Genomic DNA, 461,373 nt, shown 5'->3' on the forward strand with positions numbered 1-461,373 from the left:
TTTTTGAAACAAAAAAAGGGCTCAGCCCTTTCTTTAAATGATTATTTGATTTTTCTCGCCATTCCATGCCAAACGTGGTAAACGTCGTTGCACAATGCTGCAGCATCCTGCTGAATCCAGCCTAAAAGGTCTCTCATCCGCCGTTCCTCTGCAGAAATGGGAACAATGCCTTTTCCCGTTTCCAGCATGATCAAGATGACTTCCTTTTTAAGCTCCAGTACTGCTTTCAAATAAAGCCGGTAGTCTTCTCTCAATTTGGAAGCATCCCTGTTGTCTTCCATTATCCATTGTTCAAATCCTTCGAAAACAAGCGGTGCTTTCGAAGCATTTTCCTCCTGCCATTGCAGCAAATGCTGCCCCTCATATGCTGAAATCCAAGTGGCATCTTGCCACTTACTTTTCACAAAGGCTCTTTTCCCGCTGAAGGCTCCACCAATAATGAGATGCATGTCCATTTCCTCCTTTCTTCTTTTAACTCAAGAACGATCGCTTTTCCAAAAGGCGCAGAAGTGTCCCAGAATGCAGCTTCAGGAACAAGGTCAGAAACGATTTTTCTGATAACCCCTCCGTGAGTCATAATAGCTGCGCTTCTGAGGTTCGATTTGAGGATTTCCGATAAGAAAGATGAAACACGTTTTTGAAATGCCATGCCGCTTTCTCCGCCGGGCGTGCTGGTTATCTCCCAGTTATCGAGCCAGCAGGAATAATGCGGGTCATTTTTTAACTCTTCATATGTTTTGCCTTCCCAAACCCCGAAACTGATTTCGCGCAAGCGCGGATCTTTTATAATGGACACTTCTGGGAACAAAAATGCTGCCGTCTGCTGACACCGGAGTAAATCGCTCGAATAAACGGCTTCAGGATGATTATGAATTATGTATTTTTTAAGAGGTTCGTACTCTATTAACGAATCTTCTAGTACAGGAAGATTCGTGTGGCCTAAATATCGTTTTGCTTTATTCCATTCTGTCATACTATGCCGAATAAGAATAAGCTGTAAAGAACGGCAAGATTCCATAACTCAGCCCCCTCAATTGATGCACCAACTGTGTCTCCGTTTACTCCTTGAAACTGTCTGACAGCCCATTTTCCGAAGATAAAGGAAAAGCAGATTTGCAGGCTGAACAAAATAATTAGCGTTACTTGTGTGATTGCAAATGGCAGAACCCAGCAGGCAGCGATAATCACGTCCCGCATGGATAAATGCTGTTTCCAGTAATGCGCCATTCCCTTGTTTTGGAAAGGGTGAAAAACGAAAAGCTGCAATAAAGCCTGAAATCTGGCCATCATGGGGATGGCTATTATAAACAGTTCGTTTTCACTGGAATCTAAAACTGCATACAACAGCACACTTTTCCAAAGCAGCAAAAAGATAACGCTCAGCACTGCAAAGCTCCCTACGCGCGAATCTTTTAAAATCTCAATCTTTTTTTCTGTGCTCCCATTTGAACCAACGGCATCTGCCACGTCCATGACACCGTCTAAATGGAGGCCTCCTGACAGGAAAACCCACAGAGTGAGAAGAATAAGTGTGAGCATATAAAGGGGCAGGAGTCCATTCAATAAATTATAAATGAGATAGAGTGTTCCTCCTATTGCCAAACCGGCAAAGGGATAAAACCGCAAGGCCCACTTAAGGGTATTATGATCCATAGAGCAATTCACCGGGAGAGGAAACCTTGTAAGAAACTGCAGAGCAAGAATCGCTCCATAAACCATATTTTTCATACTTGTCCTCCAGTTGAAATCATTGAAACATTTTTGCTCAGGACGCCATTGATCTTCCATACGACTGGAATTCCGCAGATTACTTCAAGTACTGTGTCTGCTTCTCTGACAGTGAATTTGTGTAAATCTTCTAGACAGCTTATATAGTTTGCAACACGTCTGTCTTGAATGGGAATTCCTTCATTTACATCGTTAGACACAATGAAAAGGCAGAGTTCTTTTCTCCGGGCAATGGATAATGTCCTTTCTAAACGCTTCAGAATCATTTTTGGTGAGAGGTTTTTACTGAACATTAAACTGCTGGTCCAGACGGTCAAACAATCAATCATGACAACAGCTTTATTTGGAAGGAGATGAAGTGCATCATCAATATTATAGGGTTCTTCAATGGTTTCCCATGCTTCTCCCCTGTCCATTCTATGCATCTCAATCCGCTCAGCCATTTCCTCTCCAGTATTATTAGCTGCAGTTGCAATATAGTAAGGCAACTCATCTCTAACTTCGTCCAATGCCATTCTTTCTGCTAAACTGCTTTTCCCGGACCGTGCTCCCCCTGATATAAAGGTAATCATGATGGATTTCTCCATTTCCTTAAGGCAGTCAGCAGTTTTTCATTTTCTTCTCTTGTCCGTATTGCGAGGCGGACAGAGCACCCTTCTATGCCATGAAAATTCATCGTATGCCGGGCGAGGATTCCTTCCCTTGCAAGAAATAACAGCAGGGGCTCATGATTATCAAGCAGCGGATCTTTTAATAAATAAAAGTTGACCACAGATTCTGTAACGATGAAGTTTAAAGCTTGAAGTTTCGTTCTCAGCTGCTTCCATTCAGCTTGCAGCCATTTTTTTGTTTCTGTCAAATGATCATATGTATGCGGCAAAGCATGAATCATGGCAAGAGCAGCGCAATTGACGCTCCATGGAACAGATATGGCCTCAAGTTTTTGGATAATAGAATCATTGGCCAATATGTAACCTGACCTTATTCCCGGCACTGCATATATTTTGGTAAGCGAGCGAATGATGATGAGATTGGAATAGTGCTGCAGCAGGTTTTCAAGACTTTCGTCACTCTCCGTAAAATGGATGAAAGCTTCATCAATGATGACTGCTTGTTCATTCAGGGAAGCTGAATCCAGGAGGTTTAGAACGGTTTCCTTAGAAATCATTTCTCCAGTAGGATTGTTGGGTCTGCACAAAAACAGGACATCACCATCTTCTTTTTGAATCCTTCCGATACCTTTCTTTAACTCTTCATGACTCAGATCTGTCACTTGTATGTCGTGGCAGCGGCAGGCACGTTCATATTCGCTGAATGAGGGCTGAAAGATGCCCGCTTTCCCGTTTTTAAAAAGACTCGTGACAAGGAAAATAGCTTCTGCTCCTCCATTTGTCAAAAGAATGTTTTCAGGTTTTACCCCTTCAAATGCTGCCAGAATAGCTCTTTCTTCTGAATACTCAGGGTCAGGATAAACAGTGCTTGAATGAACGATGCTTTCTTGCATAGCTTTTAGAATTATAGATGGTGTTCCAAGCGGATTTAAATTTGCACTAAAATCGATGAACTCTTTTTCGTTAATTCCCTTATTTCTAAAAACAGCTTTAATGCTTGCTGTTTTCCCGCCGTGCTGTGGCCACATTTTTTTACCTCCCTAATCCAAAAAGGATTAAATAACCTGTCAAAAAAAGAATCCAGGCACCGTTCATAATAAGAATCGTTTTTTTTATATGGATAAAAGACAAAGGTTCGAGCGGATCACCAAGCCTTGCACGTTCTGAGACAATTTTGCCATATATATTGACTCCTCCCAGCTGAACGCCGAGCAGTCCGGCTGCCATGGATTCCGGCCAGCCGCTGTTTGGGCTGGGATGCTTTGATGCATCTCTTCTCGTGATGGAAATTGCGTACTTTCTTCTCATTTCTTTCATAAAATAACTGCCCAGCCACATGCACACAGTGCAAATACGGGCCGGCAGCAAATTCATCAAATCATCAAGCCTTGCCGATCCGAATCCGAAGTCTTTAAATCTTTCATTCTTATACCCGACCATTGAGTCCAGCGTATTGACTGCTCTGTATGCAAGAGCAAGCGGCGCACCGCCGATGATGGCAAAAAAGAGCGGGGATATTATGGCGTCCACAGTGTTTTCTGCAACGGTTTCTACTGTTCCCCTGACAATTTCAGGGGAAAGAAGCCCGTCAGTATCTCTTCCTACAATAAAACCTAGTTTTTTCCTGGCTTCGGAAAGATCTCCTGACTTTAAAGGATGATAGACTTCCATTGCTGCATCTCTCAGCCCCTTAATGGCGATGGTCGTTGAAATCAGATAGATTTCAATCGCAGTTCCCAGGAGATAAGAAATCGCATAAAGCAGTTTTAGCAGAAACAAAGAAATAATGAAAACAGAAAAAGGCAGGAACGCAGCAAGAATAATGCCTTTAAGCTTTTTCGTGCTTCCTTTATTCCATGCTTTTTCAGTGGTGCGGATGATTTTTCCAAACAAAATGACCGGATGCGGCAGCCATTTCGGATCGCCGATTATAAGATCGAGCATCACACTCATCAAAATGAGCAGGACAGTTTGTTCAGCGAAAGGCTGCATTAGGAGTTTCCAGCCTTTTTAAAGCCGTCTGCAGAAGTTCTTCGGCTGCTTCAAAGATACGTTCTTGATCAGCTTGATTTTGCTGTTTTTTCTGCATGCCAACCACGATTTTTCCGAAGTTCTTCTCAACACGGCATTTGACAGCATTTATTTTTAAAGCCAAATTTATTATATCGGAGTCGTCCAGAGGTGCATCCGTCAAGATAGCGGCGTGCACTTTACCGTCATAAGGAGAATGAGACACTATGGCACAAAATGTGAACCCGCTTTGATTTACGATAAACGAATTCTGACGCAGCTCTTTTTTAGGCAATTTCGCATCGATAGACCACAGAATATAAGGCTGTTTGCTTGAGAAAAAGATGGATTCTCCCGTCTCAGCCTGTTCTGCTTGAGAAAAAATCCACTGCCTGCTCCAATGAAGACCTTTGCCGTCTGCCCCTGCAGATAGTGTTCTGAAAGGTTTATCCATTTTTATGCATGCTGCCTTTTCTGTTTGCTGAATTTGGACAGCAGACAAGAGATTTACAGGTTTTTCTTCCATATATTCAGGAGAAAGTGAAATTTGGGTTTTTGAAACAGATGGATGAGAGGTAAAATTGAGCTTAACTTCATACACATTCGAAAAGGAATTCTCGTTTTGCAGATGAAGTCCCTCATACTTCCCTTCCAGTTCTCCTTTTTTAAGCAATCCGATCGAATCGGCGTAGAGGGATGCCAGATTCAGGTCGTGCAAAATGGCGAGGATGGTCAAATTCATATCTTTCTGCAATTTTTTCAGTAATTCCAAAAGCTCCTTCGTATGCTTCACATCTAAATGATTCGTTGGTTCATCGAGCAAAAGCAGTTCCGGTTCCTGAGCAAGCGCTTTAGCAAGCAGCACTCTTTGTTTTTCCCCGCCGCTTAAGGAATGATAAGGGCGTTTGCGGTACTCCCAGACGGAAGTCTGCTTCATGGCAGTTTCTGCTGCTATCAAGTCAGCCTGAGTGTTTTCTTTAAAAAACAGCGTTTTTTGATAAGGATACCTGCCGAGCATGACAATCTCTTCTACTGAAAAATCCAGCCCTGCTTCATTTTCTTGGGTCATAACTGCCGCTTTTTTTGCGAGTTCCCTTTGTGAATAAGATGCAAGGGGCTTAGCATCGAACAGGATTTCTCCATTGTGAATGGGCAGAGCGCCCATAATTAACCGGATAATCGTTGTTTTTCCACTGCCGTTTGGTCCGATTAAAGCAAAAAAACGTCCTTTTTCAATGGAAAAAGAGAGATCCTTGATGACCGCTTTTTTATCATCGTAACCTCCCGTCAGATTTTTGACGTGCAGCATATGCAACCTTCTTTCCTTTAAAGTTGTGCCTTCTTCTGTTTTCGGTTTTTGACAAGCAATAAGGTGAATATAGGCGAACCGATCAGTGCAGTTACGACTCCTATCGGAAGTTCTTTAGGAGAGATAATGGATCTTGCAAGCAGATCGGCGAGAACAAGATACCCTCCTCCTATCAGCACGGAAAGCGGAAGAACATACCGGTGATTCGATCCGGCCATCAAACGGACGAGATGAGGAATAACAAGCCCGACAAATCCAATCGCACCTGAAACAGCTACGGCGCTTCCTGTTAAAATGGATGCCGCAATCAAGACAATCGTTTTCTTCTTTTTTACATTCATTCCCGAAAATTGGGCTGCCTGTTCACCTAAAGCCATGTTGTTCAGTTCACGGTAATGGAAAAGAATGATCGCAGCTCCCAGAACAAAAAATGGAACGATTAATTGAACATGCCCCCATCCTCTCATCGCAACGCTTCCCATAATCCAATAGAGAATCTGACTGATATCCTCACGGGGAATCAGGGCAATCAGCAGGGAAATGAACGCACTGATGAACGAAGAGATGATAATGCCTGCGAGGATAATGGTTTCATTTGTAAGATTTCCGCTTGCCAAATGAGTCAGAGCAAAGACGATGAGCAGCGTGATCATACCAAAGAGAACTGCGATGATCGGCAGTGTGAAACTGCCCAGAATCGTAACTTGAATTTGAAAAAAGATAATGATAACTGCTCCCAGAGAGGCTCCCGATGAAACACCGATTGTATACGGGTCAGCAAGCGGGTTTTGAAGCAGTCCCTGAAAGGCAGCTCCGGCCAGCGACAATGAGGCTCCAACAAAAAAAGCGAGCAAAACTCGTGAGAACCGGATCTCCCAAATAATCATTTCTGTGCTTTTTTCTCCCTGATACAGCTGAAGATGAAACATTTTGCCAGTAATGATGTTTAAAATATCAGGGACGGTAACATTTACCGCCCCTACAAAGACTCCTGATATCATGCTGAAAATCGCAAAGACTGCTGCAAATAAAATGAGAAACTGATGTTTATTTTTTGAAAACATCTGGATAAATGAGTTTTCCAAGCTCTTCAACTCCATCCGCTAAACGGGGTCCAGGACGAGTCACCATGTCGCTGTTTACGTCAAACACTTCCTTTGACTGAACAGCTTTTACTTCCTTCCAGCCGCTTCTGTTTAGAACTTGCTCAGCTGGATTGTCGACGTAGTAGCCATATGTGGTGATGATCACATCCGGATTGCTGCTGACGATTTTCTCTTCGTCCATTTTTACCCAGCCTTCTTCAGATGAAGCTACATTGGACGCACCAATCATTTCAAGCATTTCATTCATAAACGTTCCTTTGCCTGTTGTGTAAATATCAGGCTGTGGAGAGACTTCAATCCAAACTTGTTTTTTTTCTTTGACAGCTTTTGCTTTTTCCTTGATGGCCTTAACTTTTGCATCCATATCTGCAATGATGCTGTCTGCTTTATCTAACGTGCCTGTTGCCTTCCCGACAGTGCGGATGGCTTTGTAAACCTGGTCGAATGAATTTTGGGAGCCGACAATAAACACCTTGATGCCTGCCGCTTCAAACTGTTTGATGATTTCCCCGTGATTTTGGGCATGGTACTCCTGAAGAAAAGCTACATCCGGCTGCAGAGCAATGATTTTCTCTGCATTAAGATCCTGTGCTCCTACTTTTTCCTTTTTTGAAACGGCTTCGGGATAGTTGTCATAATCAGAGACACCGACGATTTCCTTGTCCAATCCAAGTGCAAAAAGCATTTCAGTCGTGCTCGGTAGCAGCGAAACAATTTTCTCAGGTTTTTCCTCCAGCGTTATTTCTTTTCCGGCATCATCTGTGACTGTTACTGGGTAAGCTTCTTCCTTTTTTTCAGCCTGCTGTGTTTGTTCCTTGCTCTTGCTCGCTTGCTGTGTCTGTTCTCCCTGTGTACATCCCGAGAGAATTCCTGCCAGCAAAAGCAGCATTAGGGCAATACGATGAAAATAGGTGCCGAAAGATGTTTTCATTTGTTTTCTCCGCCTTTTATGTAATTGTCTTTTTTATTTTATTGTACGTTCCTTTGATACACCTGCCGTATCAAAGGTTGCCATCCCTTTTACCATTTCAGCGGCTGCTTCAATCAGCGGGTAGACAAGCACAGCTCCGGTACCTTCGCCAAGCCTCATCCCCAGTGACACCAGCGGCTTTTTCCCGAGCAAATTCAATACATGAAGATGTCCCGGTTCAACCGATAAATGCCCGGCAATCATATAATTACGCACATGCCGATTTAATTTTGAAGCAACGAGCGCAGCTGTTGTGCATATAAATCCATCTAAAATAACCGGAATTTTTTTAGATGCTGCGTAAAGCATGGCGCCTGTCATCGCTCCGATTTCAAAACCGCCTACCTTAGAAAGAACATCGATCGGGTCATTGGCGTCAGGCTTCAGCTTATTTAGAGCTTTTTTAATAACCTCGGCTTTATAAGCAACCTGCTTCGACTCAATTCCTGTTCCTCTTCCCGTGATATCCTCAGGCTTTAACACGCTCAGGGCGGCTGCAATGGCACTGCTTGATGTTGTATTGCCAATGCCCATTTCTCCTAGGATCAGGAGCCTTGCGCCATTTTTTATCATAGCTTCAGCCCTTTCCATTCCCAATTCCAGTGAACGGATTGCTTCCTTTCTTGTCATGGCAGGTTCAACCGCGAAATTTTTTGTTCCATAGCCGATCTTTTCAGAACGGACTCCCGGAATATCTGTTTTCACTCCTGCATCTACGATTTCCAGTAACCCATTTATCCGTTTTGTAAAAACGTTTATGGCTGCCCCTCCGCTCAGAAAATTGTTTACCATCTGAGCAGTCACCTCTTGAGGATAGGCAGAGACCCCTTCCTCTGCTACTCCGTGGTCTGCGGCAAAGACGATTACACCCGGGGGAAATACTTCAGGTTTTACATCAGTTGTGATTTCTGAAAGCTGCACAGCAATTTTTTCTATTTCACCAAGGCTGTTCATTGGCTTTGTTAAGGAATGTATGTAGGCTAAAGCTTCAATCCCTTTTTGTTTACTGACAGGCTCTATCGCATCTATCTGCTGATAAATATCAATCATTTCTATTTCACCTCCTTATAAAAAAACGTTTTCATTGCTGAATATATCTTTTTCATTTGAATAGAGCCTTTAACGTGGGCAGCAAGTCTGTCGTATTCGCTTTCTTTAAAAGCACGAAAGCGGAGCGAGCGCTCAATCGGCTTCAGGCCTTTTTTCTGACGGAGCTTATTCAAATAAAGCCATCTGAATTCATCGTTATGAAAAACATCATGCAAGTACGTGCCGAACACCTGGCCATCTCGAGCGGTACAGCCTTCCTCTGTTCCGGAGAGGACTGAAAAAGGTTCTGCTTTCCTTGTTGATGCTGTTTGTCCCATATGGATCTCATACCCTGATAAAGAAATTCTGCCAAAATCTTTTAGTGAGCAATAGCCCTCAGAGCGGATGGTTTTCTTTTCGGATAAGATGGTTGTATTTACAGGGAAAATACCAAGTCCACCAAGTTCCTGATGATCTGATTCAACGCCGTTTGGATCCATCAGCTTTTCGCCGAGCATTTGATAGCCTCCGCAAATGCCTGCTAGTTGAGTTCCTTTTTCATAAGCAGATCTTATTTTGTCAAAGAGTCCTGTTTGCTTAAGAAACAGCAGGTCTTCAGCTGTGTTTTTGGTTCCAGGCAAAATGATGAGATCAGGATTTCCAAAATGCACAGCTTTTTTAACAAAACGGATATTCACATCAGGCTCCAGTCTTAACGGATCGATATCTGTAAAGTTGGATAATCTCGGATATGAAAGAACAGCTACGTCAAGTTCTGCATCGTGATTGGTACCATTTGAATACTGGCTTAAAACAAGGGAATCTTCCCCATCTATTTCAAGGTCAGGCAAAAATGGAACAACTCCAAGTACCGGCAGCCCCGTATATTCTTCAAACCAGTCCAATCCCGGCTGAAGCAGTGAAAGGTCCCCTCTGAATTTATTGATGATGACACCTATAATCCGCTTCCGGTCACACTCGCTAATGAGCTGAAGGGTCCCGACCAGACTGGCGAAAACGCCTCCTTTGTCAATATCTCCGATTAAAATCACTGGAGCTTCTGCAATTGCTGCTACTCTCATATTGACAAGCTCTCGGTCATTTAAATTAACCTCTGCAGGAGAACCTGCTCCTTCTATCACAATGACCTCGTATTTGTCCGACAGTTTCATCAGCGATTCTTTAATCGCCTCAAGACCTAACTGGAAAAAGTCCTCTCTGTACTCGGATGCCTTCATATTTGCATAGGGCTTCCCGTGAAAAACGACCTGAGACTCCATATCTTTTGAAGGTTTAATTAGGATCGGATTCATATCAGTTGTGGCTTCAATTCCGGCAGCTTCGGCCTGAATTCCCTGAGCTCTGCCTATTTCCTTGCCATCACTGGTAATGTAAGAATTCAGAGCCATATTTTGTGATTTAAAAGGCGCTGTTCGATAGCCGTCCTCTCGAAATATCCGGCATAGTGCCGTAACGAGCATGCTTTTTCCAGCGTCTGAATGTGTACCCTGAATCATCAGTTTTAATGATTTTGGCTCATTAGTATTCAATTCCATAGATGGCATCTACACCTTCTTCGTAGTAGTGCTTTTCCACATTGATAACAGACACAAGGTCAGCGATTTCCTTTATTTCATCCTTTGCATCTCTTCCTGTCAAAACAATATGAACATGATTTGGGCGGTTTTGAATCGTATGTATGACATCCTCAATAGGCAGCACGTCATCGATCGGAAACGTATGAATAGCAAGCGCATTATTGATTTCATCAAGAATGACGACATCATACTCTCCGCTCAAAATCTTTTCCTTGGCGATTTGCCAGGCTGATTTTAAAGCTTTCCGGTGCACATCTGGTGTTTTAGTCCAAGTGAATCCTGCTCCAAGCTGATGGATTTCAGCACCGTTGAGTTTTTCAAGCACGTTTTTTTCACCGTAGGTTCTCTCTGGTGATTTTATAAACTGCAGGATGGATACTTTCATACCTCTTCCAATCGCACGGACAGCAAGACCTATGGATGCTGTTGTTTTTCCTTTGCCATTACCCGTATAAACAAGCAATCTTCCTTTTTGATCTTTCCCTGTCATTCACTCATCTCCTCTTTTCGTCTTTAAACATAAAAAAGACCTTGAACTGAATGGAAGTCAGTCAAGGCCTTTAATAAGCAAAGTCATACACACTAAGGGTACCTGACTTATTCTTCCCACCGAAAAACAAGCAATCAATCATTAAAAGCAGGTCTCCTGGCTTTGCGCTTCATTTTCTATTGAACCTTCCCAACTTGAAAAGTCAGTGGCGTTTCAACTGAATCTGCGCTTACAGTAGCGGGGGCTGCACCGGATTCTGACCGGTTTCCCTATTATCCTGATCTCATCAGGCACTTTTAAAGAAATCATATTTTTTGTTCATTGTAATCTATAAATCTGGAAATGTCATCAACTTCTTTTTTGTATCTGAAAATGAACTCATTAAGTCAGGCTATTTCTCGATTAGGCTTAAATCCTCCAGCTCCAGGCGAGTTGTTGTTTCCATTTGAATTCTCTCGCCAAATTGCAGTTTGATCAGTTTTTTAAATAGCGGCCCATCATACACAAAGGTATGATACTCTCCTGCCTCACCCATTGGGCATATCGGTGTGGACTTCATTCTTTCTATTAGCTGCTGATCAATTTCATGGCCGAGCCATGTGTCATCAAGCACATTATCCTGAGTTCTGATGATGACTGCTTTGTATCCGCTATCTGCAAAATCTTGAAGGGCTTGCGCAGCTTCATCCTTCTTCATCCATAACGGATACAGTGCTTCTAAGCCAGCTGAGTCTGCCGTATTTTCTCCCCAGCTGCGGTGTTCATCAAGATATAAATCTCCGAAAGCTGCGCTAGTAAGTTGATATTTATTCTTCAAATCTTTAAGTGAGTCTATAAAACTTTGAGTATATCCCTTAAATGTGCATCTAATAAAATGCACAGGAATACCTAAGGCTTCGCTTTGTTTTAGTATTGCTTCCATTTTCTCGCCATGTCCGAACGTCCTCTCTAGCTCAATAGGTACAGTGGTTATAAGACATGCAATTTCATGACCTTGGCCAATGAGCTTATGCAGTGCCATACAGCCATCTTTGCCGCCGCTCCATGATAGAGCAATTTTTTTCTTCATTTCGATACACCGCTTTCAATCTTTTTTATGTATTCTTTGTCTGTCTTTTTCCATTTTGATTATGATTCATAAGGAATCTTAAGTCAAAAGAAATTGCCGCCTCATTTGACAAGGATGTATTAAAATACATCAAGTTGCTTCTTAAGGTCGCTATTTTTCTATCAAAAAACACCAAAATGAATAATTATCCACTTTGGCGCTCTTTATATAGCTTTACCATTACTATTTTCATTATTTAATCTAAAGCCATTTTCATAGCCGTTCTGTATAATAGCTCCGTTCCAATTGAGATATCCTCCATCGTTGAATACTCTTTAGGATTATGGCTGATACCGTCTTTACAGCGGACAAAGATCATCCCATACTCACATTCGTACGACATCGCTAATGAATCATGAAAAGGTCCGCTCATCAATTCAATCGGATTCAGTCCGATATGTGAACTCTCATTTTTCATTATCTTCATGATTCTTTCAGAGCAATACCGCGGTTCACTATTTGTATCTTCTGAAATGGTATAAGTTAATCCATGCAGTTCAGAAATTGTGTGGATTTTTTTTCTTAGCAGATTTTCAATAAAATCGCGTCTTTCAATCTCAATATCTCTTAAATCGATTGTAAAGCTGACTTTTTCCGGAATGATATTTCGCGAGTCTGGGAAGATTTTCATGCTTCCAACTGTACCGACTGTAGGCGCAGTGACATCCTCGCTTGTTAATTCATTAAGGGCAACAACAATTTTTGCAGCTCCTACAAGCGCATCCTGCCTCATATGCATGGGAACAGATCCTGCGTGTCCTGCAAAGCCCTCAAGTTCTACCGTCAGCCATAATGGTCCTGATATTCCTGTAACGATTCCAACAGGTGTATCTTTTGCTTCAAGAATCGGCCCTTGTTCAATGTGGAGCTCTATAAATGCGGAAATGCCTCCAGAAGGATATTCTGAGTCCTTAAATTTTTCGGGATCACATCCAAATTCAATCAATGCCTCTTTTCGAGTGATTCCACTTTTATCTGTCCGGTCTAACTCCCCTTCTTCCAGTTTGCCGAGGATCCCCCTTACTCCAAACAACCCTTTATTAAAACGGCAGCCCTCTTCATCACAAAATGCGACGATTTCAATTGGCATATTGGGAGTAATATTCAGCTCTTTCAATGTTTGAGCGGCCTCCAGTGCACCTAAAACACCGATTACACCGTCAAATCTGCCTGCATACGGCTGTGAATCAATATGTGAACCAATCATTAATACGGGAGCTTCAGGATTCCTTCCTTCAAGCCGTCCGATTAAATTTCCAAAGTGATCAATTCTTGCTGTTAATCCTGCTTCTTCCATCCAGCCTTTTACTGTTTCGACTGCTTCTTTGTCTTCTGGAGACAGGGCAAGCCTGCAAACTCCGGTCTCACTGATTTTTCCTATCTGTGCAAGGGCATTTATTCTTTCTTCAAGCCGTGCTTTGTTTATTGTCAGAGTTTTATCAGCCAAAAATATTCCTCCTTAATAATTAGTAGAATATTCTGTATTAATAGTATAGGAAAAATCCTCTTATTACATGTTTCGTTATGTAAAAAGAAAAATGATGAAATGTTACATATTGTCCAGCAGGGTCTTTCGCTTGTTCTCTTTCATTAATTCATCAGCTTCGTTGTGCTTTTCTTTCCATACCTATAAAATAGTATATATAATCTAAATGACCACTGGAGGTTCCTTTCAGCTATGAAAGCAAGATATGAACTGAACAATATGAATTTGACACTCAGCAATGTCACATTACGTGATTCTGTAGATAGCTATGTTCTTTTGAAAGCTGCAGATGAAAATAACAATGAAGTAACGATTAAGCTCTCACACCATCAGGCAGAATTTCTTGAAGCAGAATTTAAAGACTTAAATCGCAGAAGAAAAAACAGCTGCTCGGGTTCCTCCCTGCATGAAAAGGATAAAACGGAAGATGAAGCTTATGATCTTTTTAATAACGAGTTCTTTAATGAGGAAAAGTAATCCTTTTTAAAATTAGTTAGATTCACACACAAAGCAAAAAAAGGTAAGTCATATTTGACATACCTTTAGTCTTTTTTTTCAATCATTACAGGTACCCCATTAAGGACAGCGTTTCCGGAAAGCTTATCTATTACTTGTTCATCCGTTAAAAGATTAACATTTACACCAGCATGTTTGCTTGCTGTCTGCAGACGAGTTCCAGTTAGGCTATGGCCCCATCCATGAGGCAGGCTCACCGTTCCAGGCATAATGTCTTCAGTAACGTGTACGATCACTTCTACTTTTCCTGTACGGGATTTCACTATAGCTTTATCCCCTTTTAGCAGCTTCAATTGTCCGGCATCTACAGAATGAACCCAAAGCGTGCAGCGGTTTTCTCCTTTTACGAGTACAGGAAGATTATGCATCCAAGAATTATTGCTGCGCAAATCTCTTCTCCCTACTAATAGCAATGTATCAGGTTTTGACTCTTTCATCATTTTACGCAGTCGCTTTACATCCTCTATTAATAAAGGTGCAGCCAATTCGATTTTTCCTGAAAGAGTTTGAAGGATTTCTTGAATCCTCGGCTGCAGTGCACCTAAATCGATGCCGTGGGGATGAGCCTGAAGCTTGGATAAGCTTAACCCATCGGGATTTTTTCCGAAATGTTCTCCATAAGGGCCTACACGCAGATAAAAATCCAGTAATCGTTCAGGGCCCCTTCTATCTATTAGCATCCCCATGATTTTGCTGCAGCCCTCCTCAAAAATTGGAGAGTTTGGATTCCTTATTTCATGTTTAATCAGCTGCTGCAGGGACATATCATCAAGAGCTTTAACAGGATCTCCGTCTATCGTTTGTTCACTTACAGCAGCCGCTAAGTGCAGAAGAATCTCCCATTCATCTTTTTTCTCTGCAGGCAAATCAAAAACCTTACTTGAAAAATGAGCGATATTTCTTATAGCAAAACCTGAGAAGATGAGATCATAGTGTGATCGTTCTAAGGGTGTCGGAATGGGGAGGAGCACATGTGCATGACGAGTTGTTTCATTTAAATAGCAATCGATACTGACCATGAATTCTGTTTTTTCCAGCGCATGCTGAATACGGCTGCTGTTTGGTGCAGATAATGCAGGATTTCCTGCGATGGAAATGAAAGCTTTAATTTGTCCGGATCCGGGTGTTTCCAGTTCTTCTGCAAGGCATGAGGCTGGCAGTTCATTTAATACCTCTGGTAAATTCCTAATTCTGCTTTTATAGCGGTCATAGCGAATTTTCCTGGCTTTTCCAGACAGCGCTCGTCTTGTTGCAGGTTTCGGGAACATCACACCTCCCTCCCTGTCCAAATTGCCAGTCAGCACATTTATTGCATCAATAAGCCAGCTGTTCATTGTACCGAATGCCTGTGTACAGGTTCCCATTCTTCCATAAACAATCGCTTTTGAAGATGCGGCTAAATCACGGGCAAGCTGACGTATGGTTTCTGATGGAATTCCGCAAAAAGAAGATACAGCTTCAGGAGTAAAATCTTGTGAAGCCATTTTCAGGTCATCAGCTCCATTAATAAGGTCTGTCAGTTTTCCAGTGTTGACCAAATCCTCATCAAATAATGTAAAAATCATCCCAAATAGAAACAAAGCATCTGTGCCAGGACGAATAAAATGATGTTCATCAGCTTGTTTTGCTGTTATTGTACGAACCGGATCGATGACAATCAGCTTTCCGCCGCGCTTTTGAAGTGCCTTCAATCTTCCTCTCATATTTGGAGCTGTCATTAAGCTGCCATTCGAAGCAAGCGGATTTGCACCGATCATGAGCAGATAATCTGTATGATCAATATCAGGAATCGGCAGATTTGCTTCATTTCCAAACATGATTTCAGACGAAAGCTGTTTTGGAATCTGATCTAGAGTGCTTGCTGAAAAAATATTTTTACTTCCCAGCGACCTCAGAAATATTGGTGTATACAAGGGACCTGATAGGTTGTGGACACTGGGGTTGCCTAAATAAACCCCTACAGAATCCCTGCCATGCTTTTTAATAATTGACCTCAGCCTGTTACTGATTTCTGTGAATGCTTTTTCCCATGAAACTTCCTTCCATTCCTGACCATGGCGCATCATGGGTTTACTTATGCGATCAGGATCTGAATGCAGTTCTTTTAAACTATATCCCTTTGGGCATAAATAGCCGCGGCTTAAAGGATCAAGCTTGTCACCTTTAATGTGAACAACTTCCTCTCCTTGCGTATGAATTTCCAGACCGCATGTAGCTTCACACAATGGACAAGTTCGATAATGAATGTTTACAGAATTATTCTTCGCAATTGGCAACAGGAATCACTTCTCCTTCCGCTTCATTCAAATAAGTTATCAGAAAACTTATGAATGATGAGCTGTCTTAAGGATTCAAAACGAGTTTCCCCTTGGTCATTCGTCCTTCTAATAGTTCATGAGCGCGTTTGGCTTCTTCTAAAGGCAACGCTCCTCCAATAACAAGCTGCAGCTTTCCTTCTCCTATATATTGCAATAATTCCTCAACACTTTCTTTATATAACTGAGGGTTTTTAAGAATATGCACTAACCAAAAACCTACAACACTGATATTGCGCTGCATAAGCACTGCTGGATCGAATAATGTTTCCTTTCCCCCTGCTCGGCCATAGATAACAAGTCTTCCATTTGGAGCCATGCATTTCAAACTATTTTTGAAAATGTCTCCCCCTACCATTTCCAGAATGATATCTGTCCCTTTTCCTCCAGTACTCGATAACACCTTTTTATGCCAATTATCTTCTGTATAATTAATCCCATCGTCAGCGCCTAAGGATACAGCAAGTTTCAATTTTTCAGAGCTGCTTGCCGTCGCAATAACCGCACCAGCACCCATCAGCTTCGCCAGTTGAACGGCTAATGTACCGACACCCCCTGCTGCAGCATGAACTAAAACGGTTTCGCCTTTTTTTATTTGTCCTGATGTTTTGAGGATATGATATGCGGATAACCCTTGCCCCAGTATGGATGCTGCCTGGTTAAAATCTACCTGATCCGGTATCTTTACAAGCTGAGATTGATCAAGGGAAGCAATCTCTGCATAACCGCCATCTTCTGTTAATGCAACAACACGGTCTCCAGGTTTAAAATTTGTTACTTCCGGCGAAACTTCGGCAACAATACCTGCAACCTCTGCTCCTGGTATATATGGAAGAGGTGTTTTTGCTAAATATTGACCATAACGGCGAGCGGTGTCTGCAAAATTCACTCCAGCTGCCTTCACCTTTATCAGTACTCCGCCCGCTTTTAGCGGGGGAACGGGTACATCAACTACTCGAAGGACATCTGGCTTGCCATATTCTTTAAATTGTATCGCTTTCATGCAGATTCATCTCCTTTTATGATCCGTTCAAAAAGATTTATTTCGTTTTTAAAAAATTTATAGCTAACGAAATCCAAATTACATACCGACTAGTTAGTATTTTATTATTATATAAATATTTATCAGATTATTCAATTAATATTTTAATGAACAGAAAAAGAGCTGCATTAAAGACAGCTCTGAGACAATTGCTATTCTATTAACAAGATACAACTTTCACAAATTTTCATTCTGCTGCTTTATTTCATCTCCGCTTAACATAATATTCGCTTCTTCCAGATTTCTGAGTTTATCAACAGAATCTCCTTCAATATCCCTTTGATTTGGAGGAGCATCATCTATTTCAGCAGTATTCTGTTTTCTGGCTGATGAGGCAGCAGAGAAATGTTGATCCTTTTTTCTTTCCATGATATCCAACTCCTTTTTTAAAAGGATTTGATAATATTAAGCAGTTTATACAAAAAAACGTTCTGCTTCATTTCTCAATTTCTGTAATAAATAGATTTCCTTATTTAGCCTTTAGCATTTTTAAAAATTTAAAAGCTTATAGACAAGTTTTCCCGCGCATCAACATATAGATTAGAAAACATAGATTTGATTTGGAGGAGAAATTATGCGTTTTGTCTTAATAAAAAAGAAATGGATTTTAATTGGAGCTGCGCTCTTCGCACTTGCAGGGTTTGGCGGCTGGTATTACTTAAATCCTCTAGCCGACACTACTTTAAAAATGGAAAACAGCAGTATGAACTTAGAGATTCATATGGTTACTGGAGAATTCAAATCAAAAACAGCAGATGGCAAAGAAATTGAGGCTTACAGATGGGACCCAGGTACGATCTATATTCCTCAAGGAAAACAAGTTACATTAAATATTCATGGTGTGAATGGCAATGAACATCCATTTCGTATTGAAGGAACAGAAATTAAAGGTGTTGTCAAGAAAGGCTCTAAGACGGCAATCCCTTTAAAATTTGAAGAAGAAGGCATCTATCGTCTCATTTGCGATACACATTCGCATCACGGACAGGGCGTGCCGATGGTTGCATATATAGTTGTTGATTAATAGGAATAAAAAAAGAGCTGACATGAAGTGACCCCAAAATGTTAGACAGGTTTATCGTCATGCTGCTTTTATTTGGCAAGAGTCCGGTATTGTACCGGACTCTTGCTCTTTCATTTTGCCTTAATTCGTTTGTAATATAGTAAAACCCTACGCAAGCACTAATGTTTAATATTTCAAATTTATCGTCCACCGTATAGGTTGTATAGCGTTTGATAAAAGCACTTTTCCAGAGATATTGATACTTCAGGACCCATGCTTGCAACACCCCTATGCTGCTTCAATGAATTTAGCGATCGTATTATGTCCTTCTGTGCCTTCAAGATATCGCTTGAAGGCTATAATCTTTTCTTGCGCTGTATATTCAGGCCATAAAAAACTGCACCCCAAATGGTAGACCGTGACTATCATTTGGGGTGCAGTTCAACATCAGGCTCTTTTATTATTCTTTATCTTCTCCAAAAATCGCGATGCTTTGCCGATTTGTCACAAATTTAAGTCCATCCCATTTTAACACGTTCATCATGTATCCCAGTCCATCTGCACTGTATCTGCCTGCAATATTCTGATACGCATCCAGTTCATACATACCGTCCCGTTCAAAATCAACAGGGTACAGCCCTGACAGCGGAGCTACCCACCCCTCTACAGGGGCCTTTAAAGTGCCGTCTTTCTTGTAAATTTCATTCAGGTACTCTTTCCCTTTATACTGAAGATCAAGTATATATCGTTTAGCGGGCTTTAAGCTATCCACTTGTGCTTTGAATTGATCCAGATATAAAACTTCGTATTTATTGGATTCATTAAAAGCATCAGAGTCGAAAATCTGCTTGAAGCTTCTGTCCTTGTACGAAAATACATAGGCGAATATCATGCCGCCGCTGCCGCCGGAATCAATGACAACTAAGATATCGTCAATTTTATCGCCTGTAAAATCACCCAAAAATAAAGATGGATCATATCCTGCATTTTGTTTTAAGGGAATTTGCTGTACTTGGCCATTTCTTCCATCCTTAATATTAAGCGTGATATTGTTCAGATAAGAACTGTCAGGGGCAAGTTGATTGGCCGTCAAAAAAACAGTATCAGGAATGCCATCTCCTGTGACGTCTGCCCTTTCTTCTGTCACAATAAATCTGTCATACTCCGCAGCAGTATAGAATTCTGCGAAAAAAGCGCTGTTTCCTTTCATATTCGCTGCCTGGTGCCATGTGTTATGATTATTTTTTAAGATCATAACATAATGATCGCCTTTCAAACGGTAAGCAGCAGCTATTTCAAAAATCTGATCGCCATCTAAGTCCGCTGTAAAGATAGCGATACGACTATCAGGCTCGGTCAGCTCAAAGACCTCTGCCTCAGGCGGCAAAAATTGTTTTACAAGCGGCAAATAATGATAATTCTCACTCATTGTGCACCTCACATAAGAACATTTGTTAAACTATGATATGCACAGGCATGGTCAGTTAGGCAGAAATTAATAGAAGTAATATAAAACTTCATGTATCGTACTAAATATTGTCAAAGGATGAATGGTATGAAAAAAATCATTATTGTAGGTGCAGGCATATTAGGTGCCTCTGCTGCTTATCATTTAACAAAACTCGGGGCGGATGTGACAGTCATCGACCGTAAAGATGCAGGACAAGCAACTGATGCTGCGGCAGGAATAGTTTGTCCCTGGGTGTCACAGCGCAGAAATCAAGCCTGGTATAAGCTTGCCAAAGGCGGAGCGAGGTACTATCCCGAACTAATTGAAGAACTGCAAAAAGATGGAGAAACAGACACAGGCTATAAACAGGTTGGCGCGATTATCCTTCATCGTGAAGAAGATAAAATCAGGAAGATCCAAGAACGTGCCGTGAAAAGAAAAGAAGATGCACCAGAAATCGGAAGCATTACTTCTTTATCCAAAGAAGAAACAAAAAATAGCTTCCCTCCACTCTCAGAAGACTTTTTCTCTGTTCATATTGAAGGAGCTGCACGTGTAGATGGACGTGCCCTAAGAGACTCCCTTTTGAGGGCTGCCGTGAAAAAGGGAGCCTTTTATATTCATGGGAATGCTAAACTCCTATACGAAGGTGAACATGTTAAGGGAGTGTATGCTGATGGTAAAAGTTTTTATGCAGATGAGGTCATAATCTGTGCAGGAGCTTGGGCAAATGAATTATTAAAGCCGCTTGGCTTGACCTTTAAAGTCACCTATCAAAAAGCTCAGATCGCCCATTTGAAAATGGAAGATGCAAATACGTCTTCCTGGCCGGTAGTCATGCCGCCAAGTGATCAATATCTGCTGGCGTTTGATGAGCAGCGGATTGTGTCAGGAGCCACGCATGAAAATAATATTGAGGGGTTTGATACGAGAGTCACTGCCGGCGGCCTTCAGGAGGTTTTTAATAAAGCTATAGAAACAGCACCGGGTTTAGAAGAATGTACATTTCTTGAAGCAAGAACCGGCTTTAGACCATTCACTCCGGGCTTTTTGCCTGTTGTCGGATTCGTTCCTGGCTGGAGAGGCTTAGCAGCCGCCAATGGACTGGGAGCATCCGGGCTTACGATGGGACCTTATATTGGCCGTGAGCTTGCAAAGCTTGCACTAGGCATGGAGCTTGAAATTGATCTTAAGCAATATGAAATAAAAAATGCATTGGGGGATTGAATCTCCCTCTCCCTATGGGAGCTCTTCAGTACTAATCTCTAATTATTCTGTAACCTGTTCCAATTAATACTTCTTTCCCTGTTTGATTCCGAGAAACAGACCCCATTTAACTTTTTTGTGTCCCTCCATTTGTTCAATATTTTCAATCGTAATTCGATTTTTCTGTTCATTCACTAGTTTTGACGCATTTATTTCAGGCTAGAGACGATTTTTCTGCTCCAAACACAAGCTTTGACGCACTTTGTTCAGGGTGGAGATGATTTTTCTGTTCCAAACACATGCTTTGACGCACTTTGTTCAGGGTGGAGATGATTTTTCTGTTCCAAACACATGCTTTGACGCACTTTGTTTATGCTGGAGGCGATTTTTCTGCTTCAAACATAAGCTTTGACGCACTTTGTTCAGGCTGAAGACGATTTTTCTGCTCCAAACACACGCTTTGACGCACTTTGTTTATATTGGAGGCGATTTTTCTGCTTCAAACAAAAGCTTTGACGCACTTTGTTCAGGCAGGCAACGATTTTTCTGTTCCAAACACACGCTTTGACGCACTTTGTTCAGGCAGGAGACGATTTTTTTGTTCCATACACAAGCTTTGACGCACTTTGTTCAGACTGGAGGCGATTTTTCTACTTCAAACACAAGCTTTGACGCACTTTGTTCAGGCAGGAGACGATTTTTTTGTTCCAAACACAGGCTTTGACACACTTTGTTCAGGCAGGAGACGATTTTTCTGTTCCAAACACAGGCTTTGACACACTTTGTTCAGGCAGGAGACGATTTTTCTGATCCAAACACAAGCTTTGACGCACTTTATTCAGGGTCTAGACGATTATCCTGTTCCAAACACACGCTTTGACACACTTTGTTCAGGCTGGAGACGATTTTTCTATTCCATTCATTCGCTTAGAGGCATTTTTTTCAGGATGAAGATTCATGCAATGGCATCTCCGGTAAAGACAGACCGGATACATTCACTGGTCATCCCCCTTGAAATGTAATTTAAATTCCCCCTATCTTCGTTCCAATACTTACAGTAATTAAACCATCCATCATCAGCCTTTTCTTTTTATCATGCTCCAAATGATATCTGCCTTTATCCCCCGACAACTCAGCAAATTGCAGCGTTTCTAGGGGTGGCGTCAGGAAAATGCAAATTTACAACGTTAAGGAAATTCCTATATAAAAAGTCCAATTTCTCAATATTAAATTGAAAAGTTGGACTGTTTCATTACTCCATAAAAGCGCCCGTTTCTTTGTGATTACTTATGTTTTATTACGAAGAAAATCCCCACCACTTCAAAATATTGATTTAAACATAGAAGGCTATATTAGTATACATTTTACTTAAAAAACAAGCCGTATTTTAATCCTTACAGGAGAATAAAAAATAGACTTTGAAAATGTATTCCTCTAATAAAAGAATACTAATTTAATTTAATATAATTCTTTTTCTGATAAATAAAACAACAAACACCATAAATAGTAACGCCAACACTACATATGCCACATTGGAGTATACATCCATATAACCTACAATAGTTTCCCATGATCCCCTAACTGCAGCACCTATATTAACAAGAACAACATTCCAAATTAACGTTCCTAACGTTGTTAATACCAGAAATATTCCAAAATTCATATGTGCCATTCCAGCTGGTAAGGAGATTAGACTTCTAATTAAAGGGATAAAGCGACAGAAGAATACTGTCCACACCCCATACTTAGAAAACCAATTATTTGCTTTATGAATATCTCCTTTTGATAGTCTAAGAATATGCCCCCACTTCTCAACAATTTTTTCTATTCTGTTTATATCAATAAGTAACCCGATGCCGTATAGAACGATGGCACCAGCCACTGATCCAATTGTGGAAGCCACAACCACCCCGAAAACATTTAAGTTTGTATGGGTAGTCATATATCCTCCAAATGTTAAGATGACCTCTGACGGAATCGGTGGAAATAGATTCTCTAACGTAATTAATAAGAAAATACCTATATATCCAAATTTCTCCATTATACTTGTAATCCAGCTATCCATTTCATATTCTCCTCCTATTAATTATTATAAATTGTATTAAAATAACTCTTTAAATTTCCGATAAATGACCGCATCGATAATCTTATACAAGAAAAACATACCAAAAAGTCCAATAGCATATGCAATAAAAATACTTTCTATCGTGAGTGTAATTAATGGATAAGGAAATAGCGTAAGCTCAAATATCCAGACTAAAATAGAAGCAATAACTGAAAGAAAAGTCCAACCAATTAAATAATAATGAGCATGCAAATTGAAGAACATCGTATTTTTTGATAGTGATAAAAATTCTTTGACCTTGAATTGATTGATTGCTTCTTTCATAGCATCTGCCTCGGTGTTGCCTTGCTTCATCAAATCTTGGACATAATCTTCTAGATAAGTTCGTAATTCCAGTTTGTCCTCTTCACTCATGACTAATTGATTTACATACACCTGCAGGTCATCTTGTTTCTTGTACATATTGTTCATTCGAATATGACTAATATAATTTAGCACGGCCCACAGAACGGCAATCGCAAACGAAATCCAATAACCAGCATGTACCCAAAGTGGATCATTTGAATACATTCGATCCAAGTAATTCGTTATGCCAAAAAAGATCGCTGAAAGTGATAGTATCCAGCTATATTTAATATCTCCGAGACTAAAAATTTTCTTTTTTTGCTGACTCATGATTTGCCCTCCCTTAAATAAACCGTTTCACCATTTCCATCACTTTTTTCCAATCACTTATAAGATGATCTAATAATTGAACACCCTCATCTGTAATCGCATAGTATTTGCGCCTACCTCCATGACTTTCCTTTCCCCATGAAGATGCGACTGCTCCCTGCTTTTCTAACCTTTTGAGCGACAAATAGAGTGTGGCTTCTTGAATTTCATATTCTCCGACTGTTTTATCCTTTATTGTCATTGAAATCTCATAGCCATAGCTCTCTTTTTCCTTCACGACAGAAAGAATCAGCAGATCGATATTTCCTTTTAACAATTCTTTGTTCAATCCCATACACTCCCAACCAACTACTTAATATTATTTTATGTAAATTAAAAACCAGCAAGAAAATGCTGGTTTTAGTCACTAGAATAATCTTTATTATTACCTATTTTCTTTTTTTACCAATTTGGCCCTATAATGGAATAAAGAAGGACTATTACCATGTCAAGATCAAAAAAAAGATATACGGTAACCGTATATCTTAAATTAACCCAATTAATTTTAATCCGATGAAGACAAAGATCCAGCTGTCCAGCCTGTCCAAAATTCCGCCATGTCCAGGAAGCAGCTTGCCCGAATCTTTTACTTTGAAGTGGCGTTTTAAAGCTGATTCTACCAGGTCCCCCACTTGACCGGCAATAGAAACGACCAAAATGAGTAGAACCGTTTCACCGTAATTGTCAAATGGCTGAAAACTCATTTGCATAATAAGGCCAATAATAAGAGCAATGATGATGCCCCCGATTGAACCTTCAATCGTCTTATTCGGGCTTACCTTTTCAGCAAGCTTCGTTTTACCAAACTTTCTGCCGACAAAATAGGCTCCTGAATCAGTTGCCCAAATTGAGATTAAAACAGCTAACGTCCAGATAAGTCCTTCATCAATTCTTGCTTCTGCCAAAAACACAAAGCCAAATCCGATGTACAGAACACCGATCAGCAGTGTCCCAGCCTTTTCGATCGAATATTCAATATTAAAGACAGTGGATGTCAGGAAAAACAAAACGAGTGCCAGCAGCACTTTAATTTGGATAATCTCAAATGTTACATTCAAAAACGGAAGCAGCGGAAGAAATAACAGGACGATTCCTGCAAGACCTACGAAATATTTCGTTCCATATTTCCGTATTTTTATGATGGTAGTCAATTCATGAAAGGCAATTATGGCCAGTACCATTGCTAAATAAGTAAACCAGAATGCTCCAATGTAAAATGGAATCATGAATAAAATCAAGATAATAATGCCGGTGATGACGCGTTCTTTCATTTGTTACACTTCCTTATCTTTTTTTCCATTAGAATTGATTGTACTATAAAGATAAGAAAAACGAAAAACAAATCTGTATTTTTATATAGATGTTTCCTCAATTCCTATTAATATCCATCAAAAAAGACCAAATACACAAATGCACTTGGTCTTAGTATATGTAAATCAGTTTTCTTCTTCTTCATCCATCAATTCGTCAAATGCAGCAGATACTTTATCAAACTCATCGTCGCTCTCGATTGCAGTAAAATCTCCTTCTTCGTCTACTCGAAGGAAATAGATATCAATGTCTTCGTCAGTTTCCTGCTGGATTTCTTCTACAAACCCGACTGCAACATATTCTGTGCCTTCAACTGTTAATACCCCAAGAACTTCTACTTCCTGCTCCTGATCGTTCTCATCGCTGATTGTGAAAATCTCGCCTACTTCAATTTTATCCATCGTAAAATCTCCTTTCATTAGTTGAAATTCGGATGAATTCTTTGCTTTAGTTATTTTCCCTAACTCAAGTAATATAATCCTCTTTTTGAACCCAATTTATTATAACACTTTGAAAAGAAATTACCTATTAATCGTTAAGCAGCCGCGGATTCATTTACTAAGCTATTTTTCTTTTCTTTAAACACAAGTAAAAAGTAGAGAGCCCCACTAAAATAAATTATGCAAGTAATCAAAAAAACATAGGAGTAGCCCCAATAAGATCCATACTTTGCAACAATGAAAGTTGAAAGCGGGCCCATCGTTGCCCAGCCGAATGAAAAGGCCATCTGGCTTAATGAATTGGCAATGCCCTTCATTTCATCAGGACCTCTGTTCATCATTAAAGACATTTGGATGGGGTTTCCGGCATTCGCTAATTCCTGCAAATACATGCTCATTAAAGTATTTCGACTCACTAATTAATAAGGAATCTTATAAAATTAACATACAATTTTTTTCATTGGCTGCAAATAAAGAGCATCCGGCAACGCCAGATGAGGGTTCTTCGTGTTTGTATTCAGAGTACATCAGAATAATGAGCAAAATTCCCAAAAGCAATCACTACTATATTTTCAAATATCTAATGTTCAACGCACGTAAAAATACAAATTAAAAAGCGGTGACAGCATAGTCACCGCTTCTTGCATGTTATTTATTTATAGAAAACTTTATCTACATTATATTTAGCCTGAAGCTCATTAATAATGTAAGTCTCGTAAATTTCACGATCCACTGCATTGTCTACGATGCAAACAGCAATTTCATGTACTTCATCACGATTATTTTTGATTGGAGATACGGTATCTTCAAAATGTTTTTTGATTCTCTGTCTAAGTTTGCGTGCTTTTCCTACAAACAACAGCTCATCATTGATATTGTAAAACATAAAAATTCCGCCTTTATCGCGGGGAATTCTGTTGTAATCAGTAAAACCGTATTCGCTGCTTAATGGAGCCTCAACAGGCTGACCTTTGACCGGATTTCTAGTCAAAACAACATCTGCTCTAGGTATTTCAATTTTGATCATTAAGATTCACTTCCTATTTTATGTGACTTGTTCTTATCTATTTCGAGTAAAAATGAACTTAAGTATTATCTCATATGTATATCGGAAAATACCACCAAATCTTATAAAAAGACTATTCAATATATTAACTTGTTTTCGGCTATAAGGTACACATGATTTTGTTTTTCTGCGAAAACGGCTGATTGCCCGGTCTTGAGAGAGTCATAAACAAATGCTGAAACTGACAAAAGCGTCCCTGTTGAAAGCTTAATGTGATAAACCTGCTGTGACATGACATTTATTCCTGATTCTGCGATGTCTGTTGTCTGATATTTTTTCACAACATCTCCTTGATATGTTGTAACTGTCAGTTCACTTTTAACAAAGCTTGACCAGGCATAATAGAGTAAAAACGCTGATATGAATAGAATGATTGTTCCTATTGGCCGTTTCAATGAAATCACCTCTGTTTAGTTATATCCAATTTCAAAAACGGCATAATAAAAAGCTGCAATTTATTCCGCAGCTTTTTTCAATTTTATTTCTTTTACTTTTTGATGTATTTCATCAGGCCACCATGCCCCGCAATCATCAGAAACTACGCATGCTGCACATTTTTCGAGATCATACACCTTCATTCCTGTTATTGGCGGAGAATAGAGATGAAGCGTCACCAGATTTGTGCCTTCAGACTCCCCCATTTTATGCACCCCTCCTTTTGGTGCAAAAAAGCTCCTTCCTTTCTCCTTTTTTTCAGTAAATAATTCAGAAGGCAGATGATTTTCTTTCACTTCATAAACAGTGTTTTCAGAAACTCCGTTTATGACTTGAATCCAACCATGCGACTTCCCGTGATCATGTGGTGCACAATCCAGTTCAGACCAGTTCATCACAAGTAATTCGAGTGTTTCATTTTTATAAAGAAGCTTTCGGTAGTATGGTTTATTCCGTTCTTTTTTTAAGAAGGGCTTCAATTCTTCAATCTGTATGTTCAGACTTTTTAAAGCTTCCAATAATTCCATTTTCGATGCTGAATGAACATTTCCAAGAATGGTTTGCAGCCTTTCAGAAAGCTCCAATTCTTAAACCTCCTCGCAAGTTCGAGTATCACTTTAAACAATATGATTAGATATCTCATCCATATGAAAAAAATTTTTCTTTTGTCTATATTCACTTTGTCACTACTTTCTTTCTAGGTGAATAACCTAAATGGCAGAGAAAGGAATTATGATGAACAAATATCGAAGCATCTTTCTTCTTCTATTCATTACAAGGAAAAAATCCTGTGCTATGATAGGTATGAAATCGATACATAGTAAGGAGTTTTTCAGATGAATTCAAAAGAAACACAAGAACAAATTATCCGCAATTATCAGCGGGACGAGCAAATGATGATTCTTGTCTTTGCGCAGTGGTGCATTAATCATGATTTTGATCCTGCAGAACTTTATTTACGCGCATATCCTAACCAGGCTGAAAATCACGAATTAAAGCAAGCGATTGAATTAACTGTGTCCAAAGAGGAAGCTGGCGAAATTTCAAACGATACCCTTCTTGGCGTACTATCCCTGTTTGGAAATGACGATCTTGCGTTTGTAGTAACGGAGGAGATTGCTAAATTGAAAAATAAATCATGAAAAAACCAACAATTAAGTTGGTTTTTTAGAATCAAAGGTTTGAAAGGTCCTTTTTCTTATGAGGTTTTGTAATGGTATATTCTTTAATAGATCCACTCTTTGAAAAAAGATTGAATATATACTCTTTCGTCACCTTGAAATTCTCTTCAACTTTTTCAGCGATATAAGATACTCTCTCATAGATAACTGATTTTAAGTGATCTATATCTCTTGAAATTTTCTCGGTCAAAGCTTCTTGATGACTGATCCTCTCGATTACACTCTGATGAAACACTTCTTGCAGTTCCAGCCTGTCTTTAATCTGTTCTTTAAGTTCAGCATGTGAATCCAGCTGGTCTATTATTTTTTCCTGCAGACTCTCGTACGTTTTAAATCTCCCTGAAAGTTCTTTTATGGACTGATCCTGGAAAGTGAGCTGATCAATAATTGCCTGGCTTATATGACCTTCACTTAATAACTTAATCATCAATTCTTTGTTTGATTTTTCAAGATTTTCTAATCGTTCACTCATTATTCTTGATGCAGACTGCTGTGTTTCTATATTTGACAGCAGCGGTGATGTCGCAGCTTCCTGTTTTTCTAATTGCCTGTAAACAGCATGAAAGTGTTGGGCTTGCTCTGATCTAGATTCATGCAGCAAGCTGTTTAAGGTATCTGCTGCATGTGATAGCCCGGTATTTACATGCTGCTGGTGTTTCAAAAATTCTTGCATATAATTTACACGGAAAAATTCCTGGTTTGAAGTACTCGCTTTTGCAGGAATCGTTAAATAAGCCTTTGATTGACCTTTATGGCTGTCATTTTTGGACACGCTTTTCCTCCTTTCTTTCTAATTCATTCTTTATAGTCTATGTGGGTGTCTTTGACCGTGTGACCCGCATCTATTTGAGCTCCGTTTAAAAGGAAAAAATGAAATAATGGTAAACAGAAAATAATAAGAAATCGAGGAATAAAGGAGAAGTTCTTAGTTCGGATAAATACCAAGAAATGATTTTTCATTAAGGCTCTTTTCGTAAACTTTGTTGCTTTTGAATAATACAAGAAAATTAAACGGTTTTTTATTACTATTGTATAATAGGTAAAGAGAGAGAAATTTTTGTTATTTTACAAGGGGTTGTTCGGATGGTTGAATAGGTTCAACAAGCAGTTGGAATTTGGCAATACATCGCTTTATTTTTAATATCAATATTGCCATTACTGGATGTTTTTTATATTATTCCAGTAGGAATTGTGTTGGAGATGTCACCTGTAGCCGTTGGGATTATTGCTTTTTTAGGAAATTTTATTATGGTTTTAGTCTTTGCAATGTTTTTTAGACAAATTTCTGAATGGCGTAAAAAACGGAGAGAAAAAAAGGGGAAATCAGAGCCTTCAAAAAGAGAAACTAGATCCAGACATATTTGGGAGAAATATGGTCTCCCAGCGTTTGCTTTGCTTTCACCCTCGTTACTTGGAACAGATTTAGCTGCTTTAACAGCTATTTTGCTTGGTTCATCTATGACAGTTGGCTCTGTTTATGGCCTTAAATACGTAAATTGGATTTAGCTGGGTGAGCTGCTAGAATCCGACTTAGGCCATCTGTTTTTGTAGAAAGCGAGAAAACTATATTATAGTTACTTTGCAAAAAAATTCTGCATTTTTCGTTCAGTAATAATCAAATTCTAGTAAATTAACAACCCGTAAAAGCCCTATAAAAAAAGGTTCCTCTAGTCAATTTAGACTGTTTGACATGTTGATATACATGTTTTTTTCGTTTAGAAAGTATTTATATTCCTTGCTAGGGTGGTATGATCCTGAATTCCCGAAGGTATTCCCCCTTAGTTAAAAAAGGATCCACCGGTTTATAGGGTAGATCCTTTTTTCTTTAAGCCGACGTTCATTATCTGGTACTTTATTCTAATGCAATCAGCCGCACAGTAAAATGCCCATGAGAAATTGGGATTAATGTATCCAACAAATGCACCTGTTAATTCAATGACAGGAGGAGTTACTTAACAATTTATAGGTTTTCGAAAAATCCTATTAGATTATTGTCGGGGTCAGATACACCGAAATCACGTACTCCCCACCACTGGGCATTTGGGTGCAAAATCCCCAACTGCTGTATGTGTTGATACAGTTCATCAACACCCTCTACTTCTATTCGACAACTAGCAGTTCCTGCAATAAACGATTCTGCACCTGAAACGACCGGTGTTGAGTTGCTGCGAGTCGACAGCTTTCATCACTGGCTTCCCAAAGATGGATAAGGCGAACATCATTATAAAGAAGCACCGCGAAACCACCCTCATGATAGCCCAGGGGAAAAACCAAGCTTTTTACAATAAAATCTATGCTTCGTTTAATATCTCTCACTGGTAAAGCTGGAATGGCTTGCAACATTTTCATATCCTAATTCCCCCTACATTACTTAACCATTTACAAATTTCAAATAAGTTATCTACATAAAATTTCTTCAAAAGAATCATATTTCCTTTTTTAAGAAACTTGATCCTTTAGTTCAATAAATCGTTAATTGATTTTGCTGAACTTTTGGGGAAAGTATATAGATGGTATGAGTATCAACGCTAGGAAATATAATCTTAGCGTTTTTTTATTTTCTAAATATTGTTATTTTATGGAACAATATTGAAATTTACTTCGTTATATAGGTTGAATACAGAGTGAATTTGAATAAAGGGGATGGTAACTGTGATTAAAAAAATGTTTATTCTTTTTATGTTATCTTTTCTTATGATTTTTAGTTTAGATTTGAGTTCTGCATCTGCAGCAGGAAGCAAATTCATCATCATCAACAAGAGCAATAATCAGCTTGCATATTATGAAAACAGTCAGCTGAAAAAAGTGTTTAGGGTGGGCACAGGCAGAAGTCAATCACTTACACCTGAAGGGAAATTTAAGATTGTGAATAAAATTGTGAACAGACCTTACTACAAGGACAACATTCCAGGTGGTGATCCGCGAAATCCTCTTGGCAACCGCTGGCTAGGATTAAATGCGAGGGGAACATACGGTACAACGTATGCCATTCATGGCAATAACAATCCAAACTCAATTGGCGGATACGTTAGTAGCGGTTGTGTTCGAATGTTCGATAATGAAGTAGAATGGCTGTTCGGGCAAGTGCCGACCAACACACCAGTAATCATTACTTCTTCAGGTAAGTCATTTGATTCTATTGCTGCATCGTATGGATACAAAACGACTGCGAGTTCAGTATCACCTTCCATTCCTGCAATGAATAATGGCTCGATTCTGAAAAAAGGCAGCCGAGGTCCTGCAGTCGAAGAGCTGCAACGCAAACTTACTTCTCTTGGTTTTACCACCAAAGGTATTGATGGAGCGTTCGGAAATAATACAGATCAGGCAGTTCGTCAGTTTCAAAAATCCCTTCATTTAACAGTGGATGGTGTTGTTGGTCCAGCAACAAGAAAAGCACTAGATGGAACAAAGCCACCGACATCACCTGATAAACCATCCACGGGAACAGTCAGCGGTACTTTAAAAATGGGCAGTCGTGGAACCGGAGTAAAAACACTTCAAAGTACACTTACTGCAAAAGGCTACAACACTAAAGGTGTAGACGGAGTATTTGGTTCTAACACAGAAAAAGCAGTTCGTTCTTTCCAAAAATCTAAAAACCTATCTGTAGACGGTATCGTTGGTCCTGCTACGAAAAAAGCACTTGGGATATAATTTTAAAAAACCTAGGCAGATGTCGAAATCACCTAGGTTTCTTTTAATTTTTCATCCCTGAATAAATGTGATCGCATTTCTAAAAATGCTGCGGTTCCAGGTAGTTTAGACGTAAATCTCTCAGCATCTACATACAATTTTGCCACACCTGAACGCGAAACATAATTCTATAAACCAGCACTCACTTTCCTCTATTCCAGTCTTCCTCCCAAACACCGCACTGTCTGTAAGCTTTACTTCCCTACTGATCTCGGCGACGTATTTGGGATTTTCACCCCTATAGAGAAGCTTGGTACTCTCTATTTATAGTCAGGAAAATGAGGATTACAACGTTAAAAATATCAAAAGACAAAAAAGTCTGATTTCTCAGTATTTTTAGTGAGGAATTAGGCTTTCGATATTCCGCAATCACGCCCGTTTGTTGAATTATTTCTAAAGCTTATATAAGACATGCCCTGTTCCACTCGCATTCAAACTCCAAAAGCGACTGCTGACGCTTGCCTCTGTTATCGTTGACCGCTTTTAACGCCACTTTGTATAATTCGTCGCCCAATCGCCATTTTTCGATTGACCTGTCTTTTTCCCTGCCAAACAGAGCAAACGCGGTAGCTCCCATTAAATACACATTAGTTATTTCATCTATGGCTACACCGAGTGTAAATTCCTCCGGCGACATAAAGCGTGATGAACCCCACATTCTGCCCATCGTATTTATATAGGGCATTTTAGAATAGAGATCAATATCACAAATAATGGTCTTTTTTGTGTCAAAGTCATACATAATACTGCCGTCATAAAAGTCAATGGCAATATACCCTTGCTTTATAATATGAATGTGAAAGTTCAGTATGTCGTTAAATACTTCAAGCCTTGTGCTGTCCGGCATCTGCAAGAACTTTTCTCTGGACAGCGGATACATTCTGCCCATACACACGCCGTCTGTCCATTCAAAAATGACGGCAAACCCTCTGCCTATTTCCTCCGCTTTGATAAATCTTATCAAATTGGGGTGCGCTAAATCCTGATAAATCGGAACGGTGGATTTCAGACTTGCTATTGCATCTTCGGGTTTGCCGGAATATTGCTCTGTCGGTGCGCCGGCAAATTTTATAAAGTATCTCTTATCACCGTTCTCTACGCCGAAGCAGATATTGCCCGAATCTTGATCGTCATAAATTTTAAAAATCTCACCATATTGCTCAATGAAAGAGATATCAAATGGAGATTTTAATTTGTATGGAATATTATTTATGTACTGTATATAAAAATCTGCTAAATACCAAGTCGGTACAGGATTATTCATGCCGTCAAACCAAGTTAGAACATCTTTTGCCTGATTTTTCATAACGGTAACTTCATCTTCACCGAAAGGGATTGCCCAATATATTGACGACAGCGTATTGCTGCTTATATAAAAAGCCAAAAGCGTGAAGAACTGCACAGGCGGTCTTCCGTTAAAATAACCGTTAAGCTGCCCTGTGGCAAAATGCGGACTGACAGCAGCACTCCACACAATGCGGTTAAACTCTTCCCATGGGTCGCCGTAGTCAATACGGTTGAAATCGATTATGCTCAGTTCTCCTTCCGGCGAAATAATCATATTTCCCACATGATAATCGCCGTGCTGAAAGCATTGCGGCCTGCCGTCAAGGAGGTGTCTGTTCGCCTCAACATAGGCGATGATTTTATCGTCACCATCTATTTTTATGCCACAGCCATTGTATTTTTTGGTTTTGTTGTCTGTTTTGCGGTTAAAAAGTGTTCCCCATTCTTCTTGCTCTTTTGGTGCAGGAATACTATTGATTTTCCTCAGTATTCGCCCCGATTTTATACCGAGTACATATTGCTCGGTTTCAGTCATTTTTGGTAATACAATCTCCGCATCTTCACCGTCACACCATATTAAAAGCATGTAGACACTTTTGCAGTTGTCGCACATACCAAAATCAACAGGCTGCGACATGGGTACACCGTATTCGGCTAACCGTTTCATCATTTCAAATTCGCTTTTCTTCTTGGCATACTCTGAAATATCGGCTATGCGGAGCAGCATTTTTTCGTTCGTCACGGTTTCAATATAGTATTTTTTGTCGCTCGACCAGCCTTTGTTTATCGGTTTGATTTTTTCAAATGTAGCATAGTTTTTTATATCGAACATGATTTTATCTCCTTTTCTTTATTCCACATAAATAATCCATCATTATTGCGCACACCGGCATTTATAACGGCATCATACACATCCAAACTGCTGATGATTTACCAAAACCGTATTCATCTCTGCTCTATAGTTCGTTATTAATGTTTAATATTGTATTGCGTATACTTGCTTCCGGGTTGCTGAAGATCAGAAATAGATCATATTAGCTGGTTTTGTTAGATCGAAGGCTATAGAAGCTTGCTCGCACTTATTAGGTCCGATTGTTGAATACTCTAAATGAAAGGTATTTCCTTTCCCTCTATTAGTGCTTTTAAATTTGCTAACGATTCATTGAATCCACCAGAATTGATTGTAACTCTGGTTCCATTGTTTTCCTCTTCTAACATAAAAGAAATAAGCAATTGTTGTGAATCCAAGTAAAGGGAAAATTCCCGATAAGGATTAATGACTTCAATTGTTAAAGACATAGTAAGCTTCTCTGTTAGATTATTATGAACACTAGGCATTAACGTAAAAAATACTTTCTCCCCTACATACAGATTGGGGATTTCCCAAGGTGAACCTGGAGCATACCATTGTGAGAGTTTATTCGCATCCGTTATAGCAGTCCAAACGGTTTCTTTTTCCCCATCAATCCAAACTGAACTTATCTCTTCTGCCTTACCCATATCTATTCCTCCTTTAATTTGTAGCAATTAATGGCTATAAATTAACTCCCTCAGAAATTAAATTCTTGTTAAATAACCTGGTCTAATACACGAAAAGAGACACGTTCCTACATATAAGCGCTCTTTTGTAGAATAAGCTAATTATTCAATAAATTTTTTTAACTTTTGTTTTTTTTCCTAATTTTTGCTATAATTATATTAATGATAATATTAGATTTGGCCTTGCATTTATTGCATTCTCTCTGTATGTTTACATTCAATTGTTATGAGCCTCAGCACTCTTTGACTCTGTCACAATACTATTTTTTAAAAGCCTCGCATTTTTGCGAGGCTTTTTTAATTGTCTAAAGGGTACTGCCAACATTTTAGACAGGGAAAAAACTCACTTATTTTTATATTAAATAAATTATTAGGGGTGTATATATGGAAATCTTACCATGCGAAGGGTGTAAAGGGTTGTGCTGCGGTCCAGTTCCTGTCACTGAAAGCGAATTTAAGAAAATAAAAAAGAAGATAAAATCAATGCCTACTAAAATGCGTTCGGAGCTAGAGAATCAAAAAAGATATTATGGAACATGTATTTTCTATGATCTAAATAAAGATAGATGTGGAATACATTCGGTAAGACCTGAAATTTGTCGTATGTTTGGATATTACAAAGATCTAGTTTGTTTTCGGAAACCAGCATTAGCAACAAAAAACATAGATCAATCTGATAAAGAAAAACATGTTGGAATTTTAACGTTGGATTTTACATGGAAAGATTTGAAGTGAACCCAAAAAGTTAGACACTTTATTATTAGGCAACGGGTAGGGCATGAGTTCGGTATTCTGCCGGACTCATGCCTTTTAATTTTGCTTTTGGACCAATAGAATTAGCGATTCCATAAAAGATTCTACACCTGCTAGATATCTTTTAACGGCCATTATTTTTTCTTATTTTGAAAATTTAGCCATAGAAAAACTGCACCTCCAAATGTTAGATTATGTCTAACAATTGGGGTGCAGTATATCTTTACTGTAGGGGTTTCGTATTCACATAATCAAGGACAGGTAGTCCTCATTAGGGGTTAGTTATTGCCTATCCCATTATTAAATAGCGATTTTTTTTTCAGTACTAATTCTGCAGTAATTGGTAAATGATCAGATGCATTAGTGTTTATAACTTCCCCAGTCCTAATTTTGACATCTTCAGAAGTGAAAATATAGTCGATGCGACGATCCGGTTTATCTACAGGAATGGTAAAGTCATCATTTTGACCAAGTTCAGCAAATACGTCTTTATATTGTGCAGTCATCTTTAGAATTTCTGAACTTTCAGGTGTAGCATTGAAATCTCCTACAAAGATACTTGTTCCTTCTTTTTGTTTTGCAATGTCAAGTATCTCCCTGATTTGCAGATCCCTCTGTTCTGCTCTTTTATTGTCAAGATGCGTATTGTAAAAGTGAACATGGTTTCCTCTCACGTTAATCACAGTTTCCAAAAGACCGCGCTGTTCTGTAGGGTTTACTGGATATGGAATATTAGTGAGCAGATGATTTTCGGCAGAAAGGATAGGATATTTACTTATCACGGCCGTTCCGTATTGACGGCGGTGTTCTCCTTCTTGTAAAGGTTCATAGTCAAGATTTGCAGCATATGCATAATGCATTCCTAAGTAATTTGCCAACCATTTCGCTTGATCTTCGAAATTACTGCGCTCTGAAAAATGATTATCTACTTCTTGCAAACCAATGATATCAGCATCCGACGTTTTAATAATCTCTGCAATTCTTTTCAAATCCAAAATGGCATCTGTGCCCTCTCCATGATGAATATTATAAGCCATAACTTTAATGTCAGTCTCAATACCTCTTTCAAACATTGGTAGTTCTGTGGCATGAGTTTCACTGCTGTAAGAGAACATAGGAATCATGGACAACAATAAAATAAAAGTGAAAATAAATAATTTTTTAAACAAACCTAACACCTCTCAAAGTTTTCTATTAAACTATTTTTAGAGTATAAACAATTTTCATTGTCGAAAATGCCTAATTTGAGTTTACTGGCATTCTTTTGGCCGATGATAATCAAAGCTAGATAAGAGATAACACAACCAGCTTAATAAGGACTAAAACACTAGCCTTCATTGGAAAAATCCTCGCATCGGATTTCACTAGGTGCCAAAGTCATCCGTTCTGCTTTCCATCAAACTCAGAAAAGATCTTTTGGGAAGAAGCTACTAGCCTTGCCGGATCCCCGGTGCGGCGGTCGACGTTTTCTACATTCGCTTTTATCCCTGTTACCTTTTCACACGGCTAAATGACTTCAGAATAACCAAGTCCATTACCTAGATTAAAAACTTCTGCTGATTTCTTCTCTTTTAACCAGTAGGTCACACTTTTAATGTGTATCTTAACTTACTGGTTAATGAGATGATAAACTCGTTTTTTGGCATTTGTTCTACCCAACATTCCTATGTCATTTAATAACAAATTGGGGATCTTCAGAGTAGTGGCCACCTAGTCACCGTCTACACTAACCACAATTTTGTGTATGAAATAGAAAAAGTTAACGATCTTTGTTTTGAAATTGAATTAGTCTTTTTTCTTTTCTTCTTTCTTATCTGTCGTGAATGCGTATAGGTTACCGTCGAATGCACCCACTACAAGTGTGTTGCCAGAGATTGCAGGGGAAGATCCAACCCATGCACCGATTTCAAAGTTCCATTTCTTTTCACCGGTCGTACGATCCAAAGCATACAGGTTGCCGTCATTGGAACCGATGTACAAGATATTGCCGCTGATCGCCGGTGAAGAGATAATACCACCCTGTGTACGATAGCTCCATTTCTTCTGACCTGTTACTGCGTCTAGAGCTGCAATGTTGCCATCCGGGAAGCCCATATATACCTTGCCGTCCACAATAGCAGGCGAGGAACCGGTTGTGCCGCCTGCAATGTACGAGCTGTCTTCACTCTTATAACGCCACAGTTCATTGCCAGTTGCAGCATCCAGAGCGACAACCAGTCCACCGCCGTATCCCATATAGATACGTCCGTTATCAATGGCAGGCATGGAGTGCATCCAACCGCCAACAGGTCTTTTTCTCCATTGTTCGGCTCCGGTTTTTGCATCAAAGGCAATTAAATAGCCTCCGTCAGCACCTACGTACACACGTCCGTCTTTAACTACCGGAGAGTTTTCAGCAATCCAGTTTCCAGCGAGTTTGCTAGTCCACAATTCCTGACCAGTTTTTGCATCAAGCGCCATAAGGGCTCCACCTTTTCCAGTACTGTAAGCTTGGTAGACAACTCCGTCAGAAACGGTAGGAGAGTAGTACATCCATGCGCGCTGTACTTCATCTTTGCCAACCGATTTCTCCCAGAGCTTTTCACCGCTCTTTGTATCAAGTGCATAGAGCGTACCACGGATGGATGATGCATAGACGATTCTGTCCGCTACGGCAGGAGAGCTTTGTACCTGCGAATCTGCTTTGAACTTCCACCGTTTTTCCCCGTCTTCCAGATCAACAGCCACAACGGTATTATTATCGCTGCCATTCTCATCCCTTGTACCTACATAAACGGTTCCATCCACAATGGCAGGTGATGACGTCAAGATGGATCCAGGTGTACGATGGCTCCATGCGAAGTTCAGTTCCGGTGCGAGAACGTCCAGAGCCTTCCCGGTATGCTGTGCGTTACCTTTGAACATCGTCCAGTCCTCTCCGCCTTTCGGTTCGCTTACACTATCTTCATCGACCACTTGGAACACAGAGGATTTTTCCCAAGTTTTCGGTGCATCATCGGTGATTTTTACATCAATTTGATGTTGACCCTTCTTTAAATCTTCAGCGTCCCAATCAGCAACCCAGGTGAAAGCACTCGTTCGGTTAAGCTTCTTCCAGGAACGACCGTCAATACGGTATTTAGCTTCTTTCACATTGCTAGATGTGTTATATGCATTGATTTGGATCACCGTCTCATCTTGCGCGATCTTGCTGTTTGGTGCCGGATTGACAATCGTCAAGCTTTGTTTCACGTCAAACATCTTAAACGGAGTCTCTGGCTTACCTCCCTTAAAATTGATGATACGGAATCCATTCGGAGACTGGTCAATCGTGTAAGAGGCAGAGTTGGTTATGATATGTTTTGCACCCTTAATCGTATCGGCTGACACATCGTTTACGTGAGTATGCCCCATCAGCAACATGCTTGTCTTATACTGTCCAAGCAGTTCAATAAATTTCTTTGTATTGTCCGGAGAAGGGGTTTGTGGTGTGTTCAAAGGTTTGTGAACGATTACAACAACCTCTTTTCCTTTGGCATTCAGCTCCAAATCCTGTCTCAACCATTCCAGTTGTTGGGGATCACTGAATGCAACGTTGTTTTCCAATGTAACAAAGTGCTTATTACCGTAGTCATATGAGTACCACTCCGGTCCAAGAAGCTGGCGGTAGCGGTCAATACGGTCCTTGTACGTTGCACCTGCCGTTAAGTCATGATTACCGACAGCAGGAAATACAGGCAACTTGGATTTGGCTGTGGCTGCTCGGTAATCCTGAAACTCTTGATCCGTAGCCCCGTTGGTCAAGTCCCCGCTAACCGCGACGAATGCCGGGTTCCCTGTCAACTCATTGGTTTGAGCTAGTTGGCCGCTGAATCGTTCCAGGTTATTGGCAGTGCCCGCTTGTACGTGCACATCGGCATAGTTGACAAAATTGAAATTAGGATTTTTGCTCTCCGGTTTAGGAAGCAAGCCGAAGTTTTGCTGACGATTCTCGTTCACCTGTAACTGACCCAGCTGTTTGTAGAACTGCGGAGTCATGTACTGGTCGGTTGGAACACCGTATCCGGTTGGAATCGTTATGAAAACAAGATCGTTAATGCGTCTTTCGGTGTCTACTTTCAGTGTGTAGTTCCCTTTTTCGTCTGTTTTGGTTATCTCCATACCATCAGAAACGCTTACGCCCTCAAGTCCCTTTTCGTTACCTTCTTGCTGACCGTTTCCGTTTTTATCTTCAAATACCACCCCTGAGACAACTGCTCTGTCCTCTTCCGCAAGAGCCGGCTTTATCATCACTGCTGCTGCGAGACCAACCATACTGAGTACAGCGAACGGCCGAACTATTTTCTTCCATCTTTCGAATTTGTCCATGTTTGGTTTCTCCTTCTTCTCAAAATTTTATTAAAACGTTTCTTCCAAAATAGATTTGTTTTTGCGTGCATCCCCTCCTTCAAGCGTAATCCCTGCCCCTACGCTGCCAAAAAGCGTTCAAAGTACCACCAGAAACCAAACATTGCAATTGCCGTGGTTGCCGTTCCCTGAATCCAACCTGACCATTGGAACCTGCGTACCAAAAATAAAGCCGGGAACAGCAATAGGATAACAAGAGCCTGACCTGCTTCCACACCTGCATTAAACGATAGTATCGACAATAGGGTCTTCCATGTCATATCGCTGGTTAGCTGCAAGGCACCGGCAAACCCCATACCATGGAAAAGTCCGAATCCCAATACCACCCAAAGCCGATATTTGGATGTCGGGAACAGTATGTTCTCGATGGCGACGTACGCGATACTCAATGCGATCAGAGGCTCTATGATTTCCGGCGGTATATTTAGAAGATTCAGTGCCGTGAGGCCCAATGTTACACTGTGTGCCACTGTAAACACGGTGACCACTTTAAGCACATCGACTATTTTTCTGGAACCTAACACAAGCGCAATAACAAAGAGAATATGGTCGATCCCAATCATGATGTGATGAAAGCCAAGCTGAATAAAACGGGATACCTGTCCGAAGACGGTTCCTTTACCTACCTGCAGCTGTCTGTCACTCGCATTGAAAATAAACTGTCCTTTATCACCCCCAACTTCATAGCTCACAATATTTCTATGCATGGGATCGTTGTCGTCAAAGAAGATACTGTAGTCAATTTGGATTGATGTCGAGCTGCTGCTGGAAATCGGGTAATCTATTGTGATGTGTGCGTACTCCCTGTCCAGTTTCTTCTCCACATCGGTGTTCGATATGTATCCTTCCGCTTTAGCCCCGTCGATAAATACCTCCAGTCGCTTTTCGAGGTATTCAGTCACGTCTGTTTGTTTGTTCTGTAAAGCTGTTTTCAGTTCGCTTTGCGGGACACCGGGTTGAACTCCCAAATCTACGAGCCGCCCGAGTTCAAAAAAGTCAATATATAGATCGTAATGCAGAGTATCGTTGTTCACAGTCACTTTGGATTGACCTTCACTGTTGTCCGTGTGAGCCCATGCCTTCCCAGGTATTGAAGCTGCCATCATCCATATACATAAGATCACAAACCAGCACTTTATCCATATTTTCACTTGATTCACACCTTCACATCTTTGATTTAATAGTTTTTTTCTATTAACTAGATTTAAAATGGTTGTCATCGGGAAAGGAATAACCGTGAGAAATCAGATTATATACATTCTGGCGAAATGTCCTCCCTGTACATCCGTTTGGGAATTAAGAATTTTCTGATATTTCCCAACGCATTTGGGACAGACTTGTCCCGTAAAATTTTCAACCATACTCCCTGTATATCTGTAAATGGATTGTCGAATAAGGAAGCAGGTTTAAAACATTTTTTTCTATAATTACTTCCCCTATTCTTTACTGTGAGTCGTAATTACTATTTCAGCTAATTCTTTCATTGATCTACATGTTAAATCTGGCTGATAGCCAAGTTCGTTTGGAAAAGACTGACCGTGAGAAATCCAAAAAGTCTTTAACCCTGCAGCATGTGCTCCCTCAACATCGGTATAGGGATTATCCCCTACCATTACACAGTTATTTAGGGTAAACCCTGTTTCCTGGATAATTTTATTAAAAGGATAGATAAAAGGTTTGCCAACTACTTGTACTTCTTCTATCCCTGTCACTGCTTGAATTGCAGCAATTAGAGCGCCTGTTTCTGGAACTCTATTTCCATCTTCCCCAGGGTGATATAAATCAAGATTAGTAGCTATTAATTTCGAACCGTTCATCACATATCGAGCACATTTATGCAATGTGTCATAAGTAAATGAAGTATCTCGACCTACTGCAACAAAGTCATATGAATCTTCATTGTCAGAGAGGCATATCTTATGTCCTTGCACTTGAAGAGACTCCTTTAACTGCTCTGTTCCAATAGGTAGAACATTTACTGAACCATAATTTTCAAATAAGTATTCCCCTATTAATTCTGTCGCAACTAAAATCGTAGTTTTTTCAGCTGGCAGTCCCATATTAATTAATTTTTGGCGAATTGTTTCTGCTTGATCAGTAGAGTTATTACTTAGAAAAAATATTTTCTTATCTGAATCAATCAAATAATGAAGTAACTCTACAGAACCTTCGTAAACTTTGTTGCCTAAATATATACATCCATCTAAATCAAAAATGAATGCTGATATTTTATTTACATTCCATTCCATTCCATGCAGAGTAGTCACGACCTTTATTAGTCCTTTATAAAATGCTTAATTGAGTTTTCATTTCCAAAGTTCAGATGCCCCTACAGCTACTGCATTTGAACCTGCTTCCAATCCTTCTAAAATCTCCTCGTGCGATTTAATAAGACCGGCTGAAATAATTGGATACGGGCAAACTTTACTTAGATCTTTAATAACTCTTGGCATTAATCCTGGCATTATTTCAATCGCATCTGGTTTGGTTTCCATTATATTTCGAACACCTGAAGTATAAGCATGGGTATCAAGAAAAAATAGATGTTGTATAGCAATTAGCTCTTCTTTTTTTGCTACTTTAATTAAATTACTTTTCGTAGTTATGATTCCATCAGGCTTAATCTCACGTGCTAAATACTTGATTCCCTCTTTATCTTTCGCAATCCCTTTCATTAAATCGACATGAAGAAAAATGCTCTTATTATGTTGTTTAGCAGTATCTACACAATGTTTAATATTGAAAATATCGCCAGTCATTAAAAAAATAACTTGAACATTTGATTCCGATGCATCTTCAATTTGTTTTACATCTCTCACGGCGGCTACAATTGGATTTAATTCAAAAAGTTGTTTTATGTGGTCCATAGTTCCTCCTTATTTTTCCTGTATAACTGGCGATGAACCAATTGTTTTAATTTTCGAAAAAATAAGAAAATCCCAAATATAATGAAGTTCAAACATATACATCTAATTTCGTCAATAAATTGACAAATTAAATAATACATACGATTCGAACCTTCAATATATTTGGGATCTCTCCTGGTCTCCGCCCAATTACATCTTAGGATATTTAATTATAAAGAAATTTACACAAAATAGGAATTATCATTAATAATGCGAATTAATTTTAAGTAATAATTCTATGTTTAAATAATACCAATAGTTTATTAATCCAAAATTAACTATATATAAATTTCATGTAAATTATATTGACAAATTTTGTTAAACATAAATCCTAGAGTTAGTATAGTTTAATGGATTCAAAGATCAAGATGCCAGACCTTTTATTGGTTTTGCTATGTGATGGCATGATAAATTTATAAAAAAAATGACGCTGATTTTACGATAGCTCCAATTAAAATGGATCTGGGACATTTGTCAGGTCTGCTATTAAACTTAAGCCAGCTTAAAAAACTGCCAAACTATTTAAGTAAGGACATAAATTTATTATTTACGCAGACCTTTATTTCACTTTCAAGTTTTTTTGATTGAACGAACACTTTGAAGTCTTCTTTTGAGACATCAGATTTTATTGCTGTTTCAACCAAAAATGCCAATTCTTTATTTGTTATGATCGTTTTCATTATAGTCCTCCTATATATGTATTAGTATAATATTCGTTTTAAAGAACGTTTTTACGAGGGTTCATCAAAATTTGCTAATTAAATCCATGATTAAGGGCATAATAGGTCTGGAGGTGAATGAAATGAGCAGTAAATTTACAGGATCAAACCGCGGTAAAGCAGCACCAAGCGTGAATCCACAGGGCCAAGGAAAAGATACTGAGGTTTCAGCTGAACCGAAAAGCGAGCTTGAGAATCGAGCTAAAAAATCCAATACGAAAATCTAGAAACCAGGAGGCACTGCTGCCTCCCTTCCCACTCTCTATGTCAGTCTTTTATGACCTTGTAATTGGTTTAAATTACCTCATTGTTAAATCTTTCTTCCTATTTTATAATTTTCTAGGTTTATATAAATTTTATAAAATGAGGAGAAAAGGATGAAAAGACAACTGGGGGCATTTTTACTAACAATTATTTTGGTTTTAAGTTTATTTCCACATTTAACGACGGCTGCTCAAAACTCAAAATTCGAGCTTGAACTTTCTGAATATTTAAACGAAGTAAGTAATACAAGAGGATTTAAAGTGACGAAAGCTGATATCGAAATCTCGCTCTCATATTACGGTGATAGTCTTCGGAATTATCAATCTGCAGCAGACCTTAAGGGTTTCTTAGGAGAGGTTATTGAATCAGATTATAGCAATCTTACAGATTTATATGATGAATTTAATTTAGATCATGAAGAAATGGTATCTCTATTAGAAGAAAACGGAGAAAGTTTAGAAGATTATATATTCATTGACGATCTTTCTCAAACTATCTATTTTTATACAGAAGATTTTGAGTTTGAAAGAGATCCAGATTTTGACCAGAACTTCGCTGTTTATCTTGCGGAAGTGAGTGCTGAAAGAGGATTTGAAGTAACTAAAGAGGATATTGAAACAGCTCTTAAAATTTACGATGAAAGCATTGCGAATTTTGAATCTGTTAAGCAGCTTGAAGATTTTCTTGGAGAAGTTATAAAAGCTGATTTGAGCAACTTGGCTTACTTCAAAGAAAATTATGATCTTGATCAGCAGTCATTGCTTCAATTGCTTGCTGAGAATGATAAGGATCTTCATGATTATATCTACATTTTCGAATTGGAGGAAACAGTATGGACTTTAATGGGATTGGAAGAAGAAATAGCTGAGGATCTTTTGCCTATTTTTGAAGATGAGCTGGGATTAACGGAAAAAGAGCTTCAAAATATTGAAGAGCATTTGATTTCACTAGAGGATCACCTTTCAGACCAGGCAACCATTGAACGTCTTGATGTTTTAGGAAACCGGATGCTTGCTATCGGGGAATTTGAAGTTACAGAAGATTTATCAGCAGGTCAAATAGCCGAGCTTGCTTCAATCTATGATGAGATTCTTTCTATTTTTAAATTAAAGGCATCGTACAGTCTTGTTAAAGATGGGTCGGAAACCCCATTGTCACTTGCAGACTTAATCAGATTAGATGAATTAAAAGGAGCAAATTTAAAAGTAACCCTATTTTCTGTGGATGGAACGTTCCTTGCTGACCTTATCATAACTGGTGAAATGGTAAGTTCTGAAGTTCTTGAAGAAACTGGAAAGCAAGTTGAGGAATCTGCAATGCAAGCTGCTAAAACAATTGACACTTCCGTACAGCCTGTAAAAAAACACATCACCAAACCAATGAATCATGCGGAACAGAAAACTGTAAAAGGCGCAAAATTGCCAAAAACAGCAGGTAATTACCTCACCTATGCAGCAATTGGGGTAATCTTATCGGCAGCTGGAAGCTTCTTATATCGAAAGGTCCGCAATGTTTAAAATGGAAAGAAGAATCAGCAAAAAGCGGATGATTTTCCTTTCATTTCCTGTGTTTTTAATCCTAATCGGGTTGCTGTTTACAGCAACTAATCTCTATAAATTTGCTGCGGGATCCTTTTCTATTTCCCCTGATTACAATTCAGGAGAAGTAAAACAAAAAAACATACCCGAAGGAAAAGATTCGGAAGTAAAAAAAGTGATATACCCAAGCCGGCCTGAAATTGGAGAAGAAATGGGAGAACTTTATATTCCAAAATTAAATGCGGTACTCCCTATTTTTCACGGCACTGATGAAAATGAACTTGAAAAAGGTGTAGGGCATTTTGCTGAAAGTGTACTCCCTGGCGAAAATGATAACTCTGTTCTTTCAGGTCATAGAGATACGGTATTTAGAAGGCTTGGCGAAGTTGGCAAGGGTGATTTGCTGATAGTCAGAACTGCTGCCGGTGAATTCATATTCAAGGTACAAAAAGTAAGAATTGTTGATGAGGATGACCGCACAGTAATTGTTCCAAAGCCGCGGGCAGCACTTACAGTGAGCACATGCTACCCGTTTGAATTTATTGGTTCCGCACCAAAACGATATGTTCTTGTAGCTTACTTGACATCTAAAACGATTTATAAATAGTTTGCAGTCAAGCCTCTCTTGGTAAAAAAGAGAGGCTTTTTAATATGGCATCGTGTATTTTGCCTCTTTCTGCAAATATTTAGACCAGGAAGGATTTGTTAGCTTTAGATTTATAGTAAAATACAGAACCTATAACTGCATGAAAAATAATTATAAAATGGGTGATATAAAATGAATAAAAACAATATCCAAATTCTCCCTATCATTGCTTCTATCGGCATTGGTGCAGCTGCTTATAGTTTGATGACAGGCCGCGGAGGACAGCTTCAGAATATGATGCCGCAATTAACAGGAATGAGCAGCCAAGGGGCAAATAATCAATTTTCTGCTCAGCCGGATCAAAATCAATAAAATTTGCATGATCGGGAGAACAATTCATGATGAATTCTCCCGATCCTATTGAAAGGAGAAGCGATATGGATATTCCTATTTCAAAAATGATAAATAAAACAAAAATGAATCTGATTCAGGCGGCTGCATATGTAAAACAGCGAATTGATTCTCTTACTGGAACTCAGACAGCTACAATTGAACAATTAGCTGCTTATATTCAATACCATCCCGATACTAAAAAAAGGACCAAGAATCTTTTAGGTCTGAGCTTTTCGTTTTTTACATTGGACCAAGGTGATGTTCATTACAAACTGGAAACCAAGGGATCTGACATTTTACAGCTTGACGTCCGTACTTTAGAGCATCATGTTGTGTCATATCGTTCTTATCGTGATCAGAATAAATTGAATGCACCAATACGCTTTTTTAAATTAACAATATAGAAAAGAGCTAAATGTTTGTTTAGCTCTATTTTCTATATCATGAATGATTCAAATATAGTTTTATCTCTCCTGCTATTAGTTCGTATAGATCAATAAAACGTGAAGAGTTTTTTTCTCCCTTGATTTCCTCCAGCTGATCTATCAGTTCTTTTGCTTCTGACAGGTATGTGATTGCTTCTTTCATTTTGTCCTTATAAGCTTTAGTTGTTCGATTGATTTCAGATGCGAATTTTTCATCTGTCCCAGGCGTTATGCAAGTTTGATACATATCAATGATCTCATCTGTTTCTCGTTCAGGTTCATATTCATGAGGTGCCGTGCTGTCAAATATTGCGATGCCTTTTTCACGAAGAATGACCATGTCCAAGCTGTTTGGATCAAATCCGCAATGATAAATTTCAACGTCGTATCCCTTTTTTTCTCCAGCAGCTGCAATTTTTTTAAGCATAGTAGATTTTCCTGAACCTGCCCTGCCTTTTATAAAATACCGTTTCCCGATATCTTCTGTTAAGTTTTGAATAAAATCTACTGCTCCATCAGGTGTAGCAGCGCCTAAGAAGCGGTGTTTTACATTCGAAGGTTTGTCAGCCTTTTCCTCTCCAAAGAAAAGTTCAATCAAATCATTCGACAATTGGTTGGCTTTAGTAAAATCCATATTTGCGATGTAAATATCTTCAATCTCATCATGCGCTTTTAGTGATGCGGCAAACGTTCCGTAAGCCTCTTGAAATTTAGAAGAAATATCGGCGTTTAGCTGTCCAATTGCATCCCTATTTGCAGAATGAATTTTCATTTCATTTTCAAGAACAATAACTTGCAGGTTTTCATCCGAAATATGTTTGCGAATCTCAGGAACCGCATCATCAATAATACCGATACGGGCATCAGAAACAATAAATCCTTCAATCCAGTCATTATTTGAAGGGCAGTGTAAATACTCAATCGAATGACCTGCTGAAAGCAATGATTCACTTATTGTTTTCATGTATTCTGATCTGCAGGATCTTGACCCGCCTTGTAGCAAAAATACCCGATTTAACCCTTTAACTGAAAAATTATACAGACTGAAATATCCTTTAGCTGTATTGCCGCTAGCAAAATAATGTAGAGCTTTTCCTTTCATCCAATCATCCTCTCCCTCTTTTCTACTAACATATGTTAAGAGTGAATAAGGGTGAACGCCTAATTTTTCAAAAAATGAAAAACCTGCATTTCTGCAGGCTTGGTGTAATCTTTTATTGTCCTTTCCTATCTAATTCATTCACAAGCTGAAAGAGGAAATCATAGATTAATTCAAAAGCTGCATTAAGTGATAAGTTTTCGTGAAAACCATCTATCAGATCACAGTCAAAATTAACATCCCATAAGCCGTCTTTGTCATTGAATAGCAGCTGGAATTTAGTTGATTCTCCATTTGCCTTTTCATTCAACCATTCACGGATGCTGCTTCCTGCAGCTTTTTTTTGCTTTAACCCAAGTAGACCTTTATAAGATCCAAAAACATCATCATGCTCAAGGGTTAATCCATCAATTTTGATGATGTCAAACCATTCAGATTCTAAATAAACAAACTCTTTTTGATTGGTTTTTAAGAAACTTACTTTTTCCTGAAGAAAATCTGACGGCTTCTCAACTGCAATCAATTCCTCCGTTTCTTTATCCACTCGTTCAACATAGGAATGCATAAAACGGGAAAGTGCTTTCAGCTCTTCTAAAGTAACTTGCTCCGGAACCAGACTGTGTGCCTCTGCATATTCCTTTTCTGCTTTGTAAATTCCAATAGATAGATTTTCAGGATGATTGGCTATTTCATTTTCAATGTATGCTTTTATTGTTTTTTTCAGCAATTTATAGTCCTCCAATTTTTTTGCAGAAATTCTAATACTTATCATAACCTAACATAATCATACTTCAAACAAAAAAAGAATCCGTTTCATGGATTCTGAAGAACTGCCTGATGTTATGAGAAATTATCCTGAATAGCCTTATCGAGAAGTTTTTGACACCGATCCAATTCTGTTTTCAGCTGTTTTTTGTATAGCTTTGCCTTCTCATAATCTTCAAACTTGTAATAAACGACTTCCTGCAGCTTCATGCCTTCTTTCTTCCGCTTCACTTGCTTTAATACACCATCTTCAATTAATTCGTGTAATGATTTATAAACTTCAGAATGATTTGGCCTGTATCCATATCTTCTGAATTCGTCCCGCAGCACATCCAGAAGCTTTAATCCATAAAGCCGGTCCTGCTCTGTCATGCGAATCATGTAGAGCTTTAAAAAAGCTCTTTGTTTTAACAAAAATCCGCTAGCACTTCTCTTTTCACCCAATTTAACCATCTCCTTTTTGAAGATCGTTTACATGCAGCATGTTCTAATAATTCAATGTTTTTAGAAAAATTTCCTGCATTAAGACGGAAATTGAGTCTTTTGACCCTTTATATCCTTTTTTAGTTAGAAAGTGAAATGGAGTAGTAATCGGAATATAGTCTGAGCATTTTTATAAGTATAATGATTATTTAGAACATAGTTTAATTTGAATAAATAGCTTCTTCAATAAAGGAATGAATCTACAATTTTTTATATTAGATTTGTTACTTTTGGATTATAATTTAAGGATGATTTAATAAAAATAATCGAGAGGAAGGATTTCAGAATGTCAATTGTACTAGTTAAAGGTCAAAAAGCTGATCTGACAAGACTTGATCCAAAATTAAGGTGTGTAAATATTGAGTTAAGCTGGCATACAGCTATAGATCTGGAAATAGATGCTTCTGCATTTTTAGTAGGTTCAAATGGAAAAGTTTTAAAAGATTCAGATTTTGTCTTTTACGGACAGACTTCCTCTGGCTGTGGATCTGTTATTAAAAAGAATTCCTTTTCGGGCATCCAGCCTTTTCAGATTTTTTTAAATAAAGTTCCTTCCGAAATTAGTAAAATCGTATTTTCTCTTACTATCTATCAAAAAAATGGAACTAAGGGTTCATTTAGACAAGTTTCGGATATCACTTTATCTATTGTTGATGAACAGTCTGGAAAGGAATATTATTGCTTCCCTGTTCCAAATACATTTTCAGAAGAAACGGCAATAGTTGTCGGCGATCTTTATAGACATTCCGGAGAATGGAAGTTTAATAGTGTTGGAGCTGGTTATTTTGGAGGTCTTGCTTCATTATGCAAGGATTTCGGAGTTGAAATAGAAGAAGAAACTCCTGCTCAGCTGGCTCCCAAAGAGGTAAAATCAGTTCATCATATACCTGAACCCATTTCGAAAAAGCCAGCTTCAAAAATAAACTTTTCTAAAATCGAATTAAAGAAAAAACAATCGGTCAATATTCAGAAATCTCAAAGAATTACCGCAGTTCTTGAATGGGAGTCAAATAAAGATCTTGATCTATATTGTTTTTATGTTACTAAAACAGGTTTTCAAGGGAAGATCTATTACAAGGATTTAGGAAGCAGCAGTCAATTTCCTTTTATTCGTCTTGATGGAGACTCTCAGAAATTTGGAACAGAAACAATTGAAATATATCGGACTGATGAATTGTCATATGTTATGTTTGCTGCATATAGTGCTGTTGGAAACGGTATTGGAAGCTTTAAGTCAATGAAAGCCAAAGCTGTGGTTGATAATCATATGGGTAATGTCGTCGTCGCTCCGCTGCTGGAACGTAATGATTTAGCTTATTGGGTTGCCATAGCTCATATTGATTTCACAGACTCAAAGGCGATGAAAGTATCACATGTAGAACGTTATTCACGTGATCATTCCGAGGCTTCACCACTTCTGTACTCAGATGGCAGCTTTAGAATGGATGTAGGACCGATAGAATTTAAAAATGACCAGGACTATAACAATTATTTCGGAAATTAGTCTGATTATTTAGAACATAGTTTAGATAGATAAAAAAAGCAGCAGTAATGTATATACTTCTGCTTTTTTCGTATGGTAGCTGATATCAGCGTTAATAATCAGTATTTGAAAACAAAATACTTCTGTCCCAAAAAATTTAAGATCGTATAAAAACCTGTCCCTGCTAGTACAGCAAGCATATCTTGAGTCAAGATAAAGCCTAGGGGGAATCCAGTATAAATGAGTTTAGCTGCAGCTTTTGCGACGGAAAATGACACAAAATAACAAAATACAATCACTATTATAAACCGCGGGAGGCTTTTTTTGATGCTGGCCTGACTTGAAAAGGTAAATGAACGATTTAAATAATAGCTGATGGCTGCACCTATGGTATTTCCCAAAAAAGTTGATAGCCAGTAAGAAACATTAATTACGTTCAGCAAAAGCAAGATTGCTGATAAGCCTGCGGCTGTATTCATAATTCCGACGAGAATGAATTTTAGTAAAAGAGGATCAAGTCGAATGAAATTACTTTCTGAGCTCATAGCGATAGTCTTCTTCTTGAATCAGGTTATTTTTTTGGATGGGAAGATTGAATAAATCAATCTCGACAATATATTTGGGACGCCTTTTTGTTTCTTTGTACACTTTTCCGATATACTCTCCGACTAATCCTGTAGCAATCATCTGCAAACCGCCTATTAACCATATAGAGGCAATTAAAGAAGTCCATCCTGATTGAGTCCTTCCTAAATATTTCATCGTCAGACAGTAAACGCTGAACAGAAGACTAACAATAAAAGTAATCAAACCCATTGATAAAACTAAGCGGATCGGTGTAACTGAAAAGGATGTGATGCCATCAAAGGCAAAGGAAAGCATTTTGCTTAAAGGATACTTGGTTTCCCCTGCAAGCCTTTCTTTCCGGTCATAGTAGACCTTGGCTGATTTAAACCCAATGAGAGGAACGATGCCCCGCAAAAACAAATTAGCCTCCTCAAATCCTTTCAATTCTTGTACAGCACGATTGCTCATCAGTCGATAATCCGCATGATTGTATATAAGCTCAACTCCAAGCTTTTTCATTAACTTATAAAACCATTCAGCCGATTTGCGTTTAAAAAGAGTATCTGTTTCTCTTTTCTTTCTGACTCCATAAACGATTTCATACCCTTTTTGATAGTTGTCAATAAATTCATGAATGACTGTGATATCATCCTGAAGATCTGCATCAATAGAGATAATGCAGTCGGATCCCTCATTTGCTGCAAACATGCCTGCAAGCAATGCATGTTGATGTCCTGCATTTCGTGATAATTTTAACCCTGCTACCCTGTCCAAATGAAGGCATGCTTTATTAATAATTGTCCACGTAGAGTCTTTGCTGCCATCATCAATGAACAGGACTTTGCTTTTTGATGAGATTTTCTTCTCTATACACAAACTGTCCAGCAATTGACTTAGTTTATGAATGGTTTGAGGTAGAATTTCTTCTTCGTTATAGCATGGAACTACAATGGTTAGCGTTGGTGCATTCATTATGTGAAGTCCCCCATGGTGTTTATTTGACCTTATAAAGATAAATTCTCCATACAGATTCGTGAGAATGAAATACATGATCCAAAATTAGATGGTTCTTTTCGGGATGTTCGATCGGCAAGCTTGAAAAAATATACCTTCCCCCCATTTTTTTAAATGGTTCCATATTCAAATCAAGATCTTTCAATTTAATTGTTGAATTTTTAGTAAACATATACCTTTTCCCGAGCTCGCTGCTGAATAGATAGCACCGCCCTCCCCACTCATCAAAATAAATCCGCAGCCTATTATTTTTACTAAGTTCTTTTTCAATGATTTGCCGAAATTGATATTTATACGAGAGCGGGTAAAAGTTGTTATATGTATCGAGAGTATAAAATCCGTTGTATTGAGCGATGGCAGGATGAAGCCCGAGACTTGCAACTCTGTAATCCTCAACAGGCATGCCGATATGTTTTTTAATTTCGGCGAATTGTTCCTCTGCGTAGAATTCTTTTACAGATGGTTTATTTTGATAGATAATTTCATCGTTAAAGCTGCCAAGCAAAAATACCTGAGCTAGAATACACGCCCCGATTACCCATTTTCTCCGGAATTCACTGTATAAAATTTTTAGTCCGAGAGCGAATCCAATATAAATAACGATAGGACGCAAAAAGTGAAATCTAGCAAAGTTGAAGGTATCCATGAAATGAAAACGTTCCGTTAAAGGAAGCCAGCCCTTATAAAACCAGAAGGCATACCATGCTGATAAACAGAAATTGAAGCTTAATAAAAAGACAAAAGGCTTTTCAAGTTTCCATTTTCTTTTACGGATAATTATGTATAGAGCAATCAGAGTGACCGGCAGGATAATCAGGCCATGAACGGTCATAACATGTGTATGGCCTAATACAAAGTTCTTAAATGTGAGCCTTATGACTCGCCATAAAGGAAGTCTCGCATGAAAGTATTCATCACGGCTATTTGGTTCAGATGAAAATAAAAAGGAATAGATTAATCGGTATTCAACTATAAAAAAGACAAGTGTCATGTATCCGATGGAGACAAGAAAAGGGAAATTCCATTTCTTGTCTTTCATCACATCCACTATCCATAGAATACCCATAGCCGCTAAAAAAAAGAAAAAACCTAAGACGAAGCTTGAGTAAAAAGGAAGCAAGGTTAAAACAGCAATGCAGCGCCAAGAATGATTACCCTTTCTGATATTTAAAAAGGCCCATAAAGCAAGAGGCATTCCAAGCGTACTGAGCATCCCCTGGGGCCAGAAAGGTGTCAGGGCAAATGTTAAGGCAGTCCCTGCGATAATAAATAGATATTTCCTTTCTTTCATAAAATGGTCCTTCAAGAGAAGAAACATGCCCAAAAAGGCAAAAACTCTTGTTATAGATTGAGATAATGCATAAGCTGACATAGTCGGAAACCAATTATAAAGCCAGATTTGAAGATTCCATTCTGAACCGAGCGCATTTCTTGGGAGTCCGTTTATGATTTTCGGCAAAGTTCCATCCAGTCCGCTGAAGAGATAACCATTTTCGGTCAGTACTTTATACCAGGCAAGGTTAGAATCCAGGTTATCATGAATGCGAATGTGCGCATTTTCGTTTAGGATATAAAGTGGTGACACATATAAAGCAATTGCCAACATGCATAAAAAGATCAAAATGCGTTCAATTTTTTTATTCATTTTTTGTTCCATAAATTCACCTCGGGGATAAAGCAGGTGTGTTTTCTTTAATTTTTACAACTTCAGATAAAATATTCCATGTTTATTTCCGTATAAAAAAAGGACTTGTTTTCACAAGTCCTTCTCGATTTTATTCATTGCTGTCAGAAAAATAAGGATTAAATCCAAGGTTTTTTCTAATTTCATCTGTTATTATGAGCTGTTCGTTCAAACGGAGCTCCTTATCAGATACAGTTTGTACACTGCCGTCATAATGCAAAGGCTTTTGTTCCATAATATATCACCCTTTACCTTTGTGTCTATTGCGCCATTTAAAGTAAGTATTTTGCTTATTTTTGAATATTTTCCCTATTAATAAAAACATGTGCATCCTATTTATTAAATAGGATGCACATGTTTTTATTAATTATGATGGCTTACTGCATTAGATGCAGAGGTGCGATTTAGATCACGAACTTTTTTTATATTGATCCTTATTAGAAGAGAAATTGCTAAAGCAGCAACAAATGCACTTGCAAAAATATAGAGGGTCAAGGAATAGCTGTCAGTCGTTTCTCTGATCCATGAAACAACAAGAGGACCTGCCAGTCCTGCAGCCGCCCATGCCGTCAGAATATATCCATGGATAGCCCCAAGCTGTTTTGTGCCAAAAAGATCGCCAATATAAGCTGGAATGGAAGCAAATCCTCCTCCATAGCAGGTTAATATTAAGAAGATAAGGGCCTGGAATACGATGGCGTTTGTGACATTAGGCAGTAAAAGAAATGCAGCGGTTTGAATGGCAAAGAAAGCAGTATAGACGTTAGGACGGCCAATATAGTCTGATACAGATGCCCACCCTATTCGTCCAAAGCCATTAAATAACCCCATAATACCTACCATAGCAGCGGCTGCAGCTGTGCTTAAACCTGCAATATCCTGAGCCATCGGGGATGCTACTGATATTATTGCAATTCCACAGGTAACATTGATAAAAAGCATTCCCCACAAAGCCCAAAAACGCAGTGTTTTGACCGCTTCATTTGCTGTCATCTGTGACAGATCACTCTTTACAATTTCTGCGGCAGGCTGATTCCCTTTCTTATTTACAGGTATCCATCCCTCAGGAGGAGGAGCAAGATAAAGCGATGATGAGATCATGATGATAAAATAGACGGTTCCAAGTATATAAAAAGTCCTGTCTATTCCAACACTTGATATGAGGGATGCTATAACAGGACTGGCAATTAGAGATGCAAACCCAAAGCCCATTATGGCAAGTCCGGTCGCAAGTCCTCTTCTATCGGGAAACCATTTAACTAATGAGGAAACCGGGGTAATATATCCGATGCCAAGCCCAATGCCTCCAAGTACTCCATAAAAAAAATACAAAAGATACAAAGAACCAATACTTTCAGCAAAACCTGCTCCTATTAATCCTGCTGCAAAACATAGCGTAGAAACAAGACCGGAGGCTCTTGGTCCATATTTTTCAACAAAATGTCCCATAAATGCTGCAGATAATCCTAAAAACAGAATCGCAATGCTGAATGTAAGAGAGATTTCGCTTAACCCCCAATTATGCTCATCTCTGAGGGGATTGGTAAATACACTCCACGAATAAACAGAGCCAATTGAAATGTGGATCCCTACCGCCGCTGCTGCGATCAGCCAGCGATTTTTCGTTTTCGTCATTTTTTTCTCCTCTTTTCTGAGCATTAGGGTGAAGGCAGACACTTTGGTTGTCTGCCCTCATTTCCTTATTCCAGAGTTTCATTTTTATGACGCGCTTGATTTTCTTTACTTTGCGTGGTTTTTTCAATGTGCTCGGTCTCCTGACCCATTCCCTTCAAGAAACTGATCAGCATTGTGACTGCGCGGTTTACTTCAGGATCCTTCAGCGAGCGGGCAATGTCAAAATAGCTCGTTTTTTCTGATGGATTTTTATTTTCAGCCACTCTTGCAATTCCCGCATTCACTTTTAATAAAAATGGTTCCAGCTGCTTGACATTGATCATGCCAAGGACCCCTGTTATTAAAAGCAGATTTTTTAAACTGTTGGTTGTTTCTTTTTTATCTACTGTTTTAACTAAAATGTCCATTACTTTGTCACCCTGTCCGAATAAACCCTTCAACAAGGGCAAAATCCCTCTATCCTGCATGTGCTGAAGAATCTCAAGCGTATCAATAATAGCGTCTTTATGATCTATTAAAGCATTTTCAACTTCTCTTAAGTCATCTTTTCGCTTTTCTTCTTCTGTTTTTTCAATTCGGGTAATGGTTTTAGTTGCTTTTGCCAACCTTATTTCCCTCCTTCCTAACGAGGTCGCCTGGGAATGTATAATCTTTTCGCTTCCATTTTCTTTCTACTTCTACCCCTCTTTGAGGATTAGGGTTTCCATATCGGAAATTGGTTTTTGGCAGTGGATTGACACCCTCGATTTCCAGCACCTCAAGTTTTGCTTTTACTTCTTTATAAGCGGGTGTATCTGTGTCTTTATCTGCATAGCTGCTCGTAATAAGATTAATAGCTGATTCACCTGAATCATTCATCGGCAGGTACACTTCTTTTCCTTTCACACGATCTGTAATCACACATTTAACCTTTACTTTTCCATATGGAGATATCAGCCTGACAAGTGATCCGTCTTTTAGTCCGCGCTCCAAAGCAAGCTCAGGAGATACCTCAAGGAATACACTTGGTGTTTTTGAAGTAATTCCTTTTGATTTATAAGTCATATTGCCTTCGTGAAAATGTTCAAGCAGCCTTCCATTATTCACGTGAATATCATATTCATCTCCAAAATGGAGCGGCTTCGTCCAATCGACGGGAAAGAGGCGGGCCTTGCCGTCCGGAAAAGGAAATTCATTCAGGAAAAGGACCGGTGTATCTGTTCCATCAGCTGCTACAGGCCATAGAAGACTCCTGTACCCTTCAAGCCGCTCATAGTTTACTCCTGCAAAAAGAGGGGCGAGCATTGCTGCTTCTGACATAATGTCGGCAGGATGTTTATAATCCCAGTGAGCCCCAAGCTTATTCGCAATTTCCATGATGATTTTCCAGTCCGGCTTTGAGTCTCCTAAAGGTTCTAGGACCTGATATAAACGCTGAATTCTGCGTTCAGTATTCGTAAATGTTCCTTCTTTTTCAAGGCTTGGACTTGCCGGAAGCACAACATCAGCATATTCAGCTGTTTTCGATAAAAAGAGGTCCTGAACGACGAAGAAATCCAATTTTTCATAAGCAGCGTGGACGTAGTTCAAGTTTGAATCCACAATCCCCATTTCCTCTCCTTTTAAATACATCGCTCTCACACTGCCGGCATGAATCCCGGCCACCATTTCGTGGTTGTTTAAACCCGGGTGCGCCGGCAGTTTGACTCCCCATCCTTTTTCATATTTTGCACGTACAGCAGGATCGGTAATTTTTTCATAGGCAGGCAGCCTGTCAGGCATGCTTCCAAAATCACTTGCTCCCTGCACATTATTGTGGCCTCTCAAAGGGTAAGAACCTGTTCCGGGACGGCCATAATTTCCTGTAATCAGCAGCAGGTTCGAGATGGCTGTACTCGTGTCGCTTCCTCCAGAATGCTGAGTGACGCCCATGGCCCAAAGGACGACTGTGCTTTTCGATTCATGGATCATCTCAGCTATTTTTATCAATTTGTTTTTAGATATGCCTGTCGTTTTTGCTGCATATTCCAGTGTGAATTTCTTTAAGCTTTCCTTATAGACATCAAATCCATTTACTCTGTTCTTCAAAAATTGCATGTCTGCCCAGCCCCGGTCGATTATATAGTTGGTTACCGCAGATAGCCACACAATGTCTGTACCAGATTCAGGCTGAATAAATAAGTCGGAGCGCTCAGCCATTTCATGTTTTCTGAGGTCTGCGACAATCAGCTTCTGTTCATGCAGCTTGTGAGCCCGCTTCACTCTGGTGGACAGAACTGGATGCGATTCTGAAGTGTTTGAGCCGATGATCAGGACAAGCTCTGACATCTCAATATCCTTTATCGTGCCGGAATCCCCTCCATAGCCGACTGTTCGGAACAATCCCATTGTTGCCGGTGTCTGACAGTACCTTGAACAATTATCAATATTATTCGTGCCTATTACTGACCGGGCAAGCTTTTGCATTAAATATGATTCTTCATTTGTGCATTTCGAGGAACTGATAAAGCTCAGTGCGTCAGGCCCATGTTCATTTTTTATTTGAGAAAACTTTCGCTCAATCAGCGTCAGTGCCTCATCCCATTCAGCTTCCCGGAAGGAATCTCCTTCTCTGATCAGCGGCTTCGTAAGTCGTTCTTCGCTATTCACATAATCCCACCCGAACTTGCCTTTCACACAGGTTGAGATCCCATTGGCTGGTGCCTCAGCCTGAGGTTCAACCTTTAAGATTTCTCTCCCTTTCGTCCAAATGTCAAAGCTGCAGCCGACTCCGCAATATGTACAGACGGTTTTTGTCTTTTTGATTCTCTCATCACGCATAGCTGATTCCATGTCAGATATAGCAAGGATTGAACCGTAGCCGGTTTCAACATTTTTCGTGATCTCAATCATCGGGCGCAATGTTTGTTTGGAGATTCCTGTTAAATACCCCGCTTCCCCTTCCATCCCCTTTTCCATCATTGCGTTGCATGGGCAAACAGTTGAACAATGACCGCAAGAAACACATGATGATTCATTGATCGCCACGTCGTTGTCCCAAATCACACGGGGCCGGTCTCGTTCCCAGTCAATTGAAAGGGTCTCTGTAACCTGTACATTCTGACATGCTTCTACACATCTGCCGCAAAGAATACATTGATCGGGATCATATCGGTAAAAAGGATTCGTCTGGTCTATTTCATAAGGCTTCGGGGCAAAGGGTATGCTTTGATGATTGATTTTCATTTCTTTCACCGTATTGTGTATTTCACAGCCTCCATTATTGTAATCGCAGACTGTACAATATAGCTCATGATTGTGCAAAATCCGGTCCATGCCAATGAGCTGGGCCTCTATTACTTCAGGTGATAATGAATCGATCACATCCCCGTTCCTGATCTCTGTTGAACATGCTCTCACAAATTCACCGTTTACTTTAATGATGCATGTATCACATGTTTCAATTGCACCAAGGCTCGGATGAAAGCAAACACTGGGGACCTCCAGTTTTTGGCCGGTAAGAATCTGGAGAGCTGTCTGATTTTCATTTACTTTGGCTTCGGATCCGTTTATTTTCACGCTAAAACTATCTGACAAAAAGACCTCCCCTTTCAAGAATAGTTGAAATGTTCAATCAATTTTCAATACAGCATTATATTTACCCTCTGCTATCAGGAACAAAACAAGGCGGCACTTTATGTAAGCGCTCCCTAAATTGTAGCAAGATTCTGTCTTTTCAACAATCGATAAACCTCAAACTGTTCATATCATGAAGGAATGAAACAAAAAAAGAGTTTCAGCTAAACTGAAACCCATCTTTTCTTAGCCTCCGCTTACAGGAGGAATGAACGCAACAGTATCTCCATCTTTAATTATATCACCTTCATTTGCAAAGCTTTCATTAATCGCGGTCATGACACTGCTTAATCCTTGCAGCCCGTGGTTATCCTGCAGCAGCTGTTTTAATTCGTGCACGGTAAGGCCCTTTTTGTCAATTTCCATTGCAGCGGTTCCGGCCTCATCCTGTAAATGGGCAAACAGCAAGATTTTAATCATTTTTCCCGCCCTCTTTCATGGGTTTTCCCTCAGGGTATGGTGTTTGCCCAAGCTGATCTCCAATCCACATTGTCCCATCTTCCCAATGTTCTTTTTTCCAGATTGGAACAATCTGTTTGATCCGCTCTATGGCATATTCATTTGCTTGATATGCTGTTTTCCTGTGTGGAGAAGAAACAGCAATCACAACAGCTATATCTGAAATCTCGAGCTTGCCTATGCGGTGGGTAATAGCTGTTATGGCATCCGGCCAGCGTCCTTTTATTTCTTCCCCAATTTGTTCAAGCATTTTTACAGCCATCGGTTCATATGCCTGATACTCTAAATGGAGCGTTCTTTTGCCATGTGTAAATTCTCTTACTGTCCCAATAAAAGCTGTAATGGCTCCAGCTTCTCTTCTTGCAACTTTATTCGTCACTTGATCAGCTGAAATTGGATGCTTCGTAATCTCAAAATATTCCTGACTCATGCTGACCCCTCACACTTCCTATTATGTAGTCGATATAATTCTGTTCATCTTCGATATGAAAGATTGGAACATGAATGTTTAAGCTGTGGATATCAAACCAAGAAATAACGCATATGATGCTGCTTAATTTTAATAGAGAGAGATCACTTTCCTCTTTTAATAAAACTACTTTTGGAAAATGTTCTTTCTTGTATCCCTCTATGAAAATTGTATCAATGGAGAGAGATTGGTAGATTTCCACCAGCTTTGCAAGCGGCCAATGCTGACCTGCCAAACTGAGCAAAAGGACACCATCGCCTTCAACCCCTGCTAAAACAGCCCCTGCTTTTGAATGGCGATCACTGTCTTTCACCTGAAATCTATGATCAGGAATGCCTCCGTGTCCGTGATGCTTGATTGTTCCAACTTGATGTCTGTTCTCTTCAGCTCTTTTTATGAGCTTTTCCAATAAAGTTGTCTTTCCTGCGTTTTGATGTCCGATTATTTGTATGACGGCACAATGTTTTCCCACGGCCAATCACTTCCCTTTTGATCATCCAATAATAGGACATCCACCATCATGCCAGCCTGATAGCCTCTCGTTCCTCCGGGAAGAATAATAAGTGCGTTTGCTTCAGCTAAGGATGAAACGGCACTTGATTTATCAAAGCCAGAAGGAAGAACAGTAAGCCGGCCCTCATTAAAATGAAGCTCAGCCCTTACAAACCTGGTAAATGGATTAGCCTTGGAAAAATCCTCGCCCAAATAAGCTTTTTCTTTTCTTACATGCGGTGATAGGTGAAAATTGTGATGCCGGATGACAGGCCTGACAAACAATTCAAATCCAACAAAACAAGCAGAAGGATTTCCCGAAAGGCCAACCAGCAATTTTTGATCTAAAGCAGCAACGGTAGTGACACTTCCCGGCCTCATCGCAATTTTATTAAAAAGAACATCTGCACCGAGCTTTTCATAAATTGCAGGCAAATAATCATAATCACCAACAGACACTCCGCCAGTTGTAATCAACAGATCGACTTGACTTAGTGCTTCTCTCACGGCATTGATGCATTGTTCAAGATCATCGCTGAATTTCCCGAAATACTTCGCCTCTCCGCCTGCCCGTTCAATTTGAGCGAGAATCATATAAGAGTTGCTGTTGCGGATTTTTCCAGGCTGCAGCGGTTCATTGACATCAAGCAGTTCACTGCCCGTTGCAAGCACTCCGATTACTGGCTTTTTCGCTGCCGGAACCTCATGATACCCGAACGTCGCAAGCAAAGCGGCAATGCCTGGGGTAATGACGCTTCCTTTTCCGGCAAGTATGGTTCCTTTTTTTGTATCTTCCCCTTGAAAAGAGATGTTTTCTCCGCTTTTCAAGGGGCGCTTTAATTCAAATCTTTTTCCTTCTTCCCCTGCAATCTCTTTCGTTAGTTCGAGCATGACAACCGCATCTGCCCCTTCAGGTAATTGAGCTCCGGTCATAATTCTTACAGCCTGATTCCGTCCAACAACGGTATGAAAGACAGAACCTGCTCCAATTTCTCCTATGACTTCAAACACGCCTGGATTCATCCTCGTGATTTGAGCAGTATCTTCAGAACGGACAGCAAATCCATCATATGGGGACCTGTCAAAAGACGGCACATCATGGTCTGCGATTAAATCTTCTGCTAAAAATCGCCCATATGAGTTTTCAAGCGCCACAAATTCCACTTTTCCTCTAATAGCAAAGTCCATGACTTTTTGAACAGCGTCAGAAACTGCAATAGGTGTCCTTTTTTCAACCAAACTGCCATCTCCTCTCTATTGATTATCCCCCGATATGAGACATCTCTACTTTATTCCTCTGGCCAGTCTCACTTGTCCGTTCATCTGAGTACCGGTCGCTTCGTTGATTCCATATTTCCCGAATGATCGCTTTCAGCTCCATATCGCTTTTTCCAGAACGAAGCAGTTGTCTAAGCTCTGTCCCTTTTGATGCAAAGAGGCAGGTGTATAGCTTGCCTTCAGCAGATATGCGGGCCCGTGAACAAGTGGAGCAAAAAGAATCGGTCACTGACGAGATGATCCCGATTTCAGCAGATTGATCTTGATACTCATATCTTTCAGCGACTTCTCCGGTATAGTTTGGAGGAATCTTGTTTAAAGGATGACGTTCTCCTATCAAACTTAAAATTTCACTTTTTGAAACAACATGGTCAAGCTTCCAGCCATTAGAGTTTCCCACATCCATATATTCAATAAATCTGAGGGTCTGCCCTTGAGCTTTGAAATAATCGGCCATCGGAAGAACGTCCTCATCATTTACCCCTTTTTGAACAACCATATTAATCTTGACCTGCAAGCCGGCAAAGGCAGCTGCCTCAATTCCTTGCAGGATGTTTTTCACCTTGCTGCGGCGGCCATTCATCTCGGCAAAACGCTCTTCATTTAAAGAATCCAAACTTACCGTGACGCGTCTTAAACCTGCCTCATACAGTTCAGCAGCAAACCCTTTTAAAAGCGATCCATTTGTCGTTAACCCGATGTCGTCAATCCCATCGACCTTTTTTAGCATCCTTATTAAGACAGGAAGCTCTTTTCTGAGCAGAGGTTCCCCTCCAGTCAGACGGAGTTTTTTTACACCTAAAGATGAAAAGATGACAGCTAATCTCTCAATCTCCTCAAAAGATAAGATTTTCTCAGATGACAAGAAAGAATAATCTGGGCCGAATAACTCCTCCGGCATGCAGTACCGGCAGCGGAAATTACACCGGTCTGTGACTGAGATTCTTAAATCTCGGAGCGGACGGTCCCATGAATCCAGTTCAGAATTTTTCATATCCTTCGCCTCTTTTCTGTTATGTATTTTACATGTAAGCTTCAGAATATGCTAACTAAATGAAACAATCAGATATTTCGTTCCGGAATGATTCTTTGAGGATATGTATAGACATTCAAGGATGAATCCCTAATAAATCCGACCACTGTAATTCCAAGTTCTTCAGCAAGCTTCAGCGCTAATTCAGTTGGAGCTGATTTAGACAATACGATTTCACATCCGATTTTAGCGGTTTTTATGAGAATTTCTGAAGAGATTCTCCCGCTGAAAACAAGGATTTTATTATGAACGGAAATATTATTTTTAAGGCAGTGTCCATAAATCTTATCCAGCGCATTATGTCTTCCAATATCCATTCTGCAAAGGATCACCCCATTTTCATCACAAAGGGCTGCATTATGCACACCTCCTGTTTGATGAAAAACACCAGCCCGGCTCTGCATATCATTCATAAGTGAAAAACATTTATCTGAGGTAATTTGAACATGTATACCGTCAATTTTTTTTGCTGTCCTTGCATCACTTGCAAAGACAAAGCCCTGCCGGCTCATCCCGCAGCATGATGTGACATAGCGTTTATTTTGAAAATGCTGAAAATAAGGATTGTCTTTCCGGGTGTTTACGTGTACAAACCCTGCTTTTTCCTGAATCCAGATTTCTTTTATATCATCACAGTCCTGAATGATTCCTTCTGACGCCAGATACCCGATCACCATGTCTTCAATAAATTCAGGCGAGCAGATCATCGTGACAAATTCTTCCCCGTTAACCTTTATGGTTACCGGATATTCAGTAACGATTGAATCCACTTCCCCAATAGCGCTTCCGTCTGAAATGCGGAGTATTTTGCGTTTTACTTCGACTGGTTTCAAAATGCCTGCTCCTTTACCCCTTTTTTCTCCCATATTTACATTATGATAATCCAACTTTTGTTTTTTTGAAAGGAGCAAATATAAAGGCTCTCCCACATATAGTGAGAAAGCCCCCATTCTTCATCCTGAAAATGGCTTCATATTCTTTCCGTAAAAAATTTCATCCATTTCAATTTTTAACCGGTCTGTAATTTCGTTTCTTTCATTTTTACTGAGCTTGTCCTTCGTATAACCGAATAAATAATTATTTAAATCAAATTCCTTCAGTTTGCATTTAGTATGAAAGATGTTCTGAGGGTACACATTAACATCGATCATGTCATATGCGTCTTTCACCTGTTCAGGGATGTAATTTTGAATAGAATTGATGTCGTGGTCAATAAACAGCTTTTCGCCGTTAATATCCCTCGTGAAACCCCGCACCCGGTAATCCATTGTCATTATATCTGTATCAAAGGAATGGATTAAATAATTTAGTGCTTTGAGGGGTGAGATTTCCCCGCAAGTTGACACATCAATATCCGCTCTGAAGGTGCTGATTCCTTCATTCGGGTGGTATTCAGGATATGTATGGACGGTAATATGGCTTTTATCAAGCTGCATAACGACCGAATCGGGAAGCGGACCTGGTGATTCTTCGTACGATTCATTAGGAACTTCTACAACTGGACCCTCGGATACTAGAATTGTCACGCTTGCCCCCTGCGGCACATAGTTTTGCTGTGCCACATTCAGTACATGCGCACCGATAATATCCGTAACATTTTTTAAGATTTTGGTTAAACGCTCAGCATTGTACTGCTCATCAATATATTGGATATAAGCTTCACGTTCTTCTTTTGTTTTCGTGTAACAAACATCATACATATTGAAGCTCAGCGATTTTGTCAGGTTATTAAATTCGTGCAGTTGAATCCTCTGTTCAGAAGTTAGTTTCAAGATTCTTGTTCTCCCTTCGATTTAGAAAAAATCTCTCTTAAGATGCTAAGTTTTTAACAGGTCATTTTGTTAATATATTACCCACTTTAGAAAGGAAGAAACGGATCGATCTGAATTCAGAAAAACAATTCCTTAAAAATAAGGCTTATTTTTTTATAATGGCATGGGGTTTTTCGCCAATTCAAATACCTATGCTCGTTCATATAAATAGAGCATACGAGCTAAAAAGGAGATCTTTTTATGACAGGAAGGAAGAATAACAAGAGAAGACCACGCTGTATTTTCCCTGATTATAGATGGTGCGGTCCCGGCTGCAGCGGCCCCGGATTTCCTATCAATGATGTTGATGCCTGCTGTCAAAGACATGACCGCTGTTTAGACCGTGGAATTTCGTCTTGCGAATGCGATCATGCGTTTATAGAGTGTCTTCGCCCGAAAATCAACAATCATACACAAAAAGGACGAAACGCTTCACTAATGTACAAAGTAATGAAATTAAAAACATTCTTTACTTGCGGCGGCTGATTCAATTTAAGATATCTTCCCAAATCAACAACCATTAAATATCGCATATGCTGTAATAATTAAATTTTTTATATGGTGCGAGGTGCCTGCATGAAAGAAACTGAATATGAATTAGAAGTCATCGGCGCTTGGCTTATTGTGGCGGGCACATTCATTAATGCATCCGGAGAAAGCATAAATTTAATTGGTGAAGAAGAACTTTCTTATAAATTGACTGGCCCGGGCAATGCGATTGAAGCAGCAGGAAATTCGCTTCAGGCAATCGGGAAATCAGGTCATCACGAAAAAAAAGTGAGTGAATTCGGAAGCTGGCTGCAGGCAGCAGGAAATTCGGCAAACGCTGCATCGAGGGTATATCTTCTTGATGGTCGAAAGAAAGATGGCCATTATCTTGATGTTATTGGAAATGTGATTCAGTCACTGGGGGCGTCTGCAGAAGCAATCGGAACTGCTGCCCAGAAGGATCGTGAACAGCTGACTGCAGGAAATCTTTTAATTGCAAGCGGCTCTGCTGTCGATGGTCTAAGCGGCATTTATTTTTTAAAGGAACATCATGCAGAAGGGAGAGCGCTTGCATGGTTTGGTGCATATCTTCAGGCAGTAGGTGCACTGCTGGCAGCAGATGCCATAACATCAGAAGGTACGAGTTAACGATTATCGCATTTTGCATGCAAAGATAGTGAAGCCTACATTAGAGGCTTCTCTTCTCGTTTCCTCTCTTAAAATTCCCTGTTGCCTTAGCTAAAAGAAGCTGAATATCTTCCTCTGTTTCTGCAGAGTCTGCATTTGCAAGGAATTTAGCTGCTGCCTTGCCTTTCAAAACTTTTATTAGTTTTCCAGTCCAATAAATGAATACCGTTTTATCTTTTGTTGTTTGATAGCTAAAAACCTCTTCATTTAACTTATTTCTTTTATCCGTATTTCCCATTTATTTAATCTCCTTAAAGAGATATAATTATCTTGATTTTTTTATAAGGGACCTCCGCCAGTCAGCAGGCCAATCATTTTATTAATGTGATAAAATCGGCTCTTTTTCTGGATGTCTTCTGTTAAAGGAATCATTTTATATTGAAAAATGTTTCCCAAAGATTGTTCCTGGTAACGGTATTCACCCATAGTGTTAAAGTTCGTTCCAGTCGACAGAACAAAAGCTCGATTTTCTTTAATTTTAGAAATTTTTGCATTAGAATAATTGATTGTGTGTCCAATTCCTTCAATCTCCTCGATGACTCCAACTTCATCTCCAACTTGTAAGGTATTTAACCATTCTAGATATTGTTCTTTCTCCATTTTCCTTTTCCCTCCTTGTGGTTTGTTTGTAATATTTGTCCTTCTAAAATAATACGGTAATTTATGTAAAAGGTTTCATCAATAATGAATAATCTAGTTATTAAAAGTATTTATTAAACATTGCTGCCCATAAGTCCAATACCGACGCATATGGCAGCCAAAATCATAAAGTAAATATTTTAGTTGTTATACTATCTTACTTTTCTAGTTCTAAGAAAAACGTTTCTTCATTTTGAACATCCCATTTAATATTAACTTTTATAATTTCATCTTCAGATGTAACCGAACATCCTGAACAAGAAGAGGATATTTTAACAGTTGACCCTTTATGAATATCTTCAATCAGCCGAGTTTCATCATCATTAATAACAATCTGAAGATTCTCAAATGCTGTATCATTTTTTGCATTTTTGAAACTGAAAGTATATTCTCCATTTTCTCTTGTACCATCGATATTTGTAGAGTATTCGCCTTTCCAGTTGTCACTTTCTCCATTAAAACGGATAAATTTATTACCACAGCCAACCAAGAAAATTACCAAAGAAATTAATAAGATTGTTTTTTTCATACTAACCTCCTTTGATACTGTCCTGCTATTACCTTATGCTTCTGTTTTATGGTTAATCCTTCTTCAAAAAGGGGACGATCACTATGTGCAGCAATCGCCCCCTTCAGTTGAACAAGATAGATAACGAACATTTCAACTTTGGCTAAACCATTTACGCAGTTGGTTAATATGAGCTTGATGATATCTATTATGGTCTGCTATGTGCCAAATACCCCATTGGATTGTGGCTTCGACACCATTTTCATATTCAACTGTTTGATTTAATTGTTTATCTGTTAACTGGCAGCATAAAGTTTTAATCATACTTAAAACATCATCATAATCATTAGTGAGCACATCCAGAGAAATGCCTTTATGCTGCGGTAATTGATTTTTTTCATCTAACATCGGTCCAAATTTCTCTTCAAGTTCTAATGGCATTACCTCACCCTTTATTCTAAACACCCAGTTGAGGTCTAAGTAAGCTAAATGCCTTAGTAATTGGGCTGTACTGTTATATTTCTGGTTAGGACCTTTATAATCTAATTCCTCTTGTGACATTCCAGCAACAATAGATTTTAAACGTTTATAATTTCCGTCCACCATTGAATAAAGAATTCCTGCAACAGGTTCCATATCAGGTTCGCCTTTTAAATCTAAAATCATCCAATCACTCCTAAGTTCTTGTTATGCTGTCAATCTATTTTACCATATATTACCATTATTTGTTCGATAATCCTGACTATACTCTCAACAAATAAAAGCAATCACATTGCTGCAATCGCCCCTTTTTACTGATTAAAAAATAACGTTATTTCTCTCTGTCGGTTTACTATTCAAAGTCTTATTTGAGAATATAAAGAGTTTCCAAGTTATAGTCCCTAACAATGCTCCAAATGTATTTAATAGTAAATCATCTATGTCAGCTGATCGTCCCATCGGAAAAGAATATTGTATAACTTCTATAAAAATGATAGCAAAAAACGTTTAATTACTAGATTTTTCTCGACACTATTAATGATAAAATGAATCCACTTTAACAGCCTTTCATAACACTTCCCTTTTTGAATAACTGTATTTTCACTTAAGAGTGACGTTATCACCAAACCGAGAAAGTTCATTATCGAACCTTTCTGATACCTTGATATGTATAAAGTGATCACATAGTAATGGAATGGCACCTTTAGTTAGAGAAGATTCATTACTTGGAGAATACCAATGGTCAATCAAAAAGCCGATCCCAATTGGAATCGACCGTACGTTTTTTGAAACAGTAGTTGCTTTTTACTGTTTGTTATTCACTTTTCTCCATCACTGCAAAATAATTCTCTTCACTATCGGCAAAGTTAAATACTCTCCCAGAAGGCATATTTACGATTTCTCCGACGATGACATTTTCATTTACTAAGTGGCTGTGTAATTGATCGAGATTCTGTGTGAAAAACATTAAGGAAGGTGTACCAAGATTTAGTTCAGGCTGCATTTTTGCGATTAATTCTTTGTTGTGAAGAATAATACTTGTTTCAACATCATTTGCTGGGGCTATTTCAATCCATCTCATTCCTTGACCGTTTTCCTCTTCGGAAATAACCGTGAACCCAACTTTTTCTGTCCAAAATTTTACTGCCTTATCTTGGTTATTTACATATACCATGATTTGTCCAACCTGATTAATCATTCCTATTCACTCCTTAAATTCGCTTTGCTGAAAGCTTTCACACCTTAGAACAATACTTTCCAGTTTAAAATGATGAAAAAACTTTAAATTCTGATTCCTAATGGAATCGATCCTGCCCAATTGTTATTATTCAACAAAAAAAGACGTTATCCTTCCCATAATTAACGCCAACGATTGTTGAAGAAGCTTTTCTGACTGCTATCCGCTTCATTGACATCGATTCACAGAGCGTTGATTCTCTCACTCTCCTTTTTAATATTGGATGACTTTCGTTAAAACAGATGACTGCTTATCAAGAAGACTCTCATAGGCAGATAAAATTTGGTCAATATGGACAACTTCCTTTACATACTCGGAAACATCAATTCTCTTATCTTTCAGCAGCCGCAAAAATTCATCTATATTGCGTCCTTCTGTCCATCTGACAAACCCGATGGGATAGTCGCTTGCTTCACGCTCGTATTTCGGATCGTAGCGGCCTGGCCCCCCAGCACGGGAAATTCTTATCTGTGCCTCTTTAGCGAACATATCGCTTCTTGGAAAATTAGGTTCTATATCACCGACGATGACTACTTTGCCTTTGTCCCTGATCCATTTAAGGCTTTGGGCAGTAAGAGGAGACTGTTTGCCTCCAGCACATAAAAGTACAGCATCCGCTCCGTGTCCATATCCGTCTTTTTTCAGCTCTTCTTCCATTTTCTTATGATCTGAAAAGCAGGTAATGTTAGGTCTGCTGCAGAACATTTCTGTCCTCTTTAAGGACAGGTCGTAAGCATATACTTCATAAGCGGCAGCATCTGCGATCTGTGCAATCAGCTGTCCGATGATACCCAGACCTGCTACTACAGCCTTATCTCCAAATTGCAGCTCTGCAACCCTTAAAGCGTGTATCGCAATGGCACCAAGACCGGATAAGGCAGCTTCTTCAGGCTTCACGTGATCCGGCACTTTACCGCACAGTGTATGTGGGACAAGCAAATACTCTGCATGCCGGACGTAAGGCGCCCCATAACATGCAACAAGATCTCCCTCTTTGAAGCCGGAATTATGATCCCCACACTTTTCTACAATGCCGACTGCGCTGTAACCAAGGTAAATGCAGCGATCCGTGCTCAGTTTAAGCGCCGAAATCTCTGTACCCGGACTGATGACCGAGTACAGGGTTCTTATTAAGAGGGAAGTCTTTGGGACATCCTCGGGCTTTTCTACATGCAAAAGCTGAATCTGATGATTTTTCGCCGCAACTGTTTTCATCTTTATTCACCGCCCTTTATTCTTCTTGAGTCAACTGAGTCTTTTTTCGAGAGGTTTTTGCTGATGCGCTGATAAAAAATTTTATCGTCCATTAAATCAGACAAATAAATCCGCAGCTCTTTTCTTAGTTCGTTTAATTCTTTTGAATAGAGTCCAAGATCTGTATACAAACTGAAGGTCGGAATGATCTCTCTGAAAAGAAAATAGCGGGACGGTTTATAGACTTTCTCGCCTCCTTGCCGCTCTGCTACTTTTTTAACGGCTGGAATGCTCAATGTCTCAATTCGGATCCTCTCCTGGGTTTCTTCGCTCGAAATAAAATCAACAAACGATTGCGCGGCTTTTTTCTTTTTCGAGTGTTTGTTTACCGCAAGACCGATAATAAGCAGAAGAGTTTTAGGATCTTTTAAATAAGGGAGCGGAGCTATATCATAGGAAACTTCATGACTGGCTATTTCATTCAGGCTGAAATACGATGACATGATCATGGAAGCCTTTTGATCGACAAAAAGCGTTTCGGCATCTTTATTGCTGTCTGATAGAAACGTCTGCATAATTCCCTGCTCATCAAAAATTTTCCGAATGAGATTGACGCTCTCAAGCAGGCCATTCATGGCCACCTCCCCATCCGCGCTGTATTCTGCAGCAACGCGGTTTTGAAGGAGAAAGATCGGCCACCTGTTTAACGACAGGGGATGAAAATATAAGCCGCAGGTGCCTTCTTCTTTTGAAAAATTCATGAGCCTGCCTGCAGCGGAAAGCGCCTCATCCCATTTCCAGCCGCTGTCCGGATAGCTGATGCCTGAAGCATCAAAATGATCCTTGTTATAGCAAAGAACAATTGGAGAGAAGACGAAAGGACGGACGTAAACTTCATCCTGATATTCTCGTGTCTCAAATGGCTTTTGAAGAAATGGATAAATACTATCGTTTTTATTCATAGGCTCAAACACATTTCGAAATTCCGTATCAAAATCAGAGTAATCTTTATAATTAATTGTGACCGCATCGAGCATTTCGTTTTCCATAAAGTCCTGAACGGTCTGCTGATAGTGATCGTACGGAAGCGAAATCGTCTGGATTTTCACGGATGGGTTTTCTTCTTCGAATTGTTTGATCAGCTTTTGAAAGACAGCATCTTTCAGCAGATTCGGGTAATAACCGACTCTTAGGATTGTCTGGTCAAAAGGCTGACTTGAAATGACCTGATTTCCGATCCTTGACTTTTTTACAATCAGTCCTTCAGAAACTAGTTCTTCAAGACCTTTTCTGACAGAATTTTTACTGAGCCCGTATTGTTCAGCCAGGATGAGCTCCGACGGGAGATACTCCCCCACCTTATATTCTCCTTCGCTGATTTGTTTTCTTAAACTCGTTAGCAAATGATTCAGCTTTACTTTAAATTCTTCGCGACTGATCTTTCCGCTCATGATTGTCTAACCCCTTCTGGAAAAAATTATTTGATGCCTGAGAGTGCAATTCCTTTTACAAAGTAGCGCTGAAAGAAAAGGAAAATTAGAAAGGTTGGGATAAATGAAAGAACAGATCCCGCCATTTCCACCCCGAAATTCCCTTCCTTTGTCAACAGCGACGCTAAACCGACTGTTACCGGGTACATATCCGAACTTGTTGTAAAGATAAGGGGTGTCAGTAGATCGTTCCAATTTGAAATGAAAGAGAACGTTCCAACAGTTGCAATTACCGGCTTTGCAAGCGGCAGATAAATTCTGAAAAAGACGGTAAAATCGTTTGCTCCGTCAATATGGGCTGCTTCTTCCAGGTCTTTCGGCAGTGTCATCATATACTGCCGGACAAAGAATACTCCCATGATTCCCCAAATTTCAGGCACTATCAGCGGCAGATAGGTGTTGATCCATCCAAATTCACTGAACATAATATAGCGGGGAATTATCAGAAGCTGATTTGGAAGCATGACGACTCCCATCATCACCCAAAAAATAAATTCTCTGAAAGGAAATACTTTTCTTGCAAATATATAACCAAGTATAGCTGAAAAAAACATATTCGTTATTACAGGAATAATCGTAATAATAAAAGAATTTCCAACCCATTTTATAAACTGGCCGCTTTCGAGAATATAGCCGAAGTTTGCCATCGACACCTTTTCCTCAAAAAGCCAATTAAAGGGATTCCCAATCGGCGACCTCATTTCAAGAAGAGAACCGACAATCATTATGAAAAAGGGCATAATAAACAAAATTCCCATCAGCAGCAAGGGTGCATAAATCCAATTTGAACGAACAGCCGTTTTCATCTGGCCGAGTCCCCTCCTTATTTATAGGAAATTTCTTTTCCCATATATTTTTTCTGAAGCAGTGAGATGCCAAGGATTATAACAAACAGCACGTAGGCAAGCACACTCGCATAGCCGAGCCGAAGTGATGTAAACCCTTCCTGGTACAAGTAATAAACGATTGTAGTCGTTGACTGGCTCGGACCGCCTGATGTCAGGATAAAGGCCGAGTCAAAGATCTGGAAGGAGCCAATGGTTGTAATGATGGCCACATAAAAGTGAATGGGCAATAAAAGCGGAAACGTAATTTTCCAAAATATTTTCCAGGAAGAAGCACCATCGATTTTCGCCGCTTCATACAGCTCACCAGGCATCGATTGCAGCCCGGCATAGTAATAAATCATTGTGCTTCCGCAGACTTTAAAAATAGACAGACCGGCTAAAACAATCAGCGCCTGCTTGGAACCCGATAGAAACAGCTGGGGATCCATGCCAAGTGCGGTGAGCAGCGTATTGATAAATCCTTCATTTGTACCTTTGAAAATCCACGCCCATATTCCTGAAATGACAACAAACGATGTAACAACCGGGAGAAAGAACAGGCCTTTGAAAAATCCTGTTCCCCGCTTTCCGCTGTTGATTAAAAGAGCAAGAATAAGACCGAGAGCCATTGTCGGAACAATATAATAAAAGGAAAAAAGAACTGTATTCCAGATGGCTTTCAGGGCCAGCTGATCTTTAAACAAGGCCATCCAGTTTTTTAGCCCAATAAATTGCGGTTCCCCAATAACAGGCCAGTTTGTAAACGTCAGCACAAGACTGAAAAGAATCGGGAACAGCTGAAAGATGGAAAAGTGGATCAGAATCGGCACTAGAAAGATATAGATTAGACCGTACTTATCCCAATGGCGTTTAACTTTTTGTTTTCTGCTATGCCTATATGATAGAGGCTGTGTAGCTGTGTTAACATGGACAGGCTCCATTTTTCCCGCTCCTTTCGTGATTAAAAGAGAAACAAATCGCTCCTCCGTATGCTGGGAGAAGCGATTTGTTTCTCCTTGGGAGTATTTTAGAAGAAAAAGGAAGATCCATTAGATGCACCTCCCTTTTCACCTTAAGGTTCTATTGCTTATCGATTTCCGCCTGTATTACTTCCGCAGCTGCATCCGCTGCTTGTTTTGGAGATTTGCTGCCTTCAAGCATCATCTGCAGCTCCGCCTGCACTTTAGGCATCACATCACGTGCTACAGGGTGAATGACGCCAGGCTTTGTGAGAGGAAGCCATTCAGTCATCTGCTTCATATCTGGATCATTATTATACATATCAGAAGCCGATTTGCGCGGCGGTATATACTTTGTCACTTCATTAAAGGCTCTTGTATTTTCTGAGCTTGTCATCACTTCAATCAGCTTAGCAGCCGCTTCTTTATTTTTGCTGCTTGTCGGGACAACGAACATGCCTGTAGTGCCGAACGTTACTTGTTTCTCTCCTTTAAGCGGCGGACCCAGAACATAGTCTGTCATGCCTCTTTCCTTTAATGTACTGATTGTAATTCCTGTAGCATTTGCAGCAAGCATCTTTCCTTCTGCAAAAAGAGAGAAATGATCGATTGTACTGATGGAATCCTTAGGAATCCAGCCTTTTTTATACCAGTCGTTGACTGTTTGAAAAGCTTTAATTCCTTTTTTGTTATTAATGACAACTTTTCCATTCTCATCAATGACATCTCCGCCTGCCTGCCAGAGGATCGGATACAAGGTTCCATTTAGCGTATTTCCTCCTTCAAAGCCTCTTGCATAATATCCTTTAGCTACAGCTTTTTCCGCCAGTGCGTTAAATTCCTCCCAAGTCTCCGGCACATCTTCTTTACTTGCGCCAATATCTTCAAGAACTTTTGTATTGTAGACATTTGCAACTACTTCATGGAGAATAGGAAGTCCGTAAAGTTCGTCTTTATAAGTGACCGCTTCCAAAGAACTCTCCGGAAAATCGGACCGGTCAAAATTTCCGCTCAGCAAATCTGTGATCGGCGTAAGGACTCCTCTGTCTGCAAACTGTCCCATCATATCAGGAATGAGGTAGAAAACATCCGGTCCTTGATTGGCTGCAAGTGCCGTCAGAATTTTTTGCTCCCTGTTTGCCCACGGGATTTCTTCAAATTTAATCTTTAAATCAGGGTATTCTTTCTTAAATTCAGCAGCCATGTTCTCGAATACTTCATTTTGCTTTGACTTCAGTTCATTTCCTACGTACGGATGAATCCATACTGTGAGTTCCCCTTTGAACTTGCCGTCAGCTGTTTTCCCATCAGTAGATGCCTCATTGCTGCAGGATGCCAGCATAATAACTAAAACCAGTGACATCAGAATCTGAACAATATGTTTCCCCTTCATCCTTCTCCCCCTCATTGGTTCACATCTGGTACTTAAGTTTATATTACGAGAGCCTAATTCCGCAGTCAACATTTTTTATTGATTATTCAGAAAATTATTTGTTTAACGCTTTTCTCTTGTGATTGATCCTTTCTACCAGTTCAATGGACTGCAGCATCTCCCGCTGAGTGACAGAGCTTTTTCCCATCATAAAGAAGTGAACAGACGCATTTGCAATTCCTTCAAACAACGTGCCTGGTTCGAGGTTTTTCCATATGATTGACGAGCCATCTCTGAGTGTTGCTTCTGCTGAAAAAGGCTGCTCGCCCGCCAGATCTCCCTGCAAAACCGCTTTTGTTCCGTTTTGAAAGTGCATGCTGATTATCTCAACTCCGGGTTTTAGTTCCGCATGCACATCGTCTGGCATTCCCCCCATGACTGCCATAATCATCTCCGTCAGATGAATTCCATACCAAGAATACCCCGGGAACGTCTTTTCAAATAACAATGGCCCTTTAACCGTCAATGATAAAGGGGGATGTTCCATCGTATTTGCCCATCTCTGAAAACCAGATTCAAACCTGAGGGCAGATGCACTCATAAACGGTGTTCCGGTTTTTATGCTGATATCAGCAATCTCTTTTGACTCAGCAAGAGTGATGGAAAGAGGTTTATCAATAAAGACCGGCTTTCCCCATTTGCTTAATTCAGAGAAAAAAGAAAGACGTTTGTAAGGATCTAAGGCAAGCAAAAGGAACGCATCACATTCTTCGCACAGTTTTTCTAGAGAAAGTTCGGCAAGTCCCTGCTCCTGAATCAGCAGAGTCTGTATACGGTCCTTCCGCTTTGCACTGAGAGGGATGTCTTCTGAAAAGACGGGAGCAAATGCCGTAACAGCAGTCTGTTTAAACCTGCCGCTGTTGATCACTTTTGTAAAGGACAAGGAGTGGCTGCTGTCGCATCCGATAATGCCGATTTTCATCATAAACTATCACATACTTCCAATAGCTTTCCATTTTTCAAGATGTCCAGCAACAAATGCATCATCGTTCAGTTGAGGATAATCACGGTATACCCTCGTAATTTCTTCTCCCTGCCCCGGACTCAGCTCTTCATCCGGAAGAAGGCACCAGCGCCCTTTAAGAAGACCCTGCCGGGAGAGAACTTCATTAATGCCAGCTATACAGCCCTTAAACCCATTGGCTGCATCAAAAACAGCTGCATTTGCATCCGTTACCTGCTGATTCAGGAGAAGCAATTCAGACGGAATGCTTGCTGTTTTTCTTGCTTCCTTGATTCTTCCGAACAGTTCAACGGCAATCTTTGTCCAGATGGACCATTGTCCGAGAAGTCCGCCTGCAATCTGCTTTTCAACAATCGAGCCATTTACATTGAACGAAAATGTTGTCAAAAGGTCAATCACAATGTTATCGTCGTTTCCTGTATATAAAGCGATTTGATCGGCACGGGACGAATGACAGACTGCTCTGACTACATCAAGGGTCTGATACCTGTTAAATGGAGCCATCTTAATCGCATGGACGTTTTCAATGTCAGCAAACTCCCTCCAAAAATCATAGCTGAACACCCTTCCTCCTACTGCAGGCTGCAGATAAAAACCAAAGACCGGGATGTGCTCTGCAATTTCTTTTATTCTATTTAAATGCTGCTCTTCTGTAAGATCTGTTAAGCCTCCCATACTTACGAGCCCAAGATCATAGCCTGTGCCTGCTGCAAATTTTGCTTCCCTGATTGACTGTTGAGTGGGCCCTGCTATTCCTGCAACTTTAATAAAAGGCGTAGAACCCGACTTCATTTCCGCTTCTTCAGCTGCCATCGCAAGAACTTTTTCATAAAGATTAAATTCCTGGTTGCGGATTTCAAATTGGGTAGTATGTACCCCGACAGCTATTCCGCCTGCCCCGGCATCCATATAATAGCGGGTTAATGCCCGCTGGCTATCTTCATCAAGTGTTCTGTCCGCATTGAGGGCAAGAGGATGAGCCGGTATGACAGTGCCCTCATATAACAGCTCTTTCATTTCATGTTTAAGCATTAATAAGCTCCCTGCCTTTCCTGAAAGTGGGTCGGCTTGTTGTGTGTTTCCCCTTTCGCTTCAATCCACTCGGCTGTCCAATCAATCATCTGCATCAGTGAGACTTTAGGATATCCGAAAAGCTGATGAGAGTGTGACGCATTGTTTAATAACGCTGTTGACTGCTCTTCTCCCGTAAAACTTGCTTTTTTGTTGAAACGTGAAGCAAACTGCTCAGAAATCCAACGCACTGATATCTTTTCAGGGCCAGTTATATTCAGGATTTTTGGAGGTGAGCTGCACAGAGAAATAGACCTTAGAGCATATTCATTCGCATCTCCCTGCCAAATGACATTAACATGCCCCATCGTAACATCAACCGGCCTGCCTTCATAAACACACTTTCCAAGTTCAAGGAGTACGCCATATTTCATGTCAATTGCATAATTCAGCCTGAAAAGAAGGGCCGGTGTTCGATTTTTATGGGAAAAATAGGTCATGATGCGTTCTCTTCCAAGACAGGACTGAGCGTACTCCCCTACAGGATTGACAGGATGATCTTCCGTACATTCGCCCTGTACAACCGATGTTAGCGGATACACATTTCCGGTTGAAAAAACAACGATGCGGCTCTTTTGATACTTTTCTGCAACTCTACCAGGCAAATAGGCATTCATTGCCCATGTAAAATGCTCATTGCCCTGTGTTCCGAACTTATTGCCTGCCATATAAATCACGTTTTCTGCCTGAGGCAGCTTTTGAAGATCCTCATCATTCAGCAGATCTGCTATAATCGTTTCAATCCCGCAGGCTTCAAGCTCTTCTCTCAAATTTCCTGAAGAAAAACGAGATACTCCAATGACCCGCTTTGAAACTCCGGCTTCATCAATGGCCCGCTTAGCAAGTTTTGCCAGAGTTGGCCCCATCTTTCCTCCGATGCCGAGGATGAGAAGATCGCCGTCAAGCATTTTCATCTCCGCAATCAGTTCTTTTGAAGGGGATGTCATCATTTCCTCTACTTTTTCATTTGTAAGCATTTGTTTCACTCCCGACATAGTTAATTTATATTTCCTGAAGGATTTTTTTCACGTTTCCTAAGCTTGTTTTTAGTTCCGTACCTGCAATCTTCCAGCCCTTCACATCGATAGACAAATACCCTGAGTAGCCTGATTTCCTGATAACCTCTAAGATGTCCCTCATATTTAAATCGCCGCCGGCAATTGCACCTTTTAGGCAGTTGCCGTATTTCGTTGTGAACCAGCCCTCTCCCATTTTTGATAGTGCTTGGCGGTAATAGAAATCCTTGATGTGAACCATTGAGAAAACATATCAGGTTTTCATCCTCTAAAACCCCTCCTTATGCTTCTAGTCTATATCTGGTTCATTTAATAGTAACGAATCTATCGGTCTATTTCAATATTATTCTGAAAAATTAGTTAATTTACCTCGAAGTTGGCCCCTGATTTAACCACAGGGGCCATTTATCTGTTAACGATTATACCTGTATAAATCGGTCCCTCTGGCAAAATAGAGGTCCCCATTTTTATCCATCGTAAATAAAGAAGCGTCTGAATCAAGAATCTTCATTTCCAGTGAAACAGGATCAAAGGAGAACAGTTTTCCAAGCGAAGTTCCGTAGAACTTACCGTCCGCATTAGCACTCAGGAATGCCCCCCGCCAATAGTGGCCGACTCCTTCCCAACTATATGGGAACAGTTCTTTTGTTAAAAGGACTTCTTTAGTTTTCGGGTCAAATTTAAAGATTTTCCCCGGGCTCATTCCCCATAGAAACCCATCCTTATCAAACGCAAGGGCGCCGATCGCCTTTTCTCCAGGCAACGGTGTACCTTCGTAAATTTTTTGATTTGATGAGGGATCAAAAATAAACAGCTTCGCTTCCTTTTCAGAAGGAACGACACCAAGTCCCCCGGATACAGAAGTTCCTCCATAAACAAGGTTATTTTTGTACTGCAGAGAAATCACACTCTGGCTGTCGACAACATTCCGAAAGACTTCGTATTGATCATTTGCTTCATCGAGGATAGTAAGGGCGCCGCCAAGCTGTCCATAGTCTGGGACTGTACCGATGAACACCTTTCCGTCTCCTTCTGCGAAGCCAAAACGGTCGATCCTGGCCGTGGGGTTTAAGAGTAAACAGCCGTTTCGGATTTATTGCTGCATCTGCATTGGAAGGGTCATGTTCATAAGGAAGATCAGGATCATATCTGTAAATATAACCGCCGGAATAAACCCCTAAATACAGGTATTTATCAGTTGAAATCATATTCTCAGCCTGTCCGAATCCTGAGAAACTGATAATCTTGTTTTCTGCAGGAGAGTAGCGCGCAAAACCGCCGCTTAAGTACCCGCTGGTGTAAATATTCCCATCAGGTCCAAGCCCAATGGATTGAAGCGGTATTGGCTGTCCCTCCATTTGAGTTTCCATAAACTTAGAGGCTCCCGTTTTAGGGTTGTAAACCCAAAAGCGGCCGTTGAAAAGCGAGCTGACCAAGTCTGGTCCTTCAAAATTCTTATCATCTATATCTGCCCAACCATAGCCTTTTGCGCTCCATGTATCTTTAAAACCTGTCGGTTCAAGAAGGTGCTTTTTAAGATCATAAGCATGCAGTTCGTTGTCTTTATTAAAATAAATTTTGTTTTTCGGCCCGGCAGGTGAGACTTCTCCCCCTTTTACCCCTGTAATTTCATTTATCCATTCTTTTTTCTTCAAATCATAGACCAGCAGAGTACTTGAATCAGTTACTCTGGCAAATAGGAAATGCTTTCGAATGTCTAGGTCATACACATACTTTTCATGCTTATAGCCTTCAGGAAGCAAAATTTCTTTCTTTTCTCCTGTTTTAGGTGTAAACTCAATCAGCTTTGCACGAGACCCCATACCGATATAGACTTTATCTTTATAGAGATCATGACTTCTCAAATATTGTTCCCCTTCTGCCATGGGACCGAAATCTTGAACTGGTCTTTTTCTGGATCATACATGTATAGCTTTCCATTTGGAAATGATCCTCCGTAAATTCTCCCTTCACTATCGGACTTTAAACGCCATAAAGTCGATTCGGTCGATACGGCCCGTCCCAGATTTTCAACAGTGTCCGTTTCCGGGGAGTAGCGATAAAGATTTGCGCTGCCGGCTACATAAACCCTGCCGTCAGGAGCAATAACAGATCCCCATCCTTGTGCGGCTCCTACAAGCTTATGAGAAGATATTTTCTCGCCTGAATCTACATTGATTACATTCAGCACTGCAGGACTGCCGCTTGATACTGCATACATTGCCTGCTCTCCATTCGGTCCTTTTCCAAAAACGGCACTGAGAATTCCGATTGAATGATGCATGGTTCCAAGCTTCTCTACCGTACCAGGCTGAGAAGCAGATCCCGTTTTCGGGAACGCAATTACAAAAATCAGAGTTAAAAGAAGAAACATTTTAAAATACCCACTTTTCACTTCATACTACCTCCATTTTATAATTTTAAACACAGATGATCATTCGTGGGTTATAACTGGTTCACAAAAAATTTTACAATAAAAAAATAGAGATATCAATAATATTTTCAGAAAGTTCTGTAAAATAATAAAAGTCCTGTTTTGTTCAACTGGAAAACTCTGTAAAAAAGCTCAAGCTGGTTTAACTTCAGCTTGAGCTTCATTTTAGAACGGGGTTAAATTTAAGTTGTTTAATTATGGATGTAAAACAATGCAATGCACATAACAATTAAGTTGTTTAAATCTAAGCGTTCTTAACAATCGCGCACGATAATCCAAGAACAAAAATGAAACTGAATCCACCCCTTAATTCATTAAGATTTTAACTTTTAACCTTTAACCCTAACAACGCTGCAAATCCAATTGCCTGTTCAGGAGAAACTACACAACCTTCCAAATTTCCTATATCCACATTGATCCGATCAAAAGTACATGTACTAATATCAATTCCTTTAAGTTTAGTCTGGGTAAAATCAGCGCCGTCAATATCGCATCGATTAAACTTAACCTTGTTAAATTTACATTCATAATAGTTAACACTCTGCAAAGATGAATTATCAAATATCACCTGTTTTAAACGAGCATCTGCAAAGTCACTCATATTGACAATGCAATTTTCAAAAGAAACGTTTCCCAGACTGGCTTCTGTAAGATTTAAGCCTATTAATTTACAGTCTTTAAAAGTTACTCTATGTATAATTCCTTCACTAAATCTAGCATTAGATAGGTCACAGTTTTCAAAAAGCACATCCGTCATATCAATCCTGCTAAATGAAGCATTTATGAATCTTACATTTTTAAAAGTGACTTTGGACAGGACTAATTTATCAAGTTCCTCATTATCAATGGCAGTGTCAGTAATAATGCTGTTTGCTAAATATGGATCTTCTTCGTAATAAATGTCTTGAAAATTTGCTCTTTTTAGGTCTGGCGGAATTTTTGGAAGTTCAATTTTAAAACTTTTTGTCATCATACAAAAACACCCTTCAATAAGTTATACGGATAAATAGGAAATGAACTCGTATGTACTCTAGCATAAAGAGGATAGAATTTATAAGCCTTTAATTTTTTATGGAATTATGTCTTCGAACTGACTTAAACTATTTTTTCTCCGCTTATTTGCCTCCTCATTTCCACCATATCCGCCGGATAGTGTTTACTTCAAATAATATGAGCAACAAGATAAGCAAAAGATGTATTTTTACTTCTGTACAATACAGCCAGCCCCTTTATATTTGAAAAGAGTTCAGGCATATCATAATAAAGGTGATGTTATGCCTGAACTTTAACAAAAATACAAAATGCTCTGGGAATATAAATAAGCATTAGGTGTATTAAATGGTGTTTTTTACTGAATTCATAATACATTTGACTATATTTATAGAAGGTATACCATGCATAATTTTGGTCGGCTGTTTTGCTGAATTATTTAATAAAAATTATTACATCTGCGCCACTTATGATACATTGAATACTGGAAATTCGAATTAATAGAGAGGAATTAAGAAACATGAAAGCAAAACAAGGTAATTTGAAGATTGTATTGGCAGGTCTCTTACTGGCGATTTTGATGGCGTCTATGGACAACACTATTGTCGCTACAGCTATGGGGACCATTGTCGGAGAGCTTGGAGGGCTCGATAAGTTTGTATGGGTTACTTCCGCCTATATGGTGGCTGAAATGGCGGGAATGCCGATTTTCGGTAAACTGTCAGATATGTTTGGACGTAAGAAGTTTTTTATATTCGGTCTAATTGTCTTTTTGATAGGATCGATTCTGTGCGGCACTGCCGAAAGCATCACCCAGCTGAGCATCTATCGTGCGATTCAGGGAATCGGAGGCGGTGCACTTATTCCAATCGCTTTTACGATCATGTTTGATACCGTTCCAGTTGAGCAGCGCGGAAAACTGGGCGGATTATTTGGAGCTGTGTTTGGTTTATCAAGTATCTTTGGACCGTTGCTGGGTGCGTATATTACAGACTATATAAACTGGCAATGGGTGTTTTACGTGAATATTCCATTGGGTCTTCTAGCTTTTGTGTTTATCGTATTCTTCTATAAAGAATCACCTGTCCACTCAAAACAAAAAATTGACTGGTGGGGCGCCGCGACTTTAGTTGGAGCTGTGATCAGTTTGATGTTTGCGTTAGAGCTCGGCGGTCATACATATGAATGGAATTCTGGAATGATCATAGGTTTGTTTACAATTTTTGCTGTATTGTTTGTTGCTTTTATCATTATTGAAAGAAACGTAACAGATCCTATTATTTCATTCCCTATGTTCAAGGTTCGACTGTTTACTACAAGCAATCTTTTAGGCTTATTGAGCGGTATGGCATTCATTACAGCTTCCGTATACATACCCATATACATTCAAGGTGTGCTTGGCGGGACTGCGACAAACTCGGGGCTCGTTCTGCTCCCTATGATGCTGGGTTCTGTCGTCTCGGCTACAGCCGGCGGGTTTCTAATGAATAAATGGAGCTACCGTAAGATTATGATTGTCTTTAGTGTGATTTTTACTGCAGGCATGTTCCTGTTAACAACATTAAAACCAGATACCGGACGTTTATTGGTTACTATTTATATGATACTTACAGGGCTTGGAATCGGGGCTACCTTCTCTGTCTTAACCAACGCGGCTATTCATCATTTTGATCCGTCACAGCGAGGCTCTGTTAATTCTACTGTCTCTTTTATACGCTCTTTGGGCATGACACTTGGAATTACCGTTTTCGGGATTATCCAGCGAAACGAATTTTCTACTAAACTGAATGATATTTTTGCAGGCATGGGACAAGATCACGGACAATTGTCCAATAATCCAGCGGTTGCAGATCCACGTGTCCTGCTTGCTCCTGAAGCTCGGGCTGCTATCTCGCCAGATGTCTTAAACAAGATTACGACTGCTCTCTCCAATTCCATCACACAAACGTTTATGTGGGCGCTCATTCCTACAGCTCTGGCGTTTATTGTAGCGATGATGATGAGCAGGGAAAGATTGGATTCATCTATAGAACATCAACAGGCTAGGAGAGAAAATTAAGCTGGGGTAATGGCAAGAAAATAGTCATGATTGCTTTACCTCCAAAACGACAAAATTAAGTTAAGAAACCTGTTGAATTCAACAGGTTTCTATTGTTTGTTTAGGATTACAATTTAATTGAAACATAAAATTCAACTAAGTCATTTCCTGACTCCAATTTACTAAGCCGTTCATTCTATTAGATCAATTTTTACAAAAAAAAGACTGTCCGTATTTTAGAACAGTCAGCCGTTGCCGTGTATACTTCCCCTACTTAAAAAGAGAATTGATTGTCTCTTCAATTTGCCTTAGGATATCCTTCCGCACTGCTTCTTCAAGGGTTTCAGAGACATTTCCAAATAATAAATGCTCTAATGGTTCAATCCCTGTAAAATCAAATATCCCAATATCTGATGTGATTTTCAAACCTGCGGTCATTCCCATTTGGTCATATATCTCTTTAGGAGTACCATGAGTATTAATAATTAGACCTTTCTTCCCTTTGAGTAATTGAATAATTCCTTCTTCTCCATATGCATAGGCATAGCCATAGGAAAATACTCGATCTACATAACCCTTAATAATAGCTGGAAGACCAGTCCACCAAATTGGATATATAAATGTGATAATATCTGCTTGCGTAATGAATTTTTGTTCTGTTCTAATATCATCAGGGATATCACCAGATTTCATAGCAGCCGTATCCTGCGGTTTCAGAACAGGCTGAAAATCCAATGCATACAAATCTCTCACAACAACCTCATGACCTTTGGCTTCTAAAGCATTAACAGCCGTTTCTAATATTGCATGATTAAAGCTGTCGGGATGCGGATGTGCATAGACAACAAGATGTTTCATTAGACAATCCCCCATTTAGTTTTGATTCAGAAAATATAAATTACCCGGCTTGCAACAAGTTTAATTAATAATGACCTAATCATAAATAATATTGTAAGTTGGTTTAATGACCCCGTTAGAATATTGTTTCATATCCACTAACTCTAATTTCAAATCCGATTTAACATTTCCGAATAGAGGAATTCCATCACCTACTATAATAGGGTTAACCTTGAGCACTAATTGATCAATGAGTTTATTTTTCAGCAATGACCCTGCTAATTCCCCGCCTCCGCACAGCCAAATCTTACCACTGCCCTGCTGTTTGAGATTCTCGATAAATTCTAAAGCATCTCCTTTCACAAGTTCGACTTCATCATTTGATTCAAAGTGCATGGAGTTTGAAAATATGTAATGTTTTAAGCCCTTATACCCAGGTTCACCAGGTTTAGCACCAAATTGAAATCCAAACTCATATGTTTTTCCACCCATCAAAACCGAATCATATTGCTGAATATCAGTTAAAAAGTCCGGAACATGATCGCCATCAAATAAAAAGAGAGATTTATTAATATTCCCATCTAACATACCTTGATCTGCAATAAAGTTGTCTAATGAAACTGCAACATGATAAATTAAAACCATCCAGCTGCATGCCACCTTTCGATGAATTTAGTAATTACTTCTATAATATTCTTTCATTTCCTTTCATTCCCTTTAATTGCAATAATATTATTCTCATTTCGCTATTTTATCCGATAATCTCAATAAGCCTTTTTCGATTACATGACTCGTTAATAAAATAAGAAAAGCATTACTTGCTATGAAGTAATGCCCGCTTCTATTTTCATAATATCCTGTATAAAATTCACGAAAAGTCCCAATCTATTTCACGTAATGTTTTTTATAATCCGGGTGGATAGCAAATTTATGACGTAAATTGATGAGGTTTTTTCCAAAGCTTTCTTCCAAAATTTCTCTATGTTTTTTCATGATTTCCATGAGATATAAATCATGAATCATAACTTCTGTAATAGGCATGACTAAACCTACATGCATTGTCCATGCTGCGCGGCTATCCTTCCCAAGCGATACAATACCTGCTACAACTTCTGAATCATCTCCGCTAATTACAAGCCAGCGTCCACCATACTCTTCAGTAATTTCATCACTCATATCATGGAGATAAACATTTGCGAAATCAGATATGATTTCCCCATAAGCGATTATGGTTACACTGACTCCTCTAATTGCCGCCTGTTTTAGTTCAGGCTCCAATTCTTTGAAATCCTCCTTCCAAATTTCTAATAGAATTCTATTTTTAGCAGATATAATACAAGCTTTTACCTTATCTAGTATTTCACTGCGTCCCGTGATATTCCAGATATTTTCACGGTCATTTGCGGAATGTTCGAATTTCTCTAAAAGTATTTCTGCCTGTTCAAAATGTTCATCTGCTTTCATTCGACGGTTTTTAATTAGCTCCTTTGCTGGAACTGGAGTATATTGCGGTGTGTTTCCTGGACTAACCAAAATATCTCCTCTTATTGTGAGACTGTCCAGAACTTCATATATTTTTGAACGTGGTACACCGGAATTTTTTGCTACTGCATAACCTGTTAACGGCGATGCTTCCAATAAGGTAAGATATGCTTTTGCTTCATATTCGGTAAAATTCAGATTTTTTAATGTATCTAAAATGTTTTCTTTCATGTATCCTCCAACTTAAACTTAGTCGCTATCATTGTAACAAATATATTAGCAAAATCTGTTGATTTTTTCCAAGATCATCTGATACTATTATTATAGGTAGTCACTAAGGTAGTCACTATTTAGATTTTAATGATGAAAACTAAAAATGTTATTTAACTAAAATTATATAAGTAGTATATAAATAATAATCCTTTGGAGGGAAAAATAGTATGGACAGCCTGCTAACTTACATATCAATTGCTGCAATGATGGTTATTATTCCAGGAGCAGATACTATGCTGCTTGTGAAAAACACACTTAGCTATGGTCCAAAAGCCGGGCGTTATACAGTTCTAGGAATGGCAATGGGGCTTTCTTTCTGGACACTTATTGCTATTCTTGGATTATCCGTTGTCATTGCAAAGTCTGTGATACTTTTCAGTACAATCAAATATTTGGGAGCCGCATACTTAATTTATTTAGGAATAAAAAGTTTTTTTGCTAAAAGCATATTTTCTTTAGAGGAAATTCAAGAACAGGCAAATACACCTGCAAAGCCTGCAAACAGACATAATAAAGATTCCTTAATGCAAGCGTTGCTTAGTAACATTCTTAATCCTAAGACAGTTTTGGTTTATATAACAATAATGCCTCAATTTATCAACTTGAACGAAAATGTGAATCAGCAATTGATTGTATTAGCTTTAATCCTTACCTTACTCGCTGTAGGCTGGTTCCTAATCCTTGTTTATCTAATTGATTACGCAAAAAAATGGCTGAAAAACTCAAAGTTTCAGAAGGCTTTCCAAAAATCAACTGGCGTAATTTTAGTAGGTTTTGGCATCAAAACAGGAATTTAATTTATATAGATACATAATTTGATTTTCTCCGTTCAAAAATTGAACGGATTTTTCTTTCTATTAGTTTTAATACTTAAAGCGCAACTAACATCCTTCTTACTGACGTTTAATGGAATATCTGATATTTCCATTTTTATCACAGCCATTCAAATCACCACTTCATTTTAACATTAAAAAACACACCAATTATATTGCTACATGGTGTGCTTTTTAATGTGCGTTTTATTGTTTTACACCTCTGAACTGAACCCGTTAGACAATAATGTCCTTCTCTTTTTTATGAAATTAAAATTTCTGAAGCATTGTTGTCTAGCGCCATCTTCCAGCTCCAGGCCAAAGCATCCGTAAAAAGTAAGGATCCCGCTATTGTAATACTTGAACTAATAGGACGCTTTCGCTTTTCTATACATCTCGGTCAATGACTACATCAGAATGTCTTTTATTCATTTGCGCTGCTTTTTTTCGATTTTCGGCTGATTCGAAAATGATGTCAAAATCGTAATCCTCGGGATAAAGGTCTTTAGCGGAAATATGAAGCTGAATTCGTTTATGATTAACGGTTCGTTTTGTCCCTTTCACAAAAACCGTGTAATTTCCGCCTTTATCTGGACCAGTATAAACGATAGCATGCTCATTTGTTGCTTTTATAAGCACGTTATCTCCTTTTATAAAAGTCTGAACCTCCTCCGCCTCTATTCCTTTTGACTGTTTCGTCTTGTAGCGATTAATGGAGATTTGTTTATCCAGTTCCTTTTTTTCAAATAAATCATATTGATCTTTTCCATACTTTTTTGACTCTTTGTAAGTGATAGCATGGGCTTTTTCAATTAATTCGGGATGCATTCCTAAGCGCAGTGCGATTGAAAATGCCTGACTCTCTCCGCCTTCGCCTATCTTCAGCTTATATGTGGGCTGGAGAGTCTCTAAATCAAAATCCATCGATCCGTTTATGAATCCTTCTTCACTTTCAGCAAAATCCTTTATTTCACTGTAATGTGTGGTGGCAAGCAAGGTGGCGCCTTTTTGATGAATTTTCTCAAGGATGACACTTGCAAGCCCCATTCCTTCACCCGGATCTGTTCCTGAACCTAATTCGTCGAGCAAAACAAGGCTGTATTCATTTGTTTTCTTTAAGATTGAAATAATATTCGTCATGTGAGAACTAAACGTGCTCAAGTTTTGTTCAATGCTTTGACCATCGCCTATATCCAGCAAAATCTGCTGATAGATGCCGATATAACTTTCCTTATCAGCAGGTATATGAAAACCTGATTGCGCCATCAGAACAAGTAAACCTACCGTTTTTAAAACCACTGTTTTTCCGCCTGTATTTGGACCGGTAATGACGAGAGCCTGAAAATCCTTCCCGATTTCCAATGTCAGAGGAACGGCTTTGCTGCCTAAGAGCGGATGCTTGGCATTTTTAAGATGGATCATTTTTTGATTATGAACAGCCGGTGCGGATCCTCCAATGACGCGGCTGTATTTTGCTTTTGCAAATAAGACATCGTAGTGCACCATCACTTCTATTGATTGAAGAAGCTGTTTTTCATGCGACTCTGCCAAGCCTGTTAAATAGCTCAAAATCTTTTCCGTCTCCATCTCTTCCTGTGAAACTAAAAGATTGATTTGATCCTGAATGGCAGCTGCATCTTCAGGTTCAACATAAAGTGTTGAACCTGAGGCTGATGCATCAAGAACAGCTCCTTTGATTTTTCCTTTATATTCTTTTTTAACAGAAACACAAAAGCGGCCGCCGCGTTCACTTATAATTGCATCCTGCAGATAGCTCTTATACTTTGAAGACTTAATGATGGAATTCAGTTTTTCTTTCAAACGTTCATTTGCAATCGCCAATTGCTTTCTTACTTTTGACAGTTCTTTATTCGCCATGTCGTCAACTCTTCCATTGCGTATGCATCTGGTGATTTCAGCAGCGATCTCCGGAAGCTCTTCAATCCCAAATACATACGAAGAAACACGAGGTGCAAGCATTTCTTTATCTTTCATGAAACGTTTCATTTTTAACCCATCTTCTATAAATGACAGGAGCTGGGAAAAGTGATGCGGTCTTAAAGCAACACCTTTATTGAACTGCTTTATGATGGCTTCAATGCCCTCAAGTCCTGAAATAGGAACACTGGAACTTTTCTCTAAAATTGCTTTTGCTTCGTCTGTCTCGGATAAAAGTGCCTGTATTTGCTTTACATGATTAAGCGGCATTATGGCTAAAACACGCTGCTTGCCTGAATCTGTCATTGCATAAGAGCTGATTGTTTCTTTTATAGTAGAGTAATCTAAAATGTTAAAAGTATTGTCGTTCATTTGAATATCCTCCTTAGTAACGAAAAAAAGCCGCAGTGAACAAATGTTCATTGCGGCTGAAATGGTTTATAGAGCGCTTTTTCTCCATACTGCCCTCATCCTTTTTTGGACAAATAAAAAACTGTGCATAAAAACACAGCTGAGCAGGCACCTCTCATATGCTATGATTTGTTCTTAACTCATCTATCTGTGCATAGTTAAATAAGCGAGGCAAAAATCATATTTTGCACGCTGGCACAGAGATGACCGTATGAAATTACGGATTAGTTAAGAACGACACCTAACATAGAACAAAACCCCTTTTTAAGGATGATTGTATGGAGATTGATAAAAAGCTTACCTCAAATTTACTTTACTTTCCTTTTCTTGTCAAACCCAATTTATAAATAGTCTTATTTGAATTCTGAGCGCTCTTATTATAAGATGAACTACATCAATTATGAATAGCATATTCATGTTTATACATCAATTTTAGGAGGTGCTGAAATGGAGTTTACCCTGAGTCCCTTAGGTGATGCCGCAATAATTATCGAACTTGGAAAGACAATTGAAATGAATATTCATGAAAACGTTCAGCATGTTTTCTCCTATTTTGATCATCATTCGCCAGATTGGGTGATTGAATGCATTCCTGCGTTCACAACAGTCACGCTTATTTATGATCCTATAAAAACAGTCAGGGTCAACAAGCATTCCCTTCCCTATCAGATTGTTTCAGAATACATAACAGAAACATTGAAAACCTTGGATAAAACACAATCGAAGTTTGGAAGAACAATTGAAATCCCAGTTTGCTATGGCGGAGAGCTCGGTCCGGATCTGGAATTTGTAGCAGAACATAACAAGTTATCTGCTGAAGAAGTGATAGGCATTCATTCAGCAAGTGAATATTTAGTGTATATGATTGGCTTTGCTCCCGGTTTTCCTTACATTGGCGGAATGTCTGATAAAATTGCAGCACCAAGAAGAAGTTCACCGAGATTAAAGATACCCGCTGGCTCAGTAGGAATTGCAGGAAGCCAGACAGGGATCTATCCGATTGAGACACCAGGCGGCTGGCAATTAATTGGACAAACGCCTTTAAAACTGTTTCAGCCTGAAAGTAAATCTCCCAGTCTATTAAAAGCCGGGGATGTTATTCAATTCAAACCGATCTCATATGATCAATTTCTTGAAAGGAGAAAATGATATGACGATAAAAGTCAAAAAATCAGGACTTCTGACATCTATTCAAGATCTTGGCAGATATGGGTCCCAAAAGTATGGTGTAATCGCAAGCGGTGCGATGGATATCCTCTCCCACAGAATCGCCAACATGCTAGTAGGAAATTCTGAGAACGAGGCAACAGTTGAAATGACGATGCTGGGAGCCCATTTTGAATTTCAGGCAGATTCTCTGATCTCTATTTGCGGCGGAGATTTATCACCCGTTCTGAATGACCGTCCCGCAAAAATGTGGCGGCCGTTATTTGTGAAAAAAGGCAGTCTTCTTACATTTGGAGGAGCTAAGAAAGGCTGCAGGGCATATCTTGCAGCCGCTGGCGGATTTGATGTCCCTGAGGTGATGGGAAGCAAATCAACCTATTTAAGAGCAGGGATTGGCGGATATGAAGGCAGAGCCATCGAAAGTGGGGACAGACTATCATTTGGAAAGATGTCTGAGCAGTCCAGCAGATTATTTGAACGTTTTTTTGACTCCTCGTCTTATTCGGAAATAGAATGGTTTGCATCGCCGGAATTTATTCCTTTCTTAAGAGCGGATGAAAGCGTACGTGTTATTAAAGGTAGACAATTTGATGACTTTACAGAGAAAAGCAAATCCATGATCTTTTCTGAACCGTTTAAAATCACGCCTCAATCTGACCGCATGGGCTACCGGATGGAAGGCCCCAAGCTTTCATTAGAAATCAAAGCAGAAATGATTTCAGAAGCTGTCACCTTTGGAACTATTCAAGTTCCTGCGGACGGGAACCCGATTATTCTGCTTGCTGACAGGCAAACAACGGGAGGGTATCCGAAGATCGCACAGGTAGCATCTGTCGATTTGCCCTACCTTTCTCAATTCAAACCTGGAGAAGTTGTTCAATTTAAGGAAGTATCGCTCGACGAAGCTCAAAAGCTGCTGATTGATAGAGAAAGAAGGTTGAAGCACTTAAAACAGGGGCTGCTCCTAAAAACGAGTTAAGGAGATGATTAAGATGCATAAAGTTGATTTAAACTGTGATATGGGAGAAAGCTTTGGCGCTTATAAAATGGGAAATGACGAAGAAATATTGAATTACGTTTCTTCGGCTAATATTGCCTGCGGCTTTCATGCCGGTGACCCCTCAACCATGAGAAATACAGTTAAACTTGCAATTGATAAGGGCGTTGGAATCGGGGTCCATCCTGGTTTTAATGATTTATCCGGGTTTGGAAGAAGAAATATTGACCTCACACCAAGAGAAGTATATGACCTGGTTGTCTATCAAATTGGAGCATTATCTGGCTTCGCTTCATCTGAAGGAGGCTCTCTCCAGCATGTGAAACCCCATGGTGCCCTTTATAATATGGCTTCAATAAGCAGACAAATTTCAGAAGCCATTGCTGAGGCGGTCTATAATGTCGATTCCAGGCTGATTCTCTTTGGTCTTGCCGGCAGCGAGTTAATTAAAGCTGGAGAGAAATTAGGTTTAAAAACCGCAAGTGAAGTCTTTTCTGATAGAACTTATCAGGATAATGGAACGTTAACCTCAAGAAGAGACCGCCGTGCTTTGATTGAGGATCACGAAACGGCAGTAGCACAAGTGATTCGAATGGTGAAAGATGGGGAAGTCACTTCGCTTTCAGGAAAGAATCTTTCCATTAAAGCAGATACTATTTGCATACACGGAGATGGTCCACATGCCCTTCAATTTGCAAAATACATATCCGATGCCCTGCAGCATGCAGGAATCAGCATTAAAAAAGCGAGCATGGTTCTTGCTTAAAAACCTTCAGGAGGAATCACCATGAAAAAACAATCAAACTTCAGCCTGCTGCTTGGAGCTGCATTTTTGATGGCAACTTCTGCCATCGGCCCTGGTTTTTTAACACAAACCACTCATTTCACACAGGTCCTGGCTGCAAGTTTCGGGTTTGTGATTTTAATGTCTGTCCTTATTGATATTGGTGCACAGCTGAATATATGGCGCATCATTGCAGTGGCTGAGAAACCAGCACAGGATATAGCGAATGCTGTCCTCCCTGGTCTTGGGTATTTTATTTCTATCTTAATCGTACTTGGAGGACTTGCATTTAATATTGGAAATATCGGGGGAGCTGGTCTAGGCACAAATGTAATGTTCGGGATGTCTTCTCAAACAGGAGCCATCCTAAGCGGCATCGTCGCAATTGGGATATTTCTTGTAAAAGAAGCCGGTAAAGTGATGGACCGTTTTGCACAAGTTATGGGTTTTGTCATGATCGCTCTAACTGTTTACGTCATGGTTTCAGCCCAGCCGCCTTTTGCTGAAGCAGTTATAAAAACGGTTATGCCTGACACGATTGATTATCTCGCGATTGTCACCCTTGTAGGGGGAACTGTTGGAGGATATATCACATTTGCAGGAGGACACCGATTGCTTGAAGCTGGCATTAAAGGACAAGCAGCCCTGCCTCAAGTTACGAAAAGCTCCATCTCCGCAATTGGCATTGCATCCATCATGCGTATATTCTTATTCTTGGCTGCTTTAGGAATAGTCGCTCAAGGATTAGCTTTAGATCCTGCTAATCCTCCTGCTTCTGTTTTTAAACATGCTGCGGGAAATGCAGGCTACAAAATGTTTGGAGTCATAATGTGGGCAGCTGCGGTAACGTCTGTAGTAGGTGCAGCTTATACATCTGTTTCATTCATACGAACCTTCAACCCAATGATTGAGAAATATCATAAATGGTTTATTGTCGGATTTATTGCAGTCTCCACCTTTTTATTTGCTGTAATTGGGGAACCTGTTAAAATCCTTATTCTGGTAGGATCACTCAACGGATTAATTTTACCTGTCGCCCTTGGAGTTATGCTGATTGCTGCGCATAAAAAGAAAATTGTCGGTGATTATAAGCATCCAATATGGTTAACTATTTTTGGGATATTGATCGTCATAGCCATGGCAATTATGGGAGGATATTCCCTTATTAATGGAATTCCGAAATTATTTGAATAAAAACGAAAGAAGCCGGACTGCACCGGCTTCTTTTTATTTATTAGATGGCCCAAGTTTTTTTTCAAAATAAGCTTTATTGCTGAGAATGGATGGATCATCGGGACGATATTTTCCTGCCTCTTCGTTATGGTAGAAGGCTTTTTCCGTCTCACCAAGCCTGTCGTAGCATACACACATCTGAAGATGAGGATACCATGTATAATAAGCAGGATAGCTGAAGCTCCAGCGGTTTTCATCCGGCACGAGCTGAGTTGCCAATGTATACCAGTAAATAGCTGATTGAAACTCTTTTTTTCTCTGAAAGTTATAGCCGATTCGGCTGCACGTTTCTGCTCTGGGTGTTTTTGAGAAAACAAAGGATTGAAATAAAGATTTCAGTTCATTGTTCAGATCCCCTAAAAACCGATAGCAATCCCCTCTGTTAATACATGCATATACCTTATCTTCAATCCATCCTTCTTTCATTTCAATATTTTTGGTATAGGCCTCAATTGCTTGTTCATAATGGCCATTTTCTCTTAATTCATTGCCGTAGTAGAAATAGTCCCTCGCGCCAAAGACATCTCCTCTGTCGATTTTCATTTGATAGATAGTTAAGTTCCTTCCCACTGAATGGCCAATTTTCTTGTGAGTAATAGAAATATCGGAATTAATAATCTTACCAGACACATTTAAATAATTGTGAACGTCTCCCTCCCACCTATAGTTCTTGGACGTTTTTACCAAACGGTTTCTTCTGTAGCGCAGCGTAACGTTTCCAAACTCATCTGTTCCTGCATTATAAAACATGGATACAGAATCGACTGAAGGATCAAGAGTTTCTTTAAGGTCCTTTAATTTCTTTTGGTCTTCTTCCAAAAGAATATCATCTGCATCCAAATACAAGATATATTCCTTTGTTGCATGTTTAAACGATTCATTCCTCGCAGGTGCAAATCCCGACCATTCATGATGAAAAATTCGGTCAGTATACTCATTGGCAATTTCTATGGTTCTGTCCGTTGAGCCTGTATCGACAATATTGATTTCATCCACAATATCCTTCACACAATCAAGGCATCTGGCCAGAACAGCTTCTTCATTTTTTACGATCATACATAAGCTGATTGATACCATTTTCTGACTCCTTTATCCACCAATATTTTAATAAATTCCTAATAGTGTATTAATCTTTCTTTCACTTTGTTTGTACCATTACCTAGCTCTCAGCAGAAAGCATAAAAAAAGAGACTCATGATTCAACATGAATCTCTTAAACCTGACTTATTCAATTCGAACAATTGTTAAAGCTGCACCTTGCTCCTCAGCCAATTAAAGCGGCGGCTGTCGCCAGACCAAAAAGCTGAAGAGAAATTGTGTCTTCTGCTGCTGAATCAACAATAACTGAATTATTGAATTGGCTAGTTCTCGTCCTTCATAAAAGGCACGAAATATATACAGGAAGCAGTGGAGAAACTTATAACCAGGCATGAATTCCAATTTAAGCTTGTACAGGCTTGCTTATTCGGGATATCTGCCAAATTCTTTGATAGGCAAAAAGCCCCTGTTCTGTGATCAGGGGCTTTCTCTTATTTTATTATTCTCGCAGGATTTCCAACTGCAGTCCTTTGTGCAGCAACATCTTTTGTCACTACAGCTCCAGCACCGATAATTGCATCCTCATAAATCGTAATGCCAGGGAGAAGTGTAGCATTATTGCCTATTTTTGCCCCTCTTTTGATTATAGGACCCTGATATTGATAATTACCTGCACCCATGTATTTATCATTTGACGTCGAAACGCATGGACCAATAAATACCTCATCCTCAATGATCATATCAGCCGTTACATAACATCCAGTCTGAACTGTCACCCTTCTGCCTATGATCGTGTTTGTTTCGACAATGACATTTCTTCCGATGATCGAGTCTTCCCCTACTTCCACTTTTTCACGAATACTTGTTAAGTCGCCTACAAAAGCACCCTGTTTCAAAAGCAGATTACGATACAATACAGTACTGCAGCCAATTCGCACATCATCTTCAATAACTAATGGAGTGAGAGCTGCTCCTGGTTTACGGGCCATTTTTTTATTCTTGGAAGTCGTTTTTCCAAGTACGGATAAATCACCCACCTGCACACGGTTCCCGATTTTTGTATCTTTTTTAATAATGACATGGTGGCCGATTTCCGCATCGTCCCCAATTTCAACGTTTTCTTCAATTACTACATGCTCACCCAAAACGACATTATTGCCTATTTTTGCAGAAGAATGGATCATGCTGCCCCTCCCTTTAAGATAATACTTCTTTATAAATATTCAGCAAATACTCCATAACAACAGAGGCCTCATGATATTCTTCTACGTATTTTCTGCCTGCAATACCAAGCTCCTTTTGTATATCAGTGTCTTCCAGCAATATCTTCAGCACTTTGTATAGGGTATCCGGGTTTGCTGATACGATCGGAAGACAACTTGGCAGACTTGCCTGCACGTCAGGGCGAACGTAGCAGACTACCGGCTTTCCAAGAGCCATGGCTTCAACGCTGAGATTTCCGTACGCCCCGCATAAAATTTGGTCAATGACGATATCTGCTTTTTTATAGATGGCAGTCGCTTCTTCATGACTCATGTTTTCTACTCGAATGTAGTCAAATGTTATCTTATCCTTTAATTTATCAATCGTCTCTTCAATGATTTTTGTTCCTTTAAATTCAGGGAGAGTCGGAGCATGAACAATTAATGGCTTTTTATTGCCTTCAGGATATACAGGCGTATATTTACCTGTTTCAATTAATCTTGGGAGAATGTACACTTTTTTCTGTTTCGCATGATAATAATCTTTCACATAATTGTACAGCTCAAAATCCTGAACAATCGCAGCATCTGCTATTTCTGAAAAATAACTCAAATTTGAATGAATGACATCATCGCTTAAAGAGCTTTTGGTATTGACATAAGGGTTCTCATAATTTTCCCCTTTACGGGCAGCTGAAAAAGATCTCACATCATTCCCTCTGTGATGCATAATGATTTTTTTTCCCGCTTTTTTTATCATCTCCAAATCTTTGAATTGTTCCATAAACGTTAAGCTATTGTGAAAATGGAAGATGTCGTAGTAATCAAGCGAAAGCTGAAAAATAGCTACTAATTCAAACGCATCTGTATTGTAATTGTTTTTATAATTTAAATAATTTATAAAAAAATTATAAGCATTTGATTGGTATCCTAATTTTCTCAGCTGCTCGCTGATTAATCCGACCTGACCTGCAACCTCAATTGGTGCGTGGATAATCTTTGTATTTTTATCAAGCATGCCGTTCACTCCTAAAGTTTATCGTAAATCTTGATTAAGTAATCTGCGACAACTTCACTGGCATGATATTTCTCAACATACCTTCTGCCTGCCTTGCCTATTTCAGACATTCTTTTTTTGTCTTTCAGCAAATCATTTAATACTTCCGCAAGGTTATCAGGTGAAGCAATGACAATCGGCAGGTCTTTAGGAAAGTTTTTCTTTACATCATCTCTTATATATGCGACAACGACTTTTCCCATTGCCATCGCCTCTACACTAAGCATTCCGTAAGATCCGCATAAAATTTGATCAATTATAATATCGGAGCTGCTGTACATGGCAAGTGCTTCTTTATGGCTTTTTTTCTCAACAACTTGATAAGTAAAGCTGTTTGTATCTTTTATTTTCTCTATCGCTGCTTCAATTTGCTCTGAACCTTTAAATTCCCGGTTAGTTGGGGCATGGATAATGACCGGGACTTCATTTTTCCCTGGATAGTCAGGCGTAAAATTACTGATGCTGCATGCAAGCGGGAGTATATAAACATATTCATAGTAATCTTTAACATGGTTTGCCATTTCAGCATCCTGTACGATGGCTGATTTAATATATTTTGAAGAAAATAATAAATTTTCATGGATTTGCTCATCCGTATGATAGCCTGGCGGAAGCGGATAAGGATTTAGTTCCTTCACATTTTTTACAGTTCGGACATCTGAGCCCCAATGATGCATAACGAGTTTTTTCCCCGTTTCAGCTATTAAAGGAAGATCATAATTTCCTGTTAAAAAGGTATTTCCGTTATGAAAATGCAGGATATCTCCATGCGGGACAATCGTAGAAATGACATTTTTCAATTCAAATAAATCAGTATTCACTACATGATTATAGTTGTATTTAATATAGCTGTGAAACCAATTAAAACCTGACGCGTCATACCCCTTCTTTTTCAGTTCATTACAAAGTGTACCCATCTGTCCGGCTATTTCAGTTGGGCAATGGATAATCTTCATCTGCAACACTCCTTCGCGGTTATATTATTCAGTTCTTTGCAGAAAGGTTATAAAAATAAGCTTTTCACACATAACATTTAAAGGGAACTTCCATATGCTGTACAGGAAAGACAAAAAAAAGGAGTGATGGGACGTTGTCTGGATATTTATTAGCCAGTGAGCTTAACATTCACAATTCAATCTGTATGCTGCCCTGCGGAGGTATGACAGATAAAGACATCACTGACTGGTCGGCCGAAGATTTAAAATACTATCAGATCAATCAGGAAAATCCTGCTGCTGTTCAATCTTTATTCAAAAGTTTTATCTTTAATCCTATTTCCTTTAGAAAAGACCATTATATCCACCCGATGTTTTCAGGTTTTGGCGAGAAGACGGATATTCATGATTGGGAACTTGCTATTGAGCATGTTTTTATGAAAGATATGAATTTTTACGCACTAAATGCAAATGCAGCGGAAAGAACAGAGGTTTGGATGGGTGTTCCTTATCCTGCTCCACAACAAAGAAACTTTGGTGCAGTTGATGGAAAAAACTTGGATTTTTCGCTTAATGAGGACCGGTTAACTGGTGTGAAATGGTGGATGGATCAATTCCTTATTCGTTGGGACAAGGAAAAGCAGCTTCTTGATAAGCTTGATTTTAAGGGTTTTGTCTGGCAAAGAGGTTCTATTCAGGAAAATGATGAGGAGTTGGTTCAAGGTTTTACAGGCTATACAAAAGAGAAAAGTGTTTACTCATTTTGGCTGCCTTTTTTAGGATCCTACGGAGCAATTAAATGCAAAGAACTTGGATTTGATGCGTCATGTATACATGCAAACTACTATGGTAACACACATTTGGATTATAACTGGATCATTCATTCAAGCAATTTTTCACAATTTTATCACACTGGAGTGCAGATCATTTTTGGAAAAGGGATTACGTTTAACGATACACACATACTGGATTACTTAAACTGGGGTATACGTGCTCTTTATATGACAAACAACGCCTTAGTTACCTATCAATTTCCAAATCAAACGATGAAAGATGTGTTTCATAACCACCGAACAGAATATGGATATATTGCAAACTTTTTAAATAAAACGTATCAGTGGACTGTTTACCCTGGAATGCCATATAAGTAAGAGCTAAAGCCGCTTTGATAAAGTCAGAGCGGCTTTATTCCTTCAATCTGCAGAACAAAGAGAACCCGGCCCTGATCGGCCGGGTTTTTCTATTATTTTTTTTGGATGCTTCATTTAGTTATTTTTTTCGATTTGACTATAAATATCAAGTAATTTATCTACAACCACATGCTTGCAATGAGTAGATTCAACATATTTTCGGCCTTGTTTGCCAAGAGATTCACGGAGCTCAGGATTCTTCAGCAATTGTTCAACCTGATCGTAAACTGTATCAGGGTTTGCATTCACAATAGGAAGCTGATCTGGAAAAGTGGCTACTAAATCAGGTCTTATGAATGTCACGACAGGCTTGCCGAGAGCCATAGACTCAACGCTCAACAATCCATAGGAACCGCAAAGGATCTGGTCAACAATAATGTCTGCCTCTTTATAAAGGGCAATTACTTCATCATGATTCATTTTCTCAATTCTCTTATATGTGAATTCATATTTTTCTTTTAGCTTTTCAATTGCAGCTTCTACATGCTCTGTTCCTTTAAAAGCGGGATTTGTAGGAGCATGGAGAATTAAAGGCACTTTTTTATCTTTTGAAGGAAAGTCCGGTTTGAAAAATTTAAGGTCAATGGCGATTGGAAGTACGTGAACTTTTTTATAATAATTTTTCACATACTCATAGACTTCATAATCCTGTACGATCGCTTCTGAAATATAGGCAGTGACCTTTGTCAGTCTATCATGCATGGTCTCATTAGGCGGCGAGTCTCCTGTGTATGCGTAAGGGTTGTTTATTTTCGCCTGCTCATGAAACCTGACATCATTTCCCCAATGATGCATAATCATTTTCTTCTGTTTTGCATGAATTTTTTCAAGATCCGAAAACTCTCTGCACATCGTTGTATTATAGTGAAAATGAAAGAGATCGTACTCATCAATTAATTTCGTTTGATTCTCTTCCAGAAATTGTTCATCCGTGTTGACTAAAAAATCTTTATAGCCCAAATAGGAGTGAAACGTATTGTAGCCAAGAGAATGATGTCCTTTATCTACTAAGGCTGAACTTAAAATACCCATTTGACCGGCTATCTCAGTAGTTCCATGAAAGATTCTCATTTTTTACAATCCCTTCAGCCATTGTTTAGTTTTCTTAAGTCCTTCAAGCAGAGTATGATTTTTTTTCCAGTTCAGCTCCTGCTCAATTTTAGCCGTATTCATGCATCTTCTCTGCACAACATCTACACTGCGCTTTGGATGAAAGTCATTTGCAAGTGTATGAGTGCCTGTTACTTGTTTGATGCTCGACGCTAATTGTAAAATGCTTGTTTCTTTACCGGTTCCAACATTGTATTTCTCTCCTATTGCAATATCTGATACTGCCGCGAGAATTGTCGCATCCATCGCATCTTCTACATAGGTAAAGTCCCTGGTTTGTTTTCCGTCCCCGAAAATTTGCAGCGGCAGACCGTTTTCTGCTGAATCAAAAAATTTTGCGATAACCCCGCAATAAGGATTTGAAATGAGCTGTCCCGGACCGTATACGTTTGAGAACCTTAACGTTGTGACGGGCAGCTGGTACATATTGAAATAAACATCACAGTAATGCTCTGTCGTAAATTTACTCGCTGAATATGGCAGTTTAATATTATAGTAAGATTCAGGAGTAGGAAGAATTTCAGCATTTCCATAGACGGAAGCAGTAGATGCATAGACAAATCGTTTTAGGCGCGGGGATAATTCTTTTGCTTTGCGCAGCAGCGTAAATCCTCCCAAGACATTCGTATGAAAATCAGCATAAACATTATCAACAGAGAGTACGAGATTTTTGCACGCAAAGTGGAAGATATAATCAACCTTCGGCAGGATTTCATTTAATATAGCTTCGTCTGTAATGCACCCTTGATAGAATGTGATTTTATCTGATGGAGGTATAGCTGCTTTTGTACCGGTTGATAAATTATCAAGGATAAAGATATGGTCTGATGTGGGTATTAATGTTTTAACGAGCTGTGATCCTAGAAAACCTGCTCCGCCTGTGACCAACACGTTTCCGAACAAGTTAATCCCTCTCTTCTTTAAGCATATTTACTGTCGAGAATTCTTTCATCGGCAGCTGGACAGACTGATTTGTCAAAGCAGATTGGTACATAGCAAAGATAATTTCCAACGCTTTTTTCCCTTCAATTTCTGAAAGTAAAAGTTCAGCATTCTTTTCTCCTAATGAGCAAATAAAGTTTTCATACATGGCAAGCTGTTCGTCAGCAGCGCGGGAAAACTGCTCAAGCTTTTCAATTTCCATTATTTCACCATTAATGTGCCAGCGTGAGACCTTGCTCAGTGATGGACCTTCAACAGAGAGTGTCCCCTTTTCACCAAAAACAGAAAGTGCATACCCTATATTATTTGGCTGTGAAATTACGTTAGCTTCAATGATGCCTCTTGCTCCATTTTTAAAAGTTACAATGCCAAGCGCGGCATCCTCTGTTTCTTTGGATTTGTTCTTTTGAAGAATTTCACCGGAAACTTTTTCTGCATCTCCTAAAAACCACTGCATTAAGTCAACCAAATGAATACCCTGATTAAGGAGCATGCCCCCGTCATGTTTCCATGTTCCTCTCCAGGGTGCGGTTTCATAATAGTGTGCAGAACGATTAATGCGAATCGACGCGATCGCATAATAAGGAGCTCCAATTTTCCCGCTCGCTATGACCTCTTTCATTTTGCTTAACAGAGGAAGAAATCTGAGCTGGTGGCAGACCATCACTTTTTTTTGCTTTACTGCACTCAGTGCAATGATTTCATTTGCTTCTTCTATAGATAATGCCATTGGTTTTTCTAATATGACGTGTTTATTTGCGTTTAAAGCCTCTATAGTCATTTTTGCATGCAGACTTGAAATCGTTGTAATAACAATGACATCAATGTTCTCATTTTGAAGCATCTCCTGATAATTCAAGTAAGCAGAGACCTCGCGGTTATCTCCTGCATGCTTTTTGAAGTCCGCGATTGCTTCCTGCATTCTGTCTTCCTTAAGGTCACTTACTGCAGACAATTCAGCTTGCCTGCAATCTGCAATGGCTTTAATGTGGCGCTTTGAGATAAATCCGCAGCCAATGAGTCCGAATCGAATGATCATTTCTTTTTTCCTCCCGATGAAGTGCGAAGGATAGAAATAATTTTCTCTTGTTCTTCTTTATATAGGAAAGGATGCATCGGAATGGCAAAAAGAGTTTGGGAAAGCTGTTCTGCAACCGGGAAATCTCCTTCTTGATAACTCAGATTCTTATAAACTTCCTGGAGGTGCAGACATTGCGGGTAATATACTCCTGCTTGAATCTGATTGCTCTGCAGCAAATTTAAATAGAAATCTCTTTCTTTAGACTGGGCACAGAAGAGATGATAGATATGTGTCCGGTCAGCTGCTTCAGCAGGCGATGTGATTCCTAAAACGGCATTCAGCTCTTCACGATAGATTTTTGCGCAGGCACGTCTTCGTTCATTCCAATCATCGATTTTCTCGAGTACAACAAGCAGGATGGCTGCATGGATTTCGTCCAAGCGGCTATTGTATCCAATCGTGTCATGATAATATTTTTTAGAGCTTCCATGCATGCGGAGTTTCTTTAATTTTAATGCAAGCTCATGATTTGAAGTTGTGATAATGCCTCCATCTCCAATTGTTCCAAGATTTTTGGTAGGAAAAAATGAAAAACAAGCAACATCTGCCAAGCTTCCGACTCTTTTCTTTTTATATGTGGCACCAAAGGCCTGACATGCATCTTCAATGACATACAAACCATGATTGCTGGCCAATTCATTGATCTCATCCATATCTGCCGGCTGTCCGAAAAGGTGCACAGGTATAATGGCTTTCGTTTTTCCCGTAATCACAGCATCAATTTTCACTGGATCTATGTTGAATGTTTCAGGATCAACATCTGCAAAGACCGGTGTTGCCCCAACTCTCGAGATGGCTTCTGCACTTGCAAAAAAAGTAAAGGGAGTCGTGATGACCTCATCGCCTGGTCCTATGTCAAGTGCGTCGAGTACCATAACAAGTGCATCTGTACCATTGCCTACTGCAATTGCGTCCGTTACTCCAAGCTTTCCTGCAATTTTCGTTTCAAGTTCATTTACTTTCGGACCTAAAATGTACTGACCTGAATCGTAAACATGTTCAATTGCTTTCAGCACTTCATTCTTAATGGACTGAAATTGCCTTTGCAAATCTACTAAATTAATCATAATTTGCTCCTTTTCACTCGTGATGAAAAATCTATATAAATACACCACCATTAATGTATGAAAACTCTATTTCTCTCGAGACGGCATGTGACCATTTCATTCATTATTTATATGACAGGATTATGAAATGGTCCTGACTATATAGGATTATTTATTATTATAAGATGCAGAATTTTGCTTCTTTTGCTTTCCTCTTTACTAAAAATCCTGCCCATTTTCAAATTACTAGTTTATTGTCTATGTCCCCTGATCAGTTCCGGCATAACATAACGAGACTAAACTACCAAGATAATGCGAGGAGATTTCAAAGTGGCAGATAAATATAAAGGTAAACTTGCAGTCATAGGTTTAGGTTTCGTCGGCCTTCCCCTATCTGTTACACTGGCAGAAAAAGGATTTCAAGTGTACGGTATCGATGTAGACGTCAGGAAGATAGCTTCTTTAAATCAAAAAATCAGTTACATTGATGACATAAGTCAAGAAAGATTAGAACATGCAGTGGAAAATCAGTCATTTATTCCAACTGATGACTATGAAATCATGAAAAGCGTTCAGTCCATCATTGTATGTGTACCTACACCGCTTACTAAAGATAAAAACCCGGATTTAAAGTATGTAGAAAGTGCAGGTGCAGAAATTGCAAAGCATCTGCAAAAAGGCCAGCTTGTCATCCTTGAGAGCTCTACCTTTCCAGGAACAACGAAAGAAGTGCTGCTTCCGTTGCTTGAAAAACAGGGACTGCAAGCAGGAATAGACTTTTTCCTGGCCAATTCACCTGAGCGGATCGATCCAGGCAATAAACAGTATGCTGTAACGCAAATTCCCAAAGTGGTCGGCGGCGTGACAGCAGCGTGTCAAAAAGCTGCACATGACTTATATTCGCAAGTCTATGATCAAGTTGTTCTAGTATCATCAACAGAAGCTGCTGAATTAACAAAGCTGCTGGAAAATACTTTCCGCTTTGTCAATATTTCGTTTATGAATGAAATGGCCGTTTTATGTGACGATTTGAACATTAATATTTGGGAAGTCATTGATGCTGCAGCTACAAAGCCCTACGGATATACACCTTTTTATCCGGGTCCTGGAATAGGGGGACATTGTATTCCGGTTGATCCCTTATATCTTCAGTGGAAGCTGCTTCAATCGAAAAAAAGCAGTGATTTTATCTCCCTTTCTGATAATGTGAATGTGAAAATGGTTCACTATGTGGTAAATCGGACAAATGAATTGCTTTCAAAAGGAAAAGATGTTAAATCAGCTAAAGTTCTGCTTTATGGGGTAACGTATAAAAAAGATGTGGCAGACATACGTGATTCAACAGCGGTCGAAGTGTTTGAGGAATTTCTTGATAGAGGAACAGACGTATACTATCACGATCCGCTCATACATGAGATGAAAATGAATGGAATAACATATAAAAGCGCAGATTTAACAGAGGAGCTTCTAAAAGAAATGGATTGTGTTGTAATTTTAACAGATCATACGCAGATTCCGCTCAGTCTGATTGAAGAACACGCAGTTCTGATATTTGATACAAGAAATGCAACTAGAAAACTGACTGATTCTGATAAACTTTTCCGCTTAGGTGACGGGAAAAAAGTTCAGTAAGCGCAAAAACCGGCTGCATAGATGAGCAGCCGGTTTTTTTGCTTATTTATCATGAACAACGATATATGTAGCTTTAATCGGCCCGTGAACGCCAACAACTAAATTCAGCTCGATATCAGCACTGTTGCTTGGTCCGGTAATAAAATCAATACATGATGAAACATGATTTCCCTTTTTGAATTGGGCGCTTATGTTCTCTGCAGCTTGAGTCAACCTTGGTACAATCGTACTTTTTGGAATGATGCAGAGATAAGTTTTTGGAAGCAGATTAATGGACCTCCCTTTGTTTTCGTCACTGTACACCACAACGGTTCCTGATTCAGCAAGGGTCAAATCACTAAAAGTGATCCCAATGTCAGCTTTCTCAGAAGCTTCGATATTTTTCTCTTTTAAAGCTGGATCCCATTCGTGAACTTGTATGCCTGCCACCCGCCATGCTTTCAAGATATCATTGGTCAAACGAAATTCTTGAAAGCGTTCGTCTTTAGCGATTACTGCTGTTTTAACATCATACTCGTTAAAGACATGCATGATTTTATCAGAGAGCAGAGAAGAAGTCGTTTCAATAATTTGTGTATGAATTAACAGGCACTGTTTTTTTAAAACTTCTACAAGTTCATCCGCATCCGCATTCATTAATACTTCCCATTGAGGAGAAAAGGACCAATGGGGTTTAGTAACTGACTTTCTTCTCTCACGTGCTAGTTGTGCTGCAACTGTTTCAAGAAAAGGTTCCCGATTATGTATCTTACCCTTTATCATTTCCGCTCTCCTCTCTTCCCTTCATCCAATCTCTGAATCTCTCTTTACTTGGAGCAGGAAAGTCTCGTACATCTGTCCACGGCTTGATAGGACCAGGTCCTTTTTTGATGCTGCCTGCGCTTGTAAATGGGGACATAACCGCTGATGCTGATTTGGTTCCTGCGCCGTATAAATGCGGAGAGCTTGCAGCCAATTGATAGCCTTTCATGGCAAGCTTTTCCCCAAATGTGGATTTCCCTTCATCTTCGACAATTTTACGGCGATGCTTTATTAATAATTCGTGCAAAGGAATTTTCACAGGACAGGCATCAGTACATGCTGCACATAATGATGAAGCATATGGAAGCTCTTTGTAATCTTCATAGCCTCCAAGCAGAGGCGAAAGGACAGCGCCAATTGGACCCGCATAGATCGATCCGTAGGAATGACCTCCAATATGACGATAAACCGGACATACATTTACACATGCTGCGCAGCGGATGCAGTGAAGCGCGCTTTGAAACTCAGTGCCTAAAATTTTTGAACGGCCGTTATCTACGATAACAAGATGAAATTCTTCAGGACCGTCAGCATCCCCATCATCTTTCGGACCTGTTAATCCTGTGATGTAGCTTGTTAACTTTTGTCCTACTGCACTTCTGCACAGCAAACTGACTAATACATCAAGCTCTTCCCATGAAGGAACGATGCGCTCCATCCCCATCACCGTTATTTGCGTTTTTGGCAATGCTGTGACAAGTCCAGCATTTCCTTCATTCGTAACCAAACAGATCGAGCCGGATTCTGCTACTGCAAAGTTGCACCCTGTAATACCAAGATCTGCACTCAGGAAATCCTTGCGAAGCTGTTCTCTGGCGAATAAAGCGAGCTCTTCTGGCATTTCTGATTTTTCGTAGCCCCGTTTTTCTTTAAATGTATCACGAATTTGTTCTTTGTTTTTATGAAGAGCAGGAACAACAATGTGCGATGGTGGATCGTGGTCATCAAGCTGCAGAATATATTCCCCAAGATCTGTCTCGATCACTTCAAAGCCTGCTTTATCTAAAGCTTCATTTAAGTGGATTTCTTCTGTTACCATTGACTTTGATTTGACGACCTTTTTCGCCTGTTTTTGAATCGCAACGTCTGTTATGTATTTGTTAGCTTCTTCTTTTGTTGCGGCAAAAAAAACATGACCGCCGCGTTTTGCCACACTTTCGCTTAACTGCTCCAAATAATAATCCAGATTTTCCATCGTATGTGTGCGGATTTCTTCCCCAAGTTTCCGCCACTCTTCCCAGTTTCCAAGCTCTTCCGTTGCCTGCAGGCGCCTTCCCTGCATTCGTTCTTGTGCAGAAGCAACGGCATTTCTCATGAACGGATTATTTACTCCTTTTTCAACCCGGTCGAAAAAAGCTTGGTTGCCTATTTTCATTGGCATGTTATTTCACCCCGCTATTCAGCACTTCTGCAATATGCATGACTTTAATAGGAATCCCTTTGCGATTGATTCTCCCGCCGATGTTCATTAAACAGCCGCAGTCGGCACCAATTAATAATTCTGCCTCTGTATCTTGAATATGTTTGACCTTCTCGTCTACCATCTGCTCTGAAATGGTAACCATTTTAACAGAAAACGTTCCGCCAAATCCGCAGCAATCATGACTGTTAGGAAGAGGCGTAATATTTAAACCGCTTACATTCCGAAGTAATGTTTCAGGAGCATCCGTCACACCGAGAAGCCTGGTCATGTGACACGATTTATGATAAGTAGCATGTGCCTGAAGAGAAGCATTTACATTTTCAACCTTCAAAACTTCAGTTAAAAATTGTGTTAGCTCATATGATTTTTCAGCAAGCTGATGCGCCTTTTCCCTCCAGTCAGGATCATTTGCAAACAGTCCCTTATATTCATGCAGCATGACCACACATGAACCGGATGGGCCTACAACATAATCAGAGTGTTCAAAAGCTGTGATCATATGCTTTGCCACTTCTCTCGTTTCCTTATGATAGCCGCTATTATAGGCAGGCTGGCCGCAACAGGTCTGAGTTTTTGGGAAATCAACCTCACAGCCTAGCTTTTCAAGCAATTCAACCGTGCTTTTTCCTACATTTGAATAGAATACATCTGCTAAACATGTAATGAACAAGGATACTTTCAAAAAAACTCCTCCTATTCTTTAGAGTCTATTCTTTCATTATAACACTATTTGAATATTTAGATATTTCAAATAGGTCCTATAATGATATAGAACCTTTTATCTTCATTATTCAGTTTACCTGATTCTATTTTTATTTTTTTCCTTCATTAAAACTGTTTTTTTATTTGCATCTAAAGTAATGATGACATCAGCCATTTTTGTAAACAAACCATTTTCGACTACACCAGGGATCATATTAAGAACGGTTTCCAATTTATGAGGCTGTGAATTTTCAGGAATCTCACAGTCGAAGATATAGTTGTGATTATCTGTGATATAAGGATTCCCATTCGAGAGCCGCATTTCGGGGACACAGCCAATTGAGCTTATTTGCATTGCAGTCCGCTCATATCCAAATGGAATTACTTCAACGGGAAGCCGAAATGAACCCAGTTTTGCTGACAATTTAGATGAATCTGCTACAACTATAAAGGTATTAGCTGCTGCAGCAATGATTTTTTCCCTTAATAGGGCTCCACCGCCTCCTTTTATCAGATTCAAGTCTGGATCCACTTCATCCGCTCCATCGATGGCTACATCAAGATAAGTAACTTCTTTAAAACTTGTAAGAGGTATTCCGAATTCATGTGCAAGTTTTTCTGTGGCCATTGAAGTAGGGATCCCTTTAATTTGGAGTCCTTCTTTAACCATCTGACCAATCTTCTCAAGCGTGTAGTAGACAGTTGAGCCAGTACCAAGACCCACGATCATGCCGTCTTTAACGAATTCAGCAGCTTTTTCACCGACTAGTTTTTTTTCATTCATTGGTTTCTCCTTAAACAATTGAAATAATAATATCTCATTTCTTTTAAATCCCTGTTTTCTAAAATGGTTATTTACAATTAAGTAAGTGATGTTAACTGAATGCTATTGGAGAGCAAGCAGAAAAGCAAGCCAAGGGCAGATAGATTATCAGTACATTTTTCAACCCAGGTCTCCCATTCATCTTTCCTGAAGATTAAAACGGGCATTCTCCTTACATAACAGTATGAACAGCCAAATGAACACCTGGTATAAGGATTTAATGAGTGGCTGTAGTCAGATAAAAAACCTGTGCCTTTGCTAAGAATTGTTTTTCTCATCTTACATCGCCTTTACTTTGCATCGTGAAAAATAATTCCCATTCCATATCGCGTTCCAGAAAACAAAGTGCTGACCCCGTGTCGTACCGTATTTTTGTAATAGCCCCGCTTTCCTTCTACCGGCCGGTGGCTTGCAGGGAAAATAAGCGCTTCCCCTTGTTCTAATGTAATCACATGCCCCCTGCTCTGTGCGCGGGGACGCTGTTCCACAAGAATTGATTCGCCTCCAGTGTAATCCTCTCCGCGCTTGCTTAATGTAATCAGAACTTGAAACGGAAAAAATACATCCCCATATAAATCTTGATGCAGACAGTTATAACCGCCTTCTACATACTTCAGGATTAAAGGAGTTGGGCGGTTCTGACCTTTTTTATGGCAGACTTCTAAAAATGCAGACAGTGTATCTGGGTAAAAAGCTTCCTTGCCCAACAGCACTAACCACCGATTGGCTGCTTTTGCCAGTTCAGGGTAGAATGAAGTACGCAGCACCTGCAATAATGAAGGTAATGGAGAATCAAAATATTTATATTCCCCTTCACCGAAGCGATAGCGACTCATATTTATTGTGCTGCGATACAGCCCTTCTTGTTCATAGAGCCTCATAAACTCTTGACATTGTTCAGGATTAAGGAGAGGGGGCAATTTTACATACCCCGCTTTGTCTAATTCCTGATGAATTTTGTCCCAGCTGAGTGAATGAATTTTAGAACTCACTTCATCATGCATTTGGCATCCCTCCATTTTGAGATTCTAATTGGAGCAGATATTGTTTCATTTCCGTGCCTCCCCGGTAACCTGTTATAGCTCCATTCTTTCCAATTACACGGTGGCACGGAACAGTAATCAAAACCGGATTGGCACCAATCGCTGTTCCAACAGCACGAACCGCTGCAGGTCTTTGAACGAGCGAAGCTATATCTGAATAAGAACATGTTTTCCCATAAGGAATTTGCTTTAAGGCTTCCCAAATCTCTTCTTGAAATGGTGTGCCTTTTACATCTATTCTTAATGAAAAAGATTGCCGAGTTCCTTCAAAATATTCTTGCAGTTCATTTATATACGGCATTAATGCTTCTTCATTTACGATAAGGCTTGCATAAGGAAAGCGTTTTTGCATCCAGGCTTTAAGCTCTTCAAACGATTGGCCTGGTGAACCTATATAACAAAGTCCTTTTTCCGTCGTTGCTACATATAATTGCCACTGGCCGTATTCCAGAATGCCCCATTTAATGATTTGTTTTTCCGTGTTCATCTCTATTCACAAGCTCCTTCTTAAGGTTTTGGCGGTAAGCTATTCGATAGCCTGAGGGTGTATATCCCAACTTCTTTTTAAATAGCGTAATAAAATATGGTGTGCTTGAGAATCCCACAGCAAGGCCGATGTCAGATATCGATAATCCGGATGTCTCAAGCAGATCGATTGCTTTTTCCATACGAATTTGCTGAACATATTCAGATGGTGTTATGCCTTTAACACGTTTAAACAAACGCTGCAGGTGATAAGGACTGCCATGGGATACTTCCGCCAATATTTGCAATGTTAGAGACTCAAAATAATGCTGATCAATCCAATGAACAATTTGTTCGATCCATTCCTCAGCAGGCAAACGCAAGCCGTCAGGTTTACATCGCTTACATGGTCTGAATTTTTCTTCTAATGCCATGTATGCATTTTTGAAGATGCGTACATTTTCTTTATTAGGCTTCCTTGATTTACAGGAAGGACGGCAAAAGATGCCAGTCGTTTCTACTCCATAATAAAACTTGTCATCATACTCTGAGTCACATTCCGTAATAGCCTTCCAGTAAACATCAGAAATGTTCGGTTTTTTCATATCCACCTCGTTCACCTCCGTTTTCAGTATATACTTATAACGTTGGGAACCAAACACTTACTCAATATAATAGCAAGATAAAGTAATTTAATAATAATAGTATTAAAAGCAGATTTTATATGATTCAGAATGATGCTTCTTTCAACTATACCTTCTTTTATTAAATTCAATTATGTGTGAACGATGGATACGATACCTAAATCTTTCGCTTTTCTTAGCATCCGTTCTAACGTGGATAGGCTTACGCCAAATCACTTCAATTTTTCATTGATGACTTTTACTGGCGTTCCAATCTTGGCGTTGGCCACACCTGCATATTTTGCAGAAAACCGGACTAGGCGTTTGAACGCGAATAATTCCCCTATGGTGAAATCCTTTTTATGTTCGGCTAGGAACATTTCAATGGTATTGTTAAACTCTTTTATGCTGCTAAACTTGCTGTACTCTTTGAAGTTTTCAATTCTTCCTGCTACCAACATAGCTTTTCTTCCTTTCTGTAAGACAAAAGAAAAAGGCGCACTTTCCCCTTAGGTGTGATAAAGGCTTAATTGAATTTGATAAACGAACCACTGGCCGTTGGATTCCACATCCAGAGTTTCCAAAAATCCAGAAAACTATTGAAGTCTTCAATCGTGGTGGAAATGTCACGTTTGATGATGTGAAAGAAGAGTGAATTAAGGAGAACTTTTATCATCAATTACAGACAGATAAGGAATAAAAGGAGAAAATGAAAGAAATGGCTTTGCTGCTTGGACAAGCCTTTGAACAAAGTGGCCTAATGAATTGTTTATAGCTTCCCAATCTATTGAAGCTCTTCAAAGAAAAATACCCCAAATTTGAATTTAAGGTCACGACAGGCTTTAGCAGTCATCTCTCCCATTAAATTTACAATCATTTTCACACGATTCATATTTACCCCTCCTATTTGTGATTGTGTTTCCTTAACTTAATAGTATGGGATAAACAGAGATTAATAAAATATCGTTATTTGATTGGGTTCCAAAGATAAAATTTATGGCTAATGTTGAGTAGGAGTATAGAACATTCCATAAAAATTGCCCCTTAAACAGATTGAATCATCGTTCAAACCGTTTAGAGGGCATACGTAGCTTTGTTATTATATTAAGCTATAAACACTAGCTTCTTAAACTGTACCAGTACCTGTTGAACTGTTTCACTTATACTAATTAACACTTAAACTTTCCATGAGGTTCTGTAGTATGTTTTATTTTCAATATCGTAGTTTCATACTAATGCTTTGACATCTTGCTCTCTTCCTTTATTTTCAACTTTCCTCTTACCTTCTCTTATCGTTTTCCTTTTAGATCAGACGTAATCACTTGTGCCTCATCTGTTGATACCTCTGATGTTTTCACAAATATCATATCTGCTTTTGATTCGTAGTACCAAACATCGTTCCCTTTTTCGACCGCATCTTTGGAATCAACTAATCTTAACTTTTTGCCGTTTCGTTTCACAGAACTAAGTCTTCTATCTCCCGCATTCGCTTTTATTTCAGCAGACCATGTTCTGTTTTTAATCTCTCCGTCGAAGCTCCCTTTAATTGCTGAAATTTCAAGTGTCACATTCCCCTCATCAGATGCAGCGGCAATCTTTGTCTCAGCCGATTGACCGTTTTCATATTTGTAGGTTTGACCATCATCTTCATATAACGTAAAGCTTGAAGCTTCTCCATTTTGTTTTGGATAGACGTTTAATGCTATCGTTGATGCTGGTTTTTCATTTGTATAGTTTTGAATCTCACGCTGTGGAATAATTGCCCCTTCTTTTACAAATACCGGAATCTTTGACAAATCTGCCTCATACTCAATGGTTTGCCCTCCCGTAAATGATTTCTGGGTGCTCCAGTCATACCATGTACCGTCTGGTAAATAAATACTTCTCTTCGAAATACCTTCCAATGATATCGGCGCTACAAGCATATTTGGACCAAACATCCATTGGTCTTCAATTTCATATACTTTTTCATCAGTTGTGTAATCCATGACAAGCGGTCTCATTAATGAGACATTTTCAACAGTTGTTTGCTTTGTTGCTGAATAGATGTAAGGCAGCAGTTTGTAACGCTGTTCGATGCTTTGTTTTACGATGCCTTCTGCTTCCGCACCAAACGCCCAAGGCTCTCTTGTATTCGTTGGATCACCACATTCGCAATTATGAGCTCGGAAGATTGGCATAAAGGATCCAGCCTGCATCCAACGTGTATAGAGTTCTGCTGACGGTTTTCCGTAAAAGCCACCTATATCCGTTGTATAATAAGGGATACCAGACATCGATGAGCTTAACCCCAATTGTAAATTATGCCTAAAGGCCTCCCAGCTTGCATCAATATCTCCGCTCCATACGGTCGTTCCGTATTCTTGAATCCCAGAAAAACCGGAACGTGACAGGCTCCATAAACGGTTATCACTGTAGCTTCGATGGCCTTTATAGAACGCTTTCGCTTCGTTTAAGGCGTACACATTTCTAATCTCTGCTGCACTGCCTTTAGAAAAGTGGTGTCTTAATGAGTCCGTTGGCTTCTCTGGTTCATTTAAATCGATCCAATACCCTTTTACTCCCGCATCATGCAATGTTTTAACCTGTGCATTGAACCAATCGACAGCTTTTGGATTGGTGAAATCCACTAATCCTGCTTTTCCATACCAAGCTTCATAAATAACGGTATTTCCTGAAGCGTCTTGAACAAAATATCCACTGCGATCTCCTTCGTTAAAATTGTTCGCTGTTACTTGAATATACGGATCGACTAGCGGTACCGTCTTGATTCCTTTCCTGGCCAGCTCCTCCATGCTTTGTTTTGGATTTGCAAAAGCCTCTGACCAAGTCATATCAAAATAATGATTTTCTTTGGCCCAATAGGCATCAAGAATCATACCGTCTAAGGGAATTTGTTTTTGGCGGAACGTGTCAACAACCTTATTTACTTCTTCCCAGCTCTTATATCCATATTTTGATTGGATATAACCCAGTGCCCATTGTGGCGGCATCGGCGCCTTGCCAGTTAATTCTGCATAACTTTCCATGATATCTGTTAGAGTATTTTTCTTTTCACCTGACATAAAGTAGTAAATCATTTCCCCGTTTGGTGAACTGAAAGAATACTTCCCACTGTCTGTGGCACCCATATCAAACGTGACATTTTCATAGGTGTTATCAAAGTAAAGTCCATAGCCCTTTGTACTCGTAAAGAATGTTCCAGAAATATCTGACGTGTTTCCGCCATATCCGCCTTTCATACCATTGTTCATTACAATCTTATGGCCTCTGCGGTTAAAAGATTGGGAGTCACGATCCATACCAAGACCAAAGAATTGCTCTTTTGGATCAAGGTTCATGGCAGCATAAATACCTGTATCCCCGTCATACCCTAATCCTTTACCCTCACTTTGTTCCGTTAATATCTCCGTATTTGCTGTATCATAGTATGCAAGCTTAAATGGAGACTTATAAGCTCTCAAACTCATTTTTTCTGTTTGAATTAAGATATAATCATTTTTATCCGTTACCTTAGGGACTACACTTGCCCCCTCATCATCAACAACAAAAGAAGCTTTTTTCTTAAATGTTCCAGTAGGTTCCATCCATACTTTAGCTATATCCTCTTGAATGAATTCGACTTTCACTTTTTCCTGGTTAGCAGAATGCAATACGATCGATTTACCATCATCTGATACAGTATATGGATTGCCGGCATCTAAACTTTCAACATATGAAACATTTTGATGATCGGCTGGATCTTTTTTTATCATTTTAACGTCATCGAGTTCAAGAACACTTTCAGCCTGGCCTTCTGCGATCACGCCAACCTTTACCACTTCATCAGCCATTAGCTGGATATTTGGGACTTTGACTTCTTTCCAATCACCACTTGCCGGGATCGGTACTTCTTTTGTGCCACCAGAGTATTTGACATAAAGTGAAGCCTTGTCAAAATTTCCAGATTTACGAGTGGTAATTGATAATTGATAGGTTCCATCAGCAGGAGCATTACCAAATTGCCATAGATCAGATGAATAAGCTTCCTTACCCGTGATTTTGACAAATGACTTTTCATCTGCTGATTCAATCGATTGGTTAACCATATTTGTACGGCTCCACCCAGTGAATCCTTGCTCAAAACCTTTGTTATACAGGCTGACTTCTACCTCTTCAGGCACTTCATTGTTTGCTGATTGAAGCATCACATTATCAAGCTGCAAGGATGTATCTGCTTTAGGTGCTTCCATATAAAATTCTAGAGTTAATTCACCTTCTGTGACATTGATCGTGTCTGTGCTGAATTTTTTATACTCAAACTCATCCGCGGACCATTTCTGCTTTACAGGACCATTCGGATCCTTTAGATTTGGTTCAATTTTCACCTCTATCTTCTCTTTACCAGGCTGGGAGACAATCATTTTAGCAACCCCGCCGGCAAATGATGGATCCAAGTGCGGCATTAGTTTCGCCATCGCTGAAACCGTATACTCGCCGTCCTTTAAACCCACAATTGTTTGCTTAGAGAAAGCTTTTCCTCTCTCATTAGGAGAATACAAGTATTGCTTATACCCTTCATAAGCATCGTTTTTATCGACACCATGCCATACAGTTGTGCCAAAGGTTTCGATTGTCCAGCCAGTTTCATTGCCCATTTCAAAATCGCCGTTAACGAGCTGTCCTGTACTTGCTCCAAACTGGATAGAATCAAGTAATGTCGAACCTGTATCTTCTCCTGTAAATTCCAAGGTGATTAAATTCACCCCTTTATTCAGTTGGACAGATTGTTGGATTGTTGCCCATTTATCTCCAGTACTTGGAAACGACACTTTCGTCGGCTCATCAATGACATTTTTCTTTTTATCTTCTACGGAAAGTGATAAGGTACTAGCTTCTGCCTGTTCATTTGCGTATTTTATTGCTAGCGGGAACTGCCCTGCTTCAGCCATTTCAACGGCAATTGTTACTTTTGAGCCTTTTTTGTTCAACCCTGTGAGATAGCCAAATCCATCGTATCCCATTTGTTCATTACCAAAGATGGCTCCTCCTTGATATGAAGCTACTTCGGTTTGATATACTTTCTTGTTGTTTTTTGGAATGAGTTTCAATACTGTCGTATCATGAGGCTCGAGCATTTCTGAATACATCGAACGGTAGCCGAGATCCTTATGCTCCCATAGGTTGCGGGCAAAAGCTTCCTCCTTGATTCCAAGATCTTTTTTGAAATCCATTGATAGCCCTTTGCTTGTATCACTGCGGTTAAAGAGTGCTACGACCCAAGATCCATCTGGTAATTGACCAGCCCATCTTTCACTGTCGCGGCTTACATTGTTTTTATAATGCTGATTTGAATAAAAGATTGGTTTTCCTGCAAAACCAAGTTTGTTCAATTCGATCAATTCAGGGTTTTGATAATATTTGTAATTATCTCCGATTGTGTCATATTGATCGGCAATGGTAATTGGTGAACCAGCCATGGTGAATAAAGAGATAGCTGATTTCTTTTCGTCCTCGGCATAACGGCCTTTAAACGTATTTAGCTTTAAGAAGTCACCGTCATTAATCATTGATCCGCGTCCCGAAATATCCGCAAATCCAGTAAATCCTTGAAATGGATTGGCCCATTGTGACCAATTTTTTGTCCACTCTTGTCTCCGGCCGCTTATATGCTCCCAGCCGCCACTGAATGCATCCTCATCAATTCGGATCATATCGCCGTATTTTTGTTCATATTCACCGTGGTTGTTTAAATCAGGCATAACTAAGCTGAGGAATATGTTATTCTTTTCAGTCGCTTCATTCATCCATTGAAGTGCTTTACGATATTGTTCTCTTGTGTGACCTGTTCCGATTTGGCCCAGCCCTTTATCATATCCGCTTTCATACCAAGATAAAAAGTCAACACGTAAATAGGAAGCTCCTTGTTCTGCAAAAAAGTCGACATATCCTTTCAAAAATTTCTCGGCATCAGGATGGTCCACATTTAACCAATAAAGGGCTCTTTCTCCCCCTTGCCCGCCATCAAACCGGTCACCTTGAAGCGTTTTTCCGCCGCCAATGTCTTGCGGCTCTGTAATAACAAGATCTGCGACAGGTGTATCTGTCCCTTTCACTTTGTATTTATCCGGATTTTTAACAACCTCTGGACTGATCCAAAGCGGATTATAATAGATGCCGAATTTCATCCCTTTGCTTTTCACATAATCTGCCCAGTATTTCCATGTATGTCCTTCTGGATAACGCTGGTCCGGATAACCCTGCCAATTGTCGTAGACGACAGAGACATCATCGATATCAATTCCAGCATCGCGCACTTGTTTTTCCGTAGGATCGACAATAAATTCAATTTTTAATTGACCTGAAGTCACATTAACAGTTTCTGTATACGCTGACCAATTTTCTGAAGTCATTGGCTTTTTTACATTAGCTTCAGGATTAGCTTTATCGTATCCAGAAATTTTCATTTCTACAGCCACACCTTTGTCGACAAAACCATTTTTCCCTTTAGCATTAGAATTGACACGGTAGTTTCCATTTGGCAAATCCTTTATCGTTTGAGTAATAATTTGTTTGTTCGGATTTTCACTATAAGTCCATAACGACTTGTCTCCTTCAGGGTCATCATTTCGGCCGTGAGCAAAGTCACCTTCAAACGTCCATCCTTCTGTTTCGGCTTGCTCAAAGCCACCATTTACTACAATATTTCCCTCTGGAATTGGAGGTTGATCCGAATCTACAGCTGCAAAGGTAACATCATCAAGCTGCAATGAAGCGTTTCCTTTTTTAGAATCAATGAAAAATTCTACAGTCATTTCTGTTCCAATCGATTTCACATCAAAAGAATAGTTTTTATAACTCGAACTTATCTCGATTGGTACCTTCTCTACTACTTCTCCATTCTGGCTGATTCGCATTTCAGCACTGCTGCCAATAGCATCATCAGTAAACTGATTGGACCCGCTAAAATCTTGAAGAGTTGCCCACGCGGATAATCGATATGTTTTATCCTTATCGAGCCCTGTCACTGTTTGACTCGTGTTAGCATTAAAAGGGGCATTTTTATAAAAGTAAAACTTAAAGTTATTACGGGCACCGGACTTATCAACTCCAGAATCAGCATTTCCCTTGATATCCCAGCCTTCAGTAGTCGCGTATTCAAAGTCACCGTTAAATAATGTTCCTGGTTTAAGATATGGTTTATCGCGGCCATCCATATAAATCGGGTCACTCATCCATCGATCATTATGCGACACTACGTAACCGCTTTCATTTAATAGTGTAGCACCCTCGATCCATCCATCCGTACTAATCATGTCATAACCGTATGGAAGGAAATTTTTGGCCATCCAATCAACGTTATCTTTTAAACGATGTTCTGGCATGAACACGTCTTTTCCAAATTGATGCTCATATGTAATCCAGTACATCGGCCCTGCACCCTGTCTAGTAAACTCACTATCTCTTGCAACCCCAGAACGAACGTTAAAAACAGATAAAACCATCGAAATCATAATTGATAGGATCATGGCTTTCAGAAATAGTCTGTGTTTACTTCTTTGCATGTTTACCCTCCCTATTTTTTCGCTCATTTAATATTACTTTCTATATCTTTCTTTCGAAAATACTTATATTAACACCCCCTTTAAATATAATCACAGTCAATCCAGTGCAATATACAGATACTTTATTCAGTGAATAAAGTAATTATTCCAAAGGATACAACAATAGTCGTTTCCTTTGTTATTTGTAAATAGGGACTTTAAATAAATGGCTAACGACTAGTGCGCACGCCCCAATTAACCATACTTCCTCACCTAGCTGTGAGGTTTGGAACTGAAGTTTTCGAGGATGCTTGACGAAAAAGTGGACGGCCAGCTCCTTTTGAATTCCTTTTAACAGAAATTCATTTTCTCTTAATCCTTCCCCACCTAAAATCACTGCTTCCGGATTAAATAGATGGACCATATTCTTAATACCTAATGCCAGATTTTCTCCTTGCTTTACCAACAATTCTTGTGCATACGTATCTCCACTTTGTGCTGCTTTTACGATACACTCAGGTGTAATGGGAGTAAACGACGCTAACAATGTTGGAACACCAATCGAGACCATACGCTCAGCCTCATTCACAAGGTACGCATCAGAAGCATATAATTCTAAACAACCTCGCTGTCCGCAATAACAAAGGCGGTCTCCCTGATAAATAGTGATATGCCCTAACTCTCCAGCTCCACCGAAGTCTCCTCGAAACAACATATTATCAATTACAATTCCTGCCCCCACACCAGCTCCAACCGTAACACCAATGAAGTTTCTATAGTCTCTCCCTTGGCCTATCCACTTCTCAGCGAGTGCAAATACATTCGCATCATTATCGATCATCAACGGAACATCAAAGTGCCTGCCAATTGGCTTCAAATCCCCATGATCCACTTTTAATATAGGTGAATAGACCACTTCATTACTTTCTCGATCTACTAACCCCGGCGTAGCAATGCCAATCCCCACTAATTTGGCAGCGCATTCATTTTGTTTGATAAAAGAATCAAGTTGTTCAATAATAACCGTTGCTAATCTGTTCGCTTCCTTGAGGGTGTATGAAAATCGATGTTTGTGTAAAATTTCCCCTTCCAAATTAGATAGGCACATCTTTACCTGTTGTTGTTCGATTTTCATACCAACAACAACGCCAAAATCTCCGTTGAATTTTAATAACACTGGCTTCCTGCCACCATGTGAATCTCCAGTTCCAATCTCAGAAACAAGATTTCCCTTAATAAGTTCATCTATAATATTAGTAATTGTTGATAAACCTAGTCCAGTTTCTTTAGCTATTTCAGTGCGGGAGATATTTCCTTTCAGGCGAACCCTATCAATTACGAGGGAACGGTTCAGTTCTTTAATAAGTTCCTTATTTCCTATTCTAAATAAATTCATCTCACACTTCTCCCCTGCCCTCATTTCATATGGTAAATTTAACATAATTCATTCAGTGAAACAAGTTAAATTTCAGATAATTCAAAAAAATAAAAATTTCCCCCTCATAATTCTACCAATCTTTTTGACTTAGTCTCAAAAAAGGAACCTAAGGAATTTTTTTCTTGGATTCCTATCGCTCTACTAGAAAAGATTATTCTTATCTACCCTAACAACATGAGTTATAGAGACTTAAAAAGACTGCAAAGCATTCACGAAGAAACGCTTTGCAGTCCAGTCTTTTAATAAGGTTTGCTTTTATTTTGTTTCAGGTTGTTGCGTCGTCTCTAATGCTTCATCTAACTCTTTATCTTTGATCGTAATTTCAGCTTCTTTTTGGAGCATGGAAATGACTTCGTTAATTGGCTTAGCTTTTTTATATGTTAGTTCTTTTTCAATTTCTGCTTTCTTGTCTTCAAACGTGTTTGTTTTCTTATCCGTTACTTTAATAATGTGATAGCCGTATTCTGTTTTCACAGGGTCACTAACATGATTGACATCAAGTGAAAATACAACTTGATCAAATTCAGGAACCATGTTCCCTTTTGTAAAATGTCCAAGATCACCGCCTTTGTCTTTCGAACCAGGATCAGTTGAATAAACGCTCGCAAGTTGAGCAAAGTCCTCGCCCTTATCTAGTCTCTCCTGCACTTCTTTCGCCGTTTTTTCATCCTTAACCAGAATATGGCTTGCTTTAATTTCTTCTTTATACTTATTCTCAAATTCTTTTTTCACTTCTTCTTCGGAAACCTTTACTCCATCTGTTGCTGCTTTTTGAGCCAATAACTCACGTTCAACATTTTTTTTAAAGACTTGCTCATCTGACATGCCTTTTTGCGCAAGAGCCTGTTTCAAGCCTTCCTCACCACCGAATTGTTCCTTATACTCCTTGATTCTTTCATCAATTTCTTTATCTGTCACTTTGTAATCTTTTTCAAGCACCATCGTTTCTACCATTTGTTTTAAAACTTGGTCACCAGCCTGAGCCTTTAATTCGTTATAAAATTCCTCTTTGGTAATTTCACCCGCTTTAGATTGAACAATTGTATCTGAAGCACTAAGGTTACAAGCAGAAAGAGAAAGAACTGTACCTACTATTCCAAGGGAAACGAACATTTTTTTCATTCAAAACACTCCTACCTTTTTACATTTTTTTGACTATGTTTGCCTATCATTTAAGGTTGAAATTCTTCCTTCAAAATGACATCGTTCATCCTCATGTATTCCTACCCTCTTTTTTATTAAAACTAGATAGTAGTAATCCATGAAATTTCCTTGTATTATTGTTCATACTCTACCACGACCATATCCCAATATTTAAGACTAGGAAGTGCAAAGATGACCTTGTTATTTTCTTGTTTAAAGTTTAGAGATATAGGCACTCCGTTTTGCTTGTCAGGCGAAGCCATCCAAACTTTTTTAATAGATTTCGTCTCTTCAAGCTTAACGGTTAACTGTTTACGGTTTTGAGGTTCTGCTTGATTTGCATTTGTATCACGCCATTCTAATGTTGTAGCATCAAAGAAGTTAATAAAATGAATGACTTTTTTATTCGCTTTTTGTTTTGCGAAGCTCCATATTTTCCCCTGTTCCGGCTGTGAAGAGAAATGAACCCAATCAGATGAAGCAATAGTGATCGGCACCTCTTTCAGGTTATCCCGAAGCAGGTTTTCATAAGCTACAAGAAAATCATAATAATGCAAGAGCATGCTTTTTAAGGATTTGCTCATCTTTAAATTATCATGTGGAAAATATTCTTTTGACAGCATGTGTTCTCCCAGTTCTAGGTGTGAACCACCAGATGCAAAAATCACACTGTTCGTTAATAATATACTTGGAGTATTAAATTTCCCCGGCTGACTGGAAAACTCGTAATTCATATAGGCGGCTAAGATTGTATTATATCTCCCTTTTGAATAGTGATTGTTTTCATCAATCATGCGTTTTAAATCACTATAATATTTATCTTGATCCCATACTTCCGTATATAAGAAATCAACAGGAGAGTCACCTAGCTGTTTTTGACCATATTGGCTAACCGCGTTCATCACAATCCGTTTATCAGGCGTTTCTTTTTTGATATGTTCCATAAAAGGTTTAAAAGATTCGTCGAGCCCCACGGATTTCCCATTAAAGTCATATACATTTCCCCGTGGACCAAGCTGATCAATATGCCATCCATCAAAGGGAAGAGTCTCGTAAACTTTTTTTTGCTGATTAATTAAATAGGTTTGCCACTCCGAATTTGCCGGATTGACAAGAAATACATCACTTTTCCATTCCTCTGGTAATGGATGGTAATCATGTTGATTTTTTTGCTGATCTTTAAATAAGCGCCATTCTGTTTTGACACCATCTTTTTCAGCTTCTGCAAAAGCACCGTATAAAAGGTTATATGCCATTGTTTTCATGTTTCGTTTATGGGCTAACTCAATATATGATTTAATCGTCTGCAGCGAGGTAGGACGATTGGCGATGTCCTCCCAATGGACGGCAGACTCATTGTTTTCTAAGTTAATAGGTTGATGGTGTTTATAATGCCAATCATAAAATTGCAATCCATTAATGTGATAACGATTCAGCCAGGAAATAACAGACTCCATATCTTTGTTAGACATATCATGAAACTTTGAAAGAAATCCATATCTCGGAAATTTTGACCAATCGCTTGAAACATCAACAGCAACTGTTTGCTGATCAAGTTCAGTTTGAGTTTCCAACTGTACAAGGACTAAATACCCTTTGAAATCCTCTTCTGGTGGCTCCCATGTCCAATGCACCTCATTTTTTTCTACTTTTACCTTTTGTTTAGAGATGACATCATTTAAATGAAAGTATGTGATTTCTAACATTTCATCAGAATACTTAGCGGGTATTTTAGTCGTAAAATGAATCATTTCATTAGGTTGATATGACGCTTTATCAGTTGTTATACTTTGAATCATTTTATTTTCTTCTACTAATTGTGGTTTCGTTTGAAAAAAGAGAGACTTCATTGCAACCACAGTGATGATTAATAGCATTATCATAGAAAATAAGACAATTACGATTGATTTCTTTTTCAATAGCATACAATCTAACTCCCCGTAACTAACAACTAGTGTCTTTACTATTTATGTCTAGACCAGCACACCAAATTTCTTTCGCCTAGCAGCTTAAGGTATATGGTCTTTTTAAGAATACTTCATTCAAAGAGCGACATAGGAGGTAAGAAATTCATTTATTTTACAAGAGAAGCCTGACTAAATTCTAATTGAACTTAGTCAGAACCTATTACTCACCTTCGTTGGTTAACACGCATGTGAGTATGTTATTAATCAGCTTTTGGACCATAATCTGCATCAATGATTTTATCCATCGGGTGTCCGCATTCAGTTAACTTTTCTATTTCAGATCCTAAATATAGATCTGTCTGAAAGTATCCATTCGGCAAATCAACCTCAACAGTATATGTACCTGGTCCATATAAGTTCGTGACGTTATCAAAGCTAATCTGCCCCTCATACGGTTTTCCGTCTCCTTGAGGTACTGTACCTTCAGGATAAACATAACTTGTAAAACTAATCTCAATTGGATCCATGCCTACAGGGACCGTAAATGTTGCTGTTCCTCTACTAACACTGGTCTTAAAAAATTGATCGAAAGGTCGCTGTGATTCAATATCTTCAGTCAATCCAGCGTTATCATTTATCGTTATGGACCCGCTCCACAACTCTCCCTTTCCTGGATGGCCAGGACGCTGATATGCTTTAAACATATAATTTCCGTCCATAAGCTGATCTGGTGTATACGTTAATTCCTGTGTTTCACCAGATGGTAACGCGTTAACAACTCCAGTGTAAACAACCTCGCCATCTTTAGGATTACCATTTGCTGACCAGTAAACCTCATACGCAGCTTCCCCCTGCATAGCTTGTGAGTCCTGGCCATTTTTTATCGTGGCAGAAATGCCATTGCAAATTACATTTTCGGCGGTAAATGATAATGAACTTTTATCCCAAGATGATTTATCATGTAATGTTGTTTGTTTAGATCCATTTTGGTTACTGCCTTTTTCAGCTTGTTCATTCTTTATTGAAGCAGCAAATGTTGTATGTATAGGTTGTATAAAAGAAATTGATAGCAATGTTGCTGTTATAATGCCAGCGGATAGTTTATTTAGCTTTTTCACATAACATCCTCATTTCCAACAATTTTTTCGTTCCCGAATATTTTTATGAGATGACTAGTTTATTCGTTTATATAAAGAAGAAGGTGACTCAATAGGATCTAACATAGTGTTATTGGTCACCCTCTTCTTCCTGCTAAACTTTCAATTTTTTTTATCGGATTTGAACTTCTTTTTTCTCATCAGCTGGGATGCTTACATAAAGAACCTTTGCTTCTGCATCATAGAAGTAGGTATTTGTTTTTCCTTGTGTTTCCGCAAGAGAACCAACCTCTTGATATTTGCTGTTTCCAGCTTGAATTCTCGATGGCTTTTCTTCCTTATTTAATTTCAATGTGTATTGCTCTAATTTTGATTCTTTGAAGTTTTTAGCTTTTTGTTTTTGTTTGAATGTAATTTTATTGCCCTTACGTTCTACTTCTAATGATGTTTCGTTGTATTCACCTTGTTTGTAATCTTCTGTTGCACCATCATCCTCGTAGAACGTATATGAAGCGTTATTGTCTAAATACGTATCAAGCACAAGGTTTGTTAAAGGTTTTTCACCTGTGTATTGCTGTACTTCACGGCTTGGAATCATTGAATCCTTCTTCACGAAAATCGGTAAATGACCAAGTGGAGCATCTACAGTAAGAGTTTGTCCACCTTTGTATTCTTCACCAGTCCAATAGTCTGTCCAGTTTACGCCTTGTGGTAAGTAAACGCTACGAGATGTTTGACCTTTTGTTATAACCGGTGCAAGCATCATAGAGTCACCAAACATGTACTGGTCACTAATATCATTTGTTTTTTCATCATGTTGGAATTGATAAACAAGCGGTTGATGTACCGGTTTACCAGTGTCAGTTGCTTCCTTGAACTCATTGTATAAGTAAGGAAGTAATTGATAACGTAATTCGATATACTTCTTGCTGATTTTTTCAACTTCTGGACCAAATGCCCAAGGTTCTTGACCTTGCTTAATTTCAGATTTTGCATCACTATCATAATGGATACGCGAGAATGGATAGAAAGCTCCTACTTCCATCCAGCGAGCAAACAGCTCTGAGTCTGGTCGTTTAGCGAAACCTCCAATATCAGTACCAACGAATGATACACCTGATAGACCAATATTAGAGATCATCGGGATTGACATTTGCAAGTGTTCCCAGTTCGATTCACTGTCACCTGTCCATAATGCAGCCCAACGCTGTGTACCTGCATACATGTCACGTGTTAACACAAACGGACGAGTACCAGGTTTGTGCACTTTAAATGCTTGATGAGTAGCATCTGCTTCATCATGACCGTATAAGTTATGATACTCTGTATGCATAATTTTGTTATCTTCTGTACCAAAATAGGCATCCAAAGGTAACGTATGGTACATTTTGTCCGTGTCGATAAATACGGCAGGTTCATTCATGTCATTCCAGATACCGTCAATTCCCTCATTAAATAAGGTATCATGGTTGTTAGCCCACCAATCGCGAACTTCTTGTTTAGAGAAATCAGGGAAAGCAGAATTCCCAGGCCATACCGGACCGATGAACGGGGTTCCGTCTGCGTTTTTCGCCCAATAATCATTTTTTGTACCTTCCTGATACATGCGATAGTTTTCATCTTGTTTAACAGCTGGATCGTTGATTGCGATAGCATGGAATCCAGGCATAGATTTTAGTTGTTTTAACGCTTGATTGTATTGATCATTCCATGTAAATACACGGAAACCATCCATGTAGTCAATATCAAAATGCATAGTGTCTAATGGAATTTGTTTTTCACGGTATGTTTTAGCAACATTTACGATTTCATCTGCTTTATATTCCCATTTACTTTGGTGTAAGCCCAATGACCACTCTGGCGGAGCTTCCATTTTACCTGTTAAATCTGTATAGCGGTCAACGACATCGCCAATTTCTGGACCGTATGCAAAGTAATACGTTAACTTACCACCGTTTGCATAGAAATAGTAGTAATCATCAGATTCGCTGGCCATTTCATAGTAGGAGCGATGTGTATTGTCAAAGAAAATACCATATGCTTTTTTATCTTTTAACCCAATGAAGAATGGAATCGATGTATACACATATTTTGTATCTTTATTATAGGAGTAAGCATCTGTATTCCACATGCCGATGCTATCGCCACGTTTGTTGAATTCCACGCCGGCTTGCTCACCGAAGCCATAGAAATCTTCATTTTTATCTGTTTTCTTAAATACATAAGGCTTTCCATTTTCATATCCTGGTGTTTGGTCTTGATTTACATAATCCTCGTTGATGACATTTCCTTGCTTGTCAAGGAAGCGTACACCAAATGGCTTCATTTTAATTTCAACCGTAAGTTCATTTGTTTTTAGCGTATAAGTATCTGAGCTAGAGATTGCTTTAAATTTTGGAGTATCCCATTCAGATTCTTTTTTGGCAATCCCTCTAGATTCGAATTCTTTTTCACCTTTATTTAATACAGAAACTTTTACAAAATCTTTGTCAAATAATCGAATGTACGCATCATTTGATCCTAAGTCCAATTTGACACCGTTTGAAAGCTTCTCAATTCCTTGAACAGAAAGCTTTTGAAGATTTTCCTGAGCTAAAGGTGTGTCTGCTTCGGGCTGTGTAACAGCTAGAGCATTTGGAGCTGCTGCAGTTATACAAATAGTAGCTGCAAGTGATGCACTTGCGATCATTTTTAAATATTTTTTCGGTAAGTTCATGTTTCACCTCTAATAAAATTTAAATTCTTTTTTAAGACGCTTGACTTAACTTAATTGAGACTTCTTTCTTCACGTCAGCTGGGATTCTTCTATTCATTTCATCGTTCTCACTTCTGTGTTAAAAATAAATGATTTCAATTCTTGGACGTCTTCACTTCAACTTATTTTTTCAGACCATCTCTCCATTCTCTTTTTCATTTTCAATCAAGAGCAAATTTTGTTTCCCGGGCACACTACCAAGTTAGCAACTAAGAGAGTCTTGAACAATCGGTTAAAACTCCTACCTGAAATTTGAATGGCTCTCAAATTATCATAAAAATGCTCGAGAAGGTTCCTTCAAAATGGTTTAAAATAGCGTGGATCTTGATTTGGAATAGCTTTACATTTTCTGCTTTTTCTTTACATTCGAGAAGGAAACGCCTAGTTTCCGGCCGGGAAAATGGATATTTTTAGAAAATGATAGACTATGAGACCTAAAGGACTTTTCTCTTTGATTGCTTCCATAAGGGTTCGTCAATCTTTTATTTTTCGAGTATTGCTTAAAATACGACGCTTATTCGAGTGGTTTTTCCTTATTAAGGTTTTAAATGAATATTATGGAAATTCGTTTAGTCTTTTACGGCTAATTCTGTGGGGGTAAAATTTTTCGGTCTTTCCTCAAAATAAAACACCTCCACATCTAACGAAGGAGAAAAATGATATGTTTATAGTGAAATAACTGATTAGCAGGTGTTCTTTTCCAAAACCTTCCTTGGGCAATCACTCTCTGCACCCTTTACAATAATTAATAGTAAGAACGAATGTAAGGCGGGGTTTCATGTTCCGAAAAAAATTTTTATATAGAAGCTTTTCAACTAAAATCATTGTGGCTTTTCTGCTTGTGATTTTGATATCGACACTTTTTATCTCTTTATCTTTTTACTGGGAGTCTAATTCGATCTTGAAGAAAAACGTGCGGGAGTCCACCGTTCAAATTACCAAACAGACGGCTGAGTCGCTCTCTTTCATATTAAATGTTGGAATCGATACCTCTGATTTTATTAGCAGTGATGAGAACATCCGGCAAGCTGCATTAGAATTAAATAGCAATACATCTAACGATCAAAGAAGAAATTCCGAATACATTAATACATTGCTGAATAATTACGTCTATTCCAACTCCTTCGTCAAAATTGTTTATGTGCTGAAAGAGGAAGGCAGTGGCTGGGGCAGCGGAACCTTTTCCGAAGCCAGACTTAAAAAAATACAGCTTTCAGAACAGGAATGGGTAAAGGAAGCCAAACAAAAGGACGGAGAATTAGTTTGGCAAGGGCTTCAGTATGACGATTTCAACGGGGGCGGAATTAATACGGACTTAACCCTTCCTGTCGGCAGGGTCCTGAAGGATTTTGACACGCTGAACAATATTGGACTTGTACAGGTTCATTTAGACGGACGGTCTATTCTTAATACAATTGAGCACTTAAAACTTGGGAAGACAGGAAAATTTTTCGTTGTGGATAAGAACGGAATGATCATGATTGATTCGAATTTAGACAGTATCAATAAGAAGGTGGAAAATCCTGATTTGTATCACCATATTGTTGGTAATGATGCTGTTGAATTTGAATTTGACGCGAATGGCATCCCTTATTACGGAGTTAAGCAGTCACTGAGCAATGGCTGGATGCTAGTAGGGACTGTTCCGATCCATGAGATCAGCGGACAATTGGATCGTCTCCAATCCTGGATCGTCGTTTCAGCCGGAGTTTTCTCCTTGCTTGCCATTGGGATTGGGCTTTTCATTGCCGGCAGAGTAACGCAGCCTATCAGACAACTGTCCCAGAGTATGCTTCAAGTTCAACGAGGTGATCTAAAAGCGAGAGCGAATGTAGATTCCTCTGATGAGATCGGATTTTTAAGTAAGCAATTTAACGAAATGCTTTTTGAAATCGTCAATTTAATGCAGCAGGTGGAAACTGAGCAGAGTGAAAAGCACCATGCTGAGCTTCGGGCCGTTATGCACCGGGTTCATCCCCACTTTCTCTTTAACACACTTAGCACCCTGCGCTGGCTTATTGATTCGAATCAAAACGAGCGCGCTTATCACGTATTGTCGGCACTCACCCATTTGTTGGAAGCAAATATGGGCAAAAGCGGCAGCATCATTATGGTTGAGGAGGAACTGGACATAATCCGGAAGTATTTGGTGATTTTGGAGCTTCGCTACGAAAAAACCTTCCATTTAGCGTTAGACATAGAACCAGGTACGGAAAGGCTCCTTATCCCCCGCATGCTGCTTCAGCCAGTGGTGGAAAATGCGATATTCCATGGCATTGTTCCGAAGAATACAGACGGACAAATCTCGATTAAGATTCATTTTGATGACGGGAAATTAGAATTTCTTATAACCGATGACGGCTTAGGCATCAGTGATGATAAGGTAAAAGAATTGAATGATCCGGTGACTGCTGTTGAAAAAGGAAAAATCGGCATCGGTTTACGTCATATCTTTGACACTCTGCGGCTATATTACGCTCACAATTGGAAATGGTCGATCTCTAGCAGGTCAGAACAAGGGACTACAGTGCGTATTATTATAAAAAATTGGGAGCTGACACAAAAAAATTAATGCACCAGGAGGAACAATATGTTTAGAGTTCTTATAGTGGATGACGAGCCTGTTATCCGGAAAGGAATTACATCCTTTATTGATTGGGAAAACGAAGGAATAACGGTCGATGACCAATACGCCAACGGTGCCGAAGCCCTATCTGCACTTGAAAAACACCCCTATGATATTCTTATTACCGATATCAAAATGCCATTGTTAGGAGGCATTGAACTTACGAAGAAAGCACTAGAGCTTTACCCATGGCTCAAAGTAATCCTGATTAGCAACTACAGTGACTTTGAATACGTAAAAGAAGGGCTTAAACTCGGCGCGGTCGATTATTTGTTGAAGCTAACCCTAAAAAAGGACGACCTTCTGGCCGTCCTCAGGCGATGTATAACAATGCTGAGGGAAGAACGGAAAAAGGATTCTGAACTGAATCACTATCAACAAGAGGCCGTCTATCTTGAAAGAAAACGTGTCGAACAAGAAATGAAAAGATTGATCGTGCAAGAGCAGACCTCCTATTCGTCAACCGCGTGGGCGCCTGCATGGCTGGAACATTCCTATGCTTGTGTTTATCTAATGCTGGATGGTGCTGAGGAATGGAGGGAAAATCACGGTTTTCTCTATATGCAGTTCCTATTGGAGGAATGGCAGAAAAGGTTTTATGAGCAGATCGAGATAGGGACCGCAATGATTGTCGCTGAAAGCAGTATGTTTCTCATTTTACCTAATCTTAATGGAGCAGATCAGCAGCAGCAACTCCTTCAGTGGAAGCAGTTAGTAGAAAAGGAATGGGACGTTTCAACATCAGCAGGTATAGTGACAGAGCGGGGTATAAACAGCATTATTAAGGGATTTACTAACAGTTTTTCAGCTTGCCAAAGACGTTTTTTTGAAGGGCCAGGCAGATTTTATCATATGAACGGTTCGGAAACCGGTTTGGAAAAGATAAGAATCGATAAAAAAATCCATGATTGGAAGCCATTCTTCGAAATGATCAGCAATGGAGATCCAACTTCATCAGCAATTGAATATGCGCTTAAACGCTGGAATGGCGGGGCCCTGACTCCAGAACAAGTAAAGCAGGAGGCGTGCAGCCTTCTCACGGGCACGTACCGATTGCTCAGAGCAGATGAATCAATGCTCCCAGTGCGGCATGAGCTGCTTTTTCAAGCGGAGACAATCGATCAAATGGTATCCTTGCTGGTTTGCCAACTAGGAGAAATCAGGACTACCTTTACACCAAAACTGATTGATAATGGATATGACGAGAAATTAATAAGGAAGGCTCTGGAATATATAGCTTCCCATTATACCGAGAACATAACACTGCAGAGCGTAGCAGATATCGTTCATCTCAGTAAAAGTTATTTCAGTCTCTATTTCAAAAAACAAACAGGCCGAAATTTTGTCGATTATCTGATTGATCTGCGAATCAGGGAAGCGAAGCGCCTATTAGTGGAAAATGAAAATCGAATTTACGATGTAGCTGAAGCCGCAGGCTTTAAAGACGTAAAATATTTCAGCAAAGTTTTTAAAAAGGTAACCGGTTTAACTCCAATGGCGTACAGGGAAAAACACCAGGTGAGCAAGATTGGCTAGATTAAGAAAGGGTGTTACCATTATGGGATGGAAGCTTGCATCCTGTTTACTGATTCTCGTATTGTTAGCAGGTTGTAAAAGTCATTCGATGATTTCCGATCCAAAGCATGTTCAAACGCTTCAGAATCATGAAAAAACAGTTATTACGTTTTGGCACACCTACAACGACAAAGAAACCGAGCTATTAGAACAAAAGTTGCTCCCTGCTTTTGAGCGGGAGCATCCGAACATGCGGGTCGAGTCGATCAACTTTGCATTTAATAACGAATTAAAGAACACATTAATAGGACGCGCCTCTTCCAACCGAGGTCCAGATGTGGTCCGGCTTGATATCTCCTGGGTTCCTGAATTTTCACATAAAGAGCTTCTTGAACCGTTAAACATGTTCCCAGGTTTTCAAGATATCCAAAGCAGGTTTTCTCCTCATGCGATGGCTGGAGGCTATTACAAAAAGAATTATTATTCTCTACCACTTAATATTTACACAAAGACTGCGATCTTTAACCGTGAGCTTCTAAAACGAGCCGGCTATTCAAAGCCTCCGCGCACAATGGAAGAAGTGATAAAGATTGCGCATCATCATCGCTTTTCGATCGGACTCGGAGGATTGGAACCTTGGGATACGATTCCATTTATATACACCCTTGGTGGAGCCATATCCGATAAGAATTTCAACAAAGCTTCCGGATATTTAAACAGCAAAGAAACAATCTATGCTGTGGAGCAATTGACATCACTTTATAAAGAAGGACTCATTAATCTTCCTGATCAATCCGGTGATGACAAAAATTTTGAACGAGTAAAATCCGGAAATATACTTATGACAGACGAAGGGCCTTGGTTCTACAGCCTATTGGATGGAGCAGAATTGGATCGTGCTCAAAAGCTGACCATCCCAGTACCGTTTCCACATGATAAAGGTCCTGTTTCGATTATTGGCGGAGAAAACCTAGTTATTATGAAGGGCAGTAAACAACAATCTGCGGCATGGACTTTTATGAAATGGATGACAGATAAAGAAGCGCAACTTCTTATGGCGCAAACTGGATTGATGCCAACTAACCAAGATGCAGTCAAAGCTATGAAAATACCTAATAATTCTTACCTTAATCCTTATAAGGAGGCTGCTGAGAATGCTTTTTTATGGCCCCAAGTTAAGAACTGGAGTAAAATCGACGAAGTGTACTGTGAGTACTTAAAAAAAATATTTGAAGGTGAATTGTCTGTTAAGGCTGGTTTAGACCGTGCGGCAGCTGAAATAGACAAACTCTTAGCTGATTCGTGATTAGAATCATTATATCTAGTTCTTCACTTGTGTTTCCAATAGTAATTTGAGTCAGAAAAGTTCTAAAAATTCACAAGAACTCTTTTGACTCTTTTACTTTCTTGCCCTTATTTTTTTCAAATACCGTTTTAATATTTTCAGTGAGGTTATAAATCCTTAATCGTCAACATTCATCCTTACCGCTCAGTCTGTGGTCTAGTCCCATTTTAACCAATCAATTACAGCATTTTATATATTTCAACTAAGTTATCATCAGGGTCACGAAAATGTGCAACACGCGCTCCCCATTCCTTACGATCATGAGGTTCATTAACAAATTCAATTTCTTTTTCTCTGAAACGGTTATATGTCTTATCGACATCTTCTACTTGAAATTGAAGTAAAAATCTTGATTGAGACTCAGCTTCTAAAGGCTTATTTTCTTCTCCGACCAATTCGGCCATAACTTTTCGAGATACAAGCTCAATTTTTGTTTCCCCATTATTGAATAGCGCATATTCCATGTCTTCATCGTACCAACTTACTGGAAACTCCAATAAATCTCGGTAAAACAGGCCGCTTTTCTTAAAATCTTTGACCAACAGTCTTATTTGCAACAACTTCAAATCAATCATCTCCTGAAAAATATTATTGAAGAGCCGACATCCTCGCCACTCATTGAACATTTCGTTAGTGATTCCAATATTCCTTCTTTATCCTGCTCAGTTATCTGCATAAGAAATGAATCAACATTATTATCAGTCGGGGAAAATACAAGTGGTTAGTTTTATATCCTGAGAGCAACAATCTTTTAGAAAAAAGCCTTCTATAATGATGAAATTCTGTACGGTAAATGGTTTTTCTAGGATGATTCCAAAATAGCCCTGTAAGGCTTTGCGTATTCTTTCGTCACCTGCTCACTTTCTAAAAGGAAACTCATTTAACATAAATAAGCTGCCATCAAAATGGCAGCTTCTGCAAAGATAAATCCTATGATTTCATATTTCGATCGGTTTCCACAATCAATGCTGCCCGTTTCTGATTCGTTGCCACTATGTAAATGGCAGCCATTGCAATCGCTGCAGCAACATAGGAGCCAAGATTGAAGATACCTTTTTGTGAATACCATACAATCGAATAGCCGACTGCACCAGATAAAAGAGCATAATAACTGAATGGAAATAACGTTTTCCGAATCACAACTCCTTCTTTTCCAATTAACCCTACTACCGCTGAAGCGGCAACGACATTATGAACACAAATCATGTTTCCTGCAGCTCCGCCTACGGCTTGAAGCGCTACAATCCAAGTAGGATCTACACCAATTTGAGAGCCAACATCATATTGGAATAAACTGAACATCATGTTGCTGACCGTGTTGCTTCCAGCGATAAATGCACCAATTCCACCTATGAAGGTAGCGAAAAACGGCCAAAATTCACCTGCTATTGCAGCTGCTCCGTTTGCGAGTTCAATTGGCATCGCGTCAAAACCCGCTGCTCCGCCTTTGGAATTTGTAAATACCTGAACCATAGGCACTGTAAATACAAGTGCTGAAGAAGCAGCTAATGTAGTTTTAGCTGATTGAGACCATGCAGATTTGTATGCGCTTCCATTCATTCCATGAAGAAAGAAAGTAATGAGTGATACTAAGATAAAGATCGTTCCAGGCAAATAAAGCGGCTGAAAGCTTGCACTGACTTCAGAGCCGAACATGTTCGGAAACGACACAACCCATGATTGAAGCCAATCTATTACAGGAAGCGCTTTCAATCTTGAAATGACTAAAAATGCTCCAACTAGAATATAGGGTGACCACGCTTTAAGCATGCTCATATTTCCGCTCTTGTGAGTGATATCTTTCATTTCAAGTGAACCCATCCACTCAGGATCCCATTTTGACTTTTCTTCAAAATCCCAAGCTTTTTCTTTTGGCGGCATCAGGAAGCCCTTTTTTGCTGCGAAAACTACAATTGCAAGGCCGGTCAAACCTCCAACCATTGATGGAAACTCGGGTCCTAAAATATTTGCTACGATGACATATGGAATCGTCATTGCAAATGCTGAAAACAATGCGAATTTCCAAACTTTCAATCCCTCAGAAAATGATTTGTTTTTACCGAAATATCTTGTCATCAATGCGACTACGAACAGCGGAATCAGCGTTCCGGCAATCATATGTAAAATCGCAACCTGACCTCCAATTTCTGTGACAAGTGCAAGGAAATCGTCCGTAATGCCTGAATCTGCGGATAAGCCTGTTTGAACGCCGACAAGCATCGGTGTTCCAACGGCACCAAAGGAAACAGGAGTACTTTGTATGACCATTCCAGCGATAACAGCTGCCATTGCTGGAAATCCAAGCCCGACCATCAGCGGTACAGCAACCGCTGCCGGTGTTCCAAAGCCTGATGCGCCTTCAATAAATGAACCGAACAGCCACGCTATGATGATGACCTGAATGCGTCTGTCCACTGAAATATCGGTAAAGCCCTGACGAATGGTTTTAATTCCACCGCTCTCCTGCAGGGTATTTAACAGCAGGATCGCCCCGAAAATTATATACAGCAGCGTGGCTGCTACCACTAGTCCATTGACAGATGCTGCTGCAACTGTTGCCCCTGGTATTTTCCAAACAAACAGCGCAAGTCCAATCGCGGTTAAATACGAGATTGGCATGGCTTTGCTGGCCGGCCACCTGAGACCTACCAAAAAGATTCCCACAACTAAAATCGGCAGCAGTGACAAAAATCCTAACATCCCGGTACTCAAAAACATTTCCCCCTTTTTGTTTCGAAATGCGCAACATTTACAATAAAAGAAACATGTTATACAACAATAATAAATATTGTTGTATAACGAAAGGTATCTCAATAATATTTGGAATATTTAATTTCTTTCATTCCTCAAAAAAAATTTGTCCGGTATACCTATAAAAAGTGAACACGAACAAATCATAAAATTTAAGATCATTCTTTTATTTCAAAGCCAAGTCTTGCGGATATTTGCCTGCCGATGTGCTGCATGCGGGACTGAAGCTGTTCCAGCCTATGTTCTGTCATTCGTATAGTTGGGCCTGAAATGCTGACAGCCGCGATCGCATTGCCTATATGGTCAAAAATCGGCACAGCGATGCATGTGATCCCGTTTTCATTCTCTTCAAGGTCCAGAGCATATCCCTTTTGTCTGACAGTATTCAGTTCCAAAAGAAAATCATCTTTATTTGTAATCGTTTTGTCCGTATGCATCGGCAGGCCTTTCCGCTCTAAAATATCCATAACCACACTTGATGGAAGATGGGCAAGAATGGCTTTCCCAACAGATGTACAATGCATGGGGGCACGCTTGCCCACTTTTGAATGCATCCGCAGTGTTTCACTGCCGTCAAGCTTTTCTATATATACAACTTCACCCTGATCATACACAACTAAATGGATGACCTCGTTCGTTTCATTTTCCAGCTCCTGTAAATACATTCTTGCTTCAGCTCTAAGATCAATCGATTCAAGTAGCTTTGAGCTGATTTCCAGGAATTTATAGCCAAGCTTGTACTTTCCAGTCTCAGCATCCTGTTCTACATAGCCGTATTGAACTAACGTAGACAATATCTTGTATACGGAGCTTTTGTTTATATCGATTTGATTCGCTATTTCGGTAACCCCAAGCCCGCCTTTTTTTAAACTTACGAGCGTTATAATATCCAATGCCCGGCTGACGGACTTTACCATATTTTCTCGATCCAACCCTCTCACCTCTGGTGCAAATTGACTTTTACTCTAGTATATCATTACTGATTCCGGGTAAAGAAAAGGACCATCTAATTTTTAACGCTTTCTCGTGCTTTGGCAAATGAATTCCTTAAAATGCCGATTTCCTTGATTTCGCATTCAATGACATCATCTGTATTTACTAATTCTGCCCCAACAGGACTTCCTGTTAATATCACATCCCCTGCATTAAGGGTCATAACGCTGGTCAAATAGGAAATCATTTTTTGGATCGGAATGATCATGAGTTCAGTCGGGCTATCCTGTTTCAATGTCCCGTTTAATCTTGCCTCCACATTCACATTGAATGGATCCAGCTCTGTTTCAATCACTGGTCCTAAAGGTGTGAATGTGTCAAATGATTTTCCGATTGTCCAGTGTCCGTCTCCGTGGAAAAAGGCGGGAGCTGTTACGTCATTTCCTACTGTGTAGCCAAATACATAATCCAGAACATCTGATTCACGGACGTTTTTTGCTTCTTTCCCGATGATAACGGCAAGCTCTGACTCGAATTTAACCTGTTTGGCACCGGCAGGTATGATAATTTTTTCTTCCGGTCCGATTACGGATGATGTCGGCTTGAAAAAAAATACCGGAATTTCAGGAAGAATCTCAGGCATATCCTTCTTATCTGAAACATAGTTTGCACCTATTCCGATAATCTGATTTGGCTGTAAGGGAGCTAGAAGCTGAACCTGCTCTTTTTGAAAAGAACGGCCTGTATACTCCCAGTCTTTTAACATATCACCTCGTATTTCTTTGATTTCAGATTCTTGTAAAACTCCATAATAGATATCTGACTGATCTGTAAATCGGACAAATTTCATGTCTGTACTCCTTTCAAACAGTTGATTTGCGGGCAGCTCCTGATCTGACGGCTGCTTTTGCAACAGCTTCTGATACAGCGGCGGCAACTCTTTTGTCAAAAGCATGCGGAATGACATACTCATATTCAAGCTCTGATGGTGTAATTAAATCCGCAATGGCATAGACGGCAGCCATTTTCATTTCTTCATTTATTTCAGTCGCATGCACTTGCAGCGCGCCTTTAAAAATCCCCGGAAATGCAAGAACATTATTGACTTGATTAGGCATATCTGATCTTCCTGTTCCAACGATCACCGCTCCAGCCGCTTTTGCAGCTTCAGGCATGATTTCCGGATCTGGATTTGCCATGGCAAAAATAATCGCATCCCTATTCATCCCTTGAACCATTTTAGAAGAAACAGCTCCCGCAGCAGAAACGCCAATAAAAACGTCTGCATTCTCTAAAGCCTCTCCGAGCGATCCTTGGAATAGGCTTTTATTTGTCAGCTCTGAAATCAATTCTTTCATCGGATTCATGCCGGCTGATCGACCTTTGAAGATTGCGCCTTTCGTATCACACATGATCACATTTTCTGCTCCCATTTCAAGGAGCAGCTTAGTAATTGCAATTCCGGCAGCACCGGCGCCATTTACAACGATTTTCACTTTTTCAAGACGTTTATTCACCATCTTTAGAGCATTAATCAGTCCCGCCGCTGTTACAATTGCTGTTCCGTGCTGATCGTCGTGGAAAACCGGGATATTCATTTCCTGTTTTAAACGTTCCTCAATGATAAAACAATTTGGAGCTGAGATATCCTCTAAATTAACTCCGCCAAAAGTAGGTTCAAGCGCTTTTACAATCGCAATGATCTCATCAGGATCATTCGTATTCAGACAAAGCGGAAAAGCATCAATGTCGGCAAATGCTTTAAATAAAGCGGCTTTACCCTCCATTACAGGCATTGAAGCGGCAGCTCCGATATTCCCTAAGCCTAATACAGCTGATCCATCTGAAACGACAGCTACCAGATTGCCCTTCATCGTATAGTCGTATATTTTTTCCGGATTTTGATGAATTTCTCTGCAAGGCTCTGCCACCCCTGGGGAATAAACAAGACTTAAATCATGTGAATTTTCTACGGAAACTTTAACAGTAACACTTAATTTTCCATGTGAACGCTTGTGAAGTTCCAGCGATTTTTCCCGAAGGTGCTGCATTGCCTCATCTCCTTAAAATAAATGAATAGGTTATTGCTTTACTGCAAATTTAGCTTTAGCTTCTAAACGGCGTCGATGAAGGATTGGTTCTGTGTATCCATTAGGCTGATTGTAGCCTTCAAAAACAAGGTCGCATGCAGCCTGAAAAGCAACTGAATTTTCGTAATTAGGCGCCATTGGCATATAATGCGGATCTCCTTCATTCTGTTTGTCTACAACTTTTGCCATGCGTTCAAGAGTTTCTTTCACTTGCTCTTTCGTGCAGATGCCATGGTGCAGCCAGTTTGCAAGATGCTGACTGGAAATCCTGAGTGTTGCACGGTCTTCCATCAGTCCGACATTATAGTAATCAGGCACTTTTGAGCAGCCGACGCCCTGTTCGACCCAGCGAACAACATATCCAAGTATTCCTTGTGCGTTGTTATCAAGTTCCTGCTGAATTTCCTCCTTGCTCCAGTTTGCTTTTTCTGCAACAGGAATAGTGAGGATGTCATTTCTTAGGTCTTTCACATTCTCCTTAAGCTGATTCTGAACTTCTGTAACATCTACCTGGTGATAGTGCAGGGCATGAAGTGTAGCTGCTGTAGGTGAGGGAACCCACGCGGTGTTTGCTCCTGCTTTTAAATGGCCAGATTTTTGCTTAAGCATCTCTGCCATCAAATCCGGCATCGCCCACATGCCTTTGCCGATTTGGGCACGGCCCTGGAAGCCGCTTTCAAGGCCAGCATAAACATTTGATTTTTCATAGCCCTGAAGCCAGGCTGAAGATTTCATATTATTTTTAGGAATCATTGGGCCAGCTTCCATAGAAGTATGAATTTCATCTCCTGTACGGTCCAAGAATCCTGTATTAATGAATGCGATTCGGTCTTTTACTTCACGTATTGCTGCTTTCAAGTTTAGTGACGTTCGTCTTTCTTCATCCATGACCCCGATTTTAATGGTATTGCGTTCAAGTCCGAGCAAATCCTCGACTTTATTAAAAAGAGTGTTCGCAAAAGCAACTTCTTTTGATCCATGCATCTTCGGTTTAACAATGTAGACAGATCCTTTTGAAGAGTTCTGATATTGTCCGGTTCCTAGTAATGAGTGTTTTGCAAGCATTGCAGTTATCACGCAATCGAGGATGCCTTCTTGAATTTCATCACCGTTTTCATCAAGAATGGCATTGTTTGTCATAAGATGACCTACATTTCTTACAAACATGAGCGATCTTCCTGAAAGAGTAAATTCTTCGCCATTTACTGAGGTATACGACCGGTCAGGGTTCAAGGTCCGGATCATTGTTTGGTTTCCTTTTTTGAAAGTTGATGCTAAATTTCCTGTCATTAATCCTAACCAATTTCGATAGACGATCACTTTATCTTCAGCATCAACAGCTGTAACGGAATCTTCACAATCCATAATAGTAGTCAGCGCTGCTTCAAGCAGAATATCTTTTACGCCGGCTAAATCTGTTTTGCCGATTGGGTGGCTTCGGTCAATTTGAATTTCAAAATGAAGCCCGTTGTTTTTTAATAGGATTGCAGCTGGAGAATTAGCATCCCCCTGATAGCCGGCCAATTTTTCTTTCTCTTTAAGAACTGTTTTTTGACCGCTGCTTAATGTGACAGATAAAGTTCCGTCAATAATCGCATATTCCGCAGCATCTTTATGGGATGCATCTTTTAAAGGCACGGTTTCATCAAGGAAATTACGGGCAAATTCAATGACTTTTTCTCCGCGCACAGGGTTATATGATCCTTCGCGGTGTGCACCGTCCGCATCACTAATGGCATCTGTCCCGTAAAGGGCGTCATACAGGCTGCCCCAGCGTGCATTTGCTGCATTGATGGCGTAGCGCGCATTATTGACCGGCACGACTAATTGAGGTCCTGCCTGAACAGCAATCTCATCATCAACATTTTGAGTTGTAATCCTAAACCCATCTGCCTCATGCTCCAAATATCCAATTTCATATAAGAATGCTTTATAGGCTTCAAAATCAAATGTTTCATTGTTTTCCCTGTGCCATGAATGAATTTTGCTCTGAATCTCATCGCGGACTGCCAATAGTTCTTTGTTTTGAGGAGTCAGCTCCTTAACGATGGCCTCAAAACCTGACCAAAATGCATTCTGATCTAAACCAGTATGCGGGAGAGCTTCTGAATTAATAAATTCATAGAGTGCCTCTGCTACCTGAAGATTGCCTTTTTGAATATAGCCTTTCATCATTCGTTCCTCCTTGTGTTTGTTATTACGAAACGTCGTTTTTCTTTTTGTTAAAAAAATAATAGCATGAAAATCAAAGCGTTTACAATCATTTTCAGAACATTTTACCAATTTAATTTATAGAGCTGCTGCTTTCATTTCTTTTTTCACTTCTGCACAGCGTCCCGGACTTGGAAATAATTTACCCGCGTTTAATAGATTATCAGGGTTAAAGACTTCCCGGACCTTTGTTTGAGCTAAAATCTCTTCGTCAGTAAAAACAAACCGCATTTCTTCTCTCTTTTCAATCCCAACCCCATGTTCCCCTGTAATCGTTCCGCCAACTTCAGCGCAAACCTGCAAACATGCGCTGCCTGCTTTTAATGCCGCTTCTGTCTGACCGGGAACCCTTGAATCGAACAAGACAAGCGGATGCAGATTGCCGTCTCCGGCATGAAAGATATTGGCGATCCTGAGACCTGATTCTTTGCTGATCTGATTGATTTTTTCAAGGACTTCTGGAAGTCTGCTTCGCGGAATGACTCCATCCTGTACAAGATAATCCGGTGAAATAGCCCCCATTGCCCCAAAGCCTGTCTTTCGGTTTGCCCACCATCTTGCACGCTCTGCATCACTTTCAGCAGCCTTTACTTCACGGACATTCCATTTTGTGCACACCTCAAGAATCTGTGCGATCTGTTCATCGATACCGGCGGAAATACCGTCTACTTCTATTAATAAGACCGCTTCAATGTCTCTTGGGTGACCCACTGGAAACGCAGCAGCTTCAACTCCTTCAATTGCAACCTTATCCATCATTTCAAGAGCTGCTGGAACAATTCCTGCTGAAATAATGTCTGAAACAGCGCCGCTTCCGTCTGAAACACTATCAAAGTAAGCAAGAACTGTTTGTTTTGACTCAGGATTTTTTAAGATTCTTACAGTGATCTTTGTGACGATCCCGAGCGTTCCTTCTGATCCAGTTAATAATCCAAGCAGGTCATAGCCCGGCGAATCAGGGATTCCGTTTTTTCCAATTTCAATAATCTCTCCATTCGGCAGTACAACCTCCAGTCCAAGGATATGATTTGTCGTTACACCATATTTGAGGCAATGGGCTCCGCCGGCATTTTCAGCAACGTTGCCTCCGATTGTGCAGCAATATTGACTGGATGGATCCGGTGCATAGTAATAACCTTTATCTGCAATTGAGTTGGTTAATTTAAGATTAACAAAGCCAGGTTCAACGACTGCCCGTCTATTTTCGAGATCTACACTGATCAGCTTTTTCATTTTTACGAGACTGATAATGACTTCACCGTTAATGGGAATGGCTCCTCCGCTTAAACCTGTTCCAGCACCTCTTGCAAGGAATGGCAGCTGATTTTCAGAACAGTATTTGACGATCGCCGCAACTTCCTCTGTATTTTTCGGAAAAACAACCGCTTTTGGCAAATGCTTGTGAATGGTAAAACCATCGCAATCATAGGCAATTAAATCTTCCTTATGATAGAGAATGTTTGAAGGGCCTCCTGTCAGCTTTGCAAGGCTATGAATATGTTTATCTTTCGTTTTAAGTCCTTTAATAGCCATTACAGTTCTTCCTTTCCTTGTTTCTCCATTTGATAGGCCCAATCCAGCAGCTGGACAGTATGAACAACCTTTTGATTTCTTCCGAATTTTTGAACACCCATAGCCATTTGCAGCATGCAGCCAGGGTTGCCCATTGAAATCATCTCAACATCATCAGGAACATTTTCCATTTTACTTTCAAGCACAGCCCCTGCCATTTCCGGATTTGTTATGTTGTAGATGCCTGCACTTCCGCAGCATCTGTCCGCATTAGGCATATGAACCATTTCCACGCCTGGAATATCTAGTAAGATATCGCGAGGCTCCTGGCGTACACCCTGTCCATGTGCCAAGTGGCATGCATCATGATAAGTGATTCTTGTATTTAATTCCGCTTTAGGCTTTTCATAGCCGGTGTCATGAAGATATTTCGATATATCCACTACTTTAGCAGCAAATTTTTCTGCTTTCTCATGCCATTCTGCCTCTACTTCTCTGAACAATTCACCGTATTCCTTAAGCATGCATCCGCATCCTGCTGCGTTTACTATGATTTTATCGGAATCTTTAAAAGCCTCAATGTTTTGCTTTGCAAGTCTGCGGCCTGTATCTCTGTCGCCCGCATGAACGTGAAGGGCTCCGCAGCATGTTTGATTTTGCGGAATGGTGACTGCATTTCCATTCTTTGTTAACACATTTATTGTGGATTCATTAATATCACTGAACATAACGTCCATTACACATCCTGTCAGGAAGGATACTTCAGTCTTTGTCTCCCCCTGTGCCGGAATGACCGTCTGATTTTTATACTTTTTGCGGACCGGCTGCTTGATTTCAGGCATGATGGCTTCCATTTCAGCAAGATGTTTTGGCATGACCTTCAGCATCCCGGTTTTGCGCACAGCTTTTTGCAATCCGCTTTTTTGATAAAATTTCAGCAGACTTCCCGCGGTGTTCAAACGGTTTTGATGAGGAAAGAGACCTTTTAAGAAAAATTTGCTTACGGTTCCTTTTACACCTGTTAATGGCATAGCCTGACGGATTTGGCCCCTGGCTTCTTCAATGAGACCGCCGACATCCACATCCGCAGGACATGCCGTTGTACAGGCTCGGCAATCAAGACAGGCAAAGACAGGATCCATGAATTGTTCGTTTACTTGAAGCAACCCATCTGCAACTGATTTGATCAGATGCACCCGTCCTCGCGGAGAATGCTGCTCCTGCCCGGTTATCTCATAGGTTGGACATGACTCCAGACACATGCCGCAATGGACACAATCTGCCCATTTGCTCTCGTCCGGATGATCCTTCCACAAATAATTGCTGAGACTTGTTTCCTTGCATGCCGGGGATGCTTGCTTTAAGTCGCTTTCTCTTATGCTCAACTAGATCCCTCCCAAGTAACGTTTATAATTCAGGATTGAACGTGGATCAATTGCGGTTTTAATTCCTTGAATCAAAAAGAAGCAGGATGGCTTTTCTCCCCATACTTCCGTTTTGTGACGCAATGCGTAAGGCAGATGTTTAATGATTGTATAGCCTCCCAACCGAGATGCAGCTTGCTGAATACGCTCGATTGCATTCATAACGTCATTGCTGCTTCCCTTCAGTATGACTTGGCATAATCCGTGTCCTATTCCGCCATGAGCTTCAATAGACGTCGTTTTGTACATACTGGCACATTCCTTCACAATTTGGAAAACATCCATGTTTTTTACGCCAATTTTTAAGGAAGCTTCCGTAATAGAACGAGGCTTTGATGTGACACCATTAGGCGCTGTCTTGTAAAACGCATCCCAAAACAATTCTGCTTCCGCTTGGGGCAGGAGAGAAAACAGTGAACCCGCAGGCACGATGCTTTTAATAAATTCTTCCTGATAGTAGACTGATGGCTCGAAATCCTCAAAACTGATTGCAAGCGTATACATATTGTGATTTGCTAAACGTTTAGATAAGGCAGGGCTCAGCAGTTCTAAAGCAATGGGCTCCATCATGGAATCCAGCAGTTTTACCACAAACAGCCTCATTTCTTCCTGAAGTTCAATAGGAAAAGATAATAGAATAAGACTTTCGTATTTTGGGATCGGCCTAAGCTTTAAAGTAATCTCCGTCACTACTCCAAGCGTGCCCATTGAGCCTATAAAAAGCTTATTCATATCGTAGCCGGCAACGTTTTTTACCACTTTTCCGCCAGAGCGAATAACTCGTCCATCAGGATAAACGATTCTAAGACCAATAACTGAATCTCGTGCTGATCCATATCCAAGCCGTTTGGGACCGCTTTCATTTGAAGCGATAATTCCTCCAATAGTTGAATACTCCGGCCAAGCTGGATCAAGTGAAACTTTCTGCTGATGCTTTGCTAAGAAATCCTGCAGTTCTTTAAATGTTGTCCCTGCTTTTACGGTTATGGTCATATCACCTGGAGTATGCTCTGTAATACCGCTGTAATGAGCCATGGATAATTGGATATCTGAATAATCTGATAATCCTCCAAATCCGCGCTTTGTCCCGCCGCCGATTATGGAAACTTTTTTGTCATTCTGATCGGCAAATTTAAGGACTTGTATGATTTCCTCTTCTGCAGTCGGAAAAACAGTCATTTCGCCATTATTGCCAAGCAAGTGATTTGCCTGTCCCTCCGTCTTTACTTTTTCTTCAGGTAAAAGTGAGATTAATTCAGTCATTATCAAAACAGCACCTCCAATTGTTTCGTAATAACAAACGATGTTTTGTTTTATTTTCAAAAAAATTCATTTTCTCTGATGAAGACTCTTGTGAAGGATGGATTCTACGAATGTTAAATGCTGCAGCATGTATTCGTTTGATAGATTTGAAGTTCCTGATGAAATACTTTCGAAGATGTGCTTATGGTGTAATGCAATGGTTTCGATCGCCTCAGAATCGCATTTGATAAATTGGTGAAAATCAATCATCGCATTTTTAATCGTGGTGGAAATAACTTGTACAAACTGAATCAGCAGCGAGTTTCCGGTTGCTTTCGCAATCGATAAGTGAAACTGATAATCATCTTCCCAGGGGGCATCTGTCTGAGTTGTTAAGATCTTTTTCATTAGCGTAAGATCTTTTTCAGAGCGATTACATGCAGCCATTTCAGCCATGCCAGTTTCGACGATTTTTCTAACTTGAAAAAGCTCAGTAATATCATTCGCATTTGGAAGCATGACAGCTTTGCTGAAAATCTTTGAGGAGTCATACTTGCTGACATACGTGCCCTCACCCTGTTTCACTTTTACAAGGCCTTTTCCTTTTAAAACAGTTATGGCATCACGTACGGCTGATCGTCCTACTCCAAACCTCTCGCAAAGCTCTCTTACTGATGGAAGCTTTTCGCCAGCAGGTATCGAGCCGTCTAAAATCATTTTCTCGATTTGCTCGCTGACCGTGTCTGAAACTTTCTTTGTTGAAATTTTTTCAATTAGCACCTATTCACAGCCTTTCTTTTCAGACATCACATATCTGACAAGTGATCTGTTATAGTTACATTTAAACATTATGAAATCCATTTTTCAATTATTTTTTAGAATTTACTGAATAAATATAAAAATCAGCAAAAAAGCAGCCTGCATTTATGCAGACCGCTGGAAATAATTTTTTATAAACCCAATGCCTGTTTCGCCATAATATAATGCTCATCTTCCCCGGTGATTAAAGCGAACTCAGCAATATCTATGCCATAGGCAGCCTTACATTCTATAATATGCTCTCTCATTTTTGGCCATACTTTTCCGCCGGATTTTTCATACTCTCCCAGTAAATAGCCGAGTTCTTTTTCTCCAAAGATAGTAGCAAACAAGACAAAATCCTTACCAGGATCTGTCACTTTTGCTTCTGTCCAGTCGAGAATGCCGCAGACCTTTTCCTCTTTATCTATTAATATGTGAGGGGGATGCAGGTCTCCGTGGATAAATGAAGAATGTCCCGGCCAATACGAATCATCTGATAGCCATTGCTGCCAACGTTTCCAAAGGTCATCAGCTGTACCTATTTCTTTTTTCACTTTATCCATTCGTTCACTGAGTGATTGACGTACTTGGTCAGGGCTTAATACTTCAACTCCGGATTTTGCTGCTTCAAAATGGTCTATGTTATGCAAGGCAGACATCACTCCTGCCAATGATTGAACAAATGATTTTGAAAGGTTTTCGGTGTTTATATTAAAGACATAGTTACGAATGTTCATATCAATCGAACCCGTCTGGATTCCCGGAACCGTGGGATAGGCAATTAATTCAGGGGTATTAATTTTCCACTCTGGCACACTCACAGGGAGTTGTTTTTGAACTAATTTCAAGATATTCCCTTCATAAGCACCTCTTTGAATAACATCAGGGCGTCTCGGCTTTCTGAGAACCCACGAAACGCCGCTTTCATCTTCTGCAAATAAGACTTGAAAATCCATTCCAGACTCATTCAAAACAGCCGTTTCTTCAATAAGGTTTAAACCATTCTTACTTGCAAGCTTTAATATATCAACAGTCATTCGTTATCTCTCCTCTTTAATTTCGCAAGAGGACCTGCCTTTGGCCGAAACTTTTTTTGCACAGCAAAAAGAGGCAGAAAGCTCTCCCTCTTCTTTAAAGACTTATTAGAATTTCTATAAAAAGGCAGACCTATCCGATTTATTTGTCACTATTCAATAAGATTAACACTAGTGTAGCATTTAACAGCTTAGTTAATCCAGTTTTTTTCACATCGTAAAATGCTCGAGAACAATTTTGCCGATTGTTTTTCCAGACTCAAGTGACTGATGTGCTTTCTTTATATTTTCAGCATTTATCGGTGATAGGGTTTGATTTATAGTTGTTTTTAGAATTCCCTGATCAATCAATTCGCTGATTTTATTCAGCAGGATTTGCTGCTCTTGCATATCTGCTGTTTGATACATCGCTCTGGTGAACATAAATTCCCAGACAAATGTAACACTCTTGCTTTTTAACAAATTCAAATCAAGAGGCTCTCTGTTTTCTACGATAGAACAAATCTTTCCCTGAGGCTTAATGATTTCGCTCATTCCCCTCCAATGCTGATCCGTGTTATTCAGACAAAAGATATATTCTACTTCTGAAATTTGGAAGGTTTCAAGTTCAGCTTTTAAAGATTGATGATGATTTATGATATGATCGGCACCCAACTTCTCTGCCCATTCTTTCGTTTCAGGGCGTGAAGCTGTTGCAATGACTGACAGTCCTGCCCACTTAGCAAGCTGAATGGCTATAGAGCCCACTCCCCCTGCACCGCCAATAATCAGTATCCTTTTCCTCCTGTTTCGTTCTTTGTCAGCAGGATCAATTTCCAGGCGATCGAACAGTCCTTCATAAGCTGTAATTGCAGTCAGCGGAAGAGCAGCTGCTTCTGCATGGGCAAGAGCAGCTGGCTTTTTTCCGACAATTCTTTCATCCACAAGATGGAATTCGCTGTACGTTCCCTGTCTCGTAATACTTCCTGCATAAAATACGTCATCGCCAGGTTTAAAATCTGTACAATCCTCACCGGTTTCGACAACTGTGCCGCTTGCATCCCAGCCGAGAATTTTAGGCTTTTCCTCTACTTTTTCTTTTGGCGCACGCACTTTTGTATCAACAGGATTGATGGAAATGGCTTTAACCTGAACCAGCAGATCTTTTCCTGAAGGGACTGGTTTATCAATTTCAATGTCGAGTAAGCTTTCTTCATGTTCGATTGGCAAATATTTATGCAGTCCAATTGCTTTCATAAATTATTCCTCCACTTCTTAATATATTATTTAGTATGAGGAGAATATTGTGATAAATCAATTAATTGAACTCGTTTAACATAACAAAAAACGCCTAAATTCATAGGCGTTTTGGTAAACTGAACTACGAAGCAGGCAGATTTGAAGTAACTGCCCAGCCCCCAGACCAGGTTGAGTAGTTATCACCTGCAGGAGTAGGGATAGGGAAAACACCATACTCTAAAATTTATTGATTGCAGATACTGTCCAAGGACCGCTTATTTTCATGCGATTTGCCCAGTTAAGAATGGATCCATCATACCAGTGCCTTGTGAAAGCTGTAATGTCCTCGATATTGTATTTTTTTAGAATAATCTGTGATCCGCTTAAGTGCTTCAACATTTTTCGGAAGGCCTATTTCATAGAAAAAGCTTTCGCTGTTTTCCCTTCAATAATCGTGTGAGGAATAAATATCTGCTGGACGGCAAAGTCAGAATCCAGCATTTTTTCTTTCAGAAGATTTACCGCTTTAATAGCGATACTCTGTTCATCCTGTTTGATGTGAGTAAATTGAATTCTCGAATTCTCCGGCGAATCAAAACAAACTACAGACACATCATCCGGCATTCGTCTTCCCAGCCTGGATAACCCTGCTGCGACTTGTTCTCCAATAGAATGTTCACAGGCTACAATGGCTGTAATACTGCGATGCTTTTTTAAGAAATTGTCTAAAATCAGATTGTCCTCTTTAAAAACTTGTGATTCTGTTATTTCGTTTATTGGCATACTGTTTTTAATTTCAGTCAAGATATAGTCTCTATTCAGCTTCACGCCTTGTTCAGAATGGGCAATATGAAAACCCGTCACTCTCTCCTCAATAGCTGTCGTTCCCTCTGAAGGAGGAGAAATGAATCCGATTTCTCTGTGTCCCATCTTGATTAAATGATTCGTCAGCTCTATTGTTGCTCTACGGTGATCAGTACATACAAACGATGCAGGAATCCCTTTAATGAATCGATCAATCAAAACGACGGGAAAATTCTTTGAAACCAGCTCAAGAAGTTTATTATTTACATGCTCTCCATGTACCGGAAAGACAATCAAACCTTCAGCTCCCATATCCAGGAAATCATTCACGGCCTGTTCCTCAATTTCCTTTCTTCCATAGCTGAGTTTCAAAAGAATCGTAAAACCAAGTTCACTGCATCTCTTTTCAATTCCCTTTACAAGTCCTATTCCATAGCTCTCATCAAAACCCGGCAGAATAAAACCGATTAAATGGCGTTTTGAACTATCCTGCTTTGCAGAATAAGAAGCATCAATTGCAGCGTCAGAATGAATAACAAATGAGCCCTTTCCTTGAATTCTTTCAATATAGTTTTCTTCTGAGAGAAGATCCAGCGCTTTTTTAGAGGTAATACGGCTTACTTCAAATTGATCTGCAAGCTCTTTTTCAGAAGGAACCTTATCTCCCTGCTTTAATTTTCCGCTCCTAATCTGATTTAACAGTAAATTATAGACTTTTAGGTAAAGAGGATTAAAAGTTGTCATAGCGTCACCTTTCAACGGTTGATATATTCAATATATCAACTATTTCTTCTACAGAAAAGTCTTTTGTTTGATAAATTTAAATATTCATACATTATCCAGAAGATTTATTGCCTCAATCTTATAAAAAAACTCATAAAACATAAAAAAAGCAGGATTCCTCCCGCTTTAGCTCAATTGTTCAATTTTCTTTGGAATGGAAATCCATTTCTTTTCAATAGAGGAACGCTCAATAGCATCAAGAATGAGCTGATTCATTAAGCCATCATAAAAATTAGGCTGTTTATGTTCATTATTTGAAATCGCTTTCATCAATTCGGATATTAAGTTCACAAATGTATGTTCATATCCTATAATATGACCTGCGGGCCAGTATGCATGGGCATAAGGGTGCTCTTCTTCCGTACAGTTAATGACCCTAAAGCCCTGAAGGCCTTTGTCATCTTCACTTAAGTACACATGCAAATTGTTCATGTTTTCAAGATCCCATTTGATGGATCCAAACTCAGCATTGATCTCAAAACAATTACGATTTCTATTTCCTGCTGCAAAACGAGTTGCTTCAAATACTCCCATTGCCCCATTTTCAAATTTAGCGATGAATGAAGCAGCATCGTCTACATCAACCTTCCCTTTTTTCCCTGCTTCCCCTTCAATCGGCCGCTCTTTTATGAATGTCTCCATTGCACCAACTACCTCTGAAATCTCACCAACTAGAAACCTTGTCAGATCAATGATATGCGCCCCGATATCACCCAAAGCTCCAGACCCTGTTACCTCTTTTTTTAATCTCCATGCAATCGGGAAATCAGGATCCATAATCCAGTCCTGAAGATACGTTGCACGAACATGATAGATACGCCCAAGCCTGCCCTGCTGAATCAATTTCTTCGCATATTGAACAGCTGGAGCAAACCGGTAATTATGCGAGATCATATGAATGACCTTATTTCGGGTCACTGCTTCAAGCATCCTTTCTGCCTGATCTACATTTAAAGCTAAAGGCTTTTCACATATTATATGTTTTCCGGCTTCGGCTGCTGCAATCGCTATTTCTGCATGAGAATTGTTTGGAGTGACAATATCAATTAAATCAATATCGTCTCTATCTATCAATGTCCGCCAATCTGTTTCATAGCTTTCAAAGCCGAGCTCATCAGCCGCCTTCTTTACACCCTCTTCGCTGCGGCCGGCAATTGCTTTGAGTACAGGCTTTGCTGCTCCCGGAAAAAAGAATGGAACATTCCGGTAAGCGAGACTGTGCGCTTTTCCCATAAACTTATACCCAATCATTCCAACTCGAATCTCTTTCATCACAGATCACCAGCTTTCATATATTGGTTGTTATAAAAAATGCTGTCATTATAATCACTAATTAGTCTTAAACAGGAAAAATCCTCTTTTTCTAAGTCATAATTTTTTGATTTGAATCAATAAGACTAGATTTCAAAAGATAAGCGCAGCAGCCCGTTTAGCTCTGACAGATAGAAAAGAATCCGGCAGAAAAAAATAGTCTTTAAAAATTAGACTTTATACACTATCATTCCTCTTATTTTAATACCCGATATTATCGAACAATTATCTAGAAATAGATTATTTTATTATTTTCTAACAATAAAAAAAGTCTTGCTTTGAAAGCAAGACTTGACCTTTATTTATCGGCCAATATATCTTCAATTCTATCAAGCTCATCCGAAGTAAACTCAAGATGATTCAGCGCAGCAACATTCTCTTCGATCTGGCTTACTCTGCTTGCCCCAATAAGTGCTGAGGTCACGCGTCCTTCTCTCAAAACCCATGACAATGCCATTTGGGCAAGGTTCTGGCCGCGGTCTGCTGCAACATCATTCAACTGTTTGATTTTATGTACCATTTCTTCAGTCACACGGTCTTCATTAAGGGCGCCAGTTGATTTGGCAGCTCTTGAATCAGCAGGAACTCCAGATAAATATTTGCTTGTTAATAAGCCCTGTTCAAGAGGACAAAAAGCGATTGAGCCTATCCGATTTTCCTGAAGAACATCCTGCAGGCCATTTTCAATCCAACGGTTCAGCATCGAATAACTTGGCTGATGGATGAGCAGGGGTGTACCGAGACGGTTTAAAATTTTCACTGCTTCTTCCGTTTGCTCAGCCGTGTAGCTTGAAATTCCAACGTATAATGCTTTTCCCTGACGCACGATTTGATCTAATGCCCCCATTGTTTCTTCAAGAGGTGTATTAGGATCAGGACGATGGGAATAGAAAATATCTACATAGTCCAAACCCATCCGTTTTAAGCTTTGATCTAAGCTTGCAATCAAATATTTTTTTGAACCCCATTCACCATATGGCCCGTCCCACATGTGATAGCCTGCTTTTGAGGAAATGATTAATTCATCCCGGTATGGCGCAAAATCCGTTTTCAGAACTTGTCCAAACATTGCTTCTGCAGATCCAGGCGGAGGTCCGTAATTGTTTGCGAGATCAAAATGAGTAATCCCCAGATCAAATGCGCGGCGAAGCATAGCGCGGCCATTTTCAAACGAATCTACTCCGCCGAAATTGTGCCATAACCCAAGGGAAATCGCCGGCAGCAGCAAACCTGAATTTCCGCACCGATTGTACTTCATAGATTGATACCTTTCTGAACTTGCTCTGTATGTCATTTGGATTCCTCCTTTAATCTCTTTCATTTGTATAGTAGTTGAAGAAAGCGGTTTCGTAAATGAATCTGTCTTATTTTTTCAACATTTAGTCTTTTTGACCTAATAAAAAGAACCCTCATAAGAGAGTTCTCAGCAAATAGAGTCTGTAGATTTAGGATTTTTCAGACCAAACAGCGGACGAATAAATAAAGCAAGAAAAGTACCTAACATCGCCATGATCATCCATACCCAGCCATGGAGACTGAATGAAGCAATTCCGCCAAAATAAGCACCGATGTTGCAGCCAAAAGCAAGACGCGCACCATACCCCATTAGAAGTCCTCCAAGAATAGAGGCACCAGCTACACCCGGTTTAATTTTTCCCGGTTTGAAGGTTCCTTGTGCTGCAGCTGATATAAAGGCTCCAAGAATAATGCCGAAATTCATAACGCTTGTGGAATCGGCAAGCACCGATTTCGTAAGTGCTGCCCCATTCGCTCCTGCAAAATAACCCCAGCTTGAAACATCAACACCAGAAGCCATTAAGGCTTTTCCGCCCCAAAGAGCAAAAGCTGATGTAATTCCCCATGGATTGCCTCTAATTGTTAGAGTTAGAGCATTTAATAGTGCAAGAATAATAGCTGCTGCGAACAGCGGCCATGAACCTCTTATGATTTTTTTAAAGCCTTTAGCAGTTGGCAGAGGCTTCATCATTGGAGGATTTTTCTTTTTAGCAATCTGTACTGTAATCCAATAGATAAGCGCGAATGCTGCTAATTGAACAAGCAGTGCTCCGAAATAACCAAAACCTGTTGAAGTCGCCAGTGAAATGGGCGGTAATGAAGGCATATCTTCCATCCAAAACGTAAATTGATAAGCGCCAATAACAGACCCCGCAATAAATGAGATCAGTGTTAAAATCATTGAAGAGGAACCGCCGCCGACAGAATAAAGTGTTCCGGAAGCACACCCATTCCCAAGCTGCATCCCAATTCCAAAGATAAAAGATCCGAAAATAACACTTACACCAACTGGCGATACATATCCTGCCGGAGCTGTTCCCGTAAAACTAAAGCCGGTGCTTAATATAACAGCAAATAATGTTGAAGCAATGGCAAGCATAAGCATGTGAGCCTGCAGACCTTGAACGTTTCCTACCGACATCAGACGCCTGAATGCAGATGTGAAACCAAAACGAGCATGGAGCAAGGTAACGCCAAGCATAATTCCAATAATATATAACACAGCCTGAGTTGTATTAGTCGTAGTTAAAATCGCAATGAATAAAATGATACCTGCAAGTAATCCTGCTGCAACAAGCGGCTTTTGCATCGGATTTAGCTCCGAGACGACAGTTGTTCGCGGTTTATATGCAGAATTCCTATTTAGAGTCGTTTCAGACATCATATAATCCCCTTTTCTTATGAAATTAGTCGGATTAAATCCATCTCTATACAATACTCTTTTTAATTAAAACTGTAAACGAATTTGCTTCTTAATAAAATGGAATAGGACTGACAGGTCAGAATGTAAGTATTTTCTGATATCTCAGTCATCATTTATTTTTATTTTTACATTTTATAAAAAAATGAAATTGAAACGTCAATCAGCAAGTCACTAGAATAAGATAAGAATATGCCACGACAATGGAGGCGAAATCATGGCAGTTGTAAAAGCAAATAACTCAGATATCGATTTAATGGCCAGATTGCTTCGAGCCGAAGCTGAAGGCGAAGGAATAAGGGGCATGCAGCTTGTAGGAAATGTAGGGATTAATCGGGTTAGAGCTAATTGCTCGGACTTTAAAAACATTCGCACCATCCCGCAGATGATCTACCAAGAGCACGCGTTTGAGGCCGTTCAGCACGGTTATTTTTATCAAAGAGCAAGAGAAAAGGAAAGGAGGCTGGCGAGACGGAGTATAGCGGGCGAACGGTATTGGCCTGCAAAATTCAGCTTATGGTACTTCAGGCCGCCTGGAGACTGCCCTCCTACTTGGTATAACCAGCTGCTCGTCGCACGCTACAAGCTGCATTGTTTTTATCAGCCCAGACCTGGTGAATGTGATGATATTTATAACACATTTTAAAACAAAAAATCCTCGTCATCAAACGAGGATTTTTTGTTCATCATAATGGCAGAAAGCCTGCTTTTTCTTTAGTCTCCAAATTTCCGATCGTTTCTTCCCATTCTTCGAGGTTTGTTTGAGAGCACAGAATCATTTCGTTTTATAAAGCTTACGATAAGATCTGCATCTACCCCATACAGATTTTCTGTCATTGGAAGAAAACCAAGATCAAGACCCGTCACAGCTTGGCCATTATTGTTCCAAGATGAAGGAAACTTTTTGCATTAATTGATGCATGGATTTGAACAAAAGATCGGTAATGCTATTTATTCTTTTATATTCCATACTTCTTCCCGTATTCCTATTTATTAAAAGGATTTTTCCATTCCATTAACATGCCATAATTGCACGATTCCTCGTCCTCTAAATAATTGGGTACAACTTGGACAGGCGTTCTTCCGCAGCGCAGCAAGAAAGAGATAATTGGATCTTTTACATTCCCCTCTACCACACGACCAATATATTGCTCTGGCGTCCATTTATCTGAATGCTGCTGATAACCAGGCATTCTTCCCCCGCCAAGCAGACTATCCAATCCCTTGTGTACAACCACATCATACATGGAAAACATAAGCCATTTTCCAAGTCCCAGCTTTCTGTAAGCGGGACGAACACCAATATCAACTACATAAAGAGTATTTCCATTTGGATCATGATTGCGAATATACCCATTGTCTGTGATTTCCTCCCATGTATGTTCAGGGTGATTTGGATCAAACTGTACAAGCAGTCCTGTCATAGAACCCGCGACTTCTCCATTGATTTCAATGCAAAGTGCGCCCTCTGGAAAGAGCGTGATATGATTTTTCAGCTGTTCTTCATTCCACCACAGTTCAGACGGAAATGGAGGAGGAAAGCTCTCCTGCTGAATGCGGATTAATGCATCAAAATCCTTTTGTGTGTAGTTTCGAACAACTGCTTTTACAGGCTTGTCTCCATCATAAACAAAAAATTCTTTTACATACAAGAGTACTCCTCCTTATAGCAGAGTCCGATCCCCCTGCTTTGCTTCCCAATCAGGGTATAAATCTGTGCGGCGATCACGCCATGTTGTAACTGAACCGCTCGCACGGACTTTATAAAGAAGCTCAAGATCAAGATCTGCCGTTACAATCATAGGCTGATTGATTTCACCTTCAGCCGCTATCCCTTTCGGAGGAAAAGGTACATCATTTGGTGTAATAACAGCTGCTTGACCAAAGTTTCCTCTCATAAAGTCAACAGTTGGAAGGGATCCTACAGTACCAGTTGTTACAACATACACTTGATTTTCGATTGCCCGGGCATGACTGGTATAACGAACTCTGTGGAAACCGTGACGATCATCGGTACAGGATGGACAAAAAATAACATCTGCCCCCTTTGCTTTTGCAATACGGACTATTTCGGGGAACTCAATGTCATAACAAGTCAGCATGGCGATTGTTCCTTTTTCTGTTTCAAATACTTCAAGATCGTCCCCTGGCGTCATATTCCACTCATGAACCTCTGTCGGTGTTATGTGAAGTTTTGCCTGTTCAGCCACTCTTCCATCCGGATAAAATAAATGAGCTACATTATAAAGGCGATTTTCTCTTTTAATTACATGCGTCCCGCCAATAATATGCATACCTGTTTTTTGTGCAAGGTTTATAAATAATTCCCGATATTGTTCTGTAAAATCAGGCAGCTCGTTTATTGTTAATGCATTTCCCGCTGCATCTCCTATGGACATAAGCTGGGTTGTGAAAAACTCCGGGAATAAAACGAAATCAGAACCGAATTCCTCTGCTGTTTTCATATAATGTTCGACCTGATCTGCAAATTCTTTAAAGGAACGGATGGTGAAAAGATCATATTGTACTGCTGATACTCTAAGTTGCATAATACCCCTCTCTTTCTCTTTCTCTTTTTCTTAATAAAAACATTATTAGATAAATAAGCAAATTCAACAAGTACGCACTTTTGTGTTAGATAGTGAAAAAAGTATACTGTATGAGATTTTTTTGAAAGGAGAAAATAGTAGAAATCCACTATAACGAGGGAACTATGCTGGCAAAACATGAATTTAATAAAAAAAAACTGTATATATACCTTAGTCTAAACGTATTCATGATCACCCTGCTTCTGATAGAAACATTTTTAAAAGTAAATATACCTCATTTCATCCTTTTTATAGCTTTATTAATTATGCTCCTTATTTGTTTGTATTTTCTTTTTGAATTTATTATCACTATCCCTAAAACGGAGGAAAGCCTTCAAAACATCTTTACAGGGTCTGGCTTTCTTCTCTCATTAATTATAACAACTTATGCAAATCTTTATATGCAAATATACCTGATAAAAGGAGAAAAATCCTTTAAGTTCTCGGGAAAAGAGCTTTCAGGTGATGACTTTTTGTACTACAGTATTACGACGTTCACTACAACTGGATTTGGAGATATTACTTCGATTGGGGTAATCTCTAATATGATTGCTGCTTCTGAAATGCTGATTGGATTTATTATCAGTACTTTATTTATGGCGATTATCACATCAAAATTAATAAAGAATTTAAAATAGACCTGGATTCTATTCCAGGTCCTCTTTTATGAGGTAATATGCGGAAGTGATAGGGAGAACCGGGTCGAATGCTCATCAGAATAACATTGAATTGTCCCTTGATGACTTTCAATTATTTTTCTGCAGATGTAAAGACCAATTCCCGTTCCTAATTCTTTTGTAGTGAAAAAAGGTTCAAATATCGTTTGAATTTGCTTCGGCGGAATCATTGGACCATTGTTGCCAATATGTACATATGTCATGTTATCAATTATTTCAAATTCAATCGTAATCGTCCGGTCAGACACTATTTTCTGAAGCGCATCAATGGAATTAAGCAATAGATTTAAAAATACCTGCCTTAATTCATCTTTGCTCGCAATAACCCTTGTTTCTCTTTTGGAGATTTCCTGTACTTTGACGCTGCCATCAAGAAGACTGGGATACATAAATGATAGAACCTCATCTAATAATTCACTGAGGTCAAGCATTTCACGTTTACTCTCTATCGTCTCTTTTTTGGATGCATGGAGAAATTGTGACACCCTAAAATTCAGCTGATCAACCTCATGACTGATGATGTCTAAATACTTCAAATCAGGATGATCATTTTGCATCAGTTTAATGAAGCCTTTTACAGCTGTAAGCGGATTTCTGAATTCATGGACAAAGCTTGATGACATTTGACCCAATATGGTCAGCCTCTCTTTATGGCTTTGATCAATGAATGAAATTTTTTCCTGTAATATTTCTTCTTTAACCTCAGTGTATTTCTTTACAGCAAAATAAGAAAACTGATCAAAAAGTGCATTGATTTCTTCAATATAAGGCTGCAGATCATTTCGCGGAATTCCAGAACTGACAATATAACTAATCACTGCACGTCTTCCAAGATTCACATTATTTATGAAATCACCGATGTTTACATTTGCTTCTACTCTTTCTAGAGCTACCTTACTAGCCAGAATATCAATTTCATCTGAGCTTAACGGCTGCTGAATCGTTTTTTTCACCAATCCATACATCCTCATCCCGTTTTTCTCTACTTCTTCCTGATGAAGATCGTCTTCTGAAATCGTAATATTTTGCCGCCATGCAGCGATAAAAGTAGAAATATTTTCATCTAAAAACCGAATTAACTCATCTGAAGCTGTCATAAGTAAAAGCACCCCTAATTCTTGCAGAAAAATCATATGTATTTCTATTCTTGTTTAGATGAGGAATAATTAATAGGGCTAAAGTTTGGAATATTCCTGCAAAACTATACAATTAACATTCTATCATAATATGAATTATTACGGTATTTCCCTTTTCACTTTTGGTACAATAGAATGTGCGAAAGGATGTGCCTGCCATATATGGTAAATATTAGACTGAAACAATTCGTTACCCTATTATTAAAAATAATCCTAATCATTCTGGGCAGCTGCAGCATTGCAGCATTACCTTCTTTAGTCTTCTTGGAAAAAGATGGTTTTCCTGTTGGATTTGGATTTTTCCCAGTATCCTATCTAAATGCAATTGGGCAAATTACTGCTGAGATTCTTACTCCATTTGATTTAACGTTTGTAAGCTATGGAGATAAGCTTGAATTGTTTCCTTTTATTTTCAATGCTTATTTTTATTCCATCAGCATATTATTCCTTTCATTTTTGATTTCACTGACTTCAGCATTTTTATTTTCAGCCTTGTATATACTTGCTTCAGCCCATATGCGAAAAATCGCTCGCGGCATCCTGATGATCTTTGAATCAATACCAGATGTCATTTTGATATTGGCTTTTCAATACGGCGTTATCTCATTTTTCAAAAGCACGGGAATAAAAGTGCTTCAGATTTATGGTTTAGAAGATAAAGTTTACCTATTTCCGATACTATGTCTAAGTTTTGTACCGATCGCCCTGATGATCCGTTCACTTATCAATATTTTAGATTCTGCGAAATGTATTTATTTCTTTGCACCATCACATTTCCTCTATTTACTGGTTTATGCTTTCCAGCTTAGTGGCGGTTGAATTTCTTTTTCAAATGAATGGCATCACTGGATTTTTATTTGGATATATGGAACAGAAAGTAATCGCAATTGGCATTCTGCTTATCCTGATTCCATTCGGGTTACTGCAGTGGATTTTTAAAAAATGGTATTCTTTATTAATGAGAGGTACTCAGCATGAATAAAAAGAAGCTATTATTTGTCTTTTTTCCCTGCATACTTATTGGGCTGCTTCTCCTTATGAGTTTTATTTATGAGTTTGGATTTAAAAGCCAGACAAGTTCTGTGATAATAAAATACGATGAAAATGGCGATATTGCGGGCACAGCTCCTTTTCCTCCATCTCTTAAGCAGCCATTTGGGACTGACAGAAATGGAAATGATTTAGGACTCAGATTATTGGAAGGAGCAAAATACACTATTACTTTCGCTCTTGGCGTTTCGATTCTAAGAACACTGGCTGCTGTGGCTGCGGGATCTGTTTTTGCCTTTTTGCCCAGGTCCATCCAATCATTGGCAAAGTGCTTTTTAATTCCATATCAATACATACCTTCGTTCATTCTGGTTTTTATCTTAATCTGGCCACTGAATATTATTAAAGATGAAATAGGATATACACCTATGATCGCCTTTCAATTTTTAGTTATTTTCATCGTTGGAATTTCACCGGTCATGCTGCTGATGTCAGGCGAAATTAAGCAAATCCTTAAAGAACCGTATATTGAAGTTTCCTATCATTTAGGGGCGAACAATAGACATGTTATTTTTAAACACATATTACCCGTTCTGAATAAACGAATTCTGATCATCTTTTTCCAGCAGATGATTCAAACCCTTTTGCTGCTCATTTATTTAGGGATATTTGAAATTTTTATTGGCGGAGATAAACCTGGCGGGGTTTTTGGAGATGACGAACGCTCTCTTTCTCAGTCAGGGGAATGGGCAGGCATGATCGGCCAAAGCAAATTTGATTTGATGACGGCGCCCTGGATTGTATTAGGCCCGGGAATTGCATTTATCATTTTGATTTTACTTTTAAATATCGTTTTAAACTATTTGCTCTATCCTGAGAAAAAGTAAAATGCAGAGGCTGCCCCTGCATTTTTCACACTGAAAAATCTTCTTCATTGCATCCTGCTGCATTCGGAGGAAGAACATGATCTGTACCAGGTATTTTCTGATTAAAGCATACCCGCCTTAAGTCAGCAATGCCACTTTGTTCTCTAAGCAAAACAATCTTTAGTTCAAATCGCAATTGAAGCAGAAGCAGCAATGCTTGATGGAAGTACTAAAGAGGACATTGAAATCATGGTTAAATCCATTCATAAGATGATAGGAAAATAGTGATAAGCAGATGAAAGCAGACCCAAAATATTTTTTTGGGTCTGTACTATTTATTAATATCCCCTGCAGGTTTTGTTGAAAGTTAAATAAGCTTCGCTTTTGTAATCGCTTTACAAATTTTCTTTTCTATTTATAAACCTGACTTTATAAATTAGTCTAATATTGAAACCCCGTTTTCCGTGCCGATTTAAAATAGGCAAAATAAAGAAGCTCACTTAACTGAAGTCCTCAGAAAATGTCAGCCCGCATCATTCGAAACATTTACTGGATGTCAATTCATTCTTTCTTTTCTTGCCTACCTATAAATATCCCCTGCAAGCTTTCGCAATTCACTCTCATTCATCACTTCATAAGCATTCTCCCTTTTGCGGATTGTACCTCTTTTACAAAGCATATCCAGAGTCCGCAGAAGATGACGATAGCTTGTGCCGAGCATTTCAGAGAGGTACGTCAGATTTTCTTTAAATAGGATGCTCTCCTTTTTCACACCAGTAGCTAAAATATAGCTTGAAAGTCTATGTTCAAGCGGATAATACAAATTGATGGAGCTATTTTTTGAAAGCCTGTTCAGCTTGTCGGATAGAGAATATCCCATAAAGGTTAAAAAAACAGGATCCCGAAGCAATTTTTCTCTTACTTGCGGCAAATAAATGCCAATACAATATGTATCGTCAATAGCCTGAACACTTGATGCTGCTCCCCGCACTTGGAATAGTTCTACATCTCCCAGCACTTTAAATCCCTCATAAAATGAGAGCAGCAGTGATTTCCCGTTGCTTAATGTCGTGTAAACCTTTGCACGTCCATCTACAAAAAAATAGAGATAATCCATTTCTGCTCCTTCCCGGCATAAATATTCATTTTTTGAAAAGACGTACAGTTCCATCCATGCTTTCATATCCTCGGAAAAATAGCCGGCTATTTTGTTCACCGCTATATACTCTTCAAACAATTTCTGATTTTGTAATTTTTTCATAAAAAACCTCGCGCAATGTGACATATGTCATCATTATATCTCTTTTATATATGGATAATGAAACAAGACATCTATAAAAGGAGTGAATATTTTTGTACAACCTGATTTCTGCTGCTGTTGGCGCTTTTATTGCCATTATGATTGTATTGAACGGAGAACTCTCAAATGGCATAGGAAATTACACCTCTAGCGTTGCCATTCATCTCGTCGGTCTTCTTGCTATTTGCGCCGTTTTCTTATTTATAAAAAAACCTATTCATTTCCAAAAAGGACTGCCGCTTTATTTGTACAGCGCTGGCGCCATTGGAGTGCTTACCGTCCTTTTTTCAAATATCAGCTTCATGTCACTTGGGGTATCTGTCACGATAGCCCTTGGATTGTTAGGGCAGTCCCTGGCTGCCATTATCATCGATCACTACGGGCTGCTGGGTATGAAAACCGTAAAATTCAACAAAACAAAATGCATAGGTCTGGCATTTATTCTGCTGGGCAGTGCTGTTATGACATTTTATTAAGGAGGTATTTACAATGATCTACTTGATTATTTCTATTTTAGCAGGAGTTTCAATTGTTATCGCAAGAATCATCAATTCCAACCTTGCAGACAAAATTGGTTTACTTGAAGGTACGCTCATCAATTTTGTGACAGGCCTGATGTTATCCTTGGTTTTTCTTTTATTCAGCAGCGAGGCAGTTTCCTTTTCGACTTTAGACTTTACACAAGTTCCAAGCTGGGCTTACTTAGGCGGTGCAGCAGGAGTCATAGTCATCTTTCTTTCAAGCTATCTCACGCCGAAAGTATCTGCATTTTATTTAACTCTTTTTATTTTCATAGGTCAGTTATTTACGGGGATTGTCATTGACTACTTTACACTTGGTGAATTGTCTCAAGGGAAAATACTTGGAGGATTGCTTGTATTATTTGGTCTAGTCTTTAATTTGAGAATTGACCGAAAACAAGAAATGAGATCTGCTTAAGGTCCCATTTCCTATTAATAGTCCTGATATGTATCTGCATTTTTATCTGTCCTTTTCACAACTGCAGCAAGTCCTCTTATCGTTAAAAGCGTAAAGCTGATACTTGCAAAGGTATGAAAGACAGACCACTTCTTCCATTTAAATAAACGGGTCGTTTTTTCCATATACCACTGAGCAATGGACATCGGCACACTCCAGGTTAAGCTTTTCAACAGGATCCCAGGCAATTTATCTTTGTAAGATTGACGGACCCAAATGACACTTAATAACGGAAAAAACACCAAATCAAAAAGAATATTTGTATTGAAAATTTTTGAAAATGGCCTAACAGGATACTTGACTCTTTTAGTATTGACAACATAAGCATCAATAAGGGTAGACAATATACCTTTGGAAAAGAAGACAATAAGCATTTCCTTTACATTTGGCTTCCGTATTACAAAAGGGAACAATACTGCACATAGTGCAAACAGCCCTTTGATCATCGTTTTTTCCATCTTCAACATCCTTATCATTTTTTTGATAGTATCTGCTCTTATCAATAAAAATAATACGGAATTTTGCAGGAACTTAGCCGATAAGCCTGCATATGCTAATGATGATCATCTTGAGGAGGTTTTAAATTGTATCATTACATGCCATATCCATACGCACGCTATCCTAAGCCAGTCATGCAAAAACTAAAATCATCCACATTAAATGCTGTTCACCCATTTGTACAGCATGGTTTAAAAGAAGCACATTTCACGTCGTACCAGCATGCTCTAATGGAAGTAGCCGCCATGTCCTATCTGCTCGGAAAAGGATATGATTACAATGCTGCCTATCAATTAGTAGAAGCTTGGGAAGTGAATGAGTCTTTTTAAAAAGCTGGATATCCAGCTTTTTTTTCTGGAATGAACCCTCTGCCAATAAAACTTGCTCCAACAGGTTCTCTCCCCATGTCTCTTGCCCAGACGGACAGCTGTCCTGCGTGATGAATTTCATGGGCAATGACATGGCGGATGATTTCCCCTTTTTTATAGGTGCCGTCCATCCAAGGCGGAGTTGCATTTTCATTTTCCCATGCAATGTTCCAATTTTGCAGATACGTGATCATTTCTGACTGCAGTTCTCCCGATAATCGGATAATCTTTTCAAGTGAGTGGTATTCCCTGATCGTAAAATCGATGATCTTTTCACCCTTAAGCACATTGATCCAGCTGTATTCCACATCAATGATATGGAGCAGAGTTTCAATTATGGAGCCGACTCCTCCTGACCGTTTTTGCTGCAATTCTTCGTCAGTCAGATTTTTGCACCATTCAAACCACTCTTCTCTTACACGCCAATTGTATTGAAAAAACAGCTGCATTACTGATCACCCAAGTATAAGGGGAATTTTTCTTCTTCGTGTATGGAATCTTCTGATTTTTCGACAAAAAAAGTTCTGGCATTCTGTCTTGAGCTGACAATTTTATAAAGTTTTTCATCTATAAAGTGAATCCCAGCACCATCATCAAGGCCGTATCCTGCTTTCATTTTACCGGATAAAATGTGTTCCTGATATGCAGGTCTGCGTTTCTCCTCCCCATCATAATGAGGGCAGCAGCTGCCATGCAGGAAGCCAATTCCGTTTAATTTATACAGCGGAGCGTTCATGGGATCTGTAAGCCCCTCTTCAAACCAGCAAATAGCTCCCGCACTCAAACCTGCAAGTATGGTCCCGTTCTCATAAGCCTTTCTAATAATCAAATCCAACCCCCACTCTTTCCATAAAACAAGCAAGTTTCTCGTACTGCCGCCTCCAACATAAAGAATATCCTGCGACATGACAAAATCCTCCAAATCATAAAAATGAGGATCAAACAAAGCTAGATGATCAGGAACACATGAATGGGAATGAAAGGCATCATAAAACTTTTCTATATATTGATTCTGATCCCCGCTTGCAGTCGGTACAAAACAAACTTTCGGAAGATCCTTCATACTTTGCTTTAATATGTATTGATCAAGCAGCGGATTTTCAGGCTCCATTGAAAATCCTCCGCCCCCCATCGCAATAATCTGCCTCACTGACAACATCTCCTTCTTTTAAATTAAAACTTCCCTCAGCAGCAAGCCAAAGAAAATGCCAAGAAACATGGATGTTAAAGTCCCAAGAAGAAAATACTCAGCCCAATTCCGGTCGTCCATCTGTTTAAATCGCGCAATTGACTTAGCCGTCACAATGAATGCAATTGCAGGATAAGCACTATAAAAAGTTAAAATGATGACAAGCAGCCTCTCGATGTATCCGATCAGCTTTCCCCGTGATAGATCATGCTTATTAAAAGTATAATAAGTGTACTCTTCTACAAGTCCGCCGGCTGAATTCATCTGCTCCTCTTTCCGCTCATTCTTAAAAGAATACCTGCCCTCAAACGAAAGCAGCTGATCAGGCAGCGTCCCGAGCAAGATCCGGATTATGTGCCCGCTTACACTTGTCACCAAAATCACAATAATGATAATAAAAAGGACGGAATTCAGTATACTTAAAGAAGAATTCTCTGTTAAGAGCTCAATTCCTTTTTCCAGCAGTCCAGAAAAAGTTACCTTAAAAAACAAATGACAAGCAGTGATAATCATTGCCAGATGGATGATCTGATCTGCAATAAAATAGAAAAGCTTTTTCATGTTTTGCTTGCCGGCTGTTTTGTCCAGCAGCTTTATTTTTAGAAAATCGATCAGAAAATGAGTGCCTAATAAAAACAAAATCGGCAAAACGACATATTTCAGTGGCTTTGCAAAATCAAAGGACAACCCCCAGAACAAAAGCGTTGCCGGTAAAAGGACAATAAAGTGATGCAGCATATGCTTTTTCAAATTCTTCAGCTTTTCTCTCACCATCTCATCCGATTGGAGAAAAAAATCAGCAATTAAATGAGCCAGAATGAGACTTAATAAAATCATAGGTTCCCCTTTCCTTCCTCTTTTGAATACCATTCGCTGATGTGCTGCTGTAAATAGGTGCGGATGGACTGCTGCAATTTTGGCAGAGCTGGATGTGAATCAGGGAATTCTTTTTGCTGAAGCGAGTTCAAAACAATGATCAAATTAATGAAAATCATTCTTAATTCTTCCCCGCTCCCTTTCTTAAAGTGACTTGATATCGTGGATGGGGATTTGCCTAAAATGCTTGCCACTTTTCTCTGCTGATTAAAAATCTCAAATAAGGAAAACACCATCTTCTGCAGATCTGTTTGTTCATTCACAAGCTTTTGATGCATCAGCAGCAGGGAATTCATCAATAGCTGAACTTCTGCCCGGTTTTCTTTTATATAAAACTTGAACTGAGATCTGTTATCTCCCTCTTTTTTCAGAGATTCATTGGCTTCCCTCGCAAGCTTGATCATGGGATGTATCCACGTTTCGATATCAATCTCTTTTAATTCTCTATTGATGTCTCCAAAGGTAACTCCGAAATATGGAGGATTGTCTGGCAGGTTCCATATGACGCTGATGAAATGGGCAATTTCATATGCAGTTGAATACCCATTTGCAATCAAGATGATTTCATCTCCCCTGCGGTGTTTCACAATCACTTCATCATTTGTCCAAGTCTTAATCCATTTTACCATTTTTTCTAAATAGGCTGATAATTCTTCTCCCATTCCCTCTGCTGAGGAATTTTGGATGTCCATGATGAAAATTGAGGCTGGGTGTTGGGGCATTTCATGAAACCTCCTAGAAATTCGATTATATAAGCAAATATATCAATAATTCGATTATATAGTCAAACTTTTATAATGTGCTGCTATTTAGACGAATAATCATTAATTTCTTTAAATATGTGAAAATAGTACTGTTTGTCGAAAAATAAAACTACCATTGTACGTTAATAAGAACTATAATTTATTTTATAAAGAACAAAAACTGCTATGCTATTTTGAAACATTTTAAATACAAACTTTTTGTTCTTTATAAAGAATTATATAAGAAATGAGGCCTACTATGAAGAATGAATATGATGGAAATGTATCACGTCCTATGGTTTTAAGTCACCAGCCGGTACGGTTTGAGACAGCTCAGAGCTGGAATAAAGGCCATGGCAATGTGGATCACCCTGGAAAAGGGAACGGCGGGATTCATTATCCTAATCCGCCATATACCGGTCCCCGCCATGATAATGGAGGAGGAAAGGGAAAAGGAAATTAATATCAACAATAAAGAAGGTCCATATGTCTTATGGCCTTCTTTATATGATGATTGAGGAGAACGATATGACCAATATAAATACTAAAATTGGTGAGCATAATATAAGACTGGTTTGCGAAAATAAGAAACTAGTAAATTTTTTAACTCACCAATTCCTAATAAGAGATCATGGCAGAAAAATAGATTTATCGATATTAATTGAGAAAGGCTACGGTCAGCCCTTTAAAAATTATGATGTAGACGTTTCTGAAACTCAAACTTCCATCACATTTAAAAGAGCAGATTACAAAATTACAGTTGACCCAAATTACACGCAAGCGGAAGTGCACGTTCACAATGAACTCGCACTAAAACACGCTTTAATGAACCTTTACAGTTCTTTTATCGTTCACAAAAACTGGGGGATTCTTCTACATTCTTCTTGCGTCCTTGAGACAAATGGTGCACACATTTTCACAGGACATTCTGGAGCAGGAAAATCCACAGCAGCCAAACTCTCTGCTCCCCGCCCATTATTGTCTGACGAAGCAACAATCATAAAAATCGATAAAGAGGGAATTCTGGCCTTTGACTCGCCATTCAGAAGTGAATTGCATGGACATGCACCTGTTTCTAATATAAAACTGCTGAGCATTGACCTTCTCCATCAATCTCTTTCAATAGAAAGAAACCGGGTTGATAAACCATCTGCCCTTTTAGCGTTATTGGATAAAGTATTCTATTGGCCCAGCAATAAAGAAGAAACGAAAAGAATTCTTACTATGCTGCGCTTTCTCGTAGAGCATGTTGACATTTATGATCTTTATTTTCAAAAAAATAATCGATTTTGGGAGATGATTTCATGACATATTATAAACAGGCACCTGATTGCGAAACAGTAGAAATCGATGGAGAATGGATGATTCTCCACTCCGGTCAATTCACCATTACGAAGTTAAATGAAACGGGCGGATTCTGCTGGTCATTGCTAAAAGATGCGCAAACTGTCGACGAACTGGTTCTGTCTTTTCAAACTCAGTTTAATAAAGTCAATCAGGAAACAAAAAATGAGCTTCAGTGCTTTCTAAAAGAATTGGAACAATACGGATTGATTGAACATGCGGTTTGATCAGAATACAGTCAATCTATTGAAAGCGACCATTGAAAAACACGGATGGATTGACTTGCCAGCTGAAGGCTTCAGCATGTATCCCTTTATTCAAAAAGGTGAAATTTGCCGATTTATAAGATTCGATCATAGAAACCTTAAAAAAGGACAGATCCTTCTCTTTTATTCCAAATCAGGGAAGCTGATTGCCCACAGATTATACCGCTATGAAAAGGGGCATTACATCCTAAAAGGAGATACAAACGAATGCCTGGATGAGCCAGTATCACCTGCTCAAGTGATTGGCTGCCTGGAATCAGTTCAAAAAAAGAAAGGCATGATCATGATGCATAAGCCTTTTCCATTTCTATACAGTCAAGCGGTCGTTTCTTCTCCCTTCTCTGCACGGCTGTTCCGCTTCTATTTAAAAAGAAGACTCGATGAAGCGCTATGATAAAAAAGAAATGGAACACATTCAAGAACATGTTTTTAATAGAAGATATCCGTAGAACATTCGCTTTGCTGGGTCCCTATCTATTAAAGTACAAAAGATCCTACATATCTCTTTTTTTAATTATGCTCTCACAAATTTTATTAACGATCGGTTTTGCCTGGTTCTTTGGAACGATCACAGATGCTGCCGTTCAAAATGAAACGGATAAACTAAAATGGCTGCTGCCGTTTGGCCTTGGTTTACTAAGTATAAGCTTGGCAACGACGTATTTTTACACTTATTTAGAGTCTGTAACAATCAATAAAGTAAAACTAGAACTCAAAGAGCAAGTTTTAAAGCATCTTCTTCTTCTGCCAGTGAAAAAAACATCAAACATGCGAACTGGAGATTTAATGACTCATTTCACAAACGATGTCAACTGCATCGAAGGAGTCATCGGCAGCAATCTGCTTTATCTCATTCAGCTCCCTTTAACATTTGCTGCTGTTTCTGTTTACATGTTTATCATCAATTGGCAGATGGCTTTAATAGGTTTTACTGTGATCCCTCTTGCCATTGCTATTGGGGCTGTTTTTGGCATTCTGCTAAGAAACAACAGCAGAAAAATGTTTACTCAAATCAGTGATATAAACAGTACACTTAATGAAATTTTTCAGGGTTTATCCGTTATTCGATCTTTTCTTTTAGAGAAAAAAATGTCTCAAAAGCAAAACAGTCAAAACCAGGATCTCTTTACATTAGAAATGAAAAATACTAAACTTCGCGGTTTTTTTTATATAGGCGGAGAAGCCATTACTTCCATCACTTATATAACGGGACTTTGCCTGGGAGCTTATTTTGTTTCTAAATCCATGATTACAGTTGGTTCGCTGCTCACCTTCGTTACTCTGATGCAGCATTTGATCTCCCCGCTTACCGGTTTAGCAGGAATTTGGGGCAGCTTCCAAAGTTCAGCATCAGCAGTTGAAAGACTATCAAACATATTAAATGAAGAAATTGAACTAAACCATCTTCCTGAATACGTTCCATCAAAAATCAAAGGCTCTATTCAACTGAAGAACATTACCTTTAGTTACGATCAGCAAAAAAAATCGATAGATAACATGACATTAGATATACCAGCAGGCCAAACAGTTGCGATTGTCGGGCCAAGCGGTGCAGGAAAATCAACACTCTTTCACCTCATCCAAGGCTTCTATCAGCCAGACAGCGGAATGGTTACACTGGATCACAATCCAGCAGAACTCCTTCCCCCATCTGTTGCAAGAAGTTCTTTCGCATATGTTGCACAAGAAACCTTTCTTTTCTCTGGAACAATCAAAGATAACCTCCTGCTCGCACGGCCAAACATTTCAAATCAAGAGCTCGTTACTGCAGCAAAACAAGCAAACATTCATAATTTCATCATGACATTGCCAAATCAGTATGACACAGAAGTCGGCGAAAGAGGCGTTCGCCTATCAGGAGGACAAAAACAAAGACTCTCCATTGCAAGAGCCATCTTAAAAAATGCACCTATCCTGTTATTAGATGAAGCAACATCCGCACTCGACAGTGAAAGTGAGCTATTTGTCAAAGAAGCATTAGCCGCAATCAAAAACAAAACGACACTCATTATCGCCCATCGTTTATCGACGATTCAGCATGCAGACCTAATTGTAGTAATGGATGAAGGGAAAATTGTTCAGATGGGGAGACATGAGGAATTGATTACTCAAGAAGGTCTATATAGGAAATTATCACACCTGACATTTAAAGCAAAAGAAAAGCTGCCTTCATTAAAAGCAATCTCTCAATAAGGGATGGATGAAAGATGATCATACACTTTTTACAATCATTTTATAATCAAACTAAATTACCAGAAAAAGAAAGCGATTATCAAAATTTAATAGAAGACATTCATCACTTTTCAATTGAACCTCAAGTTTATCATCTATTAAAACAACATGACCGTCTAAATGAAACACCTGCTTTTTTCACTGACTACTTAAAGAAAGCAACAGATCAAATCTTGCTTCAAAACATTTTTATTAAAATGCAAATGGAAAAGATATTAAAATTATTTGAAACTCAAAAAATAGACACCATCCCTTTAAAAGGTGTCTATTTTGCGGAAAAATACTTTGGACATATCGCTGCAAGATCTACTTCAGATATTGACTTACTGATCCATCAAAAAGACAGGCAAACGGTTGATGGAATACTTAGAAACCGAGGATTCATCTATGAAGATGAGGGTCCTAAAGATCACTTTCATTGCAGCTACAGATTGGATTTGCCTGGTTCCTCCATTCCATTAAGAGTCGAAATACATTGGAACCTATTAAAAGAAAATACCTCAGAGCTGGACATTATTGAGTTTTGGAATGATGCGGTTCCTATAATGGCTTATCAGCATATTAAAGAACTCTCCCACCAGCATGCTTTTTATATGATTGTGCTTCATGCATGGCGTCATAATTTAGATTCACTGAGGCACTTTATTGATGTGATTCAAACGGTGTCTATATTGGAAAATAAGATTTGCTTTGAATCTCTGTTTAACCAGGCAAAGAAAGATAAAACTTTGAAAAGAGTTCAGAGAACGTTAAAAATCGTTTATAGGGTGTTTGGAGAAATAAAATATCCTGAACAACTATCAATACAAAAGAATTACGGCAAGTGGTGGGAATATGAAAAAATCAGGGATCGGGAGTATCGGAGTTTGAGGGTTTATTTGGACTTTGTGGATTACTTATTGTTTAGTGTTGATAACAGAATATAAATAAAAGCCACTATGAAAGATTTATAGTGGCTTTTATCGTTATCTTTCAACTATTTAAAGACTTGCATCTTTTTGATTGTTTAATAATTTCCCAAAAAGATTTTTCTTGTCTTTCGCCAGCTGACCAAACTCACCTTTTTGAATGACATTCCCTTGATCTAAGACAATTACCTGATCTGCGTTTCTTATTGTTGACAGTCGATGAGCTATAACAATGATTGTCATGCTTCCTTTAAGCCTTTCCAATGCTTTTTGAATATTTGCTTCATTTTCGGTATCTAATGCACTTGTAGCTTCATCTAAAACTAGAATGGATGGCTTTCGTAATATTGCTCTCGCAAGGACAATTCGTTGTCTCTCCCCACCTGATAGACGGATACCCCTATCTCCAACTAATGTGTCTAATCCCTTGGGCAATTTTTTAACAAATTCAGCAGCTGAGGAGAACTCTAATGCTTTCCATATTTCTTCATCTGTAGCTTCAGATTCAACCATTAGAAGGTTTTCTTTGATACTCGCATTGAATAAAAATGGATCTTGCGGCACGTAACTAACTGCTTTGCGCATTGAAAGAAGGTTTTTACTTGTCAGAGGTGTGCCGTCAATTAAAACTTGACCTTTTTCTGGTAGATTTAAGCCCATTAAAATATCAATTAATGTACTTTTTCCTGCGCCAGATTTTCCGACAAACGCTGTCATTTTATTTGAAGGAATAACAACATTTATACCTTCTAAAGCATATGAATCTGAATTCTGAGAATAGCGGAAATAAACATTTTTACATTCAATTCCTTTCTTGATTTGAACAGGACTAATTGAAAGGTTCTCAAATTCTTTGAATTCAACAGCTATTCTGGATTCATTTTGTAGATTCTTCACAGCATGGAATGAAGGAAGCATAGTAGCAATTTGCTCTAAAGAACTCTGAATACCTGCAACTCTTGGCCATAACCTTGAAAAAATCACAATGATCAGCATTAATTCCCCCGCCTGTGCATGAAACATGTTTACTGCAATGTAAATAAACACAGCTATAAGTATAGAAGAAGCCACTTTGTAATAGAGTTGGGACATGGTCCTTAATGTGGTGTATTCAATCTGTTCATCTTGCATTCCTTTAGTAACGGTTAGAAACCAATTCATTTTGGATTTTTCAAGGGAATTACTTTTAATATCCTTAATACCATTCATTTGATCGGTAATTCCAGCAAGGTATTCTTTCCCTAGAGAATAATTTTTTTTCCCTAAAGCTAGTGACATTTTTAAAAATTTCCTGTTTAGAAAGACAATAAGAGCCCCGCAAAGCAATAAGAAAAACGTTATACTGGGAGAAAGAAAAAAGGCTAGACCGATTTGAATAACAGTAAAAATAAGAGATGCCAAAAACTGCAGAAGCGAATGCGTTCCAGCGCTAGAACGGGCAACTTCGGTTGTTAACAAATTGATTAAGTCTGATTTTCTATTTTTTATAAAAAAAGCCCAGTTCGCGTGGAGCAAAGAATGATACGTGTTTACTCGCAAGTGGCGAAAAAAACCATGCTGGATTTTTATGTTCTGAATCGTTATGTGACGATGTAAAAAATTTTGTAAGATCACGATAAGAACAAAAATTAATAGAATGAATGGCAGACCGACACTGCTTGGAATACGGTCAAAAAAAGAGAAAATCTCGTTAAAAGGGGTATTCCCCACATTAAAATCGATAATGCCAGTAATGCTTATCATGGGAATAAGCAATAAAATACCTACACCATCTAATAAACTTATAAACACAGTACCTAATAAGTTTATATATAGTCTTTTCCCAGCATAAGATTGTATTTGCTTCAGAAAATACAAGATTAGATTCAAGATTTTTGCCCCCTAAGGTATCTTGTTTCTTTTTTCGTTTTCCTCCATGCCCATAAAAAGGGGCGGAATGGGAAATACAAAAAATGAAGCTGATTTGGCAACGGGAGTGTTTCGGCGTCTTCTGGCAAAGGATGAACACAGCTTAGTAGAAAGAGTATTTTTTGTTTTGGAGACATTAAACTAAATAAATGTTTTGCATGATATTTACAGATGTCATCAGGCACAGGATCAGTATGTAAGTTAACCATTCTTTCAAAATAAAAAATTGCCTCCTGAGCGAGTCCTCTTGATTTTTTATTTTCCACCATATGTGTCATATCGGTATTAACTTTTGCATTTAACAATTCCGATGCTAAAACCAAAGCCTGTGAACCCTGATTTATGAAATAGTACTTTTTTAGCAATACCTGTAATTTATTCCAGTCTATATCCTGCCCCATCATATGCTGAATATCTGTCAGCCACCTTAATCTTGACCATCCATGCCTTGCTCCGTGCGACACGAGAAACAAAAATAAATCTTCTTTTCCTAAAAAGTAGATTGGTGAAGTTGTCAGTTCACTTTTACGTCTATCCTTCCATAGATCATCAAAATGAGGTTCAGGGCCAGGTCCAGGATTCATTCGCCAATGAACTTCTGCTTTAGTTTTTTTGACAGGATGAAAATAAGTAAAATGATGATGTCTCCACTTCCAATCGCCAAGTACAGACTGTATATATTCATCTTTTTCATACCCAAGGCTTTTCAAAAGTTCTTCTGTTCTTTCAAGTTTTTCAAATGGAACGAGAAAGTCCAGATCACTAGAAGTCCGGAGAGAAATATCTCCGTATAAATCGAGGGCAATTACTGGCCCTTTTAAAAAAAGAACACGTATCTGGTCTTCTGTCAATTTCTTGCTCAGCTGCTCCATTTCTGCACTTAAGAAAAGCATTTTGAATGTATTATTCCTGTATTTGTCAGCCAGATATTGAATAACTTTTGATGGGATCATGCCTTCAGGCAGCTGTTTTAAACGGGGATAAATCATTGTATAAACACGATGATGTGTACATAGTTTTAAAAATAAAGTCCAATCAATCTTAGTAAACAAATACCTTCCTTTTTCGACTAAGTTTTCAACACTTTCATCCTTTAAAAGTTCGAAAATGATCTTTAATTCTCTAGGCACCTTTGCTAAATTAAGTCTCATTTTCATATCCTCCAATTTTCTTAGCAAATTTACCTACAACCGTATATTTCTCCTTACCTTCTGAGCCCGTGACAAAATATGGTCCACTGCGCAGCCAAGCATGAGCTACAAGCTCTCCTGTCTCATCTCTTGCTGTTCCCAAATATAAAGTACTTTCGATGTTACGCTTCTCCAGCATTTTCATTGCTGCAATAGCTTTTACAAGACATTGGCTTTCCCAAAATGTATATTTGCTCATTATATTAATTGCTTGAGAAACACTGGCTATCGTTTTTTTGTTGAGATTAATAGTTTCATAGGCTGTCTCTTCCATATAGTGTCCTAAAGAAGGAGCTACTTTTGAAAAAGGTATGCTTTTAAGATATCGACCAAGTCCTAAGTAAAAAAAAGATTCTGCCAAAAGTAATTTAGTCTTCATATCCATTGAATGAAGCAGTACTAATTTATTCAAGATCTCACTATCCCTTACTTAAAATAGATCGCACAATAAACTAAATATCTTTTTCTAATTTAATTAATTTTTCTTTATTTAAGGACTCTAAAAAAGTAAGAACCTGTTTCTGGCATTCTTCTCTTTCAACTTGATATTGTGATAGCAAACTTTCGATTAATTGATTAAAGGTTATAGGACTTTCTATAAGATCCCAAATTACACCGCCCATTTCACCTAGATTATAGTATTTTCCATTACTTATACTGAGCATCACTTTTTCCCCGTTCATATCACTTACAATGTTTCCTTCTCCTTGGCTTACAATAAAATTTGTCGAAGACATTAGTGCGTTAACCATACAAAATTTCCTCCTCTTTGATAGCATTTATTATTTCTTCAGCCAGTTCATGTGCAGTGAAACGGTTAGTTGGCCTGCTAAGCTGGTATAAATTGATTTTCTCAGCCATTGCTACAGTTGTATTAAAATGCCATTCCGTCAAACCCATTTGTGCAATAAAGAAATTACGATATGTATGTTTAAACAAAGTATGAAGACTGTTTAGTTTATGGATTGGTTTTACTATTATCTCTGTATTGTCTGTTTTAACTAACTCAAAAATTCCCGAGAGCTGAAGCTTCTGAGTAACGAATTGATTTTTTACTGGAACTGCATATTTAGTTTCTCTATTAAAAATCTGTTTATAACCATTTGCATCCATTCCAAACTCATTTAGACTTTCTAACCAAAGTTTTTGCTGAGGATAAGCCGGAGTTATTAAGGGAAGTTTTTCTTCATTTAGAGTTACGGGAATGACATCATCACTGATAAGCTGATACCCCATATTTATTAAAGATGAAGCCAGAGTTGATTTGCCTGCTCCTGAGTCACCTATAATGGCGTATGCTTTACCGTCGATTGCGACAGCACTGCCATGCAATGGTAAAACTCTTCTTTGCATTAATATTGCACCCATACATGTTCCAAGCAGGTAAAGACGAATTAGATCATCATCAGCATCAGCAAAAGGAGAATAGAGAATTTCTCTTCCTTTTTGCACCGAAAAAATTCCAACTGCTTGAATTTTGAACAAAATAATTTCCTTTTTAATAACAAAAGATTTGTTTTCAACTGATAGTTCTCTCCAAAACGAACTTAAATCTGATTTTTCTACTATGATTTGAGGTGCATTCTCTTCTATATTATTGAGAGGCAGTTCCAGCAAATCTATGTCCGACTGTATATTAAATCCAAAAGCATGGTACAGCTGTGTATTCAAACGAACATTATTCAAGAAAACATCCCCCGAATTTATATTAAAATCATGTAGATAAGATTATCAGTAAGTACCCTTATACTATAAAAGTATAAGGGTACGATTTAAATTTATTAAAATAATTAACTATAATGGACTACCTCATCTACATCAGGCTGAACTGCGTCTGGTGTTTTAATACCTGGTCCAGCCATTGTCAAACTTACATCCAATACTTCTAGTTCTGGTGTTTGCCAAGATTTCATGTAATCACCTCCCTTCAATTTTATTTAAAAATCTATATAATATTAAACTTCGCATTAAAATTCTAAATTCAAATTCAAAGATAAGCCTAGGTGTGTAGTCCGTTTCAATTCTCTTAATGTACTTCGCCAATAGTTCGTTATTTACAAAAGATGAAAGTTTAGGATCTTTAAGTAGGTTGTAGAGTTCATCTATAAATACTTTCCATGAGCCTATCATTCTATAGACTCCATCAGCCCCTTGTACACCACGGGATTTCTGATTAAGTCTTATATCATCTGGCAATAGTCCGTTAGTAGCTCTGCGGACAAGTGCCCGATCAAGTCCACTCTGGACGAATTGTTCATCTGGAACAGATAGACAAAATTGAACTACCCTTATATCGTTTGTAGGATCGCGCTCCCATAATGAATGTCTTAATGATAATTTGGTGCCGATGGTCCCATTTAATCCCCAAAAATGTAATTGTTTAAACTGATTATCTTTTATGTGATAAGCATCAGTCATATTAGTTCCGCTTATATCTATTTCCTGCTCTTCCAGTTTTTCAAAAACTTTAGTTCGAGATGCAAATTCAGGATTTATCCAAATAGGAAAACTTTCTTGATTTTTCGAGTTAGAAAGCCTTGCAATTTCAGGAAACGCTTTCCTACTTACAAATTTCATAATTCTTGATTTTTTCACACCTATATTTTTACTATATAAGTTTACTTCTTTATATAAGCTCGATAATTTGAATTGCCTTAACAAGCGGCCATAGTAATCCAAAGCTGGACCAAAAGAAATCGTCCAATTGCCTCTTTGGCCATTTAGCAGTAATCCAACTCCCTGACTACTTGCTTGCTCATAAATTCCTTTTAGCCAAAAAGAGTTTTCAAAAAACTTATAAGGCATCTCCAAAGTTTCCAGCCAATCATCGATTTCAGAATATGGATTAGTATCCGAAAAGCTTAAATACTTGTCATTAATGTTACCTACAAAGTTAACCGTCGATTCAATTAACGGTCTCTCATTAGCTACTCTATATCTATGTGTCCAATCAACAAAGTCATCCACTGGAACATAACTAAATGTATGTAATCTCTTCTTTTTCTCTTTCAAAGCTTTAGCAGCAAAGCTAACAACTGAACCAGAATCTAACCCTCCGCTAAGGTGAGCACCGACACTTCGATGAGTCCGAAGTCTATCAACAACTGCTGTATTAAATACTTCTTTAAAAGCTTCTTCATATTCTCCATTAGATTTCAATTTCAATTTAACCGAATAATCAAATTTAGAATATTGCCTTATGTATATACGTCCATTTTCTACTTTAATTGTATGTGAAGGCGGCAGTTGCTTAATATTGTTATAAACAGTCGTCTCAGTGGAAATGGAATCCGTTGTAACAGGTATTGCAATAAATTCAGCAAGCCACTGATCATTTAGTTTTTTACTAATATTAGAGATGGAGAAAAGAGGTTCAATAATTGTACTAAACGCAAATTTTGAACCATCATTGTAGTAGTAAAGGGTTCTAGTACCTGAAAAGTCTCTAGCACCGAAGAGCAATTGACGCTTTTCATCCCAGATCATAAAGGCAAAATCACCAACTAAATACTTTGGGGCTTCTTCTCCCCATTTTTCATATGCAAGCAATATTAACTTGCTATCGGTAATATCTTTTCTCAAAAATTTACCAACCTGTAATCTGTCAAATAATTCCACGCGGTTGTCGATAATGACATCCGCAGTAATGGCCATTTTCAACTCATAATCATAGTAAGGCAATACTTCGCCAACTGATTCAGGTGTGATCCATTGTGCGTGGCAGCCAAGAAATAAATTCCTATTAGTCCATGTCTGAACATCATCTGCGGGAAACTTTTGCATAGTTTTCATTACATTCTTACATTCTTCAATTCTTATTGGTTCACCGTCAAAATGATAAACTCCAACTATTGCACTCATATTTCCCTCTCCTACAGATCATTTCAATAGTAACATACTTTCTCATTAAAGAACGAATAAACTAATTGCATTCTATATTAAGAACATTACATTACTTTTTTACTAAAAGCAATAACTTTATAGCTAATTATTTGGAATAAATTTCACCATTTTATTACAGTGATTTTATGGTATTTATAAACTACTTAACAGGAACGGGCATCGATGTTAAAACCACTATCTGTTTTTTGTTTTCTACCTCATATCCGTTTGGGTTATTGAGCTGCCAACGCCATGAATCAGAACACATTTCTTCAATTCCTTTTTTGGCAACCCAATCCAACTCCTTTTGTGCTTTTGTAGAATCCGCATAACTAATTCCGATATCTCCTGGTCTCCGGTCAATTATTTTGTATGGTATATTCTTACCTGTTACTTTTTCAAATGCGTGGATCATTTCCAATACACTATAACCTTTACCAGTTCCAAGATTATAGGCACTTACACCTACAGATGACATTACCTTTTCAAGGGCTTTTATATGACCTGCTGCAAGATCAACAACATGTATAAAATCTCTTATTCCTGTTCCATCATGGGTATCATAATCATTACCAAAGACGTTTATCTCTTTCCTCTTTCCTATTGCAACTTGTGTAATGTAAGGAACTAAATTATTTGGAATACCATTTGGATCTTCACCTATTTGGCCACTTGGATGAGCACCAACAGGATTAAAGTACCGCAGGAGTGCTATGCTCCATTTATTGTTTGACACATATATATCTCTCAATATCTCCTCAATCATCAATTTGGTTCTGCCATATGGATTGGTTGCTGCAAGAGGTAATTTCTCTGTAAGTGGAACATGTTCTTGCGTTCCGTACACGGTTGCTGATGAACTGAATACCAGATTTCTTACTCCGAACTTTTCCATCAATTCAAATAGAATAACAGAACCTGTAATATTGTTGTGATAATAATGCAGCGGCATTTCTACTGATTCTCCTACAGCTTTAAGCCCAGCTAAATGAATTACAGCTTCAATATGATTTTCAATAAAAACAGATTGTAATGCATCTCTGTCTAATAAATCTAAGTAATAAAATTTAAAATCTTTTCCAGTAATTTCTTTGATTCTGTCAAGTGAAGCCTTTTTTGAATTAGATAAATTATCCAGAATTATTATTTCATATCCAGTGGTTAATAATTCAACACATGTATGTGAGCCAATGTATCCTGCACCACCTGTTACCAAGATTGCCATTTCTACCAACTCCAAACTAATTATTATTTCAAATGAAATTCTTAATAAGGAACATGTTTTGTTTGATCTTATATAGAATTTTTATAAAATATAATACTTTAGGAAAAAGAACACTTAAAATAGTTCTTTATAAAGAACAATTTAAGTATACTCTTCAAATAATCTAAATTCAACATTATTTAAAAGAATATTTAAACAATATATTGTATATTCTTTTGATTTCGTCCAAGCAATTAATTTAATACCTGAATCTACTGTAAGTAATTAATGATTAAACTTGAGTAGAATGGGAGAATTAAGAAAATGGCCAATACTGACGAAACTTATGTTGTTGAACTTATTCGTTGGGGAATTAAGAATGATGGCACTAACGCTTTAAACTCTACAAATGGTATAAATCTTGCTTTTAAGTGGGCGAGAAATAACAAATACAATACTGTGGTCCTTCCAGCAGGGCAATACCTTATTGAAAAAAATTCATCCGTCGTGTTGCAAAATAATACACATTACAAATTTTATGATTGTATGTTCAATAAAGAATCAAATAACCTTACAAGTTACTCAATTCTATCTTGTGATAGCGTTAAGAACGTTACGATTGAAGGTGCCCTAATAAAAGGCGATAGAGAATCACATAATTACTCGAGTGGTGGAACTCATGAATGGGGTCATGGGATAGAATGCAAAAATTCTTGCTATAACATTTATATTAAAAACTGTGAAGCAACTGAATGCACTGGAGATGGTTTTGTAACATCAATGGATTTTTCTTCGTTGGGAGGAGTTCAACATCCAGCTCATTTTTCAAAAGGTGATATCAATGTCCAAGGTGATATTGATACAACAAAAAACGACTATACAACTGTCTCTAAATTTTTTGACGTTACAGGTCCATTGGTTAGAGAAGTAGGTTATTTCTATTATGCTGGTGACGGCTATGGCGGATACGGGACTGGAAGTAATTTAAATAAAACAATAATAAAAGTTCATTTTTATAAAGCTGATGGAAGTTATTTAGGATTTAGAAATTCTAGGTCCTATGAGTTTATGTATTTAGATTCATTGCCTGTAGGAACAGCAAAAGTAAGATTTTCTTTCTTACAAAATTACGATTTAATGAGCGGGAATTTACATTATGTAATGTGTGCTAAAATTCCTCAATATATAAATTTCATAAATTGTCAGTCACATAAAAATAGAAGACTTGGTGCCTCGATTAATGGTGGAAGATTTATAACCTTTGATAGCTGCGAAATCTACAATAATAGTAATCGGATGATTAATTCCAATGGAACAAATCCTGGATATGGAATAGATGTTGAAGATGGATACATGACGAATCAAAAAATCACAATTAGAAACTGTAATATATATGATAATAGAGCAGGAGCATTTGTTTGTGTAAGCACAAGAGGCGTACATGTAGAAAATAATAAATTTAGAGGATCATTTGTTTTTTCTGGTAGTGGAGACGATTATTTTTCTTTAAATAATATGTATTATGGTGGAATCTCTGGTAGATCTATAACTAGTGGAGTTGAAGCGGATGGAACATTTTGTACATTTAGAAATGATTCTGTATTTGGGGAATCTGTCTCGATCTTAGCTGGTAATACTACATTAGAAAATTGTGTTTTCTCTAAAACAAGCCTTTCATTAGGAGGAGAAACAGCAAAGGTTTTCAATTGTAAACTTACTTTTGATGACCCAGATAAAGATGCTGCACTTGGTTTTTTCGGAAAAAATGTAGAGATATATAATTCTTTATTTGATATTAGAAGATCTAAAGGTACATCTTCTGCTTCTTATAATTCCAGTGAAAATGTAATATTATCCAATGTGAAGTTTATAACACGAGAAACAAGTGGTGGGCATTACGTTGGAACTAAAAATTTAATTGTAAATAAATGCGAATTTATCCATAGTGGGAATACTACTAATTATAGCCGCATGATGGTATCTGAATCTATGAAAGTTGAAGATTCGATTTTCAAAAATCAATCATTTAGGTTTGACGGTGGCGACATTAACGGAACAGAAAAATTAGCAAATGATACAGGTTATATTACACATAGTTTTAAAAATAACAAAATAATTTGGGATGTACCCTACTCAACATATACCCACGAAGCTAGAGGACCTGGCATTTCTTTTCTTTATATTCCGAGAGTGAAGATTTTTAATAATATTTTTCATGTTATTGACAAAGGCATTTCAATTGGTTCCTTGTACACATTAAGAATATTCACAGAAAATCATTTGAACCTTTCTAATAATACAATTCTCACTACTAAATCTTCAAATACTAACACGAAAGGAACCATTACAATAGAGGGTGCTTATAGGAAAAGTGGCTCAACGATAGCAATACCGAAAACAACTATTGTTGATCAAAACAATGTTAAAATTAATTCAGATATAATATATACAAATAATCTAAATAACCAATTGTAATTGGATATCTTTTGAGTTACACCATTATTACTAAGAGTTATAAATACAAAGCATAATTCCACAGCAAAAAGAGAATGTAATAATCATTATTAATATTAACGTTCACTAAAAAGTGAACGTTATTGGATTTTATTTCTCTACTATTCGTGTTTAATGCTAATTAAGCAATTATGAAATTGACTCAAGTAGCAAATAATTTACTTTAAATGTCATATTTTTTTCCTTTTCTACAATAAGGGTTAAATCATAGCCACTAAAAAAAGATAAAAAGGAAAATTTGCATCAAAGAATTATCACAAGATAAAAAAATTAAGGTATTTCGTTAATTAGTAGAGACGGATCATACAATCCATTTGCCTTCCTTTTAGGTATTACTTTAATATGCCCTTTCAACGAAAACGTCTTAATAACGAGCAAAAAATACACATGGTTTATTAATTAGTTTGCTTTATTAATTACAAGATTTAAATCATTACGCTCTAAAAATACTTTTTTGTCAATAAACTGAAGAATCGGATGGTAGATTGAATTAATGATATAAGATGTAAACAGACAAAGTAGCAATAACCAGAGAAAGATCAACACTGGGTATCTCGGTGCAAAGGTTAGTTCAGAAAGAAATGTTATATAAAAGAACATATGAGTTAACCAGATATTTGTTGAATGGTTTCCAAAAAAAGTTAAGACTTTTTGAATGAATATTGTTTTATCCATAAGATTAAAGAAGCATATAAAAGCTATAGCTGTTAATGGAGCAATAAACATTGACTCATAAATGGCATGAATTATAACTAATAAAAATATCCCGAGTATACAAAATAGATTTTTATAGGTTAAATGATTGTACGAATTGTAAAGTTTTGAATAGATCTTTTCCTTTGCAAAAATAGAACCTACAATAAAAGGGAATTGTGACGTACCTACTAGTACTAGAGCAGTAACAAATAAATTTATTACTGCGCTTTCGCCAAAGTCAATGATATGTTTTATACGCAGAACATAACTCAAGAAATATAAAATTCCTGAAATAAATAATAAGCTAGTAGAATTATATTTTTTTATTAATTTAGTAAATATTGGTGATAGTAGAACAAGAATAATATACGTTTGTAAAAACCACCATGCTCCATTATATGTGTTTGATAATACGAAGAAATTCAGAAGAAATTCTGTTAAACTACCTATTATAATATCTGTCTTTCCAACAAAGAAACCAATTATTATAAATATTAAAAGAATGATCCAATAATTAATCAATAATTTAAAAACACGGAGAAAATTTTTCCTTTTGATGTACATCTGTTCCTTACACATAACTATATATAAACCATAACCACTTGCAAAACAATAAATTGGCACACACGCATCACCAAATAAACCCAAATAATAGATTAAAGGAACCCCGTTAAATAAAGGGAATGTCTCATATAATCCATTAACCTCTTTCCTACCAAACAAATGAAGGAGTAGCATAAATAATATTGCTACTCCTTTTAATACCTTCATATCTTTTTTTGAGATTTCCAAGAAGGTTGGACTCCTTTCGGACTTGTACATTCATTAGCTGAATTTATCAATCACTAAGAATAACAGAGCATTTTACGTTATAAGAGCATTTTATATGCAGTATTTTTTGCATACATTCTAAAACGCAAAAAAATAAAAATTTATACAATTTTTTTCTACACTTAATATTAATTAAATAAACTTACTTTTATTATCAATGTCCTCAACTAACTTTATAAAATCTATCTTTTTTATATCTCTGTATTATATTATTAACTAGTCCAATAAATATATTTTTTTCATATTTATTCATACCTGTAAACCACAATATACAGGTATATATTATGAAAAATATAATAATTTTTATCAAGAAAATGCTCCAATTTCCAGCAGGTACTATATTAATTATTGTTACTCTGAACATTAAACTTACTGCAAATGGAATACTCATACAGATAATATTTTTCCAGAAATTGGGTATATCAATATTTATCTTTTTCCAATAATAAAAATTCATAATAATTATATTTCCAATAGTAAATGCTAAAGCAGTAGCAAGTGCAGCGCCAATAGCACCCCACAATTGCACAAAAATAATGCTGAGAAAAACATTTGCTATAGCTACGGTAGCATAAACAATGGTTTTAAATTTTTGCATATTTTTTGCTTGTAGTATTAATCCTCCCATTCCTTGGATAAGAGGTACTATCATTGGAACTAAAATTAAAATTGCTATAATAAAAGAATCGTTATAATTCTTTCCAACCCATAAAAAAATAAATTCATGTCCAAAAACAATAAACCCACTTAAAGCAAATGAAATCACAATATATTGAAGTCTTCCTATTCTGATAAATAAATCTGATATTTCTTTATCAGATACTTCTTTTGCAACCATTCCTGAAACTTTACTTAAAAACACATTGGATATTGCGGCTGAAAACCCCGAAAAATAGCCTGAAAAAGATGCACCTATAGTATATATAGAAACGGCAACTGTACCGCTATAAATGCCCAAGATTATTTGATCAGTTGACCAATATATTTTATCTATTATTAAATTTAAAAATATTAAAAAAGAAAACACTAGTATTTCTTTTAATAATACTGTTTCAAATTTTTTGAGATTTATTTTAATTTTCAAAATTTTAAAGCAATAAAAAATATTTATTAAAATTGTTATAAAGTTTAAAATAGCAGTTACTACAGCCATAGATATAGACCCATATCCCATTAATAATAAAGGTAACATTACCAAAGGACTGATAATAGAACTCACTATCCCCAAAACCTTTTGAAAAATAAATTTTTCATGTGCCAGCGAAATAACACTAAAAAAACCAAAACCTATCCCTAAAGATATATTTATTACGGTTATACCCATTATTATTTTTAGTTGATTAATTTCAGCTATGCTAAGTGAGTTCGAAAAAATTAAATGTGAATTTAATGTTAAGATTGCACCTAAAACTAAAGCTAGAATTCCTAATATTCCATACATTATACAAAACAGTCCGTTTAAATTTGAAATATCTAATTCATCTTTAAGCACTTTATACTTTGCAGTGTATTTAATTACTGCATTACCTAATCCAAAATTTAACACTCCTACGTAACTTACTGCTGCTGTAGCTAAACTAAATAAGCCATACTCTGATTGACCAAGCAGTTTTAACATTACTGGAGTGTATATTATTGATATGGCACTACTTATAAACAATGCTAAATATGATAATACTGCACCTGCTTTAAGTTGACTCTTCATTCATGCAACTACCTCTCATATCTATCATTTAACAGAAACAATTGTATAATTTTTTTATTTCTGATGTAGAAGCAACATTTTTTCTTTTTAAATTACTAATAAATTTTTCACATACATCTCTATTTAGTATCAAATATCTGATTGCACTATTGAGCTCATCTTCATCAAAATTTATAATCTTTCCAGTTTGCCCATCTTCAATTTGCTCTCTAAGTTCTTTTATTATCCTTGGTATTATGTCTTGTCCTTTTTGAGAGTTTAATCTTCCTATCGTTAAAATACGAGTACCAGCAAAATTATCATTAAAACCTTCATCGGTTAAAGACAATAATTCAATTTTTTCCTTATCATGGATATAATAAAATACATCTGTCTTCTCTTTTAAGTTAGGATACATTTCTACAAATTTATTCATTGCAAATATAGATACACAAAAGATTTTGTCATATTTTTCATAATATTTACTATAGGGTATTAGCTCCCTTTTATACTGAGAAACATCACTATGAATCCAAGCTACTTTTGTTTTAGCCTTTATATTATTCATTACATAGACAACAGGAAATGAAGCTGGAGTATGGTATGCAATTGCTAAATCAAATTCCTTATCTAAAATTAGGTAACATTTTAGAATGATATTCTTCTTGTTCATACATTGTAGCAGCTCTTTTAGCTAACAATGTGTAACTTGCTATCTTAAATGCAGTAATAAATTTTGTCTTTTTCATATTATTCATTATTTTTTCAATTGTTGATTTTTCATCACCATTTCCCATAACTAAAACAGTTACATCAAAATTATCATTCGGCATAGATTCTAACAAAGATATCAAAGACTTTTCTATTCCACCTATTATCATACTTCTTATTACAATTACAACCTTTTTCATTGTTCTCCTCTGCCCATCGCATTGGTTTAAATTATGAGTTTACGTAATTTATTCATATCTACTGTATTAAAGTATTCTTTTTCTAAGTTTTGAGTAAAATTGTTTCGCAAATTTTGATCATTAATTAATTTCCCTACTGCATTATATAATTCGAATTCATTAGCACCAACGATTAAACCCGTTTCTCCATTTTTTATTTGTTCTTTTGCCCCACTAGTGTCTGTTGTTACAATAGGCTTTTTTAAACACCTGGCTTCAGCTAGAGTTATACAATATCCTTCGTGTCTAGATGGCTGCACATATATATCACATTGTGTTATATATGGATATGGATTTGGATCTATCCCTAAAAAAATAAACTGGTCTTGAAGATTATACTCTTCAACCAGTTTTTCGTATTTCATTCTAGAACTTCCTTCCCCTAAACAATACCATCTAACTTTATATCCATCTTTAATTAACATTGATAATGCCTTAATAGCTATATCCTGACCTTTTTCATTTGTTAACCTACCAACAGTTAATATTCTCAACCCATCAAAACTATCAGTATATCCTTTTCCCTCTTTCGACTGCTTATCAATCAATTCTGGTGATGTTATATTTGAAAATACTTCAGTTTTCTTATCTATCGAAGGAATTATATTAACTAATTTTTTTCTTCCATCATTTGAAACCACAAATATTTTATCAAACATGTTATACATTTTTGATTCGGTCGTCTTGTTGAATCCTATTTTTGTCACATCAAAATGAATCCATTGAACTTTTTGTTTCGCTACTATTTTATTTAATACAAAATACGTTATTAAATCCATAGGACCTGCGTATGCAACTGCTATATCATAGTTATTACTATTGATAGAAAAATCCTTTAAGATATATTTTAAAAATGGCTTTCTATCCTTAAAAATTTTTGAGAATAAATGAAAAAACAATATGTTAAATGCTTTTAATAACTTACCTTTTTTAATGAATCTAATTGCACTCAATTTCGGTGGATTATTATACATATTTTGTATGTCTATATATCCATCTACTTTTTCGATATTAACATGGCTAGGAATCAAATCTAAGAATCCACCATATTTCTCTAGCATTAAAATAGTTACATCAAAATTTTCTTGTGGAAGTTCTGATATCAAATTTAGTAATGCTTTTTCAGTTCCACCGACATTCATATTTATTACCATGAATAGGATCTTTGTCTTCATACAATCCCTCTAAAATTATTTTGATTTAGAAATTCATAAAGCTTTGAAAACTGATTCATAGCATCATTCGAGAACATTTCCAAGTTTGTTTTATTATTAAATGACCTATTAAGTGTATTTTCATCAAATTGTAGGTTAAGTTCATCCATGTTTACTAGAACATCTGTAAGATTAATATCCTTAAACATATTAGTAGTTTTTCTGCTATATATAATTGGCATTACTCCGATTCCAAGTAATAAGGCCAGAATATTAGCATGAAATCTAGCTGCAATAAATAAATTAAAAGATGTTATAAGATTAATAGCTTCTTTTAAATTTCCTTTATATTCGTATACAAATACTTTGTTTAGGGTTTCAGGAGAAAGATTAGATTTAATTTCATTGATAACCTGTAAATCTCCCTCACGTTCACAAAAAGACATTAAACTACATTCATAATTCTTACTTACAAACGATTCAATCGTCCTTACTGTACTACTAATATAGTCATTATGGAATTTCGATAAACCTTGTTTATGTATTGGATCTATTATTGAAAATCCAATCATTTTTTTGTTTGTATCAGTTTTATAATCACTAATATCCATTTGAAACACAATATCTGGTGCATACCTAACTTGTGGTAGACTTTCAAATAAATTATATGAATATAAATCTCTAAAACAAACGTCGTCACAAAGTTTAAAGAACTCTTTGTAATCTTTGAGAAAAGCATCTGTCTTAAAAGGACCAAAATTAGCTCCAAGAATAAATACTGATTTCCCTCGATTCTTAAATTCCTTAACCATTTTCATCCGATCTTGATATAGTGTACGATGATACTCTTCTTCTCTAAAAATAGAACCACCAATAAATAATAAAGCATCATGTTCTTCAGCTACTGCATCATAGTTTGTTATAGAATCAGAAATTTTAAGACGTTGACCTATTTTATTAATTAGTGAATATTTTCTTCTTTTAACATTATGATATTGGGAAATAAATCGATCATAATTATTTCCTAAATAATTAATTGTAAACTCACTCTGAGGGAATTTCTTTGCAAGGATATCTAAAAATAAATCGTCTCCTAAATTAAATTGTAAATAAATATCTACAAAAATTTTCTTCATTGCTTTCACCACTCTTAACTTTCAATTAAATTGTAAAAATTCTTTAACTGATTAACTGAACTATACGGTTCTGTTGTATCTAGTTTTTTCATTATTTTTTCTTTAAAGCTCTTTTCATCCAAATACTTTTTAACACCTTTATATATGCTCTCTATATCATGTTCAACTATTAAACCATCTACTTCATGCTCAATGATTTCCTTCGCTGTGAAAAAGTTTGTGCATACAATAGGCCTTTTTAAAATTTTAGCCTCACTTACTGTAAGACCAAATCCTTCTTTTATTGATGGTTGTACGTAAATATCACAATTTTCCATATAAATGTATGGATTAATTTTTTTCCCTAGCAAAATAAAATAGTCATTTAATTCATATTCCTCTATCAATTTTTGAAGTCCTTTTCTTTCTGGACCTTCTCCAATCCCAAACCATCTAAATTTATATCCCGAATTCTTTAGTAAGTTTGCTACCTTAATAGCCTTATCATAGCCCTTTGCTGATACTAGCCTTCCTACTGTTAAAATATTAACTAACGACTTGTCAAATTCTTCAGCCTCTCCTTCAAGAGACATTTGATTAATCATATTCGGGTCAACTATATCTAAAATCAAATCAACTTTATTCTTATATTCTTCTCTAATCTGAGACACAGAATTTTTTGTGTGTTCAGAAACTGCAATCATTTTATCTATTTTACTGTATGATTTATAATCAACTTCTTTATCATACAAAGTATTAACATAATCAGTATTAATCCATGCTAATTTTTTTGATGCAATAACCTTATTTGCTACTAAATAAGTAGGCATTCCCTGACTATAAGCTATGGCAACATCATATATTTTATTTAATGGCTTCAGAATCTTATCTATACTTTTATATACAACCTGTTCACTATGTAATACGTTTTTATTGTAATTATTTACTCTTAAACTTAAAGATGTCTTTAGTCTATAAAAAAGGTTTTTCATATTTATTAAAGTATTATTTTCGATTGAACTAAAGTATTTTGGTACTGATAAGATATTTATATATGATGGAATATATTTTTCTAAATCCCCACCTCTTTTAATAAGTAATAAATCTATTTCATATTTCGAAGAATCAATCAGATTTAATAAGGAAACTAAACTTTTTTCTGCTCCTCCAATTGTTAGTGAATCAATAACGAACAGTAGCGATTTTTTCATAGACTCACTTGCTTTCTAGATATAAATTTCCTTTTTAATTTTCTTAGCATATTTAAATAAACCCCATAAATGATACAAGATTTAAAACGATTATTTTTCACAAAAAATACATATGGTTTATAGTACGCACTATTAGATTTAAATTCACTTTTATATTTCTCGACATAAGGTATAGAGAGTAATTTTTTTATATTGTTACTTGCTTTATTTATCTCTATATTTTTTAAATTGAAGGTTTGTTGCTCTATCAAACTTAAAACAAATTCTTGAATTCGTTTTACAATTATTTGATTTGTTTTTTGTTCATTAAAATTAACAGAACGAAATATTCCCTCGATATATTCACAAACAATAATATGATTTTCAATATAATTGATAGATATTTTTGAACTTATGCTTTCCTGATTAAGTCTATTGTAATTATATAAATACTCTTTTATAGCAGCAAATATCTTGCAATAAGCAACATATTGGAGGACAAAAACTAAGTCCTCTGACATAAATATATTTTTATCCATTTTCAAATTATTCTCGACGATAATTTCTTTTTTAAATATCTTACCCCAAAGTACTCCTCCTGTTCCCTTACAGACCATTTCCATAAAAGAATGTAAGTTTACACTAATATTAAAATCAAAATCTGTATGATTCCTTACCATATATTTGGACTCATCTCTATAACCACAACAGACTAAATCAGCTTCTGAACTTATCATTTCTTTTAATAGTAATTCAATATATCTTTTATCAACTGTATCATCAGAATCTATAAATACTAAATATTTACCTGTCGAAGTTAGAATACCCTTATTTCTGGCTTCAGATGGTCCGTTATTTTCCTGATATACATAAATGATTCGGTTATCCTTTTCTTTATACTCAGAAATTATCTCTTCACTTTTATCACTTGATCCGTCATTAATAATGATAATTTCAATGTTAGTATATGTTTGATTAAGTATGCTTTCTAAACAATTTGAAATATAATTTTCACAATTATAAACTGGTACTACGACACTTACTTTTGGAACCATCCTTACCTCCCCCCACTTCAATTTAAAATATTATATAACTTCTTCAATTCAGGTCTATTGCTGAAATTTGTATTTTTACAGTTTTCAACTAAATTATCTCTTAGCTTTGAATCTTTATATAGTTTTTCAGTTCCGTCTGCAATTCCTTCAATAGATAACTCAGTAATATATCCGTCAATTCCATCTTTCACCTGGCTTTTTGCTGTTGTATAGTTCGTGATCATTACTGGTTTTGAAAGAATCTGTGCTTCACCTACTGTTACAGCTTTTCCCTCGTATCTAGACGGTTGAACGTATAGATCAGCTTCTTTCATAAATGGATATGGGTTAGTTTGCTTCCCTAATAAAATAAAGCTGTCCTCTAGTTTAGATTCTTTTATCATTTCTTTGATCCTAGTTTCATCACCGCCATAGCCCACTACATACCATGCAATATCATGATAGCCTTTTTCTTTTAATATCTTTAAAGCTTTTACAGCATTATCGATTCCCTTGGCATGTGATAGTCTGGCAACTGTTAAAATTTTAAATCTATTATCTTCAATCATTGGATTATGAACTATTTTATTAGCCATCTCTCTAATGAATTCTGGTGATGTTATATTTTCTATTACAATCACCTTATTTTCTAATTCGCTATATTTATTCAAAAAAGATGTTTTACACGCTTCTGATACAGCTACTATATAATCAAAATTCCGCCACATTTTTAAGTCCAACTTAATATCTGTTTCAACCTTTGAAAAATCAGTATGAATCCAAGCTATTTTTTTCTTAGCCTTCACCTTTTCAGCTACAAAATAATGTGGCCATAAATAACTTATTGCTACATCATACTCTTTTGCAATCTTGGGAAGAAAAGGTAAAGCATACTTCCACATTAGTTGCATTTGATAATAGCCTGGCTCTGCAATTCTTTTTATTTCCCCTGTAAGAACAGCATTTATCTTAGAAAAAAATCGTGATAGCCCTATGCTGTACTGTTTATCTTTAAAGACTTCTCCTATTGATTTTCTAAAAGTTGCGTATTGCGGGATTTCTCCTAATAAATTTGCTTTATTAGAAACTAAGTTCAGAAAATCACCTTGTTGTCGGTATAACATCAAATCAACAGCGTATTCTCTATAATCAAAGTTTTCAAGCATGCTCACAAGACTTCTTTCTACTCCCCCAACTTCCATATCAAAAGAGGCTATCAATATTTTTTTCATTTTTTTCTCCTAAACTCTCGAAACTATTTTTCTGATTTTAGCTATATTTTCTCCGCCTATTACTTTAGCTGCTACTGTTTTTAAATTGCTTTTAAATTTCGCTTTTGGTGATAACCAGCTCTTATAAAAGTGATGCATGGCGTACGTATTTTCAGTGATAAACTTCCTACAGTTTATGTAATCATATGGAGAGAAGTATGTCTGAGGATAAAATGTTCCTAGCTCAATTATTTCTTGATATTGTCCATTTATTTTCAATCCATTATTTTTTAATATCTTAGTTACTATAGCTACATTTGTTAAATCATCGTAACTACCATCTTCTTTAATAAAACTCTTTTCTTGATATGAATATAAAAATAATTTTATCAACTTATTCCCTTTAACTGCCCCTATCGTGCTTGTTGCAATATAATTTTCTTGTTCAAAACCCCAAAATGACTCATGATTCAATAGATCATCAAATGGTTTAAATACTTCCACATCAGTATCCAGGTATATTCCACCAAAGTTAAATAAAGCTTGCATTCTTGCATAATCACTTACGAAAGCAAACTTCTTTGATTCATATGCCTCTTTTACATATATATTGGTGTTTATATCAAAGTTATTTTCATTCCATTCTCTAATTTCATACCCAGATAAATGCTTTTTCCAGCTTGCTATACATTCTTTTACAATATCAGGTTTTTCTTTTCTTCCGAACCAGCAGTAATGAATAATTTTAGGGATTTTATTATTATTTGTATTCATTTTATTCTCAACCTCCCTTCGATAGTGAACGCCAAATAAAAGTTTAAGATTATACTCTTATTTTTAAACTTTCTTTTACATACTTTATGACTTTCAATTGTTCTTCTTCCGTCATATTCGATCCTGAAGGAAGGCATAAACCTGTATTAAACAAATGTTCAGATACATTCGTATTTTCATTATGAGTGTAGCATTTAACCCCTTTAAATAGAGGTTGCATATGAAGAGGTTTCCAAACAGAACGCGCTTCTATATGTTCTACAGCCAAAGCATTTAATATAGAATGTATTGAAGTTCCTGTTACTTTCTCATCAATGGTTAATGCTGTAAGCCAACGATTAGATTGTGTATCGTTTAATTCAGGCATAAATTTAATTCCAGGTTTACAACCTAATTCTTGATAGTATCGATCAAATAGTAACCTTCTAGCTTTAACTCTTTCTTCTAATACTTCTAATTGAGCCCTACCGATACCAGCAAGTATATTACTCATTCGATAATTAAAACCAATTGTGCTATGTTGATAATGGGGAGCTTGATCTTTTGCTTGAGTAGCTAAAAATCTTGCTTTCTTTAAAGCTTCAATATCATTAGAAACAAGCATACCTCCACTAGAAGTTGTAATAATTTTATTTCCATTAAATGAAAATACACCAAATTTCCCAAATGAGCCACTCGCTTTTCCTTTATAGGTAGAGCCAAGTGACTCTGCTGCATCCTCAATAATTGGTATATCATACTGGTTACACATAGAAACTATTTCATCCATTTTTGCACTTTGACCGTATAGATTTACAACAATAACTGCTTTAGGCAGCTTTCCATCCATAAATGCTTCTTTTAAGGCTCTCTCAAGAGCAAGAGGTGACATGTTCCATGTTTCCGGTTCTGAATCGATGAAAACTGGTTCAGCACCCTGATAAAGTATTGGATTCGCACTCGCTACAAAAGTAAGTGTGGAACAAAAAACTTTGTCTCCCTTTTTTACATCTAATAAAGAAAGAGCCAAATGAATTGCTGCAGTACCTGAACTTACTGCAACAGCTTCACTGACTCCTACATAATTTGCTATTTCTTTTTCAAATGCATCAACATTTGGCCCTAAAGGTGCAATCCAATTTGTTTCAAACGCTTCATTAATGTATTTCAATTCATTTCCACTCATATGGGGAGAAGAAAGATAAATTCTTTTTTGTAAAATTTCTTGCATCACTTTTAACACCTCTTACATTCAATATTTAGCAGGTACTCCTATCGCTGTCTGATGTGAAGGAATGGATTTAACAACAGTTGCACCTGCTCCAATCACAGTCCAATCACCAATGTGAACATCTGGAATTATTGTAGCACCCGCTCCAATATGAACTCCTTCTCCAATTCGCACATTACCTGTTAAGGTACCTCTGGGTGAAATATGAGAGAAGTTTCCTATGTGATTGTCATGTTCAATGATTGCACCTGTATTAATGATCACATGATCACCAATATTAGAATCGGCATTAATAACAGCATTTGCCATAACAACAGATCCAACACCAATTTTTGCACTTGAACTTACAATAGCTGTAGGGTGGATAACGGAAGTATAAAAATTATCGTCAAGATTCAATTCTTCTATGATTTTTTTTCTAATTTTATTATTTCCAATAGCTATCATAAATTTAATACCTGAATAATTTTCGATTAAATCTTTATAAGCAGATATTGGACCATAAAAAATATGATCAGAAATAAATTTCTGATCATATTTATCATCTAATAATGCAACTAGATTAATATTCTTATTAAAAACTACTATATCTTTGATAACTTTACTATGTCCACCTTGACCAATAATCACAAAGTTCATAACGAGCCTCCGCTTATTTGGGACCCCTTAAATTTTTCAACTGTTGCTTTTCCTTGCTGATTTATTCCATGAGATCTTAAAACTTTATAACTTGTTAAAAAAAGGATTTTCAAATCTAACAAAAAAGATTGATTATTTACGTACCAAACATCCAGCTTGAACTTTTCTTCCCATGAAATACTGTTTCGACCATTTATTTGAGCCCAGCCAGTAATACCAGGTTTGACTTGGTGTCGCTTTTTTTGTTCTTCTGTATAAAGAGGTAAATATTCCATTAATAAGGGTCTAGGTCCTACTAAACTAATATCCCCCTTAATAACGTTTATCAATTGAGGAAACTCATCAAAACTCGTTTTTCTTAAGTATTTCCCGAAAGGTGTTAACCTATAATGATCATCTAATAGTTCTCCAAATTCATCTCTTTCCTCAGTCATTGTTCTAAATTTATAAAAGTAAAATGGTTTACAAAACAGACCCGGTCTCAGCTGTTTAAAAAAGATTGGTGATCCTATCTTAACTTTTACAAGTATTGCTACGGCTATTAAAATAGGAGAAAATATTATAAGTATTGCTATAGAAGTAGCTAAATCAAAAATACGTTTCATTTTTCTCCCCTTTGATGCTTTTGAGTTTTTCTATAATTTCAAGTTCTATTTCATTTATGAATTCTAAAACACTAATACTTTCAGACAGCTGTCCTATTTCATAAACATACTCGAGAAGTTGTCGTAAGTTCACTTCATTTATATTATCTGCTATTTTCATAATATTACCTCTTATAAATTGATATAATCACTTCTGTAAATAATCCCTAATGAAATTACGTGTTCGTACACAAAATAGATAAGATAACAAACTAGTAATGAATAATAAACGAACTTCTTATTACTATCTTTAAAAAGATGTATTAACCAAGAAATCAAAATTAAGTTGTATAAACTAAAATAAATGTTAAATCTTGCAAAAATCCAATTTTGTGTTGCGATAATCATAAAGATGACACCTATCATAGCTAAATTTACAATAATATCACTCTTTGGCCAAAGTTTCCGAAGCCTCTCACGACCTAAAAAAGCTATAAATAATGGCACTCCTTCAACCAATACTCTCAGTTTATTTGCTCCACCTTCAGTAAAGATGCCATATTCCCCATATTGAGTATCTTCTATTGCTGAAAAAATTAGTTGAGAAAACTCATTAAATCCTATTACAATTAAGACAGTCGCAGTTAGTATTATAATTGTTACCTTAGTCCAAGCTTCTCTTCTGACAATAAAATAAATTGGCAATAAAATAAGAGCACTTTGATGGAAGGTACTTGCAATTAACACAAGTATAAAATATTTTTTAGGTTCGCCTGCCAGCAGAAATTTTGTCCCCCAGAATATTATCGATGCTGCTAAAAATTGACGTATACCATTCATAGAAACAGTAAACATACCAGAAGTAATATAAACATATAAACTCAGTTCGAATAATCGAGTGTATTTATAAAGTGTTACAATGATTAGTAAATTGGTAATTAAAGCGGTTATGAAAATTAAGACCTGAGGATCGGAAGTCAAATTCTTTAACATCATCTGCAGAACGCCAAAAGCAGGGTCCTTATTCTCAAGTATGTAATCCCATGTAAAATCAGTAGCTTGATAAGCATGCATATAAAAATAGGTATCGCCTATTGTATTTCTTAGTCCTGAAACTAAAGCTAAGACTGAGAACGTCAAAAAAACTAAAAATTTATTTGGAGAGACAAAAGTTGAGTAGGTAAAAGTACCGTTCATTGACGCCGAATACCTCGAAAAAAAAGCAAGCACAAAAACCAATAATAATGTAATCCAAAGAACTGTCATTTAAAATGACCTCTTCTCATTGCTAGTTTATTAATCTAAAGCAGTAGTTTTAGATAAGATGTGCAAATAAAGACTGACTCCAAATGGAATTGCTAATATAGTAAGAAATTTATTTGGTGTTTCATGCACAAATCTATTATTTTTATAAAGCAAACAACTTGAAACATAATGAATACACTGTCTATACTTAAATCCTAGATTTGCAGATTTTAAATTCATCAATTCTTTCCTATAAAAAGCAAAACCCTTTGGATTCTTCCTATATTGATTTAACATGTTCCTAGAAGATCCATCCTCCAAATATTCAACACAACATAGTACCTCATTAAATAGAAGCATTTCATATTCTTCATCCAGCTTATAGTATTTATAAGCAAGGCCTACATACTTTTCCCCTTTGAAGATTGGATATGGATACTTTTTAGATACTTCAGTTCTGTAAACGAGTTTTTTATCTCCCTTGACTCCATGTTTATTGTAAAGATCAAATAAAGAAGATTTTTTTAGCTGATCTGGCAGCCTTGATCCTATGATTTGGCCATTAGTATCTGAGTCAAGTCCAATTATGCCACTTACTTTTTTTGATCCGTTAATTATCCAATAATTTATTATTTTCTCCACTGCGTCATCAGGCATATAATCATCTGAATCAATACAAACATTGAGCTCTGTATCAATATTGTTGTAAGCAGTATTATGGGCGCCATGCATTCCCTGGTTTGGCTGCTGGATATACTTAATCTCTATCATGTTCTCTTCTATCCAGCTTTTAACTAAACTTGGTGTATAATCTGTAGAACCATCATCAATAATTAACCATACAAAGTCCTTGCTGCTTTGACGTTTTAAACTCTCATAACAATGGTGCAAGCAATAAGCGCGATTAAAAGTTGGTGTAAAGATTGTTAACATTTTCATATGCTTCACCTCGAGATTGCTAAATAATATTCTTTAGTCCATTGAGAACTGTGTTGGATATCGTAGCCTTTATCAGAAAGATTTTTAAAGTTAATATTCCTATTGATTTTGAGCTTTCGAGTCTCTTGTATTTTTTTAATCCATTCAGACATGTTAGTGTTGGATGCATATTTAATTAGATTAATATCCATATCTACTTCACTCGAAATATTATCAGAAATAATACAAGGTAAACCTGATGCCTGTGCTTCTACTAGCGTAACTGGCAACCCTTCATGCAAGGAAGGGAAAACAAATAGATCGAATGCTTGTAATAAAAATTCTACATCACTTCTACTACCAAGAAATTGAACTTTATTTTCGATATTTAATCCTTTAACCTTTTCTTCAATTGATGACCTTAATGGCCCAACACCTACTAATATTAATACTGCATTTGGAACCGTTTTTAATAATTCATTAAAAATATCAATCAAAAATATATGGTTTTTTTGATGATTAAATCTGCCTATATGACCAATTGCTAAAGTATTTATTTCAATTCTAAGGTCTGCTCTTACGTGATCTCTTATAGCCTGTGAGAAAGCAAACTTGTTAAGCTCTATCCCATTCTTTAGGATTGTAGAGGAGCTTGCTTTACTTTTGAAAAGCCAATTTGCTGCTACTTTCGAACATGCCAGATAATGAGTTGATGCTTTAGAGATTTTACTACCGGCGTAGCTTTTATAAACCTTAGCAGCAATTCCGCCTTCACTTTGAGTATTATGACTATGTGCAATTCGTGTAGGTACACCAGCCTTCTTTGCAGCACGCAAAATAAACCCGCTCATTTTATCCATATGGGCGTGCACGATTTTGTATTGACTATTCTCATTAAAAAATTGATCAAGGTGGTTAATGTAATTTCTATGGCCTCCATCAGTGATATAAGGAATTCTATGAATCCTTCCACCCATTTCAGTGATTTCATCATCAAAGGCACCTGGTTTACATGTTAGGAAATCAAATTGAACTTTTGATCGATCCATATTTCGATACAAGTTCATGATTAATGTTTCTGCACCACCGCGGTTCATGTTTACTACGGCATGCAAAACTCTTATTGGACCGCCCACTTCAATGCCTCCGTTTCTCTCATGTATTTCATGTAGATTTTACTTTTTTCTTCAAGCACTTGTTTAATGCTGTACTGGTTCTCGATTAATATTCTGCCATTGCTTCCAAATATTTTCCTTTTCAAATGATCAGTTGCAAATGAATAAATGTGCTCTGCAATTTTCTGACCATCTTGATTTCGAACAATCCATCCATTCACCCCATCCACCACAAGTTCCCGATGCCCCCTGTTGTCTGTAGCAACAACAGGCAGCCCGCAGGCCATAGCCTCCATAATATTGACCGGCAGTCCTTCACGAAGACTTGATCCTACTGCTAAATCACACATTGGCAAGATGGAATCAATATCTTTTCTGAATCCCAAGAAATGAACCATTTGCTCGATACTGAGCGTTTTAGCAAGCTGTTTACATTCTTCTAAAAGAGCTCCTTCACCAGCCAGGAGAAGTTTAGCGTTTGGGAGATTATCTTTTAATCGAGACATGGCATGCAGCAAAAATTGCTGGTTCTTATTCTTGTTAAACTCTGCTGCGTAGAACAAAATGAAGTCATCTTGCTCCATTCCGAATGTTTTTCTTCTTTTCATTTTTTCATTTTCCGAAATCGGTTTGAACTTTTCAGTGTCTACCCCTACTCCATGAACGTGTTCAACTTTTCCAGCTGCAAATCGCCGATCCATTGCCAGAAGATAATCTTCTTCATTAATCGTAATCAGACAATCCGTATAAGCTGAAAGCCATTTTTCGATTGGGTAAAAAGTCAGCCAATTTTGAAGCGGCGCACCTTTGCAAAAGTGAAAGCCGTGTGCCGTATAGATGACTTTTGTGCCTTTTGTTCTTGCTTTTCTTGCAGCCAGCCGGGTAAGAACGCCTCCAACAGGTGTATGGCAGTGAATGATACTGTAGTTATTTTCATTAATGATGTCTTTTAATCGACTGTATGCAACCGAGTTTCTACTATTAAATGGTGACCGTTGAATGGGCAGGTTGTATTTCTGGTCGACGTATGGAAGTTCAATATTCCCAAGTGCAGCTACATGAACTTCCCAGCCCTGTTCTTTAAACCATTTTAGTATTGGTAGATGAAAGCTTTTAAAGTGGTAATCAACTGTTGCCGTAAAAAGCACTTTGTCAGGCATTTTTATCACCCTGCTCGAACAAAAAACACTCAATTGCACGAGTGTTTTCGTTCATTATTTTTTGGAGAATTCTTTTTCCATTAGATTTGATAAGTAATGAAGCAAATCGTATTTCAGTTCGCTATGTTTAAGAGCGAATTCAATGGTTGTTTTGATGAAGCCGAGTTTTTCACCTACATCATAGCGGATGCCTTCAAAGTCATAGGCAAAAACGGCTTCTATCTGATTAAGAGCGGCTATGGCATCTGTAAGCTGGATTTCTCCGCCTGCTCCTGGCTTTTGATTGTTTAATAGATCAAAGATTCTTGGACTTAAAATATATCTGCCCAGGATGGCTAAATTAGAAGGTGCTTCTTCCATCTTCGGCTTTTCTACTAAATGGTTCACATTGTAAAAGCGGTCACTTATTTTCGCGCCATCTACGATTCCATATCTGGATACCTCTTCGTCAGATACATGCTGCACGCCAATAATTGAGGCATTATAGCGTTCATATTGTTCGATCATTTGTTTTAGACAAGGTTTTTCTGCTGCGACAATATCATCACCGAGTAACACAGCGAATGGTTCATTTCCGATAAATTTGCGTGCACACCAGATCGCGTGCCCAAGTCCTTTTGGCTCTTTTTGACGAATATAATGAATATCCACGAGTTTGGAAGACTTTTGAACTTCATTTAATAACTCTAGTTTACCCTTCTCTAAAAGGTTTTGTTCGAGTTCAAATGAGTTGTCAAAGTGGTCTTCAATCGCTCTTTTTCCTTTACCTGTTACAATGATAATGTCTTCAATGCCTGATTCTACTGCTTCTTCAACAATGTACTGAATCGTTGGTTTATCTACTATCGGAAGCATTTCTTTCGGCATCGCTTTTGTGGCTGGCAGAAATCTAGTGCCAAGTCCTGCTGCTGGAATAATTGCCTTTTTAACTTTCATAAGTAATCTCCTTTTAACTAGGTATCGACAATAGCTCGTTAACAGGAACACGATGATTGGCGAGATTTAACAGCTGTTCGCGCAATTCGTTTTTCTCCATTTCAGAAAATGTATCGATGATATGTTGGATTTCTTCTATATAAAGAGTAGCTGTTTTCCCTACGTAAATCTTCGGATACACTTGCTGTTCATGTACTTCATCATCTTTAAGCAATTCTTCAAACAGTTTTTCGCCAGGCCTCATGCCAGTGACTTCTATTTCAATGTCGTCAAGAGAGTGCCCAGACATTTTTATTAGATTTTTAGCAAGATCAATAATTTTGACAGGTTCGCCCATATCAAGAACAAAGATCTCTCCACCCCGTGCGAGTGCTCCGGCTTGCAAGACAAGCCTTGAAGCTTCTGGAATGGTCATAAAATAACGGACCATATCCGGATGCGTAATTGTTACGGGACCGCCTTTTTCAATTTGCTTTTTAAAAAGCGGTATCACGCTGCCTCTGCTTCCTAAAACATTTCCAAAGCGGACAGCTACAAATTTTGTCTTGCTAATTTGGTCAAAGTGCTGAACCAGCATTTCAGCAAGTTTTTTAGTTGCACCCATGACGCTAGTGGGATTTACAGCTTTATCCGTTGAAACCATGACAAAGATCTCAACGTTGGCCCATCTCGCAGCACTGGCAGCATTACGTGTGCCAATAACATTGTTTTTTACAGCTTCTTCTGGATTTCGTTCCATCAGCGGTACATGTTTATGGGCGGCTGCATGGTACACAATGTAGGGCTGATGTCTGCCCATGACTTCAAACATTTTTTTCTCATCCTGAAGATCCGCAATTTCGGTTACAAGTTCGATTTGATATTTTTCTGCTTCTGCTCTCAGCTCCATTTCGATGGAGTAAATGCTATTTTCCCCGTGACCCAAAAGAATCAGCTTGTTTGGTTTAAACTTTGTAATCTGTCTGCATATTTCGGAGCCGATGGATCCTCCAGCCCCTGTAACGAGAACGGTTTTTCCTGAAATGTTTTCAGAAATGCTTTCAATGTCAAGTTCAACAGGCTTGCGTCCTAAAAGATCCTCTACACGGACTTCCCGGATTTGATTGACAGAAACTTTTCCGGTAATTAAATCTTCAAGCATGGGAATGATTTGCGTTTTCGCTTTTGTCTTAAGACATTCATTAAAAATATTCTGTAATCCTTTTTTGCTTAAAGATGGAATGGCTATGATAATATTATCAATTTCAAACTCACGTACTTTTTCTTCAATTGCACTTACCCCGCCTATAACCGGAATGCCAAGAATATCAAGTTTCTGTTTGTGGACATTATCATCAATAAAAGCAACTGGATACATATCTGTATCTGCACTTTTTTTCAGCTGTCTTGCGACCATAGTTCCAGCTGAGCCTGCACCAATTATTAAGGTTCTTTTCTTGCTGCTTGATTTGCTTATGTATGTATCACGGATCATTCTCCAGCAAAAACGAGAGCCTCCTATCAAAAGCATATGAATCATCCAGGTTACTGCCAGCAGTCTGAAATGAATTTCAGTTTCAATCAGCTGCTGCATGACAGCAGTTGCAGCGATTGAGTAAGTTATGGCTTTAAAAATAATAAGCAGTTCCCCGATGCTCGCGTATTCCCAGGCCTTGTTATAAAGCTTATATATGAAAGAAAAAATATGATGACTGATTAATAAGGTGAGTGAGCTGATGACTAATGGGATTGTAAGAACATGCAGATCTGCCTCTAGAAGGAAGCGGCTGAAGAAGATGGCAGAAAGAACGATAATTGAATCAACTATTATTAATAATGACAGCCTTCGATTGTAGGTCATCAGCTCAGCCTCCTGCGCATTCTTTTTTTCTTTCTGTCCCTTTTGAAAGAATCAGCGATCTTTTATAAATGGAAACATCGATGAGTTTTTTTATTTCATTCAGCTGCTCTAAGCTTGCATCCTGCTTAATATAGCGAACCATTTTCTTCAATGATTTCGGGTAATGATCAAATGGATTCAAGAATAGCACTCCCTTTTCTTTGATATAAATCTTAACTTTATGCTCTTTTGAAAAAACATAAAGTTAAAATTTATATGAATTGGGGCATTTAACCCCTCCTCACATCACACTACCGACGACTCGCGTCTAAGGCTTTCAAGGCCCACAGCATGATCGAGTGCCTCCATTGATAATGGATAGGAGACATTACCAGATATTCTTAATCAAGAACGAATTTTGTAAATTTTTTTATTTATATTCGTTGAGCACGATACCAAGCAGTGATGCTCTTGAGGCTGACAGGATTTTGTTTGCTTCCAGCGCTTCTTCTTTATCTGTTTTGCCGTTATTAACGACCAGTACTACTCCATCACATTCATTGGCTAAGATTTTCGTATCAACCACATCAAGAACGGGCGGACAGTCAAACAAGATCAAATCGTATTGATCATGCAGTTTGGCCATCAAGTCTCTCATTGCCTGAGAAGCTATGATTTCGGAAGGATTATGCGGAATCGATCCGCTTGTTAAAATAGCCAGCCTTCCTATCTCTGTTTGGTGAATCGCTTCACTTAAAACGGCATTTCCGATTAAAACATTTGTTAGTCCAACGTTATTTTCAAGTTTAAATGCATTATGTATGGCAGGCTTTCTTAAATCACCGTCAATCAGCAGTACTTTTTCTCCCTGAAGGGCAAATGAAACCGCAAGATTGGTGACAGTGGTGGACTTTCCTTCTCCATATCCCGGAGAGGTAATGAGAAGGGAGCGATACTTTTGATCAATAGAAGCAAATTGCAGATTTGTCAGAATCGTCCGATACTGATCTGAAATCAGGCTGTTTGGATTGAAGTAAGAAATTAAGCTTTTTTTTCTTGGCGGAATCGTGTTAAATGGATTTTGAACCAAAAGTTTCACTCCTTAAATGCTGTTTCTTTTTTACATTTCCTTTTGTTGTATTCCGCTTTGACATTTTTGAAACAGCACCCAGAATTGGCGCATCAAAAATCTCTTCTACCTCTCTCTTGCTGCGGATACTGTCATCCAGTGAATCAAGCAAGAAAACAAGGCCGACTCCGATGATGATTCCTGCGATAACCCCCATCATAATGTATCTGGAATGATTTTCATTGATAGGGTAATAGTTCGGCTTGGCCTTAGCTAATATCTCCATGCCATCAATGACGATAAACCCAGGAATTTCATCTTTAAAGATTTCAGCTGTGGTATTAGCAATTTTAGCCGCCAGCACAGGATCTGAGTCTATCACTGAAATATTGATAACTTGTGAGCTTCCTATTGTTTCAGCATTGATCTGGCCGCTGAGTGCTTCCCCTGAACGGTCCAAATCCAGTTTTGCTGCTACTTTCTCAAGAACAGCTGGATCCTTGATAATGACGTTCAGTGTGTTTATTGTTTCTGCAGTAGTATTGATTGTAATGCGGGTAGAGGTGGCAAACAAAGGGTTCGTATAAAAATAACTGTAAAAACCTGCAAACATAGTGGTCAGCAGCGTAATCACTGCAATCATCCAAAAACGCCTTTTAATTACTGTAAAAATTTCTTTAAGATCGATTTCCTTTTCTTTTCCAGAGATCAAAGGGTCATCATGAAAATTATGATTTTTCATAGGTTCCACCTTTCAAAGTAAGAGTTCTTCATAAAGAACATTGATAGTAAATAAAAAGAGATTCGATTTCCTAATATGTTCTTTATTTTAGTTCTTTATAAAGAACGTGTCAAGCAGATAGTTCTATATTATTATGAATTCTTCAAATATATTCTATCATTCTATTTTTGTTTTCTTCTTATACTGACAATTATCTTGTTTTCGATAATATGAGCTGTTATTAATGTATGCTATTTTACCTAATTGTAAAAACCGTCAAAATTCTTTGTTTTTTCGTTAAAAAGAACGAAAATCTCTTGATTACTCACTAATACTCGCTTAATCACACAATTTTGATATTTTATAAAGAACAATATGTTCCTTATAATGAAAGAGCAAGTTACTATTTTATCAGAATTGGCTGATTAAGGAGACAAGAAATGGTTGGTGATCGCTTACGGGAGTTAAGACAGGAAAAGGGGTATTCAATTAGTGAGCTTGCTGAGCTTGCTGGAGTTTCCAAATCTTATTTAAGTTATATTGAACGAAACATCCAAAAAAACCCGTCGCTGCAGTTTTTGCAGAAAATTTCAATGACTCTGGAGGTTGATTTAGAATATCTTCTGGGGTATGAAAGGGATCATTTTAATGAAAACATTGATGATGAATGGCGGGAGTTATTGAACAAAGCAATTGAGGATGGACTAAGTAAAGAGGAATTTAAAAATTTTCAGGAATATGCCAAATTCAAAAAGTGGAAACATGGAAAAAAACAGATATCTGAATTTATTATTGATGATAAGACTCATGGTTCCAAATAAAACATGTTTTCTTCAGTTCTAATAAAGAAGACCTCTCATCCTCAGGATAAGAGGCTTATTTATTATATCCTTCTAAATACAACATCCCCCTTAGCAACCTCTGTCCCATCCTGATTAACAGCCCTCACATGAAACTTTGCAGATTCATCGTTCATCTCATAAAGATCCGCCTGATGAGTCAGCACATCACCCAGGAAAACCATTCCTTTAAACCGGATCGTATAAGCTTCTATAAAGCCTTCCTCATAGAACGGAGAAAAGAGTTTAGACAGGCTGCCCATTGTCCACATGCCGTGTGCAATGATGCCCGGCAGACCTGCTTTTTCTGCTTCTTCGTCAATGGTGTGAATTGGGTTGTAGTCGCCTGAAGCTCCAGCATATTTGATGAGATCCAGTTTTGAGACAGGCGGAAGTGTGATGTCCTTTAAGGGATCACCCAACCGAAAATCAGCAATTGTCATACGTTCATCACCTTTCTGACTGCTTCATTTATAATAACGACTTGTTTCATTGAAAAAATCAAATCTCCTTCTTCTGTCTCTCCCAGTCTCTCAATAGTGAGCATGCCCATGCTTCCCCCGCTCCCTTTTCTCTCCCTGTAGTTTACAAGTTTAGAAGAGCAATAGACGGTATCGCCTACTAAAAGCGGTTTTTCATAATGAAACGACTGTTCACCATGTATCAGACCTTTAGACGGCAGCTTCAATCCTTCAATTGTGCCGTAGCTCAGGGTAACGGGAAAGGTTGGCGGTGCCAGATTCCGCTTGTATTTTGAACGGGCTCCGGCTGCCTCATCTATGAAAAGAGGGTTCTCATCTCCGATCGCTACAGCAAATTTTCTGACTGTTCCCTTCTCAATAGAGTTCTTTACTTTTTCGGAAGCGCTTCCAATTAAGTGTTTGAACATGGGTTTCGCCTCCTTTTTTAGATGAATTGTCCGATTTTGACATTTCCTTTTAAAAGATTGCGGGAAAGAATTAAGCGCTGAATTTCATCTGTTCCGTCATAAATTCTCCAGAGGCGGGCCTCACGATACCAGCGTTCAATCGGAAGTTCTCTTGTATAGCCCATTCCGCCATGGATTTGGAGAACGCGGTCAACAACACGATTCCCCATATTAGAGCCGTATAGTTTGGCCATTGATGCCAAGTGGCGGTTGTCCTCACCTTGATCAAGCGTGAACGCAGCATTTAGGACAAGCCATTTTGCAGCTTCAATTTCAGTTGCTGAGTCTGCAATTTGCCATTGAATGGCTTGACGGTCAGCGATCGGCCTTCCGAATGTTTCGCGTTCTTTTGAATAATCAATGGCCATCTGCAGCAGGCGTTCGGCTGCTCCGACAGCTGTTGCCCCAACGATCCATCTTGCAAAACCGATCCATTCGAGCCCGAGTTTATACCCGCCGTGCAATTCACCGAGAATGTTTTCTTCAGGCACGCGGACTCCATCGAAAAATAAGCTGGCCGGTCCCCACTCGCCCATTGTATGAATATATTCAGACGTCCATCCCATATCCCGGTCAACGATGAAACATGTGACGCCGTCACGGCCTGTTGACCTGTGCTTTTCTTTATCTGTTATCGCAATAACCATAACAAAATCAGCTTCATTTCCGCCTGTAATAAACGTTTTTTCACCATTTAGGACCCATTCGCTGCCGTCTTTTACTGCTGTCATCTGAATATTTCTTGTATCAGATCCTGCTGCCGGTTCTGTCATTGCAAAACAGGATTTTTTGTCGCCATTAATTGTAGGAATTAAATACTTTTCCTTTTGTTCTTCATTCGCATAATAGAGAATGTTGTCTGCTGAGCCGCCAAAGCGGAACGGAACGAATGTTTTGGATACTTCCATTTGCACAATGGCAAGCATCATCTGCCCGATATCTGCACCGCCGTATTCTTCAGGTGTGTTAATGCCCCAAAAGCCGGACTGCTTCGCCTTTTGCTGAAGCTCGTGCATTTTTTCTTTTGAAAGACTTGGCTTTCCTTCTAATTCATTTCTAAGAACGGTATTTTCAAGTGGCATTAATTCATTTTCAACAAATTTACGGATTGTTTTTTGAACCATTCTCTGCTCATCTGTTAAACGCAAATGCATAACATTCACTCCATCCTTTAAAATACTAACCAGTTGGTATGTTACTAGTGTATTTTGAAATTTCAGAAAAAACAAGCTTTAATTTTGAAAACTTACATGTTTGTATAGAGATGGTTCTGTAATTCCAGTCTAATGGCGTCCGGAATGCGTTCTGATTTTTTTTCATGAACATTATAATGCACATAGATAGCTGTCCCTTTTGCGCATAATTCCCCGCCCTGATGAATTTCTTCATAAAGCTCTAAGCTTGTGTTTCCGATTCTTTTCACCCAGGAATAGACTTCGACTTCTTTGCCGTAATAAATTTGGCTGATAAAATCGACATTCATGTTTAAAATAATCATTTTCCAGTCCTTAAAAGACCATTCAGGATTGAATAAAGCAAAGAGCTGATTTCTTCCTGCTTCAAACCAGACTGGCACTGTTGTATTGTTGATATGGCCGACCCCATCTGTTTCGGAAACTCGCGGTTCAATTGTTGTATGGAACATGCTTCATCACTCCCTCTGCCTTTAACGTTCCGTATAGGGCTGCATGGTAGACTTGTTTCACATCCTTGAGCTGAAAGGCTCTTGGACTTCTTGCAAGCAGTCTTGTTTGCTTGATGCCGCCCGCCGCTAATTTTTCAATATCCTCTTCAGTAATGCCATATTCTTGAAGAGTATGGGGCAGGCCAACATCTTCCATCAGATTTCTAATTTCTAAAACGGCTGACTGCGCGAACTCACGATCGCTTTTGCCGTTTCTCTCAATACCCAGCGAAGAAGCAAGAATCGTCATTTTATGTAAGCAGGACGGCAAAATATAGTCAAGGACATATGGAAGCAGCACAGCATTTGATTCTCCATGTGAAACTTTAAATAAGCCCCCTAGCGGGTAAGCTAAAGCATGTACACCGGCGACACCCGCATTAAAAAAACTGAGTCCCGCAAGCATACTTCCCCATGACATACTGCTCCGGGCTTCGCGGTTTGCGCCCTGCCAGACTGCTGTGCCGATACTAGAAGCAATTTTTTCTATTGCTTCTAATGCCAGAGTATCTGTAATAACCGTGGCATTAATGGATAAAAAGGATTCAATCGCATGTGTCAGTGCATCAATCCCGCTTGCAGCCGTTACTCGCGGCGGCAGAGAATAAGTTAATTCCGGATCTATGATGACGGCATCTGCTAGCAAATAGTCATGAGTAATGACATCCTTTGTTTCTTCTAATGAAAAAACGGCTATATCCGTCATTTCTGCACCGGTGCCTGATGTTGTCGGGATCATGATTTTAGGCAATCCCCGTTCTGACAGTATTTTTGTTCCTGATAAATTTAAAAAATCCGCAATTGTGCCTTCATTTTTTGCAAGAACGGATGCAGCTTTAGCTATATCAAGACAGCTGCCGCCGCCTATGCCAATGACAAGATCAGCTCCTGAGTTCCTGAGAGCTTTGACTGCACCATCACCAATAGAAACTTGCGGTTCAGGCTGAATTTCTGTATAGCATTCGATTTGGATTTTATTTTCTTCAAGCGTCTGTTCTATTGGAGAAAGAACTCCAAGTTGGATTAAAATTGGATCGGCAAAAATAAAAACTTTAGAAGCGTGATATTCATTAATAAGGTGAAGAAGATTTTGAATAGATCCTTCACCAGTTACAATTTTATTGGGTGATCTGAACGTTTTCACAAAGCTCCCTCCAGTTCTTTGGAACAAAAAGTTTGAATGACACGGTTCATTTACCATACGCTCTGCATAATCCCCTGCTGTATATTCTTCAATTACCTTTCTCCAAAAGCTTTGAGCAGGTTTATTCCTTTCAATTTGAAATATTTCCCATTTCCTGCTATACATCTGAAAAACATTGTTGGCAATTTTTTTACCGAGACCTGATCGCCGAAATTTTTTCATGATGAAAAACTCCGCCATCGAAAAATGCTCTTCAGATGCATCGTACCTTACATAGACAAAACCTGCATACCATCCTTTACATTGATCAGATAAGGAAATCGCCCTTCTTCAGTTCAGTAGTTTTCGAAATAAGGATAATCATTGAATCTGCCTTGTCCGTTAACTTTGTCATTGTTAAATTCAGTGAAATCATAGATGTAACATTGCATTAAATTTTCGATTGCCTTATCTGAATCAGCAGCGGGAAATAACCTGTACTCCATTCTGTTCCCCCTTCTTCATTCTTTTATCAACACTACTTATTCGAGAAAATGGCCGATCTTCCTCTTTTTATGAAAAGGAGAGCTGTGTCAGAAAATGCTGAACGGTTTTTGGGGAATACAGCCTCGCAGCTACATACGGAGGCTGCACTCTGTTTGCTCCTTCAAATGGCTGTCCGAGCCATAATATTTGGTCATCAATGATAACAAATGGGAATGGCAGATTTTCTTGAATCCAAGTACATTTAAACACCGGCTTACTGTCAGATATAACCGAAAGAGTGATTCCATGCCCAGCATTCTTCAGGACATTGGTCAAATCCTTTTCAAGACTCATAGATTTCGGCAGTGAAAGAATGATCCGTCGCTTGGCAGAACAGATGTCTTCAAATAGTGGTTCCTGTTTTAGAGCGTGCATCCATTTCAATTTTGGATGATGGTGCTGAATCCATTTTCCAATATGCTGATGAGTGACGGACTGATGATTTTTCTCCTGATGATCCACTAGTTGTCTGAGTGCTTTGCTGCGGTATACGTTTTTACGGATAAAGTCTGTATTGCTGACATGTATGAATTTTCCCTTAGTCCTTGTAATGGCAACATTGATAAGTCTTTCACTGTCCTTACCCGCAGTCAGCATTCCGGCACGATTCTCCGGAAAACTGTCAACACTGTCAAAAATCATCACATCCCGCTCGCTGCCCTGAAATTTATGGACGGTTGCTGCAAGAATATCTGCATTCAGGAGTTCTTCTTCATATAAATCACCTAAAAGCTGCTGCATCAGAGAAGCCTGTGCCCGGTATGGTGTCACATAGCCGATTGATCTTACACCAGAGAGATAGGATTCGTGGATGCTTTGAAATGAAAGCAGCAGATGCCACAAATTAAACTTGGAATGCGACGTCCTTTCTTTTATACAATGCTCGCCAGTATAACTTGCATCCAGCAAAATGGATGCTCTGTTGGGAAAAGGAGTTCTTATTACAAGCTGATTTCTGCTTTTTTTGACACTTTCATGGTCGCCTACTTGATTTTGATAAACATATTGATTGGTAAATGCAGAGATTTCCGGATGCATTCTTCGCTGTTCTTTCAAGAGAAGCATTTGCGGATGTAAATCTTGTTTGATGTCTGAAACACCTGAGCGGATGAAAATATCTTCTTTCAGCCATTTTTCAACGAGTTCATGACGAGAAGAAGCAATAGGCGGCAGCTGTTTAAAGTCCCCGCACAGAATCACCCGCCGGCCAAGCGATGCAGCAAACGCTGCCTGCGGTACGTAAGCCATGCTTGTCTCATCGACAATAACAACGTCAAATTCGTCTTCATATATGTTTGAATCACTTGCTGCTTTAGCAAGGGTTGTTCCAACTATAAATGCTTCTTTTACAAATTCAGATTCCTGCTTGCGTATTTTCTCAAGGACTCTGCTGATTCTTGTTTCAAGATCAAGCAGCTGATTGGAATCCCGCTTGCTGAATGAATCCGATAAATCCTTTTTTAAGAGCTTTCTTTCATCGAGAAGCTGATATCTGTCCTTTGATAATGCAGGGTCTTTCTGCAGGAGGAGTTCACTTGTTGTAAGGGGTACAGGAAAGGCCGTGTCAGCGCTCCCAGTACCATAGCGCAGCAGTTCCCCTTCAATAAATTTCTCCTTTTTATGAATAAAAACTGCGATTTCCTTCATTAATACATCCACAGCACTGTTGCTGTGTGACAGAATCAGCACACGTTTTCCTTTAAAATAATGATTGGCTGCTGTTCTTGCAAGAGTATAGGTTTTCCCCGTGCCGGGAGGTCCCCAAACGAAAGTGACCGGATTGTATTTTGACCTTATAAACAATTCATGGACTGAGCTTTTCCCTTTCTCTGACGGATGTTTTGGAGGCATCGAGGGATCCATCAGCTTTTTGATTCTGGCCCTCTTAATCTTGCTTTTTTTCATGTCATCAAGCCTTGCAATTAGTTCCTCAAGCAGTTCCCACGGGTCGTGGAAAAGAAAAGCCTCATGAATGAGATCTCCAAACGATCTTTCAAAAGATAGAATGATGCTTTGTCCTTCTGAAGAGAGGACTCTTCCTTTGTGCTTTACTCCGTCCCATTCTAATTTGACTGAGGATCCAACGGGAATTTTCAGACTGCCGCTGCTCTCAAAATAGTAAGTAAAGGCATCCCCAGCTGATAATAGATGTCCATTTGCAACACGGTATTTCGTGCTCCCATATTTCTTTAAATAGCCGATTTCAATTTGAAGGGCCTGCTGCCATTCTTTTATATAGGTTTTCGTTGTAATCAAGGTAATCTGCTCCGTTCAATGAAAGAGGCAAGCCCGTATATCCTGAGCCTGCCTGTCTGAGCTTTTAACTATACAATATTTTCACCTTGCCGTCATGTTAATTGAACCAGCGCTGTATGACCACTTTTTTCCTCGTTCTCCATTATATAATTTTCAACTATGATGGTTACGTCTGTTGCTTCAGAGCCTGAACCTGCTGTAGTCGTAATCGCAATCAAAGGAACCGGGGGGATGCACGGCTATTTTTTTGCCTCCAAAATAATCCCGATATACCCGCCATTTGCCGCAAGTACCAGCAAATGAATTCAATCTGATCTTTCTCCATTCTGTAAAACGCTTACATTTTAAGCAAGTGAATCAGCTGTTTATCCCTGATGTCTAAGTTCCCTTCTCCTGTGCCGCTATATTCATAAATACCCTTGCCGGTTTTTGAACCCAGATTCCCCTGCTTGACGCTTTCCACAATAAACCGCGGAGCTTCCGTGCTGCAGTCGAGTTCCGGGAACAAATTTCCGGTTACCTTTTCCCAAATATCAAGCCCTCCCATGTCTGCAATCCGCAGAGGTCCGTTCAAGGCCCATCTCATGCCGGGTCCTTCAGACATGACCTTATCAATGTCATCTGCATCCGCGATGCCTTCTTCAAGCAGATAAAAAGCTTCCCTGACTACTGCAGCCTGCAGGCGGTTCGCAATAAAACCCGGAATGTCCTTATTAAGAATGACAACTTTCTTGCCTGCAGCTTTTAAGAGATGGCTAACTTCTTCTACTGCCCATGGCAGAGTGTGCTCATGTTTAACTACTTCAACCAGTTTGACTAAATGAGCAGGATTAAAGAAATGGGTGATGAGCAAGCGCTCAGAAAAAGGGCACTCTTCAGCAAGTTTTGTAATCGGAAATGTAGAAGTGTTGGATGCGACAATTGCAGTTGAACTTATCATCGGTTCGAGCAATTTAAATAACTGCAGCTTAAACTCAAGCACCTCAGGAATTGCTTCAATAATCAGATCAGCGTCATGAACAGCTTCGCTAAGGTCCGTTGAATAAGAGAGCATTTCCAGCGTTGCTTTTTGTTCATCACTGTTTATGTAAGATTCCTTTTTCATTACCTCTAAATTCTGAATAATCATTCGTCGAGCTTTCGTTAATAATTCTGCTCTTAAATCATAAATCGTCACCGGACAGTGAGCAGCAGCAAATAACTGGGCAATGCCGTGCCCCATTGTTCCAGATCCAATAACAGCAACCTTCTTAATCAAACTCAGCTTCCTCCTTATTTCCGAATTATCGGTATATTCCATCATTATATCGCAGTTCGATAAAAATTGTCAGTTAAGTACTGATGTCACCATTAGAGGGTTTGCTCGACAAATGAGAGTTTTCGATAAAAAATGGAGGGATTTCGATATGATTATTTCCAGTAATAAATAACCCGCAGAGACTTAGCTCCAAATCAATAAAAAAGCACTGCCTCTAATCCAGCAGTGCTCCCTTTAATTATGCATAAACGCTTACAAAAAATTCCTCATAAAGTGCCTGAACAGCTTTTTTTTCCTGAGCTTCTTTTACACCAAACATCATGCTGACTTCTGATGATCCCTGGTTGATCATTTCGATATTGACGCCTGCTTCTGCGAGAGCTTTTGAAGCACGGGCTGCTGTGCCGATATTATGGCGCATGCCTTCCCCCACCATCATAATTAGAGACAGATTATGTTCCACTGTCACCTCATCCGGCTTCAGGTCTGTGCGGATCCGCTCTAAAATAAGCTCTTCAGTCTCAGCATTCATTTGTTTTTGCCTCAGAATAATACTTAGATCATCGATTCCAGATGGACTGTGCTCATAGGTTAACCCGAAATCCTCTAAAATTGAGAGCAATTTTCGTCCGAATCCAATTTCTTTATTCATTAAATATCTATTTACATAGATACTGCAGAAATCATCATCGCTGGCAATGCCGATAACAGGTCCATTCGTATTTTTTCTTTCGTTCACAATTCTGGTGCCTGCAGCTTCCGGATTATTTGTATTCTTAATGTGAACAGGAATACCGGCCTCAAAAGCAGGAATCAGCGCTTCATCGTGAAAAACAGAGAATCCGGCATAAGAAAGCTCACGCATTTCCCGGTAGGTAAGCTCGCGGATTTCTTTTGGATTTGGAACCACATTAGGATTAGCTGAATAAACCGCATCCACATCCGTGAAATTTTCGTATAGGTCTGCTCCTGTTCCATTTGCAAGGATGGATCCGGTAATATCTGAGCCGCTTCGCGAAAACGTCACAACTTCTCCTTCTTCGTTGTAGCCAAAGAATCCTGGAAAAATAAGAATGCCGGGAAGTTCCCTTAAAGCTTTCAGATTTTCGTAAGATTTTTTCAGAACTTGTGCTGTTCCGCAAGTTTCTTCTACAAACAGCCCTGCATCTTTTGGATTTATATAAGATGCTTCAATGCCTCTGCTTTTAAAATATTCAGCAATCAGCTTTGCATTGCTGTCTTCTCCGCTTGCTTTTATTGCGTCTATGTATCGGTCTTGCCGAGTCTTATCTGCATCAAGCAGTTCAATAAGATCATTTTCGATTTTGGAAACGATTTCAGCCGGCAATTTCAGCTCTTCTGCCACTTGAGAATACCGGGCAATAACAGCAGTCAAATATTCGGGTGCTCTTTCCCCTCGCAAAGACCTTTCGCCAAGTTCAATTAAAAGATCCGTCACCTTGCGATCTTCTGCATACCGTTTGCCGGGCGCTGACACAACGACCACTTTTCGATCAGGGTCAGATGTGACGATATCAAATACCTTTTTAACCTGATTTCCCGATGCTAACGAACTTCCTCCAAACTTAACCACTTTCATGCGAACATCCCCTAATTATTAAATTTTCAGGTGAATTTTAAAATCTATTTTACTCTTTTTACATGAACATTCAAGGGTTTCTTGTGCAAAAGCATTTTTTATTTGAATTTTTTGATTTCTTACCTCTCATTTTGTGGTAAAATACTTTTCGTCTATCGAAATATTCAGTTGAGAAAGGACTCATAAAATGGAAAACGCAGCTTCATTAAAAAAACCGGTTTCAAAACCGTCTCCGCCTATTTACAACATCCTTTTCATCATTGGTTTATGTCATTTATTAAACGATTCAATTCAATCCGTTATCCCTGCGATGTTTCCGATTCTTGAAAATACGATGGGGCTCACGTTTACCCAGCTTGGCCTTATTGCCTTTACGCTCAATATGGTTTCCTCTGTCCTGCAGCCGGTTGTCGGCTGGTATACAGATAAAAAACCAATGCCCTATGCCCTGCCTATCGGGCTTACGAGCAGCTTAATCGGAATTGTCGGCCTTTCATTTGCTCCTTCTTTTTCAATGATCTTATTAAGTGTCTTTTTCATTGGACTAGGTTCTGCGGTCTTTCATCCTGAAGGGTCAAGAGTGGCATATTTAGCAGCTGGAGAAAGACGCGGCCTCGCGCAGTCAATTTATCAAGTCGGAGGAAATACAGGATCTTCATCTGCTCCGCTGATTACAGCGCTCATTCTCGTTCCATTCGGGCAGTTTGGCGCGATTTGGTTCACTATTGCAGCAGCTCTTGCAGTTATTTTCCTTATTTATATAGCAAACTGGTACACATTAAAACTTTCAGATATTAGAAGAGAAGAAAAGAAAAATGGCACTAAGAAAAAAGAGGTAAAACTGACGAAAGCCATTTTTTCTGCATTAGCCGTTATCGTATTTCTCGTTTTTGCACGTTCATGGTATGGAAGTGCCATTTCAAATTTTTACACGTTCTATGTGATAGAAAAGTATGATTTAAGTATTGCCCAGTCACAGGTTTATATCTTTATCTTTCTTGTCATGGGTGCACTTGGAACCTTTGCAGGGGGGCCTTTGGCAGACCGTTTCGGCAAACGTACGATTATCCTTTATTCTCTGCTTGCTACAGCGCCTTTTGCCCTCATTTTGCCGTTTGCAAGTCCAATAGCGGCATATCCGCTGATCGCTGCAATTGGTTTTATATTAAGTTCAAGCTTTTCTGTAACTGTTGTTTATGCCCAAGAGCTCATTCCGGGAAAGATTGGCACAATGTCCGGTTTGACAGTCGGGCTCGCATTTGGAATGGGGGCAATTGGTTCTGTTGCTTTAGGCTCATTGATTGACGCTTTTGGATTAACATCTGTAATGACAGGCATCGCTTGTCTGCCGATTTTAGGAGCACTTGCTTACCTGCTCCCCACAGATCAAACCTTAAAAGAGTGGCAGCAATAACCGACAGCCTTTACGATTTGTCATGGATTATTTTCATTAATTTGTCGCATATTGAATGATTTAACAGATTTGTAATCTAAAAGGCCCCTCTTTTGTGGTATAACTAAACTACAAGAAAGGGGTTGTTTTATGAGATTTTCAATGCGTATGATTGCCGCGCTTTCTGTTGGTTTTGTTACTCTATCAAGCTATAACACTGCCCTAGCGCAAACGAATCAGGACACCTTGCATAAAGCTGAGAAGCAGCTTGACCAAAATCAGGAAGTGCTGAATCAAAAAGAAAAACAAAAGCAAGCAGTACATACCGCTGTACAGAAAATGGAAAACGAACTTCAGAACATGGAAGCTCTTGTTGTAAAAAATGAAAAAGAATACGCCTCCATTCAAGAAAAGATTAAAAAGACAAATCAATTAATCGATGAAAAGAAAATAGAAATTGTTGCACTTCAGGACAAGGTATTAAGCCGTGAGGAAATCATGCATGCAAGGCTTGTAGCCCTTCAAGAGAATGATCACGCTGATATTGTCATTCATACATTAGTTAATGCGGAAAGTGTTTCGAACTTATTTGAGAGAATTGGAGCAGTTGCCACTCTCCTAAATGCTGATAATGACATTTTAGAGCAGCAGCAGGCTGATTTAAAGAAAATCGAAGAAGATAAAAAAGAGATTGACAGACAAGAGGTTCTGCTGACTGAACAGAAGCAAATATTAGCATCAAGCGGTGCCAAGCTTGAAGAAGCAATGCTGAACAGACAAAAGAAAATGACTGCCCTTCAAGCTGAATATCAAAAAATTTCAACAGAAGTGACCCTTGCTGAACAGGAAAAATCAGCTCTACAGGCTCAAATGAAATCAATTGAAGCAAGCATTAAAAAAGAACAGGAAGCGGCAATTGCACGGGCCGCAAGTATTGCCGCAGCGAAAAAGAAAGAGCAGGCAGCTCTTCTTGCTGAAGCTAACGCCCGTGCAGAAGCGGCAAAAGCAAAGGAAGCGGCAATTGCCAAAGCTGCAGCAGTGAAAAAGAAAGAAGCTGCAGCAGCCAAACCTGTATCTGCTGGTAAACCCGCTGCCAACGAGCCTCCAAAAGAAGAAAAAGATGAAAGCAAAATCTTCTATGTAACTGCTACTGCTTACAGCCATGAAGATACGGCCAGCGACTATACGGCCATTGGAATAAATATTAAAGAAAATCCAAATATGAAACTCATTGCTGTTGATCCAAAAATCATTCCTCTGGGCAAGAAAGTCTGGGTTGAAGGTTATGGAGTTGCTATTGCAGGTGATACAGGCGGTGCAATCGTCAATCATAAAATAGATGTTTTGATGCCTACTAGTGCAGAAGCCAGGAAATGGGGCCGTAAAACGGTAAAAGTCGAAGTATTAGATTAATAGAATCAAAAAAAGAGAACAATGTGTTCTCTTTTTTTTTGATTTTATAAGATTTGATGGACGTACCGATTCTTATAATCCAAAAGCGTAAAATAATTTCAATATAAAGATTATTTCAAAAGAACAGGGTCTTTCCTAAACAAATCCTTCATCATAGCTGTAAACTGACAGGTATTAAACTCATATTTTGATCCACTGTGGACGTTTCTCATTCTAAACCCTGAAGACATCAGGACAAAAAGTTCAGCTGTCTGATTGGCATCAATCTGCTCGCTGATCACTCCATTCTTTTGACCTGATACAATCCAGAGCTTTGAAAACTCAAACATCCATTGATCAAATTCACGGAGAGCTTCCTTTGCTTTTTTTTGTTCATTCCTGCCGATAAAGTATAACAGGATTTGATTCACGACATCTTTTGGATGATTGATTGCTTCGAAACTCTCTGATAAAACATCGATAGGGTCCGTCATATCTTCTTTGCTCTTCCCCATTTTTTCAAAGAATTTTTCATTTGTTTCATGAATCCTCGCTTCAAGCACTTTAGCGAATAGCTCATCTTTGCTTTTAATATAATGATAGATGGCTCCCTTTGACAGGCCTGTTCTCTCCATGATTTCTGAAAGGGTGGTTTTGGCGCAGCCCACTTCCTTAATCAATGCAGATGCAGCTTCAAGCAATGCCTTCTCTGAGCGCACTCTTCTTTCAAATTGCTTCATAATTCGACGCCTCCTTTCTACATTTTAAAAACAGACCGGTGGTTTGTAAAGTAGAATTAAGTCTCCTTTTGCTGATTGAAGACTGATTAACGCAATTAATGTCAGCAGCTATCTCTGATCATACGAAATGCATAGACCCAAGGTAATTTTTTTCTTTAATTATAGAACTTAAAGAAATAGACAGAAAAAACAAAGCTGCACGCAAGCCCTGTTTTTTCATGTCATTTTTGTAAAATTATATTAAAAAAATAATTCATCTAGCATTTTTGCCGATTTTTTTTGACAATTCAATTTTAATAGTAGTATTATTATACATGGTAAAAAGGAGGATTCTTGTATCATGTCATCGATTGATAAAGACAAAATTGTACAAAGTGTACCGCAAAAAGGTTTTTTCGGTCATCCTAAAGGATTGTTCACGCTATTCTTCACAGAATTTTGGGAGCGCTTTTCTTATTATGGGATGAGAGCTATTCTTCTGTATTATATGTATTATTCCATGAAAGATGGCGGACTTGGACTTGATCAGACTACTGCTCTTTCCATTATGTCCATCTACGGATCTCTTGTTTATATGTCCGGAATCATCGGAGGCTGGATATCCGACAGGTTACTTGGAAATACACGTACCGTTTTTTATGGCGGAGTCCTTATTATGCTTGGTCATATTATTCTTGCTTTCCCTGGAAGCATTGCTGCATTTTTCGTGTCAATGTTCTTCATTGTAATCGGTACCGGGTTGCTTAAACCGAATATTTCGAATATTGTGGGTGATCTATACAGCAAAGATGATAATCGCCGCGATTCAGGATTCAGCATTTTCTACATGGGAATCAACTTAGGCGGTCTGCTGGCCCCAATTATTGTTGGTACTGTAGGTCAAAAATATAATTTCCACTTAGGTTTTGGATTTGCTGCAATTGGTATGGCCTTAGGATTAATCGTCTTCTTGCTGACTAAAAAGAAAAATCTTGGATTGGCTGGATCAGCAGTTCCAAACCCGCTTACTCCTTCTGAAAGAAATAAAGTTTTCGGAAGATTGGCTATTGGTATAGCTGTTATCGGAATTTTAGGAGCTATATCCATTTCAACCGGCTATCTGACGATAGAAAGATTTACTTTCTTAATCAGTATTTTAGGTATATTAATTCCAACGGTTTACTTCATTGTGATGTACCGCAGTCCTAAGTCAACAGATGTTGAACGCTCTCGCCTTATTGCTTATATTCCACTGTTCATCGCGGCAATGGTTTTCTGGGCGATACAGGAACAAGGAGCTACGATTCTTGGGGCATACGCTGATACTCGAACACAATTAAAATTTGGCGGTTTTGAAATTCCATCATCATTATTTCAATCGTTAAATCCATTATTCGTTGTCTTCTTGGCGCCGGTGTTTGCATGGCTTTGGATTAAACTTGGCAATCGTCAGCCATCTACATCGAAAAAATTTGCATTTGGTTTGTTTTTTGCAGGTTTATCATTTTTGATCATGATAATTCCTGCTTACGTGAACGGAACAGATTCACTTGCTAACCCGATTTGGCTAATACTCAGCTTCTTCCTGGTTGTACTCGGAGAGCTTTGCCTGTCACCTGTTGGTTTATCTACAACAACAAAGCTTGCTCCGGCTGCATTCTCAGCACAGACAATGAGTCTTTGGTTCCTGACAAGTGCATCTGCTCAAGCTATTAACGCTCAAATTGTTAAATTCTATAAACCCGAAACTGAAATTCTCTATTTTGGTATCATTGGCGGTATAGCTGTACTTTTAGGATTTTTGATGCTAATTCTTTCTCCTAAAATTCAAAGCTACATGAAAGGTGTCCGCTAAGATGACGAACAAGCCTGTTCCCTATTTAGGAACAGGCTTGTTTTTTGATGAAACTGGTGAAAATTATACAGTCGCAGCCTCGCTTGCTTTTTCTCTGCAGCTTTTTGCGGCTGACACCATCACTTTTAATGCTGCAATCGTTTCCGTGACTCCTCTTGTCTTCAGCCCGCAGTCAGGATTGACCCAAAAAAGTTCCGGATCTAAAACCTGCAGGGCTCTTTTAATATTCATAACGAGCTCTTTTTCTGCAGGGACCCTTGGGCTGTGAATATCGTATATGCCTAATCCAATCCCTTTCTCATATGAATATTTCTCAAATGAATGGATGAGTTCACCATGACTTCTTGAAGTTTCAATTGAAATGACATCTGCATCTAATGCATCAATCGCTTCGATAATATCTTCAAAATTCGAATAGCACATATGTGTATGAATTTGTGTATCCGGCTGGACGGAAGCTGTAGACCGCTTAAATGCCGTCACCGTATCTTTTATATACTTATCCCATTTCTCCGATTTAAGCGGCAGGCCTTCCCGGAGTGCCGGCTCATCTACTTGTATCATCGCAATACCAGCTTGTTCAAGTGCCTCAACTTCTTTTCGGATGCAGAGTGATAATTGATTAAGGACACTTGATTTCGGGAGATCATTTCGAACAAATGACCAGTTTAAAATCGTGACAGGACCTGTCAGCATCCCTTTTACAGGTTTTTCAGAAAGACTTTGAGCAAAAACGGTTTCTTTTACTGTCATTGGCTCTTCAAGTAAAACATCTCCATATATAACTGGCGGTCTGACGCAGCGCGAGCCATAGGATTGCACCCAGCCAAAAGTCGTAATTGCTATACCTGATAATTTTTCTCCAAAGAACTCCACCATGTCCGTCCTTTCAAATTCTCCATGCACCAGAACGTCCAGCTCAAGATTTTCCTGAATTTCAATCCATTTTCTTATTTCTTCTTCTATATAAATACTGTATTGCTTTTCAGTCAGTTCGCCTTTTTTCCATTTAAGGCGCTGTGCCCGAACCTCTTTTGTTTGCGGAAAGCTGCCGATTGTTGTTGTTGGCAGCAATGGAAGGCTGAACCGTTTGTTTTGCTGTTTTCTCCGCAGACCAGCTTCCGCTCTCTCTGTTGAAAAGGAATCCAGCTGATTCATCGCATCCTGAACAGCACTTTGGTTTCTCAGCTTTGATGATGATAACTGATCAGTAGCTGAATCATATTCTTTAAGCACCTCTGCTTCAGTTTCAAAGTTAATAAAATTCGTTAATACACTCAGTTCGTAAAGCTTCTCATCCGCAAAAGATAAGGCATCTTTTACAAGAGGATCTAACTGCTGTTCATTTTCTGCAGTCACCGGCACATGAATTAGACTGCATGAAGGCTGAAGAATCAGCCGGTCCCGGTCAACAGCTTCCAAAATAGTGTGGACAAGCTTCACGGTCTTTTGCAGACTTGCCTTCCACACATTACGTCCATCAATGACCCCTGCAGCCAGAACTTTGTCCTTTGGAAATCCTGCCGTTTTCAACTTTCTAAGCGATACACCGCTGTCATGAACAAAATCGAGTCCAATGCCATCAACGGGGAGGCTGACCAGATCCTCGTATTGTTCAACACTTTCAAAATAAGTTTGAATCAGCAGCTTTGTATTTTCCATCTCTCTTCTGATTGTTCCGTAAATTTCTTTAGCTTTTGAAAATAATGCACCATTTGCATTCGATGTCACAAACACCGGTTCATCAATCTGTATCCACTCAGCGCCGGCATCTGCAAGCTCCTGAAGCACCTGAACGTATAAAGGAATTAATTTCTGAATTACTTGGTCTTTATTTTCGCCTTTTGATAAAGCAACTAAGGTAAGCGGACCGACAATAACAGGCTTACCGTTTATGCCGAGCTCTTCTTTTGCTTCAAGATAAAGATGCAAAAGCCGGTTTTCGGTCAGTCTTGGCTCTGCCTGACCCAGTTCCGGTACAATATAATGATAATTCGTGTTAAACCATTTTGTCATTTCAGCCGCCACTTGCTCACTGCTGCCTCTTGCAATATTAAAGTAGGTCTGGAGGGAATTTGCATCTTGAGTCCGGAACCTCTCCGGAAGAAGACCAAACATAATAGCTGTATCCAGTATATGATCATAATAGGTGAAGTCACCAATCGGGATTAGATCAATTCCTTTGTCCAACTGCTTCTGCAAATGTGAAAGCCTGATCTCTTTCATCTTCTGTTCAAATTGCTGTTCAGTTAAATCGCCTTTCCAGAATGATTCTAACGTCTTTTTCCACTCTCTTTTTTCTCCGATTCTCGGATAACCTAAGTTTGAATTCTTAATGCTCATTGCCTCTCCCCCGTTTCTTATCGTTTCTCAACTTTCGGTGCATGAAAAAAACTCTCTTGAAAGAAGAGAGTTTGATGGACTAAGCTAACTTGAGTTGAGACACAAGACCGGTTTCAACATATCGCATCACCCTCCCTATTCCGCGTAGGCATGAAGTGCATACGATAGGCAGGTCTCCTGACTCAGGTTCATTGTATTCTATTCCCTTCCCATTTTTCATTAGAAAAACAGTGGACTTTTATAGAATTCTCCCCATTACAGTGGCGCGACCGCGTCGGATTTTCACCGAGCTTCCCTTTTAAGCTAATACAGAAATGTACTCTTGTAATTAGCACCTATCGCTTGTAAAAATATTAAATTTTTAAAATTCATTAACAATTGTTTCTAAGCATAGCTGAAGTTTCGTTTTCATGCAAGCATAATATTAAGAGTGTGCTGAGATTCCAAGGACTTTCCATTTTGCAGCCTCATAAAATCCAAGCTGTTTATATAGCTTTCCTGCATCTGGATTATTATAAAATAAATAAATGGCCTTTTCTTCATTTGCAAGCTTCTGGCATATGGCACGAATCACTTCAGAAGCATATCCTTTCCGACGATGAACCGGCGGTGTAGCTACACCAACTATAATGGCAGTGCGGGAGCTTTCAATAAACACTCCTGCGGTTGAAACCATTGTTCCTTCTACTGCCTTGTAGAATACATTCAGCTTTCCTGATTCTATGTTTTGAAAGTGATCATTTGCAAAAAAGTCTTCATTTGGTCCAATCATTTTATACTCATCGACATTCATGAACAAATCGTATAGTTTTCGGCATTCTTCAAGACTAGTAATCATTTTAACACCCTTGCTTGCCTGAAAATCTTTGCTTCCTTCATATCTGAGCATGAACGAATCACTTTCAAGATCCATTTGAAAGTGACATTTAAACTCTTCGACCAATTCTTTTTTTCCGACAATTTTCCTGATGCCGGTTTCCCGTATGATCAATGCAAATTCTGCTAATGGGAAATTAATATCGGGGCTGTAGTAATAAATTTTTTCAGGATAAATCATTAAAATGGCGTTCAAATGCGTATTCAGATAACCTCCGTAAACCATCATATGTTCTTCGGTCAAGTCCTCAATGATTAGGGCATTCAATTCCAAATCGGTCCGCAAAAATTCTGCTGCCAGATCGTATTCTTTTTTAACCATTAACTTAATTTGCATTTGTTGTTTGCTCATTACTTTTCTCCTGACAAAAAAATTTAAAGTCTTTTAGAATATTCTAACATTCACTAGTAAATTTGATATATATTTTAATAGTGAAGTTTTTTAATACTTTTGCGGATAAGGTGAGAACTGCATGGGAATGAAGGATGTTTTACTGAATTTTTTACTCGTTTTTTCCCCGCTGTTGATTATACAGCTGTTATATATGAGAAAAGAAACGAATAAAAAAAGAAATAAGTGGCTTTTTGCTATTTTGCCGGCACTTGCGATTATTTTAAGCATGCTGTACCCGTTTATGATTGAGGATGATTTTTTCTTTGACTTCAGGCGAATACCTTTTGTAATGGGACTGTTGTACGGAGGATATCCACTTGGATTCTTTTTATTTGCCGTTACCGCTGTGACCCGGCTGCTTATTGGGGGAAACGGCATCTATCCGACTATTGTGATGGCTGGCATTCTTGTTCTTTTCGTGCCAATGCTTTCATCCTATTATTTAAAAAGCAGACTCAGAAAGAAATTAATTCTTGTTGCAGCCATCGTGCTGACGTCTTTGATTTTTTCAATCCTTCACATTGAAATGATTTATGGAGCTTTTTTTCAACTGGAATCTTATATTGAACTTATTATCCTCCATATATTTGCAGCTGTCATAGGAACGATTCTTTTTGAAACAATTGTCCAAAACTTTTATTTGCTGAAACGTGTGATTAAAGCAGAAAAACTTGAAGTGGTCAGTCACTTAGCGGCAAGCATATCACATGAAGTCCGCAATCCGCTGACGACGACAAAAGGCTTTCTGCAGCTGCTTCGAGAAGAAGATATCAGCCAGGAAAAAAAGGAAGAATACATAGAAATTTCGTTAAACGAGTTAGATCGAGCGACTAACATTATCAAAGATTATCTGACATTTGCAAGACCTGAAGCTGAAAATAATCATCCAATTGAGATCCATACTGAACTCAGGAACTGCATCAACGTCATGTCACCTCTTGCACAAATGGAAAATGTGCAGTTTAATGAAAACTTCAGTTCTGATGACATCTTAGTTCTTGGAGATCCTTTAAAGCTTAAGCAATCACTGATAAATATTCTTAAAAATGGTATAGAATCTTATTCTTCTGGCGGTATAATAGAAATTTCAACTATAAAGGAAGACGCTCATATCAAAATCGTGATATCTGACTATGGTAAAGGAATGACGGATGATCAGGTTCTGAGGCTTGGGGAACCCTATTTCTCTACTAAATCGAATGGAACCGGCCTTGGTATGATGGTATCTTTCAGCATTATTAAAGCAATGAACGGCCATATTTATGTGAAAAGCCAGCCTGGTGCCGGTACATCATTTACAATTTTTCTGCCTATCTATTTGAAACTGAGCGTTAGCCAGCAGTACTGACTCCCTGCAAACAGGCCCGGGGTAAAATGTACAGTCAATCTGAATTCCTGGTGCTGAGAGTGATTGATTCGGCCGGCAGCAATTCTATTTTTGCAGAGAATGTGTTGAATGAGTTTTTTAGAGTAAGTGCTGCGGTTTCTTTCTGCATATTCGGATTAAAAGCTCATTATCTCGTTTCATACCATTCTCCTAAGACGATTAGTACAACCTAATCATTTAAAGATAGAAAAATAATACAGCTGAATCAAATTTTCAGGTCATAAAAAAGAGAGAGGGATATTCGTTGGCCAACTATTATACAAAATCAGTCCGACTGATCATCCGCCCTTATCAGGCATCTGATTATCAAACATGGCTTTCAGCATATATAAACAGGTGGCCTAAACAGCACAAATACGACGAAGGCAGACTTGATATGAGTGTTTGCACGGAAGAGTGGTTTGCTGCGTTCACCGGCAAACATCAACAGCTCATCAATGAAGACAAAGCATATGTTTTCGGTGTATTCAGGTTAGCAGATGGAAAGCATGTCGGATATGTCGATTTCTCAACATTGCTCCGTGATGATTTTCAATGGGCCCGCATGGGTTATACCATTCATAATCAATTCTGGAGAATGGGTTACGGAAAAGAAGCTGTTAAAGCGGCCATCGGTCTTGCGTTTGATCAATTGAACTATCACCGTATTGAGGCGCACATCAATCTTGATAACCACCCATCTGTAAAGCTGGCCGAAAGTGTGGGGATGGAGTTTGAGTGCCTGCGCAAAGGGTTTCTTTATGAAAATAACGAATGGACAGATCATCTTGTTTATTTTATAAATAATGATCATTTCATGGCATAGAAAAGGCCGGTCTCAAAGTTGAGACCGGCCTTTTCTTTCACACTTGCTGCTTCGCATCCATCATCCGTTTAATCGCAAGCTCTACCCCGTCTTGATCATTTGTAAGAGTAATATCCTTGCAGATGGCTTTAATTTCTGGGCGGGCATTCCCCATTGCAATACTTTTTCCTGCTATTTCAAGCATCGATTTGTCATTCATGCTGTCACCGATGGCTGCAGTGTCAATCAGTTCAAAGCCAAGATGGGCAGACAGTTTTTGAAGAGCAATCCCTTTAGATGCAAGCTTATGCTCAATTTCAAAGTTGTGTGCAGCTGATGTAACCAAAGTGATATTATCTATGTCTTTAAATTTCTCCCAGCCTGCATCAAGCTTTTCCTGATGAAAAGAAAAAGCGAGAATATTATAGATATCCAAAGTTTGATTTAGAATGTCCTTATACGATTCAACGAACTTAAAACCTGTCTGGCTGTATTGTTTTGCAGCAGCCTGCAGAAGCAGAGCGCGGTCCGCATCCGGATTTGCACTTTCGACCCGGTCAATCTCAATATTTATTAGCTCTCTTCCGCTTTGAGGAGTATAGATGGCATCGCAGCCAAACACCTCATAGTAGTAATGATTCTGTTCCAAAAATTGAAGCGCAGCAGCTGCTGTTTCATTTTCCATTGGCTGTGAATGAAATAATACCCCCTCAGGATTATGAATCGTAGCTCCATTTGCAGCTATAATCCATGTTTTTACACCTGTATCCTTAAAAATTTCTACTACATCAAAATGTGCTCTGCCAGTAGCAACTACCACTTCTATGCCCTCTTTTTGAGCAGATTTAATTGCTTTCAAATTTTCTGCGCTGATTTTATTTGCACTGTTTAATAGCGTTCCATCAAGATCTATTGCGATTAATTTGATCATTCCATTTCCTCCTCTGCCACAAGCAATTCCACATTATGTTTATCAAGCAAGTCTCTGAATGCTTTATCCGGTTCTTTATCTGTTATAAGCAAATCGATTTCGTGAAGTTCTGCATAAAGGAAAAAATCAGTAACTCCGAGCTTTGAATGATCAGCAAGTGCGATAACTTGATTTGCCTGGCTGATCATTTTCCGCTTAACCATTCCATCTTCTTCATGAGCGATGGACAGCCCTCTCTCAGAAATGCCAACAACCCCAATAAACACTTTATCAACCTGATATTTTGATAGTTTTTCCACCACTGATGATCCATATAAAAAACGATGCTCCTTTTGAAGTTCTCCCCCAAGAAGATGAATATGAATGCCAGGCTTTGTTGATAAAATATCGGCCTGATTAATGGAATTCGTAATAATGGCTGCATTTTTAACATCTATAAATTCTGCACAAGCCTGAACAGTAGTGGAGGCGTCTAAAATGATTCTGTCTCCTTCCCGGATCAGACTGGCAGCTTTTTTGCCGATTAATTCTTTTTCATAAGACACCGTTTGCAGGCGGTTTTGATAGTCTTTGATTTCGGTGTGCGAGCTTGGCAAAATGGCCCCGCCTCTTGTTCTAATAATCAGTTTTTGTTCTTCAAGCTTTACGAGATCACGCCTGGCAGTATCTTTGGATACATCATAAAGCGAACATATTTGATCTGCCGTAATTCGTTTGTTTTCTTTTAAATAGTCAAGAATAGAGATTAAGCGTTCTTCTTGGTACAAAATGCCCACCTAACTTTCAGAAATGTTTCTACAATAACATGGAATATAAGTTGTTATAAGTGATTATAATCGATATTCACTTACTATTCAAGTTTTTATAATGATATGTAAGTATTTTATGCCGGTTTATAAGTATTATGCATAAAAAAAGAAGAGACCGCTTTGGCCTCTTCTATACAATGACTCTTTCTTCGATTGCTAACGGGTTTCTCACTTTTCCAAACTCTGAAGCATGCGGCCGGTCATCTCCGTCTCCGTATCCATACTCAATCATCCGATTGCGGTTAAGACAGAGCTTTTTAAACGTTGGCCGCAGGAGGTCAAAGAGCAGAAACCGTTCTTTCAGCTCTGGAAACTGAGCTTGATACGAGAGGATCGATTCCCTTAGCTTATTCCAAAACTTCGTTTCATCAAAGTCTGCTTTCCTATGCAGGATATCAGCTAAATACCTGAAATGGCAGACAAATAATCCAGTGAAAATAAATTGGCATAACCCTTCAGGCGCTTCGCTTCTCAGTACGTTTTTAAGCTCTGCCGAAATGGCATTCAGCTCAGGAAGCGGCTGGTCGCTGATATTTACATCATCCACAAAATCTTTAACAGCCAGTCTGTGGGGTATGCAGTCTTTTAAAATGACAACTGTATTTTGTCCATGGGGAGAAAATACGGTTCCGTATTGATAAAGATAATGAAGAAGCGGCGGCAAGAGGACATCAAACAGCTGCTTTGTCCATTCTTCCACGCTGAGCCCGGACTTTTCTATCAATTCCAGTGTATACGATTTCCCGTCCTCCCCTTCATATAATAGGGCGGCAAGAGTAATGGCCTGTTCGCCTTCGTCTAAGAATGAATACATGCTTTCTCGCCAAATGACTCCAAGCATCTCCATAAATTGATAGGGTGCACCTTCTAGTTTAACGTAATCAGGATGATGGTAATTCATGCTCGCCACTTCTCCAGGAAGAATGACCCGGCATCGATCTCTCAGAAATGAATCGTTATCCCGGATTCCTTGAATATGAGCTGTAATCTCCGGTGCCAGCACCACCCGCTCAGACGGCAGTCCCCTGTAGACTAGTGTATTCAAAATACTCATTGGCAGCTTTACATGATGCTTCTTCTTATGATTCATATTGACAAATGTCCTGATAGACTGCTGCGGCAGGTATTGATCCTCTCCTCTGCCAAGGCAGATGATGCGCTGCTCAAATAGTTCTTCAGAAAACAGCGGAACAATAACGTGATTCCATTGCCACTCGTGGACTGGCATAAAGAAAAAGTTTTGAGGCTGCTGTCCTTCATTTATTAGTTTCAAATTAAATTCTCTTATTGCTGATTCCCCGATCTCACTTTCTATTAAACGTTCATACTCTACTTCTTTGGTTGAATGGAACGTCCCCCACTCCTTTGAGACGGCAATCCAGACAAGCGTTGTCTGCTGCTTTTGTTCGGGCGCATATTGCAAATAGTCCGAATAGGAGAATCCAATACGCCCTTTGTTGTAGGTAATCCAGGGATGACCTGTCATCTCCCCTTCAAGCTCTGCATAGTCCAGATCCGTTAAATCCGCTGTTGACCTGTTTTGCTGATTGGCTATTATGTGGGTATCAGCAAGTAACGTGCGTTTATATTCTTCTATTAAATAGGCAGCTGTAAAAGGTTTTATTTTAATTTCCTTTTGCAGTTCCAATAAAAACTCAATGGGGTTCACAGCTTCTGCCCATGAGCCATGTTTATTTGTTTCGATCGAATGCTCATCAACCCAATAACTGTCCATCAGCCTTTCTTCAGCAAGAAACCGGTAGGATATTCCGCTGTCAAAGCACAGAATATGTTTGCCATCCTTTTTTTCGGCATGAATCATTTCTTCGTATAAAAACTCAGATATCATTTTAGCAAGCAGCCGTCTGCTCGCTTTCTTCCAATGATCTGCATTCCACTTTTGTTCAACCGTCATCTCAATCACTCTCCTAAACTGTTTGTTTGCTGCGGACAAGATGGCCTGCACCAAAATGCTGAAAGACATTTTTTTCTGGAAGGTCAAACACTTTTCTGTGAGCAAGCTGATTGATAATCTTTGCATTCCGGTAAGCACCTAGTCCAAGATCCGGTGCACCTACCCCATGAGTATGCATTTCTCCGTTTTGAATAAAGATTTTGTTTTCCCTTTTTTCCTGCAGCTCTATTTCATAGTCTTTTGATATAACAGGACGATTGCTGCTGTCCCATTTCATAAGATTTGATAAGTTTTCAAAAGCGCTTGGCCAAACTGTTTTATAGCCGGTTGCTGCGATGACGATATCCGAATGCAGATTAAATGCTTCTCCCTGCTCCCATTGATGGCATTGCAGGTTTAAGTCTGAACAAGTAATCTCAATATCAATAACTGCCGTTTTGGCCAGGAGATGAACATCAGGTCTTTGTCCCGCAATCGTTCTTTCATATAAAAGATCATAGATTTCAGCAATTGTATCAGCACTTATTCCTTTATATAAGGAGTCCTGTTTTGGCACGACCGTATCCTTTAATGCCTGTGGAAGTCTGTAAAAGTACTCCGTATAGTCAGGCGAAAAATGCTCAAGTCCAAGCTTTGAATACTCCATCGGGAAAAATCCGTCTGTTCGTGTGAGCCAATTTAATTGATAGCCTTGTTCATTTTGTTCCTTCAGCATCTCCAGAAAAATTTCCGCCGCACTTTGACCAGAACCAATGACGGTGACAGCATCAGCATTTAAACACTCTTTTTTCTTATGCAAAAATTGAGCAGAGTGAAAAAAGCTTTCAGATTTTCCTTTCGCTGACCAATCTGGAATATTTGGAGCACTTCCCATGCCAAGGACTACATGCCGGGCAGTAAAGCGTTCCATTTCCCCTGTGAGAACATCTTCTACAAGGACTTCATAACCTTCAGCATGCTGCAGAACATCGGCAACTCTTTTTCCGAATCTGCAGCTTTCAAGTTCTTCAGCCACCCATTGCAGATAGTGATTATACTCTCTGCGCGGAATATGGAACGATTCCAGGAAGTAGAAATGGTAAAGTCTTTTTTGATGATGAAGATAATTCAGAAAGCTGTATTTGCTTATTGGATTGACCATTGAAACTGCGTCTGCCAAAAATGGCACCTGCAAGGTGGTCCCTTCCATTAAAAGTCCCTCATGCCAATTAAACTGGGGCTTTTGATCAAAAAAGAGCGCGTCCACATCTTTTACATCCTCAAGCAATGCTGCCATTCCAAGATTAAATGGTCCAAGGCCTACTCCTATTACGTCATAAATCATTCTTTAGCCCCCATTCAAAATCTTCTCTTTCACATATCATGAAAAGTGCTTTTTTATCAGGCAGCTGAATTTCCTTTTGCGGAAAGAATCCGCATTTTTTGAAAACATGAATCATTTTCTTGTTTCGGCTGTCAGGCTCGGCGACTATCCTCTGTGTCCGCTCGTCAGTAAACATCTGTTTCATGATTTCACGGAGCATTGGCAGAGAAAGACCTTTACCAAGGTAAAAAGGATCACCAATCAGCAAATGAACACCCTGATCATAAGGCTCTGCTGCATAATAATCTCCAATGATGTCAGCACTTGCCCAATACGTTTCCCAATAGCTCATTGCCTCACCGTTCAGATGCCCGATCCACAGCGTTTGATGATCATCCGCCAAAAGTTTTTTCAGATGCTTCGTATATTGGCTGAAAGGATAATCTTGATTCCAATAAGGAATAACGTGCGGTTCGTGATGCCACTTATGAAGCATGGCAGCATCTTTTTCAAAGTCTGCCTTTCGAAATGTTATAGATAAACCGGTCTCTAGCTGACTCATTTTGATGCAAAGACCTCCTTCTTTGTAAATAAAGGATTATGCACTTGAACATAAACAGACTGTGTTTCAAGCGGCCCAACCAGTTCATCTAAATCATGAAATCTAGTTAATAGATTCGCTTTGCAGGGCAAGGTCTTGTTTTCCAGCAGGGTTTTAAGCAAAAGCGATGGATGAGCTGCAGGAATGGACTGCTTTTCCAATTCCTCCCGAATAAGTTGAAGAAGATTTTTCTCATCTGCCAGGTTTGCCGTTCCAAAGGCATTCACAAGTCCGAATAAATGATTGAAAAAGAAATAGTAGCGCAGCCGTTCATCTGCAACTGCATCTGAACATACCGTTTCACTTTTTAAACCGATTCCCGGAAGATACGAATTTAATTCATTCTTTTTGGATTCGCAAAAGTAAAATCCCTGATTGTCTCTATAAAAAAATCGCGCTGGATATCCATTTTCCAGCTGAACGACACTGTTTTGCTGATGTGCTTCAAGCGCAATGCCCTTTTCAAAATAAAGCCAAAGAATCGGCTTTAATGAAATCGCCAAATAGCGTTTCAGCCAGTCTGCGCTTATTTCTTCAGTTGTTCGTTTTTCCTTTTTTGAAAGGTCACGAACGATGCTTGCAAGTCTTGAAGATTGCGGCAGCATTCCGTCCTGACAGAGGGCAACAAGAGCGGTTGCTTGTTCCGCACTCCTTTTATAAAAAGGATTTTCCCTGAGAATGACTTCAAAACCTGACTCTTTCTGATCGTGCAGCTTTAATGTAATAAATGCAGGATCGTGAATGATATTAAAATCAGGAAATTGTTCAGATAACTCACTTCCAAGCTGTGTGTCCATCAATTCTTTCACTTCAGCTCCGCGTTCAAGTTCTTTTAATAGGTTCACCCGGACAGAATTTGTGATTTTAATGTTAAGTGAAAACTTCAGCATAAAGGCAACATCTGGATGATAGACCGTTCGCAAGGATGAAGTTGCATAAAATGCCTGTCCATGCTGACCTAAATTTTCAAGCATGCCTTCTTGAATGAATTCTTGAACAGCTGAGTCTTTCAGCAAATACTCAGCTTGCCACGGATGAATTGGAAGAAGTGCGTATTCATCCTTTCCTGCGTACTTCTCTTTAAACTCATCACTGATCTCCGGGTCATCCTTGACAAGCTGCTTTATAAGTTCAATTGCCGACTTTGGCATTGTTGACTTTGAATAAATGGATTCAGCATGAGCTCTAAAATAATGCAGCGGAAATGCTCCTTTTAATTCTGGTGAATACACCTTAATATCTGATTCTGTCATTCCCTGTCTGCTTTTTGGTGTCGGATGAAGCAAATGTCCAAATAAAAGGGACTGCTCTGCTGCAATAAAATCAAATGAGGTTTGATAAAGTTCTTCCTCATCATCTGAACGCTCTTCAAGAAATTGAGCCATGGATTCACAGCTTTGTTTGACACGCAAAAGCAATTCTTCATTTTTTTCAGCTGATGAAGCATTTTCACCCAGTTCTTTCAGCGTTTTTTCAATGCATGTTATGTAATTGATTTCCTCATTATCACAGTACACTGGGCAGTCTAACAAGTGACGTCCTGTCTCAGATAGATAGCCTGCCGGGATATAAAGACTGGAATTTTGATGTTGTAAAATAACATGAATCCAATTGCCGCTGTGCTTCTTTCTTAATTCTTCAGGTGCATCCGCACTTAGATTCCCGCTGTTTGTCTCCCGCAGAAAGCAATTTAAATAGCTTTGAAGAGTTGCTTTTTCAGCAAGAGCCATTGCTTCAAGTTTGTTCATACTGCAGCCTCCTTGTTTCATCTTCGCCAATTTCTTTCATTCTTCTTATGATTTTTTTAACTTCAGCCATTTTTGTTAATGGATTCAAAAAGGTGAATTTCAGGCAGGCATCGCCGTCCACCTTTGTCCGGGCTATGATCACTTCTCCATTTTTCAGTAGAATTTCCCGAATTTGATAGTTTAGCTGATTGAGCTTCTCATGCGTGAGAATGCCTGTCCCCATGTATCTGAAAACAACTGTGCTCAGTTCGGGCTGATGATAGACGCTGAACTCACGCTCTTTTTTCAGGAGCTCAAACGTTTCCTGTGCTAGAAGCAGCGTATGATCAATCATTTCTGCCCATTCCTCTTTTCCGACTAATTGAAAAGAGAGAAACGGCTTTAGTGCATCAAAGCGTCTGGTTGTCTGAATGGATTTGAAGACTAAATTCGGGATGTCATCTTCCTCGTCTTCAATTGGATTCAAATAATCAGCATGATGCCTGATAAACGAAAATGACTCCCGATTTTTCACAAGAAAAGCTCCGCAGCTGATTGGCTGATAAAACATTTTATGAAAATCTACTGTAATGGAATCTGCTTTCTCTAAACCTGCGAGTTTATGCTTATGGGTATCTGTTAAGACAAGCCCGCCTCCATAAGCAGCATCTGCATGAAACCACAGGTCATAATCTTTAGCCAGGCTGCTCATTTCCTCCAGCGGATCGATGCTGCCAAAGTCTGTTGTACCTGCAGTGCCGATCAGCGCAAAAGGCAATTCTCCATTTTCTTTCAGATTGTACAGGCATGCAGCCAAGTCTTCCATACACATGCGGTACTTTTCATCCGCTTTAACTAATACAACAGAATCTTCGCCTAAGCCTAATATCGAGGCTGCCTGCTGGACAGAAAAATGAGCTGCTTCGGAGCATAGAATTTTCAGACGATGCAGTTCTTTCGGAAGTCCCTGCTTTTTAATATTCCATCCCCAAAACTTTAAGGCAGCGCGTTCCCTTGCAAGCAGGAGGCCCATTAAATTGGACTGCGTTCCCCCGCTTGTCATCACACCGTCTCCGTCCGGCAGCTGGAACATCCCGCACAGTCCATTCATTACATACTGCTCAACCATTGTAGCTGCACCGCTTTGATCCCATGAATCCATCGATTGATTTAATCCGGAAATAACGGCTTCAGCCGCTAACCCGGGAATCATTGGCGGGCAGTGAAGATGAGCAGCAGTTAACGGATGGCTGACATGAATAGTATTTGAAGTGATATCCGTAAGTTTTTCAAATACTGCTTGCTGATTTTGATTCATTTTAGGATGAAAGACCGGAAAGTGTTGATCTAATTCTTTCTTCACATCCAAAGGAGTCATCCCGCTGTAGGGATTTTGTGACATCATTATCCTTTTAACGCAGTTCATCGCATAAGTCATTTGAGATTCATAATTTTTTAAACTTGATTCATAATTTGATAAAAACAAATGCTCAAAGGCTGTTTTTTCCTGAATGGCTGTCAAATGATCCACATCCTAAACTAAACTTGGGCTGAGCGTTCTTTCTGCAGCTTTAACAGAATCGAAGAATATGTCACAAACTGTGTCAAGCTGTTCTCTTGTAATAATCAGCGGCGGCAAGAAACGGACCACGCTGCCGAAGCGTCCGCCAAGCTCAAGGATAAGACCCCGTTTGAAGCATTCCTGCTGAATAAGCTTTGCGAGCTTCGGATGAGAAGGATAACTTCCTATGGAATCTGCAGATGCTGTTTTATCTACAATTTCAGCGCCAACCATCAGTCCTAATCCACGAACATCTCCAATAGACGATACTTCTTGCTTCATCTGTTTTAAACGTAGCATTAAAAATTCTCCAAGCAGAGCTGCCTGTTCATCAAGCTTTTCCTGCTTAATAAATTTCATTGTTGCTGTTCCGGCTGCAATCGCGATCTGATTTCCGCGGAATGTGCCTGAATGTGCTCCCGGTTCCCATTGATCAAGATCTTTATGATAGACAACAACCGCTAAAGGAAGGGTTCCGCCGATTGCTTTTGAAAGAACAACAACATCAGGATTGATGTCTGCATGTTCAAAGGCAAACATTTTTCCGGTGCGTCCAAATCCTGTCTGCACTTCATCGATGATGAGAGGAATTTGCTGTTCTTTTGTAATATTCCGTACTTGTCTTACCCATTCATCAGGAGCTGGAATGGCTCCTCCCTCACCTTGCACGATTTCCATCATCATGCCTGCGGGTTTCACAATACCGGATTCAGGATCGTTCAGAGTGCGCTCAATAAATGTAGAGCCGATTGCTGCCCCTTCTTCTCCACCAATACCAAATGGGCAGCGGTATGAGTAGGGATAAGGCAGGAAGTGCACGTCTGACATTAAATTGGGTATTTTGCTTTTAGGACCAAGGTTGCCCATCAGACTAAGAGAGCCATTTGTCATGCCGTGATATCCGCCTTGGAAAGAAAGCATGCCTCCTCTGCCGGTTGCTGTTTTCACAAGTTTCATAGCTGCCTCAACAGCATCTGATCCTGATGGTCCGCAAAATTGGATTTTTGCATGTTCAGCAAATTTTTTCGGAAGAGCGTCAAACAGCTCCTCTACAAACTCCTCTTTCATTGGAGTAGTAATATCCAGCGTATGAAGCGGACGCTTGCCTTTTATCACATTTTCCATCGCTTCTATAACAACAGGATGATTATGTCCAAGTGCAAGAGTACCTGCTCCTGCCAAGCAATCTATGTAGGTTTTATTCTCAACATCCTTCACATAAATCCCTTCTGCCTCACTGATCGCAATTGGAATTCTGCGCGGATAAGATCTTGCATTTGATTCTCTCTTGCGCTGGCTGCTTAAATAAAATTCATTTGTTAGCATAAATAATCACCTTTCTTATTTGAAAATAATTATCATTCTCATTTAAAAAAATTAAAAATTTTTTCTCAGCAAAATTTTAAGCTGGTTTGTCAAATCTATCATCGCAAGATCCGCCCTGTTTACTTGTCCAATCATATTTGGAAAGCTGTGTACTAACTGTTCATAGTACAAATATGTGACAGGAACTCCTGAATTTTCAAGTTTTTCAGCATATTGTTTCCCTTCATCTCTTAACGGATCGTATTCAACAGTCACAATCATTGCGGGAGGCAAATCGGCAGAATTTATTGCAAGCAGCGGCGATGCATATGGATTTTTCCCCTGTTCCTGATTGCTTAAATAATGATTCCAAAACCATTCCATTTTCTCTTTCGTCAGATTAAATGAATAGCCCGATTGATAAGATTCCGTGTAAAAATTGTGATTCAATACAGGAGTGAGTAAACACTGCATTGTAAATGCTTGCTTTCCTTGATCCTTCAGCCAATGTACAGCTGCAGCTGCAAGGTTTGCCCCGGAAGATTCTCCCCCAATTGCAAGTTGGGCTGGATCACCATTCCATTTAGATATGTTTTGAGGCGCCCACTCTGAAACGGCAAGAACATCCATAAGCGCCGCAGGAAACGGGTGCTCTGGTGCAAGCCGGTAACCGACGGATACAATCAGACAATTCGCGTGCTTTGCAAGATACCTGCACATAGAATCGGCACTGTCGAGATCTCCAAAAACCCACCCGCCGCCATGCATAAATACCAATACTGGCAGCATTTCCGCTGATGCAGGCTGATAAATCCTTACAGGAATTTGATGATCAGCTGATTCGATTTTTTCGTTGTAAATCATCATGTCATTCATTTCTATCTTTTGAAAGAATGTTCGTGCTTCTTTATAAAAATACCGTGACTGCTCAGCAGATAAGTCGCTTAATGGAGGATGTTTGAGTTCAGCCATTCTAGCACCTATTTTATCCAGCAGCTCTTTCATATCTTCATCAATTGGGAGATGGGTTTTCACATAACGCTCCTGCCTTTTCATTTAATAGATCCTTATCTTCACTTGGAAGCTTAATAAAGTTTACATTCTTGTTTGACATATAATCATTAAAACGAGTCTTTTCACCAATAACGAGTGCCGCTCTTTTATGAGGAAGCAAAATGGTATCCGCAACATATCCGCCAATTTCTTTTAAAATTGGAATGACGATCCTGTTTCTTATATCAGGTTCGCCAATGATTCTGCTTGATCCGTATTTTTTCATAAGAAATGCAGTCATTGCCCTCACAATCATTAAGCCATGCTCTTTATTCAAAAGCTCCCTTGGCCCAATTAATAAATGCATTCCAAGATCACCTGTTTCAGCTTGATAATAGTTCTTTATTGAATCATGCTGGATAGAATACGCAATCAAATAGCCAGCTGGACTGTCATCTAAAAAACATAGAAAAACCCGTTTGTGCTCTGCTTTAACGGTGCGTTCTAAATAAGCCTTAAACTCTTCTTCACTTACATTCAGCTTCCAGAACGGCGCGATATGCGGCTGATGCATCCAGCTGAATAAAATCTGAAAATCTGTTATTTTGACCTGCCGAAGAGAAATAGTTTGGTTTAACTCTCCGTCTTCTATGATGGCTTCAAATTCATATACGTTTTCTATATGATTCAGCTCCTTACTGTCTTGTCAGTGAGTACACATGAATATTAATTGAAAATGATTATCAATGTCAATGACTTCTGAAAAATCAGTCATTCCTGCCTATGCATTTTTTTGAAATAAGAATAAATTCTAGCACATCATACCTATACTTTTATTCATAAAAAAAGAACAGAATTTAATCTGTCCTCTTTTCTGCTGTGCAGTATTCTTTATGGTTTAAGTACTTAATCATTTTACCCGCTATAGTTTACATAATATTATTATATTAAATTCAGGGAACTTCATCATCTTTTATTCTATGCATTTTCTCTGAATCCTTCTGAACCGCCTTATTTTTGCCAGTAATCTAGTATTCATGAGAGATTTACAGAAGAACCAAAAAAAAATTGAGCTGGATCGCCGTTAAAAAATCCAAACATTAAGAAAACGTGCAAATGATCATCAAGATTTGCACGTTTTCTTTTATTCCCCTATTCAAGATACAGATTTTTTCAAAGCAGCCGCACTTTTATAGACATCTTCTGCAAGACTTATCGATGTAATAACCGAGACCCCGTCGGCACCTGCTTCAATAACTGCACGCGCATTTTCAGCTGTAATGCCACCAATTCCTACGATTGGAATCAAAATGCCGCAGTTTCTTACTTCTTCAAGAAGAGAAGTCCCCTTAACAGGCTTTGCATCTGTTTTTGTACGCGTAGGGTAAATAGGCCCTGCTCCGATATAATCGGCTCCATCCTCGATTGCCTTCTCTACCTCTGCAAGGGTATGGGCTGAGACACCTACAATTTTCCCCTCGCCTAAAATCTTTCTTACTGCTCCGGCATCTTCATCATCCTGTCCGATATGAACTCCATCTGCATTTAGTGCAAGAGCTAGTTCAATGTCATCATTTATGATAAATGGTATTCCATGGTCCTTACAAAGCTGCTGCAGTTTTCTTGCCAGGTTCTTTTTTTCGCTGCCTGTTAAAGCATCCGTTCCTTTTTCCCGGAACTGAAACATAGATATGCCTCCGCTAATTGCTTGGAACAGGACTTTTTCAGGGTCTTCCGTACAGTTTGTGCTGCCCATAATAAAATAAAGCTGGAGTTTCGCGCGCACTTCCTCATTCCACATGCAAAGGTCCCCTCTTTTTCTTTTGATAAGCCCAATGATTTGTAGGTCCATGGCCCTGTCCTAATTTAAGATCTTCTTTTATCGCTTCCCGGATGAACGCAACGGCGGTTTCTGCCGAATGATAAATTGACTTTCCTTTTGCGATCTCGGCTGTAATGGCAGCTGCGAAGGTACAGCCGGTTCCGTGTGTATTTTTTGTATGAATACGTTCACTTGTAAAATAGCTGAACTCTGTTCCATCAAATAACAAATCTACTAACTGTTCCTCGTTTTCAGCATGACCTCCCTTAATCACAACATTTTTCACGCCAAAAGAATGCAGGATTTTGGCAGCAGTCTGACGATCATCAAGATTGAGAATGTTCAAACCCGTCAGCACTTCAGCTTCTGGAATGTTGGGAGTAACGACCAAAGCAAGCGGAAGCAAATGATTTTTCAATGCTTCTACTGCTTCATCCTGCAATAATGAAGCACCGCCTTTGGCTATCATGACGGGATCTACAATCACTTTGCTCCAATTGAACCTCTTTATTTGTTCAGAAACAGCTTCAATAATTTCACTATTAAAAAGCATTCCGGTTTTAATGGCATCAGCTCCAATGTCTGAGCCAATCGCTTCAATCTGCTGCACAACCGCGTCCGCTGTTAATGGAAACACACCATGTACACCTAGTGTGTTTTGAGCGGTAACCGCTGTAATGGCAGACATTCCGTATACATTCAATTCCTGAAACGTTTTTAAATCCGCCTGAATTCCTGCTCCGCCTCCGCTGTCAGAGCCTGCAATTGTCAGTGCTTTAGAGATTGACATGGCTGACCTCCTCAAGCGCAGAAAGTTTTTGAATATTATCAGCTGAAATGGTATAAAGATTGTTTAAAAACTCGATTTGAAAGCTTCCGGGACCTTCAATTCCTTCAGCTGCAAGTTCTGCAGCACTCCCGTAAACCGCTAATGCTGCAGCAGAAGCACGAACATAATCTTTTTCAACAGCGCAAAATGCGCCGATAACAGAGGTGAGCAAGCAGCCTGCACCTGTTACTTTAGTTAATAGAGAATTACCATTTTTGCATATATATGTTGTTTCTCCATCTGAAACAATATCCTGTTTTCCTGTAATGACCGCAATAGTGTTTAACTGCTTTGCAGCTTTTACAGCAAGTTCGATTATGTCACCTTCGCCGTCACCGGAGTCGACTCCTTTTATCGACCAGCTCTCCCCAACGACATTTGCCACTTCAGCAGCATTCCCTCTAACTGCAGTGATCTCCAGTTCCTTTACGATTTTTTGTGCTGTTTCAGTACGGTATTTTGTTGCGCCTGCACCAACCGGATCAAAAATGACTGGCACGCCATGCTTATTGGCAGATTTCCCTGCAAGCAGCATCGCTTCTACATTTTCTTCGTTTAAGGTGCCAATATTTAATACGAGTGCCCCAGCAATTTTCGCCATATCCGCCACTTCTTCCTTGGCGTAAGCCATGACCGGCGATGCTCCGATTGCTAACAGGCCATTTGCTGTAAAATTCGTTACCACAACGTTTGTAATATTGTGCACCAGAGGTTTTTCTTTTCTTACTTTTTCTAGAATCGCATCAATCGTTTTAGGCTCTATCATATTTTTTCCTCCCCATAATAAAGAGCACTCTGCCGCGGCAAAGTGCTCATATGTATCCCTGAATCACATCCCTGCGCTGGCATTATCCAACAGGTTCATTCGGTCTACGGCAGATAGCCGTACTCTCAGCCTGATTCCACAAGCTCCCGTTTTCATTATTTTATTTTATGATTCAAAGTCTACTCTTCTGACACTGGATTTGCAACCATTAAGCAGCTGTTTTTTTTCTCCATCACTTTTGTTTTTATCAATAAAATGAAAATAAGTATAATTGGAATCCCAAACTGAAATGGCAAATGAATGTATAAAGGCACAATTTCAAGTCCAATTTTTATATGCAGGAATCATACTCGGAGAAAATCTATGAGGCACTCAAAACGGGCAATCACCAAGTTCTTTTTTCATCAGCTTCTATTGATTCAGACAATAGACTGTATTATCATTTTTATTTCCTCAATTTTCGATCCGATTTGGCAGGAATGGATTATTATTCCTTTCCAGGTTCATTTATGTGAATCAAATAATAAGAACCCAGCTTCCTTGGTTTATTGGTTCCTATTAGTGCTAAAAGTATTTTCAAAGCAAGCCAGATCGGCAGCCAAAATAAAAAAGACATCATATCTGATGTCTTTACTTTCTTTCCAATGCTAATTTAATGCCAAATCCAATGAGTACTGCTCCGGTAATGCCTTCCATCCAATTTTGTACAGCTGGCTTCTTCATGAAAGCACTCAATTGATGAATCAAATAAATATAAATAATAAACCAAATAAAAGTAAGAATAGTGTATGTTAATCCCATGATCATAAACTGTGTAAAAGTATTTGATCCCGGCTCCAAAAATTGCGGCAAAAAGGTTAAAAAGAAAACAGCTACCTTAGGGTTTAGGAGATTTGTCAAAAATCCCTGTCTATAACAGTTGACTTGTTTTGCTTCAGGCTTTTGTTCTTCTCTATCTTGTATTCTGCCCGGTTTTTTTAGAGTCCATAATGATTTAAGTCCTAAATAAATGAGGTAGCAAGCTCCTGCGTACTTCAGGATTGAAAAGAGAAAAGCTGATTTGACAATAAGTGCTGATAAACCTAACACAGCTGCAAAAGTATGAATTAAAAGTGCTGTCAAGGTCCCGAACACTGTTTTCATTCCTCCTGCCCTCCCGCCAGTGATTGTATTCTTAGTAGCGATGGCTGTATCAGGTCCAGGCAATAAAATTAATAAGATCGACATGATGATAAATAATGATAAGTGCTCCAAGCTTATCACCCTCCATTCTGAATTTTACCTATTTTAACATACGGAGGGAAAGCTTGATAGAGCCTAATTTAACGGGAAAGTAGTTTCCAGATTCCTAAAACATCCAGCAAAACAAGGAAAATAGCAATTGGAGCTACATATCTCATTAAAAAGAACCAAGTGTTAAAGAGTCCTTTAGATAAAGACGAACCGTTAGCAAGTTCTGAGTAAAGCATGGATTTTTTCATTTTCAAAGGAACAAAGATGGAGATCAGCAGAGCGCCAATCGGCATCAAAATATTGCTGACCAAATAATCAGCTGCATCGAAAATTGATTTTCCAAAAATGCTTACTTCACTCCAGATTCCAAATGATAAAGCAGATGGCACTCCGACTGCGAATATAGTCAGTCCAATGATCCAAGACCATTTAATCCGTTTATTAGCATCACCTTTAGCGATTACAGATACTATAATTTCAAGCATCGAAAACGCTGATGTTAATGAAGCAAATAAGAAAAGCAGTAAGAAGGCAACAAAGAATATCATTCCAAATGCCATTTGATTAAAAACGGTCGGCAGAACATTAAATAACAAGACAGGCCCAGCATCAGGCTTCAGTCCAAATGTAAAAACTCCCGGGAAAATAGCTAATCCTGCCATAACAACAATAAATATATTCATACCTACAATCGAAATCGCAGATTGCGGCAAATTTGAATCCTTCGGCAAGTATGAACTATAGGTAAGCATAACTGAAACACCCACACTTAGTGTGAAAAAGGATTGTCCAAGTGCTGCAAGAATGGCTTCAGAAGTTAATTTTGAAAAGTCAGGATAAAATAAAAATTGTACACCTTCCATTGCACCTTCTAGTGTAATGGAACGGAATATCAGCACTATAAATAATAGAAATAAGGCCGGCATCATAAATTTGCTTGTACGTTCAATCCCATTTTGCACACCCTTTGCAACAACGGCAATGGTTATGATCATAAATACAAGGTGAGCTCCAACGCTAAGCAGCGGATTAGAAATCGTAGCACCAAATAACTCCCCAAACTGCTGCTGATTAAGTCCATTCAGTTCTCCTGATATCGCTTTAACTAAATATAAAATGATCCATCCGCCAATGACACTATAAAAGGAGAGCAAAACAAAGCATGTTATCATGCCCAGGTAGCCAATAGAATACCATTTTGAATCCGGTGCAATTTTTTTATAAGATTCAATCGCATCACTTTGTGTGCTTCGCCCGATTGCAAACTCTGCAAGCAGTAAAGGCAATCCAAGCAGGATCGTGAACAAAAGGAAAATGAAAAAGAAAGCACCCCCGCCGCTTACCCCTGCGATATAAGGGAATTTCCAAATCGCTCCAAGTCCGATTGCAGATCCTGCTGCAGATAAAATAAATCCTAGTTTTGATGACCACTGCTGATTTTCTTTCATGTTGCACCTCTTTGAAATTTCTGTATTATTAATGAAAACGCAAAAAAGCCGCCCCTATAAAAATATAGGGGCGACTATTCATCGCGGTACCACCCTAGTTGAGAATAAAATCATTCTCCGGCTCTGAAGTCTATATCGGGACAACCCGTTAATCCCTTCCAATAGGTCGAAATTAAAACTCAGGGACCGAAATTCATCTTTTTTGTATGTACTGATTCCCACCAACCATCAGCTCTCTAAAACAGTGACAATAAGATTACTTTGCTTCCCATCAACGTTACGTTCCATTAATTTATAGATAATTTAAACATCTTAGATTGCGCTTGTCAACATAAATTGTATTTTTAAAAAAGGATATCGACTTTTCAGCTGCTGTTTCGCAAAAAAGAATCCAATCAATGAAGGGATACTATTCATCAAAAACTTCCGGTTCATTAAAAACGGTAATTACTTTTGTAGCGCTATTTATCTTACAGTCCAAATTCCAAATGGTTTTTTTAAAGCAAACGACATCCTCATTTTCAAGGTAAAACTTTAAGAGCACATCATCTTCGGCATCAATAATCGCATATTTATCCTTGCTTCTGAAAAGCTCGTGTTCCTTATGCATCACGACTTTCCAGCCATGTTCCAATGAGAATTCTTTAAAATCTTTCGTGAATTTTTTTAAATTCATAAAGCTTTACCTCCAATCACAGCATTTATTTTCATAAAAAAAGCTTGTGTACAGATGGTTTAAATGGTATATTACTAGAGCGATGAGCTGATTTGTGTAAGTCGAAGGACATGCGGTTTTCCGCACACATGAATGTGGTCATGTGGTTTTTCGCCTCAAAACGCAAGGAGACGACTGTTTTTACAGCGTCTCCTTTTTTATTTACTTTGCTTCAGAAGCCATGAAAAAAACTCAGGATCATTGTAGGCAGCTGTCCATGAGTCATGACCTGCTTCAGGATAAGAAGTAAACATTACATTCCCTCCCGCAGTTTTAATAGCATTCACCATATCCAAGCTTTCCCTGATTGGGATAACATCGTCTCTTTCCCCATGAAAGATCCATGTTGGAATTTCTTTTAACCGATCTGCTTTTTCAGGGCAGCCTCCCCCGCAAATAGGCGCTAGTGCAGCAAATAGATCAGGCATCCTTGATGCAAGCTCAAAAGCCCCATAAGCTCCCATGCTCATACCTGTTAAATATATTCGCTTGAGGTCGACGCGATGCGTTTCAATAACCTCTTTTAAAAGTGCAGACACACCATCTAATTCCATGATCCAATTTGCTCTCCCTGCAGTGGAAATTGGACACTGAGGTGCAAGGAGAATAAACGGAAAGTCTCCTTTATCAACGACTTCCGGCAGTCCTATTTTTTTTACAAGCTTTGGATCTGTTCCCCGTTCACCGGCTCCGTGAAGAAATAAAACAAGAGGTACCTCTCCCGTTCCTTTTTCATATCCAGCTGGAAGTTTTAAAAGGTAGGACAGATTGACATCTATTACTTTTGTGATTGTTTTTTGAAACACATCTGACTTCATCTTGTTACTCCTTTAGTAGTTTTCATTTATATCCTCTATTACATTCTGCCTGATAAGCAGCAAACCCTTTTTTTAAGCAGCAAAAAAGGCCAATTCACTTGGAATTGGCCCTGGGTGTTATGATTTAGCCATTGATAATGAGCTTGGTTCTGCTTGAAATAGCTTCTTTGTAAGCAATGTTTGAAGGATGACAAAGATTCCGCCGATCGTCCAGTATAGGGGCAGTGCAGCAGGTGCTGTCAGAGAAAATACGCCAATCATGATTGGCGACAGATAGCTGAACATCGCCATTTGCTTTCTCTGCGCCTCATCAAGACCAATTAATGAAACCCTTGACTGTAAAAAATAGATCCCGGCAGCTAGAAGGGTCAATGTTAAATCAGGACTGCCCAGATTGAACCATAAAAACGAATGCTCTGCGATTTCAGGAGTTCTTTGAATGGCATAATAAAAGCCTGTCAGAAACGGCAGCTGTATGAGAAGCGGCAAGCACCCTCCCAAAGTAGCCAGCGGGTTAATATTATGCTTTTGATAAATCTTCATCGTTTCCTGCTGAAGCTTCGACTTTGTTTCAGCATCTTTTGCTTTTTTCATTTTTTCCTGCAGTGCTTTTAATTCAGGTTGTGCTTTTTCCATCTTGCCTTTCATATGCATCTGATCTTTTGACTGCTTTAAAGCAAAAGGCAGAAGCACGAATCGGATCAGCAGCGTGACAAGGATAATTGAAAATCCGTAGCTTCCTTGAAACCAGTCCGCAAATGTTGTAAGCAATACAGAGAAGGGATACACAAAATAGTGATTAAAAAAACCAGGTGTCTGGCCTGTAATATCCTGAATGTTTCCATTTGCCTGCTGGCAGCCGCTCAGTAAAATCAGCAGTGTAATTCCTAACAGTATGAGTAATGTTTTCCGTGAAATGAATGCAGCTTTCTTTTCCATTTAAATCCTCCTTGGTGTTTTCCATTTTGAGCTAAACTTCCAAGAAAGATAGTAGATGGTACATCATCACCTGAATCATACTGCCTCATTTGCATGGTAATCCAAAGTGAAATAGCATTTGTTTCATTTTGCATCCGCTGCGGGGAAAATTGATTCTCCTGCTCTTTTTTCATGACCGCCTTTAAAGAAGGATGCTTCTTTAATGATTGATTCAGCAAGTAGCCGAAAGCAAACATGGCTGCTACAGTAAAGAATAAGCTTAACAGCGATAAATATGGCGCCAAATCATGTGTAAATTCTAAGATCATCTGCTGCATTCACCTCCTTTTCATACTCTCAGTATATACTTATAAATAGGAAAAAGAAAGAGGATGACAATACCATGGCACGCCACATTGTTTATTATCCAACAATCATTTACTCCCTTTTTTACTCAAATTTCTCAGGATAAAATGCCCTTGCTAATGTATTAAGTGCTTGAGGGCCGCGAATTCCCTCTGCACCTGCAGTTAGCGGAAGAACCACAAAACGCTTGTTTTTGATAGCTGATACATCTTGAAGAGCAGGATGTGCTAACAAATAAGCTTTCTTTTGTTCCACTGTCGTATTTCCATAGTCCATAATGACAATCACTTCAGGATTTCGTTTCACAACCTCTTCCCAAGTTACGCTTGCCCAGCCTTTTTCAATATCGCTAAAAATATTGTGTCCCCCAGCAAGAGTGATAATATTATTTAAAAAGTTTTGAGCAGAAGTAAATGGCTCTTTTTCACCGCTATCATAAACAAATACGTTAACTGGATCTTCGATGTTGCCTAATTTCGTTTCGATATCGTTCATATCGGTCTTAATGGCAGTGATTAATTCTTCAGCTCTGTCTTCCACTCGAAAGATTTTTCCTATATTGCTGATGTCAGAAAATACATCATCCATGGTAGGTGCTACTATATTTGACGATTCATGAAGATATGCTTTAATACCAAAACTCTCTAGTTCCTCTATAGAACCAACCGCTTCTTCTTTATATGCACTTTCCCAGCCTGCATATACAAAATCAGGTTCTGCTTTTAATAAAACTTCCTGACTCGGATATTCATCAGCAAGGATAGGAACCTTTTCGTATTTTTCCTTCAGCTCCGGTAAAATTTCATCATCTAAATATGCAGTTCCTGCCATTGAATCTTCGAGTCCAAGTGCCAGCATAATTTCAGTAATATGCTGATTTAAACTTACAGCTCTTTTTGGAGCTTCTCTAAACTGAATTTTACGATCCAGATTATTAATTTCTATAACTTCATTTTCAGTTTCTTCTTGTGCTATATCGGTGTTCTCTTGTTCTCCGATCACTTCCGTTTGTTGATTGCAGCCAGAAATAAAAAGAAGCATACAAACCATTAATCCCATTCGTATTTTATCTATTTTAAATTTCATTTTTTCCTCTCCTTTTCCTATAACAATGTTTTTTCTGAAATCTAGTCATATAAAAGACTCTCCGACAAAAAAGTAATATGTGTCTTTTTTGTTAATGGATGTATATTGATATCTGCATTGACTCTGAAGATTTCCTTTAATAATTGTTTTGTCAGTACTTCTTCTGGGGAGCCGTAAGCTGCAATTTCTCCTTGGTGCATAACAAATATACGATCACAGTAATAAGCAGCTAGATTTAAATCATGTAATGCTGCAATAACAGTAATGTTTTTCAGCTTCTGAACTAAATCCATAATTTGTATTTGATGATGTACATCTAAATGATTGGTTGGTTCATCAAGTAAGAGTACCTTGGCTTCTTGTGCAAGAGCTCTTGCAATCATGACCCGTTGTTTTTCACCGCCAGATAATGAAGAAAAACTCCGCTGTTTGAATTCCTGCATTCCAACCTTTTCTAAGGCCAGGTCTATAATGTCTTCATCATGTTTTGTATCTGCTTTAAGAAAGCCTTTGTGAGGGGAACGGCCCATCAATACAATTTCTCTTACTGTGAAATCAAATGTGACAGGTGATTCCTGACTGACAATAGCGAGGTGCTGTGATAACTTACGGGAAGACATTTTATCTATATATTCACCTGAAAGAGTGATAACACCAGCATCTGGTCTTATCACACGAGACATATTTTTTAATAAAGTGGATTTACCGCTTCCGTTTGGACCAATAATACCTGCTACTTCACCAGAATGAATATTCAGATTAACTTCTTTAAGTACTTTTCGTTTTCCAATAGAAGCTGAAATATCTTTTATTGAAACATCCATGCTTAGCCCCCTCCTCCAAATGAATATGAACTCTTGCGTAAAAGCCAAATAAAAAATGGAGCACCGCAAAGAGCTGTTACGATCCCAATTGGCATTTCCTCGGGAGCAATGATAAGTCTTGCAAATAAATCAGCCATCACAAGAAATACAGACCCCATTAAAGCACTGATGGGGATATGCATTTTATGGTCAGATCCAAGGATGAGACGAACAATATGAGGAATCATTAATCCGATAAAACCAATGGCTCCACTGACAGCAACTAAAACCCCTGTTAGTAGTGCAGTAACTAAAATTAATATTTTTCGAAATACTTCTACGTTCAACCCTAAAGTAACAGCTGCCTCTTCCCCCATTAAGAGCAAATTCATATAGCGATACTGGCTCCAAATGAAAATAAAAACAATAACTGTTATTACAAAAGGTATAGGTATGTGCTTCCAGTTTGCTCCTGCCAAGCTTCCCATCATCCAAAACAACGCATCCCTTATCCCTTCTTGACGAGGTGCAGAAATGACGATGAAGCTTGTAAATGCAGATAGAATCATAGAAACTGAAATTCCAGCTAATAGGAGACGTTCAGTTGAAATTCTTCCCCCGACTTGCGACAGTAGAAAAACCAGAACAACTGAAAGAAGCGAGCCTAAAAATGCAGCAAGTGATAATGCATATTGTCCAAACATTGAAAACGCACCAAAGATAATGACTAGTGTAGCCCCAACAGATGCACCCGATGAAACTCCTAGTATATAGGGATCCGCTAACGAATTCCGAACCAAAGCTTGTATTGTTGTACCAGCGATAGTTAACCCGGCGCCTACAATTACTCCTAATATCACTCTTGGAAAACGAATGTTCCAAATGATATTCTCTTCTGCTTTAGACCATGTGACAGGAATCCATTCTTGTAAAATTGGAATTTTATAAGCTATGATTTTCCAAAATGTTGCCGGATGAATTGAAACAGGACCAACCATCACTGCAATCGTTACTACTGTGATAAGAGCAATGACTAAGAGCATAACAATGCTTATATGTTTGTAACCCCCAATGGCTTCCTGCTTATGACTATTAATAGAAATCAACTCCATTCTTCAAAAAACGCTCCTCTGATTCGAAATGCAGAAATTAAGACAAATAAAAAACGCCCACCTAAACCATGAGCGAACTTAAACTAAAAAGAGAAAAAGGATACACTTAAAAGCACTCTCTCCATTCCCGCAGTAATAATAAAGGCAGATCTCCTGACTTATGCATCACCCTGCTTTAAGCACTTCCTATAAAATAAAACCATTTAACAGTGTGCGGGGAAGTTCTGGATTCACACCACATTTCCCTATTAAGTCCACCTTAGGACACCTTCACTTCTAAATAATTATTGTTTCAATCACCCTGATGTTTGTTTTCCCCCCATTTATTTTCATAGATAAGCTGTTCTAAAGGATGCCTTTTTTCCCAATTAGCTAATTCTAAAATAGGTTTCTCCGGATATTCATCCGTATAACCAATAGATAGAAGAGCGATAGGATCTATATGAAGAGGGATATCTAAAATGTCACGAATATCATTCTTTTTATAAAAACTTACCCACCCTAAGGCAAGCCCTTCAGCACAAGCTGCCAGCCACATATTTTGAATGGCACAGGCTGTTGAAAGAATATCTGTTTCAGGAATTGAATTTCTCCCTAATACATGTGAACCTCCTCTTGCTGGGTCGCAAGTTACACATATTGTGATTGGAGCTTCTTTTATACCTTCTACTTTTAAACCAAGAAATCTTGTTTCTCTTTCTCCATCATAATGAATAGCTAATGCTCGTCTTTCCTTGTCTGCTGCCCAAGCTAATTTTTCTTTTATTTTTTCAGATGAAATGATTATGAAATTCCAAGGCTGCATAAATCCAACTGAAGGTGCATGGTGAGCAGCGTTTAATATTCTATGTATAATATCTTTAGAAATAGGGACAGACAGAAAGCTTCGAATATCTCTTCTCTTGTAAATTACTTTATAAACAGATTCTTTTTCTTCTTTAGAAAACATAAAATTTCTCTCCTCTATTTTCTAAAAAGTTTTCACTAACTTACATTTTCCGGAATCCAGCAAAACTTCATTGTCAATTATTAAGTCAGTCTACTCAGTTTGATCTATGAAAATAATAGAAAGGTTTCATGTTAGGCTGATTGCTCAACTGGATAATACGTTTAGAAATTGTTTCTGCAATTTCGCCAATATTCTCAAAAGACGGATTCAATAAAACCCCTAGAACAGTGCCGCTGTGAGCGATGATAAGTCCTCCATCGTACTTTAAAGCAAAGCTTTTAAATTCATTAAAATAACGTTTTGGCAATATTTTTTGGTTTATACTGGCGCTTAGTGTCGCTGCTTGACAAACAAAAGACAAATCCTGAAATTCTATTCCTAATTTAACCAAATCATATGCCTTTGAGAAAACGGCTTGATCCTCCTTGCTATATCGTTTGGGCTGTCTGTTAAATTCAAGCGTATTAATTGTTCCTCCTAAATCCATTCCGATCAAAACGAAGGATGGTAAAGGACCTAGCGTCTCTATTAATTGTCCATGAATGTAGTCGTATGCAACCACCTCTTTATACATAACACCATCAGTAGGCTCAATCTCACTGGAAATCCGTGAGATGATCTCTTCTGACAAGGGTATGGAATAACTATCCGCAACAGCCTTCATTGCCGCAACAACATCAGCTGAACTACTGGCCAATCCTTTACCCCTCGGAATATTCGAGTTAACCTCCAAATGCCCTCCGCCTTTTAAATCAAACCATTGAAACACCTTTTTGCATGCCTCTACCGCTTTTGTATTTGAGAGTGATCCAGTAATCTCACCCATCTTGTTATAAGGAATAAAAACAGCGTTGCTCTTTAAAATTGGTATAGGCAGCGATATTAAAAATGGGCGTTCACATAAAACGCCTTGAACAAGTTCGCCAAACGTACCATTGCACCTTCCTATTCCCACCTTCATGCCAAAAACCCCTTTTTCCCATCAGCCAAACTATTAAAGGATACAAAAATACATATCTACATCGCTTAAATAGATGGGAGGTTTTGCTCTATTTTCTCCCTAACAAGAGACTGCCTTATTGTAGAATTGGGTTCAGCCTGTTGGTTCTTCCTTAAAATTGTCTCTTCTTTCTATAACCAAACCGTTTTTTCTTCAAAGGATGTTCTTGCGGAAGTCTTCATCTTCTTTAAAGCCTCTTCATCTGGATACCCAATAAATATATTCCCTATTATCTTCTTATTCTCAGGCGCACCAATGAACTGATACATCCGTTTATCATGAACAAGCCCCACGCCTCTTGTCCGCCACACAAATCCTAATCCCAGATCCTTCGCGGCCAGCCACATTGAATGAATCGCACAGCATACCGCATATTCATTATCTCGGGACGCTTCTTCATCCTCAGGAACGATGTCAGAAGTAACAACGATATGTACCGGTGTGTTCTTTAATACTTTGAGGGAACTTAGTACTAAATTCGGTTTTGTTGGAAAACGTTCTTGCAAAAACTCTTCTGCCAGCTTTTCATACCTTTTTTTAGCTTCACCTCTTATGACATAAAAACCCCATGGCTCTCTCATCCGATCGTTTGGAGCCCAAGTTGCTATTTCCAGTAATTCCTTAATCTTTTCGTCTTCTACGGCTTGATCACGATAGTCGCGTATTGCCCTGCGGCTTTTTAATTCCGTTATGATTGACACGCTGCCCCCACCTTTTTTTTATCATTGTCTTTTAATAATTCCAGCTCTTCAAACCACTTTATTTTCTCCCTTAACCTCACCACACCACCGACAAGGATGATTGCAGGATGCTTTATTTGTGCAAGCTCCGCCTCTTTTTCAATCGTATTCAGGCTCCCTGTGACTGTTTTCTGTTTTTCAGTTGTCCCCCATTGGATAACGGCTACCGGGGTTTCCTGACTTTTTCCATTCTCGATTAACTTTTTGCAAATATAAGGCAAGTTTCCTACTCCCATGTAAAAAGCAATTGTATCAATTCCCTGAGCAAGGGCTGGCCAATTCAGATGGTCCTCTTCCTTTTCAGCGCGGCCATGACCTGTAACAATTGCAAAGGAAGAGGCATGGTCCCTGTGAGTAACCGGAATTCCAGCGTAGGCAGGCGCGGCGATGCCTGATGTAATGCCAGGCACAATTTCATATTTTATACCATTTGCAGCCAGGACCTCAGCTTCTTCCCCAACACGTCCAAATACACATGGGTCTCCTCCTTTTAAACGTGTCACCGTTTTCCCTTTCAGGGCGTACTTAACTAAAAGCTCATGAATTTGTTCTTGTATAAGTTCATGTTTTCCGGGAAGCTTTCCGCAAAAAATAAATTCCGCATCGTTTTTGGCATGGTTTAATAGCTCTTTATTTACTAATCGATCATATAAAATCACGTCAGATTTTTGGATGCACTCCAAACCATAAACTGTAATTAATTTCGGATCTCCCGGTCCTGCCCCGACAAGATAAACATATCCTTTTGTCATGATCATTTCTCACTTCTTTCTTTTTTCTCTATAGTCATAGTCCTTTATTAGAACTCTTCTTTTTTCGACATTCTAAATTGAGTGGAGCAAGATTGATATAAAGCTTTGATTCCCCATATGAATCCAGTAACCTTTTACATGGAATGGGTGACGTTGAAACTGGAGCTTCTCTTTCTCTGTAAATTTCGATATTTTTGGATACAGGATGACGCGATCTTTTTCCTTCTGATGGTTGGTATTGCCGTAACCTATTTTAAAATGATTGAACACCTTTACTCATGGCTTTAATTTCCTTGCACTTCTCTATCCAATTCATTACCATTTCAGAACAAGAAGCAAAATGAAAATGGGTATACCCTGCTACCAGGTTATGTTTTAAATAACCTTCTTTCTTCGTACCGCGCATCCCTTTGGTTTCATATGCATACTCTATTTCATTTTCAGAATGGAAGGTTGAATAATGAAATTCATGACCTTTTGCTTTTTCATTCTCACCGATTAGAAAATTATTTTTTCGACCGTTAATTTCTCTGTAGCCTAATGCAGCTCGTTTTGATTGCATTTTTACATCGCCGGAAATAACTCCTGCCATTGGGTAGCTGATTCTATTGGTTGCTTCGATTGAATCTGTCAGATACATAAAGCCTCCACATTCGGCAAGTGTTGGTAATCCTTGCTCAATCGCCTGTTTTATGGAGTCTTTTGCGATATGATTATTTGAGAGAGCAGGAGCGAATTCTTCAGGAAAACCTCCGCCTAGATAAAGTCCATTGACACCAGCTGGCAATGCTTCGTCAGACAATGGCGAGAAATAAACAATTTCAGCACCGTAAGACTCCAGGATTTCTAAGTTCTCAGGATAATAAAAATTAAAAGCTGCATCTTTTGCTACCGCAATTTTAACCGTTTTTTCTGCTTTTTTTTCAAAAAGCGCAGATGCTTCGTTTTTATTCAGCGGCGAAGCTAAAGATATTTCAAGTAATTTATCAATGTCGACAGTTTCAAGAACAAGCTCTCCTAATCTATCAAAAAAAGGATCAAGATCTCCTCTTTCAATAGAAGGAATAAGCCCAAGATGTCTCTCTGGTATTTCAATATCAAGCTCACGCCCTAAATAGCCGATAACAGGAACCTGACATTCTTGTTCAATTGCAGTCTTTACCAGCTTAAAGTGTCCTTCGCTTCCAACTTTGTTTGCTATAACTCCTTCAATCCTAGGGCCATCAGCGAACAGTTGGAATCCCTTGACAATGGCAGCTGCACTTCTGGCCATACTGGCACAATTTACAACCAGCAAAACAGGCGTTCCCGTTATCATGCTAATCTCTGCAGTACTGCCTTGATTTGTTTTCGGGTTTTTTCCGTCAAAAAAGCCCATAACTCCTTCTATAATTGAAATGTCCGCTCCACGGCTTCCATGTGTAAAAATATCAACGACTGTATCTTTTGATAACATCCAACTATCCAAATTACGGGCAATCCGTTTTGTTACAGCGGTATGATAGGATGGATCAATATAATCTGGTCCGCATTTGAATCCTTGTACAGTTAACCCTTTTTTAATTAATGCGGACATTAACCCAATTGTTAAGGTTGTTTTGCCGACACCGCTTCCGGTACCAGCGATCACGATTCTTCGTTCTGCCACCTAACATTCCACCTCTCTAAAAGGAAATGACTGCTACGGATATTGTTACATTGCCTGATTTCTTCTTGCAAATCGACAGAGATTCTGCACCGCTGTACAAACGGGCAGCAGGCTCACTAACTCCATAGGCACCAGTAAATTTAAACACCGTTTCAGAAGGTTCTGCAATTTGAACACGATTTAATTCTTCTGATGAATAACATTTAAATTCCCAGTTATTTTTTTGAGATACAGCGATTATCCCTTCTTCATCTTTTTTAAGATCAATAGAGCAAATAGCTTTAACACTTTTAATCGAAAAATGCAGCTCATTTAGTGTTTCATGAATGACTTGATCGATTTCTTCCATTGAAGTACCTCTATTACAGCCAATACCAAGAACAATGACTTTAGGGCGGTAAAGAACACCGTTATGTAAGATTGCTTCTTCATTCTTGTTTAAATTTCTATGAGTAACAACGAGTGCCGCATTCGGTTTAGCATGAATTGCTTCTTCAATCGATTGATAGACTTTAATTGTTTCCGGAAGAGGGCTATCGTAATTCCACCATTCTTTTTCTCCGGATTCCTGAATAACAGCAACATGTTCTTCATTTACGACTGATGCACTGACAGGAGTTAATTTTTCGGCACTTTCCCAAACCCAGCCAAACTTACTCCCAAATAGATCGACAGGAATCGTTTTTTGAACGTCAGATGCGGTTGTAATTACAGGTACTGCACCTAGTAAATCAGCGACTTCCTTAGTTAACTCGTTTGCCCCTCCCAGATGCCCGGATAACACACTGATAGCATGCTTCCCTTTGTCATCAATAACGACAACAGCCGGATCTGTTTTTTTATCTTTTAAAAGAGGTGCAATCATACGTACGACAGCACCTAATGAAATGATCATGATGATTCCTTTATATGATTGAAAGAGTGATGGAAGAAGAAGCCGCACATTCCCTTCGAAAAGAGAAATATTTCTTCGATCTTCATCACCTCTCTCAAATTTACTCATATAAAATAAATCTGTCTGATGAAATTTCGCATGCAAGTTGCGAGCCAGTTCAACACCGTGCTTTGTAATCGCTACAATGGCATATGTTCCTTTTTGTTCAAGCGATACGTTTCTTCCCTCTTCCAAGACGAGTGTCATTCTTTCACTCCTTTTCGAAATCCATGTGTGAAGGCTTTGTCATAGAGCTTTGACCTAAAATCTTTTTGATGAATATCCTTATCTAGTGCCCACCCCGCTAAAATCATCGCTTGTTTTCGTATTCCGTTGGCACGCATATCTTCATCAAGGTGTTCGAGGGTTGATCTTACTATTTTTTGATCCGGCCATGATGCTTTATAGACCACCCCGACTGGTGTATCCTTTCTCCAGCCTGCATCGAGAAATTCTTTGACAATCTTCTTTGTAAGCGTAGCACTTAAAAACAAAGCAACTGTACAATGGTGTTTCGCTAAATCTCTCAGCTTCTCAGCTTCAGGTACAGGTGTACGTCCTTCAGCTCGTGTGAGAATCACTGTTTGGGTCAGTTCAGGGATCGTCAGTTCAGCACCTAAGGCTGCTGCAGAGGCAAAGACTGAGCTGACTCCCGGGATAATTTCAACTCTTACGTCTTTCTTGTTTAAAATGGCAATTTGCTCCATGATTGCTCCGTAAACGGCTGGGTCTCCAGTATGGACGCGCACTACCTTTTTTCCTTCTTGAACTCGATCCACCATGATCTCAACCATTTCATCCAGATGCATTCCTGCAGTCTTGATAATCTCAGCTTCAGGTTTTGCCTGTTCTATCAGGTCCGTGCTTACCAATGAATCAGCATACAGTACAACATCGGCTTCTTGAAGTAACTTTAATCCTTTTACAGTAATTAATTCCGGGTCGCCCGGGCCTGCACCTATAATTGTTATTTGCATTATTTTCTCACCACCATTAATGTTAAATATTCCAATTCTGCTCGATCCAGCTCCTGAATGTCCCATATAATTTCCTCATCGGAAGTTACCTTTGTCACAACAGAAGCTTTGTTCAGTAAATCCAGTTCCCGCAGGACCTTTAGCATGAGATCCATGACTTTCGCGACCTTGATAAAAATGATGCAGTCGTTTTCAATGATTGCTTTTTTCATAGCTTCATAGTCATCTCTTGCAGGAATGATCGCGACATGGTCATCCCCTTCTGCAAGTGCAATACCAAGTCTTGAAGCTGCACCATTAATGGATGAAATCCCAGGCACCGTTTGAATGTTCACTTCGGGATAGCGGACCTTTACAAGGTTCATCATATGAATAAATGTACTGTATAAAAGGGGATCACCCTCGGTAACAAACGCGACATCTTTGCCTGCCTTTAGCTTTTCCCAGACAAGATCCACTGTTTTTGACCATTCACGTTCAAGTATGTCAGGGTCCTTTGTCATTGGAAAAACAAGACCTAACATCTCTTTTTCTCCTGGCGTTATGTACACATCAATAATTCGCTGGGCATAGCTTTTGCTGCCTTTTCTTTTTTTAGGGTATGCGATCACTGGAGATTCCTTAAGCTTTCGAAAAGCTTTTACTGTCAGAAGCTCCGGATCACCAGGACCTACACCTAAACCGTATAATGTTCCTATCATGGTTGTTCCCCTTCCGTATGCTGTGCGGTAATAATATAGATCGGATTTAATGCATCAAATCGTGTGAGGTTTAAAATCGGCTTACTCCTGGAAATCTGAGCAAGTGTAATTTTCGTTTCAAACCCTTTGCTTTTAAATCCATCAACAGCTTGCATTAAATTTTCAATTGTTACTGCATTTAACACAATTCGTCCGCCTTTTTTTAAACGCGAACAACAAACAGTCAAAATATCCTCCATACTCCCAGCAGTTCCGCCAATAAAGATCGCATCAGGATCTGGAAATTCCTCTAGATGATTTGGTGCTTTTCCTTGAATTACAGTAAAATCTGTATGGAATTTCGCCATATTTAACCGGCAATTTTCAAGGTCATGTTCATTTTTTTCAATCGCAAAAACCTGTCCTTCTTTTGCAATTAAACAAGCTTCAATTGCAACAGAACCAGTACATGTTCCAATATCCCAAACAATGCTGCTTTCTGTTAGCTTTAATTCACTTAGGCTGATGGTCCGGATTTCTTTTTTTGTCAGTAATCCCTTTTCTGGCTTTCTTTGATAAAACTCATCATCATCAATCCCAAACTGCCACGTTTTACTCTCAGAAATCTTTTGCAGAACGACCACGTTAAGCGGTGAGAATTCAAGGTTCTCCATTTCTTCAAGTTCGTAAAAAGCACAGCGTTCATTTTCACCACCCAGATTTTCAGCCACAAATGCCCTGTACTCATTCATATTAAATGAAAGTAAATATCGGGCAATTTCAGAAGGGGTATTTTTAGCATCAGTAAGCAGCGCTACTTTTTTACGCCCATGTATTCGTTGGACCAGTCCTTTCATGCTTCTCCCATGAACGCTTAATACATAGGCATCCTGCCAGCTTTCATTCATTCTTGCAAATGCCAGCTGGACCGAGCTTATATAAGGATAAATTTCGACATCAAGCTTCTTGGCTAAATAACTGCCAATTCCATAAAATAAAGGATCACCAGATGCTAAAACGACAATTCTCTTAGTTTCTTTGCTCAAATATGCAACTAGCGAAGGTAAACTACCTTTGATGGTAACTTTTTCACCTTGATAATCTTTGAAGAAAGATAACTGCCTTTCCCCTCCTACTAGTATTTCACTCTCATAAATCCATTTTTCATAGATAGGAAGAAGACTCTGTTTTCCATCATCACCTATTCCAATTAGCTTAACCTTCTTTGTCATTTTTCCCTGCCTTTCCAAGTAACGTCCCCTTCATGGAGTACAAACTTGTTTCAATCGAAATTCCGCCGCCAACTTCTTTTAATCCAGCTGTGCAGCAATAGTCACAAAGAATCGTAAAAAAGTCATGATAACCAAGCTCAAGCATGAGATCACCTACTTGTGACGCAGTATTAGCTTGTCGAATTGTTTGGATCAGCTGTAGATCTTTAACACCTGCTTCAGAAGCCACATTTGCTAAAAAGTTAAAATCAACGGGTGCACTTTTGGAATGAACCATCATGACACCTTGTGCTACTTTTGAGAATTTTCCCATCATTCCAACCAAAGATACTTTCTTAATCCCCTGACGTTTACATTGTTTTAAGGTAAAGCCTACGAAATCACCCATTTCAACAAATGCCTCTTCTGCAAGGTCAGGATATTGTTTGATCCCGAATTTTTCACTTCGGCCTCCAGTGGTTATTACTGCGTGATCACACTTACTTGCCCGTGCCACACTTATGGCTTGCACGATGCTTGCCATATATGCAGAACTAGAAAATGGTATAACAGTTCCTCTAGTCCCTAATATTGAAATCCCGCCGATGATTCCAAGTCGCTTATTGAGCGTTTTTTCTGCCATTTTTTCACCATCAGGAACAGAAATAATAATTTTGATCCCTCTTATTAGTCCATGGGAGGATAGTACTTCTTCAGCAGTTTCGTAAATCATTTTCCGCGGTACCGGGTTTATTGCAGCTTCACCGACCGGTACTGGGAGTCCTTCTTTTGTAACTCGGCCAACACCAACACCGCCATCAAGGGTGATACCAGGTTTTTCACACCAAGAAACAGCAGCTTTAATTAAAGCACCATGTGTCGCATCTGGATCATCACCAGCATCTTTAATTGTTCCGGCTTCAGCTAGACCAGGCTCAACGATGCAGCTTTCCATTTCAAAGGTTGCAAATTTCCCGACTGGCAAAAAAATCGTTGCTTCAGCCTGGGGTTCACCTGTAATTAATGCAATTAATGCAGCTTTCGTTGTAGCCGTTGCGCATGCGCCCGTTGTATATCCAGAGCGCATCTCCTTTTTATCTTTCTTTTTTGCTTTTCCATCCATCGTTTAATCCTTTTCAGCTAGAAGAGAGATTGCATTTAGAGCCGCAACTGTAATCGTACTACCGCCTTTTCTGCCTATATTTGTAATAAAAGGTACATCTAATTTTGCTAACTCTTCTTTTGATTCAGGAGCTGAAACAAATCCTACTGGAAGCCCGATGACTAAACTTGGTTTTGCTTCTCCTTCTTTAATAAGTCGAATTAATTCCAATAATGCAGTTGGAGCATTCCCGATTGCAAAAATCCCGCCATCAAATTGCTTAATTGCTTTCCGCACTGAAATGATTGCACGAGTTGTATTTAATCGTTTTGCTTCTTCCATTACATCTTGATCGGAAATATAAACATTCACGCTTCCGCCATGTTTTTCAATTCTCCCTTTACTGACTCCACTTAATATCATTTGAACATCCGCATAAACCTGTTCCCCATTTCGGATGGCATTTATCCCTGCTTTGATGGCGTCGTCATGAAAAAGCATACTATGTCCCAATTCGAAATCAGCAGAAGCATGAACAACCCGCTGAACAATCTTGTACTGCTGTTCTGTAAAAGCATGTTCACCAAACTCTGAATCTATCATGTTAAAACTCAATCCCTCAATTTCTTGAGGCTGTACAGTTAAAGGCTTAAATTCCGTACGAAAATCCATCTTCATTTCCTCCAATGTCTCCATTTATTTTTGGGTTATTTAGAATTTTATTTATATGTGCCAGGATATCCGAAAAATCCGAATAAGCATTTCCATAATTAATCTTTGGTCTCTTTATCATGATCGTTTCAATGCCAAGTTCGATTGCAGCTTCTAATTTTTCATCAACAGACCCTGCTTTTCCGCTTTCCTTTGTAATCATTGTTGTAACTCCATATTGCTTGTAAAGCGCAAGATTAAACTCCTTTGTAAAAGGACCTTGTATGGCAACGATGTCTTTTTGCGGCAGTCCCAACTGCTCACATTTCTCCATATTATCTTTTCTTGGCAGCATCCGGGCAATCACACGAGTGTCAGGCTGATTTAGAAGTTTCTGAGTAAATGTCTGCAAGGTCTTGCTTCCTGTAGTGAGCATAATAACTCCCTTTTTTTCAGCTGCTATTTCTGCTGCTTCCTCATAGCTGTCGACCAATGTTATTCCGTTATTTTCATAGGATTGTGATTCACGTTCATAGCGGATGTATGGTATATCAGCTTCTTTCGCTCCTAATAGAGCATTTTTACTTGCTTCTTCCGCAAATGGGTGGCTCGCATCGACAACCGCATTAAATCCTTGTTCTCTAATAACTCTCACAAAATCCTCACTGGTTAGACGGCCAACATAAACATCTAGTCCAGCCTTCCTCATTTCCATTCCGGCATTTTCAGTAACTACAGTTGTCAGCAGTCTGTATCCAGCCTCTTTTATCTTTATGGCTAACGCTCTTGCATCACTGGTTCCAGCTAAAAATAGAATCATAGTTTTTGTGCCTCATGATGATGGTTATGGTGCTCATGCTGATGATGGTCATGATCATGATCGTGGTCGTGGTGGTGGTGATGATCAATATGCTCCATCGCTTCAATGCGGTATAAACACGTATCACAATTCATTTTCACGTCACCTTGTAATGATTCTTCAATTCTGTCTTTTAAAATTGTTTTTAATCTAGAGTGAAACCCGAAATATCCCGCAAGCTTAAAATCAATACCCGGATGTTCATTTCCGAATTCTTCCATCATATTTTCAAGACGCTTAATTAATATACCGGTGAACAAAAAGTATGGTAGTATAATAATTTTTTTCGCACCTAATTTAATGCAGCGCTCTACACCTTCTTTAATTAATGGATCCGTTACACCCATAAATGCCGGCTCTACTAACCTATAATTTAATTTTTCCCATAATAAGCGAGCAATTTTATATAAATCACTATTCGCATCTGGATCGCTGCCGCCTCGACCCAGCAAAATTACTGCCGTGTTGTGTTCAGGTTCGGTTATGTTCCCGTCCGCTTCTTCTAAACGATCTTTACAAATTTCTACCGTTTCCTCGTGAATTCCGAATGGTCTTCCGTATGTAAAGTGAACCTCTGGATATTTTACTTTTGCTTCATCAATGGCTGCTGGTATATGAATCTTTGAATGTCCAGCTGCTAATAACATCATTGGAATAATAAAAACACTTGTTGCCCCTTTTTCAACACATGTTTGAATGCCTTGTTCAATTGTAGGTGTTTCAAACTCTAAGAAGCACGTTTCAATTAATAGCTCCCGGTCGAGCTGCGGCTTTAAATCTTCTATTGTTTTTCTTACCTGCTCATTTCCTTCTGAATCCCGGCTTCCGTGTCCAACTAGTAAAACAGCTTTCATATATTTCTCCCCTATCCTCTAATTAGTCTCCGCATGGAGCTGGTTCAATTTCTATCTTCGGTGTCATGTCTCTATAGGTATAGCCCTGAATTTTCCCGACACGTTTAAAGTACTTAAAGAACCTTTCATTTGGATGACCTTTCTCTTTATACTCGTATATAATATTTTCAATAATCTCCACTAGTTTATCTGGCTCAATACCTTCCGCCACAGGCTGTCCTGCATGAGCTGTTCTTCCTACCGTTTTCGCTCCCAAAAACAAATCAAACTTTCCTTTTCTATAAACAATTCCAATGTCCTCGTTTACTGCACCAAAGCACGCCATACCGCAGCCATTGAAGCCAAGCTTCAGCTCTTTAGGCAATTCAAGTCCGCTTAGCTTTTGATGTAACTCTTCAGCATGAGGGATGGAATCCTTTTTCTCGCCTTCGCAGAAATCACAAGCTTTCAGCTGAAAAACATCACCAATAGGTTCTAATAGGAAACCTACACTTCTTAATTTTTGAGTAATGACCTCAGGACTCGCAGTTGGAATTTTTAAATATATTTGATGGTGCGGGGTGTATTCCATTGTCCCCTCATCTCCGACTACCTCAGCGAGAGTGATCATTTGGTCTGGTGTAAACTTCTTATTTGCGATTCCTGGACTTACGGCTAATTCAAAAATCGATACTACTGGATTATTAACAGTCTCGTTTTCCAGAATCCTTTTAGGTTCACCTTCAACTTTACTAAGAGCTTCTAGAGCTAATTGTAAGGAAGCAGCAATACCGTCTATAGTTTTTACTTCAGTACTATGATCAGTTTCATTCTTGCCTTTATGGAGTGCCCATGGTTCATTTTCATGTCTTAAGCGTTCATGCGGTTTTAATCTTTGTTCAGTTGTATTTAATGTATACTTCCTTTGATACCCCCTTGGTGTAATCATTTTATTATCATAAAAAAACGTAGATGAATTCCCAATAACTACAGTCGTCAGCATACCGATATCGTAATCAAGCATATGTGCAAGATCGGTTGTCACAATCTTTTCGCTCTCACGATATGCACTCTTCACCAGCCCAACTGGTGTATCGGGTGATCGATATTGTAATAATATCCTTTGTGCCTCTTGAATTTGTCTTGTGCGGCGTCCACTCTTTGGGTTATACAGAGCTACAACAAAATCAGCTTGTGCGGCCGCTTCAATTCGTTTTTCAATTAGATCCCATGGAGTTAAATGATCACTTAAACTAATCGTGCATGCATCATGCATGATTGGTGCACCAAGAAGAGAAGCACAGGAATTAATGGCCGATATACCAGGGATTACCTCGACACTTACACCTGTTTCTTCTTTCCACCCTTTATCAATTAATACTTCATAGACCAGGCCTGCCATCCCATAAACACCTGCATCACCACTGGAAATGACTGCAACTTTATATCCTTCTTCAGCAAGACGGACAGCCGCTTGAGCACGACTTACTTCCTCGGACATTCCTGTACTAATAATTTTCTGATCGGTCAAGAGATTTTCTATTAACTCAACATATGTTTTATAACCAATGATATAATCGCTCTCTTGTATGGCTTCCTGAGCTCTATTTGTCATATGTTCAAAACTTCCAGGTCCAAAACCAATTACAAGTAACTTTCCCCGCACGTTTGCTCCTCCTTTCAAACTATCAGCCAACATAAACTGCCTGACTCTAAACTAAACGTTTCCAAGATTAATCAGTTTCGATCATCCAGAAATAAATGGCATTCTTGCCGCAGCAGGACAATTCCGGATTCATAACCTTTTTTCAATTGATTTGTTCTTCGTGTTGACGAAAAATTTTAAAAATAATAAGTGAACCAACAACGAGTACCCGTTTATGTAAAGTTGTTTGAGAATTTTTTATCCAGCATAAGTTCCCAAGGTATACCTGATACTCTATCTATGCTAATTCCCCATCAAATTCATGCTGCTATTCAGGAATCTCAAAGGATGACAAATTAACGGCTTTATTTTATTGGTTTGGATATTCCGGCTACACACTCTGTGTTTTCCGGAGCAGCAAAACCTTGTTGATCATATTTGTAAATAACGGCTTCTTCTAAAATTTCTTTTCCAGCCAAATGTTTCTGTACGATTTCACTTCCAATTTCCGGAGTAATCGCCTTGTACCATGTTCCTTCAGGATACACAATTACAACACAAGCATCCTTGCATCTTCCGTTACAGCGGGTTCGTGTCGTATGTATCAAGGTATCAAGATTCATATTTGTGACTTCCTCCCTAATCGCCTGCGTAACCTCCTCGCCTCCTTTCCTCATACAGCTGCTGCCATTGCAAATTAATACATGATGTTTCGTTTCCCTCAAATTCCAAGTTGTCATTTTAGCACTTCCAGTCCATTATTTTTTGAAAAATAAAAATGCACCCCTATATAGATAGAGGTGCACAAAAAATACATAGCAAAAGAACATAGCATTTTCTACTACACATCTACCCATAAGCCCGTGGGTATGCGTAAAAGATAGGCAGGTCTCCTGACTAAGGTTCATTGCTTTATTGCGTCTTCCCGAATATTATCAGTGACATTTGCAATAAGCTCCCCATTACAGTGGCGGGTACCGCGACGGCTTTTCACCGTACTTCCCTTTTAATCAAAATCTTGGTAAGATTTTTGAACCTATCTTTTAATTATTTAATTATTATTCTTAATGTTATTATTTCATAAATTTGTCTATTTCGATATTCATATTAAACAAGAATTCAGAAATTAGCAAACTACTTTTTAAAAAATCGGACAACAAAAAAATCCGTCCAATTATTTTGGCGGATAAAACGGAAGCGCTAAATCACATTAAAATAAGCCATTTCCCCTGCTATTCGTTTCACCATTCCCCCGAAGCAAAAGAAACTTTAATACTAAATTTATGAAACTCAGCGCCTCTACATTATTATTCTGTGAGTTGAGGTGGACACTCCTAAAATTAATGATCGAGACAGAATTAGATATATTAAGATCCTTCTCGTGTATGAAAAAACATTTATTATAAAAATATGAAACCTATTTATGCATATAGTTGGATAAAAAAGGACATAAATACCTCTTTTGATCATGCTAAATCATAGAAAAATAAATAGACAACTGCTAAACCTTATAGTAAGGTATAGACAAATTAATCAATCTTAACAGGTGCTGTACATTGAGAATGTATAGCTTAAAAGGGAAGCTCGGTGTAAGTCCGACACGGTTCCCGCCACTGTAAGTCTGAGTGACCTGCATATTGTCACTGCTTTTTATAAAAAGCGGGAAGACGCAGGAAACAATGAAGATGAGTCAGGAGACCTGCCTGTATAAAGAACATAATGTGACCTACGGGAAATAGGGAGGTGTGTGCGAAAGGATATTGCTGTGTCTGTGTGACGGGCTGACAATTGTCTTGTAAGCATTTAAACTCTAGTGGGTTTAAATGCTTTTTTTATTTGAACGCTACTAATTTTAAGGGAGATTGAAGATGAATAAAAAATCATGGCAGGTGTCACTAATCATGGTGCTGGGATTAACAAGTTATTTTTGGCTGAATTCGTACGAAGATGCTTATGCTATGCATATCATGGAAGGTTTTTTGCCTTTTGGCTGGGCGGTTTTTTGGTGGGCTGCAACACTTCCCTTCATACTTGCCGGCTTGCGTTCTATACGTAAGAAGCTTAAAGAAAACCCTGAATTGAAAACAATGCTTGGCCTGTCTGCTGCTTTTGCGTTTGTATTATCTGCCTTAAAGATTCCCTCAGTAACAGGCAGTTGCTCTCACCCAACTGGAGCAGGTTTAGGAGCCATATTGTTTGGACCTGCAGCAATGAGTGTATTGGGTACGATCGTGCTATTATTTCAGTCATTGTTATTAGCGCACGGCGGTTTGACAACCTTAGGTGCAAATGCTTTTTCGATGGCAGTCGCAGGTCCGTTGTTAGCATATGCAATCTTTAAGATCAGCATTAAAGGGAAGATATCGTTTGCGGTTGCTGTTTTTCTGGCAGCTATGCTGGGAGATTTAGGTACATACTTAGTTACTGCAGTCCAATTAGCTCTAGCATTTCCAGCTGAAGTGGGCGGATTTACAGCATCTTTTTCAAAATTTGCAGCCATCTTTGCCTTTACTCAAATTCCGTTAGCAATTAGTGAAGGATTATTAACGGTTATTGTTATGAATTTGCTACAAAAATATAATATGCCCGAATTAAATCAACTGCCTGCTGTTAAGGAGGTTAGGTAAATGAAAAATTTCATTTTGTTTTTATTCGTTATTGTGCTGGCAATTATTCCTTTATATCTCCAAAAAGATGCTGAATTTGGCGGGGCTGACGGTCAAGCAGAAGAATTAATTGAGGAAATTGCACCTGCTTATGAGCCTTGGTTCAGTACAATTTGGGAGCCGCCAAGCGGTGAAATTGAAAGTTTACTATTTTCTTTACAGGCTGCTGCTGGTGCGATTGTCATTGGTTATGTAATCGGATTTGGCCGGGCCAGGAAAAAATATTCCTCTAAATAAATGGCAGAAACAAGGGATCCTAATGTTGAAAATCGATGATTATGCTTATACTAGTGCATTAAAAGATGTTCATCCAGTTGAGAAAGTTGGGTTTGCTTTTGCTTATTTACTATTTACGATCATTACAAAGAATATATGTATTGCTTGTCTAACATTTATTTTGATGAGTGTAGGTATTGTTTTTGGTGCGAAAATACCTTTTTATCATTATATAAAGCTTCTTCTGTTTCCTTCTTTTTTTCTGTTTTCCAGCATAATTGCCATTTTAGTTTCAATTGCTCCTGCGAATGGTGAAAGAATAAATGCAATATGGAGTATTCAAATGGGATCATGGCAACTATATGTTAGCCCATATAGCATCAATCAGGCCTATCATCTCGCTGCAACTGCCTTAGCAAGTGTGAGCTGTTTGTACTTCCTGATTTTGACAACAACTCTTCCCCAGTTGATATGGGTATTAAAAAAAGTAAACCTGCCGACTCTTTTTATAGAATTAGTGGGATTGACTTATCGTTTTATCTTTGTACTGTTGGATAAGATGCATGAAATCTATCTTTCCCAATCCAGCAGGCTTGGTTATCAAAGTTATAGAGTTTGGATCACTTCTATCGCACAACTTATCGTTAGTCTCTTTATTAAATCGATACGTTCTGCCAGAGAATTGCAAATAGCAATAGACAGCCGCGGCGGAGATGAGGGTTTGTATGAAGTGGAATTGAATGTGACGTATAATCGATTTCACTGCGCAGGAATTACTGTTTCCATTGCAGCACTTTTGGCAATAACCTTTATAACACAGATTATTGAATGAAAATGTAAAAGGGGCTACACCAGTGAGATCACCAATTCTTTCATTTGAAAATGTTACATATAAATATCCAGATGGAACTATTGCATTAAAAGATATTTCATTTTCCATTGAACATGGGAAAAAGATTGCCTTAATAGGCAATAATGGAGCTGGAAAATCAACATTATTCTTGCTTCTTAATGGAATTTTAAAACCAACGGCCGGTTCCATTAAATTTAAAGATAAAAAAATAACATATACACGCAAAGAGATCCGGCAAATTCGTAAACAGGCAGGAATCGTCTTTCAAAATCCTGAGACACAGCTTTTTTCATCAAGTGTTTATGAAGATATTAAATTTGGCCCTAAGAATTTAGGGCTAAATCCTGAAGAGCTAGAAAAAACAGTTAACGAGGCAATGGTTTTAACTGAAACGGAAACTTTAAAAGATAAACCACCTCATTTTTTAAGTATTGGTCAGAAGAAACGGGTTGCATTTGCAGGAATTATTGCAATGAATCCAGAGTTAATGATATTGGACGAGCCAACTGCAGGACTTGATCCCTATTATTCTATGAAAATTATGGAGTTATTGCAAAACTGGAACAATAAAAACCGTACGATATTACTATCTACTCATAATGTTGATCTTGCTTATGAATGGGCCGATGAAGTCATTATCTTAAATAACGGAAAGATTATTGCGCATGGTTCTCCTGCAGAAGTATTTCAAAATGCAGAAGCAATCCAACAAAGTCATTTAGAAAAGCCTTGGGTAATGGAGATTTTTGAAAACCTTGCTGAAACAAAAATTCTTTCACACAAAAATTATCCTAAATCCAAAAAAGAGTTAGTTGAAATAATGAGTACATTAAATAAATGCTAATTTGACAGGGTCACGTTAATAGGTCTGATTTACCTTTATTTAATTAAAAAGCATTCGATGTTCAAGGACATCGAATGCTTTTCTTTAATTTTTCTTAATATACATCGGCAGTTCTGTATGTCCAAGCAAGCGAGCATAAACAAATAGATTTCCTTTATGATTTACTTCATGCTCAATTCCCATTTTAATTAGAGCGGTCCCTGGAATTTTGAATCCGAATACATCTGTTAAATCAATGACTTGATTTAACTCTTCCTCTGTTAACGATTCAAGGATCTGCACCGTTTGTTCCGTATAGAGTTCCGCAAGTTTCAGCAGGTTCGTTTCCGTTATTTCAGCTTCCTGCATGAGCGGCTGTGCATTTCCTGCTTTCACTACAGCTGTAAATTTGTACATCGAAGTCAGCATGTGCGTAATCAGTTTTTCTGTCGTCATGGATGTTTCTGCAGGTTTAAATTCAGGGTTATCATGCTGCATTTTTGATATTAATTCCAGTGTTACAGCTCGGTGTGATAGAAAATGGTTGATTAATTTTGAATTCATTAAATGGCCTCCGGCAAGTTATTTAGCAAATCCCATGAACTGCTTCAGCATAGAAAGACCGTATTTGCGTTCATCTCTCGATTTTTGATGCTGCTGAACAAACGCAAGAAACTTTTGCTCGCGAATTTCAATATGCTTTTTGGCAAGCTCCCGTTCGTATCTGATTTCTTCTTGATACATATTCCTTTCATTGCTTGACGTTTCATGGATCACATCAAGCTTATCATGAAGCGCGGAGAATTGTCCTTTTGCAGCACTCAGCTGAACTTTAGATTGTTCATTAAGCTTATTATGAAGGGCTGAAAATTGTCCCTTTGCAGTACTCAGCTGAACTTTAGATTGTTCATTGAGCTTATTATGAAGCGCCGAGAATTGTCCTTTTGCTGCACTCAGCTGAGTTTTGGAATGCACATCAAGCTCCTGCTTGACCGTTCTCTTCATTTCATCAATCAGCGTCAGCTCCAGCTGATCCATTTTCAGCTCCAAAATAGACATATCCTGTTTCCCTTTTTCTTCGATTAAGTTAAAGATTTCCTCAAGCGCAACTTTTATATTTTTCTTTGCTGAAAGTTCCATATCAGTATCAGCCTTTGCTGCAGCAGCCTCAGATTTCCCGTTCATGTTCAGCATTTGGATAATTGTTTCGTGGTCAAGCTGACTGTCTTTTAAGTGCTTAATTTTACGAAGCACCTCAATATTTTCCGGTGAATACACACGTGCATTTTTATGATCCCTCTCGATTTCCAGAAATGCTGAGAATTCCAGTTCCCACATTTTTAAAATATAAGAAGATTCCCCAAGCAATGAAGCAACCTTTGAAATATTTAATGTTTTCCCCACTTAAAACCCCGCCTTTTCTAATTTTTTGTTGCTATATCATTCGAGGCGGACATAAGAGGATTCCTGCAAGTCGACAAAGGTTCTAAAATAAAGTCATCATCCTATGTATTCATGCGTTTTTCGGCATTTTTTGCTTATCAGGATTTTAATAATTACTCTTTTTGCATGGAGTATTCTTTCTCGATTTTACAAATTTCCACTTTATAATCTGAGTACCATTTTTCTTTTCCAGCTTTCTGCGCACTCAGATGCTGGGTGTGCTGCTTCCATTCTTTTATGGCATCAAGAGAATGCCAATAGGAAATGGTGATTCCGAATCCATCGGGCCCTCTCACACTCTCCCATGTGAAGAAAACCAGGCTGTTTTTTTGGCAGCTTCTTCCATGGATTCAGCCATTTTTTCATAACCGGCAGCATCCTTATCCGATCGCTGTGATGTGAAAATAACTGCATATGTATCCAAAGTTTATAACTCCTTTCTAAAAACCTTGTATGGTCATGCCGCCATCAACAAATAACGTTTGGCCTGTAATGTAACTTGCAGCATCAGATCCCAAAAATACAGCTGGTCCGACAAGTTCAGGCAGCTGGCCAATTCTTTTTAACGGGGTGACAGCTAAAATGTCAGATACATATTTTTCGTCGCTCAATATTTTTTCGGTAAGAGGTGTTTCAAAATACCATGGACCAACAGAGTTAACGGCAATATTATGCTGCCCCCATTCAAAAGCCAATACTTTTGTCATTTGAATCATCGCCGCTTTTGTCTGGGCATAGACGACACCTGTACGCAAGGCAGTATGTCCTGCAACGGAAGAAATATTAATGATTCTGCCGCCATTTCCCTGTTGTTTCATCAGCTCTCCCGCTTTCTGTGACATAAAAAAAGCAGATTTCAAATTTGTATTCATAATCGTTTCCCATTCTTCCTCTGTTACATCAAATGCTTTAGACCGAATATTCATTCCGGCATTATTGATTAAAATATCTATGGCTGGATTGATCTCTTTTATTTGCTCAAATGCCTGATTTATACTGTCTTTATCCGTCACGTCGGTGACAATCGGAAAAGCTTTTTGCCCCATTGCTTTAATTTCGCCTGCAACTTCAAGAAGATCTGCTTCTGTTCTGGAAAGCAGTACAACATCTGCTCCAGCTTCTGCATATCCAATGGCTAATGCTCTTCCAATTCCCCGTCCTGCTCCTGTTATAACGGCAAGTTTGTTTTTCAAGTGAAATGATGGTAAATACATGCTAATCCCTGCTTTCAATGAAATATCTCTTATTTTATCATAAAGTTCCGATTTTTCTGTTTAATAAAGTAACTCTTTCAATAGAAAATTGCTGATTTTAAAAAACAAAAAAAGAGCAGACATTTGTCCGCTCTTTCTGCTATTAAAATTTTCCAACATTGCTTCCTGGAATGGAAGTATGAGTTGTTGGTGTATTTGGTGCTTTTTCAGAAGCAGAACGATTTGTTTCAGATCCTCCAGTTAACTCACTGCCAGCTTCTTTTACCTTTGAGCCGATTGATGCCAGATCTTTTTGTGCGTCTTTAGCTGTAGAAAGTGTATCATTTGAAATTTGAACGACGTCATTCACGTTATCCATAACATCTTCATTTAAACGGTCATAGAGTTTTTTTGCCTCATTGATTGCATCTTTTAATGAATCTGCTGCACTTTTAAATTGTGATACCATTTGATTTTTGACTTCACCTGGATTTTCTTTTACCTGTGTAAAAACATCAACAGATGAATCCTTCAAATTAACAGCTGAGTCTTTCACTTGATTTCGGGTTTTACGGTCAAATAGGGTGACTAGTCCGCCTATAACTGCACCTGCTAAAATTCCCTTTACAAGCTTGCTGTTATTTTTATCTTTGTCTTTTTTTGCAATACTAATTTCAGTCTTCGAAATTTCTGCTGGTGCTGGTTCTGATCCCAGTGTATTGTTTTGGTTCGAATTATAGATTGTCATTGTATTAATCCTCCTGTTTAGTTAATGTCATACTCCATACATACCCACCTTCCTGCTAAAATGAAACCTATTAATTTAACATCTTTTTAATATTTTTAATAATTCGGAATAATCTGTTCATATTTTCTTAGAAGATGTATAATTACTTAGGAACACGAAAGACCAATATTCGTTTTGGAGGGAATGTCCATTGGAAAAAACGATTGAAAAACGTTTATATCGCAGTGAAGTGCCTGCAGAACTGACATGGAATTTAGAAGATTTGTTTGAAACACATCAGGATTGGGAGTCAGAATTAACGACCATTGAACGGGACGCCGCACAAATCAGAAAATATAGAGGGAAGCTCGGTGACGGTGCAAACTCTCTATTGGAATGCCTTCAAGCCGAAGAAAATTTATCAAAAAAAATAGTGAGAGCCGGAACATACATCAGCCTGCAGCAATCTGCAGACGGAACAAATCCCGAGCATCAAGGAAATTACTCTAGGTTTGCTGCCGTTCATTCAAAAGCAAATGCAGATTTATCTTTTATAGAATCTGAACTATTGTCTCTTCCTGACGGAACCATTGATGCATACATAAAGGAACAAAGCGGATTAGCAGCATTCAGCATAAAATTAAATGAATTGCTCCAGTCGAAAGTTCATCAGCTGTCAGAAGAAACAGAAGAAGTATTGGCAGCATTGGGAGAAGTCCACGGTTCACCTTACCGAGTCTATCAAACAAGTAAATCTGCTGATATGGATTTTGGTACAATTGAAGACGAAAATGGGAATGTGCTGCCGAATTCATTTGCACTTTATGAAGACCGCTATGAATTTACGCCGAATACATTTGTAAGAAGAAAAGCATATGATTCTTTCGTTATGACACTGAAAAAATATAAAAACACTTTTGCAGCCACTTATGCTACAGAGGTGAAAAAACAGATTACGGTTTCACGATTGAGAAAGTATGATTCAGTAACAGACATGCTGCTTAAGCCCCAGCATGTGACAAAGGAGATGTATCATAATCAGCTTTCTATTATTCAAAAGGAACTAGCGCCCCATATGCGAACGTTTGCAGCCTTGAAAAAAAGAGTCCTGCAGCTTGAAGAATTGCATTTTTGTGATTTAAAGGCACCGCTTGATACAGAGTTTAATCCTAAAACGACCTATAATGATGCTTGCAGTGTGATCCTGGAAGCACTTGAAGTAATGGGCCCTGAATATACGGAAATTATGAAAAAAGCGTTAGAAGACCGATGGGTTGATCTGGCGGATAATGTAGGGAAATCAACAGGTGCATTCTGTTCAAGCCCTTACGGTGTGCATCCATATATTTTAATCACGTGGCAAGATACGATGAGGGGTGCATTTGTACTTGCACATGAACTTGGCCATGCAGGACATTTCTATTTGGCAAACAAAAATCAGCGCATTATGAATACAAGACCTTCAACATATTTCGTTGAGGCCCCTTCAACATTAAACGAAATGCTGCTTGGCAGGCATTTACTTAAGAAGACCGAGGATAAACGAATGAGACGCTGGGTCATTCTTCAGCTCCTCGGAACGTATTATCATAACTTTGTTACACATTTACTCGAAGGAGAATTCCAGCGCCGGGTCTATGAAGCAGCCGAAACAGGCCAGCCGATTACAGCTAAAATGCTCTGTGATCTTAAAGGGAATGTGCTCTCCTCTTTTTGGGGTGACACGGTAACATTTGATGAGGGAGCCTCATTAACCTGGATGAGACAGCCTCATTATTATATGGGTCTCTACCCTTACACGTACTCAGCTGGACTGACAGCATCAACCTTGGTCTCGCAATTGATAGATGAAGAAGGAAAACCTGCAGTAGACCGCTGGATCGAGGTGTTAAAAGCTGGAGGAACCAAAAAACCAGTGGATCTATTGAAAGATGCAGGCGTGGATATGACAAATCCTGAAGCCATCAGAACAGCCGTCGCATATGTCGGCACGCTTGTTGATGAGCTGGAGAAAAGTTATGAATAACTAGAAAAGCGGAACCGACTGATCAGACCCGAAAGACAGATAAGAATTCACCCGAAAAGTCCGGGTTTGACTTTTTGGGGGGATTTGTTCTGGCCGAGGGGCTAGGAGGTGGAGCTGGACAGTGAAAAGCGGAACCGACTGATCAGACCCGAAAGACAGATAAGAATTCACCCGAAAAGTCCGGGTTTGACTTTTTGGGGGGATTTGTTCTGGCCGAGGGGCTAGGAGGTGGAGCTGGACAGTGAAAAGCAGAACCGACTGGCCAGTGCAGGCAGACTGATTCCTGCAATTTAGGAGTTCGTAATATAGTTTTGACTTTTAAATAAAGACCAGCTGGAATTCCAGCTGGTCTTCTTATTTCTCTAAATCGTTCTTCCCTTAATGAACCAGCTCTCTTCTTACAATGGCCGCTTTAATCATAAAATAGGTCACCTCATCAGGAAGGCTTTCTTTCAGCGGCTTCAGCAGGCCATAGCCGTGTGTCCGGATCGCCTCTTCGATTTGCATTTCATACTTGGCTGGGATCCAGGCATCAAAATCAATGTCAAGTCCCTCTTTGGCACAGCGAAGTAAATGATTTTCAATTGTAATCACCGACAAATCTCTTTTTTCAGCAATTTCTTTTACATTCAGACCTTCTTTGTACAATTGCAGGGAGTCCAGATGAGATGATTCTTTTCGCTCTTTTTTAACAGGAACCAGCGTTTGAGCCGGCTGCTCAATATTAGGGTTTTCGTTAACATATGCTGTTATTTTCCCAATAAAAATTTCACCATACTTTTGCTGTTTAGCTTCTCCAACCCCCTGAACTGCAAGAAATTCTTCCAGTGACTTCGGCATTTTGGCACTCATATCCTTTAAGGATTTATCTGAGAAAATAACAAATGGCGGAACATTTTCCTCTGTTGCAAGCTGCTTTCTCAGTTCTTTAAGCTGCATGAACAGCCCGTCATTCGCTGCAGCTTCAACAATACGCATTTTTTCCTTTCGGTGCACTTCTAAATGGCCCTTTAGAACCTCTAGTCCCTTCTCTTCGACTACAAGAACGGGGAATTGCCCGCCAGTTATTGAAATATACTGCTCAGATGTAAGAAAATCAATAAATTCGCTGACTTCTTTTGCTGTCTGGTGTTTTAAGATGCCATAAGTTGAAAGCTCATTAAATTTAAAATCGATCACTTTTTTGTTTGAAGAACCCGTCAGCACCTGACTGATCATGGTTTTACCGAATCTTTGCCCCATTCTGATCATACATGAGAGAACCATCTGCGCTTCTTTTGTTACATCCTCATGCATGCGCTCGTCTCTGCAATTGCTGCATTTGCCGCACGGTTCAGCTTCACTGTCACCAAAATAATTCAGAATAAATGCTTGAAGACACCCTTCTGTATGACAATAATCGCGCATTTGATGCAGTTTAACAAGCTCGGCCTGCTGTCTTTCTTTCTGGAAGGTAGATTGTTCGATTAAATAACGCTGTATTTGAATATCCTGCGGGGAATACAACAGAAAGCATTCACTGTCTAAACCATCTCTTCCCGCTCTCCCCGCCTCTTGGTAATAGCTTTCCATATTTTTAGGAAGCTGATAGTGAATGACATATCTGACATTTGATTTATCAATTCCCATGCCGAATGCATTGGTAGCTACCATTACAAGAATATCATCCTTCAAGAACAGGTCCTGCTGCAGACCGCGCTGCACATCACTCATCCCCCCGTGATATCTCCCTGCTTGAATTCCTTTTTTAATAAGCCGCTCATATATGTGATCTGCTTCTTTTCTTGTAGCAGCGTATATTATTCCTGACTCGGTGCTGTTATTAGCTATGTATCTTTCAATAAAGTCGTATCTGTTTTCACCTTTGCTTATATTGAATGACAAATTTCCCCTCTCAAATCCTGTTACAGTTGTGTATTGCTCTTGGATTCCAAGTGAGGTGCATATATCTTCTTTAACAATTGGAGTCGCTGTAGCTGTCAATGCCAGAAAAACGGGATTTGATTTAAGCTCCGTTTTTAAATCTTTTATTCTTAAATAGCTCGGCCGGAAATCATGACCCCATTGGGAGATACAGTGGGCTTCATCAACAGCAACCATTGAAACATTCATTTTTTGCAGCTGCTCTAAAAACAAAGATGATTCCAATCTTTCAGGCGCAACATATAAAATTCGATACTTTCCTGCTGCTAAATCTAATAGCCTGGCACTTGTTTCTGTTTGAGAGAGTGTGCTATTGAGGAAGGTAGCAGGGATTCCTGCTTGATCAAGAGAGTCCACCTGATCTTTCATGAGTGAAATAAGGGGAGAAATGACGAGGGTAATGCCAGAAAATAAGAGTGCGGGTATTTGATAGCAGATGGACTTTCCGCCTCCAGTCGGCATAATGCCTGCTGAATGATTTCCATTCAAAACGCTGCTGATAATTTCTTCCTGTCCCGGACGGAATGATGAATAACCAAAATAGTGCTGCAAATGCTCTTTCGCTTGTTGTAACAAAATAATATCCCTCCTGAAAAATAACTGTACTCCAATTTTACATGCGCGGACATAAATTAGCTATACCTCTTGCTGAAATCGAATTTTGTATAAATAAAAAAAACTCTAAAATAGAGTTTTTTAATACTTTTTATGATTATTTATAACCTCAAGCACTTTAGTGCTTGCTTTCATTTCACTTTTGCAGAGCGGACATACAGGTGTTTCGCTTTCACTGCTTTTAAAGTTATCGCGAACCCATCCTTTGCATTCCTCAGACGTGCAAATCCATACTTTCGTTTCCTCTGTTACGATATCTTCTGGTTTTTTTCTATACATTCATGACTCTCCTCTCAGGTTCTGATTAATGAATATAGCTTGAAACAGTTTTAGAAAAATCATAAACGTTAACTGGAAGAAAAAAATTCACCAATTATAAAAAGTACCCATTTGTGTGATGACTCTTTATAAATAGTGAATTTAAATGCAATACTGCTTGATTATTTTATACGTTTTTACTGCATTTGTCAATAGATGTTCCTATTTGCTGAGAATCGACTCCATGAATTAAGATTGTTTCAGGAGGTGCAAATCATGGACACAATTTTATATCTGATCTTTACACTCGCATACTTCATATTATTTGGCTTTGGATTCTTTTTAATTAGGAGAAATACATCAATCCCGGGAATTATTTTGCTTCTCGTTACTCTCGGTTTAATCATTGATAATGCGATTATTGCATCAGGATCATTAATTGGAGAAGGAGGACTGTTAAAATCGGTCAGTATGATTCGTTTTTGGACGCACGCCCTTTTCACCCCTGCACTTGCTCTTTTCGGCTGGCATATGGCGTATTCATTCGGTGTGAAGTGGGCTGAATCACGCTTATCCCATCATTTTGCTCTTGTTCTTACCTTACTGCTTATGATTATTGAAATTGTGACAGAAACACTTTCTCTGAATTTAACTCCTGTCTATGAATATGGTGTCCTTCGTTACTCATCAGCACATAGTTCAGGACCGCCAATTATGGTTTTGGTTTTGATTGTGTATCTTCTGGCTGCAAGCTTTAGTATTTGGAGAAAAACGAAATGGCCGATTATACTGAATGGCGTCGTCATTATGCTGATTGGCAGTGCCGTATCTCTACCCATACCAAGCTCCGCAGCTACTAATGCGTTTGAACTTATCTTCATTCTTTCTTTATGGATCACTTACAGAAAAAGTCTGAAGGCTGCCGGTTAAATCGGCAGCCTTTGTTCTATTTACTGAAAGGATTGTAGTCCATTTTTATCTGCGGCAGCTCACGCACTTCTTCTGACATTTGACTTCCGCACATCGGGCATGCCAGATCTTCCGTTGAAAAATCTTTTCTCATCCAACCATTACAAGCTTCCGATTCACAAGCGTATACTGTTGTGTCTTCAATAATTGTAACGGGTTCTTCAGCACCCTTTTTCGCAAAGTACATGAGCATAACTCCTTTTTTTATTTAGTATACGCCTTTTAATTAAAAAATATTTATGTCATTTTTCTTTTTTCAATTGGAATCGAAACTTATTAGAAATATGTCTCTGAAATCATATTTCCATCCGTGCATCTAAGCAATTTGATTCATGATCTTCGATTCAATCATTTGATGTTTTTCAGGTTACTTAGCATTTTCAGCTTCTTTTTCAGGAGTATTTATGCCATAATTAATACTAATTTAGTCATATAAAAAAACCGGATTGAATGATTCAATCCGGCTTTAGCACTATTTATGAATAGGCAATGAAATGCTGAAGGCAGACCCTTGACCTTCTGCGCTTGCAACTTCAATCCTGCCATTATTCGACTTAACGATTTCAAAACAAACAGCAAGACCTATGCCTGTTCCTTGTTCCTTTGTTGTGAAGAATGGTTTAAAGAGAGAATCTACCGTCTCCTTTCCCATTCCTATTCCATTGTCTGTAATCTGAATAACAACATGGCCGTCTTCTATTCTGGTTGTAATTGCAATCATTCCATTATCTTTTTTATGACTGATTTGAATGGCTTCCATCGCATTTTTAACAATATTCAGCAGCACTTGTTTCATTTGCTTAACATCAACCGTAATCATAAGTTCAGGGTCATTAACAGTGTAAGTCAGCTCACAATTTGATAGTATAGCTTCACTTTTAAAAATCAGAATAATGTCATTTATCAGTTTTCTGAGTAAAATGGGCTGTCTGTCTTTATTCTTCTCTTTAGAGGTATTTAAAAACTCATAGATGATATCGTTTGCACGATTTAATTCTTCTAAAGCTACATCAGCATAATGACCTTTTCCGATTTCGATTAAATGAGGCTTCAGCAGCTGCAGAAAACCCTTTACGCTAGTAAGCGGATTACTGATTTCATGGGCAATGCTTGCGGCAATTTGTCCAACCGTTGCCAGGCTGTCCTGCTTTATGGCCATCTCCTTCATCTGCTGAAGTAATTTCTCGAGCTGCTCCTGCTTTTCAAGCAAATTATGGTTGGCATAAAGCAAATCATCTTCAAGCGTTTTAACGGCCTGGTAAATTTGATCAACACTTTCTTCTTTATCAATGCAAAAGATATGAATAAAGTTTTTGCCCTCATATTGAATATAGACATCAAATAATGTCATCGGATTTGATTTCGTTTTTAAATTCAGTTCAATTTTAGTAATGGACGGCGTGTCCAAAATGAACTTAGCTGCTTTTTTCTTGCTTCCAATTCCTACTATATCGAGGAAATGGCTTTCCTCATCAAAGATATTAAACGTGCATTTTGAAACTGATACGATCTTAAGCTTTCGATCGACCAGAAAATAAGGAAATGGTATTTTGTCATATTTACTTGCGATTAATTGCATTTCCATGGCGATCATTCCTTGAGTTAGATTTTTCAATCCAGCTGCCTAGCTGATCAATGTTTTGTATCACCACGGTGTTGGGAGGGCAGTAATAATCGAGATCAAAATCGCTTGTCAGATTACCCCCAAGCATAATCGTCGGTGAGTAATTCAGTTTTTGCAGTTCATCCATATATTGAATAACAGTCGGGATGTTAAAAATTACACTAGTCGAGAAAGCAACCACATCCGGCTTCCATTTCTCAGCATACTGACAAATATTATCCATTGAAACATTTGACTCGATACAGCTTGCTTCCCAGCCATACTCTTTAAATAAGAAAGAAGTCATCATCATTCCTATCGTATGTTCTTCATTTTTCATAGAAAGCAGCAGTACGCGCGGTTTCATTGTTGCAGGCAATAGTATATTAGGTTCATTATGTAATTGTTCCACTTTTAAATAGTAATAACTTGTGATCATAGATTTGCAGACAGCCGCTGCTACATATTCATCCGCCACAGTCGCACGATTCATTTCCCACAATTGTAAAACATTGTCCATGGTATCTGATAGAAATCCATACACTTGAGTACTGGTGGTATCTTCTTTAATCATACTGTTTAAGTAGTTCCATGAAAGAATGTGTTCGCCATCGATAAACAATTGACTCAACTCTTTAACAGGATTCATAGAAATCACCAACCAATCGTTTTCATCTTCTCATCTACCCAAAAACAGCTGTCAAGAGAGAATGTGCGGTAAATGGCATTATAGTTTAAGGGTAACACATAACTAGACAACTAGATACAAATATTCATACATAGGCCGAATATTTCAAAAGTTCCCCTGAACCTGTCCCTCTTATGAGAAAAGCCAGAGTTTGATACAATAAATAAGAGAAGATTTGGAAAGGATGCTTTAAATGAATGAGAAATTATTTTATTCCTCCCCTAAAACATTTGAGTGGAAAACAACAATTACGGAAACAGAAGAACGCAACGGCTTAAAGCTGTTAAAGTTAAAGGAAACCGCCTTTTACCCCGAAGGCGGCGGACAGCCTGCTGATCATGGCTGGATAGAATCTATTTCAATTGAAGGCCTTGTAGAAGACGGAGAAGAAATCTATCATATTGTCTCTCGCTTTCCATCTGAAAAAGAAGTCACTTGTAAAGTAGACAGCAAACGGAGAATCGATCATATGCAGCATCATTCAGGTCAGCACCTCTTATCTGCTGTCTGTCTTGAATTATTTGATTATCAAACAGAAAGCTTCCACTTAGGAGCTGACACCGTAACAATTGATTTAAGGACGCCTCTATTATCCTCTGAGCAAATAAAGCTCATAGAGAAAAAAAGCAATCAATATATCTTTGAAAATCGAAAAATACATACGTTTTTCGCTGAAGAAAATAAATTGCGCGATTTGCCGCTGAGAAAACTGCCTGATGTTAAAGAAAAGATCAGGATTGTTCAAATAGAAGGAATTGATACGTCTGCCTGCTGCGGGACACATGTTGAGCGCACGGGTGAAATCGGAATGCTTAAGCTTATTAAGACCGAAAAACAGAAAGGGATGATCCGTCTGCATTTTAAATGCGGTTTCCGTGCTCTTTCGGACTATCAGAACATGCAAGAAACCGTTCAATTTGCAGGACAGTTTTTTCAAACGTCTACGAATGAAATTGCTGCAAGATTAAAGGCAATGGATCAGGAAACAAAGCTGATTCAAAAAGAAGCAGAGCAGCTGAGAGCAGAAAATGCAGCATTTACTGCAGAAAAAATGGAACTTGAACAAAATGGTCTGTTGGGTCATGGGCTATTTGAAAGGAAAACTATAAAAGAGCTGCAATTGATTGCAGCCCGTTTATTAGAAAACGGAAAAGATTATGCTCTTCTTGCATCAATCAGCGAAAACTGTGTTCTTTTCTCACAGAAAGGCACTGTTCATGCTGGCACCTTATTTAAAACCAATCTTGCTGACTTCGATGGAAAAGGCGGAGGAAGCGAAAAGCAGGCACAGGCAAAATTTTATAATAACTCCGAAACAAAGCGCTTCTTTTTACAAATAAAAGAAAAAATAGACCAGCTTATATAAGGGGTCTATTTTTAAACGCGGCTATCCTCGCAATGTCCCGGCAGTCCAAATTCGCTGCAGAGGAATGCTTGATTGATAAGCTTTAATTTTAGCCTGCTTTTCATTATTTCTGAAAAAAGCCTTCTGCCTTCTGCCAGAAGGCTTCACTTCTTCTTAACGAAAGTACAAAAATACCAGCCTCCTTCACGAATGATGGGTTTTAAGCTTTTCAGTTTCATATTGGATTGATCCGCTATCGAAGAAAGCTCCTGTTTTGTAGGTAAAGCATAAAGATTATCAAATGCAGTAAAGAAACTATTGAATACACTTGAAAACTGTTTGCCGTGCTTAGGTTTCCTTATCGGGGTAATGATGGATATCACCCCGCATCCGGAAAGGCAAATGCTTAAATTCCGAATCACATTGACTCTTTTTTCTGGAGATATATAATGCAGTAAATTATTCATCATGATTAAATCCACTGAAGCAGCTGCTCTCCACTCTTCAACATCCATACATGTGATTGAAATGTTAGGAATTAATCTGCATCTCCTGTCCGCCTCAATTGCTACTTCTTCATTGATTTCGATCCCGGTCAGTTTTATATCTGGCAGTGCATGCGACAGTTTTTGAAGGTAGCCTCCATGCCCGCACCCTGCGTCGACAATCGACTGTACTTTATTCTTTTTCACGAGCTGAATCAGCTTAGGATAAGCCAGCTGCTCAAGCAAAGTAGATGTCTGGGCTACTGTTGTTCCGTGCTGCTCATGGTCAAATGTTTGCCTTTCATCTGTTTTCATGATCGAAGGGTAGGTTAATAGAGCCGGGATGTGAAGCTCCATCATTTCCTTCAGGAGGATTCCGACCGATTTAGGATCCCTTTTGCTGTCAGGAAGCATGAAGCTTTTTGAAGTCTTAAAACGATTTTTGGACACTTCTTTTAAATATTTGATTGATATTCCCACTTCAACCCATCGTTCGAGCAGCTCCAGTTCTAATGAATGTTTAGCCGCCACTTCATCGATGGTTTTAGGTGATTTAAAGATTTCAAACAAGTCCAGTTCATACCCTACATATGCGTGCCAGCTGTATAAAAAAGGCATATTGCGCTTCATCCAGCTTCTTGCTTTAAATAAGCGGACGTATTCATCAATGATCATTATCCAAACCTCCCTTTCACTTCCCATGGATAATCATTTTCATACGTAAACATATACCTTGTATGCAGCAGTTCAATATTCTGCAGGGTTCTCGGAGGCAGCATGCCAATTTGGACGAGACGATCGTAAAATGACTCTTTCCAAATGCCTAGTCCTGAAATATTCAGCATTTGTTTTGTGTGAAGCTTTTCATCCTCTGTCATCTGTTTGAGGCTTCTATTTCTAAGCGATCCGAAATAACGAAACGGCTTGGAGTAAGCAAGTGCTGATAAATGGCTTAAATTTAAAATGAAATCCACTCTGGATTTGCGGACCTTTTCGTACCATTTTAAATTGACAGGACTGTGTTCATCATGTTTGTACATCCAGCAAAGCAGTTCACCGAGTACATCTCCATCCTGTATGGCAAGGTTCATTCCCTCTCCTGCCATTGGATGAACACTGTGTGCAGAATCCCCAATTATGGCCATGTTACCTTTTACATAGGTCTCAGCATGAAAATGAACCGGAATCATCAGCTGAATTTTTTTCCATTCCTTAAGATTTGTTACGTATCCGTCAAGTTCCGGACACAAATCAATATACTTCTTATGAAAGTGTTCAATGCCGCGTTCTTTTAACGATTGATATTCTCCTGACTGAATGAGATAAACCGTTCTTACTTCATTGTTCGGAAGAGGAAAAAGTCCGAGAAATGCATGCGGTGTAGATATGATTTTCCCCTCTGTCATAGACACTGGCCTTTCAAACGTAACTGTTAAGAAATGATGATCATATTCGTGTTCATTTAATTTTACATTCATGGCATTTCTGACGTTTGATCTCCGTCCCTCAGCCCCAATATAATAATCGGCCTCAATGATAAACTCTTCTTTATTGCTCCTAACGACCGCTGCCTGATTTTTGAATTCTTTAAATTTTGCCGGCTGTATATAATGAAAAGCGGGAAATTCCTTCGCTTTTTCAAGCAGGACTTCTTTAAGCCTTTCATGGGGAATCATGAGGGCATAATTGTATTCGCTCTCAATGATGCTGTATCGCATTGTGGCTGTTCCAAGCTTTACATACTTGCCGTTTTTCCGTTTCATTTCATTCATTTCAATTTCGTTTATTTGATGCCCGGCTTTCAAAATCGGCTTATTAATTCCAAGCTGATGAAAAATTTCAAGGCTTTTCGGCTGCAGCAATTCTCCCTTATACATGTGCGCCGAACCTTTTGTCTGCTCAACAACACATACATCTATACCGCATTTAGCAAGCTTCAAAGCTGCCGTTAAACCGCCTACTCCGCCGCCGATAACCAAAACTTGTGTTTTCATCTACTCACCGCCTTGCCCTTTCATTTCCACTTCTGTTAAAGAATGAAACCGCAGAACTCTCTAATTATGTGAAAGTTAATCGTCTGCAGCAATAATTGAATCCCAAATTTGCATGGGAGGCTTTCTCATAAAAAGGCAAATAAAAAACGCTTTCCTAAAGAAAGCGCCTGTTTTACGAAGAAAAACTAATCATGATCGAATCTTGAATTGGCTGATACCCTATTTTTTGATAAATGCTGTTTGATGTTGGATTAGAGAGGTCAGTATAGAGCGTGCAAAAGGAAAAATCTTTTAACAAGTGCTCGCTAAGCTCAGCAACGCAGCTGCTTGCGTACCCATTGCCCCTGAATTCATCTGGAGTATAGACGAGCGAAACGCAAATTCCATTTTTCGTGGTCCTCGATTTCTTTGCCATTGATACAGGTTTACCTTCTGCCATCCAAAGGAAGACTGATTTCTCTGCAATAAACTGCTTCATTCTTCCTGCCGCCTGCAGCGCTGTAATCGGAGGCTCGTTTGTATAATTCATAAAATCCACCATCCATTCTGTCAGGAGGGGTAGATGGGCTAGTTCTGCCAAAATAAATTTGCCTTCACCGCGTTTTCGTTGAGCCAGTTCATGAAGACGATAAATCTTTTGTTCCATTACAATTTCAGCTCTGCCCTCTGTTTCGATCGACCAAATTTTCGCGAATGCCTCTGTCCATTTCCGCTCTCCGACCACACCTGGTATATGTAAACCTTTCTTAACTAATGCGCGTACTGTTTCTAAGAGAATTGTCTCAGTCATTCCATCCTCATTAAAAGACAGGATCAAATTATGGGGAGGTGTCATCAGCATCGTTATTGCTGGCTCTCCGTCTTCAACCACCGCAGCAGTATATACATCTGCAGCAGGAATCGTCCGTTTAAAAGCTCCTATAAGTCCCAGCATAAGGTTATTTTCTGCTTCTTTTTTCAATAGAAAAGGTTCCGCTATTTCAATAAATCGACTTCTATCTCTGTATTCTGTCAGTTTCATCTGATTTCACCTCTGCTATATAATTAGCTTTCAGCTTTAGAAATTCCTCTGCAAAAAAATAAAAAACTCCGGCTTTTTTGCCGGAGTTAAAAGGTTGTAAATCTGAAAAATTTTTGAATAGCATAGATCCCACGCTTAATAAATGGCATGTCATCTCTGTACTTTTCGAAATCCAGAGTATAATCAGCACCGTCATTTGTCCATAATTTGATAAAATAACCTTCTACTTCCTTCATGACTGGTTCATCAGCTGGCGCTGCAATCTTAAGATCATTTTCAAGATTCAGGTCATCCAGGTTCCGTTTCGTAAAGTTGGCAGATCCGCTGATAATGGTCGATTCTTCTTTGCTTTTTATAAAGAGCATTTTAGGATGATACTGCTCTTTTGTTGTATTGTACCATCTAACCTCTATTTTTTGATTTGTATCTTCTAAGAGTTCTTCTGCGACAGGCCGGTTCGGGAGACCGATTTTCTCCTGGCCGAAAGCATTTTGATTCGGATCAAGAATCATTTTGATTTCTGCTCCGCGATTGGACGCGGCAACCAGGGAATCAATGACTTTTCGGTCTGCCAAGTAAAACATACCGATCCAGATTTCATCGTCTTTCTCTGTATTTCTTATCGATTCGAGCAGATGTTTATAAATTTTTCCTTCTGTTAACACCTGTACCTTAATATTGCCCTTTTCAGCGTTCTTTTTCTCATACACCGGCAGATTGGGTCCTCCGGAATAATCAGAGACTGCCTGTTCTGATTCGAGCACATCCGCAATGACATTTCCGTTCACCTGAAAAGCCACATTGGAATGATAACCGCTCGCATCGTGAGGGTTAGCTGATGAAACGATCGCAGTTTTTTCGGTTGCTACTGCTTTCCTGTGATTAGCCTTGACATTGAAAAGCTTTAAATAAGATCTGATATGGATATCTGGTGCCGTATCGCCAAAAGGATTTGAAAGCCAGCCTGGACCAGCCTGGCCAAACCATTGGAAAAAGGTTCGCCAAACACTGGAATATAGCGGGTTTGAGTCACGCAGTGCGTCCATGTCAGACATGACAACATCAATGCCGGCATCTTTAAAAGCTTCTAATTCTTTGGAGGCATGTGATCCATATGATGTATTAATATCATCTGTGATGAAAACGATATCCATTTCCGGATTTGCTTTTTTCTTTTTCAGCAGTCTATCCGAGAGTTCTTTGCTGATTTTAGGGTATGTCTCCCCCCGATCATAGTAACCGTTAAATAAGAACAAATCGATGACGATAAATTCTTCTGCTTCATCAATGGCTTTAAAAACGGCATCAAAGATCATTTGATCCGCTTCTACCCGTCCTTCTATTTTGTAAGTTAAATCATATAAGAATTTCACATCTTCTACTTTGTGAATATCTCCTTCATAGGAGATATTCTCCGGAAGAGGTTTATAGCTCTGGTAAATAACCGTGCCCGTTAAAATAATAATAATAAGCAATATAAGCAGCGGCCGTTTGTTTTTCAGCCTTAAAACACGAAAACCTGACAAAAAGACTCCTCCTAAAAATAGATCATAGCTTTCATTATATGCCCTAATTAAAGTGAGGAAAAACCTTTTTAAACCAAAAAAAACAGACCTGATTCAATCCTCCGGTCTGTTTTCTTCTGACTATTTTGCTTGCGGGAAAACACGCTTAATCATTTCGTTAAATTCATCTCCAAGACCGGCAACCGGCTCTCCGCTTCGGATTTTGTCCCCATAATCTTTCATACGATCAAAAAAGTCCGGGTTTTCAGAGACATATACGTTGTTAATATCCCGGTCTGTTGATCTGACTTGATCTGCTACTTTATCCTTCACTTCATTTGAAAGCTTCCCTTTAGGATCTCCTTCCAGCACCACTGCTGCATATGCATTATTGTTTGTAACGATGACGTTCGCATATTTTATTTCTTCTAAATCAGCCACCTTTTTTGCGGCATCATCCGCTATATCCATTTGATTCTGCTCATTTGTTTGTTCATCATACGTGACATTTTTCAGCTCATTGTTCATGAGATTATCGTTTTCACGGGCATTGTTATCCATTCCGCATCCTGCACTTATCAAAAAGGAAATGGCAAGGCCCGCTCCAGTTAACAGCTTTCTTTTTTGCATAATTTCATACCTCCATTCATTTCCATTATCTTTTGCTGAAATGAAGGATTTATGCAAAAAAAGACTAGCCGTTTTCTGTTAATCGCTGATTTTTTGCAGGTGATATTCTTTTTCTTTCCATATAAGATGCCCTGTTTAAATGATTTAAACGTGTGGACTTAAGGGCAAAGCTGTTTAAGGTAATATGCTGCACTAGCTTTGGATTCAGTCCGGCAAAAATAGATTCTGCACCCAGTATGAAATACCTGAAATGAAAAAAGCACAGAAAACCCGCAGATCCATTGAGATGCGGGTTTTCGCTTTTAGCCTTTACCGGCCTGGAAGCTTGGATATTTCGTCATTCCGCCATCTGCATACAGGGTGATTCCCGTTACATAGCTTGCCTCTGATGATGCAAGCCACGCTACGCACGCAGCAATCTCTTCAGGCTTTCCGACATACCCCATAGGGATAAGATCAATGACATCTTTTTTTGCTTCAGGATCTGCAAACTTCTCTGCATTGATTGGAGTATCAATGGCTCCAGGTGCGATATTATTTACGCGAATTCCGGAAGAAGCGTACTCGAGTGCCAGCGTTTCAGTCAACAGCTTGATTCCTCCTTTGCTTGCAGCATAATGGGCGAAGTGAGGCCAGGGAATCTGCTGATGGACAGATGACATGTTAATAACACAACCTTTAATATTGTGGTCCAGCATATGTTTAATCGCTTCCCTGCTGCCCAGAAAAGCACCGGTTAAATTGGTCTGTATGACTTTATTCCAGTTATCTAGTGAAAGCTCTTCAGTCGGGATTTCAGCTTGAATACCTGCATTGTTCACCATCACATCAAGCGTTCCGTAGGTTTCAACAGCAAACTGAACGATCCTTTTTACATCGTCTTCTTGTGAAACATCTCCCTGTATTTTAGAAGCCTCTCCGCCTTTTGTTTTTATTTCATCAATGACCAGTTCCGGTTTGTCATCCTCTGTTAAATAATTAACCACTACCTTTGCACCTTCTTCTGCAAAGCGCTGTGCAATGGCTTTTCCAAGACCTGAAGAAGCCCCTGTAACAGCCACAACTTTCCCTTTTAAACTTGGATACATGTTTAATTCCTCCTAACGTTTTGTAAAACCAAGTAAGACTCCGCCTGCGATAATCAATACACAGCCGATTATGACAAAAATAATTTGTTTTTTTGTTTTCTTTTCGCCAAGCAGGAAAATTCCTCCGAGTGTTGAAATAATGATTCCTGTCTGCGAAAGGGAGAAGCTTGTCGCCACTCCGATTTTCTGAAGAGAGAGAAGCAATCCTAAATTTCCTGCAGCCCACATTAACCCCGTCAAAATATTGCGGAATGCAAATTTATTAAAAGGTTTATGTCTCGTTGTTAAAGCTGCAGAAGCTGCAACCATCCCGATTGCCTGGGGCAAAATAGCCGCCCAGCCGTCAATTTCAAAATATCTGATGATTATGACATATCCTATGTATCCTATTGAAGAAATAAATAAAATCAGTAATCCTTTTTTGAGGCTTTTGCCTGCATCTTTATCGTCTTTTTGCCCGATTGAAGTAAAAACAACACCGCCAATAATTAAAAGAATAGCGATGATTCCAAGAATAACTGTCATTTTGGTATCCCATTCTTTAAATAGAAGAACACCGAATAAAGTTGTGCCCATCAGCTGCATGCCTGTAGAAATAGGCACTGTTTTAGAGACGCCGATGTGTTTGACGCTTGCAAGCTGATTTAATTGCCCAATGGTCCAGAAAATCCCTGAGACTATCCCGATAGACCAGACGAGAGGTGTTAAATCAGGGTTTGAAAAAAAGTACATGACCAGAGAGAATAAAAAAGCTCCAATGGTTATGCCGAGTGTCTGACTGTAAGCACTTCCTCCAAGCTTTACACTGACAAGCACAAGGCTTCCCCAGGCAACAGCAGGAATTAATGCAAGAAGTATACCGATCATGATGATTTCCTTTCTGTGTAAGTAATATGAGTATCCATTTTCTTCGTGCATCAAACTATATAAGCAGGTGAATCAGGCAGACCAATGTTTAAAAAAGAGCCTGCTGCCCTTCTTAATTTTATGGTTTCCTACTGATTGAAAAATTAACACATTTCGTCATGAATCTCTTAGACCTTTCCACTAAAAAGCCCAGCATAAACTTTAATGTTTAGAAAATGAGTATTTTCTTCATACTGGTAGCTGGAAAGGATGATAATAATGGAAGAGATTTTTAAAGAATTCGGAGCTGGAGATTTTTTTCAAAGTCACCGTTATCCGATTGAAATATCAGGAATACTGGATTCGATCAGTGAGGGACAGCTGCAGAGTTTCTTAGAGAAGTTTGAATGTGATACATATGAAAATTTCATTTATTTTCTCACCATGTTTCTATCTATCCAAGAAAAAAACAGGCACCTTGTCTGATTCAAGGATGCCTGACCCATTTATCGCTCTTTCCATAAACGCAGCAAACATGATCATATCCTGATTGGACGGTTTCAGCCATGGATCTGTCTGCATATTAGTATACAATTTCAAATAAAAATCAACCGCGGCACGATGCGGTTCAGGTAGATTCTCCAGACCCCATTCCCCTCCCTCTTTTTTTGACATGATTCTCTTTTCTTTTAAATAAGCGAGAACGCGGCAAAGATTTAATGTGTAATATAAGGGATTTTCGTTAATAGGTGCATTTAAAACATCACGTAAAATTGAATCTGTATAATACTTTTCATCCATTGGCTTAAATTGATTTTGTATTCCCATTCCGTACAGACATTTTCCTCTATGAAAGACAACCATCATATGGGCTGCTAAGTCATAATCGAACCCTGCATCAAGTTCTTTATACTCCTTTGAAAAATGAAACTCATAAGGAGTTGGATAGTCAAAATGATGGATGCTGTCTTTTGTTATGACGCTGAGCTCTATCCCTTTAGCCGGCAACTCGGATTTCAATGTTTGGAGCCCGTTCAACAGCATTCGTTTTTCCTTTATTTTCATTGAGCTCTTCACAACAGTCAGAATATCCACATCGCTTGCCTCTTTATTGAATCCATTCATCGCAAGCGATCCATGAAGATAGATTCCTGATAAGTTGTTTTTGCAAACTTCTATAAAAAGCTCAATGAGCTCGTTCAACAATGATTTCATTTCTATCACCTCAGCCTATCTCTTTTTGCCATATTCATATTTTAATAGATAATAAAGACTTATATATTGTAAATTATGAATTTTTAGTATATTATTTTCATTGTAATCGCTTACAATTTAGTATCATAACTGGCAGTCCGTCTGCCCGTCTTCAGCATGATTTCTACATATTTTTTCACCACTACCATTTAGGAGGCTGATTTCATGAGTCAAGCTACGTTAAAAGTTGGAGAAAAGCTGGCGAAATTTCTGCAGGGAAAGAAAAAGCTGTTTATCAATGGTGAATTTGTAGAGAGTGTATCTAAAAAGACGTTTAACACTCCAAACCCAGCCACAGGCGAAACGCTTGCATCCGTTTATGAAGGTGACAAGGCTGATATCGATCTTGCTGTTAAGGCTGCAAGAAAAGCATTTGATGCAGGTCCATGGTCTAAAATGAGCGCAGCTGAACGAAGCAGACTGATGTACAAGCTTGCTGATTTAATGGAAGCGAATAAAGAAGAGCTTGCTCAGCTTGAAACGCTTGATAATGGAAAACCGATTAATGAAACAACAAATGCTGATGTTCCATTGGCAATTGAACATATGAGATATTATGCAGGCTGGTCAACCAAAATTGTCGGACAAACCATTCCGGTAAGCGGTCAATTTTTTAATTACACAAGACATGAAGCCCTTGGTGTAGTTGGACAGATTATTCCTTGGAACTTCCCTCTACTAATGGCGATGTGGAAATTGGGAGCTGCACTTGCGACTGGGTGTACAGTCGTGCTGAAACCGGCTGAACAAACGCCTCTTTCAGCTTTATACTTAGCTGAGCTGATTGCAGAAGCAGGGTTCCCTGAAGGAGTAGTCAACATCGTACCGGGCTTCGGTGAAACAGCCGGAGATGCACTTGTTATGCATCCTGATGTAGACAAAATTGCTTTCACAGGTTCTACACCTGTAGGTAAAATGATCATGGAGAAAGCATCAAAAACACTTAAGCGCGTAACACTTGAGCTTGGCGGAAAGTCGCCTAACATCATTCTTCCTGACGCAGATCTCTCGGCTGCTGTTCCTGGAGCTCTGACTGGAGTTATGTTTAACCAAGGTCAAGTATGCTGTGCAGGATCGCGCGTTTTCATCCAAAAGAAACATTATGATAACGTTGTGGCCGACATGGTTTCCCATGCAAAAAATATCCGACAGGGTGCAGGTATTGAACCGGAAACGCAAATCGGGCCACTCGTATCCGATGAACAGCAAAACCGCGTTCTGAATTATATTCAAAAAGGTGTAGAAGAAGGCGCTGAAATCTTAACTGGCGGCGGATCTCCATCTGAAAACGGCTACTTCGTCTCACCTACCATTTTCTCGGCAGTTAAAGATGAAATGACCATTGCAAGAGAAGAAATTTTCGGCCCGGTTATTGCTGCTATGCCATATGATGATCTGGATGAAGTCATTAACCGTGCAAATCAAAGTGAATTTGGTCTTGCTGCAGGATTATGGACACGGGATATTGCCAATGCCCATTATGTAGCAAACAAATTAAAAGCTGGAACCGTCTGGGTCAACTGCTACAACGCATTTGATGCTGCTTCGCCGTTCGGCGGCTACAAGCAATCCGGAATTGGACGCGAAATGGGATCCTATGCTTTGTCTAATTATACAGAAGTTAAGAGTGTTTGGATTAACCTTCAGCGATAAAATAGAAAAGCGGAACCGACCGTTTAGCCCCGACAGACAGAACAGATCCGACAGAAAAGTCTGCTTTTGACTTTTTTGGCGGATCTGTTCTGGCCGAGGGGCTGGGAGGTGGAGCTGGACAATGAGAAAAGCGGAACCGCCTGGTAAACGCGTGCAGACAAAAAGCCATCTGATCAAAATCAGATGGCTTTTTTATCGTTTACTTCTCTTCAAAATAATCCTTGTAGAACCCGCTCACTTTTCCATTGTTATCAATGACAAAGTAAAACTCTTCTGTTTCGTTTTTCACTTCATATGTATTTCCGGCTGTTAAAACTCGGTTTACCATGTATTTTTCTGCATTTGTATGTTTGCATCTTACCACTTTAATTGTCTCTTTGTTCAGCCATTCTTGATGAATCATTTCAGCATTCTCCTTTATGCATTTTGACCTTATTATACTATATAAACCATGTGCGGAACACCGTTACTGTGATAACACCCCCTTTTCGTGAATAGATTGAAAAAGATGAGGTGAATGAAGTGATTTCAATGAACATTTTAAACGAACAAATCCAAAAGATGACAGATGAGCTCAGGCAGCTGCAAAAAAGTGATGGTTCATGGCGCTTTTGCTTTGAAGGCGGGCCAATGACAGATGCATTTATGATAATTCTTCTTCGTTCTCTCAAGTATAATGATGAAGATTTAATTAAAAATCTGTCAAATCGGCTGATAAATCTGCAGACAGATGAAGGCACATGGAAACTTTACGAAGATGAAAAAGAAGGCAATTTAACAGCAACTGTTCAGGCTTATACAGCCCTGCTTTTCACAGGATTATATAAAAAATCACACTCCACGCTGAAAAAGGCAGAATCTTATATTATCTCTCAAGGAGGACTCGCTAATGTTCATTTCATGACAAAATGGTTCTTGGCAGTAAACGGCCTTTATCCATGGCCTAAGTATTTTCGCTTTCCGCTCGCCTATTTGCTGCAGCCAGCCGGTTCCCCGGTCAGTATGTATCAATTGAGTTCCTATGCAAGAATCCATTTTATACCGATGATTCTTGCGATGAATAAACGATATATTCATAGTACTCCCCATTCTATAAATCTATCGCATTTACATGTTTCAAAACCAAAATCCATGGATTGGCTGTCGTTTTCAGACAGCCATCGCACAGAGCACAGTTTATTCATTGAAACTATTCGGTCATTTTTTTCTTTTCCATCCTATGTTCAAAGAGCCGGTGAGAACGCTGCTGAAAAATATATGCTCCAGAGGATCGAATCAGACGGAACGCTTTTCAGCTATGCCAGCGCCACATTTTTTATGATTTACGCCCTTCTCGCGCTCGGGTATAAAGAAAACTCAGCCCAAATCATGCAGGCAGTTTCAGGATTGAAATCGATCATCTATCAAGATGACAAGATAATCACGCTTGAAAATTCCACTTCTACGGTTTGGGATACTGCCCTTCTAAGCTATAGCCTGCAAAAAGCTGGTGTACCTTATAAAGATACACTAATTATGAATGCTGCTTCCTATTTGCTATTGCGGCAGCAAACGAAAATGGCGGACTGGAGCATTCATAATCCAGCTTCATCTCCCGGCGGCTGGGGATTTTCTAACATCAATACCAATCATCCTGACAACGATGACACAGCTGCTGTTCTGCGTGCTATCACTCAGCCCTCCGCTACTAATTCCTTGTATTTTGAAGCGTGGAATAAAGGGTCATCTTGGCTTCTGACTATGCAAAATCGTGACGGGGGTTTTGGTGCATTTGAGAAAAATGTCAATAATCCTATATTTGCTTCCATCCCTCTTGAAAATGCCAAAGACGCAGCGACAGATCCATCAACTGCCGATCTGACAGGACGTGTCCTTGAATTCTTCGGAAATTTTGCAGGGTTGACGAAAAACCATCCTTCAATTCATGCAGCGGTTTCCTGGCTTGTTCAGCATCAAGAACGAAACGGGTCCTGGTATGGCAGATGGGGAGTATGTTATATATACGGAACTTGGGCTGCGATTACCGGTCTTAAAGCAGCTGGTTTATCAAACTCTCACCCTGCTATTGTAAAAGCGGTTAAATGGTTAGTGAGCATCCAAAATAAAGATGGAGGATTTGGCGAATCATGCAGAAGTTCTGAAGTGAAAACCTACATTCCGCTCAGTTTCAGTACTCCCTCCCAAACAGCCTGGGCTCTTGATGCCCTATTATGTGTGCTGGATAAAAAGGACGCAGTGATACAAAGAGGCATAAAGCGCCTAATGGATCCTTTCGATGAAAAAAGCTCTGTATATCCTACAGGAATCGGGCTTCCAAAGCAATTTTATATTCATTATCACAGCTACAATAAGATTTTTCCGCTGCTTGCTTTGAGTCATTATAGGAATCTGCGATAACTCTTGCATGCAAAAAAGAGCTGCAAACGCAGCTCTTATCCTTATTAAAAGAAGTCATAAAAGAAAGCTTTTCTTGCGGGAATAAGCGTTTCCAGTCCTTTTATTGCTTCTTCCCCGCCTTCAATTTGGCCAATTTCATATAAATCAGCAGGCCGTTTGTAACCAAACAGCATCGCAGACAGAGTATTAATATCGAGCGACAGTCCCTCAGATTCTGATTCGTTCAACTTAGTGATTTCTTTGTTCTTAATCTTATATGTTCCATTATTCCAAGGAGCATGCTGATCTTTTAAATGAATGACAAGTTCAGAAACCCCAGCTGACCACTCGAAATCAAAATTCTTTAATAAACTTTCGGCATCAACGATCCGGACCATAAAATAAGGTGTCACTTCCGCTTTAATTCTCGGTTCGTTGAGCGAAAAAAATAACGGGTCGCTTTCGTATGTAGCGATCTCAAGTTCTTTTATCATTGAGTCATGCTGGCAAATGAAATTCCATAGCCCAATTCTGGCGTCAGTAGTTAATGGAACAAACTCCTCAACGGTCATTTTAGCTTTTTTCACTTCATAGAGCATATAACCTTTAGCTTCTCCATCCTCATTATAATAGACAGCTGCAGTAAGTTCATCATAGATGGATGCCTGCCACCAAGATGTTTCACGGACGAGCATGCCTGAAAATTGCTTGGCAAATTGATCATATATTTCTTCGATTTGAGAAGAATGCGCCTCTTTTTGAAAGCGTCTGATTTTCCCTTGCACTTGCTTTTTCATGACAAGATCTTCTGATTTTAACGAAGCTTTTAATCGGCTGCAAAAAAGCTCCCAGCCGTATTTCCTGTAAAATGGCACGGAAAATGGATGCAGCATGGAAACACTGAATCCCTCTTTTCTCATGTATTCTAGAAGAAAGGTGATCATTTCTTTCACATACCCGCTTCGGCGGTGCTCCGGATAAGTGGCAACACCAGCAATGCCGCCCATTTTCCATTTCGTTTCACCAAGGTATACCTCAAGGGGCAGCATGTGAAGCTTAGCAGCAAGCTCTTCCCCTTCCAGAATACCGAATAATTCATGATGCTTCTCCATTGTCTCCAATCTTTTTTCAATGCTTTGTTCAGGAACTTTATATTGAAACGCATATTCAGATAGTTTCAATGCTTCGCGATATCGGTCATTCGTTAGTTTGATTACTGTCATATGTATCCCTTCCTTAATCCATTCTGCTTATTTTACGAAATACGCTCTTACCTTCAGGACCTTAAAAATCCACCTTCGGAATGAATCGTCTGCCCAGTAATCCATTCAGCTGCCTCACTTGCAAGAAACGCAACCAGACGGGCAGCATCTTCAGGCTGCCCTATACGATTCATTGGAAATTTTTCAATAAGAACCTTTTTTAAATCAGCCGTCATCCACCCTGTATCTGTCGGACCGGGATTCACTGCATTCACGGTAATGCCTTTGTTGCCAACTTCAGATGCAAGTGTTTTGGTCATATCCGGAATGCATGCTTTTGTTGCGGCATATGCAAGCTCACCGGGCATTGGCCCTTGGGATTGGCCGGATGTCATATGAATAATTCTTCCTCCCCGGCCCTGCTGAAACCGTTTGGCAAATTCGGAACTTAACATAAGCGGTGCACGGACATTCATGAAATAATGAAGATCGAGGTTTTCAGATGTAATCGTCTCGAAATTATTTTCAGCAGAGTATGCTGCATTATTAATAAGAATAGACGGTTCTCCAAGCATTTTCTCCACTTGGTTAAACAAAACGCGGAAAGATTCTGTATTAGTTAAATCCAGCTCCATACTTGACGAGCGCACTCCTAAGGCTGCAATTTGAGACTTCAGCTTTTCAGCTTCCTCATTTTTAGATCCCCAAGGCTGCTCTGCATCGTATGGCCGGTAGTAAGTAAAGAATATATCTGTTCCGGCTTCAGCAAGCTCAAGGCAGATGGCTGCCCCAATACCTTTAAGTCTGCTTGCTCCCGTCACGATGGCAATTTTCCTGCTTTTCATCTATTCACCTTCTCTTATAAGTAACGATTGAAAAAATCAGCGATTGCGCGATAAACAAGAATTTCATTCTCTTTTTTGGTAAAGCCGTGTCCCTCGTCTTCTAAAACCATGTAGTCTACTTTCCGGCCCTTTTGTCTCAGGGCTTCAACAATTTTATCAGATTCTGCTTTAACTACACGCGGATCGTTTGCCCCCTGAATCACGAGCATCGGTTTTGTCATTCCCTCTAAATGCGTTATCGGAGAAAAATCAATCAGTTTTTCACGGTCACGCTCAGGATTTCCGACCCACTGATCCATAGCAGGCTTCCAGAATTCCGGTACACTGTTGATAAACGAGAAAAGATCGCTTGGTCCAAATATATCGACTACAGCTTTAAAATATTCCGGATGACGCCCGTGAAGGAGAAGGGCCATATACCCTCCAAAACTTCCGCCCATCAAGAAAAGCTTCTCTTTATCGGCCATTCCTTGTTCGATTAGCCAGTCAATTCCCGCTATCATATCATGGCGCGGACCATTCCCCCATTCTCCCTCTACCATTTTCATGAAAGAAAGCCCGTAACGGGTTGATCCTCTGAAGTTAGGTGCGAAAATACTGCAGCCGCTGTTCAGCAAAAACTGAAAAAGAGCCCGGAATGAGTTTGTTTCAGCAGACTGCGGACCGCCATGGGGCCAGATAATCATATGCCCGTTGCTTGTTTCAGCATGAGCTCTAAACAAGGAAGCTTCAATTTCCAGTCCGTCAAACGACGCATATGTAACCGTTTCGGGTTCAACTAAATCTTCAGGTCTCATTCCAGTGACACCATGATTCGTGATTTGCACCCAGCTTTGCGAAGGGGTTCTGCTGAAAATATTTAAAGGGATTGTTGCTGATTGCCCGAGAATGAAAAGTTCTCCAGCTTCTGTTACTTCAATTTTGTTTATCCTGTCAATTGGAACCTCGATAAATTCAGATGATTGATCTATTAAATCATAAGAAATCAATACATCTTTAACCCCTTTAGCTGCTATCACATAAATCTTTTGCAAAGCATCATCATACTTTAGCGCATTTGCATCTTTCCCTTTTAGATCAAGCACCTTCGAAAACTCCCGCTTGGCCAAATCAAATTTTGCCAAATAGGAAAAATCAGATTCATAGTTTGTAATAAAATAGATTTCATGCTCAGAAGTATAAACAGGATCGCTCTGAGTAAATTGCTGAGCACTTTCAGGTGTAGCAAGAACATCTTCCCCGTCTATTTTCACAAACAATAACGAAGAAGTATTGCCGTAGTTTTTAGAATAAACAAAGCTTTTCTCTTCAGGAGATACGGCCATTAGATAGACTGATGTATCCGTCCCCTCTATTAGAATTTCTTCGGATTCATCCGTAAGATTATACCGATAGGCTGCAAGATAGGTATCGTGTCCATCTTTAGTGGATGTATAATACAGGGATTCACCATTTTTTGAAAAGAACGGGAACATGTGACGCTCACCTTTTTCATACCGCACCGCAACCTGTGAACCTCCTTTAGGTGAAAGCGCATACAGCTGCGAATTTTCATCTCCGTCCTGATCAAATCCTGCCATAATAAATTTAGATTTTTTATTATATAAAAGACTGTCGCATGCTTGATTAATGGATGTTAACGGGTAAGGATACTGATTTGGCAAATCCATTGCCCATAAGTTAAAATGGCCGCCGATATTTGTGCTGAACACCAGCTGTTTTTTATCTGGAGAAACCGTAAAATCCTGAATCGTCAGCACCTTTAAAAACTGCTCGACATCCGGCTTTTGAAATGTAATCATGTATAACACCCCTTTTTTACTGATTCTATTACCCTATTCTACAGAAATAGGAAATTCCCTGTTCTTTCAGTTAAAAAAGATAGGTATTCCCCAATGATACAGCTAGTTTATATGCTTTTTAACCTAAAATAAAACATAATAATATTATGTTAACTTGTTTCGCATAAAAGAACAGCGTCATGGACGCTGTTCTTTCTGATCATTCTTTGTTACATACTGAATACCTGTATGAAGGTTAGAGAATGTTTGAATATTATCAATCGATATGCCGGTGTTTATAAGGGTTTGGGCAATTTCCGGGCGAATGCCGACAATGATGCAGCTGGCGCCTAGCAATTGGACAGCTTCTGCTGCCTGGATCAGATGGTTTGCAACGAATGTATCGACAACCGGTACGCCGGTAATATCTATAAATATATGATTGCATTTGTAATGTCGGGCGCCGATCAGGAGATTTTCCTTTATCACCTCTGCCCTGTCATCGTTAATGTTGCCAATCAGAGGCAGGATACAAATGCTTTTCGAGATAGGAATCATTGGAGCCGTCAGTTCTTTTACAATATGCTGCTGTTTGCGGAATTCTGTATTCCAAGAATTTGAACAACTAGTCACTAAATCTGCAATAATGGGATCAAACCATTTATCCACGCTCTCATATAAGTCGTTCACCATGATCGCTGATTTTTTATCTGAAAGGGCAAGTTCGATGATAGACCTTCTGAACTGCTGAATAGACTTTACTAGATATGTTAATGAATCATCCTGTTTAATATATCTCTCGTACCATTCTCTCAAATAATCAGCAGACTTTTCATCCGGTCTGCTGATAATGCTGAAAATCATATTAAATAATTTTTGCTTTTCATCTGAATCTATAGATTGCGGACTTTCAACGCTGTTCTCCCATTTCTCATAAAGCAGGCGTTCATTCTGGTTCATCATGTCTATTACTTGCTGCATATACACTCCCCCAACTTTACTTTCCTCTCTACCCTCTACCCTAAGAAAACCCGGAGTTAAACGTTTTCTTTAAAAAGGAAGTTCAATATTTGTTTCAAGAGTTCCTCTTATTTTTTTCAAATAGCTGTCTTTTCCTTTTAGCCATTCTTTAAATGAAAAGATAAGCGGCTGACTGTCTCCCCCAACTCCGATCAGAACCTGAAGGGATTTTGGAATATAGACAGCAGTATGCAGGGTTCCGGCCCAATTATGATATTCTTTTTTGAAAATCTGGCTGCTGGTGCTGTTAAAGAAAGCAAAAGCTTCAGATGCTGAAAAATCTGGGCGAAAGGCTTCTGAAAGCTGTGTTTTCCTGGTGTGTGTTTCCACTAAATGATGACGGTTTTCCCTAAGTTTAGAAGGACTCTCAAAATGATTTGTGCACGCCATTTGAGAATTTGATGAGATCGATACTCCCTTGCTGGATGCTTCTGCTATGGCTGCATTTCCGGCTGCATCGTAAAGAGAATAATTAAACGCATGCCGGTGAGGAATTTCTTTTATCTTCTCAATGGCTTCAGCAGTCGTTTTGCATGTATCAAGGATAAATCTTGCAATGCTGCAGCAAATAAACCCGTCTCCAGGTTTAAGCCGATTCACAAAGTGATAGCCGATCACAAGCCCTTTTTCATTCATGCCGTCAATCCGTCCGATCATCCTTGTGGCGAAACCGATGCTTGCGTATCCACTTTCCGGCTGCCAAATCAAAAATCTTCCTTCGTACGTTTTTGGATGGTAATCATAGTTTCTGGCATAATAGCCGTTTTGCATTAGAGCACTGCACCCAGATTTTTTCCAATCTGCCTGATACCCGCTGTATTCATGGATAACATCCTCTATGGGCCACTCGAGTCCTGCAGACAAACCCTCTAGTTCCTGCCATAGACCTGGAGCAAATTGTTCATACAGGTTCTGAGCCGTTTTCAGTTCAGATTGATAAAATTTGATTGATTTTATTCTCCTTTTCTGATGATTTTGAAAGAGTTTAGAATCTTTATGTATTTTTCCCTGTTTGACACCAAGGTCATAATAGCTTCCGCGCCCCTGTATCACATCTGCTTCAATCTTCACCATCGTTTTCACGCTCCATACCTTCTATCATGAATGATTTAATAAGATTAAACAAATTCTAATGAGCATATTTAATGCAAGTTTTAAATCAAGACAGTATCATGTAATGGTACATATGAATACGGAGGTCGAGAATTATGAATTCAAACTATAAGCCGTTATTTCAGCCATTCGAATTTAAAAACGGAATTCAATTAAAAAACCGTGTCGTTATGGCGCCAATGACTAACTTTTCATCAAATGATGATGGAACAGTAACAGAAGCAGAAACTGCTTATTATAGCCGCCGTGCAAGCGGAGCTGGCATGGTCATTACCGCATGTGCCTATGTGGCGCCGAGCGGCAAAGGATTCCCCGGCGAATTTGGAAGTGATACCGATGAGATGATTCCTTCCTTGCGAAAGCTTTCTTCAGCAATAAAGGATAAAGGGGCAAAAGCGATACTCCAGATTTTTCATGGCGGACGCATGGTTCCTGCAGAACTAGTTCCAAATGGTGATGTAGTCAGTGCCAGTGCAGTGGCAGCGGAACAGGGGCATCCGTCTGGGGATGCACCAGTGCCGCGCGCGCTGACAATTGAAGAAATAAACAGGATTATCAAAGACTTCGGTGAATCAGCCCGCCGTGCCATTGAAGCAGGCTTTGACGGTGTTGAAATACATGGTGCGAATACCTATTTAATTCAGCAATTCGTATCGCCTCATTCAAACCGGCGAGAAGATGAATTTGGAGGAAGCATTGAAAAAAGACTTGCTTTTCCTCTTGCAATTGTTGATGAGGTAAAAAAGACAGTTGATCAATATGGAACAAATGAATTTCTTGTGGGTTACCGTTTCTCACCTGAGGAGCCGGAAACACCAGGGATTACGATGGAAGATACGTTAGCGCTTGTTGATGCGCTTACTGAAAAAGACTTGGATTATCTTCATATCTCCCTGATGCAATATTGGTCAACTCCAAGACGGGGTATTGATGATACACGCTCCCGCCTGGAAATTATTCAAGAACGTGTTGACGGCAAGGTACCGCTGATTGGCGTTGGATCGATTTATACACCAGATGATGCCATCAAAGCAATGAGTACCGGAGTGCCGCTGATAGCACTTGGCCGCGAATTGATCATCGATCCTGATTGGGTGCAGAAAATTGCCGAAGGCCGGGAAAATGAAATTGAGACGAAACTCGATAAAAATGCCCAGTCCCGCCTGGTCGTGCCTGATCCTTTATGGCAGGCGATCATTCATACGCCTGGCTGGTTCCCTGTTAAAGACTGAAGATAAAAAGAAAATACATTGCTGATTAATTGGTTCTGATAAAGGTGCAAACCGTTAAATAACGAACCAAATAACATATTAATTAGAATAGGTGAATAGCAGGACTTTGTTGCTCAGCAAAGCCCTGCTATTCATTTTGTGCTGGATAAAAAGAAGGGAACTCTACATGGAGTTCCCACAGTTGCTCTATTAAAATCTCTTGTTCTGGAAGAACAAACACACCCTTGAAACGGCAGCCAAAGACATATCAAAAGGCGCTGCTAATTCTGAAACTGTTCTTTCTTTTAGGGCCATCATATGAACCATTTTTCTTCTTGCAGAATCAGCTAAAGCATGAAAAATTTCATTTAAATGATCATTTCAAGTAAAGTATAGCAGCTAATTCTTGTATACATCACTACAATCTTTCTATTATCTTCTGTTCTTTCTTAAATGTACTTAGACATTTTTTACATATACAATGTCTTCTTTTACTTTCTGCAGGAACTAATTCAAAGATTTCATTAGGAAACTTTTCTGCGCTGCACCAGCAGTTATCATTTTTTCCAGAACCTGTCATACACTCGTTCTCTTCTCCACATATTGGACAAAATTTATTAATCAATGACAACCCTTCCTCAGTTCTTCATATTTTATTATCTATCTCCCTGAATGGATGCAGATCATTCAAGTGCTATTGTGCAGGAACGTTGCTACAAAAATGCACTCTTTCATCCTAAGCTAAACGGGTGATTATTTATATAAGAAAAAAAACCTAAAATGATAATAAAAATTTTCCTGCCCCTTGAACCCTGCTTTGCAAAATTGGAATTTTTGGATACTCTGGTACTCATAGCGAGACTTTGCCCCTCACAAAGCAGGCTTACTCAATCGATAATAAGACAAAAAAACGGATACAAATTGTTGTGCAATTTAGTACCCGTTTTCTTCAATATTTTTGTTTTTTCTCCCTCAATACATAACAGTTAGATTAAGGTCATGAGGTTTTCAAGTTCTTTATCCTTCAATCAGCAATGATTCTGGATCTTCAAGCAAATCTTTGACAGTTGCGAGGAAGCTTACTGCTTCTTTGCCGTCTACGATACGATGATCGTATGAAAGCGCGATGTACATCATTGGACGGTTTTCCATTGTGTCTTTGTCAATCGCAATCGGACGAAGCTGAATTTTATGCATACCGAGAATTCCGACTTGCGGTCCGTTTAAGATTGGTGTTGACATAAGAGAACCGAACACACCGCCATTTGTGATCGTAAATGTACCGCCAGAAAGATCACCAATCGTTAATTTGTTGTTTTTCGCTTTTCCTGCAAGCTCGCCAATTGCTCCTTCGATTTGGGCAAATGATTTGCGGTCTGCATCACGTACAACTGGTACAACTAATCCTTCTGGAGCTGAAACGGCGATGCCGATATCATAAAACTTCTTAATAACAAGCTCATCACCCTGAATTTCAGCATTCAATAATGGGTATTTCTTAAGTGCTGCAATAACTGCTTTTGTGAAGAATGACATAAAGCCAAGGCGTACGTCATGCTGCTCAAAGAATTTATCTTTTCTGCGTTTACGGACATCCATAACCGCCGTCATGTCAACTTCATTAAATGTCGTAAGCATCGCAGCTGTTTGCTGTACCTCGACAAGGCGTTTAGCAATCGTTTGTCTGCGGCGCGACATGCGCTCGCGCTCAACTGGTTTGTCGAAAGAGTCAGAAGCCGGTTTTGCAGGTTTTGCTTCAGGCGCTTTTTGAGGAGCAGCTGGCTTTGAAGCGGGCGCGTTTGGAGAATAAGCTTCAACGTCATGCTTGCGCAATCTTCCAAGCGGATCTCCTGAAGGAACTTGAGTCAAATCAATTCCTTTTTCTCTTGCAAGCTTTCGCGCTGCCGGAGAAGCAATTGGACGCTGTGATTTGCTTTCAGTCTTTTCATGCTTTTCTTCTATAGGCGCAGAAGCTTTTGGCTGTTCTTCTTTAACCGGTTCTACTTTAACTTCCTCTGCTTGAGTGCCAGCAGTTTCGCCGTTTTCATCAATCACAGCAATCACTTCGCCAACTTGAACCGTGTCACCGGAATCTTTGACAACATCCTTCAGCACACCAGAATAATCAGCTGTCAGTTCAACGTTTACTTTATCTGTTTCGAGCTCAACCAGATATTCCCCTTTTTCAACGTAGTCCCCTGGTTGTTTCAGCCATTGTGCGATAGTTCCTTCTGAGATGGATTCAGCTAATTCTGGTACGATTACTTGTGCCATGATCAAATTCTCCCTTCGTTTTTCCACGTCAATGCTTCTGTTACGATACGCTCTTGATCTTTTTTATGAACGTTTGGATCTCCCTCTGCTGTCGAAGATCTTCTTTTTCTTCCAATGTAATTCACTTTCACATGTTCCGGTGCTACTTCTCGGAGTTCTGGATCCATGTATGTCCATGCACCCATATTCATTGGCTCTTCCTGTACCCAGACGATTTCTTCCAGCGTCTCGTAGCGTCCAAGAATTGCTTTAATTTCCTTTTTAGGGAACGGATATAATTCTTCCACTCGTACAACGTGGATTTGATTTACATCTTCTTCTATTGATTTTAATTTATCTGTTAAATCAGTTGCGATTTTGCCGCTGCATAAGACAATGCGCTTTACATCTCCATGGTTCAGGCCAAGTCCAGGCTGTTCCACAACCGGACGGAATTCCCCTTCGCTCAGTTCTTCTATTGAAGAAATAGTTTGCGCGTTTCGAAGCAGACTCTTAGGTGTCATAATAACAAGCGGACGTACTTCCTCACGTTTCAGAAGCGCTGCCTGTCTTCTTAAAATATGAAAATACTGTGCAGCACTTGTTAAGTTTGCGACTGTCCAGTTGTTTTCTGCTGCAAGCTGCAGATATCTCTCAAGTCTTGCACTTGAATGCTCAGGTCCTTGTCCTTCATAACCATGAGGAAGAAGCATCACAAGCCCTGATTTTTGACCCCACTTCGCACGGCCTGCTGCGATGAATTGATCAAAGAATACTTGTGCAGCGTTTGCAAAGTCACCGTATTGAGCTTCCCACAGCACGAGTGTTTCAGGAGCAAATACGTTGTAGCCATATTCAAAGCCAAGTACTGACCCTTCTGATAATGGACTGTTATGAACGGCGAAAGACACATTTGATTTAGATAGTGTATGCAGCGGTGAGTAAACATTTCCTGTTTCACTATCGTGAAGCATTAAGTGTCTTTGAGAGAATGTGCCGCGTTCCGAATCCTGGCCCGACAGGCGAATTGGCGTGCCGTCTTCAAGGATAGTTGCGAAAGCAAGCGTTTCTGCTAATGCCCAGTCAGCTTTTTCTTCTCCAACAAAGATATTTGCGCGTCTTTCTAGAATTCTTTTCAATTTATCAAAAACATTGAAGCCCTCAGGCCATTTCACAAGCTCATCATTAATTCTTAAGAGAGACTCTTTATTTATGGCCGTTTTGATTTTCGGCAGTCCGTTGATAACGATTTCAGGAAGCTCTATGTCATGAACCTGAGTAACTTTTTTCGAAGGCACTTTTTGATATGCAGCGTCAAATTTGTCTAATGTCTGCTGATCAATTTCCGCAATTTTTTCTTTGCTTAAATATCCTGCCTCTTCAAGCTGTGCAGCATAGAGTGCACGGACTGTCGGATGCTTGCGGACTTTTTCATATAGTTGCGGCTGAGTCGTTGATGGCTCATCCATTTCATTGTGGCCAAAGCGTCGGTAGCCGATTAAATCAATCAAGAAGTCACGGTTAAAGAGCTTGCGGTACTCAATCGCAATCATCACTGCTGCAAGACACGCTTCTGGGTCGTCTGCATTTACATGAACGATCGGGATTTCATATCCTTTTGCAAGGTCACTTGCATATTTTGTAGAACGGGAGTCTCTGCTTTCAGTTGTAAACCCGATCATATTGTTGGCGATAATATGAATGGAACCGCCGGTCTGATAGCCTGTAAGTGAATTTAAGTTCAGAGTTTCTGCAACGATTCCCTCACCTGGGAACGCAGCATCACCGTGAATGATGATCGCCATTGATTCTTTTTCATCTTGTTTCGGATAGCCGATTGTCTGGCGATTATCCTGTGCAGCACGTGTGTAGCCCATGACAATCGGGTCTACGTATTCAAGGTGACTTGGGTTGTTTGCAAGAGTCAGCCGTGCACGTTTTGTGCTTTCGTCTGTAATCTGACGGTCTGCTCCAAGATGATATTTTACATCTCCGCTCCAGCCATAGTTAATGCCTACAGATCCTTCAGAGGGAACAAGCTCCTTGTTTGGAGAATGCTGGAATTCTGAGAAAATGATTTCATAAGGCTTTCCGAGAACATGTGCCAGCACATTTAAACGTCCTCTGTGAGCCATACCAATATTTACATTGTTTGTTCCTGCGTGAACAGCGTTTGAAATCAGTTCATCAAGCATTGGAACAAGCATGTCCAATCCTTCAATCGAGAAACGTTTTTGCCCTACAAACGTGCGGTGCAAAAATTTCTCAAAACCTTCCACTTCTGAAAGGCGGCGAAGAATAGCCGTGCGTTTTTCATTTGAATGACTTTTGAAGATTTCTCCGGATTCAACCATTTTCTTAAGCCAGTACTTTTCTTCAAAACGGTGTACGTGAGAGAATTCAAAAGCAATCGTTTTTGTATAAGCTTCTTTTAAATATTGAATGGCCTGTAATCCATTCGTTACTTCTTTAGGTGCATCCGCACATAAAATGGATGCCGGGATTTCTTCTAGGTCAGATTCTGTCAGCCCGTAATCCTTAAGCTGAAGAAACTCTTTTTGTTTAACACTTTCAAATGGATATATTGAAGCGTTTAAATGTCCATAAGTGCGGATATCTTCTGCAAGCTTGACTGCATAAGCAATCTTCTTCATTTTGTCCGCGCTTGTTGCGTTTTGAACAGACGATGCTGTGCCCGCTGATGTTTCATTGCTAACTTGTGTCTGCGGTACTGTGTCCCATCCATCAAACATTTCTCTTAATTCTTCATCAACCGATTCTGGATCCTGCTGATATTGATCAAACAGCTCCAGTACATAGCCAAGGTTCGGTCCATGAAAATCCTCAAGTCGAATCTTGCGCTTTGTTGTTGTTCCTGACATCTTACATAACCCCCAGCAATGGTAGTGAATCTGATTGAATTTTTTAAAAACAGATTCAAATGGATATTATTGTAATATACTATCCTATCTTTCTTAGAAAGATAGGTTTGGATTAAAACGCTTCCATTGTTATTTTAACATTCATTGCCCGTTTAATCAAAGGAGTATCACAAGAAAATTTTAAATAATACTGAAAAACAAAAATTAAAAGTGAATCTAAAAAACAAAAGATGCATTATATTCATTTTTCAAGAGGAAAATCAGCCTCTTTTTCTGCTGAGTCCGACATATTTTCTTGTTTTTCTTCTAAATTCTATGTATTTTGATAAAAAATGATCCGATTCATAAAAGGATCCTGAACGGTTAATTCATATGTGTTCCATGGATTCTTTTCAATTCCTGGATTTGAGAAAGAATATTCTTTAGATTTGAGTATACTATGATAATTTTGAAGATCTTTGCACTGAATTCTGACGGCTGCCCCCGGCGAGCAATCTCCGTGATGCTCGGAAAGATGAATCTGCACGGCTTGGTTTGAAATTTGAAAATACAGTGGATATTCCTGTTCAAACCGGTGCTCCCATTCAAGTCTAAATCCTAAGTAGTCCAGGTAAAACTCCTTTGCTTTCCGTTCATCAAATATACTCAGAATTGGAATAACGGATTTCATTTTTATCTCCCTCTATTTATATAGTAGCAAATGAGAGAATGCGTTACAAAAAGAGTGCCTTTAATAAAGGCACTCTTACGAATGGATGCTTTTCTGCAGCAGTTTTTTCAGGATTGGAAACAGCACTTCAGGGAGCTTCTCAATGTCAGGAACAACAATGCTGAATTTGCCGTAAATGTTTTGAATCGTTTTTTGCTGTCCTTCGTCAATTTCTCCATTTGCGAGAAAAATATTGATCACTTCAATTCCCCGTTTTCTTGCTTCAAGTACGGCCTCGTGTGTGTCAATTATGCCATTTTGCTCGTATCCTGTTGCTGCTGGCTCTCCATCTGAGAAGACCAGCATAAACTTCTGATTTTCACTGCGGTTTAAAAGCTGCTTTGTCATATGACGAATAGCATAGCCGTCGCGATTATCTTCTTCCGGTTCAAGCTGCAGTATTTCAGGCCCTCGTTTTTTCTGCAGAGAGGACCCAAAATCAATGACCGTTTTAAAATGGTTTGGCTGTTTCGTTTCAGTGGCTTCATTCGTATCTTCCCAAAATCCGACGACCTGGTGGACAACGGAAACAGATTTCAACGCCTCATGAAACAACGTGATGCCAAGCTTTGTCTGCTCCATCTTATCGTACATTGAAGCCGAGCAATCGACAAGCAGGCAAAACGCAGCATCTATTTTAGCAGACGGCTGATTTTTTTTATAAAATAAACGCGGATTCTCATCTGTAAGGAGCTTCAGCAGTTTTTTGCTTAAGCGTCCGGTATGGAGATCGCTTCTTGGTGAAATTTTTTTATGCTCAAGCGTTTTTTCAATCATTTGCTTTAGCTTTTTTTGAAATGGAACGATGGTTTCTTTTTTTACCAAGTATGCTGCTTGATCCGATGCACTTGGCTTTTCGGGTGATACAAAGACAGGATAGGCAAATTTATTTTCTTTGCCTAATGCCTCACTGTCCCCGCGCTCTTGTTTGTTTTCAGTGTTTTCCATCGCTTCAAGCTTAGAATAATCATTTCTTGCTGTTTTCTTGGAGGATCCCTGTACCATTCCGAGCGCCTGATCGCCGTCATCGCCTTCTCTGACACCTTCTCCGAGAAGGTCTGTTTTGCTTCCCTGCTCAAGGTCAAATTGAAGAAAGCTCTTTGTCGCTTCACTTGTTTCCCTGTGCCAGGTCGGCAGTTTGTCCTCGTGTATGTCTTCATCATCTTCTTTTTTCCGCTCAAGAATATCATCGTTTTTCAGCTTTGATTTTCGTTTCAGATCATCAAAGGTTAAACCCGATTCTGCTTCTGAGTAGTTTAATAATGGCAGATGAAAATACATATTCAGCATGTCATTCGGAACAATGTCTTCAAGGACTTCTGAAATGTTCAGGACAATCTTGCCTATGTCATCCGTATTTCGGGCTTCATAGAGCTTCAGCAGTTCACTCTGGATAAACGGCACAGCCAGATCAATTGAATTTGTCAGAGCCGGAAACTCTTCAAGCGGAGAATCCGATGTTGCTTTTAAATAAAAAGCATTAAAGAGTGCATCCGTATAAATGCTTCTCTCCTGGTTGATTGTTAATTGGCTTTTAAAAAAACGTCTGTACATCGAGCGTCTGGCAGCAAACACCTTTGTTGTGCCGGGACGTTCATGCTTGCAGTGCTCCTCAAGCCGCAAATCCTCAAGCATTACAAACAGCTGCTTCGCAAAGCTTGAAACGGCTAGTTTCTGCACATGTGATAAAAAGGCATCAACTGCAAGGAAATCCGTGTATTTATAGCTGCCGATGCTTCTTAAAAATACATCGCTTTTCAAGCCATTCACCATATCCCGGCGCGGCCGGTTATCCCAGAAGTGGCTGATGTACACTTTCTGAATGAACGGATCATAGTAAGACTGCACGGCAAATTCAACCTCAGTCTCATCTTTTTTGGTAAGAGTCTTTGCCAAGTCGGAGAGCTCCATAAATAAAAACGAATCGACCCGCTTGTCATTAAATTTTATATATTTCATGACACGGCCCCTTTACACAAAAAGAGTTTCTGCAATATTTTGAATCGCTGCCTTTTCCCTGTCGTCTTCAAGTTTTTCAGTGATTCCGCGTGAGATAGCCCGAAGCGGCGGCATATAGACAGCTAAGTCACATGTGTCGATAAGTGCTCTTACAGACGCAGCTTCTTCCGAAATTTGACCATTCTGCACCTGGGTGATCAGATCAGATGAAAGAGTAACAAACTGACTGATCAGCTTTTCATTTGTAAGCATAGATTGTGAGCGCAGTACGGCCTTTAGCTGTTCACCTTGAATATATGGCACTTCAATCACAACGAAACGATTTTTTAGGGCTTCATTTAAAGGAACAGTACCTACGTAACCTTCATTAATAGCTGCAATCACGCCAAAGTCGCTGCTTGCTTTGATTACCTCTCCTGTAAATGGATTCGTAATCATTTTACGGTAGTCCAGCACTCCATTTAAAATCGGCAATGTTTCGGGCTTCGCCATATTAATTTCATCTATATATAAGATATGACCTTTTTTCATCGCATGAATGACAGGACCTTCAATAAATTCAATGCTCGTTTTCGAACCTTCCTGCGAGATGGTTTTGTAGCCAAGCAGGGCCTCCGCATCAAGATCCACGCTGCAATTTATGTTGTGCATCGGCTGGCCGAAAAGATTTGACAGTGTCTCGGCAAGCTTTGTTTTACCCGATCCTGTAGGTCCTTTTAATAAAACATTTTTGCCTAATGATAAAGCGATCATGGCATCAAATAAAATCGCATCTTCTGAAGGCATGTACCCGCCTTTGCCGATCAGCATCGCATCTTCGCTGTTTTTAAATGTTTCCGATCTTTTTTTTATGTCTGACAGTATATTATTCGGGAGATTTAAAGCTTCTAATTGTGATGTCATAGTATGGATTTCCCTTTCCTAGTACAATTTCTCTGACCAAGTATACTAGAAATCCGATGCTTACTCAAAGGTATTGATTGCTGTAAACGCGTTCATGCCGATAATGAATAATGTAATAGATCTTTCAACTGCAAACAGTGCTGATTTTTTAAACGCCTTTTTACAGTTAACATATAAAGGAAAAGAAAAAAGACCCTTAATTAAGCTCTTATTCCGTTACAAAAAGAAAATTGACCAGAACTATATTGCGAATAAATAGAAGAATTACAGTGAACAATAAATGCATTACTGCCCATTAAACACGGCTAGTTCATTGATTTACAGGTGAGGGATGTTTATGTTTTGGAATAAGAAAAAAAGGGGTTTAGTGCAGCAAGAAAGCACGAAGCAAACACTGGCTCTGGAAAATCAGCCCTTATCTATAGAAGAGTTTAAAAAAATACTCGAAAAAAAGATGACGCTGAAATTATTGAGCCTGAAAAGAATGACTTTCATAAGCTGACGCTGATCTATATAAGGACATTAATTGACCTAGAGCGTTTGAATGAAAGTATTATTGAACCACTTAAAAGATCAGCACAAGAGCAAGTATTAAAAAAGATGGCTGCATCAAAAATTAAGGAAGTTACCTCTATCGCTGAAGCAAATAAACAGCTTTTTTCAGGGGCTGTTTTGATATATGATCCTGCTAATAATGTTTGGGCTGCTATTCCGCTTAAAAACCCTCTAGGCAGATCATAGAAACTTCAGAAACAGAGACAATTTTATATGGTGCTAAAGATAGTTTCAGTGAAAATATTGAAGATAATATTTCATTGATTCGACATAGGCTTCCAATTCCGAGATTAAAAACGGAAAAATTCACTGTTGGATCTTTAAGTCAGTCCACCGCAGTCATCATGTACATAGAAGGCCTGACCAATCCTGAATTTATAGAGACTGCAAAAAAGAAGATTGAAGAAATTAATTTTGACCTTTTTTTTGACTCTTCTCAGCTGGCCGCTTTTATGGAGGAGAACAGTAACAGTATCTTCCCCCAATTTCAGCAAACGGATCGGCCGGATGTTTGCGCTTATTCGCTGGGTCTGGGTAAAATTACGATTCTTTTAGACAATACTCCTTTTGTGCTTGTAGCACCGATCACTTTTTTTCACTTGTTCCAATCACCAGAGGATTATATAAACCGATGGCCAGTTGCCAGTTTTTTAAGATGCATTCGTTACTTGAGCTTTTTTATTTCAATTACTTTAATCCCTTTTTATGTTGCATTAACTACACATCATTATCAGATGATTCCTCTTCAAATTTTATTTGTCCTGATGGAATCCAGAACAAAACTGCCCTTCTCCCCTTTCTGGGAAGCCTTTCTAATGCTGATCATCTTGGAGATTATTAAAGAGGCAAGCTTAAGAATGCCGACAAAATCCAGTCAAACCCTTGGTGTAATTGGGGGTATAGTCATTGGTCAAGCTGCCGTAGAAGCAGCCTTTGCCAGTAAAGTTTTAATTGTCATGGTTGGAATATCAACGATTGCATCTTTTTTAATCCCAAATTATTTAATGACAAAAGCAAATTCCCTGATCCAATTTGGCTTTCTGATTTTATCTTCTATTTTTGGAATCTTTGGCATTGCGATTGGTTTGATCCTGCTTTTTGCCCACCTTAATGGACTAAATTCTTTAAAGGAACCTTATTTTTCACCGGTTGCCCCCTTCTATGGAAAGGATTGGAATGATCTATTCATACGAGGTCCGCTGACAAAAATGAAAGAGCGTCCTGAACATTTGCATCCTGTTCAGAAATGGAGATACAGTCAAAGGAGATGAGATAATGAAACCTATTTCTCTATATGATCGAACGTATGCCTTTAACGGTATGTATATCATGCTTATGACAAATAGGCTTCAGATGCTCTATTTCTTTATTGTCTTGCCAATGTACTTGATTCACCCCTATATGATTTGGGGAATTATCGGGGTTGGCATTCTTTCACAGTTAAATTTGATTTTGCTGTCTAAATGGTTTCAATCTGAGTATTCTAAAAAAGGATATCAAGGATTTATCGAATTATTCGGCAAGCGCATGGTTCGATTTTTTTCTTTCCTAGGATTGTTTTTCATTCTTTTAAAAATATTAGTAATCGTACTAGGTTACGCAGAGATTGTAGAACAATTTATCTTCCCTTCCATGAACAGCAAGTGGCTGATCCTTACGATTTTGCTCGTTTGCTTCTACGTTGCCTCGCAGGGAATGGAAAAAACCATTGGCTTTGCAGTGATTGCCTTTTTTGTACAGCTTGGCTCATTCTCTTATTTTATATTTTTTTCCTGCCTCCAAATGCTTCTGTTTACGACCTTTACCCTCTCATACCGTTTGATTGGCCGGACGGTTCATGGAAAAGTTTATTGTTGATTTGGTCATCATTGTCAGGACCAGAATATTTAATCTGTTTAGCAACTTGGCTGAAGCCAAATCAGAACTTCCTTAAATATCTCTCTTTTGCAAATGCCATGACGATTCTGGAATACTTACTTTTATTTATTGCTTCTTTACTGTTCTTCGGAGCAGATTATTTAAGCTTCAGTAAATTTCCTATTGTTCATTTGGCACGATATCTTCAATTTCCTTTCATTGAGAGAATCGATATCATTTTAATTTCGATCCTTTTATTTAACGCCATCTTTGCGGGAGCATTGTTATTATTGTATTTTTATGGCGGCTTAAAAATTGCTGCTTCAAAATTGAATAAACAATCGAGCAAGGTCGGTTTTTACGCCTGTTTTATTATTATATTTATCTGTCTCTATCTTTCTAATGAATGGCTTAGTCAATTTGGAATGGAACAGAGCGTATTATTGAACATTCAAATTTGGTCAGGAGCTTTAACTTATTTACTTGTTCCGTCTTTCTTATTTTCAGCCATGAAACGAAAAGGACGTGAAAAGACATGAGTAAACTAAAAAAATGGACTGCCGGCTTATCGCTTATCTTTATGATTCTATTAACCGGATGCAGTCCCTTTGTCGAGAACAATACGATCGAAGAGATAGCACCCGTTACTTTTTGGTCTGCCTGGTCTGGTGAAAATGATCAAGTAATATTAAGCACATTAACCCCGCCCCTGCTCAAAGAAAAGAAACGGATCATTACGATGCAGGTGGACCTTTTAAAACAGGGCAGCAAAAATTTTAATTTGAATTATTACCGCGAAATAAAATCAGGACAAGTTCGAATGCTCATCATTTCTGAAGATTTCGCTAAAAAAGGTATTACCTTTTTAATTAATACTTTGCTTGCTGATCCTGATATTTCACAGCGCATCTATTTGGTAGTCGTAAATGGGAACTTTGATGAATATCTTCAAAATCAGCTGGAACAGGAAGATAACATTGACTATTATCTCTACCGTATGCTTAAGCATTATGAGGAAAATGACCAAGGGGAACTCACAATTGCAAATTTGCATGAATATAAAAATAAATTATATACACCTTACTCTGATCCTATTCTGCCTGTATTTAAAATTGAGGAGGACAATTTCGTATACGCTGGAACAGGTATTTTCAGAAATGACAAGCTTCTTTATACCCTCTCCTATTTAGAGGATCAAATTTATCAGCTGATTGATAACAATTACTATTTAAAATTCCTTCCGCTGTCATCTTTCTCTGCTGTACTTGGGCAAGTCCGCTCAGATGTGAAGATCGATCTGAACCCCAGCAGAGATATCCTTTCATTAAATGTTAAATTACATGCAAGACTTGAGGAGTACAGAGGAGATAAAAACCTTTTCAATGAAAAAGAATTAACGACGCTTAATAATGAACTGGAAACATATTTTGAAAAACAGACAAAAGAATTAATCAAAAAGCTGCAAGATTTAGAAGCAGATCCTATTGAAATAGGAAAACGCATTAAAACACCTTTTACTAAGCCGCCTACTGAAAAAGAGTGGCTGCAAAAATGGGGAAAATTGAAAGTGGAAGTGAGCTATCAGCTTGATATCGAGCCTCTAACAAATATGAAAAATGAAAAAGAATGAAACCTTTTACGGTTTCACTCTTTTCATCATTTAATGTCTATGAGTGCCTTTTTGTGAGTTTGTGATGACAAATCCTGGATCGGGCACATAAAAATACTGAATCCATACGCCGTCTAAAAAGTCTTCGCGCTGATCAAGCAGCACATCAATCTCTTTATCTGTCTTTACAATTTCATCATGCTCAGTCGGTGTATCAAGCGCTAGGTCATAATGAGCGTGATCGCCGTGCATTTCAGTCACAACGACACGTATCATTTTACCATCAGCTTCTTCCGTACTCAGCAGCTTTTTTAATTCTTTTGCAGCATTACGATTTATTTTGCAGTTCATGATCTCTTCCTCCGATGTTTACTTGAAAAGCTGTGAAACAATTTCAAATGAGCGCAAGCGTTCCTGATGATCATAGATTGAAGCATTGACCATAATTTCATCTGCACCTGTCTCATCTAAGAACTTCTCTAATTTGCCTTTAACAGTGCTTGCACTTCCGACAATTGATGAACCGAGCTGCTGATGAATGGCTGCTTTTTCATATGCTGTCCAAAGCTCTTCCATATTTTCAACAGGAGGCTGCATTTTGCCTGGACGATTGCGGACAAGGTTTAAAAATTGCTGCTGCATTGTCGTTGCCAGATAAGCTGCTCTCTCATCGCTGTCTGCAGCTACCACATTCGCACCTACCATAGCATAGGGTTCTTGAAGCACTTCAGATGGTTTAAAGCTGCTTCGGTAAAGACGCATCGCTGGAATGGTATGCTCCGGTGAAAAATGGCTTGCAAATGCGAAAGGCAATCCAAGTCTTCCTGCCAGCTGTGCACTGAAACCGCTTGAACCGAGGAGCCAAATTGGAATGTTTAGCCCTTGTCCTGGAACAGCACGAACATGCTTAGCTTCTGTCGGATTAAAATAGTCTCTCAATTCTTCCAGCTGTTCTGGAAAATCTTCTCCATTGCTCATGTTTTCTCTGCGAAGAGCACGGGCTGTCAGCTGATCCGTACCAGGAGCTCGTCCCAGTCCAAGGTCAATCCTGCCCGGATAAATGGATTCAAGCGTTCCAAACTGTTCTGCAATTACTAAGGGAGCATGGTTTGGAAGCATGATTCCGCCTGAACCCACGCGGATCTTCGACGTTCCTCCGGCAACATGTCCAATTAACACAGCTGTAGCCGAACTTGCGATGCCCTCCATGTTATGATGTTCTGCAAGCCAAAAACGGTTATAGCCCCATTTTTCCGTATGCTGAGCAAGGTCTAGTGTGTTTTTAAAAGCTTCACTTGGTGTACTGCCTTCAACAACTGGAGCAAGATCCAGAACAGACAATTTCACTTCTTTTTTTAAATTTATCCTTTCATTGGACATCTCTTTGTCCTCCTTCAACAATTACCTTATCTATAAACAACGACATTGTATCAAGTATTATTGATGAATGAAAACAAAACGACTTGAATGAAAAATGGATTATCTTTGCTTAAGCTCAAAGGATTCTGCAAGAAGCTCATAAGATTTAAGTTTGTCTTCAAATCTGAAAAGATTGGAGATCACCATGCATTCATCTGTTTTATAATCTGCTCCGATACGAAGCAATTCATCTTTTACTTTTTGAGGTGTGCCAATAATCATGCGATCTCGGTTTCTGTTTATTTTCTCTTGTTCATCAGGAGAAAAATCAATCTTTTTCACTTCTTCAGGTGAGGGGATTTTTGTATTTCCTCCCTTTTCCACATTTAAAAGCCATGCATCCTGGCTTAATGCCAGATATTCAGCCTTTTCTTCTGTTTCTGCACATACAACAAAAATACAAAAATTGGATTTAGGAGATGTTAATTGTTGTGTGGGCTGAAATTGTTCCAAGTAATCTTTCATAGCTTTTCTCCCGCTTGCAGGATTGATAAAATGTCCATAAGTAAATGCCAAACCATGTTCCGCTGCAGTCCTTGCTCCCCGATGTGAAACACCTAACAGCCACATTTCTGGAGATGTTTCCGAATCAGGCATTGCTAGTACTTTTGAATATGCATGATCCACTGGCAGCGACTGGCTTAAAAACCCTTGCAGATCCTGGAGCTGCCTTGGAAATTCATTTAAGCTCTTTCGTATTCCATCAGTCAGTGCAAGACGGGTTTCAGCACCACCACCGGGTGAACGTCCAATGCCTAAGTCAATTCGGTTTGGAAATAGAACTTCAAGCGTATTGAACGTTTCAGCAACTTTAAAAGGACTGTATTGCGGAAGCAGCACGCCGCCAGATCCGACTTTGATCCGGCTTGTATTTGAGGCAATGTGAGATATTAATATTTCTGGAGCCGTACTTGCTAATCCATTTGTGTTATGATGCTCTGCAACCCAAAAACGAGTGTAGCCCAGCTCCTCGGCTGCTTTTGCTAATTGCAGGGTCTGCTTCAGGGCATTTCTTGCACTGGAACCTTCTGAAATAGGTGACTGATCTAGAATACTTAGCTTCATTGCTTTTTCTCCTCTTAAGCTGAATTCTTATTTTTGATGAAACAGAGCCTCTGAAAATGCAGCAATGGCTGTGTCAATTGATTGTTTGGCCGCTCGTCCAAATGTGAATCTGACAAAGCCCTTATTCGAACCAAGAGCACTTCCCGGGGTATATATCATCCCTTTATCTAATGATTGATTAAATAGTTTTTCATCATGATGTGCAGGAATAATTCGGCACCATAAGTGAATACCGCCTTTTGGCACTGTATAATCCACCAGTCCGGGGAGATGCTTTTCAATAGCTGAAACCAGTATATCTCTCCTTTCTTTTAATTCAATTTTCAACTGATGAAGATGCGGATCAAAAAAATCTGATTTTAAAAACTCTCTTGCCAGCCAATCCGAAAAAATGCTTGATCCAAAATCGATTTGCTGTCTGGCATCTGCTAATCGTTCAATAATTTGTTTTGGAGCCAAAATCCAGCCGATTCTCATGCCTGAGGATACCATTTTTGACAGTGAGCTGATATAGATCACAATGCCATGTGAATCTTCCGATTTTAAGGTTGCTCCGCTTTCATTCTCATAAGACAATAAAGAGTAAGGATCATCTTCAACGATTGGAATTCCAAACTCATATGCAGTACTGAGGATTTTTTTTCTTCGTTCAGAATGAAGAACGGCACCAGTTGGATTTTGATATGCGGAACCTAGAAAAATCATCCGAATCCGGTGCTTCATATAGGCATCATGAATAGCTTGAGGATTGACGCCATTTTCATCCGCATAAAGCAATATTGTCTTAATGCCAAGAGATTTGAAAATAGGCAAAGAATATGTATATGAAGGATTTTCTATTGCAATTGCATCGCCAGGTTTCAATAAACATTGAATTATAAGGTGCAGAGCCTGCTGAGCTCCTGAAGTAATAAGGATGGATGATGGCGTGCAATCTATTTTTTTATAGGTTTTCAGATGACCGGCTATTGTTTCCCGCAATTTCATATTCCCATGCGGATGATCATAGCTTAAGGGATGATCGAAATGCTGATTCTTTAATAAGTGCTGAAATTGTTCGTTTGGGAACAATTCCGGTGATAACTGCCCGGTAGCCAAATCAATCAGATTTTTATGATGGGTTTCTTCAGCAATTCGCTGAATGATCGGCACATTTTGCAAAAGTGTACCGGCTATGAGCATGCTGTTCCAGTTCGGCAAACGTCCGCTAGAATAGTCTTGATTTACCTCACCGACCAATGTACCGCTTCCCCTTTTGCTGATAATTAAACCTGATGCACTGAGTTCAGCATAAGCAGTTGCAACTGTGCTTCGGTTTACCCCTAAGTCCTCTGCTAACATTCGTTCAGAAGGCAGTTTGCTTAATGGAGGCAGTTCCCCGTTGCGAATCTGCTCTTCAAAATACTGAACGATCTGTTTATAAATTGGCTGCTCACTTAAACGGTCGGGCTTCCATTCTATCGTCATAATAATCAGCTCCTTATATACATAATAGTGCAATTATAAAAGTGGATGGCATCAAAATATGAAAATTGGATGGCCCCATCTCCTGGAACACATGTAAAATGATTGTTAAGAGCGGGGATATTATACAAAAGGAGTCAATAAATTGTCTATTTGGATCAGTGTCATTATTATCTCTATTATTAGTTTAGTCGGGTTAATAGTAACCATATTAATCGGACAGAATCAAGCAGTTGAGACTTACCGTGAATCAACGAAGGCCAGAATGAAGAATTTATCCGCTATTTATATTGTCAGCATTGCTCTCGCTTTGATTTTACTCGTTGTATTTTTCGTGAATATATAATATAGGGAGAAGAAATGAATCCTGATCTTACTTCAAAATGACTAAACCTATTAAAACATCATCATAAAGAGACGTTCCATCATTCACTAACTTCTATCTTTCCGCCGTAAAAAAAGAGCAAGATCTCCGCCATTCGGAATCTTGCTCTTTCATATAGGCTGTGTTCCCATTGCTTGTTGTTATTTGGTATCAATGTTACCGTTCCTTTCCGCGGGGAGGACGGGAGCCTCTTCGGCTAAGCCTGCCGAGTCTCTCATTACCATTTCCCGCAGCAGTCAAGTTCCTTCCGCTGCAATCCACTAGGGTTTACAACGTTTTTTCTAAAAGCAACTTTACAAAATGAGCCTTCATATATAAATGTTCAATTACTTAATCGACTCACTTATCTCCGGTTTTTCTTCAGCAACATTCTCCATATAATTCTTGCCCCATTCGTACATGGCGTCAAGAATCGGCATCAGAGTTCTGCCCTGGTCAGTTAAAGAGTATTCCACTTTGGGAGGAACGACAGGATATACTTTGCGTTCAACGATTAAGTCTTCTTCAAGCTCGCGCAGCTGATTAACAAGCATACGCTGGGTAATTCCAGGCATAAGAGACTTTAATTCGCCAAAGCGCTTTGTTCCTTCTTTACCTAGGTGCCATAAAATCAGCATTTTCCATTTACCGCCAATGACAGAAAGAGTCAATTCTTTTTCGCAATTAAATAGTTTTCCATCCATCCGAGACATATCAATCACCTCCGCCCTTAGTATAACCCATAGTATACTTTTTATCACTATGTAAATTAAAAGTGCGTACTTTTATTTTAATGATATACGTATTACACTTGCAATTGTACTGGTGAGCAACAGCATTTAGTAATTTACCGAACAACTTTCCATGCTGCAGGAAGATAGGATTAGAGTGCAGCAAAAACTAGATTTTTATAGGAGGAACTTATTCATGGAATTACAATTAGCTTTAGATTTAGTCGATATACCAGAAGGAATTAAACTGGTTAAAGAAGTTGAATCATTTATAGATGTCGTTGAGATCGGAACACCTGTCGTTATTAACGAAGGCCTTCGCGCTGTAAAGGAAATGAAAGAAGCATTTCCTAACTTAAAGGTATTAGCTGATCTTAAAATCATGGATGCAGCAGGCTATGAAGTCATGAAAGCTTCTGAAGCTGGTGCTGATATCGTGACAATCCTTGGAGCAGCAGAAGATATGTCCATTAAAGGGGCTGTCGAAGAGGCTAAAAAACAAGGCAAGAAAATCCTTGTTGATATGATCGCTGTAAAAGACATCGCTGCCCGTGCGAAAGAGCTTGATGAGTTTGGCGTTGATTATATCTGTGTTCACACAGGCTACGACCTTCAGGCAGTAGGACAAAACTCTTTTGAAGATCTAAAAGCAATTAAAAGCGTTGTTAAAAATGCAAAAACAGCTGTAGCAGGCGGCATCAAATTAGAAACATTGCCTGAAGTGATTAAAGCACAGCCTGACCTGGTAATCGTCGGCGGCGGCATTACTGGCCAAGCTGATATCAAAGCGGCTGCATCCCAAATGCAAAAATTAATCAAACAAGGATAAATCCATGACGCAGACAACTCACTATTTTGCAAAAATTTTAAATGAGCTTGGACCTGCCGCTGATTTAATCTCTGACAGTGATTCAGAGAAGTTAGTCGATGCCATTCTTAAATCTGAAAAAGTCTTTACGGCTGGGGCCGGAAGATCTGGATTTATGGGAAAATCCTTTGCAATGAGAATGATGCATATGGGGATTGATGCATATGTCATCGGAGAAACCGTTACTGGAAACTTTGAAAAAGATGATATCTTAATTATCGGTTCAGGTTCAGGCGAAACAAAAAGCTTGATCCAGCTTGCAGAAAAAGCCAAAAGCATCGGCGGAACGATTGTGACAGTCACGATTAAACCAGAGTCGACTTTGGGAAAACTCGCAGACATCACCATTCAATTGCCTGGATCTCCTAAAGATCAATCAAACAGTGAAAAGAAAACCATCCAGCCGATGGGTTCCTTGTTCGAGCAAACTCTTCTGCTGTTTTATGATGCGATTATCTTAAGGTTTATGGAGAAAAAGGGATTAGATTCCGAAACGATGTACGGCAAGCATGCCAATCTAGAATAAATGAGAAGACGAAAGACTGCGGTTCGCTTGCGGTCTTTCTGTCTTCACTTTCTAATAGGAGTGATATGTTTGGGTTCATTATATGGAAAAACAGCCATTATTACAGGTGCTGGAAGAGGCATTGGACGGGCAGCTGCCATTGCTCTTGCCAAGGAAGGTGTCAATCTTGGGCTTATTGGCTTGACTTTGTCCAATCTCGAAAAAACTGCTGAGGAATTAAAGGAATTTGGTGTAAAAACAGCTGTTGCTGCAGCTGATGTTACACATCTTAATTCTGTTGAGCTTGCGGTAAATGACATTAAATCAGCATTAGGAAACGTTGATATCCTTATTAATAATGCTGGAATTGCTAAATTCGGAGGCTTTTTAGAGCTGACTCCTGAAGAATGGGAAAGCATTATCCGCGTAAACTTAATGGGAGTTTACAATGCTACAAGAGCCGTGCTTCCTGACATGATTGAAGGAAAAGCTGGCGATATTATTAACATCTCATCATCTGCCGGCCAAAAGGGTGCTCCAGTTACAAGTGCCTACAGCGCTTCTAAATTTGCAGTGCTGGGATTAACAGAATCCCTTATGCTTGAAGTAAGAAAGCATAATATTCGTGTCAGTGCCTTAACACCTAGCACAGTTGCAACTGATTTAGCGATTGAGACGAATCTGACTGATGGAAATCCTGAATCAGTCATGCAGCCTGAAGATTTAGCCGAATTCATGGTTGCTCAGCTAAAACTTAATTCACGCGTATTTGTGAAGACAGCAGGATTATGGTCAACAAATCCATAAAAACAGACTAGCAGATCCTTTTTTGGGGTCTGCTTTTTCAATGATCTGAAGGTTTCATAATTATGTGTGTGATCAATCCAATGATACCAATTGTGACACATGAAAAGAAAAAGCTTCTGGGTCCCAGGGTTTTATACCCTGCGGCTGCTACAAGACCGTCAATAATTAAAATCGAAATTCCTATATTTAATTTTGTGCTGTCGGAAATAAGCCGTGCCAATAAATCCGTTCCCCCTGTGCTTGTATCATTTCGGAGCATGACTCCGATGCCAATTCCTATTAAGCTTCCTCCTATCAGGGAACTTAAAAAAATCGGCAAAGAAAATTGAGTTCTCAATGGATCCAGCAAATCAATAAAAAATGCAGATATCAATAAACCGTGGATACTGCTGTAAAAATAGACCGGCTTGAAAAACCACGAAAAAAAACAAAGGGGCAAGCTTAAAAATAGAATGCATAAACCCGTTTTATAGTCAAAATAGTAATGTAATATCAAGGCTATTCCGTCGACTCCGCCATCAATCAAATGATGCGGAACTAAAAAGCCATTGATGCCAATACTGATCAATAAGCTTCCTATTAAAATTGCTGCTAATTTTTGAGTGATAATGATCACCTTGCCTAAGTAAAGATACTTCTAAATATATGTCCAAGCATGAAGATTCAGAAGTATCTTTTTCCTCAGGCGATTCAGCCAAAACACTTTTTTTATGTATCAAGAGAATCAAAACAAAGACTCTTTCACAATATTCAAAGGCTTATTTTCGAAGCTCTGTCCTCTTTTCATAAGCAACTTCATTCGTTGAATAAATGGTGACCATCACACTTGCCCCATAAACAGCCGCCCTGATCAATACTGGCTCGCTGTATTTGTTCGTGAACCGAAAGTCAGGTCCATACCAGCTGACGGTAGCATCTCTTCCTGCTGGAACATAAGGGACCCGTCTGCTGTGGGAATACCTTTCGATCACTTTTAATCCGGCATTGTCGATGGCATTAAATAAGGTTGAGGAAACTTGACAAATGCCTCCTCCAATTCCTTCAGACAGTTCTCCTCTAATAATGATCGGAGCCCGTAAATAGCCCTTCGCTGCTGTCCGGTTGCCTACCACCCCGTTGAAAGAAAACGTCTCGCCAGGAAAAATAACTGTGTTATTGATCGCTTCTGCAGAAAGATATATGTTCTTTGTACGCTCTTTATTATTCTTGTTAAAAAAAGTTACATAGGTTCCAATCCTAGCAGAGCGAATATTGGCAAGCAGTTCTTTATCTACTCTGGGATACAATTTTATTCTGGGTGCTTCCATCCTTGCTGCACCGCTCCCAAAAAAGTAACCGTGGAATTTTTCGCTGAATATCTCACGATTCAATCTGTAGCCGGTTTTTTCCGGCACTATTTTTCCGCTCTTGTCGATTTCAGCATTTACTGGAGCCTTATACATTTGATGATCCAAATGATTCATGAGATTATCCAATTTTGTCTGGTCAATTAGTAATGTCTCTGGCATCAGCATTGCCGCATTATTCCGGTCCATTTTTTCTATAACATGATTATTATGGGTAATCGTTAAGCTGTCATCTGTTTGTATTTGCTGAGCAAGCAGGAGGATTGCTCCAATTAAAAAGAATTTCATTCATAATCACCCCCAATATTACTATGTATAAGGAAGAGACTTTTTATGTAACCCGTCTGATGAATTGTTGTGGAAAATAAGTCTAATCTTTTAATGATAATTTAATAGATGCAAGATTAATTGAATAGTTAAAAAGTTGACTTTTAGTCCCTCTTTGCGTTATGATTTTTCTTATCTTTTGCTGAACAAATAATCTATGAGCAAGTTACTGAACATAACCGCTAAAATACGAAATTAATTGATTACTAGAGGTGTTAAAAAATGAAAAATGTATTTGCTAAGGGTTTTTTGAATAAGCATCTTGGCTTTTTTCTGTTAGCAGTCGTAATGCTGTGGATAAAAACCTATACTGCTTATCGCGTAGAACTTAATTTAGGAATTGATAATACCATTCAGCAGTTCCTGCTGTTCATCAACCCGATCAGCTCTGCTGTGCTGTTTTTAGGTTTAGCTTTATTCGCTAAAGGAAAAAAGGCATTTATTTGGATGATCGTCATCGATTTCCTGCTTTCTTTCCTATTATATGCCAACCTTGTGTACTACCGATTCTTCAACGATTTTATTACAGTGCCAACATTGACACAGACTAAGAATGCCGGAGACCTGGGACAAAGTCTTGGTGCTTTGGTTAAACCTTACGATGTCCTTTACTTCCTGGATGTCATTATTTTAATGGTTCTTGTATTTGGCAAGTTCGTTAAGCCTGAAAATGTAAAAATGAAAAGCAAAAGAGTTTCTGCAGTCCTGATTTCAGCTGTGATTCTGTTCGGAACAAACCTTGCTTTAGCTGAAATGGACCGTCCGCAATTATTAACGCGCACGTTTGACCGCAACTATCTTGTTAAATATTTAGGCATGTATAATTACACAATTTATGACGCTATTCAAAGCTCTAAATCATCTGCCCAGCGTGCACTGGCTGACAGCAATGATGTAACGGAAGTTGTAAACTACACAAAAGCAACACATGCTGAACCTAATCCTGAATACTTTGGAAAAGCAAAAGGCATGAACGTTATTTATATTTCACTTGAATCATTGCAGACATTCGCCATTGATTACAAAATTAACGGTGAAGAAGTAACACCGTTCTTAAATTCTTTAACAAAAAACAAAAATACACTGTATTTTGATAATCTCTTCCATCAGACAGGCCAGGGAAAAACGTCTGATGCTGAGTTCATGGCTGAAAACTCACTATTCCCTCTTCCGCAGGGAGCGGTTTTTACAACAAAAGCAGAGAACACATATCAGGCAGCACCAGCTATCCTTGATCAAAAAGGGTACTCAACAGCGGTTTTCCACGGCAACTATAAATCATTCTGGAACCGCGATGTGATGTACAAATCACTTGGCTACGAGCAATTCTTTGATGCAGCATATTATTCAATGAAAGATGAAGATGTTGTGAATTATGGATTAAAGGATAAACCGTTCTTTACCGAATCCATTCCGCTGCTTAAATCAATGGAGCAGCCATTTTATTCAAAATTCATCTCATTAACAAATCATTTCCCTTACCCAATTGATGAGGACGAAGCTACTATCGATCCTCATACAACAGGTGATGGATCTGTAGACCGTTATTTCCAGACTGCACGTTACATGGATGAATCCTTAAAACAGTTTTTTGAAGACCTGAAAAAGTCAGGGTTATATGACAACACAATGATCGTGATGTATGGTGATCACTATGGAATCTCTGAAAATCACAACAAAGCTATGTCTCAGGTAATGGGCAAAGAGATAAATGGGTTTGAACATGCTCAGCTGCAGCGGGTTCCTCTTTTCATTCACGCTCCAGGCCTTGAAGGCGGAAAAAAGCACCAGTTCGGCGGACAAGTTGATATTCGCCCTACTCTCCTTCACCTGCTTGGCATAGATACAAAAGATTACGTTCAAATGGGTACGGATTTATTATCAAAAGACCATCAGCAAGTGGTTCCTTTCAGAAACGGCGACTTTGTAACGCCTAAGTTTACTTCAGTTGACGGAAAGTTCTATGATACTGCTACTGGAGAAACAGTGGAGGAAAACGAAGAAATTACACAAACAGAAGAAATGGTCGATAAAAAATTGACCATTTCAGACCAGATTGTATACGGAGATCTATTGCGTTTCTATACGCCTAAGGGATTTGAACCTGTAGATCCAACTAAATACCGTTATATGGGTCCTGAAGAAACAGAAGAATAAAAATGCAAAAAGCTGATGAGACAACAAGTCTCATCAGCTTTTTTATTTCAGATCCAATTTGTCAAAACGGCTTTGTTTATCTAGTTCACAAGTGCCCCGCAAACTATCCGGTTTCCTGAATTTCCTGCAGGATCAGTCAAGTAGTCATCTTCTCTTTCATGGATAATAATCGCACTGCCGTCTTCATCAAGCAGCGAATTTTTCTTACCATGCTTCAATGTCACATCAGGTGCATGAAGCTCGACATCCACAGTTCCATTTTCGTCAATTTCTATGTTTGGCAGGTCTCCGGCATGAAAGCCTTTAGGATTATCAAATCCATGCTGCTTTTTGGCAGGATTAACATGCGCTCCGGCAGATGTGAAATCAGGCTTTTCACATTTCCCTGTCTCATGAAGATGAATGGCTTTCTTTCCAGACTCTAAACCCTCCGCTTTTAAGCGGATAGTCACTCCTTTAGGCGCTTCAGTCAGAGTTGCTGTTCCAATTTCAACACCCTCGCTGTTGATTATATCGACGTTTACCGGCGCAACTGCTTTTTCACTGACCGGCAGTGATTCTTCTTTCGTCTCAAATTCTGTTGAAGCCTGACAGGCGCTCATGCCTAAAGAAGCTGCGATTAATGCTGTGAAAATCATTTTTCTGATCATTACCAATCCCTCCATCTTAAAATTCTTTAGCATGATAGCCATAATAGGAGAATTTTAAAACGGAGGATACAAACGCTACATTTTTTCAGGAGCCTTGATTCCAAGGATGCTCAGCCCGTCTTTCAGAACATCTCTTACTGATTGAACAAGCAGAAGTCTGGACGTGAGGGATTGATTTCCTTCCAGGATTTTCACTTTAGCATAATAAGAATTAAACACCCTGGATACATGCAGTAAATATTTTGCAAGAATGGATGGGTCATACTTCTCAAATGAAGATTGAATGACTTGCCCGTACTGAACAAGCAATTTTTGCACTTCCCAGCTATGCTCATCTGTTAATGCTCTTGTTTTCTCTGACTTGATCCCGCTGCCTTTTCTTAATAAAGAGCAGGCTCTTGCATGTGTATACTGCACATATGGACCTGTCTCCCCTTCAAACTTAAGCATTTCATCCAATGAAAATTCAATATTAGTCGTACGGTCATTTTTGAGATCATGAAAAATAATCGCTCCAACTCCTACCGCACTTGCAACTTCATCTTTGTTTTCAAGCTCAGGATTTTTCATTTCAATATTTGCTTTTGCAGCAGATATCGTTTCTTTTATTACTTTTTCTAAAAGAACGATTTTGCCTTTCCTTGTAGACATTTTCTTTCCATCCTTCAAAATGAATCCAAATGGAATATGATGAATATCTTTATGCCAGCTGAAGCCCATTTTCTCTACAACAGCAAAAACCTGTTTAAAATGCATCGATTGTTCCATCCCCACTACATATAGTGACTTATTAAACTTGTATGTTTCCTTTCTGTAGAAGGCGGCAGCCAAATCTCTTGTTGCATAAAGGGTCGCTCCATCACTTTTTCGGATCAGGCATGGCGGCAGATTCACATTATCCAAAGGAACTACCATTGCACCTTCAGAATGTTTAAGCAGTCCTCTTTCCTCAAGCAAATCAGAGATATGCGATAACTGATCATTGTAGAATGCTTCGCCATTATACGCATCAAATTGAACGCCCAATAGTTTATAAACCCTCTGAAAGTCCTCCAGTGATACTTCTCTGAACCATTTCCACAGTTTTAATGCGTCTGTGTCTCCATCCTCCAGACGTTTAAACCAGCTTCTTCCCTCTTCAATTAAGTCAGAAAAAACGGCAGCTTCTTCATGAAACTTTACATAAAGTCTAAAAAGCTCCTGTATCGGATTCTCTTTGACGGATTCTTCATTTCCCCATCTTTTATAAGCTGCAATCAGCTTGCCGAATTGTGTGCCCCAGTCTCCAATATGATTGATTCTGATTACGTTATAGCCGCATCTCTCTCCAAGATTGGCAATTGCCTGGCCGATGACCGTTGAGCGAAGGTGTCCCATCGAGAAAGGCTTCGCAATATTAGGAGATGAAAAGTCAATGGTCATTACTTTTGTTTTTTCTGCGCTCTGATATGGTCCTATTGTCTGCAGACATTCCATGCTTACAATCTCCCGGTTAAGGCGGAAGTTAATGTAGGGTCCAGCAGCAGCTGCCTGTGTAATAAACTCATCATGAAACTTCCCTTCAAGCTCCAATGCAATTTGATGAGGATTTTTTTTATAGACGGCAGCAAGAACGAAACAAGGAAAGCTGTAATCTCCAAATTGTTTTGCTTTTGGAATCTCAATGACATCCATTATCTCATCAAAGGTAAGATCGTTTTTTAAAGTTCTATAAATAATCGCCCCAAGTCTCTTTTTCATAATTCGTCCTCCTATAAATAAAATAAAAATGCCCGTCTCTTTTCTATAAAAGAGACGGGCATTTTCCCGCGGTACCACTCTGATTGTTCATTTCTGAACCACTCGAAGCGTTTTAACGGCCAGCCGACCGACATGCCCTACTATCCAAGTTCAGGCAGGCTCCTAGGAAGTGCGTTTCATCATTCCGTTCATTTTAGGCTTTCACCTTCCCTAAATCGCTGATTCAAGAACTGGATATGATTACTCTCTTCCTCATGGGATTTTTTTCTATTAAGAGTTATTATATGCGAATCTTTGAGGAATGCAAGATATTTTTATCTATCCATATAATCTGGGAAGAGGACCATCTGGATCGATGATATCCTGCAGGTCATAAATGGAGATGGGAAAGTACAGAAACCCATAAGCATAAGCTGCGATTTCATAGAGCTGAAAATAGATAACAAGCGATTTATCAGCTAAATAAAAATCCTGATCCGGGCGAATTGATTTAAAGGGAGGATCGAGTAATGTAATCTCTCGTTCTTTAAGCTGCTCACTAATAATGGAAGATAATCGTTCTTTATAGTTGCTGTCTATTTTAAAAAGATCCTGAAGCTTATACTTCCTGCCTGTCTGGGTATCGTATGTCAGCCCTTTTAGAAAAGACATGCCATGAGCGCCTCCGCTGTACACATAATTCAGCAGCGTTAAGCTTAACAAGTCCCGCTCATTCGTCTTAAGTTCATAGGTGCCCTGCATGTCGGTTTGCACTCCCCCGTCATACCCTCCAAAACGAATCTGATTCTGAACGTTATTTAGGATGTCCGTATTGATTTTTTGCAGACTCAATACATGCGGACCTGTTATTGATGGATATAATATCGTAAGCTTTTTCCCTGCTATCTTATGAGTCATGACACCTGCAGGCAATGCCGTCATCCACTTCGCCTCCTGTTTCTTTTTATTTCCATCATATGAATGGATTTGTTCATTCATCCTTTTGGAAGGCAGTTTGTTCCTCGCCAAAAAAAGAAGCCCTGATGGCTTCTTACTTTAAATATCGTTTTGCTCCAAGGTATCTTGCTTTCCAGTAGGAATTATCCAATTTAGAGATGGTCACACCTGATGAACTTGCATGAATAAATTCTCCATTACCAAGATAAATTCCCATATGAGACGGGCCTGCCTTGTATGTAGTGAAATAAACGAAGTCACCTTTTTGCGGAGAGCTGACCGGCGTCATGATGTCCCAATATCCAGCAGTGCTGAGACGGGAAACAGACGTCACTTTGTTCAGTACATAATACATGAATCCGCTGCAGTCAAATCCAGAAGGAGTATTTCCAGCCCATCTGTAAGGCACTCCAATATGTTTCTTGGCTTCAGCAATCATCGTGTCAATTTTACTGTTTGCAGATGGCTTTGTTTCTTCCACCTTACTAGGCGGTGCAGCGCTTGAGCCTTTCACTTTAAGGGTCTGGCCAGCGTAAATCACATCCGATTTGAGATTGTTCATCGCTTTTAACTCTGCGACGGTAAGTTCGAATTGATTAGCAATCTTTCCAAGGTAATCACCAAGCTGTACTTTATAGGTTGATGCCGCAGGCTGATTAGCAGTTGGTTTAGACGCTTCAGCATCCGGAGCTTTTCCAGTCGTCTTGCTTACTTTTAAGGTTTGTCCGGGACGAATTAAATCGGATTTCAGCCCATTTAAACTTTTCAGCTCAATTACAGATACATTATGTTTTCGTGCAATGACCCAGAGGGAATCGCCTGATTTCACTTTGTATGTAGAGGAAGAGGTTTTAGCGGGTGCAGCAGGTTTTTGAACACTTGATGCAGGTTTTTTTGCAGTTCCGGATATCTGCAGGACTTGTCCTGGAAAAATCATATCTTTAGAAAGCTTGTTTGTCAGTTTAATTGTTTCAACTGTTGTTTTATACTCGCGTGACAACTTCCATAACGAATCGCCTTTTTTAACGGTTATACTGTCTGCAGAAGCTGCGGAGCCAATTAAAGTGGAACCGATGACTGCTGAAGCAGTTAACCCAATAATTTTCTGTTTCATTGTTCGCTAAGTACCTCCTTTTTTCTTACATGATTATTTTAATAGATTAGGGCATTAATTACTACAAATTTCTAAAAATAGCACTATATTCTTACTAAAATAGCTAAAATCCCCTATTTTTATCCCGTATTTCTTGCAAATTATGACATTATTAGTCTTTTTTGGCCGATTCGTGAGATAGCATATCCAACAAGGAAATCATATAGTATTAAAAAAGAAACTGGGTGTTTAAAGATGGCGAAGAGATATCGGGGTAAAACATTATTAAAAATGGCTTCAAGAGGCCGCGGCACTTGTCCAATATGCGGGACAACACGAATTAAACTGCTCTACCCAAAACTTCAGGCAGATGGACAGAAGCTTACTGTATGCAAGAAATGCAGAGAATAAGAAAAGCGGAACCGACTGTTCAGACTCGGGCATCCCGAAAAGTCCGGGTCCGACTTTCCTGAGGGAAATTGTTCTGGTCAAAGGGATAGGAGGTGGCTCTGGACAATACAGAAAAGCAGAATCGTCCGTTCTGCTCCAAGTCAAAGGGCTATCCGGGATGGAATCCCCATTAAAGACACGATTACGGTGGACCATATCCTATTCATTTAGCCGAAATCGTTATTTTAATTGCCGAAATTCGATTTTTTCTGGCCAATTTCCCGTTTCTATTAGCGGTTTTAAGATTTATTCTGGCTTTTCATTTTTTTCGATTCAGCTGTTTTCTCGTTATAGCAGTTATAATCATTTGAATTAAGCGGAAAGGCTGATAGTTTGGCGCTGACCCCCGCTATTATTAGATATTAAAGAACAGAGAAACGCCGAACAAAAAAAGAGAGGGCTCTCCCCTCTCTTTTACTTGCTTTCACTTAAATTTCTTACTTCTGTTTTCTGAAAATACTTCATTCCATATAAAACGACCATCGTGAGCGATAATGTTCCAAAGATAAGCACCATGAACTGCAGACCGATTGTATCAAGGAACAGACCCGTTCCGAGGAGAACCACCTGGAACATAACACGATCCAGCATATTTCTAAACGAAAAAAAACGGCCGTGATATTCTTTTGGAATCTTTGTTTGAAAGATGGTCGAGACAATCGGAAAAAAGCAGCCAACGCCAAGACCGAATACTCCAAATGAGATGAGCGACATCCACATGATATCACTAAAGAATAAGCTTAAATGTGCAATTGAAATTAATAGAGCAAAAGCAAAGAGCATGTGAACGGATGAAAAACGATGAGTAATTTTTTTTACAAAAAAAGCGCCGATCATAAATGCGATTCCTTCAACTGTGTAAAGGAGCCCTTTAATGGACGTGCTGTCCTGAAGCTCGCTTATGTTGATTACCATCAGATTAAATCCGCCGATAAACAAAACAGGAATGATTGTCAGGACTAGAGCTGTAATGGCAATGGGAGTCGCTTTTAATACAGGAAGAACTTCTTTAAAGCTGCCGGAGTTCCCCGATTTTGACTGCTCCCTCTTCTCTTCTTTAAAATCAAGCAGAAATGTTGCTCCAAAAAGAATGGCATATGCGGCCATGGACAGTGCATAAATCGATGTCAGACTCATAAAGACAAGCAGCGCACCGGCAAGTGCTGTGCCAAGCACTCTCGCCATGGTCGAAACATTCATATGGACCCCATTCATTTGTATTAAATCCTTGTCCTTTACAATAATAGGTATGACAGCCTGAAGTGCAGGAAAATAGAAGGCTGCAGATAATTGAATACTGATCATAAACAGAATCATAAAGAAAAGAGAATCAAATTGTATCGCCATAAACATAAAGACAACGCTGAGCATTCTTCCAAGACCCGAATAAATAAGAACGGTCTTTTTTGAGCAGCTGTCAATCATTCTGCCGGCAAGAGGACCGACAAGCACCCCTGCAAGCAGACCAATAAAGAGAATAAGAGATTTCATGAAATCAGATGGTACATTTTTTTGCATAAATTCCAGGTTTCCGATTATGCCAAACCATAAACCAAGCCCTGCAATAAATTCACCGCTGAGCACAATCCAGACATTTTTATTTTTCCACATGGCGTTGTCTCCATTTTCTGTTTTATTCACTATTTCTACTATAGCACCGCTGCAATTATTTCGCCTAGCGAAACTTTTTGCAGTCAAAAAAAAGCCCCTTTAAGGGACCCGCTAAATCATTGTATAGAAATTTATTAAAAAGGCTGCAGTAATGATATACATCATCCAGTGAAGTTCTTTTGTTCTCCCGGTAAAAACCTTTAATAATGTGTATGATATAAAACCGAACGCTACACCTTCTGCAATACTGAATGTTAATGGCATCATAATGAAGGTTAAAAATGCCGGGATCAATTCGGTCAAATCATCAAAATGGATTTCCTTCAGTTCTGTCATCATAAATGCTCCAATGATTATTAAAACTGGAGCTGTCGCAGCGTTTGGGATGTATTGAATCAGAGGCGTAAATAAAAGAGTCAGCAAAAACAGCAGAGCAGCAAATACTGCTTTTAAGCCAGTTCTTCCTCCTTCTGCAATTCCGGTTGCATTTTCAATATAGGTATTCATGGCTGTACTTCCAAACACCGCACTGATCATTGTGCCGAGTGCTCCGGTCGTCAATGCACGTTTCATATTAGGTGTTTCGTCATTTTCATCATTCAGATTCGCTTTTTTTGTTAATCCGATCAAGGTAGCCAATGTATCGAATAATTCTACGATAGTAAATGAAAAGATGACTGAGAAAATACCATATCCGATCGCAGCCATAATATCAAGCTTCATAAACGTTAATTCAACTGATGGCCAGTCAAAGGAAATAATATCGTCTGGAGAATTTGGCACAGGCGAGTGGCCGATCAGCATGGACAATGCCGAAATGACAAAGATGCTTAAGATCAAACCGCCTCTAATATTTCTGGATACAAGCACAGATGCAAGGATCAGTCCTAACAGCGCAAGCCATGTTCCCTGATCTGCAATGTTTCCGAGTGCAACATAGGTTGCATCATCTGGAACAATGATGCCGCCGTTTTTAAGGCCGATAAAAGCAACAAATAATCCGATTCCTGCAGTAATAGAAGCTTTCAATGTTTTAGGAATAGATGCGACAACTTTTGAACTGACTCCTGTAACAGATAATAGAAAGAAAACAAAACCTGAGATAAATACAGCCCCAAGAGCGGTTTCCCAAGATAATCCCTGGCCAAGGACGACGGTATATGTAAAAAAGGCATTTAACCCCATTCCCGGTCCAATGACAATCGGCAGGTTTGCCCACAACCCCATTAATAGTGTTGTTATGACAATAGCTAAAATTGTACCTGCAAGTGCTGCTTCCTTTGGCATCCCAGCTTCAGATAAGATAATCGGGTTAACAAGGATGATGTAGCTGACCGTCATAAATGTTGTCAGGGCCGCAATAAATTCCGTTTTCACTGTTGTTTGCCGTTCATCTAAACGGAAAAACGAGTTTAAAAACGAAAGCAGGTTTTTCTTGTCTTGCATTTGTTCTTCCTCCTCATAAATAGAAGAGCGCTGTCTTATCATGCTGATGGCTGAAGCAAATAATGAAGGCATAGCTCATATAGTAAAAACTACATTATAAATGATTTTTTTTAATATGAGAAGCTTTTATTCAGAGCTGAACGGATACAGCCCGCCATTTATGGCAAATGACATCTTCCCCGTTTCTTCTGATACGACAAGCGCTATTGCATCTGTTGATTCTGTTATGCCAATAGCAGCGCGGTGCCTTGTACCAATCTTGGCATCTGCGGTTTTAGTAGAAAGCGGAAGGACATTTGCTGCAGAAATGATTTTAGTACCGGAAACAAGCACAGCTCCATCATGCAGAGAATTCCCAGGATAGAAAATACTTTCAAGCAATGACGCAGATAAATAAGCATCAATCGGCACACCGTTTTTAAGAAAAGAGACAAGTTGGTCGTTTCTCTCTATCACAATCAAACCTCCGTGTTTTTGAGCAGACAGATGCTGAATGACTTTTGAGAGTATGGCATAATGCGGAGTGTACTCTGATAAATAAGACTGCAAGTAAAAGGATGACGCCTGCGACTGCAGCTGCTGAAAAATCTTATGCAGATCTTCAAGCTCACAAAGCAGACAATGGTCTTTCTCTTGTAGAGAATTCATAAGCTGCATAGATTCATCAATGATGTTTCCCAGCTGGTCATAAATGAGTTTTTTAATAGGATCCATTATTTCTTTTTTCAAAGACTTTCTGCTCCTCTCCCTGTATAACATCGCTTATTTTATTGTTTGAAAAATCTCTGCATTCCATGCAATAATTTTCCATCTGAGGTTCATACTACTAGAAAATCGGAAGTTCTTGGTCAGCTTCGAAAGGTAAATAAGGTTCCGATTTGAAAACTTTTTTGACGGTGCCAGACAAAGGAGTTATGCGCTGGAGCTGGACATCACAGCGCAATATTTTCATCCTTAAGCTATGTCTTAAAATAGCAGCTTTGATCCAGCTGCGATATGGAGGTTTGATTCATGACGACAGTTAAAATTTTTCAATACCTTTTTTCAGGATTAGGTGTAATGATTTTAAGTTATTTTTATTATCAAATGTTTAAGCCCGAGAAAAAAGAGCTTGAGGAGAAGTCGAAATAGTCACGGGATCCATTTTTCATGTTATAATTCTTTCGTTACTCTAAGAAAACGAGGATATTTAACATGAAACAAACCTTTACTCTTTGGGAGAAAGGCAAGCAATTTTCTCTCATCCTTTTGCCGATTCTGATTACACAGCTCTCACTTTATTCAATGAATTTTTTTGATACGACCATGTCAGGAAAAGTAAGCCCCGGAGATCTTGCAGGTGTAGCAATTGGATCAAGTATCTGGGTGCCTGTCTATACGGGACTAAGCGGTATCCTGCTTGCAGTTACTCCGATTGTTTCACAGTATGTTGGTGCAAAACAGAAGGAGAAAATCCCTTATACAGTTATTCAAGGCTTGTACCTTTCTGTATTGTTGTCAATTATAGTGGGAGTTATCGGTATTTTTGTCATTGATCCAATATTAAATTCAATGTCACTGGAGGACCATGTCAGAGAGACGGCTAAATTTTATCTGGCTGCTTTGGCTTTTGGAATTTTGCCTCTCTTTGCATATAATGTTTTGCGCTGCTTTATTGATGCTCTTGGATTTACGAGAATATCAATGTTCATCACATTATTATCTCTGCCCATCAATGTTGTATTTAATTATTTATTTATTTTTGGGAAGTTCGGTTTTCCTGCTCTTGGCGGTGTAGGATCTGGTGTTGCTTCAACTATTACATACTGGTGTATTTTTCTGATCTCCGCTTTTGTCATAGTGAAAAAGCAGCCTTTTGTGGACTATGGTATTTTTAAGAAATTGTACAGCGCTTCAGCAAAAGCCTGGCTTAGTCTATTAAAAATCGGAATCCCTATAGGAATCGCAATATTCTTTGAAACCAGCATTTTTGCAGCCGTTACCTTATTAATGAGCAATTACGATACGGTCACGATTGCCTCCCATCAAATCGCCATTAACTTTGCCTCTCTTCTGTATATGCTTCCGCTGAGTATTTCAATGGCGCTAACGATTGTCGTCGGATTTGAAGTTGGAGCGAAACGATACAGGGATGCAAAGCAGTACAGTTATTTAGGGATTGTCATGGCTGTTATCCTGTCGCTTATTACCGCAGCTGTTATCTATTTCTTAAGAAATGAAATTGCAGCGATCTATACGAATGAAGACATTGTAATAAAACTCTCGGCACAGTTTTTGATTTATGCGATTTTCTTTCAGCTCTCAGATGCAATTGCCGCCCCTATTCAAGGAGCGCTGCGTGGCTATAAAGATGTAAATGTCACCTTGTTGATGGCGCTTGTTTCTTACTGGGTTATAGGACTTCCAACAGGATATTTGCTTGCAAACAATACGTCTTTTATGGCTTTCGGATACTGGATTGGCTTGATAGCGGGCCTTGCCGCTGCCGCATTAGCGCTGTCTTCAAGGCTGTGGTTTATTCAAAATAAGGTTTATACGCTTAGTGAAAAACAAAAAGGATAAACCTATAATATTAAGAAAGATGATCTCAAATATACAGAGGTCATCTTTTTTATAGCGTATTTCCGGCATAAAAAAACGAGTGACTTCTCACTCGTTTTTTATGATCGCAACAGCTTCTCGTTGATCAGTCATTCCAATTATAAGTCCAGAAAATCTCCTGCTCCACCCAATGCATGACTTCTGGGTCTTTGTTTTTGAACTTTTCTTCCATTTGCTTAAGCATTCCTTCTGTCTGGCTGCGATGAGCGCGCAATGCATTTAATTTCATTTCGGCTACGCTTGAGATATCAATTGTGACATCGTGCTCGCCAAGCACCTCTTCCCGGTTTCTTGTGATGGCAACACAGTAAGTCTCAGGGCGGTCTTCAGACGGCATTCTGCTTATTGCGCGAATGGTTGCAGCACCGGTAGCATCATGATCAGGATGAACGCCATGTCCAGGGTAAAACGTGACAACAAGGGTAGGCTTCACTTCTTGAATGATTTCTTCAATAATATCTGCAAAACGGTCGATGTCTTCAAATTCAAGTGTTTTGTCACGCAGACCAAGCATTCTTAAATCCTGAACATCAAGGGCATCACATGCATCTCTTAGTTCTTTTTTACGGATTTCGGGCAGGATCTCCCGATTGGCAAACAAAGGATTTCCCATGTTTCTTCCCATCTGGCCAAGTGTTGCGCAAGCATAGGTAACAGGAATTCCTTCTTTACGTTTTAATGACATTAAACCCCCAACTCCAAATGACTCGTCATCCGGGTGAGGCAGAACAACTAATACATGCTCTCTCATTTTCATTCTCCCTTTCTACTCAGCAAACGGAGTCTCGCTGATTTGAAGCGCAATGGCAAGCTTTCCTTCGCGGTCATGCCCTGCCATCAGCAGCTGATTCTTTTCATTGTACACCCAGTCTGTAAGGCCTTCTGCATAAATCCACCCGTGATCTATTTTGAGTCCGACACGGTAAGGACCCTGTCCGGTGATTTTTGCCTGGTTAAAGGAAACTTTTGCATTTCTGATAAAAGCCACAACTGTCATATTATTTTCATTCATGTGGGCAGAATAAGCGCCTGTCGTCGTTTCCAGGTGAACATAAACTTCCTTATTCACCAGAACGTCTAAATGTTTCTGAATATCATCTTTCGTAATGGGGACCATCTTCCTGCTCCTTTTATGTAGATTGTTTGATTTCTTCATACACTTTTATATGCAGGTCAATCAAGGACATCTTTTCCTGATTGCCGAGTGTGGACATTGAAATCCGTTTGACTGCTGAAAAAAACTTCTGCTCTGTATTTTTCCGCAGGCGAGGATGCGTCATTTCATCCTGCAGATCAATTTTAATGGCGCCGAGAAGTGTCTGCATGTCATCACCACTGACCTCAAGCTGCCGATTTGACCAAAGCTTCCGGTATACCTCTAAAAGCTTGCGGTTCTCCGTCATCTCCTGTCATCATCCCTTTCCTGACTCTCTTATTGTATACTGAAAAATCATTTCAATGAAAGAAAAAAGCCTTACACAAGGCAGGCTGTTTTACATTTCCATCGTTTTCTTTTTTTTCAGCTTCCATGCATTTTCCTTCATTCCTCTTACGTGTGAAAAGGAGAAGAGCACAAGTGCACTCCAAATTAAGGAAAACGTAATGATTTCTGTACTAGTAAACGATTCATTATAAATTAAAACTCCAAGTAAGAGGGTGATGGTTGGTGCGATATATTGCAGAATTCCAACCATAAATAACGGAATATGCTGTGCTCCTTTTGCAAACAGCAGCAATGGAACCGCCGTTACGATTCCCGCTCCGATTAAGAATGCATTCGTTCCTAAACTCCATTCAAAAAATGCTGACTCTCCCTTATTTGCAATCACTGCTAAATAAATCAGGGCAACAGGCATGACCATCATTGTCTCCAGTGTAAGCCCAATTGAAGCATTTAATTTGGTTACTTTTTTGGTTAAACCGTAAAAACCAAAGCTCATTGCAAGAATGATCGCTACAAATGGAAACCTGCCATATTGCATCGTCATGAAAAGAACACCCGCCGCAGCAAGGATAAATGAAGCATATTGCCATTTATTGAGCCGTTCTTTTAAAAACACCATACCAAGGAGAACGCTGATTAAAGGATTAATATAATACCCTAAGCTCGTTTCCAGGATATGATCATTATTTACAGCCCATATGTAAAGGAACCAGTTAATGCTGATCAGAACCGATGACAGGATTAGTGAAACCAGGAGCAGAGGTTTTTTCAGCATTCTTTTGCAAACTTCCAGCAGCTGGTCCCACTGTTTATTAATTTGTATCAGGCTCATCATAAAAAGGAATGACCAAAACACTCGGTGTGCCAGGATTTCTTCAGCCCCGACTTGATCGATCAGCTTCCAATAAACCGGAAGGATACCCCATAAAAAATAGGCTAATGCTGTGTGCATCAGGCCTGTGCGATATATATCTGGATTTCTTTGCTCCATTTTACAGCACCTTCCTTTTCAAAACTCCATGCTCATTATAATCCCGATACAAGGTTTTCTACAAGAAAAAAAACTTAACCAAGACCCACCCTTATACATATAGTGAATTATAAATGCAAAAAAGGGCGTGAAAATCATGTTTCCCTGGAAAAAAAACTTTCCATTTAATCAATCCGGACAAATGTCTGATCATTTTAAAAATATGAACCCTAAAAATGTTGAAGACTATATTCAAAATGTCATGGGAAATGTTTTCGGCGAGGGCTTTCCCCAGCAGTTTCCTTTTCAGGGCAATATGGCAGGAAATATGGCGGATCACACCAAACATACTCCTGCAAATCAGGGCAGTACAGAGCTGTTTGAAACGAACGACCACATCTTCGTCAAAGTGCAGACTTCAGAAGAACAGCTTGAAAATCTTCGAATACAGCACAGCAGCAATCAGCTTTTCATTTTGAACTTCCCTTCAATGGGTGAACAGAAAAAACTCGTCCTTCCTTCCCTAGTTAAGCGTAAAGGTACAAAAGCATCTTACAGGAATGGAATTCTTGAAATAAAATTTCATAAGAATGAGGACCTGCAAATATCCGAGATTGAAATCACTCAAAATTAACAGACTGTGTGGAATTTTGGCATCTTATGTGCTGAAATCTGTAATTTATAAACCGATTTGTATTTAATCTACCTGTTTCCATCATTCATCTATTTATAAATTTATCTATCCAAATAATAGATTTATTACAAAACAATGGACCAGAGAGCCTGCTCTGGTCCATTTCTATTATGCTTTTTATATTGTTCTTTTTAATACGGACCTCCTTGATATGGTCCTACTTGATATGGTCCTCCCGGATAACCAGGATAACCGCCTGCTCCAGGTCCTGAGTAGCCTCCATAAAATGGAGCCGGCGGTGGCGGCGGATAATAATAAGGTCTTGGATAGTTAAAAAGGGCACTTCCAAGAAATCCTCCCAATAAACCTCCTACAAACGGAGCTCCAAATCCGAAAAAGAAAGGTCCTCTATTTCCTGCGCTGCGGTAGCCTCGTGCTGCATAGTGCGGGTACATGCATTCCCCTCCTCCATAAATCACTTACCTTATAAGGGTATTCACCTAAAAAGTTTTGGAGTGGGCGAATATCTTGAGAAAAATGAATTTAGTGAAAAAGCATTCCTCTATTCATTTATTTTGCTTTCAACTGAGCCGTCTTTCAAATGGACAACAAGCGTGCAATTATTTTTCTTCACAAGCTCTCTTCCCTTTTCAAGTGCCTCCTGTTTTGTCTCAAATCGATAACTTGCACGTTTATTTCCCTCTTTTCTCAGCATCCATCCGTCTTCATCTGACAACAAGAGATATTCATCTTTAACCGTGTCATTGTCTGCCCATTTTTCTGCCTGTGAAACGGCAATCGGAATGGCCCGCCCCTCTTCATATCCATCATCTAGCAAGGCATTTCCGATCTCAATTGCTTTTTCACGGGTTTCATCAGGAAGGTTTTTCATTGAATTTGGGTAATCTTGTTTTGTCCAAGGCATTTCAACTCATTCCTTTCAAGGTTATTTATTCGTTCTTTACCCCGGATATATGAATTCAAACGAAATTTTGAAGATATCAGAAACAGAAAATACCATGCAAACGCTTGAATGATGATTCCTTTTTTGGGAAAATTCAGGAGAAACTAGAAGCGTATTCTTACTAGAGACCTTAAACCGCTTTCCCCATTCAAGCGGCAGGCCGCCATCCCCCTCCAGGTCATGACATAAATAATCATGATTGTTAACATGCAGTATATAGTCATAAATCAAAGTTAGAGTATTTCGCTCACCATCGAAAATGAATCCCTTTATTCACATTCATTTTCTTTTTCCCCCCTGATTTCCCGATTTTTAATACCGGCAGCGATAAACTTTGCGCACATAATGACCACCGAGATTGATGCATCTGTCAAATCTTCAATTCCGTTATGTAAAAACCTGGCCTGCAAGGAGGATAACGACAGCAATTAGTGAGTACTTAGAGACTATCTATAATATCTAATTATACTTATCGCATATCCTCCTCTTTTTAAATACGAATGATAAAATTTTTACAAAAAAAGACTGCCTATGGGCAGGCAGTCTTTAATGTTCATATATCATTTTTCTTGTCATCCCGCCATCTACGACAATATTTGACCCTGTTACAAAATCGTTTTCAGGATCTGTTAAATAAAAACAGGCTTTGGCAATATCAGCAGGAGTGCCTACACGTTTTGATAGATGCTGATCATGATCGACCTGTCTCAGGTTCTCATAATCCTTTGTTTCAATCCAACCAGGTGAAATGCTGTTCACTTTGATCCGCTCTTCACTAAAGGAAGCGGCAAGCGCATGGGTCAGTGCAACAATTCCGCCTTTTGTAGCGGCATAAGCCTCTGATCCCGGCTCTGACATCGATGCCCGTGTAGAAGCGATATTTACAATAAAACCGCCGGCAGAATTCTTTCTCATCACCTTCGCTGCCTCTTTTGAACAAAAGAACGTGCTTCTTAAATTCGTGTTAATAACATCGTCCCAATCCTCCAATGTAAGCTCAAATGGGGATTTAAATCTGGACACTCCCGCGTTATTAATTAAAATATCGATCCTGCCGGTTGTACGTTCTGCTTCTTGAATGAACTGTTTAATGTCTTGAACATTTCTTACATCCGTTTCAACGAAATGAGAATTTTCATAATTGCTTTCAATGCTTTTTCCCTTTTTCACATCGATATCTGCAAAAATAACCTTATCGCCTATAGCCGCATACTGCTTGACCAGTTCTTCTCCTATCCCGTTGGCACCGCCTGTGATGATGACAGTTCGGTTCATTCTTTTTTATCCTCCTCAAAGCAATAACGATCCGCCCATTCTTTCACTTCTTTCATTACTTTTTCTAAAGAACGGCCCATTTCTGTGAGCTGATATGTGACCTTTACTGGTGTTTCAGGAATGACAACCCGCTGTACAATACCCGCCGATTCCAATTCTTTCAATCGTTCGACAAGCATTTTTTGGCTAATACTAGGAATGGTATCTGTTAAATCCTTAAATCGCTTAGGTCCGTCTAACATGACATTGATGATCAAACCTGTCCATCTTTTCCCTAAAAATCCGAATGCTTTTTCCATTTTGGGACATAAATTTGATTCCATCCTGAATCTCCTTTACCGTCTTTTTTCTTGACATATAATCTTAATCATTTTATGATAAAAAAATCAATCTAACTTACGAAAAGTTAGCCTGTAACTTTTTGTATATTATAACTTATTTGTAAACGATATTCAACAATGGAGGTTTTACACATGTCAACAGCTACATCAGAAAGTATCTTGTCTATTATGTCTGAACGCAGCTCTGTGCGCAAATATGACCCATCTGCAAAAATCAGCAAAGATGAACTCAGAGAAATTCTTGAGATTACTGGAAAGGCCCCATCTGCATGGAACCTTCAGCACTGGAATTTCATGGTTTTCCATAGTAATGAGTCTAAAGAAAGACTTCTTCCTATTGCTTATAACCAAAGCCAAATTACTGAAGCCTCTGCAGTTGTTGCCATTTTGGGGGATCTTGAAGCAAATAAGAATACAGATCAAGTTTATAATCCTCTTGTAGAAGCAGGTTTTATGAAAGAAGAAATTAAAGAAACACTTGCAGGCCAAATCAATGGCGCTTATCAAAATCCGATTTACGCCCGCGATGCAGCTTTCAGTAATGCCTCACTTGCAGCTATGCAGCTTATGCTTACTGCAAAAGCTAAAGGTTTTGATACATGCGCAATAGGCGGTTTCAATGCTCAGCAGCTGTCTGAAACATTTAAAATTGAAGATCGCTATGTACCAGTTATGCTTATTTCTATCGGAAAAGCAGCTAAACCGGCACACCAAAGCTCACGCATCAGCATCGAAGAATTGAGCACATTTTTATAATTAGCAGACCGGCAAAGGAAAATCTTTGCCGGTTTTTGTTTTATTAAAACCTTTGGAGGGAAATTAACGTTTGGTAAATTGAAAAGTGATCGAAGAGACCAACTTCCCTTTTGTACCGCAAAAGCGCCTGCTATTAGTTAAGAGGAATCATTCGTTCTCTTTGAGTATCCAAATCCAGGATTGTGCCTGTAAAAAGGAATCATTCGCTCTCTTTGAGTATCCAAATCCGGGATTGTGCCTGTTTAGAGGAATCATACACTCTCTTTGAGTATCCAATTCCAGGATTGTGCCTGTTTAGAGGAATCATTCGCTCTCTTTGAGTATCCAATTCCAGGATTGTGCCTGTTTAGAGGAATCATACACTCTCTTTGAGTATCCAAATCCAGGATTGTGCCTGTTTAGAGGAATCATACGCAATCATTGAGTATCCAAATCCAGGGTTGTGCCTGTTAAGAGGAATCATACACTCTCTATGAGTATCCAATTTCAGGATTGTCCCTGTTTAGAGGAATTATACACTCTCTATGAGTATTCAATTCCAGGATTGTGTCTGTTTAGAGGAATCATTCGCTCTCTTTGAGTATCCAAATCCAGGATTGTCCCTGTTAAGAGGAATCATACACTCTCTATGAGTATCCAATTTCAGGATTGTCCCTGTTTAGAGGAATTATACACTCTCTATGAGTATTCAATTCCAGGATTGTGTCTGTTTAGAGGAATCATTCGCTCTCTTTGAGTATCCAATTCCGGGATTGTGCCTGTTTAGAGGAATCATACACTCTCTTTGAGTATCCAATTCCATGATTGTGCCTGTTAAGAGGAATCATATGCTCTCTTGAGTATCCAATTCCAGGATTGTGCCTGTTTAGAGGAATCATTCGCTCTCTTTGAGTATCCAAATCCAGGATTGTGCCTGTTTAGAGGAATCATACGCAATCATTGAGTATCCAATTCCAGGGTTGTGCCCGTCAGACTTTAATGTCCGGGTTTGACTCTTATGGCGGATCTGTTCTGGCGATGGAGCCAGACACCGCGATACGGAACTGCATAAACAAGTTCATCAAAAAGGAGTGCCGACCCGGCACTCCTTTTTGATGCATAACTTATCTTAAATTTAAATCATACCAAGCAGCTGCAGCCTCTACCTCAGATGAAGTCAGCTGATGACCATGGTTTTCCCAGTGGATGACTACTTCCCCATTGGCTGCTTTCAGGATGTCTGCGAGATCACGCGTTTCTTGAGGCAGGCAGATGGGGTCATTCATGCCTGCACCAATGAAAATCGGTGTTCCGCTTAGTGATGGGATTTCAATATTTCTTCTCGGTACCATTGGATGATGAAGAATAGCCGCCTTCAAAGAGTTTTCATAATGGAAAAGCAAGCTTCCTGCAATATTGGCACCATTCGAATAGCCGACTGCAACAAGTTCTGAACGGTCAAAAGAATACTTTTCAGCAGCTTCTGTTAAAAAGTCATTTAATTCACCTGTTCGGAAAATCAGGTCCTCTTCATCAAATACGCCCTCTGCCAATCTTTTGAAAAAGCGGGGCATTCCATGTTCGAGAACGTTTCCTCTTACACTTAAAATATTGGCATCTGCATCAATATGTTTAGCGAGCGGAATGAGATCATTTTCATCCCCTCCAGTTCCATGCAGCAGCAGTAATGTTCGATTGCGGTTCTTGCCTTTTTCAAAAATGTGTTTCATGATTATTCGCTCCTATTTTGAAATCAAAAGGTTTGGCATGTAAGCCAAACCCTTTTTTTATTTTCATTAACCTTTTTTCGGGTTATTGCATGCCTTTTTTAATGGATTCTGCAACAGTAACAGTTCGTTTAGCCTGATGCTTCACGGCTGCTTCAACATTTTCTTTTAAATTACCGTCCTGATCTGCTGTAACAGAGGTACCGTACGGATTTCCTCCTGCTTCAAATAAAGACTGGTCGGTATATCCAGGTGCGGCAACAATTGCTCCCCAGTGATACATCGTTGTGTATAAGCTCAAGATTGTTGCTTCCTGGCCTCCGTGGGGATTGCTTGCAGAAGCCATGGCACTGACTACTTTATTGGCAAGCTTTCCTTGAAACCAGAGTCCGCCGGTTGTATCAAGAAATTGCTTCATTTGTGCAGGAACATTACCAAATCGAGTCGGGACACTGAAAATGATGGCATCTGCCCATTCCAGGTCATTTAATGTAACTTCAGGAACATCTTTTGTCGCTTCAAGGTGCGCTTTCCATGCAGGATTAGAATCAATCGCTGTTTGCGGTGCAAGCTCAGGAACTTTAAGCACTTTTACCTCAGCGCCAGCTTCTTTTGCTCCAGCTTCAGCCCAAGCCGCAAGCTTGTGGTTTGTACCTGTAGAACTGTAGTAAATGACAGCTAATTTTACATTTGACATTTCCGATCTCTCCTCGTGTAATGTACGATAATTTTCGAGAACAACTATCTTCAATCCATATATCTCGAATTCAAATTAATTATAAGTTGTCCCAATTTGAAAGTCAACTCATAAGCTGTTGCTTTATCATTATTACTATACCCTTCCGATTAAAGAAGAAACTCCTTATTATGGAAAAAAGCGCAGACAATAAAGTCTGCGCTTTTAAATCATTTTTTTCACTGCATTTGTTCATTCAATACTTTGATAGCTTCTTCCATCTGAGTATCATTTTCCTTCAGCTGTGCCTGCAGCGTTTCAAGCATTTTAATCGTTGTTTCTCCACTGATCGTTCCAGTAGATTTCAGGCTGTACTTTGCTTGAAATTGTGTAACAGCATTTTTTGTTGTTTCTTCATAAAATCCATCAGTTTTTACATTTTTATAGCCTAATGCCTTAAGCATTTGCTGAGCTACTTTCACTTCAGCAGATGAATCTCCCTGCTTTAATTCTTTATCTGGATTTAAGTATGGAAGATTTGCGTATGCCGGCAGAGAAGCTTTATGCTGCGGTTCGATTCCTTTTTTATGAATCCATGATCCGTCAGGCGTCAGCCATTTCGCGATCGTGTATTTAATCGAGGATCCGTCTTCAAAGCTTTTGGCTGTTTGGATCGTCCCTTTCCCAAACGTTTTTTCTCCGACAATCGGAATACCGGCAGATTGATTCAAAGCACCGGCCATAATTTCTGCAGCACTTGCTGTTCCATTATCTACAACAACGACAACTGGAACATTCACGGCAGAATCATTTTGAGATTTTTGAACTTCTTTTGAGCCATCTTTGTTTTCGATTTGCATGATGGTTTTTCCTTTAGGGACGAAAATATCACTCATTGCAATCGCCTGATCAAGCAGACCGCCAGGATTTTGTCTTAAATCTAGTACAAGCCCCTTCACTTCCTGATCATTCAGCTTATTTAAAGCATCAGCAAGTTCTTTGCCGGTCGTTTCTGAAAACTTTGTAATCTGAACCTTGCCAATTCCGTTTTCAACCTCAGTATAAACAGTTTCTAAAGGTATGGTATCCCTTGTCAGATTAAAATCGAGCTCTCCGACACCGTCACGTTCTATAACGAGCTGAACCTTTGAACCTTTTTCCCCGCGGATCAGCATAACCGCTTCGTTGACTGTCATTCCTTCAACGCTTTTGTCATCGACTTTCAGAATTTTGTCTTTTGGCTTAAGTCCGGCCTTTTCAGCAGGTGAACCTTTAATAGGAGAAACAATCATAATTTTCCCGTCAGACTCTTGAACCTCAGCCCCGATTCCTTCAAAAGATGATGAAATATTCTCATTGAAGCCCTTTGCTTCCTCCTGATCCATATAAGTTGAATACGGATCATCCAAAGATTGAAGCATTCCTTTAATTGCACCGTCTACAAGTTTTTCCTGATTTGTATCCTGATAAAATTCGCCTTTAAGCGTGTCGTATGTAGAATAAAGCTTTTCAAAGGGGTCATCGCTTTTCCCCTGCGCCTGACTCAGGCCGCTGTCTTTCTGAACGACCGCAAACGTAATACCTGCGCTAATGATGGCAGTTAAAAGGATTGCAAACAGAAATTTCACATTGTTATTTTTAAACAAATTAACACCACCCTCATTATGTAATCATTATGAGTAACGAAAACAAAAACGTCAACTAAAAACACAGCGAATCCCAGGTCCTTCAAACAGTATTTACTATATAACTGAAACCATTCTCGGTGTATTAAAATTCAATTTCATTTAATGATTTTCGGACAAATTGGAGATTCAACTTCACAGGAAGATGGAAATCCGCATAATTTAGTTTGAAAGGAGTTCATGTAAATGCCTGGCTATCTTGATTTACTTGCACAACTTGGAGTTGGCGGCGCCCATCCAGGCGGCTTTATGCTGACAAAGGAGATCATCGAACTTGAAATAATTCCTGAATCAGCATCCATTCTTGACGCTGGCTGCGGAACCGGCCAAACCTTACAATTTCTAAAATCGCTTAATTACAATGTGACAGGTTTAGATATTGACCCCATTATGCTTATAAAAGCTAAAAACAGATTAAAAGAGGATAAATGCCTTGTACAAGGATCAGTCGAAAACCTTCCATTCAAAGATAAACAATTTGATTTCATTTTTTGTGAGTCTGTTTTGAGCTTTACAGATTCTGTTCAGTCATTGAGAGAACTGTACCGGGTAATGAAAGATAACGGTGTTCTGCTTGCGATTGAAGTGACGGGTACAGATCAGCCTGACCTCAAACTAAAGGAAAAAATTCAGTCATTTTACGGGTTTCACCATCTATTTAACGAAGAGGAGTGGAAGTCCGCAATAAAATCAGCAGGCTTTCAGAAAATTGAAGTCCGCACAGAAGAAGACTTTATTATCGAAGAAGATGAACCGACAACAGAGTTTGATATGTCAGATAATCTTGAGCCCGTTTATTTTGACATGCTTGCTGAGCACGAAAAACTCCGTGAAGCCTATCATCTCGCTGTTCAATTCCGCATTTTCAGATGTGTGAAATAAAGAGTATCGGGGTATTCGTACAAACCCTTCTCCCTTATTTTTCATAGATTATGAAGAAGCAGGTTGAAGGGAGGAAAAAAATTTGTCGCAAAATTATTATAACCTTTGCTGTCAGTACCATGGTAAAGTTGTCCGCATCAGTGACCGATTTGGAAATCAGCATGTTGGCAGAATTACAAATGTAACTCGGCAAAAGGTCTATATACAGCCTTTAGGAGGACGCGGGCGCGGCGGTTTCGGCATGGGATTTTACGGCGGCTACGGCGGCTATGGCTATGGTTATCCTTATGGAATCGGCTTAGCGTTTGTAACTGGCGTGATTTTAGGCGGTTTGCTGTTCTGGTAGGTAAATGAATGAACATAAAAAGCAGTCTTTTCACTATTAAATGAAAGACTGCTTTTCTTTGATCAAATTAGCTAAACCTTTATAGATGGCAACAATTTCATCCTGCTTCATTCTCACCAGTCCGCTTGAAGAAGGGGCAGTGAATTCCATAACTCCTGAAGCTACTGAATCGGGCTGCAGACCCCAATCTGCTTTCTGTTTTCCGCTATAGGATAAATAAACACCTTTCCCGACGAAGCAGGCTATTTTCGGCTGATAGAACGTCAGCTTATTCAAAAGCACTTTTTTGCCTTCACGATATTCTTCAGCTGTTATTTCCGCAGCAGACTTCGTTGGCCTGTCGACGATATTCGTAAAACCAAATCCTTTTTCAAGAAGCTTGAAATCTTCATTTGGTGAATAAAGCCTGTCCGTTATTCCTGCTTGAGAAAGAATTCTCCAAAAACGATTGCTTTTACTTGCATAATGATGCATGACTTCAGCTGAATACAAACTCGGATTAAACCCGATGAAGATGACATCCAGGTCATGTTTCAACAGATCAAGATCAGGATGACGCATTACATTTTCTTCGCTTTATCAAAAAATTCTTCAAGTGTCAGATCGTTTTCATAGATTTCCGCTGCTTCATTTACTCCTACATAGCGCAAATGCCAAGGCTCATATGCAAACTGTGTAATATCTTCTTTTCCTTTTTGATAGCGGATAATAAAGCCGAATTTATGAGCATTTTCCTTAACCCATTTTCCTTCTGGAGTATCTCCGAATTTCTCGGTTATATCCATATCGGCACTTCTGCTTGTAATATCCATAGCCAGGCCGGTCTGATGCTCGCTTTGACCAGGAAGAGCAACTGTTTCAAGTGCCACTTCATCGCCTTTACGTGCTTTCTCAACATTTAAAATGCCGGTTTGACGTTCATACGACCTGTATCCGGAAACGGCAAATAGCTCAATCCCTTCTTTTGTTGCCTGTGCAAACATTTTTTCAAGGGCAATGGCTGCTTCTTTACGAATGTAACGCTGCGGTACATCTGTATCTCCAAATGAAAACGCCACCTTTGGAGCAACAAGGTCAGCTGGCTCATATGCAGAAGGAAGTGAATATTCCTTATTCACGAGCACCATTCGATTCTCGGGATTTGTAATTGTCGGCTTTCCATTGACTTCTTGAATCTTGTTGAAAAATTGCTCCTCTAATTGGAAAAGAGCGGTATCTTCTTTTGGCTTTTCTTCCGCAGGACTCTGTTTTTCCTGCTGAGTTTCAGATTGGCCTTCTTTAAATGGATTAAGATCCTTTGACAGCTGCATTCCGGTGCATGCCGAAAGTAAAAACGTCATGGGAATCATAGTCATTACTGTTGCTTTTTTTAAGTTCAAAATTTGTTCACCCTACCTGCCTTTATGTCTTTCATGCTTTCATTTTATCACTATTGCCTAAAATGAGAAAAACTATATCTGTCAATTGTGCCAGATCTTGTCGAAAAAAAGAGAAAACGCACGAAAAAATTTTCATGCGTTTTCTCTTTTTTATTTAATTGCTGCCTCTAATGCAATTTCCATCATTTCATTAAACGTCGTTTGACGTTCTTCAGATGTTGTTTCTTCGCCAGTTAAAATGTGATCGCTTACTGTCAGAACGGATAATGCCTGACGTCCGAATTTAGCTGCAAGCGTATAGAGTGCTGCTGATTCCATTTCAATTGCAAGGACACCGTATTTTGCCCATTTCTCAAGCTCAGAGTTGTCATTGTAGAACATATCTGCAGTAAAGACGTTTCCGACTTTCAGTTTTAATCCTTTTTCAGTTCCCGCATCATATGCGTACTTCAGCAATTCAAAATCAGCAGTTGGCGCGTAATCTACACCGCCGAATGTCATTCTGTTCATTTGTGAATCGGTTGACGCACTCATCGCCAGAATTACGTCTCTTACTTTAACGTCCTGCTGAATGGCACCGCACGTTCCAACACGGATTAATTTTTGAACATTATAGCTTTGCATAAGCTCATTTACATAGATCGCAATTGATGGAACACCCATGCCTGTACCCTGTACAGAGATGCGATGGCCTTTATAAGTTCCGGTAAATCCAAGCATCCCGCGTACTTCGTTATAGCATACTGCATCTTCTAAAAACGTTTCTGCTATATATTTAGCTCTAAGCGGATCTCCAGGCAATAGAATGGATTCTGCAATTTCGTTCGGTTTTGCTCCAATGTGAACACTCATCGTTCATTCCTCCAGTTATATGTATAAAAAGGTGCTTTTTCAATATACCATAATCAGCATTCAAAAATCTTTTCTCCTTCTACATTTTCCGATATAACCTGCATCTTATACATGAAAATTATTAACTGTAGTGAAAATCGATCTGAATGTAAAAAATATAGAGGACAAGGAGGGGTTAATTTTGGGCAAAAAACACCGCAATCGCATCAATGGGCAAAAAAAGAATAACCACATCCCGCCCGAAGCAATTGAAGCTGAAGAAAATGCTCACGGCAAAGAAGAAACTTCAGCTAAACGAAAAAATGGGCCTGGCCATAACTTATAAAATAAGAAAAGGCAGCGATGTCAGATCGCTGCCTTTCTTTATCTGACATGAACCCTGTTAATCTTCGCCCAGCCGCCAGATAACAGTTTGTAGTATGTTTGTCCACGTTTTACTTCGTCAATTAAAAGAATATCTCCAGTTGATATAAACCTCGCCTCATAATCATCCGGCACTCGGTCAGAAACGTTAAACATACAAAAAACATAATGAAGAGCTTCATTATGTCCTGAAGCCTTTATATTCAGACGGTATACTTGTTCATAGCCTTTTTCTTCACCATATTTAGGTGTTTGGAAGATGGTGATGTCGTAATTCTGGCACCTCTTTTTTACCGCAAAAAGACTTAACCCCATTTTACGATTCCCCCTTCAAAGTCGATACATTATGTATTAGAGGGCAAAAGGCAAATTTCCTTCATCTAAGATAGTCTAGTTTTGTCGATTTTATCATTTCGTATCCTTTTATAATGACGAGCAGCCAAACCATACCAGCTGAAAATCCGGCCAGAACATCTACTAAGTAATGCACGCCCAGATAGATTCTGCTCATGCCGATTAAGCCTATCAAAATAACTGTTATTCCGATCCACCATTTTCTGCTTCTTTGCTTTGATGATGTGAACGAAAGCACCAAATAACAAAGAAATCCATAAAAAGCAGTTGAATTCATTGCATGTCCGCTTGGAAAACTGTAATGCGCTGCATCGATAAGTGCATCAAAGGACGGTCTTTCCCTATGAAATAAATCCTTTAGCTCATTATTGATAAAGCGAATGGAATAGAAAGTTCCCCACAAAAATATGGCAGGCAAAAACTTTCTAAAAAGCAAAAGAACAATTGATGCGAAGATCATAATGGGGAATTCCACTTTGATTGACCCAATATCACTGACAGTGAGAAAAAAGAAATTAAAAGGCTCAGTCCGAAAATCCTCTGCACCTTTTACAACTGCATTATCCATCTGCTGTATGCCTTCCATTTGATAAAGTACAGCTAAAAAGATAAAAAGAAAAAGAAAAAGAGCTATTTTTTTCATTTAACCTCCTCCCCCCTGCCATCTTTATATTTTTTTATGTTTTTTTTGCTCTTTGTGCCCAGGAGCCGGTTTTGCTTTATGAGCAATCTCGCTTGAAAACTCTTCCTGATGCTTTGCAGGCTGTTTTTTCGCTTTCTGTTCTGCACTATTTTGATGTTTGTGTGCCATACTAGTTCCTCCTTCTGAAAAATTGTCACCCTTTTATTTTTTCAAAACTAAGGAAGAAACATTCACATAAACGCTTTGTCCATCATTGGCATATTATAGGACATAAGACTCTGATTCAGTCAGAAAGGATGATTCAACTGAAGTATCTGGTTGTCATTGTATTTTTGCTTACCTTTCTTGCCCATTATTTTCTGGCGGCTGATCCGCCATCCTTTAATGAAGAGCTTTTTATTGCACACCGCGGACTTTCCTCCATCGCTCCTGAAAATACGATGTCTTCGTTTAATCATGCTGCCCTTGAAGGATTTAATATGATTGAGCTTGATGTTCAAATGAGCAAGGACAAACATTTGGTTGTCATTCACGACATTACCCTGAAAAGAACCGCAGGCCTTGACAAAAAAATTTCAGATCTAACATTGAAGGAACTAAAAACTCTCGATGTTGGTGAATGGTATGACGAATCGTTTGCAGGCGAAAAAATCCCTACGTTAGATGAAGTTTTTATGAAATTTAAAGATCGCTATCATCTGCTCATTGATTTAAAACGCCCCTCTATATATCCAGGCATCGAAAAAGTCCTGACAGATAAAATATTGGACACTTACTCTCCTCATGAATTTTCTATGCTCTCCATCCAATCAACTGAGCTTAAAAGCATCATGCTTCTGAATACATTCCTGCCCCAAATCAAAAAAGGACTTGTTATCTCTTCTCATATTACCTATCATCAGCTAAATGAGCTGGGAGCAAAGATTGATTTTATCACACTGCACAAACGGTGCCTGAATTATTATTTTTATCAGCAGGCCAAACGGGCAAAATTGACTCTGTATGTATGGGGCATACACAATAAATATGATTATAAAAATGTAAAAAGACTAGCTGTTGATGGGGTTGTGGTGGGGAAAAGGTTTGACTAGAAAACCAAGAACGTTCGTATTTCGGAGTTTAGGCGAAAATACGTACGTTCTTGGTTTGGCTTTTATAAAAAATCCGCTCAATAGGAACGGATTTTATTTCGGCGAGTTATAAAAGAAACTGCCATTTTCATATTAAGTAAACCTAAAAATAAAAACAGAATAATCATGCCCAAAACTTCAAAGCCAATCAATTTCATGCCTACGCTCATAGCTGTAAAACAATACAGCATGGCAAGAAGCAATTTCATCTCTGCATGTTCGTAATTGACTGTCATATAAGCTCCGGCCTGAGCACCTGCAAGGCCTCCCGCTATCAAAAAAGCGCCTGTCGATAAATCTATGGGAGATTTTATGAAATAAGTGATAAAGCCACTGCTGACAATAAATAATACACTGAGAAGGCTTGTCCCGATTGCGTCTTTAGGATTAAAACCGGATAACGAAATTAAGAGCGGCACGATGATAAATCCTCCGCCGACACCAAGCATAGTTGAGATAAATCCACCAATTGCTCCTGTAAGTACTAAAAGGACAATCGACCATTTTTTAATTGGTTTTACCACGATGCTCTTTTTTTTCTTTCTGAACAGCAAGCTCCAGGCAAAATAACTCAAAAGGAGAATAAAAGTAACGGGAATAACGGTTTTATCATATCCATTATTATTTAAGTAATAGACAAAAGGATTGGCTGCCTGAGTTGCTGCCACACCGCTTAGACCCATAATTACAGCTTCTTTCCATCTCAGGTTTTTCAATTTAAGATGAGCAATCATCCCCGAAAACGATGTTCCGATTGTATATAATAAACTGATTGTTATCGCAGTAATTGGTTCTGTATTCATCAGCAGCAAGACAGGGGTTAATATAAATCCGCCGCCGACACCGAAAAATCCGGATAAAATGCCAATCATAAGGCCTATTACGGCAAAAAGAAAGAAAATAAGCATCACACCTTAAGGCATATTTCAACTCATCTCTTATCTTATAGATACATGCTGTAAAAGAAAAGGTCATGCCTTATTGTCAGAATAAATATATTTCTCAGATGCATCTTTAAAATGGTCGCTAAAAAAAAGGCTGATGTCACAGCCTTTTCTAAGTATTCCACTTATTTTTCTCCTTTTTTAACGAGGTCTGGCAATAATTCCGTTATGAACTTTAATAAAACCATGCCTTAAAATATCGAAACCGTTTTCATAAATGTACATTCCCATTTGCTGAATCGTCATTAATTCTCTGTAGGTATGATTCATAACATCAGCCATGATCTGATAATATAATTTGGATTTCAACTGAGCCCTCGGTGTAGTTAAGATCGCATATCCCCCATCTTTTAAGAACTTTCTGTGCCAATCAATGGACTCAGGTTTTTGCTCATCAGGAAAATGTTCAATCATGCCAACGCTTATGACGATGTCAAATTCTTTTCCGAATGGAAGATTTCGAATATCTTCAACAAGGTACGTGATATTAAAATCGTTCTTATACCATACTTTTGGTGCACCAGTCACAGGGTTTTCACCTAAAAAAGGATAATGCTCAGGAAATTCGGCAAACCGGCCGTCTCGGCAAAAAACATCATAGTCCACCATGACAATTTCACCGCCTGGATACATGGCAGCAAGCTGCATCGCTTCATAGCCTTCGGCAGCACCTAAAAATAGAATTCTTGGCTTTGAAACATGCAGTCCCTCAAACAGCGCTCTTTTCCCCCGCGGATCCCAGATGCCATCTTCAATGCGGTGAATATAATTCCAAAGCCTGAGCTTCATTGATTTGCCGAGAACTTCTTTAACTACAGCAGGACGGAATGCAGCAAAATTTTTCTTCAGTTCTTCATTAAATGCATTCATTTCTTCTGGGACATCTTTAACAAACCATTCATGGAAGGATTTATTAAAATACTGCCATGATGTATGAACAGGCATGGACTTTTGATTTTCTTTTTCCCAGTCCTTTCGAACTTTTGCATATGTTTTGACTTCGTAAGGTTTTCCAACATCCTTCCACGTCAGCATCGACCAGTCCCGAACCAGATTTGTTGCAAAAAGCTCGCCTTTTTCTTCCTCTGTATAGGTGCGAAGATCAATTTTAAAGCTTTCAGATAAAGCTGTTTTTCCAATATCACTTTCCGTAAAAGGTCGTACCTCAGCTTCTGTTGGCATGGAAAACCTCCATATTTTCTGAATTTTAAATTAATTTTATCAACCCTTGTTCATATTAGCAATGCATATTTAATCACCGCAGAAAAAATAAATATATTCAATTCAATGAGAAACTGAGAAAAACAGAGAATACGAGAGATTTACACGTTGTAAACGCTTTATTTGCCTTAAAACAGATTATTCTGAATCTTTAATTATTGTAAAGATTTTGTTAAGATGAATTTACTCACTCATAGGAAGGCGTGATTCCAATGACGACGGTAAGCGAAGCATATCAGAATCACATCCAGTAAAAAATCAGCCCGTGAAAACTGATTTTGAGGTGTGTGGATATGCGGGGAAACGTGAATCTGACTAAGGGGATGATTCCAATGACGACGGTGAGCGAAGCATGCTAAGATCATGATGCAGATGAAAATAGCCCGTGAAACCTATTTTCGCAGCATGTGGGCATGCGGGAAAATCAAAGCAAAAGAATAAACTGATCGAATCCGTGCAAGACATTAATTGAAAGCAATCAATTGATTCAAAGCAGCGAATGGTTATTAGTAAGAAAGGAAAGAACAAAAAAGTGAATATGTTGGATTCAAGATAAGACGCTGTTTATGTTCTGTATACATAAACAGCGTTTTGTTTTGAGCTTATTTTTGTAAAAAGACGTTTCTTTATAGAAACGCCTTCAGCTTGATTATTCAGTTGCTTGCATTTTCTATAGACATATATTCTTCCTCTAAATATTGAAGGAATCGGTCTGCTGCATCATGCACCGGTCCATATTTCCCTGTATCTTGTATACGCTGTTTTGCAGCATCTATAAAAGGATAATAAGCTGCCTGAATTTCCAGGTCCTTGATTAATTGTTCCCGCGTTTTATCCAGTACTGTATACTTTCTAGTCCAAAGATTCTCACTCATAACCACTTTCAACCCTTCCCTTTTCACAAGAAGCGCGGAGCTCGCTTCGATTCTCTTTATGTATATAGTCCGTACGACATTAATCTGCGGTGTTTATTATAAGTTTAAACTGTTTCTAATAATACAGTAGACAAATAAGGAAACTTTTCAGCTGTTTCCCCGCCGAATTCCTCTGTAAGAGCTGCTGCAAGCATGCTTGAAACCGTTTCTTTTTTTTGAATATCAAATGACACAATTTCATTGGCATTTAAACCGAATGTAAGGCCTGTATGTGTGTAGCCTATAAAAAAGCGGTCTGTCTGCAGACTGTTAATGACGTCTTCTTTCTCTAATCCGAGAGTGATTAAAGATAACTTTCCTTTTTCTGTGCCGATTTCAATTTCGTAGATCATGGCTGCATCCTCCTTAAATTGTAGTGCGTTAAAAATTTGTAATGTTCATGACAAATCATTTCAATTAATAAGTCAGAAATAAATTGTCTTTCTATACTATACGTTCCATGCCGCTCTTTTTTTGTCTGTTCTCTTAAATTGGAAGATTTTTTTACTGTTGAAGCACTTGTTGACACAGGATTAAAATAGCCTCTTTACTCGTGCCACGCCTTAACCGGCCGATCATCAGGATACCCGAAAATTTCACGGTATTTCTTGCGGTCTTCGGTAAATTCCCACCAGTTTTTATCGCTGCCTGGATGATTTGCATGATAGACGACACATCTCATGACGTCTTCTACGCAAGGATCCATCCATACCCCGTACTTTTTCTCTAGTTCATGAACGAGCTCTTCTCCCCTCCTGTTCTTTACATCCTCTAAAGCAGAGAATCCAAGGTCCACAGCCAGATTATGGGCAAGCTTTGGGCCCACCGACGGAATAGACTGAAAGACAGCAAGCCCAATTAATTCCCGGGCCCGTTCGTTTGGAACTTCAATTAAAGCTGCTAATTTGTTTGCCTTCATCTCTTTTATCTCTGAGAGTCTGATTTTGCCCTTTCTCAGCTGTTCCCTCTCCTTGTCAGTTAGGGGGAGCTTTGGTGATTTTTGCTTCATTTTGTTTCACCTCACCTATTAAATTGGTTATCTCACATCAAAAAACAGCAGTGATAAACTCTTCACTGCTGTCACTTGATTAACTATATCGCTGTATGACATCTTCAAGCGTTCTTTTGATAGATGCCTGCTCTTGCTGAGTGATCATAACTTTTACCAGGGATTCATCCATTTCGAGGGCTTCAGATAAAAAGCCCCCGAGTCCCCTTGCCCGGCGATCTACTTCGAGCAGCAGCTCTACTCCGTGATGGCTTACATTTGAAATGACGACTTCCAGTTCATCGAGCTTGCCGCGGAACGGACCTGCGGTTGGATAGAACTCAAATTCCTGAATAAAAGGAAGCCTTTTCCGCAAATGATACGGAGCTGCCTCGTTTTCTACTTTTCTCAGGTTAAAGCCAAGGTCTCTTAGTGCGGAGAAAATTGTTTGCACGAGCGGCGGGGCTGCCACCTCTAAAAAGTCTTTATCACTCGGGTCAACTGCCCCTTTAATATCAAGCCCGGTTTCCAGCCAAACCTTTGATGAGCCAAGGGTGATTGGTGTGTCGGCAGGCAGTGGAAAAGCAAATGGAATTTCTTTTATTTCATTTGCCATGATTACAAATGGTTCATTCATTTTCACCTTTGTAATGGTTGCAGTCTGATGATATTTCTTATCATCTGATTCTTTTAAATAAGTTGTTTGCAGTGAAAGGTAGATTTCATCGATCTGCTGTTCGATGTTTCCGCCTTGGACGTGAATAATTCCTTTCAGCTCTTCTCCCAAAACAATTTTATCAGAAGCTAACCGCGCATCCACTTTAGCTGCACCAATACCTACACTTGAAAGAATTTTATTAAAAAATGACATTTTGTTCTCTCCCATCCGCACACTTCAATACTTCCACTATAAGCTCATCAATAGAATCATATGGCTTTAGAAGCTTGAGCATCCGTTTTATAATTTCTTTAGCAAACGCTGATAATTCAAGTTCATCTTCCCAGCTTCTGCTCTTTCTCGAAGAAGGAACATAGCCTGAATACAATAAAAAAAGCACGAAATGTCCCAAAGCAAAAAAATCGCTTTGATAGGAAACCTCTCTCAAAAGAATCTTTTCTTTGGAGTATTTTGTTTCAGACTTGAATACTTCATTAGAATCATTCAGTCTTCTGGCTAATCCAAAATCAATAATATGAATGGACTGATTTTTCATGAGAATGTTCGGTATTCTTAAATCCCTGTGAACAATTCCATTATCATGAAGAATCTTTACAGCCCTTAATACTTTCAACAATATATGAAAGGATTCCTTCTCTCCATAAGCTTCTTTTTTAATAAATATTAAATCCTCGAATGTCTCGGCTTCTACATACTCCATTGAAATAAAATGTTTTTTTTCCCATTTAAAGGATTCGTAAAAATCGGGAAAGGCAGAATTGCGCATGCTAGACTGAATGTCAGCTTCCCGCATGAACGAGAGCAGCCCTTTACTTGAACGCGCTTTATAAGCTCTAAGCTGCTTTACGACAGCAGACTTCCTGCAATGAATATCTTCGGTAAGATACGTAATGCCATAGCTGCCCATACCCAGCACTTTTTTTATGAGGTATTTGCTGTTAATCGTCATGCCTGATTTTAACGGCCTTTCCCCATATTTTAATAACAGGTTAATCATTAACTGCTGTAGGATCTTGAAAAACGGCTTGATCCAGATTTCCGCTTATAATGCTTGTGGCCATACTTAGCGGGATTTCCGTAATGTCTATTCCTGCGGTCGCTGCTGCTGTATCTGTGATGTGATTTTTTCCCTAAAAATGAATTGATCAATTTTTTTAACATATAGATCCCTCTTTCTTTAATTACTACGTTTCATAAGAACAAAAGTTTCAACTTTTTCATAAGTAAGTAGGAGGCACGGATATAGGAGCTGGCTATTATGAATATCCTCCCGCTTTTTAAGAAGAAAGCATTACCTGTCCTTTTACCCAATACAGAAAAAGTAAACCTGGAAAAAACTTTGTCAGAGTCTTTGGAATTAAAAAGTCCCCTTGTACTATATGAAGAAGAAAGACTTGCTGTTTTGGACATAAGAGCTCAGACTGCCGAGTTGAACAGGAACAACCTGACAAGAACGGAAGCCTATTTAGCATTTTATTTAAAGCACCCTGAAATTCATTGGTCTTTTCTTGCACATATGGTGTCAAGAAACGGCGGATACAGCATGACTGATTTGAAAAATGGCTTTGTCGGTCAGTTTCTGCCTGAAAAAGAGATTGTCGCTCTTTTTCAATTTCTTGAAACGGCTAACGCTCTTATTTTCCATGATGCCTATCCGCAGCTGATGCTATACGAAAAAAGCCTTTTATCAGGCAAACCGCTTTTTCATTTATTGCCCGCCTTAAATGTTTCGCGGTTTATGATACCAATCTGGGAGATGTTTTTTAAAAAGAAATACTCTGACGTGCTTACGCTTGCCTTAATTACAAACGAGCAGCATTATGTGGAGAATCAGCTGCTGTCAAAATCGTCCGGCATCTTAAAAACATTCCCTTATGCTGTGCAGGAAAAATGCGGACTGACGAATGTTGTCTTACCATACAAAAAGCACTTTTTTGATAAAAAATATTCCCTTGCAGGAATGGAAGTAGATAATTTTATTAAGCCTGAAGCAAGAATCAAAATAGGAAAGATCCTTTATCAAACTCTTTTTCATCCAGCCGTCTTCAATGAGGCTTTGTTATTTTCAAAGCATACTCCGCATACTGGCTCGAGAAGTGACTATTGGCCACACCTCTTCTCAGCTTCTAAAGAGAAGCAAAAATTCCAGAGCCCGAAGCTGCTGGATGCATGGGAAGATGTTCCTCATACTTTTCACAGATACAGTGATTGGCTTCAGAATATAGATCTAATTTCAGAATTTGATGTTTTTCAGCACACGGGCACCTATAAAGACATAACAAAGAATGTAAAAATGAATTTGCTGAAAATGAGCTCCCTCCAATTGATTACAAAGAAAATACTTTGACATAACGCCAATAAAAAACGACGAGAACCCTCGTCGTTTATTCTATGTCTTCCAAATCTTCATCAATTATGCATTTTTCGAGTAAATAATCGAATGCGATATCTGCTATTGTATCCAATTCGAGTTCTGAGGGAATGTATCCCCTTTTCGTCAGCTCATTGTAAAAGAATTCTGCCATTTCTTCTGTATCAATAATAACTTCAATTTCTTTCACAACATCGCCCCCTTAGTAATTGTTTATATGTCCCAATTTTCAAAACTATGTCAGGAATGAATAAGCTTTCGATAAATTTTATTGTTCATAATCTATCCTTGCCTGCATACCATTTAAGTAAATGGACAAGCCAAAGAGGAGATGAATGAAATGAAGAACTTACAAGCGGTTTCAAAAAAAGAAGAAGAAAATATTGTACTGCAATTTATAGATGGAGAGGGCTTTGATCATCTGCTTGAACAAACAATTAAGATCCTTCAAGGGGCTATGCTCTTCGGATGTGTGCCGTTTTTTATTTACTTGTTGATTTTAATCTTTTCTTAATGATCCTTTGTATACTTGTTTAAACTATCGATTATAAAATCCATCATTTCTTTATACTCAGGATCTCCAAACATTTCGTACAATGACAAATAATCATTGTATATATCAAGAAGTTCATCAACAATATCCCTTTTGCTTCGTTTTACTTTACGAGCGGCGGGTTCTTGCTTTGTCAGCTTTTCTTTGGCAAGGAGCTGTTCCATCGCTTTACTTTCGGGAGAAACGATATGCATCAGGCTCAGCTGCTGAACGAATGTTCCTGCCTGTTTTTTCCCCATAACAAATACAAGCTCTTCCTCGGATGCTTCAAGCCATTCCCCGTCGTTGATGCGCATGAGCTCATAGATAATATCTTCCCAGCCATCCTCTGTATATCTCCAGATTTCAGTACGAAAACCGACTATTTTGAACAGCTCTTCTTCGTAGCCCTTTACTTGTACAATATCTCCTATATGATACTGAAATTCAATTTCTATTTTTTCGGAATCAATGACTTTCCCGGTGTATTCTGAGTATAGCTGGATCGCGTTTTCAAAGTATAAAATCTCGCTGTGATTTACTTCATATAGATAATGCTGATCGATTTGATGAACGTTTGTAACCGTTCCAACCGTACTGTACATAATAATCACGACAGTATCACCGACTTTAAACTTTGGAATTTTTTTGTTCACTAAAAGATCCTCCTCTGCCGCGATTCATAAAAGTTAGAATAGTATATGCTGTAAAACCTGAATGCGTAATAGGCAAATCAGCAAAGGATTTTCTATCAATTCGGTTTCATTTAAATGATTGACTCATTTTTTCAGGAGACCTGGAGATAGTAAGAATATGAAGTCATTTTAGGAGGTCATTTTTTATGGAAAACACATCTAATTACGTCGAAGGCTTACATGAAAAACAGCAAAAGGACGAGCAGAACAGACAGCACCAGGGCAAAGGAAACCCGGGCAAGAAAAAGCCGAATAAAACGCATAAATAATTAGGAAATGAAAAATCGCCTGGTTAGCCCAGGCAGAAAAGTTTTGGTTTAACTTTTTTGTCGGAGCCGTTCTGGCCGAGGTTAGGCGATGGAGCTGGATAATAATGAATTTGTGAGCCGGCTGGTCAGCTCAGATGCGGCTTACAAGAATTCCTCCGAAAAGGCAGAGTCTGACTTTTCGGGGGAATTCTTTTGTATGAGGAATCAGGAGGTCCAGTTGGACAATGACACAGACGGACACAAAAGGATCCTGCAGAAAAGACTGTTTCTGCAGGATCCTTAATAATAATGGTGAACTTTCGCACCGTCAGCTGGGGGTTATCTGGAAAAAGAAAGTATATCTTATTAATGGGCAAGTATTTCACCAAATCTGGCCAGTAAAATAGGCAAACAGGTAAGTATTTTACTCGTTTCAGCGAGTAAATCGACAAACACTTTTAATCCGCGTGCCAAATGCACATTGATTCTGAATGAAGAAAATATAATTTATATTGGCACTATCCCAATCTTTTTCTGTAACCAGCTGACCAGCATTCCTTCACAAATTTCATCTAATCAGAACGTAATTGCTTCAATTTAATACACCCGTATAAAATGAGAAAACTCGCAATCATAAAGACCTCCATCCAAAGCAAATACCTCGGCCAAGCCCCAAGAAAATCTAAAAGCGAAGCATTTTCAGGTTTTTTCATGATGTATAGATAATTTGAGCCAATCCGTTTATTTAAGAGATAAATACCTCCGGCGTAAACATTGACAATCAGCACTGAAGCCCATAATGAGCGCCAGGTTGGCAGAAAATGATAGGCCAGTATCATAAACAAGCATGCAATGATCACTCCTCCATGTGACAGAAAAAAAACGATATACTGGAAATGCGGAAAAGAATACTGTCCAAGGTTCGGTGTGAGAACGGCCTGAATGGAACTTGCAATTCCTGCGTAATACAGAAATTGAAACAGCCTGGAGCTTTTTGCAATGAGCATGATAATGGCCAGAATGACAGTAAAATCACTTAGGTGAAGAGGCAATGAAGATTGGGGTGTCCATGCCCCTTCTGCTATTAGCCACACCTGGTGCACAAACATGGAAAGAAAAAGAATTACTGCCAGTGCAATACGAACAGGTTGTCTCATTAATTTAACTTTTTTCTTAAAAATAAATAAAAGGAAAGTCAAAAACAGAATTAAAACCAATGTCCATATGTGATCTGCTGAAAATAGACGGAAATTTTCAACCTTAGGGTCGTGCTGAAAGTATTCGTACATTCATGCCACTCCGTTTTTCTATTTATTTTGAGGCAATTTCACATAATTTATGCCGATAACAGCTGAAAAAAAAGCTGAGCTCAAAGTCAGCTCTTAATTCCCTTTAAGTTCCCGTACTAGAAAATAACAGGTAAGATTACGAGATATTACTTGTAAGCCTTTATTTATCCAACCAATAACACCTATGTAAAATCCTACTATAGAAGAATGTGATAGAGGTTTAATAATGGTAAAATTCACTATATGAATTTCAATTATGATTTTGGGGAGTGAGAGGTATGAAACGGCGAATTTGTATTGTTGGGACCGGGACAGCTGGTCTCCATTTGGCATATGCTCTTAAAAAGGAGTTTGATGTGACGGTGATCTCCCATCGCACAGCAGAACAGATCAGAAATGGCAGAATTCAGTCTACACAAGTACATTTCGGCTCGACAATTGAAAGAGAAAGACGCTTTTCTATGCCAAAATGGAGTGAGCATACTCGAATTGAAAGTATCCATATGACCATTGGTCAGCAAAAACTATTTGCAGGAACGCTGGCTGAACCCGCACTTTCTGTTGATCAGCGCTTCTATTTTTCACATTGCTTAGAGGAACTAATAGAGAGAAAGGTCCCTGTTCTCTTTAAAAAAATAAATAATGAGAATCTCGGTGAATTAATAGAAGAATTTGACTTGGTTATTGACTGTACTGGCAAAAATGGGCCGCTTTTCCCCTTTCCTATTGAAAAAGATTTTTCACCATTCCAGACACCTCAAAGAAAATGCATCGTTGGATACTTTAGAGGTATAAAGCCGCTTACACCTCAAGGAATTAATGTCACCATCCTCCCAGGTGAAGGAGAAATGTTTGAAATACCTGCATTAACGGATCAAGGTCCAGTGACGATCTTGTTTATTATGGCAATTCAGGAAAAGAGATTAGATATTTTTAAAGCGATTCGCTCATCAGACGAATTCACGTTAAAAATACGGACAGTTTTGCAATCTTTTTTCCCGGAAATCGCAAGTCGTATTGTAGAGGAAAGCTTTGCTCTAAATGATGAAAAGGGATTTCTGCAAACAGCGATCACACCTGTTATACGAAAACCGTATACAATTATACAAAATAAATTAGCAGTCGGATGCGGAGACAGTGTGTTTTTGAATGATCCGATTACAGGACAAGGCTGCAATCTTTCGTCTTACTGCGCAGAAAAACTGTATGAGACGTTAATTGAGTTTAAAGATGAACCTTGGAATTCACAGCTTGGGGAATCCTATTGGGATAAAACGAAACCATTAGTCAAGCAAGTGACAGAGTGGACAAATGCGATGACAATGCCGATGCCTGAGCATGTTATCGACCAGATCCTTCAAGGTTCCGGGGAACAGGCAAAAGCAGATCGAATTGCCGGCTGGTTTGCTGATCCAAGCACGGCCTATCAGGATATTTTTCAAGGCAGCAAAATCCAGTAGTTTATATGGAGAAGGGTGACCTGCTGATTCACCCTTCTTTCATTCTTGCGGCATTTCAAAAACGAATAATTGAAAAATTCAAGGATGATGAAAGAATACGATTCCGGATTGGATATAGGTCTGGAGTAAATCTCAGCTCAACGTTTGCCATCAAAATCTTCCTCCAATAAATCGCCTGCAGGCTCAACGTTCAGCGGCACAACTTCTTCAAAAGATAAATAGTATCCGGCCGTTTTCGCTTCATCAAACAACTCAAATGATTCCGAATTAAATGTATAAATGTAAAATTTTGTGCTGCGGATCCGTTCAAGCCATGAGCTTTCAATCACAATAATCTTATCTGTACTAGTCTCACCGAAAAATCTGGAAGAATCCTCTTCCTTCGTTTGCTCCCCCTTCCAATATATAACTCTGTGACAATCCCGCGGAAAATAATAATGAAGTTGCATGCTCCTGATCTATGGCCCAGACAACTGGACGAAGGCTTGGAAAAGCAGCAGAGTGCCGCGGTTTAAATAGATTTATAGAAGGAACTTCACTAAAATGGTATAGCATTTACTTTGGTCCCCCTATTCTACCTTTATGTATTAAAAATGACTGCATTCTTCAACCTTATGGCATGTTCTAATAAAAACCACCTTTGCTATACTTTACAATAAAATAAGTAGATTTTGGAGGAAACATAATTGAGAAGCGAAAGCGAAATGATGAAATTAATTCTTGATGTTGCCAAAAATGATAAGAGAATTCGGTTAGTAACTCTAGAGGGTTCAAGAGCAAATAAAAATGTGCCAAGAGACAAATTTCAAGACTTTGATATTTCCTATTTTGTAACGGATATTGATTCTTTTAAATCCAGCGATGAATGGTTAAATCAATTTGGCCAAAGAATCTTGATGCAAAAGCCGGAAGATATGGAACTTTTCCCGCCGGAACTTGGCAATTGGTTTTCCTATTTGATGTTATTTGCAGATGATAATAAAATTGACTTAACTCTTATCCCAATTGATGAGCTGGAACAGTACTTATCAGAAAGTGACGGCTTGATAAAATTATTGTTGGATAAGGATTCAAAGATAAATAAAAAAATAGATCCTAATGATGAAAAATATCACATAAAAAAACCTTCAGCTAGAGAATTTGATGATTGCTGCAATGAATTTTGGATGGTGTCAACGTATGTTGTTAAAGGTTTAGCACGAAAAGAAATTCTTTTTGCAATTGATCATTTAAATGAAATAGCAAGACCTAATCTCTTACGAATGATGGCTTGGAATATCGGGATCGAAACTGATTTCTCTTTAAGCGTCGGAAAGAACTATAAGTATATTCAAACCTATTTAGACATAAACGACTGGGAAAAATTGCTTAATACGTATGCAGAGAATAGTTACGAAAATATGTGGCAATCTTTATTTGATTGCTATGATCTTTTTAGAAAATACTCCAAATTAGTTGCTCATCGTTTAAGTTACGACTATCCAGATTATGATGAACAGATTACTGGGTATACTGAAAAAATTTTTCATTCCTTTCGTAAAAACCATTAAAAGCGGAAGAAGTTCCATTGTCATTCCCAGAGATAAACAATATATATGACTATAAAATACCTTTTTGATTTAGTGCACAACAGTATTCCATCTTGTGTCCAGTGCAAAATGAAAAAACCTGATCAGCAGCTGCTGATCAGGTTTTTTCATACCTTTAAATATGTGATTGAATCTTTTTGTCAGCTGAAAGCTGTTTCCTAAAAGGAAATAGACTGCGCACGGTTTCATCCCGCAGCCATAAGCCTCCCCATGCTATAACAGCTAAATATACCGGAAACAAAGTATGAGAAAAGAGCGGGGCATCCAATCGTAAATGTGTAGCGATAACGCCTCCATAATAGCCGGTCAGGAGTACTGCTCCCAAGAGAGAAGTCCGCGGTACAAGATACAGAATCACAGATAATAGCCCAAGCAATCCAATGATAAAAATGTGATGCTCCTCAAAACCAAGCGAAAGGGTTCCTTCAACAACCTGAGCAGGTTTGACAAATTTCATAATACTGTCAAATAACATAAACAGGATAACCAGTCCGCTCATCACCCAAGAAGTCAAAAGGCGGCCTTTTGAAACACTTTTTGCCATGATTGTTTGTACCTCCCTGATTTTTGTATGATACTCTGTACACTTTAGTTCCTCGTGTGTAATCATACAAAATTTCAAGATACTGGATGAGTTTTAAAATTATGACTTCTAATTTTGTTCTTACATCCGTCAGGCTAATGAACTTCGTGTCAGATTCAATAACGGTCAGTCTCCTATTCAAACATCATAACCCCGGGATCTTTCTTATAACAATGCACAAGGATCGCATGCAGCTGGCCTCGATGATGATACAAATGAACTGCCATTTCTAAAAGCCATTCATACCGGGTATAAACGGTTCCCCAATAAGAGGTCATTTCCTGATGAAGTTCTTTTTCATTAAATTGACTGAACCGTTCTGATAAAATAATGTGATTCTTAATCAATGCTTCTTTTATGTCGTGGAGGTTATTTAAAGCTGCAGAAGAATAAAAGCCGGCCATCTCTTCCCCGCTTGCTCCTTCAGAAATCAGCAGATCTGCATGACAGATCATTGCAATATGTTTGAGCAGCTCTCCGACGGAATGCTTGTCAGCTGTCGGTCTTTTCATCAAATCACTTTCTTCTAACGTTTCTATAATCTTAATAATAGTGTCATTTGCCACCTCAATTTGATGCAATGCATTTTTAACATATGGATTCAAAAGCCAAACCTCTCCCTTATCTCCGCTTTAAAATAATTATCGGATATTTACCTTTCCTCTACAAGAAAAAAGCCGCTCTATCCGTTAGAATAAAGCAGCTTCATCAAAAGATTAATATAATTTGGTGATTAAATCATTTTCCAAAAACATCGTTGATAACTCTATATCTTTATATAACTTGTTATAATTTTCTCTGCAGGCTTCAATGTCTGTCTGCTTTTTGGTTTTATTATCTATACATTTACCAGATGAAAAAACGCCATCATGGGAAGCAATGTAATCATAGCTATCAGAGTAAAACGAATAACGTGTTGTTTCGTAAGCAAATCCTGCAAAGCCCTCATGATCAACATCAAGAGGTTTCCCAAACTGAATCAGCTTCTGATCGATTCCAAGCAAAGACGTGATTGTTGGAAAGATGTCCATCTGGCTGGCAGTTACTTCATTGACTGCACCCTCTGTTTGCCCGGGATGATGAATGATCAGCGGGATATTGAATTGTTCTTTTTCATTAAAATCCACACCAATCAGTTTATTGATTTCATCTTTATCCATTGGCAGCGGTCCATAGTGATCGCCATATACAACAAAGATTGTATCGTCCCACAGGTTTTTCCTTTTCAAATCTTCGATAAATAGACCAATTGTCTCGTCGAAGTATTTTGTAGACTGCAAATAATGACCTGTATTCGTGCCTTCAAACCTTTTTGGAAGATTTAAATATTGATGGTCTTTCGGCATAACAAAAGGACGATGGTTGGTAAGCGAGACAATGAAATTATAGAAAGGCTTTTTATCTTCTGTGTATATCTCAGCCATTTGATTAAATATACTTTCATCCGAAATACCAAGTCCAACAATTTCATCCGCTGTAATTTTCGGGTGATTTTTATGGTAAAACGTTTGATACCCTTGTTCCGGATAGGCTTGATGGCGATTCCAGAAATCAGGATTATTGCCATGGGTTGCGCTGGTTGAATATCCTTCCCGTTTTAAAACGTTCGCAAGCGACATGTATTCGTTAAAAGGATATGCATTATAAACACCTTTAGGCGCCATTGGATATAAAGAATTATTTGAAACAAATTCTGCATCAGACGTATTACCGCGTCCAATTTGCAGATAAGTATTCGGATAATAATGACTTTCTCCAATCAAATCATTCAAATTCGGAGTGACCTCTTCCCCATTCACTTTCAGTCCGATTGGGAACGTGTTTAAAGATTCTGCTTGAATGACAATGACGTTTTTCCCTTTAAATTTGCCGTAATAAGGTGATTCTTTCTGCAATTCTTGATTTTCACTGAAATACGACTGCAGTTCTTGAATTTGTTTTTTGTCATTAAGGAAGGTTTCCTTAGCAAAAGCCTGTTTAAGCATATTTTGTTTCACATCGTAAATATGGGCAGGAAGAACTCCTGTTAATGAGACTTTATATTGATCAGAAAATGTATCTTTCAAAGGGTAAAAAGAAGTAAATAATATAGCTGCTGCTCCAAGTCCGAAGGCAATTCTGCTGAACGCTTTACGCTGTTCATTCTGTTTGATTAAATAATAAACAATCAACAAAACAGCAGCCAGCAAGACATCAATCCAGTATAAATAATCGGCCGGATAGATAAGGGATATAATTGAATCTTTCACATGCCCTAACTGATCAGCCTGCCCAAGCAGTTTTACATTTAAAATAGCATCATAATACCGTTCATAAACAGCATCTGCATATAGGATAAAAGATAGAATGAAATAGATGATGAATGCGGTGATGAATTTTAATTTTGATCTTCCTGTTACTAAGAGGCTTGTTAAACATAAAGCAAAACCGGCAGAGGCAACTAGGATATATTTCTTATGAGGCGATAATTCCATTTCGTGTACAAAATACAGGGTTTTAAACATCCAGAAAACGGTGATCAACCCTACGGTCAGCAAAAACATGACCATGTTCTTTCTATTATTTAATGACAATCTATATTCACACCTTTAAGTAATTTAATCGAACAAAAATAGATCTTTATATTCAGTTAATCATAGCAAAACGAGTTAGCTTTTTAAAGATAATTTTAACAAAAACTTAATACTCCTTTACAAAGAGTTAAAAAAAACGTAATCAACCGTTTACATTTAAGCGAACTCTCCCGCACGTAATTTTTTCCGCTTCGTTTTTTATGAAAATCCTTCGTTAAAGATGCTTATTAAAAAAATTTCACAAATCTTAACACATTCAGGAATGAAAAAAAGATTATTTCTGTGATATAGTTTTATTAGTCAAATTTGACTAATGACTAAGGAGGAGACAGCCTATGTTCGAACATTTTCTTAAACGGGGAAAATTAATCATTATTTTATTTTTTATGATTATTTTAGTTGGCGGGTATTTATTTTATCAGCTTCCTAAACGCGAATTGCCGGAGTTTTCAGCAAATATTGTATCAATATCAACTGTTTATCCAGGAGCGGATGCCTCAGTTGTTGAAAGTGATGTAACGGAGGTTTTAGAAGATGTTTTCAAAAATTCAGAAGGCATTGCAAGCATTAATTCCGTTTCTGCACAGGAATTTTCAACTGTTATCATTGAAGTTGATGATAGTGAAGATTTTGAAAAAATATCCAGTAATATTAAACAAAATGTATCCGACAATGTCTCGAAGCTTCCTGAGGGTGCATTTGATCCTGAAGTAAAAAATGCCGCGGCTGATCTACCGGTTGGTTCATATATGATTACTGCTGGAGATATGAATACACTTGAGAGCAGCCAGGAGGAAATTCTTGATTTAAAAGAAAAGGTTCTCGACCTTGACGGTGTATCAGGCGTTACGATTAAAGGCTTTAATGAAAAAGAAGCCATCTTAAAGCTTGACAGTGATAAGTTATCTGATAAGGGGCTGAATGTCTCTACGATTATTGATGCCATCAATAATGAGTATAAAACGACACCACTAGGCGAAACAAAGCAAGACGGCGAAAATGTCGGCCTTTCGCTGAAACAATATAAAGACGTCATACAAATAAAAGATCTTACCTTACAATCGCCTATTACAAAAGAGCTAATAAAAGTCAGTGATATCGCCGAGCTTGCTTTTGAGGAGAAGGATCAGGAAGATATTGTTTCTTTTAATGGCAAACCCGCGTATTCTTTTACAGTCACGATCGATTCAGGACTTGATATTCCCGCTGCTTTTACTAAAGTAGACAAAGAAATCAAGGATGAATTGAATTTGCCTGAAGGAGCAGAGCTCGAAACGTATTACTCGCAAAAAGCAGAGGTTGATACTATTTTTGATGATTTAATCAAAGAGGCAGTCATTGCGGTGATTGCCGTTATTCTGATTACAACCCTTGGATTAACATTAAGCGGAGCATTTATCGTTTCACTCGCCATTCCCTTATCTATTACCTTGGGGACAATGCCGCTGCCTTTCCTTGATGTTGACCTGAACCAAATTTCTGTGATCGGGCTGATTATCGCACTTGGAATATTGGTCGATGATGCTATTGTTGTGAATGATAATATTCTGCGTCAATATAAGCTGCAGAAAAATGGAAATGTCCTGCAGGCAACAAAAGATGGCGTTAAAGAGGTATGGGGATCAATTGTCACGTCAACGCTTGCAGTTGTTTTTGCATTTCTGCCGATTACCCTGCTGTCAGGTTCGAATGGGTCATTTATCCGGTCCCTTCCCTCCGTTCTCATCTTAACGGTTGTGGCATCCATGATTATCTCATTGACGCTGGTACCGGTTTATCAATATGCTGTAAATAAGAAGAGAATTCGTTCAAGCGAGAAAGAACCGGGCTTCTTAGGAAAGCCTCTCAAAAAACTGTCGGACTTTTATGCGGATATTCTCCTTGCGAAAATTGTAAAGCGGCCTGTTATCATTGGCATTGGCGGAATTGCAGCCACATCTTTGATCTTTTTGCTGGCGTTTTACGTTCCGTTTGAGTTTTTCCCATCCGCTAATAAAAAAGAAGTAACTTTAACTGTCACAATGCCTACAGACTACACTCTTGAAGAAACAAACGGTGTTCTTATAGAGCTGGAAAAAGATTTGATGGATATAAAAGAAACCGAAGAGACAGCGATATTTGCCGGTACCGGGGTACCAGGCCTCTTTAGTGAAACGGTTGAAAATGCAGGTCAAAACACAGGTCAAATTGTCGCACGCATAGATAATAAAGCGGTGACTGCCGATGAATATATAGAAGAAAACAAAGATGATCTCAGGGAAAAGTATCCTGATGCAGAAATTTTCTTAACCACAATCGTCCAGGGTCCTCCGACAGAAGCACCTGTAACCGTAAAATTAAGCGGTGAGGATTTCAACAGACTGAATGATATTAAGAATGAGCTTGCAGGTAAAATTCAGAAAGCGGACAACGGCTTGATTATTGACAATGTAAAAGCATCCCTTTCATCCATCCAATATAACCTTGACCGTGATGCTTTAACTGAAAATGGGTTAGACCCTAAATTCATCAGTGATCAAATTCGTTTAGTAACAGAAGGCATTCCTATAGGCACCTTTAAATCTGATAATAAAAACATTGATTTAGTGATGAAGCAGGACACGGAGATTCATCAGGAAGGAATACAGCTGGGTGAAATCGAGGTTCCTCTTCAAACAGAAGGTCCGGTTCCCCAAACAGCGCCAATCAGCGACTTTTTGGAAACAGACACCATTAAACAATATCAAACGATTCCCCATGAAAATGGTGAAAGGACCATTACCCTGAAAGCTTATCCGGGAGAATCAGAAACATTTAAAGAAGATGTTGCAAAAATAGTAAATGAATTTAAAAATCAATATGCAGATGAAGGCTACAGCCTGACTCTAGGAGGAGAAAATGACGATCAGACGCAATTCTTTATCGAAATCAGTCTTCTCTTCCTGGTCGTTCTTGTCTTGATTTACATGACTATTGCGTTTCAGTTTAATTCCCTTTCATTGCCGCTGCTTGTCCTTGGAACTGTTTACTTAGCAGTAGCCGGAGCTGTCGCCGGACTGTTTGTGACACAGACTCCATTCAGTTTCATGGCAACAATGGGGATTGTGTCTCTTGCAGGAATTGTAGTCCGAAACTCTGTCGTGCTGTTTGAATTTATAGAACAGCGGATCAAAGCGGGCTATGGCCGTACGGAAGCTGTTCTGGAAGCGGGAAGAGCTAGAATACGTCCTATCCTTCTGACGGCATTCACTGCTTTAGTGGCTCTGCTGCCTGTTGCATTCAGCAGCGATCCATTATTCAAACCGCTTGCCATCAGCATAGTATCCGGGGTCCTGTTCTCAACAATTCTGACGCTGCTGATCGTTCCTGCTTTATATATAGTCGTAGATAAGCTTCGTACGAAAAGAAGAAAAATATAACAGATAAGGCTGCCTTTTATTGGCAGCCTTTTTTAAACATAGTATAGTAATTAAATAGAACAGTTGCATACAGGGGGAAAATAGAATGTTTTTACATAAGATTGATGATGAACTATCACTAAAATTAATAGATTTGCGGGATGCTGATAAGCTTTTCAAATTGACAGACCATTCAAGAAACCATTTGAGAAATTGGCTTCCGTGGCTGGATTTCACAACAAAACAGGAAGACACAAAATCATTCATTGAAGGGTGTCTGCGTGCTTATGCAGAAAATAAAAGCCTGAATGCAGTTATTGTATATAAAGGTGAACTCGCAGGAACAGCAGGCTTTAACCAAATCAACTGGTCAAACAGGACAGCTTATATCGGATATTGGCTCGGGGCAGAGTTTCAGGGCAATGGCATTATGACAAAAGTTGCCGGAGCATTGACCGATATAGCCTTTCAGGAATACAACTTGAACAAAGTTGAAATCCGGGCTGCTGTTTTGAACACGAAAAGCAGAAGCATCCCCGAACGACTTGGCTTTGTGCATGAAGGAAACATCAGACAAGCTGAATGGCTCTATGATCATTTCGTTGATCATGCCGTGTATGGGATGCTTGCTAATGAGTGGAAGCAAAAATAACGAAGAAAGCACCTGACTGAGTCAGGTGCTTTCTTCTATTTAATAAGTAGACGCGGCTGTCTGTTTTTTTTGTACCCTTCTGCTCTTTCCTTCTAAAAGTGTAAGAATCATAGGTACGATCAGAAAAATGCTTGAAATTTGAAAGAGAACCGCTGTTTCAAGAAATTGAGCCAGCAAGCCAAAAACGATTCCGCTTAAACCGATTCCAAAATCAATCGCAGAGAAAAACATCCCATTTGCCACACCCCTGCGGTTATCCGGTGTTTTTGAAAGCGTCCATGACTGCAGTGTCGGAAGCAGCGAACCGAATCCTATTCCAAATAAAATGCCCGCAATGGCAATTCCTACATTGGTGTGAGAGAAAGAAAGAGCCCACATACCGGCAAAGGTCAGAGAGCTGCAGACAACGATAAGCCCCTTAGGCCCTCTTTCGTCAAACCACTTTCCTGCAATTGGTCTTGAAATAGAAGCCATAACTGCATTAAACAGATAGAAAATGAAAATCTGGTCAATTCCGCGCTCTTCACCGAAAATGACAATAAATGTCACAACAGAACCATATCCGAATGTTGCAATCATCGTAATAAGAGCCGGATACCAGCTTGTTTTTTCAACAAGGGAACCAAGGTATGAAAATTTCAGATCTTCTTTTTTGGTCAGTCTGACCGATTCAGGCGTGTAGTAACGAACAGCTGCTAAAAGAACAATCGCAATGATTCCAAGAGCACAGGATATATAGATCAAATTGTTAAAAGTTGTAACCCCAAATAAAAAGATGCCAAGACTTGGTGCAATAATCATGCCAAGTGTTACGGAAAGACCAAAATACCCCATGCCTTCTCCAAGACGGGATTTTGGTATCACATCCACGGCTGCCGTCCCGTTTACTGTGGTTGAAAAACCCCAGGCAAGACCATGGATGAACCTGAACATCAAGAAAATAAGAATCACATTTGAAATCGGGTAAAAAATTGTAATCGCAAGAAGCGCAACTGCTCCAATCAAAACAAGCGGCTTGCGGGATTTATATTCAAGCATATATCCGATAAACGGACGGCTCAAAACCGCTCCAATTGAAAATAAAGCCGTAACTAATCCAATCTCAAGCCCAGAAGCTCCTAAAGATTTAATATAAGGCGGAAGTGTGGGAATCAGCATTTGAAACGACATAAAAATAAATAAGTTGCCAAGCATAAGCATAATAAACGATTTGGTCCAAAGAGGTGCTTTCTTTAATTGATTCACTGTATCTCTCCTAAGTTAACTGAATACCATAAATTTATTTCGGATTACTAAATAATATCACAATCAATGAAGGTATGAAATTATAAAGTTTTATTATTAATTCTGGTTATTTATACCAAATAAATGAATTTTTGACTTTTTAGGGAGAAAGAATCTAATAAAATACGGTTTTTCATAGGTAAAGATGATTTGGAGGAACTTTTGGATCCTCATAGTTTGCTTTTGAGTACTCTCATTCATCTTTTTCAAGTTTTTGGGTACTTATAGCTAGCCTTTGAGTACTCTTATTCTTCTGTTTCAAGGTTTTAGGGAATCATTGCTTGCCTTTGAGTACTCTTATTCTTCTGTTTCAAGGTTTTAGGTACTCATTGCTTGCCTTTGAGTACTCTTATTCATCTTTTTCAAGGTTTTAGGGAATCATAGCTTGTCTTTGAGTACTCAAATTCACCTTCTCCTGGATTTTGAGGAATCATAGTATGCCTTTGACTTCTCTCTTTTATCTGCTCTGCAGTTTTGGGTACTCATTGCTTGCCTTTGAGTACTCTCATTCATCTTTTTCAAGGTTTTAGGGAATCATAGCTTGTCGTTGAGTACTCAAATTCACCTTCTCCTGGATTTTGAGGAATCATAGTATGCTTTTGACTCCTCTCTTTTATCTGCTCTGCAGTTTTGGGTACTCATTGCTTGCCTTTGAGTACTCTCATTCATCTTTTTCAAGTTTTTGGGTACTCATAGCTAGCCTTTGAGTACTCTTATTCTTCTGTTTCAAAGTTTTGGGTACTCATTGCTTGCCTTTGAGTACTCTTATTCTTCTTTTTCAAGGTTTTGGGTACTCATAATCTGCCTTTGAGTACTCTCATTCATCTTTTTCAAGGTTTTGGGTACTCATTGCTTGCCTTTGAGTACTCTTATTCTTCTTTTTCAAGGTTTTAGGGAATCATAGTTTGCCTTTGAGTACTCTCATTCATCTTTTTCAAAGTTTTGGTACTCATTGCTTGCCTTTGAGTACTCTCATTCATCTTTTTCAAGGTTTTAGGGAATCATAGACTGCATTTGATTCCTCTCATTCACCTGATCATGGATTTTGGATACTCATAGCGCTCCTTTGAGTCTTCAAACTCGCCTGATCATGAATTTTGAGTCCTCATAGCGCTCCTTTGTTCCTCAACAACAAAAAAACGGATACCAATTGCTGTGCAATTTGGTACCCGTTTCCCTTTGTGCTTTTTTTCTCTGCCGCGTTATTTATCTATCATTAATTAAAATGATAAACATCCCATATATCCGAAGTTTCTGAGCCGATATACCAGGCGGCAGCTCCGCCTAAATGATTTTCTTTCATCATCTTCATCCGCAGCTCAATTGATTTCTTGTCTTCTATCCACAGCTGATGTTTTTCACCTTTTTCAGTGAATTGAACAAAGTATTGTGAAGCCTTCGGATCCCATACCTTCTTAAGTCCTTTAGAGGAAATGATCCGATTGACTTCTGACATCGAGCGGTCGATGCTTCTCAATTTGTTAGAAGATAGGTCTGTCACCCATTCTCTCGTATAAAACGGCACAGCGAGAATGATTTTATGTGAGGGAACATCTTTCATTAGAAGCTTAATGCCTTCTTCAACCCAAGGCAGGGAAGCAACAGAACCAGCTTTCGGTCCCCCTCCCCAATGCTCATCGTATCCCATCATAATCACATAATCGGCTAATTTGCCAAGTTCTTTGCGGTCTAAGCTTCCTGACCAAAACGGGTCAGCGCTTGTTCTTGTCACATCGACAGATACGATGATTCCATGAGGCTTCAGGGCTGTTTTTAATTCCCGGATAAACGATACGTAATCCTGTTTGTTTTTTATATCAATGTTTTCGAAATCAACATTAATTCCATCACTTTTGCTTTTGATTAATGCAGTCTGAAGCGCAGAAATTAGTTTTTGTCTTTTATGCGGATTGCTTATGATCAAGTCTGTCAGAACTGGATCAAAGTTGTTGCCAAGAAGCGGCCAAACCTTTTTTCCTGCATCATGTGCTGCCTCTGTATAGGCAGGATCCGTTTTAACTGTAACACCTGAATTCGATTGAGATAATGTAAACCAGCGCGGTGAGACAACATTTAAATTTGGTTTATTTTTCATCTGCTGAATGTAAGTATTTGAAGTTCCATTAAAACTCCAGCCCATGACAACACGTTTGCTTGTTTTTACTTGCAGGTGCGATTTTTTGACCCACCCTTTTTTGCCGCCAAGCAGCTGAACTTCATAATAATACACAGGAATTTTTAATTTTTGGCCTATTTTAAGCTGAGTTGTCTTCAAAGCATTCAGCTTGGTAACATCATCGATTGTTACTCCATATTTGTTTGTGATTTTCCAAAGTGTATCACTAGATGTTACTTGATGAACTTGAACGGACTGAGGAATTTTAATAGTTTGACCGAGCGAAATCTTCTCATTTTTTAATCCATTGAGCCTTTTCAGTTCTTGAACGGATGTACCATATTGATTAGCTAGTTTCCATAGTGTATTTCCGCTTGTAACTTTATGTGTAATAGCATCGGCAGAATCTCCCGCTGCTGATTGAATAAGAGGATATTCCTCACCTTTTTGAAGAACAGCCGTCACAGCCGAGCTCAATTTTGGAGAAGAATAAACATTGACGCTGCTTCCTTTTACAGAACCAATTTGCAGAGTATTTGACTCAACTTTGCCTATAAGAGGCATTTGATTTAATATCAGGAATAAAACTAGTAAACTGCTTAAAACCTTTCTCACTGCGTTCATCTTCCTTCTGTAATCTTTTAACATATAAAAGTAATCATACTCCCCGAGGTTATGAAATGAATAGTGGGATTTAGTGGGGATTTTTCATCAGGAATCGGAGTCATTTCTAAATGGGCATTTCCAATAAAAAAAGACCTCATGTTCTGAGATCTTGTTTCCTTTTAATCTTATTTATTAATTATATTTAACTGTTTCAATACCTCTATCGTGATATTCTTTGCCTCGGATCCGCTTCCGTCTAAATTTGCCGCAAAAACCCATTCCGCTTTTTCTGTTTCGGCGTATCCAACATACCAGCCGAGCCCAAGGTCAGAAAGGCGAGTACCCGTTTTGCCATGCAGAACATATGAATCCGCTTCTTCATTTATCATGATTCTTTTAACTGTTCTCATTTGCTGCTTATCAAAAGGAAGTGTCTCTTCAACAAGATTTTCAAAAAAACCGATTTGTTCTTGTGCAGAGATTTTCAAACTGCTGTCAAGCCAGAAACGATCGATCCCTCCGCCTATGTCACGATTTCCATAGTTCAGTAAATCAATATTTTCCTGCATCGCATCAGATCCAATATCTCTTGCCATCGATTGATAGTACCAAATGACAGAAAACCTCATACCAGAAGCTAAGGTATGATCCCTGTTCCAATCTTCAATTTCCCTGATTGTTCCATCCCATCGCTTCACTTCATATTCATCTTTGACCGCACCTGTTTTTAACCCAATTAACGCATTTGGCACTTTGAAAGTCGATTCAGGTGTCAGGCGCTCGTTGCTTCTCTTTTTGTTGTAAACATAAATTTTATCTGTTTTCAGATTTTTAACCACAATGGTTCCTTGTTTTCCTTTAAACAGCTCGGCCACCTGCAGGTTCTCTGGTTTTGGCGATTCAGCACTTACGGGTGAACCCGTCAAGCAGACTAATAAGATACTGAGTAAAAACATCATCATTTTCTTCATTTTTGCATTCTCCTTTTTAAAGTATTTAATTTAAAGCAAAGCTTGCCAAACGGCATTTCCACCTTCTTTCGCTGCTTTTCTTTACTGATGAGAAGCACCAGGATTTATTGATTTCAAGTATACTTATCCTTAACAGGAACCGAAATCCCATTTTTCTTGCTCTGTACCCGTACAGATTTAGGAGGAGAAGCTGATGACAAAGAAAAAATACGAAGAGGTTATGATGGAAATTGCACGTCGTGCAGCGTCTGGAGTATTAAAGCCAGGGAGCAGACTTCCTTCAATAAGAGCTTTATCTGAAGAACTATCCTGCAGTAAGAATACAATTATCAAAGCTTATCAGGAAATGGAACTGAATCATCAAATCTATTCAGTCAAAAAGAGCGGTTATTACCTCGTAGAAGACTATCAATTTCAGAAAAAAGAGTCTTCACAAAACAGAAAGATAGATTTTTTATCAGCTGGACCGGACAAAGAAGCCATGCCTTACTTGGACTTTAAGCATTGCATAAATCAGGCAATCGATCGCTACAGAGAAGACATGTTCTCCTATTCAGAGCTTCAGGGCCTGTATTCCCTCCGCAAACAGCTTGCCAGGCATTTGCAGGATCTTCAGGTATTTACTGTGCCTGAACGGATTGCTGCCGTAACTGGCTCACAGCAAGCCCTTCATCTACTTGTCTCTCTTCCATTTCCTAATGGAAAGAGTAAAATATGTGCAGAACAGCCGACGCATCCAGGATTTATTGAATCGCTTAAGACACAAAAAGCGGATGCTGTTGGCATTGAAATTCAAAAAAACGGCATTGATCTGGATCGTTTAGAGGAAATCTTCAAATATGAAAACATTAAATTCTTTTATACCGTCTCACGCTTTCATAATCCAACCGGATACAGCTACACAAACGCAGAAAAGAAAAAAATCGTTGAACTTGCCCAAAAATACGACGTATACATAGTCGAAGATGATTACATGGGTGACATTGATCTAAATATGAAGCAGGATCCAATGTTTGCTTATGACCCCTCAGGAAGAGTCATATACACGAAAAGCTTTTCAAAAACGCTGCTGCCAGGGCTCAGACTTGGTTTAATCGTCATGCCTGAAGCGATTAAAGCAGAATTTTTGCAGGTAAAGTTCGCTGCTGATGTTCACACCCCTGTTCTCACACAGGGCGCACTTGAAATTTACTTGAAAAACGGAATGTTCGATGCACACATCTCAAAAATCAGACAGACTTACCATAAAAAAGGAAAGCTGCTGCAGAAGGCCTACTCGGAATTCTTGCCTTCTGATGCAGTTTATACAGGTTCTTCATCAGGATTTTACTCAACTATTCACTTGCCTCCTCCTTTACTAGCACAGCAGCTGATTAGATTATTAGAGAAAGAAAATGTCTTTTTAGATAATGCCGAGAGAATGTATCTCCCTGCATATAAACAGGAAAATGTCCTGAGACTCAGTGTTTCACAAGTGGAAGATGAGTTAATTGCAAAAGGAATTCAAAAAATTGCCGCCGGAATTCAGACGATGATACTAGAAAAGAAAAAGATTCTGACCTGGTCATTTAAATAAGAAGGGAACCGGTGATCCGGCTCCCAAAAGTTCATGATTTTCGTCAAATTTCATTTTGAAAGGAAAGCATACTCTTTTTTATATCTGATTAAAAGGGCCCGTTATTTTCGGGTGAAATACAAGCGTTGTTTGTTCATTCAGCTTTTTTCTTATACCAGTCATGGAGTAACCCATTTTTTCGCAGAGATAACAATTGCGTTCTTCCTCCAATATTTTGACTATTACCCAACTGGCTGCTTGAGGGAACATCTTTTCAACCATCTTTATTGTTCTCTGAGCGATTCCCTTTCCTTGAAAATCAGACAGACTAAACATTGTGATGTTTCCGCTTTCCAGCATATAAATATTGCCCAACCTATCCTCATGAAACTCATTAAACTTATCACCCAAAAAAACTTATAAATGCAGGAAAATGTAAAATTTTATCGAAATTTTAAAAATATAAGAAAAATGAAATAATTCTTATAAAATACAAGATAAGATTTTAAAGAATACAGTTCATCAATAAAATAGGGGGAAATAATATGAAAATCCTGATCTCTTTTTCGAACAGATTGATGCAGAGGTATATGCCTGATCCTTTTTTATTAGTTATTTTGCTCACCTTTTTTGTTTGCGGCCTTGCACTTATTTTTACAAGTAGTACACCTGTGCAAATTATTGAATATTGGGGCGGCGGGTTTTGGAGTTTATTAGCTTTTTCAATGCAAATGGTTTTAATTATCGTAACAGGTCATGTAATGGCAAGCAGTCCATTTTTTAAAAAACTATTAGGAACCTTAGCCAATTTGCCAAAAACTCCGGGACAAGCCATTATACTAGTTACAGTTGTGGCGCTTGCAGCTTGCTGGATAAATTGGGGATTCGGATTAATCATCGGAGCTTTATTTGCAAAAGAGATTGCTGCAAAAGTAGAGGGTGTCGACTATCGTTTATTGATAGCAAGTGCTTATAGCGGTTTTATCATATGGAGCGGCGGGCTTTCTGGATCTGTTGCCCTGACCATTGCAACTCCTGGTCATTTTACTGAACACCTCATTGGAGTTGTTCCTACAAGCGAAACGATTTTTTCTGTTTTTAATTTAGTAATTCTGTCGGGCCTTTTTATTTTAGTGCCTATTATTAACCGATTGATGGTGCCGCCAAAAGATAAAGTGTTTGTCATTGATCCAGCTTTGTTAGAAGACAAAGAATTTTTCGAAGCAGCCAGTGAAGAACAAGCTGTTCTGACCCCAGCTGATCGATTAGAAAATAGCCAAATCCTTTCATTGCTTATTGGATTGTTGGGTATCGCCTTTTTAGTCTATTACTTTGTCAAAAATGGTTTTGCTCTCAATCTTGATATCGTTAATTTTTTATTTCTCTTCATCGGCATCATCTTGCATAAAACACCAAGACAATTTTTGAAAGCGGTAACAGACTCAGTGAAAAGTGCAAGCGGCATTATTATTCAATTTCCATTTTACGCTGGGTTAATGGGGATTGTCTCTGCATCAGGCTTAGCTGGAGTATTATCTAATGCGTTCATATCGATATCAAATGAACACACATTTCACTTATTCACCTTATGGAGTGCAGGATTAGTTAACTTCTTTGTGCCATCTGGCGGCGGACAATGGGCTGTTCAAGCTCCAGTCATGCTGGAAGCCGCTCAGAATTTGGATGTTTCTTTACCGAAAACGGCAATGGCGGTAGCTTGGGGGGATGCCTGGACGAATATGATCCAGCCCTTCTATGCCCTTCCTGCCCTGGCAATCGCAGGGTTAAAAGCAAAAGACATCATGGGCTATGGTCTGGTTATCATGTTAATTACAGGGGTGTTTATTTCTGCCGTGTTTCTGTTTTTATAGAATTTAATTGGATTTGGTTGTTTTACATGTTATGAAATGCTGTCATTAATGTACAGGAGAGGGATATTTACTTCCTCTCCTCTTCTGATGGGTAAGAATCCAGCAAGAAGCTTTACGATAAAGTGACACTTGATTCAGCGGGTTTTCTCTTTTTAACTTTGGAGTATCAGTAAGGCCAATGGACTTTAAATAGGTAAAGATAAAGACAAAACAAAAATCCCATATTAAGAGTTTAATACAGGATTTGATGGCATTAAATATAATCTATAACTATGTTCCTGTTTCAGATTCTTATATTACCTTGGCTCAACCTCTTTTCCTGTTTTAAGATCGATAACCTTCGTTGTATCATCAGGAACAGGAATTGTCTTGCTTCCAGGTGCCTTCTCGCCATTCTCTACCCAATCTACCAATAAATCAAATGACTGATGGGCATAAGGGAGCAAAGGCTGAAGTTTTTTGTCCGAGTCCGTTGCAGAATTCCATACTAGACTGTCAACATGATTTCCATTTTCAATCGAATACATGCGGTGAAGCTTTTCCTTGCCTGCTTTTTTTACAAGTTTTTCATAGCCCCTGGCGTGAATATCAGGGAAAATCAAGGCATCCAATGTTCCTGTAAAACTGATCAGCGGAACATCTATGTCACCCGTATTAGCAATTTCTTTTATGTTCTCTTTAACCCTTTTCGGACGGCTTTGATACTTGTAACCTTCAAAAATATAATCGTAGCTTCTGTCCCTGACTCCATTAATAAAGTTCAAGTAGTTTCTCCACGGAATGCTGTCGGGGGCATTTGGATCAAAATGGTCACGGTAGATGTTCGCTGTAATAAACCAATAAACCTGATCATGGTATGACCACAATTTTTCCGATCCTTTTGGGATGCCCGCTTTATACATTTCTTTTATAGCTTTTTCTTTTTCTATTCCAGTGCCGTAAATAGCAGCTTCAGCATGATTAACGACTGCTGTGAGAGAAGAAATTAAGTTTGGCTGCTTTTCCGTCCATAGAACACCTTCCCAATCTACACCTCCATCAAACAGACGGTTTTCTTTTTTCTGGCGGCCGTCATGCTCCAGAGCATACCTCACGACATATCCCCCATTTGAGATCCCCATTGCATAAGTTGGAACAATGTGATTCTTTCTCACTAAATGATGAGCTGGATTTGATTTATCTTTTGGAGAAATCAGCTGCTCTTGATAATGTTCCGCTAAATACGATTGAGCGGCTTTCGTGATTTGTCTGAAACGCTTATGCCATTCTGCGACGCTATCATCTTCAGCAGCCAGGGCGTTCTTCGCTTTTGCAAATGGGTCACTAGAATCCGTCTCTCCTTGTGTTCCCTTGTCAATTGCTGCAAACGCATACCCTTTTTCAAGAACAAAATCACTGAACAATAAGTCGGTAGACGTTTCATTTCGAGTAGCAGGAATACCAGCCACGACAAGTTTCCCATTCCACTTATCAGGGACACGTATCACAAACTGAGCGTCTTCAAAAGCGCCATTTATCTGAGTACCGCTGATGGCTGCGGGTTTATTGATCTTGTACCAGCCTGTCCCATCATTTACACTCCCCCAATTGACAGGAGCAAGACCAATGTTTCCAAACAATGCTGCATTTTGAAATTGAAGAGGATTTTTCGTTGTTAAGTAATTTCCGTTCACTCCATCAAAATAAGTTTCAACTACATTCTGCGCACCAGGTATAAGAAGACTCTGCAGCTGAGAGGTTTCTGCATTTACAGCATGGTGAGGGATTGGCAGCACCGATGCAAGCATGGCTGCCGATAAAGTAAACGCCATCATTTCTTTTTTCAAAAAAACACTCCCTTTATTAGAATTTTCTGCAAACTAAACATTTCTAGTTTACTCTTTTAGGAAATGATAGACATGGTACAAAAGATAGAACTGAATAAATAGGATAAATAGTCTATAGTCCTATCAATTATTGTTGGTATAGCAGAATCATACGATTTTACAAAAAATTTTCTATTATTAATATAATAGTAATTAGAGGAATTTCTCCATTTATGTCGAAAATAAATAGGATAAAGGGGCTGACCCAATGAATAAGGATAAATTATTAAAAAAAATGCATCACGCCAGCCGTGGCAATTTGTTTTCGATTGAGGTTCAAAAGGCTACGAAGGAAGATGAAAGGCAGATTGACCAATTTGTTTCAGAATTAGAAAGAGAAGGAAAAATAAAATTAAGAGAAGTTGTCCAGCGCGAATATTCCGTTTATTTACATGGAATTGTTAAGTATGCATCCGAATAATCGGATGCATTTTTTCATTTCTAAACTGCGAATGCAGTTTTCACCAGACCGCCCTCTCTGATGAAATCATTCAAGAAACTCTTTTCCTGCATCGTTATGGTAAATAAGAAAAGATTCGCAGTGTGAATTTAGTTTGGACCTTATCCATTCAATTTTGAAGAAACTCCCCTCCTCCTTCCAACCAGGTACAATGATATCACTTGAGATAAAAAGGAGTGCAAGATGAAACTGAAAAAAGCATAAAAAAAGAACCTTTTCGCAAAGGTCATTTGTACATTTCATTTTCTTATAAATTTGCTTTTTTAAGTCTCGCATCCAGAATCATGTTGCCAAACGGAATAAACGCTACAGCGACTGCACTGAATACCCAGGTGAAGGACCATCTGATTTTATACGTAGTATAGGCAATGATCAGCAAATACGTGATAAAGAAAAAGCCATGAAGTGATCCCACAATTGTTACGGCCATAGGGATTCCTGCCAGATGTTTTAAAGGCATGGCAATAAAAAGAAGAATCAGCAAAGACGCTCCTTCGATGAATCCCATGAGCCTAAAGCGGCCAATTGGTGATTGAAGCATAGGTGAACCTCCAGTACACTTTTTTCTTTTATTATAAGATATGAATGGCCTAAAAACTACCTTGCTGAGCAGACGTCATAGAATGTTCATTTCTATATGTATGTCCACTAAGAGGTTTTATTCTTTTGTTTTAGCTGGGTTGAGATTGACAAGTAAAGGACTGCAATAAAACCAATGACTCCAAAGATGATTGCCATAACATACGGCAAAGTAAATTCGAAATAATATATGCCGGGAATTAAGCTGAACCCTACCAAAATAACGAGCAGCCAATGTCCGTATTTATTCAATGCTGCCGTCCTTTCTCTTTTCATAAAGATAAATCACATAATCCAAAGATACACCTGGCACACCCTGCTGCCTAAGCATTGCTGTGATGTTCCCGCGGTGATAGGTTCCGTGGTTTGCTACATGCTGGATCAATTCAAAAACATTTGTCTCTAATTTTCCATACATCGGGTGTTCAATAGTAAATGCTCTTTCTGCATCTCTATTGTCTTTTAAAAATAATTCGTATTCATTCGCAAGCTTTGCAAACATTCTCTCTAATTCTTCCATACTCCTATTCTCTGTTTCTTTTTGAGCCTCGCCAAGATAAGCCATTATTCGTTCAAAAGAATCCCGCTTGATTACTTTCAGCCAAAGGGCATCCGTAAGATACATGTGAACCATGACATGGGACAGAGACGGAAATACACTTTCTATTTCATTTGTATACAATTCCTTCGGCAGTTCCTTCAATCGGCTAAACACTCTGATATTAGACCACTTGTGAAAATCGTACAGCTGAATTGCATTTGTCATGAAGCTCATCCCTTTCCTTCAATTCTCCCCTCTCAATTATAGCATATTATGGAAAAAATTATTTTATAATCTAAAAAACCAAGGCACAAAATGCACCTTGGTTTACCGTTAATTTTCGTTGCTCTGTAATTTTCCTGTTTTAATGACACTTTCTTTTTTTACAGATGGCTGATCCTTCGCACTTCTGAGCGGAACTTCTTTAATAAAGAATGTTAAGAGAATCGCGACGGCCATCGTGATGGTTACAAAGATGAAAACACCCGATAATGCATAGCTCAAAGAATCCTGAAGCTTGTGAATGACATTATCAAAGAAAGGGATCGCCTCTTGCGGCAAAGTACTTTTAAGCCCATCAAGTTTTTCATGGTCCAGCAGAAGCTGAGGATTTTGAAGAGATTCCAATTTGCCGGCAAGTTCAGGTGAAGCGGCCATTTGATTGGTGTCTCCAGTTTGACTCATAGACGCCATTTTATCCTGCATACGTGAGTTGAGCAAGGTTCCCATGATGGCAACCCCAACCGTACCGCCTACTGATCTGAAAAGCTGTGACGAAGCAGTTGCTACACCGAGCAGCTTTTGATCAACCGCATTTTGTACCGTTAAGGTAAAGACCGTCATTCCAATTCCTATACCGAATCCTACTAAAGTTAAATAAAACACCAATAGGTATTGAGACGTTTCTACAGTCATGGTAGAAAGCAAGTAAAGACCAATTGCAGAAATAAAAAGACCGATGATGGCCTGCATCTTATATTTTCCTGTTTTCGAAATAATCTGGCCGCCAAGAGCACTGGCAAAAACTAATCCAAGAGTCATCGACATCGTCAGAAAGCTGGAATGTGTAGCGGAATAGCCAAGGACTCCCTGAATGAAGTAAGGCACGTACATGACGCCTCCGAACATGGAAACTCCGATGACAAAACCGATAATATTTGAAATCGTAAAAATGCTGTTATTAAATAAGTCCAATGGCAAGATCGGACTCACCGCTTTTCTTTCAACAAAGACAAAAATGATCAGAGACAGCACTAAAGCTCCAAATAAAGATAAAATCTGAACAGAATCCCAGTCATATTTAGTTCCTGCCCATGAAAAAGCCAATAATGCCGTAGTGATCGCTGCTGATAAAAAGACGGATCCAAGATAGTCGACTTTCTCACCTGCTTTTTTAGCAGTTGAAGGGAAAAGCTTCCAAATTAGAACGAGAGCTACAATACCAAGCGGCAAGAACACCCAGAAGACCCATTTCCACTCAAGGTTATCAACGATATAACCCCCAAGTGTTGGACCAAACACACTTGAAATTCCGAAGACTGCACTCATGGCACCCTGCCATTTTCCCCGTTCACGCGGCGCGAAAAGATCTCCTACAGCAGTAAAAGCTGTAGACATAATCATCCCTGCACCAAATCCCTGAATTCCGCGGTAGATAATCAACTGAAAGATGTTCATTGATGTTCCGGCTAAAAATGCACCGATTGAAAAGATAATGATACCAATAATGATAAACGGCTTTCTTCCATAAATATCAGACAGCTTACCGACAAGGATCGTTGTGATCGCACTTGTCAGCATGTAAATCGTAAATACCCAGCTGTAATAGTCCAGTCCGCCTAGATCCGAAATAATCTTCGGCAAAGCATTCCCGACGATCGTTTGATTGACCGCGGCGAAAAACATCGCTGCAATAATTGCAATCATAATCGTGATTTTTTCTTTATGACTTAAATGTTCCATTATTCCACCTCTATTGTTCATCTAGTAATTTCGTTAATAATCGATTAAACACAATGATTTCTTCATCGGTTACACTTTCCAGTTTGTGATGAAAGTATTCAGTAATGGTCGCTTCCACTTCAGTTGTTACTTTTTCTCCTGCTTCAGTCAGCTTCAAATAGACCACTCTTCTGTCTTCTTCAGCTCGCATCCGGTTCAAATAGCCCTTTTTGATCAGTTTTTCACTTACAGAAGTGATATGGCTGCTTGAAACACTTAATCGTTCAGCTATTTGGCTGACATTTTGGTGGCTCTGCTCACGAATCAGACGAAGGACCATAAATTCATTGAACGGGAGATAAGTTTCCAGCAATTCATTCAAATTTGTCCTGGTCATTTTATTTAACTTCCGGTAATTAGAGAGAAATTCATACGTAAGTTCCTGTCTTGTTTCCATTTTCCCCTCCTGTACACTTAATGAAATTAATATTTAACCTACTTAACTATTAACTTTATTAACTATATGATTATTCGAAGGTGATGTCAAGAATAAAAGTTTGAGGGATTGATTTTGCATTTGTCTTCCAATTTGTGTTTTTTGCTTGTCAATTTCGGGTAACAATAAGACCTCTTTAATACCCTGAAATCTGGATTTCGTTCATTTTAGGTAACCATAGCCTCTCTTTGATTACCTGAAATCCGGACTGATTTTTGTCTCTATGTCATTTTATTCGGACCACTATTTTTATCAGGTTAAACACGCTCTATTCCATACTATTCCGCCTTTTTCCGTTGCACTTTTTAATTGGTTAAGACTGTCTAAATTCGCAAAAAAAAAACAACCTACAAAGTAAGTTGTTTTTAGATTGATGCTTTTTTAAGGATTTCGGTTTCATACAATTCCCAGGCATCATCGAAGACGACGAGGCTGTGGAGGTAAGATCCATTCAGTTCGAGATAGGAACTGATTTCATGGTAATCTTCGGATGATTTCGGAAAGCTGTGGTCGTCATAAGCGTCATTTGCAAATTGGCTGATGTCATCGGCCGGTTTTGGATGACGGTATTTCATCAGGTAGTGGTAAAAAGATTTCACGGTATATCCCCCTTGTCACAATTACGTTTGGAAATTGTCCCTATTATAACGTTTATTGTACAAGAAGAAAACCTCAGAAGGTTCTTTAGGTTCAGGTAAAATCAAAATAGTTTCGCTTCAGATGACGCTTCCATTTCATCAGTTTTTCGTAATCTATGCGGTTTGGCAGCTCTTTAACGGAAATTAGAAGGAGCTGATTTTCAATTTCATTAATGGTTTGTTCGCTTTGATAGCTGATACCGCAATCCGGACAAGTAATACATGGAGTATCTGAAATTTCGATAGCCCGCGAACCGTCAGGCAGCTCCCAGTGAACTAAGTTGCTTGAGCTCATTGCATTTTGCGATTCACACCATTCGCAGCGCTCACTCATTTTCTGACGCATTCTTTTCTTCGGATTTTAATAGCTGCGCACGGTACTTTTTATCCTTTAACTCATCACGCTTTTCCCGTTTGTCCTTTAATGTTGAATGAGCAGGGTTGGTTTCAAACGTTTTTCTTCTATTTATTCTTCCGATGCCTTCAGGGATTAAGTTAAATTGAGCGTCTTCGTACAAACCAGCAATTCCTGATAGGGATTTTTTGGATGCAGAGTCCGGATAGACTTCATTAAAGTAATCATCTGCAAGTCCAGGCGTATAATTTTCCGGCTCCGGGTAGGTTGTAATGACTCCTTCAAAGTTACGGAGCACAACTTTGTCCGGACTTTGAGAAATTAAATAGTTAGGCTGCAGGGCAATTTTCCCGCCGCCTCCCGGAGCGTCGACGACAAAAGTTGGAACCGAATAGCCGCTTGTATGTCCGCGGAGGCCCTCAATTATTTCAAGTCCTTTTGAAACAGGTGCACGGAAATGTCCGATTCCTTCTGACAAGTCACATTGATAAATGTAATAAGGCCGCACTCTTATTTTCACAAGATCATGCATCAGTTTTTTCATGATTTGCACGCTGTCATTAATTCCTGCAAGGATAACCGCCTGATTTCCGACTGGCACGCCTGAGTTCACAAGCATTTCACATGCCTTCTTAGATTCTTCAGTTATTTCAATGGAAGTATTGAAATGTGTATTCAGCCAGACCGGATGATATTTTTTCAAGATGCTGCAGAGATTTTCTGTGATGCGCTGCGGAAAAACTACAGGCGCACGTGTACCGATTCTGATGATTTCTACATGATCAATTGCTCGGAGATTTTTTAAAATATATTCAAGAATTGTGTCATTAATCAGCAATCCGTCTCCCCCTGAAATCAGCACATCCCGGACTTCTGGCGTTTGAGCAATGTAGTTAATCGCATCATCCAGCTGCTTTTTAGGCACACCCATGCCAATTTGACCAGAGAAGCGCCTTCTCGTGCAATATCTGCAGTACATCGAGCATTGGTTTGTCACTAGAAACAAGACGCGATCGGGATAGCGGTGAGTCAGGCCAGGTACAGGTGAATCTTCATCTTCGTGAAGCGGATCTTCAAGGTCATATTTTGTTTTATAAAGCTCCTGTGATATCGGAACCGACTGCATGCGGATTGGACATCTCGGATCATCTTCGTTCATTAGCCATGCATAGTAGGGAGTAATATTTAAGGGGATGGTTTTCGTTGATATTTTAACCCCTTCTTCTTCATCAGGAGTCAGATTAATTACTTTTTTAAGGTCATCAAGTGTGCGGATGGTATTTGTCAGCTGCCAGAGCCAGTCATTCCACTGTTCATCTGTGACATCTTTCCAGAGTTCGATGTCTTTCCAGTCGCGCTTCGGCTTGTATAGATCGTATTTCATGGCAGTTCCCCCAATTCGGTCTTTACCATTATTACATGCAAAAACCATGCCAACGTGACTATGAAGCTGCTAAAATCACATTTGCTATTTATGCTTATAATTTTGGTGCCGAAAATTGGTCAGGAAAATATTTTTTCACTTTGTATTGAAGAGTTTGTCTCGGAATTTGGAGCAGCTTTGCTGTTTTTAAAATATTGCCTTCGCTTTGAACAAGTGCTTGTTGAATAATCTCTTTTTCCATCATTGACATTTTTTCATGAAGAGAATGCGCTTCCTTTGACGTATCTTCCTCTTTCAGTAAATATGGCGGTAAATGATCGGTTTTAATTCTATTCCCATCACACATATTCATGGCAAACTCAATGCAATGCTTTAACTCCCTTACATTCCCGGGCCAGTGATGGTGCTTTAAAAGGACTTGCGCTTCGTCTGATAATGCAGCAACACGCTTTTGAAATTCATGATTGTACTTTTTTATGAAATAAGAAATCAGTAAGGGAAGGTCGAGCGGCCTTTCTCTGAGCGGGGGAAGATTGATTCCGAAGACGTTTAAGCGAAAATAAAGATCTTCCCGCATTTTTCCCTCCGCGAGACATTTTTCAGGGCTGATGTTCATTGCGGCAATCACTCTGACATCGACTGTGATTGAATGACTGCTTCCGATTCTCCTAATCGTGCCATCGTCAATGACTCTAAGAAGCTTCGCCTGCAGATTCAGTGGCATAGATTGCAGTTCATCCAGAAAAAGCGTGCCGCCGTGCGACAGTTCAAATAAGCCTGGCCTGTCTACTGCCCCTGTGTAGCTCCCTTTTGCTGTCCCAAATAATAAACTTTCAAGCAAGGCTTCAGGAAGCGCCGCACAGTTTTGTGCTATAAAAGGAGCATCTCTGCGCTGTGATTCGTTATGAATGGCCTGTACAATTAATTCTTTTCCAGTTCCTGTTTCCCCATAAATGAGAACATTTGATGAGGTAATTGCCGCTTTTTTCACAAGCATTTTTATCATAAGAAGGTTCTTGCTTGCAGTAATGATGTCATCAAGAACATACCTTGTGCCGTTGGATCCCTCTGCTTTAGGGGGAGAATGGACTTGTTTTTGCAGGTCAGCAAGCCGCTCTGTCAGCCGCTTGATCGCTGAATAATCCTTTGCAATTTCAACTGCACCGATCACTTTATCCTCTGATAAAATCGGCAGGCTTGTGTTCACAGTCTCAATTTTTTCGCCCTTTATATTTATGTACGTTTGTGAATGGTGATAAATCGGTTTTTTCGTTTTAATGGCTTTTAATAGTGTGCTCGTTTCTTCAGAAAGAGACGGAAAAACATCAAATAAATGCTTGCCTACTACCTCATCGACTTTCAAACCATCATGAAAAGCTGCAATCTCGTTGTAAAAAACGGTGATTCCTTTCTCATCAACCGCATGAATCCCCTCATCAATCGTTTCTAAAATATGATGAATGATTCGCTCCCTATTTTGATTTGTCAAAGGTTTTCCTCCTTTTTACATAAGCCGCCGGATTTTCGGCATACATTGCTCAATTTCCGGCAGACAGATCTTTGCACCATACATTCATGTTTTCAAGATCTGTGCTAATGACACAATTATTTGTAAGTCTGCCGGTATATTCGTAATCCAGCTGATGCAAAACGGCGTTCATGCCGAAAGAATCCGCCCTTGCAATCGAATAAGCACAAAAAATACCGTTTTCAAAAAGCTTTTGCTCAAGTAATAAAATCAGGCTTCTCATTAATTTATGCTTTCTGACTTCGGGCAGCGTTGCACAGTCTGTTATTTCAGCATTGTGGTATGCTGAATTGATTTCAGCAGAAGCAGCGCTAACGATGTTGTCTCCTTTTTCAGCAAGATAATAGATGGTGCCATCCCTCATCGTTTTTTGTATATAATCACTTGAATGGAGGGGTGTTGGATACAGTTCGAATACTGCTCTGTATAACTCTGCAAGCTTCTTTGCATCATGTTCTTCAGCTGTACGAAATAAAAATGCTGCTGACTGTACATGAACTGTCTTCTTTTTTTCATAAATGGATGTGACGATGCTGTCCTGCTTTGTCCAGCAGTCTGTTTTTCTTCTTTCTTCACTTAAATATTTCGTAAAAAAATAGGCGTCATCACTGTGAAAATAATTTTTAATAATGGCTTCAAGCTGAAATTGATGCTTCAATAAAAAAGTGATGTCACAGGCTTTTGCTTTGACAATAACTTTTGTGAAGCTGTTATCTGAAGCTAATTTGTATGCATCTGTGAGCAAGGACTCTGTATTTCCGCGATAGTCATCGATTCGGAGCCTTTTGTTAAAATAATCGAGTACTGCATCAGCCCGATAGTCCTTTTTAGCTAACATTATTGTTTCGGAGTAAGTTTTTTTCAAGAACTGGTCCCCCTTATATAAAAAATTACCCTAAAAAAATAGAGTGCAGCCTGCACACTCTATTTTTTTTAAGCCTTAGAACTTGGCATGATTAAACGAGATCAGCTTCAATTCAGTCAGTTCTTCAATGGCATATTTAATGCCTTCTCTGCCGAAACCGCTGTCCTTCACTCCCCCATATGGCATGTGATCGACACGGAAGGTTGGAATGTCATTGACCATGACACCGCCGACATGAAGGGCTTTTGCTGCTTGGAAGGCCAGGTCGACTTTATTTGTAAATACACCTGCTTGAAGTCCATATCTCGAGTTATTCACTTCTTCAATTGCTTCATCAAATGTTTTGAATGAGTTGATGATGACAATTGGAGCAAATGCTTCCTGACAAGAGAGATTGACTTTTGCCGAGACATTCAGCAAGATAGTCGGCTGAACAGTCTGATGATCCTCTGATTTGCCGCCGCATGCGATTTGAGCTCCTGCATTCTCAGCTTCTTCAATCCAGGAAATGGCGCGATCCACATCTTCGCTTGAGATTAATGAGGAGACATCTGTCTCTTCAGCAAGGGGATTGCCGAGTTTAAGTTTCTTCGTCTCTTCTACAGCCTTCGCAACGAACTCATCAAATACATTTTCGTGTACATAAATTCGCTGCACGGATATGCAAACCTGGCCCGCATACGCGAATGCACCTGTCACACATCTTGGAGCTACCTTTGAAACATCAGCATCTTCTGCGACAATGACAGCTGAGTTTGATCCTAATTCAAGGAGCGTCTTTCTCATGCCGGCTTCTTTTTTCAGCTTTTTCCCTACGTCTGGACTTCCTGTAAACGTAAGTGCCTTTATGCGTTCATCTGATGTAAAATGCTTGCCGATTTCACTGCCTTTTCCTGTTACAATGTTCAGTGCGCCTTCAGGCAGACCCGCTTCATGAAAAAGCTCTCCGATGAAGTAGGAGCTTAAAGGTGTTTGTGTCGCAGGTTTTAAAACAACTGTATTGCCTGCGGCAAAAGCAGGCCCAAGCTTATGCGCAACGAGATTCATCGGGAAATTAAAAGGCGTGATCGCTCCAATAACGCCGATTGCCTCGCGCACTGTGTATGCTGTCCGGTTTTCCCCGCCTGGAGCTGCATCCATTGAAATCGTCTCACCATTCAGCCTTCTCGCTTCCTCAGCAGCAAATGTGTATGTCATAACCGTTCGGTCCACTTCTGCTCTCGCAGTTTTAATTGGTTTAGCGGCTTCTTTGGCAATAATCACAGCCGCTTCTTCTTTTCGTTCAGCAAGAAGCTGGGCTGTTTTCAGTAAAATATCTGCACGCTTATGGGCAGGCAAAACGTTCATCTTACTAATCGCTTCACTTGCTGCGTCAACTGCTGCTTTTACTTGATTCTGACCCGCAATTGCTACCTCTGCCAGCAATTCATCCGTGTAAGGAGACTTTAATTCCTGATACTTGCTTGCTTCCATATGCTGTCCGTTGATCCATAAATGCTGCTTCATTTGCTGACACCTCAATTATTTAATCGTTATCTTCAATTATTTACCCTTTCCATCGATCTGTAAAAACATCTGCTCTGATACACCGCACCAATGCATTAAGAAAACAGCCAGAATTTTTGTACATTCGATGATTTTATCAATTTCAATAAATTCATTCGGAAAGTGAGCCATCTCTGTTTCGCCGGGGCCAAATACAATGGAAGGAATATCTCCTGCATGAGATAAAAGGCCTGCATCGGTTCCCCAAGGAGATGCCTCAATGATCGGTTCTTTATCCATGATCTCTTTATAAGAATTTATCAAAGCTTCGGTTAGAGGATGTTCGATTCCGATTTCATTTGGAAGCCACCTTGCTCCAAACCACTCAAGTTCCACAGGATGTTCATTGAACCATTCATCCTTTGAAGAAAGGTCAGAAATCCACTCTTGAAATTCAGTCTGCACCTCTTCTATCGTTTCATTCGGTGCGATCCCGCACCTTCCTTCTAAGGTGACAAGATCTGCCACAGAGGATGGCCACGTGCCTCCCTCTATTTTTCCAATATTAATAGGAACTGGAATCGGAATTTTTTTGTAAAGCGCATCGGTTATTTTTTCGTTTCGCTTTTTTTCAAGCTCCAGGATATGCTTAACAACCAGCGTGCTTTTTTCAATGGCGCTGATTCCTTCATACCTCGTTCCCCCATGTGCAGAACGCCCCTTTATTTTCAGCCTGAACCACATAGATCCCTGCTGTTTTTGAAAAATTTTCATTTTAGTAGGCTCCGGAATGATGGCTGCATCTGCCTTGTATCCGCGTAAAATGGCAGCAAGGGTTCCCGCGCCGCCGCTTTCTTCTTCAATGACACTTTGAAAAATGACGTCTCCCTTTAAGGAAATCCCTGATGCTTTAATAGCTTCCATTGCCATTAAGAGACAGACATTCCCGCCTTTCATATCCGTCGATCCGCGTCCATAAAGACGGTTTTCGGTTACCACTGCCTGATAAGGGTCCACATCCCATTGCTCTAAGTCGCCTTCTGGCACGACATCGATGTGTCCATTTAAAATGACGGATTTCCCGCCTCCTTTTCCTTTTAAAACACCGACAATGTTCGGGCTGTCTTTAAAAGATGTTCTCGTTGCTACAAAATGCGGGTGCTGTTTTAGGAGTTTGCCGCCAGGCTCCCACAGATCTATATCCAGACTAAGCTGACGGCATTTTTCCAGCACGACCGCTTGAGCTGACGCCTCATTTCCCTGAACACTTCTCTGTTCGACCATCTTTTTGAGTAATTTAATTGACCGGTTTCGATTTTCTTCTATCCATGTGCAAACTTGCACCTGCAAGTTTTTCATCGAATCACTCCTTCAAAGATTCATGCCGATCTCAAGCTTTGCTCCTGTGCTTTTCATCACATCCTGGACTGTGAATGGAGCCATGACCTCTTTTAATATAAGTCCTGTTTCATGCACTTCAATTACTGCCATATCCGTAATAATTAAATCGACACATTGTTTGGATGTAAGCGGCAGGGTGCAGCTTGTGAGAATTTTTGGATCGCCGTTTTTATTGACATGATTCATGACGACAATGACTTTTTTTGCTTTTCCGGCAAGTTCCATTGCTCCGCCCATTCCAGGTACACGCTTACCGGGTACGATCCAATTGGCGAGATCCCCATTTTCGCTTACTTGGAGAGAACCTAGAATCGTCAAATCAATGCATCCCCTTCGAATCATGCCAAACGCTGTAGCCGTGTCAAAATAAGAGGCTCCTTTTTCAAGGGTTACCGGATAGCCGGCAGCATTGCACAGTGTCTCCTCTTCTTCTCCTTGCAAAGGTGTTGGTCCAATGCCGAGGATGCCGTTTTCAGCCTGAATCATCACTTGAGGTTTGTTTTTCAGATAATTCGGCACGAGAGAGGGAATCCCTATGCCAAGATTGACGATCATGCCGTTATCTATTTCCTGCGCTGCACGTTTTGCAATATTTTCTCTTATTTCGCTTCCCATACCCACTTCCAGTTCACCCCTTCACTTTGTACGATGGCTTGAACAAATACACCCGGGGTTATGATGGCTTCGGCATCAAGCTCGCCTAAGCTTACGATTTCATCGACTTCAGCAATGGTATAATCTCCAGCCATAGCCATAAGCGGGTTCATATTCCGTGCACTTTTTTTGTAAATGATGTTTCCGAATTCATCCGCTGCCTTTCCGCAAATGATGGCCACATCAGCAGTAAGGGCTGTTTCAATAAAATAGGTGCGCCCTTCCACTTGTACAAGGTCTTTTCCTTTTTCTGCAATCTCACTTCCCATGCCTACATCTGACAAAATTCCTCCAAGACCCATGCCGCCGGCACGGATTCTCTCGCCAAGAGTTCCCTGGGGAGTAAATTCCACTTCAAGCTTGCCTTCTGACATCAAGCTTCCCGCGATTGGATTTGAGCCAATATGCGAGGCAATTACTTTTCGGACACGCCCTGCAGAGATCAATTTTCCAATTCCGATATGAGGAAAACCAGTGTCATTGCAGATAATTTCGAGGTCCCGCACCTCTTTTTCCAAAATTGCGTCAATTAAAGACGGAGGGGTGCCAACACCTCCAAATCCACCTGCCATCAGCGTGCAGCCGTCATTGATTTTGCCTATAACCTCATCAATTTGTCTAATTTTCTGAAATGAATTAGCAATCATACAGATTCTCCTTTTTATGACATTGGCAGCACTTCGGCTTCTATTTCTTCAGTCGTTTTTGTAAATAGGTGGATAAGTTCGTTTAGCTCTTCATCATTGATGTTCAGCGGCGGGGCAATTAATATGGCGTCGCCGTCGCCGCCTTCGATTCCAGCAGCAGACGGATAGACAAGCAGTCCGTTCTGATTTGCTTTCTTAATGATGCGGTTCGTAAGATTATAAGATTTCGGAAAAGGCTGTTTGGTCGTCTGGTTCATGACAAATTCAATTCCTATTAATAATCCTTTTCCCCTGACATCACCGATGATTTCTGTTTTTTTCTGCAATTTTTGCAGGTTTTTAATCAGCATCTTTCCTTTTTCAAAAGCTGCATTGTTCAATTGATTTTTTTCAATATAATGCAAGACTGCTAGACTGACAGCTGCAGATTGAGGATTCGCGCTGTAGGTATGCCCGCTCATGATTAACTTTGATCCTTGCTGAATTGGCCGCATCACCCTGTCACTGATTAAAGTTGCCGCAACAGGAGCATAACCGGCACTTAATCCTTTCCCGAGTGCAACGATGTCAGGCAATGCTCCCCAATGCTCCATCGCAAGTGTTTTTCCTGTTCTTCCAATGCCTGTCATGACTTCATCCGCGATGAACAGAATGTCGTTTCGATCACAAATATCGCGGATTTTTTCGTAATATCCTTCTGGAGGTGTAATTGCTGCTCCCGCTGCACCGACAACCGGCTCTGCAACAAAAGCAGCAACGTGATCTGCACCGATTCTTCTTATTGCCGTTTCCAATTCTCCTGTACATTTCGCCTTGCAAGAGGAGGGTATTAATCCATATGGACAACGATAACAGTACGCAGGAGATACCACGGGATTTGCTTCAAGCAGCGGCTGAAACCGGAAACGCCGCTCTGGATAGCCTGACAAAGAAAGCGCGCCAATTGTTATCCCATGGTAGCTCATCCACCTGGAAATGATTTTTGTTTTTTTAGGCATGTTTTTTTCCTGAAAAAACTGTATCGCTGTCTTCATGGCCGTTTCAATGGCTTCAGATCCGCTGTTGACCAGAAAGGTCCAGTTAAGATCACCCGGCGTCATCTCTGCAAGCTTCTTTGCCAGGCCCTCAGCTGCATGGCTTGAAAATTGAGACCGATAGACAAACGATACCTCTCGCGCCTGCTCCGCCATTGCTTCGACTATTTCACTGACCCCATGTCCGATTGAACAAGTTACAGCTCCAGATGATCCATCCAAATATTTCTTGCCAGAAGTATCGTATAGATAAACACCTTGTCCATGGCTGACTTTTTTATAGCTTTCATCAAGCATCGGTTTGATTAAGTACTCCCTCTCCATCCGGATACCCACCTCACTTGCATTCTGAATATCATGCTTCTTACATTCTATGTGAAGGATAAACAGGTTATTTCTATAGATGAAGGTTGCATTGAATTAGATAATCATTTTAGATTGAAAGCGCTGTCATTTTTAAGAACTATTGTATCTCAGACTCCTAATGAAACATAGGATGTATGAAAAAGGCAAAGGTGATATTCTTTGAAGTGGATTGTGGATGTAGTATTCCTTCTTTTATTCATGCTGCTTGCTTTCTTCGGAATCGGTCCTGTGCTGTTTTCAGACGGAACTTTGGATGAAAGAATTGTAACAGGATTTTTTGTCATCATGACAGCGAGTTTACTTTGTGTTTTGTATCATTCTTTCTCAAAAAATTTCTTCAAATAAACGCTTGGAAGTCTTCCAAGCGCTTACTTTTCGCTCTCAAATGGAGTAGGTCAGAAAGTCTCCTTTTCTGCCACCCATCTTTTCATAAAAGCGCTGTGCTCTTGCATTATCCCGCGCTGTTTCCCAGGTCATGGCAGCATATTGATGCTGCTTGCTGTATGTCTGGCAGCTTTTGAAAAGTTTTTCTGCAGCTTTAGATCCCCTGTATGCTTCCTGAACATAAAGGTCATTCATAATCGTAATGGGTTCAGCTCTGGTTGTGCTGTAAGTGAAATAAAGTGTCGCGAATCCGACAGCCTTGCCGTTTTCCTCCGCCAAAAATTGAATACCCTTCTCTTCTTGCTGAAGTGTCTTAATCAGCTGATGAATTTTATGCTCTGGAGGTTTTGGACATTGATAAAAATCGACGATATATTCATACATAAGCGCTGTCAGAGCAACAAAATCCATTTCATTTGGATGACGTATGATAAGTGACATGATCATCTCTCCTATTCTATTCTTTTTTTCCCAGTGAAAACCCTTCAAAAAATCTGCCGCCGTGGGGCTCCAAAATCGAATCTGTCAAGGCAATAACATTGTCTTTGCGTCCTGTACGGTAATACTCGTCAAAAACGGAGGTGAATTCAGCGGCAAATACAGGATCATATTGCATGAGAGCCCTTGGAATCCATTTTGATTTCCCTATATATCTTCCATTTGTCAGCAGGACAAATTCATGGATCAGCTCTGCGAGTACCCCAGCAATAAAAATTTCTTCCGAGCGTTTGCTGCTCCCCGTAAAATCATCAAGTGCATCTGTTATAAAATAGCGTCTCATTTCTATTTCTTCTTTCGAAAGAGGCTGCGGACCCTTTTCTAAAAGTTTCTGAGCTTCCCTTTTAATTGGCTCAAGCAAATCTTCTCCTTTTATAACAAGTCCTTCATATACCATTCTCGGCATGGATGGCGTGCCGCTTTTGCAGTCACTTTGAAAAAACTGCCGGTATGACTCGAAATTATGGACAAATGCTTCCACTGGCCATTCAAACTCAACATATGATTCCCGGTAGGAAGATTCTAGTGCTTGATCAAAAATAACGAGATCAAGATCTGACGTTTTAGTGCTTTCCCCTCTTACCACACTGCCTGATAATACAGCGGCTTTGCATGACGGGTACCGTTTTTCTATAATTCTTTTTGCAGCTTCTACTGGATCCAGTCTCATATTTATCACTCTCCCCTTAAGGATTTTTCAGTATATTGATAAAATCTGTGTGATATTTTCGTTTTGCTATTTCTGCAGCACTTCTTTGTTCGCCGTTTAGGGTGTCTCCTCCGTTATTTATTAATAGACTTCCAATCTCTGTATTTCCTTCAAAAGCTGCGTTCCTGAATCGGAGCATCTCCGTCGCTGGCGACTGCGTTAACATCTGCACCGTGCTCAGATGCATGTCATTAAACTTTGGAGACTGTTTCCCTGAAATGAATTGGACAGATTCTTTTTATTAAGTGCGCCAAAAATTCCGGTTTTTTTAACTCAATCATGCTTATTACCTGCTGTTTGAATTTATTATCGTATCCCAATCCCAAATCTTCCAATTGTATTCCCAAAAAGGTATAGTAGAACTTGCGGCTCTTGCCGCAAGTTGATTATACCAACTTTTTCAATAATTGTAAGATTTCCAGATTTCTATCACTAATTGTCAGACTTTTTCATAGAGATGATTAAGGTTGTCCATATGGGGTATATATACAACAGAATTTTGTCAGCAGCATCATAGATAAAAAAACAGCAAAAGAGGCGTTTTACATGTCAAAGGCAGCTTTAATAAAAATAAGAGGTTTAACGGGACTATTCATCTTCCCAATTCTTGGTTTGATTTATGAATACCTGAATGAAAAATCAGCAAACGCTGTGAATATTTCTTCACCATTGGATTCATACATTCCATTTGCTCCTATTTTCATCATTCCTTATGTGATCTGGTATGTTTATATGTTTGGGTTTTTGCTGTATTTTTGGTGGAAAAACCCGAGTGTTTACTGGAAGTCTATCCTGGCTATAACCGCTGGCGAAATCGTATGTTTCATTATTTACTTTTACTTTCAGACTACCGTGCCGCGTCCTCAGCTTATGGGAGACAGCTTCCTAGTCCAGCTCGTTTCCTTAATCTACAGTTCAGACCAGCCATATAATTGTTTTCCAAGCATTCATGTTCTGACTACGATGATTATTATGCTCTCTGTTAATCGGATAGAAGACTCAGGGAAAATGATGAATTATGTCACGCAAGTAACAGGAATTTTGATTATCCTTTCTACTTTATTTGTGAAGCAGCATGTCATTTATGATGTACTGTCTTCTGTCATTCTCTCAGCCGGTCTTTGGATGATCTTATTTGAACGAAAAGCAGTTGCTGCAAAATTGGAAAACATAAAAAATACAAGAAAAAAAAGCGGCTTATCAAAAGGGCTTCCCTTCTGATAAGCCGTTTTTTTATGTTTTTTCCTGAAACATTCTGAACAGTTCGCTTCCTTTTCCTCCAGAGAAGTTTACGCATCCTCATGCACGATAATTTTTGGGTTCGACGATGAAATCCTGATTAAGGCGCAGTCTCTTATATATTAAAATGATTTGCTTTATTTTATTTATAAACGACTATCGGATTCATCCTTTTTCATTATAATAGGAAATGTTTCCTTTTATTTCTATAGGGGTATATCTAAAATCATAATCATACATATATTAATGACAGCTGCTTATGGATGAGAACCTATTGCCGATAAAAGGAGGCTGCGAATGTGAGAGACATTGAAGAAAAAGAAGATCTATGCGACGAATGCTCATTTCATAAAAAATTGACATTCTCCGAAGCGGAAAATTTATGGCTGTGCGATAATTGCTTAAATGAAGAAAGCTAAATAAAAGAAAGCCAGATCACTGGCTTTCTTTTATATTTAAACCTTAAAACTCACCTGTCAGCAAAGCTTATTGTTTTTGTCCCATTAAGCATTTGTAAAAGATATCCCGCAAGTTCTGAATTTCTTCATCTGAAAGCATTCCGAACATGTTTTGAATCTGCTGATTAATTTGGCTCCTGGCCGAATGCAGAAGATTTTTTCCGGAATCCGTGATTTCAAGGTTGTATGCTCTTCGGTCACGTTCGTTTTGGCATTTTTGGACAAACCCGTCTTTGATTAGCTTGCTTGTGAGGACGGTCACACCGCCAGTAGTAATCTGTAATTGCTCTGCAAGTATTGACGGACGCTTCAGTCCTTCAGTTTCAAGGATTTGCAGAATCAAAATATGAGTTTTTGAAAGGCCGACCTCATTCAGATGATTCCAGTCATTCATCCATTTACGTTCAAGTGAAACAAAAATCTCAAATAAGGAGACGATATTTTCACTTCTTTTTTTATTCATACAATTTCATCTCCACAAACAGTTCCTTATTTTAATGAATTTACTAAATCAATGGGAAGCTTAAATTGTTCCTTGCTGAAAAGCAGCTGGGACAGTTCCCCTGCCGGTTCCTCTGCTTCTTTTATATCGGTCATTTCATTATGAAGTTTCTCCATTTTGCGGTCGAGTTCCGCTGCAGAAACTGCGGCTTCTTTTAATTCCTTTGTAAGCCGCTCAGGAATTTCTTTATTATATTTATAATAGATCTTGTGTTCAAGGCTAGCCCAAAAATCCATCGCAATCGTTCTAATTTGTATTTCTACAAGGATATCTTCCTGGCGGTCCGACATAAACACTGGAATTTTCACGATTAAATGCAGACTTTGATAGCCGTTTGGCTTAGGATTTTTTATGTAATCCTTGCATTCAATGACATTGATATCCTTTTGGTTTTGAATCATCTCGCTGATTTGATAAATGTCAGACAAAAAAGAACAGGTGATGCGAATACCTGCTATGTCTTTTATATTCTTTTTAATATCGGTCAGGGAAAGGTCGTAATTCTTCCTGTATATTTTGTTTACGATGCTCTCAGGAGACTTCAGACGCGAGCTGACATGTTCAATTGGATTATACTCATGAATATATTGAAATTCCTGTTCAAGGATATTTATTTTCGTGTTCATTTCTTCTAACGCAAATTTGTAGGACATCATAAACCGCGTTAATTCATTTTTTATTTTCTTAAGCTGATCATAATTCATGTTGGGTATTGGCAATTCTTCCACTTGTAATTCTCCTTTATCAGTCGAACCGTTAATTAGGCAGCATTGTTTTCGCTTCAAGCAGCTTTAAAAGATAGGCCCGTATATTGCGGGGAAGGAATTTCCGGATCTCATCTTCATTAAATCCCACTAAAAAACGTTTTTCATCCAGTATAATCGGGCAGCGCATAATTCCCGGCTTCTCTTGAATAAGTCCAAGTAATTCCTTCAGATGCAAAGCATCTAAATTCATATCCAATTCCTGAAATTGTTTTGAGCGGGTTGATAGAATTTCATCTGTGCCCTCTTCTGTCATATGAAGAATTTGTTTAAGTTCTTTCATTGTTAAAGGCTGTGTAAGAATATTTCTTTCTGTATAGGAAAGACCATGCTCTTCCATCCACATTTTTGACTTTCTGCAAGATGTGCAGCTGCAAGACGTAAACATAGTAATGGCCATTAGTGAATTCCTCTCCTTTAATGAATGATTTTATATTCACTGGTTCGTGAAATGTATTTTATTAATTATTATATATATATCTTACAAGTAAGATATATATAAATCAAATAAAAACCCTTAGGAAGGAACCCACTTTTTTTTAGCTTTCCTGTTTTGTCTGCCTTTTATTACATATGAATAAAACCATCATTAAAATTGATGGTTTTATTCTCTGAGTAAAAGTCCATGTTCGTCACTTCTTTTTTGCCAAGCGTTTTCCAGCGCTTTTTGAAGGATATAAGGCCAAAATGGAATCCATGACTGTATGTCCGCACACCTGGCACTTACTGTCTGTATGCTTTTGAAGCATTCTGCATTTAGGGCAATTCTTTACTTCTTCTTCCATCAGTGATCCTCCAGCCTGATTAAATACTTTCCTTCTATATCGGCAAATTTTTCAAAACTTTAACACGGACACTAATTTACTCACTTAAAATAATAACGATTTTTCAGAAAAATGGATTTCCTTCCATACCAATCCACAGATCAGATTGTTCAATCTGACCTGCAAGAGCAAGAAGTATGTCTTCTTTCCCTTTTGGTGCCACAAAATGAACACCCAAAGGCAATCCATCAGCCGTAATATGAATGGGCACACTCATGGCAGGCTGTCCTGTCAGGTTTGCAAGCTGTGTAAAAGGTGTAACCGTTAAGCTCTTTAAGAACATGTCATAAACGAATGATAAATGTTCTTCTTTTTTCAGCTCACTGACCTTAAGCAGCGACTGGATTTCTTCTTCAGTCTGAGTGAGCTCTCCGGTTTTAGGAGCTGGAAATGCAGTTGCCGGAGTTAAATACAAATCGAATGTTTCATGAAAAGCAGCCATTTGAGCAGCTGCAGTATCCCATTCAGCCAGACTCTGTGTAAATTCGGCAGCCGTTACGGAATGTCCTGCAACACTTAACACCCAAGTCACAATTTCTACGTCATTTGCTGCAATTGGTCTGCCGAGCATTTTTTCAAGGCCAAGAATCGTTGCAGCCATTTCACCATTGTTCATAATATAGTAGTTTTCCATCAGTCTGACACCGTCGATGCCGTTTCCGCGTTCTTCTACTTCATGACCCTGATCTTCAAGCCACTTCACCATACGATTAACGGCAGTAATTGCTTCGTCACTGACTGGTGTTTCGACAGGAGACTGGGTTTGAAACGCCACCCGTAATGGGCGTTTTATCCCTTTTTTAGAAACATCCGTATATTTGCCTGCAAACAACGGGGTATGGAAAGCAGCTTCCGGCTGAATGATTTGGAGAATATCAAGCATAGCGGCACTGTCGCGGACTGTTTTTGTCAGAACAAAATCAATCGAAGCTCCCTGCCATTGCCTGCCGACACTTGGTCCTACTGGCGTTCTTCCTCTAGTAGGTTTCAGTCCAAACAGGCTCGTAAAAGAAGCAGGAATACGGATTGAGCCTCCGCCGTCACTTGCGCCGGCAATCGGAACTATGCCCGAGGCCACGCTCGCTGCTGAACCGCCGCTCGATCCGCCGGCTGAGTACTTTGTATTCCATGGATTCATCGTCTGTCCATGAACTTCAGGCTCTGTAATATTTTTTAAACCAAATTCAGGAGTGTTCGTGTGGCCCAAAAATAAAAATCCCGCTTTTCTTAACCGAGCAACAAAATTCGAATCTCTGCTTGAAATGTTATTTTTAAGGAGCCTTGATCCTGCTGTTAAAGGTTCACCTTCAACCGCCTGAGAAATATCCTTCAGAAGCATAGGAACCCCCGCAAATGGCTGCTTCTGAAGGTCCAGCTGCTCCAGCTCTTTTAAAACCTTTTCCTGCCGTGTACGGACCACGCCATTTAAAAGAGGATTGACATTCTCAATTTGTTTAAAAGCAGCTTCTGTCAATTCTTTCGGCGTTACTTCTTTCTTTTTAACCAATTCGGCAAGTCCAGTGCCATCGTATTTTGCATATGTATATAAATCCACAATTAAACCTCGCTCTATGATTTTGTGCTTTGCTCTATGATTTTTTATAATCTGACAAGGGTTTCCGGCCGCAAAACAATTATTCGAAATCGATTTAGGGGGCAGCACTACCTGATTCGCTCATAGGCTGCCTCCTGTTATTCTGTATGATCTAACTTTACCAAATATCCAGGAAGAAGAGCCAGATTTTAAATCTCTCTGTATAAAAAATACAGCGATTATCTATTTTCCAGGATGTTCTTCAGTTTTTTTAAATCTTTGGTATTCGCTCTTTTCATCATGATAGACATAAACGGAGCTAACCATTTTGAAAAGCCTGTCGGATTCCCTATATTCTGAAGTATCATTCTTGTTGTATGCTGATCAGCTGCCTGCCAAGTGTAGATGGTCTCCATTGGAAAAGGTCCGTCAGCTGTTCTCATGACCATTCTTTCACCTGGAATGAATTCAGCAATTTCATAAACATACAAGAGTTCCCTCCCTAGGAATTTTGCTTTAAATGCAATTAGAGAGCCAATTGTTAACGATTTTGCGGTCATCCATTCTGCCGAATGAATATTAACATACCATTCAGGTGCATTGTCAGGATCTGAAGCAAACGCTGACACCTTTTCAGCAGTGCACCGAATTTCTATCTCAGTAATTACGTGGACCATTCTCTTTAATCCTCCAAAAGGCAACTATCAATTTTTTCTTTCTGCATATTTTTTTAATAATGTTCCAAGCAGATGTTTCCATCCTTCAGTATGATCCTGCTCCCAGTTTTCTTCAATCAATCCTGAAGCGGTATGGGAAAGCTGAAGGATTGTAGCATCATTTTTTTCAATTAAACGGTACGTATAAGAACTATTGACTGCTCCCTGCATTCCCAAATGCCCGTGAAGGCGTATTTCTTCCGGAGCATTAACATAATATACATTCCCCCACACTGCCCCTTCTGTTTCACCCCATCTTTCAATAAACTGGCCGCCTGGTACAGGATCAAACGTAAACTTCGATGTCACTCCTTTTGGGGCTAACCGAAACTCCCACCATTCTTCTGCCTTTTCTGTCAATGCCTTGAATACCTGTTTTCTTGGTGCGTCTATGAAAACCTCTTGTTCAATTCGAAACACTTTTGCTTGTTCTGCCAAGTTCATTTCTTCTTCTCCTTTTTGTTCAGCAGCCGATTTTAATCGAAGTAAAGAACCGGCCGCTGTCTCCATGTATTTTCCCACCCACCTGTTATGCATTTCCTGCAGAGGAACGGCGTTTAAGTAATTAAGTCTGTATTTTCCTTCCCGTCTTACAACAACCAAGTTCCCTTCCTCAAGTGCGGTCAGATGTTTCATGATTGCATACCTGGATACTTCAGGAAAATAGTCATTTAATTCGCCAGTTGTTTTAGCTGATTCTTTAAGAATATCAAGAATGCGTCTTCTAATTGGATGGCCCAGCGCTTTAAACAATGTGGAAAGCTTATCTTCCATATCCACGATCCTTTCGTTCATTCCAGTACGGAATGCACACATGTTACCATGTAGTAACATATTACGTGTGACTACATAGTAACATGTTATTTCATGCAGCTCAATCATTCAAATTATAGTAATTGTTTCCATTATAGATTCTTGCCTGTCTCTCATTTTTGAAACACTTTTCTAAAAATATATAAGAAGATTCCCTTTAGCCCATTTGTAAAGTACTAATAAATATTAAAGAAAGTCAATCCGGGCATTCTAAAAGAAAAAGAAAAGATGGAAGCATTTTTCAAACCATGCTTCCATCTTTTCTCTTGTGCTCCCTGCTCGATACTTGTCATTCGTTATACCTATTCCCAGCATATTGGAGAATAGATTTTAGCATCATATGGTGCTTTCTGAAAACGTCAGCTTATCCCATACCCTTTGCATTTATCATAAAAGCTTGTCTTCCCAATTCCAAGCAGTTTGGCTGCCTCCAGTTTGTTCCCTTTCGCTTCTGTAAGAGCATGGAAGATTGCTTCTTTCTCAGCTTCAGCCACGATAACTTTAAGCGATTTGACAGGCCCATAAAGTTTGCTGCTTTGAGTTGGACTAAGAGGCAGTTGACCAGAGTAGGTTTGGCTATGACTCTTCCCTTCCTGCTGAAGATACAGAGGCAGATGTTCCGGGTAAATCATTTGGCCGTCCAGTACGTTAACAGCACGCTCAAGTACGTTTTCAAGCTCACGAATGTTCCCGGGCCACGAGTGTCGCTCCAGGTCAAGCATCACCTCTTCAGAGAGGTCAAGATCATACCTGTGAAATTTAGTGCCCAGCTTTTTTAATAGAATTCTTGAGATTGGGACTATATCTTCCTTCCGATCCTTAAGTGAGGGAATATCGATTTTGATGACATTCAGGCGATAATAAAGATCCTCCCTAAACTCACCGTCTAAAACCATTTTTTCCAGGTTGCGATGGGTGGCGGCAATCACTCTTACATCAATTTGAATAGGAGCGCGTCCGCCGATTCGCTCAATTTCTTTTTCCTGAAGCACACGAAGCAATTTGCTTTGCATCTGAAGAGGGAGGTCGCCAATCTCATCAAGGAAAATGGTCCCTCCGTGAGCAAGCTCAAACTTTCCCTTTTTCCCGCCCTTTTTCGCACCTGTAAATGAACCTTCTTCATACCCAAAAATTTCCGATTCAAATAAATGCTCGGGGATTGAAGCGCAATTGACCCTCATGAAAGGGGCAAAGCGTCTTCCGCTAGTCTGATGTATGGCATGGGCAAACAGCTCTTTTCCAGTTCCAGATGCCCCAAGCAGAAGAACGGCCGACTGACTGTCTGATACCCGCTCTGCTAGCTTCTTGGCTTCTATGAATTTGGGACTGCTTCCAACAAGATCCCCAAAATGATATTTACTGAAAAGTTCTTTCTCAAATTTCGTTTTATAATAGTTTAATTCTTCCATAATCGGCTGGATCTTCTTAGAATAGTCCAGCCATTCCTGAGCATTGCGGAACATCACTGTTCCAACAGCACCAACCAGCTGACCTTTCACATAGAGGGGATACCGGTTTGCAATCATTTCGCTTCCGTTTATGGGATGAATGGATGCCACTTCCGCCTGACCGGTTTTTGCTACAATCTGCATTCTTGAATTTTCAATAACATCCTGAACCGGTTTCCCAATCGATTCTTCTGCGGTTACTTTCAGGAATTCACAATAGGCCGAATTGAGATAAACAACAATTCCTTCATGATCAACAACGACCATGCATTCTGCCGCCAAATTGACTACTTCTTCAATCCAATCATAGGGAAGCTTTTCCATGAGCCCTTTCATTCTCTCCACCTCTTTCCTGGTTATCTGAAATAAACCGTTTACATTTGTATGTTCATCTTACACAGACCTATTAATAAAAATCAATAGATTGGAAGATTCAGATTAAAAAATCACTCTGGTAAAGACAGACAATTTATTTTTCTTTGCAAAAAAATAAAGGACAGCTTTGGCTGTCCCTTTTCTAGAATATGAGTATTATTGTACGGTATACCCGCCATCAAGAATAGCTGCCTGACCGGTAATTCCTTTTGCTTTATCACTTGCCAGAAAGACTGCATAATCGGCAATTTCCTGTACAGAGAGCAATCTTTTCTGCGGTACGAGAGGATAAATCACTTGTTCTAGAACACGTTCAAGCTCTACATTCCGCGTTTTTGCAAGGTCAGCAAGCTGGTTGCGAACCAAAGGGGTATCAACGTAGCCCGGACAAAGTGCGTTAACGGTGATTCCATGTTCCGCCCCTTCAAGCGCAGCAACCTTTGTCAGTCCGATGACACCGTGTTTGGCGCTGTTGTAGGCCGCTTTTCCAGCAAAACCGATCACTCCATTAATAGATGCCATATTGATAATCCTGCCAAACTTTTGTTTTTTCATGATTGGAAAAACGTGTTTGGTAGCTACAAATGGTGCTGTCAACATGACTTTGATCAGGAATTCAAACCGGTCAGTTGGGAATTCTTCGATTGGAGAAACATGCTGCAGACCAGCATTGTTAACAAGAATGTCCAAGCGGCCGTACTGTTTTTGAACGGTTTCAATCGTATGAATGATCTGATCTTCCTTTGTTACATCGCAAGCAGCAGCAATGGATTCAAAACCTTCTTCTTTCAATTTTCTAGCAGCTGCTTCGGCAGCTTCCAGATTCACATCTGAAATGACCACAGCCGCTCCTTCTTTTGCGAATTCCTTTGCAACTTCAAATCCTATGCCGCTTGCGGCACCTGTCACAAGCGCTATTTTTTCCTTAAGTAATCGATTCATCGCCATTGTCCTTTCTATTGCTCGCCTTAATGGGCGGTCATCAGTGATTGACTTATTGTAAATGAGGCCTCTGTTTTCTCTTTTACTTCCTCTATGGTTACACCGTCCTGAAGTTCAACGAGCTCCATCGTGCCATCTGCAAAATCAAATACAGCAAGCTCTGTAATTAGACGGTTAACAACCTGTTTCCCTGTCAAAGGAAGCGTGCATTCTTTTTTAACCTTGGATTCACCATATTTATTGACATGTTCCATAATGACAATAATCCGTTTGGCGCCATTAACCAGATCCATGGCACCTCCCATTCCCTTAACCATTTTTCCTGGGATCATCCAGTTCGCAAGATCTCCCTGTTCGGAAACCTCCATGCCTCCTAGAATGGCAAGATCAATATGTCCGCCGCGTATCATGGCGAAGGATTCTGCACTGTCAAAATAAGATGCACCAGGTACACTTGTTACCGTTTCTTTTCCTGCATTGATCAGGTCTGGATCTTCTGTTCCTGCAATCGGATACGGTCCGATTCCAAGCAGGCCATTCTCCGATTGCAAAAGCACATTATAATCATCAGGAATTTCATTTGCTACAAGAGTAGGCATCCCGATTCCAAGATTTACGTTCATGCCGTCTTTTATTTCTTTAACTGCTCGCTTCACCATTTTTTGTCTGCTGTCACTCATGTTTTTGCCTCCTTTTTATGCCTGACGAACCGTAAGGCGTTCAATTCGTTTTTCATAGTTCGCACCAAGCAATACATGCTGGACATAAATGCCGGGTGTATGAATTTCGTCTGGATTCAGCTCTCCGGCTTCAACAATTTCTTCGACCTCTGCTATCGTAATTTTCCCGGACATCGCAGCCACTGGATTAAAGTTTCGGGAAGTCTTTCTGAAAACCAAGTTACCAAGCGGGTCCGCTTTCCATGCTTTAACTAGGGCAAAGTCTCCAACGATTCCTTTTTCAAGGATATACGTCCTGCCATCGAAATCTTTGTGTTCCTTTCCTTCAGCCACCTTTGTTCCAACTCCGGTTGCTGTATAAAAGCCAGGAATTCCAGCGCCGCCAGCCCGCATTCTCTCAGCCAAAGTTCCTTGAGGGATCAGCTCCACTTCCAATTCACCGCTTAAATACTGACGTTCAAAAATTTTGTTTTCTCCTACATAAGAAGACATCATTTTTTTGATTTGTTTGTTTGCAAGCAGCAAGCCCAGGCCCCAATCGTCAACTCCGCAGTTATTGCTTACAACAGTAAGATCTTTGACACCTTTATCTCTTAAAGCAAGAATCGTTTTTTCAGGTATGCCGCAGAGGCCGAAGCCTCCAACGACCAATGTTGCACCGTCTTCTATCTTATCAATTGCTTGTTTAAATGAGTCTAAAACTTTTCCCTTAGCCATCTAAGTTTCCTCTCTTTCTATGAAAATTGTTTAAACTAGGCCGAATAGGCTGTAAATAGCGATAATGACAAATACAGCAACTGTCTTAATAATCGTAATGGCAAAAATATCACGGTAAGATTGACGGTGAGTAAGACCTGTAACCGCTAGAAGCGTAATAACCGCTCCATTGTGAGGCAGAGTATCCATACCGCCTGATGCCATAGAAATAACCCTATGCATAACTTCCGGAGGAATATTGAACTTTTCAATTGCCTCTAAATACTTATCTGACATTGCGCTAAGCGCAATTCCCATCCCTCCGGATGCGGAGCCTGTGATACCTGCAAGTGCGGTCGTTGTCACAGCTCCGTTTACAAGCGGATCCGTAAAAGTTGAGGAAATACCGTTGCTCACCGTTTTAAATCCAGGAAGTGCAGCGATGACTCCGCCAAATCCATACTCAGCTCCTGTATTCATGGCGGCAAGAAGTGCACCGCCGATTCCAGCATTCAAACCGTCTTTAATGTTAGCGGTTACAGCTTTCCAGTCAAAAGCAATTGTCGTGATGATTCCTACTAATAGCGCAAGTTCAACAGACCATATTGCAACAACAGATGGAAGTTCGATTTTACCAAATGCTTCAAGTCCGATCGCTGAGAAATCAAATCCGTTTGGATACCATTTTGGAAAAGAAACGGTGAAGAATTTGTTCATGACACCAACCAGAATAAGTGGTACGAAGGCTAGAATCTGACGGGCAGCACTAAGTTCCGTTCTTGCTGAAACAGCTGCCTCTTCTTTTTCACGAGCAAGCTCCGGATCCAGCCCAGCTGCAGTCTCTGAGTGAAATCCTGCATACCCTTCACCTGCTTTTTCCGCTTTTTTACGTCGTGATTCCAAATACCACATTCCAAGTGACAAGACAAAAATCGCACCTATAATCCCAAGAACAGGAGCTGCATAAATGTCAGTTTTGAAGAAAGTTGTCGGGATGACATTTTGAATCTGCGGCGTACCTGGAAGTGCGTCCATCGTAAAAGTAAAAGCTCCAAGAGCAATTGTTCCGGGGATCAGACGTTTTGGAATATCTGCCTCAATGAACAGATTTTTAGCAAATGGATAGACTGCGAACACCACAACGAACAAACTGACACCGCTGTATGTCAGGATGGCACCCATCAGAACAATCGCAAGAATCGCTCTCTTTGCTCCTACTAGCTTTACAATCGTTTTGGCAATGGATTCAGCAAGACCGGACATTTCCACGACCTTTCCAAAAATAGCTCCAAGCAAGAATACCGGAAAATAAAGTTTAATGAATCCGACCATTTTCTCCATAAACACGTTAGAGAAAAACGGCAGTACATAACTCGGATCTGTCAGCAATACTGCAAACAGAGCACAGATCGGAGCAAACAAAATAACTGAAAATCCACGATAAGCAACAAACATCAGTAAACTTAGTGATAATAAAATAATAATGATTTCCACAAACATCCCCCTTTTTGGCCTCTTTAATTCTTGAAATTGAGCAGACTTTAGTTGGTAAGCGCTTACAACGTGTGCAATCAGACCTGTTTTCGCACTCCTTCTAAATGACCAGCTCGTTTTTATACTTGCAAGAAGTGTGCCAACTATTTATTCTTTTATGAAAATTCATACAATAGCCCCAATTCCGCTTCCTTGTTGGCTTTGCGTTACAGATAGACTGAATATTTAATAAAAAGAGCCACTAAAAATTCCGGAATTCAGGAATTAATTTCGAATGAGTTCCGTTATTACGGAAAATTCCGCAATAACGGAACTCATCTAATAAAACTTAATTTGGCCGGATAATAGGCTTTCGGCATTTAAGTACCGCAGAAGTTTTATTTATTTCCAGCCAGCGACTGATTACTTCCTATATGTACATAATCCACCAAACATCTAAATCAGACGCAGGCTGGTTTAATGTTATACTTTCAAACTCAAAATCAATTGTTCTCCAATTCTCCCTATCTTTCTTCTTCCCGTATCAGTAAATCCAACTTTTTGATAAAGCTTCTGAGCTGGAATATTTCTTTTATTGACTGCGAGTACAACTTCCTTGCATTTTGGAAAGTGCTGATTTAGGAACGGCTTTAATTGATTCATTCCCCGGAATGCATATCCTTTCCCCTGCTGAACATGATTAACTGAAAATGCAGTCAGCAGCATGGCATCCGGATTGTCAGTATACTCTTTCACTCTGTCACTTGAATGCAGAACAAAAAAACCGACTGGTTCCATACCGCATATAATGACGACAGGGTGTTTTTCATATGTTATTTCCGCCATCAGATTTGGTAATGCAGTGAACGGAAGCTGATCCTCCGGCAGGCTGAATCTATTGATAAGATCGAAATATTCAGTTTTATATAATTGTAACTCTATAAGTTTCATAAATATCCGCCTTTGTAAACAGGATGAAAAATTTTCAGCTGTGAGGTTCAACATTCGATAAACTTGTATTAAATTAAAAATCTTAAATTTCTGGTGTTCATCCGATTAATAAATTCTCTAAATTCTTTTATATTTTTCATAACTTGGTTTGGCTGTGTAACAAAATTAATCGTTTGATATTCCGGCAGCCATTGCACCCCGATTGTATAAACATTTGCTCGAACTCCTGCAAGAATGTCTGCCTCACTGTCTCCGATAAAAAGGGCCTCATTATTTTCTGTGCCAAGAATAAATAATGCCTTCTTTACTCCCTCAGGATGAGGTTTTGGTTTTTTAACATCGTCTCCTGTAATGATTACGTCAAACAGGCCAACCATGTTTAGGGCTTCTAAGGATATCTCTAAACTTCTTTTTGCTTTTCCAGTCACAATGCCGAGCTTTAATCCCCTGTCTTTTAGAAGCCGGATTAATTCATCTATTTCATTGTTTTTTTCAACCAGCTCTGGATGCATCTCAAGATATTTTTCATAGTATCTTTCAATTGCTTTCTCTTTTTCCTCATTTAGAAGATTCTCCCGAATAATCCCTGTTTCTGAAGGACCAAACATCCCAACTATTTCTTCTGCAGAAACATCTCTCCTATCAAACTCTTTAAATACTGATTGAAAGGCATAAAAACACACTGGCAAAGTATTGGCCAAAGTTCCGTCAAAATCAAAAAGGACCGCTTTCATCATCAACACTTCCTTTCTATTCCTCTTTTCCAATATTATCAAATTTACTGTTGGATAGTGAGTGCAAAAATAGAATCTTCAGCAAAGTTCTTTCTATTGGCTCAAAGGGTTAACAAGCTGCTCCTTTTAAATAAGATAGGGTTTGATTCATTCTCTAAAAACAATATGAGCTTCCACTTTTGTAATCTGAGCTCCGAGACAAATGCCCTTGCCTAAAGGACATCTTCTCTCTCTTAAAAAATCCTTTCATTCATAATAAAATAGGCGGCCTTTTTAAAAGAGCCGCCTTTGTAAATTTATGGTATTGTCATGGGTGAAATTCACTCGATTCAGGACAAATCCTGTAACAATTTCATTGAATATGTTCCATTTCTTCGTAGGAAGCTGATGATTTTGGTTAGTAAATAGGAAAAATTCTGCGTGTTTGCATTTATTTCGATAAAGTTTTAAATAATGGTTCGTCCAGTCTCCTGCTTCACCGTACATAAACAGCATAGGCATCGTGATGAGATGAAGTTTGTCGAGGCAGCTGTATTGCAAAGAGTGAATATAATATTGCTTCCAAACTTCTTTGTCCGCTTTTTTCATATGGCCACTTAGCATTTTTCTCATCTTTTTATCTTTTGTATGACTCCTTGAAATCATTTCTATTAATAAATTCAAATGATTATCTGCCATATAAATGCCGGAACGATGCAATATTTGTCCTGACGCATCATCAACGCATGGATAGGCGCCTGATAAAATGAGCAATTCGATTCTTTCTGAATGATAAATGGCAAGATGCTGGGCGATCTGGCACCCCGCTGAGTATCCGCATATAACAGCTTTTTCCAGATTTAAAGCATCCATAAAACATACTATTTCACTTGCATAATACGAAATCGAAATTTCTTGCGAAGCAGTCTCACTATCTCCGTGGCCGCTTAAGTCCGGAAAAATAACTCTCATATGCTTTGATAAATTCTGCTGATAAAAAAACACTTTTTTTCCCATACCGGGAGGATGAATAAATATAACCGGTATCCCTTGACCGAATTCTTCGTAATGAAAAGAATTGCAGCTGTCTATCTTGATTGAGGGCATAATTTTTTCACTCCAAATGATTCTTGAGCCGACTATTTGATTTCCTTTTCGCTATCTTACCTTCCCCTTATAAAAAATTCTTTATTCACTTTTTCATTGCGTTTTTTAACATGATTGCAGAGATATTGTAAATAATAAGGAGAACTTGTAAACCGAAGGTGGAGTCTGAATGAAGAATTGTGCACTAGCTCTTGTAACCCTTTCGATCATCCTGATTACCGGCTGCTCAGCAAATAATGATCAAGTCTCTCCAAACATTATTCAAACAAAAAACTCCTCTTCACCAAAAGTGATTCTTCTTGTTGTGGATTCATTAATGGACAAACCATTAAAAAAAGCGATTCATGAAAATAAAGCCCCTGCACTCGAATTTTTCCTGAACAACGGTCAGTACAGTAAAGAGCTGGTAAGTGCTTATCCAACTATGTCCGTTACCATTGACAGCACTTTGCTTACAGGAACAAGCCCGGATAAGCATAAAATACCCGGTCTTGTTTGGTATAACGAAGATGAACAGCGGGTGATCAGCTATGGGAATGGACTCTTAGAAACCTTAAAGTATGGAGTTACGAATGTGGCAGACAACAGCCTCTATCAATTTAATAACGAAGATCTAAGTAAAAATGTGAAAACAATCCATGAAGATCTGGATGATAGAGGAAAACAAACTGCCTCTATCAATGCAGTAATATACAGGGGAAATTATCAGCATACCTTAAGGGTTCCAAAAATTTTAGCAAAAACGACTTCCCTGCCGGACAAATACAATACAACCGGACCAAAGATATTAACTTTAGGAGATTTTCTTAATCAGGATCCGGAAAACAATCATGTGATAAATCGATTAGGTATTAATGATGCTTTTGCTGTTCAAGAGTTAACCTATCTTCTAAAAAACAAGCTTCTTCCTGACTTTACAATATTGTACTTGCCTGAAAATGATCATGCAGTCCATAGAAAAGGACCTAAAACAACGGATGGGATTGAAAAGCTTGATAAACATCTTCAAGAAATATTGAATACTTATCCAAAGTGGAATGACGCTCTCGCAAACACAGTATGGATTATTATGGGGGACGGTAACCAATCAGCTGTAGAAAAGAACAAAAAGAAAGCCTTGATCGACTTAAGAGATGCCCTATCGGATTACAAGCTTTTAAAGCTTGGTGATCAAGTTCAAAAAAACACTGAAATTGCTATTACTGCAAATGAACGAATGGCATATATATACAAACTGAAAAAGGATCCCTCTATAAAAAAAATAGCCAGTAATTTGCAGACAGATCCCCGGATTGCCTGGATTGCCTGGAAAGAAAACGATATGGTGCAAGTTATTTCAAAAGGAAGCAAAGGAACTCTCCAATTTAAACCTGGAGGCCCTTATCAAGATCGTTATCATCAAAACTGGGAGATAAAAGGGAACATGGACATTTTAGATTTGAAAGCAAATAGCCGCAAACAGCTTAGCTATGGGGATTACCCTGATGGTTTATCAAGATTGTATGGAGCCATTCATTCACAAGAAGGAGAATTTCTAATAGCGGATGCAAACCCCGGCTATGAATTCATAGGAGAAAGCTCTCCAGAACATGCTGGCGGAGGAGCCCACGGTTCTATGCACAAAGTCGATTCTTATGCTCCTATAATCGTTACAGGAACCGGGCGTCACATTGATCAATTACGGATTGTTGATTTAAAAAACTGGATTATTAATATCTTAGGAGAAGAATAATTACATGGGATATGACATCTAATACAAAAAGCAACCTGGTTCATTTCTCAGGTTGCTTTTTCTAATTGAATGTTTATGTATAAACAAAATTAAGACAGGATTACTGCCTTTATACAGTCCTAATATTTTTGTATTTCATTCACCGTAACGAATTTATAACCTTCTTCTGCTAATGATTTGATGATTTCTTCCAGTGCTTTTAGTTCTTTTCCAGTCTTATCGTACATTGGATGAAGCAAAATGATGGACCCTGGTTCAGTCTTTTCAGTTACATAACTTACTTTGTCAGATATGGAACTGTAGTATGTGTCTGGTTCAATGTCCCATGTGATTGTATCCATTTGACGTTTGTTTAAATAATAGGGAAGCAAGGCTAATTTTTTCCCGTTTGGAGGCCGAAAATCAATTTCTCCTTCATAGCCTGCAAGGCGTATTAAGTTGTTTGTTTTTTCGATTTCCTCCTTGATGAATGATGGTGACTTAAAAATCATTCTGCTGTGAGAATATGTATGATTACCAATCTGATGTCCCGCTTCCGCTATCATCTGTCCTTCTTTCGCATGATTTTCCAGCTCATTTCCGATTAAAAAGAAGGTACCCTTCGCATGATATTTATCCAGTATAGCCAATATTTCATCCGTATTTCCTGCTGGTCCATCATCAAATGTCAATGCAACTGCTTTTTGTGACGTTTCAACATTGCTGGTTAACCCGCCAAATAATTGAAAGGTTCTTGAATTCATTAAATGATACATAGAGAATAAAAGAATAATGAACGAAATTAATCCTATAAATGGTATGACATATCTTTTTTTCAACATAAACTAATACCTCTTACTTCTTTTCTTTATTTTGGATTATTTTTCAACTAACGAATACCCAATATAAACAAGAGTTTTACTTTAATTCTCCAAAAAAATACATGGTAACTAATTATATCATTTATGAAGAAGCAAGTATTTCCTCGTTTGAAATTAGAAAAATTCCATATGTTTTTTCTCCTGTCGATAATAAGTCAATCTGTCTTCCAGTGTACCCGTATGAAATTCAAACTTATGACCATCCGGGTCTGTAAAATAAATTGATTTTTTATCTTTCACATCTCTTGAACGCCCAGAAAGAATGTTTACATTTAACTTTTTCAACCGATCACACATTTTATCAAAATCCGCTTCATCTATTGAAAAAGCTATATGTGTATATGATTGATTATGTTCCCTGCGGGAAATATTTTTTTCCTCATTGAGAGCGAGCCATATGCCATTTAAATCAAAATAGGCAGTGCTTCTTCCTTTTACCAATAACTTTGCATCAAATACACGCTGGTAAAATTTGATTGAGTGCTCCAAATCAGTAACGGAAAATAAAAAATGATTCAAACCTTTAATAGTCATGCCTTCACCTCATTAAAGATAAATTGTTTTTTACTATTCTTCCGGTGCGTCAACTAGTATTTCAGTTTTAATAAAATCTATCATTATGAAAATTTTCTCATGGAATAATTTTTATTGCCTCCTGTTTAACTATAGATGGCTAAGTAAATATCTTGTTACATTAGTGTGAGAGACTGTTCATGCACGAAACAGGCTTAAAACGCTGCATACATCATTTCATGCAGAAGTCCTACTCCCAGCACTAAGTATAATCCATTTTAAAAAAAGATAAAATCAAAGAAGCCGGATTTTCTTATTAATGAAAATCAGGCTCCAATGCTGTGACTTTAATTTATAATAGGTATTCATATCTTTTTTCGAGGTAATTTTGGGCAATTGTCAAAAGAGAACAAATTCCCCAATAAATAAGGGCAACTAGAATATACATTGTCATGTAATCAAGCTCCCTTCCTCCGACTATTTTAGCCTGCTGAAATAGCTCCGGCACAGTAATCATCGCGGCCAGTGAGGATGCTTTCGTCAAATCAAGCAGCACGTTAGAAAGAGGGGGCAGCGCAATTCTGAATGCCTGCGGCAAAATAATTCCTCTCATCGTCTGCCAGTAGGAAAGTCCAAGCGACTTGGAAGCCTCCCACTGTCCGCGGTCAACAGAGGCTAAAGCTGAGCGGTTAATTTCTGCCATATAGGCTGCACTGTTTAAACTGAAGCCGATTAAAGCAGCCGTTATGGCCGTGAACTCGATGCCGATAATTGGAAATCCAAAATATAAAATAAACAGAATAACAAGAATCGGAACCCCTCGCATAAACGAAATATAGATTCTAGCCGGCCACCTGAAAAACGAGTACTTAGAAGTGCGTCCTAGTGCGAGAAAAAAACCGAGCACCAAGCCAATTGCCATGCTGACTAAGGAAATGAGCAGGGTATTCCAGATCCCTTGTATCACATATGGAAAAGACTCCACTGCAAGTTCATAATTAAAGACGTATTCCCACTGAATATCTCCCATCGCACTCACCTTCTTCAGTTACCAGTTACTCAAAATCAACATCCGGTTTTTTTGAAACATCAGCACCATCAAAGAATTTCTTCGAGATCTCTGAAATGGTTCCATCTTCATGCATTTCTTTTAATGCTGCATCCATGTTCTTTTTCAATTCAGCGCTTCCTTTTTTCATAATGATGCCCTGGCTGTTAGGGTTGAACTTGATGTCAGGATGAATGGCAATATTTAAGTCAGGGAACGCTGCAACCGCAAGGCGCTGCAGGTAATAATCATTTAAAATAACGTCGGTTCTTCCAGTTGATACATCTCTTAAGTATTGATCATTTGTTGCATTGTCATAAATGACTTCCTCTGCTCCGTATTCACGGGCAACAGCCATGTATGTAGTCGTTGCTTCTCCCGCTGCTTTCTTCCCTTTTAAATCCTCTAATGATTTTATTCCAGAAAGATCGTCTTTCCGGACCATCGCTGTACCGTATGAAAATTTATATGGATCGGCGAAATCGAATTTTTCTTTTCGTTCATTATTAATCATAATATCGTTTGCAGCGATGTCCACTTTTCCGCTTTGGATGGATGTCAGCATTCCGTCAAATGCCATCTCAGAAAATTCTGCTTCCAGATCCATGCGCTTCGCCATTTCACGAACAACCTCTACCTCATATCCAGTCAGCTCATTTGTTTCTGAATCGTGGTAAGACGTTGGATAAAGCGTGCCAGAAGTAGCAACTGTCAGCTTGCCTTCTTCTTTTATTGTATCCCATGCCGTTTTTTCTTCTTTTTTCTCTGCAGAACTGCTGCATCCGGCAATCACTAATGCAAATGCCATCATAATCATCATGGCATTCAGCTTCTTTGAAGTAAATAATCTTGTCATACGAATCCACCTTTTTTCTATAATCCTATAAAAGATAGCATTACAGCAGGGATTTCGCAATTTTTTTGTTCAAAAAAAGCTTACAGAGACTGTAAGCTTAACACTAATTTATCTTTTAATAGATCTTTCAAGTGCATAAAGATCTTCTTCCATCGTCTGCATTCTTTGTTCAACTAAATTTTTAGCGTCTTTAATCGCCTGATTATAAAAGTGTGGCCCGATGGATTCTTTAATGAACTCCAATAGATTTTCAGCCGCAAGCTCGCCAATTTCATCCCCATTTTCCTGGTAGTAGTAGCGCTGAATATCTTCAATCATCATCATTTTTTCTTCTTTGGTAAACTTAATAAACATCTTCATCAGCCTTTCTTTCTTGTTCTCTTCACTTTTTTGATGATAACAAGAAAGAAAAAAGAAAGGCAGACTGGTATTTTGAAAAATTCTGTGTACAAAGTGAAAAAGATCGTCTGATTATCTTACTTAACAATTTCCTCTATAATAGATTCTCCCTCTGTCTGATCCCGGTCAAACCACTGCCATTGTTCATGAAGTCTGATTCTGCCGTCAGATAATATCTCTGGCTTGGAAAAGCAGTGCCCTCCCCTGATTTCATTGTTTACATTGACGTGGTTATACTTAAATTCTAATGTACCATCCTCTTTAACAAGCCCAATTAATGTCCCTTTGACAATCTCTCCGCCTTCATAAGCTGCTGAAAGTATTTGGCCATCTTGTTTATACGTAAAAACAGTTTTAGAGGAGACCTCTCCATTTGCAGTATTTTCTACAGACACAAAGCGGCGATTATGGTAATTGATCATTTTGATTCTCCTTTATAAAAATTTTATGCCATCTTATCATATTTAATAAATGTATCCAATTATTTATTTCAATTTTATAAAAATTACGAAAAATTAATAGGATCGCATGTACAATATATTTCACGGAAGTGTGCTAATTGGCTTTAGAATTCCCAATTTATATGAATGGCCGATGACTACTGACAGACCACATTTAAATGGGATTTATATGATATTATTAAAAATAATGGATATTCCATAAATGGGCAGGATTGTTGAAGATAAAAGAATTAGGAGAGAGTTAAAAGTGGATAGACTTTCGAAAAAAACGGAGATATTTCTTGATGAAGAAATTGAAGAACAGGAATTTGTTGACCAAGTTTCTTGTTTTTATAAGAACGGATGTTACATCTATGCGATTATTCCAGAATATGAAGAAGAACTGTTTAACTCACTTTCTACGAATTTCATTTCAGTTAAATCCATTCCATTATCCCGTTTTTTTACTTGGGATACAGGTCATTTGGGGTATGTAAATGACAGTAAAAAACAATTTATATATGAATTTTATTTGCGGTCAACAACAATGGATTATATAGTTTTTTCCAAAGTAGATGTATCTGAGCATTTACAAAAGATAAACAAGAAAAACATTGATATTTATAAAATATTTGAAAGAAATAGGATTCCTCATATAACAATAGCGCCCGATGGTCAATGGTTAAATCTATTTGAGTATGAATAAAATTTTTCAATTATAGGAGGCTTATCCAATACAATGCAAGAGTTAGTCAAACATTGATTATCGGAGTGATATTGTTGAAAATAATTTATTATTTGAATTGCTATGGAACATCTTAAATTTTATTCCGAGAATGATTTGTCGCTTAATTAAAAGCATGGGGCTATTATGGAATAACTTATTAACTCAGTTCAACAATGAACTGAGTTTTTATATGCAAAAAAAGACACCGCTAAAAGCGGTGTGAATTAGTGTGCCAATCCTATTGCTATTCCAGGCGCTAAATACCGTGTATTTTCAGATTTTCTCTCCCAAAACGGAACCCCTTAGAAAAAAAGGCGAGTTTTTTCAAAATCCAAGTTATTTTTTCAGTATTCTCTCTTGTTTCCCTTTTTTACAAAGTCCCAATCGACCTCTATATTTTTTCTAACCTTTTGAAGAAGATTATAAATGATATCTATTTCTTCTTCGGAAAATCCAGATAATGCAACCATATTGGAGTATTCTCCTTCTCTCTTTAAAAAGGGATATACTTTTTCACCTTTCCCAGTTGGAAATAGTTTTTTAATTTTTTTGTTGTCATCATTTTTCTTTTCAATAAAACCTTGCATCGCAAGTTTTTTTATTGCACGGGCTGCTGTTGTTCGGTCTACCTTTATCATTTCTGCTAATTTTTCTTGAATAATTCCTGGATTTTCACAGATTCGAATAAGATACAAATACTGTCCTTTTGTAAGATCATATTCTTTAAATTCTATATTACTTATAGAGTCTAATGCCCTTGCTATCATTCCAATTTCACGAAGTATTTCCTTCATTCAAAAAACTCCCAACGTTTTTTGTTGCATTTACAACAATATTATTTTCCTGTATACTGTTCAAAGATATTTAATTTATTATGACTTGTCTGATTAAATAAATCCAGAAAGGGCTGAAGATAAGTGGAGTCAGAAAGAATAACTGTGGAAGATGATTTAAAAAAAGCATTTCATATCAGAAAAGAAGTATTTGTTAGAGAACAAGGCGTATCATTTGAAGATGAATTTGATGATTTTGACACACTTAATGGACTATGTGAACACATTTTAGTCTATTACAATCAACAGCCAGCCGGAACGGGAAGATTAAGAGTTGTTGATGGCTCAGGTAAATTGGAAAGAATCTGTATCCTAGAGCCTTACCGGAAATTTGGACTTGGAAAAGGAATTATTAAAGCGTTAGAAGAAATAGCTGAAGAAAAAGGAGTATCCAGGGTTAAATTACACGGTCAAACTCAAGCTGAGGGTTTTTATAAAAAACTTGGCTATCAGACTTCATCAAGTATATTTATGGAAGATGGAATTCCGCACATTTTAATGACTAAAGAATTATCTATTAAATAAGTATGAAAAGGTTAAGTAAATCGAAATATATTATTTATGGATTAAGGATCATGATCTTAACTCTTGGTATTTCACTGACTATACAATCAGACCTTGGAACATCACCTTTTGATGCAATTTGGCAGGAATATCTATAAAAGTAGGTCTTACTGCAGGAAGTTGGGAAATCATATAGCCTTTATCCTAATATTTTGTAATTCCTTTTTAAAACCATTCTATATAGAATGGTTTTTGATTTCCTTCTTCTGCCCTGACCCGTTTGTATAATAAGAAAAAGCTGCCGAAAATGGCAGCCTGCAACTGAAGTAAAGCACCCGTCAGTTGACAAGGATTTCTTCATAGCTTTATGTGTGAGCACCCACAATAACATAAAGGTAATTTGATTATTTACAAGACGAACGTACACTGAGCGATTTCAGGAGCACCATATAATAAACCGGATAAGAACAGGAGTCTTAACTGCTTAAATCTTATTTTATTTAAAATTGATTCGATTTAATATTTTTGCTTTTTGATAATGAAATAAAGAATTAGATAATTCAAAGATAGTTCCGTTAGTTAAGAATACTGTATTTTCAATGATCAATGCTGGATCATCCGGATTAACATGGAGCAATCTCGCACTTGCTTCATCGATTTTTTCGCAGTTGATTACTTTGTCGGCAAAACCAATGTTTAATTTTAAGTCCTCTATAAGGTACCTATAAATAGAACTCGATGCAATATCTTCATTTAAATATGGCACAATATCTTTTTTAAAGTAACTTATTTCAATTGAGAAGGGTTCTTTGTCTACAATTCGCAGCCGCTTAATATAATAAAGTTTTGTTCCCGCTTCACAGCGCATTTGTTTTGATTTTACTTCATCAGCTTCTATCACATGTAAATCCAAAATCTTCGTCTCAATTATTTTTGAAGTCAAATCTTTTGTTAATCCTCTAAGACTGCCTAAGTTAATATAATCTGATACCGATTTTTCCCGTAAAAACATTCCGCTCCCTTGCACCTGATAGATATAACCTCGATTGACCAGCTGATTAATGGCTTTTCGGATCGTATTTCGGCTCACTTCAAAATTTTTCATCAGTTCTTCTTCTGTCGGCAGCTTTTTCGTTTTATCAAATTTCCCATCCCTAATTTCACGTTCTAAACAATCTGCTATTTCTTTATATTTAACAGCCATATAATCTCCCTATCATTCGTTCAATCATTTTTTCTTTATTATACACAAAACCTCTTGATTAAAATCAAGAGGTTTTCCTTCTACTTTACAGCTCTTCTCCTCTCGTCTCAATAATATGCTTATACCAATGAAACGACAGCTTTTTCTTTCGGTTTAAATGATCATGATGATCCACGTAAATAAATCCGTATTGCTTTTTATAGCCGTTTAACCAGCTTAATAGATCAATGACAGACCATGCGTAATACCCTTTTAAATGTATGCCTTCTTTGATTGCACGCTTAATCACTTTTAAATGTTCCTCAATATATTTAATACGGGGAACATCCACTATTTCCCCATCAATAATCGGATCCTCATCACCAAGCCCGTTTTCTGTTACATACATCATAATATCACCATAACGATCTTTCAACATATGCAGTCCGTCTAAAAATCCTTGAGGCGAGATTTCCCATCCCCATTTTGTATATGTTTTATCTTCCATTTTTACGGTCCGATAAAAACCATCAAAAGACGGGTTGCCTGGAGCCAGAGTAGATGTTTCTCTTGAATGTTCCTTAGATGAATCCGCCTCATGATTTTTTTCTACTCGAATGGGCTGGTAATAATTAAGTCCTATAAAATCATTTTTTCCCGCATTTCTTTTTATCGTATCCAGTTCTTCTTCTGTCCAGCTTGGCGTCCAGCCTTTCTCCTTTAACTGCTCAGCCACATAAGACGGATATTCACCTTTTAATATTGGATCATAATACCAAAAAGTTTCATATTCATTGGCATGCCTGGCAGCTACTACATTCTCATGTTTATCATCTATGCTGTAAGCTGGCAAGAAAACATGGGTAATACCTATCTCCCCGTAATGATTCAGTTTTTTATAGACTTCTACGGTTTTTGCATGTGCATAAAACACGTAATGCGTCGCTTGAAAGTACTTCTTCTCATCGTTTTGGATACCAGGCGGATGTGCTCCTTTTAAATAGCCTAATCCGCAAAACATAACTGTTTCATTGAACGTAATCCAATGTTTGACGCGGTCGCCGAATGACTGAAAACAAATTTCTGCATACTTGACAAAGGCGTCAGCTGTTCGCTTATTTGTCCATCCTCCGTCTTCTTCAAGAGTCAGAGGCAAATCCCAATGATACAGTGTAACGAATGGAACAATACCATATTTTAAACATTCATCAATCACATTATTATAAAATTCCAAGCCCTTTTCATTGACTTCTCCGTCTCCTGTCGGCAAAATACGGGCCCATGAAATGGAAAAACGGTACGATTCAAGCCCCATCTCTGCCATTAACTTAATATCTTCTTTGTAGCGATGATAATGGTCTATGGCTACATCTCCGTTTGTGCCGTTATACGTTTTCCCCGGAATCTTTGAAAAGACATCCCAGTTCGTTTTACCTTTACCATCTTCATTCCAGGCGCCTTCTATTTGATAAGAAGCAGAAGCTGCTCCGAATAAAAAATCATATGGAAACTTCATTTTAAACCCTCCATTTTTATATCAGCTCACCTAATTCATTGCCATATATTATATTTATAGGTACAAATATTAATGTGATTATATCCTTTTTTTCAATTTTTGACTACATAAATTTCGTAACATATTAAAACATACGTATAAAAGACAGTATCTGCGGTAATGGGAGAATTAAATCCAAGCGCCATTAATAAAGAAAAAAGACGTTAATCCTTCTGAATTAACGCCCCCTCCTTAACTTGAAGATGAAAGTAACCTTACTTTTCCCCTTATTGTATCTTGTTTTCCTTCTTACATTCTTTTATATCAGTAACCTATTTACCAAATGAATAATCCAACAACCATAGCACTTAACAAGGAAACAGCCATTCCGCTCAGCAGCATCTTCCAGACATTCCTTCCGATAATGTGCGATTTTTCTTCATCAAGGATGGAATTAAATGTTCCATAAATCATGCCTACTGTACTGAAGTTGGCAAATGAGGTGAGGAATGTCACTGCAACGGCCACAGTATGCGGAGCAAGGGTGTCAACTTTATCTTTTAAATCGAGCAAGGCAACAAACTCATTGGTAGCAAGTTTGATTCCCATTAATTGAGCAACATACATCGCATCACTCCCAGTTAAACCTAGCAAGAAAGCGAATGGACTAAAAAGAACTGAGAAGATTTTTTGAATCGTCAAACCGTTGACAAAGAAACTTAATATACCGTTTAAGCTGGCCGTCAATGCTACATAACCGATTACCATAGCTGTAATGACAATAACCATCTTGATTCCCACAAGCATACTGTTAGAAATAGTGGAAAAGAAATCTTTACGTTCCTCTTTAGTAGGAACATATACGACATCCTCCTCTTTGCTGACAGCTACAGGATTAAGCATGTTAGCGATCAGCAGTGCGTTTAAACAGTTTAATGGAATAGCAACAAACACATATGTAGCAGGAACCATGGATAAATAAGCCCCGATAATGGATCCGCTAATACTGCTCATGCCCATTATTCCAAATGTCAGCAATCTCTGAGTTTTTATAGCACCAAGCTGGAGACGCAGAACAGCAAGAGCTTCGGTATTTCCAAGGAACATCATCTGAATGGAAAAAAAGCTCTCAAGTTTTGGCAATCCGGATACTTTTGAGATGAGCCAGCCTACTTTATCGATAATCCAGGTCAGGATACCGAAATACGATAAAATGTCAAAAAACGTAATAATGAAAATAATCGGCATTAATGCACTGAAAAAGAAATCTACCTGCTCATTTGCCATTGCTGATGGGAAAACAAAAGAAATTCCTTCATTTGCACAAGCAATCAGCCAGGTAAAGAAAGCTGCAATTTGATTGATGACCCATGTCCCGATTTTAGTCGATAACATGAACCAAGTAATTATGAATTCAACAACGATCAAGGTAAGAATAGCTTTCCATTTAACATTCCTTTTATTAGGTGAACAAATATAAACAATTCCAATTACCACTAGTACACCCAGTATATTTAACAAGAAATACATCCTATCACCCTCCTTGATTTATCATTGCCAATATCTTTTTTTATATTTGTGAAAAGATTATCGCTCTTTCATTCCATCCTGTTAGCACTGGCACAACAGGATAAAGGGATTAATTGATAATCATATATAGAAATGATATTTTCAGTTTTATTTATCTAATTATTACATTCTTATCTAGTACATTTGGCCGTAATGATAAAAAAGCAGTTTGATTGCTAAGCTGACGGGTATTAAAAAAGTGTGGTTAAAAAATCCAAATTTATTAGGAGGTATTTTCAATGGCTAATCAAAACAATGGCAAAATGAGCCGCGAAGAAGCAGGACGGATGGGCGGACAGGCTACAGCTGATTCTCATGATAAGGAATTTTACCAGGAAATCGGAAAAAAAGGCGGCGAAGCAAATGCCGCTCAGCAAAATCAATCGAATTCTAACAACAGCAGTTCAAACAATAATGATAAAATGAGCCGCGAGGAAGCAGGACGCAAAGGCGGACAAGCTAGCTCCTCTAACCAAAACCAATCGAATTCTAACAACAGCTCAAACAATAATGATAAAATGAGCCGCGAAGAAGCAGGACGCAAAGGCGGACAAGCTAGCTCCTCTAACCAAAATCAATCGAATTCTAACAGCAGCAGCTCTGGCGATAACGGTAAAATGAGCCGCGAAGAAGCGGGACGCAAAGGCGGACAAGCTACAGCTGATTCTCATGATAAAGAGTTTTACCAGGAGATTGGGCAAAAAGGCGGCGAAAAAAGCAGACGATAAAAGGATGGACTACAATCACACCTTCCAGTAATGGAAGGTGTTTTTTGTTAGTTGAATATTAAAAGTCATACAAATAAAATGGTGAGAACCCGCTTCCAATCACAATTATCCTTTATTAAATGCTGTCTTATATATGATCTATCCTGCCTTCTTTTATGTCCCCCCTTCCTCATAATCTCCTGCCCCTGAAGACCTATTCTCTAAATGAGAAGTTGGAATAGATTTAATAAAATGGATTTCTCTCCGAAAAAAGGCGTTTCCTTTTTTATAGGAAACGCCTTTTTTAAACATAACGATTAATTTATTTTGTTTTTCTTTTGAAAATGCTCTTTATCAACTAGCTCTGATGCTGGAACATCAAGGACAGTGGAGAGTTTTAAGATGGTTTGGGTATCGGGAACTTTTACACCGGATTCATACTTTTCGATGGTTTGCCGTCCAAGTCGCGCTTTAAAAGCAAGTTCTTCCTGACTCATGTTTTTCAGCTCTCGGTAATGTTTTAAATGTTCACCAAAATGAGACATGCTTGATTCCTCCCTAAAATCATCCAATTTTCTACTTTTAGTTTATCACCATTCAGATTTCCTGGATACTTGTAAACGTGAACATTATGTTAACAACTTTTAAACACAGTATGAATTCTTTATTAACGTTTTCAACTATTTTTTTTAAAAATTACTGATAAATAAAATTCTTAAGGGAAATATAAAACAGAATTAACAATCATTCTAATTAATGGAAGGAGTAACACAATGAATAAAAGATGGTTATCTGTACTATTTAGTGTATGTTTCTCTGCTTTAATTTTAGCTGGATGCGCGACTAATGATGATCAAGATCCGGCACCCCCAGAAGAAGAGCAAAATGATGAAGCTCCTCAAGAAGAACAAAATGGAGATGTGCCTGGTTTAGATGAAGATGACACAATGAACAAAGATGACGAAGAAAATGGAGAGAAAGATCCAGAAGATCCAATTGAAGACCCTGAAGATATGAATGATAAAGACAGACAAGATGACTAATGAATAAAGTCCTCCTCCGAGGACTTTTTTTCATTGTTCCAGCAGTCTGTCATTTGATGATAAAATCTTTCTCTGCTTTTACTGTACCATTAATAACGATCGATATGGTATGTATTCCTTTATAATGCTTTCTTGTTGTTAAATCTTTAAAAGCGTGAGTTTTTGTGATGGTGTTTTTTTCTCCCTGCTTCATATGGCATGTTTTCAGCATGAATATCTTTCGGTTTCGCTGTCCCCGTGATTTCACATAATCTATTGCATATTCCAACCTGACAGGAATTGTGCTTTCTGCTGAAATATGAAATGTAAACTGAATACTGTCTCCAATCCGGATAGTATCGGGATGAAGTGTCAGATGCTCAATTTTTATTGGGCTGTCATTTCCATATCCAAATAACGCAAGTGCTTCTCTGTTTCCTTTTTTAAGCAATGAACGGCAGGCATGTTTGATTATCCAATCCGTATAATTGTTCTTTCCGATCCATTCATTCGCAATGCTTAAAACAAACTCAGAGTGTGTATAGGAAATATCATTTAGATGATTGGCCACACTCTTGCGGACATATAAAGAATGATCATTTTTCAGGTTTTCTAAGATCGGCAATGTTTGCCGGGGTTCTTCTTTTAATGAAGGAACCGCTGCTCCCCAAGGAAGTCTTGGTCTGCTCCCTTCGCTAGCAAGTCTTCTTACATGCTCATTCGAATGGGTAGACCACTTCAGCATTTGCTCAAGCATACGCTTTCCATCTTTAATTAAAAAAGGACGGACTGCAAATTCTGAAGTTGAGAATTCTGTAAAGTAAGCTAATGCATGCATTGATTCATCCCATTCCTGCAAACCATATTGCTCCACGTAATCGGGGAAAATGATGCCGCCAAGACCATTAAAATGAGGTGCAATTTTATATAAAATCTGGAGAGCATCCTGATAGTCCTCAGGCAGTGAATTTTTTAAACACACTGTAATCTTTCTCATCCGCTGCTTTAGCGCTAAATTCTCCCAGCCTTCTTCAAAGAAATGTGTCCGGAATTGTTCGGAATCAAATAAAGAGTATTCTTGATCTATTGCAGCAATTAACGCTTCAATAAAAGATTCATTATAAATATTTTTCAGGGCTTCAGCCATCATTTCTACCTTCTTTTATAGGAAGTACTATCTAAACTAACTATACACGAACGTACATTCGTTTTCAATCCACTTCTATTATTCCCTGTTTCTTTCCAAAATAAAAAGACAGGAAGATCCTGTCTTTCATCAATCATGAAAATTTGTGCCGTCTGTTACTTCTTTTATGACACCTGCCCGAACGACAAAGTCTCCAAAGTGTTCTTTCTCTGTCCGTTCTTTTGCGTAGCGTGAAAGAAGGACGCGAAGTTCGCTTAAAATCTCTTCTTCCCCGATGTTTTCTCGGTACATCTTGCTCAGGCGGCTGCCGTCAAAAGCTGCGCCCAAATACATATTGTACTTGCCTGGGGCTTTGCCTATAAAGGCAATCTCACCCAAAGCATGGCGTGCACAGCCATTTGGGCAGCCAGTCATTCGAATGGTTATCTCTTCGTTTCGCAATCCGTTTTCATCAACGATTGCTTCAATTTTATCAATCAGCACCGGCAAGTAGCGTTCGGCTTCAGCCATTGCAAGGCCGCATGTCGGCAGGGCAACACATGCGAGAGAGCTGCGGCGAAGGGCAGAGTAATGCTTGCCGTCAGTCAGCCCGTATTGGTCAATCAGATCGTTGATTTTTTTTCTTTGATGGCTTGGGACATTAGAAATAATTAAGTTTTGATTGGCAGTAAGCCGGATTTCACCTTTATGGACTTTTGCAATCTCACGCAGACCGGTCATCAGCTGGTAGCCATCAAAATCTGCTACGCGTCCGCCTTCTACAAAAAGAGTAAAGTGCCACTTGCCTTCCATTCCTTTTACCCAGCCATATCGGTCACCGTTATTGTCAAAGTGATAGCTCTTTGCTTCTTCAAGATTCCATCCCAGGCGGTTTTCAAGTTCTTCTTTTACCGTATCCAGCCCTAAGCGGTCAACTGTGTACTTGAAACGGGCATTTTTGCGGACAGAACGATTTCCATAATCCCGTTGAATGGTAATGATCTTTTCAGCCACATCGACAATTTGATGAGGAGCGCAGAATCCAATTACTTTTGCCAGCTGCGGATATGTCGCTTTATCACCGTGGGACATTCCCATTCCCCCGCCGATTGCTATGTTGAACCCTCTTAGTTTTCCTTCATCCACGATTGCAATGAAGCCAAGATCCTGTGAAAAGACATCGATGTCATTTGAAGGCGGCACCGCAATGCCGATCTTAAACTTCCTCGGCAAGTACAGCGGACCATACATTGGCTCAACTTCTTCTGTGTCAGGTGTTCCCGCTACTTTTTCTTCATCAAGCCAAATTTCGTGGTACGCTCTCGTGCGAGGCAGCAAATCATCACTCAGTTTTCTTGACCATTCATATACTTCAGAGTGAATGTCAGATTGATAAGGATTCGAAATGCACATCACGTTCCGGTTTACATCGCCGCAGGCAGCAATGGTATCCAGCATCGAAGCATGAATTTCCTGAATGGTAGGCTTCATATTCCATTTTAATATGCCGTGCATTTGAAAGGTCTGGCGCGTAGTCAGCTTTAACGTGCCATTTCCGTACTTTTGGGCAAGATCGTCCATTACAAGCCATTGTTCTGGCTTTGCCACCCCGCCCGGCATGCGGACACGGAGCATAAACTGATAAGCAGGTTCAAGCTTTTGCTTTTGACGCTCATTTCGAAGATCACGGTCATCCTGCAAATAACTGCCATGATGCTTCATGAGACGGTTGTCATCGTCAGGAATTCCGCCACTGATCCGGTCCTGCATGACTTCCTTCAATGTACCGCGCAAATAATTGCTTCTTTCCTTAATATCTTCTACATCACTTGGCGGGCCATCCGGCGCTGTTAATAATTTGTTCACCATGCTGAAATACCCCTTTCAATCTAGAACTCAGTATACATCACGCTGATAGCGTTTTTGCTGCTGCATATCTGCAAGATACTCTTCTGCTTTTTCACGGCTCATGCCGCCTTCATTTTCAAAAATCTTAATTAAAGTGTTATGAACATCATGGGCCATGTTTTTCTCATCGCCGCAGATGTAAACAACCGCTCCCTCTTGGATCCATTTAAACAATTCTTTGCTCTGTTCAAGCATCCGGTGCTGCACATAAACTTTTTCATTCGTGTCACGGGAAAACGCAACATCCATTCTTGTCAGCACTTCGTTTTCAAGCCATTTTTGCCATTCTGTCTGGTAAAGGAAGTCCGTTACGAAATGCTGATCACCGAAGAACAGCCAAGACTTTCCTTCTGCCCCTGTTTCTTCTCTTTCCTGAATGAAAGAACGGAAAGGCGCTATCCCAGTCCCAGGTCCAACCATGATGATCGGTGTATCCGGATTTTGAGGGAGCTTAAAATTCTGGTTCCGCTGTATGTAAACCGGAAGGGTCTCCCCTGGCTGAAGCCGCTCTGCACATAAAATCGAGCAGACGCCGTTTCGCTCACGCCCATGAGTTTCATAGCGAACAGCTCCGATTGTCAAATGGACTTCATCAGGATTTGCTGATAAGCTGCTTGCAATTGAATAAAGACGGGCAGGCATTTTTCTTAGAATCGAAACGAATTCTTCTGCTGATGCATTCCATGGTCCAAAATCTCTGACCAAATCAAGCAAATCGCGTCCTTCAATGTATGCTTTAGATTTTTCTTTTTGTTCAGGCAATGTCAGCTCCTGTAATTCCGCACTTTCAGAAAACTTAGCTGCCTGCTCAAGAAGAGGCTTTGTTAAAACCGTGATTTCATAATGGGATATAAGTGCTTTTTTAAGCGGAAGGACATCCCCCTGTTTATTTACGGTTATCTCTTTATCAGCATCCCAGTTCATCTCCTGAATCAGCAAGTCAACTAGTGCCGGATCATTTTCCGGGTATACGCCAAGGCTGTCACCCGGCTCGAACGAGAGCCCAGATCCTTCAAGGGACAGCTCAAGATGGTGTGTTTCTTTATTTGAACCGCGTCCGTTTAAATTAAGATTCTCAAGCACTTCTGCACGAAATGGGTTTGTTCTGGAATAAACGGATTCAGTTACCTGTAAAGATGATGTCTGTACAGATGATTCCTGACTTCCTCCCGGATCCTGCATTAAGCTGCCAAGAACTCCCTGAAGCCATTCTGCTGCTTGATCATCATAATCAAGATCACAGTCTGTTCGCGGATAAATCCGTGTGCCTCCAAGTTCTTCAAGCTTCTGATCAAAGTCCTTGCCTGTCTGGCAGAAAAACTCATACGAGCTGTCACCAAGAGACAGAACGGAAAAGCTAAGGTCATCAAGTTTAGGCGCGCGTCTGCCGTGCAGAAATTCGTGAAACGAGAGCGCATTATCCGGCGGAGTGCCTTCTCCATGTGTACTTACGACAATCAGAAGGTTTTTTACTTTCTTTAATTGATTCGGCTTAAAATCATTCATCGACGAGATCGTCACTTGCAAACCCTGCTTTGAAAGAGTTTTGCCTGCATTCTCAGCAAGTGCTTGAGCATTGCCTGTTTGTGATCCGTATAAAATGGTTACTTCTTTAGAGACGGCTGCCTCACTGCTTTGTACAGTCAATTCTGATGATTGAGTCCCCGGTGCTGTCTGAATCGACTGAGACTGAGCTGCTGTTAAATACCCTGTCAGCCAGATTTTCTGTGTTTCTGACAGCGTTGGCAGAATGCGGTTAAGGAGCTCTGCCTGCTCCTGACTGAACGGACTGTTAGTTACCTGAAGTTGCAACGTTTCCCACCTCACAAAGAAATTTAACACTTTTTTCAAATCATTATTAAGGAAAAATCCAGTTTATTTTATAGAAAGAAAGAATCATTTTGATTATCCCTATAAATTAAGTTGGTTTTTAGAGTAAAATCATACCTATCGATTTACCTTTTTCTCCAATTAAAAAATACTATTTCTACTTTACCCGAAAACAGAAAATTAGTAAAATACATTTAATTTATTGTTATAATTAAGATTACTAATCATAAGGTGGGCTTCTTTTGTATTATGACGCATTAAAAACATTTGTGACCCTTGCAGAGATTAAGAACTTTACGAAAACAGCCGAAAATCTCCGTATGTCGCAGCCGAGTGTAAGTTTGCATATTAAAAATCTCGAAAAAGAATTTCAGACGACGTTATTTTTGCGTTCGCCAAAATTCCTGCAGATTACTCCGACAGGCGAGATTTTATATGATCGCGCAAAACGGATGATTACCCTTTACGAACAAACAAGACAGGATATTTTAGAGCATCAGAATTCGATAAAGGGAGAACTGAAAATTGGCGCCAGTTTTACCATCGGCGAGTATATTTTACCGTCTTTACTCCTTGACCTTCAAAATAAATACCCGGAGCTTGAGCTGCAGGTTCTTATCGGAAATACAGAAGAGATCATACAATCTGTCCGCATGCACCAAGTAGATATTGGCCTTATAGAAGGACAGACAAATGAAAAAGAGCTCTCTGTGCATCCATTTATGCAGGATGAGCTATTTATTGTTTCCTCCAGAAATCATGAGCTTGCTTCAAAAAATGAGGTGACATTCGCAGATCTTCAAAATCAGCCGTGGGTCACAAGAGAAGTAGGTTCAGGCACACGCGAATTCCTCAATCATGTGATCCGGACTAACGGATTAAAAGTGAAATCGCTTCTCACTATAAGCAGCAATCAGGGTATTAAGGAAACCCTGATTAATGGCATGGGACTATCCTTTCTATCAAGAAGTGTCATTGAAAGAGATGTACAGAATAAAAACCTGTCCATCATTAAAATGAAAAACCAGAATTTTACACGGACATTGTCTTATATTTATTCACCAGTCATTGAAGATAAGAAGATTGTAAAAACATTTATTCATGCTCTGCAGCAAAAATGGCCGAGTGTTCAAGAGCCTCAAAACAAATAAATAAGAGGTGCAGGAATGAAAAACTCAGTTTTTCGAGTATTCATGATTATAATGGGTGCCTGTGTTGGCGGATTAATCGTTGGAGTTAATAAAGGAGAGTTTCCGTTAGGGGTTCTCGCAGGGTTTATTGTTGGCGGACTATTAATATTGTTCGTTTCTTACTTAAGAAAACAAAAAAATAATCAATCTTTTTAGATAGAAAATGCTTCTCTTTTAATTCAAAAGTTCAAAAGAGAAGCATTTTCACTTTTAATTAAGCAGAATGATCTCCCTGGCTTCCACCTCTCTGCTTTCCTTGCTCTTACTGATTTTTTTCCGATCGGCTAAAACAACTTTAATATCTAATCCTGTTGTAAAATGCCTAGCTTTGAGCTTTTTGCCATGATTGTCGCGAAAAATGGTTTCATCTGACAGCTTAACAGTACATGGATACCCGGCGGATTCCCCTTTCTCCTCACCCTTTTGCACCTCTTTAGAACAATCCACTTCAAAATATCCTTTTTTAATATCGCTGATTCTTCCTTCAAAAGATTTTGATGATGAACAACTAATTAAAAAAATACTAATAAAGGCCATGAGAAAAATCATTTTTCTCAATATGGAGCCCCCCTTTTTTTCATCTATGTAGTTATGTAGTTCTCGTTTCAGCAGTGATTTCCTCTTACAATCCTTTGGGATTCCTTTTATTTATCGAATTCAACTTTATTCCAATCAAATCAATAAAAAAACACTTCTCTGCTATGAAAGAAGTGTCTTTTCTATTTCATATTTATTTTGTCTCTTTTTTCTTCACAAATAAAGCTGTGATCAAACTCAATACAGAACTGAGCATCAAAGTAAGTGTGATATAAATCGTTAATAAAACTGATTCTAAGTCCCGATCACTGACATTGATCCATTCAAGAGCATATGGTGCAGCAAATACAGCAGCAGCAAGTATGGCAAGCGTAACTGGAGGAATTAACCTTCTTGTGTAAGGCATTTTCATTGTCCAGAATATGGATGCTCCAATGATGATAATCGGCAGTCCAATGCGGATCAAATTTGTAAGCAGGTTGGTATCCATCGGTTCTCCCTCCTTTTTTTATAAGCAAAAACAGATTCAATTCGGTTCAACATGAACATGTACATTGTACACATCATGCTTGTTCATTAAAATGTTTTCAACTTTTGTTGAAATATCATGCGCATCCCGAATATCCAAATTTGAATTGACGAGGATGACAATGTCGACGACTGTATTGTTTCCATAGTTTCTTGCTTTAATTTCTTTGACGCCTTTTACCCCATACAGCGAGAGAGTCGTTTCTTTAAACGCCTGAATTTCCTGCTCATCAAATCCGTCTGTTAAATGATGAGAGGCTTCTCTGAAAATATCCAAGGCTGTTTTACAAATCAGAAATCCCACAACGACAGCAGCGAGAGGATCCAGCCAAGGAAGTGAAAATTGGGATCCAATAATGCCGATTGCGATCCCAATGCTGACCCATGCGTCTGAAAGGTTATCTTTTGCAGCGGCAATAACTGCCTGGCTTTTGATTTTCTCGCCGAGTTTTTTATTATAGCGATATACGAAATACATAATAGCAGCACAGAAAATCCCTGTCCATGCAGAAAGTAAATCAGGCGATTCCTGTTTCCCTTCAAAAACTGACATGACTGCCCCATAAAGAACTTGAAGCCCTACTGCCATCATAATGAAAGATGCAACTAGGGAAGCCACCGTTTCCGCTTTCCAATGCCCATACGGATGATCCTGGTCCGGTGGCTTTTGAGATAGTCTTAAACCTATTAACACTGCAATCGACGCAACGATATCGGTCGCATTATTTAATCCATCAGCCTTTAAAGCTTCTGAATTTGCTGTATATCCGATCATGAGTTTTAAAGCAGATAAACACAGGTATGCAAGGATGCTTATGATGGCGCCGCGCTCACCCAGTTTTAAATCCGCATATTTTTGTTGTTCCATCCAAAAGTCCTCCACTTTTTATTCCTTGACCATCTTACCAAGTAAGGACTGAGTGGGTCTACAGCAACCTTTTTTCATAATACAACAATAGTAATGTCAGTCAAAAAGAGTTTGCTTCAGCTAAAACTTATTCCTTTAGAAAACCTTTTATTTCGTGAGGCGAAAGAACTTCCGTCTGCTAGGAAAATAGATTGGAAGAAATAACAAATTGAAAGTTCTTGTAGAACCATAGCGTCATTTTTGTCAATTCAGAAAGGATTGGAAGATTTTTTGCAGTATATTCTGATTGCAGTTAGAACTATTAAGGATGAGGTGACTGGATTGAAAAAAAAATCATGGAAAAAGATTTTAGGTACCGCTGTTTTAGCTTCTGTTTTTGTCTTTCCGCAGGCAGGAAACATGGAAGCCGCTAAACCATCTGCAGGCGAAACATTATCAACACAAGGTTTTATTGATTATGCGGAGCTTAAGCAAAGGCTTACTCAAATTGAGCAGAGCAGCAGCGGAAAAGTCTCTGTGGATGTGGCAGGCTATACGAATCAGGGGCGTGAAATTTACACGGCCAGAGTCGGTGAAGGAGACAAAGTTCTGCTCGTTCAAAGTGAAATTCATGGAAATGAAAAAACAGGAACCGCTGCATTATTGAATACGCTTCAAAACATTGGCTCAAGCAATTCTGCTGAAGCCAGTAAAATCAGAGAAGAAATGACGATTGTGGCCATTCCAATGATGAATGTGGATGCTTCTGAATTAGATCGCAGAGGAAATGATTTAAGCTGGCAGGAGGTCGTGGAAAGATACCCGCAATTAAGTTCAGCCACGCCATCATGGAACTATTATACGAGAGTCCTGCAAAGTGATGATTATGCAGCAAACCCAGGATTTGATGTAAACCGTGATTTTCATCCTGACTTAAACTATGTGCCAAATGCAGCTGATTTCCCTGGTGCTTCCAGCAAACCAGGCTGGTACATAACACCTGAAGCTCAAACAGTAAGAGACGTGTATAAAGATCTTCAGGCAGAGTTCGGTAAAGTCGATGTATTCATGGATCTTCATCATCAAGGATTTCCATATGTTGGTGACACAGGAGAAATTGCGACAATGTCAATCTCTGCACAGTTTGTTCCAGACCCAAGCTCAGCTGAAGGAGCAAAATATGCTCAATATGCAGCGGACTACAACTATGATTTCTCAAGACAGCTGAATGTTGCCGCATATGAAGCCCTTCAGGCAAAAGGAGATTCTGTATTCACGAATATCTCCCTGTATGAGCAAGGTCTTGATCTGCCGGGAACTGCACTGGGTTCATTTGCATTAAATGGAAGCGGAACCGTCCTTTTCGAAGTGAAAGGACAAACACAGAACTTTGGTCAAAAACAAAAAGGAATGCTCGTGAAAACAGTGGAAACTGGTTTAATGGGCATTATCAATGGCGTAAGTGATGAATCTGTATATACTCTTGATCCTGAAAAGTACGAAGCGATTCCTGAATCTACTTATTAATCTATTAAAAAAATGAATTAGCAGACTTTCATAATTAATCCGACTTAATTGTGAACAAAAAATGGTCCCTCCTCATTTAGGAAGGGACCCTTTTTTTATACAGTCAACGCCTCATTTTCTTCAAAATCAAACTCTACTTCGAATCCTAAATCCTTCAGCATTTCATGGTCACTTGTGCTTTCCTGGCCTTTAGTCGTTAAATAATCGCCGACGAAAATAGAGTTCGCAGCATAAAGCCCAAGCGGCTGAAGGGATCGAAGGTTCACTTCACGTCCCCCGGAGATGCGGATTTCTTTTGTCGGATTGATAAAACGGAATAGTGCAAGGACCTTCAGGCAATAGCGCGGATCAAGGTCGTCCGTCCCCTCAAGCGGAGTGCCGTCAATCGCATGAAGGAAGTTAACGGGTATCGAGTCTGCATCAAGTACCTTTAAGCTGTATGCCATGTTGACGACATCTTTTTTCGTTTCTCTCATGCCGATGATGACACCTGAACATGGTGAGATCCCTGATGCCTTGACAGCTTCTATCGTTTCAACACGGTTATCATATGTATGGGATGTTGTAATCGATTCGTGATGTTCCTTTGATGTATTGATATTGTGATTGTAGCGGTCAACTCCTGCTTCTTTTAGGCGTGAGGCCTGATTTGGCTTTAAAAGACCAAGACACGCACATACTTTAAGTCCATAATGTTCTTTTATGTCTTTCACTGCAGATACAACCGTGTCCAATTCTTTTTCAGATGGTCCCCGACCGCTTGCCACGATGCAGTATGTGCCAACCTTCAGATTATAAGCCCTTTCTGCTCCAGCAAGAATGCTTTCACGGTCCATCATGCGGTACTTTTCAATCGGCGCGGTTGAAATACTGGATTGTGAACAGTACCCGCAATTTTCAGGGCAAAGACCTGACTTCGTGTTGATGATCATGTTCAGCTTTACTTTTTTTCCGTAGTAGTGCTTGCGAATTGTAAATGCACCCTGCAGTAAACTTAATAGTTCATCATCATCAGAGTTTAAGATACTCAGTGCTTCCTCTTCATTTAATTCTTTTCCATTTACTACTTCGTTTGCAAGTGTTAACCAGTCCATGGTAATCCCTCCATCATTTCCTTCTCTTTCATGGTAAAGAAAGGAGTGGATTTATGTCAACTTATTTTTATTTAAGTTTACTTAAAGGTAATATTCTATGTTAATGAAAGTTTACTTTCCATAATGAGACTTTTACTATCCTAAATGACCTGTTTACTAGCAAAAATCTGGTAAAAACTTTCCGATTTTATAGAAACACTCCCTTTTTTCCAGCAGCCTCCTAATTTCAGAAAGAAAGAGTTTTTTGCATTAACAGATGTATAAGCGATATCTTAAAAAACCTACCTATCAAGTCCGTTTCTTTTGACCATCACTGCTCGTATATCCGGTACAATTAATGCTGGAAAATAGAAAAAGAAGAGGGATCCTCTCCTTCTCTTCTTCAACTCTCAAGCGTATTTTTAATATCATATTCATCTTTTTTCTCTTCAAGCCATGTTGTGTAGACCGTTTGCATCTTTTGATCAAACAATGTTTCTTTAATTTCCTCTTTTTTGTCATCAAAGACTGCTTCTGCAGCTGCTTTTTTATCTTCAAATTTAATAACGTGATAGCCAAACTCGGTTTTAACCGGCTCGCTGATTTCTCCTTCTTTCATAGCGAATGCCACATCTTCAAATTCAGTAACCATATCGCCTTTTGCAAAGTAACCTAAGTCACCGCCTTTTTCACTGTTCGAAGTGTCTGTTGAATATTCTTTCGCAAGCTCTGAAAAATCTGCTCCGCCGTCAAGCTTCTCTTTCACTTCTTTAGCTGCAGCCTCATCTTCTACTAAAATATGACTTGCTTTTACTTGTTCCGGTTCTGCAAAACTTTCTTTATTTTCATCAAAATAGGTCTTCATTTCATCCTCTGAAATCTTAATTTCCGGCTCCAGAAGCTTTTCGATTTTCAAGTTTGTTTCCAGATCTTTTTTTACATCTTCAACGGTGCCGCCACTCGTCTCAAGCTGCTGAATAAAGGCCTCTTCGCCCCCATAAGACGCTATAACCGTCTGATATTCTTCTTCTACAGCATCATTTGAGATGTTTATGTCTTTTTTATCTGACTCCTGTTCAATAATTTTTTCCGTTATTAAGTAATCGACAAGCTGCGTCCCGCCTTGGTCCATCAGGAGATTGTATAACTCGTCCTTGCTGATTTTTTCTCCATTTACGCTTGCCACTTCTTCTTCAGCAGTGGAGGTAATGCCCCATCCAAGTCCCACTCCTAAGATCCCAGTCATCAGAAAAGCATAAGTTAGCCTATTCTTTAAAACATTCTTCATAAACAAATCTCCTTCTTTAACCATTTCTCTTTTGCTGAACATACATCCAATGATATCGCCCAAATATGAATAAACTATGAACAAATCGAGAAGAAGCTGTTAAATAAGGCTAATGTGCGTTTTTAAGTAAGATTTTCAGTGGTATTGCCGAAGAGCTTGTATACTCTTAATTAGCAGATATGGTTTCCCCAGTTATTGCAGTGTTCGTCAGTACATCCGGGGGACAGTCTGAGCAGTAAAAAAACTTATCCTTTTGAAAAGAATAAGTTTGTAAAAATTAATTTACACGATGTGTAAAAAATCGAACTAGCTTTCTTATTATAAAAATGAAAAGCAAAATGGCAAATAGGTTGATAAACAGCCCAAGGATCCCTCCAAAAAACCCTAGATTGCTAAGCAAACCTCCAAGAAGCAGTCCGGCGATTCCGCCGTACAGCAATCCTCTCATAATTCCTCCCCTGGCCGGATTGTTCCTGCGGGCGCTAAAGTTCGAACGAGGTGCATCCCGCTGATTATAATTGCTGTTTGGATTATAGCGGCGTTTTCCCCCTTTAAATGATTTTGCACTCACATAAGAAGTATTTTTTTCCAAAACGCTGTCCCCTACCGGTGTAAACAAAAGGGATATCATTAAAACCAAAGCAGTCAAACATTTTACCATATCCAAGTCTCCTTCATTTAAGATCAGATTTATTGTTTCCTTTAGCTGTTAATAAATTCTGAATCTGTCTTTAATTAAGATAGGTATGGAGTCTTATCCATTTCCATTTCTTATCCTATTTCTTCTTAAAATAGGTTAACTAAAGAATATTTTCCTTGATAATTCTTTGCTGAATATAGAGTTATGTCCAAATGAATATTCAGTTAAAGGATTGACTAAAAAAAGTTTGACACTTATTTTAATGTTTCATATAGTGACTATAGCTAAATAAGTCTTCTGTTAGGTGAGGCTCCTGTATAGAGATACGCTGCTGCCCAAAAATGTCGAGAGACGCCAATGGGTCAACAGGAAAAATCGGATTAAGGTTTTTCTTAATGCAGCTGGTATAATCCTATGCTGTACAGTGCTAAAACTCAAAACAAGGGGAGACATTAAAAGTTGCTATTTATGCTTTTTATGACCCCTTTCATATGAAAGGGGTCTTTTTAACAGAATTTTGAGCATTGATGGCAAGCGGAATCACCCAGCTACTCGTGCAGAATAAACTATGGGCGCTTGCGCTTTTCATAATAATGGGGGTGAGGAAATAATGGGCACAGATGACCCTAATCCGGCAGATGAAAACAGAGTCAGCATAAGCATGAGGCAACCAGTGTGCACCTGTTCCTCTTTTCCTGCCAAAGAAGATCTAAGCGGACACGTTTGCCTCGTAGAATAAACTTTTACGGGGTGTATACAGATGATTAAAACGTATCTCTATAAAAACGATACACAAGAAATGATCGCAGATATTAAAATGAATGAAATCAATCATCATTTAAGCCATTCAGACAGCTTACTATGGATTGATATGTATGATGTACAAAACCGCGAATTATATGAAGTCGCAAAAATATTTGATTTTCACCATCTGGCAATTGAAGATTGTCTCCATGACAGCCCCAGGGCTAAGATGGATAACTACGAGGATTATAAATTCTTTGTCTTTCACGCTCTCCGGTACAACGAGGAAAGCGATAATGAAATAACGACCCTTGAATTAAACGTTTTTGTCGGCCCTAATTATGTCGTAACGATTCATAAGCACAAATTAAAGTGGCTTGGACAAATGGACGCAATTTGCTCTAAACACATTAAATATATGAATAAAGGCGCTGACTTTCTTTTATATACGCTAATTGACGGTATAACAGATGAATATTTTCCCATCCTTGACCGTATAGGAATCCGGATTGATGAATTAGAAGATGAGATTTATGATGAAGAAATTCGCGGTGTAACCGAGGAATTTCTCGCCTTAAAACGAACCATCATCTTAATCCGAAGAGTCATACTCCCCCAGCGGAGAATCTTTATCAATGTTGATGGTAAATGGAAATTTGATATAAGAGAAGAAAATGTCCCTTTCTATACAGACTTAATTGACCATTTAGAACGGATTGTCGACTCTACTGAAACGTTCAGAGACTTAGTAAATAGTGCTCTTGATACCTACTACTCTATTATTAATGCGAAGTCCTCAGAAAAACTGAATGTCCTGACGCTGATTTCAACTATTATGCTTCCATTAACGTTTGTAACAGGCTTTTTCGGAATGAATGTTCCGCTTCCCTACCAGGACTCGCCTTTTGCGACAGTCATTATCTTTTCTTTTCTAATTCTATTAACATTTGGAATGTGGAAATATTTTAAAAATAAACAGCTTTTATAACATTGGCGACAGCTCATTTGCTGTCGTCTTTTTTTATTCAAGTATATGATTTCATTTAGAACCCTGATATAATTATTCAAAAATGAATAATTATTCAAATATGAATAATATTTCTTATATTCATTCAATGAAAGGATGAATTTTAGATGACGGAATCAACAAACTGGAATGAAAATGAACAAATTCTTCACTCCCTGAAGGATGATATTCTTGTTACCAATTTAGATGGAATTATTTTAAAAGTCAGTGAGTTTACAGGAAAAATCTACGGGGTAGAATCTGATAGTTTAATTGGAAAATCAGTCTATGATCTTGAGGCGCAGGGGCTGTTCACCCCCATTTTGACTCCAATTGTTCTGAAAGAGAAGAAAAAAATTACGTTTGTTCAAACGACGAATAAAGGAAAAAAACTATTGGTTACAGGCATACCGGTCTACAATGAAGATGGTGAACTCTACAGGGTTGTCAGCTATTCACACGATATTACGGAACTTGCAGACTATAAAAATTTCCTCATCACAATGGAAGAAGAAATGGAACGGGTAAAAAGCGAGCTTGATCTTTTGCGGGGCAAACAGCTTTATGATGCCGGAATTATTGCAAAAAGTGATGAAATGCAGAAAGTTATCAGTACGTCCCTCCAAGTATCAGAAGTTGACGTAAACGTATTAATACTGGGTGAGTCGGGCGTTGGCAAATCCCTGCTTGCAAAATTTATACATAACAAAAGCGATCGAAAAAGCGGACCATTTATTGAAGTGAACTGCGGTGCGATACCGGATTCCCTAGTAGAAGCAGAGCTGTTTGGATATGAAGCCGGAGCCTTTACCGGAGCCAATCGGAAAGGCAAAATCGGCCTGATTGAACTTTCTGATGGCGGTACCCTTTTCTTAGATGAAATTGGCGAACTGCCTCTTGCCCATCAGGTAAAAGTATTGAAGGTCATTCAGGAAAAACAGTTTTACAGGGTCGGCGGAACAAAGCCGATTCACGTTGATTTCAGACTCATTTCTGCTACAAATAAAGATTTGCAGCAGGCCATCAAAGAAAAATTATTCAGGGAGGATCTGTACTTCAGATTAAACGTTGTGCCGATAACTATTCCCCCGCTCAGACAGCGGACAGAAGACATTGTGCCGCTTATTCATCTTCTTTTAAAACAATTTGAAGAAAAGTACAACAAGGAAAAGACGCTGGATGAAGCTGTTACACATCACCTATTACATTACGATTGGAAGGGCAATGTCCGTGAATTGATTAATATTCTGGAACGGCTGGTTGTTATTTCACCTTCTGCATTAATAACTGTTGACCAGCTGCCAGAATATATAAAAGAATCAGTTGGTACTGCACCCTTCCCGATTGATGAAAATCAGACCTTATCAGAAATGATGGATGCAATGGAAAAGCAAATTCTTTTAAAAGCAAGGAAAAAATATAAAACCACAGTGCGCATGGCAGAGGCTCTTGGCATCAGTCAGCCTTCAATTGTTAGAAAAATGAAAAAACATGAGATTCTTTAACTCTCTTGGCACGGTTCTTGCAAGTGTTTAAGTATAAACAGATTACTTTTTAAACATGATGCAGGATTGATCAAGGAGGATGAAGATGGAAAATAATTGGAGTCATTTAGTTGCAGAAATGCCGGATTTATTAGCGCCGAGCATGGCGAAGGATCACCCGAATCTGCCCGTCGTAAAGGCTGAAGGCTGTTATTACTACGGGCTTGACGGCCGAAAATATTTGGATTTTACATCAGGCATTGCGACAGCCAACACAGGACACAGACATCCTAAAGTAGTACAAGCCATTAAGGATGCAGCTGACCAGCTGATGCATGGTCCATCAGGCGTCATCATGTATGAATCAATTTTGAAGCTGGCAAAGGAATTAAAGATCGTTCTGCCTGAAAATCTCGATTGTTTTTTCTTCGCCAACAGCGGAACGGAAGCAATTGAAGGTGCGATAAAACTCGCAAAACACGTTACGAGAAGACCATATGTTGTATCGTTTATCGGCTGCTTTCATGGCCGTTCGCTCGGAGCACTAAGTGTGACAACTTCTAAAAGCAAATACCGTAAATTTCTGCAGCCAAATGGACTCGCTTATCAAGTTCCCTATGCAGATGTTTCAGGATGTCCTAATGGGGCTGATCCTGAGGTTTATTGCACGGAGAAATTAGAAAAAGATTTTGAAACATTGTTTAATCATCAAGTAACACCAGAAGAAGTCGCATGTATGATCGTTGAGCCGGTCCTTGGAGAAGGCGGATATATCGTTCCTCCGAAAAGCTGGCTGAAAAAAATAAGGGAGATCTGCAGCAGGCATGGGATTCTCCTTATCTTTGATGAGGTTCAAACAGGCTTCGGACGGACGGGAGAATGGTTTGCTTCTCAAGCATTTGATGTTGTGCCCGATATTATGGCCATCGCAAAAGGAATAGCTTCAGGTCTTCCATTGAGTGCTACTGTTGCTTCGAAAGAATTAATGCAGCAATGGCCGCTTGGCAGTCACGGCACAACGTTTGGAGGCAACCCGATTGCATGTGCGGCAGCACTTGCAACCATTGAAGTGCTGAAAGAAGAGAAGCTCATTGAGAACTCTAATAAAATGGGCAAATATGCAGTGGAGAAGCTTAGATTTTTGCAAAGAACATCCCCTGTGATCGGAAGCGTACGCGCAATCGGTCTGATGATTGGGATTGAAATTGTTGACCCTGTAACAGGAAAACCAGACGGAGAAGCCCTCATGTCCATTTTGGACCGCTGTCTGGAAAAAGGTGTGCTCTTTTATTTATGCGGTAATCATGGCGAAGTCATTCGGATGATCCCTCCGCTTACTATCAGCAAGGATGAAATTGATCATGGCCTCAAAGTATTAGAAGAAGCCGTTTATGAGTACCAACGCTCTCATTTATCTAAGGCATTATTAAATTCGTAACCATTTAAACTAAAAAGGAGGCTTTTCACATGCAGCTGCTCGATACGCTCGTGGTTTTAGTGTATTTTGGGGTTTTAATAGGTGTTGGGGTTATCGGTTCCAAAAAGGCAAAGACATCGGAAGATTTTAACCTGGCCGGACGGAATCTTGGAATGTTCATGTATCTCGGCTGTCTCTCTGCTGTCATTCTCGGAGGCGCCGCAACAATTGGAACGGCAAAACTTGGTTATATATATGGAATCTCAGGGATCTGGTTTGTCACCATGATTGGTCTTGGCATTATTATACTCGGCACTATTTTTATTAAGAAAATTGATTCTTTGAAAATCACAACCATCAGTGAACTGCTCGGCAAAAGATATACTTCTGAAACCCGCCTGCTAAGTGCAATTGTAGCTGCCATCTATACTTTAATGGTTGCTGTAACACAGGTTATAGGAATGGGAGCAATCATCAACGTCCTTTTAGGCTGGAATATTACGACTTCGATGCTTGTCGGGGGCGGAATCGTTCTTTTTTATACCATTCTTGGCGGCATGTGGAGTGTAACCGTTACAGACATTATTCAATTTGTTGTCATGACCATCGGAATCTTTTTCATTATGCTGCCAATGAGCATTTCAAAAGCAGATGGCTGGGGAAATCTATTGACAGAGCTCCCTCAGACTCACTTCAGTTTTGCATCTATCGGTTATCAGCAAATCTTTCAATACTTCCTGCTTTATGCCTTGGGCATGGTAGTATCACAGGATATTTGGCAGCGGGTATTTACTGCAAAATCGAATAAAATAGCTAGAAACGGCTCTATTTTTGCAGGTTTCTACAGCATTGCCTATGCACTTGCAGGAAGCATCATCGGGATGTGTGCATTTATCGTCATCCCGTCCATCAGCAATCCTCAAAACACCTTTGCAGAAATGGCCCTTGCCATTCTTCCATCGGGAATTTTAGGGCTTGTTCTTGCAAGTGTCTGCTCTGCTCTCATGTCAACAGCATCAGGAACTCTGCTGGCGTCGGCCACTCTTATTACAAATGATATTTTAAAGCAATATTTCATGAAAAACATGACAGATAGACAGCTTTTAAGAGCATCAAGAATTACAACGCTTATCGTTGGATTAATCGCGATCACCTTCTCGATTTGGATTCAGGATGTCTTAGTCGCTTTAGATGTAGCATACGCCATTTTATCCGGTGCAATCTTTATCCCGCTCGTCATGACATTCTTCTGGAAAAAAGCGACACCGAATGCCGGCTTTTATTCCATTTTGGTCAGCACGGTCGTTGTCCTTGCCGGGCTGTTTTTTGAAGGGCTTACATCAACAAACCCGATCATATATGGAATGTCATCTGGTTTTATCGTTTTAGTGGGGATTTCATACCTTACTAACTATAGAAAGAAAACAAGCAATGTGGAATATTTGAAAGAGACAAAACAATTATAAAGAAATGTGGAATCGCCTGGTTAGCCCCGACAGTTCTTTGCGATGGAGCTGGACAATAATAAACTTATATCGTGATATACACTTATTTAAAAGAAGATCAGCCCTAAAAGGAGCTGATCTTCTTTTCTTCTTATTTCGCAGCCTTCACACTCATCCTCTTCTCCATCCGCCCTAAAACAATATCTGCAAGGATGGCCAGAATGGAAGCCGGAATGGCGCCGACATAGATCCGAATGTCATTTCTGGAGTTAATTCCTGAGAAAATTTCACGTCCTAGTCCGTCACCGCCTACGAATGGCGCAAGGGTTGCAACGCCTATAGCGATCACTGCCGCAATTCTTAATCCAGCCATGATAAATGGCATAGCAAGCGGGAGCTGTACTTTTGTCAGAAGCTGCATGTAGGTCATCCCAATACCGTGTCCCGCTTCCGTGAGAGATGAATCAACCTGCTCGAGCCCCACATAGGTATGCCTGATGATGGGCAGCAATGAGTAAAGGAACAATCCAATGACCACTGTATAGAAGCCAAGTCCGAAATATAACATCAGCAAGGCCAGCAAGGCAAGACTCGGAACGATTTGAATGATGTTGGCTGCTGATAAGATAATAGGCGCCAGTTTCTTATACCTGCTGCACACAATGCCAAGGAGCGTTCCCGCAATCAATGCCAATGAAACCCCGATGATGACCATAAGCAGGTGCTGTCCAGTGTAAAGAAGCAGCAAATCTATATTATCGCCCATATAAGAAAATAGTTCTTTAAGAAATGTCATTTCGTTCCCTCCGATCCGTTGTTCAGGAGGCCTTTTTCCGTCAGGAATTCTCTTGCTACTTCCCGTTCGTTGCGGTTTTTAATATCAACCTCGTAATTGAGCTTCGTGATGGTTTCCTCATCCATCTCACCGACTAGTTCATTCATAATCGGTTTAAGCTCCGGATGCTTCTCAAGGACCTCATTTCGTGCAACCATAGAAGCATCATAAGGAGGGAAAAATCGTTTGTCATCCTCTAATGTTTTCAAATGATATTGAATCAGTCTCGGGTCAGTTGAATAGGCAAGAACCACATCGACCCGTTCATTCGCAACTGCCTCATAAACTAAGTTGATATCCATGGAATAAGATTGTTCGAAGTCAAACCCGTAATGCTTGATAAAGGCAGGATATCCATCCTGTTTGCGCTCCATCCAGGATGAATCAACACCGAATTTCATATTCCCCTGATCTTTTTTCAAATCTGATACTTTCTTAAGCCCTTTTTCTTCTGCAGTCTGCTCCTGAACGGTCAGCGCATAGGTATTTTCCCAGCCAAGAGGGTCAAACCATGTAAAGTCATAGTGCTTATCAAAGCCTTCCTGTGCCTGCTTCAGAACCTCTTTGCGGTCTGTCGTCTGCTTTACAGGGAAAAAGTTGCTGAAAATAACTCCTGAATACATGAGAGCCATATCCAGGTCATCTCTGCTCATCGATTTTAGAATCATCGGATTTGAGAGCAGATCAGGTGTAATATCAACGGTTAAATCTGTCCGATCTTCAATCAGTTCTTTATAAATCGCAGCCATAATCTTTGTTTCTGTGTAGGTGGCGGCGCCGATTTTAATGGTTTCTTTTGAGCTGCATCCTGATAAAACCGAGGTGCATGCTATGATAACTGCCAGTGCAGATAGAATGATTGCTTTCCTCATTAAATTTCTCCTTGTGTTTCCTTATTTCTAAGCTGTTAACCCGGTTCTATTTTTACTGAAAAAGCCTAAAACAACATCAACGATAACCGCCAGAATAATGGCACTGATCGTTCCAGTAAAGATAAGAAAATTATCATTGTTTGACATGCCGGCAATAATCAAATCACCAAGTCCCCCGGCTCCAATCAATGCAGCAAGGGTTGTCCAGCTGATTATATAAACGGTCGTTAATCGAATTCCTGAAAGAATGTATGGAAATGCAAGCGGAAGTTCAATTTTAAATAGACGCTGAAACGTGCCAAACCCCATTCCTCTGGCTGCTTCAACAATGCTGCCATCCACTTCTCTAATACCTGAATAGGTATTGCGGAGAAGCGGCAGCAATGAATATAAAAAGAGAGCAAATATTGCAGGCTTCATTCCGATGCCCATCAGCGGAATAAGCATCGCTAGCAAGGCAATGGTCGGAACCGTCTGAAATACATTCACAAGACCAAATACGAAGCTGTTTAAAGGGCCTTCTTTCACCCTTGTCAGTAAAATACCAGTTGTAATAGCTGCTATGCAGCCGAATAAAACAGCAAGGCCAACAATCGTTAAATGTTCTCCTGACCTTGCCAGAATATCTGGGTACCGTTCCTGCAGAAAGGAAAAATAATCCTGAATGAGTTTCATTTAAACCACCTCATCTGCATAAGGAAATACGTCTGCCATTAAGCGGACCATGCTTCCTCTCGTAATCACGCCGACAAACTTGCCGTTTCTTCCAACAACCGGTACATAAGGCAGGTTATACTGGCTCATTAAATCAAGTGCAATTGTAAAAGGACTGTCAGATTGGACGGTATGCGCGAAAGGCAGCATGACATCTTTCAGTGTTTTGGTTTCATCACGGTATTGTCCCAGAAGATTCAAAATTGGCGCATATCCCAGCAAGTTGCGTTCCCGGTCAATAATAATCAGCGAATCCACTCGTCTTTGCTCCATGATTTTCACAGCGGCTGCAAGACCTCTTTCTGGATAGGCTGTTGCAGGATTATCAATCATGACTTCATTAACGGTTGGAATTTCATCGGGATCCATCGGAAAACTTGTATCATTATGCTCTTTTAAACGCTTCTTCCCAATGAACTCTTTCACAAAATCATTTGCCGGATGCCGCAAGATCGAGTCTGGCGATCCTACCTGGATCACTTCTCCATCCTTCATTAAAATGATGTTATCCGCAATTTTAATGGCTTCGTCCATATCATGAGTGACAAACACGATGGTCTTTTTCAGATCATCCTGTAAATTCACTAGCTCTGCCTGAAGCTGATCACGGCTGATTGGATCAAGTGCGCTAAACGGCTCGTCCATCAAAATGACATCAGGTTCTGCTGCAAGTGCGCGAATCACGCCAACGCGCTGCTGCTGTCCCCCGCTCAGCTCGCTTGGAAAACGGCTGCGGTAGGTCTCTGGATCTAAATTGACCATCGATAGCAGCTCATTCACTTTCCGGGTTGTCCGTTCTTCCTCCCACTTCAGTAAACGCGGAACGACTGCGACATTGTCGGCTATGGTCATGTGCGGAAAAAGACCGATGCTTTGAATGACATAGCCGATCTTCCTCCTCAGATCGACAGGATTTATCTTCGAGATATCCTCATTATTTATGTATACCGTGCCTTCAGTCGGAGTAATCAAACGGTTGATAAGCTTCATGGTTGTTGATTTCCCGCATCCGCTTGGTCCGATCACTACATGAATTTTTCCTGCCTCAAGTTCAAGATTGATATCCTTTAATGCCTTAAAACCATCAGGATATTTTTTTGTGATATTTCTAAGCTGAATCATTACATGTCTCCTTCTCTGTTAGAATCCAATTGATATTTTCCATTTATGTTTATTCCCTTGTGAAAAAAACTCAAACATTTTTTTACTTTTTGTCAGCCCCTTCATTCCATACATTTCCTTCTCTAAAATTCACTTGTGTGCCTAACCCAACTTAATATCGATATACCGGAAGTTTTAATATACTGAAGAAAATGATACTTATTTTAAGTGGAGTCATCCTGCTTGCGATTTGTAATTAAAAATGGAAATGATTACTATACAGAGGTGCATTCTTTATTATCAGGGGGAGCTAGCGCTTTATCCTGCAGTCAGCAAACTCTATCCTGCCCTTTTTTAAAGATTTTGAAGGTGCATAAGTGCTTTTATATTCACTTTTATCATTAGAGAAGTCAATCAGCATGAGGTTTTTAGAGCTCTTCATAATAAAGCGGGAAACGATGCAGAGGCTCTTTTTCTTTACTATCATTCATGGAAATCAGCGGAAGTTTTTCGTCATTGATGGAAAGGCTTCACACTTGTGCGGCGGTTTCAATTTAGGCGAGGAATACCTTGGTCAAGTCACAGGTTTGAATCCTTTCGGGACTATCATTTGCGGATTGCAGGTGAAGGCTCAGAAGAAATCAAGAAACGATTTTTAAAGGACTGGGAAGAAGATGCGGGCTAAAAGCTGTCAGTAAAAAGACAAAGCTTTTTAAAAACGAAGGGTGGAACAAAAGAGGTATCCTTTTATAACAGACTTAAAAAATCATTCGCCAAAGAAACCCCCTGCTTTGTTCCTGGCAATCAGCTGATTAAAGCACTGATTGAGGCTAAAAAGCAAGGGGTCCATTGACATTATTGTCCCTGTTAACACGGATTCATGGTTTACGAAGCCTCCCTGCTATCCGAAAACAGATGAACTTCTATTTTACAATATATGGAGTAACTTATATCCGAAAGGCTATTTTCAGGGAATTGATAACCGGATAGCCAAAATCAGCACAGTATACTGGGAGAACCCCCGCAAAGTAAACGATCCTTTATATTATTTACTTATAGGCAGGAACACTTGATGTTTTTCTTTTACCAAGAAGATAGCCGAGTGCGATCCCGATGAGTGCCGGAATGAGCCAGCCTATTCCCTCTTGATACAGCGGCATTGCATTCAAAACCGGACTCAATGCTTCTCCCATAAATGTTTTATTTACTGTATCTAGGATGCTGAACAGTCCGACAACTGCGACAGTTGTAACATAAATATAAGAACTGTTTTCAATATACTGATGGATTAGTGCAAGGAAGATCAGCACAATTGCAATTGGATAAATCATGCCCAGAATCGGCACGGACACTTTAAGAATTTGAGTTAAACCTAAATTCGCAACCGCTGTGCTAGTCAGACAAAGAATAAGAACCCAGGCTTTATATGGAACTTTTGACACTGCACCAGCGAAAAACTGGCTGCATGAAATCACAAGACCAATGGAGACGCAGAAGCATGCAAGTGTAAAGACAATTCCTAAGATGAGAGTACCGCTTTGTCCGAAGAGATACCCCATAATATTTGTCAAAATCTGCGCACCGTTTTCTGACTGGCCAAGAGATGCGCTGGCAGCACCTAGATATCCAAGGATAATGTAGATGACAGTCAGTAAGATTCCAGCTCCGATTCCCGCGGAAATCATATAGTGCGACAGCAACTTATCATTCTCTACTCCCTGTGCCCGAATCGTATTGGCAATCACAATGCCAAATGCAAGGGCAGCAAGGGCGTCCATCGTTAAATAGCCATCCAAAAACCCTTGAAAAACAGGACTATTTCCATAATTGCCTGTTGGAAGTTCAAAAGAACCAATTGGAGTGATCAGGCTTTTCACCAAAATGATCACAATAAGTGCGAGCACAATAGGCGTCAGCAGTTTTCCAAACAAATCTACAAGCTTAGATGGTGACATGCTCAGCCAGTAAACTAGACCAAAAAAGACAATTGTATAAATGAATAGTGTTGCAGGATTAACTGCTAATCCTTCAGGAAGAAATGGTGCTGCTCCCATTTCGTAGGCAAGACTTCCTGCTCTAGGGATGGCAAGGCCCGGTCCGATTGAAATATAAATGATAAATGGAAAAATAAGAGCAAATAACGGGTGTACACGGGAATTCAGTGTCTGAAAGCTCCCTGCTTTCGCAATAGCCACAACCCCCAGGATCGGCAGTCCTACTGCAGAAACAATAAATCCTGCAAGGGATGGCCACATATTATCCCCGGCAGCCTGTCCAAGAAAGACTGGGAAAATTAAATTTCCGGCCCCAAAAAACATTGAAAATAGCATTAAGCTAATAAAAACAAGTTGTTTCCCACTAAATTCCTTCGTCATGTAAAAAGCTCCTTTGATGTAGTAGTTCCTATAAGAAAATAGTCATGCAAATAATAGTTCAAAGTATATCAGCTATTAAATTGATTGACTAGTTCATTTTTTCAGTACTCTTTTGCAAAAAAGGCACAAATCTTTATTTATCAGCATTGAATGCGTTTACTTTACTCCGATAAAATTTCTTCCAATAAAAAAGACAATGCCTGTTTGGCATTGTCTTTTTCGCCTATTAAAACTTAATGTTTATTTCCTGTGCTTTCTCTTCTATCTGTTGTTCTTGATTTAATAGATCACTCGTCAAAATTTTAATACTCTTAATCTCTTTATCAGAATGATCCAAGATAAATCCGATATTCCCCCGTTTAGATCCATTTGCCGCAAGCTCGCCATTTAACTCCTCGAGGTAAATATCAGACTCCCAATCTTTATGCTCACCTGTATTCGTTTCAAGGACAGCTAACGGTGAGAAGAAAACAGGCTGATCTGACGTATTTTTAACTTCAATATTTACTTTCACAATATTAAACGTTTCTTCATGTGTAAAAGAGTGAAAGAAATCGATCATGCTGTAGGCCGGTGTATGCTCGATAATTTTGACATCATGGATCATTAGTTCAACATCGCCGACTTGGTACGTTTCATTGACTTTCTTAATAGCTTTTAACTCTGCTGCTCCTTTGTCGTCCTTAAAAGTCTGACCGACTTCAAGCAGCTCGCGGTCATCTGTAATTTGAGGGTTTGGAACGTAGATATCGTTTGTAGATTGTTTATTTGCTGAGGGTTCAGATACCGTTTCTTTCTCTTCTTCAGCAGCATCTTTTGGTGCTGAAGCTTGAGCTTGACATGCTGTAAGAATTAACGTTAATGATAGGAGGGTCCATAATTTTTTCATTTGTAATCCCCTTTTCTCTAGGAGTGGATATAGATTATTAGTAGTTCCGCTTTTGGCAGAAATAAGTCCGGCGATGAAGAACTATTTAGGCTTCATCGCCGGGGCTGTTCGTAAGAGTCACAGAAGAACAGCGGATTCCTGCTTATTTCTTTTTGTTTTTCTCTAAAATCTTAAAGATTATTTCTGCATGATCTGTGTTGTCCTTTTGGCCTGCAAACAATTCTGATCCAGGTCCATAAGCAAATACAGGAACATCTTCTCCTGTATGACCGCCAGTTGTCCAGCCTGTGTTTGTGCGCTTGTTAAAAATAGCTTCAATTGCATTATCTACTCGTAAAATACCTTTATCTTTATCTGCTTTTCCTTCCTCAGCAGCCTTTTTAACAGAATTAATTTCTTCTGCCGTTAGATCTAAATCGATATTTTGCTTTAATGTTTTTTCTGCATCTGCACCTTTAGTGACAATTTCATTAGCCATGAAATCAGGTGTGCGCTTAGCAGCTTTAATCGGTTCACCAAACCAGTTGTAGACACCGTTAGCGCCGATTGAATATCCGCCAGTTGAATGATCAGCTGTAGCAACCACTAGTGTATGCTTGTCCTTTTTAGCAAACTCAATCGCTGCTTTGTATGCTTTTTCAAAATCCTGCATTTCACTCATGGCTGCGACGATATCATTGTCATGACCTGCCCAGTCGACCTGGCTGCCTTCAACCATAAGGAAAAATCCGTCTTTGTCCTTATTTAACCTTGTCAATGCAGAGTTGGTCATGTCTTGAAGTGAAGGTGTTTCATTGTTGCGGTCGATCATTTTCGGCATACCGCCTTCAGCAAACAATCCAAGTACTTGCTCATTTTTATCCTTCAATAAATCTTCCTTATTAGTAACATAGCTGTATCCATCTTTTTTGAATTCTTCTGTCAGGTTGCGGTCACCGCGGATGAAGTTGCTTGAGCCGCCCCCAAGCATCACATCTACTTTGTGCTTGCCGTTAATCATTTCGTCGTAGTAATCATCTGCTAATGAGTTCATGTTTTTACGGCTCATGTCATGTGCGCCGAACGATGCCGGAGTGGCATGCGTGATTTCAGAAGTTGCAACAAGTCCAGTTGACTTTCCTTTTTCTTTTGCAGATTCTAAAACCGTTTTAAGTTCCGTTCCATCGTTGTCTACAGCAATCGCTGCATTGAACGTTTTGTACCCAGTTGACATTGCCGTTGCTGCTGACGCTGAATCCGTTACATTTTCTGACGGATCTTCAGGATATGTCATCTGATTGCCGACAAGATGCTTATCAAATTCTGTGCGTTCAGCGACTGGTGTATTTGGATTATCCTGCAGATAGCGGTAAGCTGAAGTATATGATACTCCCATTCCGTCACCGATTAAAAAAATAACGTTTTTGATTTCGCCCGTTTTATTAGAGGCTGCTTCTGCATGATTCGCTTTCGCCTTAGGAAAGCTTCCAATTAAACTGCCAGCAACCACTGCTGAAAGTACAGCAACCGGAATGACTTTTTTTCCAAACTTTCTATTAAACAATGAAACGACCTCCCAATAGAATAGATTAATAATCTCTATTTACATTCTATTGGTCTTTCTTTAAGTAAGTTTGTTGACTTTGTAAATTCTCGTTGCCCGTCCTTTACGTAATATTTACAAAAAAGACAAAGAAAACGCAGATTTTTTTACATTAAATTGAAGAAAAGCTGTCTCTTGCTTAACCCAGCTTAATCTGCCGCCTGAACTGCAAGTCTCCTTCTGAAAACCTTCAGGATTACAGCGCCTGCGCCTGACACTATACATATCAGAAGCCCAACGGATAAAAACAAAGCAGAAATCCCAATTTGCGAAGCGCAAAAAGTTCCATACAAAATCCCCAAAGGAGCGGCCGCTTTTGTTAACAAGAACCTGACCGACAGAATTTGTCCAAGGACCGAATCTGGTACCAGCCGCTGATAGAGGGTCGTGCTGTAGATGTTCCAAAAAGGCATGACGGCTCCAGCAATGATTTCTATTAAAATAGCAGCCCATAAAATTTTAGTGACTCCTAAAGCTAAATACGTGCAGCCTCCAATAAATAGCGCGGAGGTCATGACAATATACAGTGATTGTTTTGGAACTCTTATTTTTGCAGCGGCATAGCTCCCAAGAATATAGCCTAATGGAAAAGAAGCCGCGAACAGACCATATTCAAAAGCAGAGCCGCCGATTATCTCAGCTATGTATGGAATGTACATCGTTTGCGAAGCGTATACGCCAAAGCTGGCAACGGAAATAAATCCTCCTAAAACAAGCAAAATCCAATGGTTTCGATAAATTGTGAAACCCTCTTTAAATTGACCTGTCCAAGTATTCTTTTTCGTTTTTCTGATAAATGGCTCATTGATCTTCTGTATCATTGTAAAAGAAATGAAAAACATAATAGAAATGGATAAAAGAGCATCCTTATAATCAACAGCGGTTACTATCAAACCTGCAGCAGGAAGAGAAATAAACCTCATTAGCTGGACTCCGCCTGAGATTTTCGCATTCACTTTTACTAATTCCTCATCTTTAACGAGTTTTGGTATAAGCGCTGCAGCAGCAGGGTCATAAACGACAATTGAAGTTATAAAAGCAGAAAAGTAAAGAAATTCAACCTCTGCATTTCCTGAAAAAATGATCATCCACAATAGAAAATAAGCTGAACATCTTATCCATTCTGAAGTTTTCATCATAGTCGTTCTTTGAAAACGATCGATATAGGGACCCGCTAAAAATTGGATCAGCAGCTGGCCCGCAATACTCACCAGCCAAAGTCCTCCCATCACAAACTTAGAGCCTGTTTCCCCATAGACAATCCAGGAAATGCAAAAGGTGCCAAACGTACTTGCGAAGGTTGAAAGCAGCTGATTGTAAAAAAGCAAGGAAACACTTTTCATCCATTCAGCTCCGTTCTAAATAATTCTCAATTTGGGTTTCAATACCCCGGAAAGCTTGTTCTGTTACGGAATAATAAGCACCAGTCACTTTCACAATTCCTGCTGAACGCAATAATGATAAATGGTGATGAACCGTTGTTTTGCCCATTCCAAGTAAAGCTGTAAGCTCCTTTAATGTTCTCTCTTTTTCAGAAAGCAGCTTTACGATCCGCAGCCGCTTTTCATCTCCAATTGCTTTAAAACGCTGGACAAGCTGTGCAGGCGGCTCGTAAGGATCTGCTGTTTCATTCAGACTGTTATTACTTACTGGATAATAGAAGACTTTTGTTTCTTCTAAATTAGCCTGAATGGTCCACGGCCGGTAAATGTGATGCGGGATCAGCAAAACCTTTGTAATACCTGGCTCCGGCTTGTAATCTACACCTGCTGCATGAAGAACAATTTCCTGAGGACTCTGATTTTTCAGCCAATGTTCCTTTTCCTTTTGATCACGTTCCAGAATGCTTCTTATTTCTAATTCCTGTTTTTGTATAAATTCTCTGTACCAGCCGATTGTTACCTGTTTAAAATGGTTTCTAAGTTCTTTTAAGTCACACCTGCAAATGAAATGAATCATTTGCGGGAAAAAAGCGTGTTCTTTACAAGCAAGGATCATCTCATTTTCAGATTCAGCATCTCCATTGGAAGCCTTCAGACGGTTCTCATCCTGAGTTTGATCCAAGTAAGGCAGTATCAAATATTTCAGGTGCTGATCAGGAAGATCATCAATAAAACCATGTAGATCTTTTAAAGAAGAAAAATTCTCCTCGTGCAAAAGCTGCAGCAGCATTTTCCACGTATTGTGTTCCTGACAATATTGCAGCTCGGCCGTCAGACTTTCAGAAAGATTATATCGGATGTGATCCCATTCCTGCTTTGGCTTCTCCAGCTGGTTATGCAGCTTTGGATATGTAATCATGGCAATTCCAAGCACACATTCAAATATTATCGAATGCTTTAGTTCTACTTCGTATGATTTTCTTTCAAAGGATGTGTTTAATAAGTTCATTTTTATCATCTCCTTTCTTTTATTCTAAATATATAGAATGTTTTATTCAACATATTTAGAATTTAATTAGAAACTGGTTTCACTCGCTGAAATAGGAAAGCACTTAGGACTAGACAAACGCGGAGAACAAATGTTGAATTCAGCGTGTCAAAGATCTAACTGCCATACGGTAGAGATGTTAAGAAGGTGATCGATCATTTAAATTAAAAATAGCTCAGAGCCTTTTAAACTCTGAGCGTCGTAATTAAATGGGGTTATTCAATTAAATCCCCCTTGTATGGAATAAGTTCAAATTATCCATCCATTGAAAACCATCCCCAAGTTGATAACAATGTGAAACACTATGGATGGATATATACTATTGGTCTTTAAAACTACGATTGCATAGAAAAGCCCTCCGAAAGAAAAAAGTAAGCTTATTATTACAGGAATTCCAATTGCTAAATGCAGCAGCCCGAATCCGATACTGGTTATTACGACAGCATAAAAGGTGGAAACATTTCTTTTTAAACTTGATAACATAATACCTCTCCAAATTACCTCTTCAAGTGTAGCGTTTAAGATGGCAAATAATATACCGAAAAGTAATATTGATTTTAAATAGCTCATTTCTTGATGTATAAATAATGGTATAAGTATTGTGCTCGATACCATAAGCCCAATAAGTAAAAAGTATGGTAATTTAATTGTATGAAACGGCATTGTTATACGTCTTTGCCAATCTGGTAATAGTCCGAAGTAAAATATCTTCTGCTTAGATAACATTAGTGAAATCACTGTTCCAACCATAATTAACATAAGTAAACTTCTGTTAATTATGGTTTTCATTTCTACGGATATGTTCCATTCATTTATGTAGCTGCTTCCAATTTGAAACATCAATGTACCTAATAAGAAGAATATAAACAAGGAAACGGATGAACGGTATTTATTAGTTGAGATATAGATGATGAGCAAGAATATCAGTGGTAATAATCCCCAAACAAACAACCTAAATGAAAAAAGAATAATACCTGCGAAAAATAAGATTGCCAAAAATAAGAGAAACATATTTGTCCGTGAGCGATTTATGCTAATCCCCCCTTTAATAAAGCACAATTAAACCGTTTTCGTCTAAACTTGATCAAGATAACTGCTCTTTAGCTGAATAAGCTCCTGTAAATACAATACCATAAAAAGTAAATTATCAATCATCTTATTTAAAAACAACAATCTTTACGAAATGAGCCTTAAAGAAAAAGAGAACAAAAAAATGCTCAGAAGTTCCCACTCTGAACATTGACCATTCATATATTCTCTTTTTTAAAGAATATTACTATCACTCTTACCTAAAGATGACGAACACTAAGTGTCTCCTAGGCACACTATCACTGCTTAGTAACTATTATCTTTCTATACATTCCGTTGAACATGATCCCTGCATCCTCTTTAATACGGAGTTTTGCTTTTTGTTTTGCAAATAATTCCTCAAAATTCAATCCAATATCAGTTCCTAAAACCTTGATAAATGGCCTAATGATTTTTTTTATTAAGGAGAGCCTCTTTGCTTTGGAGGAAAACTTATCAAACAGTATGATTTCACCCTCTTTTTTCAAAACTCGCGACATTTCTCCAAAACATTTATCTGCGTCTGGTACTACAGAGAGTATTAAACTCCCTACTATTATGTCAAATTGTTCATCTGGAAAATTCATTTCTTGAGCATCCATTTCTATGAAATGGATAGAAGAGTTAGGAAATTTCTCTTTTGCTTTGCTTAGCATTTCAGGTGAAAAATCGATAGCGGTAATATCTAGTCCATTGTGATGAATCTGTTCTAAATCTGCTCCTGTTCCTACACCGACAAAAAGGACTTTTTGTGAACGATTAAATGTCCTTTCTTGAAATATTTTCTTTCGGGCATTGAGAAAGCGGCCTGAATTGAAAAACTTATCGTAAACTGGAGACCAAACCTTATATATCGCTTTATTCCAAGCATTATTCATTTCTCCACCCTCTTTAAAAATCAGTAATTGATAAAACTATAAATTCCTATTTATTCTATTTGAGTTACTTAAAGATCCATTGTGCCTAAAAAAATTAAGACGGTAATCTCATGATGATTTCCTGCAGTCTATTCATTTATGGCGAAGTTACACCATTTCCTGCTCCTGAATACTTCATAAAAATTTTTTTATTATAACAATTGGCATCTAAGTGTCTGTTCTGAGAGCTTTTATATACGTAATCTCCTCTTCGGCAAAGCGGTTTCCCCTTTGTTTATGCTGAAAATATGTTACACTTAAGACAGGTCAAAAATTGATCGGAGGAAATCATCATGCAAATCAGTGTCTTCTTAGATGATTACCGAACGTGCCCAAGCGGATATGTTTTGGCAGAAAATATAGATCAGTGCATCAGTCTTTTGCGGAATAACTGTGTCGACCATCTTTCACTTGATCATGATCTTGTAAACAAAACAAGAAACGGGCTAATGCTTGTTGAGTACATGGTTAATAATCACCTTTATGCCAAACGCATCACGATTCATTCCGCCAATGCTGTCGGAAGCAAAGCTATGTACAAGTATTTTAAAAAAGCACAGGATGAATTTAAAATGCCGAAATCTATTAAAGTTATCTTAAAACCCATGCCCCTTCATTCTATTGCTGCCTGCCGCTAACTCCTGCCTGCAAAAATTCTATATAGCGATTTTTTTGAGGTATTACTTAAAAACTGATGCCTCTTTTTAATGGATTTAAAATCCTTTTTCCACTATAAGTTTTCCATTTTTCGCATGAATAAAAGCAACAGTCCCTTTAAAATCCGGATAGATAGGTTTATAAACGAGCTGATAATAGCTTTCTGAATTGTCTTTATACTCTTTAGACCATTGCTTTTCAATTTGGAAGACTGAACGAAATATTTCTATAGCATTCTCTTTAGAAATTCCGGGATCAGGATCAATTGACAACAGCAGCTTCGGCTCTACTTCTGGTCCAAGATAGTGTGTGATTTTCCCAGCTGTTCGGCTCACACTAATTCTTGCCGTTCCATATCTCACAGATATTCCATGATGGATAAGATCAAATTGAAAAAGGGCTCTTGCTTCATCACTTTCTATTTCTTCATTCATCCGGAAATAAAGATGAGCATCAGGATAAATGGCGTTTAAAAATTGAATGGCTGCTATTTCACATTCTTTTATGCTCAGCAATTGATTCCCCGCCGTTTCAATAAAAGAAATGAATCCTATTAATTTGCCGGTTTCTTTATCACGCTTTACTTTTATTGTATTTTCATTTCTTTTGTTGAAAAAAGTCATGATGCTATGATCTGGTGCAGCTGGCTCGTCCCCATATTTTCTATATACCTGTCCAATCGCATCCCCGAAATCCTGCTCTCGAATTTTGGCAAAGCCTGCATCCAGTTCTGTTAACGCTTCTGGGGAGAATCCAGATTCTAACTTTGGCAATCGTTTGTAAATTTGTCCTTTATCTTCTTCTTCATTTTCTATAAATACTTTTTGTTTCCCGTCTGCCGGCATCTTATAAAAAAGCAATTCTGGTTCATACACTAAGTGAGGAAGATTGTCCCCTTTTTCATAGAGTTTTTCATTAAGGCAGACTATCATCAGATTCATGATTATGTCTTTCAGAAATTCACATCTTACTTTTTCTTCAGGCAGCAGCAACTCGGGAAAAACAATGTGTTCAGCTGAACCATTAAAATGAAACTGCATAATTTCCCCGTGTTCATTAATATCTATGTAAAAACCGGTAAATGGCAAAGGTAAATCCAATTCCATCTGGATATAAGATACGCGGAGATTCTCATCTATTTTGTGTACATGCTCTTCCATAAACATATTAACTGCACCAGGATAATGAATCTCGACAAATTGCAATGCTTTATTTTTTAAATCCTCTTGATTAAAGAGATTGTGTTGAACCTCTGCAGTTGATTTGTCTTTTGTTAAATCAAGCAGATGACCGTTTCCATCCAGCTCAATCCAAATCCCCATTTCTTCCTCATCTGGATGCTTCCATGCGAAAATCGCCCGGCTTCCATCCTCAGAATAATCTTCAATTTCAAGCTGATATTCACTTGGAATCACACAAATCTGCCTTGCTTTATATAAAAGTTCCTTATTATGCATAACCTTCTCCTTTTTTAAGAGCTGCAGTCTATTACTTTATATACGTATCTAAAGGCTGTTTTGTTTCATAGAGTGATATAAAAAACCCCGCCAACTTAGGACGGGATCAAATGATAACTGCTTAGCTATTTGTCTTAGAAATGAAAAGTAACATTTTCAATTTCAGTGTTTTCAACTACTAATCCTTCAATCTTTAATCCTTCTAATTTTATTTCCCTATTGAAACTAACCTTGTCCAGAATAAATAGAAAATCATTCGCGAATTTTTTAATAGTTTCAATATTAAACAAATTACTTGCAAATTCGAGTTCGAAAGAAATGTCTTCATTCCCGTTTTCCACAAATAGCGATAGATCAAATTTAGAAATTTTATTTCTATATTTGATAGGAGTCAATTTTATGTTTCCAATGGTATTCTTGTTGATTTGAACATCTTGAAGAGCAAGCATTGCAGAAAATATAGGGTTTCTTCCTGGCTCTCTCTTTATTTTTAGTTTATCTAAGAGCATATCAAACTGATAATCCTGATTATCATACGCTTTAAGCAAATGCTCCTTAACCTCCGTTAAGAACGTCACGAAAGATTTATTCTCATTAGGGAAACTTCTTATTGCAATAGTATTGGCAAACATGCCGATGGTATTTTTTAAATCAGAATGCGTTCGTCCTAAAATAGGCAAACCTACAATAATATCTTGCTGTGAGGAATATTTGGATAAAAGAATACTAAAAGCTGCCGACAAAACCATAAAAAGGGTCGTATCCGTTTCCAAACACAGCTTATCTAAGCGTTGCTTTAATTCCTTTCCTCCTTCAAAAATAAAACAATCTCCTTCAAAGCTTTGCATAAGCGGTCTAGGGAAATTCGTAGGCATATTCAATACTGGGAGGTCTCCTGAGAGTATATCTAACCAATACTCTTCCTGCTTACTTGCAGCACTGGTTTTCAAAAACTCGTTCTGCCACCCGGCAAAATCTTTATATTGGATACGATTCTTTTGTATCTGCTGTCCTTGATACAGCTTTGATAACTCGTTTAACATAATACTGACTGAATATCCATCTGAAATCAAATGATGCATATCCGTCAGCATCACATGTTTATCACTGCGTAAACGAATGACCATAATTCTGACCAAAGGTGCTTTGCTTAAGTCAAAAGGTGTTATAAATTCATCAATCAAATGAATAAATTCAGCAGCAGGTTCTCCCGTTGAATTAGGAAATAAGTCTCCGTCTAGAACAGAATATTTGATTTCAACTTCCGCATTCTCTTGAATTCGTTGTTTGGGTTCACCTTCTACTACTTCAAAAGAAGTACGCAATGCCTCATGCATCTTGACAATTTCACAAAAAGCATTTTCTAGTTTATCCAGATCGATCTCGCCCTCTAATAATGTTGCTCTCGGCATATTGTAACTTGTGCCAACCCCCTCCATCTGATGAAGTGTATACAACCTTTTCTGCGCAGATGAAAGTTCATAGTATTCATTGTTTTCTAACGGTTGAAGCGATGAATATATATTTTCTGAAGAATTCTTTACATACTTACTCATCTCTCTAACTGTTGGTGCTTTGAATGATACTCGCAACGGGATATTTACATTAAATTGCTTATGAATCTCCGCCGTTAATAGCATTACTTTCAATGAGTTTCCGCCCATTTCAAAAAACGAGTCATTCATACCAACTTTTTCAACATCAAGGACTTGTTCCCATATTTCTGCAATCTTTTGTTCAACTGAATCTCCAGGAGTTTCGTATTCAACTCTAATTAATGACTCATCGGCAATTTCCGAAAGGGCTTTAACATTTAATTTCCCATTCGGGGCCAATGGAATTTTATCCAATTTGATAAAACTAGACGGCATCATGTAGTAAGGGATTTTACTAGAAAGATACTCTCTTATTCCCGATCCGTTCTTACCCTCTTTTAACACAATATAGGCACAAAGATCATTGTTGCCCTCTTTATCTTCTTTGGCAGCTACAATTGCATCCACTACCGAATCATGCTGCAGGAGTACAGAAGTCACTTCCTCAAGCTCCACTCGATATCCTCGAATTTTCAGCTGATTATCCATTCTTCCGAGGAATATAACTTCTCCATCACATGTGAATTTGCCTAAGTCCCCAGTTTTATACAGTTTGATTTTTTCATAGTCAAGAAATGAACCTTTAATAAACTTGTCAGTATTCAGTTCAGTTTGATTCAGATACCCTGTTGTCAATCCTGCTCCGGCAATACAGATTTCCCCGGTTACTCCTATTGGCACAGGTTTCTGATGCTTATCAAGGATGAATATTTTCACGTTATCGATCGGTTTTCCAATGACCGTTCCCTGGAATAAAGGATTAAGTTTGGCAAAATCGACCTTATGGGCTATAGAGCCGATAGTAGTTTCCGTGGGCCCATAATGATTCATTACTTCAGTCTTAGGGTACAAACTGTTAAATTTCTCGATATCAATTGCTTTTATTTCTTCTCCGCCCAAGACCACCAGCCTCAACAACAGACGGTTTTGTTCTTTCTCAATCAAACTGTTGTTTACTAGGTGGGTGAATAGTGAAGGAGTCAGTTTTATAAAACTTATCTTCTGATCTTTTAAATACGTTAGTAGTGATTCTGGAACTGTAAAACTTTTCTTTGGAGCTAAGTGCAGTTCACACCCATTCAATAATGCGGTATACAAACTTGTGTATCCTAAATCAAATGCAAAGGAAGATAACAGCATTGTTTTATCGCTATAAGTTATATTCGCTTCTCGTGTAAACCATGAAATGTAATTGACCAAGCTTTGATTTTTGATTGGTACTCCTTTCGGTGTGCCAGTTGTGCCAGAAGTATAAATAATGTATATCGGGTCATCAAATGCAGTAGTTTCTACTGGGTTTGAAGTATCTTCAGAAAGTAATTCTTTATTATCCAATTCGATAACCTCCTCACAAGCATAATCAATGGAGGTTAACAAATGAGACTGAATCAAAATAGCAGTGGAACCACTAGATTCAATCATAAAATTTATACGTTCATCTGGAAACTCGGGATCAATGGGCAGATAAGTTGCTCCACTTTTAATAATCCCCCATAGTCCAACAACCATTTCAATAGAAGGCTCCGCCAAAAGACCAATCACAGTATTTTGCCTTGCACCTTTCTTGATCAAGTAATTAGCCAGTTGATTGGCCTTCTCGTTTAACTCCTTATAAGTTAGCTTCTTGTGACCAAACACTACTGCAGTACGATAAGGGTGTTTTACCACCTGTTCTTCAAATATACTTTTGATGGTTTTTTCTATTGGGAAAAGGGTACCAGTTTCATTAAAATCCATTATTATATTTTTTTCTTCTGTTGTTACTAGGTCAATCTCCCCGATAGAAATTGTGATGTCATCTGCTATAACCTCGATAATCTTAACAAAGTGTTCAGCCATTCGTTCAATTGTATCTCTGCGAAACAAACCAGTACTGTATTCAAAAACAAAGTGAAGTTTGCCTTTCTGTTCTGTTACTTTTAGCTCCAAGTCAAATTTAGTTGTTCGATTGGTATATTCATATGGTATGATCTCAAAATCATCAATTTGGGCCATTGCCCCATCAACGTTTTCAAAGGCAAACATAACATCAAACAAGGGATGACGGTTTAAATTCTTTCTTAATTGTAACTTATCAACTAGCATCTCAAATGAGTATTCTTGATGTTCAAGAGCCTGAACTGTTTGATTGGCTACTTCTTTCACAAAGTTTTCAAGCGTCATTTCGGGATCAGGATAATTTCTAAGAGCAAGTGTATTTACAAACATACCCACCATATTTTCAAGTTCAGAATGCAGTCTTCCGGCTACTGGAGTTCCTACTACAATATCTTCCTGTCCGCTATATTTAGACAGCAAAACATTGAATGCAGAGAGTAATAGCGAGTACAGAGTAACCCCTTTTTCGATTGAGATTTGGTTTAATTTCGAAGTTAAACTATC

Annotated in this window: 448 protein-coding genes, 8 pseudogenes, 7 riboswitches and 2 other annotated features (1 of these 465 cut by a window edge); of the genes and pseudogenes, 100 read left to right on the forward strand and 356 right to left on the reverse strand. The window is 39.0% G+C overall.

All coding sequences use genetic code 11. The annotated features are described in order from the left end of the window. Positions 1–41: 41 nt before the first annotated feature. The 14 genes from QLQ22_RS12575 to QLQ22_RS12640 all read right to left on the reverse strand — a co-directional run bounded on the left by QLQ22_RS12575 (position 42) and on the right by QLQ22_RS12640 (position 13,406). Positions 42–449, reverse strand: a complete 408-nt coding sequence (locus QLQ22_RS12575; RefSeq protein WP_252208718.1) for a bifunctional adenosylcobinamide kinase/adenosylcobinamide-phosphate guanylyltransferase — start codon at positions 447–449, stop codon at positions 42–44. Then, on the reverse strand, positions 401–1,018 hold the full coding sequence (locus QLQ22_RS12580; RefSeq protein ID WP_223442994.1) for a histidine phosphatase family protein: 618 nt from the start codon (positions 1,016–1,018) through the stop codon (positions 401–403). Before QLQ22_RS12580 ends, QLQ22_RS12575 begins: the two co-directional genes overlap by 49 nt. Then, positions 970–1,728, reverse strand: a complete 759-nt coding sequence (cobS, locus tag QLQ22_RS12585; RefSeq protein WP_223442997.1) for an adenosylcobinamide-GDP ribazoletransferase — start codon at positions 1,726–1,728, stop codon at positions 970–972. The genes QLQ22_RS12580 and cobS overlap by 49 nt, the downstream gene beginning before the upstream one ends. Further along, on the reverse strand, positions 1,725–2,300 hold the full coding sequence (locus tag QLQ22_RS12590) for a bifunctional adenosylcobinamide kinase/adenosylcobinamide-phosphate guanylyltransferase (RefSeq protein ID WP_284016725.1): 576 nt from the start codon (positions 2,298–2,300) through the stop codon (positions 1,725–1,727). The genes cobS and QLQ22_RS12590 overlap by 4 nt, the downstream gene beginning before the upstream one ends. Then, positions 2,297–3,367 (reverse strand): pyridoxal phosphate-dependent aminotransferase, encoded by a 1,071-nt coding sequence (locus tag QLQ22_RS12595; RefSeq protein ID WP_223443003.1) that lies wholly within the window; start codon positions 3,365–3,367, stop codon positions 2,297–2,299. The genes QLQ22_RS12590 and QLQ22_RS12595 overlap by 4 nt, the downstream gene beginning before the upstream one ends. Before the next feature lie 4 nt (positions 3,368–3,371). Further along, positions 3,372–4,331: an adenosylcobinamide-phosphate synthase CbiB gene (gene cbiB / locus QLQ22_RS12600; RefSeq protein ID WP_223443006.1), complete on the reverse strand. Its 960-nt coding sequence runs from the start codon at positions 4,329–4,331 to the stop codon at positions 3,372–3,374. After that, positions 4,315–5,658, reverse strand: coding sequence for an ABC transporter ATP-binding protein (locus QLQ22_RS12605; RefSeq protein ID WP_223443009.1), 1,344 nt, complete (start codon positions 5,656–5,658; stop codon positions 4,315–4,317). Before QLQ22_RS12605 ends, cbiB begins: the two co-directional genes overlap by 17 nt. A 17-nt stretch (positions 5,659–5,675) precedes the next feature. Continuing rightward, entirely contained in the window at positions 5,676–6,743 is a 1,068-nt protein-coding gene (locus QLQ22_RS12610; protein ID WP_423246248.1) for a FecCD family ABC transporter permease, read from the reverse strand. Then, complete coding sequence (locus QLQ22_RS12615; protein ID WP_223443012.1) at positions 6,706–7,695, reverse strand: ABC transporter substrate-binding protein; 990 nt, start codon at positions 7,693–7,695, stop codon at positions 6,706–6,708. The genes QLQ22_RS12610 and QLQ22_RS12615 overlap by 38 nt, the downstream gene beginning before the upstream one ends. A 33-nt stretch (positions 7,696–7,728) precedes the next feature. Further along, on the reverse strand, positions 7,729–8,784 hold the full coding sequence (gene cobT / locus QLQ22_RS12620; RefSeq protein ID WP_223443015.1) for a nicotinate-nucleotide--dimethylbenzimidazole phosphoribosyltransferase: 1,056 nt from the start codon (positions 8,782–8,784) through the stop codon (positions 7,729–7,731). Positions 8,785–8,786: 2 nt separating this feature from the next. Next, positions 8,787–10,319, reverse strand: coding sequence for a cobyric acid synthase (locus tag QLQ22_RS12625; RefSeq protein ID WP_252208723.1), 1,533 nt, complete (start codon positions 10,317–10,319; stop codon positions 8,787–8,789). Further along, positions 10,303–10,851, reverse strand: coding sequence for a cob(I)yrinic acid a,c-diamide adenosyltransferase (cobO, locus tag QLQ22_RS12630; protein ID WP_223443021.1), 549 nt, complete (start codon positions 10,849–10,851; stop codon positions 10,303–10,305). The genes QLQ22_RS12625 and cobO overlap by 17 nt, the downstream gene beginning before the upstream one ends. 129 nt (positions 10,852–10,980) lie before the next feature. Beyond that, a riboswitch (cobalamin riboswitch) is annotated at positions 10,981–11,164 on the reverse strand. A gap of 78 nt (positions 11,165–11,242) precedes the next feature. Further along, positions 11,243–11,920 carry a Dph6-related ATP pyrophosphatase gene (locus QLQ22_RS12635; RefSeq protein WP_252208725.1) on the reverse strand — a complete coding sequence of 226 codons (678 nt, stop codon included), beginning with the start codon at positions 11,918–11,920 and terminating at the stop codon, positions 11,243–11,245. 235 nt (positions 11,921–12,155) lie between these two features. Next, positions 12,156–13,406: a M20 family metallo-hydrolase gene (locus QLQ22_RS12640; RefSeq protein WP_420828848.1), complete on the reverse strand. Its 1,251-nt coding sequence runs from the start codon at positions 13,404–13,406 to the stop codon at positions 12,156–12,158. A 231-nt stretch (positions 13,407–13,637) separates the two neighbouring features. Between QLQ22_RS12640 and QLQ22_RS12645 the strand changes: the two genes are divergently transcribed. Then, positions 13,638–13,922 carry a hypothetical protein gene (locus tag QLQ22_RS12645; protein WP_223443027.1) on the forward strand — a complete coding sequence of 95 codons (285 nt, stop codon included), beginning with the start codon at positions 13,638–13,640 and terminating at the stop codon, positions 13,920–13,922. 65 nt (positions 13,923–13,987) lie between these two features. Here QLQ22_RS12645 and QLQ22_RS12650 read toward each other — a convergent pair whose 3' ends face one another. From QLQ22_RS12650 to QLQ22_RS12660, 3 genes are all read right to left on the reverse strand, one after another. Then, positions 13,988–16,237, reverse strand: a complete 2,250-nt coding sequence (locus QLQ22_RS12650) for a molybdopterin-dependent oxidoreductase (RefSeq protein ID WP_223443030.1) — start codon at positions 16,235–16,237, stop codon at positions 13,988–13,990. Positions 16,238–16,304: 67 nt separating this feature from the next. Further along, positions 16,305–17,279, reverse strand: a complete 975-nt coding sequence (locus QLQ22_RS12655; protein WP_252208726.1) for a quinone oxidoreductase family protein — start codon at positions 17,277–17,279, stop codon at positions 16,305–16,307. A 216-nt stretch (positions 17,280–17,495) separates the two neighbouring features. Further along, positions 17,496–17,687, reverse strand: coding sequence for a hypothetical protein (locus QLQ22_RS12660; RefSeq protein WP_223443034.1), 192 nt, complete (start codon positions 17,685–17,687; stop codon positions 17,496–17,498). 205 nt (positions 17,688–17,892) lie between these two features. Here QLQ22_RS12660 and QLQ22_RS12665 point away from each other — a divergent pair, with 205 nt between their 5' ends. Next, positions 17,893–18,342: a cupredoxin domain-containing protein gene (locus QLQ22_RS12665; protein WP_223443038.1), complete on the forward strand. Its 450-nt coding sequence runs from the start codon at positions 17,893–17,895 to the stop codon at positions 18,340–18,342. 439 nt (positions 18,343–18,781) lie between these two features. On the opposite strand, the gene QLQ22_RS12670 is transcribed toward QLQ22_RS12665, so the two are convergent. Then, positions 18,782–19,531 (reverse strand): FG-GAP-like repeat-containing protein, encoded by a 750-nt coding sequence (locus QLQ22_RS12670; protein ID WP_423246259.1) that lies wholly within the window; start codon positions 19,529–19,531, stop codon positions 18,782–18,784. 345 nt (positions 19,532–19,876) lie between these two features. Here QLQ22_RS12670 and QLQ22_RS12675 point away from each other — a divergent pair, with 345 nt between their 5' ends. After that, positions 19,877–20,998 (forward strand): NAD(P)/FAD-dependent oxidoreductase, encoded by a 1,122-nt coding sequence (locus QLQ22_RS12675; protein ID WP_252208729.1) that lies wholly within the window; start codon positions 19,877–19,879, stop codon positions 20,996–20,998. A gap of 940 nt (positions 20,999–21,938) precedes the next feature. Here QLQ22_RS12675 and QLQ22_RS12680 read toward each other — a convergent pair. From QLQ22_RS12680 to QLQ22_RS12725, 10 genes and pseudogenes are all read right to left on the reverse strand, one after another. Further along, positions 21,939–22,156: pseudogene (locus tag QLQ22_RS12680) on the reverse strand (hotdog family protein); the annotation flags it as partial. Positions 22,157–22,430: 274 nt separating this feature from the next. Beyond that, positions 22,431–23,042 carry a DedA family protein gene (locus QLQ22_RS12685; protein ID WP_284014898.1) on the reverse strand — a complete coding sequence of 204 codons (612 nt, stop codon included), beginning with the start codon at positions 23,040–23,042 and terminating at the stop codon, positions 22,431–22,433. Positions 23,043–23,078: 36 nt separating this feature from the next. Then, complete coding sequence (locus QLQ22_RS12690) at positions 23,079–23,717, reverse strand: hypothetical protein (RefSeq protein WP_284014899.1); 639 nt, start codon at positions 23,715–23,717, stop codon at positions 23,079–23,081. A gap of 13 nt (positions 23,718–23,730) precedes the next feature. Next, on the reverse strand, positions 23,731–24,045 hold the full coding sequence (locus QLQ22_RS12695) for a PadR family transcriptional regulator (protein ID WP_284014900.1): 315 nt from the start codon (positions 24,043–24,045) through the stop codon (positions 23,731–23,733). 196 nt (positions 24,046–24,241) lie between these two features. After that, a complete protein-coding gene (locus QLQ22_RS12700; protein ID WP_223435148.1) occupies positions 24,242–25,027 on the reverse strand; it encodes a phosphatidate cytidylyltransferase in 786 nt (261 codons plus the stop codon). Between the two features lie 165 nt (positions 25,028–25,192). Next, on the reverse strand, positions 25,193–25,468 hold the full coding sequence (locus QLQ22_RS12705; RefSeq protein ID WP_223435150.1) for a DUF1292 domain-containing protein: 276 nt from the start codon (positions 25,466–25,468) through the stop codon (positions 25,193–25,195). Positions 25,469–25,602: 134 nt separating this feature from the next. Beyond that, a complete protein-coding gene (locus QLQ22_RS12710) occupies positions 25,603–25,905 on the reverse strand; it encodes an MFS transporter (protein ID WP_284014901.1) in 303 nt (100 codons plus the stop codon). 254 nt (positions 25,906–26,159) lie between these two features. Beyond that, positions 26,160–26,534 carry a nucleotide excision repair endonuclease gene (locus tag QLQ22_RS12715; RefSeq protein ID WP_070877419.1) on the reverse strand — a complete coding sequence of 125 codons (375 nt, stop codon included), beginning with the start codon at positions 26,532–26,534 and terminating at the stop codon, positions 26,160–26,162. A 116-nt stretch (positions 26,535–26,650) separates the two neighbouring features. Next, a complete protein-coding gene (locus QLQ22_RS12720) occupies positions 26,651–26,968 on the reverse strand; it encodes a hypothetical protein (RefSeq protein ID WP_223435154.1) in 318 nt (105 codons plus the stop codon). A 60-nt stretch (positions 26,969–27,028) separates the two neighbouring features. Next, complete coding sequence (locus tag QLQ22_RS12725; protein WP_284014902.1) at positions 27,029–27,592, reverse strand: cysteine dioxygenase; 564 nt, start codon at positions 27,590–27,592, stop codon at positions 27,029–27,031. Positions 27,593–27,844: 252 nt separating this feature from the next. Between QLQ22_RS12725 and QLQ22_RS12730 the strand changes: the two genes are divergently transcribed. Beyond that, the gene (locus QLQ22_RS12730) at positions 27,845–28,150 is read left to right on the forward strand and encodes a hypothetical protein (RefSeq protein WP_223435157.1); all 306 of its coding nucleotides are present in this window, start codon (positions 27,845–27,847) and stop codon (positions 28,148–28,150) included. Between the two features lie 31 nt (positions 28,151–28,181). Here the strand turns inward: QLQ22_RS12730 and QLQ22_RS12735 are convergent, their stop codons facing one another. Then, the gene (locus QLQ22_RS12735; RefSeq protein WP_252206867.1) at positions 28,182–28,961 is read right to left on the reverse strand and encodes a hypothetical protein; all 780 of its coding nucleotides are present in this window, start codon (positions 28,959–28,961) and stop codon (positions 28,182–28,184) included. A 377-nt stretch (positions 28,962–29,338) separates the two neighbouring features. Here QLQ22_RS12735 and QLQ22_RS12740 point away from each other — a divergent pair, with 377 nt between their 5' ends. After that, complete coding sequence (locus QLQ22_RS12740; protein WP_252206868.1) at positions 29,339–29,695, forward strand: small multi-drug export protein; 357 nt, start codon at positions 29,339–29,341, stop codon at positions 29,693–29,695. Positions 29,696–30,149: 454 nt separating this feature from the next. Here QLQ22_RS12740 and QLQ22_RS12745 read toward each other — a convergent pair. Further along, positions 30,150–30,538, reverse strand: a pseudogene (locus QLQ22_RS12745) (VOC family protein). 294 nt (positions 30,539–30,832) lie between these two features. Here QLQ22_RS12745 and QLQ22_RS12750 point away from each other — a divergent pair. After that, the gene (locus tag QLQ22_RS12750; RefSeq protein ID WP_420828785.1) at positions 30,833–31,846 is read left to right on the forward strand and encodes a L,D-transpeptidase family protein; all 1,014 of its coding nucleotides are present in this window, start codon (positions 30,833–30,835) and stop codon (positions 31,844–31,846) included. Between the two features lie 439 nt (positions 31,847–32,285). Here the strand turns inward: QLQ22_RS12750 and QLQ22_RS25020 are convergent, their stop codons facing one another. Continuing rightward, entirely contained in the window at positions 32,286–34,004 is a 1,719-nt protein-coding gene (locus QLQ22_RS25020; RefSeq protein ID WP_349654950.1) for an aminoglycoside phosphotransferase family protein, read from the reverse strand. A gap of 272 nt (positions 34,005–34,276) precedes the next feature. Further along, positions 34,277–34,672, reverse strand: a complete 396-nt coding sequence (locus tag QLQ22_RS12760) for an SRPBCC domain-containing protein (RefSeq protein WP_223435165.1) — start codon at positions 34,670–34,672, stop codon at positions 34,277–34,279. 423 nt (positions 34,673–35,095) lie between these two features. Between QLQ22_RS12760 and QLQ22_RS12765 the strand changes: the two genes are divergently transcribed. Next, complete coding sequence (locus QLQ22_RS12765) at positions 35,096–35,446, forward strand: YkgJ family cysteine cluster protein (protein ID WP_223435167.1); 351 nt, start codon at positions 35,096–35,098, stop codon at positions 35,444–35,446. A 296-nt stretch (positions 35,447–35,742) separates the two neighbouring features. Here the strand turns inward: QLQ22_RS12765 and QLQ22_RS12770 are convergent, their stop codons facing one another. The 7 genes and pseudogenes from QLQ22_RS12770 to QLQ22_RS12800 form a co-directional block, all read right to left on the reverse strand. Beyond that, positions 35,743–36,633, reverse strand: a complete 891-nt coding sequence (locus QLQ22_RS12770) for an endonuclease/exonuclease/phosphatase family protein (RefSeq protein ID WP_223435173.1) — start codon at positions 36,631–36,633, stop codon at positions 35,743–35,745. Positions 36,634–36,841: 208 nt separating this feature from the next. Continuing rightward, positions 36,842–37,012: pseudogene (locus QLQ22_RS12775) on the reverse strand (UDP-glucose 4-epimerase GalE); the annotation flags it as partial. A gap of 237 nt (positions 37,013–37,249) precedes the next feature. Continuing rightward, entirely contained in the window at positions 37,250–39,811 is a 2,562-nt protein-coding gene (locus QLQ22_RS12780; protein WP_223435176.1) for an outer membrane protein assembly factor BamB family protein, read from the reverse strand. A 98-nt stretch (positions 39,812–39,909) separates the two neighbouring features. Beyond that, on the reverse strand, positions 39,910–41,001 hold the full coding sequence (locus QLQ22_RS12785) for a HupE/UreJ family protein (RefSeq protein ID WP_223435178.1): 1,092 nt from the start codon (positions 40,999–41,001) through the stop codon (positions 39,910–39,912). A gap of 285 nt (positions 41,002–41,286) precedes the next feature. Beyond that, a complete protein-coding gene (locus QLQ22_RS12790; protein ID WP_223435181.1) occupies positions 41,287–42,117 on the reverse strand; it encodes an HAD-IIA family hydrolase in 831 nt (276 codons plus the stop codon). Positions 42,118–42,156: 39 nt separating this feature from the next. Further along, positions 42,157–42,717, reverse strand: a complete 561-nt coding sequence (locus QLQ22_RS12795) for a glycerol-3-phosphate responsive antiterminator (protein WP_223435183.1) — start codon at positions 42,715–42,717, stop codon at positions 42,157–42,159. Positions 42,718–43,274: 557 nt separating this feature from the next. Next, positions 43,275–43,436, reverse strand: coding sequence for a hypothetical protein (locus tag QLQ22_RS12800; protein ID WP_223435185.1), 162 nt, complete (start codon positions 43,434–43,436; stop codon positions 43,275–43,277). A 122-nt stretch (positions 43,437–43,558) separates the two neighbouring features. Here QLQ22_RS12800 and sspL point away from each other — a divergent pair, with 122 nt between their 5' ends. The 5 genes from sspL (at position 43,559) to QLQ22_RS12825 (ending at position 46,660) form a co-directional block, all read left to right on the forward strand. Beyond that, the gene (gene sspL, locus QLQ22_RS12805) at positions 43,559–43,702 is read left to right on the forward strand and encodes a small, acid-soluble spore protein L (RefSeq protein ID WP_223435186.1); all 144 of its coding nucleotides are present in this window, start codon (positions 43,559–43,561) and stop codon (positions 43,700–43,702) included. Positions 43,703–43,852: 150 nt separating this feature from the next. Then, a complete protein-coding gene (locus tag QLQ22_RS12810) occupies positions 43,853–45,256 on the forward strand; it encodes a processed acidic surface protein (protein ID WP_284014903.1) in 1,404 nt (467 codons plus the stop codon). After that, entirely contained in the window at positions 45,249–45,884 is a 636-nt protein-coding gene (locus QLQ22_RS12815) for a class D sortase (protein WP_420828786.1), read from the forward strand. The genes QLQ22_RS12810 and QLQ22_RS12815 overlap by 8 nt, the downstream gene beginning before the upstream one ends. Before the next feature lie 171 nt (positions 45,885–46,055). After that, positions 46,056–46,235: a hypothetical protein gene (locus tag QLQ22_RS12820; RefSeq protein WP_070877424.1), complete on the forward strand. Its 180-nt coding sequence runs from the start codon at positions 46,056–46,058 to the stop codon at positions 46,233–46,235. Between the two features lie 26 nt (positions 46,236–46,261). Next, positions 46,262–46,660 (forward strand): hypothetical protein, encoded by a 399-nt coding sequence (locus QLQ22_RS12825; RefSeq protein ID WP_223435188.1) that lies wholly within the window; start codon positions 46,262–46,264, stop codon positions 46,658–46,660. Between the two features lie 37 nt (positions 46,661–46,697). On the opposite strand, the gene QLQ22_RS12830 is transcribed toward QLQ22_RS12825, so the two are convergent. The 3 genes from QLQ22_RS12830 to QLQ22_RS12840 all read right to left on the reverse strand — a co-directional run bounded on the left by QLQ22_RS12830 (position 46,698) and on the right by QLQ22_RS12840 (position 48,989). Further along, positions 46,698–47,645, reverse strand: coding sequence for a hypothetical protein (locus QLQ22_RS12830; RefSeq protein ID WP_223435189.1), 948 nt, complete (start codon positions 47,643–47,645; stop codon positions 46,698–46,700). A 250-nt stretch (positions 47,646–47,895) separates the two neighbouring features. Further along, positions 47,896–48,507, reverse strand: a complete 612-nt coding sequence (locus tag QLQ22_RS12835) for a hypothetical protein (RefSeq protein WP_223435191.1) — start codon at positions 48,505–48,507, stop codon at positions 47,896–47,898. Positions 48,508–48,620: 113 nt separating this feature from the next. Then, positions 48,621–48,989 (reverse strand): replication termination protein, encoded by a 369-nt coding sequence (locus QLQ22_RS12840; RefSeq protein ID WP_252205539.1) that lies wholly within the window; start codon positions 48,987–48,989, stop codon positions 48,621–48,623. Positions 48,990–49,314: 325 nt separating this feature from the next. On the opposite strand from QLQ22_RS12840, the gene QLQ22_RS12845 reads away from it, so the two are divergent. Then, on the forward strand, positions 49,315–50,532 hold the full coding sequence (locus QLQ22_RS12845; protein ID WP_284014904.1) for a TerD family protein: 1,218 nt from the start codon (positions 49,315–49,317) through the stop codon (positions 50,530–50,532). 98 nt (positions 50,533–50,630) lie between these two features. Here the strand turns inward: QLQ22_RS12845 and QLQ22_RS12850 are convergent, their stop codons facing one another. The 14 genes from QLQ22_RS12850 to speD form a co-directional block, all read right to left on the reverse strand. After that, positions 50,631–51,056 (reverse strand): GtrA family protein, encoded by a 426-nt coding sequence (locus QLQ22_RS12850; RefSeq protein ID WP_223435197.1) that lies wholly within the window; start codon positions 51,054–51,056, stop codon positions 50,631–50,633. After that, complete coding sequence (locus tag QLQ22_RS12855; RefSeq protein ID WP_223435200.1) at positions 51,040–52,050, reverse strand: glycosyltransferase family 2 protein; 1,011 nt, start codon at positions 52,048–52,050, stop codon at positions 51,040–51,042. Before QLQ22_RS12855 ends, QLQ22_RS12850 begins: the two co-directional genes overlap by 17 nt. Before the next feature lie 22 nt (positions 52,051–52,072). Further along, positions 52,073–53,749: a DUF6044 family protein gene (locus tag QLQ22_RS12860; protein ID WP_284014905.1), complete on the reverse strand. Its 1,677-nt coding sequence runs from the start codon at positions 53,747–53,749 to the stop codon at positions 52,073–52,075. Positions 53,750–53,867: 118 nt separating this feature from the next. Further along, on the reverse strand, positions 53,868–54,011 hold the full coding sequence (locus QLQ22_RS12865) for a hypothetical protein (RefSeq protein ID WP_223435204.1): 144 nt from the start codon (positions 54,009–54,011) through the stop codon (positions 53,868–53,870). Positions 54,012–54,139: 128 nt separating this feature from the next. Then, on the reverse strand, positions 54,140–55,411 hold the full coding sequence (locus QLQ22_RS12870; protein ID WP_252206878.1) for an L-lactate MFS transporter: 1,272 nt from the start codon (positions 55,409–55,411) through the stop codon (positions 54,140–54,142). Between the two features lie 65 nt (positions 55,412–55,476). After that, positions 55,477–56,016: a helical membrane plugin domain-containing protein gene (locus QLQ22_RS12875; RefSeq protein ID WP_284014906.1), complete on the reverse strand. Its 540-nt coding sequence runs from the start codon at positions 56,014–56,016 to the stop codon at positions 55,477–55,479. Continuing rightward, a complete protein-coding gene (gene fdhF, locus QLQ22_RS12880; RefSeq protein WP_284014907.1) occupies positions 56,000–58,966 on the reverse strand; it encodes a formate dehydrogenase subunit alpha in 2,967 nt (988 codons plus the stop codon). Before fdhF ends, QLQ22_RS12875 begins: the two co-directional genes overlap by 17 nt. A gap of 225 nt (positions 58,967–59,191) precedes the next feature. Further along, positions 59,192–59,425 (reverse strand): molybdopterin converting factor subunit 1, encoded by a 234-nt coding sequence (gene moaD / locus QLQ22_RS12885; RefSeq protein WP_223435211.1) that lies wholly within the window; start codon positions 59,423–59,425, stop codon positions 59,192–59,194. Beyond that, entirely contained in the window at positions 59,418–59,894 is a 477-nt protein-coding gene (locus tag QLQ22_RS12890) for a molybdenum cofactor biosynthesis protein MoaE (protein ID WP_223435213.1), read from the reverse strand. The genes moaD and QLQ22_RS12890 overlap by 8 nt, the downstream gene beginning before the upstream one ends. Further along, entirely contained in the window at positions 59,875–60,405 is a 531-nt protein-coding gene (gene mobB / locus QLQ22_RS12895) for a molybdopterin-guanine dinucleotide biosynthesis protein B (protein ID WP_223435215.1), read from the reverse strand. Before mobB ends, QLQ22_RS12890 begins: the two co-directional genes overlap by 20 nt. Beyond that, positions 60,375–61,664, reverse strand: coding sequence for a molybdopterin molybdotransferase MoeA (locus QLQ22_RS12900; RefSeq protein WP_223435217.1), 1,290 nt, complete (start codon positions 61,662–61,664; stop codon positions 60,375–60,377). Before QLQ22_RS12900 ends, mobB begins: the two co-directional genes overlap by 31 nt. A 22-nt stretch (positions 61,665–61,686) precedes the next feature. Next, on the reverse strand, positions 61,687–62,697 hold the full coding sequence (moaA, locus tag QLQ22_RS12905) for a GTP 3',8-cyclase MoaA (protein ID WP_223435219.1): 1,011 nt from the start codon (positions 62,695–62,697) through the stop codon (positions 61,687–61,689). A 68-nt stretch (positions 62,698–62,765) separates the two neighbouring features. After that, positions 62,766–63,569 carry a formate dehydrogenase accessory sulfurtransferase FdhD gene (fdhD, locus tag QLQ22_RS12910; RefSeq protein ID WP_223435221.1) on the reverse strand — a complete coding sequence of 268 codons (804 nt, stop codon included), beginning with the start codon at positions 63,567–63,569 and terminating at the stop codon, positions 62,766–62,768. Between the two features lie 120 nt (positions 63,570–63,689). Continuing rightward, complete coding sequence (speD, locus tag QLQ22_RS12915; RefSeq protein ID WP_223435223.1) at positions 63,690–64,508, reverse strand: adenosylmethionine decarboxylase; 819 nt, start codon at positions 64,506–64,508, stop codon at positions 63,690–63,692. Positions 64,509–64,748: 240 nt separating this feature from the next. Here speD and QLQ22_RS12920 point away from each other — a divergent pair, with 240 nt between their 5' ends. Both QLQ22_RS12920 and QLQ22_RS12925 read left to right on the forward strand, forming a co-directional pair. After that, positions 64,749–65,033: a phospholipase A2 family protein gene (locus tag QLQ22_RS12920; RefSeq protein ID WP_223435225.1), complete on the forward strand. Its 285-nt coding sequence runs from the start codon at positions 64,749–64,751 to the stop codon at positions 65,031–65,033. Between the two features lie 90 nt (positions 65,034–65,123). Then, on the forward strand, positions 65,124–65,684 hold the full coding sequence (locus QLQ22_RS12925; RefSeq protein ID WP_223435227.1) for a DUF6944 family repetitive protein: 561 nt from the start codon (positions 65,124–65,126) through the stop codon (positions 65,682–65,684). Positions 65,685–65,724: 40 nt separating this feature from the next. Here QLQ22_RS12925 and QLQ22_RS12930 read toward each other — a convergent pair whose 3' ends face one another. The 19 genes from QLQ22_RS12930 to QLQ22_RS13020 form a co-directional block, all read right to left on the reverse strand. Continuing rightward, the gene (locus QLQ22_RS12930; RefSeq protein ID WP_223435230.1) at positions 65,725–65,961 is read right to left on the reverse strand and encodes a hypothetical protein; all 237 of its coding nucleotides are present in this window, start codon (positions 65,959–65,961) and stop codon (positions 65,725–65,727) included. 41 nt (positions 65,962–66,002) lie between these two features. Next, entirely contained in the window at positions 66,003–66,323 is a 321-nt protein-coding gene (locus QLQ22_RS12935) for a hypothetical protein (protein WP_223435232.1), read from the reverse strand. A gap of 196 nt (positions 66,324–66,519) precedes the next feature. Beyond that, a complete protein-coding gene (locus tag QLQ22_RS12940) occupies positions 66,520–66,891 on the reverse strand; it encodes a hypothetical protein (protein WP_223435234.1) in 372 nt (123 codons plus the stop codon). 132 nt (positions 66,892–67,023) lie between these two features. After that, positions 67,024–67,536 carry a DinB family protein gene (locus QLQ22_RS12945; protein WP_223435235.1) on the reverse strand — a complete coding sequence of 171 codons (513 nt, stop codon included), beginning with the start codon at positions 67,534–67,536 and terminating at the stop codon, positions 67,024–67,026. Positions 67,537–67,668: 132 nt separating this feature from the next. Continuing rightward, the gene (locus QLQ22_RS12950) at positions 67,669–67,845 is read right to left on the reverse strand and encodes a VanZ family protein (protein ID WP_349654978.1); all 177 of its coding nucleotides are present in this window, start codon (positions 67,843–67,845) and stop codon (positions 67,669–67,671) included. A 319-nt stretch (positions 67,846–68,164) separates the two neighbouring features. Continuing rightward, positions 68,165–68,548 (reverse strand): VOC family protein, encoded by a 384-nt coding sequence (locus QLQ22_RS12955; RefSeq protein WP_223435237.1) that lies wholly within the window; start codon positions 68,546–68,548, stop codon positions 68,165–68,167. Positions 68,549–68,800: 252 nt separating this feature from the next. Continuing rightward, a complete protein-coding gene (locus QLQ22_RS12960; RefSeq protein WP_223435238.1) occupies positions 68,801–69,802 on the reverse strand; it encodes a zinc-dependent alcohol dehydrogenase in 1,002 nt (333 codons plus the stop codon). A 2-nt stretch (positions 69,803–69,804) separates the two neighbouring features. Beyond that, complete coding sequence (locus QLQ22_RS12965) at positions 69,805–71,232, reverse strand: extracellular solute-binding protein (protein WP_223435240.1); 1,428 nt, start codon at positions 71,230–71,232, stop codon at positions 69,805–69,807. A 26-nt stretch (positions 71,233–71,258) separates the two neighbouring features. Next, the gene (locus QLQ22_RS12970; protein WP_252206884.1) at positions 71,259–72,077 is read right to left on the reverse strand and encodes a carbohydrate ABC transporter permease; all 819 of its coding nucleotides are present in this window, start codon (positions 72,075–72,077) and stop codon (positions 71,259–71,261) included. A gap of 17 nt (positions 72,078–72,094) precedes the next feature. Further along, a complete protein-coding gene (locus QLQ22_RS12975) occupies positions 72,095–73,039 on the reverse strand; it encodes a carbohydrate ABC transporter permease (RefSeq protein WP_252206885.1) in 945 nt (314 codons plus the stop codon). Positions 73,040–73,178: 139 nt separating this feature from the next. Continuing rightward, positions 73,179–74,450, reverse strand: a complete 1,272-nt coding sequence (locus QLQ22_RS12980) for a sugar ABC transporter substrate-binding protein (RefSeq protein WP_284014908.1) — start codon at positions 74,448–74,450, stop codon at positions 73,179–73,181. Between the two features lie 94 nt (positions 74,451–74,544). Further along, positions 74,545–75,414 carry a Gfo/Idh/MocA family oxidoreductase gene (locus QLQ22_RS12985; RefSeq protein WP_284014909.1) on the reverse strand — a complete coding sequence of 290 codons (870 nt, stop codon included), beginning with the start codon at positions 75,412–75,414 and terminating at the stop codon, positions 74,545–74,547. Positions 75,415–75,420: 6 nt separating this feature from the next. Next, on the reverse strand, positions 75,421–76,485 hold the full coding sequence (locus tag QLQ22_RS12990; RefSeq protein ID WP_284014910.1) for a dihydrodipicolinate synthase family protein: 1,065 nt from the start codon (positions 76,483–76,485) through the stop codon (positions 75,421–75,423). Continuing rightward, positions 76,485–77,501, reverse strand: a complete 1,017-nt coding sequence (locus tag QLQ22_RS12995) for an NAD-dependent epimerase/dehydratase family protein (RefSeq protein ID WP_284014911.1) — start codon at positions 77,499–77,501, stop codon at positions 76,485–76,487. Before QLQ22_RS12995 ends, QLQ22_RS12990 begins: the two co-directional genes overlap by 1 nt. A 25-nt stretch (positions 77,502–77,526) precedes the next feature. Then, positions 77,527–77,781, reverse strand: a complete 255-nt coding sequence (locus QLQ22_RS13000; protein WP_252206889.1) for a hypothetical protein — start codon at positions 77,779–77,781, stop codon at positions 77,527–77,529. 171 nt (positions 77,782–77,952) lie between these two features. Continuing rightward, complete coding sequence (locus tag QLQ22_RS13005; protein WP_284014912.1) at positions 77,953–78,558, reverse strand: hypothetical protein; 606 nt, start codon at positions 78,556–78,558, stop codon at positions 77,953–77,955. Then, positions 78,497–79,405 carry a hypothetical protein gene (locus QLQ22_RS13010; protein ID WP_284014913.1) on the reverse strand — a complete coding sequence of 303 codons (909 nt, stop codon included), beginning with the start codon at positions 79,403–79,405 and terminating at the stop codon, positions 78,497–78,499. Before QLQ22_RS13010 ends, QLQ22_RS13005 begins: the two co-directional genes overlap by 62 nt. Next, positions 79,402–79,935 carry a hypothetical protein gene (locus QLQ22_RS13015; protein WP_284014914.1) on the reverse strand — a complete coding sequence of 178 codons (534 nt, stop codon included), beginning with the start codon at positions 79,933–79,935 and terminating at the stop codon, positions 79,402–79,404. Before QLQ22_RS13015 ends, QLQ22_RS13010 begins: the two co-directional genes overlap by 4 nt. A gap of 361 nt (positions 79,936–80,296) precedes the next feature. Beyond that, a complete protein-coding gene (locus tag QLQ22_RS13020) occupies positions 80,297–80,944 on the reverse strand; it encodes a pentapeptide repeat-containing protein (protein WP_223443392.1) in 648 nt (215 codons plus the stop codon). A 540-nt stretch (positions 80,945–81,484) separates the two neighbouring features. Between QLQ22_RS13020 and QLQ22_RS13025 the strand changes: the two genes are divergently transcribed. Then, positions 81,485–83,023, forward strand: a complete 1,539-nt coding sequence (locus QLQ22_RS13025; RefSeq protein ID WP_284014915.1) for an MDR family MFS transporter — start codon at positions 81,485–81,487, stop codon at positions 83,021–83,023. Positions 83,024–83,272: 249 nt separating this feature from the next. Here QLQ22_RS13025 and QLQ22_RS13030 read toward each other — a convergent pair whose 3' ends face one another. From QLQ22_RS13030 to QLQ22_RS13040, 3 genes are all read right to left on the reverse strand, one after another. Next, positions 83,273–83,860 carry an NAD(P)H-dependent oxidoreductase gene (locus tag QLQ22_RS13030; protein ID WP_223435256.1) on the reverse strand — a complete coding sequence of 196 codons (588 nt, stop codon included), beginning with the start codon at positions 83,858–83,860 and terminating at the stop codon, positions 83,273–83,275. Positions 83,861–83,935: 75 nt separating this feature from the next. After that, positions 83,936–84,484, reverse strand: a complete 549-nt coding sequence (locus QLQ22_RS13035; protein WP_223435257.1) for a dihydrofolate reductase family protein — start codon at positions 84,482–84,484, stop codon at positions 83,936–83,938. Positions 84,485–84,724: 240 nt separating this feature from the next. Beyond that, the gene (locus tag QLQ22_RS13040) at positions 84,725–85,552 is read right to left on the reverse strand and encodes a TrmB family transcriptional regulator (RefSeq protein WP_223435258.1); all 828 of its coding nucleotides are present in this window, start codon (positions 85,550–85,552) and stop codon (positions 84,725–84,727) included. Positions 85,553–85,761: 209 nt separating this feature from the next. On the opposite strand from QLQ22_RS13040, the gene QLQ22_RS13045 reads away from it, so the two are divergent. Further along, positions 85,762–86,391, forward strand: a complete 630-nt coding sequence (locus tag QLQ22_RS13045) for a homoserine/threonine efflux transporter (protein ID WP_223435260.1) — start codon at positions 85,762–85,764, stop codon at positions 86,389–86,391. A 402-nt stretch (positions 86,392–86,793) separates the two neighbouring features. On the opposite strand, the gene QLQ22_RS13050 is transcribed toward QLQ22_RS13045, so the two are convergent. Continuing rightward, entirely contained in the window at positions 86,794–88,716 is a 1,923-nt protein-coding gene (locus QLQ22_RS13050) for an endonuclease MutS2 (protein ID WP_223435262.1), read from the reverse strand. 486 nt (positions 88,717–89,202) lie between these two features. Between QLQ22_RS13050 and pxpB the strand changes: the two genes are divergently transcribed. The 4 genes from pxpB to QLQ22_RS13070 are packed head-to-tail and all read left to right on the forward strand — an operon-like array spanning position 89,203 to position 92,897. Beyond that, the gene (pxpB, locus tag QLQ22_RS13055) at positions 89,203–89,904 is read left to right on the forward strand and encodes a 5-oxoprolinase subunit PxpB (RefSeq protein WP_223435263.1); all 702 of its coding nucleotides are present in this window, start codon (positions 89,203–89,205) and stop codon (positions 89,902–89,904) included. A 1-nt stretch (position 89,905) separates the two neighbouring features. Continuing rightward, entirely contained in the window at positions 89,906–90,901 is a 996-nt protein-coding gene (locus QLQ22_RS13060; protein ID WP_275976707.1) for a 5-oxoprolinase subunit C family protein, read from the forward strand. Positions 90,902–90,914: 13 nt separating this feature from the next. Continuing rightward, on the forward strand, positions 90,915–91,685 hold the full coding sequence (locus tag QLQ22_RS13065; RefSeq protein ID WP_284014916.1) for a LamB/YcsF family protein: 771 nt from the start codon (positions 90,915–90,917) through the stop codon (positions 91,683–91,685). 21 nt (positions 91,686–91,706) lie between these two features. Continuing rightward, on the forward strand, positions 91,707–92,897 hold the full coding sequence (locus QLQ22_RS13070; protein WP_252206894.1) for an NRAMP family divalent metal transporter: 1,191 nt from the start codon (positions 91,707–91,709) through the stop codon (positions 92,895–92,897). A gap of 33 nt (positions 92,898–92,930) precedes the next feature. Here QLQ22_RS13070 and QLQ22_RS13075 read toward each other — a convergent pair whose 3' ends face one another. From QLQ22_RS13075 to QLQ22_RS13090, 4 genes are all read right to left on the reverse strand, one after another. Further along, the gene (locus QLQ22_RS13075; protein WP_223435266.1) at positions 92,931–94,013 is read right to left on the reverse strand and encodes a glycosyltransferase; all 1,083 of its coding nucleotides are present in this window, start codon (positions 94,011–94,013) and stop codon (positions 92,931–92,933) included. A 452-nt stretch (positions 94,014–94,465) separates the two neighbouring features. After that, a complete protein-coding gene (locus tag QLQ22_RS13080; protein ID WP_223435268.1) occupies positions 94,466–95,158 on the reverse strand; it encodes an acyltransferase in 693 nt (230 codons plus the stop codon). 13 nt (positions 95,159–95,171) lie between these two features. Next, on the reverse strand, positions 95,172–96,194 hold the full coding sequence (locus tag QLQ22_RS13085) for a glycosyltransferase (protein ID WP_223435269.1): 1,023 nt from the start codon (positions 96,192–96,194) through the stop codon (positions 95,172–95,174). 11 nt (positions 96,195–96,205) lie between these two features. Continuing rightward, the gene (locus tag QLQ22_RS13090; protein WP_223435271.1) at positions 96,206–97,189 is read right to left on the reverse strand and encodes a glycosyltransferase family protein; all 984 of its coding nucleotides are present in this window, start codon (positions 97,187–97,189) and stop codon (positions 96,206–96,208) included. A 134-nt stretch (positions 97,190–97,323) separates the two neighbouring features. On the opposite strand from QLQ22_RS13090, the gene QLQ22_RS13095 reads away from it, so the two are divergent. Next, positions 97,324–98,319: a DUF4855 domain-containing protein gene (locus QLQ22_RS13095; RefSeq protein ID WP_223435272.1), complete on the forward strand. Its 996-nt coding sequence runs from the start codon at positions 97,324–97,326 to the stop codon at positions 98,317–98,319. Between the two features lie 114 nt (positions 98,320–98,433). On the opposite strand, the gene QLQ22_RS13100 is transcribed toward QLQ22_RS13095, so the two are convergent. From QLQ22_RS13100 to QLQ22_RS13115, 4 genes are read right to left on the reverse strand one after another with little or no spacing between them, the layout of a single operon-like run. Further along, positions 98,434–99,429, reverse strand: a complete 996-nt coding sequence (locus tag QLQ22_RS13100; RefSeq protein WP_223435273.1) for a glycosyltransferase family 4 protein — start codon at positions 99,427–99,429, stop codon at positions 98,434–98,436. A 3-nt stretch (positions 99,430–99,432) separates the two neighbouring features. Beyond that, positions 99,433–100,371, reverse strand: a complete 939-nt coding sequence (locus QLQ22_RS13105; protein ID WP_284014917.1) for an NAD-dependent epimerase/dehydratase family protein — start codon at positions 100,369–100,371, stop codon at positions 99,433–99,435. A gap of 1 nt (position 100,372) precedes the next feature. After that, positions 100,373–101,449: a Gfo/Idh/MocA family protein gene (locus QLQ22_RS13110; RefSeq protein WP_223435275.1), complete on the reverse strand. Its 1,077-nt coding sequence runs from the start codon at positions 101,447–101,449 to the stop codon at positions 100,373–100,375. Further along, on the reverse strand, positions 101,446–102,558 hold the full coding sequence (locus tag QLQ22_RS13115; protein WP_284014918.1) for a DegT/DnrJ/EryC1/StrS family aminotransferase: 1,113 nt from the start codon (positions 102,556–102,558) through the stop codon (positions 101,446–101,448). The genes QLQ22_RS13110 and QLQ22_RS13115 overlap by 4 nt, the downstream gene beginning before the upstream one ends. A gap of 309 nt (positions 102,559–102,867) precedes the next feature. On the opposite strand from QLQ22_RS13115, the gene QLQ22_RS13120 reads away from it, so the two are divergent. Then, positions 102,868–104,169: a nucleotide sugar dehydrogenase gene (locus tag QLQ22_RS13120; RefSeq protein ID WP_223435281.1), complete on the forward strand. Its 1,302-nt coding sequence runs from the start codon at positions 102,868–102,870 to the stop codon at positions 104,167–104,169. A 42-nt stretch (positions 104,170–104,211) separates the two neighbouring features. Here the strand turns inward: QLQ22_RS13120 and QLQ22_RS13125 are convergent, their stop codons facing one another. From QLQ22_RS13125 to QLQ22_RS13195, 15 genes and pseudogenes are all read right to left on the reverse strand, one after another. Further along, entirely contained in the window at positions 104,212–104,931 is a 720-nt protein-coding gene (locus QLQ22_RS13125) for a LutC/YkgG family protein (RefSeq protein ID WP_223435283.1), read from the reverse strand. Then, positions 104,918–106,351 carry a LutB/LldF family L-lactate oxidation iron-sulfur protein gene (locus tag QLQ22_RS13130; protein ID WP_252206897.1) on the reverse strand — a complete coding sequence of 478 codons (1,434 nt, stop codon included), beginning with the start codon at positions 106,349–106,351 and terminating at the stop codon, positions 104,918–104,920. Before QLQ22_RS13130 ends, QLQ22_RS13125 begins: the two co-directional genes overlap by 14 nt. A 1-nt stretch (position 106,352) precedes the next feature. After that, positions 106,353–107,075 (reverse strand): (Fe-S)-binding protein, encoded by a 723-nt coding sequence (locus tag QLQ22_RS13135; protein ID WP_252206898.1) that lies wholly within the window; start codon positions 107,073–107,075, stop codon positions 106,353–106,355. A 114-nt stretch (positions 107,076–107,189) separates the two neighbouring features. Beyond that, positions 107,190–107,879 (reverse strand): ribose-5-phosphate isomerase RpiA, encoded by a 690-nt coding sequence (rpiA, locus tag QLQ22_RS13140; RefSeq protein ID WP_284014919.1) that lies wholly within the window; start codon positions 107,877–107,879, stop codon positions 107,190–107,192. Positions 107,880–108,037: 158 nt separating this feature from the next. Continuing rightward, positions 108,038–108,196: pseudogene (locus tag QLQ22_RS13145) on the reverse strand (radical SAM protein); the annotation flags it as partial. Positions 108,197–108,208: 12 nt separating this feature from the next. Continuing rightward, positions 108,209–108,922 (reverse strand): 2OG-Fe(II) oxygenase, encoded by a 714-nt coding sequence (locus tag QLQ22_RS13150; protein WP_223435291.1) that lies wholly within the window; start codon positions 108,920–108,922, stop codon positions 108,209–108,211. Continuing rightward, complete coding sequence (locus QLQ22_RS13155) at positions 108,915–109,448, reverse strand: methylated-DNA--[protein]-cysteine S-methyltransferase (protein WP_223435293.1); 534 nt, start codon at positions 109,446–109,448, stop codon at positions 108,915–108,917. The genes QLQ22_RS13150 and QLQ22_RS13155 overlap by 8 nt, the downstream gene beginning before the upstream one ends. Beyond that, positions 109,423–110,031: a bifunctional transcriptional activator/DNA repair enzyme AdaA gene (locus tag QLQ22_RS13160; protein ID WP_284016816.1), complete on the reverse strand. Its 609-nt coding sequence runs from the start codon at positions 110,029–110,031 to the stop codon at positions 109,423–109,425. Before QLQ22_RS13160 ends, QLQ22_RS13155 begins: the two co-directional genes overlap by 26 nt. Positions 110,032–110,282: 251 nt before the next feature. Continuing rightward, positions 110,283–110,510 (reverse strand): hypothetical protein, encoded by a 228-nt coding sequence (locus QLQ22_RS13165; RefSeq protein ID WP_223435295.1) that lies wholly within the window; start codon positions 110,508–110,510, stop codon positions 110,283–110,285. An 828-nt stretch (positions 110,511–111,338) separates the two neighbouring features. Further along, positions 111,339–117,593, reverse strand: a complete 6,255-nt coding sequence (locus QLQ22_RS13170) for a TIM-barrel domain-containing protein (RefSeq protein WP_284014920.1) — start codon at positions 117,591–117,593, stop codon at positions 111,339–111,341. Positions 117,594–117,771: 178 nt separating this feature from the next. Continuing rightward, positions 117,772–118,968: an ROK family transcriptional regulator gene (locus tag QLQ22_RS13175; RefSeq protein WP_223435300.1), complete on the reverse strand. Its 1,197-nt coding sequence runs from the start codon at positions 118,966–118,968 to the stop codon at positions 117,772–117,774. Positions 118,969–119,265: 297 nt separating this feature from the next. Continuing rightward, positions 119,266–120,132, reverse strand: coding sequence for a peptidylprolyl isomerase (locus QLQ22_RS13180; protein WP_223435301.1), 867 nt, complete (start codon positions 120,130–120,132; stop codon positions 119,266–119,268). A gap of 155 nt (positions 120,133–120,287) precedes the next feature. Next, positions 120,288–122,078, reverse strand: coding sequence for a glycoside hydrolase family 66 protein (locus tag QLQ22_RS13185; RefSeq protein ID WP_252206900.1), 1,791 nt, complete (start codon positions 122,076–122,078; stop codon positions 120,288–120,290). Between the two features lie 242 nt (positions 122,079–122,320). Then, on the reverse strand, positions 122,321–123,178 hold the full coding sequence (locus QLQ22_RS13190) for a hypothetical protein (RefSeq protein WP_284014921.1): 858 nt from the start codon (positions 123,176–123,178) through the stop codon (positions 122,321–122,323). A gap of 151 nt (positions 123,179–123,329) precedes the next feature. Next, positions 123,330–125,873: a glycoside hydrolase family 31 protein gene (locus QLQ22_RS13195; RefSeq protein ID WP_223435308.1), complete on the reverse strand. Its 2,544-nt coding sequence runs from the start codon at positions 125,871–125,873 to the stop codon at positions 123,330–123,332. An 817-nt stretch (positions 125,874–126,690) separates the two neighbouring features. On the opposite strand from QLQ22_RS13195, the gene QLQ22_RS13200 reads away from it, so the two are divergent. Genes QLQ22_RS13200 through QLQ22_RS13210 form a run of 3 tightly spaced genes read left to right on the forward strand, consistent with a single transcriptional unit; the run spans position 126,691 to position 131,359 of the window. Beyond that, a complete protein-coding gene (locus tag QLQ22_RS13200) occupies positions 126,691–128,484 on the forward strand; it encodes a cache domain-containing sensor histidine kinase (RefSeq protein WP_223435309.1) in 1,794 nt (597 codons plus the stop codon). A gap of 18 nt (positions 128,485–128,502) precedes the next feature. Next, on the forward strand, positions 128,503–130,074 hold the full coding sequence (locus tag QLQ22_RS13205; RefSeq protein WP_223435310.1) for a response regulator transcription factor: 1,572 nt from the start codon (positions 128,503–128,505) through the stop codon (positions 130,072–130,074). Beyond that, the gene (locus QLQ22_RS13210) at positions 130,067–131,359 is read left to right on the forward strand and encodes an extracellular solute-binding protein (protein WP_223435312.1); all 1,293 of its coding nucleotides are present in this window, start codon (positions 130,067–130,069) and stop codon (positions 131,357–131,359) included. Before QLQ22_RS13205 ends, QLQ22_RS13210 begins: the two co-directional genes overlap by 8 nt. A gap of 218 nt (positions 131,360–131,577) precedes the next feature. Here QLQ22_RS13210 and QLQ22_RS13215 read toward each other — a convergent pair whose 3' ends face one another. The 16 genes from QLQ22_RS13215 to QLQ22_RS13290 form a co-directional block, all read right to left on the reverse strand. After that, positions 131,578–131,964, reverse strand: coding sequence for a VOC family protein (locus QLQ22_RS13215; protein WP_223435313.1), 387 nt, complete (start codon positions 131,962–131,964; stop codon positions 131,578–131,580). Between the two features lie 364 nt (positions 131,965–132,328). Beyond that, on the reverse strand, positions 132,329–134,110 hold the full coding sequence (locus QLQ22_RS13220) for an L-lactate permease (RefSeq protein ID WP_252206906.1): 1,782 nt from the start codon (positions 134,108–134,110) through the stop codon (positions 132,329–132,331). Positions 134,111–134,307: 197 nt separating this feature from the next. Beyond that, a complete protein-coding gene (locus QLQ22_RS13225) occupies positions 134,308–135,081 on the reverse strand; it encodes an IclR family transcriptional regulator (RefSeq protein WP_223435316.1) in 774 nt (257 codons plus the stop codon). A 74-nt stretch (positions 135,082–135,155) separates the two neighbouring features. After that, positions 135,156–135,932 (reverse strand): fumarylacetoacetate hydrolase family protein, encoded by a 777-nt coding sequence (locus tag QLQ22_RS13230; protein ID WP_284014922.1) that lies wholly within the window; start codon positions 135,930–135,932, stop codon positions 135,156–135,158. Positions 135,933–135,945: 13 nt separating this feature from the next. Further along, a complete protein-coding gene (locus QLQ22_RS13235; RefSeq protein WP_284014923.1) occupies positions 135,946–137,133 on the reverse strand; it encodes an NAD(P)-dependent malic enzyme in 1,188 nt (395 codons plus the stop codon). Between the two features lie 30 nt (positions 137,134–137,163). After that, a complete protein-coding gene (locus QLQ22_RS13240) occupies positions 137,164–139,344 on the reverse strand; it encodes a malate synthase G (protein ID WP_284016817.1) in 2,181 nt (726 codons plus the stop codon). 117 nt (positions 139,345–139,461) lie between these two features. Next, complete coding sequence (locus tag QLQ22_RS13245) at positions 139,462–140,916, reverse strand: FAD-binding oxidoreductase (RefSeq protein ID WP_223435322.1); 1,455 nt, start codon at positions 140,914–140,916, stop codon at positions 139,462–139,464. Beyond that, complete coding sequence (locus QLQ22_RS13250) at positions 140,916–142,280, reverse strand: (Fe-S)-binding protein (protein ID WP_284014924.1); 1,365 nt, start codon at positions 142,278–142,280, stop codon at positions 140,916–140,918. Before QLQ22_RS13250 ends, QLQ22_RS13245 begins: the two co-directional genes overlap by 1 nt. Next, the gene (locus tag QLQ22_RS13255; protein WP_284016819.1) at positions 142,281–143,582 is read right to left on the reverse strand and encodes an FAD-binding oxidoreductase; all 1,302 of its coding nucleotides are present in this window, start codon (positions 143,580–143,582) and stop codon (positions 142,281–142,283) included. 66 nt (positions 143,583–143,648) lie between these two features. Continuing rightward, positions 143,649–144,341 (reverse strand): FadR/GntR family transcriptional regulator, encoded by a 693-nt coding sequence (locus QLQ22_RS13260; RefSeq protein WP_284014925.1) that lies wholly within the window; start codon positions 144,339–144,341, stop codon positions 143,649–143,651. Between the two features lie 170 nt (positions 144,342–144,511). Further along, positions 144,512–145,399 carry a macrolide 2'-phosphotransferase gene (locus QLQ22_RS13265; RefSeq protein ID WP_284014926.1) on the reverse strand — a complete coding sequence of 296 codons (888 nt, stop codon included), beginning with the start codon at positions 145,397–145,399 and terminating at the stop codon, positions 144,512–144,514. Between the two features lie 207 nt (positions 145,400–145,606). Then, positions 145,607–146,632, reverse strand: a complete 1,026-nt coding sequence (locus QLQ22_RS13270) for a zinc-binding alcohol dehydrogenase family protein (protein ID WP_284014927.1) — start codon at positions 146,630–146,632, stop codon at positions 145,607–145,609. A gap of 393 nt (positions 146,633–147,025) precedes the next feature. Then, entirely contained in the window at positions 147,026–148,162 is a 1,137-nt protein-coding gene (locus QLQ22_RS13275; RefSeq protein WP_284014928.1) for a LacI family DNA-binding transcriptional regulator, read from the reverse strand. A gap of 165 nt (positions 148,163–148,327) precedes the next feature. Continuing rightward, entirely contained in the window at positions 148,328–149,473 is a 1,146-nt protein-coding gene (locus QLQ22_RS13280) for a Gfo/Idh/MocA family protein (protein WP_223435329.1), read from the reverse strand. A gap of 337 nt (positions 149,474–149,810) precedes the next feature. Then, complete coding sequence (gene mgrA / locus QLQ22_RS13285) at positions 149,811–150,806, reverse strand: L-glyceraldehyde 3-phosphate reductase (protein ID WP_223435330.1); 996 nt, start codon at positions 150,804–150,806, stop codon at positions 149,811–149,813. Between the two features lie 129 nt (positions 150,807–150,935). Continuing rightward, a complete protein-coding gene (locus QLQ22_RS13290; RefSeq protein ID WP_284014929.1) occupies positions 150,936–152,189 on the reverse strand; it encodes a YeeE/YedE family protein in 1,254 nt (417 codons plus the stop codon). 256 nt (positions 152,190–152,445) lie between these two features. On the opposite strand from QLQ22_RS13290, the gene QLQ22_RS13295 reads away from it, so the two are divergent. Further along, positions 152,446–152,874, forward strand: coding sequence for a cell wall hydrolase (locus tag QLQ22_RS13295; RefSeq protein ID WP_223435332.1), 429 nt, complete (start codon positions 152,446–152,448; stop codon positions 152,872–152,874). Positions 152,875–153,214: 340 nt separating this feature from the next. Here the strand turns inward: QLQ22_RS13295 and QLQ22_RS13300 are convergent, their stop codons facing one another. Then, entirely contained in the window at positions 153,215–153,880 is a 666-nt protein-coding gene (locus QLQ22_RS13300; RefSeq protein ID WP_223435333.1) for a GNAT family N-acetyltransferase, read from the reverse strand. Between the two features lie 12 nt (positions 153,881–153,892). Further along, positions 153,893–154,777 (reverse strand): carbon-nitrogen hydrolase family protein, encoded by an 885-nt coding sequence (locus QLQ22_RS13305; RefSeq protein WP_284014930.1) that lies wholly within the window; start codon positions 154,775–154,777, stop codon positions 153,893–153,895. Positions 154,778–155,217: 440 nt separating this feature from the next. Here QLQ22_RS13305 and QLQ22_RS13310 point away from each other — a divergent pair, with 440 nt between their 5' ends. Beyond that, entirely contained in the window at positions 155,218–155,454 is a 237-nt protein-coding gene (locus QLQ22_RS13310; RefSeq protein WP_223443408.1) for an ion channel, read from the forward strand. A gap of 26 nt (positions 155,455–155,480) precedes the next feature. Here the strand turns inward: QLQ22_RS13310 and QLQ22_RS13315 are convergent, their stop codons facing one another. Further along, positions 155,481–156,590, reverse strand: coding sequence for a sensor histidine kinase (locus QLQ22_RS13315; protein WP_223435336.1), 1,110 nt, complete (start codon positions 156,588–156,590; stop codon positions 155,481–155,483). 201 nt (positions 156,591–156,791) lie between these two features. Between QLQ22_RS13315 and QLQ22_RS13320 the strand changes: the two genes are divergently transcribed. Continuing rightward, entirely contained in the window at positions 156,792–157,448 is a 657-nt protein-coding gene (locus tag QLQ22_RS13320; RefSeq protein WP_284014931.1) for a hypothetical protein, read from the forward strand. Positions 157,449–157,603: 155 nt separating this feature from the next. Next, on the forward strand, positions 157,604–158,506 hold the full coding sequence (locus QLQ22_RS13325; RefSeq protein WP_252206914.1) for an ABC transporter permease subunit: 903 nt from the start codon (positions 157,604–157,606) through the stop codon (positions 158,504–158,506). Between the two features lie 559 nt (positions 158,507–159,065). On the opposite strand, the gene QLQ22_RS13330 is transcribed toward QLQ22_RS13325, so the two are convergent. After that, the gene (locus tag QLQ22_RS13330) at positions 159,066–159,746 is read right to left on the reverse strand and encodes a cyclic nucleotide-binding domain-containing protein (protein ID WP_284014932.1); all 681 of its coding nucleotides are present in this window, start codon (positions 159,744–159,746) and stop codon (positions 159,066–159,068) included. Between the two features lie 92 nt (positions 159,747–159,838). Here QLQ22_RS13330 and QLQ22_RS13335 point away from each other — a divergent pair, with 92 nt between their 5' ends. Both QLQ22_RS13335 and QLQ22_RS13340 read left to right on the forward strand, forming a co-directional pair. Next, positions 159,839–160,261 (forward strand): DMT family transporter, encoded by a 423-nt coding sequence (locus tag QLQ22_RS13335; RefSeq protein WP_223435342.1) that lies wholly within the window; start codon positions 159,839–159,841, stop codon positions 160,259–160,261. A 13-nt stretch (positions 160,262–160,274) separates the two neighbouring features. Then, a complete protein-coding gene (locus QLQ22_RS13340; protein ID WP_223435343.1) occupies positions 160,275–160,724 on the forward strand; it encodes a DMT family transporter in 450 nt (149 codons plus the stop codon). A 14-nt stretch (positions 160,725–160,738) separates the two neighbouring features. Here the strand turns inward: QLQ22_RS13340 and QLQ22_RS13345 are convergent, their stop codons facing one another. Next, entirely contained in the window at positions 160,739–161,221 is a 483-nt protein-coding gene (locus QLQ22_RS13345; protein ID WP_223435344.1) for a CBO0543 family protein, read from the reverse strand. A gap of 126 nt (positions 161,222–161,347) precedes the next feature. Here QLQ22_RS13345 and QLQ22_RS13350 point away from each other — a divergent pair, with 126 nt between their 5' ends. Next, the gene (locus QLQ22_RS13350) at positions 161,348–161,590 is read left to right on the forward strand and encodes a hypothetical protein (protein WP_223435345.1); all 243 of its coding nucleotides are present in this window, start codon (positions 161,348–161,350) and stop codon (positions 161,588–161,590) included. Here the strand turns inward: QLQ22_RS13350 and QLQ22_RS13355 are convergent. Genes QLQ22_RS13355 through QLQ22_RS13370 form a run of 4 tightly spaced genes read right to left on the reverse strand, consistent with a single transcriptional unit; the run spans position 161,587 to position 164,416 of the window. Next, complete coding sequence (locus QLQ22_RS13355) at positions 161,587–162,078, reverse strand: DinB family protein (RefSeq protein ID WP_284014933.1); 492 nt, start codon at positions 162,076–162,078, stop codon at positions 161,587–161,589. The genes QLQ22_RS13350 and QLQ22_RS13355 overlap by 4 nt on opposite strands. Further along, the gene (locus QLQ22_RS13360) at positions 162,078–162,779 is read right to left on the reverse strand and encodes a Type 1 glutamine amidotransferase-like domain-containing protein (protein ID WP_284014934.1); all 702 of its coding nucleotides are present in this window, start codon (positions 162,777–162,779) and stop codon (positions 162,078–162,080) included. The genes QLQ22_RS13355 and QLQ22_RS13360 overlap by 1 nt, the downstream gene beginning before the upstream one ends. A gap of 18 nt (positions 162,780–162,797) precedes the next feature. Then, entirely contained in the window at positions 162,798–163,655 is an 858-nt protein-coding gene (locus tag QLQ22_RS13365) for a DUF3307 domain-containing protein (RefSeq protein WP_284014935.1), read from the reverse strand. After that, a complete protein-coding gene (locus QLQ22_RS13370; RefSeq protein ID WP_284014936.1) occupies positions 163,652–164,416 on the reverse strand; it encodes a hypothetical protein in 765 nt (254 codons plus the stop codon). Before QLQ22_RS13370 ends, QLQ22_RS13365 begins: the two co-directional genes overlap by 4 nt. 280 nt (positions 164,417–164,696) lie before the next feature. Here QLQ22_RS13370 and QLQ22_RS13375 point away from each other — a divergent pair, with 280 nt between their 5' ends. The 6 genes from QLQ22_RS13375 to QLQ22_RS13400 all read left to right on the forward strand — a co-directional run bounded on the left by QLQ22_RS13375 (position 164,697) and on the right by QLQ22_RS13400 (position 169,205). Then, a complete protein-coding gene (locus tag QLQ22_RS13375) occupies positions 164,697–164,900 on the forward strand; it encodes a hypothetical protein (RefSeq protein ID WP_223435351.1) in 204 nt (67 codons plus the stop codon). 65 nt (positions 164,901–164,965) lie between these two features. Then, positions 164,966–165,745: a hypothetical protein gene (locus tag QLQ22_RS13380; RefSeq protein ID WP_284014937.1), complete on the forward strand. Its 780-nt coding sequence runs from the start codon at positions 164,966–164,968 to the stop codon at positions 165,743–165,745. Continuing rightward, positions 165,742–166,008, forward strand: a complete 267-nt coding sequence (locus QLQ22_RS13385) for a PqqD family protein (protein ID WP_284014938.1) — start codon at positions 165,742–165,744, stop codon at positions 166,006–166,008. Before QLQ22_RS13380 ends, QLQ22_RS13385 begins: the two co-directional genes overlap by 4 nt. After that, entirely contained in the window at positions 165,998–166,441 is a 444-nt protein-coding gene (locus QLQ22_RS13390; RefSeq protein ID WP_284014939.1) for a S24/S26 family peptidase, read from the forward strand. The genes QLQ22_RS13385 and QLQ22_RS13390 overlap by 11 nt, the downstream gene beginning before the upstream one ends. Continuing rightward, on the forward strand, positions 166,438–168,240 hold the full coding sequence (locus tag QLQ22_RS13395; protein WP_284014940.1) for an ABC transporter ATP-binding protein: 1,803 nt from the start codon (positions 166,438–166,440) through the stop codon (positions 168,238–168,240). Before QLQ22_RS13390 ends, QLQ22_RS13395 begins: the two co-directional genes overlap by 4 nt. A 14-nt stretch (positions 168,241–168,254) precedes the next feature. Then, on the forward strand, positions 168,255–169,205 hold the full coding sequence (locus QLQ22_RS13400; RefSeq protein ID WP_284014941.1) for a nucleotidyltransferase family protein: 951 nt from the start codon (positions 168,255–168,257) through the stop codon (positions 169,203–169,205). 54 nt (positions 169,206–169,259) lie between these two features. On the opposite strand, the gene QLQ22_RS13405 is transcribed toward QLQ22_RS13400, so the two are convergent. The 8 genes from QLQ22_RS13405 to galE form a co-directional block, all read right to left on the reverse strand. Continuing rightward, the gene (locus QLQ22_RS13405; RefSeq protein ID WP_284014942.1) at positions 169,260–171,056 is read right to left on the reverse strand and encodes an ABC transporter ATP-binding protein; all 1,797 of its coding nucleotides are present in this window, start codon (positions 171,054–171,056) and stop codon (positions 169,260–169,262) included. After that, a complete protein-coding gene (locus tag QLQ22_RS13410; RefSeq protein ID WP_284014943.1) occupies positions 171,053–172,246 on the reverse strand; it encodes a nucleotidyltransferase domain-containing protein in 1,194 nt (397 codons plus the stop codon). Before QLQ22_RS13410 ends, QLQ22_RS13405 begins: the two co-directional genes overlap by 4 nt. Then, positions 172,236–172,664: a lasso peptide biosynthesis B2 protein gene (locus QLQ22_RS13415; protein ID WP_284016822.1), complete on the reverse strand. Its 429-nt coding sequence runs from the start codon at positions 172,662–172,664 to the stop codon at positions 172,236–172,238. The genes QLQ22_RS13410 and QLQ22_RS13415 overlap by 11 nt, the downstream gene beginning before the upstream one ends. A 73-nt stretch (positions 172,665–172,737) precedes the next feature. Beyond that, entirely contained in the window at positions 172,738–173,037 is a 300-nt protein-coding gene (locus tag QLQ22_RS13420) for a lasso peptide biosynthesis PqqD family chaperone (protein WP_223435363.1), read from the reverse strand. Further along, positions 173,030–173,971 carry a phosphoenolpyruvate carboxykinase (ATP) gene (locus QLQ22_RS13425; RefSeq protein WP_284014944.1) on the reverse strand — a complete coding sequence of 314 codons (942 nt, stop codon included), beginning with the start codon at positions 173,969–173,971 and terminating at the stop codon, positions 173,030–173,032. Before QLQ22_RS13425 ends, QLQ22_RS13420 begins: the two co-directional genes overlap by 8 nt. Before the next feature lie 104 nt (positions 173,972–174,075). Further along, the gene (locus QLQ22_RS13430; protein ID WP_223435366.1) at positions 174,076–174,198 is read right to left on the reverse strand and encodes a paeninodin family lasso peptide; all 123 of its coding nucleotides are present in this window, start codon (positions 174,196–174,198) and stop codon (positions 174,076–174,078) included. Positions 174,199–174,202: 4 nt separating this feature from the next. Continuing rightward, positions 174,203–176,146, reverse strand: a complete 1,944-nt coding sequence (locus QLQ22_RS13435) for an asparagine synthase-related protein (RefSeq protein WP_284014945.1) — start codon at positions 176,144–176,146, stop codon at positions 174,203–174,205. A 181-nt stretch (positions 176,147–176,327) separates the two neighbouring features. Next, positions 176,328–177,392, reverse strand: a complete 1,065-nt coding sequence (gene galE / locus QLQ22_RS13440) for a UDP-glucose 4-epimerase GalE (protein WP_284014946.1) — start codon at positions 177,390–177,392, stop codon at positions 176,328–176,330. A 303-nt stretch (positions 177,393–177,695) separates the two neighbouring features. Here galE and QLQ22_RS13445 point away from each other — a divergent pair, with 303 nt between their 5' ends. Beyond that, a complete protein-coding gene (locus QLQ22_RS13445) occupies positions 177,696–179,846 on the forward strand; it encodes a right-handed parallel beta-helix repeat-containing protein (RefSeq protein ID WP_284014947.1) in 2,151 nt (716 codons plus the stop codon). A gap of 438 nt (positions 179,847–180,284) precedes the next feature. On the opposite strand, the gene QLQ22_RS13450 is transcribed toward QLQ22_RS13445, so the two are convergent. The 23 genes from QLQ22_RS13450 to QLQ22_RS13560 all read right to left on the reverse strand — a co-directional run bounded on the left by QLQ22_RS13450 (position 180,285) and on the right by QLQ22_RS13560 (position 201,961). Beyond that, positions 180,285–181,373 carry an acyltransferase family protein gene (locus QLQ22_RS13450; protein WP_284014948.1) on the reverse strand — a complete coding sequence of 363 codons (1,089 nt, stop codon included), beginning with the start codon at positions 181,371–181,373 and terminating at the stop codon, positions 180,285–180,287. 202 nt (positions 181,374–181,575) lie between these two features. Beyond that, complete coding sequence (locus tag QLQ22_RS13455) at positions 181,576–183,117, reverse strand: oligosaccharide flippase family protein (RefSeq protein ID WP_284014949.1); 1,542 nt, start codon at positions 183,115–183,117, stop codon at positions 181,576–181,578. A 28-nt stretch (positions 183,118–183,145) separates the two neighbouring features. Then, entirely contained in the window at positions 183,146–183,769 is a 624-nt protein-coding gene (locus tag QLQ22_RS13460; protein WP_284014950.1) for a glycosyltransferase family protein, read from the reverse strand. Then, positions 183,723–184,007, reverse strand: a complete 285-nt coding sequence (locus QLQ22_RS13465) for a hypothetical protein (RefSeq protein WP_284014951.1) — start codon at positions 184,005–184,007, stop codon at positions 183,723–183,725. Before QLQ22_RS13465 ends, QLQ22_RS13460 begins: the two co-directional genes overlap by 47 nt. Before the next feature lie 26 nt (positions 184,008–184,033). Further along, positions 184,034–185,221, reverse strand: coding sequence for a glycosyltransferase (locus QLQ22_RS13470; RefSeq protein WP_284014952.1), 1,188 nt, complete (start codon positions 185,219–185,221; stop codon positions 184,034–184,036). After that, the gene (locus QLQ22_RS13475; protein ID WP_284014953.1) at positions 185,218–186,336 is read right to left on the reverse strand and encodes a polysaccharide pyruvyl transferase family protein; all 1,119 of its coding nucleotides are present in this window, start codon (positions 186,334–186,336) and stop codon (positions 185,218–185,220) included. Before QLQ22_RS13475 ends, QLQ22_RS13470 begins: the two co-directional genes overlap by 4 nt. 14 nt (positions 186,337–186,350) lie before the next feature. After that, a complete protein-coding gene (locus tag QLQ22_RS13480; protein WP_284014954.1) occupies positions 186,351–187,526 on the reverse strand; it encodes a glycosyltransferase in 1,176 nt (391 codons plus the stop codon). After that, complete coding sequence (locus tag QLQ22_RS13485; RefSeq protein ID WP_284014955.1) at positions 187,523–188,560, reverse strand: glycosyltransferase family 2 protein; 1,038 nt, start codon at positions 188,558–188,560, stop codon at positions 187,523–187,525. Before QLQ22_RS13485 ends, QLQ22_RS13480 begins: the two co-directional genes overlap by 4 nt. A gap of 17 nt (positions 188,561–188,577) precedes the next feature. Next, positions 188,578–189,771: a glycosyltransferase gene (locus QLQ22_RS13490; RefSeq protein ID WP_284014956.1), complete on the reverse strand. Its 1,194-nt coding sequence runs from the start codon at positions 189,769–189,771 to the stop codon at positions 188,578–188,580. A gap of 9 nt (positions 189,772–189,780) precedes the next feature. Next, a complete protein-coding gene (locus QLQ22_RS13495) occupies positions 189,781–190,524 on the reverse strand; it encodes a glycosyltransferase family 32 protein (protein WP_284014957.1) in 744 nt (247 codons plus the stop codon). A 49-nt stretch (positions 190,525–190,573) separates the two neighbouring features. Then, positions 190,574–191,734 carry a DegT/DnrJ/EryC1/StrS family aminotransferase gene (locus tag QLQ22_RS13500; protein ID WP_284016823.1) on the reverse strand — a complete coding sequence of 387 codons (1,161 nt, stop codon included), beginning with the start codon at positions 191,732–191,734 and terminating at the stop codon, positions 190,574–190,576. A 21-nt stretch (positions 191,735–191,755) separates the two neighbouring features. Further along, the gene (locus QLQ22_RS13505; protein ID WP_284014958.1) at positions 191,756–192,373 is read right to left on the reverse strand and encodes an acetyltransferase; all 618 of its coding nucleotides are present in this window, start codon (positions 192,371–192,373) and stop codon (positions 191,756–191,758) included. Continuing rightward, positions 192,370–192,978, reverse strand: coding sequence for a sugar transferase (locus QLQ22_RS13510; RefSeq protein ID WP_284014959.1), 609 nt, complete (start codon positions 192,976–192,978; stop codon positions 192,370–192,372). Before QLQ22_RS13510 ends, QLQ22_RS13505 begins: the two co-directional genes overlap by 4 nt. Continuing rightward, positions 192,962–193,138, reverse strand: coding sequence for a YwzD family small protein (locus QLQ22_RS13515; RefSeq protein WP_284014960.1), 177 nt, complete (start codon positions 193,136–193,138; stop codon positions 192,962–192,964). Before QLQ22_RS13515 ends, QLQ22_RS13510 begins: the two co-directional genes overlap by 17 nt. A gap of 11 nt (positions 193,139–193,149) precedes the next feature. Then, positions 193,150–194,223: an EpsG family protein gene (locus QLQ22_RS13520; RefSeq protein WP_284014961.1), complete on the reverse strand. Its 1,074-nt coding sequence runs from the start codon at positions 194,221–194,223 to the stop codon at positions 193,150–193,152. 30 nt (positions 194,224–194,253) lie between these two features. After that, positions 194,254–195,141: a glycosyltransferase family 2 protein gene (locus QLQ22_RS13525; RefSeq protein WP_284014962.1), complete on the reverse strand. Its 888-nt coding sequence runs from the start codon at positions 195,139–195,141 to the stop codon at positions 194,254–194,256. Positions 195,142–195,146: 5 nt separating this feature from the next. Continuing rightward, the gene (locus QLQ22_RS13530) at positions 195,147–196,256 is read right to left on the reverse strand and encodes a glycosyltransferase family 1 protein (protein ID WP_284014963.1); all 1,110 of its coding nucleotides are present in this window, start codon (positions 196,254–196,256) and stop codon (positions 195,147–195,149) included. Next, positions 196,241–197,395 carry a glycosyltransferase family 4 protein gene (locus QLQ22_RS13535; RefSeq protein WP_284014964.1) on the reverse strand — a complete coding sequence of 385 codons (1,155 nt, stop codon included), beginning with the start codon at positions 197,393–197,395 and terminating at the stop codon, positions 196,241–196,243. The genes QLQ22_RS13530 and QLQ22_RS13535 overlap by 16 nt, the downstream gene beginning before the upstream one ends. Positions 197,396–197,449: 54 nt before the next feature. After that, positions 197,450–198,331, reverse strand: a complete 882-nt coding sequence (gene galU, locus QLQ22_RS13540; RefSeq protein ID WP_223435388.1) for a UTP--glucose-1-phosphate uridylyltransferase GalU — start codon at positions 198,329–198,331, stop codon at positions 197,450–197,452. A 13-nt stretch (positions 198,332–198,344) separates the two neighbouring features. Further along, positions 198,345–200,171, reverse strand: coding sequence for a polysaccharide biosynthesis protein (locus tag QLQ22_RS13545; protein ID WP_284014965.1), 1,827 nt, complete (start codon positions 200,169–200,171; stop codon positions 198,345–198,347). A 4-nt stretch (positions 200,172–200,175) separates the two neighbouring features. Further along, positions 200,176–200,352 carry a hypothetical protein gene (locus QLQ22_RS13550; RefSeq protein ID WP_284014966.1) on the reverse strand — a complete coding sequence of 59 codons (177 nt, stop codon included), beginning with the start codon at positions 200,350–200,352 and terminating at the stop codon, positions 200,176–200,178. A gap of 228 nt (positions 200,353–200,580) precedes the next feature. Then, positions 200,581–201,249 carry a CpsD/CapB family tyrosine-protein kinase gene (locus QLQ22_RS13555; RefSeq protein WP_423246204.1) on the reverse strand — a complete coding sequence of 223 codons (669 nt, stop codon included), beginning with the start codon at positions 201,247–201,249 and terminating at the stop codon, positions 200,581–200,583. After that, positions 201,221–201,961, reverse strand: a complete 741-nt coding sequence (locus QLQ22_RS13560; RefSeq protein WP_252206952.1) for a YveK family protein — start codon at positions 201,959–201,961, stop codon at positions 201,221–201,223. The genes QLQ22_RS13555 and QLQ22_RS13560 overlap by 29 nt, the downstream gene beginning before the upstream one ends. A gap of 419 nt (positions 201,962–202,380) precedes the next feature. Here QLQ22_RS13560 and QLQ22_RS13565 point away from each other — a divergent pair, with 419 nt between their 5' ends. Then, positions 202,381–202,761, forward strand: coding sequence for a helix-turn-helix domain-containing protein (locus QLQ22_RS13565; RefSeq protein ID WP_252206953.1), 381 nt, complete (start codon positions 202,381–202,383; stop codon positions 202,759–202,761). A gap of 62 nt (positions 202,762–202,823) precedes the next feature. Here QLQ22_RS13565 and QLQ22_RS13570 read toward each other — a convergent pair whose 3' ends face one another. The 10 genes and pseudogenes from QLQ22_RS13570 to QLQ22_RS13610 form a co-directional block, all read right to left on the reverse strand. Next, positions 202,824–203,222 carry a MaoC/PaaZ C-terminal domain-containing protein gene (locus QLQ22_RS13570; RefSeq protein WP_223435395.1) on the reverse strand — a complete coding sequence of 133 codons (399 nt, stop codon included), beginning with the start codon at positions 203,220–203,222 and terminating at the stop codon, positions 202,824–202,826. Next, complete coding sequence (locus QLQ22_RS13575; RefSeq protein ID WP_284014967.1) at positions 203,219–203,668, reverse strand: MaoC family dehydratase N-terminal domain-containing protein; 450 nt, start codon at positions 203,666–203,668, stop codon at positions 203,219–203,221. Before QLQ22_RS13575 ends, QLQ22_RS13570 begins: the two co-directional genes overlap by 4 nt. 17 nt (positions 203,669–203,685) lie before the next feature. Beyond that, entirely contained in the window at positions 203,686–204,861 is a 1,176-nt protein-coding gene (locus QLQ22_RS13580) for an acyl-CoA dehydrogenase family protein (RefSeq protein ID WP_223435398.1), read from the reverse strand. A 92-nt stretch (positions 204,862–204,953) separates the two neighbouring features. Next, a complete protein-coding gene (locus QLQ22_RS13585; protein WP_223435399.1) occupies positions 204,954–205,352 on the reverse strand; it encodes an acyl-CoA thioesterase in 399 nt (132 codons plus the stop codon). Beyond that, entirely contained in the window at positions 205,333–206,757 is a 1,425-nt protein-coding gene (locus QLQ22_RS13590) for an iron-containing alcohol dehydrogenase (protein WP_284014968.1), read from the reverse strand. Before QLQ22_RS13590 ends, QLQ22_RS13585 begins: the two co-directional genes overlap by 20 nt. A 113-nt stretch (positions 206,758–206,870) precedes the next feature. After that, complete coding sequence (locus QLQ22_RS13595) at positions 206,871–207,020, reverse strand: hypothetical protein (RefSeq protein ID WP_252206956.1); 150 nt, start codon at positions 207,018–207,020, stop codon at positions 206,871–206,873. A gap of 67 nt (positions 207,021–207,087) precedes the next feature. Further along, a complete protein-coding gene (locus QLQ22_RS13600; RefSeq protein WP_252206957.1) occupies positions 207,088–209,316 on the reverse strand; it encodes an AAA domain-containing protein in 2,229 nt (742 codons plus the stop codon). A gap of 158 nt (positions 209,317–209,474) precedes the next feature. Beyond that, positions 209,475–209,609: pseudogene (locus QLQ22_RS25160) on the reverse strand (iron-containing alcohol dehydrogenase); the annotation flags it as partial. A 44-nt stretch (positions 209,610–209,653) separates the two neighbouring features. Continuing rightward, positions 209,654–210,574: a 3-hydroxyacyl-CoA dehydrogenase family protein gene (locus QLQ22_RS13605; RefSeq protein WP_223435404.1), complete on the reverse strand. Its 921-nt coding sequence runs from the start codon at positions 210,572–210,574 to the stop codon at positions 209,654–209,656. Positions 210,575–210,812: 238 nt separating this feature from the next. Then, complete coding sequence (locus QLQ22_RS13610) at positions 210,813–212,174, reverse strand: aspartate kinase (protein WP_284014969.1); 1,362 nt, start codon at positions 212,172–212,174, stop codon at positions 210,813–210,815. 187 nt (positions 212,175–212,361) lie between these two features. On the opposite strand from QLQ22_RS13610, the gene QLQ22_RS13615 reads away from it, so the two are divergent. Together QLQ22_RS13615 and QLQ22_RS13620 are read left to right on the forward strand one after the other, a co-directional pair. Next, positions 212,362–213,588 (forward strand): MFS transporter, encoded by a 1,227-nt coding sequence (locus QLQ22_RS13615; RefSeq protein WP_284014970.1) that lies wholly within the window; start codon positions 212,362–212,364, stop codon positions 213,586–213,588. A gap of 129 nt (positions 213,589–213,717) precedes the next feature. Then, positions 213,718–214,980: a 3D domain-containing protein gene (locus tag QLQ22_RS13620; RefSeq protein WP_284014971.1), complete on the forward strand. Its 1,263-nt coding sequence runs from the start codon at positions 213,718–213,720 to the stop codon at positions 214,978–214,980. Positions 214,981–215,090: 110 nt separating this feature from the next. Here the strand turns inward: QLQ22_RS13620 and QLQ22_RS13625 are convergent, their stop codons facing one another. Next, positions 215,091–215,699, reverse strand: a complete 609-nt coding sequence (locus tag QLQ22_RS13625; protein WP_284014972.1) for a TetR/AcrR family transcriptional regulator — start codon at positions 215,697–215,699, stop codon at positions 215,091–215,093. 340 nt (positions 215,700–216,039) lie between these two features. On the opposite strand from QLQ22_RS13625, the gene QLQ22_RS13630 reads away from it, so the two are divergent. Beyond that, positions 216,040–217,533 carry a peptide MFS transporter gene (locus tag QLQ22_RS13630; protein ID WP_223435411.1) on the forward strand — a complete coding sequence of 498 codons (1,494 nt, stop codon included), beginning with the start codon at positions 216,040–216,042 and terminating at the stop codon, positions 217,531–217,533. Between the two features lie 63 nt (positions 217,534–217,596). On the opposite strand, the gene metE is transcribed toward QLQ22_RS13630, so the two are convergent. Both metE and QLQ22_RS13640 read right to left on the reverse strand, forming a co-directional pair. Then, positions 217,597–219,876 (reverse strand): 5-methyltetrahydropteroyltriglutamate--homocysteine S-methyltransferase, encoded by a 2,280-nt coding sequence (gene metE, locus QLQ22_RS13635; protein WP_284014973.1) that lies wholly within the window; start codon positions 219,874–219,876, stop codon positions 217,597–217,599. 150 nt (positions 219,877–220,026) lie between these two features. Next, positions 220,027–220,230, reverse strand: a riboswitch (cobalamin riboswitch). A gap of 70 nt (positions 220,231–220,300) precedes the next feature. Further along, entirely contained in the window at positions 220,301–221,104 is an 804-nt protein-coding gene (locus tag QLQ22_RS13640; protein WP_284014974.1) for a GNAT family N-acetyltransferase, read from the reverse strand. A gap of 121 nt (positions 221,105–221,225) precedes the next feature. Here QLQ22_RS13640 and QLQ22_RS13645 point away from each other — a divergent pair, with 121 nt between their 5' ends. Further along, positions 221,226–222,494 (forward strand): ATP-binding protein, encoded by a 1,269-nt coding sequence (locus QLQ22_RS13645; protein WP_284014975.1) that lies wholly within the window; start codon positions 221,226–221,228, stop codon positions 222,492–222,494. 283 nt (positions 222,495–222,777) lie between these two features. After that, a complete protein-coding gene (locus tag QLQ22_RS13650; protein ID WP_284014976.1) occupies positions 222,778–223,338 on the forward strand; it encodes a GNAT family N-acetyltransferase in 561 nt (186 codons plus the stop codon). Between the two features lie 37 nt (positions 223,339–223,375). Here QLQ22_RS13650 and QLQ22_RS13655 read toward each other — a convergent pair whose 3' ends face one another. From QLQ22_RS13655 to QLQ22_RS13835, 37 genes are all read right to left on the reverse strand, one after another. Then, positions 223,376–224,245, reverse strand: a complete 870-nt coding sequence (locus QLQ22_RS13655) for a Cof-type HAD-IIB family hydrolase (RefSeq protein WP_223443418.1) — start codon at positions 224,243–224,245, stop codon at positions 223,376–223,378. After that, entirely contained in the window at positions 224,245–225,015 is a 771-nt protein-coding gene (locus tag QLQ22_RS13660; protein WP_284014977.1) for a transcriptional regulator GlcR, read from the reverse strand. The genes QLQ22_RS13655 and QLQ22_RS13660 overlap by 1 nt, the downstream gene beginning before the upstream one ends. Before the next feature lie 172 nt (positions 225,016–225,187). Further along, a complete protein-coding gene (locus QLQ22_RS13665; protein ID WP_223435421.1) occupies positions 225,188–226,972 on the reverse strand; it encodes an IucA/IucC family protein in 1,785 nt (594 codons plus the stop codon). A gap of 13 nt (positions 226,973–226,985) precedes the next feature. After that, positions 226,986–228,296: a lysine N(6)-hydroxylase/L-ornithine N(5)-oxygenase family protein gene (locus QLQ22_RS13670; protein WP_284014978.1), complete on the reverse strand. Its 1,311-nt coding sequence runs from the start codon at positions 228,294–228,296 to the stop codon at positions 226,986–226,988. Then, positions 228,286–228,837, reverse strand: coding sequence for a GNAT family N-acetyltransferase (locus QLQ22_RS13675; protein WP_223435423.1), 552 nt, complete (start codon positions 228,835–228,837; stop codon positions 228,286–228,288). The genes QLQ22_RS13670 and QLQ22_RS13675 overlap by 11 nt, the downstream gene beginning before the upstream one ends. Beyond that, positions 228,834–230,624 (reverse strand): IucA/IucC family protein, encoded by a 1,791-nt coding sequence (locus QLQ22_RS13680; RefSeq protein ID WP_284014979.1) that lies wholly within the window; start codon positions 230,622–230,624, stop codon positions 228,834–228,836. Before QLQ22_RS13680 ends, QLQ22_RS13675 begins: the two co-directional genes overlap by 4 nt. After that, positions 230,611–232,134: a pyridoxal phosphate-dependent decarboxylase family protein gene (locus tag QLQ22_RS13685; protein ID WP_420828788.1), complete on the reverse strand. Its 1,524-nt coding sequence runs from the start codon at positions 232,132–232,134 to the stop codon at positions 230,611–230,613. The genes QLQ22_RS13680 and QLQ22_RS13685 overlap by 14 nt, the downstream gene beginning before the upstream one ends. 3 nt (positions 232,135–232,137) lie before the next feature. Beyond that, complete coding sequence (locus QLQ22_RS13690; RefSeq protein WP_223435428.1) at positions 232,138–233,490, reverse strand: aspartate aminotransferase family protein; 1,353 nt, start codon at positions 233,488–233,490, stop codon at positions 232,138–232,140. A 51-nt stretch (positions 233,491–233,541) separates the two neighbouring features. After that, entirely contained in the window at positions 233,542–234,504 is a 963-nt protein-coding gene (locus tag QLQ22_RS13695; protein ID WP_223435429.1) for an alpha/beta hydrolase, read from the reverse strand. Then, the gene (locus QLQ22_RS13700; RefSeq protein WP_349654979.1) at positions 234,482–235,153 is read right to left on the reverse strand and encodes a GNAT family N-acetyltransferase; all 672 of its coding nucleotides are present in this window, start codon (positions 235,151–235,153) and stop codon (positions 234,482–234,484) included. Before QLQ22_RS13700 ends, QLQ22_RS13695 begins: the two co-directional genes overlap by 23 nt. A 465-nt stretch (positions 235,154–235,618) precedes the next feature. After that, positions 235,619–236,263: a thiamine phosphate synthase gene (thiE, locus tag QLQ22_RS13705; protein ID WP_223435430.1), complete on the reverse strand. Its 645-nt coding sequence runs from the start codon at positions 236,261–236,263 to the stop codon at positions 235,619–235,621. Next, positions 236,253–237,074 (reverse strand): bifunctional hydroxymethylpyrimidine kinase/phosphomethylpyrimidine kinase, encoded by an 822-nt coding sequence (thiD, locus tag QLQ22_RS13710; protein ID WP_223435432.1) that lies wholly within the window; start codon positions 237,072–237,074, stop codon positions 236,253–236,255. Before thiD ends, thiE begins: the two co-directional genes overlap by 11 nt. After that, a complete protein-coding gene (gene thiM / locus QLQ22_RS13715) occupies positions 237,061–237,879 on the reverse strand; it encodes a hydroxyethylthiazole kinase (protein WP_284014980.1) in 819 nt (272 codons plus the stop codon). Before thiM ends, thiD begins: the two co-directional genes overlap by 14 nt. A gap of 51 nt (positions 237,880–237,930) precedes the next feature. Continuing rightward, positions 237,931–238,039, reverse strand: a riboswitch (TPP riboswitch). Between the two features lie 470 nt (positions 238,040–238,509). After that, positions 238,510–239,106 (reverse strand): LysE family translocator, encoded by a 597-nt coding sequence (locus tag QLQ22_RS13720; RefSeq protein WP_423246260.1) that lies wholly within the window; start codon positions 239,104–239,106, stop codon positions 238,510–238,512. 95 nt (positions 239,107–239,201) lie between these two features. Further along, positions 239,202–240,560, reverse strand: coding sequence for a sodium-dependent transporter (locus QLQ22_RS13725; RefSeq protein WP_284014982.1), 1,359 nt, complete (start codon positions 240,558–240,560; stop codon positions 239,202–239,204). Between the two features lie 63 nt (positions 240,561–240,623). Next, positions 240,624–240,844 (reverse strand) — a binding site (T-box leader). A 125-nt stretch (positions 240,845–240,969) separates the two neighbouring features. Continuing rightward, positions 240,970–241,236 (reverse strand): hypothetical protein, encoded by a 267-nt coding sequence (locus QLQ22_RS13730; RefSeq protein ID WP_223435439.1) that lies wholly within the window; start codon positions 241,234–241,236, stop codon positions 240,970–240,972. Between the two features lie 197 nt (positions 241,237–241,433). Then, a complete protein-coding gene (locus QLQ22_RS13735; RefSeq protein ID WP_223435441.1) occupies positions 241,434–242,093 on the reverse strand; it encodes a carboxylesterase family protein in 660 nt (219 codons plus the stop codon). A gap of 117 nt (positions 242,094–242,210) precedes the next feature. Beyond that, the gene (gene yidC, locus QLQ22_RS13740; RefSeq protein WP_223435442.1) at positions 242,211–243,032 is read right to left on the reverse strand and encodes a membrane protein insertase YidC; all 822 of its coding nucleotides are present in this window, start codon (positions 243,030–243,032) and stop codon (positions 242,211–242,213) included. Then, positions 242,981–243,340 (reverse strand): hypothetical protein, encoded by a 360-nt coding sequence (locus tag QLQ22_RS13745; protein ID WP_223435443.1) that lies wholly within the window; start codon positions 243,338–243,340, stop codon positions 242,981–242,983. The genes yidC and QLQ22_RS13745 overlap by 52 nt, the downstream gene beginning before the upstream one ends. A gap of 121 nt (positions 243,341–243,461) precedes the next feature. Next, complete coding sequence (locus QLQ22_RS13750) at positions 243,462–244,463, reverse strand: ABC transporter substrate-binding protein (protein WP_223435444.1); 1,002 nt, start codon at positions 244,461–244,463, stop codon at positions 243,462–243,464. Positions 244,464–244,504: 41 nt separating this feature from the next. After that, positions 244,505–245,287, reverse strand: coding sequence for a heme ABC transporter ATP-binding protein (locus QLQ22_RS13755; protein WP_223435445.1), 783 nt, complete (start codon positions 245,285–245,287; stop codon positions 244,505–244,507). 2 nt (positions 245,288–245,289) lie between these two features. Further along, the gene (locus QLQ22_RS13760; protein WP_223435446.1) at positions 245,290–246,378 is read right to left on the reverse strand and encodes a FecCD family ABC transporter permease; all 1,089 of its coding nucleotides are present in this window, start codon (positions 246,376–246,378) and stop codon (positions 245,290–245,292) included. 126 nt (positions 246,379–246,504) lie between these two features. Then, positions 246,505–246,665: riboswitch (cobalamin riboswitch) on the reverse strand. Positions 246,666–246,670: 5 nt separating this feature from the next. Further along, positions 246,671–247,327, reverse strand: coding sequence for a 5,6-dimethylbenzimidazole synthase (gene bluB, locus QLQ22_RS13765; RefSeq protein WP_223435448.1), 657 nt, complete (start codon positions 247,325–247,327; stop codon positions 246,671–246,673). A 94-nt stretch (positions 247,328–247,421) separates the two neighbouring features. Beyond that, a complete protein-coding gene (locus QLQ22_RS13770) occupies positions 247,422–248,288 on the reverse strand; it encodes a GHMP family kinase ATP-binding protein (protein ID WP_284014983.1) in 867 nt (288 codons plus the stop codon). Between the two features lie 170 nt (positions 248,289–248,458). Continuing rightward, positions 248,459–249,028 (reverse strand): nitroreductase family protein, encoded by a 570-nt coding sequence (locus QLQ22_RS13775; protein WP_223435450.1) that lies wholly within the window; start codon positions 249,026–249,028, stop codon positions 248,459–248,461. Then, entirely contained in the window at positions 249,016–249,819 is an 804-nt protein-coding gene (cobA, locus tag QLQ22_RS13780) for a uroporphyrinogen-III C-methyltransferase (RefSeq protein ID WP_284014984.1), read from the reverse strand. The genes QLQ22_RS13775 and cobA overlap by 13 nt, the downstream gene beginning before the upstream one ends. Positions 249,820–250,072: 253 nt before the next feature. After that, positions 250,073–251,467 (reverse strand): cobyrinic acid a,c-diamide synthase CobB, encoded by a 1,395-nt coding sequence (locus QLQ22_RS13785; protein WP_284014985.1) that lies wholly within the window; start codon positions 251,465–251,467, stop codon positions 250,073–250,075. 16 nt (positions 251,468–251,483) lie between these two features. Then, positions 251,484–252,608 carry a cobalt-precorrin 5A hydrolase gene (locus QLQ22_RS13790; protein WP_284014986.1) on the reverse strand — a complete coding sequence of 375 codons (1,125 nt, stop codon included), beginning with the start codon at positions 252,606–252,608 and terminating at the stop codon, positions 251,484–251,486. Continuing rightward, a complete protein-coding gene (cobM, locus tag QLQ22_RS13795; RefSeq protein ID WP_223435455.1) occupies positions 252,605–253,378 on the reverse strand; it encodes a precorrin-4 C(11)-methyltransferase in 774 nt (257 codons plus the stop codon). The genes QLQ22_RS13790 and cobM overlap by 4 nt, the downstream gene beginning before the upstream one ends. Continuing rightward, positions 253,378–254,079, reverse strand: coding sequence for a precorrin-2 C(20)-methyltransferase (gene cobI / locus QLQ22_RS13800; protein WP_284014987.1), 702 nt, complete (start codon positions 254,077–254,079; stop codon positions 253,378–253,380). Before cobI ends, cobM begins: the two co-directional genes overlap by 1 nt. Further along, on the reverse strand, positions 254,076–255,290 hold the full coding sequence (gene cbiE, locus QLQ22_RS13805) for a precorrin-6y C5,15-methyltransferase (decarboxylating) subunit CbiE (protein WP_223435458.1): 1,215 nt from the start codon (positions 255,288–255,290) through the stop codon (positions 254,076–254,078). The genes cobI and cbiE overlap by 4 nt, the downstream gene beginning before the upstream one ends. Continuing rightward, positions 255,274–256,392 (reverse strand): cobalt-precorrin-5B (C(1))-methyltransferase, encoded by a 1,119-nt coding sequence (locus tag QLQ22_RS13810; protein ID WP_284014988.1) that lies wholly within the window; start codon positions 256,390–256,392, stop codon positions 255,274–255,276. The genes cbiE and QLQ22_RS13810 overlap by 17 nt, the downstream gene beginning before the upstream one ends. 3 nt (positions 256,393–256,395) lie before the next feature. Next, entirely contained in the window at positions 256,396–257,043 is a 648-nt protein-coding gene (locus QLQ22_RS13815) for a precorrin-8X methylmutase (RefSeq protein WP_223435463.1), read from the reverse strand. Continuing rightward, positions 257,021–257,842: a precorrin-6A reductase gene (gene cobK, locus QLQ22_RS13820; RefSeq protein ID WP_223435464.1), complete on the reverse strand. Its 822-nt coding sequence runs from the start codon at positions 257,840–257,842 to the stop codon at positions 257,021–257,023. Before cobK ends, QLQ22_RS13815 begins: the two co-directional genes overlap by 23 nt. After that, positions 257,839–258,735 carry a sirohydrochlorin chelatase gene (locus QLQ22_RS13825; protein WP_284014989.1) on the reverse strand — a complete coding sequence of 299 codons (897 nt, stop codon included), beginning with the start codon at positions 258,733–258,735 and terminating at the stop codon, positions 257,839–257,841. The genes cobK and QLQ22_RS13825 overlap by 4 nt, the downstream gene beginning before the upstream one ends. 22 nt (positions 258,736–258,757) lie before the next feature. Continuing rightward, complete coding sequence (cobJ, locus tag QLQ22_RS13830; protein ID WP_223435467.1) at positions 258,758–260,380, reverse strand: precorrin-3B C(17)-methyltransferase; 1,623 nt, start codon at positions 260,378–260,380, stop codon at positions 258,758–258,760. 344 nt (positions 260,381–260,724) lie between these two features. Then, complete coding sequence (locus QLQ22_RS13835; protein WP_284014990.1) at positions 260,725–261,099, reverse strand: (2Fe-2S) ferredoxin domain-containing protein; 375 nt, start codon at positions 261,097–261,099, stop codon at positions 260,725–260,727. Between the two features lie 126 nt (positions 261,100–261,225). Next, positions 261,226–261,414, reverse strand: a riboswitch (cobalamin riboswitch). Positions 261,415–261,888: 474 nt separating this feature from the next. Beyond that, positions 261,889–262,080: riboswitch (cobalamin riboswitch) on the forward strand. A gap of 147 nt (positions 262,081–262,227) precedes the next feature. On the opposite strand from QLQ22_RS13835, the gene QLQ22_RS13840 reads away from it, so the two are divergent. Genes QLQ22_RS13840 through QLQ22_RS13855 form a run of 4 tightly spaced genes read left to right on the forward strand, consistent with a single transcriptional unit; the run spans position 262,228 to position 264,938 of the window. Continuing rightward, positions 262,228–262,986, forward strand: a complete 759-nt coding sequence (locus QLQ22_RS13840; RefSeq protein ID WP_284014991.1) for an energy-coupling factor ABC transporter permease — start codon at positions 262,228–262,230, stop codon at positions 262,984–262,986. Then, positions 262,987–263,262 carry an energy-coupling factor ABC transporter substrate-binding protein gene (locus QLQ22_RS13845; RefSeq protein ID WP_284014992.1) on the forward strand — a complete coding sequence of 92 codons (276 nt, stop codon included), beginning with the start codon at positions 262,987–262,989 and terminating at the stop codon, positions 263,260–263,262. Positions 263,263–263,287: 25 nt separating this feature from the next. Further along, complete coding sequence (cbiQ, locus tag QLQ22_RS13850) at positions 263,288–264,073, forward strand: cobalt ECF transporter T component CbiQ (RefSeq protein WP_223435474.1); 786 nt, start codon at positions 263,288–263,290, stop codon at positions 264,071–264,073. Continuing rightward, positions 264,066–264,938, forward strand: a complete 873-nt coding sequence (locus tag QLQ22_RS13855) for an energy-coupling factor ABC transporter ATP-binding protein (RefSeq protein ID WP_243550969.1) — start codon at positions 264,066–264,068, stop codon at positions 264,936–264,938. The genes cbiQ and QLQ22_RS13855 overlap by 8 nt, the downstream gene beginning before the upstream one ends. Positions 264,939–265,022: 84 nt before the next feature. Here QLQ22_RS13855 and QLQ22_RS13860 read toward each other — a convergent pair whose 3' ends face one another. The 5 genes and pseudogenes from QLQ22_RS13860 to QLQ22_RS13880 all read right to left on the reverse strand — a co-directional run bounded on the left by QLQ22_RS13860 (position 265,023) and on the right by QLQ22_RS13880 (position 268,301). Further along, the gene (locus QLQ22_RS13860; protein ID WP_223435481.1) at positions 265,023–265,481 is read right to left on the reverse strand and encodes a DinB family protein; all 459 of its coding nucleotides are present in this window, start codon (positions 265,479–265,481) and stop codon (positions 265,023–265,025) included. Positions 265,482–265,499: 18 nt separating this feature from the next. Beyond that, the gene (locus QLQ22_RS13865) at positions 265,500–266,321 is read right to left on the reverse strand and encodes a helix-turn-helix domain-containing protein (protein ID WP_284014993.1); all 822 of its coding nucleotides are present in this window, start codon (positions 266,319–266,321) and stop codon (positions 265,500–265,502) included. Between the two features lie 152 nt (positions 266,322–266,473). After that, positions 266,474–266,784 (reverse strand): annotated as a pseudogene (locus tag QLQ22_RS25165) (antibiotic biosynthesis monooxygenase family protein). Positions 266,785–266,800: 16 nt separating this feature from the next. Next, the gene (locus tag QLQ22_RS13875) at positions 266,801–267,574 is read right to left on the reverse strand and encodes an SDR family NAD(P)-dependent oxidoreductase (RefSeq protein WP_284014994.1); all 774 of its coding nucleotides are present in this window, start codon (positions 267,572–267,574) and stop codon (positions 266,801–266,803) included. A gap of 142 nt (positions 267,575–267,716) precedes the next feature. Further along, positions 267,717–268,301 carry a YtxH domain-containing protein gene (locus tag QLQ22_RS13880; protein WP_284014995.1) on the reverse strand — a complete coding sequence of 195 codons (585 nt, stop codon included), beginning with the start codon at positions 268,299–268,301 and terminating at the stop codon, positions 267,717–267,719. A gap of 190 nt (positions 268,302–268,491) precedes the next feature. Between QLQ22_RS13880 and pepF the strand changes: the two genes are divergently transcribed. Then, positions 268,492–270,306: an oligoendopeptidase F gene (gene pepF, locus QLQ22_RS13885; protein WP_284014996.1), complete on the forward strand. Its 1,815-nt coding sequence runs from the start codon at positions 268,492–268,494 to the stop codon at positions 270,304–270,306. 378 nt (positions 270,307–270,684) lie between these two features. Here the strand turns inward: pepF and recQ are convergent, their stop codons facing one another. Together recQ and QLQ22_RS13895 are read right to left on the reverse strand one after the other, a co-directional pair. Then, positions 270,685–272,808 carry a DNA helicase RecQ gene (recQ, locus tag QLQ22_RS13890; protein ID WP_284016827.1) on the reverse strand — a complete coding sequence of 708 codons (2,124 nt, stop codon included), beginning with the start codon at positions 272,806–272,808 and terminating at the stop codon, positions 270,685–270,687. A gap of 117 nt (positions 272,809–272,925) precedes the next feature. After that, positions 272,926–273,123, reverse strand: coding sequence for a cold-inducible protein YdjO-related protein (locus QLQ22_RS13895; protein WP_223435494.1), 198 nt, complete (start codon positions 273,121–273,123; stop codon positions 272,926–272,928). Positions 273,124–273,378: 255 nt separating this feature from the next. Between QLQ22_RS13895 and QLQ22_RS13900 the strand changes: the two genes are divergently transcribed. Next, the gene (locus QLQ22_RS13900; RefSeq protein WP_252206979.1) at positions 273,379–274,032 is read left to right on the forward strand and encodes a hypothetical protein; all 654 of its coding nucleotides are present in this window, start codon (positions 273,379–273,381) and stop codon (positions 274,030–274,032) included. 16 nt (positions 274,033–274,048) lie between these two features. On the opposite strand, the gene QLQ22_RS13905 is transcribed toward QLQ22_RS13900, so the two are convergent. The 3 genes from QLQ22_RS13905 to QLQ22_RS13915 all read right to left on the reverse strand — a co-directional run bounded on the left by QLQ22_RS13905 (position 274,049) and on the right by QLQ22_RS13915 (position 276,296). Next, positions 274,049–274,258 carry a cold-inducible protein YdjO-related protein gene (locus QLQ22_RS13905; RefSeq protein WP_223435497.1) on the reverse strand — a complete coding sequence of 70 codons (210 nt, stop codon included), beginning with the start codon at positions 274,256–274,258 and terminating at the stop codon, positions 274,049–274,051. 285 nt (positions 274,259–274,543) lie between these two features. Further along, positions 274,544–275,656 (reverse strand): ATP-binding protein, encoded by a 1,113-nt coding sequence (locus QLQ22_RS13910; protein WP_223435499.1) that lies wholly within the window; start codon positions 275,654–275,656, stop codon positions 274,544–274,546. Further along, positions 275,631–276,296, reverse strand: a complete 666-nt coding sequence (locus tag QLQ22_RS13915; RefSeq protein WP_223435502.1) for a cobalamin B12-binding domain-containing protein — start codon at positions 276,294–276,296, stop codon at positions 275,631–275,633. Before QLQ22_RS13915 ends, QLQ22_RS13910 begins: the two co-directional genes overlap by 26 nt. 259 nt (positions 276,297–276,555) lie before the next feature. On the opposite strand from QLQ22_RS13915, the gene QLQ22_RS13920 reads away from it, so the two are divergent. Beyond that, positions 276,556–277,728 (forward strand): alanyl-tRNA editing protein, encoded by a 1,173-nt coding sequence (locus tag QLQ22_RS13920; protein ID WP_252206980.1) that lies wholly within the window; start codon positions 276,556–276,558, stop codon positions 277,726–277,728. Between the two features lie 143 nt (positions 277,729–277,871). On the opposite strand, the gene QLQ22_RS13925 is transcribed toward QLQ22_RS13920, so the two are convergent. From QLQ22_RS13925 to QLQ22_RS13960, 8 genes are all read right to left on the reverse strand, one after another. Continuing rightward, complete coding sequence (locus QLQ22_RS13925) at positions 277,872–278,867, reverse strand: class I SAM-dependent methyltransferase (protein WP_223435505.1); 996 nt, start codon at positions 278,865–278,867, stop codon at positions 277,872–277,874. Further along, positions 278,867–280,186, reverse strand: coding sequence for an FAD-dependent oxidoreductase (locus QLQ22_RS13930; protein ID WP_252206983.1), 1,320 nt, complete (start codon positions 280,184–280,186; stop codon positions 278,867–278,869). The genes QLQ22_RS13925 and QLQ22_RS13930 overlap by 1 nt, the downstream gene beginning before the upstream one ends. A gap of 172 nt (positions 280,187–280,358) precedes the next feature. Then, positions 280,359–281,207: a GNAT family N-acetyltransferase gene (locus QLQ22_RS13935; RefSeq protein WP_284014997.1), complete on the reverse strand. Its 849-nt coding sequence runs from the start codon at positions 281,205–281,207 to the stop codon at positions 280,359–280,361. 86 nt (positions 281,208–281,293) lie between these two features. Next, positions 281,294–282,733: a phospholipase D family protein gene (locus QLQ22_RS13940; protein ID WP_223435510.1), complete on the reverse strand. Its 1,440-nt coding sequence runs from the start codon at positions 282,731–282,733 to the stop codon at positions 281,294–281,296. A gap of 120 nt (positions 282,734–282,853) precedes the next feature. Continuing rightward, a complete protein-coding gene (locus tag QLQ22_RS13945; protein ID WP_284014998.1) occupies positions 282,854–283,342 on the reverse strand; it encodes a YhcN/YlaJ family sporulation lipoprotein in 489 nt (162 codons plus the stop codon). 302 nt (positions 283,343–283,644) lie between these two features. Further along, positions 283,645–284,430, reverse strand: a complete 786-nt coding sequence (locus tag QLQ22_RS13950; protein ID WP_223435512.1) for a glucose-1-dehydrogenase — start codon at positions 284,428–284,430, stop codon at positions 283,645–283,647. A 12-nt stretch (positions 284,431–284,442) separates the two neighbouring features. Then, positions 284,443–285,294 carry a GRP family sugar transporter gene (locus tag QLQ22_RS13955; protein WP_223443429.1) on the reverse strand — a complete coding sequence of 284 codons (852 nt, stop codon included), beginning with the start codon at positions 285,292–285,294 and terminating at the stop codon, positions 284,443–284,445. Between the two features lie 432 nt (positions 285,295–285,726). After that, positions 285,727–286,491, reverse strand: coding sequence for an aminoglycoside adenylyltransferase domain-containing protein (locus tag QLQ22_RS13960; protein WP_284014999.1), 765 nt, complete (start codon positions 286,489–286,491; stop codon positions 285,727–285,729). 204 nt (positions 286,492–286,695) lie between these two features. Here QLQ22_RS13960 and QLQ22_RS13965 point away from each other — a divergent pair, with 204 nt between their 5' ends. After that, on the forward strand, positions 286,696–288,183 hold the full coding sequence (locus QLQ22_RS13965) for an aldehyde dehydrogenase family protein (protein ID WP_284015000.1): 1,488 nt from the start codon (positions 286,696–286,698) through the stop codon (positions 288,181–288,183). Between the two features lie 199 nt (positions 288,184–288,382). On the opposite strand, the gene QLQ22_RS13970 is transcribed toward QLQ22_RS13965, so the two are convergent. Further along, a complete protein-coding gene (locus tag QLQ22_RS13970; RefSeq protein WP_223435517.1) occupies positions 288,383–288,586 on the reverse strand; it encodes a DUF6501 family protein in 204 nt (67 codons plus the stop codon). Positions 288,587–288,714: 128 nt separating this feature from the next. Between QLQ22_RS13970 and QLQ22_RS13975 the strand changes: the two genes are divergently transcribed. Then, positions 288,715–290,580 carry a terpene cyclase/mutase family protein gene (locus tag QLQ22_RS13975; RefSeq protein WP_284016828.1) on the forward strand — a complete coding sequence of 622 codons (1,866 nt, stop codon included), beginning with the start codon at positions 288,715–288,717 and terminating at the stop codon, positions 290,578–290,580. 44 nt (positions 290,581–290,624) lie between these two features. Here QLQ22_RS13975 and QLQ22_RS13980 read toward each other — a convergent pair whose 3' ends face one another. The 5 genes from QLQ22_RS13980 to QLQ22_RS14000 all read right to left on the reverse strand — a co-directional run bounded on the left by QLQ22_RS13980 (position 290,625) and on the right by QLQ22_RS14000 (position 296,481). Beyond that, complete coding sequence (locus tag QLQ22_RS13980; RefSeq protein WP_284015001.1) at positions 290,625–291,782, reverse strand: GNAT family N-acetyltransferase; 1,158 nt, start codon at positions 291,780–291,782, stop codon at positions 290,625–290,627. A gap of 53 nt (positions 291,783–291,835) precedes the next feature. Continuing rightward, positions 291,836–292,606, reverse strand: coding sequence for an SDR family oxidoreductase (locus tag QLQ22_RS13985; RefSeq protein WP_252206987.1), 771 nt, complete (start codon positions 292,604–292,606; stop codon positions 291,836–291,838). A 14-nt stretch (positions 292,607–292,620) separates the two neighbouring features. Further along, on the reverse strand, positions 292,621–294,408 hold the full coding sequence (locus QLQ22_RS13990; protein ID WP_284015002.1) for a S9 family peptidase: 1,788 nt from the start codon (positions 294,406–294,408) through the stop codon (positions 292,621–292,623). Between the two features lie 177 nt (positions 294,409–294,585). Beyond that, a complete protein-coding gene (locus tag QLQ22_RS13995; protein ID WP_284015003.1) occupies positions 294,586–295,368 on the reverse strand; it encodes an STAS domain-containing protein in 783 nt (260 codons plus the stop codon). 69 nt (positions 295,369–295,437) lie between these two features. Next, on the reverse strand, positions 295,438–296,481 hold the full coding sequence (locus QLQ22_RS14000) for a C45 family autoproteolytic acyltransferase/hydrolase (protein WP_284016829.1): 1,044 nt from the start codon (positions 296,479–296,481) through the stop codon (positions 295,438–295,440). Between the two features lie 134 nt (positions 296,482–296,615). Here QLQ22_RS14000 and QLQ22_RS14005 point away from each other — a divergent pair, with 134 nt between their 5' ends. Then, complete coding sequence (locus QLQ22_RS14005) at positions 296,616–297,752, forward strand: NADH-dependent flavin oxidoreductase (protein ID WP_223435527.1); 1,137 nt, start codon at positions 296,616–296,618, stop codon at positions 297,750–297,752. Positions 297,753–297,941: 189 nt separating this feature from the next. Here QLQ22_RS14005 and QLQ22_RS14010 read toward each other — a convergent pair whose 3' ends face one another. The 7 genes from QLQ22_RS14010 to QLQ22_RS14040 form a co-directional block, all read right to left on the reverse strand. Next, entirely contained in the window at positions 297,942–298,094 is a 153-nt protein-coding gene (locus QLQ22_RS14010) for an ArsR family transcriptional regulator (protein WP_223443435.1), read from the reverse strand. 55 nt (positions 298,095–298,149) lie between these two features. Further along, positions 298,150–298,362: a cysteine-rich CWC family protein gene (locus QLQ22_RS14015; RefSeq protein ID WP_338036973.1), complete on the reverse strand. Its 213-nt coding sequence runs from the start codon at positions 298,360–298,362 to the stop codon at positions 298,150–298,152. 386 nt (positions 298,363–298,748) lie between these two features. Next, positions 298,749–300,005, reverse strand: coding sequence for a 2-oxoglutarate dehydrogenase complex dihydrolipoyllysine-residue succinyltransferase (gene odhB, locus QLQ22_RS14020; protein ID WP_284015004.1), 1,257 nt, complete (start codon positions 300,003–300,005; stop codon positions 298,749–298,751). Between the two features lie 2 nt (positions 300,006–300,007). Then, entirely contained in the window at positions 300,008–302,866 is a 2,859-nt protein-coding gene (gene sucA / locus QLQ22_RS14025) for a 2-oxoglutarate dehydrogenase E1 component (protein WP_223435530.1), read from the reverse strand. Positions 302,867–303,179: 313 nt separating this feature from the next. Continuing rightward, on the reverse strand, positions 303,180–303,536 hold the full coding sequence (locus tag QLQ22_RS14030) for a glyoxalase superfamily protein (protein ID WP_284015005.1): 357 nt from the start codon (positions 303,534–303,536) through the stop codon (positions 303,180–303,182). A gap of 75 nt (positions 303,537–303,611) precedes the next feature. After that, the gene (locus tag QLQ22_RS14035; RefSeq protein ID WP_284015006.1) at positions 303,612–305,534 is read right to left on the reverse strand and encodes a vWA domain-containing protein; all 1,923 of its coding nucleotides are present in this window, start codon (positions 305,532–305,534) and stop codon (positions 303,612–303,614) included. 12 nt (positions 305,535–305,546) lie between these two features. Further along, on the reverse strand, positions 305,547–306,437 hold the full coding sequence (locus QLQ22_RS14040; protein WP_223435533.1) for an ATP-binding protein: 891 nt from the start codon (positions 306,435–306,437) through the stop codon (positions 305,547–305,549). Between the two features lie 337 nt (positions 306,438–306,774). Between QLQ22_RS14040 and QLQ22_RS14045 the strand changes: the two are divergent. The 4 genes and pseudogenes from QLQ22_RS14045 to QLQ22_RS14055 all read left to right on the forward strand — a co-directional run bounded on the left by QLQ22_RS14045 (position 306,775) and on the right by QLQ22_RS14055 (position 310,479). Next, positions 306,775–308,263 (forward strand): annotated as a pseudogene (locus QLQ22_RS14045) (spore germination protein). A 4-nt stretch (positions 308,264–308,267) separates the two neighbouring features. After that, positions 308,268–308,849: a GerAB/ArcD/ProY family transporter gene (locus QLQ22_RS25035; protein WP_349654953.1), complete on the forward strand. Its 582-nt coding sequence runs from the start codon at positions 308,268–308,270 to the stop codon at positions 308,847–308,849. Continuing rightward, positions 308,765–309,388: a GerAB/ArcD/ProY family transporter gene (locus QLQ22_RS25040; RefSeq protein ID WP_349654980.1), complete on the forward strand. Its 624-nt coding sequence runs from the start codon at positions 308,765–308,767 to the stop codon at positions 309,386–309,388. Before QLQ22_RS25035 ends, QLQ22_RS25040 begins: the two co-directional genes overlap by 85 nt. Beyond that, entirely contained in the window at positions 309,385–310,479 is a 1,095-nt protein-coding gene (locus tag QLQ22_RS14055; protein ID WP_284015007.1) for a Ger(x)C family spore germination protein, read from the forward strand. Before QLQ22_RS25040 ends, QLQ22_RS14055 begins: the two co-directional genes overlap by 4 nt. A 30-nt stretch (positions 310,480–310,509) precedes the next feature. Here QLQ22_RS14055 and QLQ22_RS14060 read toward each other — a convergent pair whose 3' ends face one another. From QLQ22_RS14060 to pdxR, 4 genes are all read right to left on the reverse strand, one after another. Continuing rightward, the gene (locus tag QLQ22_RS14060) at positions 310,510–310,809 is read right to left on the reverse strand and encodes an iron-sulfur cluster assembly accessory protein (protein ID WP_223435538.1); all 300 of its coding nucleotides are present in this window, start codon (positions 310,807–310,809) and stop codon (positions 310,510–310,512) included. Positions 310,810–310,827: 18 nt separating this feature from the next. Continuing rightward, complete coding sequence (locus QLQ22_RS14065; RefSeq protein WP_223435539.1) at positions 310,828–311,838, reverse strand: LLM class flavin-dependent oxidoreductase; 1,011 nt, start codon at positions 311,836–311,838, stop codon at positions 310,828–310,830. A 99-nt stretch (positions 311,839–311,937) separates the two neighbouring features. Continuing rightward, the gene (locus QLQ22_RS14070) at positions 311,938–312,942 is read right to left on the reverse strand and encodes an LLM class flavin-dependent oxidoreductase (protein ID WP_223435541.1); all 1,005 of its coding nucleotides are present in this window, start codon (positions 312,940–312,942) and stop codon (positions 311,938–311,940) included. 27 nt (positions 312,943–312,969) lie between these two features. Beyond that, the gene (gene pdxR, locus QLQ22_RS14075; RefSeq protein ID WP_420828867.1) at positions 312,970–314,403 is read right to left on the reverse strand and encodes a MocR-like pyridoxine biosynthesis transcription factor PdxR; all 1,434 of its coding nucleotides are present in this window, start codon (positions 314,401–314,403) and stop codon (positions 312,970–312,972) included. A gap of 148 nt (positions 314,404–314,551) precedes the next feature. Between pdxR and QLQ22_RS14080 the strand changes: the two genes are divergently transcribed. After that, positions 314,552–314,752 (forward strand): hypothetical protein, encoded by a 201-nt coding sequence (locus QLQ22_RS14080; protein WP_070875922.1) that lies wholly within the window; start codon positions 314,552–314,554, stop codon positions 314,750–314,752. 365 nt (positions 314,753–315,117) lie between these two features. Here the strand turns inward: QLQ22_RS14080 and hxlR are convergent, their stop codons facing one another. After that, positions 315,118–315,483, reverse strand: a complete 366-nt coding sequence (gene hxlR, locus QLQ22_RS14085; RefSeq protein ID WP_070875923.1) for a transcriptional activator HxlR — start codon at positions 315,481–315,483, stop codon at positions 315,118–315,120. A gap of 214 nt (positions 315,484–315,697) precedes the next feature. On the opposite strand from hxlR, the gene hxlA reads away from it, so the two are divergent. The 3 genes from hxlA to QLQ22_RS14100 all read left to right on the forward strand — a co-directional run bounded on the left by hxlA (position 315,698) and on the right by QLQ22_RS14100 (position 317,681). Continuing rightward, positions 315,698–316,330, forward strand: coding sequence for a 3-hexulose-6-phosphate synthase (gene hxlA, locus QLQ22_RS14090; RefSeq protein ID WP_133310750.1), 633 nt, complete (start codon positions 315,698–315,700; stop codon positions 316,328–316,330). A 4-nt stretch (positions 316,331–316,334) separates the two neighbouring features. Continuing rightward, positions 316,335–316,895, forward strand: a complete 561-nt coding sequence (gene hxlB, locus QLQ22_RS14095) for a 6-phospho-3-hexuloisomerase (protein WP_133310749.1) — start codon at positions 316,335–316,337, stop codon at positions 316,893–316,895. Between the two features lie 69 nt (positions 316,896–316,964). After that, positions 316,965–317,681 carry a 3-ketoacyl-ACP reductase gene (locus QLQ22_RS14100; protein ID WP_223435543.1) on the forward strand — a complete coding sequence of 239 codons (717 nt, stop codon included), beginning with the start codon at positions 316,965–316,967 and terminating at the stop codon, positions 317,679–317,681. A gap of 37 nt (positions 317,682–317,718) precedes the next feature. Here QLQ22_RS14100 and QLQ22_RS14105 read toward each other — a convergent pair whose 3' ends face one another. Together QLQ22_RS14105 and QLQ22_RS14110 are read right to left on the reverse strand one after the other, a co-directional pair. Further along, positions 317,719–318,288 (reverse strand): YitT family protein, encoded by a 570-nt coding sequence (locus QLQ22_RS14105; protein WP_223443437.1) that lies wholly within the window; start codon positions 318,286–318,288, stop codon positions 317,719–317,721. Positions 318,289–318,439: 151 nt separating this feature from the next. Continuing rightward, positions 318,440–319,315: a VanW family protein gene (locus tag QLQ22_RS14110; protein WP_223435545.1), complete on the reverse strand. Its 876-nt coding sequence runs from the start codon at positions 319,313–319,315 to the stop codon at positions 318,440–318,442. 261 nt (positions 319,316–319,576) lie between these two features. Here QLQ22_RS14110 and ltaS point away from each other — a divergent pair, with 261 nt between their 5' ends. Further along, on the forward strand, positions 319,577–321,511 hold the full coding sequence (ltaS, locus tag QLQ22_RS14115) for a lipoteichoic acid synthase (protein WP_284015008.1): 1,935 nt from the start codon (positions 319,577–319,579) through the stop codon (positions 321,509–321,511). Positions 321,512–321,591: 80 nt separating this feature from the next. On the opposite strand, the gene QLQ22_RS14120 is transcribed toward ltaS, so the two are convergent. The 4 genes from QLQ22_RS14120 to QLQ22_RS14135 all read right to left on the reverse strand — a co-directional run bounded on the left by QLQ22_RS14120 (position 321,592) and on the right by QLQ22_RS14135 (position 325,951). Continuing rightward, positions 321,592–322,161 carry a superoxide dismutase family protein gene (locus QLQ22_RS14120; RefSeq protein WP_284015009.1) on the reverse strand — a complete coding sequence of 190 codons (570 nt, stop codon included), beginning with the start codon at positions 322,159–322,161 and terminating at the stop codon, positions 321,592–321,594. A 75-nt stretch (positions 322,162–322,236) separates the two neighbouring features. Next, the gene (argS, locus tag QLQ22_RS14125) at positions 322,237–323,901 is read right to left on the reverse strand and encodes an arginine--tRNA ligase (protein ID WP_284015010.1); all 1,665 of its coding nucleotides are present in this window, start codon (positions 323,899–323,901) and stop codon (positions 322,237–322,239) included. 47 nt (positions 323,902–323,948) lie between these two features. Further along, positions 323,949–324,166 (reverse strand) — a binding site (T-box leader). 53 nt (positions 324,167–324,219) lie between these two features. After that, complete coding sequence (locus tag QLQ22_RS14130) at positions 324,220–324,822, reverse strand: DUF3298 and DUF4163 domain-containing protein (protein WP_223435551.1); 603 nt, start codon at positions 324,820–324,822, stop codon at positions 324,220–324,222. 109 nt (positions 324,823–324,931) lie between these two features. Continuing rightward, a complete protein-coding gene (locus tag QLQ22_RS14135) occupies positions 324,932–325,951 on the reverse strand; it encodes a C40 family peptidase (protein WP_284015011.1) in 1,020 nt (339 codons plus the stop codon). Positions 325,952–326,185: 234 nt separating this feature from the next. On the opposite strand from QLQ22_RS14135, the gene QLQ22_RS14140 reads away from it, so the two are divergent. Next, positions 326,186–326,341: a hypothetical protein gene (locus tag QLQ22_RS14140; RefSeq protein WP_284015012.1), complete on the forward strand. Its 156-nt coding sequence runs from the start codon at positions 326,186–326,188 to the stop codon at positions 326,339–326,341. Between the two features lie 453 nt (positions 326,342–326,794). On the opposite strand, the gene QLQ22_RS14145 is transcribed toward QLQ22_RS14140, so the two are convergent. From QLQ22_RS14145 to cdaS, 3 genes are all read right to left on the reverse strand, one after another. Further along, complete coding sequence (locus tag QLQ22_RS14145) at positions 326,795–327,991, reverse strand: MFS transporter (protein WP_223443439.1); 1,197 nt, start codon at positions 327,989–327,991, stop codon at positions 326,795–326,797. Positions 327,992–328,102: 111 nt separating this feature from the next. Then, the gene (locus QLQ22_RS14150) at positions 328,103–329,437 is read right to left on the reverse strand and encodes an NCS2 family permease (protein WP_284015013.1); all 1,335 of its coding nucleotides are present in this window, start codon (positions 329,435–329,437) and stop codon (positions 328,103–328,105) included. 126 nt (positions 329,438–329,563) lie between these two features. Continuing rightward, the gene (cdaS, locus tag QLQ22_RS14155) at positions 329,564–330,196 is read right to left on the reverse strand and encodes a sporulation-specific diadenylate cyclase CdaS (protein WP_420828789.1); all 633 of its coding nucleotides are present in this window, start codon (positions 330,194–330,196) and stop codon (positions 329,564–329,566) included. Positions 330,197–330,631: 435 nt separating this feature from the next. On the opposite strand from cdaS, the gene QLQ22_RS14160 reads away from it, so the two are divergent. Then, complete coding sequence (locus tag QLQ22_RS14160; RefSeq protein WP_223435557.1) at positions 330,632–331,999, forward strand: MATE family efflux transporter; 1,368 nt, start codon at positions 330,632–330,634, stop codon at positions 331,997–331,999. 124 nt (positions 332,000–332,123) lie between these two features. Here the strand turns inward: QLQ22_RS14160 and bshB2 are convergent, their stop codons facing one another. The 4 genes from bshB2 to rarD all read right to left on the reverse strand — a co-directional run bounded on the left by bshB2 (position 332,124) and on the right by rarD (position 334,473). Continuing rightward, positions 332,124–332,789, reverse strand: coding sequence for a bacillithiol biosynthesis deacetylase BshB2 (bshB2, locus tag QLQ22_RS14165; protein ID WP_284015014.1), 666 nt, complete (start codon positions 332,787–332,789; stop codon positions 332,124–332,126). Between the two features lie 15 nt (positions 332,790–332,804). Continuing rightward, on the reverse strand, positions 332,805–333,155 hold the full coding sequence (locus QLQ22_RS14170; RefSeq protein WP_223435560.1) for a YojF family protein: 351 nt from the start codon (positions 333,153–333,155) through the stop codon (positions 332,805–332,807). A 13-nt stretch (positions 333,156–333,168) separates the two neighbouring features. Beyond that, positions 333,169–333,441: a hypothetical protein gene (locus QLQ22_RS14175; protein ID WP_223435561.1), complete on the reverse strand. Its 273-nt coding sequence runs from the start codon at positions 333,439–333,441 to the stop codon at positions 333,169–333,171. A 90-nt stretch (positions 333,442–333,531) separates the two neighbouring features. After that, positions 333,532–334,473 carry an EamA family transporter RarD gene (gene rarD, locus QLQ22_RS14180; protein WP_223435562.1) on the reverse strand — a complete coding sequence of 314 codons (942 nt, stop codon included), beginning with the start codon at positions 334,471–334,473 and terminating at the stop codon, positions 333,532–333,534. Between the two features lie 136 nt (positions 334,474–334,609). Between rarD and QLQ22_RS14185 the strand changes: the two genes are divergently transcribed. After that, the gene (locus QLQ22_RS14185; RefSeq protein WP_223435563.1) at positions 334,610–335,086 is read left to right on the forward strand and encodes an Hsp20/alpha crystallin family protein; all 477 of its coding nucleotides are present in this window, start codon (positions 334,610–334,612) and stop codon (positions 335,084–335,086) included. Between the two features lie 191 nt (positions 335,087–335,277). Here QLQ22_RS14185 and QLQ22_RS14190 read toward each other — a convergent pair whose 3' ends face one another. From QLQ22_RS14190 to QLQ22_RS14205, 4 genes are all read right to left on the reverse strand, one after another. After that, on the reverse strand, positions 335,278–335,541 hold the full coding sequence (locus tag QLQ22_RS14190) for a hypothetical protein (protein ID WP_223435565.1): 264 nt from the start codon (positions 335,539–335,541) through the stop codon (positions 335,278–335,280). 107 nt (positions 335,542–335,648) lie between these two features. Further along, positions 335,649–336,011, reverse strand: coding sequence for a DUF2188 domain-containing protein (locus tag QLQ22_RS14195; protein WP_223435566.1), 363 nt, complete (start codon positions 336,009–336,011; stop codon positions 335,649–335,651). Between the two features lie 585 nt (positions 336,012–336,596). Continuing rightward, positions 336,597–337,325, reverse strand: a complete 729-nt coding sequence (locus tag QLQ22_RS14200; RefSeq protein ID WP_223435567.1) for an SDR family NAD(P)-dependent oxidoreductase — start codon at positions 337,323–337,325, stop codon at positions 336,597–336,599. Then, positions 337,322–337,648, reverse strand: coding sequence for a winged helix-turn-helix transcriptional regulator (locus QLQ22_RS14205; protein WP_223435568.1), 327 nt, complete (start codon positions 337,646–337,648; stop codon positions 337,322–337,324). The genes QLQ22_RS14200 and QLQ22_RS14205 overlap by 4 nt, the downstream gene beginning before the upstream one ends. 150 nt (positions 337,649–337,798) lie before the next feature. Between QLQ22_RS14205 and QLQ22_RS14210 the strand changes: the two genes are divergently transcribed. Continuing rightward, a complete protein-coding gene (locus tag QLQ22_RS14210; protein WP_284015015.1) occupies positions 337,799–338,422 on the forward strand; it encodes a nitroreductase family protein in 624 nt (207 codons plus the stop codon). A gap of 1,103 nt (positions 338,423–339,525) precedes the next feature. Here the strand turns inward: QLQ22_RS14210 and QLQ22_RS14215 are convergent. The 3 genes from QLQ22_RS14215 to QLQ22_RS14225 all read right to left on the reverse strand — a co-directional run bounded on the left by QLQ22_RS14215 (position 339,526) and on the right by QLQ22_RS14225 (position 342,450). Then, on the reverse strand, positions 339,526–340,131 hold the full coding sequence (locus QLQ22_RS14215) for an alpha/beta hydrolase (protein ID WP_223435571.1): 606 nt from the start codon (positions 340,129–340,131) through the stop codon (positions 339,526–339,528). 82 nt (positions 340,132–340,213) lie between these two features. Beyond that, positions 340,214–340,825, reverse strand: coding sequence for an NAD(P)H:quinone oxidoreductase (wrbA, locus tag QLQ22_RS14220; RefSeq protein ID WP_223435572.1), 612 nt, complete (start codon positions 340,823–340,825; stop codon positions 340,214–340,216). A 218-nt stretch (positions 340,826–341,043) separates the two neighbouring features. Then, positions 341,044–342,450: a S41 family peptidase gene (locus QLQ22_RS14225; protein WP_284015016.1), complete on the reverse strand. Its 1,407-nt coding sequence runs from the start codon at positions 342,448–342,450 to the stop codon at positions 341,044–341,046. A 225-nt stretch (positions 342,451–342,675) separates the two neighbouring features. On the opposite strand from QLQ22_RS14225, the gene QLQ22_RS14230 reads away from it, so the two are divergent. Continuing rightward, positions 342,676–343,371: a class I SAM-dependent methyltransferase gene (locus QLQ22_RS14230; RefSeq protein WP_223435576.1), complete on the forward strand. Its 696-nt coding sequence runs from the start codon at positions 342,676–342,678 to the stop codon at positions 343,369–343,371. 82 nt (positions 343,372–343,453) lie between these two features. Next, positions 343,454–343,717 carry a hypothetical protein gene (locus QLQ22_RS14235; RefSeq protein WP_223435578.1) on the forward strand — a complete coding sequence of 88 codons (264 nt, stop codon included), beginning with the start codon at positions 343,454–343,456 and terminating at the stop codon, positions 343,715–343,717. Between the two features lie 36 nt (positions 343,718–343,753). Here QLQ22_RS14235 and QLQ22_RS14240 read toward each other — a convergent pair whose 3' ends face one another. The 3 genes from QLQ22_RS14240 to deoD form a co-directional block, all read right to left on the reverse strand. Next, positions 343,754–344,278, reverse strand: coding sequence for a mismatch-specific DNA-glycosylase (locus QLQ22_RS14240; RefSeq protein WP_223435580.1), 525 nt, complete (start codon positions 344,276–344,278; stop codon positions 343,754–343,756). Further along, the gene (locus QLQ22_RS14245) at positions 344,278–345,066 is read right to left on the reverse strand and encodes a M15 family metallopeptidase (RefSeq protein WP_420828868.1); all 789 of its coding nucleotides are present in this window, start codon (positions 345,064–345,066) and stop codon (positions 344,278–344,280) included. The genes QLQ22_RS14240 and QLQ22_RS14245 overlap by 1 nt, the downstream gene beginning before the upstream one ends. Positions 345,067–345,246: 180 nt before the next feature. After that, positions 345,247–345,948, reverse strand: coding sequence for a purine-nucleoside phosphorylase (gene deoD, locus QLQ22_RS14250; protein WP_284015017.1), 702 nt, complete (start codon positions 345,946–345,948; stop codon positions 345,247–345,249). 181 nt (positions 345,949–346,129) lie between these two features. Here deoD and QLQ22_RS14255 point away from each other — a divergent pair, with 181 nt between their 5' ends. Beyond that, positions 346,130–346,273: a hypothetical protein gene (locus QLQ22_RS14255; RefSeq protein WP_165970898.1), complete on the forward strand. Its 144-nt coding sequence runs from the start codon at positions 346,130–346,132 to the stop codon at positions 346,271–346,273. A gap of 38 nt (positions 346,274–346,311) precedes the next feature. Here QLQ22_RS14255 and QLQ22_RS14260 read toward each other — a convergent pair whose 3' ends face one another. The 3 genes from QLQ22_RS14260 to QLQ22_RS14270 form a co-directional block, all read right to left on the reverse strand. After that, positions 346,312–346,626, reverse strand: a complete 315-nt coding sequence (locus QLQ22_RS14260) for a hypothetical protein (protein ID WP_223435582.1) — start codon at positions 346,624–346,626, stop codon at positions 346,312–346,314. 61 nt (positions 346,627–346,687) lie between these two features. Continuing rightward, positions 346,688–347,308 (reverse strand): phosphatase PAP2 family protein, encoded by a 621-nt coding sequence (locus QLQ22_RS14265; protein WP_252207007.1) that lies wholly within the window; start codon positions 347,306–347,308, stop codon positions 346,688–346,690. A gap of 24 nt (positions 347,309–347,332) precedes the next feature. Further along, positions 347,333–347,476, reverse strand: coding sequence for a hypothetical protein (locus QLQ22_RS14270; protein ID WP_223435585.1), 144 nt, complete (start codon positions 347,474–347,476; stop codon positions 347,333–347,335). A 128-nt stretch (positions 347,477–347,604) separates the two neighbouring features. Between QLQ22_RS14270 and QLQ22_RS14275 the strand changes: the two genes are divergently transcribed. After that, positions 347,605–348,399, forward strand: coding sequence for a glycerophosphodiester phosphodiesterase (locus tag QLQ22_RS14275; RefSeq protein ID WP_223435586.1), 795 nt, complete (start codon positions 347,605–347,607; stop codon positions 348,397–348,399). A gap of 77 nt (positions 348,400–348,476) precedes the next feature. Here the strand turns inward: QLQ22_RS14275 and QLQ22_RS14280 are convergent, their stop codons facing one another. From QLQ22_RS14280 to QLQ22_RS14315, 8 genes are all read right to left on the reverse strand, one after another. Next, complete coding sequence (locus tag QLQ22_RS14280; protein ID WP_223435587.1) at positions 348,477–349,346, reverse strand: sulfite exporter TauE/SafE family protein; 870 nt, start codon at positions 349,344–349,346, stop codon at positions 348,477–348,479. A gap of 177 nt (positions 349,347–349,523) precedes the next feature. Next, positions 349,524–350,564, reverse strand: a complete 1,041-nt coding sequence (locus tag QLQ22_RS14285; protein ID WP_284015018.1) for a class I SAM-dependent methyltransferase — start codon at positions 350,562–350,564, stop codon at positions 349,524–349,526. Positions 350,565–351,256: 692 nt separating this feature from the next. Further along, a complete protein-coding gene (locus QLQ22_RS14290; RefSeq protein WP_223435590.1) occupies positions 351,257–351,478 on the reverse strand; it encodes a hypothetical protein in 222 nt (73 codons plus the stop codon). A gap of 104 nt (positions 351,479–351,582) precedes the next feature. After that, positions 351,583–351,870, reverse strand: coding sequence for a hypothetical protein (locus tag QLQ22_RS14295; protein WP_284015019.1), 288 nt, complete (start codon positions 351,868–351,870; stop codon positions 351,583–351,585). 194 nt (positions 351,871–352,064) lie between these two features. Further along, positions 352,065–352,526, reverse strand: a complete 462-nt coding sequence (locus tag QLQ22_RS14300; protein WP_223435593.1) for a helix-hairpin-helix domain-containing protein — start codon at positions 352,524–352,526, stop codon at positions 352,065–352,067. Positions 352,527–352,605: 79 nt separating this feature from the next. Further along, a complete protein-coding gene (locus QLQ22_RS14305; RefSeq protein ID WP_223435594.1) occupies positions 352,606–353,376 on the reverse strand; it encodes a sporulation protein in 771 nt (256 codons plus the stop codon). Further along, entirely contained in the window at positions 353,363–354,181 is an 819-nt protein-coding gene (locus QLQ22_RS14310; protein WP_223435595.1) for a serine/threonine protein kinase, read from the reverse strand. The genes QLQ22_RS14305 and QLQ22_RS14310 overlap by 14 nt, the downstream gene beginning before the upstream one ends. Next, positions 354,181–354,345, reverse strand: coding sequence for a hypothetical protein (locus QLQ22_RS14315; RefSeq protein WP_223435597.1), 165 nt, complete (start codon positions 354,343–354,345; stop codon positions 354,181–354,183). The genes QLQ22_RS14310 and QLQ22_RS14315 overlap by 1 nt, the downstream gene beginning before the upstream one ends. A gap of 97 nt (positions 354,346–354,442) precedes the next feature. Between QLQ22_RS14315 and QLQ22_RS14320 the strand changes: the two genes are divergently transcribed. Next, entirely contained in the window at positions 354,443–355,531 is a 1,089-nt protein-coding gene (locus tag QLQ22_RS14320) for a DUF2515 family protein (protein ID WP_223435599.1), read from the forward strand. Positions 355,532–355,568: 37 nt separating this feature from the next. Here the strand turns inward: QLQ22_RS14320 and QLQ22_RS14325 are convergent, their stop codons facing one another. Further along, entirely contained in the window at positions 355,569–355,745 is a 177-nt protein-coding gene (locus QLQ22_RS14325) for a YozD family protein (protein ID WP_133310713.1), read from the reverse strand. A 150-nt stretch (positions 355,746–355,895) separates the two neighbouring features. Between QLQ22_RS14325 and QLQ22_RS14330 the strand changes: the two genes are divergently transcribed. Next, positions 355,896–356,069, forward strand: a complete 174-nt coding sequence (locus QLQ22_RS14330) for a hypothetical protein (RefSeq protein ID WP_223435600.1) — start codon at positions 355,896–355,898, stop codon at positions 356,067–356,069. Here the strand turns inward: QLQ22_RS14330 and QLQ22_RS14335 are convergent. After that, a complete protein-coding gene (locus QLQ22_RS14335) occupies positions 356,066–356,692 on the reverse strand; it encodes a hypothetical protein (protein WP_420828869.1) in 627 nt (208 codons plus the stop codon). The genes QLQ22_RS14330 and QLQ22_RS14335 overlap by 4 nt on opposite strands. A 236-nt stretch (positions 356,693–356,928) precedes the next feature. On the opposite strand from QLQ22_RS14335, the gene QLQ22_RS14340 reads away from it, so the two are divergent. Beyond that, positions 356,929–357,051, forward strand: coding sequence for a DUF4023 domain-containing protein (locus QLQ22_RS14340; RefSeq protein WP_223435603.1), 123 nt, complete (start codon positions 356,929–356,931; stop codon positions 357,049–357,051). A 551-nt stretch (positions 357,052–357,602) separates the two neighbouring features. On the opposite strand, the gene QLQ22_RS14345 is transcribed toward QLQ22_RS14340, so the two are convergent. Continuing rightward, entirely contained in the window at positions 357,603–358,319 is a 717-nt protein-coding gene (locus QLQ22_RS14345; protein WP_284015020.1) for a YwaF family protein, read from the reverse strand. Positions 358,320–358,597: 278 nt separating this feature from the next. Here QLQ22_RS14345 and QLQ22_RS14350 point away from each other — a divergent pair, with 278 nt between their 5' ends. After that, complete coding sequence (locus QLQ22_RS14350) at positions 358,598–359,779, forward strand: styrene monooxygenase/indole monooxygenase family protein (RefSeq protein ID WP_284015021.1); 1,182 nt, start codon at positions 358,598–358,600, stop codon at positions 359,777–359,779. 55 nt (positions 359,780–359,834) lie between these two features. On the opposite strand, the gene QLQ22_RS25045 is transcribed toward QLQ22_RS14350, so the two are convergent. Genes QLQ22_RS25045 through QLQ22_RS25050 form a run of 3 tightly spaced genes read right to left on the reverse strand, consistent with a single transcriptional unit; the run spans position 359,835 to position 360,334 of the window. After that, on the reverse strand, positions 359,835–359,930 hold the full coding sequence (locus tag QLQ22_RS25045) for a DUF6886 family protein (RefSeq protein ID WP_349654954.1): 96 nt from the start codon (positions 359,928–359,930) through the stop codon (positions 359,835–359,837). Then, positions 359,917–360,228 (reverse strand): DUF6886 family protein, encoded by a 312-nt coding sequence (locus QLQ22_RS14355; RefSeq protein WP_223435609.1) that lies wholly within the window; start codon positions 360,226–360,228, stop codon positions 359,917–359,919. Before QLQ22_RS14355 ends, QLQ22_RS25045 begins: the two co-directional genes overlap by 14 nt. Then, entirely contained in the window at positions 360,131–360,334 is a 204-nt protein-coding gene (locus tag QLQ22_RS25050; protein ID WP_349654955.1) for a DUF6886 family protein, read from the reverse strand. Before QLQ22_RS25050 ends, QLQ22_RS14355 begins: the two co-directional genes overlap by 98 nt. Positions 360,335–360,465: 131 nt before the next feature. Here QLQ22_RS25050 and ant(6) point away from each other — a divergent pair, with 131 nt between their 5' ends. Further along, positions 360,466–361,329: an aminoglycoside 6-adenylyltransferase gene (ant(6), locus tag QLQ22_RS14360; RefSeq protein ID WP_223435611.1), complete on the forward strand. Its 864-nt coding sequence runs from the start codon at positions 360,466–360,468 to the stop codon at positions 361,327–361,329. A 154-nt stretch (positions 361,330–361,483) separates the two neighbouring features. On the opposite strand, the gene QLQ22_RS14365 is transcribed toward ant(6), so the two are convergent. The 3 genes from QLQ22_RS14365 to QLQ22_RS14375 all read right to left on the reverse strand — a co-directional run bounded on the left by QLQ22_RS14365 (position 361,484) and on the right by QLQ22_RS14375 (position 364,524). Next, a complete protein-coding gene (locus QLQ22_RS14365) occupies positions 361,484–361,912 on the reverse strand; it encodes a DoxX family protein (protein WP_252207014.1) in 429 nt (142 codons plus the stop codon). Between the two features lie 173 nt (positions 361,913–362,085). Next, positions 362,086–362,556 carry a DinB family protein gene (locus QLQ22_RS14370; protein ID WP_284015022.1) on the reverse strand — a complete coding sequence of 157 codons (471 nt, stop codon included), beginning with the start codon at positions 362,554–362,556 and terminating at the stop codon, positions 362,086–362,088. Positions 362,557–362,667: 111 nt separating this feature from the next. Beyond that, the gene (locus QLQ22_RS14375) at positions 362,668–364,524 is read right to left on the reverse strand and encodes an LTA synthase family protein (protein ID WP_284015023.1); all 1,857 of its coding nucleotides are present in this window, start codon (positions 364,522–364,524) and stop codon (positions 362,668–362,670) included. A gap of 335 nt (positions 364,525–364,859) precedes the next feature. On the opposite strand from QLQ22_RS14375, the gene QLQ22_RS14380 reads away from it, so the two are divergent. Both QLQ22_RS14380 and QLQ22_RS14385 read left to right on the forward strand, forming a co-directional pair. Further along, positions 364,860–367,922: an efflux RND transporter permease subunit gene (locus QLQ22_RS14380; RefSeq protein ID WP_284015024.1), complete on the forward strand. Its 3,063-nt coding sequence runs from the start codon at positions 364,860–364,862 to the stop codon at positions 367,920–367,922. Between the two features lie 85 nt (positions 367,923–368,007). Then, entirely contained in the window at positions 368,008–368,553 is a 546-nt protein-coding gene (locus tag QLQ22_RS14385; protein ID WP_284015025.1) for a GNAT family N-acetyltransferase, read from the forward strand. Between the two features lie 39 nt (positions 368,554–368,592). Here the strand turns inward: QLQ22_RS14385 and QLQ22_RS14390 are convergent, their stop codons facing one another. The 3 genes from QLQ22_RS14390 to blaOXA all read right to left on the reverse strand — a co-directional run bounded on the left by QLQ22_RS14390 (position 368,593) and on the right by blaOXA (position 373,530). After that, positions 368,593–369,753: an MFS transporter gene (locus tag QLQ22_RS14390; protein ID WP_223443441.1), complete on the reverse strand. Its 1,161-nt coding sequence runs from the start codon at positions 369,751–369,753 to the stop codon at positions 368,593–368,595. 1,300 nt (positions 369,754–371,053) lie between these two features. Further along, on the reverse strand, positions 371,054–372,577 hold the full coding sequence (locus tag QLQ22_RS14395) for a LysM peptidoglycan-binding domain-containing protein (protein ID WP_284016833.1): 1,524 nt from the start codon (positions 372,575–372,577) through the stop codon (positions 371,054–371,056). A gap of 167 nt (positions 372,578–372,744) precedes the next feature. Then, positions 372,745–373,530, reverse strand: coding sequence for a class D beta-lactamase (gene blaOXA / locus QLQ22_RS14400; RefSeq protein WP_284015026.1), 786 nt, complete (start codon positions 373,528–373,530; stop codon positions 372,745–372,747). A 193-nt stretch (positions 373,531–373,723) separates the two neighbouring features. On the opposite strand from blaOXA, the gene QLQ22_RS14405 reads away from it, so the two are divergent. Then, on the forward strand, positions 373,724–375,106 hold the full coding sequence (locus QLQ22_RS14405) for an aminotransferase-like domain-containing protein (protein ID WP_284015027.1): 1,383 nt from the start codon (positions 373,724–373,726) through the stop codon (positions 375,104–375,106). A 524-nt stretch (positions 375,107–375,630) separates the two neighbouring features. Beyond that, on the forward strand, positions 375,631–376,956 hold the full coding sequence (locus tag QLQ22_RS14410; protein WP_284015028.1) for a short-chain fatty acid transporter: 1,326 nt from the start codon (positions 375,631–375,633) through the stop codon (positions 376,954–376,956). Between the two features lie 296 nt (positions 376,957–377,252). Here the strand turns inward: QLQ22_RS14410 and QLQ22_RS14415 are convergent, their stop codons facing one another. Next, positions 377,253–378,782, reverse strand: coding sequence for an alpha/beta hydrolase (locus QLQ22_RS14415; RefSeq protein WP_284015029.1), 1,530 nt, complete (start codon positions 378,780–378,782; stop codon positions 377,253–377,255). Positions 378,783–379,029: 247 nt separating this feature from the next. On the opposite strand from QLQ22_RS14415, the gene QLQ22_RS14420 reads away from it, so the two are divergent. After that, complete coding sequence (locus tag QLQ22_RS14420; protein ID WP_223435630.1) at positions 379,030–379,242, forward strand: hypothetical protein; 213 nt, start codon at positions 379,030–379,032, stop codon at positions 379,240–379,242. 286 nt (positions 379,243–379,528) lie between these two features. Here QLQ22_RS14420 and QLQ22_RS14425 read toward each other — a convergent pair whose 3' ends face one another. The 15 genes from QLQ22_RS14425 to QLQ22_RS14495 all read right to left on the reverse strand — a co-directional run bounded on the left by QLQ22_RS14425 (position 379,529) and on the right by QLQ22_RS14495 (position 393,153). Continuing rightward, positions 379,529–379,822: a DUF3817 domain-containing protein gene (locus QLQ22_RS14425; protein ID WP_223435632.1), complete on the reverse strand. Its 294-nt coding sequence runs from the start codon at positions 379,820–379,822 to the stop codon at positions 379,529–379,531. 107 nt (positions 379,823–379,929) lie between these two features. Next, complete coding sequence (locus QLQ22_RS14430) at positions 379,930–380,112, reverse strand: hypothetical protein (protein WP_284015030.1); 183 nt, start codon at positions 380,110–380,112, stop codon at positions 379,930–379,932. Beyond that, positions 380,105–380,626 (reverse strand): DinB family protein, encoded by a 522-nt coding sequence (locus tag QLQ22_RS14435; protein WP_223435635.1) that lies wholly within the window; start codon positions 380,624–380,626, stop codon positions 380,105–380,107. Before QLQ22_RS14435 ends, QLQ22_RS14430 begins: the two co-directional genes overlap by 8 nt. A gap of 108 nt (positions 380,627–380,734) precedes the next feature. Then, a complete protein-coding gene (locus tag QLQ22_RS14440) occupies positions 380,735–382,363 on the reverse strand; it encodes an MDR family MFS transporter (RefSeq protein ID WP_284015031.1) in 1,629 nt (542 codons plus the stop codon). Between the two features lie 10 nt (positions 382,364–382,373). Then, a complete protein-coding gene (locus QLQ22_RS14445) occupies positions 382,374–382,799 on the reverse strand; it encodes a MarR family winged helix-turn-helix transcriptional regulator (protein ID WP_223435638.1) in 426 nt (141 codons plus the stop codon). Between the two features lie 404 nt (positions 382,800–383,203). Beyond that, positions 383,204–383,437 (reverse strand): YozE family protein, encoded by a 234-nt coding sequence (locus tag QLQ22_RS14450; RefSeq protein WP_223435641.1) that lies wholly within the window; start codon positions 383,435–383,437, stop codon positions 383,204–383,206. Positions 383,438–383,528: 91 nt separating this feature from the next. After that, on the reverse strand, positions 383,529–383,810 hold the full coding sequence (locus tag QLQ22_RS14455) for a YokU family protein (protein ID WP_223435642.1): 282 nt from the start codon (positions 383,808–383,810) through the stop codon (positions 383,529–383,531). Further along, positions 383,803–385,215, reverse strand: coding sequence for a lysine 2,3-aminomutase (kamA, locus tag QLQ22_RS14460; protein WP_284015032.1), 1,413 nt, complete (start codon positions 385,213–385,215; stop codon positions 383,803–383,805). The genes QLQ22_RS14455 and kamA overlap by 8 nt, the downstream gene beginning before the upstream one ends. 94 nt (positions 385,216–385,309) lie before the next feature. Next, positions 385,310–386,704: a sigma-54 interaction domain-containing protein gene (locus QLQ22_RS14465; protein ID WP_223435647.1), complete on the reverse strand. Its 1,395-nt coding sequence runs from the start codon at positions 386,702–386,704 to the stop codon at positions 385,310–385,312. A gap of 49 nt (positions 386,705–386,753) precedes the next feature. After that, positions 386,754–387,608, reverse strand: coding sequence for a putative beta-lysine N-acetyltransferase (gene ablB, locus QLQ22_RS14470; protein ID WP_423246205.1), 855 nt, complete (start codon positions 387,606–387,608; stop codon positions 386,754–386,756). A gap of 75 nt (positions 387,609–387,683) precedes the next feature. Next, a complete protein-coding gene (locus tag QLQ22_RS14475; protein ID WP_223435649.1) occupies positions 387,684–389,114 on the reverse strand; it encodes an aldehyde dehydrogenase family protein in 1,431 nt (476 codons plus the stop codon). A 36-nt stretch (positions 389,115–389,150) separates the two neighbouring features. Further along, positions 389,151–390,452 carry a peptidase gene (locus QLQ22_RS14480; RefSeq protein ID WP_284015033.1) on the reverse strand — a complete coding sequence of 434 codons (1,302 nt, stop codon included), beginning with the start codon at positions 390,450–390,452 and terminating at the stop codon, positions 389,151–389,153. 12 nt (positions 390,453–390,464) lie between these two features. Beyond that, a complete protein-coding gene (locus QLQ22_RS14485) occupies positions 390,465–391,115 on the reverse strand; it encodes a 3-oxoacid CoA-transferase subunit B (RefSeq protein WP_223435652.1) in 651 nt (216 codons plus the stop codon). Then, positions 391,094–391,792 carry a CoA transferase subunit A gene (locus QLQ22_RS14490; protein WP_423246261.1) on the reverse strand — a complete coding sequence of 233 codons (699 nt, stop codon included), beginning with the start codon at positions 391,790–391,792 and terminating at the stop codon, positions 391,094–391,096. Before QLQ22_RS14490 ends, QLQ22_RS14485 begins: the two co-directional genes overlap by 22 nt. Positions 391,793–391,809: 17 nt before the next feature. Continuing rightward, a complete protein-coding gene (locus QLQ22_RS14495) occupies positions 391,810–393,153 on the reverse strand; it encodes an aspartate aminotransferase family protein (RefSeq protein ID WP_284015035.1) in 1,344 nt (447 codons plus the stop codon). 201 nt (positions 393,154–393,354) lie between these two features. On the opposite strand from QLQ22_RS14495, the gene QLQ22_RS14500 reads away from it, so the two are divergent. Then, entirely contained in the window at positions 393,355–393,540 is a 186-nt protein-coding gene (locus QLQ22_RS14500; RefSeq protein ID WP_284015036.1) for a DUF6954 family protein, read from the forward strand. Between the two features lie 36 nt (positions 393,541–393,576). Here QLQ22_RS14500 and QLQ22_RS14505 read toward each other — a convergent pair whose 3' ends face one another. Together QLQ22_RS14505 and QLQ22_RS14510 are read right to left on the reverse strand one after the other, a co-directional pair. Continuing rightward, on the reverse strand, positions 393,577–394,020 hold the full coding sequence (locus QLQ22_RS14505) for a GNAT family N-acetyltransferase (RefSeq protein ID WP_223435658.1): 444 nt from the start codon (positions 394,018–394,020) through the stop codon (positions 393,577–393,579). A 16-nt stretch (positions 394,021–394,036) separates the two neighbouring features. After that, entirely contained in the window at positions 394,037–394,747 is a 711-nt protein-coding gene (locus QLQ22_RS14510) for a nucleotidyltransferase domain-containing protein (protein WP_349654956.1), read from the reverse strand. A 585-nt stretch (positions 394,748–395,332) separates the two neighbouring features. Between QLQ22_RS14510 and QLQ22_RS14515 the strand changes: the two genes are divergently transcribed. Then, on the forward strand, positions 395,333–396,007 hold the full coding sequence (locus QLQ22_RS14515) for a phosphatase PAP2 family protein (protein WP_223435660.1): 675 nt from the start codon (positions 395,333–395,335) through the stop codon (positions 396,005–396,007). 504 nt (positions 396,008–396,511) lie between these two features. On the opposite strand, the gene QLQ22_RS14520 is transcribed toward QLQ22_RS14515, so the two are convergent. From QLQ22_RS14520 to QLQ22_RS14590, 15 genes are all read right to left on the reverse strand, one after another. Continuing rightward, the gene (locus tag QLQ22_RS14520; protein WP_223435661.1) at positions 396,512–396,946 is read right to left on the reverse strand and encodes a MarR family winged helix-turn-helix transcriptional regulator; all 435 of its coding nucleotides are present in this window, start codon (positions 396,944–396,946) and stop codon (positions 396,512–396,514) included. Between the two features lie 26 nt (positions 396,947–396,972). Further along, positions 396,973–397,689: a GTP pyrophosphokinase gene (locus tag QLQ22_RS14525; RefSeq protein WP_223443453.1), complete on the reverse strand. Its 717-nt coding sequence runs from the start codon at positions 397,687–397,689 to the stop codon at positions 396,973–396,975. 52 nt (positions 397,690–397,741) lie between these two features. Next, positions 397,742–398,149: a transcriptional regulator Spx gene (spx, locus tag QLQ22_RS14530; RefSeq protein WP_223435662.1), complete on the reverse strand. Its 408-nt coding sequence runs from the start codon at positions 398,147–398,149 to the stop codon at positions 397,742–397,744. Positions 398,150–398,381: 232 nt separating this feature from the next. Next, a complete protein-coding gene (locus tag QLQ22_RS14535) occupies positions 398,382–398,534 on the reverse strand; it encodes a hypothetical protein (protein ID WP_223435668.1) in 153 nt (50 codons plus the stop codon). Positions 398,535–398,637: 103 nt separating this feature from the next. Beyond that, positions 398,638–400,128 (reverse strand): amidase, encoded by a 1,491-nt coding sequence (locus QLQ22_RS14540; RefSeq protein ID WP_284015037.1) that lies wholly within the window; start codon positions 400,126–400,128, stop codon positions 398,638–398,640. Positions 400,129–400,346: 218 nt separating this feature from the next. Further along, on the reverse strand, positions 400,347–400,784 hold the full coding sequence (locus QLQ22_RS14545) for an SRPBCC family protein (RefSeq protein ID WP_284015038.1): 438 nt from the start codon (positions 400,782–400,784) through the stop codon (positions 400,347–400,349). Between the two features lie 27 nt (positions 400,785–400,811). Then, positions 400,812–401,597: an SRPBCC domain-containing protein gene (locus QLQ22_RS14550; RefSeq protein ID WP_223435676.1), complete on the reverse strand. Its 786-nt coding sequence runs from the start codon at positions 401,595–401,597 to the stop codon at positions 400,812–400,814. A gap of 398 nt (positions 401,598–401,995) precedes the next feature. Next, positions 401,996–403,420 (reverse strand): sigma-54 interaction domain-containing protein, encoded by a 1,425-nt coding sequence (locus QLQ22_RS14555; RefSeq protein WP_284015039.1) that lies wholly within the window; start codon positions 403,418–403,420, stop codon positions 401,996–401,998. Positions 403,421–403,615: 195 nt separating this feature from the next. Then, positions 403,616–404,401: a 3-hydroxybutyrate dehydrogenase gene (locus QLQ22_RS14560; protein ID WP_284015040.1), complete on the reverse strand. Its 786-nt coding sequence runs from the start codon at positions 404,399–404,401 to the stop codon at positions 403,616–403,618. Positions 404,402–404,427: 26 nt separating this feature from the next. Further along, on the reverse strand, positions 404,428–405,081 hold the full coding sequence (locus QLQ22_RS14565; RefSeq protein WP_223435680.1) for a CoA transferase subunit B: 654 nt from the start codon (positions 405,079–405,081) through the stop codon (positions 404,428–404,430). 15 nt (positions 405,082–405,096) lie between these two features. Next, on the reverse strand, positions 405,097–405,798 hold the full coding sequence (locus tag QLQ22_RS14570; RefSeq protein WP_284015041.1) for a CoA transferase subunit A: 702 nt from the start codon (positions 405,796–405,798) through the stop codon (positions 405,097–405,099). Positions 405,799–405,828: 30 nt separating this feature from the next. Continuing rightward, positions 405,829–407,271, reverse strand: a complete 1,443-nt coding sequence (locus QLQ22_RS14575) for a GntP family permease (RefSeq protein ID WP_223435682.1) — start codon at positions 407,269–407,271, stop codon at positions 405,829–405,831. Positions 407,272–407,733: 462 nt separating this feature from the next. Beyond that, a complete protein-coding gene (locus tag QLQ22_RS14580; protein ID WP_223435684.1) occupies positions 407,734–408,201 on the reverse strand; it encodes a GNAT family N-acetyltransferase in 468 nt (155 codons plus the stop codon). A gap of 68 nt (positions 408,202–408,269) precedes the next feature. After that, entirely contained in the window at positions 408,270–408,938 is a 669-nt protein-coding gene (locus QLQ22_RS14585; protein ID WP_284015042.1) for an HAD family hydrolase, read from the reverse strand. Between the two features lie 270 nt (positions 408,939–409,208). Then, on the reverse strand, positions 409,209–410,021 hold the full coding sequence (locus QLQ22_RS14590; RefSeq protein WP_284015043.1) for an alpha/beta fold hydrolase: 813 nt from the start codon (positions 410,019–410,021) through the stop codon (positions 409,209–409,211). Between the two features lie 169 nt (positions 410,022–410,190). Here QLQ22_RS14590 and QLQ22_RS14595 point away from each other — a divergent pair, with 169 nt between their 5' ends. Further along, complete coding sequence (locus QLQ22_RS14595) at positions 410,191–411,753, forward strand: alkaline phosphatase family protein (protein WP_284015044.1); 1,563 nt, start codon at positions 410,191–410,193, stop codon at positions 411,751–411,753. A gap of 119 nt (positions 411,754–411,872) precedes the next feature. On the opposite strand, the gene QLQ22_RS14600 is transcribed toward QLQ22_RS14595, so the two are convergent. The 6 genes from QLQ22_RS14600 to QLQ22_RS14625 form a co-directional block, all read right to left on the reverse strand. Next, positions 411,873–412,571 carry a polysaccharide deacetylase family protein gene (locus QLQ22_RS14600; RefSeq protein ID WP_423246262.1) on the reverse strand — a complete coding sequence of 233 codons (699 nt, stop codon included), beginning with the start codon at positions 412,569–412,571 and terminating at the stop codon, positions 411,873–411,875. A 156-nt stretch (positions 412,572–412,727) separates the two neighbouring features. Next, positions 412,728–413,147, reverse strand: a complete 420-nt coding sequence (gene fosM / locus QLQ22_RS14605; RefSeq protein WP_284015046.1) for a FosM family fosfomycin resistance protein — start codon at positions 413,145–413,147, stop codon at positions 412,728–412,730. A gap of 331 nt (positions 413,148–413,478) precedes the next feature. Then, complete coding sequence (locus tag QLQ22_RS14610) at positions 413,479–414,156, reverse strand: amino acid ABC transporter permease (protein WP_223435694.1); 678 nt, start codon at positions 414,154–414,156, stop codon at positions 413,479–413,481. Between the two features lie 25 nt (positions 414,157–414,181). Beyond that, entirely contained in the window at positions 414,182–415,030 is an 849-nt protein-coding gene (locus QLQ22_RS14615) for a transporter substrate-binding domain-containing protein (RefSeq protein WP_223435696.1), read from the reverse strand. 108 nt (positions 415,031–415,138) lie between these two features. Next, positions 415,139–415,390, reverse strand: a complete 252-nt coding sequence (locus tag QLQ22_RS14620; protein WP_338036975.1) for a DUF2164 domain-containing protein — start codon at positions 415,388–415,390, stop codon at positions 415,139–415,141. Positions 415,391–415,506: 116 nt separating this feature from the next. Further along, positions 415,507–415,851 carry an avidin-fold protein gene (locus QLQ22_RS14625; protein WP_223435697.1) on the reverse strand — a complete coding sequence of 115 codons (345 nt, stop codon included), beginning with the start codon at positions 415,849–415,851 and terminating at the stop codon, positions 415,507–415,509. A 241-nt stretch (positions 415,852–416,092) separates the two neighbouring features. On the opposite strand from QLQ22_RS14625, the gene QLQ22_RS14630 reads away from it, so the two are divergent. Continuing rightward, positions 416,093–416,575, forward strand: coding sequence for a hypothetical protein (locus QLQ22_RS14630; protein WP_252207030.1), 483 nt, complete (start codon positions 416,093–416,095; stop codon positions 416,573–416,575). Between the two features lie 365 nt (positions 416,576–416,940). On the opposite strand, the gene QLQ22_RS14635 is transcribed toward QLQ22_RS14630, so the two are convergent. Next, positions 416,941–417,390 carry a MarR family winged helix-turn-helix transcriptional regulator gene (locus tag QLQ22_RS14635; protein ID WP_284015047.1) on the reverse strand — a complete coding sequence of 150 codons (450 nt, stop codon included), beginning with the start codon at positions 417,388–417,390 and terminating at the stop codon, positions 416,941–416,943. A gap of 123 nt (positions 417,391–417,513) precedes the next feature. Here QLQ22_RS14635 and QLQ22_RS14640 point away from each other — a divergent pair, with 123 nt between their 5' ends. Further along, a complete protein-coding gene (locus tag QLQ22_RS14640) occupies positions 417,514–417,954 on the forward strand; it encodes a GNAT family N-acetyltransferase (RefSeq protein ID WP_223435699.1) in 441 nt (146 codons plus the stop codon). Between the two features lie 2 nt (positions 417,955–417,956). Continuing rightward, positions 417,957–418,164: pseudogene (locus QLQ22_RS14645) on the forward strand (DUF6198 family protein); the annotation flags it as partial. Between the two features lie 265 nt (positions 418,165–418,429). Here the strand turns inward: QLQ22_RS14645 and QLQ22_RS14650 are convergent. From QLQ22_RS14650 to QLQ22_RS14660, 3 genes are all read right to left on the reverse strand, one after another. Further along, positions 418,430–419,137 (reverse strand): GntR family transcriptional regulator, encoded by a 708-nt coding sequence (locus tag QLQ22_RS14650; RefSeq protein ID WP_223435700.1) that lies wholly within the window; start codon positions 419,135–419,137, stop codon positions 418,430–418,432. 85 nt (positions 419,138–419,222) lie between these two features. After that, positions 419,223–420,632, reverse strand: coding sequence for a GH1 family beta-glucosidase (locus QLQ22_RS14655; RefSeq protein WP_284015048.1), 1,410 nt, complete (start codon positions 420,630–420,632; stop codon positions 419,223–419,225). A gap of 315 nt (positions 420,633–420,947) precedes the next feature. Then, on the reverse strand, positions 420,948–422,141 hold the full coding sequence (locus QLQ22_RS14660; protein WP_223435703.1) for a nucleoside transporter C-terminal domain-containing protein: 1,194 nt from the start codon (positions 422,139–422,141) through the stop codon (positions 420,948–420,950). A 278-nt stretch (positions 422,142–422,419) separates the two neighbouring features. On the opposite strand from QLQ22_RS14660, the gene QLQ22_RS14665 reads away from it, so the two are divergent. Further along, positions 422,420–422,908, forward strand: a complete 489-nt coding sequence (locus QLQ22_RS14665; protein WP_223435704.1) for a KGG domain-containing protein — start codon at positions 422,420–422,422, stop codon at positions 422,906–422,908. A 296-nt stretch (positions 422,909–423,204) separates the two neighbouring features. On the opposite strand, the gene QLQ22_RS14670 is transcribed toward QLQ22_RS14665, so the two are convergent. Continuing rightward, complete coding sequence (locus tag QLQ22_RS14670) at positions 423,205–423,432, reverse strand: helix-turn-helix domain-containing protein (protein ID WP_223435705.1); 228 nt, start codon at positions 423,430–423,432, stop codon at positions 423,205–423,207. 228 nt (positions 423,433–423,660) lie between these two features. Between QLQ22_RS14670 and QLQ22_RS14675 the strand changes: the two genes are divergently transcribed. After that, positions 423,661–423,930, forward strand: coding sequence for a hypothetical protein (locus tag QLQ22_RS14675; protein WP_223435706.1), 270 nt, complete (start codon positions 423,661–423,663; stop codon positions 423,928–423,930). A 49-nt stretch (positions 423,931–423,979) separates the two neighbouring features. Here the strand turns inward: QLQ22_RS14675 and QLQ22_RS14680 are convergent, their stop codons facing one another. The 3 genes from QLQ22_RS14680 to QLQ22_RS14690 all read right to left on the reverse strand — a co-directional run bounded on the left by QLQ22_RS14680 (position 423,980) and on the right by QLQ22_RS14690 (position 428,755). Next, positions 423,980–425,056: a DNA alkylation repair protein gene (locus tag QLQ22_RS14680; RefSeq protein WP_284016840.1), complete on the reverse strand. Its 1,077-nt coding sequence runs from the start codon at positions 425,054–425,056 to the stop codon at positions 423,980–423,982. Between the two features lie 129 nt (positions 425,057–425,185). Further along, positions 425,186–426,904: an assimilatory sulfite reductase (NADPH) hemoprotein subunit gene (gene cysI, locus QLQ22_RS14685; protein WP_284015049.1), complete on the reverse strand. Its 1,719-nt coding sequence runs from the start codon at positions 426,902–426,904 to the stop codon at positions 425,186–425,188. A 27-nt stretch (positions 426,905–426,931) separates the two neighbouring features. Then, entirely contained in the window at positions 426,932–428,755 is a 1,824-nt protein-coding gene (locus QLQ22_RS14690) for an assimilatory sulfite reductase (NADPH) flavoprotein subunit (RefSeq protein WP_284015050.1), read from the reverse strand. A 260-nt stretch (positions 428,756–429,015) separates the two neighbouring features. On the opposite strand from QLQ22_RS14690, the gene QLQ22_RS14695 reads away from it, so the two are divergent. Then, positions 429,016–429,924 (forward strand): LysR family transcriptional regulator, encoded by a 909-nt coding sequence (locus QLQ22_RS14695; RefSeq protein ID WP_223435712.1) that lies wholly within the window; start codon positions 429,016–429,018, stop codon positions 429,922–429,924. 15 nt (positions 429,925–429,939) lie between these two features. Next, positions 429,940–430,119, forward strand: a complete 180-nt coding sequence (locus tag QLQ22_RS14700) for a hypothetical protein (protein WP_223435714.1) — start codon at positions 429,940–429,942, stop codon at positions 430,117–430,119. 54 nt (positions 430,120–430,173) lie between these two features. On the opposite strand, the gene QLQ22_RS14705 is transcribed toward QLQ22_RS14700, so the two are convergent. From QLQ22_RS14705 to QLQ22_RS14715, 3 genes are all read right to left on the reverse strand, one after another. After that, a complete protein-coding gene (locus QLQ22_RS14705; RefSeq protein ID WP_223435715.1) occupies positions 430,174–430,521 on the reverse strand; it encodes a hypothetical protein in 348 nt (115 codons plus the stop codon). A 172-nt stretch (positions 430,522–430,693) separates the two neighbouring features. Continuing rightward, a complete protein-coding gene (locus QLQ22_RS14710; protein WP_223435716.1) occupies positions 430,694–430,990 on the reverse strand; it encodes a hypothetical protein in 297 nt (98 codons plus the stop codon). A 36-nt stretch (positions 430,991–431,026) separates the two neighbouring features. After that, positions 431,027–431,896, reverse strand: coding sequence for a cation diffusion facilitator family transporter (locus QLQ22_RS14715; protein WP_284015051.1), 870 nt, complete (start codon positions 431,894–431,896; stop codon positions 431,027–431,029). 321 nt (positions 431,897–432,217) lie between these two features. Here QLQ22_RS14715 and QLQ22_RS14720 point away from each other — a divergent pair, with 321 nt between their 5' ends. Then, on the forward strand, positions 432,218–433,402 hold the full coding sequence (locus QLQ22_RS14720; protein ID WP_223435718.1) for a M14 family zinc carboxypeptidase: 1,185 nt from the start codon (positions 432,218–432,220) through the stop codon (positions 433,400–433,402). Between the two features lie 95 nt (positions 433,403–433,497). Here QLQ22_RS14720 and bioB read toward each other — a convergent pair whose 3' ends face one another. From bioB to QLQ22_RS14735, 3 genes are all read right to left on the reverse strand, one after another. Beyond that, the gene (bioB, locus tag QLQ22_RS14725; RefSeq protein ID WP_284015052.1) at positions 433,498–434,496 is read right to left on the reverse strand and encodes a biotin synthase BioB; all 999 of its coding nucleotides are present in this window, start codon (positions 434,494–434,496) and stop codon (positions 433,498–433,500) included. A 382-nt stretch (positions 434,497–434,878) separates the two neighbouring features. Further along, entirely contained in the window at positions 434,879–435,763 is an 885-nt protein-coding gene (locus tag QLQ22_RS14730; protein ID WP_223435720.1) for a foldase protein PrsA, read from the reverse strand. A gap of 277 nt (positions 435,764–436,040) precedes the next feature. Next, positions 436,041–436,424: a hypothetical protein gene (locus tag QLQ22_RS14735; protein WP_284015053.1), complete on the reverse strand. Its 384-nt coding sequence runs from the start codon at positions 436,422–436,424 to the stop codon at positions 436,041–436,043. A gap of 268 nt (positions 436,425–436,692) precedes the next feature. Continuing rightward, a riboswitch (M-box (ykoK) riboswitch) is annotated at positions 436,693–436,857 on the forward strand. 306 nt (positions 436,858–437,163) lie between these two features. Here QLQ22_RS14735 and QLQ22_RS14740 point away from each other — a divergent pair. From QLQ22_RS14740 to QLQ22_RS14755, 4 genes are all read left to right on the forward strand, one after another. Next, positions 437,164–438,135, forward strand: a complete 972-nt coding sequence (locus QLQ22_RS14740; protein WP_223435723.1) for a magnesium transporter CorA family protein — start codon at positions 437,164–437,166, stop codon at positions 438,133–438,135. A gap of 146 nt (positions 438,136–438,281) precedes the next feature. After that, positions 438,282–439,658 carry a sigma-54 interaction domain-containing protein gene (locus tag QLQ22_RS14745; protein WP_284015054.1) on the forward strand — a complete coding sequence of 459 codons (1,377 nt, stop codon included), beginning with the start codon at positions 438,282–438,284 and terminating at the stop codon, positions 439,656–439,658. Positions 439,659–439,743: 85 nt separating this feature from the next. Then, positions 439,744–441,075, forward strand: coding sequence for an aspartate aminotransferase family protein (locus QLQ22_RS14750; protein WP_284015055.1), 1,332 nt, complete (start codon positions 439,744–439,746; stop codon positions 441,073–441,075). Between the two features lie 29 nt (positions 441,076–441,104). Beyond that, complete coding sequence (locus QLQ22_RS14755; RefSeq protein WP_223435728.1) at positions 441,105–442,520, forward strand: sodium:solute symporter family protein; 1,416 nt, start codon at positions 441,105–441,107, stop codon at positions 442,518–442,520. A gap of 130 nt (positions 442,521–442,650) precedes the next feature. Here QLQ22_RS14755 and QLQ22_RS14760 read toward each other — a convergent pair whose 3' ends face one another. Genes QLQ22_RS14760 through QLQ22_RS14775 form a run of 4 tightly spaced genes read right to left on the reverse strand, consistent with a single transcriptional unit; the run spans position 442,651 to position 446,042 of the window. Further along, positions 442,651–443,295: an ABC transporter permease gene (locus QLQ22_RS14760; protein ID WP_284015056.1), complete on the reverse strand. Its 645-nt coding sequence runs from the start codon at positions 443,293–443,295 to the stop codon at positions 442,651–442,653. Then, on the reverse strand, positions 443,292–444,206 hold the full coding sequence (locus QLQ22_RS14765; protein ID WP_284015057.1) for a glycine betaine ABC transporter substrate-binding protein: 915 nt from the start codon (positions 444,204–444,206) through the stop codon (positions 443,292–443,294). Before QLQ22_RS14765 ends, QLQ22_RS14760 begins: the two co-directional genes overlap by 4 nt. A 27-nt stretch (positions 444,207–444,233) precedes the next feature. Next, on the reverse strand, positions 444,234–444,881 hold the full coding sequence (locus tag QLQ22_RS14770) for an ABC transporter permease (RefSeq protein ID WP_223435731.1): 648 nt from the start codon (positions 444,879–444,881) through the stop codon (positions 444,234–444,236). After that, positions 444,882–446,042, reverse strand: a complete 1,161-nt coding sequence (locus QLQ22_RS14775) for an ABC transporter ATP-binding protein (RefSeq protein ID WP_284015058.1) — start codon at positions 446,040–446,042, stop codon at positions 444,882–444,884. A 356-nt stretch (positions 446,043–446,398) separates the two neighbouring features. Between QLQ22_RS14775 and QLQ22_RS14780 the strand changes: the two genes are divergently transcribed. Continuing rightward, on the forward strand, positions 446,399–446,680 hold the full coding sequence (locus QLQ22_RS14780; RefSeq protein ID WP_223435734.1) for a hypothetical protein: 282 nt from the start codon (positions 446,399–446,401) through the stop codon (positions 446,678–446,680). A 390-nt stretch (positions 446,681–447,070) separates the two neighbouring features. On the opposite strand, the gene brnQ is transcribed toward QLQ22_RS14780, so the two are convergent. From brnQ to QLQ22_RS14815, 7 genes are all read right to left on the reverse strand, one after another. After that, positions 447,071–448,396: a branched-chain amino acid transport system II carrier protein gene (gene brnQ, locus QLQ22_RS14785; protein WP_284015059.1), complete on the reverse strand. Its 1,326-nt coding sequence runs from the start codon at positions 448,394–448,396 to the stop codon at positions 447,071–447,073. Between the two features lie 226 nt (positions 448,397–448,622). After that, positions 448,623–449,285: a DUF4352 domain-containing protein gene (locus QLQ22_RS14790; RefSeq protein ID WP_284015060.1), complete on the reverse strand. Its 663-nt coding sequence runs from the start codon at positions 449,283–449,285 to the stop codon at positions 448,623–448,625. A gap of 142 nt (positions 449,286–449,427) precedes the next feature. Further along, the gene (locus QLQ22_RS14795; RefSeq protein ID WP_284015061.1) at positions 449,428–450,828 is read right to left on the reverse strand and encodes an alkaline phosphatase; all 1,401 of its coding nucleotides are present in this window, start codon (positions 450,826–450,828) and stop codon (positions 449,428–449,430) included. Positions 450,829–451,016: 188 nt separating this feature from the next. Beyond that, a complete protein-coding gene (locus QLQ22_RS14800; RefSeq protein ID WP_284015062.1) occupies positions 451,017–452,210 on the reverse strand; it encodes an MFS transporter in 1,194 nt (397 codons plus the stop codon). A gap of 4 nt (positions 452,211–452,214) precedes the next feature. After that, positions 452,215–453,258, reverse strand: a complete 1,044-nt coding sequence (locus tag QLQ22_RS14805) for an ArsR/SmtB family transcription factor (protein ID WP_252207051.1) — start codon at positions 453,256–453,258, stop codon at positions 452,215–452,217. A 288-nt stretch (positions 453,259–453,546) separates the two neighbouring features. Further along, entirely contained in the window at positions 453,547–454,308 is a 762-nt protein-coding gene (locus QLQ22_RS25055) for a CPBP family intramembrane glutamic endopeptidase (RefSeq protein WP_349654981.1), read from the reverse strand. A 317-nt stretch (positions 454,309–454,625) separates the two neighbouring features. Next, positions 454,626–455,243, reverse strand: coding sequence for a class I SAM-dependent methyltransferase (locus QLQ22_RS14815; protein WP_284015063.1), 618 nt, complete (start codon positions 455,241–455,243; stop codon positions 454,626–454,628). Between the two features lie 332 nt (positions 455,244–455,575). On the opposite strand from QLQ22_RS14815, the gene QLQ22_RS14820 reads away from it, so the two are divergent. Then, positions 455,576–455,920, forward strand: coding sequence for a cyclic-phosphate processing receiver domain-containing protein (locus tag QLQ22_RS14820; protein WP_223435743.1), 345 nt, complete (start codon positions 455,576–455,578; stop codon positions 455,918–455,920). Positions 455,921–455,995: 75 nt separating this feature from the next. On the opposite strand, the gene QLQ22_RS14825 is transcribed toward QLQ22_RS14820, so the two are convergent. Both QLQ22_RS14825 and QLQ22_RS14830 read right to left on the reverse strand, forming a co-directional pair. Next, positions 455,996–457,396, reverse strand: coding sequence for a YcdB/YcdC domain-containing protein (locus tag QLQ22_RS14825; RefSeq protein WP_284015065.1), 1,401 nt, complete (start codon positions 457,394–457,396; stop codon positions 455,996–455,998). Between the two features lie 134 nt (positions 457,397–457,530). Further along, positions 457,531–461,373 carry the 3' end of a non-ribosomal peptide synthetase gene (locus tag QLQ22_RS14830; RefSeq protein WP_284015066.1) on the reverse strand. It continues 8,400 nt past the right edge of the window, so only the last 3,843 of its 12,243 coding nucleotides appear in the window; the start codon falls outside the window, past its right edge — the gene reads right to left on this strand; the stop codon is at positions 457,531–457,533.

This window comes from Metabacillus hrfriensis (genome assembly GCF_030127205.1).
Lineage (GTDB): Bacteria > Bacillota > Bacilli > Bacillales > Bacillaceae > Bacillus_P > Bacillus_P dongyingensis.

What these genes read in the sequence shown, in the direction of transcription:
- QLQ22_RS13430 (WP_223435366.1), bottom strand. Translation starts at nt 174,198, where the DNA reads ATGAAATCTTGGCAAACACCAGAACTAGAAGTATTGGATGTAAGTTTG.
- QLQ22_RS13340 (WP_223435343.1), top strand. Translation starts at nt 160,275, where the DNA reads ATGATCTACTTGATTATTTCTATTTTAGCAGGAGTTTCAATTGTTATC.
- QLQ22_RS13240 (WP_284016817.1), bottom strand. Translation starts at nt 139,344, where the DNA reads ATGAAAGGCTATATTCAAAAAGGCAATCTTCAGGTAGCAGAGGCACTC.
- QLQ22_RS13515 (WP_284014960.1), bottom strand. Translation starts at nt 193,138, where the DNA reads ATGAAAATAGCAGATAATATAAATGAAGTGAACTTACGACAACTTCTC.
- QLQ22_RS12765 (WP_223435167.1), top strand. Translation starts at nt 35,096, where the DNA reads ATGGAAATCTTACCATGCGAAGGGTGTAAAGGGTTGTGCTGCGGTCCA.
- QLQ22_RS14515 (WP_223435660.1), top strand. Translation starts at nt 395,333, where the DNA reads ATGTCAAAGGCAGCTTTAATAAAAATAAGAGGTTTAACGGGACTATTC.
- QLQ22_RS13465 (WP_284014951.1), bottom strand. Translation starts at nt 184,007, where the DNA reads ATGAAAAAGGTTGTAATTGTAATAAGAAGTATGATAATAGGTGGAATA.
- QLQ22_RS25045 (WP_349654954.1), bottom strand. Translation starts at nt 359,930, where the DNA reads ATGGCAAACGTTGAGCTGAGATTTACTCCAGACCTATATCCAATCCGG.
- QLQ22_RS13385 (WP_284014938.1), top strand. Translation starts at nt 165,742, where the DNA reads ATGACATATTATAAACAGGCACCTGATTGCGAAACAGTAGAAATCGAT.
- QLQ22_RS25055 (WP_349654981.1), bottom strand. Translation starts at nt 454,308, where the DNA reads ATGTTTCTCTTATTTTTGGCAATCTTATTTTTCGCAGGTATTATTCTT.
- QLQ22_RS12575 (WP_252208718.1), bottom strand. Translation starts at nt 449, where the DNA reads ATGCATCTCATTATTGGTGGAGCCTTCAGCGGGAAAAGAGCCTTTGTG.
- QLQ22_RS13665 (WP_223435421.1), bottom strand. Translation starts at nt 226,972, where the DNA reads ATGACGGTTGAACAAAAGTGGAATGCAGATCATTGGAAGAAAGCGAGC.
- QLQ22_RS13725 (WP_284014982.1), bottom strand. Translation starts at nt 240,560, where the DNA reads ATGAAAGAAAATCAGCAGTGGTCATCAAAACTAGGATTTATTTTATCT.
- QLQ22_RS14480 (WP_284015033.1), bottom strand. Translation starts at nt 390,452, where the DNA reads ATGAAAAACTTGCAGGTGCAAGTTTGCACATGGATAGAAGAAAATCGA.
- QLQ22_RS14110 (WP_223435545.1), bottom strand. Translation starts at nt 319,315, where the DNA reads ATGAAATTCTTTTTAATTGGAGCAATCCTCCTGCTTGCTCAGCAAATA.
- QLQ22_RS12710 (WP_284014901.1), bottom strand. Translation starts at nt 25,905, where the DNA reads ATGAGCATGTATTTGCAGGAATTAGCGAATGCCGGAAACCCCATCCAA.
- cysI (WP_284015049.1), bottom strand. Translation starts at nt 426,904, where the DNA reads ATGGTGAACAAATTATTAACAGCGCCGGATGGCCCGCCAAGTGATGTA.
- rpiA (WP_284014919.1), bottom strand. Translation starts at nt 107,879, where the DNA reads ATGAATGAAAAAAAACTAGTCGGTGAAAAAGCTGCTGAATTCGTTAAA.
- QLQ22_RS13000 (WP_252206889.1), bottom strand. Translation starts at nt 77,781, where the DNA reads ATGGTTCACATCAAGGATTTCTATTACCGCCAAGCACTATCAAAAATG.
- QLQ22_RS14210 (WP_284015015.1), top strand. Translation starts at nt 337,799, where the DNA reads ATGTCAACAGCTACATCAGAAAGTATCTTGTCTATTATGTCTGAACGC.
- QLQ22_RS12590 (WP_284016725.1), bottom strand. Translation starts at nt 2,300, where the DNA reads ATGATTACCTTTATATCAGGGGGAGCACGGTCCGGGAAAAGCAGTTTA.
- deoD (WP_284015017.1), bottom strand. Translation starts at nt 345,948, where the DNA reads ATGAGTGTTCACATTGGAGCAAAACCGAACGAAATTGCAGAATCCATT.
- QLQ22_RS14300 (WP_223435593.1), bottom strand. Translation starts at nt 352,526, where the DNA reads ATGAAGCAAAAATCACCAAAGCTCCCCCTAACTGACAAGGAGAGGGAA.
- QLQ22_RS14505 (WP_223435658.1), bottom strand. Translation starts at nt 394,020, where the DNA reads ATGTCACTTATCATACGTCATCCAAATGAAATGGATTTTGTTGCTCTG.
- QLQ22_RS13810 (WP_284014988.1), bottom strand. Translation starts at nt 256,392, where the DNA reads ATGGATGGAAAAGCAAAAAAGAAAGATAAAAAGGAGATGCGCTCTGGA.
- QLQ22_RS14175 (WP_223435561.1), bottom strand. Translation starts at nt 333,441, where the DNA reads ATGACGGAGAACCGCAAGCTTTTAGAGGTATACCGGAAGCTTTGGTCA.
- QLQ22_RS12940 (WP_223435234.1), bottom strand. Translation starts at nt 66,891, where the DNA reads ATGAAAAAAACAATCTTATTAATTTCTTTGGTAATTTTCTTGGTTGGC.
- QLQ22_RS12995 (WP_284014911.1), bottom strand. Translation starts at nt 77,501, where the DNA reads ATGCTTACAAATGAAAAAGTAGAGGAAATGATGACATCCCCTTCAAAA.
- QLQ22_RS13560 (WP_252206952.1), bottom strand. Translation starts at nt 201,961, where the DNA reads ATGAAAAATCATAATTTTCATGATGACCCTTTGATCTCTGGAAAAGAA.
- QLQ22_RS14675 (WP_223435706.1), top strand. Translation starts at nt 423,661, where the DNA reads ATGAATAAAAGATGGTTATCTGTACTATTTAGTGTATGTTTCTCTGCT.
- QLQ22_RS14340 (WP_223435603.1), top strand. Translation starts at nt 356,929, where the DNA reads ATGGAAAACACATCTAATTACGTCGAAGGCTTACATGAAAAACAGCAA.
- QLQ22_RS14815 (WP_284015063.1), bottom strand. Translation starts at nt 455,243, where the DNA reads ATGAATAATGCTTGGAATAAAGCGATATATAAGGTTTGGTCTCCAGTT.
- QLQ22_RS14410 (WP_284015028.1), top strand. Translation starts at nt 375,631, where the DNA reads ATGAAAATCCTGATCTCTTTTTCGAACAGATTGATGCAGAGGTATATG.
- QLQ22_RS14745 (WP_284015054.1), top strand. Translation starts at nt 438,282, where the DNA reads ATGACGGAATCAACAAACTGGAATGAAAATGAACAAATTCTTCACTCC.
- QLQ22_RS13200 (WP_223435309.1), top strand. Translation starts at nt 126,691, where the DNA reads ATGTTCCGAAAAAAATTTTTATATAGAAGCTTTTCAACTAAAATCATT.
- QLQ22_RS12685 (WP_284014898.1), bottom strand. Translation starts at nt 23,042, where the DNA reads ATGGATAGCTGGATTACAAGTATAATGGAGAAATTTGGATATATAGGT.
- QLQ22_RS12960 (WP_223435238.1), bottom strand. Translation starts at nt 69,802, where the DNA reads ATGAAAACAGTTGCGGCGAAAAATCATCAGATTCAGCTTTTGCATGTA.
- QLQ22_RS13080 (WP_223435268.1), bottom strand. Translation starts at nt 95,158, where the DNA reads ATGATCCATTCTTCTGCAAAAATAGGCAATAATGTCGTTTTGGGTGAG.
- QLQ22_RS13975 (WP_284016828.1), top strand. Translation starts at nt 288,715, where the DNA reads ATGAACATTTTAAACGAACAAATCCAAAAGATGACAGATGAGCTCAGG.
- QLQ22_RS13355 (WP_284014933.1), bottom strand. Translation starts at nt 162,078, where the DNA reads ATGCAGCTGTTTTTTCAATACAATTGGCGTGTAAGAGAAGAGTGGTTT.
- cobK (WP_223435464.1), bottom strand. Translation starts at nt 257,842, where the DNA reads ATGATTCTATTTTTAGCTGGAACCAGTGATGCAAGAGCGTTAGCCATA.
- QLQ22_RS13815 (WP_223435463.1), bottom strand. Translation starts at nt 257,043, where the DNA reads ATGGATTTTCGTACGGAATTTAAGCCTTTAACTGTACAGCCTCAAGAA.
- QLQ22_RS14565 (WP_223435680.1), bottom strand. Translation starts at nt 405,081, where the DNA reads ATGAGTGACAGCAGACAAAAAATGGTGAAGCGAGCAGTTAAAGAAATA.
- QLQ22_RS13050 (WP_223435262.1), bottom strand. Translation starts at nt 88,716, where the DNA reads ATGAACGACAATACTTTTAACATTTTAGATTACTCTACTATAAAAGAA.
- QLQ22_RS14055 (WP_284015007.1), top strand. Translation starts at nt 309,385, where the DNA reads ATGAGTAAACTAAAAAAATGGACTGCCGGCTTATCGCTTATCTTTATG.
- QLQ22_RS12860 (WP_284014905.1), bottom strand. Translation starts at nt 53,749, where the DNA reads ATGGAACAAAAAATGAATAAAAAAATTGAACGCATTTTGATCTTTTTA.
- QLQ22_RS14060 (WP_223435538.1), bottom strand. Translation starts at nt 310,809, where the DNA reads ATGAACTGCAAAATAAATCGTAATGCTGCAAAAGAATTAAAAAAGCTG.
- QLQ22_RS13435 (WP_284014945.1), bottom strand. Translation starts at nt 176,146, where the DNA reads ATGAGTGCAATAGTTGGAGTTTATCATTTTGACGGTGAACCAATAAGA.
- galU (WP_223435388.1), bottom strand. Translation starts at nt 198,331, where the DNA reads ATGAAAGTTAAAAAGGCAATTATTCCAGCAGCAGGACTTGGCACTAGA.
- QLQ22_RS13325 (WP_252206914.1), top strand. Translation starts at nt 157,604, where the DNA reads ATGAATAAAAAGAAGCTATTATTTGTCTTTTTTCCCTGCATACTTATT.
- QLQ22_RS13195 (WP_223435308.1), bottom strand. Translation starts at nt 125,873, where the DNA reads ATGAACTTACCGAAAAAATATTTAAAAATGATCGCAAGTGCATCACTT.
- QLQ22_RS13510 (WP_284014959.1), bottom strand. Translation starts at nt 192,978, where the DNA reads ATGAAACGTATTTTTGATTTAGCTACTTCTATAGCAATACTTATAATA.
- QLQ22_RS12810 (WP_284014903.1), top strand. Translation starts at nt 43,853, where the DNA reads ATGAAAAGACAACTGGGGGCATTTTTACTAACAATTATTTTGGTTTTA.
- QLQ22_RS14290 (WP_223435590.1), bottom strand. Translation starts at nt 351,478, where the DNA reads ATGAGTGAGAATCTTTGGACTAGAAAGTATACAGTACTGGATAAAACG.
- cbiB (WP_223443006.1), bottom strand. Translation starts at nt 4,331, where the DNA reads ATGCAGCCTTTCGCTGAACAAACTGTCCTGCTCATTTTGATGAGTGTG.
- QLQ22_RS12850 (WP_223435197.1), bottom strand. Translation starts at nt 51,056, where the DNA reads ATGAGCTCAGAAAGTAATTTCATTCGACTTGATCCTCTTTTACTAAAA.
- QLQ22_RS13365 (WP_284014935.1), bottom strand. Translation starts at nt 163,655, where the DNA reads ATGATTTTATTAAGTCTCATTCTGGCTCATTTAATTGCTGATTTTTTT.
- QLQ22_RS13380 (WP_284014937.1), top strand. Translation starts at nt 164,966, where the DNA reads ATGACCAATATAAATACTAAAATTGGTGAGCATAATATAAGACTGGTT.
- QLQ22_RS14750 (WP_284015055.1), top strand. Translation starts at nt 439,744, where the DNA reads ATGGAAAATAATTGGAGTCATTTAGTTGCAGAAATGCCGGATTTATTA.
- cbiE (WP_223435458.1), bottom strand. Translation starts at nt 255,290, where the DNA reads ATGACAAAGAAGGTTAAGCTAATTGGAATAGGTGATGATGGAAAACAG.
- QLQ22_RS13165 (WP_223435295.1), bottom strand. Translation starts at nt 110,510, where the DNA reads ATGTTGGTAGCAGGAAGAATTGAAAACTTCAAAGAGTACAGCAAGTTT.
- QLQ22_RS13990 (WP_284015002.1), bottom strand. Translation starts at nt 294,408, where the DNA reads ATGATTACATTTCAAAAGCCGGATGTCGAGCAGTTTTTAAAGGTGCTG.
- QLQ22_RS14620 (WP_338036975.1), bottom strand. Translation starts at nt 415,390, where the DNA reads ATGAAGATGTTTATTAAGTTTACCAAAGAAGAAAAAATGATGATGATT.
- QLQ22_RS14335 (WP_420828869.1), bottom strand. Translation starts at nt 356,692, where the DNA reads ATGTACAGTACGGTTGGAACGGTTACAAACGTTCATCAAATCGATCAG.
- QLQ22_RS12845 (WP_284014904.1), top strand. Translation starts at nt 49,315, where the DNA reads ATGTCAATTGTACTAGTTAAAGGTCAAAAAGCTGATCTGACAAGACTT.
- QLQ22_RS14630 (WP_252207030.1), top strand. Translation starts at nt 416,093, where the DNA reads ATGGGCAGGATTGTTGAAGATAAAAGAATTAGGAGAGAGTTAAAAGTG.
- QLQ22_RS14455 (WP_223435642.1), bottom strand. Translation starts at nt 383,810, where the DNA reads ATGAGTGAGCGCTGCGAATGGTGTGAATCGCAAAATGCAATGAGCTCA.
- QLQ22_RS12660 (WP_223443034.1), bottom strand. Translation starts at nt 17,687, where the DNA reads ATGGAAAGAAAAAAGGATCAACATTTCTCTGCTGCCTCATCAGCCAGA.
- QLQ22_RS14365 (WP_252207014.1), bottom strand. Translation starts at nt 361,912, where the DNA reads ATGGCAAAAAGTGTTTCAAAAGGCCGCCTTTTGACTTCTTGGGTGATG.
- QLQ22_RS13455 (WP_284014949.1), bottom strand. Translation starts at nt 183,117, where the DNA reads ATGAAGAGTCAACTTAAAGCAGGTGCAGTATTATCATATTTAGCATTG.
- QLQ22_RS14770 (WP_223435731.1), bottom strand. Translation starts at nt 444,881, where the DNA reads ATGAAACTCATTCAGGATTATTTTTCCTTTCTGCAGGAACGGTACCCA.
- QLQ22_RS13610 (WP_284014969.1), bottom strand. Translation starts at nt 212,174, where the DNA reads ATGAAAGTGGTTAAGTTTGGAGGAAGTTCGTTAGCATCGGGAAATCAG.
- QLQ22_RS13770 (WP_284014983.1), bottom strand. Translation starts at nt 248,288, where the DNA reads ATGAAGGTGGGAATAGGAAGGTGCAATGGTACGTTTGGCGAACTTGTT.
- QLQ22_RS14525 (WP_223443453.1), bottom strand. Translation starts at nt 397,689, where the DNA reads ATGAATTATGATCAGCTTAAGAAAATAAAAAATGAATTAACGCGGTTT.
- QLQ22_RS25020 (WP_349654950.1), bottom strand. Translation starts at nt 34,004, where the DNA reads ATGTTCGATATAAAAAACTATGCTACATTTGAAAAAATCAAACCGATA.
- QLQ22_RS13675 (WP_223435423.1), bottom strand. Translation starts at nt 228,837, where the DNA reads ATGAGTCAGCTAGAGACCGGTTTATCTATAACATTTCGAAAGGCAGAC.
- QLQ22_RS14345 (WP_284015020.1), bottom strand. Translation starts at nt 358,319, where the DNA reads ATGTACGAATACTTTCAGCACGACCCTAAGGTTGAAAATTTCCGTCTA.
- QLQ22_RS14385 (WP_284015025.1), top strand. Translation starts at nt 368,008, where the DNA reads ATGTTTTTACATAAGATTGATGATGAACTATCACTAAAATTAATAGAT.
- QLQ22_RS14065 (WP_223435539.1), bottom strand. Translation starts at nt 311,838, where the DNA reads ATGTCCAATGAAAGGATAAATTTAAAAAAAGAAGTGAAATTGTCTGTT.
- QLQ22_RS13320 (WP_284014931.1), top strand. Translation starts at nt 156,792, where the DNA reads ATGGTAAATATTAGACTGAAACAATTCGTTACCCTATTATTAAAAATA.
- QLQ22_RS14280 (WP_223435587.1), bottom strand. Translation starts at nt 349,346, where the DNA reads ATGCTTATTTTCTTTCTTTTTGCCGTAATAGGCCTTATGATTGGCATT.
- QLQ22_RS13395 (WP_284014940.1), top strand. Translation starts at nt 166,438, where the DNA reads ATGATAAAAAAGAAATGGAACACATTCAAGAACATGTTTTTAATAGAA.
- QLQ22_RS12825 (WP_223435188.1), top strand. Translation starts at nt 46,262, where the DNA reads ATGATGAATTCTCCCGATCCTATTGAAAGGAGAAGCGATATGGATATT.
- QLQ22_RS14215 (WP_223435571.1), bottom strand. Translation starts at nt 340,131, where the DNA reads ATGAAACACATTTTTGAAAAAGGCAAGAACCGCAATCGAACATTACTG.
- QLQ22_RS13115 (WP_284014918.1), bottom strand. Translation starts at nt 102,558, where the DNA reads ATGATTAATTTAGTAGATTTGCAAAGGCAATTTCAGTCCATTAAGAAT.
- QLQ22_RS14305 (WP_223435594.1), bottom strand. Translation starts at nt 353,376, where the DNA reads ATGTCATTTTTTAATAAAATTCTTTCAAGTGTAGGTATTGGTGCAGCT.
- QLQ22_RS13180 (WP_223435301.1), bottom strand. Translation starts at nt 120,132, where the DNA reads ATGAAAAAAATGTTCGTTTCCCTTGGAATAGTAGGTACAGTTCTTTCT.
- QLQ22_RS13930 (WP_252206983.1), bottom strand. Translation starts at nt 280,186, where the DNA reads ATGAAAACACAAGTTTTGGTTATCGGCGGCGGAGTAGGCGGTTTAACG.
- brnQ (WP_284015059.1), bottom strand. Translation starts at nt 448,396, where the DNA reads ATGACGAAGGAATTTAGTGGGAAACAACTTGTTTTTATTAGCTTAATG.
- QLQ22_RS14135 (WP_284015011.1), bottom strand. Translation starts at nt 325,951, where the DNA reads ATGAAACAGAAAATTATTGGGTTAACTGCTTCAGCAGTCATCGGTTCC.
- QLQ22_RS12955 (WP_223435237.1), bottom strand. Translation starts at nt 68,548, where the DNA reads ATGATTAATCAGGTTGGACAAATCATGGTATATGTAAATAACCAAGAT.
- QLQ22_RS13925 (WP_223435505.1), bottom strand. Translation starts at nt 278,867, where the DNA reads ATGATCATTGATGAATACGTCCGCTTATTTAAAGCAAGAAGCTGGATG.
- QLQ22_RS12930 (WP_223435230.1), bottom strand. Translation starts at nt 65,961, where the DNA reads ATGGGAAATACGGATAAAAGAAATAAGTTAAATGAAGAGGTTTTTAGC.
- QLQ22_RS13235 (WP_284014923.1), bottom strand. Translation starts at nt 137,133, where the DNA reads ATGCAGCACCTTCGGGAAAAATCGCTGGAACTTCACAAGCGTTCACAT.
- QLQ22_RS12800 (WP_223435185.1), bottom strand. Translation starts at nt 43,436, where the DNA reads ATGAAAACGATCATAACAAATAAAGAATTGGCATTTTTGGTTGAAACA.
- QLQ22_RS14665 (WP_223435704.1), top strand. Translation starts at nt 422,420, where the DNA reads ATGGCTAATCAAAACAATGGCAAAATGAGCCGCGAAGAAGCAGGACGG.
- cobA (WP_284014984.1), bottom strand. Translation starts at nt 249,819, where the DNA reads ATGACAAAAGGATATGTTTATCTTGTCGGGGCAGGACCGGGAGATCCG.
- QLQ22_RS12670 (WP_423246259.1), bottom strand. Translation starts at nt 19,531, where the DNA reads ATGAAAGGAAACAGCGCTTTTTTCGCAGAATTCTATACTGCTGCGGAG.
- moaD (WP_223435211.1), bottom strand. Translation starts at nt 59,425, where the DNA reads ATGATTAAAATCTTGCTGTTTGCCCATTTACAGGATGAGGCCGGAACC.
- QLQ22_RS12970 (WP_252206884.1), bottom strand. Translation starts at nt 72,077, where the DNA reads ATGAAAACGGCTGTTCGTTCAAATTGGATTTATGCACCCTTGCTGCTG.
- QLQ22_RS13370 (WP_284014936.1), bottom strand. Translation starts at nt 164,416, where the DNA reads ATGCCCCAACACCCAGCCTCAATTTTCATCATGGACATCCAAAATTCC.
- QLQ22_RS12730 (WP_223435157.1), top strand. Translation starts at nt 27,845, where the DNA reads ATGAATTCAAAAGAAACACAAGAACAAATTATCCGCAATTATCAGCGG.
- QLQ22_RS13645 (WP_284014975.1), top strand. Translation starts at nt 221,226, where the DNA reads ATGGGAATGAAGGATGTTTTACTGAATTTTTTACTCGTTTTTTCCCCG.
- QLQ22_RS13315 (WP_223435336.1), bottom strand. Translation starts at nt 156,590, where the DNA reads ATGACAGCTTCAGATGAGTTAATTCGGTTTTTAGATGAAAATATTTCT.
- mgrA (WP_223435330.1), bottom strand. Translation starts at nt 150,806, where the DNA reads ATGACATACAGAGCAAGTTCAGAAAGGTATCAATCTATGAAGTACAAT.
- QLQ22_RS14555 (WP_284015039.1), bottom strand. Translation starts at nt 403,420, where the DNA reads ATGAAAGGGCTCATGGAAAAGCTTCCCTATGATTGGATTGAAGAAGTA.
- QLQ22_RS12625 (WP_252208723.1), bottom strand. Translation starts at nt 10,319, where the DNA reads ATGGAATTGAATACTAATGAGCCAAAATCATTAAAACTGATGATTCAG.
- QLQ22_RS25035 (WP_349654953.1), top strand. Translation starts at nt 308,268, where the DNA reads ATGAAACCTATTTCTCTATATGATCGAACGTATGCCTTTAACGGTATG.
- thiM (WP_284014980.1), bottom strand. Translation starts at nt 237,879, where the DNA reads ATGATAGAGCCTAAAACGATTGATGCGATTCTAGAAAAAGTAAGAAAA.
- QLQ22_RS13085 (WP_223435269.1), bottom strand. Translation starts at nt 96,194, where the DNA reads ATGCTTGATAAAAATACAAAGATTATCCACGCACCAATTGAGGTTGCA.
- QLQ22_RS13125 (WP_223435283.1), bottom strand. Translation starts at nt 104,931, where the DNA reads ATGATAAAGGGTAAGATACATAATCGGGAACCTTTTCTTGAAACAGTT.
- QLQ22_RS12820 (WP_070877424.1), top strand. Translation starts at nt 46,056, where the DNA reads ATGAATAAAAACAATATCCAAATTCTCCCTATCATTGCTTCTATCGGC.
- QLQ22_RS14655 (WP_284015048.1), bottom strand. Translation starts at nt 420,632, where the DNA reads ATGAAGTTTCCATATGATTTTTTATTCGGAGCAGCTTCTGCTTCTTAT.
- QLQ22_RS14615 (WP_223435696.1), bottom strand. Translation starts at nt 415,030, where the DNA reads ATGACAAGATTATTTACTTCAAAGAAGCTGAATGCCATGATGATTATG.
- QLQ22_RS13720 (WP_423246260.1), bottom strand. Translation starts at nt 239,106, where the DNA reads ATGTCGATCTTATTAATTTTATTGCCTGGACCTGATACAGCCATCGCT.
- QLQ22_RS13680 (WP_284014979.1), bottom strand. Translation starts at nt 230,624, where the DNA reads ATGAACAAACTTGAAGCAATGGCTCTTGCTGAAAAAGCAACTCTTCAA.
- QLQ22_RS13920 (WP_252206980.1), top strand. Translation starts at nt 276,556, where the DNA reads ATGAATGAGAAATTATTTTATTCCTCCCCTAAAACATTTGAGTGGAAA.
- QLQ22_RS13945 (WP_284014998.1), bottom strand. Translation starts at nt 283,342, where the DNA reads ATGCAAAAAAGAAAGCTGTTAACTGGAGCGGGCCTTGCCATTTCCTTT.
- QLQ22_RS13845 (WP_284014992.1), top strand. Translation starts at nt 262,987, where the DNA reads ATGAAAAATTTCATTTTGTTTTTATTCGTTATTGTGCTGGCAATTATT.
- QLQ22_RS14445 (WP_223435638.1), bottom strand. Translation starts at nt 382,799, where the DNA reads ATGGAAACAAGACAGGAACTTACGTATGAATTTCTCTCTAATTACCGG.
- QLQ22_RS12920 (WP_223435225.1), top strand. Translation starts at nt 64,749, where the DNA reads ATGACAGGAAGGAAGAATAACAAGAGAAGACCACGCTGTATTTTCCCT.
- moaA (WP_223435219.1), bottom strand. Translation starts at nt 62,697, where the DNA reads ATGAAAAATTCTGAACTGGATTCATGGGACCGTCCGCTCCGAGATTTA.
- ltaS (WP_284015008.1), top strand. Translation starts at nt 319,577, where the DNA reads ATGAAAAATGTATTTGCTAAGGGTTTTTTGAATAAGCATCTTGGCTTT.
- QLQ22_RS12605 (WP_223443009.1), bottom strand. Translation starts at nt 5,658, where the DNA reads ATGCTGCACGTCAAAAATCTGACGGGAGGTTACGATGATAAAAAAGCG.
- QLQ22_RS12675 (WP_252208729.1), top strand. Translation starts at nt 19,877, where the DNA reads ATGAAAAAAATCATTATTGTAGGTGCAGGCATATTAGGTGCCTCTGCT.
- QLQ22_RS14130 (WP_223435551.1), bottom strand. Translation starts at nt 324,822, where the DNA reads ATGACGGCATTGCCTGCAGGTGTCATGACTCATAAGATAGCAGGGAAA.
- QLQ22_RS14245 (WP_420828868.1), bottom strand. Translation starts at nt 345,066, where the DNA reads ATGATTCCCATGACGTTTTTACTTTCGGCATGCACCGGAATGCAGCTG.
- QLQ22_RS14350 (WP_284015021.1), top strand. Translation starts at nt 358,598, where the DNA reads ATGAAACGGCGAATTTGTATTGTTGGGACCGGGACAGCTGGTCTCCAT.
- pxpB (WP_223435263.1), top strand. Translation starts at nt 89,203, where the DNA reads ATGGAGTTTACCCTGAGTCCCTTAGGTGATGCCGCAATAATTATCGAA.
- yidC (WP_223435442.1), bottom strand. Translation starts at nt 243,032, where the DNA reads ATGGAAAAGAAAGCTGCATTCATTTCACGGAAAACATTACTCATACTG.
- QLQ22_RS14270 (WP_223435585.1), bottom strand. Translation starts at nt 347,476, where the DNA reads ATGGCACACAAACATCAAAATAGTGCAGAACAGAAAGCGAAAAAACAG.
- QLQ22_RS14755 (WP_223435728.1), top strand. Translation starts at nt 441,105, where the DNA reads ATGCAGCTGCTCGATACGCTCGTGGTTTTAGTGTATTTTGGGGTTTTA.
- QLQ22_RS13875 (WP_284014994.1), bottom strand. Translation starts at nt 267,574, where the DNA reads ATGTATTTACCATCATTTCACTTGAAAAACAAACTTGCCGTTATAACA.
- QLQ22_RS13580 (WP_223435398.1), bottom strand. Translation starts at nt 204,861, where the DNA reads ATGCATTTGCGTTTAACAGATGAGCAGAGAATGGTTCAAAAAACAATC.
- QLQ22_RS13745 (WP_223435443.1), bottom strand. Translation starts at nt 243,340, where the DNA reads ATGATCTTAGAATTTACACATGATTTGGCGCCATATTTATCGCTGTTA.
- QLQ22_RS14330 (WP_223435600.1), top strand. Translation starts at nt 355,896, where the DNA reads ATGAAGAACTTACAAGCGGTTTCAAAAAAAGAAGAAGAAAATATTGTA.
- QLQ22_RS12870 (WP_252206878.1), bottom strand. Translation starts at nt 55,411, where the DNA reads ATGACGAAAACGAAAAATCGCTGGCTGATCGCAGCAGCGGCGGTAGGG.
- QLQ22_RS14700 (WP_223435714.1), top strand. Translation starts at nt 429,940, where the DNA reads ATGAAAAACTCAGTTTTTCGAGTATTCATGATTATAATGGGTGCCTGT.
- hxlA (WP_133310750.1), top strand. Translation starts at nt 315,698, where the DNA reads ATGGAATTACAATTAGCTTTAGATTTAGTCGATATACCAGAAGGAATT.
- QLQ22_RS14000 (WP_284016829.1), bottom strand. Translation starts at nt 296,481, where the DNA reads ATGGTGAAGATTGAAGCAGATGTGATACAGGGGCGCGGAAGCTATTAT.
- QLQ22_RS14635 (WP_284015047.1), bottom strand. Translation starts at nt 417,390, where the DNA reads ATGAAGGAAATACTTCGTGAAATTGGAATGATAGCAAGGGCATTAGAC.
- QLQ22_RS13415 (WP_284016822.1), bottom strand. Translation starts at nt 172,664, where the DNA reads ATGAAGACTAAATTACTTTTGGCAGAATCTTTTTTTTACTTAGGACTT.
- QLQ22_RS14545 (WP_284015038.1), bottom strand. Translation starts at nt 400,784, where the DNA reads ATGGTCCACGTAATTACTGAGATAGAAATTCGGTGCACTGCTGAAAAG.
- QLQ22_RS14775 (WP_284015058.1), bottom strand. Translation starts at nt 446,042, where the DNA reads ATGATTCAGCTTAGAAATATCACAAAAAAATATCCTGATGGTTTTAAG.
- QLQ22_RS12595 (WP_223443003.1), bottom strand. Translation starts at nt 3,367, where the DNA reads ATGTGGCCACAGCACGGCGGGAAAACAGCAAGCATTAAAGCTGTTTTT.
- QLQ22_RS13025 (WP_284014915.1), top strand. Translation starts at nt 81,485, where the DNA reads ATGAAAGCAAAACAAGGTAATTTGAAGATTGTATTGGCAGGTCTCTTA.
- QLQ22_RS14030 (WP_284015005.1), bottom strand. Translation starts at nt 303,536, where the DNA reads ATGAAATCCGTTATTCCAATTCTGAGTATATTTGATGAACGGAAAGCA.
- QLQ22_RS13505 (WP_284014958.1), bottom strand. Translation starts at nt 192,373, where the DNA reads ATGAACTTTGTGATTATTGGTCAAGGTGGACATAGTAAAGTTATCAAA.
- QLQ22_RS13535 (WP_284014964.1), bottom strand. Translation starts at nt 197,395, where the DNA reads ATGCCTGACAAAGTGCTTTTTACGGCAACAGTTGATTACCACTTTAAA.
- kamA (WP_284015032.1), bottom strand. Translation starts at nt 385,215, where the DNA reads ATGAAATACGATCTATACAAGCCGAAGCGCGACTGGAAAGACATCGAA.
- QLQ22_RS13375 (WP_223435351.1), top strand. Translation starts at nt 164,697, where the DNA reads ATGAAGAATGAATATGATGGAAATGTATCACGTCCTATGGTTTTAAGT.
- QLQ22_RS13205 (WP_223435310.1), top strand. Translation starts at nt 128,503, where the DNA reads ATGTTTAGAGTTCTTATAGTGGATGACGAGCCTGTTATCCGGAAAGGA.
- QLQ22_RS13130 (WP_252206897.1), bottom strand. Translation starts at nt 106,351, where the DNA reads ATGCCAATGAAAATAGGCAACCAAGCTTTTTTCGACCGGGTTGAAAAA.
- QLQ22_RS14765 (WP_284015057.1), bottom strand. Translation starts at nt 444,206, where the DNA reads ATGAGGAAAGCAATCATTCTATCTGCACTGGCAGTTATCATAGCATGC.
- QLQ22_RS12855 (WP_223435200.1), bottom strand. Translation starts at nt 52,050, where the DNA reads ATGAATGCACCAACGCTAACCATTGTAGTTCCATGCTATAACGAAGAA.
- QLQ22_RS13900 (WP_252206979.1), top strand. Translation starts at nt 273,379, where the DNA reads ATGGACACAATTTTATATCTGATCTTTACACTCGCATACTTCATATTA.
- QLQ22_RS13470 (WP_284014952.1), bottom strand. Translation starts at nt 185,221, where the DNA reads ATGAAGACAAAGATCCTATTCATGGTAATAAATATGAATGTCGGTGGA.
- QLQ22_RS14405 (WP_284015027.1), top strand. Translation starts at nt 373,724, where the DNA reads ATGACAAAGAAAAAATACGAAGAGGTTATGATGGAAATTGCACGTCGT.
- QLQ22_RS14390 (WP_223443441.1), bottom strand. Translation starts at nt 369,753, where the DNA reads ATGCTTATGCTTGGCAACTTATTTATTTTTATGTCGTTTCAAATGCTG.
- QLQ22_RS13835 (WP_284014990.1), bottom strand. Translation starts at nt 261,099, where the DNA reads ATGACAACTTGGAATTTGAGGGAAACGAAACATCATGTATTAATTTGC.
- QLQ22_RS14560 (WP_284015040.1), bottom strand. Translation starts at nt 404,401, where the DNA reads ATGAATCGATTACTTAAGGAAAAAATAGCGCTTGTGACAGGTGCCGCA.
- QLQ22_RS13160 (WP_284016816.1), bottom strand. Translation starts at nt 110,031, where the DNA reads ATGAAAAAACCGAACATTTCTGATGTTTACTGGAAGGCTATTACGGAA.
- QLQ22_RS13585 (WP_223435399.1), bottom strand. Translation starts at nt 205,352, where the DNA reads ATGTTCCATACAACAATTGAACCGCGAGTTTCCGAAACAGATGGGGTC.
- QLQ22_RS14715 (WP_284015051.1), bottom strand. Translation starts at nt 431,896, where the DNA reads ATGGAACAACAAAAATATGCGGATTTAAAACTGGGTGAGCGCGGCGCC.
- QLQ22_RS13825 (WP_284014989.1), bottom strand. Translation starts at nt 258,735, where the DNA reads ATGAAAGCTGTTTTACTAGTTGGACACGGAAGCCGGGATTCAGAAGGA.
- QLQ22_RS12980 (WP_284014908.1), bottom strand. Translation starts at nt 74,450, where the DNA reads ATGAAGGGGAAACATATTGTTCAGATTCTGATGTCACTGGTTTTAGTT.
- QLQ22_RS13960 (WP_284014999.1), bottom strand. Translation starts at nt 286,491, where the DNA reads ATGAAATCATTGTTGAACGAGCTCATTGAGCTTTTTATAGAAGTTTGC.
- QLQ22_RS13670 (WP_284014978.1), bottom strand. Translation starts at nt 228,296, where the DNA reads ATGATTTATGACGTAATAGGAGTAGGCCTTGGACCATTTAATCTTGGA.
- QLQ22_RS13905 (WP_223435497.1), bottom strand. Translation starts at nt 274,258, where the DNA reads ATGTACTTTGCGAAAAAGGGTGCTGAAGAACCCGTTACAATTATTGAA.
- QLQ22_RS12795 (WP_223435183.1), bottom strand. Translation starts at nt 42,717, where the DNA reads ATGGACCACATAAAACAACTTTTTGAATTAAATCCAATTGTAGCCGCC.
- QLQ22_RS12580 (WP_223442994.1), bottom strand. Translation starts at nt 1,018, where the DNA reads ATGGAATCTTGCCGTTCTTTACAGCTTATTCTTATTCGGCATAGTATG.
- QLQ22_RS14680 (WP_284016840.1), bottom strand. Translation starts at nt 425,056, where the DNA reads ATGGCTGAAGCCCTGAAAAATATTTATAATGAATCTTTTATTGAAGCG.
- QLQ22_RS14580 (WP_223435684.1), bottom strand. Translation starts at nt 408,201, where the DNA reads ATGAAACTTATAGAGTTACAATTATATAAAACTGAATATTTCGATCTT.
- sspL (WP_223435186.1), top strand. Translation starts at nt 43,559, where the DNA reads ATGAGCAGTAAATTTACAGGATCAAACCGCGGTAAAGCAGCACCAAGC.
- QLQ22_RS14825 (WP_284015065.1), bottom strand. Translation starts at nt 457,396, where the DNA reads ATGCATAATAAGGAACTTTTATATAAAGCAAGGCAGATTTGTGTGATT.
- QLQ22_RS25050 (WP_349654955.1), bottom strand. Translation starts at nt 360,334, where the DNA reads ATGCTATACCATTTTAGTGAAGTTCCTTCTATAAATCTATTTAAACCG.
- argS (WP_284015010.1), bottom strand. Translation starts at nt 323,901, where the DNA reads ATGAAAAAGAGACTTGGGGCGATTATTTATAGAACTTTAAAAAACGAT.
- QLQ22_RS13100 (WP_223435273.1), bottom strand. Translation starts at nt 99,429, where the DNA reads ATGAGAATCTTTCATGGAACTACTGAGATAGCCGGTCAAATGGGTATT.
- QLQ22_RS14285 (WP_284015018.1), bottom strand. Translation starts at nt 350,564, where the DNA reads ATGCCAACAGAAGCTGAGGTACGACCTTTTACGGAAAGTGATATTGGA.
- QLQ22_RS12935 (WP_223435232.1), bottom strand. Translation starts at nt 66,323, where the DNA reads ATGGAGAAAGAACAATATCTAGAATGGTTAAATACCTTACAAGTTGGA.
- QLQ22_RS13035 (WP_223435257.1), bottom strand. Translation starts at nt 84,484, where the DNA reads ATGGTTTTAATTTATCATGTTGCAGTTTCATTAGACAACTTTATTGCA.
- QLQ22_RS14440 (WP_284015031.1), bottom strand. Translation starts at nt 382,363, where the DNA reads ATGGAACATTTAAGTCATAAAGAAAAAATCACGATTATGATTGCAATT.
- QLQ22_RS14550 (WP_223435676.1), bottom strand. Translation starts at nt 401,597, where the DNA reads ATGGAAGATAAGCTTTCCACATTGTTTAAAGCGCTGGGCCATCCAATT.
- QLQ22_RS14735 (WP_284015053.1), bottom strand. Translation starts at nt 436,424, where the DNA reads ATGGTAAAATGTTTGACTGCTTTGGTTTTAATGATATCCCTTTTGTTT.
- QLQ22_RS14425 (WP_223435632.1), bottom strand. Translation starts at nt 379,822, where the DNA reads ATGCTTCAATCACCAATTGGCCGCTTTAGGCTCATGGGATTCATCGAA.
- QLQ22_RS13570 (WP_223435395.1), bottom strand. Translation starts at nt 203,222, where the DNA reads ATGACAATTGCTGATTTTCGGTTGGGTGATCCCTTAAAGGACATCACA.
- QLQ22_RS14120 (WP_284015009.1), bottom strand. Translation starts at nt 322,161, where the DNA reads ATGATCAGAAAAATGATTTTCACAGCATTAATCGCAGCTTCTTTAGGC.
- cobO (WP_223443021.1), bottom strand. Translation starts at nt 10,851, where the DNA reads ATGACAGGGAAAGATCAAAAAGGAAGATTGCTTGTTTATACGGGTAAT.
- cobM (WP_223435455.1), bottom strand. Translation starts at nt 253,378, where the DNA reads ATGCAAATAACAATTATAGGTGCAGGCCCGGGCGACCCGGAATTAATT.
- thiD (WP_223435432.1), bottom strand. Translation starts at nt 237,074, where the DNA reads ATGTCAATCTCTAAAGCACTGACAATTGCAGGCTCTGACAGCGGAGGC.
- QLQ22_RS13790 (WP_284014986.1), bottom strand. Translation starts at nt 252,608, where the DNA reads ATGACACTCGTCTTGGAAGAGGGAAGAAACGTATCGCTTGAACAAAAA.
- QLQ22_RS12665 (WP_223443038.1), top strand. Translation starts at nt 17,893, where the DNA reads ATGCGTTTTGTCTTAATAAAAAAGAAATGGATTTTAATTGGAGCTGCG.
- QLQ22_RS13895 (WP_223435494.1), bottom strand. Translation starts at nt 273,123, where the DNA reads ATGTATAGAAAAAAACCAGAAGATATCGTAACAGAGGAAACGAAAGTA.
- QLQ22_RS13640 (WP_284014974.1), bottom strand. Translation starts at nt 221,104, where the DNA reads ATGAGCAAACAACAAATGCAAATTAAGTTAATGGTTAAAAAAGAATAC.
- QLQ22_RS14150 (WP_284015013.1), bottom strand. Translation starts at nt 329,437, where the DNA reads ATGCAAGACAAGAAAAACCTGCTTTCGTTTTTAAACTCGTTTTTCCGT.
- QLQ22_RS14240 (WP_223435580.1), bottom strand. Translation starts at nt 344,278, where the DNA reads ATGCGTCATCCTGATCTTGATCTGTTGAAACATGACCTGGATGTCATC.
- QLQ22_RS12815 (WP_420828786.1), top strand. Translation starts at nt 45,249, where the DNA reads ATGTTTAAAATGGAAAGAAGAATCAGCAAAAAGCGGATGATTTTCCTT.
- QLQ22_RS14265 (WP_252207007.1), bottom strand. Translation starts at nt 347,308, where the DNA reads ATGAAAAAAATAGCTCTTTTTCTTTTTCTTTTTATCTTTTTAGCTGTA.
- QLQ22_RS13860 (WP_223435481.1), bottom strand. Translation starts at nt 265,481, where the DNA reads ATGAATTCAAAATTAATCAACCATTTTCTATCACACCGAGCTGTAACA.
- QLQ22_RS13620 (WP_284014971.1), top strand. Translation starts at nt 213,718, where the DNA reads ATGAGATTTTCAATGCGTATGATTGCCGCGCTTTCTGTTGGTTTTGTT.
- QLQ22_RS13150 (WP_223435291.1), bottom strand. Translation starts at nt 108,922, where the DNA reads ATGCATGATGAAGTGAGTTCTAAAATTCATTCACTCAGCTGGGACAAA.
- QLQ22_RS14585 (WP_284015042.1), bottom strand. Translation starts at nt 408,938, where the DNA reads ATGATGAAAGCGGTCCTTTTTGATTTTGACGGAACTTTGGCCAATACT.
- QLQ22_RS14005 (WP_223435527.1), top strand. Translation starts at nt 296,616, where the DNA reads ATGAATTCAAACTATAAGCCGTTATTTCAGCCATTCGAATTTAAAAAC.
- QLQ22_RS14170 (WP_223435560.1), bottom strand. Translation starts at nt 333,155, where the DNA reads ATGGTCCCCATTACGAAAGATGATATTCAGAAACATTTAGACGTTCTG.
- thiE (WP_223435430.1), bottom strand. Translation starts at nt 236,263, where the DNA reads ATGTGGAATGAGGAAGTGCGCGCGAAACTCCAGCTTTATTTTATTATG.
- QLQ22_RS12715 (WP_070877419.1), bottom strand. Translation starts at nt 26,534, where the DNA reads ATGATCAAAATTGAAATACCTAGAGCAGATGTTGTTTTGACTAGAAAT.
- QLQ22_RS13045 (WP_223435260.1), top strand. Translation starts at nt 85,762, where the DNA reads ATGGACAGCCTGCTAACTTACATATCAATTGCTGCAATGATGGTTATT.
- QLQ22_RS13060 (WP_275976707.1), top strand. Translation starts at nt 89,906, where the DNA reads ATGACGATAAAAGTCAAAAAATCAGGACTTCTGACATCTATTCAAGAT.
- QLQ22_RS14740 (WP_223435723.1), top strand. Translation starts at nt 437,164, where the DNA reads ATGATTAAAACGTATCTCTATAAAAACGATACACAAGAAATGATCGCA.
- QLQ22_RS14760 (WP_284015056.1), bottom strand. Translation starts at nt 443,295, where the DNA reads ATGACATTTCTTAAAGAACTATTTTCTTATATGGGCGATAATATAGAT.
- QLQ22_RS13040 (WP_223435258.1), bottom strand. Translation starts at nt 85,552, where the DNA reads ATGAAAGAAAACATTTTAGATACATTAAAAAATCTGAATTTTACCGAA.
- QLQ22_RS13970 (WP_223435517.1), bottom strand. Translation starts at nt 288,586, where the DNA reads ATGATTCATCAAGAATGGCTGAACAAAGAGACAATTAAAGTGGTAAGA.
- QLQ22_RS13910 (WP_223435499.1), bottom strand. Translation starts at nt 275,656, where the DNA reads ATGGAAATGCAATTAATCGCAAGTAAATATGACAAAATACCATTTCCT.
- QLQ22_RS14310 (WP_223435595.1), bottom strand. Translation starts at nt 354,181, where the DNA reads ATGATTAACCTGTTATTAAAATATGGGGAAAGGCCGTTAAAATCAGGC.
- QLQ22_RS13480 (WP_284014954.1), bottom strand. Translation starts at nt 187,526, where the DNA reads ATGAAAAAATCGCTACTGTTCGTTATTGATTCACTAACAATTGGAGGA.
- QLQ22_RS14475 (WP_223435649.1), bottom strand. Translation starts at nt 389,114, where the DNA reads ATGAAGCAGCATTTATGGATCAACGGACAGCATATGGAAGCAAGCAAG.
- QLQ22_RS14710 (WP_223435716.1), bottom strand. Translation starts at nt 430,990, where the DNA reads ATGGATACCAACCTGCTTACAAATTTGATCCGCATTGGACTGCCGATT.
- QLQ22_RS14625 (WP_223435697.1), bottom strand. Translation starts at nt 415,851, where the DNA reads ATGATCAATTACCATAATCGCCGCTTTGTGTCTGTAGAAAATACTGCA.
- QLQ22_RS13485 (WP_284014955.1), bottom strand. Translation starts at nt 188,560, where the DNA reads ATGGTTCCAAAAGTAAGTGTCGTAGTACCAGTTTATAATTGTGAAAAT.
- QLQ22_RS12830 (WP_223435189.1), bottom strand. Translation starts at nt 47,645, where the DNA reads ATGAAAACAATAAGTGAATCATTGCTTTCAGCAGGTCATTCGATTGAG.
- QLQ22_RS14320 (WP_223435599.1), top strand. Translation starts at nt 354,443, where the DNA reads ATGAATATCCTCCCGCTTTTTAAGAAGAAAGCATTACCTGTCCTTTTA.
- QLQ22_RS13255 (WP_284016819.1), bottom strand. Translation starts at nt 143,582, where the DNA reads ATGACTGAATTAATCTCACTTTTACCTGAAGAAAAAGTAAAGACGGAG.
- QLQ22_RS13490 (WP_284014956.1), bottom strand. Translation starts at nt 189,771, where the DNA reads ATGAAAAAAATATTGATAGCCTCTTTTGATATGGAAGTTGGGGGAGTA.
- wrbA (WP_223435572.1), bottom strand. Translation starts at nt 340,825, where the DNA reads ATGTCAAATGTAAAATTAGCTGTCATTTACTACAGTTCTACAGGTACA.
- QLQ22_RS13090 (WP_223435271.1), bottom strand. Translation starts at nt 97,189, where the DNA reads ATGAAGATTATCCATTGCCCAACTGAAATAGCCGGACAGATGGGTACA.
- QLQ22_RS13330 (WP_284014932.1), bottom strand. Translation starts at nt 159,746, where the DNA reads ATGAAAAAATTACAAAATCAGAAATTGTTTGAAGAGTATATAGCGGTG.
- QLQ22_RS13590 (WP_284014968.1), bottom strand. Translation starts at nt 206,757, where the DNA reads ATGAAAAAATTTCGGCGATCAGGTCTCGGTAAAAAAATTGCCAACAAT.
- QLQ22_RS13965 (WP_284015000.1), top strand. Translation starts at nt 286,696, where the DNA reads ATGAGTCAAGCTACGTTAAAAGTTGGAGAAAAGCTGGCGAAATTTCTG.
- cobS (WP_223442997.1), bottom strand. Translation starts at nt 1,728, where the DNA reads ATGAAAAATATGGTTTATGGAGCGATTCTTGCTCTGCAGTTTCTTACA.
- QLQ22_RS13880 (WP_284014995.1), bottom strand. Translation starts at nt 268,301, where the DNA reads ATGACAATCTATAATTCGAACCAAAACAATACACTGGGATCAGAACCA.
- QLQ22_RS12985 (WP_284014909.1), bottom strand. Translation starts at nt 75,414, where the DNA reads ATGATGAAAATCGGCATTATCGGATGCGACAGCAGCCACTCCTTGTCC.
- fosM (WP_284015046.1), bottom strand. Translation starts at nt 413,147, where the DNA reads ATGACTATTAAAGGTTTGAATCATTTTTTATTTTCCGTTACTGATTTG.
- QLQ22_RS12760 (WP_223435165.1), bottom strand. Translation starts at nt 34,672, where the DNA reads ATGGGTAAGGCAGAAGAGATAAGTTCAGTTTGGATTGATGGGGAAAAA.
- QLQ22_RS13070 (WP_252206894.1), top strand. Translation starts at nt 91,707, where the DNA reads ATGAAAAAACAATCAAACTTCAGCCTGCTGCTTGGAGCTGCATTTTTG.
- QLQ22_RS13345 (WP_223435344.1), bottom strand. Translation starts at nt 161,221, where the DNA reads ATGGAAAAAACGATGATCAAAGGGCTGTTTGCACTATGTGCAGTATTG.
- QLQ22_RS13170 (WP_284014920.1), bottom strand. Translation starts at nt 117,593, where the DNA reads ATGCAAAGAAGTAAACACAGACTATTTCTGAAAGCCATGATCCTATCA.
- QLQ22_RS14420 (WP_223435630.1), top strand. Translation starts at nt 379,030, where the DNA reads ATGAATAAGGATAAATTATTAAAAAAAATGCATCACGCCAGCCGTGGC.
- QLQ22_RS14660 (WP_223435703.1), bottom strand. Translation starts at nt 422,141, where the DNA reads ATGTATTTCTTGTTAAATATACTGGGTGTACTAGTGGTAATTGGAATT.
- QLQ22_RS13625 (WP_284014972.1), bottom strand. Translation starts at nt 215,699, where the DNA reads ATGAAGCAATTTGAAAGAAGAGTGCGCTCAGAGAAGGCATTGCTTGAA.
- QLQ22_RS14355 (WP_223435609.1), bottom strand. Translation starts at nt 360,228, where the DNA reads ATGCAACTTCATTATTATTTTCCGCGGGATTGTCACAGAGTTATATAT.
- QLQ22_RS12690 (WP_284014899.1), bottom strand. Translation starts at nt 23,717, where the DNA reads ATGAGTCAGCAAAAAAAGAAAATTTTTAGTCTCGGAGATATTAAATAT.
- cdaS (WP_420828789.1), bottom strand. Translation starts at nt 330,196, where the DNA reads ATGTTATACAGGGAGAGGAGCAGAAAGTCTTTGAAAAAAGAAATAATG.
- QLQ22_RS14495 (WP_284015035.1), bottom strand. Translation starts at nt 393,153, where the DNA reads ATGGAGAGGGAGTACTTAATCAAACCGATGCTTGATGAAAGCTATAAA.
- QLQ22_RS14570 (WP_284015041.1), bottom strand. Translation starts at nt 405,798, where the DNA reads ATGGCTAAGGGAAAAGTTTTAGACTCATTTAAACAAGCAATTGATAAG.
- QLQ22_RS13230 (WP_284014922.1), bottom strand. Translation starts at nt 135,932, where the DNA reads ATGAAATTTGTCCGATTTACAGATCAGTCAGATATCTATTATGGAGTT.
- QLQ22_RS14790 (WP_284015060.1), bottom strand. Translation starts at nt 449,285, where the DNA reads ATGAAAAAATTATGGACCCTCCTATCATTAACGTTAATTCTTACAGCA.
- odhB (WP_284015004.1), bottom strand. Translation starts at nt 300,005, where the DNA reads ATGGCACAAGTAATCGTACCAGAATTAGCTGAATCCATCTCAGAAGGA.
- QLQ22_RS12945 (WP_223435235.1), bottom strand. Translation starts at nt 67,536, where the DNA reads ATGATTTTAGATTTAAAAGGCGAACCTGATATGGAACCTGTTGCAGGA.
- QLQ22_RS14520 (WP_223435661.1), bottom strand. Translation starts at nt 396,946, where the DNA reads ATGAATAAAAAAAGAAGTGAAAATATCGTCTCCTTATTTGAGATTTTT.
- QLQ22_RS13270 (WP_284014927.1), bottom strand. Translation starts at nt 146,632, where the DNA reads ATGAAAGCAATTGGACTGCATAAATATTTGCCAATCGAACATGAAGAA.
- QLQ22_RS13280 (WP_223435329.1), bottom strand. Translation starts at nt 149,473, where the DNA reads ATGAAAGAGATTCGAGTTGGAATGATTGGGTATAAGTTTATGGGAAAA.
- QLQ22_RS13615 (WP_284014970.1), top strand. Translation starts at nt 212,362, where the DNA reads ATGGAAAACGCAGCTTCATTAAAAAAACCGGTTTCAAAACCGTCTCCG.
- QLQ22_RS13995 (WP_284015003.1), bottom strand. Translation starts at nt 295,368, where the DNA reads ATGCAGCAAGTAATAGACATGATGAACCAGAATGAACGCCTGCTTTAT.
- QLQ22_RS14195 (WP_223435566.1), bottom strand. Translation starts at nt 336,011, where the DNA reads ATGCCTTGGACAAAACAAGATTACCCAAATTCAATGAAAAACCTTCCT.
- QLQ22_RS13565 (WP_252206953.1), top strand. Translation starts at nt 202,381, where the DNA reads ATGGTTGGTGATCGCTTACGGGAGTTAAGACAGGAAAAGGGGTATTCA.
- QLQ22_RS13310 (WP_223443408.1), top strand. Translation starts at nt 155,218, where the DNA reads ATGCAAATATACCTGATAAAAGGAGAAAAATCCTTTAAGTTCTCGGGA.
- QLQ22_RS13295 (WP_223435332.1), top strand. Translation starts at nt 152,446, where the DNA reads ATGGCAGTTGTAAAAGCAAATAACTCAGATATCGATTTAATGGCCAGA.
- QLQ22_RS13245 (WP_223435322.1), bottom strand. Translation starts at nt 140,916, where the DNA reads ATGGCTATTAAAGGACTTAAAACGAAAGATAAACATATTCATAGCCTT.
- QLQ22_RS14510 (WP_349654956.1), bottom strand. Translation starts at nt 394,747, where the DNA reads ATGAGACTGGATCCAGTAGAAGCTGCAAAAAGAATTATAGAAAAACGG.
- QLQ22_RS13985 (WP_252206987.1), bottom strand. Translation starts at nt 292,606, where the DNA reads ATGAAAAGCAGGAAAATTGCCATCGTGACGGGAGCAAGCAGACTTAAA.
- QLQ22_RS13520 (WP_284014961.1), bottom strand. Translation starts at nt 194,223, where the DNA reads ATGACAGTTCTTTGGATTACATTATTATTGGTTTTTGTGCTTGCTTTT.
- QLQ22_RS12750 (WP_420828785.1), top strand. Translation starts at nt 30,833, where the DNA reads ATGGTAACTGTGATTAAAAAAATGTTTATTCTTTTTATGTTATCTTTT.
- QLQ22_RS12705 (WP_223435150.1), bottom strand. Translation starts at nt 25,468, where the DNA reads ATGGATAAAATTGAAGTAGGCGAGATTTTCACAATCAGCGATGAGAAC.
- QLQ22_RS13935 (WP_284014997.1), bottom strand. Translation starts at nt 281,207, where the DNA reads ATGAAACTGACAGAATACAGAGATAGAAGTCGATTTATTGAAATAGCG.
- QLQ22_RS14595 (WP_284015044.1), top strand. Translation starts at nt 410,191, where the DNA reads ATGAAGAATTGTGCACTAGCTCTTGTAACCCTTTCGATCATCCTGATT.
- hxlR (WP_070875923.1), bottom strand. Translation starts at nt 315,483, where the DNA reads ATGTCTCGGATGGATGGAAAACTATTTAATTGCGAAAAAGAATTGACT.
- QLQ22_RS13575 (WP_284014967.1), bottom strand. Translation starts at nt 203,668, where the DNA reads ATGTTCAAACACTTAATTGGAAGCGCTTCCGAAAAAGTAAAGAACTCT.
- bioB (WP_284015052.1), bottom strand. Translation starts at nt 434,496, where the DNA reads ATGGACTGGTTAACACTTGCAAACGAAGTAGTAAATGGAAAAGAATTA.
- spx (WP_223435662.1), bottom strand. Translation starts at nt 398,149, where the DNA reads ATGGCCATTACTATGTTTACGTCTTGCAGCTGCACATCTTGCAGAAAG.
- QLQ22_RS13460 (WP_284014950.1), bottom strand. Translation starts at nt 183,769, where the DNA reads ATGAACAAGAAGAATATCATTCTAAAATGTTACCTAATTTTAGATAAG.
- QLQ22_RS14610 (WP_223435694.1), bottom strand. Translation starts at nt 414,156, where the DNA reads ATGGGAGATATTCAGTGGGAATACGTCTTTAATTATGAACTTGCAGTG.
- QLQ22_RS14800 (WP_284015062.1), bottom strand. Translation starts at nt 452,210, where the DNA reads ATGAAAAGTGTTTCCTTGCTTTTTTACAATCAGCTGCTTTCAACCTTC.
- bluB (WP_223435448.1), bottom strand. Translation starts at nt 247,327, where the DNA reads ATGTTTTCTAAAGAAGAAAAAGAATCTGTTTATAAAGTAATTTACAAG.
- QLQ22_RS12700 (WP_223435148.1), bottom strand. Translation starts at nt 25,027, where the DNA reads ATGAAAGAACGCGTCATCACCGGCATTATTATCTTGATTTTATTCATG.
- blaOXA (WP_284015026.1), bottom strand. Translation starts at nt 373,530, where the DNA reads ATGAAGAAAATGATGATGTTTTTACTCAGTATCTTATTAGTCTGCTTG.
- QLQ22_RS13390 (WP_284014939.1), top strand. Translation starts at nt 165,998, where the DNA reads ATGCGGTTTGATCAGAATACAGTCAATCTATTGAAAGCGACCATTGAA.
- QLQ22_RS13275 (WP_284014928.1), bottom strand. Translation starts at nt 148,162, where the DNA reads ATGACAACTTTTAATCCTCTTTACCTAAAAGTCTATAATTTACTGTTA.
- QLQ22_RS13500 (WP_284016823.1), bottom strand. Translation starts at nt 191,734, where the DNA reads ATGCAAGAAATTTTACAAAAAAGAATTTATCTTTCTTCTCCCCATATG.
- QLQ22_RS14380 (WP_284015024.1), top strand. Translation starts at nt 364,860, where the DNA reads ATGTTCGAACATTTTCTTAAACGGGGAAAATTAATCATTATTTTATTT.
- QLQ22_RS14140 (WP_284015012.1), top strand. Translation starts at nt 326,186, where the DNA reads ATGGCGAAGAGATATCGGGGTAAAACATTATTAAAAATGGCTTCAAGA.
- QLQ22_RS13750 (WP_223435444.1), bottom strand. Translation starts at nt 244,463, where the DNA reads ATGAAATTTAAAATAGATAAAATACGAATGGGATTAATGGTTTGTATG.
- QLQ22_RS13690 (WP_223435428.1), bottom strand. Translation starts at nt 233,490, where the DNA reads ATGCTAACAAATGAATTTTATTTAAGCAGCCAGCGCAAGAGAGAATCA.
- QLQ22_RS12990 (WP_284014910.1), bottom strand. Translation starts at nt 76,485, where the DNA reads ATGCTTAAACATGAAATGAAAGAGCTGTTATATGAGGGCACTGTCATA.
- QLQ22_RS13410 (WP_284014943.1), bottom strand. Translation starts at nt 172,246, where the DNA reads ATGAGACTTAATTTAGCAAAGGTGCCTAGAGAATTAAAGATCATTTTC.
- QLQ22_RS13595 (WP_252206956.1), bottom strand. Translation starts at nt 207,020, where the DNA reads ATGGAGTACAGGTTATTTCCCGCTGCTGATTCAGATAAGGCAATCGAA.
- QLQ22_RS12890 (WP_223435213.1), bottom strand. Translation starts at nt 59,894, where the DNA reads ATGAGTCAGGAATATTTTGAGATTACGAAGCATCCAATTTCAGCTGAT.
- QLQ22_RS13155 (WP_223435293.1), bottom strand. Translation starts at nt 109,448, where the DNA reads ATGAACACGGAAAAACAAATCATTAAATGGGGCATTCTGGAATACGGC.
- QLQ22_RS13175 (WP_223435300.1), bottom strand. Translation starts at nt 118,968, where the DNA reads ATGAATTTATTTAGAATAGGAAATAAGGAACTTATTAAAGAACTGAAC.
- QLQ22_RS13110 (WP_223435275.1), bottom strand. Translation starts at nt 101,449, where the DNA reads ATGATCATTCGATTCGGACTCATTGGCTGCGGATTTATCTCAAAGCGC.
- QLQ22_RS14160 (WP_223435557.1), top strand. Translation starts at nt 330,632, where the DNA reads ATGAAACAAACCTTTACTCTTTGGGAGAAAGGCAAGCAATTTTCTCTC.
- QLQ22_RS12645 (WP_223443027.1), top strand. Translation starts at nt 13,638, where the DNA reads ATGAAAGCAAGATATGAACTGAACAATATGAATTTGACACTCAGCAAT.
- QLQ22_RS14395 (WP_284016833.1), bottom strand. Translation starts at nt 372,577, where the DNA reads ATGAACGCAGTGAGAAAGGTTTTAAGCAGTTTACTAGTTTTATTCCTG.
- QLQ22_RS13475 (WP_284014953.1), bottom strand. Translation starts at nt 186,336, where the DNA reads ATGAAGAAAATTTTTGTAGATATTTATTTACAATTTAATTTAGGAGAC.
- sucA (WP_223435530.1), bottom strand. Translation starts at nt 302,866, where the DNA reads ATGTCAGGAACAACAACAAAGCGCAAGATTCGACTTGAGGATTTTCAT.
- QLQ22_RS14590 (WP_284015043.1), bottom strand. Translation starts at nt 410,021, where the DNA reads ATGCCCTCAATCAAGATAGACAGCTGCAATTCTTTTCATTACGAAGAA.
- QLQ22_RS14670 (WP_223435705.1), bottom strand. Translation starts at nt 423,432, where the DNA reads ATGTCTCATTTTGGTGAACATTTAAAACATTACCGAGAGCTGAAAAAC.
- QLQ22_RS14535 (WP_223435668.1), bottom strand. Translation starts at nt 398,534, where the DNA reads ATGGAAGAAGAAGTAAAGAATTGCCCTAAATGCAGAATGCTTCAAAAG.
- QLQ22_RS14260 (WP_223435582.1), bottom strand. Translation starts at nt 346,626, where the DNA reads ATGGGGTTAAGTCTTTTTGCGGTAAAAAAGAGGTGCCAGAATTACGAC.
- QLQ22_RS12975 (WP_252206885.1), bottom strand. Translation starts at nt 73,039, where the DNA reads ATGGAGCCTGTCCATGTTAACACAGCTACACAGCCTCTATCATATAGG.
- QLQ22_RS13950 (WP_223435512.1), bottom strand. Translation starts at nt 284,430, where the DNA reads ATGTATCCAAGTTTAAAAGGGAAAGTTGTGGCTGTTACAGGGGCTTCT.
- QLQ22_RS13020 (WP_223443392.1), bottom strand. Translation starts at nt 80,944, where the DNA reads ATGACAAAAAGTTTTAAAATTGAACTTCCAAAAATTCCGCCAGACCTA.
- QLQ22_RS14230 (WP_223435576.1), top strand. Translation starts at nt 342,676, where the DNA reads ATGCCTGGCTATCTTGATTTACTTGCACAACTTGGAGTTGGCGGCGCC.
- QLQ22_RS12925 (WP_223435227.1), top strand. Translation starts at nt 65,124, where the DNA reads ATGAAAGAAACTGAATATGAATTAGAAGTCATCGGCGCTTGGCTTATT.
- QLQ22_RS12655 (WP_252208726.1), bottom strand. Translation starts at nt 17,279, where the DNA reads ATGAAAGCGATACAATTTAAAGAATATGGCAAGCCAGATGTCCTTCGA.
- QLQ22_RS13420 (WP_223435363.1), bottom strand. Translation starts at nt 173,037, where the DNA reads ATGGTTAACGCACTAATGTCTTCGACAAATTTTATTGTAAGCCAAGGA.
- QLQ22_RS14650 (WP_223435700.1), bottom strand. Translation starts at nt 419,137, where the DNA reads ATGGCTGTTAAATATAAAGAAATAGCAGATTGTTTAGAACGTGAAATT.
- QLQ22_RS14205 (WP_223435568.1), bottom strand. Translation starts at nt 337,648, where the DNA reads ATGGAATCAAATTTATGTCCCAAAATGGAAAAAGCATTCGGATTTTTA.
- QLQ22_RS13030 (WP_223435256.1), bottom strand. Translation starts at nt 83,860, where the DNA reads ATGAAACATCTTGTTGTCTATGCACATCCGCATCCCGACAGCTTTAAT.
- QLQ22_RS13075 (WP_223435266.1), bottom strand. Translation starts at nt 94,013, where the DNA reads ATGGTATCAATCAGCTTATGTATGATCGTAAAAAATGAAGAAGCTGTT.
- QLQ22_RS13545 (WP_284014965.1), bottom strand. Translation starts at nt 200,171, where the DNA reads ATGACCTACAATCGAAGGCTGTCATTATTAATAATAGTTGATTCAATT.
- QLQ22_RS12865 (WP_223435204.1), bottom strand. Translation starts at nt 54,011, where the DNA reads ATGGAACAAAAGCCTTTGCATTATGACGGCAGTGTACAAACTGTATCT.
- QLQ22_RS12780 (WP_223435176.1), bottom strand. Translation starts at nt 39,811, where the DNA reads ATGGACAAATTCGAAAGATGGAAGAAAATAGTTCGGCCGTTCGCTGTA.
- QLQ22_RS14315 (WP_223435597.1), bottom strand. Translation starts at nt 354,345, where the DNA reads ATGTTAAAAAAATTGATCAATTCATTTTTAGGGAAAAAATCACATCAC.
- metE (WP_284014973.1), bottom strand. Translation starts at nt 219,876, where the DNA reads ATGAGCATTAAGAATTCAAACTTAGGTTATCCGAGAATCGGAGAAAAA.
- QLQ22_RS13630 (WP_223435411.1), top strand. Translation starts at nt 216,040, where the DNA reads ATGTCATCGATTGATAAAGACAAAATTGTACAAAGTGTACCGCAAAAA.
- QLQ22_RS13290 (WP_284014929.1), bottom strand. Translation starts at nt 152,189, where the DNA reads ATGTCTGAAACGACTCTAAATAGGAATTCTGCATATAAACCGCGAACA.
- QLQ22_RS13760 (WP_223435446.1), bottom strand. Translation starts at nt 246,378, where the DNA reads ATGGAGTTGATTTCTATTAATAGTCATAAGCAGGAAGCCATTGGGGGT.
- QLQ22_RS13735 (WP_223435441.1), bottom strand. Translation starts at nt 242,093, where the DNA reads ATGAAGTCAGATGTGTTTCAAAAAACAATCACAAAAGTAATAGATGTC.
- QLQ22_RS13445 (WP_284014947.1), top strand. Translation starts at nt 177,696, where the DNA reads ATGGCCAATACTGACGAAACTTATGTTGTTGAACTTATTCGTTGGGGA.
- QLQ22_RS14435 (WP_223435635.1), bottom strand. Translation starts at nt 380,626, where the DNA reads ATGACAAATGCAATTCAGCTGTACGATTTTCACAAGTGGTCTAATATC.
- QLQ22_RS14275 (WP_223435586.1), top strand. Translation starts at nt 347,605, where the DNA reads ATGATTCAACTGAAGTATCTGGTTGTCATTGTATTTTTGCTTACCTTT.
- cobI (WP_284014987.1), bottom strand. Translation starts at nt 254,079, where the DNA reads ATGATAGGAACATTATACGGTTTAGGTGTAGGTCCTGGTGATCCGGAG.
- QLQ22_RS14035 (WP_284015006.1), bottom strand. Translation starts at nt 305,534, where the DNA reads ATGAAATATATAAAATTTAATGACAAGCGGGTCGATTCGTTTTTATTT.
- QLQ22_RS14185 (WP_223435563.1), top strand. Translation starts at nt 334,610, where the DNA reads ATGTTTCCCTGGAAAAAAAACTTTCCATTTAATCAATCCGGACAAATG.
- QLQ22_RS13065 (WP_284014916.1), top strand. Translation starts at nt 90,915, where the DNA reads ATGCATAAAGTTGATTTAAACTGTGATATGGGAGAAAGCTTTGGCGCT.
- galE (WP_284014946.1), bottom strand. Translation starts at nt 177,392, where the DNA reads ATGGCAATCTTGGTAACAGGTGGTGCAGGATACATTGGCTCACATACA.
- QLQ22_RS13980 (WP_284015001.1), bottom strand. Translation starts at nt 291,782, where the DNA reads ATGACAGTAATCAAACTAACGAATGACCGATATCGCGAAGCATTGAAA.
- QLQ22_RS13185 (WP_252206900.1), bottom strand. Translation starts at nt 122,078, where the DNA reads ATGCTATTGAAAAAGAAATCAATCGTAATTGTCTTATTTTCTATGATA.
- QLQ22_RS14820 (WP_223435743.1), top strand. Translation starts at nt 455,576, where the DNA reads ATGCAAATCAGTGTCTTCTTAGATGATTACCGAACGTGCCCAAGCGGA.
- bshB2 (WP_284015014.1), bottom strand. Translation starts at nt 332,789, where the DNA reads ATGAGAGAGCATGTATTAGTTGTTCTGCCTCACCCGGATGACGAGTCA.
- QLQ22_RS13265 (WP_284014926.1), bottom strand. Translation starts at nt 145,399, where the DNA reads ATGACTGTTGATATATTAAAGCTTGCAAGTAAGAATGGTTTAAACCTT.
- QLQ22_RS12965 (WP_223435240.1), bottom strand. Translation starts at nt 71,232, where the DNA reads ATGAGCGGAAAGATCAGTCGCGAAGAATTTAAAGTAAAGCTGAATCAT.
- QLQ22_RS13730 (WP_223435439.1), bottom strand. Translation starts at nt 241,236, where the DNA reads ATGAATTTAAAAAAATTCACGAAAGATTTTAAAGAATTCTCATTGGAA.
- QLQ22_RS13840 (WP_284014991.1), top strand. Translation starts at nt 262,228, where the DNA reads ATGAATAAAAAATCATGGCAGGTGTCACTAATCATGGTGCTGGGATTA.
- QLQ22_RS13305 (WP_284014930.1), bottom strand. Translation starts at nt 154,777, where the DNA reads ATGCAACTTAGAGTATCAGCAGTACAATATGATCTTTTCACCATCCGT.
- rarD (WP_223435562.1), bottom strand. Translation starts at nt 334,473, where the DNA reads ATGGAGCAAAGAAATCCAGATATATATCGCACAGGCCTGATGCACACA.
- QLQ22_RS14070 (WP_223435541.1), bottom strand. Translation starts at nt 312,942, where the DNA reads ATGAAGCTAAGTATTCTAGATCAGTCACCTATTTCAGAAGGTTCCAGT.
- QLQ22_RS12635 (WP_252208725.1), bottom strand. Translation starts at nt 11,920, where the DNA reads ATGAAGAAAAAAATTGCTCTATCATGGAGCGGCGGCAAAGATGGCTGT.
- QLQ22_RS14040 (WP_223435533.1), bottom strand. Translation starts at nt 306,437, where the DNA reads ATGACATCACAATTAGAAGCTTTAAATCTCCCGAATAATATACTGTCA.
- QLQ22_RS14190 (WP_223435565.1), bottom strand. Translation starts at nt 335,541, where the DNA reads ATGTACCCGCACTATGCAGCACGAGGCTACCGCAGCGCAGGAAATAGA.
- QLQ22_RS12615 (WP_223443012.1), bottom strand. Translation starts at nt 7,695, where the DNA reads ATGAAAACATCTTTCGGCACCTATTTTCATCGTATTGCCCTAATGCTG.
- QLQ22_RS14730 (WP_223435720.1), bottom strand. Translation starts at nt 435,763, where the DNA reads ATGAAGAATGTTTTAAAGAATAGGCTAACTTATGCTTTTCTGATGACT.
- QLQ22_RS13755 (WP_223435445.1), bottom strand. Translation starts at nt 245,287, where the DNA reads ATGGATGTTTCAATAAAAGATATTTCAGCTTCTATTGGAAAACGAAAA.
- QLQ22_RS14145 (WP_223443439.1), bottom strand. Translation starts at nt 327,991, where the DNA reads ATGTGGAAAAATAAAAATGTCTGGATTGTGCTCAGCGGTGAATTTATT.
- QLQ22_RS14200 (WP_223435567.1), bottom strand. Translation starts at nt 337,325, where the DNA reads ATGAACCGAACTGTCATCATCACAGGCGGTGCCAACGGGATAGGAGAA.
- QLQ22_RS13525 (WP_284014962.1), bottom strand. Translation starts at nt 195,141, where the DNA reads ATGAAAATGTTAACAATCTTTACACCAACTTTTAATCGCGCTTATTGC.
- QLQ22_RS14295 (WP_284015019.1), bottom strand. Translation starts at nt 351,870, where the DNA reads ATGATCTACGAAATTGAAATCGGCACAGAAAAAGGAAAGTTATCTTTA.
- QLQ22_RS13495 (WP_284014957.1), bottom strand. Translation starts at nt 190,524, where the DNA reads ATGAATACAAATAATAATAAAATCCCTAAAATTATTCATTACTGCTGG.
- QLQ22_RS14805 (WP_252207051.1), bottom strand. Translation starts at nt 453,258, where the DNA reads ATGAACTTATTAAACACATCCTTTGAAAGAAAATCATACGAAGTAGAA.
- hxlB (WP_133310749.1), top strand. Translation starts at nt 316,335, where the DNA reads ATGACGCAGACAACTCACTATTTTGCAAAAATTTTAAATGAGCTTGGA.
- cobT (WP_223443015.1), bottom strand. Translation starts at nt 8,784, where the DNA reads ATGATTGATATTTATCAGCAGATAGATGCGATAGAGCCTGTCAGTAAA.
- QLQ22_RS13400 (WP_284014941.1), top strand. Translation starts at nt 168,255, where the DNA reads ATGATCATACACTTTTTACAATCATTTTATAATCAAACTAAATTACCA.